This window comes from Reichenbachiella sp. MSK19-1, assembly GCF_003590315.1.
Taxonomy (GTDB): Bacteria; Bacteroidota; Bacteroidia; order Cytophagales; family Cyclobacteriaceae; genus Reichenbachiella; species Reichenbachiella agariperforans.
Genome location: NZ_MIER01000002.1, coordinates 57,672 through 519,044 on the forward strand (window position 1 = coordinate 57,672; position 461,373 = coordinate 519,044).

Here is a 461,373-nt window from a genome sequence, read left to right on the forward strand (position 1 = left end):
TTCTACCTTATTCAGGAATAATCATAAAGATATCCCGAATAGCGGACGTTTGAGCAGAGCGTAAACGCGTGACCGTGGGATATGCATCATCCCTTACCTTAATAAATGAGTAATCATTCTTACCTGTCACCCTAGTTTGCATTTAAGGCTTATAAGGCTCTTCTTCGACGAACTTGATGAATTCTCCTTTGACTCTTTCGTCCTTTGTCGTGCTGTTGATCACTTCTAGCAAGACCAAGTGATCCGTGAGGTCCTTCTGTACTGCATACTCACTTACGGTCATATCAGGCGCTGCCTCGTATCGTAGACGAGTCGTCACGACCTGACCTCTTTCGCTATCTGTGATCGTATTGAAGGAATTGATAGAGGCTAAAACACTGTCCATCTGTGCCTCTTTGCTTGCAGTGCCCATCAGTTGTAGTACGCCTTCCATTTCTCCGAACTTGATCCATGTGATGACGATTTTATCTTTGCCCGACTCGACGAACAGTTCCACTGCTTCAAAACCATTGACATCCTTTTTCTTGTCCACCGTTAGCATCAGTCCTTTCTTGCCTTTCAGCTCCTTGACATAGTCTTTGTAAGCCGCCTTAGGGGTTTCGTGCTTTCCATCAAAACCCAAAACCAAAGCAGCTCCAGTTTTCTGATCCACAGCGGTCAGCGACTCTGGTGTATTTTTAGTTCTCCATTCGGTAGGCAGCTGCATTGCGAAATTCATATCTGGGTGCAAAAAATTATTATCAGACGTGACTACTCCATTTCTTGGGTTTTGCCCCACTACCAGTCCGTCCAAGTCTGGCAGGATGCTTTCATCTGTTCCCTCAAAATCCGGCATTACAGACAACTCTTCACTAAGGCTTTTCAATCGTTTATCTGTCAATGGATGATCATCGAAGAGACTGAAACTGCTCTTTTTACCCGAAAGGGTGGTTACATAAAACTCTAACTTCGTCAAGGCACTAGAAAGTGCCTCAGGATCGAACCCAGCCTTGGCCGCCAAAGCAAGTCCAGCCTTGTCTGCTTGATTTTCCTGTCCTCTGTCAAACGCCGAACCTACGGTGTTAGAGGTCAACTCTATCGGTGCGTTAAGCAAGGCGCCAACTGTCTCACTAAATAATGCTCCGACGATATTGCCAGGCAGTTCTAGTAGGGTAGGGACTATTTTTCTCGCCAGCTTCTTCTCACTATGACTGAGTAGCACATGACTAAACTCGTGCCCTAACACACCCGCCAATTCGTCCTCAGTATCAATGATCGCCAGCAGTCCTCTGGTCACGAATACATATCCACCAGCAGTAGCAAAGGCATTTGGGTCTTCGGTATCCACCAAATAGTATTTGAAATCGTATTTCTTTTTATCTCCCATCTGCGCTTCGAGTTTCTTACCCACGGTCATCACGAAAGACAACAGCTCTTCATCTTCATAGATACCCATGGAACTCTTTACTTGCTCGAGTGTAGCTTTTCCTATCTTCTCACTTAGGGATTTTTCTTGCCCCATCACCTGTAGGGAAAATGCAACTAGAAAGGTTAGTATGGTAATTCTCATTGTCTTGTTATTTTCTATTTAGAAATACACACTAATATACATCGTGTGTGTATTCTTTCTTGATTTGTCTCAAAAAAAGTACTTGACAGGCTACAGTGAATCTAAAAACATGTTCGATTTTAACTTTCATTAAACCCTTGTCGGAAATAGATCAATCATACTTTGTCTTCAAGTCAGACAGGCTCTTCCTTTTTTCATTGCTCAAAAAGGGAGCAGAAAGGCTAGGGAATTATAGACTCGCTATCGCTCAAACAGTATAATTCTCAAAAACATTGAATCAAGCATATAGAAGAGGATTTGTATTCAAGGTTTAATCGAACTCAAGTTAAAAAATATGTTCGTGGTGATTTTTGTGTTTCGAATCCACAGTCACAGTCGCCTCTGTAGCAAATAACCCATAGACTGAACTTCCGCTACCCGACATGGCGGCATAGTGCGCACCTTGGTTATATAAACCTTGTTTGATAGCAGCTAACTCTGGATGTGCTGCAAATACAGGCTGTTCAAAATCATTGATCAACAAATCTCGCCATTCACCTATCGCCAGTTTCAAAACATCTGCTGGCATGTGCGTAGGCTTTTGCGGTCTAATCGCCCGAAAGGCCGATGAGGTATCGACATGTATCTCTGGGTAGATAACTACCATTTTGTATCCCGACAGATCTAGATCGATGGTCTCAAATTCATCACCTATTCCACCTACCATTTGTGTCTGGTTTCGGATAAAAAACGGACAATCAGCACCCAAGCTCGCAGCATACTGTTCTAGTTGCTGATAGTTCTGTTGGAGATCAAAGAGTTCGTTGAGTAGTCGGAGTGCGTAGGCACCATCTGCCGAACCTCCTCCCATACCAGCTCCCATGGGGATCACTTTGTGCAAGTGCATCTGTACAGGCGGGAGATCAAAATCGTGACGGAGCGTTTCATAGGCTTTGACGACCAGATTGCCTGCCGTATTACCTGGGATAGGCAACCCTGACGAAGTAAAAGAAAAAGCATCAGCCTGGACAATCTCTAATGCATCGCACCAGCTGATAGGGACAAAACAAGAAGATATGTTGTGATAGCCATCGGGTCTTTTGGAGAGGATATTGAGACCTAGGTTAATTTTAGCATTAGGGAAAGCTATCATCGGCTATAGAAATGGGTAATTCAAAAAAAGAGTCGAGATGCTCGTCTCGACTCTTTCTAGCTATATTATTTTTTCAATTGCTCCACGAGACGCTCAGTGATCCCTGATGAAGAGAATCCACCATCGTGCATCAAGTTTTGCATCGTCACCATTCTCGTCAGATCAGAGAACATAGACACACAGTAGTCTGCGCATGCATCCGCAGAGGCGTTGCCTAGTGGAGACATCTTGTCTGCATAATCCATGAATACATCAAATCCACCAACACCAGAACCGGCAGTAGTCATCGTCGGAGACTGTGAGATTGTATTGACTCTTACATTCTTCAAACGAGCAAAACGCTCACCATAGCTACGCGCGATAGACTCTAGCATGGCCTTGGCCTGTGCCATATCCGAGTAGTCTGGGAAAGTGCGCTGTGCAGCGATATACGATAGCGCTAGAATAGATCCCCATTCGTTCATTGCATCTTGTTTCTCAGCTACAGCCATCATCTTGTGAAAAGAGATCGCAGAGATGTCCATAGACTTTAGCATCCAATCATAGTTGAGGTTGCCATAGTCTTTGCCTTTTCTCACGTTAGGGCTCATCCCGATAGAGTGCAGTACGAAATCGAGTTTGCCACCAAGTACCTCAGTAGATTTAGAAAACAGGTTCTCAATGTCTTCTACAGATGTCGCATCCGCAGGGATGATTTCAGCGTTGCACTGCTCAGCGAGCTTGTTGATTGCCCCCATTCTCAATGCAATCGGTGCATTGGTCAAGACAAAAGAAGCACCTTGCTCCTTGGCTTTGAGAGCTACTTTCCAAGCGATTGAGTTTTCGTCCAATGCTCCAGAGATGATACCTCTTTTCCCTTCTAAAAGATTGTTAGCCATGTGATTATGTTTTTATTGATTATTCGTTTGTTCCTATTTGGTGGCAAAGATATCAAAGTCTTTGACTTTGCTTTTCTATTTTTCGCCAATGAGTTCTCGTGCACTATTGATCGCCATCTGCGATGGGTTGTCTCCTCCTATCATTTTGGCAATCTCCTCTAGCCGTGATTGATCGTCTAGCTCTCGGATGGCACTCTGTGTTTTGTCTGAATGGTTGTCTTTGTAGACGAAATAATGTTGGTCTCCTTTGGCTGCTACCTGTGGGAGATGACTGATTGCGATCAACTGATGATTGCGAGCCATCTTCTTCATCATCTGTGCCAGCTTGATTGCGATCTCTCCAGATACACCCGTATCGATTTCATCAAAAATCACCGTCGGCATAGCGGTCTTGTTGGCGAGTATATACTTGACACAAAACATCAAGCGTGAAAATTCTCCTCCAGAAGCTACTTTGGCGAGTGGTTCTGGACTAATCCCTTTGTTGGCAGTGAACAGAAACTCTACTTCGTCTATCCCCATCTTCCATGGATCGACACGCTTGTAAGCGACTTCTACAAAACCGTCAGGCATCCCGAGGACTTTGAGCATCGTGGTGATCTGCATACAGAACTCATCGATCTGCCCTCTGCGTTTATCAGAGAGTACCTCGGCTGACTGCATGAGTTGCTTCTTGAGCTGTTCATGCTCTTTCTCCAATGCAGCGATTTCATCGGTCAAGTTGAGCGAATCAGATGCTTCCTCTTCTAGGCTGGCCTGAATGTCCAATAGACCTTGTACGGTATTGACTTGATGTTTTTGTTGGAGTTGGAAAATCAAATTGAGCCGTTCCTGCGCCGCTGACATCCGCTCAGGGTTATGCTCTACCGACTCTTGGACTTGACCCAACTCAGCGATCACATCGATGATCTCTGTCGCTGCTGAGTCCAGCCGTTCACTCAAACTCCCCAGCTGCGTGCTATAGGTAGACAGTTTGCGCAGAACGCTTACGGTTTCTTTGAGTCTGTCGTTGATAGCGATCTCCGACTCGTCATATTGAGTATGGATTTGCACTAGTTGCAGTTTGATCTCCTCTGCATGTTCTAGTACGGAGAGTTCTGATTCTAATTCTTCCTGTTCCTGAGGTTGGAGTTCGGCTTTGACCAGCTCGTCTAATAGATAGGTTTTATAGTCTGCATCTTGTTTGGCTGATTTGGCTTTCTCTTGCAGCCTTTCCAGTTTACTCTTACATTCATTGTAGGCGGTATATACCTTTCGGTAATTTTCCAGCTGAGGTTGACTCTGCGCAAAATCGTCGATCACCTGTAGTTTTACTTCCTTCTTGCCCAACTGTAGACTTTCATTCTGCGAATGAATATCGATTAGTTTGAGCCCCAAAACCTTCAGTACGTCAAGGGTCACAGGCATGTCATTGACAAAAGCACGGGATTTTCCTTTCGGACTAATCTCTCGGCGGATAATCGTGTGATCGTCGTACTCCAGATCCATTTCGTCAAAAAGCGTCTGTAACTTAAGTTTGGTCACATCAAACTCCGCCTCGACGATACACTTCGTCTCCTGATCCAATAGTGCCTTGACATCTGCTCTGTTGCCGAGCAACAAGCCTACTGCGCCCAGCATAATAGACTTACCAGCACCTGTTTCTCCAGTAATCATATTTAGGCCACTATGTGGCGCTATATTTAGCTCACGAATGAGGGCATAATTACTGATGGAAAGATTAGAAATCATGGTGGTATCTTGCTGAAGCGTACGACAATAATGAAAGAGCGAATTTAAAAATAATTGACTCTAGTTGGTCAAAATCTCTTTGAATTCGTCAGTCCGAGCGGGATCAATTGTCTTAAGGATTTCATAGGCCTCTCTGCGGGTATTCATATCGCCCTCCGAAAAGATGCTGATCAATTCGTCCATTTTTGTATCCATGAAGGTGATCATCATGATGGAACGTGGCTTGGATCGATTGACTTCTTGTATTTTCTTGAGCGCTTCGAGTATGTTGGTTCTGGCTTCCTCGGGCTTTTCGCTCATGATATCTAATCCTTCTCTGTGGTACTGGTACATCGCCTCTCTAAAAGGTTTCATCACTTGATCAATGGAGTTCTCCGACCACCAGTATCTGTTTCGAAGATTATCGAACTGATCCCATCCTCCATAGCCACTTTGCTGTGCGGTACTGACCACCTGCCATGACTTCTCAAACAAAGCGTCACCCCCGAGCTTCTGAAAGGAGTCATAGTCATAGGCCAAAATCATATAGGCATAGTAAGCCAGCATAGAAGTGATGTTAGAGGAAAATGAGTTTTCGCTGTAGTTGAGCGGCTGGGACTCGGTGTATTCAAAATCAAAATTGCGATCGGCAAAATTGATCATCGACGTTTCGTAGCTGGTGCCATATACGGGGCGGGCGGAGATGATCTGAACACTGGCTTTGAAGTTCGCTACATCAGGCTGACTCTCCATGTTGATCATGATGGCACATTTGATCTTCTCGTAGGTTTGAAATTCTCCGTCCAACCACTTGCGGTCATTGATAAAACGAGAGAACTCGGTCTCCATCTCCTCAAATACACGACGTTCAGTGGTTTGTAGCTGCTTGGCATTGATCACCACTCTACAGTCTAGTTCCTGAGCGCTACTACTCGAAAGCATAAAGCCCGTTGTGAAGACTACCAAGATTAATCTATACCAAGTCATATATTGCATTTATGATGTCCACAGCCACTTCCTGCTTTGACTTTATGTCATAAGCCATGGACTGTCCTTCTCGGTTGAAGATAGTAATTTTGTTGGTGTTGTGCGAAAAACCAGCTCCTTTGTCATTGAGAGAATTGAGTACGATGAGGTCAAAATTCTTCTTCTCTAGCTTTTGTTTCGCATGCGTTTCTTCATTCTCAGTCTCTAGAGCGAAACCAATATTAAGTTGACCAGCCTTTTTACGCTGTCCCATTTCGGCCGCTATATCTTTGTTCTTGACCAATGTGATGGTCATAGACTCTCCAGTCTTTTTTATTTTTTGATCCGCCACTTCGGCTGGTTTGTAATCTGCCACAGCTGCCGCAAAAACAGCGATATCTGTATCCGTATATTGTCTCTCTACCTCCGCATACATATCATCTGCAGACTGCACTTTGGTCAATTGTACACGATCTGAATGAATAACATAATCGCCTGGTCCTGCGACCAAACGGACAACAGCACCTTCGTCAGCCAACGCATGCGCAATCGCTAACCCCATCTTTCCGGAGGAATGATTCCCAATGAATCTAACTGGGTCTATTGATTCATAAGTTGGTCCTGCTGTGACAATCACCCGTTTGCCTTCAAACCTACTGGACTTAGCAAAAAACTGCTGAATCTCTACCATGATATCTTCTGGCTCTGCCATGCGTCCAGTCCCAACGAGTCTACTGGCCAGTTCGCCATGTGTCGCATCGATGAGTCTCACGCCATGCGCCTGAAGTGTCTTCAGATTAGTCTGAGTGGATGGGTGCTGGTACATGTCTAGATCCATGGCAGGCGCCATCATTACAGGACATCTAGCTGAGAGGTAAGTAGCACAGAGTAGGTTGTCACACAATCCCAGTGCGAATTTGGCCAAACTATGCGCACTAGCGGGTGCAACGATCATGAGATCAGCCCACAGCCCTAGTTCGACATGGTTTTCCCATTCCCCAGCATCATTTTTGACAAACTGGGTAGCAACAGGGTTTTTGGAAAGTGTAGATAGTGAGAGGGGAGTGATAAAAGATCGTGCAGAGTTAGTCATAATGACTTTCACTTCAGCACCTGCTTTGACTAGTAGACGTACCAGTAGTGCAGATTTGTATGCGGCAATACTGCCGCATACACCTAAAAGTATCTTTTTCCCCTCCATGAGGGAGTATTATACGTTGATTCCGCCTTCTTCAACTTCGGCATCTCTAGCCAAAATCTTCTTCTCTATGAATTCTTCGATAGCTACTTTACTTGGCTTTGGCATTCTTTCGTAGAACTTAGAGATTTCTATTTGCTCTCTGTTTTCGAAGATTTCTTCCAAGTTGTCAACAGTCGAAGCGAACTCTGCCAGTTTACCACTCAACTCTTCTTTGACATTCGCAGATATCTGTCTTGCTCTTTTAGAGATAATCGCTATTGACTTGTATACGTTACCTGTATCTTCAGATAATTGAGCGACATTTCTTGTCTCTATTGAAGGATTAATTGCCATAATATTATGATCTATTTGATAATTTATCAATTTGTTCCACAGAATCGATGTAATACTTTTCTGCTTGCTTTATAAACTTACTGTTAGGATACTCATCTACTAACTCTTGATAGAGTTCGATGGTTTTTCCAAATCTTTCTTTCTGCTTTGCGCGGATACTTTGTTTGGCATAGCTATACTCCGAATCTATGGCCAAAAACATCACATCCTCATTGAGTTTTGAGTCTGGAAAATCTTTTTCAAAAGTCTCAAAGGCTACTCGTGCAGCCTCCCAACGCTCCAGTTTGTGGTATTGTTTGGCATTCTCAAACGCCTTTTTTTCCAACTTCTGCTGCATCTCATTGATCATCTCGTTTGCCTTGTCGGTATAGTCCGTGTAAGGATTTCGATTCAAGAAAATCTGAAATGCATCTATGGCTTTGTAGGTGCTCGTCTGATCCAAATTGTAATCTGGAGACTGTAGATACAGCGAGTAAGCTTCCATATAAGCAGACTCTACCGCCCAGTCACTCCTAGAGTAGACTCTAGCAAACTCTCCAAAATAACTAGCACTCAGGATATACTGCTCCTGATGATAATAGGCGTAAGCTCTATAAAAACTTGCCTTCTCTCCATCCACAGTTCCTTTGATGATCGGCAAAACCTGATCTAAAAGGACGCTGGCTTTGTAATACTCGCCTTCTTCATAGTATGCGAGAGCCGCCTGATACTTCCCTTGCCAATCTGTACTTTTTTGAAGCATACGAAATTCGCTACACGAAGTAGCCAAAATCAAGCCTAAAAACACTACAAAAACCCCAAAAACACTTGTTTTTCGCATAAGCCTGCAAATATAGTATGCTTTAAAATAATATCCTCAATTAATTTGTCGGGACGCAAACCCAACTTACTATGAACAATGCGTTTATCTCGGCTTTCGTTGCAAAGCCTTGTCTTGAAATTCCTTCTTTTGTTCTGGGCTCACGCGTTTATTGATTTCGTCATTGATTGCTTTGGCACTATCCTTTAGGCTGGATTTCTCAGGCTCTGGGGTGGAAGCATCCTTAATCGTTCGCGTTAGCACATCGTTTTTCGAAGGCTTTTCGTTGACACGCCAACTGAAACCATCCAAGAAATGCTGGGAAACAACCAATTCCAGTGGAGGTATGAACTGCGCTTCGGGCTGGTTGTAGAAAGTAATATTTCGCATATTATTCTCCTCGAAGTTGATCTTCATCCGGCTGCAGAAGATTTTGTTCATCCCAATAAATAAACTGTCGCCCTCTAGGACAAAGTAGTGGCTCTCCCCGTTACCGTTGACATCCATCGTCGAGATATGCCCTAACGTATCGAAGCGCCCAATCATCTCGCGTCCCTTGATCTGATTGTGCTGTCCCATCGTGTCTAGGGATGATAAAAAAGCTTGACGTCTCAAGTTCATCTGATAGATCAAATCATTCTTGAAAATTAAATCTATCGAGTCAGCTTCCATTTGGCTATTCTCATTCCAGAGAATCGGATCTCTGTACATGTGTATTGTCGAGTCAGATAGAAAATAAGCAATGGAGTCACATTTGCCTTGGAGCGCGTCTTGGTAGATCAGAATGTCATAGTAGCCTAGTACACGCTCCTTGTCTTTATCGACATTTTCTATGGCAACCAAGGTGTCTGCGGACATAAACAAAGTGTCCTGATCCTTCATGATTTTTTTCATCACGGGTTTGCCATACACCTTACTGATGCCCTGCTCCTTGTCATAGAGCGCCTCATCCCCGAAGATCACGATATCGTCCTTCTTAGAGGTCATCACGACGTTCCCTTTAGCGGTATAGAACTTCTTGAACTCATCAATGAATATATCATCCCCCACCAAGATGTAGTTTCGGGTCTCGATGGTTCCCTTGGCAAAGGTAGTCTGTTCTCGTAGTGTACGGTAGGTGCCTCCTTTGGAGTCTACAGTCGTTCCTTCTCGATCGTCTATATAGGTAGGGCCTGTCGATATAGCCACTTTAGTATAGGAAGAGTATTCCAGACTATCTGTTCTGAGATTAAAATCTGGAGACACGAGTAGTACGTCATTGTAGAAGTAGGCTTTCTCGGTTTTGGAGTAGTATATCCCATAGCTACTTGTGAGCGTATTGTGTTCGTCGACTAGTTTTCCATCGTTTTTGAATTCAGCTACCTCGGTTGTCATGTGGTAGTCTAGAAAGTCGGTGTACATCCGTTTCTTCCCTCTACGGTAGACCACATCTTCTCTTAGTAGCGCCATTTCTGTATCTCCCTCGTAGATCAACTTTCGCGCAGTGATCGTCACCGAGTCTCCATCCTTGATGCGTACACGACCATAAGCCTCCATGATGTTTTCATCCTTGAAAAAGTAGGCAGAATCACAATAGACTATCGTTTCGTTCTGAGTAAATACTACTTTGCCAATCAGCTTTTTGTATTTCTCTCCTTCCTCTTGTGCATTGGTTAGTTTTTGCGCCTTGTATCTAATTTTGCTCTTGCGCTGGGCTTGCATTTGATGAGCCCCGATCAGGACACTAAGGACTATCAATAGAAATTTTATTCGACGCATATTTAATGTGTGTAGAGCACAAAGCTAATTCGTATCAATAACGAAAAAAACCTAAGTTTGATCTAAAATAACAACGGTGACAAATCTATCAGAAAAATTCGAGGCATATATTCAGTCCCACGGGCTGTTCGGCAAAGAAAGCCGACTGCTCGTAGCTGTCAGTGGAGGAATAGACTCTGTCGTCCTCTGTCATCTCCTACATCAGCTGGGGTATAAGTTTTCGGTCGCGCACTGTAATTTCGGACTCAGAGGTAAAGATTCAGATCAGGATGAGCAATTCGTTCGAGCACTTAGTGGCTCGATGGATGTGCCTTTTTACACGCAGCATTTCGAAACAGAAGCCTACGCACAAACCAACAAGGTGTCCATCCAGATGGCGGCAAGAGACCTGCGTTATGCTTGGTTCGATACGCTGATGTCGGAGCATCAAATGGACTACCTCCTCACTGCCCATCATGCCAATGACTTGATCGAAACCAGTCTTTTTAATTTCACCAAAGGAACCAGCATCGCTGGGCTGCGGGGAATCCAAAAGAAAAACGGACAAACGGTCCGTCCACTTAGTTTTGCCACTAAGAAGAAAATTCATAAGTACGCTGAAGCACATGCTCTCACCTGGAGAGAGGACTGTTCTAACGCCAGCAATAAATACCATCGAAATAGAATTCGAAATGTGGTCATCCCGGAATTGCGAAAGATTAATCCTTCACTAGAGAAGACTTACATGCAAAACCAAGAGCGCTTCGAGTCATTAGAAGCGCTCCTCAAGTCGAGAACTAAGTCGGTCCTTAAGCAGTTTTCGTCCATGAAAAACGGCGCACAAAAACTTGACATGAGCTGGATGGATGTCAAAAATGGAGGATTGGTCATCCTAGAAGATATCCTACGTCCCTACGGGTTCAACATAGAGCAGTGCAAAGCTATTATCGTCGCGTTGCGTAGTAGCATCCCTGGCAAACGCTTTTCGTCTGACGAATCTGTACTCGTCGTGGACAGAGATCAACTGGTGATCACACCTCTAGATAGTCCCACTGACGAAGCGGCTTTGACTGAAGACATGACTGAAATCTCGGTTCAGGGGCAGTACTTTAGTATCAGTCAGGAATCCATGCCAGTCGAGATTATACGCTCATCTGACTATGCTTTTTTGGATGCAGACTTACTCGCGTTTCCGATTAAAATCAGGAATTGGGAGCAGGGAGACCGTTTTATTCCACTCGGGATGACAGCTCAAAAAAAGGTAAGTGATTTTATGATTGATGAGAAAATTCCAGTAAACTTGAAAAGTAGAATACTGCTATTTGAATCCGATAAAGAGATCATCTGGATCGCTGGCCAACGAATAGATAACCGATACAAAATCACGGACACTACCCAACGTGTACTCATCATAAAACAAGACAGAAATGTTTAATCCCTTCAAGAAAAGGTACAATGCCGAGGAACAAGAATACTTCAATTTTCTTTCCCAAATCAAACAGTTCGAAAAGCTAACCAATGATGAACTCGCCTTATTCATTCCCTATATGTACCTGAGAAAGTACAAACAGAACGAGGTAGTATTCTTTAGTGGAGATCCGAGTCATGCACTCTACATCATCAAAGGCGGCAGAGTCTCTCTCTCCATAGATATCAAAGACAATTTTGAACAATTGTCTAGCATCACGATGGGTAATTCCTTTGGAGACAATACCTTCCTAGAACACACCAAAAGAATCTACAACGCCACAGTCACCTCTGAACAAGCCGAACTCTATGTGATCCCACAAATCAACATCTTTGAAATTCTTGATAATCACCCAGAGATCAAAGGGAAAATCATGGCCTCCATGGCCGAATTGTACAACCAATACACCAGTAATATATTCAAAGAGTACCGCAGCAATTTTGGTTTTTTCCAATTGAGCAGTGTCTATGACAATAATCCCTGATTCTCGTCATAAATGGCTAAATACCCTGTTCTAGCGATGTTTTTTTAACTACTTTCGCCATGAGGGCATCAAAATACATACAGAAATATTTAAATCATATCAAAATGAAAGTAACCGTAGTAGGAGCTGGTAACGTAGGTGCTAGCGTAGCTGAATACTGTGCCATGAAAGAATTGGCTGACGAAGTAGTACTTCTTGACATCAAAGAAGGATTTGCGGAAGGGAAAGCAATGGACTTGAACCAATGCGCAACTTTGAATGGATTTAACACCAAAGTAACGGGTACTACTGGAGACTACAGCAAAACTGCTGGATCTAAAGTAGTCGTGATCACATCTGGTATCCCAAGAAAGCCAGGTATGACTCGTGAAGAATTGATCGGTACCAATGCGGGTATCGTAAAAACGGTAACTGAGAACCTTATCAAGCATTCTCCTGATGCGATCCTCATCGTAATCTCTAATCCTATGGATACTATGACGTATCTATCTGCTAAATCAAGTGGCCTACCGAAAAATAGAGTAATCGGAATGGGTGGTATGCTCGATAGCGCAAGATTCAGATACAGGCTATCTGAAGCACTAGAATGCAACCCTAACGATATTCAAGGTGTAGTGATCGGTGGACATGGTGACACGACTATGATCCCATTGACGAGACTCGCGACATACAACTCTACGCCAGTATCTAACTACCTTTCTGAAGAGAAACTAGAAGAAGTAGCGAAAGCAACTATGGTAGGTGGAGCTACACTAACAGGCCTACTCGGTACATCTGCATGGTATGCGCCAGGTGCTGCGGGTGCTGCGATGGTAGAAGCGATCGTCAGAGACCAAAAGAAACTGATGACTGCCTCTGTATACCTAGAAGGAGAGTATGGACAAAACGATATCTGTGTCGGTGTACCAGTGATCGTAGGCAAAGACGGATGGGAAGAAGTGATCGACTTCAAACTCAACGACGATGAAAAAGCCAAATTCGAAGCTAGCGCTGCAGCTGTTAGAAAAATGAACGACGCATTGGAGCTCTAAGCCTCATCTATCGTCTAACAATATCAAAAGCGTCAAGGGCAACCTTGACGCTTTTTTTGTAAAGTGGTTTTTATAGCCAATCGATACCTTTTTTGAGTAGACTGAGAGTCTCTTCTTCTTTGGAATTGGGTTGTACTTCAAAATTGTATTCCCAGTTGGCTTGAGGAGGGAGGCTCATGAGTATGGATTCGGTACGCCCGTCGGTATCAAGACCAAATTTGGTGCCCTTGTCTAGGACGAGATTGAATTCCACGTATCGGCCTCTGCGGAGATATTGCCATTGCTTCTCGTTTTCGCCGAATGCCATTGCGTGATTCTTCGTCATGAAATGTGTGTATAGCGGAGCAAAGGTGTTTCCCACGGATTGGACAAATGCCCATCTATCCTCCATAGAGATGTCTTCCGTGGTACTGAGTCTATCGAAGAATATACCACCGATCCCACGTGTCTCTTTTCGGTGTTTGATGTAGAAGTAGTCGTCTGCCCACGTCTTGAATTGTGCATGGTAGTCGGGGTGATGCTGGTCACAGATGTCTTTGAGCTGCTGGTGAAAGTGGACAGCATCTGCACGGTCGACGTAGTGTGGAGTAAGGTCTATCCCTCCACCAAACCAGCTGATGCCATTGCTCATCTCGAAGTAGCGGACGTTCATGTGGATGATGGGTACCATGGGGGACTGGGGGTGCATGACGATAGAGACGCCTGTGGCATAGAAGTCTGACGCTTCGATGTTAAGGGCTTTGAGGATTTTGTCTGGTGTGGGGCCACTGACTGCAGAGAAGTTGACGCCACCTTTTTCGATGATGTGTCCATTTCGGATGATGCGGGTACGCCCACCACCACCTTCGGGGCGTGTCCAGATATCCTCTTCGAACTGGGCCTTGCCATCGGTTGTCGATATGGCGGTAGAGATTTGGTCTTGCAGTTCTTTGAACCAGTTTTCTATCGTTTCTTTATTCATGTTTTTAATATTTAAAATGGGTAGCCTATCCCTAGATTCCAGACGAGTCGTTGGTATCCTGGTACGTCTGGTAGATCAAATGTTTGTCCCTCGTAGGAGTCCGTCTGGCTGTATCTGCCTGGTTCTATCAGTTTCCATGCGGCATCTAGTCTGAGAATCAAGAAAGAGAAGTCTACCCTGACCCCATATCCTGCTCCTACGGCGATTTCCTTGATGAAGTCATTTGCTTCGAAATTGGCACCTGGTCTACTAGAGTCTTCTCTAATGGTCCAGATGTTGCCCATGTCTATGAACATTGCGCCATGTATCGGACCGAATAGTTGATGTCTAAACTCGACACTTCCTTCTAGCAATACTTCGCCAGTTTGTTCGATGTTGTTGTTGTAGACGCCTAGGCTGTCTACGGGCAGGTAAGAGCCAGGGCCGAGTCGTCGCGGTTCCCATGCACGTACGCTATTGCTACCTCCAGCGAAGTAGAACTTTTCATAAGGGAGCGTTTGATTATCCCCATAAGGGAGTGCTACGCCAGTATTGATGCGGTAGGCTAGCGTGATTTTTGAATTAAGGGGGTATGTCCGACGAAAATCGACATTGATCTTGGCGAACTTGAAGAATTCTACGTCACTTCTTAGACTTAGTTTGTCAAAGGACTGAATGATATTTCCGCCTGTTTCGACTTTGTACCTGAGATAGGATGAGGTGCTTTTTTTATTGCCGTACTCGTTGATGTTATAGGTAGCGGTAAAGGATGTACTACTGACAAAAGAGGGTTCGAATGATTTAATCAGATTGTTGCCCTGCGCTTCGAGATCTTCTAGGAATTCGCGGTATTCATTGGTTAGGTTTGAATCTATGAAGTTGACCTCAGAGAGGTTGAGTACATAGCTGCGACGCTTCTCATAGTTCTGCCAAGTGTAGGCCCAGGCGGCTGTGATGTTGGTTCGCAGATACTCGATCCTAGAGTTGTAGTTGAGGCCAAAGGCGAGTCTGGTTTTGGGGTTGTATCGCCCGAGCTGGGATTTGATGTTGCCTCCGACTGGGATGATAAACTGTGGAAAGGTCAGTGTCAGGTTCGCGCCATAGTCCAAACTCGAATAAGGCTTGTCTGTTTCTGTCGCACCCGTCAACCCTTCGAAACCTACTCGTCCACTTAGTTCGGTTGTTTCGAGACCCTTGAAAGTATTTCGATTCTTGATGGATGCATTGATGAACGGTCCTGGTAGCCCCTGGCTTACGCTGAGGCCTGTCTCAGTGGAGGTTTGATATTTTTTGAGTGGGCTGGTAAATATGTTGGCGATGAACTGTCCTCCCGTGGTGTCATAGTTGATGTTGATGAATTTGAATATATCTAGGTTGGATAGCTGCTTTTGAGTCTCAATGGTGTTGGCTTTGCTATAGACACTGTCTGGATATAGGAAATGTCTCCAGTCGAGAATTTTTTCGTGATACCGGCGCTTGTAAAACTGGTAGGTTACCCCTTTGTATTCATTGTACTGCCTGGGGGAGGATATGCCAGTGATGTCCGCATCAGTATTGAAGATGATGGAATCTAATCTAAAAACTTTGTGATGTGTTTGATCCGTTGGATTGTCGACGTGTACACCGACGATTACCTTTTTGTCTCCTAGACTAGATGAGTCTACTTTGAAGCGGATGTATTGCCTGCTGAAATCGTAGTATCCATTGTTGAGCATGATTTCATTGATGCGTTCGCGCTCATTGGTGATGTTGTTTTGTTCGTAGTTTTCTCCTTTGACGATGGTAGATTCTGAGATTTGATCCGCCAAAAGCTCGTTGATTAACGAGTCTGCTACTTGGTAGTAGATAGAGTCAATAATGTAGGGGGCTTGGCGTTCGATGATGTAGGTCGCGGTGACGAGCTTAAAAGTTTCTTCTTTCTCGTGTCTGACTTCAGCATTGAAGTAGCCCTTGGAATGCAGGTATTGCCTGATTTTGTACACGGTTTCTTCCTCAAGGGTAGAATCATAAATAGCGAGTGGTTCGCCCAGTCTCATGGCTTGATTTCCTTCTGTGATATTTCGGTTTTGCTTGGCGATCTTCTTGCCTAGTTTCTCGCGCAGTCTTTTTTCTTTCTTCTTTTTCTCCTTGCGAATAGCCTTCTCTATTTTTTGCGGATACTTTTTGTTGAACTTGATTTTTCGTTGTTCATATTTGCTCGAATCGTAGGCTTTTTTTCCGAGCTGGTAGAGATCTACATAGGGTGACCATGGGATGAACAAAATCTTGTCATTGGGCTCGTTGGCATAGAGCGATTGGATTTCTTCAGTATTCAGTTTTTTGACACCTACTAGTTTTTGATCTACGAGTAGTTTTTCTCCATCCTCTAGGTAGCGGCGACCCATACAGGATGACACGACCACAGACAGGGTCAGCAGGATAGCCAAATGAATAAAGCTACGCTGTATGATAGGAGCGGACAATTGTAAAATACTAGTCAGAACAGTAGACCTGTGGTCTTTTTGGAATTAATATCTATTGTATGCTATCAGCAAGATTCTATGTAAGTTTGAATATAAACTATTGTCAGTATTTGGGTACGCTTTGACAGTAGAAATAAACGTGCTTTTAAGACTCTATTTGAATGATCTCAAACAAAGAATCAAAATTCATTAAATCATTACAATTAAAAAAATTTCGAAAACTCGAAAACCGTTTTATTGTCGAAGGGGCAAAAAATGTGCTAGAGTTGATTCGGTCGGAATTGAGGGTCGATCGGTGCTTTGTCACGGAGACCTTTATGGGTAACTATCGAGAGGAGGTCGCTGCGGCAGCTGTCGCCTGCACCGTGGTGTCAGAGAAGGAACTGAGTAAGGTCGGTGTATTCACCAATAATAATGCAGCACTGGCCATCGCCGAAATTCCTCAAGAACACGCTTTGGATTATAGTCGATCTATGTTGGGCTTTGATCGGGTTAAAGATCCTGGTAATCTGGGCACTATCATTAGGATAGCAGATTGGTATGGATTTGATACCATCGTGTGTTCACCTGATTCGGTGGACTGCTACAACCCGAAAGTGGTTTCTGCTACGATGGGATCTTTTGCACGTGTCAGAGTGGTGTATGCTGATTTGTCAGAGGTGGTAGGTCAAATGGAAACATGCTATGGTGCGACGCTGAATGGAGACGATATACATCGTGTGAGTTTCAAAGAACCCGCTTTGATTCTGTTTGGTAATGAGTCGACGGGGATAGCTCCAGCACTGATCGCTCAGTTGGATCAGGAAGTGAAGATACCAGCCTATGGTGGTGCAGAGTCTTTGAATGTGGGTGTGTCTACTGCCGTGTTTTGTGATAACTTTAGACGGGTACTAAATAAGAAATAAGATGAAGGGTAATGTTCTGATCACAGGGGTCTCAACAGGGATAGGTTACTATGCTACCAAGAAATTTATCTCTGAGGGTTATAGAGTTTTTGGTAGTGTGCGCAAAATGGAAGATGCCGATCAACTCGTGGAGCGGTTTGGAGCATTCTTTCGACCTTTACTCATCGACGTGACGGATCAGGAAGCGATAGATCAGGCTGCCAAAATAGTGACGAGCGAGTGTGGAGACCAAGGGCTTCAGTTGCTGGTCAATAACTCGGGGATTGCTGTGACAGGACCTGTTCAGTGTTTGACCGCTGATGATTTTCGCAGACAGTTCGAGGTTAATTTTTTCGGACTGGTAGCGGTGACCAATGCCTTTCTGCCACTTCTGGGTGCGCAGGATGGAGGCGTGATGCATCCTGGAAAGATTATCAATATCAGTTCGGTGGCTAGTCGTAGCGGAATGCCTTTTATGACGCCCTATGGTAGTTCGAAAGCAGCTGTGGATGCCTACTCCGAAGGATTGCGGAGAGAGTTGATGTTGTTTGGGATAGATGTAGTGGTTTTGAATCCAGGGGCGATCAAAACGCCGATTTGGGATAAAGTAGAGGAGCCTAGTGAGAAGCTGCAGCAGTCACCATATGGCAAATCCTTGATGCGGTTTTATCAGCTTACCGAGCGAGAAGCCAGTGGAGCGATCCCGGTGGAGGCTTTAAGCGAATTGCTTTTCAAAACGTTTACACAGCGTAAACCCAAGACTTTTCGATTGGTGGTCAGAAACAAATTTTTGAAATATACTTTGCCTCGTATGTTTATGTCTGACCGGGGTTTTGATAAATTACTGTACAAAGTGTTAAAGATGAAACCATGAGTCATATTGGATTAATAGAGCATTTTTATAAGGCATTCAGTCAAAAGGATGCGCATGCAATGAAGGAATGTTATCACCCTGATCTTAGATTTGAAGACCCTGTTTTTGGTGTGCTGAACTACCAAGAGGCATGTGCCATGTGGGAGATGCTAATCAAGGCGGGATCGGACTTAGAGATATTTTTTGATAACGTGACTGCCGAAGGAGAACACGGGAGTGTTGACTGGGGTGCTAATTATTCTTTCTCCAAAACGGGTCGAAAAGTATCGAATAAAATTCACGCAAGCTTTGTGTTCAAGGATGGATTAATTGTTGCTCACACCGACCGATTTGATCTCTATCGATGGGCACGAATGGCTTTTGGCTCTCTTGGTTATACCATGGGTTGGACACCTTTCTTTCAGAATAAGCTACGAGCAACCGCTCGCAAAAATCTAGATACTTTTATGCGTAAGGAAAAAGCCTAGTTGTTGCCCAGCTCTTGTAGTCGAAACAGGTCATACTCTTGCTGACTATAAGGATAGTCCCAGCAGCCCATTCGATGATGTAGATCTCCGCCAAATCCTTTTTTGTAGATATGCACACCATGTAGTGGGTGGGCATTGTCTATGTTGGGAGCAGAACCGAACATATCGTACTCGGTGCAGCCCATGGATTTCGCGATTTTGATGGATTCCCATTGTAGCACGTAGCTGGCCATTCTGTTGTTGGTGGATGATGCGCCGTATAGATAGTTGCCACGTCTATGGGATGAGACCAAAAACATGGATGCCATATACTTCCCATCTATATCGGCCATGAGCATTTTGACATTGACACCTTTGTGGCTGTTGTCTTGGTTTTTCAAGATGTCTGCAAAATGCTTTTCGTCTTGCAGCGGCATGCCGTGACGAAGTGCTGTCTCGTGATAGAGCTTGTACCATTCACTGATGTGCTCGACTCCATATTCCTTGACCTGAATCCCATGTTTGATGGCTTTTTTGATGCAGTAGCGTGTGTTGTAGCGCATGTTGGACATTAGCTCGTTTTCGCTTTGTGTCAAGTCTAGGAAGAAGGTGTTTTTAGGCAACATGTCACTGGTGCTTTTTCTTAAGTTCCAGTGGTGCGTCTTATAGTTTACTCTCATTTCCTGCACTTGGTCTTGAGGTGGCCCTTGCCAGTGTCCAGATGTGTCAAAGTAGTCGTCTTCTATGGCCCATTGGTTTTGCCACAGAAGATCATAGCGAATAAATACGCAGTTGACAGGTAGATAGGGTTTGATCGTCTCAGATAATTGCTCCAAAAACAAGCCTTGGTTTTCTAGGATAGGCTCGAGTTTAGGGCCGTGAGGGACGTATGCATAGCACAGATCGCTACTAATATATTTGATCAATACGAGCAGGTCGTCCTGAGTGTTTTTTGAATCTGAATTATTGTGTAGGAGGTCTTTTGATACAGTTAGTTGAAAGCCGCTGGGCTGAAACCCTTGCTTGTCTTTAACTCTTGCCCAGTAGGGTGTTTGAGGCAGTATGTTGGATGGATTGATTTCTTCAATTTCTTTTTTCTCCAGTTTGCAAACCATGCAATCATCAATTTTTTCCGCAAAGGTAAAAATTCATTTTGCTCTATGAAATAGAACTCTGATAGGTTTGATACTGAGGATTGAGAAATGGTAAAATGATTATTTCAACATCTCTGTTATAGATTTTCGTCTACCTCTATGTCCTCAACTTCTTTTTTGATTAATCCTATGTCTCCATTTTTGGATAGCAGGATAGCGATGGGCTTGGTGTTCTCGAACTGACTACATACGATGATCATCGTGGCGGTGATGGGGACAGAGAGTAGCATGCCTATCACTCCCCAGATGAACCCCCATAGGCCAAGCCCCAATATAACTACCAGTGGACTGATGTTTAGTTTTTCGCCCATGATGCGGGGTTCTATTAGACTCCCTACGAGGACTTGGATACCGCCCACCAAGATGAGAACTAAGACAAAAATGTTCATAGTACCGTTTTGCATTAAGGCAAACAGTGCAGGGAAAGCGGTTGCAATTACTGATCCTATGGTAGGGATGAAATTGAATAGGAAAATTAGAAAAGCCCATAGTCCCGCTAGTTCTACTCCTAGAATTAGCAGAGCAAAATAACTCAATAACCCTGTCAGGAAACTGGTGAAAATTTTGACAGACAGGTACTGGTCAAAAAGCAGGGTAATGGCACTTCCAATTTTCTGAATGTTGGTTCCTCGTTGTGTTGTTTTTAGGACTTTGTCTATTTTGATACCAAAGAGGCTTTCTTCCAATAGGAGGAAAATAACATAGACGATCACCATTAGGGATTTTCCCACTGCCCCAGCAAAAGATCCTGCGTATCCCAACATCTCGGTTTGGTATTTCTCGATGAATTTTGAGAAATTTTGAGAAAGGTCTTCGATCCCAAACTGAGTCTCGATGTATTGAAGCGCAATGTTGATGTTTTCGCTATGTTGGGGAAGTTCTTGAGTAAGCTTCCGAATATTGGAGCCGATGATTTGAATAATAAGATAAATAATCAAGAACACAATCACACTACTCAAGGTGGTGATGAGCCACTTAGGTAATTTGATTTTTCCAACTTTGATCAGGCCGATCGTGTCTCTGAGTTTTTTGATCAGATACCAGATCAGTACTGCCATAGCAAATGTTTTCAGGAAGTTTCCAAAATAAAGGAGTACTGCCAAAGCTGTGACGGTGATGATGATCCAGTTGGCCGCATTGGCGATGGCATTGTTGCGTTGGTTTTCCATGAGTTATCTCATTTTTGATCTTTTAATCAAATATTGTGATAGTACATTGTCAAAACTCTGATGGATATCACAGTCGATAAAGTCTATTTTGAGTTGTGAGCATTTGAGCTGTAGCTCGGTCATGTATTCTTTCATCTGCTGTTTGTAGCTCGACTTTACTTCAGCGGGACTTAGCTTGACGATCTCTCCACTTTCTAGATCCTGAAACTTGTAAGGTCGGTCTTCAAAATCAAAATCATGCTCAGTTTGACTATCGTTGACATGAAAGACAAGTACTTCATGTTTGTTGTGCTTGAGGTGCTGTAGGGCAGCAAAAGTCTCTTGTTCGTCCTTCTGATTATGTAGCATGTCTGAGAATAAAATCACCAACGATCTACGTGGGATTTTGTCAGCAATTTCATGTAGGGTTTGTGCTACAGCGGTAGCTTGATGTTCTGGTACTTCCTCGAATAAGCGCTGAAAATGTCCGAGTAGATTGTGCAGATGTGCTCCTGTAGATCGTGTTTCGGATTGGAAAGTGATCTGATCCGAAAAGGTAAACAGTCCGACGGCATCACGTTGTTTGTGAAGCAAGTACGCAAGTGCTGCACTTGCCAGTACTGAGAACCGAATTTTACCCAAAGAAGGCTCTGGATAATACATCGATGAAGAGGTGTCGAGGACGATGTGACAGCGGAGATTTGTTTCTTCTTCGAATTTTTTGGTATAGAGTCGGTCGGTCTTGGCGTAGACTTTCCAGTCAATGTTTCTGGTGCTGTCTCCGAAATTGTAGAGGCTGTGCTCTGCGAACTCTACAGAGAAACCATGGTAGGGAGATTTGTGTAGCCCAGTGATGAAACCTTCCACCATTTGTTTGGCTAGCAGCTCTATGTTAGCTGTTTCTTTGATGGCATTAATGTCTATTTCTAGCTTCAAGGTCTCTAGGTTATTCTTTGTTCAAACTTAAAATTACCGACTATAGTCTACATATATCAAGTAATGTAGATAAAATAGGAGGATTTAGTAAGCTGGTTTTCGGGCGTGAATATATCGATTTAGATTATGGGTGTCCTATTGGATTTGTTAATTATTTTAGCTTATATTGGATGTTTTAGAAAAACTAATCAACTAAGTGAACCGACTTGTCGGAAACCAAAACAAACTGAAAAGTGGAAGAGAATAAAGACAACGAAAGAACTGAGATTTTCTCAGAGAGGGTAAGGGCAGGGAAAAGAACCTACTTTTTTGATGTCAAGGCGACCCGATCTAATGACTACTACCTTACGATCACAGAGAGTAAACGTAGGTACAAGGATGATGGGTTCTTCTATGAAAAGCATAAGATTTTCTTGTATAAAGAAGATTTTAACAAATTTATGAAGGCATTCACCGAAACCGTTGATCATGTCAAAGAGGAGCTGATGCCAGAAGTGGATTTTGATGCTTTCGATGAGGATAATGAAGAACAAGACGAAAACCATAAATCAGAAAGGGTAGGTGTTACCAGTGGTAATTCAGACCTGAATTGGGACTAATAATTTCACTTAAAGAAATCATGAAGCTCTTGGATACCACCAAGGGCTTTTTTTATTTTAACGCATGATCAATCGTACACTCCTGTCGCTCATACTCATCACTTCACTGTTCATCTTTAGTGCATGGTTGTTTTCAGATATTTTCATGTATATCTGTATATCCATTGTATTAGCGACCATTCTTCGACCGATGACGAATTTCATCAGTCGAACGTATATTTTTAGAGTGAAAGTGCCTAGGGTACTGGCTATTCTTCTCTCTTTTTGTAGTGTGATTGGTGTCATAGCACTGTTCATCTTGCTTTTCATTCCATTGATTGTAGAGCAAATCAATGTGATATCGAGTATTAGCTTTGATGAAGTGTACAAGCACCTGTCACAGCCGATCGTCGCAACTGAGGAGTTTTTGATAGAGTACAATCTGATCAGTGCAGAAGACCACACTTTCACTTCGACAATCAAGCGGTCTACGGTAGAAGTACTCGGAGATATTAATTTTCAAAGTGTTTTGAACAATGTAGTGACCATGACAGGTGGAGTGTTTGTTTCCTTTATGGCATTGAGTTTTATTACATTTTTTCTCCTTCTAGAAAATGGAATTATTAGCAGATTGCTGATCTCCATAGTGCCCAATCAGTATTTCGAGTTGTTTATATCTGCAATTCATAAAATCGAACATTTATTGTCTAACTATCTCATAGGTTTACTACTACAGATGTTGGCAATATTTTCTATTGCAGGAATAGGCTTGTCTATTTTTGGGGTAAACTATGCTTTGACGATTGCTGTATTTGCTGCCTTGGCCAATTTGATTCCATACTTAGGGCCTTTGCTCGGGTCTGTTTTTGGGATTTTAGTAGGGCTGTCTTCTAGTGGTCATTTCGCGTTAGATGAGGTTACTATGATACTGATTGTAAAGATCGTATCAGTCTTTGCCGTAGTGCAGGTGATGGATAATGTGGTACTGCAGCCTATGATCTTTTCTAAAAGTGTCAAAGCACATCCGTTAGAGATATTTGTTGTTATCTTTGCGGCCGCTAGTTTAGCGGGGATTTCGGGCATGATTGCAGCCATTCCAGTCTACACGATTATTCGGGTATCAGTGATGGAAATCAGAGACGGGTTCAATAGTTATCAAGTTTTTCAAGTATCAAAATAATAAAGTAAATGGGGTTGAAATGTGGAATCGTAGGGTTGCCGAATGTAGGTAAGTCTACTCTTTTCAATGCGCTATCCAATGCCAAAGCAGAGGCAGCTAATTTTCCGTTTTGTACCATCGAACCCAACGTGGGAGTGATCACGGTACCCGACGAACGACTCAGGATTCTAGAAGGGCTGGTTAGTCCTCAGAAGGTTTTGCCAACAGTCATGGAGTTCGTAGATATTGCTGGATTGGTCAAAGGAGCAAGCAAAGGCGAAGGGTTAGGGAATAAATTCCTAGCGAATATCCGTGAGGTGGATGCCATCGTTCATGTGACCCGATGCTTCAATGATGACAATATCGTGCATGTCGATGGTGTGGTTAATCCAGTGTCTGACAAAGAAGTGATTGATACAGAATTGCAGATCAAGGACTTGGAGTCTGTTGATAAGAAAATAGATAAGAATGTCAAACTCGCCAAGTCTGGTGATGCCAAGGTAAAAGCCTTGGTGGCAATACTACAAGAGTACAAGGATTTGCTCGAGTCTGGTAAGAACGCTCGTTCGCTTGAGTTGACTCCTGAGCGAAAGGAAGCGATAGCTGATATGCAGTTGCTGACTGTGAAGCCTGTGATCTATGTAGCCAACGTGGAAGAAAGTTCGATACTAACAGGTAATGCGCACGTAGAAGCACTCAAAGCAGCTGTAGCTGATGAGGATGCTGAAGTCGTGATGGTGAGTGCAGCGATCGAATCACAGATCGCCGAGTTCGACGAACCAGAAGAGAAAGAGATGTTCTTAGGAGAGTATGGATTGAAGGAATCTGGATTGGATAAGCTGATTAGAGCAGCTTATGGTCTATTGGATTTGATCACTTATTTCACAGCTGGGGAGACTGAAGTTCGGGCTTGGACGATCAAGAAAGGGTGGAAGGCACCGCAAGCTGCTGGAGTGATTCATACCGATTTCGAAAAAGGCTTTATCAAAGCAGAAGTGATCAAAATACCAGACTATGTACAGTACAAAACTGAGCATGGATGCAAAGAAGCAGGTAAGTTGGCTATAGAAGGAAAAGAATACGTGGTAGAGGATGGAGATGTCATGCATTTCCGTTTCAATGTGTAACACCATTTCAAGACGAAATAATCAAGAAAATGAAAAAGCGAAGGGATATCCCTTCGCTTTTTCTATGTCTTTACTGTCCTAAAATCTTCGCGTCGACGAAGAAAGTAGAGTTGATCTGGATTTCATGATCAGACTCGATGGTTTCGTCGGTGCTTGATTTCATTCGGAGCTGAAAGGAGTCTTTGAGGAGGTAATCTTTGAGGTTGACCCCTGTGATTTCCAGTGATATTGTATTACTCGCGTCCTCAGGGACCTCTTCCAGATAAGCGATTTCTATTTCGTCTAGTCCATCAGCATTGATGAACAACTGTACTGATTCGAGAAAACCGAAATCTCCAGAGGTAGGAGATTGAATAGTTAAGGTCATTTCGTCCAAACGAATTGTCTCTATTAGATTCTTGTTTGTATTGTTACCCGCAAAGGTTGATTCAGTGTTTGACTCGATCGAAGGAGTGGATAGATTAATGGGAAAGTCAATGACAGTACTGGAAGGTACAGTGATCGATTCGCTGTATTTCATGTTGAACTGTGTTAGCTTGTCAAGCTCATCACAACTAAAGATGGTTAGTAGTAATGCGGAGAGTAGTAGTATTGTGTATTTCATATTAAAGCATTTTTATGGTAAACGATGTGGATCACTCTTTTAGTATCGATGGTCGGTATAGCGGTCTTGCAAATTGCTATTTTGGCCAGCGGAGTTTTTTCCATGTGTCTTGTTGTTCTTTAGATAGAAAAGACCATGCCACGATCCTGCTGGTTTTGTTGCCTTGTCCCATAGGGATGACTTTAATAGCCACTGCACCTGCTTTTTCTAGTGTTTTACGGGTAGGGATGAGGTTGCTTTCTTTGGAGAGTAGTGTGGAGAACCATAGACAAGATGTAGCATGCTGTATACTGTCTTGAATCATGTTGTAGACGAAAACCCTTTCTCCACCATTGCACCATAGCTCATTGCTTTGTCCTCCGAAGTTTAAGACCGTCTTTGTGTTTCTTTTTTGTTTGAGGTTTCGTGTTTTTCGTTTCGATCCTTGGAGCGCTTCTTCTGCTGAGGCGTGAAACGGAGGGTTACATATCGTTAAATCAAACACCTCTCCTTGATTGATAATACCTGTGAAGAGGAATTTTGGATTGGCCTGCAGTCGAAGGGATATAGCGCTTTTAGGTCTTGGGTTTGCATTTAGTATTATCTGAGCGGAATGGATCGATTCAGGGGAAATATCTGACCCCACAAATGACCAACCGTATTCATGGTTTCCAATCAGTGGGTATATGCAGTTTGCTCCCACGCCTATATCTAGACAGTGGATTTTTTGCCCTTTTGGGATCACGCCATTGTTGGATAATAGATCAGCCATGTGGTGAATGTAGTCAGCACGGCCTGGTATGGGCGGGCACAGGTGCCCTTCGGGGATGTCCCATAGATCGATATTGTAATAGTGCTGGAGCAACGATTGATTGAGTGCTTTGACAGCTTTGGGATTAGAAAAATCAATAGAATCAGTGCCATAGTCATTGGGTTTGACATACTCTGCTAGCGTAGGGTTCGACTTGATCAAAAGCGCAAAGTCATACTGGCCTTGATGCTGATTTCTGGGGTGTAGTTTGGCTTTGGGAGGACGTGATTTTTTTGATTCTTTCATTCTAACAGCGCTTAATGACGTTTCAGCCGAGGCTGATGTGTGTTGCAAAGTACGTGACTCTGGATGATAAAACAGCTTTTAAGATCAAATTTGGGTTGATGAGTAGGAGGTCAGAGGAGTGAAGTTTTTTGGGTTAAATGCTACGTTTTGCACTGAGTGAAATCGTGAGTATGAAGGAGTAAGGGTTTTCATATAGGCTTGGCTGGTTTTAACTCCGTGTACGAACACTGTTTGTTTAAAGCTAGTTGTGAAAACAGGTTAGCTTTTGTTATTTAGAATTCATCTAGATTATTAACTGTAAAATGTTCTACGTAGTTATTTGTAGGTAATTCACTCAAAATACCTTGAATGTTTTTTACTTTTGCGACCCAAAACAAGCATTTGTCCCCAAATACAACTATTAATTTTAAAAACAAACTGAGCAATATGGTTTTAGGTTCTGAGATGATAAAATCTAAAAATTGCTTCAATTAATTTACGGAGGAAAGGAATCTGGTTGTACAGGCTGCGACTTTTAGGTGTCCACCTTTAGATATTGAATAGACTTCAAAAATATGAATACTCATTACAACGATTACATCAAGGAGATCGAAGAGCGAAAAGGTGAAGGGCTTCACCCAAAGCCAATTGACGGTGCTGAATTGCTAAGTGAAATCATTTCACAAATTAAAGATTCAGGAAACGCTAGCAGGGAAGACTCTCTTAAATTCTTTATTTACAACGTTTTGCCAGGTACCACAAGTGCTGCTGGTGTGAAGGCGAAATTTTTAAAAGAGATCATTCTTGGTGAATCGGTAGTAGAGGAGATTACACCTACTTTCGCTTTTGAGTTGCTGTCTCACATGAAGGGTGGTCCTTCTATTGAGGTGCTGCTTGACCTAGCGCTTGCTGATGACGCATCTATTGCGCAAGAAGCTGCTAAGGTGCTGAAAACGCAGGTATTCTTGTATGATGCGGATTACGATCGTTTGAAGCAGGCGTATGAAAGCGGTAACGCCATCGCCAAAGAGTTGTTAGAAAGTTATGCAAAAGCGGAATTCTTCACTGAACTACCTGATGTAGAAGAAGAAATCGAAATCGTGACTTTCATCGCAGGTGTAGGAGATATTTCTACAGATTTGTTATCACCAGGAGGTGATGCCCACTCTAGATCAGATCGTGAGTTGCACGGTCAGTGTATCTTCGAGCACAACAAGCAAATGCAAAGCGACCTGACTGCTCTGAAAGAAAAGCATCCTGACAAGCGTGTCATGCTACTCGCTGAGAAAGGCACCATGGGTGTCGGTTCGTCTAGGATGTCAGGAGTCAATAACGTGGCGCTATGGACTGGTATCCAAGCAAGTCCATACGTTCCTTTCGTCAATATCGCTCCGATCATTGCTGGTACTAACGGCATTTCGCCGATCTTCTTGACCACTGTAGGTGTGACAGGAGGTATCGGGATTGACCTCAAAAACTGGGTAAAAAAGACGGATGCTGACGGTAAAGTAATCATGGATGCAGATGGGGAACCGGTATTGGAAGAAGCATATTCTGTAGCTACCGGCACAGTACTTACAATCAATACGAAGAAGAAGAAACTTTACAACGGAGATCAAGAGTTGATGGACATATCTGCTTCGTTGACTCCTCAGAAGGTAGAGTTTATCAAGGCGGGTGGATCATATGCCATCGTATTTGGTAAGAAGATTCAAACATTCGCTGCGAAGACATTAGGTATCGAAGCGCCAGTGGTATTTGCTCCGTCAAAAGAGGTTTCTCACGAGGGACAAGGGCTTACTGCTGTAGAAAAAATATTCAACAAAAACGCTGTGGGAACGACTCCAGGCAAAGTATTGCATGCGGGGTCTGACGTACGTGTAGAAGTAAACATCGTAGGGTCGCAGGACACGACAGGGTTGATGACTTCTCAGGAATTGGAGTCTATGGCTGCTACTACGATTTCTCCAATCGTGGACGGAGCCTATCAGTCGGGTTGTCACACGGCCTCAGTTTGGGATAGCAAAGCGCAAGCGAACATTCCTAAGTTGATGAAATTCATGAACGATTTCGGTTTGATCACAGCACGTGACCCTAAAGGGGAATATCACGCGATGACCGACGTGATTCACAAAGTACTCAACGATATCACGATCGACGATTGGGCGATCATCATCGGTGGTGACTCGCACACGAGAATGTCAAAAGGTGTGGCTTTCGGTGCTGACTCAGGTACTGTTGCACTTGCACTTGCTACGGGAGAGGCTTCTATGCCAATTCCAGAATCAGTGAAGGTGACTTTCAAAGGGGACATGAAGAGCTACATGGACTTTCGCGATGTAGTACATGCCACGCAGCAGCAGATGTTGAAGCAATTCAGCGGAGAGAACGTATTCCAAGGTAGAATCATCGAGGTGCACATCGGGACGTTGACTGCTGATCAAGCTTTTACGTTTACCGACTGGACAGCAGAGATGAAAGCGAAAGCGTCTATCTGTATCTCTGAGGATGAGACTTTGATCGAATCGCTAGAGATCGCAAAAGGTAGAATCCAAATCATGATCGATAAGGGCATGGACAACCAGAAGCAAGTGCTTCAAGGATTGATTAACATTGCCAACAAGAGAATAGCGGAGATCAGATCGGGTGAGAAGCCGGCGTTGACTCCAGATGCAAACGCCAAGTATTACGCGGATGTAGTAGTTGATTTGGATCAAATCGTAGAGCCAATGATCGCCGATCCAGACGTAAACAACGATGACGTATCTAAACGATACACGCATGATGTGATCAGACCATTGTCGTACTATGGTGGAGACAAGAAAGTGGATCTTGGTTTCATTGGTTCGTGTATGGTACACAAAGGCGATATGAAAATTCTTGCGCAAATGTTGAAAAACATCGAATCGCAACAAGGAAAAGTAGAATTCAAAGCGCCACTCGTGGTAGCGCCTCCTACATACAATATCGTAGATGAACTGAAAGCCGAAGGTGACTGGGATGTACTAAAGAAATACTCTGGTTTTGAGTTTGACGATAACGCACCTAAGGGCGCTGCTCGTACCAAATACGAAAACATGCTGTATCTAGAGCGCCCAGGTTGTAACCTGTGTATGGGTAACCAAGAAAAGGCAGAGCCAGGTGATACGGTCATGGCGACTTCTACACGTCTATTCCAAGGGAGAGTCGTGAAGGACTCGACAGAGAAAAAAGGAGAGTCATTGCTTTCGTCTACACCAGTAGTAGTACTTTCTACTGTATTGGGTCGGACGCCTAATTTGGCTGAATACGAAGCAGCAGTGAAAGGCATCAACTTGACGAAGTTCAAGCCTTCGAGTAAGTTGCTGATGAAGTAGTCACGAGATAGAGAATATATTTAAAGCCTGTTTTGTTCCTGATCACTATTAGGAATAGAACAGGCTTTTTTATTACCCTTCTTTTAGGACTAACTAGATACGGACAGAATGTCCGTTTTTTTTTAGCCCCCCCTAATAGATAGGTCAAAGACATTACTTGCTGTGGATTCATACCCAAGAGCTAATAAAAACGCCGTTTAAAAGGCGTGAGGGAGGTTTTTTGTTTCCTTTTTTGAACACGTGTGTTTGATCGATCAAACACACGTGTTCCGAGCTCCAAACACGTGTGTTTCGGCGGTCAAACACACGTGTTTCTTTTGAGAATCACTTGAGGTTCTTTCATCCCCACTTTTGGGAAGGATAAAACGGGACTTTTGCGGGTGTTTTTGCAGTGAAACTGCCATATTGACGGTCACAATAGAGAGGTTCTTTTAGGTCTGTTTATTATGCCTTGCATGGCAAATGCGATAAATAACTGCTACCTCCATTTGCTCAAAAGGTTCTTGGTCTTTTCGCTGATGCTTCTTTCCATTTCAGATCGTTCTGATTTGGCTATAAGTTTAGGGATGTGTGAAATGACAGTTTCAATTGGAATTCCGAATGTTTGTTCATACATATTATGATCAATATCTTGATATGTTATTTTAAAATCTTTATTTCTATCAATCTTTCCTTTTATTTTAAACCTGAACTCAGTTTTGCTATCAACACTAAAAGTTTCATATAATTCAGTCCCCACAGTGTTAATTGGCTTTTCTTCACCAAACAGTACTTCTAAAATCATAGACGTATTTTTCTCTAATTTTAGTGTAAATAAAACTTCTGAGTTATTTACATCATAATTAACGGACCACCTTGGACGGATTCTAAGTAAATCCTGATGTTCTTGCTTTTCTATGTTCAATAAAGACATTAATGCAATGGACTCATTAGCTTCAACTGTCTTTTCTAGTTCCTGTCTTTGAAGTTTAAGCTCGCGCATTTGAAGAGAAATGGTGAGTAATAATCCTAAAAAGGCAAATCCAGAGAAAAGGGTGTTTAAAATACCGTAGTTATCACCCATATTAGTGTTATTATCGAACCCGAATATGGGCATAATATTCGGGAAATATCTCCAGGCCATGAACACAGCAATTGCTAAGAAGCCATAAATGATGAATATTCCATAACTAGATGGCTGGGCATCTTTCTTTTTTAAATTGGATCGAAGTATTACTAATATCTCGGCATTGATTATGAGTAGTGTTATTGTTACTAACAGAAGGCATCCGATGATTGCTAACGACATAGAATAGGTATAATTGATTTCTTTACTTAAAAATGTGTGCTTCTACTTAGCATGAAGATATGGACTTTATCAATAGGTGGCCACACTGATTTGGAATAAAAAGCATTTCCGTTGTTCGACTTTTGTAAAGTCGAACCCAATCGTCCTCGTCTGTGACGAGGATGTCATGGTAGAGCATTTGTAATGCGATAAATAACCACAAGTAAGAATATTCGCATTTTTCATTATCTTCCCTAGATGTCTGGAGATAGATATTTAATAGCAGATCAACAAGCCATTTACTTTCTGACATTAACGGTGGTGGATTGGGTTGATGTTTTTACCAGAAAGGAACATAGGCTGAAAATAGTGGAAAGCCTATCCTACTGCCAATCACATAAGGGGTTAATTTTATATGCTTGGGTGGTCATGAGTAATCATTTGCATTTGATCGCCTCTGCCAAAGAGGGCTATATTTTGTCTGACATCATCAGAGATTTTAAGAAGTTCACAGCCAAAGCTATCATAGCAGGTGTCTCTACTGAGCCAGAAAGTAGGAGAGACTGGATGCTGTATCGATTTGAGTTTGCGGGCAAGTTCTTGAAACGGATCAAGAAGTATAAGTTTTGGCGAGATGGCAATCACGCAATCGTATTGGATACGAATCACCTGATGGAACAGAAGCTGCATTACATTCATCACAATCCAGTTGAGGCATTGATCGTATCAGAGCCAGAGCATTACATCTTTAGTTCGGCTCGACAATATGCGGGTCAAGTTGGGTTGATTTCATGTGTTTTGATAGAATAACTAAGTTACAAACTTAGGACCAGTGCATCCTCGTCACAGACGAGGACGATTGGGTTAGCGCCGTTTAAAAGCACTTTTTGTGATTAGGGGTAGGTGCTGGTATGTATGAAGTGAGGGACAGAAGGTGAAAGCCCACCCTGTTTCCACCATGCAATGGATGGTGGAAAAGCGTTCCGCTAAACCTTGACCAACCCTGACCTTTACTTACAACACATCGCCATTGCCTGATGCAGTGAGAGGCACGAACACGTAGATCAGGCAATCCCTAGTCCTAGCAGAACAGCCTTTCTTTGCGATCAATCCCACAACTCCCTTTATTATATCTCGTTTATTGTTAAATTGGAATACAATTCATAAAGCAAAAAATACTTTCTATGGCATTTGATCTCGATATGATAAAAAAGGTTTATTCTCAAATGGGGGATAGAATCAACAAGGCAAAGGAATTGACAGGTAAGCCGCTGACCCTGTCTGAGAAAATTCTCTACTCGCATCTCTACGATGGTGTGCCAAACGAGGAATACAAACGAGGGGAGTCTTATGTGAATTTTGCGCCAGATAGAATTGCCTGCCAAGATGCAACGGCTCAGATGGCACTCTTGCAGTTTATGCAAGCGGGCAAACCCAAAGTCGCAGTACCTACGACAGTTCACTGTGATCACCTGATTCAGGCGAAAATCGGAGCAGCAGCAGATTTGCAAAATGCGCTCAATACTTCCAATGAAGTATTCAATTTTCTGGATTCTGTCTCTAGCAAGTATGGAATTGGGTTTTGGAAGCCAGGAGCAGGGATCATTCACCAAGTGGTATTAGAAAATTATGCCTTCCCCGGTGGACTGATGATCGGTACGGATTCACACACTGTGAATGCTGGAGGACTAGGAATGGTCGCTGTAGGTGTCGGTGGAGCGGATGCCGTAGATGTAATGGCAGGCATGGCTTGGGAGTTGAAATTCCCAAAACTGATTGGTGTCAAGCTAACGGGTAAAATGAACGGCTGGACTTCAGCGAAAGACGTGATCTTGAAAGTAGCGGGGATACTCACTGTAAAAGGCGGTACTGGAGCGATCGTCGAATACTTTGGCGAAGGAGCTAAAAACCTATCTTGTACAGGGAAAGGAACCATCTGTAACATGGGGGCAGAGATCGGAGCGACGACCTCTACCTTCGGCTATGATGATTCAATGGAGCGATACTTGAGAGCTACCGACCGTGCAGAAGTGGCTGATTTGGCTAACGGCATGAGAGAGCACTTGACGGGGGATGACGAGGTATATGCTAATCCAGAAAAATACTTTGATCAAGTAATAGAAATTGACCTTGACACCCTTTCTCCTCACGTGAATGGCCCATTTACACCGGATTTGGCTACACCTATTGCAGAGATGGCAGAGAAAGCCAAAGCCAACGATTGGCCTACTAAAGTAGAGTGGGGGTTGATTGGGTCGTGTACCAACTCTTCGTACGAGGATATGTCCAGGGCTGCATCAATTGCTGAGCAAGCTGTAGCCAAAGGTCTCAAGCCTAAGGCAGATTTTGGGATTAACCCTGGCTCAGAACAAGTGCGATACACTATTGAAAGAGATGGTATTCTTGATGTTTTCGAAAAGCTAGGAACAAGGATATTTACCAATGCCTGTGGGCCGTGTATTGGGCAGTGGGATCGTGCTGGAGCTGATAAAAAGGAAAAGAACACCATTGTCCATTCGTTCAATAGGAACTTTGCCAAGCGAGCAGATGGTAACCCAAATACGCACGCATTTGTAACCTCTCCCGAAATGGTAGCGGCTATTGCGATATCTGGTGATCTGGGATTTAATCCTATCACGGATACTTTGACCAATGACAAAGGGGAGCAAGTGAAGCTTGACCCTCCAAAAGGAGAAGAGCTGCCATCAAAAGGATTTGATGTAGAGGATGCAGGCTATAAGGAACCAGCGGCTGACGGCTCAGGTGTTGAGATAGCAGTCAGTCCCGACTCCAAGCGCCTACAATTGTTGTCTCCATTTGCCGCATGGGATGGTGAAAATATCACGGGAGCTAAACTGTTAATCAAAGCAAAAGGGAAGTGTACGACGGATCATATCTCTATGGCAGGGCCATGGCTGAGATTCAGAGGTCACTTGGATAATATCTCTAATAACACCCTTACAGGTGCTGTGAATGCGTTTAACGGAGAAACAGACAGTGTAAAGAACCAGTTGGATGGGTCGCATGGTGCTGTGCCAGATGTGCAGAGAGCTTACAAAGCAGCAGGAATCCCGACGATTGTCGTGGGTGATCATAATTATGGAGAGGGTTCGTCTAGAGAGCATGCCGCGATGCAACCAAGACACTTGGGTGTGATCGCAGTATTGGTGAAGTCTTTCGCCAGAATCCACGAAACCAATTTGAAGAAGCAGGGGATGTTAGGGTTGACATTCGCTAGCGAAGCAGATTATGACAAAATTCAGGAGGATGATGTTTTTGACTTTGTGGATTTAAAAGAATTCGCACCAGGCAAGCCATTGACGATTGTAGCGAAGCACGCCGATGGATCGGAGGACAACATCCTTGCAAACCATACGTATAATGCTGGTCAGATTGAATGGTTCAAAGCAGGTTCTGCATTGAACTTGATCAAAAAGCAAAACAACGCGTAAGTCAGTAATCATTGATTATTGTTGGTTTTTGCGTAGTTTTGCATTCAAGCTTGTAGAAAAAATGAAGAAACGGTTTCAGAAATGAGGCCGTTCTTTTTTATATATATCAATAAGAAAAAAAATGGCAGTATCATATTATACCGCAGAAGGATTGAAGAAGCTCAAGGATGAGCTCAACGAATTAAGAACAAAAGGAAGAACAGATATCGCTAAGCAGATCGCTGAAGCTCGTGACAAGGGGGATCTTAGTGAAAACGCAGAGTACGATGCAGCAAAGGATGCTCAAGGTTTGCTAGAACTCAAGATTGCTAAACTCGAGGTAGTTGTAGGAGACGCTAGAGTGATGGATTCGTCACAGATCGACTTGACGAAGGTATCTGTACTGTGTACAGTCAAGATCAAGAATGTGAAGAGTGGCATGGAAATGAAATATACGTTAGTCGCTGAGTCAGAGGCTGATCTCAAATCTGGTAAAATTTCAGTAGAGTCTCCATTAGGTAAAGGACTGTTGGGCAAGAAAATCGGTGAGAAAGCTATCGTCAAGGCACCTGCAGGTGATATTGAATTTGAGATACTCGAAATCGGATTGTAATTATCATGGCGAGCATCTTTACCAGAATAATCAATCGTGAGATTCCTGCACATATAATAGCAGAGACAGATGACTTTATTGCTTTCTTAGATATCAATCCGTTGGTAGAAGGGCACTGCTTGGCAGTGCCTAAAGTGGAGATTGATTATATTTTTGATCTTCCTGATGACACTATGTTGGGACTACATCGTTTTGCTAAAAAAGTAGCGGCAGGGATAGAACAAGTGATCCCATGTCAGCGCATTGGTGTGACCGTGATCGGTCTGGAAGTGCCACATGCACATGTGCATTTGATTCCTATCCAGGTAATGGATGACATGAATTTTGCTCGACCTAAACTATGTCCTGGTTCAGAGGAACTGGCTCAAACTGCGATAAAAATCAAAGAAGCTATTTCGTTGTAAAATTTATGTCTACACTACCCAAAGTAGAAATAACCAAAATTCATACCTATACGGGGCACAAAGATGCTGTATATACCATAGAGCCAGGGGGTGAAGATCATCTGTTTTATTCCTCTGGGGGAGATGGGCATGTGATCGAGTGGGATCTACATAACTACGAGAACGGTAGATTGATTGCAAAAGTGGATTCTTCGGTATATGCGCTTTGCTATGTTCCAGAGCATGATATTCTAATTGTTGGTCAGAACTATGAGGGGATTCATTTGATCAGGTTGTCAGATCGATCAGAAGCAGGGTCGTTGCAGTTAGGTAAATTGGCAATCTATGATATTCAATACACTCAGGGGCTTGTTTTGGTAGCATGTGCAGAAGGAGAGTTCTTCATTATTGACATGAAGTCGCTAAAAGTACTTAAGCGTTCAGTCATGTCTGAAAAGAACCTTCGAGAGATATTAGTTATAGACGATAGATGTTTCGTAGGAGCAAGTGATGGGCAGATTATTCGAGTTGATTTGAAGTCTTTTGAGATCGAAAATCAAACGATGGTACACGAGAAGTCGGTGTTCGGATTGGCTCATCACGTAAAGGATCAAGTGCTATTGACTGCTAGTAGAGATGCACGACTCAAATACTGGGATGTGTCTCAGCAGGAGAACGAACTGGAAAGTATCAATGCGCACATGTATGCGATCAATGATGTGGTGTTTAGGCCTGACTATCAGTATTTTGCTACAGCTAGTATGGACAAGACGATCAAGATATGGGACTATGAACAGCGTCGTCTGATTAAAGTCATAGACAAAGCACGACATGGAGGGCACTTGACCTCTGTTAACAAGCTGATTTGGTCGGGGTTTAAACAATTCTTGATTTCATGTAGTGACGACCGCTCTATATCCGTCTGGGATATTAATATTGCAAAATAATGCGTATTATTGCACAGTAAGCCGCCCTTATAGATAAATAAGCCACCAGTATTTACGTACTAATTATGTAATTTTAATTAGTGGGGACCGAGCTCATATTTTAATGGTTTTCATTAATTAAGCGATTCTACAGGGATTCCTGTGGAAAGGGTTTAAAGTTTAAGTTATGAAAATTACTCCTCTAGAAATTAGACAAAAATCTTTTGAAAAGGCTTTCCGTGGTATCAACAAGGAAGAAGTCACAGCATTTCTGATTTCTTTATCCCATGAGTGGGAGAGAATGTTGGATGAAAACAAAGATCTCAAAGGGGATGTTTCCAAGCTGGAAAAGGAAGTGCAGAAGTTGAGAGAAGTAGAAACTACCCTCTTCAGGACGCTAAAGACAGCAGAAGATACAGGAGCCAATGTAATTGATCAAGCCAATAAGACCGCTGAGCTACACATGAAGGAGACGCAGATCAATGCTGAGGCAATGGTCAGTGAAGCCAAGAATAGAGCGCGTGCACTTATCGATAAGGCAGAAGATCAAGCGAAGGAGATCATCGAAGAGATGAGTCAAGAGGTGAAAGAGATCGAGGAGAACTACCGTGTCATAGAAAATATGCGAGATGGAGCGATCTCCCAACTCAAAATCATGTCTAGTGAACTGATGAGTAAGGTGGAGAAGTCTAAGTATCAGGAGTCTGGTATCGAAGTGCATCTCAAAAAAGTGAAACAGATGCTTCGAGAGACTAGCGAGAGAGTGGAAAGCAAAGCGGAAGAAATTAATTTTGATGCAGAGGAGTATAATAGACCAACTCCTAAAGCCATCCCTAAGGCTAAACTGGATATGGATCAATCTTCGAGCTTTGAATATTCCGAAGATGATGAGCTACAGGTGAAGAAGAATTATATCTCGGATCAAAACCCAATCTCTCGTGATCAAGCGGGGACGCCTGTCAAGCCTGCAGCCAAAGCAGCTGCCAAGGTGGTAGAAAAGAAAGTATCCAATAAGGATTTGTCATTTTTCGATCAATTAGAAGACTAATTACATGCTAGTAAAGCTGGAAGGGCTTGACTTTTTTTCGCATCATGGATTTTATGCGCAAGAAAGAGAAATAGGAAATAAATATACTGTGGATGTAGAAGTTGAGCTTGCCGATCCAAAATCTTTTGAAGATGGGGATTTGGACGCTACAGTCAATTATGAGATCATCTACAGCCTCGTAGAGGGGATTATGAAAGTCCCTACCAAATTATTAGAGACGCTATCCATGTCCATTAATCATCAAATCCTCGAAAAATTCCCTCTAATACTATCAGTGAAGTCTACCGTGAGTAAACACAACCCTCCGATCAAAGGAGTGTGTCACAAAGCTTCTGTCACACTCAGATTAGAGAACCTTTAGTAATTAGTTGTTGCCAGGCTTGTTAAAGCTGAAGCCTCTCGCGTCAGATTCCTCTATGAAGTCTACCTCTAGGCCTATTAAGTACATGACGTGTTTTTTGTCAATGACAATCGGGATGTTTTCCTGCGAATAGCTGATATCAGCATCATTGGCCTTGTCAAAACCTATCACATACCCCATCGCACCACATCCACCTCCCTTGATACCTATGCGCAGTGCATAGTCTTTGGGGATGCCTTTGTTGTCCATGATGTTTTTGACTTCTATGACGGCTTTGGCGGTGATGTTGACGGGTTCTATATCCATGAATTGATTTGTAGCTTTGCTAAGACAAAATTACTTATTTTTGACTTAGACATAAACGAAATTTAATTGGAAGCACTTATAGAATTCGGAAAAATTATCTTGCCAGCAGGCGCAGTACTTTACGCTATGTTTTTGATGACGAGGCTTTTTATCCGAAAGGAGTATGATAGTAAGTTGATCGAGATCAAATTAAAAAATACTGAAGTCGTATTGCCCATCAGACTGGCTGCTTATGAACGGATTTGCCTGTTTTTGGAGCGTATCATGCCCAAGAATTTAATCGTAAGACTAAACGTTGGCGAAATGAGTGCGTTAGAGTTTCATCAAGTGTTGTTGCACGAAGTTCGTGAAGAGTTTTCTCACAATGTTTCTCAGCAGGTGTACATGAGTGTGCAGGCCTGGGAAGTGGTCAGTAGTGCCATGGAAGAAATCGTGATGATAGTCAATGAATGTGCGAGTTCTTTAGGAGAGGATGCCAAGAGCATAGATTTGGCTAGAAAGGTTTTTGAGAGAGTGATGGAGCGAGAGCATCTTCAGGTTGATTATGCACTGGTGTTTATCAAAGAGGAAATACAACAGAATTTTTAAATTCGAATGAGTATGAACAAGGAAAAAGTATTTAAAAAGTATAAGGATAAAGCTGAGGGCTTGTTGAAGGATAATGATAGAATCAATAACCTACTGAGTACCACTACGCATAGACTGACGGATCTAATCGGGAATAGTGACAAGATCGCTAACCTAGTAGATAAGGTGGGTGTCTTTTTGAGAATGATCAAGGCGCAGGTCAGAGGGCACTACAGTGAATTGCCATGGCGTACGATGTTATTGGCAGTTGGTGCATTGCTTTATTTTATCACGCCATTAGATATGATTCCTGATTTTATCCCAGCTTTGGGATTGACGGATGATTTGGCCATTATCTTTTGGGTGTATAATAGCATCAAAGAAGATATTGAACAATTTAGACTTTGGGAAAATACTATAGAACTAGAGAATGAAGCCTAAGACTATGCAGCGCCTAGGAATCCTCGGTGGATTTCTATTGATTTTCTTGGCTACTTCTGAGTTTTTGCGATCCTACAGACTGGGTGATCCGAAGTGGATGTATCTGGTGATGGTGTTCGGAATGGCGATTGTGCTTGCCTCTACACTTATCCGAAAAAGAAGAAGCTAATTCTACCGCTCAGACTCCCTTATTTTCTTAATTTTACGGCTTGTTTTATCCGCAGCTAAAAAGCTTATTTATATAAATGAAGATTTCACTTAATTGGTTAAAGGAATATATTGATCTAGGAGAGGAAATAGGCGTCATTTCAGAGACCTTGACCAATACAGGATTAGAAGTAGAAGGGTTAGAAGAGGTAGAAGAAATCAAAGGCAGTTTGGCTGGGATGGTGATCGGTGAGGTCAAAACGTGCACCAAGCATCCTGATGCGGATAAGCTGAGTCTGACTACTGTAGATATTGGACAAGATGAATTGTCGCCCATAGTTTGCGGCGCACCTAATGTAGCGGCGGGACAGAAAGTAGTAGTAGCGACTGTTGGTGCTATGCTATATCCTAGTGAAGGCGACCCATTCAAAATCAAGAAGGCAAAGATTAGAGGAGAGGTTTCTCTCGGGATGATCTGCGCTGAGGATGAACTAGGTCTAGGGAGTTCTCATGATGGAATTATGGTTTTAGACACTGATTTGCCCAATGGTACTCCTGCAGCCGAACTGTTTAAACCTACCACAGATACGGTCATCGAGATAGGACTAACACCTAATCGTGCAGACGCAGCATCTCACTACGGTGTGGCACGTGATCTCAAAGCTGCTTTTGAGCGTCCCACGAAGTTTCCAGATCTGTCTTCTTTCAAGGTAGATAGTCAAAGCAAACCAATAACAGTCGAAGTAGAAAATGCAGAAGCATGCCCTCGGTATTCGGGACTGACCATCGCTAACGTCACGGTGGCAGATTCTCCTAAGTGGCTCAAGGCTAGATTAAACAGCATAGGCTTGACTCCTGTCAATAACATCGTAGATGTGACCAACTATGTTTTACATTCGTTGGGGCAGCCGCTTCATGCTTTTGATCTCAGTGAAATCAAAGGAAATAAAGTAATCGTCAAGACAGTAAAGGAGGGTACGCCTTTCGTAGCATTGGACGAGAAAGAAAGAAAATTGTCCGCCAAAGATCTTATGATCTGTAATGCCTCCGAAGAGATGTGTATCGCAGGGGTGTTTGGAGGAGTTAAATCTGGGGTCAAGTCAACCACTACAGATATTTTTCTAGAGTCTGCTTATTTCTCTTCTGACTATGTGAGGAATACTGCGACGAGACACAGTTTGAAAACCGATGCGTCATTTAGATATGAGCGAGGTACTGATCCGAGGATTACGGTAGATGCCTTGAAGTGGGCAGCTATTTTGATCAAAGAAGTGGCAGGTGGAGAAGTGAGCTCTGATATCATAGATATATACCCAGAGACGGTTCAAGATTTTACTATCCAAATGTCGTATTGCAATATCAATAGGCTGATAGGTGTCGAGCTACCTAAGGAGAGAATCAAATCCATCTTGGAGCACCTAGATATAAAAGTCAGTCATGAATCCGATACGGGGTTTCAAGTAGATGTGCCGCCATATCGATTCGATGTGACGCGTGAAGCGGATGTGATCGAAGAGATTTTGCGCATCTATGGCTATAACAATATTGAGTTAGGGGATTATTCCACAGCAGGCTACTTGGCCAATTTTCCCACTCCAGATAGAGAGAAAATTCAGGAAAAGACAGGACTGTACCTTTCTGCACTTGGCATGAATGAGATCATGAGCAACTCTCTCACCAATCCTGAGTATCTAGCGAAGGCAGGATACTGGGAAGCTGATGAGAATGTCGAAGTACTCAACAAACTAAGTGAAGAACTCGGAATCATGCGACGCACCCTGATATTCTCAGGTTTGGAAGCGCTCAAGCACAATATCAATCGGAAGCAACCGAATCTGAAATTCTATGAATTTGGTAGAGTGTATCAGAAACAAGCCGATCAGTATAAAGAGGAACAGCAGCTTGGATTGTTTTTGACTGGGGATCAGTCAGAGGAAAGTTGGAATGTGGATAAAAAGACGTCTGATTTTCATGAATTGTCATCGATCGTACATAAATTATTAGATAAATTCAGCGTAGCGGATTTTCAATCAGTACCTACACAGAGTCAAGGGTTTGAGTATGGTTTGGATATCATGCTGAACAATGTGGTTTTGGTGTCTTTTGGGAAGTTAAAAGCGAAATTGACTAAGATTATAGGTGTGAACCAGAGCGTGTTTTATGCTGAGTTTAACTGGTCTAAAATGCTCAAAAAGTACGGGAAGACAACGTTGTATAAAGCGGTGTCAAAATTCCCAGAGGTGAGAAGAGATTTGTCACTCGTGATAGACAAGAAAACCGAGTTTAGTGAGATCATGGAGATCGCGCAGACGATAGGAAGAAAACTGATCAAGAGGATCAATGTGTTTAGTGTCTATGAGGGAGAGAATATCGGAGAGGACAAGAAGTCTTACGCTTTGAGTTTTATCCTTCAGGATGAAAATAAGACCTTGAATGATAAAGTGATCGACAAGACGATGAATGCCTTGATCGATAGTTTTGAAAAGAATTTGAACGCAATAATAAGAAAATAACATGGCTGAAAGTCGTCTCAGATCTGAACTGAATCAACTGGAAAGGAAGTTGGTTTTATTGCTAAGTGACTTCAAAAAGAAGGATGCTGAGATAGAGATGCTCAAGCTTGAAAACCAAAAACTTAAACTACACTTGGAAGAGAAAGACGAGAAAATGGCGAGCTTTCAAAATCAAGATAAAATTAGTAAAATTGTGAATAGCATGGTAGTGGATGAGAATGACACTGAAGCTTTAAGCAACTTGCTGAGTGAATATATAAATGAAGTTGATAAGTGTATTGCTCACTTGAGCGAATAAATAGCCTCAATGACAGAATTATCAATAAAAATAAAGATTGGAAACAGAGAGTACCCGATGAAGGTATCGGCCGAAGAAGAGGCTAGAATACGTGCTGCGGGTAAAAAAATAAATGAAAGGCTGAGATTCTATCAGGATCAGTTTCAGATAGATGACAAGCAGGATTTATTGGCTATGGTAGCGATAGATTGCTATGTGCAGTTGCTACAGACCTCAGAAAACCGACAGGAGACTGACGAAACAGCCATGGAACAAATAAGCAAACTCAACCATTTAATCTCTGAAGCACTCTAAATATATTCACTTTCAAGTCGTGTTGTCGTAAACCTATACCATGATTAATTATATATATACATCATGGAAAGTACAATTTATATTGTTGTAGCGCTGGTAGGAATCATTATTGGTTTCTCTATCAGCAAAATCTTAGCTAAAAGAGCTGAGGGTAAAAAAATAAATGAAGCAAAAAGTAAAGCAGAGATCATCCTGAAGGAAGCGACAATTGATGCGGAGAATATAAAGAAAGAGAAGGAAATAGAAGCAAAGGAGCGTTTTCTCAAACTTAAATCCGAATTCGAAGAGGAGAGTAATCGCAAGAAAAATCAAATCATTGCTAACGAAAACAAGGTCAAGCAGAGAGAGAGTAACCTATCTAAGCAGATCGAGCAGAACAAACGAGCCGAAGCAGAACTAGAAAGCCAAAAGGAAAATCTAGAGGCGCAAATGGAGATCGTCAAACGGCGAAAAGAAGAGATAGACAAACGCAAGGAAGAACAAACACTAGCCTTAGAGAAAATCTCACATCTGTCCGCAAGTGAAGCGATAGATCAACTAAAAGAAACGCTCAAGGATGAAGCACGAACCAAGGCATCATCCCACATCAAGGATATCATAGAAGAGGCGAAACTGACCGCCACGAAGGAAGCGAAGAAAATCGTGATTCAAACGATTCAACGTACCGCTACCGAGCATGCGATAGAAAACTGTGTTTCTATCTTTAATATCGAGAGTGACGACATTAAGGGTAAAATTATCGGTAGAGAGGGACGGAATATTCGTGCGCTAGAAGCCGCTACAGGTGTGGAAATTATCGTAGATGATACACCAGAGGCGATTATTATCTCAGGTTTTGACCCTGTACGCAGAGAGGTAGCGAGACTGTCGCTGCATAGATTGGTGACGGATGGACGTATCCATCCAGCGCGAATCGAAGAGATCGTAGCGAAGACCACTAAAAATATAGAGGAAGAAATTGTAGAGATCGGAGAGCGTACGGTGATTGATCTAGGAATACATGGTCTTCACCCTGAGCTAATCAAGATGGTGGGGCGTATGCGTTTCAGATCATCTTACGGACAGAATTTATTACAGCATTCTAGAGAGGTAGCTAAGCTTTGTGCGACTTTAGCTTCAGAACTAGGACTGAATGCGAAACTGGCGAAGAGAGCAGGTTTGCTACACGATATTGGAAAAGTATGGCCAGAGGAACCAGAGCAGCCACATGCGATCTTAGGGATGGAATTGGCGCAAAAATACAAGGAAAACAAAGAAGTCTGTAATGCTATCGGCGCACACCATGACGAGATAGAAATGACCTCATTGATCTCGCCAATCGTCCAGACCTGTGATGCGATTTCTGGCTCTAGACCTGGCGCTCGCAGAGAAGTCATGGAGTCGTACATCAAACGTCTAAAAGACTTAGAAGCGCTAGCACTAGGGTTTGAAGGGGTGCACAAATGCTATGCGATCCAGGCGGGGCGTGAGTTGCGCGTGTTGGTCGACGCAGAGAATGTATCAGATAAGCAGGCAGGGGATTTGTCTTTTGGTATTTCCTCTAAAATAGAGAACGATATGCAGTATCCAGGACAGATTAAAGTGACTGTGATCCGTGAGATGAGATCAATCAGTTACGCGAAGTAGTTCTGCTTTAAGAAACGAAAAAAAGCCTATTGCAGCAATGCGATAGGCTTTTTTTCGTTTGGGTCTGTCATAGCGTAACATATGTTACAACATGAGATGCTGCGAGGCGCTAGTTTTGTTGTATAGATATTTAAATCAATCAGAATGGGATTATTGGATTTATTAGGATTGGGGAAAAAGAGAAAGAAAGCTATGATAGAAGCATTGAAAAACGGAGCAGTGATCGTCGATGTGCGGTCTCCTGCAGAGTTTCAGGGAGGACATGTCGCTGGAGCGCACAATTATCCTTTGGATAGAATAGGTAGTCAGTTGGAGGGGCTTAAAGCTGCAGGGAAGCCAGTGGTATTCTGCTGTGCGAGTGGTATGCGAAGCGGGAGGGCTACCTCTCAGGCCAAGTCTGCAGGGATCACTGCCTACAATGGGGGCGGATGGATGTCACTCAATGGTATAGTACAAGAATTGAAGGAATCTCACTGATTCGATCTTGGGGAGGAAACTAATTTTAGCCGAAAGGTGTATTCACAGTAAGCAAACGAGAAAAAAATGATAGAATGGATAAGTCAGCCTTGGCCCTGGTATGTGGCTGGGCCTTTGATCGCCGTGGTGTTGGTGGTCTTGATGTATTTTGGGAAGCGATTTGGGATATCGAGCAATCTAGAGACGATGTGTTCCATAGCAGGAGCAGGGAGATTCGTGGATTATTTCAAAGTGGACTGGAAGGATAAAGTTTGGAATTTGGTATTCGTGTTCGGAACGTTGATTGGAGGCTATATCGCACATGAGTATTTGACACCAGATACTGCCGTCGCGATCTCCCAGTCTACGGTCGATAGCTTGAAGCAGTTTCAGATTATCGATGCTGGGGTAGATTATTTGCCCAAGGAACTCTTCTCTTGGGAGTCATTGTTCACGCTCAAGGGTGGTCTGTTGATGGTGTTGGGTGGTGTATTCGTAGGTTTTGGGACGCGCTACGCAGGTGGGTGTACATCAGGGCATGCGATCACGGGGCTCAGTAACCTTGAGTTACCATCACTGGTGGCTGTCATTGGTTTTTTTATAGGTGGATTGATCATGACGCATTTGGTCTTACCTCATTTATTGGCACTCTAAAACACGACACAAGATGAAATTTATCAAATATTTATTGACAGGTATATTTTTTGGAATCGTGCTGAGTAAGTCGGAAGTGATCTCATGGTACCGCATCTATGAGATGTTTCGGTTCGAGTCCTTTCATATGTATGGCGTGATTGGATCGGCAGTAGTCGTGGGGGCTATCTCTATTTTATTGATCAAGAAGCTTCAGCTCAAAGGAAGGGATGGTCAGCTCATGAGTCTTAAACCCAAGGAAAATGGGTTCAAGGCGTTGCTATTTGGAGGGACGATCTTTGGATTAGGTTGGGCGATGACGGGGGCGTGTCCGGGCCCGATGTTTATCATCGTGGGACATGGTGCTCCTGTGTTTTTGGTGGTGATTCTGAGCGCTACGATTGGAGCATTCCTCTATGGAGCAGTGAAGAAGTACTTGCCACATTGATAGTAAACGGTAGTGAATTTAACATATCAAAGTCCACAGGGTATTTGCCTTGTGGACTTTTTTGTGGAAGGATGATGGGTGGGTATATTTAAGTTTTAATCCCAAAAGTGTGAAAATGATATGCAGCCAAGAATAGAACAATTGGAAGAAAAGAAGCTCGTAGGCGTGCGACTCAAGATGAGTATGGCCAACAACCGTACGGGGCAACTTTGGGGTTCATTCATGCCTAGGAGGAGTGAAATCAAAAACAGCTTGACTAAGGACGTGGTGTCCATGCAGATATACGATGCTACCCACTTCTTGAATTTTAATCCCCAGCGTGAGTTTGAGAAGTGGGCAACTACTCAGGTTTCTGATTTTGGGATGATCCCCGAAGGGATGGAGTCTTTCGTTTTGCCAGGAGGAGCGTATGCGGTATTCGACTACAAGGGATCCAGCGCAGATCACAGTGTTTTTGAGTACATCTTCGGCAGATGGCTGCCCAATTCGCGCTACGAATTGGACGATAGGCCGCATTTTGAAGTCTTGGGAGCGAAGTATAAGAACAACGATCCAGACTCGGAAGAAGAGATTTGGATTCCCATCAAGCGTGTCTAAAAAATCTTACCGCTCAACTAATCTTCGATTCTGATCTCGTCAGAGAGTTCGTTGGTGTCGTCTTCTCGTACGATGAACCCATTGGTTAGCAGCAAATCTTTGCACTTGAGCACGGCATTTGCCAACCCTTTGGCTGTTTGGTTGCTTTTGATTCCTTCTACTACAAGTCCGACTACTTCGCTCCAGTCGTTTTCTTGGATTTTGGCGTTGATGCCTTTGTCTCCGAGGACTTGGACTTGATGCTCCAGTTCGCTCACATAGATGAGTATGCCCGTCCTGTCTATGGTCGTGAAGACCTCTTCTTGCAAGAACATGTCACGAGCCTTGGTCAATACACGGTGTGCGATGACGCCATCTGGGATGAAGCCCAGACGTAGTGAAGGCACGAAAGTCAATAGAATAAATCCGAGCGCCATCAAAGCGAATAGATAGATGCTGGTGTAGAGTATAGTGAAGTTTTCGGGCAGGAGCCATAGCCATGACATGGTCCCGAGGATCACTATTCCTGCTACACCGAGGATGGCGGATAGTTTCCAAGCCGCTTCGTTGTACTCGTCGCTGTTTCGTGCAAAATAGATGACGATCTCTCCCGAAGATTCATTTTCGAGACTTTGTATAGCTTCTTTGACGATCTGTTTGTCGTCTTCTGAGAATGTAAATTTCTTTTTCATGATAGGATGTCTATGATTGGGAATAATACTACCAGCCGCCGGATGCGCCACCGCCTCCGAAGCTGCCGCCTCCACCAGAGAAGCCACCGCCCCCTCCGAAACCGCCGCTACTACCGCCGAATCCTCCGCTGCTGCCATAGAATCCGCCACCACCGTAGTAGGTGCCCCCACCACTGCTGCCTCCACCGCCTCTGCTGCCGATTCCGAATATCAAGGAAATCACAAATGCGATCACTGCAAATACGATACTGCTAAAGATATAGCCCACTACGAGGGCAAGTACGATGGAGATGGCTGTCTTGACAAATTTGTTTTTGATCATGCCACTGATCACACTGACGATGAATGCGGCGATCAGTACGCCCCCAAAGGAGTTGGAGTTTCTTTTGCCACTCTGCTGGGCTTGAGTGACGGCTGGGAGGTCTTCGCCTTCGGCGAGCTGGATGATGGCGTCTACCCCTTCGTCTATGCCTGTGGTGAATTTGCCATTGCGAAACTCGGGTACGATGATGTTGTCTACGATGCGTTTGGCATAGATGTCGGGGATGGCTCCTTCGAGCCCATAGCCCACTTCGATACGTACTTTTCTGTCATTTTTTGCGACGAGCAACAATACGCCATCGTCGATCCCTTCTCTACCCAGTGCCCATGCCTCTACGACACGGATGCTATATTGCTCGATGGTCTCGGGACTAGTAGTTGGGACGATGAGTATAGCGATCTCACTGCCTGTGGATGTCCTGAACTGGCCGAGTTTGTCCTCTATGTAACCGATCTCCGCCGGAGTAAGAGTGGCGGTTTGGTCGATGACCTGTCGGGTGAGTTCGGGGATGGCTACATCGTCCTGTGCGAGCACAAAAAAGTGGGTAAAAATGAAACCCGTCAGGACAAAAAGAGTTTTAATATTCTTGATTTTCATTGCAGCTAAATTAGCTAGATTTGTTGCTTAACCAATAAGAACATGAGTAAAAAGTCGTATATCATAATAGGAGTCATTGTTGTAGGCATATTCTTGATTTACAGCAGTATCAAAGGAACGTTCAATAGTATGAACCGTGGCGAGCAGGGGGTCAAAAGCCAGTGGGCCAAGGTAGAATCGCAGTATCAACGACGGTCGGACTTGATCCCCAACTTGGTGAGTGTGGTCAAAGGCTATGCGGATCATGAGAAGAGCACGCTAGAGGCGGTCATCAATGCCAGAGCCAAAGCGACAAGTACGACGATCGACCCATCCAACTTGGATGCTGCTTCGATTCAGAAGTTTCAGGCGGCACAGAGTGAGTTGTCCTCGTCACTGTCGAGACTGCTAGTGTCGGTGGAGCGCTACCCTGATTTGAAGGCCAACAAGAACTTCTCCGAACTACAGGCGCAGCTCGAAGGGACAGAAAATAGAATAGCTGTAGAGCGCAATCGATTCAATGATGCGGTCAATGCCTACAATATATTGGTCACGGACTTTCCGGGTAGAATTTATGCAGGAATCTTTGGCTTCAAAGAGAAGGGCTACTTCCAGTCTGATGCAGGTGCAGAGAAAGCACCCAAAGTGGAGTTTTAAAGAATTGAAATGTACTGGAAAAGCGTCGGTAGGAGAAACTCTTGCTGACGCTTTTTTGTTTGCAGTCTAGTGATGGAGTAGCACGTCGTTGCTTCAATCTGGTAGAACAATAAAATAAAGAAATACATGGCGACATTTTCAGATATGATCAATAGTGACCAACCTGTGTTGGTGGATTTTTATGCAGACTGGTGTGGACCTTGCCAAATGATGGCTCCTGTGTTGGCGGAGTTATCTACAGAGCTCGGCGACAAGGGGAAAGTCATCAAGGTCGATGTGGACAAGAATCAAAAAGCTTCGCAGGTGTACAAGATTCAAAGCATCCCGACGCTGATCTTGTTCAAGAAAGGCAAAATCCTCTGGCGCCACTCCGGTACAGCGGACAAGGGACAGCTCAAGGCACTGATCGAGTCGTACGCTTAGCGGTTCACTAGACCTGCATTGAAAATACGAGGTAAAGTCTGCTTATTTAGAAATGGATTTTTAGATTTGTCCCTCTCTGGCCCTGTAGTTCAACGGATAGAATAGTCGTTTCCTAAACGATTGATCCAGGTTCGATCCCTGGCAGGGCTACTTTTCTGTTCCTTATTGATGATGAATGGGGTGTGAACCCAACTCATCCTCGTTTGTAACGAGGATGGCATGGTTTAGCCTTTGCAATGTGACTAATTAAGCGCACGCTCCCTCTGGTCTTAGCGTCCGCTGCGACCCAAAATGTAGAAGGGCGTCCGCCCAATGTTGATGTTTTACAGGATGTGACTATCTTGTACACATGGGTAGAAAATACCTCGACTGGGCGTAGAATGAAATAGCAAAAAAAGAAAAGATCACTAGGCGTAGAATTTTCTACGCCTTTGTATTTTGTAAGGAGCAGAGTTTAGCATTTTTCAAATGCGGGTTTGTGAAGTGGAATTGGTTGGTGGTGTAGATAATGAAGTGTAGATGAAACCTACACTTAGTGTTAAACTAATCTAGTTGGTGCCAAATCTGCCCCTTCGGGGTTGAAATCATCGAATAAGGAACGCGTTGCAAACGTGCCCCATCGGGGACAGTATTTTCCTTTTGACTTATTAATGAAGCTATACTATCACTTCTAATCTTCGTGCTATGGTCTATAAAGAGTTGTGCACATGTGTGCGCAGCTCTTTAATGTCTTTCTCATTGCCACAGTTAATTGGCTTTACTAATTATGTAGTAGTAGAAATAAAAATGGAGCATGACGAACGAGAGATTTCTGAGAATTGATGGCAGAGACAATGTGCTGGTCGCACTACAGGATTTGAAACCAGGAGTGGTAGAGGTGGATGGTGTGGCTATCGATGTGCCTCAGCCAGTGCCACAGAAGCACAAATTTTTGACCGAGTGCTTGAGCAAGGGCGATAAGATATACATGTATGGGGTGCCTGTAGGTAGCGCGAACGAAGACCTGCCCATCGGTACGATGATTACGATAGAGAATGTGACGCATTTCGCTGATCCCATCTCACTCGACAATAGAAAAAAATACGAATGGCAAGCTCCAGATGTCTCGGCATGGGAGGAAAGGACGTTTCAGGGCTACCATCGACCAGATGGGAAGGTGGGAACGGCCAACTACTGGCTTTTCATTCCTTTGGTCTTCTGCGAAAACCGCAACCTTAAAGTCATTGAGGAGACCTTGAAGTCCTCGTTGGGCTACAAAAAGCCCAACGAGTATTTGCAGTATGCTCATGAATTAATCGGTGGGGTGATGGAACAAGAGATACCGTTGCGAAATCGAGTGTTTGAAAATGTAGACGGCATCAAATTTCTCTACCATGACGGAGGGTGTGGAGGTACACGTGGTGACGCAGAGACGCTCTTGCGTTTGCTGGCAGGTTATCTACAGCACCCGAATGTCGCGGGGGCTACAGTCCTGAGTCTGGGTTGTCAACATGCGCAGGTGCAGTGGTTTCAAGAGATTCAAGAGGAGCTATATCCGCAGGCAAGCAAGCCAGTGATCTATTTGGAGCAGCAGGTCATCCAATCGGAAGAGAAGTTGATCAAAAAGGCCATTGCTGATACGATCGAGCAACTCAAAGAAGCCAATCAGATCGAGCGCAAGCCAGCGCCACTGAGCAAACTGGTCGTAGGGCTGGAATGTGGCGGTTCGGATGGGTTTTCAGGTATTTCTGCCAATCCTGCGGTAGGCTATGCATCAGACTTGTTGGTGGCGCTGGGGGCTTCTACGGTATTGAGTGAATTTCCAGAGTTGAACGGCGTAGAGCAAGACATCATTGATCGATGTACAGAGGATCGTGTGGCAGAGAAGTTCGTGGATATTCAGCGGGCCTACGAAGCACAAGCCAAAGCGGCTGGTTCAGGTTTTGACATGAACCCTTCGCCTGGCAATATCAAAGATGGTTTGATTACTGACGCGATCAAATCTGCCGGTGCGGCGAAAAAAGGAGGACGAGCACCCGTGAGCGATGTGTTGGATTATACAGAGCCAGTCACCCGTCCAGGACTCAATCTACTATGTACACCAGGCAACGATGTGGAATCTACCACAGGACTGGCAGGATCGGGTGCGAGTATTATCCTCTTCACTACTGGTTTGGGTACACCGACAGGCAATCCATTGGCTTCAGTAATCAAGATATCTAGCAATACGAGCCTTCGCGAACGCATGAGTGATATCATAGATTTGGATGCAGGGCCAATTACTCGTGGTGAAAAAAACATAGAACAAGTAGGAGAAGAGATTCTAGAAAAAATAATAGCCGTTGCTAGTGGTGAGAAAACCAAAGCGATGGACTTAGAACAAAACGATTTTATACTTTGGAAAAGAGGAGTGTCACTATGAAAAAATTTGATTTAACAGGAAAACGTGCCATTGTCACGGGTGGTGGTAGCGGTATCGGTAGAGCGATTTCACTATCGTTGGCCGGAAATGGCGCGAAGGTATCCATCCTCGAGCTCAACGAAGAGGGAGGTCAGTTGGTCGTTGATGAGATCAAGGCAGCTGGTGGAGACGCTGAAACCATTGCTTGTGATGTGTCCAAGTTGGAGAGTGTGCAGCAGGCATTTGATCGAGCAGTAGGCGAAGAAAACCTTGATATACTGGTCAACAATGCGGGTATCGCGCATGTAGGCAATGTAGAAAATACAACTGCGGAAGATTTGGATAGGGTCTACTCTGTCAATGTCAAAGGCGTGTACCACTGCTTGCAAACGGGTGTTGCAAAGATGAGAGATGGGGGAGCTATCGTCAACCTGTCTTCGATTGGTGCACATGTAGGCCTCAATGATCGCTTTGCTTATTCGATGAGCAAAGGGGCTGTGCATACCATGACCTTGTCGATTGCCAAAGATTACCTAGGGCAACAGGTTCGATGCAATAGTATATCACCTGCTCGGGTCCATACGCCATTTGTGGATGGGTTTATATCCAAAAATTACCCAGGAAAGGAAGGGGAAATGTTCGAAAAATTATCACAAACACAGCCTATTGGTCGAATGGGTAAACCACAAGAAATCGGTGACTTGGTACTGTATCTATGCTCAGACGAGGCGTCTTTTATTACAGGGTCAGATTTTCCGATAGATGGAGGTTTTGTGACGCTCAATGGCAATTGATCCGAGCGGCCTTTTTAGTTTGACTAGTCACATGCAAAGAGATGTTTTGAGAAACAGCGAGTGACTGTTTATGAGATAAGAGAATTTTTACAATCAAAAAATACGAAGAATCATGAAATTATTTAGATATAGAAAAGATGGGAAAGTATGGCCTGGTGTAAGTACTGGTGATACACACTATAGTTTGGCAGGGCACGTCCAAGATATCGACAGGGATTTTTTCGAGTCACCGGATGCTTTTAGCAAGGTAGAGGAGTTGATCGAAAAAGGTCAGCTGGAAGCGATAGAGACCCCTGAGTTTGATGCACCGATCTATCGCCCAGGCAAGATCATATGCATCGGATTGAACTACAGGAAACATGCAGAAGAAAGTGGTATGGAAGTACCGAAAGAGCCTGTGATTTTTTTCAAGGCAACATCCAGTCTGTGTGGTCCCAATGACAATGTGGTGATCCCAAAAGGAAGCGAAAAGAGCGATTGGGAAGTCGAATTGGCTGTGGTGATCGGCAAGACCGCTAGTTATGTGAGCAAAGAAGAGGCTATGGATTATGTTGGCGGCTATGCCCTACACAATGACGTGAGCGAAAGAGCTTACCAGCTCGAGCGTGGTGGTCAATGGGTGAAAGGCAAGAGTTGCGATACATTCGCGCCACTCGGACCCTATATTGTGAGTACTGATGAGGTGGCTGATCCACACAACCTCAACCTATGGCTCAAGCTCAACGGCGAGAAGATTCAGGATGGATATACGTCAGATTTTGTGTTTGATATCCCGACTGTGATCAGTTACTTGTCAGAGTTTATGACTTTGGAACCAGGGGATGTGATCTCCACGGGTACACCTGCAGGCGTAGGGTTGGGATTTGATCCTCCAGTCTATTTGAAACCAGGAGATGTGATGGAATTGGGTATCGATGGTCTGGGTACATCCAAGCAAACAGCTGTAGCACACCCAGACGCATGAGACTCGATGCACACCAGCACTTTTGGCAGTTTGATCCGCTGAGGGATACCTGGATCACCGAAGAAATGGCTGTGATACAGCGGGATTTTTTGCCCGAGGATTTGCAGCCTCTTCTGGAGGACAAGGGGATAGATGGATGTGTAGCCGTACAAGCAGATCAATCATTGGCGGAGACAGATTTCCTTTTGTCTCTAGCCAATAAGCATGACTTTATTCGAGGTGTAGTGGGTTGGCTTGATTTGAGATCGGATCAATTGTCTGCAGACTTGGAGCGTTATACCGAACAAGTGGTTTTCAAAGGCGTAAGACATATTTTGCAAGCTGAACCGGATGATTTTATGATGGATCCGGCCTTCATGGCGGGAGTGAAGAAGCTGGCGGATTTTGGCTTGACTTACGATGTGTTGGTGCATCAGGGACAGCTGGAAGAGACGCTGCAATTCATCGATCAACTGCCAGAGATGCCGCTGGTGATCGATCATATCGCCAAGCCTCAGATCAAAGAGGCATCTTTCGATCACTGGGCCAAATACATGAAGGCCATAGCTGAAAGAAAGCATGTGACAGTCAAAGTATCAGGTCTGGTGACTGAAGCTGATTGGAAAAATTGGAAAAGGGAGGACTTTACTCCTTACATCGATTTTTGTCTGGAGCATTTTGGGCCAGAGCGCTTGATGTACGGTTCGGATTGGCCTGTATGTCTGCTGGCAGGGAGCTATTCGGGAATATACGACTTACTCCAGTCCCATATCTCCCAACTCTCAGATACAGAACAGGGGCATATTATGGGAGGCACGGCTGCTAAATTCTACAGCCTACCTCAATACTAATTACGCAGTACTCAATACAAGAAAAACATGGATTTAAAACTAAAAAATAAAGTTTTCATCGTAACGGGTGGAGCCAAAGGGATCGGCGAGGCGATTACGCTAGAGCTGGCAGCCGAAGGCGCTATACCTGTGGTAGTCGGGCGATCCGTCGCTGCAGGCGAGGCGATAGAAAAGAAGATAAAAGCAGCGGGAGGTCAATGCCTCAATATCATTGCAGAACTGGGCGAAGCAGAGGTCTGCCAGCGTGTAGTGGAGGAAACCATCGCTACACTCGGTCGCATCGATGGTGTGGTCAACAATGCAGGAGTCAATGATGGTGCTGGCTTAGAAGAGGGTGACCCGGCACGGTTTCGTCAATCGGTCATGACCAATTTGATGCACTATTATGATATGGTGCACTACGCACTGCCACAGCTCAAAGAACACAAAGGGTCGGTAGTGAATGTAAGTTCCAAAACGGCTGTAACAGGTCAAGGAGGTACATCTGGATATGCCGCCAGCAAAGGTGCTCAACTCGCACTGACTAGAGAGTGGGCGGTAGAACTGGCTCCCTACGATGTGAGGGTCAATGCTGTGATCCCTGCAGAGGTAATGACGCCACTCTATGAGACTTGGTTAAACACATTCGAAAACCGAGAGGAGAAATTGAAGAACATTGTAAGCAACATACCATTAGGAAAAAGGATGACCGAAGCAGAAGAAATAGCTGCAATGACGGTATTTTTACTCTCAGAGCGAAGTGCTCATACTACGGGTCAGTGGCTGTTTGTAGATGGTGGTTATGTACATTTTGACCGATCAGTTACCTGAGTCAAAAGATAAAGTTGAAAATGCAGAGATTAGCATTTTTTTATAAAGCAAAAAAGCATGATGAAGACGAATGAAACAGTGGTGTCACGTAAGGTATTGTTACCTTTCGTTTTAATCACCTCACTATTTGCCCTTTGGGGTTTTGCCAATGCGGTGACCGACCCGATGGTGTCGGCTTTCAAGAAGGTATTGGAATTGAACAATTTTCAAGCCTCGCTGGTACAGTTGGCTTTTTACGGTGGTTATTTTACCATGGCTTTGCCTGCATCTATGTTCATCCGCAAGTACTCCTACAAAACAGGCGTATTGATCGGTCTGGGGTTGTATGCGTCGGGAGCCTTGTTGTTTTATCCGGCTGCCGTTACCCAGCAGTTTGGTTTCTTTTTGATGGGACTCTATGTATTGACTTTTGGACTGGCTTTTTTGGAAACCACCGCCAATCCCTACATCCTATCTATGGGAAGCAAGGAGACCGCCACACGTCGGTTGAATCTGGCTCAGGCTTTCAATCCAGTGGGCTTGATTGGTGGATTGTTAGTGGCGCAAAATTTCGTGCTAGCCAAACTTCAGTCCGATGACGTCAACTTTGGTGGGCTGTCAGAGAGTGCCAAAGCGACGATCCGACAGTCTGACTTGATGGTCATACGTGATCCATACGTGGCGCTAGGTTTGGTGGTGATAGCTGTATTTGTACTGATTGTCATTAGCAAAATGCCAGAGAGCAAAGATGAAGAAGATAGCCTGAGTACTTGGCAGATCATCAAGACATTGGTCCAAAGGGCGCACTACGCACAGGGGGTGTTGGCTCAGGCTTTTTATGTAGGTGTACAGATCATGTGTTGGACCTATATCTACCAGTATGCCGAATCGATCGGAGTGGATGGTGTCACGGCAGGCAGTTATCAGTTTGCGGCTTTTGTGCTGTTCTTCTCGGGGCGTTTTATTTGTACCTTTCTGTTGAGGTATATCAATTCGGGCAAATTGCTCACACTGCTTTCGGCTCTTGCTATTGTATTTGTCTTGGGGACCATTTTTATCCAAGGGATGATTGGGCTGTATTGTTTGGTGATGGTTTCGTTTTGTATGTCTCTGATGTTTCCGACGATATACGGTATTGCCTTGGAAGGCTTGAGTGAGGACGAATCCAAGATTGGCGCAGCAGGTTTGGTGATGGCGATAGTGGGAGGGGCCTTGATGCCTACCCTACAAGGGATGATATTGGATTTGGGAGGAGCAGGGTATTCGGATATTGAGATTCTCGGTGTTCCAGAAGTCAATTTTTCTTTCGTACTACCCTTGTTGTGCTTCCTGTTTATCGCCAGCTATGGCATGCGTGTGATGAAAGGGAAAATTTGATTACGTGTTGCAAATAGGTACCTATGAAGTAGCCTGGTTTTCTAAACCGAGCGTTGACCTAAAGACCAATAAGCTTTTATTAAATGAAAAAATATACACTCACTTTAGATGTGAAGGATGATCCTTCATTGATCCAGGCTTACAAAGAGCATCATCAGGCTGTGTGGCCGGAGGTGCAGAAAAGCATCATAGATTCCGGTATCGAGCGGATGGAAATTTATCATGTGGGAGATCGACTGGTGATGACCGTGGAGGCAAGGGATGATTTTTCGTTCGAAAAGAAGAATGCTTTGGATCAGAACAATCCAAAAGTGCAAGAATGGGAAGAACTGATGGATCAATACCAAAAGCGATTGCCCTTTGCCGCTAAGGGAGAAAAATGGGTAGTAATGAACAAAATATTTGAACTATGAGCAAGTGGGCATATAACTCCAGTTACCCGTCGATAGACGATTTGATCAAAAGAGCGAAGAAAAAAGTGCCTCGATTTGCTTTTGAATACCTCGATGGAGGATGCAACGAGGATGTGAATTTGGTGAGGAATACCAAGGAGATTCGAGATGTGGAATTGATCCCTCAGTACTTGACCAAGCACACGCATTCGGATATGTCTACCGAACTATTTGGGCATACCTACGATGCGCCGTTTGGGATCGCTCCAGTGGGCTTGCAGGGCTTGATGTGGCCCAAGGCTCCTGAGATTTTAGCCAAGGCGGCTTTTCGGCACAATGTGCCGTTTATTCTCAGTACTGTCACTACCATGAGTATCGAAAAGGCCAGCGAACTGACCGAGGGGCGGGCGTGGTTTCAGCTCTATCATCCAGCCAAGGATGAGGTGAGAGACGATATTCTCAAACGTGCAGATGCAGCCGGTTGTCCAGTATTAGTATTGCTGTCCGATGTACCTACTTTTGGTTTTCGTCCCAGAGACATTCGCAACGGGCTGGCCATGCCGCCAAGTATGACTGTGAACAACATGCTACAGATCATGGGGAGGCCAGAGTGGGCATTGAGAACTTTGATCAACGGTCAGCCAAATTTCGAGACACTTCGTCCCTATATGCCCAAGAATCTAAACATGAAGCAACTCGGTAAATTCATGGATCAAACGTTTTCGGGTAGGCTAAACGAGGATAAAATAGCAGCCATACGTGACAAGTGGAAAGGAAAGATCGTATTGAAAGGAGTTGCCAGCGAAGAAGATACTGAGAAGGCTATCAAGTTGGGATTGGATGGGATCATCGTCTCCAATCACGGAGGTAGACAGTTGGACGCAGGGCAGTCGAGTATCGTGCCGATGACTCGTATCGCAGAGAAATACAAAGGTCAGATCAAGGTCATGATGGATAGTGGTCTTCGATCAGGTCCAGACGTAGCAAGGACATTGGCCAGTGGAGCGGAGTTTACTTTCATGGGCAGGAGCTTTATGTATAGCGTAGCTGCGCTGGGTAGCCAAGGTGGAGACCATATCATAGGAATGCTCAAAACACAGTTGCTGCAAGTAATGGAGCAAATTTGTTGTGAACGAGTCGAGGATTTTCCTAATTTTAAGGTGAGATGAAGTCATGCTGTGTTTCAGGATGACTTCATCATTAGCAGCAGAGAGATTTATTATTATTGAAAAAAGATTAGATTGGACACAATCGCAATCGGTAAAGGCTACTTTGCTTGCAGCATTGATTTGGAGGGATTATGAAAGCAAATAGAAAGTGTCATTTGGTCGTAGGGTTGCTGTTGAGTTGTAGTTTGGCATGGGCACAACCCCAATTTTCCAATCTCAAATTTGAGAATTACTCTACACCGCAGGGATTGTCGAGTAGTACATGCTTGGAAGTGTTTCAGGATAGCCGTGGTTTTTTGTGGTTTGGGACGATCGACGGGCTCAACCGCTATGACGGGTATGGTTTTGAGGTTTTTCGTCCGATCATTGGCGACTCCACATCCATTAGCAACAACAGAGTTTATGCTCTCGAAGAAGATAAATATGGTAACCTGTGGGTAGGAACCAAGAATGGTTTGAACATATATCGACACGAAAAGGGGGCTTTCCGACGGATACACTTATACGACAAAAATCTTTTTCACATCAATACGCGTGACGTCATCAATGACATTGATTACAACCCGTTAACCAATGAAATTTGGGTGGCTACTAAAAATGGAGTGAGCAAGGCAGAATTGAGTCGCTTTGACTCAGGCGATGAACAAGCACTTCATTTTTCTCACTATGTCAACCATCCTTCGGACAAGACCTCCTTGGATGACAATGATGTCTCTCGTATAGATATTGACGAACAAGGTAATGTTTGGTTGGTGACCGGAGGAAGCCATTTGCATAGATACAGACCTGATCAGGACAATTTTCAACGAATCACCATCCCCAACAATGGAGGAGAATCTTTAGATCACTTGCCTAAGGCGTTGATGGTAGATAAGGGAGGCAAGGTATGGGTAGGCAATAACTTGTCGCAGTTGGCTGTAATGGACCAAAATCAGGTTTTTGAAAACCCTGTCATTGCAGAGGAAAGCATAGCGATATATGACATCTATCAAGGGCAAGATTATAACGTCTGGATTGCTACCTCCGACCATGGAGTCTATGTAGTGGATACTCAAGGGAAACTGTTGCATCATATGCAGCATGATTCTAGTGATCCCTTCTCTATACCCAACAATCAAGCGTCCAAGTTGCTGCAAGATCAGGATGGTATATTCTGGATTGCGACATACAACGAAGGGATGGTTAAGTTGGATTTGTCCAAAGGAGCTTTCGGGCACAACTTCTACAAAAAGAGTAAAGATTCTGATATTAGAATAGCACAGGCAGTCATGCAAGACCTAAAGGGGCGATTGTGGATAGGTACGGATGGTGCAGGTATCAATTATTTTGATGAAATGTCAGGGGAGTTTGAGCAGTTTAGACATGATCCCAAAAATCCCAACTCACTGAGTTCTGATAAGGTCCTGTATTTGGAAAAATGCTATGATGGGGATATTTGGGTATGTACTTTGGATGGGGGGTTAAATAAGTTTGATCCAGAGACCAAGCGCTATGTCCATTACAAACATGACCAATCTGATTCTACTAGCATTGCCCAAAATTCAGTGTGGTGTGCAGTAGAAGATCAAAAGCACCGATTATGGGCAGGGACGCAAGAGGAAGGTCTCAATGTATTGGACCCTCGGACGGGTAGCTTTGTACAATTTGAACACACGCCCTATGACTCGACCAGTATTTTAGGGGATTATGTGTTTTCATTATACATAGACTCACATGAGAGACTTTTGGTAGGCACGTCTAGAGGTATGTGTTGGGCTGATATCTCTGGCGATTTGAGCGAAGGGTTGGTTTTTAATAAAGTCGATGAACCCAATGTCACAGGCATATTGATCAATGATATCGTAGAAGATCATTTGGGGGATATTTGGGTAGGATCTGATTTGGGCCTGCACAGATTGAGTGCTGCTCTCAATTTGAAAAAGACCTACTCTACCGAAGATGGAATCCCCAACAATCTAGTGATAGGAGTGGAGGAGGATGAGCAAAAGCAGCTTTGGCTCATCACCAAAAGTGGAATGAGTTGTTTCGATTTTGAAACAGAAAGTTTCAAAAATTACAACGTCAGTGATGGATTGCAGGGGATGGAATACCAAAGTAAGTCGATTGCCCGACTCAAGGACGGTCGAATATTGGCAGGAGGAATCAACGGATTCAACCTTTTTGATCCTCGCAACATTGCCCAGGATACGCTACAAGTATTGCCCATATTGATAGATTTTAAAATCTTGAATCACTCCATACATGCTGGAGAGGAGTTGAATGGACGGGTCATTTTAGAGCACGCATTGGATCAGTCCAAAGAAATAGTCTTGAAGCACAACGAAGGGTACATCACCCTTTCTTTTGTCGCTTTGCACATGCATAATCCCGACCGTGTCAAATATGCTTACAAATTACATGGAGCAGATCAGAGCTTTGTACAGGCGGGACCGACCCGCATGGCGAATTACTCTGGATTGCAGCCGGGGAGTTATCGTTTTGAGGTGAAGGCCTCTTTGAATGGGGACTGGAGTACCGCGGCTTCTACCGTTCTATGGCTCGAAGTACTTCCACCACCATGGAAAACCTGGTGGGCCTATACGATCTATATTCTTTTGACCTCATTGGCTACATGGATGCTTTTCAAATATTACACCAAGATGGTGAATGAGGAGCGTGAGCGTGAGTTGGATCACATGAAGCTGCAGTTCTTTATGAACGTGTCTCATGAATTTAGAACACCTCTGACGCTTATATTGAACCCAGTAGATAAGATCATTTCTTCATTCAATGATCCTGAGATCGTCAAGAATTCTGCGTTTGTCATCCAAAGAAGTGCACGTAAATTGCTCAACTTGGTCAATCAACTGCTTGATTTTAGGAAAATGGATTTGGGTAAGGCTCCTCTAGACCCTATAAAAGGGGACATTGTGCCTTTCACCAAGGACATCACGAAGTTGTTTGAAGATCTGGCTAGAGAAAAGGAGATTGAAATGATGTTTTCGTCGACTATTGATGGCATGTTTATTTGGTTCGATCCGGACAAGATAGAGAAAGTGCTATCCAACCTGCTGTCGAATGCACTCAAATTCACTCCGAAGGGAGGAAAAGTAGAAGTGATAGTCGATCACAAACAAGATGTTGGGGGGACTTTGTTTGGGACACGCAAATTGGGTGAATCCGTAGAAATAAAAGTAAAGGATACAGGGATAGGCCTGAAGAAAGAGCAACTTAGTGCTGTCTTCGATCGCTTTTTTCACATCGACAATACCAACTCTGGTACTGGGATAGGACTCAATTTTACCAAAAGTCTCGTCGAGCAGCATGATGGTGTGATCACCGTAGAGAGTGATTATGGACAAGGGAGTTGCTTTACAGTGAATCTACCGTTGGAAAGCAAGCAACTTCAAGACGCGCTCAAGGGAAACCAAGAAGTCAGGCGTACGATCAAGGATTTTGACATGAATAGCATCAAGTCCTTGGAATATGAAATTTCGATTTCGGATATGAATGTATTGGATTCGGATGAAACGGCAGATACATCTGGGTATCAAACCATCCTGATTGTAGAGGACAACAAAGAGTTGCGGGTACACCTGAAGAATGAACTGAGGCACCAGTTTAAAATTAAGGAAGCTGCCAATGGTCAGGAAGGCCTTGAAAAGGCCAAGAAATTTTATCCAGATATCGTGATCAGTGACGTGATGATGCCAGAGATGGATGGTTTTGAAATGTGTCGCAATATCAAAACCAACACCGATACCTGTCACATTCCTGTGATACTCCTGACTGCACGTAGTTTGGAAGAGGACAGGATAGAAGGCTATGAAATAGGAGCCGATGCTTACTTGCCCAAACCTTTCAATGTCAACGTACTACGTGCTCGGATCAAAAACCTGTTGGAATCCAAAAAGCGTCTGAGAGAAAAATTTGTGTCCCAGACAGGAATAATGGCGTCAAGCGAATTGACTACCAACTCTTTGGATGAGAAGTTTTTGGATGATGTAACCAAAGTAATTCTAGAGCATGTAAGTGATTCTGACTTTGGTTTAGAAGATGTACTGACCGAAATGGGTGTGAGTCGTTCACATTTCTACCGAAAAGTCAATTCACTAACAGGTCAAAACCCCAGCAACTTTATTCGTACCATTCGATTGAAGCATGCTGCTGAGCTCTTGAAGAAGAGAACGGGCTCTATCAAAGAAATCGCCTTTATGTCAGGCTTCAATTCTACCGCATACTTTTCTAAAACCTTTCGAGAGCTGTTTGGGATGACTCCCAACGAATTTGCAAGCAAGAGTGATGACGCATCAGCGTGATTGTATTGTTGCTGTGGTTTTAACTTAGTGTCCATACTGCTATAAATTTTCGTTCTCTGATTTTTTTTTCATTCACATTTGGAATTATAATGTGCGAAAAAACCACGTATAGCTGCTTTTTTACATGATGGATCATGTTTTATAAGCTATGAATCATGAATTATATAGCGTCATTAGTTAATCAGCTAGAATTGAGTTGTCAATCTGTAGGATTGCGACTTGAAATGAATTGATTACTAAAAAAGCAGAGCGTATGAAGTAAAGAGAAAGTTGAGACTCTTAGAGATAAGGAGTTGTGAGAGAAACCCTTTTCGGGTGGACTAATCAATACAATTAGAATGTCTACATCGTAGATATAATAAGCATATTAAGAAACTAAATTATGAAAAAAACTATTACTAAAAGCATTGGATTGCGCCTAAAAGCGGGTGCAATCATGTTGCTACTGACATGCCTGTCAGTAGCCTCAGTATTCGCACAAGGCGCTCAGATATCTGGGCAAGTACTGGATGAAACGGGTATGGGGTTGCCTGGTGCTACCGTCATGGAAGTAGGTACAAATAATGGTACTACTACTGATTTGGATGGAGAATTCAACATGAACTTAGTTGGAGAAGATTCTCAACTTTCTATTTCTTTTATAGGTTACCGTACGCAGACGATAACTGTGGGTAGTCGTACCCAGTTCAGTGTCAACATGGAGGTAGATGCACAAAGCCTAGAAGAAGTGGTTGTCGTTGGATACGGTGAGAAAACCAAAGCTACCTTGACTGGGGCGGTAGAGCAGGTAACTGCAGCTACCTTTGAGGATCGTGCTGTTACGAACCCAGCTTTGTCTCTACAAGGACAGACTCCAGGTCTAGTGGTGACTCGAGGATCGAGTCGTCCGGGGAATGAAGGCATCACGATGCAGATCAGAGGAGCTACTTCTATCAACGGTGGTGATCCATTATGTATTATTGACGGAGTACCTGTAGTAGGACTACGTGAATTCTACAACATGAACCCTGACGATATCGAGTCTGTGAGTTTGTTGAAAGATGCCTCTGCATCTATCTACGGTTCGCGTGCAGCCAACGGTGTAATCTTGGTGACTACCAAGAAAGGGTCTGGTGGAATGACAGTAGACTATAGCAACAACTTCCGACTCAACACGATAGGTATTCGTCCTCCGACTCCAGGTATGGAGGAGTATGCTTCAATGTTCATCGATGCTGTAGAGCAAGATGGTACGAACGACTACTGGGGATGGTCCACATTGGAAAACATGGAAGGTATGGCCAATGGCGAAGCTAGAATCTACCCAGGGACAGCTTGGGGAGATCTCTATTTGGAAAGTTCAGATAGATTCAATGATTTCTATGGCAATAGCTTTTCGCAGCAGCACAATTTGAGTGTATCTGGTGGAGATGACAAAACAAAGTATAGAATTTCGGGTGGTTTTGCAGACAACAGAGCGCCTCTAAAAATCGCATACGACGGACAAAAGCAATACAATATTCGTTTCAATTTTGAGCATAAGCTTTCTGATCGAATTACTTTTCAGTCAGGGATGACTTATCAGCAGACCAATAGCTCTAGTCCATCTGGAGGTATACAAGGAGGTGTGTACAATGATCCTCCAGTGTTTCCTGCCAAGAACCCTTATGGCCAGTGGTATGCCAACTTTAATGTAGGAGGCAGAAACTCCGTAGGTCAAGTAGTCGACGGTGGTACCAAAGACGTCAAAGAAGATTTGACGAAAGTTAATTTGGGATTGAATGTCAACATCATCGAAGGGTTAGATTTCAAAGTGTTGGGGTCGGTCAACCGACGTATCGGTCGTACAGACGAAGTTTATTTGAGTGTACCTCTCTATACGTGGGCTGGAGATCAGATAGGAATGGTCAATTCGAGTTCTTCAATTAAAAACACTTATAATGACGCTACTTACCAAAACTATGGTGGTTTCTTGAACTATGAGAAGACAATCGCTGAAGATCACTACGTATCGGCTATGATCGGTGTGACTGCTGATCTCAGCGAAAATAGGGACTTGATGGGCAAGCGTACAGGTCTCGAAGATCAAGGAGTGTATGACCTGGATGTGGCAGCTCAAGACCTCATGCAAAATGAAGGGGGAGCTGGACACTGGGGACTCTACTCTTATGTGGGTAGATTCAACTACGAATTCAAAGGTAAGTACTTGGTTGAATTCATCGGCAGAAGAGATGGTTCTTCCAAATTTGCAGAAGGATATAAGTGGGCTAACTATGGAGGAGCATCTGCTGGATGGGTATTGACAGAGGAAGCATTCCTTAGAGATAATCCTGTTTTGAGTTTTTGGAAATTGAAAGCTAGTTATGGTGAAATGGGTAACCAAGTAGGTATTGATAATAATGACTATGTATCTACCATCAGTACAGGTTCGATACCTTTTGGGTCTACTCCTGCTGTACAAAATACTGCTCGTGTGAGCGGGATTACTACCAATGTGAGAACTTGGGAACGTGTAAAAATGACCAACTTTGGTACTGAGTTTACCCTACTCAATCATAAGCTGAACGGTTCATTTGATTACTATATCAAAGAAAACGAAGGGATGCTGTCGACACCAGTTTTGTCAGCAATATTGGGGGGCAATGCACCTAAGACCAATATAGGTACCTTGGAGACCAAAGGTTGGGAAGCAGTATTGGGTTATAAAGACCAAATCGGCGAATTCAGCTATGGCGTGTCTGTTAACATGGGTAATAGTACCAATGAGCTTGTTAAGCTAGAGGGATCAGACTCATACAATGCGGGCAAAGTAGCTCAGCGTGAAGGTTATCCACTCAATTCTTATTTCATGTACCAGACCGATGGACTTTTTGCTGATCAAGCAGCAGTAGACGCATATTATGCGGAGTATACGGCTACTAGTCAGGGAGAGCTGCCAGTACAAGGCAATGCAGCCCAAGCTCTTAGACCAGGAGACATTATCAAAGTAGATGCGGATGGCAATGGTTATATTTCTGCCATTTCGGACGAAGGCGGTGATGTAAGATACATGGGAGATGCAGCACCTCACTACAACTATGGTATCAATGCCAACATGAGATGGAAAGGGTTTGACTTTACAGCTAATTTCCAAGGCGTATTGAACCAAAACATCCAAAGAACAGGTCACATGTCATATCCTTTCAGAGCGATATGGTCTACGAGTACTACCTCGTATCAGGGACTTACTTGGACAGAAACCAATACAGGGGCTGATTATCCACGTTTGACTACTAATGGTACTCGATCAGAGTACAACTGGTTGAACAATGATTTTGCATTGCAAAACAACAGATACATCAGGTTGAAAACCCTGGTAGTGGGATATACTCTCCCATCGTCTGTGTTGGAAAAAATCAGGTTGAGAAAAGCAAGAGTGTACTTCTCTGGTAATGATTTGTGGGAAGCTACTTCTATCAAAGATGGTTATGATCCAGAAATGGGTGAGACAGGTAGCGATATATATCCGTTCACCCGAACCTATTCTTTGGGTCTAGATATCACATTCTAGTTTTGGAACTTTAAAAGCGAAAACAACATGAAGAATTATATAAAAATATCAATGGTGGTGGTTTTGACCATCATATATGGATGTCAGGATAAGTTTTTGGAACTGGATCCTTTGGATAGTGTGACTGAGTCGGTTTATTTCGAGACTCCTGAGCACTTCGATGCAGCGGCAAATAGCCTGTATACACAGTTGATTGGTTTGCAAAAGGTCAAAGGCTCAGGGTTGAGTAATGACTATCAGGTAGGCTATGCAGATTTTATGGATTTTGGTACGGACTTGATCGCCTTTGTTCAAGATGAAGGCAGAGGCAGTTTGATCGTGCCAGAGCAAGATAAATATTGGTCGAATTGGTATTACTGGTTGCGTGATGTCAACATGATCCTGAAAAAAGCAGACGAATATGACGGTAATGTGGAGGATATTGAGCAACCGATAGGTACAGCGTATTTCTTCCGTGCATGGCATCACTTTTTGTTGCTACAGCGATTTGGTGGAGTGCCGATCGTGACCTCTGTATTGGATTTGGATTCTCCAGAGCTTTCTGGTCCTAGAAACAGCCGATACGAAGTAATCGCTCAAGTCTTGTCGGATTTGGATGTGGCTATCGATCTCTTGCCTACAGAACAGCAGTTAGATGCTGGTGATAAGGGTAAAATAAGTAGATGGGGCGCGGAAGCATTCAAAGCAGAAGTGCTTTTATATGAAGCAACTTGGGAAAAGTATGTGGGTACCACCACTGATGGAGATGGTGTAAACACTGGCGCTGGAAGTGCAATGCCTGATAACTACCCTTCTACAGGTGATATGTTGACTGAAGCCATTGCTTTGTCTAAAGATGTGATGGACAATGGTGGTTATGAATTATGGAATCATAATACAGAGCTTGATAGCATGAGTAGCTACTATTTGTTCAACCTAGAAGATGGTGATTCTAATCCTGCTGGACTAGACAAGTCAACCAATAATGAATTTATCATCCAAGGAATCTATGATTTTGTCTTGAGAAGAGGTGGAGTCAATATAAGTCACGTAGTAGACGGTAGAACTGCACCAAGTAGAAAATTCATGGATATGTTCCTATGTGTGGATGGCTTGCCAGTAGATAAGTCAACCGAGTTTCAAGGATATTACACTGTGTCTGATGAGTTCGAAAATAGAGATTTTCGTATGAATGCCTACTACTATGGTGTCCCAGAGGGAGGTTCTCCTGCTCTGTCACCCCCTACTAGTGAGGGTAACCCTACGGGTATATTGGGTCAGAAGTTTAGATCATGGAACTACCCTACGTATAGAAATGTAAATGAGGAATCTTTCAATTTTCCACTTTTGAGATTAGCTGAGGTTTATTTGATCTATGCAGAGTCATTGTTCGAGTTGAACGGTACGATTACCGATGCACAGCTGGATGAGTCGATCAATAAGATTCGTGAAAGAGCAGGAGTAGCGGATTTGACCAATGCTTTGGTTTCTAATTATAACCTCGACATGCTCGAGGAAATAAGAAGAGAGCGTGCAGTAGAACTGTTTTTGGAAAACAGCCGATACAACGACCTGAAAAGATGGGGAATCGCTGAACAGGAGTTGAATGCGCCAATCTTGGGAGCGATAGTTGAAGGGACCTTGTACGAGGCAGATGGTAGTCTTTATGACCCTTCGGTATACATCTATGGAGAGCAGGAAGTAGAAAACGGTACGGGTTCACTACTTAGAGCTACGGTCATTGACCCAGCATCTAACCGTAGCTTCGATAGAAAGGACTATTTGTTCCCATTACCGACTGCACAGTTGAACCTCAACAAGGCGTTGACTCAGAATCCAGAGTGGTAAGGTAGTAGCAGTTTGCTCAACGAAAAAACATGAAAAATGAAGAAGATTATAAAAAATAATATCGCAGTGCTGGCACTGGTATTTGGGATCATGGCGATCTACAGTGCTTGCGAACCAGAAGAGGTTGGATACAAGGAGTATCCAGAACCAACTTTAGGAGATTTTTCTCCTAAAGCTGGAAAGCCCAATGCATTGGTAACTATTACAGGAACAGACTTTGGTGATTATGCAGATGCCGTCACAGTTACTTTTGGTGAATTCGAGGCAGAGGTAATAGAAAGTGTAGCCAATGAAGAAATCAAGGTGAGAGTACCGTCTCAGGTCTTGACAGGAGAGAATGACTTGATGGTTACTGTTTGGACACATGATGTGGCATTTTCAGAGGTATTCAACGTATTGCCTGGAGGAGTGATTGATTCAATAGCACCAGTGTCAGGTGTTGTGGGAGATATTGTGACTATATATGGTAAGAACTTCGGTACTGTAGAATCTGATGTGCAGGTTTTCTTTTCTGGAATAGATGCACCAGCTGAAGCGACCGTACTGTCAGTTGCTGACACAAAGATAGAGGTAGAAGTGCCTTTGGCGATATCAGGACCATTGACTGTGGTAGTGGCTCCTCAGCAGTTTCAAACCGAAGAGTTTACTTTCCCATTTGTAGGTATTGAAACGCAATTTGATACGGACAATGAAGGGTGGATGGCTCAGCAGGGAGCTACTCAATCTGTATCAGGTAGTGAACTGCATGTTGAATTCGCAGGAGGAAGTCAGGCTGACCTCATGTATGATGGCAATACCGTCATTGATGTGGCTACTTTCCCTATTTTGGCTATTAGAATGTCGAGATTAGGAGATGCTGATTTGCAGATCATTAGTGATATTGGAGTATTTGGAACAGAGTACAATACCCATAACTATGTTTCTGGAGCGGGTGACGTCTTGTATTGGGATTTGAGTGCTTTGCCACTTGTAGCTGCCGATGGTAGTGAAGAGACTCTGGATGGATTGACTATATTCAGAGAGTTTGGTTTCCATATAGAAGCACGCTCTTCAGAGTCTGGATACGATGTAGATTGGATTAGATCGTACGAGTCCATTGAATTGATGAAATCGGAGGTAGTTGAAAATTACCCTGCGGGTAAACTTTTCTGGGAATTTGATATGGATACTCGTCCTGCTCCAGATTGGACAGAAGAGGATTATCTCAACCTAGAGTTTATGGATCATAGAAATACACCAGAGTGGCAAGAAGATGGATCTTTCTATACCACCTTGACTGCAGCTCGTGTGGGTATATTCAGATGCTGGGACGGCAATAAGTTTGCACTTACGGGCTACCCTGATGGTGTGACTACTCTTGATTATGTAGGACCAGTTACTTACTCTCCAGAGTACCCGATTATAGCGATGAAGGCCAATCTTTATGGAGAGCTTCCTTATCTCACTGCGTCCAATTCAGATGCAAGTGTTGGCAATGGCAACTATGGAGATGCATCTGTACTTAGCGGATACACTGATGTGTACTACTGGGATGGATCGACAAGTATCGAAGCAGATGCCAACTATGCCACAGCGCAGGATGCTGACGGCAATGTGACCTTTGATCAGTGGGGCTTCCAGAATAGAGGCGGAGTTGGGCTTGTGCCTGGTACCGATATCTCTGTGGACTGGGTGATTACTTTCAAGACGATGGAAGAGCTTGAAGCATACGCTGAAAATCATTAATTGGTTTGTGAAAGTTTAGTCAAATACAAAAGAGCAAAGTGGCTACTTTGCTCTTTTTCTAAACCATCACATTACGATACCCTTTTTGGTTCATATTAGATGAACTTGGGCTTTCTCTAACGAGGAAGCCCTTTTTTTGTAGTCAGTTTAAGTGTAAATTATCCAAGCGGACAAGTGTTTGGAGCTTGGCTTGTCAGTCATACTTCGTATACTAATTCATTTGTCTTGCTCAATCAGAGAAAAGCCTTCATTTTGGAGATTTTGACACATAATTTATCGGTCTCGAACGATGAGTGATAGCCAAAACCTTGCTTTTGACTGAAATTACGGGCTGTAAAGCTGTATTTATTATGAAAGAAAATATGACATGGTCATCATGGTTCAAACCTATGCTTTGGACTTTGGTACTCCTATTTCACCTCCCTATACTGGCACAGACTACCAGTACAAGCCAGCATCCCGCTTTGTACGTCAGTACAGAAGATCGGGGAGTTATTCAACAAAAAATCGAAAGCGAAGATTGGGCCAAAGCCAGCTGGGACAAGCTGCTCCAGGAAGTAGAGCCTTTTGCCAATAGGCACCAGACAGACCCAGACTGGATCGTATCTCGCCTGGCCATGTACTGGCAAGATGGTGAGCGATACACCCAATGCTATATCAAAAATCAAGACTGGGACTATGGTGAAGGCAATGCTCCAGTACCGACTGTACGCCTCCCCGGCATGCGTCGCTGGAATGACTACTACAATGTGCCGCTAGCAGAGCGTACCCCATACAATGCCACGGGTGATATGTGGGGCGTGAGTCGATCCTCGGGAGATACGACCCGTATACTAGTGCCCTACAAGAAGTCAGGACACATGATCCGCCAAAACAATATGGAGATCCTCAAGCTGGCAGAGAAGTCGGCTTTTGCTTATTATCTCACGCAGGACGAAAAATACGCCAAATTTTCATCGGACATTCTGTGGGCCTGGCTGCTGGGTACCTATTACATGGAGCCGCCTTTGGATCCAGAGGAGTCTTCCAATGGCCCAGGGGGATATGCACCGGGTGGTATCTTGGGCTACTACGACTATGAGGTGATCCATGACGATCGTCAGGAACCGGCAGCTTTTACGTATGATTTTGTACATGATTATATGAGTGCACACCCGCACGAGCATCTCCAAACGCTGGATATGACCGTCACGGATTTGGCTAGCGTGGTGTTCAAGCGGTTCATCGAGATCGGACTCGTACGCGGTGGCGACAAGGGCAACTGGAACGTAAACCGCTACCGTCACATCATACCGAGTATGCTGGTGCTGGAGTCTGACGACTACTATGCCGATGGCAAAGGCAAGGAACATTATATCCCCTACTATACGGAGATATCCACTGAGTATCACGCGGCACTACCCAAGATCCTGCAAAACTATGATCCTGACACGGGGCTATGGCCTGAGTCTCCTGGCTATGCCTCAGGCATGATCGGAGCGATACTACAGATGGCCATGCCGCTGTATAAGGCGGGTGTCAATACAGTAGGAGACAATCCGATCATTCAGAAAGCAGCCATGGCTAACATTGGCTGGCTGGATCCGCGAGGCAACCTCGTGGTATTTGGTGATATGCGCGGTGGTCCGCTGGGTTTCGATGTGTTTGAGAGACTGCTGACCTACTACTCTTGGGTAGGGAGCGACGAGTATGTGGCCAACGTAGAGACCGTGATCAACAAAGGCATCGAAATGGGACAGTACGACCGTGCCGATGGCGAATGGCGCAGCATCGTACTCAATCAGCCTATCCAGTCCAACCAGACGACTTTGCCCTATTACGGTGCGGCTTACTCGCGTTTTCATCGTCACATGATCCTACGCAATGGCAATGACGAGGACAATGGCATGATGTTTACCCTCTACGGAGGCAAGAAAGGGGGGCATCTCTCGCCCAATGGTCTGGCTTGGCAGTTTTACCACCAGGGTTGGGCGATGGCGCCTGACGCCTCGGCCTATGAGTCCTACTGGTCGAAGGATGCCGGCTATCATCGCAACATCGTCGGTAGCAATACCATCACCCAAGGTTATCAGAAAGGTGACATCACTGTCAATGCCATGTCTCCGGCGGTACCCGAGGGGCAGTTTTACAACGACGAGGTGATCTCAAAGTACTGCTCGTTTGCCGATGTATCGGCCGATGAAAAGCGACGAGTGATCGCCATGATTCGCACTTCTCCTACGTCAGGATACTATGTAGATATATTTCGTTCGGATTTGGACGACAATGACTACCTGCATCACAACTTGGGCGATGAGCTGACCCTACAAAGCCTGGCAGGAGAGCCACTGGTACTGACCGACGCGGAGATCGCCAATCCACCGCACAAGGCCTATTCGTTTTTTGAACAGACAAAGGCTGTCGCTCATGAGGGAGACTTCAAAGCCACCTGGACGATAGACCGAGTATCGCCATCTATCAGCACCACGATGTGGATGACAGGAGGAGCCGGGCGTACACTGTATCAAATGGATGCGCCACCAACGACTCTTCGCTCTGATGTGACGCCAGGCCAGGTCAACAAGGCACCACAAAATACTCCAACCCTGCTGGTACAGCAGTACGGCAGCAATGGCGCAGCACATCCGTTTGTAGCCGTATTCGACAGCTACGCAGGAGATCAAAGTAGCGTAAAGCGAGTGGAGACGAAAGCGGCTTCAGCGACCTTCGTTCAGCTAGAGGTGACCTCAGCGATGAGTGAGCAAACCATCTATCAGGCTACCGATGACCAGGTGCATGAAGGAGGCAAGAAACAGCAATTTCAAGGTAGATTGGGGGTAGTATCACAGAAGGAGGGAGAGCTGGAGTACTTGTTTCTCGGGCAAGGCAAGCAGTTGCAATTTGGTAAATATCAGCTCGAAGCAGTGGGAGAGTCAGCTACAGCAGAGCTGCGATGGGAGGATGGACATTTGTACTACAGTGCCGATCAGCCGATCCGTATCAAGTTGAAAAAAGGCAAGGCCAAGGAGTATCCGGCAGCTATAGATCAGCAGATAGACTAAAATAGAAATTGGAATGAAAGACATGATCAAAAATATCGGGTACATCGCAGGCTTGCTGCTACTTCTGGTGGCCTGTCAGCCATCGGAGCAAAAGCAAGAGAGCAAGCGTCCCAATTTTCTCTTTGTATTGGTAGACGATCAGTCGCCATTTGACCTCAAGCAGTACGATCCCAATTCGATCCTGGAGACGCCCACGATCGATCGATTGGCCTCTGGGGGCATGGTGATCGAGAGTGCACGCCACATGGGCTCGATGAACGGCGCGGTGTGCACCCCTTCGCGGCACATGATCATGACGGGGCGCACGCTGTGGCATTTGCCACCTAGTGCGGAGTTTCAGAAGCAGACCGATCCGCATCCACTCGATACGATGTCACTGCCGGCGATCTTCAATCGCGCCGGATACAAGACCATGCGTACCTGCAAGAAGGGCAACTCCTACCCAGGGGCCAACCGCCAGTTTGCGGTGGTCAAAGACGCCACCAAGCGCGGCGGTACCGAGGAGTCGGGCAGTGCCTGGCATGCCCAGCAGGTACTCGACTATCTGGGAGAGCGTGAGACGGCCGGAGAGGACGATCCTTTTATGATATACTTTGGCTTTTCGCATCCGCATGATACCCGCAACGGCACCCCTGAGCTGCTGGCCAAATACGGAGCGACTAATCACAAGGACAAAGAACGCATCCCGGCAGCCAACCCCAAACAACCGCCGCTGCAGGACAACTATCTGTCGGCACACCCTTTCTTTCATGGGCACCCTGAGCTACGCGACGAAGAGCGTGTGAGCGGTGTGTGGAAGAGAAGGGACGAAAACACCATCCGCAACGAACTGGGACGCGAGTACGCCTGCTCGGAGAATATCGATAGCCAAATGGCGAAGGTATTGGCCAGGCTGGAGCAGATGGGAGAGCTGGACAATACCTACATCATCTACACCTCCGATCATGGTATGGCTATCGGACGTCATGGTCTGCAGGGCAAGCAAAACCTGTACGAGCATACCTGGCGCGTGCCTTTCATTGTGAGCGGACCAGGTATCCAGGCCGGGCAGCGTGCCGAGGGTAACATCTACTTGCTAGATGTACTGCCTACGCTGTGCGATTTGGCCGGGATTGATATCCCAGAGACCGTGCAGGGTGTGAGCTTCAAGCCTGTGCTGATGGGACAAAAGGAGACCGTGCGAGAGGTACAGTATGGTGTGTACTGCGGAGGCACCAAGCCGGGGATGCGCAGCGTACGCCAGGGCGACTGGAAGCTGATCAAATACGACGTGATGGATGGAGAGGTGAGAGAAACCCAGCTTTTCAATCTGGCCGAGAATCCCAACGAATACCTGCCCGAGCACGGCAAAGAGGCCGAGATGCAGACCAATCTGGCCAACAATCCAAAATATGCCGACAAACGAAAAGAGATGGAGGCACTGCTGCTAGAGCAAATGATAGCGCATGATGACCCCTATAGACTCTGGGATCAAAAGACAACACTATGAAAAGAATACAACTGGCCATTTTATTGACTGTGTCGCTATTCGTTTTTTCATGCGATAAGCAAAAGCAGGTATCTACACTGCAGGAAAAGCCCAACATCGTGGTGCTTCTATGCGATGATTTGGGTTATGGAGACTTGTCATCATATGGCCATCCGATGATCCAGACGCCCAATCTGGACGGGCTGGCGGCCAAAGGCATACGCATGACCAATTTTTACTCAGCGGCACCTGTCTGCTCTCCCTCTCGTGTGGGGTTGATGACCGGACGCAGCCCCAACCGTGCCGGTATATATGACTTCATAGTCGGCGGCCACAACCCTCGCCCCAACAACCGTGACTTGGTGCACATGCAGGCGCATGAGGAGACCATTCCGCAAAAAATGAAGTCAGCGGGCTATGCGACCTGCCTGTCGGGCAAATGGCACTGCAGTTCATTGTTCAACGATCCAGAAAAACAGCCTACGCCGGACAAGTTCGGATTTGATCACTGGTTTGCTACACACAACAATGCCGCGCCAAGCCACGAAAACCCGCGCAACTTCGTGCGCAATGGACAGGAAGTAGGCGAGATCGAAGGCTACAGCTGTCAGATCGTAGTAGATGAGGCGATGGACTGGCTGGGCCAGCAGCAGAAAGATCAACCTTTTTACCTCCAGGTGACTTTTCACGAGCCGCACGTACCGATCGCCTCTCCGCCAGCACTGGTGCAGAAGTATCTGGCGCATGCGCAAAATGAGAACCAGGCACAATATTTCGCTAACGTGGAAAATGTGGATATCGCCGTAGGGCGCCTGGTCCAATACCTCGAAAACAATGGCCATGACAATACCCTGATTGTCTTTACCTCCGACAATGGACCGGAAACACTGCTTAGGTATCCCCAAGCCAAACATTCCTATGGCACTACGGATGGATTGAAAGGTAGAAAACTCTGGACGACCGATGGCGGCTTCAAAGTGCCCGGTATCGTGTATTGGATGGGAGGGGAAACCTACAATGGTGAGTCGGACGCGGTAGTCTCAGCACTGGATCTGATGCCTACCTTCTGCAAACTGGCCGGGGCAGAGCTCCCAGACCGTACGCTCGATGGTCAGTCGCTTACCAATTTCCTGAAGACGGGTAAGATGGAAAGAGAAAAACCCTTGCTATGGGCATTCTACAACGCACTCAACGATCGTGTGGTGGCGATGCGCGATGGCGATTGGAAGCTAATGGCTCGTCTCCAATACGATACGGCCTACTTGCCCAAAATCAAAAATGTCTACCCAGGCAATGTCGATTCGGTCAAAAATGCCGAGCTGGTGGATTTTGAACTCTACAATTTGACAGAAGATGAAAACGAGTGGAAGGACCTCTCTGCTGATCGACCAGAGCAGTTAGATAGCATGAAGGTGATCCTCAACAAGGAGTATCAGGCATTGTTGGAAGGAAGTCATGTTTGGGAACGGTCAGAACATAAAAATTAAAACAAACGAGAGATGAACAGATTGATAAACTATACTATTTTTCTTTTCCTGATTGGAATTGTTTGGTCTTGTCAAACTACTGGTGATTCAGTATTGCAATTAACCGACGACCTGACAGTAAAGGCCGAACTGATACATAGTGATGATTTTACAGATGGGATCGATAACTGGAAAGTGGAGCAAATGCCAGACGGCAGTGTCTATCACAAAGACGGAAAACTAGAAATCAATGACTGGAGAGGCTGCACCGCTTGGTTCAAAGAAAAATTAGAAGGCCCCATCATGATCGAATATGAGGCGGTGGTCTTGCAAGACACCACCAAGAGTCAGGAAGAAGACGGTATTTTCGATAGAGCTTCGGATCTCAACTGTTTCTGGATGGCTACCGATAGCGAAAACCCTGACGACCTATTTGCTAAATCTGATTTTCGTACGGGTCGCTTCCCCAACTACGATTCACTTAGCCTGTATTATGTAGGTATGGGTGGCCATTTCAATACCAAAACCCGGTTTAGAAGATATACCGGGAATGGAGAAAAGCCTTTGCTGCCCGAGCACGACTTGTCAGATTCTGTCTACCTGATCAAGCCCAATACGGTGAAGAAGATCCGTCTCGTTGCATTCGATGATGTGATCCAATACTATCGAAATGATACCTTGATATACGACTATAGAGATCCGAGACCTTATACCGAAGGGCATTTCGGTTTGCGTACCGTGCACAACCACATGACTTTGGACAATTTCAAAGTGTACCGACTGAGCAAAATAGAAGATTGACGATAGCTAGTAAAAAATCACATGAAGACTAAAATTACTCAACTGAACTATCATGGCCAGACGCTTTTGGGCCTGCTATTGATTCTGGCTTTAAATGCTTGTGATTCAAAGTTTATCCATGAAGTAATCAAAGAAGACAAGGGGCTTACCATCAAACATGATAGTCTCGAACTAAAGATCGAAATAGTAGACGAGGCGATTGTCCATGTGACGAAGCAAATGCCTGGAGCAGCTGTTTCTAATGTTCCGGATTATGTGACGGTACTGGAACCTCAGGACATAAAATGGACCATCGAAGAAACCAAAGACCAATTGACGATCACTACCGATCAGATCAAAGTGTTGGTCAACAGTGATGGTACGATCCAGTATGAGGACAAAAACGGCAAGCCATTGCTGTCCGAAACCAATGACAGGACTTATCTCAATCCTACAGCTGAAGGCAATGTCCTTTCGCAGGCTTTTGTAGCAGGAGAGGAAGCTTTGTACGGGTTGGGGCAGTTTCAGAGCGGCATCATGAACTGGAAAAATGTACCGATCCGACTCCAGCAATACAACCAAGAGATTGCGATTCCTTTTTTGGTCTCTACCAAAGGCTATGGCATCTACTGGAACAACTACAGCCTGACGGATTTCAACGAACCACAAAATGAAATTGAGTTTGATGCCGTAGCGAAAGCTCAAATCTCGAAGGAAAACGAAGAAGTACCAACTACAGGAGAAAAGGAAAACGTAGCAGCCTATGCTACAGTGGAAGCTGAAGAAAAAAACATCAGAAGCACCACTTTCACTCCGGATCAAACGGGAGAGTACACCTTTTTAGCACTGAGCGACAACAACGGTCGTATGCGTGGCGAGATCCAAGTGACCATCGATGGCGATGAGGTGATCAACTATTCTACGATTTGGATGCCGAGGAGGTATTCTGGCAAAAAGTACCTCGAAGCAGGCAGGACCTACGAGGTGGTATTCCAAAACACAGGAGCTAAGATGCCCGGACGTCTACTTTACAACAAGCCGGATTTCAACAAAACAGTTTTTAGCAGTCAGACTGGTGATGCCATCGACTACTACTTCGTAGCGGGAGATAATCCGGCGGAGGCCATTGCTCTTAATCATAAACTGACAGGTAGTACACCGATGTTTGCCAAAGGTGCCTATGGCTTTTGGCAGTGCCGAGAGCGCTATCACGATCAGACCGAAATCCTAGAAAACGCCCGAGAGATGCGTGAAAGAAAAATACCGGTAGACTACATCGTGCAGGACTGGTTTTATTGGCCGAAAGGTACGAAAGGACCAGAGTGGGATAGAAACAAATACCCTAACGCCAAGGCCATGGTAGATGAACTCAAGGATTTGAACATGAAACTGATGGTTTCGGTTTGGCCTGAGGTAAAAAATGAGGCTTTGGAAGAAAAGTACGACCTGACGAAAATCCCAAGTAGCAATTATGTAGATATCTATGATCAGGGCGTTGCAGATCGTTTTTATCGGATGCTAAGTGATTCGATGTTTCATTTGGGAGTCAGTTCGATCTGGTTGGATGGCACTGAGCCAGAGGGCGTCAAAGACAGCAAGGCCATGACAGCCGTAGGGCCATTTGAGCAAGTACATAATACGTATTCACTGGAAGTAACCCGAGCCATGTATGAAGGCAGAAGGAAGGAATTTCCCAATGAACGGGTGTTTAACCTGACCCGCTCGGCCTATGCTGGACAGCAGCGCTATGGAGCAACCTCCTGGTCGGGCGATACAGAGGCTTCTTGGGAGCAGTTCGAAGAACAGATTGCTGCTGGACTCAATTTTACGATGGCGGGTGTACCGTACTGGACGCATGACATTGGTGGTTTCTTTCGCGATATTAAATCCATCAATCCGGATTTTGACGATCAATACACCAACCCCGAGTTTATCGAATTGCTGACGCGTTGGTTTCAGTTTGGTGCCTTCAGCCCGATTTTTCGCATCCATGGCTATGTGTCAGAGACGGAGATTTGGCGCTACAACGAAGCTTTCGAAAGTACAGCGCGTAGGTTCATCGATTTGCGCTACCAACTCATGCCCTACATCTATTCGCAGGCATGGCGCGTGACGCGGGAAGGTAGCGAGCTCATGAGTCCATTGGCCTATCACTATCCAGAGGACAAAAAGACTTGGGAGATTAAAGACCAGTTTTTCTTTGGCGAGTCGATCATGGTGGGGCTAGTGACCGAGTACGAGCAGCGTGAAAAAGACATTTATTTACCAGCCGGTGATTGGTACAACTACTGGACAGGAGAGAAACTACCCGGAGGCCAAACCGTGACTGTAGACGCGCCACTGGATCAGACACCGCTTTTCGTGAAAGCTGGATCGATCATACCGTTCGGCCCGAAAATACAATACGCCACGCAAGAGACAGATGAGCCGCTCACGATCAAAATCTATCCAGGCGAGGATGCCGAGTATGTGCTGTACCTAGACGACAATGAAAGCTACGACTATGAGCAGGGAGAGTATTCAGAGCTTGTGTTTGCGTACGACCAGGCCGATCAGAGCCTGACCATCGAAAATGGAAACGGAGACTACATCGATTTTGAACAAAACCCAATGGACATGATGGTAGAAGTGGTCGGAGACGGAGACGGAGACTTGAAAAAAATACAATACAAGGGAAGAAAAGTAGAATTATAAACGATAATCAGCATGAGAAGATTACAACTATTATTACTAGCCGTGTTGCTTTGGAGCAGTACGGGTTTGATGGCTCAAACGACGGTCAATTCATTGACCGAACTGCAACCGTATCTCGAGCAGGACGATGTTCATGTGAAATTGGCACCTGGTGATTATACGGTTACAGGGGCCGATGTAGCCAATGGTGTGATTGGCAAACGCTGGACTAGTAGCCAGTATCTGGGGAGTACTTTCAATGTATTCCTTTTCGAAGGGAACAATAGTACCTATGACTTTACCGGGGTTACGATTTACATCAAGACAGAAACAGCGCAGTCTGTTGGAAGTATTGATTTTTATGAATTTCGTGTCTTAGGAAGCAACAACACGATAAAAAATGTAACCGTGGTGGATGATGGAGAGGTAGATGATAAACCTACTAGCAGAGCTACTAGTGTGGTTTTGGATGGGGCATACAATAAGCTGGTAGGTTGTCACTTTACGGTGAAAGGTTCTTACCCTTATGGTTATGGGGATATTTTTGGGAAGGGCGGAGGTCCTGTCATCTCTCATAACAAACGCAGCGCATGCTTGGTTCGTGGAAAATCTAATCTGGTCAAGGACTGTACCTTCATTTGTCGATCTTATGGTCACGGAATCTTTTTTCAGGGAGCTGTTGATCCTAGGGTAGATGGATGTTATGTAGAAGGTGAGTTGCGCTCTACGGACGAAGTGCTCGCCGAAGAGGGTACAGGCTCACCTGCAGACAATGTTGATTTTGAAACAGTCTGGGGGTTTAATTTAAAAGACATTACGGGCAATTATTATTTCAGTCTACAGGAAGACGGTATACGCTCATACAATGCAGGAGAGACCATCGTAGATGGCATAGAGTACGAAAGAGGAGTAACTGGAGCCACCGTCACCAACAGTACTGTAGTGAAAATGAGGTCTGGTGTTACTATCGGGTGGGCATCAGGATACAAGTATGTTGAAAACTGTACGACCCTGGCTTGTGAGATAGGGTACTGGGTCGGAGCGAATACCGACGTGGTGAATTCTCGTGGAGATGCTTCAATTGGATCTTTACTTTCTGAGGATGTGGGTCGTAGCAATTCCAATATCGAATTGTCACTGATGGATGATTATGTGACTCCCGTGGATGGCGAGGTTACAGCCATATACTACGCGGGTTCGGGACACAATGTGGTGCTATATGACGAGACGACCTATTTGCACGATCATGTAGAAGTTGTAGTTGGAGGTGAAAGATTGGCTCACAGATTCTTGTCTGGTAGTACAGCTCCTCCCATTAATTTCACAGCAACTGATATCGATTTCAATAACCTGACTAATTACCCGATGTATTTGGGACCGAATAGTGCTCGTGTGACAGGTCAGTCTTGTGGTGCCATTACCGATGACGGCACAAACAACGATGTGTCGGATGTCGATTGTGCTACGGCATGTGTGTACGAGGAAGGTGTGGCCTTTCCTACTTATGCCACTTCAGGGATCAATTATGCCATTTATGAGGGAGATTTCGATGCGATACCAGATTTGGAAACGATGACTCCTGCTAAGACAGGTATGATCGCAAATATGGACATCTCCGCTACAGACACCTTGAACCAATTTGTGGTGGCATTTGACGGTACACTCGAAGTATCTGCTGACGGTCGTTACACTTTTTATGTATCATCCGATGATCCAACAAGTCTGATCGTAGATGGCAAAGAAGTAGTGAGCTACGATGGCACTTTAGGTCTAATCGAGTCATCTGGAGAGATCTGTTTGGCTGAGGGCTTTCATTCATTAGAAGTCGTTCGAGTCGAAAAAAATAGTGATCAGAGCTTTTCCGTTTCTTACGAATCAGACGATGTAGCAAAGACCACGGCCTTGGATGTATTCGGTAATGATTTTGCTTCCATCGATAATTTGGCTTATCTGGCCAATGCAACACAACCTTCTACTTCAGATGGAGGGTTGGCTATAAGGGCGGTCGATGGCAATACTGATGGGGCTTTCGCTTCCAATTCGGTGACGCACACATATGAAGAAACGAATGCTTGGTGGCAAGTCGAATTGAGAGATACTTATCCTATCGGAGAAATAAACGTCTACAATCGCACAGATTGCTGTTCGGATCGCTTAGGTGCTTTTACGATCAGCGTGTTGAACGAGCAGGGGCAGACTCTATTTTGTCAGTATATCGAGCCACTCACCGAGCCATCTGTCACAGTAGATGCCGAAGGTGTACTGGGTCAAGTAATCAGGATAGAAAAAACTGAGGTGGGGATCTTAGCGCTAGCCGAAGTGGAAGTGTACGAAGGCACTGAGGTTACACACGGTGGTGAATTTCAATTGCGCAAGAGAGATTCTGACCTATATGCCATTGATGGTGGCGCACAAGAAACCGAAGCGGGACATTCTGTGGCCATGCTTAAGTTCAGCAATCATGAGAATATGACCTGGACAGAGCTAGACCGAGAAGAAGGTTATTATTCCTATCAAAAATACGGAAGCGAATTGTGCTTGGCTGGCAATGATCAGGACGATCTCGTGCTGGCAACATGTGATGAAAGTGCAGAATCCCAACAATGGTTCAAAATCGGAGGAGGAGAGGGACACTATCGTCTACAACTGAAAGGAACAGAACTGGTGATCGATGGAGGGAGTGGCAGATTTGATGGAGCCAATATCTACCTTGAAGCACTGGACTATACTAGCGAAGCGCAGCAATGGAAATTTGAAGCCGCAGACGTGGATAATCTTGAAACAGACGATGAAGTTCTTTCCACTTCTGCATCTCGACAAGTGAGTGTTTATCCCAATCAGGTGGTAGATGTTCTCAATGTTCAGTTTCCTGCTGCTGTCTATTCACAATTTTGGATCCATGATCTGAATGGTCGTGTGGTGCGTCAGGGGCAGATTGCAGATCAAGCACAGCAACTGTCGGTGGATTTTAGAGCGATGGATGAGGGGATGTATATCCTTATGCTGAAAGGACCTAATGCCTCGGATTCTTTCAAGATTATAAGGTGATAGACTGTTGATAAAGCCGGCATACATATTCGCACTTATGGTGTTGCTGCTGGGTGCTTGTACTTCTCCTGCCACTGTGGTAGAGGAGACGAGCACTCAGCCCAATATCATTTTTCTGATGACGGACGATCAGCGCTGGGATAATCTGGGTTGCTACGGCCGTCCAGAGTTCAACACGCCCAATATCGACAAGCTGTCATCCGATGGAGTGACTTTTGACAATGCCTATTATGCCGTGGCAGTATGCATGCCCAGTAGGGTCACGATGCTGACAGGCCGCTACAACTCCAATCACAACGTGGGCTTTGTGGCTCCTAACGATTACACGTTATCACAAGCGGATTTTACCAAAAGCTATCCTGCACTGTTGAAAACAGCAGGCTATCGCACGGGCTTTGTAGGCAAAGTCGGCTTCACTGTAACCAACGAAGCAACCCGCCCGAGTACGCCCAAGGAGCATCACTATCGGGAGCAGATGGGTGGGGTGTTCGATTATTTTGCTGGGAGTGAGACTTACGATCACAAAGGCCTGGTCACCTGGCCGGAAGAAGACTCAGTGCTGTCAGGGATATTTAGTGAAGGGCGCAAAAACTCTGGAAGGACTTTGCGCACGGGTGAAGCCATGCTTCGTTTTTTAGATACCCAGCCCGCTGATCAACCATTTTGTCTGTCGGTAAATTTTTATGCCGTGAAGCACGACAGAGATCGCGATGTGTATTGGCCGCATTTTGAGCCATACAAGGATCATGAGTTTGCCGTGCCTGACAATTGGGTAGAAGGTGACAATGAAGCTTTGCCCGAGGTAGTCAGGGAGAATGCCAGGGGGGTATATCTGCACCGCCAGCGTTCGTCTACGCCCGAAATGTATCAGCGGCTCGTGCGTCGATTTGCCGCCCAAGGCTATTCGGTAGATGAGCAGGTAGGACTTTTGATGCAGAAGCTAGAAGAAATGGGGATCCTGGACAATACGATAATCATTTACACTAGTGACAATGGTCGCTTTCAAGGTTCGCATGGCTTGTTTGATAAGTGCCTCTTGTATGAAGAATCGGTGAAAGCTCCCTTTATAGTGTACGACGGTAGAAAACCAAAAGCGCAACAACAGCGGAGAGAAAATGCACTGATTTCTTCCGTAGATGTAGCACCCACTATTGTGTCACTTGCAGGGCTGGAGCCACCAGCTAGTATGCAAGGCCGAGATATCAGTGGTATTTTGGATCAATCACAAGACATGACACAGTGGCGTGATGCAGTGCTGATGGAGGATCTTTTTTTAGTAGACATGTTCAAAGAACGCTACAAGGAAAATGTAGATGAAATCAACCAAAAGTTGATCGATGAGAACAAATCCTACCGTAGCAGAGGCATCCGAATGGACCGCTGGAAGTATATTGTTTTTTATGAGCACACGCCTCAAATCGAAGAGCTATATGATTTAGCACAAGACCCATCAGAACAAAACAATCTGGCAGATAGCCCAGAGCATCAGGAGATTTTAAAGGAATTAAGAAAACGAACAGAAGAGCTTTATCAGCAAGCCATCTAAGGCATCACAATTATGAAACTAAATCAAACTGCATTACTAATTTTTGTTTTTCTCATCTCTATAGGGGCAAGGGCACAGCCTATCGCGCATATAGGGTCTTCGGATTTTTCGGGTTGGTCTGGCATAGAAAAAGTCAAAGGCAATGAAGCCATGGTAAGTAGCGGAAAACGCATTGATTTTAGCTATCCAGATGGTGAAAACTCAGACAAAGGATTTAGAGATTTTTATAGCGGTGCGGATTGGAGTATCTATCAGGGGCTATCATTCGAAATATATCAGAAGAAAGAATCGAATGCGGAAATAGAGCTGACCTTTGAGGTAGACGAGAAAAATACCAGAAAACTACAAACCAAAAGCAGTGCCGTCATTCAGCTCTATGGCTCGGGTTGGCAAAAAGCCTATGTACCGTGGCAATTGTTCGACTTGGCAGAAGGCCAAAGAGGTACGCTGCAAGGCGTGAAGGATTTTTCCATCAAACTTACTTCTACCGAGAATCAAAGCTTGAAAATCAAGGATATAGTATTGACCAAAGGGGAGCGTATTTATTTGGATGCATCCATTCGAGGTAAATCTGCGAAGGCAGGGGATGCTGTACAGTACGCTGTAGAAATCGGCAACACTACCAGTGAGGTGCAAAAGGTCCAACTGACTTTCCCAAGAGTAGGATGGGAAGCGATGCAGGCTAGTGTGAGCCCATCGGTGGTAAGCCTGAATCCGATGGAGATAAAGACAATCGAAGTATCGGTACAGTTGCCAGCAACTCTCCCTGTGGGCGTGCGAGAGCAGCAACGATTGGAGGCCATCGCCAATGGTGACGGCAGTGCTTTAGCAACAATGGAATTTACCACGGCAGTCACGGTACCGTCGCCTTTCATGGTTCACACCGCAGACAATTGGCAGAAAGTGCGCGATAAAATTGAAAACTATAGCTGGGCCCAGGCTGAGCTTGAGATGTATGAAGAGAAAGCCAGTAAATGGGATGTGCCCGATATCGCTGATAAAATACCTTCAATGAATGCGCAAAAGGGCAAATACCTTTTTCATAGCAATGAAGGAGGAAAATTGATGGATTGTGCGATTGCTTATCAACTGACGGGCAAAGAAGAATATGCCCAAAAATGTGTGGACTTTCTCCGCAAACTGATAGACCCAGAAACGGGATACCCCACTACGTTGCGTGTCAACCAAAACAATTTTGTGAAGGAAGGCGGGATATTTCAAGATATAGCGCGTACCTACGACATGATTAGAACATCAGGTCTATTGACCGAGCAAGATCATAAGCTGATCGAAAACACATTCAGGTTGTACATCGAAACGGCACAGTTGGGTAATGATGATGGAGGAGTCAACAACTGGGACCTGAGTGAGTTGGCAGGGGCTTTTTATTGTGCCTTGGCTATTCAGGATTGGACCTTGGTAGATTGGACACTTCACTCGCCTTCAGGTATCTTGAGACAGTTTTCTCAAGGCATCATGAGCGATGGCTGGTGGTACGAATGCGCGGTGGGTTACAATCTATGGTGCGCCACCATGTTTTCGGAAATAGGTATCGCACTGCGACCTTGGGGCATCAATTTTATAGATGCAGAGGTGCCCATCGGTACCACACCCTATTATTCGCTATTACCAGAAAGAATGCAGCCAGGTTTGTACGGTATGAATTTCGACAAATGGGGGACTATGCACCAAAACAGTGTTTCGATCAAAGATATGTGGGATGCATTGGTGCCTTTCCTTGATTACCGTGGGGTGATGTTTGCCGTGAATGATGCGCAAGAAAGCCGTGTGACGGGAGAGCCTTACGAGTTGGCTTATTATCTGTACAAAGATCCAGAATATGCCGCAGTACTTAATAAAAACGAAAAGAGAAATCTGCTGTACGGTGTGCCTGAATTGCCCCAAGTTACTTCCGTGAAAAATACGCAATCTGCCTATGCCGACAACATGGGAGTGGTTCAATTGCGCTCACAAGCCGATGGACGCGCACAGAGAGATCAGATTCAGGCGGTACTTCATTATGGCACTCATGGCGGGTATCACGGTCATTTTGATAGAACTAGCTTCCTGAGCATGATGCGCTATGGTCGCAGTTTCTTCAATCCCGAAATGATCTGGTACGGGTACGGCAGCTACAACTATAAATTTTTGGTGCAAACCTCAATGACCAAAAACATGGTGGTAGTAGATCAGAAAATGCAGGAACCCAAAGAAAGCTTCAGAACGCTTTTTCACACGGGCGATATGATGCAAGCCACTGCCGTGGAGACCAGAGCCAGATGGAGCAATCCTCCCTACGGCGGTATTGTGTATAGCTACAAAGAGGGGATGACTTTTGCAGAAAAAACATGGGAAGAAGGCCGCTCAATCGATGTGCCAGAAAATGCTCCGGAATACGGCAAGATCAATGATTTTACGGAGCCCGTTACCCAACGTCGTGTGATGGTAATGATGGACGATTATGTGGTTCTAGCGGATTATCTAGCGTCCGATCAAGCGCACACTTTTGATTGGTTGTTTCAGATGAAAGGTTTTCAAGAGATCAGCGCACCAAAAAAAGAATTCCTTCGCCACGACAATCAGTTCAGTACAGACCCATTGGGAGCAGCCCAGTTTTTTACAGACGTCAATTGGTACCAAACTGAAGGAACAGCGCGCAGCAGCTTTGAGATGTGTTTTGGCGATGAGTGTGACAACAAAGGTACTCGAGCACCAAACAGCGAAGATGGCCCATTGAAAATCGATGTGTTCAACGCTTGGCCTTTGGAAAATGAAGTAGCCATAGCCACCGTTCCCGAATCGCATGGCGTCAATAAGCAACTGTGGTACACGGTAGAAGCAGATGGTGAAACCCTGCTAAACGATAGTACAGGAGCGTGGATTTTAGGAGGCAAAGAGATCGACATCCAGCTGCAAGGAAAAAAGGAGTTGGTACTCAGTACCCAATTACAAGGTCGAGTTAAAAACAATACGATCTTTTGGGGAAATGCCCGGTTGGTGAAGGCCGATGGGTCAGAAGTGCTACTATCATCGCTCGATCTAGATTACCAAAACATCCTACAGCCGGATTCTCCTGGTTTAGATTATTACGGCGGTCCTATTAAAATATCGGGGGAATTGATGGAAAGCTCCATACCAGGGATGCCTGAAAATAGCCACGAAAATGCAAGTATAAGTCTCGGTTTATCTGGAATGGACGTAGTGGCTTTCAAAGCCAAAATAGGTGGAGATTTTCCACTCGGAGACGAAACACCAAGAAGAAAAACCTTGGCTGTAAGATCCGAAGGTAAAGAAGCAAGATACCTATCAGTGATTGAGCCTTTCGAAAGTGAGTCTATGATAAAATCTGTACGTGCCAAAAGTGAAAAGGAATTAGAAGTAGTATTAAATGATGGTAGGGTTCAGCGGATCCTTATCGAAAACTTAGAAGGAGAGGGTACGGATATTAAAGTGTCAACTCAGGAATATATTAACGGTGAATTGGTAAGAGAAGAAAGTTCGAAATGATACAAAAATTAAGAGACAAAACACATTTATTGATGAAAACGAGCGTTCTGCTTTTTCTATTACTCTTGTCGGGTATAGCGATACATGCGCAACCAACCGATCCGGTAGGCGCCAGAGATTTTTCGGATTGGACAGGAGTATCGAAGGTTAAAAAAGGGGCAGCGTGGCTCGCTGCTGGAGACACTATCACCTACACTTATTCGGATCAAAACCGGATCTATTTTCCTGGAATCAAAAGACCGTTTCTGGGAGATGCTGCCGATTGGACATCTTATAGTGGGCTAGAATTCGATCTTTATCTCAAGAAGGAAAACAGAGCACAAGTCACAGCTATATTCAAAGTGGATTCGCTCGACTATGGAGACCTCAATCCCGTAAGTACAGCTCAAGTAGAACTGGTAGGTCAAGGCTGGCAGAAAGTGTACATCCCTTGGGATATGTTCGATGTAGATGCTGGTCAAAGATGGGCCACACTTTTTGCGGTCAAGCATGTATTGTTATCGGTAGGTGCAGGGGATAATTCGGAGTATCAGATTAAAAACGTTCAAGTCACTAAGGGCTATGCCACCTACCTCGAGGCAGGTATTCAGGGCAAGTCCGTCGATGCGGGTGCTCAGGTTCAGTACGAATTCGAAGTAGGCAATACTACCGATCGGCCACAGGGTATCCAGATGCGTATAGAGACCATGGGTTGGGAGTCGATGCAGGCGAGTATCGAGCCATCGGAACTACAGCTAGCGCCGGGTGAAGTGAAGAAATGTATCCTTACGGTAGATGTTCCAGATCATTTGCCACAAGGCATCCGCGAAACGCAAGTCATCAAAGCTATTGCCAATGGAGAGGGAGAGGCTACCTTGACATTCAAAACCGCGGTGAGTGTGCCATTCCCAAATGTTGTCTTTACAGCTCAAGGATGGGAAGAGGTTAGGCAAAAAGCGGAAAAATACGATTGGGCCAAAGAAGGTTTAGAAGAGTACATACGTAAAGCCGAAAAATGGGAGGCACCTACTGGAGCTGATTTGTCCGATATAAATGACAGACCGCTTGGGGTTTCCGTTTTTAACACAAGTGCCTATGGTGCGCTCGATTGCGGTATCGCTTATCAGCTGACTGGCAATGAAGCCTACGTGACCAAATGCCTGAAGCTCTTGCGCCGTTTGATCGATCCACAAACTGGATATCCTGCTACTCTAGTGGGCGGAAGCAATTCTTTTGTAGGTGAAGGCAAATTTTGGCAGTCGGTAGCCCGAATGTATGACATGATCAGGACGAGTCCTCAAGTAACAGAGGAAGACAAGCGCCTTACAGCAGAAACTTTCAGACTTTTCGCTACTCAAACCCTGAAAGGCAACACCAAAGGGGCTATTAGCAACTGGAATGTGGCCGAGCTCACGGCAGCTATGTACTGTGCTTTGAATCTACAAGATTGGCATCTGATCGATCAGCTATTGACCAACCCTACAGGGATATACAAGCACTTGGAGCACGGAATCATGAGCGACGGCTGGTGGTACGAATGCGCCGTTGGGTACAATACCTGGGTGGCGACCGAGTTTTCGGAAATAGCATTGGCACTAGAGCCCTGGGGTATCAATTTCAAAGATAGAACCTTCCCGATTGGTACCACCGAACACTTCTCCCTGCTCTCTAGTCGACGCGAAAGCGGCATCATGGGCATGGAGTTCGAAAAGTGGGGGAAGATCGAAAAAAACCATGTTGGGATCAAGGATATGTGGGATGCTGCACTTCCTTTTGCTGATTTTCGCGGGGTGCTACTAGCAGTCAACGATGCGGTAGAGGGCAAGCTCTCTGGTAAGTCTTACGAGTTGGCTTACTACCTCTATGGGGATCCTGAATATGCAGCGGTGATCAACCGAGGGGATAAAAGAGACCTGCTCTATGGCTTGCCCAATTTACCAGATGTGAATTCTGAGAAAATGAGCGTTTCGGCCTATGCGGACAACATGGGGATTGTGCAATTGCGTTCCCAAACCGAAGACCGAGAGCAGTCCGAGCAAATCCAGGCCGCACTGCACTACGGTTCGCATGGGGGCTATCACGGCCACTTCGACAGGACCAATCTGGTGCATATGAGTCGTTACGGTCGCAGTTTTTATGGCACTTTGATGTACTGGTACGGCTATGGTAGCTACCTCTACAAGTTTTGGAAGCAGGTATCACTCAACAAAAACATGGTGGTTGTGGATCAAAAAATGCAACAGCCTGTCAAGAACGCAAGATTGCTCTTTCACTCTGGAGAAATGATGCAGGCGACCGCTTTAGAAACGAATTCTAAATGGAGCTATGCACCCTATGGAGGAATTCATTACAACAGTGATCAGACTTTTGCCGAGAAAGTATGGGAGGAGGGTAGGTCGATCCCCGTGCCAGATGATGCACCAGCTTATTCTGAAGTGACTGGTTTTACTGAGCCAGTTATGCAGCGTAGAGCGATGGTCGTAATGGACGATTATATCCTACTGGCCGATTATCTCAAAGGCGAAGAGGATCACGAGTTTGATTGGATGTTTCAAGCCAAGGGTTTTAGAGCTATCGAGGCAGATCAGGTGGAGCTGGTCAGGCATACCAATCAGATGAATACGGATCCATTAGGTAGTGGACAATTCATCACGGACTGCAATTGGTACGAGGTAGAGGGCGTCTCCCGTACCAAGTTCGAAATGTGCTGGGGCGAAGGTTGTGACAATGAAGGCGTGCGCCTGCCACATAGCCTAGACGGCCCACTCCAAATCGACGTGATCAAGGCCTGGCCTCCCAAAGCAGAAATCATGATCGGTACGTCTACGGAAGGTTTTTATGTGAATAAACAACTGTGGTATACAGTCAGTGCCGATGGTCAGGAGCTACTCAGTGATAGCACGGGAGCATGGATCCTGGGCAGCAAGGACGTATCTCTGGATGTATCTGGAAGGAAACAATTGATCCTGACTACCAAGACACCAGGTCAGATCCGCAACAACACCATATTCTGGGGAGATGCCAAGCTGGTAATGCGAGATGGTACTGAAGTATTCCTTTCATCTCTACCTGCACAATACGAAAATGTACTGCGTCCAGCTAGTGAGGGTAAGGATTACTATGGGGGACCGATCAAAATAGCAGGTGAGCCGATGGATAATTCCATTCCTGCACAGGCTGAAAATAACAAGGAAGCAGCGGTCATCACCTTGGACTTGAGTGGAATGGAAGTTGAACGATTTGAGGCAAAAATTGGAGGAGACTTTCCTCTGGGTGATGAAAGCGCAAGGTTGAAATCCATGGCAGTAAGAACGACGGGCACTCAAACCAGATACCTCACGATCATAGAACCGTACCAAAGCGAATCGATGATCGAATCGGTAGAAGCCAAAAATGAAAACGAACTCACTGTGACGCTGACTGATGGTCGCATGCAGAAATTGCTTATCTCTGATATGGAATCCGAAGAAGGAGAAATAAAAGTAAGCGTCGAAGAATGGAAGGATGGAAAAATGATCAGAGCAGAAAGTACGAATTAGAAAATGACAACTGTGAAGGAATCTTTAATGAAAACAAACATGAAACTATTCGCTGGTAGAAGGAAAAGAACATTGAGCATGATGATGCTAGTCGGGTGGATAGTAGGGGGCACTGCTTGTCAGCAGCAGGAGACTAAAGTTAAGGTCTACGCAGCTCCAGAGGGTATCGAGTTGTCCGCAGCCTATCAGGTGACTGTGGAGGGGCAGGAAGTACCGATTTTCAAAACCAAAGTCGCCACCAAAGACCCGGTTCCACGTCTCAATCATTCAAGGAGCAAGTTTGGGTTTGCCTCCTTTGGTTCTTTCGACATGGGCGCTGAAGCAGTACAGGTGACAGTTACCTATCCCAAACCTGTTGATTCAGTAAAAATATTGCCTAGCTCTTTTGGGATCGAACCGACTATAGCGGGTAATACGGTCAGCTTTGAGGTGGCTCAACCTCAACATTTGACGATCGAGTTCAATGGAGACTGGCATGAGTCTCTGCACATTTTTGCCAACCCTATGGAGCAAAACGTGCCGAGTCCAGACGATCCCAATGTGATCTATTATGGCCCGGGCGTACATGAGGTAACCCACGTCGAGGTAAAGGATGGTCAGACCGTTTATCTGGCTGGAGGGGCATACTTGCGCGCCGTGGTAGATCCTGACGAAGCGAAAATGGAGAAGGTAATCGGTCAGAACCAGACACCGCCTACTTTCTTTTTGGAGGGCACGAATATGACCATTCGTGGACGGGGGATCATCGATCAATCCGCCATCCCTAAAAAGAAACGACGCTATACCATTTTTGCGCAGCACTCCGATCAGGTGAGCATCGAGGGCGTGACCATCGTCGACCCTAGCCACTGGACGATCCCTCTACAGGCATCGGACAATCTGCATGTCGACAATGTCAAGATCATCGGCTGGAGAGGCAACTCCGACGGGGTGGATATCTCCAATAGCCGTACTGTTCTGGTCGAAAATTGCTTCATGCGCACCTTGGATGATGCCGTAGTGGTCAAGTCTTTTCCCGGCAAGGGAGAGGTCAGAGACATACATACCCGAAAGATCGTAGTATGGAACGAGCTGGCGCATGCCCTGAGCATAGGCGCGGAGATTCATGAAAATGTGAGCAATATCCTCTTCGAAGACTGTGACGTGATCCATGACGTAGGGCGCGAGACTGCCTTGCGCATTTACCATTGCGATGATGCATTGATCAGCGATGTTACCTTCCAAAACATAAGAGTAGAAGAAGCCCGCAGGCTGATCTCAGGCTGGATCGGGAAGACGCGCTGGACTGAGAGCGAGGAGCGTGGCAATGTGCGCAATGTGTTGTTCAAAGACATCGTGGCGACTTCCGCACCTATAGACACGACCCTCACGGGATTTCAGGACGGTTCGGATTGGAAGCCCTACATCATCCGTGACCATGCCAGTATGCAGCTCATCGGTTTTGACGAAGAGCATACCATCGAAGGGGTGATTTTCGACAATGTGGTATTGGATGGCAAAAAGGTGACGGCTGATCAGGTCACGATCAATGAGTTTGTGAAAGATGTGTCTTTCGAATAAGGAATAGGTAATAAAGGAAAGAAACCATGCAAAGGAAATTGGGGTTGTACATTTTGAGTCTTCTGGCAGTTGTACAGGTACAGGCACAGGCTGTGAAAGACACCGAAGGGAAGACTCACAAAGTGATCCAAGAAGTGGTGCGAATGCCTGCCGAAGATTGGCCAGTATTGACTAGCTACGATCAAGACCATATCGCCAGAATCGCCATGCCGATCGGTGGTATCGGGACGGGTACGGTATCGCTGGGAGGTCGGGGAGATTTGAGAGATTGGGCGATTATGAACACTGGAGCCAATGGTTATATACCTACCAGTGAGCACCGTGGATACATAGGGCCATTTTTTGCATTATTCACCCAGACAGCCGATGGCCAGCGTGCCACTCGGGCGCTCGAAGGACCCCTGGACGTGTCTTTATACGAAGGCCCTTTTGGGAGCAATACACCCAACCATGGTTTCCCTCGTTTCGATTCGTGCATATTCAAGGCAGCCTATCCCTTTGGACAGGTGTTGCTTTCGGACAGCGATATGCCTCTGGATGTGAGAATAAAAGCATTTAATCCCTACATCCCTGGAGATGCTGATGCCAGCGGAATACCGATAGCAGTGCTCACTTATGAGTTGACTAATCCCACGGATCAAGCCGTGAAGGCTTCTATTTCAGGCAACATGCCCAATTTCATAGGTATGGACGGATCAGATCAAGAAATGAAAGGGAGAGGTTTTTGGACCGCTACTGGCGCAAAAGATAATAAAAACGATTTCCGCAAGGACAACGGGGTACAGGGAATATACATGCGCTCTGAGGGCGTAGACCAAGGCGATGATGCCTGGGGAACGATGGCTTTGACTACCTCAGTAGACGAAAAGATCACCTACCGGACCTCTTGGAGCAAGGACGAGTGGAGCAATGCTCGGCTGGACTACTGGGATGATTTTAGCGCCGATGGGCAGCTCGAAGGCCGCTCTTCCAATGTGGAGGATAGACCCATGGGCTCGCTGGCAGTGGAGGTCACCGTGCCTGCCAATAGCAGTAGAGAGGTTACTTTTTACCTCACCTGGCACTTTCCTAATCGTATGAGTTGGTCTCCACTAGACGATGGTATAGACAATAGGTTGACGAATTACTACGCAACCCAGTATGCTGATGCCTGGGACGTAGCGGAAAAAGTGGTTCCTCAAATCCCCGAACTTGAAGGGAAGTCTTTGCAATTTGTCAATGCCTTTGTGAATAGCGATTTGCCAGATGTAGTCAAAGAATCCGCCCTGTACAACAGCAGTACGCTACGAACCCAAACCTGTTTTAGAACAGCAGACGGTAAATTTTTCGGATGGGAAGGCACGAGTAATGTAGGCGGGATTTGTCATGGATCTTGTACACATGTTTGGAATTACGAGCAGGCCACAGCGTTCTTGTTTAGCGGACTGTCTCGTTCGATGCGAGAAGTCGAGTTTGGACACGCCACCGATGATTTGGGTATGTTGAATTTCCGCGTCGGATTGCCATTGGAGCGAGCCACTTACTTTGATCGCACGGCAGCAGATGGTCAAATGGGAAGCATTATGCGGATGTACCGGGATTGGCAGTTGAGTGGAGACGATGAACTATTGCTCAAACTCTGGCCCAATGTAAAAAAGGCCATGGAATACTGCTGGATAGATGGAGGCTGGGATGCCGACAAAGACGGCGTGATGGACGGATGCCAGCACAATACGATGGATGTGCAGTATTTTGGTCCCAATCCGCAAATGGGCATTTGGTATCTGGGAGCACTGCGGGCATCGGAAGAAATGGCCAGATACACCGGAGATGTGAAATTTGCTAAAACCTGTCGTAAACTATTTGAGAAAGGCAGCAAATGGATTGATGACAACCTGTTCAATGGCGAATATTATATCCATTTGATAGAAGCACCAGAAAGTATAGATGACATCGCACCATCGCTCCTCAAGGGGTTAGAATCCAAGGATCTTGGCAATCCGGATTACCAGCTAGGCGAAGGATGTCTGGTGGATCAACTGGTAGGGCAATATCTCGCACACATATGCGGACTGGGCTACCTTACCGATGAGCAGAATGTAAAAACCACTCTGCAAAGCATCATGAAATACAACTATCGAGACGATAGCAATTCGGATTTCAACAGCATGCGTTCCTTTGTGCTAGGAGATGAAAAATCCCTCGTGATGGCCAGCTATCCGGGCGATCGTCCGAAACACCCCTTCCCCTATTTCACAGAAGCCATGACGGGATTTGAATACACTGCGGCTGTAGGGATGCTATACGAAGAGCAAACCGAAGATGGACTATTGAATATCAAAAATATCAGAGATCGCTATGATGGTCTAAAGCGAAACCCATTCAATGAGGCAGAATGCGGACATAATTATGCCCGCGCCATGGCGAGTTGGGGAGCTGTGTTGGCACTGTCAGGTTTTCAATATTCTGCGGTGGATCAGTCGATGGCTTTTGCCCCTTTCGAAGGTAGTATGTTTTGGTCCAATGGCAGTGCGTGGGGCGTGTGTACACAGTCTGGTTCTCAAGTAGAGCTGTCAGTAGCTCATGGGTCGGTGTTGTTGAGCTCTTTCTCTTTGACCGATGAGACCCAATTGATATTCGAAAAGCCACTAAAAATTGAGGCGGGCGAAAAGGCAGTTTTAGATATCAGATAAACAATACAACGGATTTTAGAAAGCTGATGAATATAGAAAGAAAGAAAATTGGTCTGATGCTGGCCTTGATAATCAGCACCTTTTGTGGATGTCAAAACGATTGGAAATCAGCATTTGATACTCAGTTGGCTGAGTTGGGTCATCGCAATTGGATTGTGGTTGCCGATTCGGCTTATCCTTCACAAAATTCGAAAGGGATTACCACACTGGTAACAGGTGAAAGCCAATCAGAAGTTTTGACCTACGTATTGCAGCAAATTGAATTAAGTCCTCATGTAAGGCCAAAGATTATGTTCGATCAAGAGTTGGCTTTTGTGACCGATCAGGATGCACCCGGAGTAGGGAGCTACAAGGAGGATTTAGATAGGTTATTGGGTAGTAGTGAAGTTGCTGAGATGTCGCACGAACAGATTATTGAACAATTGGATCGTGCCTCGGAGATGTTAAGGTATTGATTCTCAAAACCAATATGACGATCCCCTATACCTCCGTTTTTATCAATCTCGATTGTGACTATTGGAGTGAGGACAAAGAAAAGCGATTGCGAAGTGTCATGGGCAAAGCAGAATAACGAAAGATATGAATAGAAAAATAGGTTACTGGATCATTGGATTACTGTTGAGCCACAGCGCAATACAGGCAGCAGAAATAAAGGTCCATTCCATCACTGAATTAGCCAAATATGCAGCTCAGGATGGAAATATCGTTAGTATGCAACCTGGCGTGTACCAAATGAAGGAATACCTGACCGACAAAGTGGTGAAGAAAACGAAACCGGATGGTGTAGGCAGATATGCCATGATCGATTTTAGTGGTAGTGACAATACTTTTGATTTGACAGGAGTAACTATAGAAGTGGATACCGAACTCTTGAGCATTTTTAAGGCTCGAGTCATCGAATTATATGTGAGAGGAAACAACGTCCACATCAAAGGGCTGACAGTCACAGATATTGGAAATCATCCTACATTCAAAGGAGGTCATTCCATGACTGTAGCAGGAGAGAATGTAAAAATAGAGAAGGTAACACTCAATATCAGTGGTTCGTCACCTTATGGCTATGGCGATTTGTTGGGTAAAGGTGGAGGAGCACTCGTTCGTTTACAAAAGCATAGCGGGATGTGTATCGAAGGACTCAACGACAGCATAGTAGATAGTTCTATTTATTCGAAAGCCTTTGGTCACTGCTTTTTTGTGCAGGGCGGTCGAAATGTCTATTTCGAAAATTGCTACGCTGAAGGTGTGACCCGAACGACCGATGCGATGCTCGCCGAAACTTCTGGATTGGCGTATGACAATAGCTTTGCATCCGTATACACTAATTACAGCGGGGAGAAGTTGATCCCAAGAGGCTACACCAAGTCACTTAACGAATGTGGCTTTCGAATGTACGGAAAAGGTGGAGTAAAAGGGATCAAAACTGGAGCCGTGACAGCAGTCAACTGTAAGGCAAAAAACACACGGATCGGTTTTGCTTTTGGGAAGATCACAGACGATGTATTGATCAAAGATAGTGAAACCATAGGGTGTGAAGTGGGCTACAATGTAGGAGGAGTCACGGTCCAAAATAGCCGTGGTGATGTTGCCCATGGTCCTTTGTTGTACGTGTATGGAGATCAACCATCCCATGTGGAGATGTTTCTTCTGCCCACTGAATCTCAGACTACCGTACATGCGCTAGCACTCATCTCTGGCTATGACCATCAGGTGACCCTAAGCAAATGGAGAAATATGACAAGAGGACAATCGCACCCCATCAGAATCGGCACCACACGACCACCTGCTAACAATGGTTTTAGCCCTTTGGGCTCGACTCCTACCTCTGGTGTAGTGCTACGTAACTCGACTGATATGCCTGTAGAGCTGAATGCAAAAGCGAGTCGCAATAAGATAATAACCAATGGAGCTGTAGAAGATCTTGGAGTTGACAATGAAATAGAATCTTCGAAGTATTCTTATGAGAGGTGAAAAAAATCGTTGCGCGTATGAATAAAACTTCCCAGTGCTAGGTGAGTGAAGCCAAAACCTTTGGGTCTTCTTCTGTGAAACAATTGCTCTCAAAGTAATAAGTGCTATTTTGGATCATATATGTAGCTATTTGAGCCATAAGTTATGCCCTCGTCCATGTGTCGTCACTAGCTTTAAATTTTAAAGGAGGGCGATAATGGACTTTCATCAAGAAACTAACTTGATAAGGACATGTTGCCAAAACTATAGCATCAAACTAGCATGATTCGAAAGCATATTTTTTTCTTCATGGCCATGATTTCAATTGAGATGGCTCATGCACAAAACCCCATATTCACACACTTGTACACCGCCGACCCATCACCACACGTCTGGCCCAATGATGAGCGGCTATGGGTCTATACCACGCGCGACGAGCCCGGATCCAACAACCACTATGGCATGACAGACTACCATGCTTTTTCTACCACAGATATGGTCAACTGGACGGATCATGGTCGTATCCTGCATTTAGACAATGTCGATTGGGCCGAGAGTCACGCCTGGGCAATGGATGCTGCTTATTATAGAGGCCAATACTATATCATCTACTGTATGAAAGAAGCCGGAATTGGGCTGTTTCGTACTGGGGTGGCGCGGAGCGATGTGCCTGAGGGACCATTCACCGATCTGGGCTATATCAAGGGGGTAGAGTTTGGTCAGGATCCGGCCATCTTTATCGACGAAGGGACACCTTACTTGTTTTGGGGGCATGACCGAAAATGTTTCGCCGCAGAGTTGAATGAGGACTTGATGTCTATCAAACCAGAGACTTATGTGGAATTGACTTCACAACTCACGCACGTATTCGAAGGGCCCTGGGTGCACAAGCGTCAAGACAAATACTATCTGACCTATCCAGGCCTGACTCCACGCAGATGGCCTGAGAAGATGTTTTATGCAGTGGCCGATCAGCCGTTGGGTCCTTATGATTATAAGGGAGTATTTATCGACGATTTCGAAGGGCAAAGTGGTACCAATCATGGAGGCACTGTTACCTACAAAGGGAAAGACATCATGTTTTATCACAGCGCCTGGCTGTCTGGTGGCTTGAGCGAAACTCGTTCGGTGATGGCAGACTATCTGGAGTACGACAAGAAAGGAAACATCATCCCGATAGTCCCTTCCAAAGAAGGTTTGGGCAAAGCCAAACGCACCAAAACGACCATACACCTGGAGGCGGAGAATGGTTTTGCTGCTGGCGGAGAACTGTACAATGTCTTTGTAGATACCTGGATCAAAGGCTACAGCGGCAAGGGCTATGTGACCAACTTCGACAACCCCTACGATCACGTGACCATGCTGGCGCAAGTGGCCAAACCGGCCAAGTACCGTTTCAAAGTGAGGTACGCTTCGCCTGATGGTGAATCCAACCACGACATCCTGATCAATAGTCACCAGTACCGGGAGTTTAAGTTTCCCCAATCCACGGTGTTCACCACGATCGATTTTGGTATCGTAGAGCTCAAAGCAGGTGACAATCAGGTGAGAATTTTCAAAAGAAACTGGAAACCCTCCGAAGGGCAGCTGGCCATCGACTACATCGAGTTGGAGCAGGTGTTTGACGATGAAATAAGCAAATAAGAATTTCCTTCTGGGGTTAGGATTCCTGGACGGGTGAATTAGAAAAGACGAATAAAGAAGTAAAGTTGATATGAAAAACATAGTATTACTACTATTGGTGCTGGCACAAGCTGGCATGACCTGGGCACAAAAACCGGTCACTGTAAGTGCAAAGTCCAAAGGAGAAAAGTTCGAACACTTTTGGAGCAAGAGTGTAGGGGCAGGGCGAGCCAACGAAGGCCTGCGTGCCGGATGGCTGGAGCAGCTGGAGATGGTACAGCAGAACTGTGGATTCGAGTATGTGCGATTCCATGGCATCTTCCACGACGATATGTTCCCCGTCTTCGAGAAGGATGGTAAGATCACCTACAACTGGCAGTACATCGACGATCTGTTTGATCGTATGCTGGATCTGAACGTACGACCTTTTGTGGAGTTGGCGTTTTTTCCTACCCCTCTAGCAGCCGAAAACAGCAAGACGCAGTTTTGGTGGAAAGCCAACATCACACCCGATGAGTCTAAGTACGATGAGTGGCACAATCTGGTACAGGCCTTTACGCAGCACTGTGTGGATCGCTATGGTATTGACGAGGTGCTCACGTGGTATTTCGAGGTATGGAATGAACCTAACCTATACTATGGTTTTTTCGACGGGACTAAGTCACAGTACTTTGAGTTGTATAGACAATCTGTACTTGCTGTGCGATCGGTAGACGAGCGTTTGAAAGTAGGAGGGCCATCGAGTAGCAACTTCGTAGCAGATGGCAGGTACGACGGAGAGGTGGAGAGTAGAGATGGTGATTTGATCACCTTTACTGCAGACAATATCAACGACTTAGAGTGGAAAGGCTCTTGGATTGAAGATTTCTTAGCCTTTTGTGAAGAAGAGAAACTCCCGATGGATTTTATATCTACCCACCCTTACCCTACGGATTACCCATTCAACCCCACAACGGGCAAAGGGAAAGATTTTTCACGATATGTAAACTCCACAAAAGACGATATAGAATGGCTCAATGAGGTGATCAAAAAAAGTGCCTATCCTGATGCAGAAATCCACCTCACAGAGTGGAATACCAGCCCCAATAGCCGCGATGCGATGCATGACTTCTTGCCTCCAGCAGCTTATATCACCAAGGTCAACTTGGATTGTATTGGACTGACTAACTCGCTGGCTTTTTGGACATTCACCGATATTTTTGAGGAAAAAGGCGGTGGAGAAAGCATCTTTCATGGCGGATTTGGTATGATCAACTATCAGGGCCTGGTGAAGCCCTCGTATCATGCCTACCGCATGTTGCATCAGTTGGGCGATGAGCAACTTTATAAAAACGATTACCTCTTCGTGAGCCGAGATTCTGGCGATGGAAGGATTGTATCGTTGGCCTACAACTACCCAGAAGATCACTACAAAGCAGTACCTTCAAGTATCCGAAAAATAGACAAATACGAAAATGGTAAAAGTAGACAACTGAAATTTAAACTCACTGATTTGAAACCAGGGGCACAGTTCAAACTAGAAGTGTTGGATTGGGAAAGTGGCAATATCTACAACTACTGGGAATCGATGGGCAAGCCAGAGCCACCGACACGTGAGCAGATCAAGGTGATGAAGCAGTATGCAGAGAACCTAAAGACGGAACTTGTCACGGCGGATAAAAAGGGGAATATAGAGATTGATCGGGAGCTGACTCCATGGAGCTTGGTGCTGATCGAGCAGATTGATTAAGGGATTATGAAAAGAAATATTGAGTACGTATATGGGCTAGTCTTTTTGCTGGTATTGGGGTCTTGTGCTCCATCCAGCATGGAAGTGAAGTCAGATAGAGAGCACTTGAAACTGTGGTACGACGAGCCAGCACCCAACTGGAACGAGGCACTGCCTATCGGCAATGGTCGCTTAGGTGCCATGGTTTTCGGTGTGCCTGAGCAGGAGAATATCCAACTCAACGAAGGTACGCTTTGGTCAGGAGGGCCACATCGAAATGACAACCCCGAAACCAGAGATGTTTTGCCCGAAATGCGCCAACTGCTTTTTGACGGTAAGTACAAGGAAGCCCATAATCTGGCCAACGACAAGTTAATCTCCAAGACTTCTCACGGCATGCCTTTCGAGACCGCTGGCAACCTGTATTTCAAGTTTGACGGTCATGACAATTACAGTGACTATTATCGTGAGCTGGATATCAGTGGGGCCATCCAAAGGACAAGCTATACAGTAGGTGGAGTAGCTTTTCAACGCGAGGTTTTTACATCTTTTGCCGATCAGGTATTGGTCGTGCGACTCACGGCGAGCGAACCAGGGCAGATTAGCTTCACTTCTACCATGGACCGTCCCAAACCGGAGTTGGTGACGATATCCACTGAAGGCAATGATCTGTTGAAAATGGTCGGTCGAAACAACGACCGAAAAAGCAAACGTCTGCCTGAAGATGCAGCAGGTACCGAAGGAAAAATCAAATTCGAAACAAGGGTCAAATTTGTGCCCGAGGGTGGGGAGCTGATAGCATCGGATACCTCGCTGACTGTCCGAGAAGCGAATAGCGTGACGGTCTATGTGTCGATAGCTACCAATTTTGTCAATTATCTCGACGTGTCTGCCGATCAGCATGAGCGTGCAGTAGGCTATCTCAAGGCTGTAGAAGGCAAAACTTATGAAGAACTAAAAACGACACACACACAGTATTATCAGCAGTTTTTCGATCGCGTGGCGCTTGATTTGGGACAGACCGAAGAAGCAAATAAACCCATCGACGAGCGTATCAAAAACTTTAGTACGGTCAACGACCCAGCTCTGGCTGCATTGTACTTTCAATACGGACGTTACCTGCTGATCAGTTCATCACAGCCTAGTGGGCAGCCAGCCAACCTGCAGGGGATCTGGTGCAACGAGCTCAACCCACCGTGGAAGAGTGCCTACACCATCAATATCAATACAGAAATGAACTACTGGCCGGCAGAGGTGACGAACCTGTCGGAGATGCACGAGCCGTTGATCGAGATGGTCAAAGAACTGTCCGTAGCAGGCCAGCAGACCGCTGAGGTCATGTATGGCGCTGACGGGTGGGTCACCCATCACAATACAGATCTGTGGCGTATCTGCGGACCTGTAGATGGTGCTACCTGGGGCGTATGGCCTATGGGCGGGGTGTGGCTGTCGCAGCACCTATGGGACAAGTACCAGTATAGCGGAGACTTGACCTATCTGCGAGAAGTATACCCGGCCATGAAGGGGGCGGCACAGTTTTGTCTGAGTGCCTTGGTGCCTGAGCCGGAGCATGGATGGCTGATTATATCACCCTCCACCTCGCCCGAAAACCGTCCAGCGCATTTTCCCAATATGGTCAATATCCAGTACGGCGCTACTATGGACAATGAGTTGGTCTTCGATATCCTGACCAAAACTGCCGCAGCGGCCAAGTTGCTAGGAGAAGATGCCGAGATGATTGATGAAATAGCGCAGACCTTGCCGCAGCTTGCACCGATCCAAATCGGTCAACATGGGCAAATCCAGGAGTGGATCCAGGACTGGGATGATCCTGAAGACAAGCACAGGCACGTCTCGCATCTCTACGCTCTGCAACCCTCCAATCAGATATCGCCTTACCGCAATCCGGAGCTTTTCGAGGCGGCCAAGAATGTGCTGATCTACAGAGGTGACCCATCTACCGGTTGGTCGATGAACTGGAAAATCAACCTCTGGGCGCGACTACTCGACGGCAACCATGCTTATAAGCTCATGGGCGAACAGATCAAACTTGTAGGCAGACCCGACTCACCAAAGGGGGGAGGTACTTATGCCAACATGCTAGACGCTCACCCACCGTTCCAGATCGATGGCAATTTTGGATTCACCTCCGGACTAGCCGAGATGCTGTTGCAGAGCCATGACGGAGCGATCCATTTGCTGCCAGCGCTTCCCGATGTCTGGCCTGAGGGCAAGGTGACCGGGCTCAGGGCCAGAGGAGGTTTTGTGATTGAGTCTATAGAGTGGCGCGAGGGACAATTGGTGGAGGCTAAAATCCGTGCTACGCTCGATGGCAACCTTAGAGTCAGGTCATACAGTGCATTGTCCTTGGATGGAAAAAAACTAAAGAAAGCGAAAGGAGAAAATCCCAACGCTTTCTACCAGACGCCAGAGATCCAGCAGCCATTGATCTCCGAAAAGGCCAAGCTAGAAGGGTACACACCACCTAAGAGTAATGTCTATGATATCGAGATGCAGGCTGGTGACCAGATTACTTTGATAGGAAAATGAAAAAAAGAAAAAAGAAAAATACAATAGGGCAGTTTCTAGTAGTAGGTTGCTTGATTCTGGCGTTGGTAGGCTGTGAGTCGACATCATTGCCGCAAAAAGATTCCCGGCCCAACGTCATCTTCGTAATGCCGGACGATATCAGTCACAGCGCATTTTCATACTACAAAGAAAATGCACCTCAGACGCCCAATATTGACAATTTCGCAAAGGAGTCGGTTCGACTCACGGATTTTCATGTCTCGCCGAGTTGCTCGCCTACTCGTGCAGCGCTGCTTACGGGTAGACCTGCCGATGTAGTAGGTGTCTGGCACACGATCAATGGCCGCAACATGATGCGAGCCGATGAGATCACCATGGCGGATATCTTCAAAGCGAACGGCTATGCGACAGGCTTGTTTTTCAAGTGGCACTTGGGAGATAATTACCCTTTTCGTCCGAAAGATCGTGGCTTTGAGCATGTAGCTTGGATCAAAGGTGGAGGTACGGGACAGCAGCCTGACTATTGGGGCAATACCAATCAAACCGCCAGCGTGTGGGTCAACGATGAGTTGGTCAAAATGACCGATGAAGACGATGGTATAGAAGGAGCTTTTACGACTAATTTCTTCATGAACCGAGCCATGGATTTTATGGAAGAAAACATCCAAAAGGAGAAGCCTTTCTTTGCCTACATACCGCTAGGTACGGCCCACGCACCACATGTGATGCCACCAGATGCGCGCGAAGGTGTGAGTGCCAAAGTGGGTACCATTGAGAACATTGACAAGAACTACGGGCGCTTGCTGCAATTTTTGGAGGACAAAGGTATTGCGGACAATACCATTTTGGTTTTCACTACTGACAATGGTGCCGGGGGCTATCTGCGTGGAGGCAAAGGCTCCAACTATGATGGCGGGACACGGGTGCCTTGTTTTGTTCGATGGCCCAATGGCAACCTGGGAGGCAAAGGCCAAGGCCGAGAGGTCGACGTACTGACTGCCCATATAGACTGGTTGCCTACTTTTATGGATGTATTGGGATTGAAGGATTTGGGAAACAGACCAGAGAAACTCAAAATCCGAGGGCGCAGTTTTCTGCAATTTTTGGACGAAGATCCGATCAATGATCCTGAAGATTACAAAAACAGAGCGGTCACGATCAACGATATGTGGACGGAATTTCCCCAGAAATACAAAAAGCTATCAGTCAAAAAAGACAACTGGCAGGGAGATCAAATTGTGAATAAATGGCGTTTGATCCGAAACAGTAGCGATACGGATTGGGAACTCTACGACGTGCTGGTAGATCCCAAACAAGAAAACAATATCATTGACAATCCTGATCATGCCGATGTGGTGGCTGAGCTACAGCAGGAGTACGAAGAGTGGTGGCAATTGGTCGATGCGCGATCAGACGAGTACACGCGCATCATAGTAGGCAGCGAAGAAGAGCCCGAGTCTCATCTTTTGGCGCATGATTTTCATGGTACGGTCATCTGGAATCAGGACAATGTGAAAAAAGGATCGACGGGTAGTGGCTTTATTGCGGTCGAATTTGATCAATCTGGGACTTACGATTTCGATCTGCGCCGCTGGCCCAAAGAGATCGAGGAAGAAACAACCCTGAGCGCTGCGGGTCCTGGTCAAGCACTGGATATTGCTACAGCACGGGTCAAAATATGGAATGGTGAAGAGGTCTTTGTAGACCAGACCAAACAAGCAGATTCAGAGGCCGATGGTGTAGAGTTTAGGGTCGAAAATCTGCCCAAAGGGCCGGCTTTCGTTCAGACTTGGTTTTACAATGCCGCTGGCGATATGGAGGGCGCCGTTTATTACAACTATGTACAACTGACCGATGAATAGACTAAAAACACTTCTTGTTATTTTGTCTCTTGTCAGCTACCTGAGGGTAGATGCTCAAGAGGATAGTGGGCTCCATCTAGGCATAGCACCTGTCGAGGGAGGCCTGCAGATGGAGGACTATTGGGTATGGGGCAGCTCGGTGGTCAAGGGGGAAGACGGACAGTATCACATGTACGCTTCACGATGGCCCAAGTTCCTGCCTTTTCACCCGGGGTGGATGATCAGGTCGGAGATCGTACATGCCGTGTCGGATACGCCCGAGGGGCCATACCGCTTCAGCGAAGTAGCACTGGGGTCCCGAGGAGCCCAGTACTGGGATGGTAGATCCTGTCACAATCCCAAAATCGTCAAACACAAGGGCAAGTATCTGCTCTACTACATGGGATCTACACACCCATTCGAGGAGGTGATAGAGGAAAACGTGGCGGCATTCGACCTACGGAGCAAATGGTGTATCGCTGGTCGCTGGCGCAAGCGGGTGGGACTGGCCATAGCCGACAGCCCGTATGGTCCTTGGGAGCGGCTCGACGAACCTATTTTGGATGTAAAGCCGGATAGCTTTTACAGTTTCCTCACGTCCAATCCCTCTCCGCTCTTCAAGGAGGACGGATCCGTCGTCCTGCTGTTCAAAGGGCGCAGCTATCGCGAAGATGAAATCACGCATACCGGACAGTTTATCGGTGTGGCCACCGCGCCTGCCTATGATGGGGCATACACCGTGGTGGGGGATGAGCCTGTTTTCTCTTCCGAGCAATTCGGTGAAGTGGAAGATCCACATCTGTGGAGTGATGAGCAGGGCTTTCACATGATTGCCAAAGACATGACAGGAGACATCATCGGCGATGGCAACCACCATGGAGGCGTGCTCGCGCACTCTGAGGATGGCATCCATTGGGTGCTGGACGAAAACCCGCTGGCCTACACCCGCACAGTAACCTGGGACAATGGCCAGACCATCAAGCAAGGACAGCTCGAAAGACCATTTGTGTTTGTGGAGGATGGCCAGCCGACGCATATCTTTTTTGCCACCATGGACGGCCCAGGTGGTTTTGGCAATGGGACGAAAACATGGAACATGGTGATCCCAGTAGTAAATGACAAGGAGGATTTGAAATCAAAAAAGCAATGATGAAGCAAATATTTGGGGTACTGGCGGTGTGTATAGTATTCGCCGCGTGCCAGACCAAGACAAAGCCAAGTGAAACCGATACGATACTCGTTTACAGCCTTACAGAATGGAAGCAGTATCTCGACAAAAGCCACGTCCGGGTCAAGCTGGAGCCAGGCAACTACCAAATCGACGAGGCGGACAATATACGGTTCATCAGGATCACGGGCGATGATGCCTATTTCGATCTCAGAGGGGTGAGGTTTATGGTCGATACCAAGCTCTTTAGCCGGCCCGACCTGGCCAAAAGCGACGATGGCAATAGTATGTACTGTGCCATAGAGGTGTCGGGCGATCGCGTTACCCTCGAAGGCTTGTATATCGAGACCTATGGCGATACACCGGGCCGACAAAGCAAAAACAAGATGTTTAATATCGTGGGAGAGGGTGATGTGTTGAAAAATGTGGAGGTACGCACGACCGGTTCTAGCCCCTGGGGCTTTGGCTACTTGTATGGCCTAGGAGGTGGTGATGTACGCAAGATGAACGGCATCCGTGTAGGCTATCCCGCCAAGGATGTGAAACTGCTGGGCTGTAAAGTACACATGCGCGCCATGGGGCATGCCATCTTTCTGCAGGGAGCGGAAAACACGCTGATCGAAAACTGTCACGTGGATGGACTGCTCCGCACCACTGATGCCATCTTGGCGGAAACCTCAGGCTATGCTTTTGACCGAGATTTTTATGCCGGCAAAGGCGGCTATGTAGAGGGTACTCTGATTCGCGAAGACGGAAAGATCATGCCAGGAGAGATTATTTCTCTAAGTGAGGATGGCATACGCATGTACCCAGAGTACAACGGCCACAAAACAAAAAATACGACCGTGAAGAACTGTACGGTCACCCAGATGCGTCGCGGGATCTGCACGGGCCTGAGTACGTCAGGCGACAAGGTGATTGATTGTGTGGTGCGCGACTGTGTGGCTACTGGCTACAATGTGGGCAATGCCGACACGCTGATCAACTGCAGCGCGGATGCCAAGTATGCAGAGGCTTTTTGTGTTCCCTATACCAACGCAAAAAATGCCTATGTAGAGATGAACATCCTCGACAGCCGTAACGGGATGGCCAACGATCTACTGGCCAAGATCAATGGAGAAGGCCACCACGTGATCGTGAAAACGGCCAACGAAGACTACATCCCCTCGTCGATGGCCATCAAGCTGGCTTCATGGCAAGGGTATGGCAACTTTAATAAAAAAGCCACGCCCCTCGCCACAGATGTTGTGCTCGATAATCAGACAAACTGCAAAGTCCTTTCTTATCCAGGCGTGAAGGATACCGAGATAAACAGTAAGGGTGAAATAATAAAAGAAGCGAAGCAAGATCAACGACTCATTATCAATTAGTATATCGAGTACTGGTTCGAGGGAGTATGGACGTATCGTATCGAGAAAAATAGATCAATAGGAGATTAGATTTAACAAAGATGAATGATAAAATGAAACTGTCTGTTTTCATGGTCAGCCTAGTGGTGAGCCTAGTGGTGAGCCTGAATGCGTTTGCCCAGACCTCCGTCAATTCCCTTGAGGAGCTGATGCCTTATCTGACTCAGGATAGTGTGGAGGTAGTACTCAAGCCGGGAGTCTACACCATTTCTGCCAAAGAGGTAAAGAAGGGCAAGTACAATGCACAAACGCAAATCAAGAACAACTCCAATGTTTTATTGCTGTTTACTGGCAGCCATAGTGTGTATGATTTTACGGACGTGACCATTCAGGTCGAGACCGAGGTTTTCTCTTCTTTCCCGAATGGGGATGAATTTTACGAGATGCAGATCATCGGTAATCACAATGTACTCAAGAATTTGACCCTGATAGACAAAGGGTCTGTACACGACGCACCTACTCGCCGCGGGACCAATATCGTGATGGATGGGGCGAACAACCGAGTCGAAGGTTTTCATATCACGACCAGGGGTGCTTATCCCTATGGCTATGGCGAGGCTTTTGGCAAAGGAGGAAAGAGCGTGATTCCGCATAGGAAGCATTCTTCTTTTCTCGTAAGAGGCTATAAAAATCATGCGAAAAATTGCACGATCATACACCGGTCTTATGGCCATGCCATTTTCATGCAGGCTGCCGATTGGCCGATTATTGAGGACTGCTATGTAGAAGGTATAATGCGTTCTACAGACGACATGTGGACAGAAAAGGGAAGCGGATCTGATGCAGACAAAGTTGATTTCAAGACTGTGTGGGGTTATGATCTGCCCAAGGGCTATAGGCTGTGTCTGGGCGAAGAGGGGATCCGTGCTTACAACGGAGGCGAGACCATCATCGATGGAAAAGAATACCGCCGGGGTACCTCCAATCCTACCATCATCAACTGCACGGTCAAGAATATGCGCGCAGGGGTCACACTGACCCATGCGACGGGTCAGAAGTATGTATCTGGCACGACTGTGATAGGTTGTGAAAGAGGATTTTGTATAGGGACGGGAGATATTGTGGACTGCTATGCCGATACCCAGCATGGGCCGGCTTTGGGTGTGGATTATGCAAGTGACCAGGGCATGACGGCAGACATCACCCTGCTGCCCTATGAAGGGGCGAGCTACAACGGAAGTGGCCATGCAGCCATCATCATAGGTAGCAACCACAAAGTCACACTACGCAATGCAGTACCCGATCCTGACCAAAATCTCAAAATCAATATCGGAGGGGACAACCGCACCATCGGTATGCTAGGCAAAGATGAAAACTACTCCGCCTCCAATATCGTCCTGCACAATCTCTCTGGCTATCCTGTCGTACTCGACGACAACAGTCGAAACTGTACGGGTGTCTCCGCAGGGGAGGTCATTGACGAAGGAGAGAATAATCATATTTTCAAAGAGAAGATTTTAAAGAAGTGACAATCCAAGCGATGGGAAGTCATAAAATGAATCTGAAATGTCACCATCGCATTAGCGCAGCTATAATTCCATGGCTTTTCATGATACTTTTTTTAGGGGAATTATGTTGCACCGCTCAGCAGATTGGAGATCCAAAACTGATGGTCTCCTATAAGCACCCCGAAAAAATAATTCAACTTGGTCCAGATCATTATTTAATTGATTTCGGCAAGTCTTTTTTTGGAACGGTCTCTCTCAGCCTAAAGAGTAATCATGCAGGAGGTTTAGTGATTCATCTGGGGGAAAAATTATCGGACAATCAAATTGATAGAAACCCTAGAGGAACAATACGTTACCAGAAGATAGTGATGGGAAATCTGTTAGCAGGACAGGGTTACATTGTCAAGCTTCAATCTGATAAACGAAATACAAATGACAGAGCAATTCATCTACCCGATTCACTCGGAGTGGTTATGCCATTTAGGTATTGTGAAATAGAAAATCTGCAGGTTCCGATAGAAGACATGGAGCTATTTCAAAAGGCTATTTATGCGGAATTTGATGACACGGCAGGTTACTTCTCTTCGTCAAATAAAACACTGGATCAGGTATGGAATCTTTGCAAGCACACCATCAAAGCGACTACATTTACTGGATATTATGTGGATGGTGATAGGGAAAGAATTCCATATGAGGCAGATGCTTATATCAACCAGCTCAGTCATTATAGCGTGGATGATAACTATGCCATTGCCAAACGGACCAACGAATATTTTATAGACCATCCCACATGGCCTACGGAGTGGCTGTTACATACGGCAATGCTCTTTTATCAGGATTACATGTACACGGGCGATTTGACCTTGATCAGGAAACATTATCAAGTACTTAAAGTCAGAACACTACATGATTTGGCTAGGGAAGATGGACTGATTTCCAGCAGATCACATCGCTTGGATTCTGCATTCATGTTAAAACTCGGTTTCAAAGACCCCAAAACGAAGGTTCGGGATATTGTGGACTGGCCTCCAGCACAAAAAGACTCCTATTGGAAGCTAGCAACAGAAGAGGGTGAAAGGGACGGCTATGACATGGGGGTAGAGATCAATACCGTGGTGAATGCTTTTTACTACCACAACCTTGTTTTGATGACCGAGATTGCCAGGATGCTTGGTGAAAGTGATGATGCCAAAAGGTTTGCCAAAGAGGCTGAAATGGTTCGTACAATGATCAACGAAAAGCTGTTGGACAAAGCAAAAGGAGTCTATATTGATGGAGAGGGGTCTTCACATTCATCGTTGCATGCCAACATGATGCCACTGGCTTTTGGATTGGTTCCTGATCAATACAAAATGACTGTTGTAGATTTTATCAAAACCCGTGGCATGGCTTGTAGCGTATATGGTGCGCAATACCTGCTTGAAGCTCTATATCAGGCCGGAGAAACCGAATATGCTTTCAAGCTAATGACCGACACGACCACTGATCGGTCTTGGTGGAACATGATCCAACTGGGTGCTACCATGACACTAGAAGCCTGGGATATGAAGTATAAACCCAATCTTGACTGGAACCACGCATGGGGCACAGCACCATTGAACATTGTCGTACGACACCTTTGGGGAATCACTCCTATTCAGCCAGGGTTCAAGCAGGTGGAGGTTCAACCCCAGTTGGGGGAGTTGACTTTTTCTGAGATCAAAACCCCTACCATCATGGGGAATATAATCGCGCGGCATCAGCAGGTTAACGAAAAAGTGAACTACACGATCGAGTTGCCAGAAGGCATGTCAGGGATATTCATAGTTCCAAAAGGATATCAACCAACGAAAAGTAAACAAAGGCAAGAAATAATCAAGTTGTCTTCTGAAGTCAATAAGATTAAGCTTAGAGTGATTTCAAAAGACTCATTGGTGGATACTGAATAATAGAATAATGAAGAAGAAAACGAGCTGGCTGTATGTGATATATTGTTTCGGAGTAATATTGATTCTGGGATGTTCTAGTGAAGGGAAGAAAGAAACAAGAAGCTCATTGATACTGGATATGGTACATCACAATCCAGGTGAACCTCCTTACGAAAGTGCTTATGTAGATCCGTCTGTGATCAAAGAAATGGGGTATAATGGGAAAGTATATTTCCTGTTTGAATCTCCTACTTTGGCAATTAATTGGGAGTCTCTGGATCCAGATATACTACCAAAAGGCACACCAGCTCGAAAGTGGGTGGATGAAAAGGCTGGAATGATACACGCCATGCATGCAAAGTGCGAAGCACAGGGACTGTCGATCTATGCCATGTCTGATCTTATGCTTTTCCCCAAACGGTTAATTGAAAAATATGGGATAGAAGAAGTTTTTGGTGACCCTAAAGACAGTATTACTCAGAAATTGCTTCGCATTCAGATTGATGAGATTTTTTCTCAATTTCCAAAGATGGATGGATTGGTGGTACGGATTGGAGAAACATACCTGCATGATGCACCCTATCATCAAGGGCACATTCAAGACAAGAGCAATGCTCAAAAGACCATTATTCCTTTGATGCAGTTGTTGAGAGAGGAGGTTTGTGTCAAAAGAGATAAACAACTCATTTTTAGGTCATGGAGATCGTTTGACGTAGATGCAGATACCTACATGGCCATAAGTGATGAGGTAACCCCACATCACAATTTGATCATGAGTGTCAAGCATTGTGAAGGGGATTTTCATCGTTCCACACCATTTAGCAAAGTTATAGGTATGGGACGACATCAGCAGATGATAGAGGTGCAGTGCTCAAGAGAGTATGAGGGCAAGGGTGCTTATCCCAACTATATAGCCAATGGTGTTATAGAAGGGTTTGAGGAGCATCGAGGTATGCCAAAGGAACAATTTAATTCCATACGCCAGTTTGCCCAAACTAAGCCAGAGATGTTTGCTGGGGTGTTTACATGGTCGAGAGGTGGGGGCTGGGATGGCCCCTATATCAAAAACGAAATGTGGGCAGATGTGAATGCTTGGGTGATGGCGCAGTGGGCGCAAAAACCCGATCAGAAAGAGGAAGAAGTCTTTAAGCGGTATGCCGTTGATCGTCTAGGATTGGAAGAATCAGAAGTTAAAAAATTTAGAAAAATGTGCCTTTTGTCTGCCGATGCTGTGGTTAGAGGTAGGAATTCGGTAGAGCATGATATGAATGAATGGTGGACAAGAGATCAAGGCATTGGTTTCCCCAAATCCAACCAAAATCCACAAAGACAACAACGAAACCTAAATCAAAAAGATGAATCGTTGGAAATTTGGAGGGAAATTGTGGAACTGGCAAAGTCTATAAATTGGCCCAATGATGATATGCGGGAACATGCCATTGGCTCATCGCTGTATGGACTGCACCTTTATGAAATTTATCGAAGTGTGATTCATATCTCCGATGCTGAAGCAAGACTCGACAGGGGTGCCTTAAAAAAATGGATAAACGAATATGACTTGGCATGGATCAAATATGGCAAGTTGTTGGATCAATATCCTTCGTTGGCCAGCCTGTATTCCAAAGATTATGTTAGGCATATTAAAGATCCAGCAGACAAGAGGATCAATGAATTGAGGGGAGATATGTGATTTTTGGTATAGCATGTCGACATGGTTATTCGTTATTATTTTTATCAAAGCATTTTAACACAACTTTGTCATCCACTCCGCTATGAAATGTGACCAAGGAAGACCAAAATAGTATCGTCTTGACGATGTTCGGCTATGAGTGTGGCAGGTCACCTACTTTTCTGAGTCATGTATTATTGTTTTTGAATCATGAGCGATATGCTCGTTGCTACATCAGTATGTGCGATTGATTTTCCTGTTTTTAGTTATACAATGCTTGTAACACGTTAAAAATGAGCTGTTTTCATGTTTTTTGTGAGTCATGTGTTATCAATATTGACTCATGAGTCATGCATTCTTTCTGTGCTTATCAGAATATTTGAGATAAGCATATTATGAATTTTTAACTAAACAAAAAGAAGCATGAAACGAAAGACTATTACTCATGCTGTGTACGATTGTGTACATAGCAAACTAAAGCGGCTGGTGGCACTGGCCGTGTTATTGCTCACGATGACGACTGTTTACGCGCAGACGACCGTCAGTTCATTGAGTCAATTGATCCCCTATCTGGATGACGACAATGTCAACGTCAAACTCGCCCCTGGCACGTATAGTGTGACAGCCAATGATGTGAGTACTGGGGCTATTGGCAAGTACTGGCAAGGCACGACTCACCTAGGCAATTCTTTCAATGTTTTCCTCTTTGAAGGAGACAACAGCACGTATGATTTTACAGGTGTCACGATCAACATCGAAACCAAAACAGCACAGTCTGTAGGCAATGTGGATTTTCATGAGTTTCGTATCATAGGTAGTGATAACGTAATACTGAACCTGACAGTAGTCGATGATGGTTCGGTGAATGATCAGCCTACCAAAAGAGCGACAAATGTAGTACTCGATGGTGCCAATAACCGATTGGAGGGATGTCATTTTACGGTGAGGGGTTCTTACCCATATGGCTATGGAGATATTTTTGGCAAGGGTGGAAGTAATGTCATTGCCCACAATAAGCGTAGCGCTTGTTTAATTAGAGGAAATTCCAACCATGTGAAGAACTCTACCTTTATCTGTCGCTCGTATGGACACGGTATATTTTTTCAGGGAGCGAATGATCCGATCGTAGAAGGCTGCTATGTAGAAGGAGAATTGCGGTCTACCAATGAAGTATTGGCAGAGGAAGGTTCGGGAAGCCCTGCTGACAATGTCGACTTTCAAACGATATGGGGCTTTAATTTGAATGACATCACTGGCAACTATTATTTCAGTTTGCAAGAAGACGGCATCCGATCTTACAATGCAGGGGAGACTGTCATAGATGGTGTGGAATACGACCGAGGGGTAACTAACGCCACAGTACTGAACAGTACAGTAGTCAAGATGCGCTCAGGCGTGACGATCGGATGGGCATCAGGGACCAAATATGTCGAGAACTGCACGGTACTGGCATGCGAAACAGGCTATTGGGTAGGAGCCAACACCAATGTGGTGAATTGCGATGGTGACGCTTCTATCGGCGCGCTGCTATCAGAAGATGTCGCTAGAAGTAACTCCAACATTGAAATCACACTTTTGGACAATCATGTCACCCCATTGAGCGGTGAAGTAACAGCCATTTATTTTGCAGGTACAGATCATGAGGTCACAATTCACGATGGGACCACTTCTACGATGAGCAATATCGATATTCTCATCGGTGGTCAGCGAAAAGCCCATCGGTTCATGACTGGCAATGGTTCTACCACCGAAGGTTACTATCACAACGCAAACAATATCACCTTTACCAACAATACCAACTATGCCATCGTGGTGGGAGACAAAGCCACGAATACCGATATCACTACTTGTGGCACGGTCACAGACAATGGTACAGGTACTTCGGTAAATTACCAAACTTGCACCAACGACAATATAGCACTTGGTAAAAGCACTTCGCAATCCTCTACCGCGCATGGAGGGCTCTCTTCCCGAGCAGTAGATGGCAATACGAGTGGGGTATGGTCTCATGGCTCAGTCACGCATACCAACGCAGAATCGAACCCATGGTGGGAAGTAGACCTGGGAGGTACCTATGAGGTCGATGAGATTGTTTTGTACAATCGGACCAACTGCTGTATGGATCGGCTGAGCAACTTTACCGTCTCCGTGATGAATGGTAGCACGACTACCTGGAGTCAGACCTACAGTGCCTATCCTAATCCATCGCAGACCATCCAAGTAGGCGGGGCACAGGGCGAAACAGTGCGGGTACAACTCAACGGTTCTAGCAACCCATTGTCTTTGGCTGAGGTGCAGGTATATGGTACAGTCGCCTCTACTGTTGGTGGAGATTTTCAGTTGGTCAAAAGGAACGCAACGGGTTTTGCTATCGATGGCGGTGGCAACAGTGGTGCAGAGGGCCGGAGTGTAGAGTTGTATACTTATGTGCAGCACGATAACATGACCTGGACAGAAATCTCACGAGGAGGTGGGTATTATTCTTACCAAAAGTTGAATAGCACAGTTTGTATCGATGGAGGTAGCGGAGGGGCCAATGGTCAGGATGTAACGCTCGAGACTTGCAACGCCAATGATTACAATCAGCACTGGCTGAAAATAGACGCCGGTAATGGACATTACAGGCTAGAAAAACGCGGTACCAGCTTCTCTCTTGATGGTGGAAATAATGGCGCAATAGATCAGAATGTGTATCTATGGACATCAAGCACAACCAATCAAAATCAGCAGTGGAGGTTTGATGATGTCAGTGCTGGCGCAAGATTACGAGATGAGCCTCTGGATGAGTTGGCGTCTAGCGCATTCAGTTTTTATCCCAATCCAGTAAGTTCCAGACTGACGGTGCAATTGGCAGAAAGTAACTACCAACAATTCGTGATCTACAATGTCAATGGCATGGTGGTGAATCAAGGCAAGGTAGCGGATGATATGAGCAAGCTGACGATAGAAATGGATCATCTTGATGCTGGTCTGTACGTCCTCAAACTCAGCGGAAACAATGCCAGTAGAAGCATGAGAATCATAAAGGAGTAATTAAAAAAATTATTGAATAAATAATCTCTAACTTAAATCTATTCAAAATGAAAGAACTATTTCTTTTGACCGCATTGGCGCTATGCCTAATGTGGTCTCATCAGTCAAATGCCCAAACATATGTAGGGCATGATTTTAATGGAGACTTTGGTCCATTTGAGCGTACATACTCATCAATGTCTAACAGGGTAAACTTTGTAAGCAATCGTATTCAATGTGATTGGTGGGAGGGGTTATATGATGGTGGCAACACTTCCAAAAAATCAGAGTTCAGGATTGATAATAATGATTGGACATATACCCAGGAATTCTGGACAGGGTTTTGGATGAAAATTCACACCAATACATTTGCAAATAGCTCCAATACAGAAATGAGTGTGTTTCAGATTTGGGGTTTTAGACCGGATGGCGCTGCAAACCATTATGTTCATCTTGAATATAATAGTGACGGGCAGTTGATCCTGCAACACCGGTATAATATCACTGCCACCTATGACAAGGTTATCCAAAACAACTTTCCAAAAGGCAAATTTGTCAGAGTTGTGATGCGTATCAAGTTAAGGGAATACAACAAAGGTATTGCTCAGGTGTGGATAGATGATGAACTAAAGTTAGACCGATCTGACCTGATTTTAGGGTTCGGTGATCAGACGGCCGCCAGTGGCCAGGTTAATGGGTCGTATTCTGTGCCTGGTTCATGGGGTATATATGCTTATGATAATGCAAATTATGTGAACAATGAAACTAGAACCGTTACATACGATGAGGTGAGTGTTTACAGAGGTGCCAATGGATATGATATTGTGAATCCGCTCAACTGTTGTGAAGGCGGCAGCAATAGCAGCGGAGGAGATTTCCGTTTTGTTAAACGCAATGCCACAGGCTATGCGATAGATGGTGGAGGTAATAACTCTAACGGTGCTTCTATAGAATTGTATACAAATGTCAATCATAATAACCTTACCTGGACTGAAATTGATAGAGGCAATGGCTACTATTCTTACCAGAAAAAGGGAACCAATTTTTGTATAGATGGTGGAAGCGGAGGTGCCGATAGGCAAAACGTGTATTTATGGAGTTGCTCTGACAATAATCAAAACCAGCATTGGAAGAAAGTAAATGTTGGGGGTGGCCATTACCTTTTACAAAAAAGGAATGCCCCTAATTATGCGATTGATGCAGGAAATGGGGGTGCCAATAATCAAAATGTGTATCTCTATACGATGAACACAAATAATCAGAATCAACACTGGAGATTTGATGCTGTAAGCTCCAGCGCTAGAGAAATCTCAAATCTGGAACCAGAGATTTTAGAATCAGCAGAGCTCAAGCTCTACCCCAATCCTGCAAGTGATCATTTGACTGTTGAGTTATCAGAGCATGCCTATCGATCATTTGTGCTTTACAACATAGATGGTAAAGTATATAAAGACGGGGATATTGATCCCGATTTGCAAACCTTGGATATTGATCTCAATGCACTCCATTCGGGTGTGTATATACTCAAGTTGGAGGGTGATAGCACAGCTAAGACCCTAAAGGTCATGAAACAATAGATAAATGAAAATCATGGTAGGTGTACATGTAGTGTACATCTGCCATGATATTTATTCATTATCAAGCCAAACATACTTTTTGGATGATGATTTATACGTAGTGACCCATGAAGGATACGCTAGTAATCCAGTTTCCCTGATCTTGCTACAATACCAGAGGAATGTTATGATTCATGACTACCCGATAGGACTATAGTATTAGCATGAAATTGATCGTATGATCGGAGTTTGACTATTCTCTAGTAGAGGACAAAAAATGAGTATGATATGAAAGAAAAGTTACAAGTAATGAAAAAATCCGTATGGAGCAGATTGTGTTTGATCCTAGTTATTTTATTGATAGGTAGCCAATCCATGGCGCAGTTGGTACATCCAGGTATTTCTCACAAGAAGTCTGATTTGGATCGGATGAAAGCAATGGTCGAGGCGGGAGAGGAGCCATGGGCGAGCAGTTTCGAAAAGTTCAAAGAGCAAGGTTCGGCCAGCTACAATTACAATGTCAATGGTAATTTGACCATCACCACTTTGGACAATGCGGCTGATAGCAGGTTTTTGAATGATGGCTATGCCGCCTACCACAACGCCTTGATGTGGTACATCACAGGAGACGAAAGACACGCGCAAAAATGCGTTGAAATCTTCAATGCTTGGGTGAATCTGACCAGTACTGGTGGGATAGCCCTTTCTCAGGGACGTGGACCTTGGAAGATGTGTGAAGGTGCGGAAATCATCAAACATACCTATAATGGCTGGTCAGAAGAAGACCAAAAGAAATTTGGCGATATGTTGGTGTACCCAGGATGGTCTGGTACCGAAACCCCGACGGGTTCTACTACCTTCTATTGGGGAGTGTATCAAGGAGACCCTTCGAGACATGGCAACCAAGGACTCTTTGCCTATCGGTCACTCATGGCGATGGGTATTTTTCTAGACAATGAAATAATCTACGAAAGAGCCTTGCGATACCTCAAAGGATTGCCGCATAGAGCGGATGATTTGCCTTATCCATCAGGGCCACCAGTTACAGAGCCATTGACGACAGGCAATGAATACTACGAAGAGTTTCGACAGGTGAGTATAGGTAATGAAATTGAGGATTATGGCTATAATGAAGTAATAGAAAACTACATCTATGAAAATGGCCAATGCCAGGAAAGCTCAAGAGACCAGACACATACGGTAGTGGGAGTTTTGATCATGAATTGTATCTCTGAGATGGCATGGAATCAAGGAGATGATCTCTATGGTCACCTAGACAACCGACAATTGTTGGGCTTGGAGTTTACCATGCGATACAATTTGAGTTGGGAGCATGCTTATCCCGATCAACCAGAGCCCTGGGAGCCTACGGTAGAAAGCGGAGAATACATTCAAAGGACTGACAGATCAGGGAGATGGAGGTCATTGAAAATCAATCCTTATGTAGCGAATAACCTTGAACCAGAAAATTTTGAAAGAGGCACGAATACGCTAATGCCCATCTATGAGATGAACTTGGGGCATTACAAAGACCGAATGATGCTCCCTAGCGAAGATTATAAGTGGATGCAGCGAGGTTTTGAGGTGATGACAGAAGAGATCGGTGTAGAAGATGGAAAAAATGCTGTTGATTACCCAGGTTGGGGTGGGTTGAAGTTTCGTCGTGTCAGCCCTGGAGATCCAGTGAGTGGCTATGATGAGGACGGGTTGCCCATGTATCAGATGAATGTGGTACCGGGAAGTATTGAAGCGGAAAATTTCGATCACTTTGCGCTCAGTGGTGAGGGGAAAGTGTATCATGACGTGGATGACTCCAATACAAGTGGAGAATATCGTACAGACGAAGGAGTGGATATCGCTGTTTGCTCAGAGGGCGGTTACCAAGTGGAAAGTTTAGAAGATGGAGAATGGGTGACTTATACCGTACAGGTACCAGCTACTTCTCTGTACAACATCTCCATTCGCTACGCATCGGCGAGTGCTGGGGGAAAAATTAAATTTTCATTCAGCAATGAGGAGGTGACCGAGGAAATCACGGTCCCCAATGGCGTGGGCTATTCAACTGGCCTGGATGATTGGCAGGATTTGGCGATTGCCAATGATGTGATCTTGAGGCAAGGTGTACAGCCTATGAAAATCAGCATCAGTGGAACCTCAGATTCTTTTGTACTCAATAGTATAAGTATCGAAGATGGCAGTCCACATGAATGTGAAGGAGGGCTAGCAGCTGTGGACGCGTCGGATCGTTTTGTCGATGGCGTCAACTACAGTTATTATGAGGGTACTTGGGACAATCTACCAGATTTTGAGCGGTTGTCACCAGCGGCTACTGATATCGCTGATGAGATAGGGCTGATAGAAGGGGTAGATGGAGAGCAATATGCTTTGGTGTTCGAGGGGCACTTTTCTGTTCCTATCAATGGTACTTATACCTTCTATACTGAATCTGCCGATGGGTCTCGATTGCTTGTCGATGGAGTGGAAGTAGTGAACAATGATGGGGTACATGATGTGGTAGAGGCTTCTGGCGAGGTTTGTCTGGACGAGGGGTATCACCAGATAGTGGTAGAGTACTTTCACAATGCAGGAGACCAGGCGCTAGCTGTCATGTATGCTGGCCCTACTGTGAGCAAACAAGTGCTTAGCGAAACATATGCTACTGGTGCCTGCGGCAATGAACCCGTAGAGACGCCGGATAATCTGGAGGAGGGGATCAGCTATGTGTACTACGAAGGACAATGGAACTCGCTACCGGATTTCTCCACACTGACCCCAGTGGAAGCAGGCAACCTGGACCAGATCAGTCTTAGTCCGAGTAGGGTTGATAATTATTTCGCCATGACCTTTGATGGTTATATCAATATAGAGGAAGAGGCCGATTATACTTTTTATGTCAGTTCGGATGATGGCTCCAAACTGTACATCGACGACATGGAAATAATAGACCATGATGGCTTGCATGGTGCTGAAGACGAACGGTCAGGGACGATATGTCTCAATCCAGGTTATCATCATTTGTACATCGAATATTTTGAGGCGACAGGGGGCAACTCCATCTCGGTGATGTACGAAGGAGGTAGTGTAGTGAAACAGCTCATCTCTGAGGTGTATACAGGGGCCGCACACGAAAAAATAGCGCAGGTGATTGCTTTCCCTGAGTTTCCAAAAGTAGTGGTGGGAGATGATGATTTTGATCCAGGAGCTACGGTGGACTCAGGACGTCCACTGAGTTACACCAGTTCCAATCCTTCGGTAGCTACCATCGTAGCGGAGAAAGTTCATGTTGTCAGCAATGGGATTACGACAATTACTGCTTCGCAAGAGGGGAGTTGGGAATATGCTCCTGTAGAAACGTCTCAGGAACTCAATGTATATAGCGTAGCGGGGTGTGAACTGCCCTGGACGATGCCCACAGTGGTAGTCAAAAATCAAACCTATGAATTCACCTCGGAACCGATCGATATTTCTTGTGTGTCGAGTGTCTCTATTTACCTCAAATTGTTGGCAACTAGTGGTTTGACAGCTGATGATTTTGTCAAGGTCTCTTATCAAGTCGATGGTGGAGAAGTATTGGCTATGCTAGAATCGACAGGAGTGGACTCCAATGGAGAATTTTCATCAGATGAGATCACAGGAAACAACGTACGAGTGATCATCACAGCGTCGAGCAGCACCCCCAATGGGACCTACCAAATGACTGACATATCGGTGAAAGAATATACGATAGAAGAACCGGTTTTGTCATCAGACCCTGAGGCCAGTGGGGTGGGAGTCTATCCTAACCCCGCCAGTGAGACCATGACGATGAATATCAATAAAGGGGTGTACAGTACATACAGAATCTTTACTATCCATGGCCAAGTCATGAAGGAAGGCAAGATTGCTCCGAGTTCATCTCAGGAAATATTGGATGTCAGTACATTTCCTCAAGGGGTTTACATCTTGAAATTGTACGGAGGTCAAGCACCTCTCTCATTGAAGGTACTCAAACAGTAGACAAAGGATATTTATATTCACAACAACAACTGAATACAATATAGAGGCTGTTTCATTTTACTGAAACAGCCTCTTTCGTTTGAAAAGGGATCTAGTGTGTGTAGAATTTAGAAAGAGCGATGGCCGAGTTTGTAGGGATGGTTCCTTTTTTTGATTGTAGACTCATAATTTATCACTTCTGAACCATAGTTAATACCCCAAGCGTACGCAGATTCAGAGATTTGTTTTTAAGCCATTGCCTCTCGGTTTACGTGATATTCAAGACAGGGGTCTTTGCTCGTTTGGAGAGTGGAAGTGATGGAGAGATTAGAAGACAAATTACGAATGATTAGAAGAGTAGCATACCTCGGAGTATTGTGGAGTGCATTGGCTTTGACGTGCCATGCGTCAAATAGCCAATCAAAAGAAAAACCAAATGTCATCCTCATTCTTGTGGATGACCAAGGCTATGGAGATATTGCCGCTTTGGGCAATCCCGTCATCCAAACTCCCAACATAGATCAGCTGCACGCCACTAGTGTACGTTTTACCGATTATCATGTCAATCCGACCTGCGCACCGAGTCGTGCCGCACTCATGACGGGGCACAATGCCAACCGAGCGGGGGTCTGGCACACGGTCAATGGCCGCTCGATGATTTTGGAGAGAGAGACCACAGTTGCACAGATCATGCAGGACAATGGCTATGCTACGGGGCTTTTTGGCAAGTGGCACCTAGGGGACAATTACCCTTTTCGTCCAGAGGACAAAGGTTTTGAAGAAGTGCTCACCCACGGTGGTGGGGGAATGGAGCAGACCATGGACTACTGGGACAATGACTACTTCAATGACACCTACATCCACAACGGAAAATTGGAAAAGTACGAAGGCTATTGTACTGATATTTGGTTTGAGGAGGCTATGAAGTTTATGGCTGACAAGAAAGATGAGCCATTCTTTGTTTACCTACCTACCAATGCTGCACACTCGCCTTATTTCGTCGAGGACAAATACCTAGAGCCTTACAAGCAGTACGAAGAAGACGGTACGATCCCTATGGCGGCTTTTTATGGCATGATTGCCAATGTAGATGAAAATATCGGCAAGCTGGTCGACTTCCTCAAGGCCAACGAGATCATGGACAATACCATTTTGATTTTCATGACTGACAATGGTACGGCTCAGGGAGCGCGGGTAGAGGGACACCGCCTGGATGGCTTTGTCAACAAAGGCTTCAACGACGGTATGCGTGGCATCAAAGCCAGCAAGTACGAGGGCGGACACCGCGTGCCGCTGTTCATCCATTGGGCAGACGGTGGCATCACCACAGGCACAGACATCGATGCCCTCACTGCACACTATGATGTCTTGCCCACGATAGTGGATATGGCCGGACTCAAAGTGGAGAAAGGGCTGAAGTTTGACGGACAGAGCCTGTTGCCATTGATCAAGGGTAACAATAAGAAATTTGAAGACCGCATCGTGATCACCAACTCGCAGCGCATCGAGGTGCCAGAACCATGGCGCAGAACTTCGCTCATGCAAGGCAAATGGCGACTCATCGATGGCGTTGAGCTTTACAACCTAGAGACCGATCCCGAGCAGCGCAAGAACATCGCCGATCAGCATCCTGAGAAAATGGCGGAGTTCAAAGCTTACTATGACAAATGGTGGGCAGAGATATCTCCCAGCTACGAGGATCAGCCCTATATCTACGTAGGACATGAGGCTGAGAATCCGACTAAACTATACTGCCACGACTGGCACACAGAAAAGGTGAGCCCCTGGCACCAGCGCCATATCCGAAGTGGCTATGTAGACAATGGTTATTGGCAAATCAAAGTTGCGGAGGCAGGTACCTACAAAATAAGACTGCGCAGGTGGCCTGTGGAGACCGGTATGATGCTCAATGCACCCTATCCAGTGCGTCCAGCTCTACCAGGTACCAGCGTCGACGAAAGCAAAAAAGGCAAAGCACTTACTATCCAAAAGGCGAGAATATTGGTTCAGGACAAGGACAGGAGTACGGCAGTAGATGGCTGTAGCGAATTCGTGGAGTTTACCGTGGAGCTGGAAGAAGGAGATAGCCAAATCCAAACATGGTTTACACTGGAAGATGGAACCGAACTGGGAGCCTACTTTGTCGATGTGGAAAAGATTTAAGTGAGCGCATCCTCATGAGTAGTGCACGATCTACTACCGTGATGAGGAGAGTATGAAAGACGATTTAATTACTAAATAAAATAAGCTATGAGAATGAAATTTTACCAGAGTATCAATAGAATGAGCAATGGACTGGTGGGTTTGTTTTGCTTGGTTTTGGTACTACTGACCACTACAGTGACACAAGCTCAGGTAGTTGTCGAGTCTCTGGCAGAGTTCATACCATATACCAAAGAGAGCAATGTAGATGTGAAGCTAGCACCGGGTACATACACAATCACCGCTGCGGATGTGGTCAATGATTTGTACGAAGAGCAAACAATCATCGGTGCTACCAATAAGGTGCTGCTGCTTTTCGAAGGCAACAACAGTACCTATGACTTTACAGGTGTGACTATCAAAATCGAGACGGCTGTCCTCAGTGCTTATGGTAGTACTAGTGTCAACGAGCTACAGATTGTTGGCAATCATAATGTGCTCAAAAACCTGACGATGGTAGATGACGGATCTGTACACGACAATCCTGGTAGATCAGCCTGCAACATCGTAATGGACGGATTAGGCAATCTGATCGAGGGGTTTCATATGACCATCAAGGGTTCTTTTCCTTACGGCTATGGTGATGCTTTTGGCAAAGGTGCGGGTCCTGTGATTGGTCACCAAAAGCACAGTGCACTCTTGATCAGAGGCGAATCCAACCGAATCAAAGACTGTACTTTGATCCATCATTCTTACGGCCATGCGATTTTTATGCAAGCCGCCAGCAATCCGATCATCGAGGGCTGCTATGTAGAGGGAGAAGTACGTACCACTGATGATATGCTCCTCGAAGAGGGGACAGGATCCCCAGCCGACAATGTAGACTTCATGACGGTATGGGGCTACCGTTTGCCAGCGGGCTACATGCTCAGTCTGGCAGAAGCAGGTATCAGAGCCTACAATGCAGGTACGACTGTGATAGATGGCGATATTATTGAGAGAGGAACTTCCAATCCTGTCGTGAGAAACTGCACCGTCAAGAATATGAGGACAGGCGTGACCATCGCCCATGCTACAGGTACCAAATTCGTAGAAAATTGTACTGCTATTGGTTGTGAAAATGGCTTTTCACTCGCGTCGGGTGACGTGATCAATTGTAGAGCAGACGCCATCTACGGCCCTGTATATGCTTCTACCTACGAAAATGATAAAAGTTTCAATGCGGATATTACCGTGATGCCTCCTAGCGATGACTATTACAATGGGTCAGGCTCAGTCGCCTATATTGGCGGTAGCGAACATCAACTGATCTTGCGTGGCGATCTGGATGACTACCCTGATGGCATGTCGATCAAAGTCGGTGGAGACAAAAACAATATCCGCTTGCTCTATGGTAACCTGCCTCATCAAAATGATTTTGTAGCTAACAACATTGATATCCAAAACCTCACAGGTTTTCCTATCAATCTATCCGACAAGAGCTCCAATGTCACAGGTCAATCCTGTGGAGTGATCAACGATTTGGGTACAGACAATACCATCGCTCAAGTGCCTTGCGACGAGATTTGCGTCGAATTGGAGAGTTTTGATCTGCCTACTGAGACCAAAGACGGGGTGTGCTACAAGCTCTATTCGGGAGAGCATGACGAGATGCCTGATTTTGCGGCTATCTCAGCGACTCACGTAGGACAGATGGTCGACCTCAGTATCAGTGCCGCGGATAGTTTGAGCCAGTTTGCCTTGGTTTTAGAAGGTTTTTTGGAAGCGCCATCGGATGATAGCTATACTTTTTACATCAAGTCGGACGACCATGCCATTCTCAAGATCGATGGCCAAGTGGTGATCAACCATGAAGGATCGTCGCTTCAGGAGGTAAGTGCCAAAGTTTGTCTGCAAGCGGGTAGTCACCTGATGCAAATCCAATACTTGGAGAAAAACGCAGACAAGACCTTTGAAGTGTACTACGAGAGCAGTACCATCGACAAGACGGATGCATTGGCCCTCAAGGTATTAGACGAAAGTCAAAGCCCCAATTTGGCCTTCAAACGCTCAGCGAGTCAGTCTTCTACCGGCTATCAGGGAATCGCTAGTCGTGCCGTAGATGGTAGCACAGACGGTGTCTTTCTGAACAACTCGGTGACCCATAGCATCGCGAATACCTACTTCCCCTGGTGGCAAGTAGATTTAGGCAGTATCCGAACCGTTGGAGAAATCAAGATATATAACCGAACAGACAGCAACGCCGATAGGCTAGCCAATTTTGTCGTTCAGGTATTGACACGGTCAGGTGAACTGCGTTTTAGCCAGTACATAGAGTCATTGTCTGAGGCCTCATTGATAGTAGATGCTCAGGGGGCTGAGGGAGATATCGTACGTGTCCAAATCCAAGGTGTTGGGACACTGGCTTTGGCAGAAGTGGAAGTTTACGAAGGAGCCGCTTCTTCATTCGGTGCTATTCAGATGATCAAACGAAGCGCGACGCTCTATGCGATCGACGGAGGTGAGGATTCAGAAGAAGACCATGAGATAACCTTGCTGAGACACAGCAATCATATCAACTTGACTTGGAAGGAAATAGACAGAGGCAATGGGTACTACAGCTATCAGCAATATGATACTGATCTCTGCCTCTATGGCGGGGAAGAAAATGTAGTAGATCAGCATGTGACTTTGGTCAAATGCGCGATGGAGGATGTCAATCAGCAATGGATGAAAATAGGAGGGGGCAATGATCATTTTCGATTGCTCAAGCGAGGCAGTGAACTGGTGATCGATGGAGGAATGGGAAGGTTTGATGGAGCCAATGTGTTTCTTGGTGAACTGGACGAGACCAGCGAAGATCAGCAGTGGAAGTTTGAAGCTGCAGATGTGGGAAATTTAGAAACCAACGAAAAGGTGCTTTCTACACAAAATAATGAACTCACTCAGGTCATTGCCTACCCGAACCCTGTATCAGGAGAACTAACTCTAACAGTACCTGAGTCAAAATATAGTCAATTGGTGATTTACAACATGGACGGTCGAGTGATAGAGAAAAAAACAATTGATCAGAACGTGAATAAACTAGGTGTTGATGTTGGCAGCTTCAATCCTGGTTTGTATGTTCTGATTTTGAGTGGTCGCAAGACATTCAAGCAGATAAAGGTTATCAAAGAGTAAGTTTTCTCAAGTGCCGATGACTGCAGCTATTTCTTGCCCGGAAAAAGCTTGCAGTGTCGGCCTTTTTTAGATTAACATGAAGTGAATGAGAAGGGCTGAAAATAGAATTGATTATGAATAAAATTCGAAGCGCAATGATATTTACATTGGTTTTGATTTCTGGAGTACTACAAGCTGCAGAAATCAAGATTAATTCCCTTGCCCAGCTCTCCAATTATGCTGCCAAAAGCGGAAACGTAATCACCATGGAGCCCGGCGTATATCCTTTGACAGACTATCTATCGATGGACTCCATGAGGGTGCGTCACGATCGTCAGCAGTTTCAGTACATCACCTTCACAGGCAGCAACAATGTCTTTGATTTGACGGGTGTAGAGATCGTGGTAGATACGGAGCTACGCACAGCCCTACGACCGCCTATCCATAGCGATGAGTTTTTGGTCACAGGCAGTGACAACACGATCAAAGGCCTGACCATCCGATGCGTGGGAGATGGCACCTCACCCGGCGGCACAGTCTTGCAGGTCGCAGGTACGGGCAACGTACTGGAGGAGATCACGCTTCATGTCAAAGGCTCGTATCCCTACGGCTATGGCGATTTGTTTGGTAAGGGTGGTGACAATGTGATCCGACACAAAAAGCACAGTGGCCTGCTGATCACAGGTAGCGAGACCAAGGTCTATCGTTCCAAAATCTACAACCGCTCTTTTGGTCACTGCTTTTTCGTGCAAAAGAATGCCGAAAACGTCTATTTCGAAGACTGCTATGCCGAGGGCGAGTTGCGCTCTACCGACGACATCCTGGCAGAGACGTCAGGGCCAGCGGTGGAGGTGGACTTCAGAACCTGGACTCAAAATCGGGAAGGAGAGTATGTCGTCACCCCGGGATACATGAAGTCGCTCTGCGAAGATGGCTTTCGCACTTATGGTCAGATCAAAAACATCCATTTCAAAAATTGCACAGCCAAAAATACCCGAGCGGGTTTCGAACTGCGCACCAACGAAGGCATACGTCTGGAAAACTGTACCACCATCGGTACCGAGCGTGCCTACTGGATAGGCGATGGCGCAGTGGTCAAACACTGCCGGGGAGATGCCAACTACGGGCCATTGATGTTTGTCGAAGGCAGCGGAGTAGACGTGGAGTTGATCGTAGACCCTGCCGAGTCGGATCGTATGGTGCATTCGCTGGTCACGATCCAAGGAGACCACAACAAGGTGAGACTTATGGCTGAAAAAGGAAAAGAAAGAAAAAAGCAGCTGCCGATTTTGGTAGGCTATACCCACCCCGAGCATGGCGAATCCATGTCGCCCTATAGCGAGGGAGAGACCTCGGAGCTGACATTGATCAACCAAACGGGCATGCCGATCAAAATAGGCTCGATGGTGAGCAACAGCAAGATCGTGACCAATGGTGAGGTGCTGGAAAACAAAGGACAAAATATCAAAATAGTAAACAAGCGATGAGCTACGATAGCATGAAAAACACAATCCTAGTGGTATGGTTGTCAGTGGTGGCCATCGGAGGCGCCACGTCGCAAGCGCTGGATGTGGAGGCGCTGGCGGGTGATCGTCAGGAGCCGATCCGTCTCACTTACAAAATCATCGATGGCGACACGCTAGATATGATCTTGCGCTATCCTCCCGACTACAAGAAGTCAAAGAAGTACCCGACCTTCGTCTTCTTCTTTGGCGGTGGATGGAATGGCGGCACCATCAAGCAATTTGAACCTCAGGCAGCATATTTTGCGTCGAGAGGTATGGTGACTGTATTGGTGGATTATAGAGTGAAAAACAGACATCAAACCACACCCTACGAGGCGGTGGCAGATGCCAAGTCTTCGATTCGTTTCCTCCGCAGCAATGCCAAACAGCTCAATATCCATCCGAAAAAGATTGTCGCATCGGGGGGCTCAGCGGGAGGACATCTCGCAGCTGCTTGTGGTGTGTGTCCGGGACTGGATGAGGCAGGAGAGGACTTGAGTGTCAGTTCCAAAGCCAATGCCCTCGTCTTGTTCAATCCGGTCTTCGACAATGGGCCGGAAGGCTTCCAGCACGAGCGCATGGGCGAGCGGTGGCAGGAGATTTCGCCCGCACACAACATCACCGCCGACGAACCACCGACCATCGTATTTTTGGGACGTGAGGATCATTTGATCCCCGTCAGTATTGCCGAAAACTACCAAGCCAAAATGGAAGCCGCTGGCGCGCGCTGCGAGCTCTTCCTCTACGAAGGAGCAGGTCACGGTTTCTTCAACAACTACAAATACGACGGCAAGTTCTACACACTCACCGTCCGCGAGACCGACCTGTTTTTGATTTCTCTCAAATACCTGAAAGGTGAACCCACAATATAAATCATGAAAAAGCTCATCCTACTTGGCCTCATGGCTCTGGCACTGTATAGCTGCGCTCCTCAGGAGCAAACACCGCTAGATATAGCAGAATACCTCTCGCTGGCAGACTCAGCGGCCATACATCCCAATGCACAACAGCTCGATAGGCTGAAAGGACTCGTGCCAGAAGAGGCCTTTCAGCCCGCGCCGGACTATACCGATCGAGGATATTGGAAAGATTTTGCCAAGACGGACTTGGGACAATACTACCTCAATCAAGCCGCCGAGCTGATCGACAAGAAGCCAGAAGTGCCGATCTCTGACGAAATCTACCGCCGCGCCAATCGGGAGGGCAACCGTGGCATCTACAAGCCGCGCTACTACCGTACCATGGATCGATTGGAAAAGTACATCCTGGCCGAGTGCATGGAAAACCAAGGACGCTACCTCGACCCCATCGTCGAGCATACCCAGGCCATATTGGCGATGAAGTCTTGGCTACACCCCAACCACGACGACAAGGATAATACCGTACTGGAGGGAAAAAGAGTGTCGATCGACCTGGGAGCGAGAAAATTCGCTTTGGTGCTGACCCTGGCCGATGCGGTACTGACTGACAAGCTGCCCGCCACACTGCGCCAAGAGATAGGGACTCAGCTGCAATGGAGGATTACCGATTCCTACCTGCAGTCTACCAAAGAACTGGAGCCGGAAAGCAACAAATGGATTCGCAGCACCAGCAATTGGAACTCTGTCTGTACCAGCGGCACCCTCTTTAGTATCATGGTGACTTCTGATAGCCAGGAAGAAAGACTTCAGGCCATCGGTAGCGCGATCAACAGCATGCGCTACTATATGTCAGGATTTGGCGATGACGGCTACTGCTCGGAGGGGACCGGCTACTGGAGTTACGGCTTTGGTCATTACCTCTATCTGGCCGAGATACTCTATGACTATACGGATGGAAAGATTGATCTATTCACTTTCGATAATCCGGATAAACTCAATAAGGTGGCCAACTTCCCAGAGACCTATCAAATACATCCCGGTCTGTATGCGCCATTTTCGGATGGGGTGACTCGGGTCAAAAGTGAACATAATTTTGCCTACGTGATGGCGGCTAAGTACTACGGCTCGCAAAAGCCGAGCTACTTCCAGCCCGATGAGGCCGTGCAGTCTATTGTACTCGGTGCAGATTATCAAAACTACATTTCAGATCAAGCAGCGGAGGTTTCACTGCCTGATCATACCTACTTCGACGACTATGGGATCATCATCTCACGAGGACAGCAGGAGCAGCCTTTGTCCATCGCGATCAAGGCGGGACACAATGCCGAAAACCACAATCACAGCGACGTAGGGAGCTATGTGATCGCACTGGGTGATCAGCTACCTGCGGGAGACATAGGAGCACCGTCTTACACTGCGGGGGCTTTTGCACCGACCAATCCGGCTCGCAGCTCTTGGGGGCATCCTGTGCCGAGGATCGACGGGCAGCTACAGTCCAACGGGATCGAATATGCAGGCCAAATCACCATGACTGAGTTTGGAGATCAGGTAGACCGAGCAGAGATGAACTTGCTACCAGCCTACGAGGTGGAGGGGCTGCAGCAGCTCACACGTCGCATGAGCAATGACAAGTCTGGTCAGGGTGAGATTGAGATTGCAGATAGTTTTGTGGCCTCTCGACCACTGACCTTTGGTACGGCCATCATGACGCTGGGCGAGTACCAGATCATTGATGACAGCACCGTGATACTGACCGAAAATGGTGCGAGACTGAAAGCCGTAGTTACTGCAGTTGGGGGTGAGTTTAACCTCAGTGGAGAGCAAGTGCCAGTCGAGCACTTGCGCGAAGGAGCACCAGCCTACCGGATCGGAGTAGATATGGTAGAGCCGCTGACAAGGGGAGAGTTTATAGTGAGATATAGCCCTTTGAGCAACATAGATTAACGAACGAGTCATGAAGATAAGACCACAAATACTACTTGCGCTACTATTGTCTCTATCCTTTTGGGGCAAAGCCCAAATCCCCTTGCCGCAAAACTTGGAGCAAGGCTACCCGCGTATTTACCTCACGCAGGAGGAGAAGAAAGACCTAGAGAAAACGATCCGAAAGGAAGCTTGGGCGCAGGAGGTACTGGCAGGTATTCACGATCGGATAGATGAGCACGTGGAGCGTCATGTCAGCGATCCGGAGTGGATGGTGTCCCGACTGATGATGTACTGGCAGAGCAAGGCGAACAATGTGTATGTAGAGGGGATTTACTATTCTCATGCCGATGGGGAAGCGCCTGTGCCGACCGTACGATATACGGGCTCACGTGACTATACGACCGACTATGCCATGCCAGCCCTTGAGGATATCCTGCCTTATATGGATGATGAGCGGGGGCTTTATTTGGTCAACAAAACCAAAGAAGATCGCCCCATGGAGTGGGTGCATGAGTCTGAGACGGGAGGCATTATTCATCGCCACAATCAGCGCATACTGGGCTATGCACGCGATGCAGCCTTCTTGTATTGGCTGGAGGGAGATGAGCGCTACGCCCGATTTGCGTACGATCTATTCGATACCTATATGATGGGGATGTACTATCGCAGCGAGCCTATCGATCTGCTGCACGGACACATCCAGACACTGGTCGGGCTTACTTGTTTTCAGGTGATCCATGAGAGTACCCTGATCGAGCTGGCAGAGCTATATGATTTTCTGCACACCTATATCGAGCAAAAGCACCAAGGACAAATCGAATACTACGAAGCGACCATCAAGAAATGGAACGACCTGATTATCAAAAACGGCGTGCCGCAAAACAATTGGAATCTGCACCAGGCCAAGATCATCCTCAAAGCAGCCATGGTGCTACAAGGCAATGCCGATTACGCCGATGGCAAAGGACGCGAATACTACATCGACTACATCCTCAACGAGACCTCAGCGCGTCAGTGGTCGCTCACCAAGTTTATGGAGTATGGCTATGATTTTGACAATGGTGTGTGGGCGGAGTGCCCCGGCTACTCGCAGGGGGTGACCAAAGACCTGACCCACTTTATGGTGGATTTTCAAAACACCTTCGATCACAACCTGCTGCCCCACATGCCGGTGATGGATGCCGCAGTGACCATGCTGCCTCAGTATCTCTTCCCCAATGGGCAAACGGTGGCCTTCGGGGATACCTACTACGGGCCGGTCACCACAGCGCCGATGAGCGATATGGTCCGCATCGCCCAGCAGACGGGTGACAAACAGCGCGAAGAAGACTATACAGCCATGTATCGCTTGTTCGCTGAGGAGGGAAAAAGCGAGGACAAGCGCAAAGTTCGCCCTCAGATTTCCTCTTTTTTTGCAGCCAAGCCATTAGCGCTCAATCCCAAGTATGCCGCAGGCGAAAGGGCTGACTACATCACGCAGACTTTCTACGCGCCCAATGTCAGCTGGCACGTGCAGCGCATGGGTGAGGGACGTGACGGCATGATGGTCTCCCTCAACGGTTCGCTGGGCAATCACATGCACGCCAATGGTATCAATATGGAGCTCTACGGCAAGGGTTTTGTACAGGGAGCAGACCCAGGCAAGGGAGCTGGCTATCTACAGCCGATATACTTAGAGTACTATTCGCAGTTTCCCGCGCACAACACGGTGATGGTCGATGGAGCCTCGTCTTATACCGAGATGCTGAGCTACCACGCTTTTGATCTGATGGGGGAGTATCCTAAGTCCGAGCAGCGGTCGGGCTATTACCCGGCTATTACCTATTCGGATGTGTTTTTTCTCGAACCAGAGACACGCAGCGATCAGAGCCGCTTGGTCAGTATCGTCAAGACCGGTGAGGCCACAGGCTATTACATCGACATATTCCGCTCACGCAAGCAGCGCAAGGGCGACAAGTTTCACGACTACTATTACCACAATCTGGGTCAACAAATGGAGCTGACCGATGAGTCAGACCAGTTGCTCGACTTGAGTCCGAGCGACGAGATGGGTTTTGCCGGAGGGCATCTGTATGCGCTCGACTATATGTGGGACAAGCAGTCTGTGGAGACCGACGAAGACTATCAAGTGGAGTGGACGATCCATCAGCCGGAGGGAGAAGACGATGTGAAGATGAAGCTCTGGATGAAGGGAACCGAAGGCCGTGAAGTCTTTGCCATCAAGAGTCCCCCAAACAAGGCCTTCAAGGGGGGCGGAGGCTTGCCTTATGAGGTAGGCAAGCAGCCCTACCTCACCTTTGCGGCGCGCCAGCATGGCGAGGCTTGGGAGCATCCCTTTGTGGCGGTGTATGAGCCTTACACGTCGGGCGAGGGCTCGCAGATCAGGAGCATCGATGGCTTTGAAGACGAGAGCGGAAGTGCCGAGTTTGTAGGGGTGGCGGTGACGCATCAATCGGGCCGTGAGGACTTTGTGTTTTCGTGCCGAGAGGGGCAGGAGGCTACTTATCAGGGCATGGCGACTGATGCTAGCTATGCATTGATCGGAACGGAAGAAAATGGAGATGTGATCTACTTCATGGGCAATGGCACCACGCTCAAAGGAAAGGGTTTTGAAATCAACACAGAGCAAAAGGGGAATGTGGTTTTGACTCAAAAAGGCGGTAAATTGATCCTGCACAACGAAGTACCAGTCAACATAAATCAAGGTCAAGGGGAACAGTACTTTGAGCCCGGAGAGTACCGCGAAATAGCATTAAACTAAAGAGAACAATAGAATATATTCATTTATGAAAAATCAATTGATACTATTATTGGGCGTTTTGGCACTAGGGTCGTGTAGCACGCCCAAGGAAGAAGCGAGTAAACCTAAGCGCCCCAATATCCTTTTTATCATGTCGGATGATCACGCCTATCAGGCCATCAGTGCCTACGGCAGTGAGCTGCTCCAGACCCCCAATATCGATCGATTGGCAGATGAGGGGATGCTTTTTACCAACGCTTGTGTGTCCAACTCGATCTGCGCTCCGTCGAGAGCGACGATCCTCACGGGCAAGCACACGCACATCAATGGCAAGATCGACAACCTGATGCCTTTCGATACCACGCAGGTGACTTTCCCTCAGATATTTCAGGCCAATGGCTACCAGACGGCCATGTTTGGCAAGTTGCACTTCGGCAACAACCCCAAGGGCGTGGATGATTTTATGATCTTGCCGGGCCAGGGCTATTACCTCAATCCCGACTTCAATACGCCCGAGGGAGACACCACCATCATGGGCTATGTGACCGATGTGATCACCGACTTGACCCTCGATTGGCTCAAAGAAGATCGCGACGAAGACAAGCCCTTTATGATGATGTATATGCACAAGGCACCGCACCGTCCCTGGTGGCCGAGAGCTGATAAGTTTGCTGAGTTTACACAAAAGCAATTCCCAGAGCCAGAGACCTTGTTCGACGATTATTCAAATCGTGGCACAGCGGCTAAGACTGCAGAGATGAACTTGCTCACACACATGATGTACAGCCACGATAGCAAGATCCGTCCTGAGCTACTAGAGGAGATGGGCGACAAGGCCTCTCCGAAAGTAGAGGAATTCGAAAACGGTTTTTATGGTCCGTATGGAAGAGCTACAGCCGAACAAAAAGCGCAATACGATCCGATTCTGGATAAGATCAATGCCGACTTTGAGCAAAACTGGCCCAACATGACCGAGGAGGAGAAAATGAGATGGAAGTACCAGCGATACATGCAGGACTACCTGGGCTGCATATCCTCTGTGGACGACAATGTAGGTCGTGTCCTGGACTACCTCGACGAAAGCGGCCTGGCAGAAAACACCATCGTAGTGTACACCTCAGATCAAGGCTTCTATCTCGGAGATCACGGCTGGTTCGACAAGCGTTTCATCTACAACGAATCCTTCAAAACCCCACTGATGGTGAGATGGCCGGAAAAGATAAAAGCCGGTGTAGTAGAAAACGAAATGGTGCAAAACCTGGACTTTGCGCAGACCTTGCTAGAGGCCGCAGGGATCAACTCACCGAGCGATATGCAGGGCGAGAGCCTGATGCCTTTGCTCGCGGGTAACAAGGAGCAGTGGGACAGAGATGCCGTCTACTACCACTACTACGAGTACCCGAGCGTGCACATGGTCAAACGGCACTACGGTATCGTGACCAAGGAGTACAAGCTGGCACACTTCTACTATGATATCGACGAGTGGGAGCTCTACGATCGCCTCAACGATCCCAACGAAATGAACAACGTCTATGACGACCCAGCCTACGCTGAGGTAGTCGCAGAGCTCAAAGACAAACTCACCGAACTGCGTGCGAAGTACAAAGACTCACCAGAGCTGGACAGTATCTTTATCGAAAAGTACAAAAATATGCAGATCGAGAAGGGTAACGATTTTTGGTAGGATAGCATGTACGTATGAAAAAACTAAAGATTGTAGTCCTGTTCTTGCTTGCGCCTGTGCTGGCGCAAGCAGACATCTTGCTCCATTCACTATTTGTAGACGGCATGGTGCTGCAGCGCAACAGCGAAGTACCGATATGGGGTTGGGCTGATCCCGGTGAGGCAGTGGCCATCAGTGCCAGTTGGGGCGCAAATGCTCATGCAGTAGCAAGAGCTGACAGCACTTGGCGCGCTACTTTGCAGACTCCAGACGCAGGAGGGCCTTTTCAACTGACTGTCTCAGGTGAAAATACACTGACCATTAGCGACGTGCTGTCTGGTGAAGTGTGGTTGTGTACGGGCCAATCCAACATGGATTTTGCCATGTCTCAATTCACTAAAGATGCTCGGGAAAGCCAGTACCAACCATTGGTCGAATACATGCGAGAAGAGATCGCTAGGGCTAATGATCCTTGGATCAGGCACATCGAGGTGCCGCGAAACACGGCGCTAGATGGCAAGGCGAAGAATTTTGAAGGAGATTGGGTCAGCGTCAACCCTGAGCAGACCGGGCAGATCACGGCTACAGGTTACTTTTTTGCGAAGAAACTGCGGGAGCATCTAAATGTACCCATCGGTTTGGTAGAATGTTCCTGGGGAGGTACGCGTATCCAGCCTTGGATTCCTGAGTCGGCCTATCAGGCCAATCCAGAGATGAAAGCCTATTTTGAAGAGAGTAGGGGGCATACCAGGCGCATTACGGATAGCGTGAGTGTGGAAGATTTCGAAGATGCGGATTTTGAAGCGCGCTTTGCAGCTTGGGAGGCCAGTGACCGAAAGAAACCGCGTCCATGGCCGAAGGTGCACCCGGCTGAGGACAAGCAACTGCCCGCCACGCTGTACAACGGCATGCTGTCGGCAGTGATACCTTACCACATAGCCGGTGCGATTTGGTATCAGGGCGAGAGCAATTCGCACTTCAAAGAAGACGAGCACGAGCAGTATTTCAAGACATTGATCAATAGCTGGCGATCGGCTTGGGGACAGGGAGATTTTCCATTCTATTACATGCAGTTGGCCAATTATATCACCAAAGACCAGCGATCAGATGTGGGCTGGGCGATGGTCAATGATGCCATGCGAAAGGGGCTTGAGTTGCCCAATACAGGCATGGCCGTGCTCATTGATATAGGAGAGGGCAAAGACATACATCCGCACAACAAAATGGATGCAGGATCGCGTCTCGCACTGTGGGCCTTGGCCAATGACCATCAAGTGAAGGTAGATGCGGTGAATGGGCCGCTATTTGAAAAAGCTAAGTTCAAGAAGGGAAAAGCCATCGTATCCTTCGATCATGTGGGCGCAGGTCTAATGATAGCCAATAAACATCTGATGAATCCCGTGGAGGAGGTGAATGAAGCCCTGAAGCACTTCGAGCTTGCCGGAGCGGACGGACAGTGGCATGAGGCGACCGCCGTGATCAAAGGTAAGGATAAAGTAGAAGTACATAGTCCACAAGTTCCTAAGCCCGTGCAGGTGCGCTATGCCTGGGCTTCCAATCCCGTTGGGGTGAATCTCTATAATAGAGAGGGTTTGCCTGCGGCGGTGTTCTTGTCCAATGGAAAATAAAGAAGGTCGGGACGTATGCCCCGACCTAAACCATCTCCAACCAAATCATTATATTACTGCATCAATTTTGGGTAATGTCAGTTGAATGATGAGTCTTTCGGAGTACTTATCTAGGTCCTCCTCCTCTTTGTGGACGAGGAGCATTTTTGATTTCACTTTCCGAAAGGAAACCATCTTCATTGGTGTCTATCTTTGAAAAATCATTGGCCAAAGGGCCAGAAACTTCATCCTTGGCTAGCATGCCATCTTCATTCGCATCCATTTCGGAGAGTAGTTGATCATAGCTAGGAGGCCCTTGTTGACGACCTCCCTGTTGTCCACCACCACCTTGCTGTGACATTCGGGGTTGTTCGTTGTTGGAGCTTTGATTTTTTTGAGAGGCGCATGAAGTGAAGCTTATGATCAGTGCACCAAGCGCCATTGTTTTGATTGTAATTTTCATGTTATTTTTATTTTTCTTTTAGACGTGAGTCTTTTCTTGATCCCTCGATATTGAATCGAAAAAGTAAGTTTATGAGGTGAGTCACTGTCAATCCCTTCCTTTTGTAGGCCCCTCTCCATAGAAAATACACAGCAAATCCTACCAATAGAGCCAAACTGGGTAGCATTAGCCATGATTGTGTAGCCTTTTGTGTGTTTTCGACTATTGCGTTGTCTTGAAGAGCCAGATCAAGGCGATAGTTATTTTCTTTATGGAGTACAAAAGCTTTCTTTTCCAAACCCTCTTTAGAAATACTAAATAGGCTGCAGCTCTGATGGATGTTTTTGAATGCTTGGTTTTGAATTGAAATTTCTTGTACCGAAACGGGAATGCTATGCAGTTCGAAGGTCACAGAAGTTGCATGAGCGAGTTGTACAAAACCATGACCGACCTCTACTTGCTTGCCATCGACTCGAAGATCTATTGACTTACGTAGATGCTTCACTAGCAACTGATTAAATTCTTCCGCAGTGGTATATGCATTTTCTCCAAATTGCTGCTTTACTACATATTGAAAAGCTGCCGCTGCTGCATTTAGTTGCATTGTCCACTGTTCATTGTGCTGTACTAGTGTGATTGATGAGATATCAGCTTGATGTGCTTTTGCTGAGTTCAGCAAAAGCACTATGCCCAACAAGAACAAAGTTATTTTCTTCATGTCCTTCTTTTAATAGATGTATGCACCATACAGACAGTTGATGAAATTATTGGAACCGGGAGCATCTACATGGTAATGGTAGCCTCTAGTGTCATCATAGTGTCCTCGGCAGGCATCCAGATCATCGGGTTCTGTGTTGTCTTCGTTGAGTTGTGCGAATATGCCGTGACCGTCAATGGCATATCCGATCATAGGAGCATGTCCGTCTTCTTGAGAGATTTGTGCAGATTTACCTGTGGCGGCATGGTAGTGATAGCCTTGGTGTACGTTGATGTGCCCTCCTGCATCATCAAAAGGCGCCAAGGTATAGGCACTCAATATGTTGTCTACTGGGGCGGAAGCGGAAAATTCTACGCCATTGAAAGCGATACCTCTTACCAAGGGGCCAGATGAGTTGGGTCCCATGCCCGCAAAGTATTCGTAGGAAGTAAGTTTGACCGGTGTAGTCGGGATCAACCAAGTGCGGGTCAATTCAGTGATGTAGTCGGGGATACATTCTACGCAATAGTTTTTGTAATCTTCTCCCACATCGGGATTGGCTGCATTGATACAGTCTGTTTCGGTATTGGTCACGTAGATGTCTCCATTTTCGTCATACATCAACCAGGTGTCGTCGCTGTAGAAGTTGGCCATATTGGCAATGAATGCCCCGTCTACGTCGTATACTTCTCCATTTTCTATCCAGATACCTCCAGCCTCCGCATCATCGGATATGTTGTCAGGGCACCAAGGGCCCATTTCATGATCTGTAGGAGTGCTAGCTATGATTTGATAACAAGTAGTAGTGGTACCATCCGAAAGCGTACAGTCTACTACAGTAACTGTCGTGCCTTGGAGGAATAGCTCAGAATCTACATCTACTATAGTGCCTACATCCGTGTCTTGTGTGGGGTTGTTCGTATTAGTTTCATCCTTGCAGCTATTTGACGAAATCAGTACTGTTAGCATCAAGAGAGGTGTTAAAATGAGTCGGTTCTTTTGCATATCTATTATGTTTTAGTCTATTAGACGTACATGTTGTCAATATCCCTCGGTTTTTATCTTTTTGACTTTAAGGTGATAATATCAGCTTTGAGTTGACTGATCGCAGTTTTGTTAAGTCCGTTGTATATACCTCTGATATATCCTCTTTGATCTACTAAAACGAAGTTTTCGGTATGGATAAAGTCTTCTGTACTTTTCTGAAGTCCCATGTCTTCTTCTACGAAATACTGGTTCCTTCCTAGACTATAGATTTGATTTCTATCTCCCGTCAATAGATGCCATTTTCCTGCCACAATACTTTTCAAAGTAGCATACTCCTTTAGGATAGGTATACTGTCGTATCCTGGGGTTACGGAGTGAGAAAGGATCAATACCTCATCATCCTCTAGAAATGCCTCTTGGATCAATTGCATATTGGCGGTCATTTTAGGGCAGATACCTGGGCAAGAACTGAAAAAGAAGTTGACAACATAAATTTTTTCTTCTACTGTTTTTAGAGATATAGTCTCCCCTAGTTGGTTTTGGAGAGAAAAAGGGGCTATTCGGTGGAAGTCGGACGGTATGATATCTGAGTCATCAAACCAATGAGGAGTGAAGGTCGCTTCACTGTAGTAGGGCAGATGATCTACTCGACTTGTTTTTTCTTTGGGAGTGGTACAGCCAATTGCGACTAGCAATATGGGTGTGCAGAGGGTTTTAATCATTGGAAACGATGGTTTCATCATTTAATTCAAAACATAGACTGGCTCTTTTTAAGCCAAAAATGCGACCGTTTTTAGCCTCATAGTTTACATATAGCTTACCGTTCGGACGCCAGGCACGTTGTAGACCTTTTTCCTTCCCATTGACGAGATGGATTTCTTTGAATAACTGCCCAGATGAATACCATTCTTTTTGTGTACCATTGGCTATTCCATTCTTATAATGAGATAATGAACGCAATTTTCCATTGCTCCACCATGACTTGCATTCACCATCGAGTTTGTTGTTCTCATAGGTGGCCATATAACTCAGCACTCCTGAGGAGAACCATTTTGTTCTTACACCATTTCTTTTACCATTTAGATAACTTGTGCTTTCCGCCTTTTCTCCATTTGGGTAATATTTCACTGCCACACCAGAAAACCTTTCTCTAAGATGAAGAACAAGTCCTGTATTTCTGTTGAGCTGGATCGAATCAGTAGATACGATGGTTATTTGATCTTCATTTTGGAGAATATGGGGTGAATCTGATGTCTGTGTCTGGCATCCATTTAAGAGATTGCCTGCCAGTACTAGTAGCAGACCAGTCAAAATATGATTAGCGTATCGCACTAGCATTACCTTGGTAGTCTCCAGGGAACAATATGTAATATTGATTCAAATAGAGCTCATTTTGAATATGATAATGATACTCACCTTCTGCGTTGTATTTTGTAGTACTGGTATGTCCTCCAGATTCATCTAGATTTTCTGGGTATGTGCCTGTAGAGGAGCATTTTCTGCCATAGAGGAAAAAACCGTCTGCAATAATGCCAATCAAATTATCATCATCTTCAGACCAGGATGTTGGTTCTAAATGGTAATGATAGCTTTGTGGGCCTGTGTGGGCTCCATTAAAATCCAGCGAGCCAACAGCACCATCCAAAGGTACATTTGGCCCTTCTTGATCATTGTATATCACCGCTCCACTGACGGATATGCCAATGGCACCTAAGTCAGTAGCAGAACTGCTCGAAGCAAGACTCGGGACAGCGTCTACAGTAAGTGAAAATGATCCATTGAAGTCGTCAATATTGCCAGGTGCCATTTGTTCATAAGAGGTCTCCGTAGGTTCTACAAAGAGTGGGTGGTTGGAGCTGGAAGCAGCTGTGGTGATACCATCCATTTCGCGTGTAGTAGTGTTGGACCAGTAGGGTGATGCATGATTGGGTAGGCCATTGGTTTCAATCGTGATTTCACTACCATCGCTGATGAGCATGACTGTTACATTATCTTGGTCGAAGACTTCAAATGCGGCAGGGAGCTCCGATAGGACTTCACCGCTTATTTCCATGCTCGAAGTGGTGTCGTCACTTTTACAGGCTACCCATATCAGTGCAAGGGTCAGAGGAACGAATAGAGAGATTTTGCTTTTTTTCATGTTTGCTGTTTTGGTGATATAGACGTACACCATGTTTCATTCCCTCGCTATGGTTTAAAAAAAACAAAAAAAATCCCCCAATGCTGGAGGATATGCTGTTGATAATGGTATTTGGAACCTAATGCTTAGGACCAAAGGGTGGCCTTTCTGGTTTTCCCTGCTGTCCAGATGATCGAGTTAGCCTTGGTAAGATGTGCTGTAGTACTTGATCAAATTTTTTTACCTGTTCTTCATTACACAAATCCTTTAGATCTTCAAAATGATGATAGGTAACCATGATTTTGTCTTTTTCTAATTGAAGTATCTGGCTTAGAATCTGATCATGATCTGTTTGATCTGCATCTGGCAAAAGTTGGTCGAAAAATGTGCTTACGAGTTCTTGTTCTTCTTTGTCTATTTTTCGGATAGTTTGTTGGTGTTGCATGGCCATTTTATCAAAAGCCGCCTTTTGATCTGGATTGAAATCTAGCTCCTGGCCGATGTTATCTTTGATATCCGACTGTCTGGCATGTGGTTTTGGACGAAAACTAAAAAGGATCACCCATACTAGATTGACTGCCAATAGGGTGAAAAAACCGATTTGATATGCTTTGTTATTCATCTCCGTATAGATTAAAGTCAGTGATTAATTGTGAGTAACCATCCGTGTTATTTGTACCAGCACTGTAGGAATCGAAGTAATTGGATACCGCCCATATATTCATGCTAATTACCATAGCTACTACTGCAGCCACTTTCATCCAGCCAAAGCCACTTTTAGCTTGGGTGACGTTGGCTTGGTGATCATTGACCAATCTTTGCTGGATCTGAGCGAAACCACCAGCAGGAGCTTTGGCTCTTTGTATCCCTTCCAGGCTGTTCATGATCTCATTTATGCGATTGTCTTTATCCATGTTCATTTCGACGTGTTTTTATTTTTGATCCCTCGGTCTGGGTAGTGTTTTTCTAACGCTTGTTTCAAATTTTGTTTGGCACGTTGTACCAGTGATTCTATGCTCTTTCTGCTTTGATCCATGATCTCTGCTACTTCTTTGTGAGGTAGACCTTCGATTTGAGTCAGGATGAAGGCCGTTTTTTGATTTTCAGAAAGATTGTCGATGGCACGAAAGAGCAATTTAGCATCTTCTTTGTTTTCTAGCTTTACTCCAGGATGTACAAAATCGGGGGATTCATATTTGATCTCCGTACTGTTTTTGAGGTAAATGGAGGTGAAGATGCCTGCTCTTTTTTGGCTTTTTTTCTTTCGTAGAAAATCCAATGATTTGTTTACAGCGATACGGTAAATCCAGGTGCTGATCGATGAGCTGAATTGAAAGCTATGTGCGGTATGATAGATCGTGACAAAAACATCTTGCAATAGCTCCTCGGCATCTTCAGTGTTTTTGGTGTAGCTGATCAATGTGTTGTATACGCGATCACTATAGTGGGTGTATAGTTGCTCTAGTGCCTCTTGGCTGCCATTTGCGATGGCTTCTATACATTTGTTTTCTTCGATCATTCAATGTGCCTGGTCCATACATCATCCCAATTGGCCTACGTTTTGCAAAGTAAATGAAAAAGCAGCTTTCGTAAACCCTAATGATTGCTTTTACCTAGATGCTCCTCCAGTATCTCTACGGTGTTTTTTACTCTTTTTCCAGAAGGTGTTTTTTGGCTAGCAGCCTAGGAGAACTACTCATCACGACCATACATTGTTGGATTTATAACCATGGTTTTTTTAGTTCTTGCTCTAGAGAAAAATGGAGATTATTTTACATTGAACGATAATTGATTGGTTCAGACACAATAGTTATAAGCATCCGCTTTGCTTTTGTTGAACTTGCGAGTAGATATAGTTGACGAAGTAGTGGGTTGGATTTAGGCTTGATCAGAATAGGTCGTACCTTCACTTTTTATACTTAGGAATACAATTATTATAGTAAAAATTAAGATGAAGAAAGCATTGAATTACTTGTGCGCAGCTCTATTGATATTCGGAGCGGCATGTCAGCAAAAAGCGAAAGAAGAAAATAAGGAAGCGACAGAAGAGGAAGTAGTCATCAGCGATGATGAGCGTATGGAGTGGTGGCGAGATGCCGGATTCGGGATGTTTATCCACTGGGGTGCCTATGCAGTGCCAGGAGGTCAGCGTGGCGATACCATTTGTGGTGGTGGTGCCGAGTGGATCATGGACAAGCTGGACTATACCATCGAAGATTATGAAAAAGAAGTGGTCGCTGAGTTCAATCCGACAGATTTTGACGCGAACAAATGGGTAGCCATGGCCAAGGATGCAGGAATGAAGTACATCGTGATTACTTCTAAGCATCACGATGGTTTTTGTCTGTGGGATTCTAAAGTGACGGATTATGACATCATGGATGCCTCTGATTTCAAGAGAGACATCATCAAGGAGTTGGCAGAGGCTTGTGAGAAGGAAGGTATCAAGTTTTGCTTCTACCATTCGATCGTAGACTGGCACCACCCCCAGGCTCAAGCGCCACTGTACCCCAATTACAACGCGGGACAGAAAGACCAGACCGTTTTCAATCCTGAGTTTCCCAAATACTACGAAAACTACCTGAAACCGCAGGTTCAGGAGCTCCTGACCAACTATGGAGACATAGGTGTAGTTTGGTTCGATGGAGATTGGATTCCTGACTATACCACAGAGATGGGCAAGGAGATGTATAACATGATCCTGGATATACAGCCTCGTACGATCGTCAACAATCGTGTGGACAAAGGTCGCAATGGCATGGAAGGTATGGACAAAGAAGGCAACTTTGCGGGAGATTTCGGGACACCAGAGCAGGAAATTCCTGATACAGGTATTGATGCGGATTGGGAAGCTTGTATGACCATGAACGGGTCGTGGGGCTACAAGCCATCCGACACCAACTGGAAGAGCAGTGAAGATCTGATCCAGAAGCTGGTCGATATCGTGTCCAAAGGAGGTAATTTTCTGCTCAATGTAGGGCCTGATCCGAAGGGGAACTTCCCGCCCGAAAGTGTAGAGCGTCTGGCCGACATGGGCAAGTGGACCAAAGTAAATGGCGAAGCGATTTATGGAGCTAAGGCGAGTCCCTACGAAAGACCTGAGTGGGGAAGATATACGGCTAAGGACGGGATAGTCTATGCCCATGTATTTGAGTGGCCAGAAGATGGCCAATTGGTGATCAATACCGAAATCAAGCCGAAGAAAATCACCCTATTGGCTGACTCTGCGACTATCTTGGAGTGGGATGCAGACCAGTCTGTGATCATGCTGCCAGCTGAGGCTGTAGACCCAGTCGCGACTGTGATCAAAATAGAATATTAATTAGTTGTTTGAATGAGTAATAGCTGACTGCTTGCCCTGGCAGTTGGCTGACTCATATTCTCCTTTTTTTCTTATGAAGACTTTTATTTACTATCTACCGCTATGGGCGTTAGTCGCTTTGCTGTGGAGCTGTTCAGAGACGGGCCGAATCATCTATGTCAATCCCGAAGGTCAGGCGATGGGCACAGGATCTGCCACTGATCCCTACAATTCGATCGAAAAAGCCCTGCTGGTGGCCGAACTTTACATGGAGGAGGAAGGAGTTCAGGACATTACCATACATCTACAAGCCGGGATCTACCGATTGACTCAACCTATTGTATTATCTGCCGCCCAGAGCGGACTGAACATCATTGGAGCGGGTAGCGATCAGGTCAGTATCAAGGGTTCTGTACTCTTAGACTTGAAATGGGAAACCTATCAAGGAAAGATACAGGTAGCTCCCATCCCTGAAGGTGTAGATTTCGATCAGTTTTATGCCAATGGCCGAGGACAGATTCTCGCTCGCTATCCCAACTACGACGAGGAGGGTGGCGACTGGCAGGGACATGCCGCTGATGCCATCGCGCCTGAGCGCATCCGTACTTGGTCGCATCCCGAAGGAGCCTACTTTCATGCCATGCACCGTGGTAGATGGGGAGGATTCCACTACCAGATAGCAGGAGTAGACAGTACGGGCCAGGCCATCCTAGAGGGTGGACACCAAAACAACCGACCCTCAGCGCCGCACGACCAGTACCGCATGGTCGAAAATGTATTCGAAGAACTCGACAGCCCGGGCGAATGGTTTCTGGATCGAGAAAGTAAAAAACTGTACTATTGGCCGGAGCAAGGACTGGACATGGCGTCTACCACTTTCGAAGGAGCCGTTTTGGAAAACCTCATTTCCCTACAGGGAAGTGAAGAAAAACCTGTGACAGACATTCGTATCTCAGGGATCAAGTTTGAGCATACCCGTCGTACTTTTATGAACGAGTACGAGCAGTTGCTCCGCAGCGACTGGTCGATCTTTAGAGGAGCGGCATTTTTCATCGAAGGAGCCGAAAACTGTGAGGTACGGGCCTGTGAATTCACCCAGTTGGGTGGCAATGTGATTTTCGTAAGTGGCTACAACCGCCAGATCGACATAGCCGAAAATCACATCCACGAGTGTGGTGCCAGCGCTATATGCTTCGTAGGGCAGGCGTCCGCAGTGCGCTCTCCGGCTTTCCGCTATGGACAGTTTGTGCCCGTGGCAGAGATGGACACTATCAAAGGCCCTCAGAGCAACGAATATCCTAAGAATTGTACAGCCGAAAATAACCTGATCTATCGCATCGGCCGGTTGGAAAAACAAAGTGCCGGTGTGGAGATCGCCATGGCAATGGATATCACTGTCCGCCACAACAGCATATACGACGTGCCCCGTGCAGGCATCAACATCGGTGATGGTACCTGGGGCGGGCATGTATTGGAGTACAACGACGTGTTCAATACCGTGTTGGAAACGGGCGATCATGGCTCGTTCAACTCCTGGGGACGCGACCGCTTTTGGCACCCCAATCGTCGATATATGGACAGCCTGACCATGGCCAATCGCGGCATGACAGGCTGGGATGCGATCCATACCACCATCATTCGCAACAACCGTTTCCGCTGCGACCATGGCTGGGATATCGATCTCGACGATGGCTCGTCCAACTACCACATCTACAACAACCTCTGCCTCAATGGCGGTATCAAACTGCGTGAAGGATTTGATCGGGTGGTAGAAAACAATGTAATGGTCAACAATGGCATGCATCCGCATGTGTGGTTTGCCAACTCCGAAGATGTGATCCGTCAGAATATAGCGATGAAAGCCCATCAGGATGTAAGTCAGAGAGGTTGGGGCAAGGAGATAGACCAAAATTTCTTTACGAATGAGGATGCTTTGCAGCTATCTCTAAGCAAGGGGTTGGATTCTGCGAGTCGATTTGGAGACCCGCTCTTTGTAGATCCAGCCAGTCTGGACTACCGTGTAGAAGAGGGATCTCCTGCACTGGCTGTAGGTTTTGAAAATTTCCCGATGGATCAGTTTGGGGTGCAAGTTCCTGCATTGAAATCCCTGGCCGAAACCCCAGAAGTACCGGATGTAGACATGGCCAGCCAGCAGGCGGTAGTCAACTCGGTGCTATGGCGCGGCATGAAGCTCAAGAGTATCGAAACCATGGCAGAACAGTCTGCTACCGGGCTGCCAGAGATCGCCGGTGTGATGGTACTCAAGATCATGGATCGACAAGCACAGTCCCTAAGACTGAAGTCTGAAGATGTGATCCTGGAAGTGGACGGAGTGAAGATCAAAACCGTCGATGACTTTTTATCCCTCGACTGGGAAAGACTGGACAAAGAGAAAGCAGCGCTCGTAGTGATGCGCAATCAGGCAGAGCGCCGGTACCGCATGAAGTGATGACCTATCTCTTTAGGGAGACAGTTGATAAATAACGATTAAAGAAAGAACAATGAGAAAATATAGTCTAATAGGTCTTTGGGTTGGCGTATGTCTCTCGACAGTGGGCATGGCGCAGCGTGTGGATATGGTCTATACCACCGAAAGCCAACGATGGGTGGAGCCTAAGAAGTTTATGACCAAAACTGAGGCTACTGCCGAAAATACCATATCAGTCTACCCTGAGGAGACTTTGCAGGAGATGGATGGATTTGGTGGGGCATTCAACGAACTAGGTTGGGACGCACTGTCCTATTTGCCACAGTCCGAGTCAAACAAAGTCTTTCAGGAGATGTTTTCGGAGGATGGAGCCAACTTTTCCATGTGCCGCATTCCTATTGGCGCCAGTGACTATGCCCTGAGCTACTATAGTTCCAACGACGTGCCGGAGGACTTTGCGATGCGAGATTTCAATATCGACAGAGATAGATATATACTGATCCCCTTTATCAAAGAGGCCTTGAAGGTCAGACCCGATTTGCAAGTATGGGGGTCGCCGTGGTCTCCGCCAGCTTGGATGAAGGTAAATGAGCACTACGCGATGCGAAACGGTGAATTTGGCAATGCCAAAGATGGAAACAAGATGAACCCAGGAGCGAAGATTTTGAACAACGCGACGGGTTTCAAAATGCAAGAAAGATACCTGGAAGCCTACGCCCTTTATTTCTCTAAGTTCGTATCGGTTTATGCCAATGAAGGGGTGCCATTGTTTGCCATCATGCCGCAAAATGAAATTGCCTTCCAGCCGAACTGGCCGAGCTGTACTTGGAGACCAGAAGACATGGCCTACTTTATTGGTGAGTTTCTTGGACCACAGTTTGAGAAAGACGGGGTGGCATCAAAGATATGGTTGGGCAGCGTCAATGCCTCTGATCCCAATTATGTCAGGACAGTGTTGAACAACGAAAAAGCACAGCAGTATTTGGCAGGTGTAGGATTTCAATGGGGTGGCGCCAAAGCGATAGCCACGATTCATGACGAATACCCTCAGCTCCAATACATGCAGACCGAAAACAAATGCGGCGAGCATGAAAACGATTGGACTTCTGTGGAAAGGTCATGGAAAGACCTGCTGCACTACATCAATAGCGGAGCAGGCTCCTATATGTATTGGAACATGATCCTCGACGAGACAGGCAGCAGTGCTTGGGGCTGGCCGCAAAACTCCATGGTCGTAGTAGATCGCGACAGTAAACAAGTGAAATACACCGACGAGTACTACCTTTTCAAGCATATTTCTCACTTTGTACAGCCGGGAGATCGTTTTTTGAAATCAGAAGGCAAGAACCAATTGGCTTTCAAGAAAGCAGACGGGACGGTGGTCGTCGTACTCTACAACGGCGCGGAGCAAAACAGCCTCCGCACCGTGAAGATTGGAGACCAGAAGGTCAATCTGGATCTGAAGCCTAGATCGATCAGTACCGTGAGCATAAGTAATTATTAGTAATTCGAGTGAAGGCTGAGGGGGTGTCCTTCAGCCTTTTTTAGTCTCTCTTACTTCTCAAAAATGGATAGTTTGACAACATGTAATCTGCCCGTTTGGGTTACGATTACTTACTGCTCAGGCTTTATGTAGACAATAAAATATGAAAACAGTAAAACAAACACTTTTGATAGTATTCGGGCTAGTGATGTTTTTAACTAGTTGTGACGAGGAACAAAAACTACAGTTGGCCTCTCCCAATGGAAATAGTGAGATCGTATTGAGCCCTGCCAGTCAGGAGGAAGGTGGCTTGGTGAATTTTTCGGTGCTTTACAAAGGTCGTCAGGTGATTTTGCCTTCTTCGCTGCAGTTGCTTACAGAGGATTTGGACTTTGGTTCTAAGGTAGAAATTAGTGAATTGGGGCGTGTTTCGGTAGAGGAAGAATGGACCACTCGTTTTGGTGAGTTGAGCCAAGTACCCAACCGATATAGCCAGGCTAGTTTTCGTCTAAAAGGCGAAAGGGCAGAAGTATTGCTGACTTGCCGTGCTTATGACGAAGGTGTCGCTTTTTCTTATCAAATCCCTAAACAAAACGGACTGGAGGATATTGCCATCGACGATGAGCTGATCCACTACCGTTTTGAACAGGATTTTCCTGTATGGACGACCCCCGAGCGTGAGCCGGGCAAACTGACCGCACAGGGGGAGTATAGTCGTGTGCCACTGAGTGAGTTGCCGTATGGGGCCGAACGCCCATTGATCATAGAGCAGGACAGTCAGGTCGTAGCTTTGGCCGAAGCTAGGCTGGTAGATTTTGCTCGGCTCAGTTTTAGCGCAGACCCTGCAGGTGGTTTGAGCATCTTGTCGAACCTGGATGGCAAAATGGTGCAGACGGTGCAGGATACGGTCACTGGTGCACTCAAGAGTCAATGTCAAGGGCATTCGAAGGTGAAAGCCCACCTACCTCTACAGTCATCTTGGCGGGTGGTAATGCTGGCCGATGATCATGGCCAGTTGCTAGAACAAAACTACCTGATCCAAAACCTCAACCCTCCAAGCGCAATAGAGGACGAATCCTGGATAGAACCTGGCAAGGTTTTGAGAGAAACAACCCTGACTACTCAGGGAGCTATGGCTGCTATCGATTTTGTGGCAGATCATCAGATGCAGTATGTGCATTTTGATGCTGGATGGTATGGCAATGAGATGAAGGACAGTTCGGATGCTACGACTGTGACTTTGGATCCTAAGCGATCCAAGGGGCCATTCGATATGAAAGCAGTGACAGCTTATGCCAAGAGCAAAGGAATTAAGGTTATGCTCTATGTCAACCGACGTTCTCTGGAGCGACAGTTAGATGAGCTACTGCCGTTGTTTGCTGAGTGGGGCATAGCAGGGATCAAATTTGGTTTCGTACGAGTGGGGGGTCAGCAAGCCACCGCTTGGTTGCACGAGGCGATAGCCAAAGCCGCAGCGTATCAGATGGTCGTAGATGTGCATGATGAGTATCGGCCGACCGGTTTTTCGCGAACTTATCCAAACCTGCTCACTCAGGAAGGTATAGCAGGTGATGAAACCAGCGTAAGCAATGAACATACACTGATTACCATGTTTACGCGTATGCTGGCAGGAGCTGCGGACAATACCGTGTGCTACTACAACAAGCGCGTGGAGACGATGGGCTCTCATGCTTCTCAACTGGCCAAAACGGTATGCTTGTTTAGCCCGTTGCAATTTCTCTATTGGTACGACAAACCAGCAGCATCTCCAGAAAAGTTGGATGGTCTTTGGGGGGATACCAAGCATATCGGTAACGAGCCAGAGCTGGCGTTTTTTGATCAAGTTCCGACGACCTGGGACGAGACCAAGGTGCTGGAAGCAGAGATTGCCAGACTAGGGGTTGTTGCTAGACGTAAAGGGGGAAGTTGGTACATTGGAGGAATCTCTGGCCCAGAGACAAGAGCGGTGAATTTAGATTTTTCTTTTCTCGATCGAGGACAAAAATATGTTGCTAAACTATATACTGATGATGAGTCGATAGAGACTCGTACCCATGTGAAAATAGAAGAGCTGGAGTTAACTGCTGAAGATCAATTGGTACTACAGCTGGAAGCCAATACAGGATTTGCTATGTCAATCGAGTTGAGATGAGAAGACGGTTTTCAACTTAGAAGTAGGTTACTTAAGGAGAGCTAATAAAGTTTATCAAGCCATACAGACGCTGTTTTTGTATGGCTTTTTGTTTTTCTGATGCAATAGCGCATCCTGTTAGCATGGGGGATGATAGTAGAGTGCTTTTGCTGAAGCAGTCGATGCATCAGACTGCTCATGAAATGGGAAGTCTGCTTTCGAAAGCCAGCCTTTGAAGATTTATATTTCTACTATGCTGACATCTGATCCCAGAGATAAAATGGGTGGGTGTCAAAAATAAAGAGGCTATTTCTCGGATGAGAAATAGCCTCAAATAACCTTAGACCCTCGAACTTTATTTACTATTTACTAAACTTATTACCAATAAATCAACAGTTAAAAACATTACTTACTACAAGGAAGAAACTCAAGGTATAGGTTATTTTATCAGTTCTTTTTCCAATTCTTCTAGTGACTTTCCTTTGGTCTCAGGCATCATCAGATGCACAAAGAACAGTTGGAGTACCATCAAACCACCAAAGAAGGCAAAGACCACAAATGGTTCAAATACATTGATCAATACGGCACCAAATAGGGTGATGAGAGCGGCAAATACCCAGTGTACACCACAGCCCCAAGATTGACCGAAAGCACGTACATTGTTGGGGAATATTTCGGAAATGAATACCCAGATCACGGCACCTTGTCCAATGGCATGTGAGGAAATAAACATCAGAATGAAGGCAAGTTTGAACCCTGCCGACGCATCTGTATAAAAGCCAAAAGCTACCATGAATAGACTGATGATGTAGCCTATCGATCCAATGTACATCAGCTGTTTTCTGCCTGCTCTGTCGATAAGATACATCCCAGCAATGGTGAATACGAGGTTGACTAAGCCAATGGCGATGGAACTAAACAAGGAGTCTGAAGTAGCAAATCCTGCTTTTTCTAAAATCTCTGGTGCATAGTAGAGGATGAAGTTGATACCAGAGAGTTGATTAAAGAACGCAATCAAGAAGGCCAGTAAGAGTGGAACACGGTATTTTTTGGAGAAAACCTGTTCTCTTTTGCTACCTACAGGCTGCTGATCTGCGACGATGTCTTCCAATATGTTTTGTGCTTCTTCAAGGCTAGATGTTTTTTGAAGTACTTCCATCGCTGCTTCTTTGTTGTTTTGGTGCAGGACGAGCCACCTTGGGCTTTTGGGAATCCCAAATACCAAGAGCATATAGATCAAGGCAGGGATACCTTCTACACCGAGCATCCAACGCCAGTCGTTGGCTCCACCGACTCCTTCGAGCAGGTAGTTGGAGATGAAGGCAATCAAAATACCAAAGACGATATTGAATTGGTAGAGAGCACCTAATTTGCCCCGGTTGTTCGCTGAGGCTATTTCAGAAATATACGTAGGAGCGGCGATAGAGGAAACACCAACACCTAATCCACCGACAAATCTAAAAAATGAGAAGAGGTATGGATCCTGTGCGAGTGCTGATCCGATTGCCGAAACAAAATACAAAACACCGATACCGATTAGGGTATTCTTTCGTCCGTATTTGTCCGTAGGAAAACCCGCAAACAAAGCACCTATCACGGTGCCCCAGAGTGCCATGGACATGATGAATGTGCCATGAAACCATTCGGAGGTTTGCCATAGCTCTTTGATGGGGAGATTGGCTCCCGATATCACCACGGTATCAAAACCGAATAGAAATCCGGCCATGGCTACTACGATTGCATAATATATTAGTCTTTTGTTCATCTTGTCTTGTTGTTGTCAGGTTTTCACCCATTCAGAACCAACATTCCATCCCCGGTTCATTGTCCGAATCCCACGTTTGGGTTTTGGACAATTGTCGGTTCTGTATATTGGGCGAAAAAATTGTTGCTGTGATTATGACTTGTTCTGCTCTGGCTCGAAACTGGCCAATACAGAATTGACTACTGGTTCTCCCTGTTGCAATTTTTTTAGCCTCAGCAAGGCTTCTACATAATAGTAGTCTGCATAGATGATAGATGCGTCTATTTCAGAGCCGTTGGGCATATGTCCGGTGGAGTGGAGCAAGAAAGCCGAGTTTTTGTTGCCACTTTGGTAGTTGGTGGACAATTCCTCTAGCATTGCAGTGGCTTTGCTTACATATTCTTGTGCCAGTTCTTCATCGCTGTATTTGGACAGTTCCAATAGGGCAGAGGCGACCAAGGCGGCGGCAGATGCATCTCTTGGCTCGTTGGGGATATTGGGTGCGTCAAAGTCCCAGTAGGGGATCAAATCTTCGGGTAGTCTATCCAAATATACACGGGCTGTTTGGTGTGCTGTTTTCAAGTATTCTGGATTCTTGGTCTCGCGGTACATCATCGTGTACCCGTATACTGCCCAGCCTTGTCCTCTGGCCCACATGGTATGGTCGGCATAGCCTTGGTGTGTGATGCCTTTGATTTTGTTACCGTTGATGGTATCGTAGATTACTACATGATACGCCGAATAGTCATCTCTGAAGTGGTTGTTCATCGTTTTGTCGGCATGTGTCTCAGCGATGTTTTTAAGCGAATCTGTACCACCATTTTTTGCAGCCCATGAAAGCATCTCTAGATTGATCATGTTGTCTATGATCGTATTGTGAGGATACTCAGTTTTGACAGGCCAAGATAGTATGGTGCCTACAACTGGATTGTACAATGTAGCCAGTGTGTCGGAGGCTTTTAGGATCATTTCTTTGTACTCAGGGTTTTGCGTCAGTCTATAGCCGTTGCCTGCACTGTTGTATACTTGAAATCCAAGGTCGTGATCCGTGGCAGATTCTACAGATAGAGGTTCTAGATACATGGTGAATTGATCTGCAGCGTTTTTCAATTCAGTATCTCCTGTGTATTCGTAGAGGTACCAAAGCGTACCAGGCCAAAATCCGCTGGTCCAGTCTCTGTATTTGACCAATGTCCATTCATCACTGTCGTGTGGGATGTTTCTAGGGATAGAAGCCGAGTCGTTGGGCAACTGTTGGAGTGTTTTTTTGGCTTGTGCCACGCAGTAGTCGAGTTGCTGATCGACGTTGAATACTTCTTTTTGCTTTTGTTGGCATCCCAGGCCAAGTAGTCCAGCGAGGACAACGATCAAAATGGAATTTTTCATGATAATTATTTATTTCTTCTTGTGGCCTTTTGCTATCAAGAACCTCTGTGTTGATTTATTCTTCGATTAAAAATGCGGCACCAAATACGCCTGCACTGTCTCCCAGTGCAGGTTTGACTATTGGAGCTTGAAATTCGTGATTGAAAACATACGCAGGGATGCGAGATGCTCCCGTTGTATAGATCTCGTCTATGTTGCCTACACCTCCGCCTATCACGATTACATCAGGATCCACGATGTTGATGACCACACTGATTGCTCGGGCAAATCCATCGGTCAGTCTGTCGAGTGTATCTATAGCGACTGAGTCAGTTTTTGCTCTAGCTCGTTCGATGATTTCTTTGAGAGGCTTTTGCGTTCCTGTTTTTTGGTGATAGTACCATTCGAGCGATGGGCCTGATAGTATGCTTTCGTTGTCTCCTTCTTTGCCACAAAAGCACGGGCGGCCCTCTATGCCAGACAACAAATTGTGCCCCCATTCTCCTCCGATACCATGGTGTCCATTGATGATGTGTCCATTGATGACCAATCCACCGCCTACTCCAGTGCCCAATATGACTCCAAATACTACTTGAGCGTCGGGATAATGATGTTTGACCACTCCCAATTTTGCTTCTGCCAAAGCAAAGCAGTTGGCATCATTGGCCATTTTGACCTCTATTCCCAGTAGATTTGTGAGGTCTTTTTGCATGGGCTGCCCATTGATGGCTGTAGCATTGCAATTTTTCATCAAGCCACTGTGTCGATTCATTGTACCTGGAGTGCCGACACCTAGACGAGTAGGTCTACAGCCATGATGTGCTACCATCGAATCCACCAGTTTTTTGACTTGATTGAGTATATGTGGGTAGCCCTTGGAGGCTTCAGTAGGTACTCGTTCTCGATAGAGTACTTTGTTGTCGTTGTACTGATCGAGTATTACCCCTTCTATTTTGGTGCCACCCAGATCGATTCCCCACAGTATTCCTTCTTCCATGTTTGGGAGCTTAATGATTCTAATCTATTTAATTAGCAAATGTTCATCTGGTTTGTAGTCGGTAATGAACGGCTAGACATGGGTGATGTGAATCTCTAAACGAAAAATTATTTCGATAGAAGTATATTTTAGTCACTCCAAAGTCATCTTTTGCTGCAAGCTAGAGTTGTAGTGAAGTGATGAATTGAAACACTTGAACACAACCTAAGATTGCTTTACAATGATCGAATAAAATGCTTGAGAGGGCTATGACTCATGATTCATAGAGCATAAATCATGAGTCATATTGTGATTTTATATGGATAGAATTGTGTTGTTTGCTTGTATTTTAAACGATTAAGCATATCGTAGTTCAATGGTTTTATTTTTATTGGTCACAGTTGGAGTTAAAACCATGGACTTTAGTACATCTCGCTTTAGCTTCTATCAATTTCAATAGGATACTAGTATCTAGTGCCTATCGATCTAAGGTCTTGATTCGGAATGTAGAGAATTTCATTTTTCCCTAAATCTATGGTGCTTTCATTCCATAGTGGGTTAGTTAATATTAGAAAGCTTATTTTTCCAGTAATTCCTATTTAATCCTATTGGAATAAATGCTCAAAATGTTTTGCCTTATGTTTTACCTCACTAACAAAATACTATTGGTATATTTCCATAATGTTACTATTTTGTTACTACTTGCCTTTTTTGGTCGGTAATTGAATAAAAAGTATAAGTTTTGAGGGGTATTTAATCTTAGATTAATACCAATTAATAGGTATAATAAACATGTCTGTGAATAAAAAAATACTGGTTGTAGATGATGAGATTGATATTTTGGATTTGCTGAAATACAATCTAGAGAAGGAAGGGTATCAAGTAGAAGTGGCTGAGAATGGTATGGAGGCAGTGAGAATTGCTAAGACCTTTGTGCCTGATTTGATTCTGTTGGATATCATGATGCCAGGACAGGATGGAGTAGAGACCTGTCGTCAGCTCCGTGAATTCAAAGAATTAGCGAATAGTTTTATTATTTTCTTGACGGCTCGTGTAGAAGAATATTCTGAGGTAGCTGCTTTTGAAAATGGTGCAGATGATTATTTGACAAAGCCTATTAAGCCACGCGCTTTGATGAGTCGAATCAATGCGATATTTAGGCGATCCAAGAAAGAAGTTGATCAAGAGGAAAAGGTCACTGCTGGAGATTTGCATATCGACAAACAAAGCTATACGGTCAAGCGTAATGATGAGGAGTTCTCATTGCCAAAAAAAGAATTTGAATTACTATATTTTTTAGCTCAGCATCCAGGCAAAGTTTTTAGTAGAGATGAGCTTCTTTATAATATATGGGGTACGGATGTCTATGTTTTGGCACGGACAGTAGATGTTCATGTGCGAAAGGTGAGAGAAAAAATTGGTGATGGCTATATCGCTACTATCAAAGGGGTAGGGTATAAGTTTGATGCTGAGTGATCGTAAACTAATATGTTATTAAACTCTAGGGGATTATCTCTTATTTTGTCAGGGTGTATTGCTGCCATTGTTTTAGGTAGTTTGATGCTGTTGCCTGATATTCCTAACTACGCATACTGGCTCGTATTCTTCATTTCGTTTGGTACAGGATATATCTTGATCAATATTGTTTTGGAATTCTTGTTTTTCAAAGAGCTCCGAAGCATCTACAATATGTTTGAGCAGATCAGAGCCAATGATTTATCCCAATTAGAGCCTAATAAGAAATACGGACATAGCTCTATCATTCAAATCCATGAAGAGATCTATGCTTATGCACACGGTAAGCAGAGCGAGATTGAAGAACTAAAGCAGCTAGCGAAATTTAGACGGCAGTTTTTGGCTGATGTTTCTCATGAATTGAAGACACCCATTTTCGCTGCGCAAGGTTTTGTCCATACGCTACTGGACGGAGCTATCGATGATAAGAAGAATCGGATGAAATTCCTCAAGCGAGCGGCTAAGAACTTAGACGGTTTGGACATGCTCGTGCAAGATTTGCTAACCGTCTCTCACATGGAGGCTGGAGATATTACCATGCATCTGGAGCCAGTGAATCTGTGCGAGATGATTTTTGAGATCTTTGATCAGATGGAAAATAATGCTCAGAAGACAGATATTACACTTAAGATGAATCATGAGCGTGATGAGATCATCAAAGTAAAAGCCGATGAGCAACGTATCTATCAGGTGTTGGTTAACCTTATCACCAATGCCATCAAGTACTCGGATGAAGGAGGGGTAGTAGAAGTGTCTGTGGTAGACTTAGGGAAGCGTCAGCAGGTCATTGTCAAGGATACAGGGATTGGCATTCCTCCCGAACACCTCAATCGAATCTTTGAACGCTTCTATAGAGTAGATAAAAGTCGTGCACGTGCGATTGGAGGAACAGGACTAGGGTTGTCTATTGTGAAGCACATCGTGGAGGCTCATGATAGTGATATTCATGTGAAAAGCACACCTGGAGAAGGATCAGAGTTTAGTTTTGAGCTAGATAAGTATATTGCGCAATAGTCGCCATTTCAATTTCTTTGGTTTTCTTTGCCGAAAAGAAGACTAGTGCTGAAGAAAATTAATATTCCAGATCTGATAGTATATGAAGATGACCATTATTTGGTGATCAATAAACCTGCGTCCATTTCTACCTTGGAGGATCGAAACGATGATTACAATGTCTTGTCTCTATTTCGTGAGCATTATCCTGAGATTACTGTATGTCATCGATTGGATAAAGAAACCAGTGGTGCACTACTCCTAGCCAAGAATGAAGCAGCCTATCGCGCGGCAGCTATGAAGTTCGAGTCTAGAGATGTAGAGAAGGTATACCATGCGCTGGTAGAGGGGCGGTTTATGGATGAGACGATACAGGTCGATATACCACTCAAAATAGCTGGCTCAGGCCGAGTCAAAACAGACCCACGTCAGGGAAAAGAAGCACTGACTCGATTCCGACCCAAGGCATACTTAGGGAATTATACTTTGGTGGAGGCTAAGCCTGTCTCAGGTAGACGTCATCAGATTAGAGTGCATTTGGCTTATCTAGGCTTTCCGATTTGTGGAGACACTTACTATGGTGGCAAACCAGTGTTTTTGTCGGCAATCAAGAAAAAATATAAACTCGCAGAAGGGAAAGAAGAAAGACCTCTGTTTGATCGAGTAGCCTTGCACGCATTTAGTCTTGAAATCAATCCATTTGATGGTCAAGCGATCGAGGTTTCATGCGATTATCCTAAGGATTTGAGCATGATAATCAGCAAGATTGAGAAATTTGGGTGATCCCAGAGAGAAATATGAAGGTACTGCTTTAATTTTTGAACTCTGCTTTGTTTTTTGTCAACAAAATTTCTATTTTTGTGTCCCTTTTTGAGGGCAGTAGGATTTTGACTATAAAATCAATAGAAAAGTGGATTCAATAAGTTATAAGACAGCAATCACCAATAAAGCTACAGCTGACAAGCAATGGGTAGTGGTTGACGCTGAAGGAAAAGTATTGGGAAGGTTAGCAAGTGAGATTGCTAAAATGATCAGAGGAAAGCACAAACCTGGTTTTACACCTAACGTGGACTGTGGAGACAACGTAATCGTTGTGAACTCAGACAAGGTGAAAATGACAGGAAAGAAGTGGACGGATAAAAAATACGTCTCGCATACTGGTTACCCAGGAGGTCAAAGAGTTCAAACCCCTAATCAAGTGAAGGCAAAGTCTTCTACTATCTTGGTAGAAAGAGCCGTAAGAGGCATGCTACCAAAGAACAGACTGGGTAGAGCTTTGTTCAATAATTTATACGTATACGAAGGGGGAGAGCACAAGCACGAAGCACAAACTCCTAAAGAGATAAAACTTTAATCTGAATGGAAGTAACTAACACCATTGGTAGAAGAAAAACATCTGTAGCTAGACTGTATATGTCAGCAGGTAAAGGAGATGTTAAGATCAACAACAGGGACATCAAAGAGTATTTCCCTTTTGAAATTTATCAAACTATCGTTAAGCAACCATTGGTTTTGCTGGAAGAAGACGGTAATTATGATTTGAATATTAATGTTGCTGGAGGAGGAATGAAAGGTCAAGCTGAAGGTATCAGATTGGCGATCTCTAGAGCATTGGTAGAAATCAACCCTGAACACAGACCTCCTTTGAAGAAAGAAGGATTCTTGACAAGAGATCCTAGAATGGTCGAGCGTAAGAAGCCAGGTAGAAGAAAGGCGAGAAGAGCGTTCCAGTTCAGTAAGCGTTAATACAATTTATATTTATATATTATTAAGTAAACTTTAATGGCTAAACTACAGCACAAAGACTTACTTGATGCTGGTGTCCACTTCGGACACTTGACGAGAAAGTGGGATCCTAAAATGGCACCATACATCTTCATGGAGAAGAATGGTATCCATATTATCGATCTACATAAATCGCTTGATTGCCTCGAAGAAGCATCAAATGCACTCAAGCAGATAGTGAAATCAGGACGAAAAGTAATGTTCGTTGCGACTAAAAAGCAAGCGAGAGAAATCGTTTCTGAAGAAGCTAAGAGATTAAGAATGCCTTACGTCACTGATAGATGGTTAGGTGGTATGTTGACTAACTTCGCAACGATTAGAAAATCGTTGAAGAAAATGTCTTCGATGGACAAGATGTTGAAAGATGATGCTTTCAAAAACTTGGCGAAGAGAGAGAAGTTGATGATCAGCAGAGAGAAAGTGAAGCTAGAAAGAATCCTCGGTGGAATCGCTGACTTGACAAGACTACCAGCTGCACTATTCGTAGTAGACATCAAAAGAGAGCATATCGCGATCAAAGAAGCACAGAAGTTGAATATCCCTGTATTTGCTATGGTGGATACTAACTCTGACCCGAATCAGGTTGATTTTCCAATCCCTGCGAATGATGATGCTTTCAAATCTATCCAATTGATCGTAAGTCACATTGGTAAAGAGTTGGAAGAGTCTCTAGCAGAGAGAAAGAAAGACAAGGACGAGGCGAAGCAGAAAGAGGAGGCAGAAGCGAAAGCTCACGCTGACAAAAAAGGAGAGTAATCATACTATTTTGAAATAGTATCAAAAATATAAGAATTGAATCCCAAACTGATGGGATTCAATTTTTGTTTAGACCCGTTTGATTTTTCAGTGGGATTATAGAAATAGAAGTAAAAAAACATAAACGATATTACAAATGGCAATTACTGCACAAGAAGTAAACAAGCTACGTCAGATGACTGGAGCTGGTATGATGGATTGTAAAAAGGCTTTGGTTGAAGCTGAAGGTGATTTTGATACAGCAATCGAATTGCTTAGAAAAAAAGGGCAAAAGGTGTCTGCATCTAGAGCAGACAGAGAGACCAACGAAGGTGTTGTATTCGTGAAAACAAACGCTGACCATACTACTGGAGTAGTGGTAGCATTTTCATGTGAGACCGACTTTGTAGCTAAGAACGAAGAGTTCATGAAGTTAGGGAATGATCTAGCGACTGCAGCTTTCGAAAACAAGCCAGCTGATGCAGCAGGGTTGAAAGCATTGAAGTCTGGTGATGATACTTTTGGTGATAGAATCATCGACATGATCGGTAAAATCGGTGAGAAAATGGATATCATTGCTTATGAAGTGATGGAAGGTGAGGCAATCGTTCCTTACGTTCACGCGGGTAGCAAACTAGGTGTTCTTGTTTCTTTGAAAAACACAGGTGGTAAAGATGTGACTGAGGCAGGTAAAGATGTAGCGATGCAAATTGCTGCTATGAACCCTGTAGCGGTTGATAAAGACGGTGTTGATTCTACTGTAGTAGAGAAGGAAATTGAGATCGGAAAAGATCAGGCAAGACAAGAAGGTAAGCCTGAGGAGATGCTAGAGAAGATTGCTCTAGGTAAATTGAACAAGTTCTACAAAGAGAATACTTTGTTGCCACAAGCATTCGTAAAGGATAACAAGCAGTCTATTGCTCAGTATCTTGATGGTGTGAGCAAAGGGTTGACAGTAGTAGATTTCAAGAGAATCTCTATCGGTTAATTTATAAGATAATTGAAGTTGATTACATGGCCATCTGTATTTATACAGGTGGCTTTTTATGTTTAAAGGAATGAGCTGAATGCGGGATCAGCCTGTGGGATTTGGGAGAGCAACGTGGTATTTATTATTTCAACCGTTATCCCAATGGCTTTTTAGAAGGTTACTTTCGCAAAGGCAACAACAAACATGTCTAGCCGAATCAGGTAGGTTTCGAATATTTGAATCACGAAATAATCTTCGATCTTTCCCAGTAATAAGGATCAGCCTGAAGAGGCTTACAGGTCGAGTTCTGAAAGGGCTTCTTCTACTGCTTCTTGAATTTCTGCGATATCAAATGGTTTGGTGAAGAAGCGGTGGATGAGTTTTTCGTCGAGAGCCTTTTCTATCTCTTCGTTGTAGTCAAATGCTGTTAGGATAAAGTAAGCGATGTTTTTGAATTTTTCTTTGGCCTGTGTGATGAACCGGATACCGTTCATATTGGGCATTCGCATGTCGCTGATCACGACGATAATTTTGTCATGATGCGCTTCTAATTTCTGTAGACCTTCTACTCCAGATAGTGCAGTCACAACGTCATAGATAGACTCAAAGCTTTTTTCAAATAGAAATAAGTTTAGCTCTTCGTCATCTACGTACAATACAGTAATGTCTTTCTTATCAGCCATAGTTAATCTTTACTCGCCACTAGAATATAGGTGTTTAAGGTTTAAAGATATATTTTATTTATCAAATCCTGAGATCGTATAGGAAAGAAGACGATCTCAGGGATTGAGTATTAGTTTTTAGCTTATTTGTGAGCCGTTTTGAACCTTTTCATTGGGCTGGACGAGTCTTAGTTTTCCATCAGCATCTTCTGCCATGAGAATCATTCCTTGTGATTCTACGCCCATGATTTTTCTGGGTGCTAGGTTGGCTAGAATAGTTACCTGCTGACCGATCATTTCTTCTGGAGTAAAGTGCTTAGCGATACCGCTTAGGATCGTTCGCGTATCGATCCCTGTATCTACCTTGAACTGTAATAATTTGCTCGATTTGGGTACTTTCTGCGCTTCTAGGATGGTGCCTACTCTCATGTCCATTTTGAGGAAGTCTTCGAATACTGCTTCTGCTTTTTGTGGCTCTACGTCTTCTACTGTTTGTTGCACGGGTTTTGATTTTTCTAATTTGTCAATTTGAGCTTCTACTGCTTCGTCTTCTATTTTTTCAAATAGCAGACTAGCTGCTTCGATGTTTTGGCCGCTGAATAGCAAATCTGACCTACCGGCATCCGCCCATGTAAAATCTCCCAGATTGATCATCTGAGACAGTTTGTCTGAAGTACGAGGTAAGAATGGGCTTGATAGAATAGAAAGATTTGCTGCGATCTGCAGGGCTATATTCAATATGCTGCCAGTTCTTTTCTCGTTGGTTTTGATGAGTTTCCACGGCTCGGTCTCAGCGAGGTATTTATTCCCTAGGCGGGCCAAGTCCATGAGGTGTGCGAGTGCTTCGCGGAATCTGAACTTGTCGATGCTCTCGGATATTCTCGATGGGAACTCAGCTAGTTCTATCAATACCTCTTTGTCGACAGCTTCTAATGCGCCGAGTTTGGGTAGTTTTCCGTCGAAGTATTTGTGCGTTAGTACTACCGCTCTATTGACGAAATTGCCATAGATAGCGACTAATTCATTGTTGTTTCTGGCCTGGAAGTCTTTCCAAGTAAAGTCATTGTCTTTGGATTCTGGGGCATTAGAACACAATACGTATCTGAGTACATCTTCCTTCTCGGGGAAATCCTCGAGATACTCGTGTAGCCAGACAGCCCAGTTGCGAGACGTAGAGATTTTCTCTCCTTCTAGGTTCAAGAACTCATTGGCAGGTACATTCTGTGGTAAGATGTAGTCACCGTGCGCATGTAGGATCGCAGGAAATATGATACAGTGAAAGACGATGTTGTCCTTGCCGATGAAGTGAATCAAACATGATTCATCTTCTTTTTTCTTCTGTGTCTTCCAGTAGTCTTCCCAGTTTTTTCCTTTTTCTGCGGCCCAAGCTTTGGTCGCAGAGATGTACCCGATAGGCGCATCGAGCCATACGTATAGTTTTTTGCCTTCTGCATCAGGTAGCGGTACATCTACTCCCCAGTCTAGGTCTCTGGTCATGGCACGAGGCTGTAGGCCTGCTTTGAGCCAAGAACTACACTGCCCGTAGACGTTGGGTTTCCATTGTCCTTGTTTGCCTTCTATGAGCCATCTTTCGAGCCATGGCTGATATTTGTCTAGCGGCAGATACCAGTGCTTGGTAGATTTTAAGATAGGTGTTTTGCCACTCAGTGTAGACTTTGGGTTGATAAGGTCGGTGGAGTTGTGAGAGGTGCCACATTTTTCGCACTGGTCTCCGTAGGCGGCATCATAGGCACAGTTAGGACATGTCCCGGTGACGTATCGATCTGCGAGGAATTGGTTGTATTCTTCGTCATAGAATTGCTCTGATTGCTTCTCGACGAACTCTCCTTTGTCATGGAGATTGGTGAAGAATTCCTGTGAGGTCTCATGATGAATCGGTGATGAAGTGCGGTGATAGATGTCAAAGTCAATCCCGAATTTCTCAAAAGTATCTTTATTGATCTGATGATACTTGTCAATGATGGCCTGTGGGGTAGTTCCTTCTTTTTTGGCACGTAGCGTGATCGCAGCACCATGTTCGTCACTGCCACATACGTAGGTCACTTCTTTGCCTCTGGCGCGAAGAAAGCGCACATAGATATCGGCAGGTAAATACGCTCCTGCGATATGACCGATGTGTAGCGGGCCGTTCGCATAGGGTAGGGCTGAAGTAATGGTGTATCTTTTGTAATCTTTTTGCACGTGTCCGTTTTTTCGACAAAGATAGAAAGATTAGAAAGTTATGGAGCTGAAAATACTAGAAGTTCTAAGCTGGCGTGAGACAAGATTTAGTTTTTTATCAATAGGTTCTTCTTGCAGATCGCATCAATCATGTTTTCGGGTTGAGTCCCTTCAAACTTCCAAATGAAAACACTGCCGCCTTGCGGTATAACGAGTATCGCTTTGGTCTCTGAAATAGCCTGATAATTGTTCGAGTTTAGGTATTTGTTACGTGATATATCCAGCTGCCCTGTGTGCTGTAGTAGGTATTGCGCGATCCATTGTTCGGACAGGACTGTAGGCGTGATATAGTTCAGCGTGATATGGTGTGTGTCGTTTTTTAGCTCTAGGAGTAGAGGACTGATTTTGACCGTGGTGTCTTCGGTGAGGGTGTACTTTTTGGGGATGTCAAATGATAGTCCCAGTCCCAGGTTTTCGTAGTGCGTGTCTTTTTGTTTCTCCTCACTTTCGAAGGATGACATAGGGTTTCCATTGCGCAGATAGTTGGTGGTTTGTATTGCAGCGATTTTGGGATGCAGAAATAGTGGGGCAAGCCCATCATGTAGGTCGCTCTTGACCATAGGTAGGTATAGGCTGGGATTGATAGGGCTATGGCTGTTGGGATTGAAGATTTGCCACTCTTCGTCGATCCCGATTTCTGTCCAAAGCGCGCTGACCCAATAGCCGTATTGGTAATAGTAGCCATGTACGATGCGTGCTGGGAGGTCGATGGATCTCGCCAGTCTGATGAGGGCTAGGGCGGGGTACTTTGGGGCTGTTCTACGGCAATAGAGAGTTAGCGCCTGTGCCATTTCTAATGAGGAAGCTAGGTCTCGTGATAGCGAATCGGCGATGTAAAACAAGTCTAAATTGTCCTTGTTGATCCAGGGTGTAGACTCGGTACAGTGGGCTAGTTCTAGGCTGTCTGTAGGGAGTGGGTAGAACTGATTGTCTGCCATGCTGGTCTCTAGGGTATCGCCGGCAGTCGTGGTGATGAGGAGTTGGATGGCATTGATGTTTTTTGGATCGGGTAGCCAGATGTTGGACGAAATGATTTTTTGGTCATCTTGTAGGGATAGAAGGGGAGAAGTATGTACGGTTTTTTTCGTTGGACGTATTTCCATTTTGCCGAATGGCGCAGCCTGTTGAGAGGCGTAGCATTGGAAGTCCAAATCGTAGAGGCTCTCTACAGCTGGCAGTTGGGCGATGGAGTCATGGATGACCCAGTATTTTTGGGCACGAATGACCTTGGTGTCGGTTAGCGTTCTGAATACAGTGACGACCTGATGGAGGTCTGGTGAGTAGGTACGGAACCTAATACTGTCTTGGAGATGATGGAGTGTGCTCTGACTGACTTTTTGTGTCCCGTATGGTCCCAAAACCATCTGAAAGTAACTCGAATCACCGAGTGATGTGATCAATGAGTCGTTCGAGTAGGTGGAGTGAATCGTATCTCCTGGTGATAGGCTGATGTCGTTGGTGGCGGATAGTAGCTGACCTATGGCGTCTTCTTGATAGCGGGTCTGGATGAAGATAGAGGTGCTGTCTTGTAGGGTGACGAAGCTGAGCTGCAGCTGCTGCGTGGTGTGGATGGTGTCAGCGATGTGAACGCTCGTTTGGTAAGAGCCGACAGATGTGTTGTTCAGGTCGACTGTATAGGTGTGGATCTGTGCAGCCAGTGGCTGTATGAGGGCAAGAAAAAATAGACTAAGGAGGCAATATGCTTTCATCAAATACGGGAGGATTGATAAGGCGACAAGATAAGAAAAATGCTAAGCTTAGGCGCTCGGCTTTTTGAAATTTTGTTAGCCAACTGCTTGATGATGCTGATCGAAGATGGTGTTTGGAATGTGACTGAATGAAACCAAAACGTAAGGTCACCACCAGCCAAAGGAATAAAGTGACCATTTGTCTGGTGGTGACCATGTAGAGGCTATAAGACAGCTTTAAGTGAAGGAGAAGGCTACAGTTTGAACTTGTCGACTTCTGAACGTAGGACATAGGTGATGGAGGACACTTCTTTGCTTTTTTGTAGGTGGTTTTCCATACCCGCCGAAAGTTGAGTCGCCGAGCTGGCGGTTTGTTCAGTACCTGCTGCAGTTTCTTCTGCTATCACTACTATTTCGTCCATCATATTTACCACATTGCCTAGGTCATTTGTTTGCTGATTGGTAGCGGTGACGATATTTTCAGATTTTTTTAAGGTGTCTTCATACCCTGTTGAAATGTCTTGGAAAGCAGAAAGTGAGTGTTTGGTGGCCTCACTTCCTTCTGTAATTCTTGAACTCATTTTGGAGACGAGCGAGGCTGTAGAAGAGGTGACCGTTTGTACACCTGAAATAAGTTTTTGGATTTTGGAAGTTGACACTTTCGAATCTTCTGCTAGTTTTCTGATTTCCTCAGCTACGACGGCAAAACCTCTCCCCGCATCACCTGCTTGCGCAGCTTCTATGGCGGCATTGAGCGCTAGAAGGTTGGTTTGTGACGCGACATCTTCTATAATTCTTAGGACGGCATTGATGTCATTTGATCTTTGTGTTAGGATTTTTATAGCTTCTGTTGTTTCTGCGGAGTAAGATAGTATGTCCTTCATTTGGGTGTCCAGTGTGCCCATTTGTTGCATACCTGCCTGACTCTTTTCAACCCCTATTTTCGTAGCTTCATTGATTTCAAAGGCTTGTCTTTTCATGTCACTAGAAAACTTCAATATTCCTTCTATGATGTTTGATGATTGATCCACATTCGCCACTTGCTGCTGTGCTCCACTACTCATTTGAGCAATGGCAGATGCTATTTCGCTGGTGCTATTATTGATTTCTTCGGTGGTATGGGTCATGTCATCTGTCGAGCTCCCTATCGAAGCTATTTGCTCTTTAAGATTAGAAAGCAGATCGGACAGGGAGTCTAAAGCTGAATTCAGATTCGTCGAAAGCAGTGCCACGTCACCTTTTGCCTCATCTGTATACCTTTTGGATAAATCCCCAGAAGCCATGCCGTCAACGATTCGATTGATTTCAGAAAATGGCTTGAGTACTGACTCAAACATTTTGTTGACAGATACTCCGAGATTTTTCCATTCGCCATCCATGCCGTCTAGGTTGATTCTCGCTTTGAAATTGCCAGACTCTACCGCCTCGGATACGACCAAATTGATTTCACTAACCGCTTTTAGTAGACTGTTTTTTTGTGTCTCTAGTTCGGCGTTTTGAGCAATGACTTGCTTGGTGGCATTGTTGATTTGATCATTAAGCTTCTCTTTGTCCTTTTTGTGTTTTTTGGATTTCCATATATTGAAATATATAATGGAGGAGACTATGATCAGGATGACGATGGTTCTAAACCACCACGTGTTGTACCAAGCAGGGAGGATGTTCAGGTATATTGAGGCTCCTTTTTCATTCCATATGTTGTCATTGTTGGAGCCTTTTACTCTAAACGTGTATTGGCCTGAGGGTAGGTTTGTATAATAGGCTTGTCGACGATTGCCTGATTGTTTCCATTCACTATCATACCCCTCCATCATGTAGGCGTATTGGTTTTTTTCTGGAGAGGTGTAGTTCAGTGCTACGAATTCGAATATAATATCCGTTTGTTTATGTGTGAGTGTGATGGAATCTGTTTCGGAAATATGCCGGTCAAGGGGCGAGTTGATATCGTCAATAGAGACCTCCTTGTTGTCGAGTTTAAAGTGTGTCACGATGATGTTTGGGATTTCTTGATTGTCTTTGACTTCAGTAGGAGCGAAATGATTAAAACCGTTGATCCCACCTATGTATATATTGCCCTGATCATCTTTATAGGATGAATTCGTACTGAACTCATAGTCTTGCAACCCATCATAGATATCATAGTTTCGGATGGACATGTTTTCGAAATCGATCGAGAATGATATTTTACTCATGCCTTTGTTAGTCGTCACCCAAAAGACACCTGAGTCATCGATGACTAAATTGCTAATCGAGTTGTCAGGTAGTCCATGCCGTTGATCATACCGTTCAAAGCTTTTTTTATCTTCTTTTAATCTATTGAGGCCACCGAGAGTACCTACCCAGATGTTACCATTCAAGTCTTCGTTGATGGTGGTAATGTTATAATGGCTCAAACTGTTGGGGTTGTTCTTGTCATGAATGTATCGTTCAAACTGATCTAGACTTGGGATGTATTTGTTGAGACCATAGCTGGTACCTATCCAGATGTTGTCTTGCGAGTCCTTGAATATACAATTGATCGCTCCTGATGAAAGGCTCGTAAGGTTATCGGGGTTATGAGGGTACGATTGATACTTTTTGGTGACATTGTCGAGCTTGAGAAGTGTACTGGTTCCTATCCAAATGTCATTATCATTACCCTCCGTGATGCAATTGATCGTAGTGTTATCCAAGATGGTTTCAAACGAACCCTTGTCATCATCAAAGAGCAGGAGGCCCTGGTAGGTTCCTATCCAAAAATTATCCTTTCCATCAATAGTGAGCGCCTTCATATGGTCACTGTTGAGCCCTTTGTGGGCGTAAGAGCTTTGTTGGTAGGAAGAGAAAGTGCCCTTTTGGGGATCGAAAAGATTGAGTCCTCCATAGGCTGTGCCTACCCAGATTCCCTTGTCATTGGCACAGAAACTAGTAACCGAATTGTTACTCAAAGAAGAATCAACATTAAACAAATGCTTGTAGTGATCAAACTTCTGCTTTTCGTTGTGCAAATAATTCAAACCACCACTCCAGGTTCCTATCCAAAAGTTGCCCTTATTGTCCTCATCAAAGCAATAGATGGAATTTTGACTTAAACTTTTGTTATCGGTCTCATTACTTTGGATGTGTATGAATTCGGGTTGGTCATTGGCAGATTCATGATGCTTTAAAAGATTAAGCCCTTGATTAGTACCTATCCAAATGTTGCCATTAGAGTCTTGATCAATAGTTCTGATAAAAGTGCTTGAAATATTGTAGCCTTCTTCTGCGGAATATAATTGCGCTTCATTGTTGTCAAAATCAGTAATCTGGTAGAGTCCATTTCGGTGTGTGCCGTACCAGATGTTGCCCTTGTCATCATAGAGGATGTCCTTGATTCTGTTCGATATGTCATCCGAGCTTTGGTTAAAAATCGTGTGGTCAAATACTTTTTTTGTCAGTCGACTGTTTATATCCACGACGAACAAGCCTTGAGAAGCTCCTACTATAAGTTCGCCTTTTTTTCCAAGGCTAAGGTCAGACACAAAACCATAGTGCGTGGTTTTTAATAGACTATTTGAGACTTCACTAAATGACTCTTCGGATGGATTCAGTGTGAATAGCCCCTCTTCGGTTGCGATCCATATTAACCCATTTTCATCTTCTATCAGATCTTTAATTGACTTCTGATTTAGGGTGTTTGGGGATTGACCTTCGCTGTAAAAGCGCTTGAATTTTTCTGAGGTATAATCAAACGAGTTTAGACCATCACTATTGGTGCCTACCCAGAGATTTCCTTTCGAATCCTCTAATAAGCATATGATTTCATTGCCACTAATACTGGTGCTGTCATCGGGGTTTTTGATGTAATGATCAAATGAATACCCGTCATATTTGTTTAAGCCTCCTGTACGGGTGCCGATCCAAATGAAACCATTCTTGTCCTGTGTCGTGCAGAAAACCGTACTTTGGGATAGGCCTTCATTTAAGGATAGTTTTTGGAAATTGTATCGATTGTTTTGGGATAGGGCGTTAAAATTTAGCCCAATAAAAAGTATCATATAGACCATTCGTCTGATACCAATTGAAAATCTGTAATTCATCTCACTTCGTCATGCTGTCGATGGTAAATGTACCTTTTTTTGCAAATAACAAGTATTACTATTCGTTCTTCAGTATAACTCATCGATCATTTATGAGTTATTGTTGTTTCATTGCTTAATCGAACCAAAGAGAATAGCCGACTGTGACTGGGGATTGTGCTAAAGGGAGCATACCCAAAAAGGTAAGCTTACCTCCTCCTTTTTTTAAAGTAGCAAATAGCCAAAGGTAAGTTAACCTCCAGCTATAGGTTAGCTTACCTTTGGGTCCTGGTAAAGCAACCTTTGGGTGAGGGTAAAGGGAAGTTTTGAAAACCGTAACTGTACCTTGGATTTGGAAGAGAAAAATCGGGTATGGTCTCTGCCAATGGATATTATAAATGCCAAGAAGATGTCGGTTGCATTAGGGAATGCGACCGAGCTGGATCCGGCTTTTTGAAATTTCGTTAGCTAACTGCTTCACGATACTGTCATCGATCAAGGTATTACTATTCAAAATAACTGGGGGAATCCACCCGCCCTCGTTCGGAAACGAGGATGAGTGGGGGCAAAGATGTCTAATCCAATATTTGATAGTATAAATATTCCCAAGCCAACTGAACACTATATAGTGGAGGGTAAGAATAATCTTCCACCTCTGTGACCATATATTTTGGCACGTCAAAATCAGGGTGATGAAATAATTCCATCCAATTAATTTTCCCACTTATGCCCAACTCCTTATAATCCTTGATATGCCAACTTATAAACCGCTTGGGATATTTTTGAAAATAATCAACCGCTTTCACCCCGCCTATATCCATCCAATAAATATCAGCTTGGAAGTGAACATATTCAGGGTCCGTATTCTCCAATAAATAATCATATATTAGGCTCCCATCTATCACCCCAAATTCATCTGCATGGTTGTGAAAAGCAAAGGTGATACCTTTCTCTTTACATAATTTTCCAATCGTATTGTAATAGTCGCAATAGCGTTGCAATTCCGCTTTGGTTTTAACTGATTTGAGTTGGTTATTGGAGGTCGTTAAGTATTCTACGCCTGCTGCCAAATGGTCGTCTATACATTTCGACCACCATTTCATAGAGCTTTCCCAAGAGTCAGAAGTAGGGAGGTCATGAAACGTCATAGAGCCTAAAAATTGCATTTCTTGAGCTTCTACCACTTTTCGAAATTCAGTAGGTGACATGCCGTAAAATGTACCATCATTATAAACAAAAGTTTCTATATAACTATAGCCCATTCGTCCTAACTCCTGCAACGTTCCCACTGGGTCTTTCAGCATATCTTGATGAACAGAAACTAATTGAATGCCGATTTTTTTATCTTTTGGGTTAGACTTAATATATCGGGTTTTCCAAAGACTTTTACCAGACTCATCAAACCCCTCCAATAGTACATTTGAAAAGCTTTGAAAATCAAATTTGACATGCAGGTAAAAATTGCCCAACATATCTACATCCTGCATTTCCCATTCTTTTTCATTAGAAAAACGTCCTGTTCCTTTGAAAACTATAGCGTCTTTATTCTGTCCTAAAGCAATAATCTGATTGCTATTTGAATCATAAGCAATCAATTCTGTGAGTAGGGGATTGTATTCTCCCTTTTGATATTGAAGTACTTCCACCTGCATGGAGAGCTTGTCCATTTTTGAGATGTTATTCATTTTAATGTGAGGAAATGCAGCAACACTATCCGTATTTGAATGGATGCTACTCACCCAATGCCCGACATACTGATGTAAACGGTCAATTTGGGATTCGACGGAATGTTGAGATAAAAGAGGATGGCTGAAAAGACATATTAACACTAACAACTTCGTAACTTTCATATTCTTCTTCTTAATTACTGTTCTTGTCAAAGTACCCCTCTAACACTGAACCTGATATGAAGAATGCCTTGACTGTAATAGAAAGTAAAATAGGGCAATAGACCCAAAGTGGCAAGATGAAAGAGGTGCTGACACCTCTAAAAACTCGACGGAGTACCAATCCAGATTCTATATACTCCCAACCAACCCTTCAAGACTTCTTTCTAAGTGAAGATGAATCTTGAAGGGTTTAAGAGGCTCTAGTGGTATTTTTCACTTTGTTTCAATGCTTGGTTTACTGCCTGTGGGGTAAGGTTTGTTTCTGGCAAAGCGCTCTTCTATTTATTCAACTCACCCCATGTCGTTAAGTTAAAACCTGAGTTCGATTAGTAAAGGATATAAATCATCTTCTTAATTCAAGGTTTTTGAAAATTATACTGTCTGAGCGATAGCGAGTTTATAATTTTCTAGCCTTTTTGCTTCCTTTTTTGGCAATGAAAAAAGGAAGAGTCTGTCTGGCTTGAAGACAAAGAACAATTGATGCATTTCAGAAGCGGTTTTAATGAAAGCTAAAATCGAATTTAGGTTTAAACGCATACGCTCCATTGTATCATCCCGACGGAGGGATCTTAGCCATTCTGAAAGGGTTTGTGTTTAGATTTCTCCTATCGTATCGGATAAAAATCTAAACTTAACGACATAGCGTTCGCATCAGTAGTTACATCGGTTGCACGCCTACCACAGGTTTATTCCCCTCCTACACGTCCGTCAGAGTATTGTACTGAATCAATCTACCTCTACAACGTTAGTTTAGAAGCTATCAGACTTTGTGTGTCTTGCTCGACAGGCGTTCGATAAGCAAATCAAGCCGATCTGCCTGCACAATGGCTGTTAGACAAGTGTTTCTATCGCTACAGGCTCTCCAACGGGCGTTGAGGGGGTGTCTTGATTTCGGATAGTGTCCAAATGTGCGTTGAGGAGGTGTCTTGATTTCGGATAGTGTCCAAACGTGCGTTGAGGAGGTGTCTTGGTCTAGGATAGTATCCAAACGTGCGTTGAGGAGCTATTTAGATGTTAGACAGATTCCCCACGGTTATATTAGATTCTTTCAAGCCTATCTAAACAGCATTGAAGTCAGGCATGTTGAGCCTACATTTCATTAGTCAAAGAGACAGATCACTCCGTTATTCAAGATTTATGGTTCGAAATTCGTTATGGTTTTTCTTTGAAATAACCACCTGTTATGAGTCTGTGAGGCATTATTCCAATGATTGGAATAATGAATATCGAATATTGATTTGTATCTCCAGTCATACCGACTGATCCCAAGACATTACCTTTCTTATTGTCACGAATGAATGTTGCATAAAAAAGCCCCAGACGGTTGGTCTAGGGCTAGGTAAGTGTCATTGTACATGCGCAGTGTCTTTAGAAGATGGCCTTAAATAGATCGTTGAATATCGCAAAAACCATTAGACCTAGGAGTAGTACCATGCCTACTTTCTGCGCTCCTTCGAGGAATTTGTCAGAGGGCTTTTGTCCAGAGACGATTTCGTAAGTCAAGAATACCACGTGTCCTCCATCCAGTGCTGGGATGGGGAGGAAGTTCATGAAGGCAAGCACCATAGATAGGAGCCCAGTCAAGTACCAGAATTTGCTCCAGATCCACTGTCCACCGAACATCTGAGCGATACCGATAGGGCCACTGAGAGATTTGGAGGCAGATACTTCGCCACGGAATATTTTGCCAAAGGCTTTGATGTTGACCCATACCACGTTGAATGCCTGCTGTGATCCTTTGTTGACAGACTCTCCGAAGGTGTACTCCTGATGAGCAAAGTCTAAGAGTATCTCTGGATAGAAACCTAAAGTCCCATCTTCGCCTATCTGTAGTTTGGCCTCTCTGGTCTGACCTGTTTTGCTTTGGATCACTGCTGTGACCTCTTTCTCCTTGTTGGCATCTAGGATGCTTTTGAAGTCTGAGAAATAGTTGGCTGATTTACCTTCGATAGAGATGAATCGATCGCCTTCTTGCAGACCCGCATCCGCGGCGGCACTACCTGCCATCACTTGCTTGATCTCAAAGGGTTTGAGGTAGCTGATGAACTGGCCGTCATATTTTTTCTTGTCAGCATACTTGTTCAAGAATCCATTAGGGAGCGTCAGTGTAAACACAGAGTCGCCTCTCTGTACAGTGTAGCTGGAGTTCTCTTTGAGGATCACATCATTGTTGATCAGCTCTTGGAATCTGCTGTAGTCCTGGCCGTTTACCTTCAGTACTTTGTCACCGTTTTTGAATCCAATTTCTTGTCCTAGTTCATAGGCAGCGATCCCGTTTTGGTTGAGTACATCTTTGGTCAGGTAGGACTCTCCACTGTTGTAGGTGATGACGATGAAAATGAATACGCCTGTGATGACATTGACGATGATACCGCCCATCATGACGATGAGTCTCTGCCAGGCTGGTTTGGCTCTAAACTCCCATGACTCTGGCTCGGCAGACATGGACGCTGTGTCTAGTGACTCGTCGATCATGCCTGATATTTTGACAAATCCACCGAGGGGAATGGCTCCAAACGAGTATTCTGTTTCGCCGTATTGAAAACCCCAGATTTTAGGAGGGAAGCCGATGGAGTATTTTTCTACTCTCATGCCAAATGCCTTGGCGGCCAATAAGTGTCCTAATTCGTGTAATCCAACTAATATTGATAAGCCCAACATGAGTTGGGCTGCCATGATCAATCCTTCCATTAACTAATGATGTCTAGTGCTATTTTTCTTGTTTCTTTATCTGTCTCCACGTAATCCTCCATGTTTGGATGGGCAATGAATGAGACCTTGTCCATGCATTTTTCTACTACATCGGACATCTCCAAAAATCCTATACGGTCATTTAAGAATTCAGATACAGCTATTTCGTTAGCGGCATTGAGTATACATGGGAGGTTCCCCCCTTGTTTCATCGCTGCAAACGAAAGTGCCAGATTTCTAAACGTCTCTACGTCTGGTTTTTCGAACGTCAAAGATGGGTATTCTGTAAAATCGAACCTAGGAAAAGTAGTTTTAATTCGGTCAGGGTAGGTCATGGCATATTGTATTGGGAGTTTCATGTCTGGGAGCCCCATTTGTGCCTTGATAGAGCCATCTTCGAACTGTACCATGGAGTGGATGATGGACTGAGGATGGACGATCACTTCGATCTGATCTGCTGTGAGCCCAAAGAGCCATTTGGCTTCTATGACTTCCAGTCCTTTGTTCATCAGAGAAGCCGAGTCGATGGTGATCTTTGCACCCATTTCCCAGTTGGGATGTTTGAGGGCAGCTTCTTTTTTGACGGATTGTAAAAACGCTTTGTCTTTGCCTCTAAACGGTCCGCCAGAGGCAGTCAAGATGATTTTTTCGATGGGGTTGCCAACCTCTCCCGTCAGACACTGAAAGATCGCAGAGTGCTCCGAGTCCACTGGCAAGATCGTGGCTTTGTACTCCTGAGTCAGCTCGGTGATGAGCTCTCCAGCCACGACGAGTGTCTCCTTGTTGGCCAGGGCGATTACTTTACCTGCCTTGATGGCGTGTACGGTAGGTTTTAGCCCTGCATAGCCGACCAGAGCCGTGAGGACGATATCGACCGCTTCGATCTCTGCGATGTGGCACAGCCCTGATTCGCCAGCAAATACTTTGATGTCGTGCGGATCCAGTGCCTCGAATACTTGCTCGTATTTGTCGTCATTGCCGATTACGACGACATTGGGCTTGAACTGCAAGGCCTGCTGGATCAGTAGATCCGCATTGTTGTATGCCGAGATGGCTTCTAGTACGAATTGCTCCGGGTTCGCTGCGATCACTTCGAGTGCCTGTGTACCGATCGAGCCGGTAGAGCCGAGTATGGATATTGTTTTCTTCAACTATCTATTGGGTTTTGGGATCGGAAATTGTCATTGGGACTGCTATTCCTTATTAATGTCTATTATCTAAAGTCTTGTGTCTAATATCTAAAATTCATCAATTCATCCGCGATTTTTCTATCATTGGAGAGGCGAGGGACTTTGTTTTGTCCGCCTAGCTTTCCTTGCGATTTCATGTAGTTGATAAATGCGTTTTTTTGTAGCGCGACGATTTCTAATTCTTCCAAGATACTGCCGACGATTAGATCTTCATAGTAGGAGTTTAGTTCGGTCAGTTTTTTGTCCAGCGTGGATTTAAAACTGTTGAAGTCAGCAGGTGGTTGATCAAATTCGATAAACCATTGATGGCGGGGTAGGCCAGATTCTGGTGTGACCTGAGGTGCTACGGTGAATTCTACGATTTCCGCCTCTGGATGCTGAGCTAGGGCATGGTTCATGGCTTTTTCCACTTCCTGACCGATGACATGCTCCCCAAAGGCAGAGATAAAGTGCTTGATTCGTCCTGTAACCAGTATCCTGTAGGGGTCTTTGGAGACGAATTCTATGGTGTCGCCTATCGAGTAGCCCCATAGTCCAGCGTTGCTATTGATGATGAGCGCATAGTTGACACCTAGCTCCACTTCTCCGATACTGAGTCGTGGCGGGTTGTCATCAAAGTACTGATCCGCAGGGATGAACTCAAAGAATATCCCAGAGTTGAGTAGGAGCAATAGCCCTTTCTGATCTAGCGTGTCTTGGTAGGCGATAAAGCCCTCCGAGGCAGGGTAAGTTTCTACTGAGTCGATGGTCTTGCCGATGCTTTCGAATAGCTTTCCACGGTACGGCTCGAAGTTAACCCCTCCATATACAAAGAGAGAAAAATCAGGAAATACGTCTTTGATCGCCTTGCCAGTTTTGGCTGTGATCCGGTCGAAGTACATCTGTACCCATGGTGGAATGCCTGAGATCAGGCTCATGTCTTTCGTAAGCGTTTCCTCTACGATGGCGTCTAGTTTCGTCTCCCAGTCTTCGATGCAGTTGGTCTCATAGCTGGGCATCTGGTTGGAGCGAAGATAACCAGGGACGTGGTGATTAACGATCCCTGAGAGGCGTCCAGTATGGATGCCCGCTGTTTTGGTCATGATAGGACTGCCTGATAGGAATATCAAGCTTTTGTCTAAAAACTGGCTTTGTCCTGAGTTGTGCACATAGGTGAGGAGGGCATTTCGTGCGCTGTTGATATGGTTAGGGATGGAGTCTTTGGTAATGGGGATGTATTTGGTGCCCGATGTAGTCCCTGAGGTTTTGGCAAAGTATTCGGGTTTGCCTGGCCATAAGATGTCGCTATCTCCTTGTTTGATTTTCTCAACATAGTTTTTGAGCCCTTCATAGTCTGCCACAGGTACAGCAGACTTGAAATCCTCATAAGTCTCGATATCTGCAAAATGATGATCCTTGCCAAACTGTGTGTGTTTGGCTTTTGAGACAAGGCTCTTTAGGGTTTTGTGTTGCGTATTGATGGCATCTAGTGACCATTTTTTCTGGTCGTTGACGATGTACTTGGCAAAAGGCTTACTGAGTGCAGATCGGAATCCCATAGTTTACTTGAGTTGTCGAAATTTTGATCGAGACCAATGATATCACCCGCAATATAAACCCGAAATGAACAATAGCCATTTCAGAGAGAATGGAAATACGCTAGCATGTGTCACGAGACGAAAAAGGTCGAGCCTGATGTGCTATTCCCAGCTCCAGTCATGACTCGTCAGATTCTCCAACGCTGCTATGAGTAAATCAGTAGATCCTGTGATGTCGTCTTTGTGCGCCATTTCGATCACTTGGTGTAGATGGCGAGTTGGGATAGAGATTGCGCCTGCAATTGATCCGTTTTTGCCACGCTGTTGGATACCAGCAGTGTCTGTGCCACCAGCTACTAGGATTTCATTTTGCCATTTGATTTTTTTCGAATCAGCGGTTTGTCTGAGGAACTTGACCATACGTTGATCACAGATAGTCATAGCGTCTAGGATTTTGATGGCCGTACCTTCACCGAGTTTGGTGACGTACTCGTGGGGTTGCGCACCAGGTAGGTCATAGGCGATCGTCGTATCGAGAGCGATCCCAAAGTCAGGGTTGATGCTGTGTGCTGCTACATTGGCACCACGTAGACCGACCTCTTCTTGTACCGAAAATACCGCGTATAGATCTGCCGATGGTGTCTTGATTTTTTTGAGTGTTTCGATTAGGATGAAAACAGAGACTCTGTTGTCAATGGATTTGCAATTGACACAGTCACCCATTTCGATAAGTTCTCTGTCTCGTGTAATCGAATCGCCAATAGCCACGATTTTTTCCACTTCTTCTTTATTCATGCCGAGATCGATGAAGTAGTCCTCCATTTTGGCGACCTTTTGACGCTCCTCTGGGGTCATGACATGGATGGGTTTGCTACCCATCACACCGATCACATCTTCGCGACCGTGGATGATTACACGCTGGGCTGTCAGGGTTTTGGGATCAAAACCACCCAATGGCTGGAATCTAACGAAACCATTGTCGTCGATATGGCTCACGATGAAGCCAATCTCATCCATGTGAGCGGCTACCATTACTTTTTTATCTGTCGACCCTTTTTTGATCGCGATGATATTGCCCATGTTGTCGATACTGTAGGAGTCGACATGATCTTTGATTTCTTCGATGATCAAGTTTCTAATGCGTGACTCGAACCCCGGAGCACCAGCGATTTCACAGACTTTTTTGAGTAGTGGCGTGTTAAATGACATGTTTTTTGTAGTTTTTGATGGTGTGCAGATCACGAGACTGATTGGGATAGGAGCGAACTCGATATGAGTCGCTGGTCTCTGGTGATTTCAGCTTTAGCACAGTTTTATAAAGTGTGCGCACGAGAAGATTCGAACTTCCACGGACGTAAGTCCACCACCCCCTCAAGATGGCGTGTCTACCAATTTCACCACGTGCGCTTAAAATGGAATGCAAAAATAGGATTTAAGATGAATAATCCATGAAAAAATTCAATTAAACTGCGGACCAAATTGAATCTACAAAGTATCCGTTCTGATCCTCAAGGTTATAGCGTACTTCGAACCCACATTTTTCTGCTAATTCTTGGATTTCATCGAGAGAATATTTCTTTGATATTTCGGTTTGCATCGTTTCCCACTTCTTGAAAGCAATGGTTTCCCCTTCTATATGGACGATTTGATCTTTCATGCTCATGATAGCGCTTTTGCATTCCCCTGTTACGGGATTATAAAATGGGTAGTGCTGGAAATCCTCTAAGTTAAAGTTGCCGCCTAGTTCTTCATTGATCCTGTTGAGCAGGTTCATGTTGAATGCAGCGGTGACGCCTTTCGAATCGTTGTATGCAGCTAGTATTTTGGTAGGGTCTTTTTTTAGATCAACTCCGATCAATAACTGGTCTCCCGTATTGATGTCTTCTCTGATTTTCGAGAGAAAATTCTGCGCTTGATCAAATGAGAAATTACCGATGTTAGAGCCCAAAAATAGAATGACATTGCGACGGGTGCTGGAGTGACTGAGTCTATCCAATACTTGGAAATAGTCTCCCTGCATGGGGGTGATACTTAGTTCGGGGATTGTTTGGGCTAAGGACTGGGCGAGCCCATCGAGTGCATGTTGGGAAATATCTATGGGGATATAGTCAAAGAGCGCTTCTTCTGATACGAAGTGTTGAAGCAGGACTTTGGTTTTGTATCCATCCCCAGCACCGAACTCGACTAGATTAAAGTCTTCTCCATTCGGTGAAAAGGCTTTTAGGATATTGTCTTTTTGGGATTCGAAAATACTGTACTCTGCATCGGTGAGGTAGTATTCGTCCAGTTTCATGATTTGCTGGAAGAGTTCGTCTCCTCGTTTGTTGTAAAAATATTTCGATGATAAAGTCTTTGGTTTACTTTTTAGACCTTTGAGCGTGTCGTTCAGGAAAGTCTTGTTTTGGATGATTTCGATGGTTTCAGGCATGTTGTGCAAGTCGAATACCTGAAAATAACCAATTCAGGTGTGGATGAAAAAAGTTTCTATAAGTCGGTCGGATATGGTCTTTAGGTGTGGCATAGGAGCCCCCACGTAAGACCATTTGACTGATCATGAATTTGCCATTGTATTCTCCTAAAGGCCCTGCTTCAGTTTTGTAGTAGGGGTAGGGTAAGTAGGCGGAGTTAGTCCACTCCCATAGATCGCCGTAGAACTGGTAGTTGCCTTCGGTAGCGGGTAGAGGACGGTGGTTTTCTTGGTTGACGAAGTTGCTATTCTCTGGAATGGTTGGTTGATGCAGGAGGCATGCGACTTCCCACTCGAACTCCGTAGGGAGTCGCATGCCTTTCCAGTTGGCAAAGGCTGCTGCTTCGTACTGGCTGATATGACTAACAGGTTCGTTTAGATTGATAGGTTGTAGTCCTTCCAAGGTGTAGCTATGCCAGCAATCCTCGATGAAGTGCCAGTGAAAGGGAGCTTGTTTATCTTCTCGCTGTACCCAGTCCCATGCCTCGGCGTACCAGTAGGTGAAATTTCGATAGCCTCCGTCTTTGATAAAGTCAAGATACTCACGGTTAGTGATTAGCCGATCACCGATACGGTAGTCATGCAAGTAGACCTGATGACGACCGTGTTCATTGTCAAAGCTGAATCTATCTCCTTCATGTCCTATGGTGTAGTTGCCGGCAGGTACATTTAAGAATCCTAATGGTTTAGGAGCTGTCTCTATCTGTAGTTTGGGACTGGTTTGATAGGCAGGGAATAGCGGGTTAGTGCCGAGTATATATTTGATGTCGTATAGGAGCAATTCTTGGTGCTGTTGCTCATGTTGGAGGCCAATTTCGATGATTGTTTTCTCTTCGGCTGAGAGGGTTTCTCTCGTGTCGAAAAAGTTGAGCATCTGTTGATCTACAAATGCGCGGTATTTATAGACATCTGCTACAGAAGGTCTCGTGAGATTGCCACGGTTGGTACGAAGGACACGTTTGCCGATGGATTCATAGTAGCTATTAAAGACGTAGTTGTATTCTGGATGATAGACGCAGTAGTCTTTGGAGAAAGCCTCTAGGAGCATCTTCTCAAAAAACCATGTCGTATGTCCAAGGTGCCATTTAGGTGGACTTACATCGACAACAGGCTGGACGACATAGTCTTCTACATGTAGTGGTTGACATATCTTTTCGGACTGTGCTCTTATCTGCAAGTATTTCTCTTTGAGATGAGAGAGCAAAGAATCTTTGGCGAATTTGGGATTGGAGGCTTGGATAGTCGGGATTGTTTTGGTTCTATACAATTTACGACTATAACGGTAAAATGAGAAAGGCAGTTCCCTAAAAGTAAGTTCTTCGTCATGGATTTTGACTATCGTTACTCATAATCCATGACGCATGTTTTCGTATAAGAGGCTTTATTTCCTATCGATGGTTTCTGTTATGTCTTGTACATCACTGATGTCAAAGATGGGCATGGTCTTTAGTTTGGCATAGTTGGCATACAGTTCTTTAAAGTAGATATCTGTGAACCGATCTTTGTCTACAAACTGGGGACCAACCTCAGGGAATCGAGTAACGATGCTCTCATTAGAGACTTGTAGTAGCACTCTCAGAATCTTTAGGAAATTAATTTCCTCTTGAGTGATCTTGTCATCTGCTTTTATGGTTTGAATGGCGGACTGTAGGAGATTCAGTTCCTCTTCATCTGTCATCTCTACTCGTTGGACTTTTTTGAAATAATCATCAAAAAAATCTATGCCTCTGCGGTTGACATGGTCGATTAGTTCGGCAAGTTCATCTTCAATTTTCAGATCACCAAACACCTTGTCTTTGGCTTTTTGTCTAATTAGGCTTACTTCGTCTTGTGATATGTGTGTGTCACAAATCATAAAGGCAAATACCGTCTTGAGATGTAATCTTTGATAGTCTGTGGGAATGATGGGCTTTGTCATGCTATAAGGTTTTGATACCTGAATTTAATAAATAATGTAGATTATTGAACCTCTGCAAGAGACAATCTACTGATAGAACTCGGTTTTTGTGTCGTAGGATGCTGTCTTCCTCCAGTGAGTTCTTGTACGCGTTCGGATAGGTAATAGTCTAGTTCTCTCAGATAAATTACGCCATCGGGTTTGACATCTGCCTTTCCCTCGCCTATTCCTTCGAGTATGGATAGCGCAAAAGCACCATGTCCCCAATCTTGATGTTCAAAAGAATACTCAGCACCTGTAGAAGCAGCCATGATGACGACTCCATATTCTTGCCCCGAGAGTTGGCGAACGGCTTCTGTATTGTTGACTTTCTGTTGTCCCATATTGTTGCCCAGTTGGCCACTGTGGCAGGTATCTATGAACAAGACGACTCGCGCTGAAATATTTCCGATCATGTCAGAAAAATCTCGCCAGTCTATGCATGATATTCTAGGGGTCTTGGTACTACCGTCGTAGGGTAGTAAGTAGAAGTTGTCGTTCTCATTGAGTCCATGTGAAGCGATGAATATGATAACGAAATCATCCACAGTGGTGAATTCTTCAAGTCGTTGGAACTTCTGTAAAATATTCGCTCTGGTAGCTTTTTCGTTCGTGAGTTTAATGCTAGTGACATTATTGAACATCTTGCCTTGCTGTCCTTTGAATAGCTCATCTATCGCATCTGCATCTTTGTCAGCATGGTTGAGATTGTTGTGCGACTCGGCAAACTCGGAGATTCCTATGGATACCAAATACAGATTGCTCTTTTTGATTTTGGTAGGCACTGGATCTAAAGTAGTTACGGCATTGCTTGCGGAGGCGTCTTCACCTCTAGGTGTAGCTGCTGCGGGGCTAGAAGTGTCAGGTTCATTTTCTTCTTCTGGTGCGATGTGTTCAAAGGCCACATGGCGCTCTGTAGATAATATTTTAGAGTTTTGATCTGCGACGAATACCGTGAAGGCAAAGCTTTTGTCCGTTTCTTCTGGTAATTCTATTGGGATATCTACACGCTCGGTGCGGTTATCACCAGAAATAGATAATTCAGACTGGTGTATGAGTGGTCGCCCATCTGCTAGTATTTTGATCTGATGTACTGGCGTAGGGGAGGTGATATCGAAGCTGAGTGTGGTCGTATGCCCCTCTACAATAGTGTTAGTCTCTGTAATCCATGTCACAGTTGGGGGAGTGATTTTCTCTTCTGGTTGGTCCGAGAGATTCATCATCTGAGCTACTTTGTCAAAAGATTTAAGCTTCAAAATCTCCTGTATGACATCAGGCCTGTGGTAGAAGGATGCGAAGGCTGATACGTCATGAAAAACAGCTAGATTGTTCTGTCCTTGGTTGATATGCCATCCGATATACTTCTCGCCACCTGCAGATGCTTCATAGAATCCTTGAGGAGTCCATATTACCCACTCATTGTCTGATGCTACGAAGAGAGATGCTAGGTTTTCGCCAGTAATATTATTCCAAATTTTGATGGTCTGATCATTACTTGCTGATAGGAGTAGATCCTCAGATGCAAAATCAGCCAGTGCCCATACCTCTCCTTCGTGTCCTTGAAAACTACCCAACAAGGAGCCTGATACGTTATATTTGTTCAATGAATAGGAAGAGCCAAGAGCCAGTGCATTGCCTTTATTGATGAAAGTGAATGAACGTACGGTACCGTCTTTTCGGTCATCAGTAGTTATCATACGTCCATCTACTTTGATGGAATTAGAGGACTCTTTACTGATGAATTTATTGGATGCAGCTTGGGTTGCGCGATGATATTTGTTCTCAGGGTTTAGCTTTCTGTCTAGCGCCAGTTCCTCTAGGTCGAATGCTTTTTCTAGCACTACATCATCTAGGATGCCCGTTGGATTGCTTTGACTGAAGGCTATTTTGTTGGCTGCTTCATCAATTCCCACGCCGAATACACTTTTGCCTTTCCCGACAAAGTTTCTTTCGAGTTGTCCAGATAGGATGTTCCATAGGAGAATGTTCTTGTCATCACCACCAGCAGATGCGACATAGATGCCTTTCTCTTGGTCGAAAGTAGTGAAAGGAGCGGTGGTGATAGCACTTACTGCATTGGTATGGTAGCTGAACTGGGTAATTAGTGTCCGGTTAGATAAGTCGTAGACGATACCCACTCTTCCCATGGCGGTAAGATATCGGTTGTCTGCTGATACTTCTAGTGCGTTGACGGCTCCTGGGAGTTCTGTGAGTGGTCCCATGAATTTCCCTGACTTTGTCCATTTGATGATCTGTCCATCTTCTCCGGCGGAGTAGAGTTGATTTCCAGCGTATTTTACATCTCGTATCGCATCCGAGTGGACGATGGACCTGCTGGGGTTTCCTCCAGATACAGACCAGGTTCTTAAATTTCCGTCTTGGTCACCAGCGGCGATGGTACTACCGTCTTCGCTAATGTCTATGCTGTTGATGATGCTCTCGATCCCTGTGATAGTGGCCGATCGTACGGGAGCTCTCATGCTGCTAATGTCCCATGCTATGATGGATTGGTCTGCTGAGCTGCTGATTAACTTTTTTCCGTCCTGAGAGATTGCCAAATCAAGTACGACATTTTGATGTCCCTTTAGGCTTGGTAGTAGTTTTTCTTCCTCTAAGTCAAGGATACGAATCTGTCCTATCTCACTTGGATTCCCTTCTTGATGGTCAAAATAACCACCCAAAAACAGGAATCGTTCATCTTTGGAAAGTACCGAAGTGTATATTCTACCATCAACTCCGTCTTCAATTTCGAATCTATAGGTTTTGGTTAATGTACCTGATACTACATCCCAGACTCTTACAGTTTTGTCCTCTGAGACAGAGACTAGTTTTTTCCCTTGTTCAGTAAAAGCCAAGCCATGTACAAGCCCCGAATGTCCTTGGTTATCGATGATTAGTTTTTGGGAGAAGAGCTGCTGAGCGGCTAGAGAGAGGACGAGGACAAATAGTAGTGATCTCATATCTTTTGATTGAAACGGTTAATTAGGGGGTCATGGTAGTGATCGATAGGCGTTTTTCGGCCTTTAGAACTTCGGTATTCGTTGATTTTTTGAAACCACGGGTTTTTTGAATGATGGCCTCACTGTCTTCGATAATAAATTTATAGCCATATTGTTCTTGCGTCTGAAGAGGCTCAAAAGGAGTACTTTGTGCATTGAGCTGTAAGATTTCGAAACCAAAGGGCTCGGCGCAGGTGAAGGTTTCGGGTAGCTGATAGGCCTTGTTGACATACTCACGGCTAATGTAGTAGTCGTCGAGTAGCAGCACTTTACTACCGTCTGCTAGGTGGTAGATGAATCTTAAATAACATTCTCGATTCGCTTTGACGAATAGTTTCATTTCTTCATTTTCTTCAAAGATCAAATTGTCTTTTCCTTTGTTCGTGAAAACGTCAATTTTGAGCCCGCCATCAGTGATTTCGTTTTTTGCAAACTGCTGCATGGACACCATCGCTTCTTGATAGTTTTGCGGTTTGTAGGAGATTTGGTTTTGATCGAGAAAACTCTTGGTGAGGTAGCAGTCTGTACTGGCTATGGCTGTTGAACTGGCGGTTTCTCTTAGTATGGTGGAGACCTTTAGTTTGTCTGCTGCATCCCAGTATATACCATTGAGAACGTAGTAGTCTTGATTGTCGATGTTCTGACTTATTACTTTGAATCCTTGTTGAATGAGTTTTTGTTCAATACTGGCATTTAATCGACGAGAAAATGAGCTAGTCATAGGCGTGTCCTCGTAGGTGAAATTATTGACTCTAATAGGCGTGTCGGTATTGTCTAGCTGTATACTGAGAGAGTAAGCGATAAAGAACGCCGCATCATCGAGTTTAAATTGATCGGTGTTACGGATTGAGATTAAATCATTGTCAATGTTGATTTTGTGTTGATTGAATTCATCCCTTTTGATGGCTGGATGGTTGTACTCTCCAGTCAGTGTGATGAGCATGGTACTTTGCTGCTCGATGTTTCTCAATAAGGTCTGTGTTTCAAATAGCGATTTGAGGGCATTTTCGTTGTTTCCTGCTTGTATTTGATTTTGAATGATCGTGTAGAGCGTATTGATTTGGTTGAGGCTTTTGGCTATTTCATTGCTATAGTGGTTGATGATATCCTTCTTTTTAGCATAGGAGATAGCATAGCCAATATCCTTTCTTTTGTCATAGTAGGTTTCTGTTTTGAGTCCTACGATTGAGGCATTACTTACAGACGTGCTGTTTTTTTTGAATTCTTCGTGGGTATTTGCATTGACGTTGTGGATGTTGAGCGTACTGATACTTTGGATATCGACGAGTATGCTTTCTACCAGTTGCTCGCGGCTATAGCCTTGTAATCTCTCCAGAACTACTTCTTCGGGTTCTCCATTGATGTTGTTTTCGGACATGAAGCCGACCAAATATTCAGATTCAGGAAAATTGGCTTTCCTATGTACGTAGTTGGTCCAGACAGGAGCTTGGGCTAGCGAGTCTACCAAGGGCACAAGAGCGATAAGGAGAAGTAGTGATATAGATTTCATCTGGAAGAAAAAGCATTAATAGCTTAGGGAAGTGAAAAACTCCCCTAAGCGGTTAAATAATTTTATGAATTAGAAGTTCATCAACTTGTCTAACTTTTCTCTGGTTACGTTGGTTTTGTCTTCTAGCTCTTGTGCAATGACATCTTTAGCCGCTTGCTTGGCCATTTCCTGACTATAAGCAATTCTGATTTGGCATTCGAAATTCTTGTCCTGCTTTCTGTAAAGCTCGGTCAATGGGATGACTCTAGCTAGTTTTTGAGAAATCACTTCAGTAGATGCGGAGACCGTTTGCTGGATCGTAGCGGCATCTTCTGCTGATAGTTGCTCTGTAGCGATATTTGTTTCAATAATAGCTGCAATACTAGAACTGATTCTACCTGCTAGGTCTTGTTTTGCTATTGTAGAAGCCTGTAGTTTAGCAGCAGATTGTGTGCCCGCTAGCGCACTACCAGAGCCTACAAAGTAAGCCGGAAAACCATAGTCATCTATTTCAGCTTCTTTCATCCAAGCTTTTTCGATTTGCTTGTCTAGTGGTAAGGTGCCTGGCTGAGTAAACCAATCATCTTTTTCTATCCTTTTAGCTTCTTTTCTAGCGTCTTTGATCGCTTTGTCTTTGAGCTCTTTTTTTAGTGCTTTGACGTCTTTTTTGTCTTGTTGTGCCTGAGCTGAAAAAGCAAATACTAGTGCAAAAAGCACTCCTAAGGCGCAAAGGTTTCTAGTTTTCATGTTACAGTGAGTTTAAATAGAATATTTTGATGAATCCAAGTTATGTGTTGGTACTTGAATTGCAAAACTAATTCGATGAATAATATACCTGATAAGGCGACTGTGATATTTTTTTAGAGGAATAGTGCAAGACATACACTGTCTTTTAAAGATTTGAAATAGTAAATTTGCCGACAATGGAAGAGACATACATAGAGGACGGCGAATTATACGAACATCATCGGATTACAATAGATCCAAAACAGGAGCTGCTGCGGTTGGATAAGTTCCTAATGGATAAGCTGCCCAACGTCACAAGAAATAAAGTGCAGGATGGAATCAAGGAAGGTTTTATCAAGGTGAACAGTGAGATAGTAAAGCCTAACTATAAGGTGCGTCCAGGGGATGAAGTGGTTGTAGAACTACCCGAGCCTCCTAATGTGACAGATATCGAACCAGAAGATATACCGCTCAATATCGTCTTTGAAGATGACCATATTCTAGTCGTCAACAAGGAGCCTGGCATGGTTGTGCATCCCGCTTATCAAAACTGGTCTGGTACTTTGGTGAATGCACTCACCTTCCATTTTCAGAATTTGCCTACTATGCCTAATAATGATGGGAGACCGGGGCTGGTACACCGTATTGATAAAGATACCTCTGGGCTGTTGGTCATCGCTAAGACTGAGCTGGCGATGACGAGTCTGGCGAGGCAGTTTTTTGATCACAGTATAGAGCGAACATACTACGCATTGGTATGGGGAGAGCCTACAGAGGAGAAGGGGACTATTGATGTGAACTTAGGTAGAAGCTTAAAAGATCGTCGTATTACCGCGCCATTTCCTGAGGGAGACTTTGGACGAAATGCGGTGACCCACTATGAAGTGCTAAGAAATATGCGCTATGTCTCGTTGATCAAGTGCAACTTAGAGACAGGGCGAACGCATCAGATTCGTGCTCATCTCAAATACATAGGCCATCCACTATTCAATGATGCGACCTATGGTGGTGATCGAGTATTGAAGGGGACTACCTTTACTAAGTATAAGCAGTTTGTAGACAATTGCTTTAAAATTATACCACGACAGGCTTTGCACGCCAAGTCTCTTGGGTTTGTGCATCCAGCTACTAACGAATTTGTTCAATTTGATTCTGAGCTCCCAGAAGATTTCCGTTCGGTGATCGAAAAATGGGAGAACTATGTTAATACTGTTGACTAATGCAAATCATACGTTTCCTTTGGTACTATTCCTTTTGGTTATATGTTCGTACCTGCCTCCATTTTTATTATAAGAGAATCAAAGTAGTCGGCTATGAGAATGTCCCGAAGGGCGTTCCAGTGATCTTTGGTGCTAATCATCAAAATGCGCTCGTTGATCCGCTACTGATGACCACTCATGTGTATCAGATGACGCATTATCTGGTTCGTGCGGATGTATTCAAAAATCCCTTTGTCAAGCGGTTTCTGAATTCACTTAATCTCATGGCAGTGTACCGTGCCCGAGATGGTGTTAATTCGGTCAAGGCTAATCAAGAAGTATTTAGAGCATGTTTTGATGCATTTAAGGAGAACGAATCCTTGATGCTTTTTCCTGAAGGGAGTCATGATAGTCGCTATGTGGTCAAGCCCATGAAAAAGGGAATTGCTCGGATAGCATTGGGAGGGTTGAACCAACCTGATGCACCTGAGGAGCTTTACATCGTACCGATAGGCCTGACTTATTCGGGGCAGACCAAATTTAGGTCATCGGTGGTGCTACACTATGGTGATGCAATCAAGGTAGAATCGAAAGAAGAGACATCTGCGAATATCGATGCGCTCAAAGATAAGTTTGAACAGGCACTACCAGCGTATCATGCGGCTATGCCAGAGGAAGGTTATGACTATTTAGAGAAAGTGTTTTTTCACAATCAAAATCCTCAGCGACTTATTGAGGATTATGCTCTGATTAATCAGCAGTCTCGTGCATTGGGTGCGAAAGCAAGTGAAGAAGATAAAGAGGCTGTGCTTAGCTTGAGCAAAGAGTTGGAAAAGGGAGGAGTCATTTTCCCATTTGAGTATAAAAAGAACCTGTTTGGAACGGCTTTATTGACTTATGTTGTGAGCCCGTTTGCGATGGTAGGTTTGGTTTTGAACCTTCCTGTTATTTTCATCCCATGGAAAATCATGAAGGGGATCAAAGATGTAGTCTTCACCGATACCATATATTTTGGCGTAGGATTGGTCGCCGCTCCTGCGGTTTGGGGTATATATGCCTCGATAGCTTATAATTTGACAGCTTCGTGGTGGTGGGCTTTGGGCGCAGCATTAGGAGGTGCCATGAGTTTGTTGATCTATGGAAGGTGGCATAAGATACTGACGGTCTATCGCCAAAACCGACGGGTAAGAAAGTCTTCACATTTGTCATCTGTATATGACCAGTTCCTCCAAAAGGTGGCCTCACTGAAGGAGTTGGTCAGCTGAGTTCTCCTGATACGAAGCGGTCTTTGCCATGGATGTCTTGGAAGATACGAGTTTTGGTATATCCTTTTGAGAGGAGCATTTCGGCTGTTTCGATAGCATACCGTTCATTGATCTCGAAGAAGAGAAGACCTCCTTTTTTGAGTGCATGCTGGCCTTGTTTTGCGATCTCGGAATAAAAGAGTAGGGGATTTTCATCTTTGACGAATAGTGCCAAGTGAGGTTCGTGGATTAGTACATTGGCATGCATGGATTTCTTCTCAGACTCTAGTACATAGGGAGGGTTACTGATGATGATGTCAAAGTTGGATTCGGCCAGCGACTCGTTCAAGATGTCTATTTTATGTAGCTGAATTTGACAACCGAGAGATTGGATGTTTTGTTCTGCTACCGCTAGTGCATCTGTGCTGATATCATAAGCGTGTATTTCGCTTGTATCAATTTCGTGATACAAAGTGCATGGAATACAGCCAGATCCAGTACCTATGTCTGCAATTTTGACTTGTGTCCAAGGTTGATATTCTTTGATGAATTGAATCAATGACTCTGTCTCTTGTCTTGGGATGAGTACATGTTCGTTGACATGAAAGCTACGACTATAAAAGTCTGCGATCTCCATGATGTATTGGATAGGTTCGTTGTTTTGGAGACGTGTGATGCTGGTATCTAACAGTTCTTCTTCTTCTGCTGTAGGTGTATGTGCTGAATTGATGATGATAGAAGTTTGTGTCCATCCAAAAACATATTCTAGGAGTAAAAAACTCAAAGAAGAAGCTTCGGGTGTGTCGTAGTTTGGAGACAGGAGTTGGACGATGGATTGTTGTGTTTCTTTGGGAAAGATGACCTTCATGGAGCAAAAATATGGAAAGAAAAGTATCTTTAACCGATGAATAAAACCTCTGATCAATATTTTATGCAGCGGGCTTTTGATCTCGCCGAAAAGGGTAGAGGTAGTGTGAGCCCCAACCCTATGGTAGGTTGTGTGATTGTCCATGAGGGACGAGTTATCGGAGAGGGTTGGCATCAAAAATATGGTGAAGGACACGCAGAAGTCAATGCTGTCCATAGCGTGGAAGATAAGTCGCTTCTATCAGAAGCCACTGTTTACGTAACTCTAGAACCCTGTGCACATCATGGGAAAACGCCACCATGTGCAGATCTTTTGGTTAAGCATAAAGTGCAGCGCGTCGTGATCGCTAATCATGATCCTTTTCCATTAGTCAACGGTGGAGGGATAGGTAAACTGAAAGCTGCAGGGATTGCTGTGGAGGTTGGGGTGCTGGATCACGTCGGACGAGAATTGAATTGTCGGTTCTTTCATGTGGTCGAAAAGCAGAGACCTTACATTGTTTTGAAATGGGCACAGACAGCTGATGGTTTTGTTTCACGAAAAAATTATGATTCCAAATGGATCAGTAACAGCTATTCGCGAAAACTGGTGCACCGATGGCGTGCTGAGGAGGATGCGATCTTAGTAGGTAAGAATACCGTGAAGTATGATGATCCCACACTCAACGTCAGAGATTGGAATGGGACTGACCCACTTCGGATTTTTATAGATAGAAATCTTGAACTGGTGGAGGGATACAAAATCATGGATCGATCCATCCCGACGATCTGTTATAATACAGTTCGTTCGGATGGGTCAGGGAACTTGGTGTATATCAAACTGGATAGTAGGGATTTCCTACATGAAATGCTACAGGACTTGATGAGGCGAAAGGTGCAATCTGTGATCATAGAAGGGGGGAGCGCTGTATTACATACGTTTATTACTGAGAAGCTATGGGATGAAGCGCGTGTGTTTATTTCTCAGAGTGAATTTGGTGAGGGAATATTAGCACCTAGGTTGATTGGGAATCAGATTTCATCTTTAGATATAGAAGGGGATAAGCTAGTTTGTTTTCGTCCGTATTAGAATACTAGGTTGCGCTTGTAATTAAGCCGCTAAAATTCAGGAGTAGCTAGTATTATTCATATCTTACCACAGCTGTAGTGGCAATCCTGCCATTACCTAACCAAAAATATAGATCATGGCTCAACAAGCAGACCTAGACTTTACCTATACCACGATTGACAAAATTTTTCGCCTAAGTATGGGCGAAACTGGGGATTACAGTGGTGCCAAATATGATGGCGATTTTTCAATGACATTGGAAGATGCCCAAAAAGCAAAGCATAAGTTCATAGCGGATAGTCTAAACATCAAAGAGGGTAGCAAGGTGCTAGACATGGCTTGTGGCTGGGCACCTTTCACGCGTTATATTGTTAAAGAACGAGGAGCGACCAGTATGGGGTTGACACTGTCTCAGGGTCAGGCAGATGCCTGTCAGAAAAATGGATTCAATGTGATAGTGAGAGATTGCCGTACGGTAAAGCCGGAGGATTATGGTACGTTTGATGCCATTACATGCATCGGAGGCTTGGAGCATTTTTGTTCAGTGGAGGAGTGGCAGGCTGGCAAACAGGAGCAGGTCTACAAGGATTTTTTCAAGGTGCTTTATGATTTGCTGCCAGTAGGAGGCAGGTACTATATGCAAACGATGACGTTTAGCAAGAATATGCTACCTTTTGAGGAGATCGATATCAATGCAGAGCCAGGTTCTGCTTCGCACGTTCTTGCACTGATGATCAAGGAGTTTCCAGGGTCTTGGTTGCCCTACGGTCCTGAAATGGTGATCGATTGTGCTAAGCCATATTTCAAGCTGATTTCGCAGAGCAGTGGTCGATTGGATTATATCGAGACGATCGGTCAGTGGAGAAAGAAGTTCAGGAAGTTCAATTTGAAGAAGTACGGCTTGTATCTTTCGTTGATCCCGAAGTTCTTGACCAATAAAGAGTTTAGACACCAAGTAGCCGTTTTCAAAGTCAGCCCAAACCGTGTATGCTTTGAGGAGGAGATTATGGATCACTACAGGTTGGTATTTGAGAAGATATGAGGATAGTCAACTAAAAAAAGCCCATCATTCTTTCGAACGATGGGCTTTTTTTTAGTAGCGTAGTATGTCGTCTAGCCCTTGTTTCAGTTGAGCCAATTGGGCTTTGTCTATGTTGCCTATTTTGTGCTGTAATCTGTCTTTGGAGACCGATCGGATATGAAAAATCAATACTTCAGAGGGTTCTATGAGGTTGTTGAAGGTGTCTGGTTTTAAGACAATATTTCCTTTGTAATTTTTTATTTTGGTAGTCAGAGGACAAACTATGACTACCTTCAGGTATTTGTTCATCAAGTCTCCACTGAGAATGACAGCAGGCCTACGCCCTGCTTGTTCACTACCTTTTACAGGGTTCAGATAAAGTTCCCAGATTTCACCTTGTTTCATCTGTATCACTTAGCTGTGTCATGTATTCGATCATGCCTTCTTCTGCGATGAGTATCGTGTCCTGATCCTGCCCTGCCAATTTATAGGAGGAGACATATTCTGCCCTATTGATTTGGTCTAGATAGATATCTAGTGCCTTTTCGATTAATTTGTTTTTAGGCAATTTGAGTTTTTGAGCAGTGTCATTGAGACGTTGCAAAAGCGAATCGGGTAGGGAAGAAGTAAATGTTGTCATATCTTTTATATTTACGATTTGTAAATATAAAAGATATTAATTATTCTGTGAAACAAAAAAAAGAGTCCTAACAATCTGATTGTTAGGACTCTTTTTTTGCTTTTTGTAAGTAAGTGTTTAGCTACCACAGCCTACACATTCGAAATCTGAATTGGCTTGACCAGCTCTATCGGTCAATTCTGCTGCCTCTGATTCTACTTTTTTGTCTTTGGTAACAGTGAACTTGATCGCATCAGCCGCAGCTTTCGTTCTCAAGTAGTACATGCCTGTTTTCAATCCTTTCTCCCATGCGTAGAAGTGCATAGAAGTCATCTTGCCGAAGTTAGGCTCCTGCAAATGGATGTTCAAACTCTGACTTTGGCAAATGAACGCCCCTCTGTCAGCCGACATATCGATGATCGCTTTTTGTGAAATCTCCCAAACCGTCTTGTAGATGTCTTTGATCTCCTGTGGTATCTCAGCGATGTTTTGAATAGAACCGTTTGCGTTCATGATTCTGTTTTTCATGCTGTCGTCCCAGATGCCAAGCTCTATCAAATCACTCATCAAGTGCTTGTTCACAACAGTGAACTCTCCTGATAGTACTCTTCTCAAGTACATGTTGGACGTGTAAGGTTCGAAGCATTCGTTGTTGCCAAGGATTTGAGAAGTCGATGCAGTAGGCATGGGAGCCAACAGTAATGAGTTTCTAACCCCGTGCTTTTTCACTTCTTGTTTCAAGCTAGTCCAGTCCCATCGATCTGTTGGTGTTACATTCCACATGTCGTACTGGAAGATGCCTTTTGATACTGGTGAACCTTTGAATGTTTCGTAAGCACCCTCTACTTTGGCGATGTCCTTAGAAGCTGTCATTGACGCGAAATAGATTGTCTCGAAGATTTCGCTGTTTAGTTTTCTAGATTCAGGAGAGTCGAATGGCATTCTTAATTTCATGAATGTATCCGCCAACCCTTGTACACCGATACCGATAGGTCTGTGTCTCATGTTTGAGTTCTTAGCCTCTGGTACTGGGTAGTAGTTCACATCAATCACTTTGTTCAAGTTCTTGGTGATCACATAAGTGATGTCATATAGCTTCTGATGATCAAACTCGTTGTTCTCGTTGATGTACATCGGCAATGCGATAGACGCTAGGTTACATACAGCTACTTCGTCTGGAGAAGTGTACTCGACGATTTCTGTACACAAGTTACTAGATTTGATCGTACCTAAGTTCTTCTGATTCGACTTCTTGTTGGCAGCGTCTTTGAAGAGCATATATGGTGTACCTGTCTCGATCTGAGATTCGAGGATTTCGAACCATAGGTCTTGTGCCTTGATGGTTTTTCTGCCTCTACCTTCTGATTCGTACTTGGTGTATAGCTTTTCAAACTCCTCACCGTGTACTTCTGCCAATCCTGGGCATTCGTGCGGGCACATTAGTGTCCATTCGCCATTTTCTTTAACTCTCTGCATGAATAAGTCTGGAGTCCAAAGTGCGTAGAACAAATCTCTTGCTCTCAACTCTTCTTTACCGTGGTTCTTTTTCAAGTCCAAGAAATCAAAAATATCCGCATGCCATGGCTCTAGATAGATCGCAAAGCTTCCTTTTCTTTTTCCCCCGCCTTGGTCTACGTATCTAGCTGTCATATCGAAGTTTCTCAACATCGGTACGATACCATTGGATACGCCGTTAGTTCCTTTAATATATGATCCAGTCGCTCTTACGTTGTGAATGCTCAGTCCGATTCCCCCTGCAGATTGAGATATTTTAGCGGTTTGTTTCAGTGTATCGTAGATCCCATCGATACTGTCATCTTTCATTGTTAGTAGAAAACAAGAAGACAACTGTGGCTTAGGTGTACCTGCGTTGAATAGCGTAGGTGTCGCATGTGTAAACCACTTTTCAGAAAGCAAGTTGTAGGTCTCGATAGCCGCTGGGATATCTTCTTTGTGAATGCCTACTGCTACTCTCATGAGCATGTGCTGTGGTCTCTCTACGATCTGGCCGTCTAGCTTCATGAGATATGATCTTTCGAGTGTTTTGAACCCAAAGTAGTCATACCCAAAATCTCTATCGTAGATGATAGAAGAGTCTAGTAGCGCTGCGTTTTCTTTGATGATACCATATACATCCTTTGCGATCAACGAAGCATTCTCGCCAGTTTTAGGATCTATGTAGGTATACATTCTCTTCATTGTGTTAGAGAATGATTTGCTTGTAGTCTTGTGTAGGTTAGATATAGCGATACGAGCAGCAAGTTTGGCAAAATCCGGGTGGACAGTTGTCAAAGCAGCAGCGGTCTCAGCAGCTAAATTGTCTAGTTCTACAGTCGTTACACCGTCGTAGATTCCATTGATCACTTTTTTAGCGATATCAATAGGCTCAATGAAGGAGGTGTTGAGACCGTAGCAGAGTTTTTCGATTCGGGCAGTCACTTTATCGAACTTCACAGATTCGCGGCGACCATCTCTTTTTATTACTAACATAAGGCGATAGGGAATAAGGGGTTATCTAATATTATATTAAAAGTCTTCGTCTAAACTAAATTTTGGAGAGTCATCATTGCCATCGTTCATGACTCCCGCTTTTTGGTATTCTGCCACTCTTTTTTCAAAGAAATTGGTCTTACCCTGTAATGAGATCATTTCCATGAAATCAAATGGGTTGGTAGCGTTGTACACTTTGTCGCAGTTGAGCTCCATGAGTAATCTGTCTGCAACAAACTCAATGTACTGACACATTAACTCAGAGTTCATTCCGATCAATTTGACAGGAATCGCATCAGTGACAAACTCCTTCTCTATGGTTACGGCATCACAGATGATTTCTTTGATGGTTTCCACAGAAAGTTTGTTGACCAAGTGGTCGTTATATAACAAACACGCAAAATCACAGTGTAACCCTTCATCTCTAGAGATCAACTCATTCGAAAAAGTCAATCCTGGCATCAAACCTCGCTTCTTCAACCAGAAGATAGAGCAGAAAGAGCCAGAGAAGAAAATACCTTCTACAGCGGCAAAAGCAATGAGGCGCTCAGCAAAAGATCCATTATCGATCCATCGTAGCGCCCAGTCTGCTTTTTTCTTTACACAAGGGATAGTTTCCACTGCGTGAAACAGCTTGTCTTTTTCTTTATTGTCCTTTACATAAGTATCGATCAGTAGAGAATAAGTTTCCGAGTGAATGTTTTCTATGGCTATCTGAAAACCGTAAAAGAACTTCGCTTCAGTATACTGTACTTCAGAGACAAAGTTCTCCGCGAGGTTCTCATTGACGATTCCATCACTGGCTGCAAAGAACGCTAAAACATGCGTGATAAAATGCCTTTCTCCATCATTTAAATTGTTCCAATCTTTTAGATCTTGACTGAGGTCAATTTCTTCAGCAGTCCAAAAACTAGCTTCTGCTTTTTTGTAGAATTGCCAGATGTCATTCTTCTCGATTGGGAACAAAACGAACCGGTCTTTATTCTCTCTGAGTATAGGTTCATTTTCAATATGTTGATTCGCCATTATAGTTTTATTACACGCTGTTTTTAATCGATATCTTTAAGTCTCTCCCTAGAAACAATAGCAATGAGTCACCGTTCGACATAAAAACCCTGTCGAAATCGATCACTGGCACTTCTTGAATTATTTCTTTGAATTACTTGACCTGTAGGTATGAAGAGTCCTTTGATCAAGCAGTACAAATATGAAAAAAAGACCTCAAAAAATCAATCTCTACACCCGTACCAAAGTGATGTTTTGACCTATGTGGAAAAATAAGTTAAATGTATGATATACAGTGTGATACTACTTATTTGTAAATTACAACTTGATCTAAAACGAGTGTTTTGGAGGGTATGAAAAAAGTGAAAAAAAAATATTTTTTTTTGTCATGATAAAATGCTAGAGAAACTATTGGGAAAGCGGAGGTTTCGTGTTAGTTTTGCAGTCCGAATTTTTATAAGGCATATTTTAATAATATTATGTACGCAATAGTAGATATAGCAGGAAAGCAGTTCAAAGTAACGCAAGACCAATTCATTTATGCTCCAGCATTGGAGGGTGAAGAGGGCGCTTCCGTAGAGTTTGACAATGTATTGTTAGTGGATAACGACGGTGCGGTCAAAGTAGGTACTCCAACAGTAAAGGGTGCTAAAGTTACAGCCAAGATTCTTTCGCATGTGAAGGACGATAAAGTGATCGTCTTCAAGAAGAAAAGAAGAAAAGGTTACAAGAAGAAAAACGGGCACAGACAAGCCTTGACAAAAATATTGATTGAGACCATAAAATAATATAACACCATGGCACATAAGAAAGGAGCGGGTAGTTCTAAAAACGGAAGAGAGTCACATAGTAAACGACTAGGGGTGAAAATCTTTGGCGGTGAGAAAATCATAGCTGGTAACATCATCGTGAGACAAAGAGGTACAAAGCACCACCCAGGCGTTAATGTTGGAATCGGTAAAGATCATACATTGTTCGCATTGACTGACGGTGTAGTAGAGTTTAGAAAAGGAAGACAAAACAGATCATTTGTATCTGTAGTGTCTAAAGAGGTTGCTCAGGCATAATCTGAAAGTATAAACTATCTAGTTCCTTAGCGTTCTAGAGAGGAAGTAAAAAGCACCAAGGAATCCCTTGGTGCTTTTTTGTGTTATACTTTTGTAGTGTTGGGCATAAAAAAGCCTTGCTAGAAATTTTGCATCTAGCAAGGCGAAATGATTATGTGCGAAACTAATTACTTAGCAGCAGCGAATCTTTTGTTTACTTCGTCCCAGTTGATCACGTTGAAAAATGCTGCGATGTAGTCTGGTCTTCTGTTTTGGTAGTTCAAGTAGTAAGCGTGCTCCCATACGTCCAGTCCAAGGATAGGTGTACCTTCGCATCCTGCTACTGGCATCAATGGATTGTCTTGGTTGGCAGTAGAACAAATTTCTAGCTTACCGTCTTTGACACATAGCCAAGCCCATCCAGAGCCAAATCTAGTGGCTGCAGCTTTGGCGAACTCGTCTTTGAAGTTGTCTAACGAACCGAAAGCTGAATCGATAGCTGTTGCTACGTCTCCAGTAGGGGTTCCTCCACCGTCTGGGCTCAATACTGACCAGAATAGAGAGTGGTTGAAGTGTCCACCGCCATTGTTTCTGACAGCAGTATTGTCACTGTGGTTTTTAACCAATTCATCAATAGATTTTCCTTCTAGATCCGTACCAGCGATGGCATCATTCAACTTGCTGATGTATGCAGCGTGGTGTTTGCCGTGGTGGATTTCCATTGTCGCCTTGTCAATGTTAGGCTCCAATGCGTCGTGTGCATATGGTAAAGGTGCTAATTCGAAAGCCATGATTTTGTCGTTTTATGTTCAAAATTTATTTACTCGTAAAAGTAGAATTTCTTTAACAGAATGAAAGAGAAACTTATCATTCTATTCTATTAAAAGATTGTTAACGTCAATCTCTCAGTTTTGAGAAGAAAGATGTAACCAAGTTACCACATTCTTTTTCCATGATGCCGCCTGTTACTTTGGCTTTGGGATGGAGTACTTGTCCTTGCAGTCTGCTGTAGCCTCGTTTGTCGTCGTGTGCACCGAAGATGATTTCATCTACTTGTGACCAAAATGTAGCACCAGCACACATGGTACAAGGTTCTAGTGTGACATAGAGTTTACAATTCGTTAAATATTTTGACCCGAGATAATTGGCTGCAGAGGTGATGGCAAGCATCTCTGCATGTGCCGTGACATCATTGAGTCGCTCGGTCTGGTTGTAGGCGCGTGCAATGATTTTATTGTCGCAGACCACTACTGCACCTACGGGGATTTCTCCTTCTTCGAATGCGTACTGTGCTTGTTTTAGCGCTTCCTTCATGAAGGCCTCATCGCTGTGTAGACCTTGTATCATTTGATTTTTCCTTTGATGCGGACATCGTCCATGATCTGGTGTGCGGCTCCTTGCCATTCCTCCTGTAGCTGAGAAGGGCTAGTGAAGTTAAATACTAGAGCATGCTTGCCGACAATGATGTATTGGATATAGGTGTATTTTTGGATGCTGCCTTCGTTGCGAAACGAGTCTTTGTCTGGATTGACAGTGGAGATGAATTCCATGTAGACGGCTTTTCTTCCGTTGATCTCTTTGGTGCCTTCGGAGATGATTTTGACGTCATCATAGAGGTTGAAAACGTTGGATTTTTGAAAATCTGCCATGATTTCAATGTCTTTTTCTACCCACTGGGTGACGGATTGATTGACACCTAGATCGATGGTGAGGTCTCTGTTGGTATAAAGTACTAAAGGACGTTTGGTGGTAAAGTACTTACTGGCGATTTCGTCATCCGTCATCGGTCTGAAATCCGAGGGGATCAGCATGCTGATGTTGTCGGTGACCTGTACAGGGCTAAGATCCTGCGTGTAGGATTGGATTAAAATAGATAAGCTTATAAAAAATAGTTGCATGTATGTCTTGTTTGTGCCCGCAATATAAGGCTCATTGTGCAGTTTCACTTCGGTCAATGGACTCATTCGCATGGTCTTGATATATGGATATTGCATCTCGGAAAAAATCAAAATTAAAGTAGTTCGCTATGAAGCCCAATACCTTACAATGATTAAATTTGCGCCTCGTTTTTTACAAACAAAAAAAATAAGCATGCTTAGAACTCACACATGTGGAGAATTAAGAGCCGAACAGGCGGGTAGCCAAGCGACCTTGTGCGGCTGGGTACAAAAAGTAAGAGATAAAGGTGGTATGGTCTGGATCGATCTTCGTGATAGATATGGTGTCACCCAATTGATATTCGAAGAAGGCGTAACAGATACTAAGGTGATCGAAATGGCTAAAACCATTGGTCGTGAGTTTGTGCTCAAGGCTTCTGGTGAAGTGGTAGAACGCTTTGCGAAAAATGATAAGATAGAAACGGGTGATATTGAAATCAAAGTCACCGATTTAGAAATATTGAATGCATCGAAAGTACCTCCATTTATCATCGATAATGATACCGATGGTGGAGAGGAACTCCGAATGAAATACCGATATCTAGACCTGAGAAGAGGAGAGGTGAGGGATAAACTGATGCTTCGTCACAAAATGCTACAGGCGACTCGCAAGTATCTTTCTGACTCCAGCTTTATGGAGGTAGAGACGCCTGTACTGATCAAGTCGACTCCCGAGGGAGCTCGTGATTTTGTCGTCCCATCCCGTGTGAATAAGGGTGAGTTTTATGCTTTGCCACAGTCACCGCAGACTTTTAAGCAGCTGCTGATGGTTTCGGGTTTTGATAGATACTTCCAGATCGTGAAGTGTTTTAGAGACGAGGATTTGAGAGCGGATAGACAACCAGAGTTTACACAGATTGATTGTGAAATGTCTTTTGTGTCTCAGCAGGATATTCTGGATACTTTCGAAGGCTTGACGAGATTCTTGTTTAAAGAAGCACTAGACGTAGAGGTCGGTGAATTTGTACACATGCAGTACGATGATGCGATGAGACTCTATGGGTCTGATAAGCCAGATGTGAGATTCGGGATGCAATTCGTGGAGCTGAACGATGTGGCGCAAAATAAAGGTTTCAACGTATTTGATCAAGCGGAACTCGTGTTAGGGATTTGTGCAGAAGGATGTGCAGATTGGACGAGAAAGCAGATTGACGCATTGACGGATTTTGTCAAGAGGCCACAGGTAGGAGCCAAAGGTCTCGTGCATGTCAAATGTAACACAGACGGCACTTTCAAATCCTCGGTAGACAAGTTCTACTCGCAAGAGGATTTGAAAGCATGGGCGGACAAAGCGGGTGCTAAGCCAGGTGATTTGATTCTTGTCCTATCAGGAGGGATCGATGCGACGAGAAAGCAGATGAATGATCTGCGTTTGCATATGGGAGATTTGCTCGAATTGAAAGACCCGATGAATTTTAAGCCACTTTGGGTATTAGATTTCCCACTCCTAGAGTGGGATGAGGAGACGCAGCGTTACCATGCTATGCATCACCCATTTACCTCTCCGAAAGAGGAGCAAATTCCGCTGTTGGATACTGATCCAGGTGCTGTGAAGGCCAATGCGTATGATTTGGTGATCAATGGTGTGGAGATTGGTGGTGGATCGATCAGAATCCATGATCAGAAGACTCAGGCTTTGATGTTCAAGCACCTCGGGTTCAGCGACGAAGAGGCTAAATCACAGTTTGGCTTCTTGATGGAGGCATTCGAATATGGTGCGCCTCCACATGGTGGGATTGCATTTGGGTTCGATAGATTATGCTCGATGTTTGGTGGGTCAGATTCTATCAGAGACTTTATCGCTTTTCCTAAAAATACTTCAGCCAGAGACGTGATGATCGAGTCACCGTCTCCTATTTCGCGTGATCAGTTGGATGATCTCGGGTTAGATTTACTTCCAAGCGAGTAAAACGTGAAAGCCTGGTTGATAGCTATCACCTTCCTGTTGCTAGCCAATGTGGTTAAGGGGCAGGTGGGTGATAGTACTATTGTAAGCTCGGTTAAAGACAAGAAAAAGTATGCTTTCTACCCAGTGGTGGCTTATTCGCCAGAAAGCAAATTGAATTTAGGAGCCATTGCGTTTGTCGTTTTGGATCACGAAAAAAAAGGTGAAACGAGTGAGTTTTACCGTCCTACTTCGATCACACCCTATGTGGTCTTTACTACCAATAAGCAGATATTGGTTAAGTCCGAGTTCGATTTTTTCTTCAAGAGCGGTATCAATCTCAATTTCATCTCACGTATCTACAAGTACCCTGATTCCTATTATGGGGTCGGCAATGATACGGATCCAGAAGCTTACGAACGCTATGGTAACAATTATATCCAGTTGGTAGGTCAGGCGCTAAAGCCGCTCAATAGTAAGGTCTTTTATGGATTGACTTTTGACCTACAGTACAACGATATCCAACCAGATGATGGAGGGATGCTGGAGATGCAAAACCCCACCGGGGTGAGTGGCGGGCGCAATGTTGGTATCGGTCCAGCGGCTAATTATGACTCGCGTAATAGTACGTTATATCCTACGGCAGGTATGCTATTCAAGAGTTCGATCGGGCTATATGGTCGTGCGATAGGAGGGGAGTATAACTATGTGACTTACAACTTTGATTTTAGGCATTATTTCGAGTTGCTCGGACCAAAGAATATACTGGCCTATCAGTTTCGAGCCAATTTCATTACTGGGGATGATGTGCCTTTTTATAAGCTTAATGTGATGGCTGGGGACAATTATCTTCGAGGGTTTGATCACCGCAATGTCTACATGGACAGGCAAAGTATGTATTTTCAAGTAGAGGGGCGTCAGGACTTATTTTGGCGGCTAGGTGGAGTGTTGTTCGCGGGTGCGGGTCAGGTGTTTGACACGTTTTCGGAGCTGAATGCGGAGGATGTGCGTTTTGTCTATGGATTTGGTGGTCGGTTTCAGGCCATGAAAGATCAGAAATTGAACTTGAGAATGGATGTCGGCTTTACGGATAATGGTCAGTACGCATTTTATTTGTCTGTGCGAGAGGCCTTTTGATCCTTGGAATTATTAGTTTTGCAGGTAACCAGCTGAATAAGAAATTTATTTATGGCAGAGAAAAAAAAACTACTTTACGTTGATGACGAGGTGGCCAACCTCAATGTCTTCAGAATAGCATTCAAAAGAAGGTATCAAGTAACTACTGCGGGTAGTGCAGAGGAAGGTATGGAGCTACTGGAGAACGAAAAGTATGACGTCATCGTCTGTGATCATCGTATGCCTGGTATGACTGGGGTAGAGATGCTTCAGATCGTCAGTGATAAGTTTCCAGATATGATCAAGATCATTATCTCTGAATATGTCAACGATGAGATCATTCGCCACGCGATTAAGTCCTATGACTTGGATGGTAGCATGGGCAAACCATGGGATGCAGAGGAGTTGATCGCTATGATTGAGAAGAATAATTAACGATGGAGCTGGATATTTCTACACCGGCTTTATTATTCCCCGCCATTACCTTGTTACTACTGGCCTATACCAATCGCTTTTTAGCATTGGCTACCTTGATTCGAGGATTGCACTCGGAGTATCAAAAAAACAATGATTTGAAGTTGGTAGTCGATCAGATCAACAACCTACGCAAGAGGTTAAATCTTGTGAGGCGAATGCAGGCGATGGGGGTACTCAGTTTCCTTTTGACGGTGGCTTGTATGATTGCACTTTTCCAAAAGAGCCACATTATCGCCAATTATTTGTTTGGAGCCAGTCTAGTGTCTTTACTGATTTCTCTAACATTTTCCCTGATCGAAATTCAGATTTCAACTCGGGCACTCAACATTGAGTTGAGTGATATGGAAGACGCTCGGTGAGTAAAAGCCTGTAAATGGCACAAGCGATTGCTTGCACCTGTGGTTAATAAGTTGATAGTGGTTTACTTTTTCTTTTTCTGAGCAGCTTTGGCCTCTTCGGTTGCTTTTTTTGCCTCCAGTTTAGCTTTTTCTGCTGCTTTTTTTGCTTCCATTTTGGCTTTTTCAGCAGCCTGTTTTGCTTCTAATTTTGCTTTTTTCTCAGCCTCTATTTTAGCTCTTTTTTCAGCTAGAATGGCTTGTTTCTTTTTCTCTTCTTCTACTTTTTTAGCTAGTTCTAGGGTTTTGTATAACCCAGATTGGTTTTCCTTGGAGATCTTAACGATTAGTTCCTTGGGTTCTGACGCAAACAACCCGCTGATGAAAGCACCTAATGATTTAAACATAGTGATATGGTTTATTCTAATTGTTAACCTTTAATAAACAGGCAATGATAAAACCTCTTGCTCAAGAAAAGAAAGCAGGCGGCTAATAATTTAGTTAATGATCTCCTCAGTCTTAACTCTTGCGATTTAAAAATGAACGTATCAATGTGTTGCTTAAGTAAGCGGGAGGAATAATCTGGAGAGAGGCTTCACCCAGACCTATCGGCCTGAGTGAAGCCTTCTATTAAGGCTGGTCGTAGTTTCTGTTTCGTAGTATGTTGCGCAGATATAGTCCTGATTCGGTTAGGCTTCCTGCTGTAGGTGTTTGATTGCTTGTCGTACCAGGTAAGAAGATAGATGCGCCTTCTTCTTTTTCAGAGACGGCCCAGTTACACCACGAAAGCTGGTGCTTGTCCATCCATTGCATCCATTCTTTGGTACTGGCATAGTTGATGTCTCCATCCCCATCGGCATTGATCACACCAAACTCAGATACGAAAATACAGGTGCCTGCAGCAATGGCACGATCTCCGATATCTCTTAAATCTTGTTTATGCGTGCCAGCGTAGAAGTGTAAGACATAGGCCACATTGTTGTCTTCTAGAGGTTTTTGAGCCACTTCGTCTACACGCTGAGACCAAGTGCGTGTACCACAGAGAACGAGATTGTCAGGGTCGTGCTGGCGGATCGCAGCGATTACGGATTGCGCATAGGGCACGAGCACATCCGCCCAAGAATCCTCTAGAGGTTCGTTGTAAATCTCATAGATGACATTCGGTAGGTGTCCATATTTTTTTGCCATCTGGCTAAAGAAATCAACTGCCGACTCGACATCTTCAGATGCTGTATGTGCGTGGTAGTCGATGATCACGTAGAGACCATTGTCTACAGCTGCTTGGATGAGTTGATCTACCTTTTGTAGTTCGACTTCTGGGTTTTCGATATATCCACCGTGGTTTACTCCCATCGCGGCGCGAATGATATCACACTGCCAGTCGTCTGCTAGATAATCGACGATGGTTTTATTGTAGAACTGTCCCTGCCATTGGCTCCAAAAGAAAGACATGCCTCGGAGTTGAGCGACTTCTCCGTGTTCGTTGAGTAGCTGATGTCCTTTGACTTGTAGATTGCCATGTTGCTCTATGGGACTTAGTGTGGGGTGCTCTGTTTCTTCTATTACCGTTTCTGTTTTGGCACCTTCTTCAGAAGTGTCTTCTGTTGTAGAGCAAGCGAAAACTAGCATCATGCATAGGCATAGAATTCCAATGGTTCGAAAGTTCATTTGTAAAGTGTTTATGTCAATAATTATTTCTCAAATGTAAATCGACGACTGTAAGCAAGGGTGCTTGAATATCCCAAATGACGACTGTAAATACTCTGCGTGTTTTTGTAACTGTACTGATTAATAGGTGGTTGGTTAAGGTGGGCATTGTTTAGTGTAATTTTTTTAGAAGGGAAATGAAAGAAGAAAAGTCCATATGTGTTCTAGGTCAGCCTGAAATAGTACGCATGATGCATGAACTGAAACAAATGATGCATAAACCTATAGAGCCTGCTGATTCGCATCAAAATTGATGGTATATGCTTGATTTGTGCTATTTCTAGAAGAGATACTTCTGTTAATTGCTTCTACGATTTTGAAATAATTAGGAATAAAAATGAAGAGTAAGCGAAAATGGCAATGGCTGATGGATGGGTTGTTGGTTTTGGCATTGGTCGCTCTGTTTTTTGTCCTCATTTCATTTTTGTAAAACTAGTAGTGTTAACAGTGAATTTATGAAGAACATGATTAAAGTAGTACGCGCAGTAGCGGCGGTAGTAGTGTTGATGGGGTTGTCCATGTGTAGTCAGGAGAATGCCTACCAGTATGCGTATATGAACCCTGATCTAGCCCCAGAAGAAAGGGCGATCGACCTGGTGAATCAAATGACCTTACAAGAGAAGGTGTCTCAAATGAAGTATGACGCGCCTGCGGTACCTCGTTTGGGTATCCCGAGATACAACTGGTGGAATGAGTGCTTGCATGGAGTAGGTCGAGCAGGTGTGTCAACGGTTTTTCCACAAGGAATAGGAATGGGAGCTACTTGGGATGTGAATCTGATGTCTAATGTCGCTACAGTGATCTCGGACGAAGCACGTGCCAAGCATCATAAGTTTATCAGCGAAAATAAAAGAGGGATATATCAAGGGTTGACGTTCTGGACACCTAATATTAACATCTTTCGTGATCCGAGATGGGGCAGAGGTCAGGAAACTTATGGAGAAGATCCCTATTTGACCAGCCGCATGGGTGTGGAGTTTATCAAAGGACTACAAGGTGATGATCCGAAATATTTGAAAGTAGTCGCCACGGCCAAGCATTTCGCAGTGCACAGTGGTCCTGAAAAATCAAGACACGAAGACAACTATCAAACCTCTGACAAGGACTTAAAAGAAACATACCTTCCAGCTTTTAAATCAGCGATCAAAGAAGCTAATGTGCAGTCTGTCATGTGTGCTTACAATAGATATAGAGACGAGGCGTGTTGCGGTAGCAATCTGCTGCTGACTAATATATTAAGAAATGAATGGGGATTTGACGGCTATGTCGTGTCAGACTGCTGGGCGATCAACGATTTTTATATGCCTAATCGACATGGAGTATCAGACTCGCCAGAGGAGGCGTCTGCTCTCGCGGTAAAAAGCGGAACAGATCTCAACTGTGGAGATACCTATGACCCGAACCTGAGCGAAGCAGTACTCAAAGAACTCATCGATGAATCGGAAGTAGACCAAGCGCTCGTTAGATTGATGGCAGCACGGTTCAAGTTAGGAATGTTCGATGATGAAAGTTTGGTGCCTTATGCTAGCATTCCATATAGTGTGGTAGCGAGTGAAAAGCATCACAAGCTATCCAAGAAAGCAGCTTTAGAGTCTATGGTGTTGCTAAAGAACGAAGGAAACTTATTGCCACTGAGCAAGGAGGTATCGACTGTGGCGGTCATCGGACCCAATGCCAATGACAAGCAATCGCTGTTAGGCAATTACCATGGTACGCCTGTTAGTCAGGTTACTCCTTATCAAGGGATCAAGTCGAAGTTGCCCAATGCCAAAGTGATCTATGCTAAAGGATCTGCAGTAGCCGAAGGCTGGCCACTGTTGACGCCCATCCCTAGTCAGAATTTAAGGTCTGGTGAAAAGAATGGACTGAAAGGCGAATATTTTCCGAACGAAAAATGGGAGGGAGACCCAAGTATCTCACGGACCGACGAGACGGTGGACTTTGTATGGTTAGATAGACCGATCAAAGAATTGGCAACTGATACGTTTACGGTTAGATGGACAGGTCAGCTCGTGGCAGATCAGTCGGGAACCTACCGTATTGGGTTCAGAGCCTGTAATGTAGGCAAAGTGTACATCAACGGTGAATTGAGAATTGACTTCCAAGATGATCACCACCCTACGATGAAATACTATGATATGGAATTGACTGCTGGTCAGTCGTATGATATCAAAATCGATTATTACAACTTCCATGCTGATCCACAGGCACAATTGCTATGGGCAAAATTGAATGAAGACCTGTTGACTCCAGCTATCGCAGCAGCTCAGCAAGCAGATGTAGTGGTGATGTGCCTTGGATTGACGCCAGATATCGAAGGAGAAGAAATGCCTGTAGTGTTAGAAGGGTTTGATTCGGGAGATCGATCAGACATTCAGCTACCAGCTTCACAGCGAAAGCTGCTAAAAGCAATCTATCAATTGAACAAACCGACGGTAGTAGTTTTGATGAACGGGAGCGCCTTGGCAGTGAATTTCGCTGCTGAGAACGTCCCCGCTATTCTAGAGGCCTGGTATCCAGGTGAGTTTGGTGGAGAGGCGATAGCCGATGTGCTATTTGGGGATTACAATCCAGGAGGTAAACTGCCTGTGACTTTCTACAAGTCAACGGAGGATCTACCAGATTTTAAAACGTACGACATGACGAATCGAACTTATAAATACTTCGAAGGAGAGCCTTTGTTTCCTTTTGGTCACGGGTTGAGCTATACCAGTTTCGCTTATGATCAGTTCGATGTAGCGGAGACCAAAGCGGGGGATGTCATGACTGTGTCAGTATCCGTGACCAATACAGGGGACAGAGCAGGAGAGGAAGTGGTACAGTTGTATGTGTCAAATAGAAAGAATAACCCGAATGCAGCGAAGAGATCGCTGGTAGGGTTTGAAAGAATTGCGCTAGAAAAAGGGCAGAGCCAAAACGTGAGTTTTGAAATCTCTGCAGAGCAATATGCACAGATCACACAAGACGGACAGGTGATCGTAGAGCCAGGGGAGTTGGAAGTAATAGTAGGAGGAAAGCAGCCAGGATTTGAAGGCGTGGCTGATGCGAAGAGTTCGCAAGTGTTAACCAAAACAGTGAATATCCTATAACAGATATAGGCTGGGACTATTGGAGTAGTCCCAGCCGCATCGAATTCTGAGAATTCGACTTACTATTTAATTACTAAAAGCAAACTATTATGAAAAAACGATTACTAAAAGTAATTGCTCTCAAAAGAGCAGTGCTATCGATTGTTTTGATACAGTGTCTATTGATGACAGGCGTGATGACGCACGCTTCGTCTCGAACCATGAGTATGGATGACATTACGGTCAAAGGAAAAGTCACAGATGCCGATGATGGATCGGGTCTACCAGGTGTCAACGTCCTCATCAAAGGATCGGCGACTGGTACAGTGACAGATTTGGATGGTAACTATACCATCACGGCAGACGAAGCGGGCACTTTGGTGTTTAGTTTCATAGGATACTTGACACAGGAAGCGCCTATCTCTGGTAGATCTACTGTGGATGTAAGCATGGCACTCGATGTGAAATCACTAGAAGAAGTAGTGGTAGTAGGGTATGGTGAGCAGCGCAGATCAGAAGTGACTGGTGCGATTAGTTCAGTATCCTCCAAAGACGTGGTGTCCGTACCTGTAGCAACAGCCGATCAGGCGCTACAAGGTCGAGCAGCAGGTGTGACTGTGATCAACAATGGATCACCAGGGACATCTCCTACTGTGACCATTAGAGGTCTCAATAGTACCAGTAACAACGGCCCTTTGTATGTGATCGATGGAGTGATATCATCCGGTATGGGCAGTCTTAACCCTAATGATATTGAGTCGATTCAGGTGTTGAAAGATGCGTCGACGACTGCTGTATATGGATCCAAGGGGTCTAATGGTGTGATTATGATCACAACCAAAGGCGGTCAGGCTGGTAAGGTGACTGTAGATATCAACGCATATGCAGGTACACAGTGGACTTCCAACCGATATGACTTGCTGGATACGGATGAGTATATTCAATATGCAACTGATGCATTTGGAGCTCCTACCAGAATGACCGATCCACAGTATTCAGCTATGTTAGAAAATGACACGGACTGGCAAGATGAGATTTTTCAGCAGGGCGCAATGCAAAGTTACAATGTAGGTGTATCTGGTGGAGGTGAAAACAGTGCCTTTAGAATTTCTGGAGGATACCTGTCTCAGGAAGGAATTATCATCAGTACAGGTATGGATAGGTATAACTTCAGAGCCAATAGTAATTTTAACCTAGGCAAATTGAAGATCGGTGAGAACGTATCGATTTCTGTCAGTGAACAAAATCCTGAAACAAGTAATGGTGGACGATCAGTGATAGAACACGCGATCAAATCTGCACCATACTTGCCAGTGTACAACGAGAATAACCTTGGTGGTTACCAAGGGCCTAACAGTTCTATTGATGGTCAAGATGCTGAAAACCCAGTAAGAGTTTTGGAGATGGGGTCTATCTCGGATAAGCGCATGACGGTTATCGGTAATATCTATGCGCAATATGAGATCATTTCGGGATTGAATTTTAAATCGCAGGTTGGTGGTGAATTCCAGAATTTCGATTACAGATTATTCAAACCATCGTACGATGATGATAGTGATGGAGCGACCCATGCACAAAATTTTGCGCTAATAGGTCATAGTCAGGGGTCTTTACAGACAGTTATTTTCACCAACAGTTTGAACTATAAGAAGACTTTTGCAGAAAAGCACAACCTAGAGTTGCTAGCACTAGCAGAGCAGACTTCTACGATCACACAAAACCTGAACGCGAGAAGTAACAATGAGATTTCGGATGATGTGAATCAGGTTTCTACTACGGATGTTAACCTTTCTTCTTATACCAATGAGTATATCAGAGTAGGTTACTTGGGTAGAATCAACTACAACTATGATGGTAAGTATTTGGTAGGGGCGTCCATCCGTACGGATGCTTCTTCGAGATTTGGTGCGAACAACAGATGGGGTACTTTCCCGTCAGTATCAGCAGGTTGGAGAGTGAGCGAAGAACCATTCTTACAGGGAGTTAGTGCCATCAGTAATTTGAAATTAAGAGGTAGCTGGGGTAAAACAGGAAACGATAATATCGGTAACTATCTATACTCTACTAATGTTGTATCCAATTTCCACTATGGAATCAATGGAGGCGATGCGTTAGGAGCCACTGCTTCTGGGTTGGCTAATCCTGATTTGAAGTGGGAGGAAACCGCCATGACGAACATTGGTTTGGATCTAGGTTTGTTGAACAATCAGTTCACTTTAGCAGCCGAATACTATATCAATAAGAGTAGCGACATCTTGATGCCACGTGTACTACCACTTTCTTCTGGGTTCCATAATGGAAGTGTAACAGAGAATATCGGGCAGATGGAGACCAAAGGGGTCGAGTTGAATTTAGGATTCCAAGATTTCGAGGGTGACTTTCAGTGGTCAGCATCACTGCTGTTCGGCACCAGTAAAAATGAAGTGTTGGATCTAGGAGAAAACGATGCGATCACAGGAGCGACATTCGAAGGACAGGATATTTCTAGAACAGAAGTTGGACATCCTGCATTCCAATTCTATGGATGGCAGTTCGACGGGATATTCCAAAATCAAGGAGAAATAGATGCTCATGCGACGCAACCCAATGCTGAACCAGGTGATTTTAGAATAGTAGATGTAGATGGTAACGGAGAAATCACAGATGATGATCGTACCTTCATAGGCAACCCTTTCCCTAAGTTTACATACGGTTTGAACCTCGCTGCATCCTACAAAGGACTTGACTTTAGTCTTTTCTTTAATGGAGTCTCTGGAAACGAAATCTACAATACCAACATCTATGATTTGGAAGGGATGCCGAGATTGTTCAACTCGGGTACAGCAGTACTGGACAGATGGACAGGAGACGGTTCGTCCAATTCCATACCTAGAGCTGGAGGGGCAGGTACTAACCTACAGACATCTAGTCGTTTCGTAGAGGATGGTTCTTTCTCTCGATTAAGAAACGTGACCTTGGGCTATGACTTGACGAGACTAGGAGGGGTAGGTGACATCTTTACCAACTGTAGAGTCTATGTGAGTGCGCAAAACCTATTGACATTTACCAAATACTCAGGACTGGATCCAGAGGTAGGAGCCTATTCCAATAGAGAAGTAAACTCTCCTCCTGGTGCTATTGGTTCTACCCCTACTAATGCCAACGGACAGCCTACGGGCAACTTTGAGTCTGGGGTAGATAGAGGTAATTACCCTATGCCTAAGTCATTCATTGCAGGGATTGAAATCACATTTTAATCGTAAACAGGAATCATTATGAAATTTAACAGATATATAATAGCAGGATTGATGTCTTTATTGGCACTCAATGCCTGTGATCAAGATAAGTTGGAGTTGACCAACCCGAACGATTTGTCTCCTGAGACATTTTTGGTGACTCAGGCGCAAGCACAGTCTGCGGTCAATGCTGTGTATGCCAACCTTCAGACGAGAGGATTGTATTCTAGAGGGATGTTTTTCTCTATGGATAACATGTCTCATGAGAATTCTGGAAACCCACAACTGGAAGCAGATAAGGTGCAGTATTTGAACTTTACTTTCGATCCGAGTCATGGATTGATTAGAGCATACTGGGAGAGTTGCTACCGTGGAATCAACAAGTGTAACTATGTGATCGATAACGAAGAAAAAATCAGAGCTATCGTTTCGGCTGACTTTACTGATGCGATGAAGGATAACTTTATCGGAGAAGCTAAGTTCATGAGAGCTTATTATTACTTCTTGTTGGGTACTCGGTTTGGAGACATCCCGTTGGTCATCACGACACCTACTTCGGGTGAAGGAACACCGAAGAGCCCCGTGAGTGCAGTGTATGACCAGATCATACTGGATTTAACTGATGCTGCTGATAAGTTGTTCGCGGCAGGTGATGCAGAAAACGGTAGAGCTACCAGTGGAGCTGCTTATGCTTTGATGGGTAAAATGGAATTGTATCGCGGCAATTATGGCGCTGCGAAAACGGCTTTTAACAATATCCTCGGAGATTATTCTTTGGTAGCGGATTATACTGACAATTTCTTGGAAGAGACTGAGTTCAATGCAGAGTCAATTTTTGAAGTGTCTTATGATATAGCTGTAGGGAAGTCTGACCAGTGGAATTCTGACGCTTCGGGTAGTGGATTTATCGCCAGTACTTTCCGTGGACAGGAGTATGGATGGAATGACTGGTACAATGCTTATCCATCAGATGCTTTGGTTGCAGAGTTCGAAACAGGGGATCCTAGGTTGAGCGGTAATTTTTATTTCAATGGAGATGCATTTGCTGGAGGGACAGTGAGCCTTCCTGCCTATGGAGACCCAGCGGTACAGCGTACTCAAGCGTGGAGAAAGTATAGCAACTACTATAAGGATGCCAATGAAAATCAAGAATCTGGGATCAACTTCAGGGTCATTCGTTATGCGGATGTACTGTTGATGATGGCAGAGATCGAGAACGAAGTAGGAACAGCAGCAGATGCGGTCGGTTATCTAAATGAGGTCAGAGACCGTGTAGGTATGCCTAATTATGGTACCGCCGTGATGGATGCCGCTGGATATCCAGTAGGTACGAAAGCACAGATTTTTGATGCGATCGTACATGAGCGTATGGTAGAGCTGGCTGGTGAGCAGGTGAGATTTCCGGATTTGGTTCGATGGGGTTTGGCTGAGCAGGAGCTAAGTACTTTCGGGTTCGAAGCAGGAAAGCATGAGGTTTTCCCTATCCCGCAGCAAGAGATTAATTTTAATAGTAGTCTTTCTAATGATGATCAGAATTTTGGTTATTAAATAGATTGAGTAATAATCGTAAAGGAATGGCTGGTATCAGCCATTCCTTTTTTTTACCAAATGAGGTTTATGGCACACAATTACAAACAGTATTTAATTATCCTTTTGGTCTTATCCCTGTTCGCATGTGATGAGTCTAAGCAACCTCTCCCCTCTACTACCTTATTCGAGAAGGTCTCACCCGCTGTGTCATCTGTACGCTTCGAAAACACCCTCACCGAAACAGATACACTCAATTACTTCAATTACCCCTACATCTACATGGGAGGGGGAGTAGCTGTCGCTGATTTCAATCGCGATGGGTTCAACGATATTTTTTTCACTGGCAACATGGTGGATAACAAACTCTACCTAGGGAAAGGTGATTTTACCTTTGAGGACGTTACAGCACTGTCTCAGACCGCTGGTGATACACGCTGGATGCAGGGTGTGACCATATGTGATGTCAATACGGATGGCAAGGTAGATCTTTATATCAGTGTGTCAGGTCAGACCGATTTATGTAAAAACATTCTCTTGATCAATATGGGAAACAATGATGCGGGTGTGCCATTGTTCGAGGATCAAGCCGAGCAGTATGGTATAGCTGATACAGGACACAGTACCCAAGCTGCGTTTTTTGACTATGACAAAGACGGAGATTTGGATCTTTATGTAGCCAACTATCCCATTACACGTTTTGACTCTCCTAATTTTTACTACGCCCAGATGAACCGAAATGCTAAAAGCAAAGATTCAGATCACCTCTACCGAAACAATGGTGACGGTAGCTTTTCGGATGTGACAAAGGAAGCGGGTGTGCTCAATTTTGGGTTGTCACTGAGTGCCTCTGTAGCGGATATAAATAATGATGGCTGGCAGGATATTTACGTATCCAATGACTTTGCAAGTCCTGATTTTATTTACATGAACAATGGAGACGGCACATTTACCGATCAGTCTAAGGTGGTGACTCGACAGACTTCATTCTATGGTATGGGATCAGACATAGCTGATTACAACAATGATGGTCTGATGGATGTGATCCAAGTCGATATGGCGCCTGAGGACAACCGTCGATCCAAAGAAAATATGTCAGGAATGAACCCCGCTAGTTTTTACGAACTGGTAGACTTGGGATTGCATCACCAGTATATGTACAACTCCCTACAGCTCAATCGTGGCTTGGATGCAAATGGCTTACCTCAACTCAGCAATGTGGCTTGGTATGCCAGGATGTCGTCTACAGACTGGAGTTGGGCACCTTTGTTTGTCGACCTCAACAATGACGGCTGGAAAGATGTCTTCATTACCAATGGCACACGTCGAGATATCAATAACAATGACTTTTTTAAGAAACTAGAGAAAGACGAGGTGTACTTTCCTTCCTCATCCGAGCGAGACAAAATACCTGTCGAAAACGTAAAGAAAATGCCATCAGAGGCTATCACGAACTATGTATTTCAAAACAATGGTGATTTGACTTTCTCCAAAAGGATGAAAGAGTGGGGACTGGATGACAAAAGCTTTTCTAATGGTGCTGCCTACGCAGATTTGGACAATGATGGTGATTGGGATTTGATCGTCAATAACATCGATGAGCCAGTAGGTATCTATCAAAATCATGCGAGTGAAAGCAAAAGCTATCTGAAAGTTAAATTCCAAGGGTCTGCGGCTAATCCGCTAGGTGTCGGTGCAAAAGCCTATGTATGGAGTGATGGCATGATGCAAGTAATGGAGATGGTACTGGCTAGGGGATTTCAGTCTTCTGTAGAGCCTCAATTGCTCTTTGGTTTGGGGACTGCTCAGCTCGTAGATTCTTTGTGTGTCGAATGGCCTGATGGGCGAATGCAGACGCTCAATGATATTGAAGTGAATACGTCTATCAAGCTCGTTCAGGACGAAGCGACACAGCCAGCTAAACAGAAGGAAGGGAAAGGCGAAACCATTTTTGAGGACATAACTATGGCTGCTCAGATGGATTTTGTTCATCAGGAAAACGCATTCGATGACTTTATGTTTCAGGTTTTACTTCCTCACAAGATGTCCAATTTTGGTCCAGCGCTAGCAGTGGGTGATATGAATGGTGATGGCTTGGATGATGTGTATGTAGGAGGAGCGGTTGGTTCTTTGGGACAGGTAATGGTGCAGTCAGCTGATGGTACATTTAGTCCAGTCAGTTTTCAAGATGAACGGGACAAAAACTACGAGGATATGGATGCCGCTTGGCTAGATCTAGATGCAGACGGTGACTTGGACTTGTATGTGGTTAGTGGAGGAAATGCCTATGAAAGAGGTAGTCAAAACTATCAAGATAGAATATACCTCAATGAGGCGGGTAGCCTAAAACGGGCGATGGATTCACAGCCAGAGCTGACAGGAAGCGGCTCGTGTGTGAGAGCCTATGACTATGATAGGGATGGAGATTTAGATTTGTTCGTCGGGGGACGACACAGTCCTAGGAGCTACCCAGAGGCGGGGCAGTCCTACGTATTGGAAAACAAACTGGAGTCTGGTAAACTGTTATTCGAAGATGTGACTGAGCGTGTAGCGCCAGGACTATCCGATGTGGGAATGGTCACAGATGCGCTATGGACAGATATCGATCAGGACGGAACTCAGGATTTGATTTTGGTGGGTGAGTGGATGCCTATTACCGTGTTTGCACAGCGTGATGGAGTTTTTGTCAATCAATCTGCGGATTATTTCGAGGGGAACACGACCGGCTGGTGGTTTAGTATAGATCAGGCCGATTTTGATCAAGATGGTGATTTAGACTATGTACTTGGCAACCTAGGCAAGAACTACAAGTACCAGGCGAGTCCCGAGGCGAGTTTCAATATTTACGCCAGTGACTTTGATAGCAACGGCCAAAAGGATATCGTACTGAGCTATCATAATTTTGGAGAAGAATACCCTGTGCGTGGGCGTGGGTGTTCGTCTCAGCAGATTCCTAGTATCAAAAAGAAATTCAAGGACTATCAGTCTTTCTCTCAGGCAAGCGTAGTGGACGTGTATGGTGCGGAGGATTTGGAGACTTCTTTGAATCACAGTGTAGAGCGTTTTGCTAGCGTGTATATAGAAAACCAAGGAAATGGAAAGATGAAGTTGACTGCTTTGCCCAATGAGGCTCAATTGAGTACGGTTAATGATTTAGTCATCCGTGACTTTGATCATGATGACAAACTGGATATCCTCCTAGTAGGAAATCTATATGCGAGCGAAGTGGAGACGCCACGGAATGATGCTGGCTTGGGGTTACTACTCAGAGGAGATGGAAAAGATGGTTTTGAGGTGGTGTCTATGAGCGAGAGTGGTGTTTTTATTCCACATGATAGCAAGAAGGCAGTAGCAATTCAGTTAGGCAGTCAGTCGGGTGTGGTGGTTGCCAACAATGGGGGACGGTTATACTTGTTAGAAGAAAAGGATAAGCAATAAAGAGCTTTTGGTGTGGTGTTTTATTTTGAATCAAAAGAACTCAATCTAAGTTAAATTTTATTCTATGCACGCAGAGACGTGGAGTAGAATAGGGCTATTTTGTTAAAGTGAATAAGAAGAAAAATGAAAGAAGTAATGAGGAATTTTAGAGCATGGAAACAGATCGTAACCCTGTTGTTAGTTTGGGTGGTGCTGTTTATGATGAGTTCGTGTAGCGATGATGGAGGTAAGGAAGAGGAAGCCGTTCAGGTGGTACCTCCAACGCTCAATCCAGCATCTGGTATTACGCAGGAGAGTTTTAGTCTCTCATGGAACAAAGTCTCTGGAGCGGACAACTATCTCGTAGAGGTCGCTACAGATGAAGCGTTTGACAACCTCGTGTCTAGCTATGATCCGTGGACTGCTTATGGCGTGCTGTTGGATGTCGATGGTTTGACTTTGAATACGCCTTATTTTGCACGGATGAGAACCGTTGTTGGAGAGGAGATATCGGCTTATTCTAATGTGGTCATGGCGACTACTTTAGACGAAGAAGGCCCTGAGCCGGAGACGGCGCTCAAGGAGGTCGCTACGACTTTCTCTGTAGGGATGGCGGTGCAGACGAGTCGATTGACGGGGGATTATCTCACGATATTGACGAAAGAGTTTGATCAAATCACTGCCGAGTGGGAGATGAAAATGAGTGTGATGTACCCCTCAAGTGCAGGCTATGACTTCACTCGTGCCGACGAGCTGGTTGAGTTTGCGGAGACCAATGGTTTGGAGATTCATGGGCATTCGCTGATCTGGCATAATTCTACGCCAGCATGGGTAGAAGATTTTGCAGGTACAGATGCTGAGTTTGAGGCGATGGTCAAGGATTATATAATCACGACTGTGACACGTTACAAAGGAAAGATAAAGTCTTGGGATGTAGTCAATGAGGCATTCGAAGATGGATCGGGTAATTTGAGAAACAGTGTCTTCAGACAAAAAATGGGAGATGACTACATCGAAAAGTGCTACAAGTGGACACGCGAAGCTGATCCAGACGTTCTGATCTTCTACAACGATTACAACATGACGACTGATGCGTCGAAGCTAGGATCGACGATAGACATGGCGGAGGATTTTATCGCCAGAGATGTACCGATCGACGGGATAGGTTTTCAGATGCATATCTCTTACAATGGCCCAGACAGAGCTACGATAGAATCAGCTGCCAAAAAGGTGACAGATACAGGACTTATGCTGCATTTTTCGGAGCTAGACATACGAGCGAATCCTAACAACGATATGAGCGAGCTGACTGTGCAAAGAGCGGTGGATTTACAAGAAAAGTACAAGGAAGTAGTAGAAATCTATAATGCCATCCCTGAGGAAAGTAAGTTCGCGCTGACGGTGTGGGGGCTAAGAGATCAGGATACTTGGTTGATTGATTTTTGGGGTCACCAAGATTGGCCATTGATGTACAACAATGACTTCTCGGTCAAGAAGGCACACACTGGATTCTTAGAAGGGTTAGAGTAAACCTCATATATCAGTAACAAAACAAGAGAGGCTCGGAATATTCCGAGCCTCTCTTGTTTTGATTATTCTATGGCGGACAAGCGTATCCAGTCTATGTCTGCATAGCCTGGAAGACCTTTGGGGTTGGATTTGCTTGCATAGAGTGCGATTTTAGCACCGACCCATTTTCCTTCTCGCATGGTTTGTTCTGAACCTATGGGGTCGAATGCTTCCCCATCTATACTGTAAGCGTAGCTGGCCTTCCCATTTTTAACTTGAACGCTGAGCCATAGGGTAGATGCTTTGATGTCTTTTGAATCTTCATAGCTAGGGGTGGTGTTTTTTGGAGCATCGGTACAGATGCTTTGCACTACTTGAAGCCCCCCATTTGTTCTCCTGACGACTATCCCCGAATAGTCCATACCGAAAATCATCAAACCAGTTTCTTCTCCCTCTGCTAGATGTGCTACATCTAGCTTGATGGTAGTGAGAAAATCCATGGCGGGGATTTTCTGGGTTAGTATGTTGGGTGACATCCAGAGGTTCTGAGTGACTGTACTGAGAGGCTGGCTCGTCAACTGGAGGTGACCAGGTCGAGTAGTCAAACTGACGTATTGTGGTCGGGGGTTGGCGTTCCATTGCCATTGTAGCCCTAAGGTTGGTAGGTCAAATTCATCTGAGTCCTGAGGTGTCCATTGATCGTTACCGTAGTTCGTCTTTGGGTTCGAGTAGTTGAGTACAGGCTCGCCGACTCCTTCTTTGTTTGGGTTGATCCCCATCATAGGCCAACCTTTCTTCCATGTGACGGGTTGTAGATGTGGCACTCGTCCGTAGGGGCCTTTGTCTTGAAAGTGGATGAACCAGCTTTCTCCATTGTCGAGTTCTACCCAGCCTCCTTGGTGAGGGCCGTTTATGTTTGTGTTGCCCTGAGCGAGGACTATTTTGTCTTCATAGGGGCCATAGATGTTTTTGGATCGGAGGATGATTTGCCATCCGGTAGGGACGCCACCGCCTGGCGCAAAGATGTAGTAATACCCATTGCGTTTGTAGAATTTAGGCCCTTCTATCGTTGGGTGGTCTTGATGTCCATCAAAAACAACAGTTCCCTTGTCCAAGATTTGTGTACCGTCGGGGGTGAGCTCGACGACCTGTAGTAGACTTTTGACACCCGCTCTACTATGTGCAAATGAATGAATAAGATACATCCTGCCATCATCATCCCATAGGGGGCATGCGTCTATGTTGCCATAGGCTTTTTTGACGAGGACTGGAGCAGACCATTCACTGCGCGGGTCATCGGTCTGTACCATGAATATTCCACGATCAGGATCGCCCCAGTAGATGTAGAATAGTTCCTCGTGATAGCGAATGGAGGGTGCCCATACGCCATTGCCATGCTGTGGTGTGTCAAAATGTGAGTCTTGGTTGGCAGGGAGTGCATGATTGATCAGCGTCCAGTTGACCAGGTCTCGAGAATGAAGTATGGGTAGCCCTGGGACTGCGTTGAACGAGGAGGCTGTCATATAAAAGTCATCGCCGACCCGACATATATCAGGATCTGAGTAGTCAGCATGGATGATGGGGTTGGAGTAGGTGCCATCGTTATTGTCGGGATTCCAAACCTTAGATTGTGCCTGACTCTGGAGCGCAGCTACCCATAACAGCAGTACGAAAATGGATCGAGATGTTTTGTTTGTGAATGTCATCATCTCATAAATATCACCCAATAATCTCACAATTGATAGACGATTAGGAGGCTCGAAGGGTCGTTGTTAATTATTGAATAATAAATTCAGTGTTTGTGTATCAAGCGCCGAGCTGATGGATGTTTTTTTTAATACGAGAGGGGAATATTAAACCGCTTTGAGTTTAATGAGGAGGTTTTCTGGAAACATACTGAAAGCAAATACTTCCTTCACTTCTTCGGGCCGTACGGCTAGTTCCAAATCAAAGTTTTTGCAAATCGTGGAGAGGGTAATCACGAGCTCGCTCATCGCGAGTCCTTTGCCTGGACAGAATCTAGATCCACCTCCAAAGGTTCGGATCATATCAGGACTGTGTGCACCACCATGCATGGGACACCCGCTGCTAATCCACCGCTCAGGCATGAATTCGTCAGGTCGGATAAAGTTGTCTGGATGCGTCTGCGCTACCTTGTTTTGCATCATGATGGTTTCGCCTTTTTGGAATAGATAGCCTTCTATCTCTACGTCCTCTAGGGCGGTCATGTATAGGTTGGGTGTCACAGGTTTGATGCGGAGCGATTCTTGAACGACGGCATCTGTATAGGTCAGTGCACTGGCTTCCTCGTATGTGCTGGGGGTGTGGGAGTTGCTATAGATGTCATTGGCTTCTTGGCGGATTTTGTCCACTATGGCTGGGTTTTGTGCCAAGTAGTAGAGGCTCCAGGAGATACTGTTCGAGGTGGTGTCCTCGCCAGCCAGTAGCATGGTGAATACATTGCCAAACACCTCGTCATCGCTGAACGTGCCTTCGTTGGCTTGCTGTACTAGCAAGGCTTCTAGGAAGTTGTTTGGATGGTCTTTGATCTCTGGATGCTCTACCAAGCGTTTTTTCCCTTCCTCGATCAGCTGGTGTACGGTGCTTTTGATTTCGACCATGGCCGTATCGAAAGCCTTGTCTTTTTTGGATTTGATGAGTCGCCAGAGTGGGAGCGGTGCGGTGATTCGGGCATTGATCATCGGGAATATCTTTTCTAGATGAGTTTGGATCACATCCTCGCCTTTTTCGAGTGTGTTCATGGGATACCCAAATGCAATCTCTGTGGTGATGTCTACCGTGTAGCGCATCATTTCTTTTTGTACATCTATGGTTTCTCCTGCTTGGGCCATAGCGTTCCATTTGGTCCATAGTCGGTCTGCGACTTTAGAGATCGTAGGGAAGAAGCCTTCCACATTTTGCCGGTTGAGAGCCTGCATGGTAATGAGGCGGTGTTTTCGCCATGCCTCACCTTCGGCATTGAAAACACCCAAAATACCCATCTCCTTCAAGATTTCTTCGATCTTATCAAAGCGTCTGAATTTCCCCGGTCTCAACCGCAGAATCTCTTTGTTGATCTCTGGCTTGGCTGAGACAATGAACTTCTTGCCGAGCAAGCTGATGGTAAATAGATCTCCTACTTCCTCGACCCATCGTTCCATGACCTGATGCTTGTTATCCGCCTTGAACTGTGGTAGATGCCCTACGATGAATTTACCTTTAGGGGAAGGGAGTTGGCTGCTGGTGATGGGTGATGTAGTCATAGGTATCGGAGGATTGTCTTTCGTATCGATAAAACTAATATTCATTTGATACAAAGCGGCATGAATCGCAGGGCAATTGCATTTAAACCTGCATTCTGCAATAAGAAACCTATTGCGGACTAGTCAAGTGGCTGAAATACGGATGTTTTGGGGGATTGGGCTTACTACGTCATTGCGACAGGGCGAAGAGACGAGGCTTGTCCGCCGATTAGGAAGGTATCTGTAGGTGGTCTGTCCAACCTAAGCTTAGTTCGGCTCCCATGTTGCCTTACCTCAGGGTCGAGGTAAGCTTAGTTTCACCCTGTAGTAAGCTTAGGTTGGGGCTCTGGTAAGCTTACCTTCAGGCTCAGGTAAGCTAAGCTTTTGTCCAAAGCGCATAAAGCCTGCTCAAAAGCTTGTTTTGAAGGTTTTTGGGTGATGAAATAAATCCCCTGCTGGTTTCTGATTCCCCTCTCCTGATGAACGCATGGTTATGGCTGGGTATTGAGCCAATGAAGATCGCCAATTAGGAGTAAGCAAGTCTGAAGACTTGTCCTGTATAGATGCTTTCAAGTCTCGCTTTGCGCTAAGACTTAAAAGAGCTGGGTGGTGTGAGAGGCACGCTGACGGTCATTTGACCGTCAGCCGTCTACTCGATTATGTACCTTTTACTATTGAAATATCATGCTTGTAAAATTGCCTTATTAGGTTAGTGAAAATATTTTCGTCATTGAAAAATTTACCTAATTTGATCTCTATTAAGCTTCTACTCTTATAATTGAGTAATCCTGATTCATGTTTGAATAATCTTACTTCATTTTCTGGAATAAAATCTTCTCCTTTTGTTAATGAGTATACTTCCATTTGCTTGGCCAAATCGTTATCCATTAAGTCTATTTTGGGTGGGTTCTTTTCGTATTGCACAGTATACAATTCTCTAAAGAAATCTTTATCAAGATCGGTATCAAAACACATGCAAAATCCAGAATGCTTAGCAGCAAATTTCTTCCACATGTACTGGCTGTATCCCGTCGTTGTGAAACATGTGATACCGTGATATGTTTTTTTTAACGCTTGCATCATTTCCTCCGCGCTAAAAGGTTTGTCTGACCTTCTTGGTATTTGACTCTCTTTAAATATTTTTGAATATTTATTGTAGAGTTCAGGGTTTTGGTTGAAAAATTCGATTGAATCATCTAAAGACTCTTGAGGTTTGAATTCTCCTATTGGTAAATTATTGTCTTTTGGATCATCTTCGAATTTACTGTTAAACCACAATCCATATTTTTTTAAGTTGTCAACAGCTTGTTCATTGTAAGGAGAATACTTATAAATCTTCATAACCATGATACATAACAACCAAACACGTGACACCACGTCACATATCCGCATTGTATTTTAATTATTTCTCTTCTCAAAGCATGCTCTATTCAATGAACTTGATATGAAATATGCTTTGAACTGTAATAGAAAGTAAAATAGGGTAATAGATCGAAAGTGACAAGACAAGGGTACGTCCTGAATTCGATTCATAATTGCGTAATCAGAATATCTTTCCAAGGTCTTAAGGTCTATTTTATGCAAGCTTTGGAGAGGGGGCTAAAACAGCCTTGCCCTTTATGGAAACTGCTATTTAAAACCGAACTCAGGTTATTAGTATTTTTTCTTGATTTCGGTCAAGCATCGGAAGCCTACATCCATGCGATAGGCCTGCACGTCATCTGGGTAGAATAGTTCGTCTGCCGAGAAAGCGGTCATGAAACTTCCGCCGATCGCATAGCCTCCCTGCACGAGCTCCTTGACATTGCCATACAGGTTATAGATGCCTGAGGTAGTCGGCGCGAAGCTGTAGGCATAGGCTGGGATCTCAATGCCTAGCGGTTCAGCGGTATCTATTTTGAAATGATGGGTATAGCCAAAGTAGACATCCAGATCCAGCAGCGCAGGGTTAGCGAAGCGGTTGTCTATCCATTCGGTATCGAGGTGTTTTTTTTCATCATTGCCCAATTTGTAGTTTTTGATGTAGATGTTTTTGGATGGGATTCCTGCCATTTTTTTCCATTCTGATTCGGTAGGGAGTCTGCCAGCGTAGAGGTAGTAGTTGCCGTCTTTGATGAGTGCCTCTTTGTAGTTTCGGTTGACTTTTTTGGCGCGCCAGTCGCAGTAGGCGCGTGCGTTTTCGTAGCGGATGCCTACGACGGGATAGTAGTAGAACTCAGGATTCAGAAAGTACTTTGACCGGTACTTGGTTTCGAGCTGGGGTAGGTAGGGTTTGTCCGCATATTTGCCAGAGTCCTTCACTACATAGAACAGAAATTCCTGATAGTCTATGTTCGTCACCTCGGTCTGATCCACATAGGTGCCCTCCGCGATAGGGACCGTACCTGGAGGGGTGATGTAGGTTTGACTGAAAAACGGATTGTTTCGATTTTCCTTCCAAGGATCAAATTTCCCTAAATAAAAGACGCTCTTCTCTGACGCCCTATTGACATCATAGAGTTGGTAGATGACGCGACCTTCTTCGCTGTTGTAGGTGTAGTATGAGTCCGTTTTGGCGCTACAGCACCCAGGGTCTGCTGCCTCGGGGTGGTTTTTTTGCGCGGATGCGCAAAAAAACATACACAGGAAAAGGAGTGTCAGTAAACTGCGGTACATGATGAATGTTTAAGTCGTATAGTTGAGCGTGTCGAGGATTACGAAAATATAAGAAGTACGAGAAGTGCGCAACTTTTGGGACGTCCCAAAGTGCAATATCCCTAGAATTAGGTAATTGGCTTCTCTTACTCAGGGCAGTCGTTTTTAAAACACTGACTCCTCCAAGGGTTAGGTATTTATAATGCACAGTAGGGGTATAAACTAGGGCCTTGACTTTATGGTTAAACCCTTGGAGGGGCTGCATATTGGTTTAAATGCAATTGCTTTGGGCTTGCCAATAGGTTCTTCATCGCAACGAAAACCTCATTATATTCGCAGCTTCATTTTAGAAACCTGTGTTCTATTTTTTAAATGCGCTAATAGGAGAGCAATCAAGATGTTTTTGTCATTGCGATGATTAGGAGAAATCTAAGGCGATATCGTATGGTGACAGCTTAATTATAGAGGTATGGAAAAAGTTTGTAGGAAGCCTTATAGCCAAATTTATTAATCAAACTCAGGTTAGAAGATACTTAGAAGAGTCACCTTATAGCACAGATACAGACGATGACAGCATACGAGCAGATCAAAGAAGCGACCGCATATATCCAGTCCAAGGTGGATTGGACACCCAGTTACGGGATCATCCTAGGGACAGGGCTGGGCGCATTGGTAGACGATATCGAAATCGTCGCGGAGCTCAACTATGAGGATATTCCTCACTTTCCGATCTCTACGGTAGAGTTCCATACGGGCAAACTGATTTTTGGTCGCCTCGGAGGCAAACAGGTGGTGGTGATGAAGGGGCGTTTTCACTACTACGAGGGCTACACGATGCAGCAGGTGAGTTTTCCGGTGCGGGTCATGAAACTGCTCGGGATACAAAAACTGTTCATCTCTAACGCAGCAGGGGCTCTCAATCCAGACTATGGCAAGAGTCACCTGATGATCCTTGAGGACCATATCAACCTCCAGACAGAGAATCCCCTAGTCGGGAAAAATATCGATGCGCTGGGGGATCGTTTTCCGGATATGAGTGAGCCCTATGACCAGTCGTTGATTGGTCGTGCATTGGAGATCGCAGCGCGGCTAGATACCAAGGTGCACCGTGGTGTATATGTAGGAGTCAATGGCCCTAATCTGGAAACGAGAGCTGAGTACAAGTTTCTCCGTATCATAGGCGCGGATGCCGTGGGGATGTCTACTGTACCAGAGACGATCGTAGCACGACAGATGAATATCCCCGTCTTTGCAGTATCCGTGATGACGGATCTCTGCTACCCAGGGCATATCGAGAAGGTCAAAATCCAAGACATTATCGCAGCGGCCATGAAGGCAGAGCCAGCCATGACCCAGTTGATCCGTGAGCTGATCGAATCGGATTGATGTCAGTCATATGTGTGCGAAAACTATTAAATATGGTTAAAAGCGAGGGCTAGATTATTAATTCTCGATTTCAATGATAGTTTTGCATCAGTTTGTCAATCAATAGGAAATTATAAGTACTTCGTCTTGTCAATAGTAGTAGAAAATCTCACCAAGATATACGGTCAGCAGCGTGCCGTCTCGGACATTAGCTTTACGGCCAATAAGGGTGAAATCCTAGGCTTTCTCGGTCCCAATGGTGCTGGTAAATCTACCACGATGAAAATAGCGACCGGCTATCTGATCCCCGATGCGGGACAAGTGATCGTAGCGGGTGAGGATATCGTCCAGCAAACACGCGCCGCACAGCGAAAGATAGGATACCTGCCAGAGCACAATCCGCTTTATTTGGATATGTATGTGCATGAGTTTTTGCAATTCTCGGCAAGGACTTATCAGATGTCTAAACCTACGGCTCGCATCGCAGAGGTGATCGAGCAGTGTGGGTTGACGAGGGAGCAAAACAAAAAACTAGGACAACTGTCCAAAGGCTACCGCCAGCGTGTAGGGCTGGCGCATGCGCTCTTGCATGAGCCAGAGGTACTGATACTCGACGAACCTACGACTGGACTTGATCCTAATCAGATACTAGAAATCCGGAAACTGATTAAAGAAGTGTCTCGTGACAAGACGGTGATTTTTTCGTCACACATCATGCAGGAGGTTCAGGCGTTGTGTGATAGAGTTGTCCTCATCAACAAAGGCGAGATCATAGCGAATCAATCCATCGCGGATTTCTCCAAAGGTCTCCAAACCGAAGCGGTACTGCGTGTAGAGTTCAAACAAGCGATAGATGTATCGGTATTAGAAGGGCTGGATGTACTGACGAAAGTTACGCATCAGCAGGACGGACACTACAAAGTACATGCTGCCAACAGTGAGGAGGCCAGAAGTGCGATCTTCAAACTAGCAGCCGAACAAAACCTGCCACTGGTCGGCTTGCAAGAGGAGGGAGACTCGCTCGAAGATATTTTCCATCAACTAACGCAGGAGAGCTAATGTTCGCAGTATTCATCAAAGAAATCAATAGTTTTCTCAATAGCCTGATTGCCTACATCGTGATCGCGGTGTTTCTCACGACGATTGGGCTGTTGATGTGGGTGTTCCCAGAGAGTAGTATTTTAGAGTATGGCTATGCAGACATGAGCACACTGTTCAACCTCGGGCCGTATGTATTCATGTTTTTGATCCCAGCGATCACTATGCGCTTTTTTGCGGAGGAGAAACGCACAGGTACGAATGAGTTGCTATTTACTCGTCCGATGACGGCTATTGATATCATCATGGGCAAATACCTGGCAGGGTTCGTACTGGTTGTCTTGTCTGTCTTGCCGACGCTATTGTATTTCTACTCCGTGTATCAGCTAGGCAAGCCTGTCGGTAACCTCGATATATCAGGGACTGTTGGTTCATATATTGGGCTACTGTTGCTCGGTGGAGTGTTTGTTAGTATTGGCGTATTTGCGTCAGCGATCACAGACAATCAGGTGGTGGCATTTGTGGTAGCGGTGTTCTTGAGTTTTGTGTTGTATTCGGGGTTGGAGTCTTTGGCGGCTATTGATATCTGGGGTGCTTCTGCGTTGATATTGCAGCAACTTAGCATCGTGTTTCACTATGGCGCATTGAGCCGTGGGTTGATCGATATGAGTGATATAGTGTATTTCTTGAGTGTCATCGGTGTGATGTTGCTGTTGACGAAGTTGGTATTAGATGCGAGGAAGTGGTCATGAATAAACTAGTCAACATACTGCAGTTTTTGATAGGCGTGATGGTCCTTGTGATCATCAACCAGCTGGTGGATCGTTTTCCAATCCGTATCGATCTCACAGAAGAAAAAAGATACTCTATCTCCGATGCGAGCAAAGAAGTTCTGGAGAGTTTGCAAGAGCCTGTTTATGTGGAGGTTTTTCTAGAAGGAGAAATGCCTGCTGGATTTAAACGTCTGCAAAAAGCCATTCGGGAGACGCTCGATCAGTTGGAGTATTACTCCGATGATCAGGTGGTCTATACCTTCAAAGACCCATCTGCTGCCTTGAGTACCAAGGCGCGCAACGAGTATTTTCGTTCGCTGATGAAACGTGGCCTGCAACCTACTAACCTCAACTATACCCGTGATGGCAACAAGACGGAGAAGCTAATATTCCCAGGGGCAATCGTGAGCTACTATGGGAAGGAAATACCAGTCCTGCTGCTCAAAGGAAATCAAGGTGCATCGGCCGAGGAGCAGCTGAACCAGTCTATCGAAGGGATAGAATATGAACTGGTGAGTGCGATTCGCAATCTTTCCACGGATGTGAAAAAGAATGTAGGCTTGATCCTAGGACATCAAGAGCCTGACTCGCTGAATCTGGCTGGTTTGACTGGAGCACTGAGCGAAAAGTACAATGTGTTTAAGGTAGATTTACCTAGCCGTACGGCGGATTTGTCAGTATATGATGCAGTGATATTGCCTAAGCCTACGACGTTATTTAGTGCGCAAGAGAAATACCTGCTTGATCAGTACATCATGCAGGGAGGCAAGGCATTGCTGTTCCTCGATGCGTTGCGTGTGAATATGGATAGTGCCTCTGGAGAGGGGACTTATGCTTTCCCTTATGAACTGGGACTAGACGACATGCTGTTCAAGTATGGTGTGCGCATCAATCGCAATTTTGTGCAGGATATTTTCAGCGGGGAGTTTCCTATCGTAGCGGGAATGACTGGGGATCAGCCACAGATACGCATGCTGCCATGGCCTTTCTTTCCGAATATCAACACTTTTGGGGATCACCCGATCACTAAAAATCTGGATGTGATACAGATGAAATTCGTCTCCACGATCGATACGGTCAAGGCGGATGGGGTGACCAAAACACCGTTGTTGATGACTTCTCAGTACTCAATGGTGTCTTCTACACCCGTCAAAGTGGCGTTTAACGAACTGCAAAAGAATCTCAAACCTGAGCGTTTTACGGCAGGGTCGCAGGTGACTTCTTATTTGCTCAAGGGGAATTTCACCTCGTTGTACAAGAATCGGATTTTGCCGGATGGCGTGGACAAAACGAAGTTCAAAGAGAATGGGGAAGAAGCTGTAATACTCGTGTGTGCGGATGGAGATATGATCCGAAATGAGTTTGACCTACAGTCTGGAGAACCACTGGAACTAGGACTGAGCCCGTACAATCAGCAGAAGTTTGCCAATGCTGATTTCGTGCTCAATACGCTGGATTATATGCTCAACGAGGAGGGAGTGATCACCTCTAAAGCCAAAGAAATATCGATCCGTCCGCTCGACAAGGTGAAGGTGGCGAATGAAAAGCTGTGGTGGCAGCTGTTTAACCTGGTGCTACCTATCGTACTGCTCGTTACGTATGGCGTGGTACGAGTCTATTTGAGAAAAAGAAAATATGCAAAGTTCAAATGAGTAAGGTTCAAAAATTAGGTGGAGTATTATTGGTCTTGGTACTGATATCTTCTGTGCTCTTCTTGTTTGATGGGCGTGGAGGGAGTGATCAGATCGACCGTGATCGTTTTGTGATTGCAGACACGGCGGCTATCGATGCGATTCATATCCAATCGACGGATCAGGACATACATGTCGTTCGTCAGGGGGATACTTGGACGCTCAACGATACCTTGGCGATCGATCCATCACTGATGCAGATCACCAATAGCATCATGAGTCAGGTGACTGTACAGCGTCCCGTCAGTCAGTTGAACAAAGCTGAGGTGAGACAACAGCTCGAAAAGACAGGACAGAAAGTAACGATCTCTTTAGGAGACGAGAGCCGTACGTTCTATACTGGAGGGAACCTGCAGAAGACGCAGTCTTACTTTGCTGATGAAGAATTGGAGGAGGTTTATCTGGTAGGGATACCGGGATATCATCACTATATCCCTGGGATATTCGAGTTGACACTCAACCAGTGGAGAGATCGATTGTTATTTGATTCCAACTACCGGAGCATACAGGAGTGGACGATAGATTATGCAAAGGGAGTTGATCTCAAAATGGAATTTGAGGATAGGTTTTTTAGTATCGCTGGTGTGCAGCAGATAGATACTGCGGCGCTGATGAGCTATCTCAACGGTTTTGAGCAGTTTCAACTCAATGACTACCTGAGTCCAGGGAAGTATCCGCGCTATGATAGCTTGTTGACGACAGCACCTATTGCTCATTTGTCATTGACCGATATTGATCAGCGAAAGAATAGAGTGTTGGATATCTATGCCAAGATTCCAGGAGAGCGATTTTATCTTTATTCGGATGCCAATAAGGAAATGATCGTAGTGGATGAAAAGCGTACCGAGGCACTGTTGAAATCTCCTAGCCAGTTCAAAAGAGAGTAATCTGATATACCCCTTTCATTGCTTTATTTTAGGGGTTTTTTATTTGGATTTTATCATTAACTTTGGCTCAAATTCTGAGGAGTGTCTTTCCTCGTGTTTTCATATAACAAGAACATAACAAATTCCTTTAGCTAATGAAATTTATCGTTTCATCCTCGTACTTATTGAAGCAACTCGCAGCTATCAATGGCGTGATCACTACTAATCCTGTAGTGCCAATCCTTGAAAATTTTCTATTCGAAATAGCTGATGGTAAGTTGACGATTACTGCTTCAGATTTACAAACTTCGATGATTACGGAGTTAGAAGTGGAGGCCAAAGAAAATGGCAGCATCGCAGTTCCTTCTAAAATCTTGTTGGAAACATTGAGAAACCTGCCAGAGCAACCGGTGACTTTCACGATTGACGAAAACTCATACAGCATTGAAATCAACTCTGACAATGGTCGATACAAATTGGCTGGCGAGAATGCTACAGATTTCCCTAAAGTTCCTACTGTGTCAGATGGTAGCTCGGTTAATATCTCATCAGATGTATTAGGCAACGCGATCAATAACACCATCCTAGCGACGAGCAACGATGAGTTGAGACCTGCGATGACGGGGGTGTATCTGAACCTATCAGATACCAATACGACCTTCGTAGCGACTGACGGACACAGACTGATCAGATACAGAAGAGTGGATATCGCTTCTGATGCTGGTGCGAGCATGATTATCCCCCGCAAAGCATTAACACTATTGAAATCTACATTGCCATCTGGCAATACCAATGTCAACGTAGAGTACAACGTAGCGAATGCGTTCTTCAAATTTGACGGGATTCACATGGTGTGCCGTTTGATTGATGAGCGTTTCCCAGATTACGAAAATGTGATCCCGTCGAACAACGATAATGAAATGACCATTGATAGATTAGAGCTTTTGGGATCACTCAAACGTATTGCGATCTATGCAAACAAAACGACTCACCAAGTACGCTTGAAGATAGCGGGCAGCGAGTTGGTGATTTCATCAGAGGATTTAGACTTCTCTAATGAGGCAAATGAGCGTCTATCTTGTGATCATGACGGTAGTGATATCGAGATCGGGTTCAATGGTAAGTTCTTGATCGAAATGCTAGCCAATATTAGCTCTACACAGGTAAGTATGAAGTTCTCAGAGCCTAATAAGGCAGGACTACTCTTTCCAGTAGATGGAGACGAAAACGAAGATTTGTTGATGCTGGTGATGCCAGTGATGTTGAGCAACTATTCTGCATAAGAGAAAAAATAAGCACATTCGAAAGGCGAACCCTCTCAGATGGTTCGCCTTTTTAGTTTAGGACTTGCGTGCCATGAATTTAGGTCTGCTGAAACATAACCATAAGCTAAAAATCATACAGTACATTTCTCTTCACTGACCTGCTCTTTACTGAGTCCAGGCATGACTAGTTCAGCAGATTGGAATTATTTTTTCGCTAAGGACTGGCGTTCTTTTTGACTCAGTGCAATGTAGGTGTGCCCCTCCCAGAAAGTGTCTGAAAATGATGATGCTTCGTGAAAGAAGATCGCTTCTTCCGCGAGAGTGTTTTCTAGTACGGGTGTTTCATAGATAGTTTCGAAATCAGTGACTAGCATCAGCGCTTCCATACTGTAAGTACGACCGTCTACCGTCCATTCTCCTAGGTAGGATACTCTATGGATGTAGCATGTGCCATCGATCTCTTTGTACTCTTCTATCCATTTTACACGAGTCCAAAAGTCTTGATGTGTGATGATAGGATAGTATTCGGCACGGATCACCGCTTTGGTTTCAGAATCTACAAATAATGTACCACTGGCAGTCCCTTTTTTGGTTCTTGGTTCAAAATGAATTTCGAAAACTTCTCGTCCATCGTAGATGGTGAGGTCTTGCTTGGAGAAGTAGTAGTCATCTTTGTTTTCAGAATCTAAAAAGCTTGTTTTTCGTCTAGAAGCAGCCTGAACCATATCATGGACGTGACCACTAAACATAGGCATGTCGACTGTGTCGAGTAAGACAAATTCTTTCTTTCTTGTTTTTTCTGCTCTGACCTGTACTTCGTTATCACTGTAGATAGTCGGGAGGTAGATGTCGAAAATCCCCTCTGCGATGAAGTAGTAGTTGTCGCCGTAGCGAATCGACTCTTTGTAATATGATTCTAGTAGTTGATCCTCATATTCGTAGTTGAGGTGGTGGTGACTATATACATCGGCCATGACATTTTCGGCCGAATAGATTTTGACATCATTCAACATTTGAGTTTGGTTATTCATAGCAATAACTAGATCAGTAGTCCCTGCCGCCAAGGTCAGTTGCTCTGATTTGTATCCCATGTATTTTACCTCTATGTATACACTATCTACTTGTTCGTGTATAGTCAGGACAAACTGCCCATCTAGGTTGCTGGTGGTGCCGGAGTGTCCATGTACGATATTGGCAAAAGGTAGGGAAGCATGTGTCTCTGCATCAATCACTCGGCCAGATATCATCGTGTCTGATTCGGCTAGTCCTGATAGGCTGGTACATAGGAGGAGAGAGGTTAGCGCATATAGGTTAATCCAATTCATGATAAGTGTATCGGTTACAGTAATCTCTCGAATCAAGCTAATATTAGGTAGGAGGCTGCAAAATTCCTACATACAATAATAGCTGTATGTACACATTTGTCTATCCTCTATTGCTCGAAATTGATCGATGAAAAATGGGGTGTTCATCGAAAATGTACGTGTAGATGTAAGTAGATGCTAAGTGTTATTGCTGGGTTTCTTTAGGGATGCTGATGAAGACGGTGGTACCATGATCGAGTTGGCTTTCGAGTGTGATTTTCCCTTTTAGCGCATTGATATGATTGTATGCCATATATAGACCTACTCCGCGCCCCTCGATTTGCGGATGTAATTTTTCGTAGAGCTTAAATAGACGATCCTTATAGGCGGTCATATTGATGCCCATGCCATTGTCTTCTATTGCAAATCGATGTTCTAACTCATCGGACTCATATCGCACATTGATAATAGGAGATCTGTCTTTGTGCTTAAATTTGATAGAGTTATCAATGACCTGCAGGAAGATGTTATTTAGGAAGCCTGGTATAGATAGGATTTCATCCGTCTCTTCGAAATTCGTTTCTATTCGTGCTTGGCTTAGGATGATAACTTCTTCTAGTTCTTGCTCGACTGTCGATAGACATTCTTGGAGATTTACCTGTTGGTAGTGCTTGTGTTTTTTGTCACGAATAGAGACGGTTTTGTTTAGGTCCTTGATGATCATGTCCAGATTGTTTGTTGACTGACGCATCAGGTCTAGAATTTCCTTGTTGTCACTGTTGAGGTTGCTTTCATCTATGATTTGAGTTAACCCCATGAGGTTGACGAGTGGAATTCTTAGGTTGTGGGAGATGATGTGTGCAAAACGTTCTAAATCATCGTTTTGTCTCTGTAACGTTGAAATCAAAATATTTTTTTCTTCTTCGATAGCATTCCTTTCTGTGACATCTTGGATTACACCATGTATTTCATCTCCTTCGATTTGTGAGTTTTCGGTGGCGATGAATTCAGTTCCATCTTTTCTCTTGAACTTAATTTTGTAATCGATCAGCATTCCGTCCGTTTCTAACTGAGCGATGAGGTTGTCTCGGTAGTTTTCGTTGGAGTAGTATGTGCCACATTTGTGGTGCATCATCTCTTCTTCGCTGTTGTAGCCAAACATTTCTACCATGGTTTGGTTGACGAATAGTACGTCACCTTTTTTGTTAGAACGATAGATTCCTACTGGCAGTGTTTGTGTGAGGAGTTTGTAGTTGCTTTTGGTTTTGAATAGGTAGTTGGTGGTTTGTGTTTGTTTCGAGATATCCTGTATGGTGCCAATCACTCGGATGGGTACACCAGCAGCATCTTTGATGACCTCTCTTTTTTCTGAGATATGTTTGATGAAGTGGTTTCGGGTTTTGATACGGTACTGTATGCGTCTGGGATATCCACCTTTGATGGCGTCTTTGATGGCATTGTCATAGTCTTCGAGCTCATCTTCAAAGATGATGGCGCGTATGACTTCTATGCTAGGTGTGATGATCTTGGGTTGGTCAAAAATATTATAGACTTCATCTGACCAAGTCAGTGTGTTGGTGTTCAGATCCCAATCCCAGACACCTAGTTTGGCTTCTTTCTGTGTATGATCAAAAAGGAGTTTCAACTTGTCATAGTCTGAACTGCTAGGATTATTTTCTCCTACGTCTTGGCCATTTTTCTTCAAAAAGTCTTTTGATTTTTTGAAGATTATAGCAGAACCACCGCTTATAAGCCCCACTGTGAGTAGAGACCCAACGATACCATAAAAATCCATAAATGCTACTTAAAATCTGTCTATGCTGTTTGGTGTGGTAGGTTTATAGTACAGTCAGTTTTGTAATTTTTCTCGCTCAAATCTATACTTTTTTATCCTGTCCACCAACTACTCACAATCTGTCTCTTGACAGATTGTTTTAATGGGTAGCACTTCATTTGAAAGGCTAAGGTGAACAGGTACAGTTTTTTAGTAACGGCTTGAGTATGTTTTCGTCACTGAGGTGGCTCATTAATGTATCTGAGGCGATGCAATAGTGCTAGATACATTGTTTATTTGTGGCTTACCGCCATTGTATGAAGCCATTCTCTTCTAAATCTTTTGGGTTTTTAATTGCACTTTTGGGTGTAGTACTCTTTTCTGCTAAAGCCGTCATGGTTAAGCTAGCGTATGTCCATGAGATTGATACGGTGACCTTGCTGCTCTTTCGGATGATGTTTTCTCTTCCTATCTATCTAGCGATTGCTGCATGGAACTTTTCTGTATTGAAAGAAAAATTGACGCCTAGGATATTTGGAGCGGTTATACTGTTTGGGTTTCTTGGTTATTATTTGGCCAGCTATTTTGATTTTCTGGGCTTGCAATACATCAAAGCGAGTTTGGAGCGAATCATTTTGTTTATTTATCCCACGATCGTTTTGTTCCTGTCTTGGTTTTTTTTGAAAAAGCGGATTACTAAAAACCAGATGATCGCAGTGGTGGTAACCTATGCTGGGATCATAGTGATGTACCTCCAAGAGCCTGGATTTTCTGAGCTATCCAATGTCACGGGGGTGCTACTGATTGTCTTGAGTGCTTTGACTTATGCGTCGTATTTGGTGGGGAGCGATTGGTTAATTCCGAAATTGGGACCAGTGGTGTTTACTTCTTTGGCGATGATGATTTCTTGTGCATGTGTGGCTGTTCATTATTGTTTCGTAGGGGACTTTGAGTTGATGAGTTATCCGATGGAGGTGTATGCTTTGAGCTTAGGTATGGCGGTGTTCTCGACGGTTATTCCTTCCTATCTGATCTCTTATGCAATCAAGTTGTTGGGAGCATCGGACTTCTCTATTGTAGCGAGTTTTGGACCTGTCTCTACGATTGTATTGGCTTGGATATTTTTGGGTGAGCGGTTGACGGTTTTTCAGATGATTGGGGCGATAGTGGTGATTATCGGCGTGTATTTCGTGACGAGGAAAAAGTAGAATGATTCTCTATTGAGAAGACAATCGCTAATCTGTTTTTTAACATAAAATAGATTGTATCTTTAGGCTCATATTAAATTAATCTGTCTAATCGAATGAAATATTCCAAGCTTTGGCTCGTAGCGTTGGCCATGTCTTTCAGTTCTTATCTTCAAGCACAATTTATCATAGATGCCCAAGTCAGACCGAGGGCTGAATTTCGAAATGGGTTTAAAGAACTAAATGCCCCTGATGAAGGCCCTGCCTTCTATACAGAACAAAGAACACGACTGTCTGTTGGGTTCACTCAAGAAAAATACAAGGTCAAAGTGACTGCACAGGATGTTCGTATGTGGGGATCCACCAATCAACCCTACAAAACCGACGACAACAATACGTTACATTTTTCAGAGGCTTGGGGACAATATTTCTTCTCAGACAAATTGTCCTTCAAAGCAGGTCGGCAGATTATCCGCTATCACAACGAACGTTTCTTTGGTAGTTCGAACTGGCAGCCACAGGGCAGGAGTCACGATGCGCTGTTGTTGATTTATGAGGATCAGGAATCAGGATGGAAGATTGATATAGGGGGGGCATTCAACCAAAATGCCTATGAACCATCTTTGCTCCAAGGGACTTTTTATGATGGAGTCGTTAATTACAAACACATGGAGTATGTCTGGCTGACCAAAAGGTTGGAAAAGCTAGAAATCAATGCCATGGCTCTGAATAATGGATATCAGAATGTGACTGATTCTAGTGGGATTGCTCAGCAGAGTTTTGCCTTGCTGCTAGATTATAAAGTAAACGATCGTTTGAAAATAGGAGGAGAATCCTATCTGCAAATGGGAAAGAATAGAGCGGGAGTGGATAATTCTGCACACATGCTGGCAGCTTATGCGACCTATAAGACTGACATGACACCCATTAAACTTGCCGTGGATTACATGTCAGGGACTAGCTATGGATCATCGAAGGATCATTCTTTTAATTCTCTATTTGGATCTAATCATAAATTCTATGGCTACATGGACTACTTCTATGTGGGCAATCCACACCGTATGCAGGGAACGGTCTACAACACAGGCTTGTTGGATTTCCGCATCATGACAGAGTGGAAGACTGGAGCAAATTCTTCACTCAAAGCCAATATTCATCAGTTTTTTAGTCCTGTAGATATCGTGGATGTCAATGACGTGTCACAATCCTACTCGAGCAATCTTGGTACAGAGATCGATCTAGTGATGACTTGGAAACTGGATCCTGCAGTCACTATCAACCTAGGCTATTCTCAGATGTTTGCCACTGAGTCGATGGAGCAGATCAAAGGGACAGTGACGGGGTATACAGGTGAAGCCTCAGCACTCAACAACTGGGCTTGGGTCATGGTAGATTTTCGACCACAGCTTTTTAATTCTTCGAAGAAGGATTAACTTAATGGTACCATGAACCTCCTAAATAAGATAGTACCGCCTGACCAGTGGATCGTGCCTGTTACACTCTTGTGTGGGCTGATGGCTGGTTTAGGGTTCTATGTATTGAGAGTGTCCAACGCGGTATCCTACCTCTCTGACGATCCCAAGGCATGCATCAATTGCCACGTGATGACTCCCGAGTACATCACGTGGGATCATAGTTCGCACCAGCGTGTCACCGTCTGCAATGATTGTCATGTACCGCACAACAATGTGGTGAACAAGTACTATTTCAAAGCAATGGATGGATTGTACCATGCCTCGATCTATACGATGCGAATGGAGCCTCAGGCGATCACCATGCGAGAACCCAGTCAGCATGTAGTACAAAACAATTGCATCAGGTGCCATATCGATCAAGTCACCGATGCAAAAATGGCATCTTGGGTGGATAATCATGAAGAAAATAGAACCAGCAGAGCCTGCTGGGAATGTCACAGAGAGACTCCTCATGGCAGAGTGAAAAGCTTGGCGGCCATTGGTCAGTTCATTGAACCGTTGTCCGTCCGTCAGCAGCAGAAGGAGCTTGTCCCTGACTGGATCAAAAAACAATTGAAGTCTTCTAAATAACCAAATGTCCCGACCATGGCCTCTATCAAAAAAAGACATGTATTTTTATTTTTTGCGACTGCAGTAGCAGCCTTTTTACTGAGCCTGTTAGCCAATAGCATCATCAGTAGAAAAACCGAATCCAAGTTCGCCTACCAACCCATGGTAGAGATAGCCGACAATGAACCTCGAAACCAAGTGTGGGGAGAGAACTTTCCGAGACAGTATCAGTCGTTTTTGGAAACCAAAGACACGACCTTTCAGAGCTACCAAGGCGGAAGCAAGCCTGTTGATATGCTGGAGAAAGATCCTAGACTGGTAGTTTTATGGGCTGGATATGGCTTTTCGAAAGAATACAATGCGCCGAAGGGACACTCCTATGCTATAGATGATATTAGAAATATCCTTCGTACAGGAGGGCCTACAGGTCCTGGGACTGGTCCCATGCCGAGTACTTGCTGGACCTGCAAGAGCCCAGACGTCCCTCGTCTGATGAATGAGATCGGAATAGACGAGTTCTATAGTGGCAAGTGGGCAGACAAGGGGTCTGAAGTCGTCAATGCTATAGGGTGTGCCGACTGTCACAACCCTGAGACCATGAGCCTTCGCATCACACGCCCAGCGCTGATCGAGGCGTTCGAGGCGATGGGCAAGGATATCAATGCATCGAGTCATCAAGAGATGCGCTCTCTGGTGTGCGCGCAGTGTCATGTTGAGTACTATTTCAACAAGAACCTTCCGGGCAAAGAAGGCGTGCCTTATTTGGTGTTCCCATGGAGAGACGGTACTTCTGTGGAGGCGATGGAGGCCTACTATGATGAGATCAATTTCAGTGACTGGACGCATGCGGTGAGTAAAGCGCCAATGCTCAAGGCTCAACATCCAGGGTATGAAATATACAGCACGGGCATACATGCCAAGCGCGGGGTGTCCTGTGCGGATTGTCACATGCCATATACCTCAGAAGGTGGACAGAAGTACACAGACCATCATATCCAGTCTCCTCTCAACAACGTGACCAACTCCTGTCAGGTCTGTCATCGTCAAGACAAAGAGGATTTGGTAGCAGATGTCTATACAAGACAGAAAAAGGTTGGTGAAAATATGGAGAAGTTGGAGAAAATTTTAGTTCGTTTGCACCTAGAAGCGGGCAAGGCATGGGAATTGGGCGCGAGCGACGAAGATATGGAAAGTATTCTTCAGGATATTCGACATGCACAGTGGAGATGGGACTATTCGGTAGCGTCTCATGGGGCTTCTTTTCACTCTCCCGTGGAGGTGAGTAGAGTGGTCAGTTCGGCGATGGATGTGGCAGGCCAAGGTCGGATCAAGCTGGCCAGATTGCTGGCGAGTTTGGGGTACAACGAAGAGTTGCCCTATCCAGACATCACCACCAAGGACAAGGCGCAACAATTGATGGGAATCGATCGTGTAGCTTTGGAGAAAGAGAAGGAAGAGTTTAAGAAAAATATCATACCGCAGTGGCTCGAAGAGGCTAAGAAACGTGAAGAAGGCATGGGGGTGAAGAAGGCCGTCTCCATGAAGTAAGGAGATACAAATCATATGAAATCAGGAATTTTTAAAGTATTGTTTTCTAATCAGTTGACAACAGTGCTTCTTTTGCTTTTTGCCATAGCGATGGCTTACGGTACATTTTTGGAAAACGATTTTGGTACGCAAGCCGTCCAAACGATGATCTACAAAGCCTGGTGGTTTGAGGTGATCATGTTTTTGTTGGTGCTCAATTTTGCGGGCAACATCTTTCGTTACAAGCTCCTGCGTAAGGAGAAGTTTCCCATCTTTTTGTTTCATGTCGCATTCATCGTCACGCTCATTGGGGCATTTGTGACACGCTACTATGGTTTCGAGGGGCTCATGAGTATCCGTGAGGGGCAGGCTGCTTCGCAGATCGTTTCGCAGGAGCGCTACCTTCAGATCGAGGTGACCAAGGGAGACTACAAAGAGACCTACGAGCAGCAACTCAATTTATCCTTTTTCAGTCAACCTGACTTTGACTTGTCTTTCGGACAAAATGGAGAGGTGACGGTAGAGGCTGCCGCTTTTGTGCCGCAGGCCGAACAAAAAGTAATTGAATCCAAAACAGGAGGTACCGTACTCACTGTAGTGACTGCCGGCACCACCGGTAGAGAAAATTTGTACTTGCAGTCGGGCGGGTCGATCCTGGTCAATAACTACCCCGTCACATTCAACAATCCCGTACCGGGAGCAGTCAATATCTATGACATGGATGGCGAATTGAAGATTCAGTCTCCCGTAGAGCTATCGTTTATGATCATGGCTACCCAGTCAGGTGGTAGGTTGCCTGCAGATACGCTACAAGACCTGAAATTGCGCGCGCTGTACCAAGGGGAAGGAGTAGCCTTCGTAGTACCAGAGATTTTTGAGCACAGCGCAGTGGTCTATCGTCAGTCCGAGGATCAGCAAAAGGCCAAGACGCTGGATGATCTGCTGTTTGTCAAGCTGTCAGATGGTGAGATACAGCATGAGGTGCTTTTGCCTGCTTTTGACGGCAACTACAGCGACAAACAGCACGTGCAATTGGGGGCGTATCATATCGACATCACCTACGGGCCCAAGCCCATACAGCTGCCCTTTGAGATTGCATTGAATGATTTTGAGTTGATACGCTACCCTGGATCAGTGAGCCCATCGTCCTATTCGAGTCGTGTCACGGTCATAGATGGAGAGGAGCAGTTTCCGTATCACATCTACATGAACAATGTACTGGACTACCGTGGGTATCGATTCTTTCAGGCATCCTACGATACCGACGAACTGGGTACGGTGCTCTCGGTCAACAGCGACTGGTGGGGGACGAACATTACCTATCTCGGCTACACTTTGCTGGGTATCGGGATGTTCTTGACACTGTTTTGGAAGAACTCTAGGTTTCAAACCATCAATAAGAAATTGTCCGCACTCAATGCCAAGAAGGTCGCTTCTACGGTTGCACTGGTGTTAGGACTATGGAGTGGCGTATCTGCTCAGGAGGCGGGTCAACAAGACCAACAAGCCTTTCTCAACAGTATAAAATCCAGTTATATCCCCGCGGACAAAGCCAATGATTTTGGGGAGTTGCTCGTGCAGGATCTGGATGGACGGATCAAACCAGTCAATACCTTGTCATCCGAATTCTTGAGAAAGGTGCATGGACGCTCGTCTTTCGCTTTGACGCCTGATATGAAGCTCAACAGCGATCAGCAGTTTTTGATGATGCAAATCAACCCCATGGTGTGGCAGGCTGTGCCCATCATCAAGATCGATCCGAAGAAAGGAGCGGCCATCCTCGAAACGATAGGCAAAGAGGAAACCAAATATTTGGCTTTCACCGACCTGTTGGACCAACAAGGCAATTACCTGCTATTGGATTTGGTGGAAGAGGCCAACCGCAAGAAACCCGCAGAGCGATCCAACTTGGACAAGGAGCTGATCCATGTAGACGAGCGGTTCAATGTTTTCTTTCAAGGGTTGACCGGGTACTACTTGAAATTGTTTCCGCTAGAAGGCGATCCAGAGAATACTTGGTTTCATGACAAATACGAGGGAGAGGCGTTCAAAGGAGAAGATTCTGTATTTGTAAAGCGCATCATGCCGATGTACTACCAGAGTGTACTCAAGGCCAGTAGAGACAAAGATTGGACGCAAGCCGATGAGACGCTGAGCTACATCCGTACCTTTCAAATTGTAAAAGGTGCAGCCGTGATCCCTAGTAGCAACATCCAGCGGGCAGAATTGCTGTACAACAAACTCAGGTTGTTCAACCACCTGTTCTCTTTCTTCTGGTTGACAGGTGTCGCACTATTGGCCGTTGCGATCTTTTCGGTTTTTTATCCGAACAATTCGTTGGTCGACAAGAGCAAGATCGGTTTGACCGCAGTGGTTTTTGTGGGCTTTTTGGCCTTGACCTTCAACCTGATCTTGCGGTGGTATGCAGCACAGTATCCTCCTTGGAGCAACGGCTATGAGATGATCATATTGGTGTCTTGGGCGCTGATGTTGTTTGGCTTCTCATTTTACCGCAAGTCTGATTTTGTGGTGCCGCTGGCGGCTCTGTTTGCTGGGACGCTGCTGTTTGTGGCCTTCTTGGATTGGCTCAATCCTGAGATCACCAACCTTGTACCTGTACTCAAATCCTACTGGCTCAAAATCCACGTGGCGATCATCGTGAGTAGCTATGCGCCGTTGGCCTTGTCAGCATTGCTGGGAATACTCACCTTGGTGTTTATGATTGTCGAGAAGAAAGGCAATGAGCGCTTGTTCAACAGCATGAAAGAATTAAGCTACATCAGCGAAATGTCCATGACCATCGGACTGTTCATGCTCACCATAGGAACTTTCCTCGGTGGGGTATGGGCCAATGAATCCTGGGGGAGATACTGGGGCTGGGATCCAAAAGAAACCTGGGCACTGATCTCGGTGATCGTGTATGCGACGATACTCCACCTGCGTCTCGTACCGAAGCTCAACGACCTCTATGTCTATAGCTTGGCCAGTGTAGTAGGGTTCTTTAGCATCATCATGACCTCCTTTGGGGTCAACTACTACCTCGCAGGTTTGCATTCTTACGCCAAAGGTGATCCCGTACCGATCCCACAGTTCGTGTACTGGATCGTGGCTGGCGTGGTGATATTGGCGATACTCTCCAAGTGGAACTATAAGAAGCTGCACGGGCAGAAGAGCTAATCGCCGCTGACCGTGCAGGGTTCGCATTGATTGGGGATTTGAAATGCCCATCGTCTCTATAGATGTCTATCCTAGTACACTAGTACAATTGCGATCGAGTAGTAGAAGTACTGGGACAAAAGCCTGCGCAGACTTTGTCCCAAACCTACTGATGCTTTACCAAAAACCTACTGATACTTTGCTTCAGACCAAGGCAGACTTTACACCAAACCCGTACAGGCTTTGTTTGAAACTCGTACGGGTTATATACAAATCCGCGTAGACTTTGCGTGAAACCCGTGCAGACTTTACTCCGAATCTGCACAGACTTGAGATCAAATCCGCGCAGACTTGGAGACAAACCCGCACGGGTTTTTGGAAAGACAAAAACAGACAATATCCTCAATCTCCCTCGTCTGTGACGAGGATGTCATGGTAGAGCATTTGCAATGCGATCAACAGCAGGAGTAAGGGATTCGAATTTTTCTAAATATCTGGAGAAAGATATATTAATAGCAGATCCAGACCACTAGCGAAAATTATTTCTTTTATAAAAACTTTACTAGACGGTTCCGTTTATTAAAGGAATGATCTATTGTTGTATAATTAAACGATATCGTCTAATTATGCCGAAAATAATTGCAAAAAAGGGAGATTGGGTAAATCTGGGATATAAGCTGTTTTCTGAAAACGGAATTAACGGAATAGTTGTTGAAAAGATGGCTCAAAAACTAAACGTTAACAAATCAAGTTTTTATTGGCACTTCAGAACAAAAAAAGAATTTGTTAACGAAATAATTTCTTTTTGGGTTTCTGCAGATACGAATAAGATAATTGCAAGAGTAGAGAGTCAATCATCAGTTAAGGAAAAGTTCACAACTCTAGTAGAATTATCATTTAAGAAAGATCCATATTTAGATTTTGTTTTTTTTCTAAAAAGGTATGCTCTTAAAGACAAAACGATCCAGTCTCTAATAGACCAAACAGATAACCAAAGGATTAATTACACCAAGGGTTTGTTATTTGAAATGGGATTTTCAGAAAATGAAGCTCTTACAAAAGCTACCTTATTCTACAAATACTTAATCGGTTATCACGAAACGATTCGCTATAAGGAACAAGGTAAGGATTATATTGATGAAGTGAAAAAAGAACTAAACCAATTTATAAAGTACTAATTATGAATACGAAAAATAAGTATTGGATAATTGCAGGGGTTTTAAATTTGATAACATTCTTTCTGCATCTAATCGGTGGGCAATTAGACCTTGTGATCCCGATGATTGAAACATCTTTAGTCCTTGAAAAAAGTTCTCAATTAGTTGGTGTTTGGAATATGGTAACTACTATCCTTTTAGCAACTTCATACATTGTATTGTCAGCAGGGTTTGGGAAAAAGTACGCAGCAAATACTGAAATGATTAAATTGATTGGGTATCTAAATTTATCATTCTGTTTGCCATTTATCGTTGCTAGTTTTTATTATGGTTTATTAGTTCCTCAATGGATACTCTTTCTTCCAATTGGAGTGTTTACATTATTTGGATTAAACAAGACAAAAAAGAATGCTTAGAATAGGTGGAGTAATAAATATCATCATTGCCATTGCTCATATTATTGGATTGCTTTGGGCAGAGCAAATGTTTGAAATAACTGGAATCGGAGAGGAAATGGCTGAACTTACTCTAATACATTCATCATGGCCCTATTTACTAACAATTTTTGTTGCGGTTGTATTTCTAATTTTCGGACTTTATGGACTTTCAGCAGACGATGAATTTAGAAAATTACCACTATTGAAATTAGGGATATTTGGAATTGCAGGGGTCTATATTTTTCGTGGAATAGGAGAGTTAGTATTTGGGATTTCACAACAAGAAACACCATCAATGGCTGAAACTATATATTCATTAATTGCACTAGGAATTGGACTATTGTTTCTATTCGGAGGGCTGAAAAAGTGGAAGATAAAAAGCATAACGAAATAAGATACTGAGAAACCTAATCGTCCTCGTCTGTGACGAGGATGTCATGGTAGAGCATTTGCAATGCGATCAACAGCAGGAGTAAGGGATTCGAATTTTTCCTAAATGTCTGGAGATAGATATATTAACAGCATATCAACCAGCCATTTGCTGTGGAGGATTGATTGGGCTTATGCATGAGTTATGCAGGTTTTAGTTAATCCCCTATCGCAAGGCTTATCTTTTGAATCACATTGAAGTCACGGTAGATTTCAATATTAGGATCGAAAAGCTCTTGGGTTTCGTAGATGATGCTGACGTCTTTACCTAAAAGAGAAGGGTAGTTTTGATCAAGGTTGATTGGGGATTCTACAGCGCTTAGCCAGTAGTATTTGACTTCTTTGTCATAGGAGTCCTTTAGAGTGAATACAACGAAAAGCTCACGATCTATATGCGAGACAGTTCCTACAGCTTCGACATTGGTAGTGGTTTCAGTTTCGGGAGCTGTCATTTTGTTGGTGAGCCTCATGAGGGTGTTAGGGCAAGTAGTTGCCATTTTCACGCCTATGGTTCTACCTAGTTTTTCTCCTTGTCCATTCGAATCAATATTCTCTAAGTCGATATCATAGTCCTTCATGAGTTGCTTTTTGTAAGGCTGTGCGGCCTCTATCATGCATAGGCCCAGCTGTAGATTGAACTCCTGCATAGGTAGGTCTGTAGAGACCTTATCTACGCACTCGCATGATTTGGAAAGAATATTATCCATGTATTTCTGTGCGAAGGTGTTGGATAGGACGAAAATCAAGAGGGTGGTCAGAAGGAATTTGTACATAGCTATTTTGTTCATTGTAAGTTTCTTTGTGACGTTCAAATTGTGAAAAATATAGTTTCAAACAAAGTCATAAGACAGGTCTTTGAAAGAAATAGAACGGAGGACGGCCTCTAGATTTCGTATCTCTCTCCAAGAGAGATAATTGGAGTTTCATTGATCCTGTTCGATGAGTGAGTCACACAGGTGAAAATGAGGTCTGCGTATCACAGGATTGAAACAAGATCATGAATGGATTTGAGGGTACAGTACACTTTTTATATAGCGGAACTCTTGAAGCAAAAATATGTTGTCTAGTAGGTTTTTGCAGTATGAGCACTTACTGAGCCTAGTAATATCTATATCAAAGATATCCTGCTTGCAAGGGCAGGAGGCTCTTGTGTTGATTTAAGAGGTGTTAACTTATGTAGGTTGATGGTGATTTTTTTAGAGCTGTTTGTATTGAATATTAAGTTTTATCATGAGTTTCTATTCGTAACATATAAGTGAAACCACCTAATTTTTAGATTAAGCGTTTATTTTTTTGCTACTACCTTCGGATTGTTTCTATTTGTGTTAGGGAATAAATTTTTAGAGAATGAAAAGATTAGCATTGTTAGTTTTGATCATGGTAGCTAGTGTGGCTGTGAAAGCACAAACAGAAACTTTGTGGAAAAGTGAGAATTTGGCCATAGAAGAGACGACTCAAGAAAATGGAGAGCGTGTCTACAACCTTTTTTCTAAAGAGTTAAAATACGATGAGATTTATTACTTATTGACCGTCAGCAGCGGTACAATGCAGGAAGTGTACGACGATGTAGTCTACTATGAAGAACTGTGCAAGAAGGCCAAAGGAGTGAAAGAAACCCACAAAAGTAATGACATAGCTACGAGAAATGAAAACTCGATTTTCGTAGTAGTAGATGGAGATTTAGGTTTTACGATTATGGAGGGGTATGATCTCCATAGAGTGTCAAAAAAAATGAAAAAAAGAGCGGAAGAAATAGGAGAAGGTTTAGCGCTGTAAATCGCGCTTACGATTTCTTTTTTCTTTATAGTAAGATTTAGACGCCACATAAATGGTCTTTTCCACTTCGGAGAAGACCATTTCTTTTTTGTCCGTAATCAAGAGCAGTTTGACGATATCGGTTTCTCCATGATCGAGGACTGCTTGTTTCATAGCTGTGATTTCCTCTGGGCTAAATGAAAACACCGCATAAGCATCTCGGGTGACAGGTCGTTTGAAACGTATAGTTGAGGCTTTGTCCCATACTACATAATTATCGCCTAGTATCTGCATCAGCTGTATCATATAGATAGGGTCTGTAGCTGAGAAGAGACTGCCTCCGAACATCGTCCCTACATAATTCTTGTTTTTGTAGCTCAATGGGATTTTGATATCTACCCGCATCAGATCATCGCTCACGGTAGTAATGCGTCCAGTTGATCTTCTATACATGGGAGATAGGTTGAACATCGCTTTGTACAGCGTCGAAGCTTTGAAAAACCTATTTAGGAATTGGTAAATCTTATCGTACATTTTGAGAGTGGGTTACCTTTTGTCAAAGACATTTGAATGCCTCAATATAGAAAGAAGCTAGTACTCACTTGGTAGATACGACTTATTTTCCGTTGATTTTGATGATGTTGACGGGACAGCTGGCTGCTGCTCGTTTGTTGTCCTCGAGTTCCTCGTCAAAGGCATCCACTTGGTAGATGCCTTTTTTGATTTTAGATCCCACTAGTGTGCATCGCCCATCCTTTTTGGAGATGCGCCAGCGGTCTGGAGCGATCTCCACACAGGCGTAGCATCCGATGCATTTGTCACGGTAGTGGATGATTTTGAACATAGGACTTAGGCAGGAATGATTTTGTACAATTTGTCCGAGGCTCGTATGGTTTCTTCAATTGCAATTGAAAAGTTGTCACCTTTTTTGACCTGACTGACAGGCTGGTTGGCCACTCTCATTTCACCTACCTTGGTGGTGACGATACCTGTAGTAGGGCCTGTGATCATGATGTCATCGCCACTTTCTAGGGTATGTGTTTCCATCTGAAATTCGCCTACACCGAGTTTGCTGAAGTATTTGACACCTTTACCAAGCAATATCTTTTTGGTCGTAGCTTTCGAACCGTGGACTTCACTCCATTCGCCCATTTTTCTACCGAGGTAGTAGCCATCCCAGAACCCGCGATTGTAGACTTTCTCTAGATCTAGTTTCCACTGCGTAAACTTCTCTGGGGTATACGTACCCTCATTGATTGCGTCACCTGCGTCGCGGTAGCATTTGGTGGTGGTGTAGACGTAGTCTGCAGCACGACCTCTACCTTCGATCTTAAAGACGGAGACGCCTGCTTCGACGACTTTGTCCATGAAGTCGATCGTACATAGATCAGCGGCACTCATGATGTACTCATTGTCGATTTTAAGCTCGTTGCCTCTGTCGTCTTTGACGGTGTACTCTCTGCGACAGTTTTGTACGCAGGCTCCTCTGTTGGCCGAGGAGAAGTCTGAGTGTAAGCTGAGGTAGCACTTGCCCGATACGGCCATACATAGTGCGCCATGCGCGAATACTTCGATACGTACGAGCTCGCCTTTGGGGCCACGGATGTCTCTTTTTTTGATCTCACGGGTGATGTCTGCGACCTGCATGAGGCTGAGCTCACGAGCCATGACCATCACATCGGCATAGACGGAGTAAAATTCGACGGTCTCGATGTTGGAGATGTTGGCTTGTGTAGAGATATGTATAGGGAAGCCTATTTTCTTGGCGTAGTTCATGACCGAGTGGTCTGCCGCGATGATGGCTGAGATGCCGCTTTCTTTGGCTGCATCGACGATCGATCGCATGAGGTTCATGTCATGATCGTACATCACCGTATTCATCGTGATGTAGGACTTGAGCCCGTTCTCGTCACAGATGTTGGCGATTTTTTTGAGATCCTCAAGGGTGAAATTGTTGGATGAGCGTGCGCGCATGTTGAGCTGCTCTACGCCAAAGTAGATAGAATTAGCGCCTCCTTTGATGGCTGCCATCAGTGACTCGTAAGAGCCTGCTGGTGCCATGATTTCGATATCGTGCTGCTGTGTACTCATAGTTATTTTCCCTCGTAGACCACTCCACTGGTCGGTGTTTCGTTCAGTTCCAATTTACTCAATAATGGCAAGTGTGGTTTGATTTGATCCCAAATCCATACGGTTATGCGCTCAGCTGTCGGATTTTCCAATCCTGGAATATCGTTGATCATGTTGTGATCCAATTTGTCTATGACAGGCTTGACGACATCTTTGAGGTCTTTGAAGTCCATCACCCACTGAAAATCCTCGTCCAAATCCCCCTCCAGAAATACCGTTAGATGATAGGTATGACCGTGTATGTTCTTGCACTTGTGTCCCTCAGGAACATTGGGCAAGAAATGGGCGGAATCAAATGCGAACTTCTTGAAGATGACCATGTTGCTGTATTGCTATGAATAAATGATTCCGCGAAGGTAGCTTATTTTCAATGCATTGTAAAGCAGCTAAATAGAGAATGCAATAAACAAAAATGTCTAGAGATGCTTTTCGCCTCTAAAAAAAGTAGTTTTAGGGAAGAAATCTTAAATCTGAACTTATGAAAAGGCTATTTTTCTTGCTCTCTTGTCTACTCATGATACAGACTGTGTCTCATGGGCAAGTCTTAATTTCCTTGCTGCTGGGGGATAAACTGAACTCGGATAAGTTGGAGTTTGGGCTGACGACTGGGGTGACTTTGTCCCAGATGGATGGTGTAGCGCATGATGCTAATCTGCCAACATTTAATCTCGGCTTTTATTTTGATATCAAAATGAAGAATGCTTGGTCGTTTGCGCCGTCTTGTCTGATGTTGGCTAAGATGGGAGGGAAGGGACTGGCGTCTTACCCAGTCGGTGATCCTGATATGGACGCGGTGTTATCCAAAGGATCGGTCAATCGTCAGTTGGCTTATATCCAATTGCCATTGATGCTGCGCTATCGCCTAAAGAATCATATCTATTTCAATGCTGGCCCACAGGTAGGGTTATTACGATCGGCGATCGATGAATTCAAAGTTTCGTCTAGTCAGTATGAAGGTACGATCGATTATGACATAGCCTCAGGTTTTAAAAAATTAGATGCAGGTGCTACGGCGGGGATTGGGTTTTCCTTGCGAGAGGAAAAAAGCATGAACTTTGGACTAAACTACTACTATGGTCTCGTAGATGTACGGTCAGGTGGTGACGACTCTGGATATTACAATCGTGCCTGGTACTTTTATTTGACAATTCCTATCGGTGTGAGTAAGGGTAAGAAGTGATTCTCTAGAGATGTTTATGGGCTTATTCATTTTTGAATAAATACTTAAAAGTTGAATTTTGTTGTTCTCTTAGTCTTCGGAGCTTGATTTTTCGGGTCGTACTACTCGATTTCTATCTGATGGTTGCTAATCAGGCTAGCCGTGTCAAACATTATAGTAATGATTTAGAAAAGAAATTCCTTTTTAATTCGATGTGTTTTCACATCCTTTTGTTCGTTCTTTGCGTCTGAAAAAGGAATCTAATTAGAGGTGTGAGGTGGCAAAAGTGAGCTTTAAGGCCAATCATCACATTCTCTAGATTTAATCAAGGAAGTGAAATGAATAACGATCCAGAATTGAATGGTAAGTATCTCGGGACGATTACCGAGGATTTTGTCAAGGTTAGTGAAAATCTAAAGGAGGCTTCTTATCAGATTAGAGATAGAGGCTTTTCTGAATACCCAATATTTCCAATTAGCAAGCAGGAAGTGTCTATTGGTCAAGTATTGATCAAAGCAAAGGAGCTAGAGAATGTATGGAACTACTCTGCGTCTTTCTTGGATGAGTTTGTGCAGCGAGAAGTGGTCGAGGCTGATCGCATAGATGTTTTCAAGGAGGCGTATAAGAATCCAGATGAATTTTGCTGTCTTTTTGTGATCGATCAGGAGTTTACCAATTTCGTTTTTATCCCCTACCCAGAGGATTGAGAATCAGTCGGTATTTCTGGGGATAATATTCGATATTGCGTATTCGGTATTCCATTCACTCAAACGTATAGGATGTATGGAAATGTTTTTGGCCAAGAATAATAGTGAATCTCGAACAATGAATTTTGAATAACGAAGTAATCATAACTTCCTCTTCAGAAATATGGATTGATTGGATAGTTCACGATTGTGAAGTGACTAGTAATGTTGCTGTAATGAAAGAGAGAAAAAGGACCCTACCGTCCGACAATCGGTAGGGCCTATAGACTTGAAAACATCAAATACACAGAAATGCTATTTTGAAAGGCGTTGGTTAAACAGCAACTCGGAAGTTGCGTTTTCAATCGCTATTCAAGCAAATTGTCATTCTGTAAGGCTTCTTTCAAAACCCTACATAACAAAGATAGAAGGACCCATTTCGGATTACTATGGTCAATAACAAGCCAATAGGTTTTTTATCCTATTTGTAAAGCTGTTATTTGACAGTTTTCATGAGAGAGGGTTAGCTTGCTTCTTCTTGGAGTGCTTTGACGTAGGTTTTAAACTCTTTTCGGTAGTTGACAAGGAAGGATTTGACATTGTCGATATTCATCTCCTTCATTTTTTCACTGAGGAGAAAGGGCTCCTTGATTTCACAGGCAAACTTGTTGTTGCGGATGCGTTGGTCAAAGTTGGCCATGACGACTGGCACGATGAGTGGTTCGCGCTCCATTTCTAGAATACGTTCGAATACGTCTGCATTGAATACACCTGGAGACTGGTCGGTCGTGTAGGAGGTGTTTTCAGGTCCGATGATCACATTGTTAAACTCAGTTAAGAATTCTTCGATTTGATCGGAAACCCTTTCGTTTTTCTCAAAACTATCGCTGTTTTCTGATTCTTCGGAGTAGGCATTGATATAGCCAAGTCGCTCGTAGTAGCTCTGGTGACCATGCTCAATTTCGCGTCCGCTTCGGACAATTTTCATGACGACCTCTTCATTGTAGGCGTCCGCTACTATGGTACTCAAAAAGTGACAGTCTAGATTGATCTGAAACTGATTTGGTAGCGCGTAATATGGCGGGTTCAGTAGGTGATTGTACACGAACAGGTTACCTGGCGTCTCTGGAATGTTCTCTTTGCCTTTGACATAGGTAGCGACTTGGTCAAAGGTAGTCTTAGAAAGTTTAATACATTCTTTGTGGACTTTGTCAGCCATCATGATCGCTGGTGCAGAGATTACAGTATTGTAGATGTCTTGTAGGTTTTCATAGAAGTTGACCTCTCGCTGGGTATCATGCAAGTTATCTAGGCACAACGAAGCGATGTTTTTTTCGATTCCACCGCCATTTAGCTCTACATGATGGAGTATACTCAGGCCATCAGGTATGGTGTGTTTGAAGCTGAGTAAGTGGGGTACTTTGTGTAGTGGTGAACTTAGTGCTAGACTGGCTCTGTTGCTTTCGATCAAGTTGGTAGAGACAGTCACCTCTTCGTTGAATTGTGCAGAAATGAGTCTTGCTCTGAGTCCACGCAGTTGATTGTTGAGTAGCCAAGAAACTCGTTTTTGCAGCTTGAGTCCAAATTCAGGTCGTTTTTTGCTTTGGTTTTTGAGTGCGTCGTAAGGCAAGTGAAGGATGACCGAGTCTTTTTTGGCTCTTGTAGTCATGACATTCTCTGCACCTAAGAATCCTGATGGCCCCAATAGGTAGCCAGGAGTTGAGATAGCTCGCAGAGATACTTTGTAGCGTTCGTCCCCTTCGCCGTTGAATCGAGAGAATCGGATGTCTCCGACGCGCAGGATGTTGATCCCCTTGCTGACCTCATCTTGGAGGTCAATAATCTTACCGACTTTGTATTGCTTTCTAGAGATGTGTTTGGACAGTGCCCGCAGGTCCTCTTCTTCGAATACCTCGAAAAATGGAGATTGTAATAAGAATACCACCATCTCATCTTCATCAAAACCCAATGGCGAATCATAGCCTTTAGAGGCTTTTTGTGTCGTATCATTGTTTTTGGTGATCATCGCTGTATTGGCGAACAGATAGCTGGATTCTTTGATTAGGCTCAGGGCATTGGTATTGATGTGCTCATAGAAGAGCATAGCCAGATCGATGTTTTTGTCGAGAAAGGCGTTTAATGTCTTTTGATTCCAACGCAGTACAGTTACCTTGTCAGAAACGGCCTCTATAGAGGAGTCATAGCGGTAGGGTTCGTTGATGACGTCCAGCCCAAGTGGTGAGTTGAGTGCGGAGTAGCGACCTAGTTCTATTCTTTTTTTGTGGTCACCACCCATGGTTGAAAAAACACTTACTTCACCTTCTTGTAGCATGAAGTAGTAGTGTGTCTTTTCGAATTGAACAGCGAGGAGCTCCCCTTTGTTATAGGTGAATTTTTCCGCTTTTGCGAAGACACTCTCTAGATTCTTGGTGGATGATTTTTTATAGAAATTGAACAATTCGAAGGAGATTGATTTAAAGGTGCAATTTTATTGAATAAACTTCAATATTGTGTTTATCTGTCAGAGAATTCATCATTTAATAATGATAAAAGCTCTTTATATCGTACTAATTCAATAACGTCAAAAATATGACTATCGAATCCAGTACCAACGTACAAAATGCACAAAATATTTTGGATATCAACTCTGATATGGGAGAGAGTTTTGGTGATATGATAGTAGGAGACGACCAGCTATTGATGCCACTGGTGAGTTCGGCGAATATAGCCTGTGGTTTTCATGGTGGTGATCCTATGGTTATAGAACGAACAGTGGATATGGCTTTGACTCATCAGGTGCGCATCGGTGCACATCCTTCTTATCCTGATCGAGAAAATTTCGGGAGGGTTTTCATGAATATGGAAACAACAGCATTGAAATCAACAATCAAATATCAGATAGGTGCTATGCAAGGGTTGGTGCATAGCAAAGGGGGGCACCTTGCTTATGTGAAGCCTCATGGCGCACTGTACAATCATGCGGCTAAAGAGGAGTCTGTAGCTCATGCTGTTTTAGAGGCGGTAAGTGAGATGGATGATCAACTATCAGTCATGGGCTTGTCAGGAAGTGTGATCGCCTCACTATCTAAGGAATACAAAATTGGTTTTATTCGGGAGGCTTTTTTGGATAGGAGGTATCAAGATGATGGTAGTTTGGTGAGTAGAGGTGAGTCTGGTGCAGTGATTGAGGATCCGATGCAAGCAGTTGAGCAACTCATGTTGCTCTTGACTCAGAGGCTAGTGAGGACAAAGGAGGGGGGAGTAGTGAAAGTCGAAGCGGATACATATTGTATTCATGGAGACAATCCTAAAGCACATGAAACATTGGTGGCCATTCATAGGTGGATGAGCCTGCATGGGATAGAAATAAAAAAATGGAAGTGATGAAGATCAAACGATATGGAGATCGAGCGATGCTGATTGAGATGAAGCCTCAGATCGATGAGGCTGTCAATCGTCAAGTGCATGTTTTATATCACTATCTGCTAGATCAGAAAATAGTGGGAGTAGAATCTTACACGCTTGCCTACCATTCGCTGACTATCCAATACAATACGAAAGCCATAAGCTTCGAAGAGCTAACACGTATCGTCAGGTCGATGGGGAATCAAGATGAGATGTTTCCTGATCTGGGAAAATTGTTTAGGATTCCAGTATGTTATGAGGCGGGTTTCGCACTGGACGGGGAGGCTGTTGAGGAGATGACAGGCGTATCGATGGTGGATTTGATAACTATTCATACCCAAGCGGTATATCATACATATATGATAGGTTTTTTGCCTGGGTTTCCTTATCTGGGACAGGTGGATGAACGGTTAGCGGTAGGTCGAAAGGCTAAACCTAGTGCTATAGTACCAATGGGGTCGGTTGGTTTGGCAGGTCGTCAGACGGGGATTTATCCTTGTGACTCTCCAGGAGGCTGGCAAGTGATCGGTCGCACACCAATTCGAATGTTCGAATCAGGTGCAGAGATGCAGGGTGCTTTGCTACAGGCGGGGGATAAAGTGCAGTTTTTTCCTGTTTCTAAACAGGATTATTATCGGATCGACAAGGATATTGAATCAGGAAATTTTGACAAACGCTCGCTTCATGTCTGGTAAACTCATCATGCATTTCGAATCTTCTGGACTCCATACGACGATTCAGGATGGGGGACGTAGCGGGTTTCAGGATCAAGCAGTTCCTGTGGGTGGAGTAATGGATAGGGCTGCCTATCAGTTGGCAAATCAGTTGGTAGGAAATCGAGTCGATACGCCCGTGCTAGAGGTTACGCTGTCTGGACCAAAGATACGTTTCGAGGGAGCAGGACAACTGGCACTGACAGGAGGAGATCTGTCTCCAGAGCTTAATGGTGTATCAGTCTCACGATATGAAACGATTGTGGTTGGTGATGGAGATGTCCTTCGTTTTGGCGAAGCGGTAGAGGGATGCCGGACGTACTTGGCTGTTCGTGGTGAGTGGGATGTGCTTCAGTGGATGGGGAGCGTAAGTCCTTTGCCAGCAGTAGGTTTTATGGGGGGAGTGATACGAAAGAGAGATGCCTTGGTAGTGAAGACTACTAATTTACCCTGTGATCAGATGATTGAGCCATTTGTCAGCCGAGAGAATAAAAATGTACTTCGTGTATGGCCAGGTCCAGAGGCGAATTGCCTCGGAGAAGATTGGTCTTGCCTTGTACTGGGAGCACATCGCGTGTCCAACCAGAGCAATCGTATGGGGATTACTTTGACGTCTGCTATTCAAGTCGAACAATCGGTTGATATGATTTCGTCTGGGGTGTTTCCAGGTGTGATTCAGCTCACGAGTGGCGGTCAGTTTATTATATTGGCTGCAGATTCGCAGACGACAGGAGGCTACCCTCGTGTGGCGGTGATTGCAGATGAGGATATGGATAAACTGGCACAGTTTCGACCTGGAGATGAATTGATTTTCGTAGAGGGGTGATTTTGGCAGTTTGCTATTGTCTATTTCTGATCTAATTCTTAATTTCAAATTTTATTTGCAGAGCGGTAGTCTGTTGGTTTAATCTCTCGCCTCTTGAGGTGAATTAATTGACCGATGAGAAAGTTAATAGCTCTTAGGCTTGTTCCGAGGATAATTTATTTTTTTAACTCCAGTATAGATATGAAACAATACTTAGTAATTCTGCTTTTTTTTAGTGCGGTCGCATTTTCTTGTGGTGACGCAGGAACCTCTTCGACAGTGTTGAGCTTGTCTGATTTGCCTGAACACGCCGAAATTACCGATTATGAAGACATCCCTGGATTATCTCGGGTGTCGGTCAATTTTGGTAACAAAATCGACGAACAAGGCGAGTACTATCAGGGTAATCGTAATGGCTCATGGACGGTTTATCATAGCAATGGGATGCCCAAAACGATCACATCTTATGTGAATGGGATCAAGCATGGTGCGCACCTTGAACTTGATAACCGAGGAGAATTGACACTGATGGCCAATTATGTCAATGGGTATCTAGATGGTGAACATACCTCGTACCAGCGTGGTAAAAAAGCAGAGACGCGCTACTACGCCATGGATCAACTAGAGGGACAAAAGATCAAGTATTACACGAATGGTAAGGTTATGGAGCAAAGCACCTATAAAGCGGGTAAAATTCATGGTACTGCCAAGTGGTTTGATCAAGATGGAAACGTAACCATTGAGTATGAATATGAAAACGGGGAGTTGATCAAAAACTAGAGTAGTTACACCAATGATTAGGTTATTGGTTTTATCTATGGGCTCATTCGAAAAAATGATAAATGACGATGAACAATTTGCCTTATATTTGCGTTTCGGAAGGACAGAAAACAAAGAATTTATTTAAATATTTATAATCATGGGTAACAAAGCAATAGAAATTACTGACAGCAACTTCAACGAAGTTTTACAATCGGATCAGCCAGTATTAGTGGACTTTTGGGCAGAGTGGTGTGGACCATGTAAGATGATCGGGCCAGTAGTCGAAGAATTAGCTGGTGATTATGAAGGAAAAGCAGTAGTAGGGAAAGTAGACGTAGATGCTAACCCTGAAGTGTCTGCTAAGTTTGGCGTGAGAAGCATCCCAACGCTGTTGGTGTTCAAAAACGGTGAAGTAGTAGACAAGCAAGTAGGAGCAGTACCAAAGAGCGTATTGTCAGGTAAGCTAGATGCACAGATCGCTTAATTTGATACTAGAAAATAGATGTGAAACCCTGATCATGTAAGTGGTCAGGGTTTTTCTTTATATATACTTTCTGTATCTTTTTGGAAAAATAGCTATATGAAAAACTACATGAAACTCGGTTTGATCTACATTGTGATTGGTGCCTTCTTGGTCTATTGGGCTATGACGCACTCACCAAATGACGGAATGGGTGAAATAATTAAAAGGGGCATAGTAGGAGATTCTTACACGATGAGTTCGAACGCGTATTATATCACGTTGTTTGTAGGAGCTGTGGCAGCTGTCATTGGCGTGTGGAAGATCATAAGTAAAAAATAAGAACCTGTTGGATACAAAAATGGGGATCAGAGCGAAAGTTCTGATCCCCATTTTTGCTATTGGGTAAACTATTTTAAATTCAAATCTTGACTAGATTTGATGGATACCATAGATTCTTGATTATCCATCAAAACATCAAGCTGCTTTGTTTCTACCAATTGATTGGCGATTTCAGCATTAACATATGGCGAGAGGGTATCTACACTTTTGTACTTTTTGCTGGAGCTCTTCGGAACCTTAAAAGCAAATAGCTCTATCGATCCGATCTCTTTGTCATTCTCATCCAGTAAATGAACCAAAAAGTCTACTTTCTGTAAGTCATAGTTGGATTCATTAGTGAGGCGGTACTTTACTTCTAGATTGTCCCACCCGTATTTTTCAACACGTTTGATTTCTAGAATTTCTACTTTTACATTTTGCTTGATTTGATACGCCTTATAAGGGGACAAATCTTGAGCCATGGCAGTCACAGCAGTGACCAGACCTAGGATAATTAACATACATTTTTTCATAACATAACATTTTTATACACACTACAATATAACCATTTGTGAGGGTAGGTATTGTGGGTGGGTTTATGAAATTATTTCTATGACCGATCTACTTTAATGGATTGTCAGCTAGAAGTCAAACACTAGACGCCAATACGCCTATTTGTTCACTTACCTTTTGGATCACCTCAGGATTCCAGAGCATACGGTAGTGTCCCGTTCCTTCTATTTCGATAAGGCGGGATTTTTTCCAATGCTGTTGTACGGTCTGGGCTTTTTCTATGGAGATGACTTTGTCTTTGGTATCGTGTATGATCAGCAGGTTTTGGTAGTTAAGTTTTTTGCCTATTGTTGACACACGGACTTGATCAATAGATTCGTCTAGTAGCTCCTCTGCGATGGCTAGTGTCTTGAGAAATGCTGCCTGACTGAGACGAACGAAATCAGCGAACTCCTGAAATACCTCTCGTATCTGATCAGGAGTGGTCAGGAATATCAGGTGATCAACAGTATAGGTTGTTTTGGAAAGCGCGTAGCTACTTACAGCTGAGCCAAAGGAGTGGGCAACTACCGAAAATGGCTCTTTCGGGTTCATGTAAGCGATCACCGCCAAAAAAGCCTCTGCACAAATTTTGAGGTTGGCACGTTTCAATTTGGAGAATCCATGAGCAGGTAGATTGAATAGAATGACACGATGACCATTGTCTGCTAGTCGATGTGCGATGGCAGAGAAGCATGCAGCGTTGGATTCCCATCCATGTACGCAGAATATCAAGGAGCCGTCTTTTGGGCCGAGCTCATAGCATTGTATCTTCTCTAGATGCCAAGGAACTTTAAAGCCATGAGACGTTTCGAAAAAGGGTAGCTCCTTTTGGCGAATTTTTTTGTTCATCGGAATCTGAAACATACTGAAAGCCTGTCGAGCAGCCCAACTGGGAGAGAGTATGGAAATAAACTGAAAGTAGATTTGTATGATTTTCTTCATGATTAAATACCATTTGGTATATTTTTATTCAAATTTTTTTAAGTTTTTAATTCTTTGTCTATCATATCATCAATGTGATCCATCATCATTTGCATGTTTTGATTGGATTTGGATAGAATGGATAAGAAAATACTGCCTTGGATCTGTGCGTATATCATCTCCGCATAGGCTTGAGGATCTATATTTTGTCGGACTGAACCTTCGTCTTGTGCTTGCTGTATGATTTCGACGATTCCTTGGGTCATTTTCCCAATGACAGATAGTACACGCTGATTCAGTGCACTGTGTTGGTTCATGGAGTCGACTCCTACATTCAGTACAGGACAGCCTCCATAGTCTGATACGTGATCGTAGTAGTGTCGGTAGAAGTTAGTCACTGCTCGGAGCTTGTCAAGACCCGAGGCTGCTTGTTCGATGGCTTCTATGACTGGCCATAGTCTCGTTTTGACTGTGTAATTAAAGGCCTTGATGGCTAGATCTTCTTTGTTTTGGAAGTTGCCGTAGATCGCTCCTTTGGTGAGGCCAGTTGCTTTGGTAATGTCGGATAGGCTAGTTCCTATATACCCGTGTTTGTTGAAATACGGGGCGACAGTTTCTATAATGAACTGAGATGTCTTGGCGGCTTTGGAAGCTATCATTTTACAATAGTAATAAAATTATACCGAACGGTATGGCTTAGTACTTAAAATGAAAATTAGGTGTAAACTCTATTTTTCATTTTTTTTCATTTTTCCACTTTTACAAAGCAAAGTGGAGTGAGTTTACCATTCCTTTCTACAACTCTTTCATTGATTATACTAGATATGAAAAACACTAATAGCAATTCGTTATTGATCAGGCTAATTTTCATAGTACTGATGGTCGTAAGTCCATCTGTTGTTTTTGCCGATTGTCCAGATGTTGTGAACTTTTTTGGACTCCATTTGAATGGCGAAGATGCAGCAGTTGATAATTGCTCCTATACAGATAATCTTACCGTCTCTGGAGATTTGATTGTAAATGGAGACATGGTGATCAATGGGAATCTTTCTGTTGATGGAAGTATTACAGTCAATGGAACGTTAACTGTCAATGGAAATTTTGACGTTGGTTTAGAAGGTGCCGTGATTGTCGCTGAAGATGGAGCACTCCATGTAACAGACGATTTCAATAATGGGGGAGACTTCTTTTTGTGGATCTCACCAGAGGATGATACAAACGCTGGAATGATTACCGTTGGGGGCGATTTTGTCAATGAAGAAAATGGTAACATGACCGTAGAAGGGACGGGGACTTTGGATGTCGAAGGGCAATTTATCTCCGAAACAGGCTCTACGATGGATATAGAAGAAGGGGGAATAGTGGTAGCTGATGGTGGCTATGTAGGTAATGGAGGTTCTGTTACTTATGACGGTGAGGAAATTGACTGGGGAGTAGTAGATACACAAAGCGGTCAGCCTCTGCCAGTAGAATTGACTTATTTTAAGTTCGAAATGAAAGGGAAAGCGTGTCTACTGGTTTGGGAAACTGCATCGGAACTAAATAATTCAGGTTTTGAGATCCAAATGAAAAAGACAGAGGGTGGAGTGTTTGAATCCATGACATTTGTCGATGGTTATGGTACTACCAACGAAGTGCATAGATATGTTTATGAAGTGCCTTTAGGAGCTGGAAAGGTGTATTACAGGCTAAAACAACTAGACTATGATGGGCAGTATGAGTACAGTCCAGTTATTGTAGTGAATGGAGAGGGGGCTGATGATTTTATAATATACCCGAATCCTACTCGTGGGGCTATTCAGTCATCTGGAGGTGATGTGGTAGCGTATCAGCTTTTTGATATGAAGGGGCAGCAAGTGAGCACTGGCAGCTGGGTAGACACGTCGCACTTTGATGCAGAACTATCAGCGTTTTTGACAACAGCTCATTCGGGAAAGTACATCTTGTCTGTACAACTATCACATAGTCATAAGTCTCTCATTCTTATCAAAGAGTAGCCGGGTAACCAATATGTGTTAGACGCGTTTATTGCTGAATAACTCATTGGTTGCCGATTTTCTTAATCTGTTTTTTAAGCAATTCCTTTAGGGTTTTGGATTGGGATTGGCAACAATTTTGTAATTCATTGTGCTTTGATGACCCAAGTATGGGATCGTTAGATCATATGAAAACAACAGCTATGAAGAAGATTTTAATGAGCCTAGCAGTCTATGCGTGTATCATGCATGTTGCTATCCCAGAGATGCATGCCGCTCCTTATGAGGCTGTATACTATACTCCGCCAGGGGTGTCCGATCTCAAAATTGTCAAGAAGCCTGATGGAGACTATCTCAGCTGGCGATCTAGTGGGACTGGGGTCATAACCATCGAGATAGAAATCAAAACCGCAGAAGATGCCCAGTTTCAATTGGTCGAAGTGCTCTATATAGAATCTAACGAGACCCAATATTACAAACTGAAGTATCATCATTTGGACAGTCGATACCGCTTACGCTTCATTGATACAGAGGGCAATGTGGGCTATACACCATCTGTTTTAGCAATTGCACTAGAAGGGGATGAAGTGATGGTCTATCCAAATCCCACCGGTGGTCAAGTGCATATCGGTGGAGCACGAATCCTAAATTATCAGTTTCAGGATGTGAGAGGTGAAGTACTCTTGGCTGGTGTGCCAGGATCTAACCAAGAGGTAGAGATGCTGCTCTCGTCGGAGTTGAGCCGTGTCAATTCTGGTGTTTATTTCCTCAAAGTGAATACCAAGTCGGGGCAAAAGATGATTTCAATACGAAAGAATTAGTACTGAGCTGCTTCTTTCTTTTTCTGCTTTTTGGTGATGTACTCGTCCATGCGTGATAGCAGGCGCCACCACTCAGACCCATCCTCACGGATATCGCGTATAGCTCCTGCTCGTACTAGTATTTTACGAAGCTCATCATCTTCGAACCCACCGAGATGTTTTTGTATCACATCAAATGACCGATCTGTATAGGTTTTGTGACTCAAAAAATGCTTGACCGTTTCCTCTGCCATAAACTCCGTTTTGTTCTCTAGCCGGAGCTTATCCATTTCGTGTTGGAATTGCTTTTTCTGGATCAGGTAGGTCATCAGGCCGCCAGTAGCTGTGCCAATGAGAGCAGTTAGGGCTGGTAGTATCATTTCAATCATGGCACAATATAAATCTACTCATCGAGTCTTGCCAGTCTGAGAGGATTCGATGAGCCATTTTCTGAAATCATCTGTGTCATACTTGGCCATTCCTACCCGCTGGGCTATAACCTGTCCCTCTGGTGATATGACGAAAGTCGTCGGGATGGATTGGCTTTTGAATACTGCAGGACGAGGACTAGCCAGCGAGTACACAGGGAAGTCATACTCTTTTTTGTTTTTGAACTGAATGGCTTTTTCGAAATCCTCGTCAAGACTGATCAAAACAAATGCAATGTTTTCTTCTTTGGTCTTCTTATACAAACTGTTGAGATCTGGCATCTCGGCGATGCAGGGGGGGCACCATGTGGCCCAAAAGTTAAGCACAATGGTTTGTCCTTTGAACTCCGTGAAGGAAATCGTTTGTCCATTTTCGTCCAAGAGTTGGAATTGGTAGTCTGCGACGAACTGGTCTGAGGTGATTCGTTCGGGCTGTAGCAGACGAGTTTCTAGGATGAGGCGTTGCATGAAACCTGCGACTTCTTTGTAATACCCTGTATAATATAGCCCGCCAAAGAGACTCAGGATGATGCCCCATTCGATGATTTGTTTTTTGATTTTCAAAATTTGATTCAGATTTAACTGTGGATAAATATTTCGTAATTAATACAATTTGGAGGCAGAAATAATTCCCCGAACAAATTACTTTTGGCTCCCCCAAAATAAAGAATAGATATAAACATATTAGCTCAATGAGTCAACAACATCTCGCGATAGTCGCATCAGAATTAAACCTGCCTAGTCATAAAGTAGCCGCCGTAGTTTCACTGTTGGATGAGGGTGCTACGATTCCATTTATATCTAGATATCGAAAGGAAGTGACCGGTAGTCTAGACGAGGTGCAGATCGGTGATATCAAAGATCGCATCCAAAAAATTCGTGACTTGGACAAGAGAAGAGATGCTATTCTGAAGTCGATCGATGAACAGGGTAAGTTGACACCAGAACTTAAGAAGAAGGTAGAAGCCGCGCAGACTTTGGCGATCCTAGAGGATATCTACCTGCCATACAAGCCTAAACGTAAGACCAAAGGTTCTATGGCCAAGGAGCGAGGATTGGAGCCATTGGCGCAGTTGATTTTCAAGCAAGGACTAGATGATCCAGAAACAATCGCAGCGCAGTATATCAGCGAAGAAAAGGATGTTAAAGATATAGAAGCGGCACTGCAAGGCGCACGCGACATTATCGCCGAGTGGATCAACGAGAATAGTGAAGTGCGTGCTCCACTTCGTAAATTGTTCATGGAACAAGGGATCGTGAAATCGACCGTGATGAAGGGTAAAGAAGTCGAGGGACAAAAATACAAGGACTATTTTGAGTGGGACGAGCCGCTCAAGAATATACCGTCTCATAGGCTACTAGCCATGAGACGTGGGGAGAAAGAGATGATTCTCGCCATGGATATCTGCCCAGAGGAGGGAGCTGCACTGCATACCATAGAGAAGAAAGTGCTGACGGGTCAAAACGGGTGTGCACAGCAGGTAGAACTGGCGATAAAGGATGCCTACAAGCGACTGCTCAAGCCGTCGATGGAGACTGAGTCGCGGGTAGAGTCTAAGAAAAAGGCTGATGCAGAGGCGATTGCTGTGTTTTCAGATAACCTACGTCAGCTGTTGCTCGCACCTGCTTTGGGACAGAAAAATGTGATGGCACTAGATCCAGGTTTTAGAACAGGTTGTAAGATGGTTTGTTTGGATAGACAAGGTAAACTTCTGGAGTTTGAAGCCATCTATCCGAATGCACCACAAAACCGCACGATGGAGTCTGGTGCGTTGATTAAGCTCATGGTCGAACGCCACAATATAGAAGCTATCGCTATAGGTAACGGTACTGCGAGTCGTGAGACTGAGAGTTTCGTGAGAGGGCTTGGTTTGGATGCTAAGATCATCGTTGCGATGGTCAACGAGAGTGGCGCATCTATCTATTCTGCGTCGGAGGTAGCTAGAGATGAGTTCCCGGATCAGGATGTGACCGTGAGAGGAGCGGTATCGATCGGGCGTAGGATGATGGATCCATTGGCAGAGCTGGTCAAGATTGATGCTAAATCTATAGGTGTAGGTCAGTATCAGCACGATGTAGATCAAAATGCGCTGAAAGGGACACTCGATGATGTAGTAGAAAGCTGTGTGAACGGTGTAGGCGTAGAACTCAATACTGCGAGCAAGCAGTTGCTGACTTACGTGTCAGGCTTAGGGCCGCAGTTGGCCGAAAATATCGTGAAACACAGGGAAGCCAATGGCCCATTCAAGACCAGAAAGGAACTGAAGGACGTGGCTAGGATGGGTGAAAAGGCATTCGAACAAGCAGCTGGTTTTTTGAGAATTCGTGATGGGGAAAACATACTGGATCGTAGCGCAGTACACCCTGAACGCTACAAGTTGGTCAAACAAATGGCTGGTGATCTTAACAGTTCTGTGGAGAGTCTGGTGGCTGATGCTAGTCTACGTGCTAAGATTGATCCCAAAAGCTATGTGTCTGATGAAGTGGGGCTACCTACTCTCGAAGATATCATGAACGAACTCGCTAAGCCAGGTCGTGACCCGAGAGAGGAATATGAAGTGTTTTCCTTCCAAGAGGGGGTCAACGAAATCAGTGACTTGAAAGTAGGGATGAAGCTGCCAGGCATCGTGACCAACATTACGAAGTTTGGTGCATTTGTAGATATCGGAGTGCATCAGGATGGATTGGTACATGTGAGTCACTTATCGGATAGTTTTGTGAGCGACCCGTCCAAAGTCGTGAAACTACAACAGCAACTCCAAGTGACAGTGACAGAGATCAATGCCGCTCAAAAGCGAATATCTCTATCCTTAAAATCTGACCCATTTGGTAAGGCGCCAGCCAAACGCAACGAAAGGAAGCAAGCCAAACAAAATGAGCCTGAAGGAGATCTGCAGTCAAAATTGGCACTGTTGAAAGGGAAATTTAATGGCTAATCCTTCGTTGGTGTAGTATTCTATGGTTTTTCAGACGAAAAGCCATAATTTCATGGTTTTAAGAGCAATAGAAGTTCTAAACCATTGTTATTTGTTGAATAATGAATAAAGGAAAATCACATAATATGCCTAATTTTTTAAAGCCAGCCCTGTTGATAATATGTCTGATTTCTGCTCAGCTGGTACAAGCACAGAAGATCAAGTATAAGGATTTGTTTCCGATGTTGGAGGCCAAAAGCTACGACACGGCCATCCCGATGTTGAAGACCTATCTTTCTGATAGCAAGAATGCTGATGATGCCAATGCCAACTTGCAGATGGCGCTATACTATGAGCAGTTGGTGGGTAACTATCACTTGGTGGAGGACTCTACTGCGATCATGGAATCTGCTGATTCTGCTTTGGTTTACCTGCTGAAGGCTCAGGTGCTAGTAGATGACAAGGAACTCCGAAAGAACGACGACTATTACCAAGCTTATTATCGCAGAGATTTGAGAAGCGGAGAGTTCGGGATTAAACTCTCTGACGTACAGTTGGATATTGAAAATAAGATCAAGGCTATGAAAAGTATAGTGGACCATGCTGGACAGATATATGCCAGCTTGTTTGCCATGAATAGGGACTATACTTTTTGCTACGACGCTTACACCGGTTTTGTAAAGAAGCATGAAACTGAGGCTAAGTTTTATCTCATGTCGCAACAGGAGCAGTTGGAGACGCTACAGAAGATGATGGATTACACCTTGGATATCAGAGAAAAATTCAATGACCTGAGGACTATTGTGAGTTTGACGGGAGTGAAAGGTTACAGCCCTGAGTTAGAATTTAGAAGAATACGTGAGTTTGGGACAGATGGTATGGAAGAGATCGACTTCTTTGCCAATGATGTTAGAGCCTGGGATTATGGTGCATGGGCAGAGTTAGCATATAGCAAAATAGAAAGAGACGTACTGCCGATGAAGGAAGGTTTGGTGGCTTTTGATATGAAACTAAAAGCAGAATACGAGTCTATGGACGGTCTTGCAACAGTTAAATTCGAAGAGCTGACTTTGGAGATCGATCCTAAGTTGCTCAAAGAGATGAAAGAGCTCGAAGACGAGCCACTACCCGAGACGCTGTTTGAGATTCAGATCAAATTGAATACTTATGATTTCATCACTAAGCCTATGCAGAACCCTCGTATCGAAGATATGGAGGATGTAGACTACCAAGTGACAATCACCGATAGCCTGTTGAGTATTATTGACAATATTGAAGCAAACGCCAAGACATTGGTAGAGCCTTTTATTACTGAAGGGACGAACAAGTATCCAGCATTAGTAGAAGGAGAATACGGCGGGGATTTTGGGTTGATTAAGCTTCGTCAGAAGATGGAAGGCTTTGTCGATAAGTCCCGTAGCAAGTGGGAAGAAAAAAATGAAGAGGCTTTGAAGAGAAGTCAATGGGCTGTGAGCACGGATGGTGCTGACTCTATCTACCTCGTGACCAATAGTGACGGAGAGGCACCAAGATACCTCAGTGACTATTACTCTATCGCGACTCATAGGGATGATTCGGCCAATATCTTCGTGATAGGTTTGGAGATGAAGGGTAGCGAATCTAAAGGGTTCTTTGCCAAAGTAAATAAGTCACGCACGATTGAGTGGAAGAATACTTTCAGCCTTAGCAAATTCAAGGTAGACAAAACGAACCTACTGGTTTTTGGAGAGTTTTTTAAATCTCAAGAGGGGTCAGTATCAGCCTATGTCTTTAGCCTAGCAGAGTCAGGTCAGAACAATATGATAGCTGTATCGTATGACATGGCAGGAAAGAACAACTGGATCAACCCGATCAATGCACCTAAGAAACCAGTCTCTATCAAAATGAATGATATCGTGAAAGAGACCATTATTTATTTCGTGACAGAGGAGGAGTTAGAGACCTATGCAGGTAGTGACTCTCCCTATGTCGTCATAGACCGATTGGGCAACGTTAGATAAGAACATGCGTAACATAAAATCAATAGTCAAAGCGCTTCTTTTGGGAAGCGTTTTGTGTTCTTGCGAAAAGGATATAGAGAGCCACTATAGTGCGATACAAGCCAACAGGCTTTTGTCAGCAGATGTGGAAAAAGAATGGTTGCGTACTGCACGAACGGAAGACGGACAGGCTATTGATGTAGAGGAGTGTCAGGATCGAAATACGCTTGTATTCTTGATAGGTAAGAGTAAGACAGTGGATAGCCTGTATGTCCAGCACAGGGCTTCTATATGTTCGGATGGTCAAAAACCTTCTATTGTATACAAGGCTCGCTATTCGCTGGCAGAGGATATCCATGGTCAGTTTGAAGATGAGATAGTCATCGAAAAGGAGGAGTTGCTAGATATCAATAGAATAGCGGTACGTAACCTGACCGCAGACTACATGACACTGGCCTATACAGTAGATGGAGTGGAGATTGTAGAAGAATACAGCTTCGAATAGTTAGTGGGGCTTTTGCCAAAGAAGACCTGTGATTTTCCATCCCCAGTTGTACTGAATTGTCGTCCGAAATGCTCTATTTTTAGGCTTGTATTTATCATCAACGAACCTTGGATACAGCATGAAAACTTCATTCCTATTATTTGCATCGAGTTTACTTTGGATCTCTTGTGGCCCGAACAAAATCCGAAATACCAATATTGATACCGTCAGCAGCTATGTTCAGGCGCTAGAGGATATGGACTATGACGCGATGGACTCGTTACTGCACGCGGATTTTTATATGGTAGGGCCTTCTGTAGGTGATACGGTCTACAAAGATCAACTGCTCGCCAATTGGAAAGCCAATACTGGCAAAACCATCGAAAGTATTCGGTTTAGACATCAGCAGATATCAGGAGTTGCCATCCCGTCTCAGGTCAAATACGGCGATTGGATCAGTGAATGGTCTTTGGCTCAGATCGAATTTAAGAATTTTGACGGACCGCCAGTGACCTTACTGATGAGTGTGTCCTATCTAGTAGTAGGTAATCAGATCGCCAAGGGCATTATGATCTATGACGAAGGAGATATGTACAACCAGCTCGGGTACATATTCGCAGACCCTGTGGATGTAGCTCGTGCCAAAGAGGCACAATTAGAACTGGAAGAAAACACCAAGGGTGTGTTGGAAGAAAAATAGAGACCTATTCGCTGCGATGGTGCATAAATTATACCCTACTAAGGGTATTTCTAGTAAAATCACTTCTAAATTCTTTATATGAAAATCAAAACCTTTACACTAGATGCCTTTACGGATCAGCCTTTTACAGGGAATCCTGCGGCGATCTGTTTGCTCAAGGATGAGTTGTCCGATGCGTTGATGCAGCGTATTGCACAGGAGTTTAATCTGTCAGAGACGGCTTATTTGGTCAAGAACGAAGGGTATTATGCTATCCGGTATTTCTCACCGATCAAAGAGATTCCTCTTTGTGGTCATGCGACTTTGTCGGCTGCCAAGGTGATGTTTAGTACCAAGCAGATGGACGAAGTGACTTTTCGGACCGCATCAGGCTTGGACTTGACCTGTTATAAGGTTGGTCATGAGATCATGATGAAGTTTCCACTGTACGATACAGTGACAGCCGATACACCCGATGAGATGTTAGCGGCCTTAGGTTTAGAGGAGGTAGTAGCAGTCAGGCGATGTGACAATCCCGCTATGCTACTACTAGAGATAGAAGGCGTAGACCGTCTCAAGGGGCTTACGCCTGATTTTGTGGCTTTACTCAAAAGCTACACGGGGATCAATGGGGTGATCGTGACGGCTCAGTCAGAGGATGAGGACTATGATTTTTACTCTCGATTCTTTTGGCCATGGGCTGGAGGTGAGGAGGATCCCGTGACGGGTGCTGCGCATACCATCCTAGCGAAATACTGGAGTGATAAGCTCGGTAAGACAGATATGAGGGCATATCAAGCCTCGGCTCGCGGAGGATATATGCAGCTCAAAGTGACTAGCGATACCACGTTAGAGATCACAAGCAATGCCGTCATCGTACATACAGGGGAGTTATTGCTGTAGCCAGTCTAGCTTAGTGTCACCACCCTGGGTACAATCGAGAATTCTTACCTTAGTCTCTATTCCAAGTTATCTATGAGGTCATTCAGACGTTTGAATTTGTCGAGTGGGAGGTTTTGGATTTTTTCTAGACTTTCTAATAGTCGAGGGTCACGGACGAGTGTGTGCAGCGGGTGATCGGAGCTGACCGATTGGTCAGCGTGCCATTCTAGTAGGTCGTTGGGCGTACACCGTAGATCAAGGCAGATTTTTTCCAGATGACCGAGGTTGATACTTTTGACATTGCCAGTGGACAGTCGCTGGGATATGTTGTAGCTCAGTCCTAGTTTGGTGAGGTAGGTAAAATTTTTACTGATGCCGCGTAGACGTGTGAGATAATCAATGTTCAGTTTTAACATCCTAAGGTTGGTTTGATTCTCACCAAAAGGTATGAAAAACCTGTCAATTTTTTTTAGTGAGGGCCTATTTTTTTTCAATAGTAATAGTAGTGTGTTTAATATTAAACATTCATTTTTTCTATAGAAGCATCTATTTTTCAATATGAAGACTTCATTCTGTAATAGGAAATATCTGTAGTTTGAATGTATCTATTCATATTGGAATAATGTATATCTCTATTTGATATGTATTTATATGTAGTTCAATATAAATACTTCATTTCTCAATAGTTTTTCATTAGTACCATTGCCTGGGGGGGCGAGTGAGGTAGAGAGTGCTTTGTCACTTTTGCTGCTAAGGAGTATTTAGTATATTCGTTCATTACTCATTAATCCTCCTTCGCGTTCGCTACAGCGGACGAGATGTTAATAACACTAAATTTGATAATCACTATGAAAATTCTTCACTCTATTGTACTCCTTGTAGGGCTACCGTTGTTAGTATCTGCTCAGGGTCTAATGACGCCTGAGATGCTGTGGCAGCTTGGGCGGGTCAGTCCAGTAGGAGTCTCCGGGGACAAAACCCAAGTAGTCTATGGCGTGACACAGTATGATGCGCAGGCCAACACCAAAAGCACCCAGTACTTTTCTATCCCGATCCAAGGTGGCACAGCCAGTAAGATAGAGAACCCTAACAACCTAGTCGCTGATAAGAACCTGTCTAGGGATGGAAAATACAAACTGAGTCATAAAGCAGTTCATATTCAGAATGTGACGAGTCAGGATTACTACCCTATGCTAGGGCAGTCTGACGCGTACATTTACGATGATTTGATGTACAGACACTGGGATAGCTGGGGAGATGGTAGTTATAATCACGTGATCATGACCGATCTCGCGACAGGTGAGGAGCTTGATCTCATGAAGAATAAATTGTTTCACAGTCCGACGATGCCTTTCGGCGGAGATGAGGATTATATCTGGAACCCTAGGAGTCATCAGGTACTCTATGTGACGAAAACGAAAGTCGGAACAGCCTATGCCACCAGTACCAATACGGACATATTCGTCTATGACCTGAACTCTCAGACGACCACTAATCTGACCAAAGGAATGATGGGCTATGACAATAGTCCTGCCTTTTCTCCAAAAGGAGTCTTGGCATGGTTGAGCATGAAACGGGATGGCTATGAATCGGACAAAAATGATATCATAGTCGAGTATAGAGGTGCCAAATACAATTTGACAGAACACTGGGATGGTACGGTGAGTAGCTTTCTTTGGGGAGAAAAGGGAAAGAATATATTTTTCGTGGCACCCGTCGATGGGACGAAACAGTTGTTTGTGGTAGATTTTCCGGGATCGGCTCGGAAAATGCCAACCGTCAGACAGCTCACCAAGGGACAGTTTGACGTAGTGAATATCGTCGGGCAGTCAGGCAGTACGTTGATCGTCGGGCGTAGTGATATGAACCATGCTACTGAACTCTATCGTGTCAATCTAAAGAACGCTAAATTCACGCAGCTGACGCACGTCAATGATGAAGTCTATGCCTCGATCCAAATGGGGAAAGTCGAAAAACGTATGGTCACGACTACTGATAATAAACAGATGGTTACTTGGGTGATCTACCCCCCGAACTTTGATCCAACGAAAAAATACCCTACGCTACTTTATTGTCAGGGAGGCCCACAGGGAGCATTGAGTCAATTCTATTCCTACAGATGGAATTTTCAGTTGATGGCCGCTAAGGGCTATATCATCGTAGCACCTAATCGGCGTGGTATGCCAGGGCATGGTGTCGAATGGAACGAGCAGATCAGTACAGATTATGGAGGACAAAATATGCAGGACTATCTCGCCGCGATCGATGATGTAGCGAAGGAATCCTACGTCGATAATAATAGGCTAGGGGCAGTAGGAGCAAGTTATGGTGGATATTCGGTCTTCTATCTGGCGGGGATGCACGAGGGGCGCTTCAAGAGTTTTATCGCCCATGATGGGATATTTAACTGGCGCAGTATGTATGGTACGACGGAGGAGATGTTCTTTGTGAACTGGGATCTAGGTGGGGCGTATTGGGAGCAAGACAATGCTACTGCACAGCGATCATTCAACGAATTTAACCCGATCAACCATGTTGCCAAGTGGGACACGCCGATCATGATCGTACAAGGGGGTAAGGATTACAGAGTACCCATTGGACAGGGCTTAGAGGCGTTTCAAGCGGCACAGCTGCGAGGGATCAAGAGCAGATTGCTCTACCTACCCAACGAGAATCACTGGGTGCTCTCTGCACAGAATGCATTGGTCTGGCAGAAGGAATTTTTTAGGTGGCTATCCGAAACACTGTAGCGCATTCGGTTAGAATTAGACACTAGACCATTCTGTCTGGCAGGCAGGTCTAGTGTCTAATAAGCCAAAATTTTGAATTAGCTCTGAAGTGCAGCTACACCTGGTAGTACTTTGCCTTCCATGTATTCTAGCAATGCACCACCGCCTGTTGATACGTAGGATACTTTGTCTCCATAGCCGAGGTTGTTGATTGCCGAAGCAGAATCACCACCGCCGATCAAGGAGAATCCGTCGTTTTCGGTAGCTTTCACGACCGCCTCTGCGATGGCTTCCGTCCCTACTGCGAACGTTGGGAATTCGAATACGCCCATTGGTCCATTCCATAGTACGGTCTTCGAGCTAGCGACTACCTCTTCGAATAGTTTAGCAGTTTCTGGTCCGATATCGAGACCTTCCCATCCGTCAGGAATCTCACCTCTGCTGACGACTTGTGTATTCGCATCGTTGTTGAAGTCATCTGCGATTTTGTTGTCTACAGGGAGATAAAGCTTCACGCCTTTTGCTTCTGCTTTTTTGACCAACTCTTTGGTCAATTCCATTTTGTCATCTTCACAAAGTGAGTTGCCGATCTTGCCACCGTTTGCTTTAGAGAAAGTGTATGACATACCACCACCGATGATGAGGTTGTCCACTTTGTCGAGCAATTTTTCGATGATCATGATCTTGTCAGATACTTTCGCACCGCCCATGATGGCTGTGAAAGGTCTCACGGGGTTGTTCAATACCTTCTCTGCATTGTCAAGCTCTGATTGCATTACATAGCCACATACTTTGTCAGTGAAGAATTTAGCCACGATAGTTGTCGACGCGTGCGCTCTGTGTGCCGTACCGAATGCATCGTTGACATACACATCGCCGAGTTTAGAAAGCTTTTCTGCGAATGCTTCGTCACCTTTTGTTTCTTCTTTGTAGAATCTGAGGTTGTTGAGCAACAGCACTTCACCAGGTTGTAGACCTGCTGCGAGATCTGTAGCATCCTGACCGATACAGTCTTCAGCGAATTTGACAGTTGTACCGAATCTGCTGCTGAGTTCGCTCACCAAGTGCTTCAATGAAGACTTCTCTTCTGGACCATCTTTTGGTCTGCCGAGGTGACTCATCAAGATCGCCGATCCACCATCTGCTAGGATCTTTTTGATCGTAGGGGTAGCAGCTTTGATTCTAGTCAAATCTGTGATTTCGAATTTATCGTTCAACGGTACGTTGAAGTCTACTCTTACCAAGGCTTTTTTGCCTTTGAAATTGTATTGGTCTAAGGTTATCATCTCCTAATATAGATTTAAATAATACTTTATTGCTTGAATAGTAAGTACCAAATGTGGGTGCATGTTGGATGTAGAACTTTAGGCTTCTAGCACCGCGAAAATATCCTCTGCTGCGATAGCGCCTTGGCGCAAAATAAGTGGTTTTTCCCCGGTAAACCCAACGATCGTGGATTCAAATCCTATATCGCACTTATCTCCATCTAATATGTACTCGATTTGATCCCCGAGCTGTGCGTCGACCTCCTGAGCAGTGACTGGGCTTGGCTGTGAGTGCAGGTTAGCACTGGGTAGTGCGACTGGAAAATCAAGTTTGCCCAATAATGCCAATGTCATGGGGTGATCACAGATTCGCACCCCTACGGTATGTCCGCCGGCGAGCATTTCTACTGGGATTTTTTCGTTTGCTTCCAATACCAAGGTCAGCGCTCCAGGCCAAAATTTGGCTGCTAGTTTTTCTGCTGCTTTGGGGAATTCCTTGACGAAGGTTCTGACCTTTTCTATAGAGTCCGTTTGCGCAATCAGCGCCTTGTCCATGGGACGGCCTTTGACCGCATAGATCGCTTTGATTGATTCGGGATCAAAGGCATTGCCAGCCAGTCCGTACACCGTGTCTGTGGGGATTGCTACGAGTTTGCCAGTGTTCAGTAGACTGGCAGCTACTTTTATATCTTTTCCTATTTGTGCCATGAGGCAATTTTAGTTTACAAAGTATTGAGTACAAAGTATTGAGTACAAAGTATTGAGTACAACAGATATAATCCACAACTTTGGGCAATAGCGAAGAGAATAAGTATGTCATTATTACCCTATTACCAAGAAAACACGATCGAAGCAGGTTGCGATGAGGCAGGGCGAGGCTGTTTGGCTGGACCTGTAGTGGCTGCTGCTGCGATCATGCCTGCTGATTTTAGCCACCCTATATTAAATGACTCGAAACAGCTATCTGCCAAAAAGCGAGAAGCATTGGTAGATGTGATCAAAGATGCAGCTATTGCGTGGGGCATAGGTGTTGTGGACAACTTGGAGATTGATGAGATCAACATTTTGAACGCTTCTTTCTTAGCGATGCATCGTGCCCTTGATCAACTGAAGGTAAGACCAGAGCTGCTCCTGATCGATGGCAATCGTTTCAATCGCTATCAGGATATTCCTCACGAGACGATGATCAAGGGAGATGGTAGGTTCTACTCCATAGCTGCAGCCTCCGTGTTAGCAAAGACATACCGGGATGAACTCATGACTCAGTATGCCACAGAATATCCGCAATATGCATGGGAGAGAAATGCGGGCTACCCTACCAAGGCACACCGAGCTGCAATACATGAATATGGCGCAACACCTCTTCATAGACAGAGCTTTAGGTTGCTTCCCGAGCAGTTGGAAATATTCAATTAATACCTAATAGTAGGTAGTTTGGTCGTTTTTTTTAGCCGTTTAGGCGAATGCTTTGTTAAAGTCCAACGTCTGTCGTTAACTTAGTGAAACCTTAATGAATGTAGAATCCTCATAAAGTGTATGGATAGTTGTTTGATCAACTACTCAAAATTTAACAAAGAGAAGCCTGAAAAGGCTTCTCTTTTGGTTTTTATGAAGTAGCTTTTAGTATTTAGATTCCGGATCACCCTGTATTTCTGAGGGAGAGGTAGTAGATCACTTCGTTATTCAAGATTCATTGTTCGAAATTCGTGATTGTTTTTTTTATAAAACAATCACCCATTATGAGTCTTTGAGGTAATATTTAAAGGATTGGAATAATGAATCTCGAATGCTCATTGTCGAATATTGATTTTTATCCCCAGAAATACCAATTGATCTTAGATTCCTCACTATGTAGATTGTACGCCTCACTTTTTGAGACGGTAATGAGTCAAAAGCATGTCAAATTCGCAATGCATCCTGTTTTAACCTCTTGGCATGAATCTTCCTAAATAGTAATAGAGGACAGTGGTATTTTAAACCTACTGGACTTTTGCTCACTAGACTTATCGTCACATGGAAGAACTCAATCTAGAACAGCCTATAGAAAAAGTACTGAATAAGTTAGAGTCTTGGTATGAAGGAGTCATCGCTATGTTGCCAAATATGGCCGTAGCGATTCTCGTATTTATACTCTTTTTGGTTCTGGCCAAACTCTCCCAAAAGCTCTTTGTTAAACTGTTTAAGAAAGCATCTAAGAACAAGGCACTTGAGAGCCTATTCGGGACGATCACCTATTATACCGTATTGGGAATCGGGCTGTTTATCATCCTCGGCGTATTGCAGTTACAGACTGCGGTGACCTCATTGTTAGCAGGGGTGGGTGTTATTGGTTTGGCGTTAGGTTTTGCCTTTCAGGATATTGCTGCCAATTTCGTGTCAGGTATTATTTTGGCATTTCGTAAACCTTACCACATAGGAGATATCGTGCAGGTCAATGGCATCATGGGGACAGTTGCTCGGACTAACCTGCGGGTGACTGTATTGAAAACATTTCAGGGTCAAGAGAACTATGTGCCCAACAAAGAGGTACTCGCTAACCCAATAGAAAATTTTAGCATACTGGGGGAGAGACGGATAGACTTAGCAGTAGGCGTGTCCTATGGAGATGATTTGGACAAAGTGGAAAAGCTGGTCTCTGACACCATAAGCGAACTAGAGGGAGTGATTCGAAAGGACGATATGATATTCGACTATGAGGAATTTGGCAGTAGCTCTATCAATTTCAATATACGATTTTGGACCAAATTTCCCAATCAACCAGGCTTTCTCGCGATGAGAAATAAAGCCATCAAAGCGATCAAATCAGCCTTTGATGCCAATGATATTACGATCCCATTCCCTATCCGTACGTTGGATTTTGGGATCAAGGGAGGTGAGACACTCTCTCAGATGAGATTGAATATGAAAGAAAACTCTAACGAAACGAACGAATCATGACAGCACAAGAAAATGAACTCTTATTAATCTTTAATTCCAAAAAACAGGAGGACAAAGAACTACGCGGGTATGCCGCTGCACTGAATAACTATAAGCTCAACGAAAAGGATCTGTCAAAGGATAGTATCACTGCGACCCAAATTGCTGAGATCGCACAAGTGATGCGCGTGAAGGTAAGCGAATTGGTAGATACCAGTGCCGAGCAGTACCAGAACAAGATGAAAAATGGTTCTTACTCGGATGATGACCTAGTACATGCGATGGAAAACCATCAGGATTTGATCAAGACACCTATTGCCTTTTTTGGGACTAAGGTGTTTTTCGTGCAATCCAAGTTTAGTTTTCACAATGAAGGTTTAGATGTCAGAGGTATACATCTGAAGGATAAGGCGTAACATATATGTTCTTTGCGGTGAAAGCCCTCGCTCGTTAGCCCAGTGTTAATCGGGCGAGGGCTTTTGTTATCTCACAATTACTAATACCTCATTGCAAGTGTATAAAGCCAGTGTTTTGATGAATCAGGCTTAATCCTGAGGCAATCTGCCACATCTAGTTTTGTTTCTCAATTTTATAACAAAATATAACTGATGAAACAATTATTTACACTTGTAGGCCTGTTGTCAATGGCCATTATTTATTCCGCATGTGATGAGGAAACTGGATTTAAAGCACCCGATGAAAATCCATCGACTTTCTCTGAAGTAGCACATATTACTATCGGTGGTGAGACAGCTGCAGAGATTGCAGACTTTGATCCTAAAACGAAACAATTGTTCGTAGTGAACAATGACGGAGAGAGTAGAATCGACGTGATCGATCTATCCGATCCAGCGACTATGTCCAAAACTGGCTCAATTAGCATTGCTAGCTATGGCGCAGGTGTCAATAGTGTGGCAGTGGGGGGTGATTATCTCGCAGCTGCTATTGAAGCTGAGACCAAAACGGATAATGGTAAAATCGTTGTGTTTAACTTGTCTGATTTGACCGAAGTGGCAGTAATCAATGCAGGAGCATTGCCAGATATGGTAACTTTCTCTCCAGATGCAAAGTACATCCTGTCTGCGAATGAAGGTGAGCCAAGTAATGACTATAAGACTGATCCGATGGGTTCGGTAACTGTTGTGATGGTAGATGGTTTTACATCTACTACTTTAGATTTTACCTCTTTTAATAGCTTCCAAGCCGAAGGTTTTCGTGTGTCAGGCCCTGATGCTGACTTGGCTCATGACATAGAACCAGAGTATATCACAGTATCTCCAGATTCTAAGACTGCTTATGTTGCCTTACAGGAGAATAATGGGATGGCTATCATTGATTTGGAAACGCAAAAGATCACTTCTTTGGTGTCTCTAGGGTTGAAAAATTATGCTGCAAATGGCGATCAAGTAGATCCAAGTGATGAGGATGATAAGATAGAGTTTAGAGATGTGCCTGCCAATATTTTTGGTGTGTACATGCCTGATGGTATAGCTGCATTCGAAGTAGGAGGTGAGACCTATGTCATCTCTGCCAACGAAGGCGATGGTCGTGAGTATCTGTATGATGCAGATGAGGCAACTTGTGATGCTAATGGAGGAGACTATGACGAAGATGACGGATGTTTAGCTTACGGTGACGAAGAGCGTTTGAAGAAATTGGATTTGCTAGAATCGGCATTTGCTGATGCGGATGATATTCAAGAAGATGAAGCTTTCGGTAGATGGAAAGCTATGAAAACAGACGGAGATGCAGATTCAGATGGCCTGTACGAAAAAGTATATACCTATGGCGCACGTTCATTCTCGATCTGGGATGCTGAAGGTAAACTCGTAGCGGATTCTGGTGATGAATTAGAGAAGGCGGTACACGCTGCTGGCTTGTACGATGATGGACGTAGTGACGACAAAGGTGTAGAACCAGAAGGTGTCGCAGTAGGAGAGGTTAATGGCAAGATGATCGCTTTCATTGGTCTAGAAAGAGTAGATGCTATCGCAGTATATGATGTGTCTGTACCGAGCAGTCCAATGTTTTTGTCTATCCTAGAGACTGGTGATGCACCTGAGGGGTTGGTCTTTATCTCTGCTGAAGACAGCCCAGTTGATAAGAGCCTGTTGGTGGTGTCATGTGAGGATGACGGGACGGTTTGGGTGTATAGCCCAGAGGTATTCATGTAATATTGATTTTACTGAAAATCATTTAGAGCCTGTCTCTGTAGAACGAGAGTTCGACGGAGACAGGCTCTTCTATTTTATGGAAGGTATGATTGTTTAGTGTCTAGATTCGGGGATGTTGCGCATGTTTTACACAGTGGTAGATTCTTTAGCAGCCTCTTTGACCAGCAACTCTATGAACTTGTCCAGGCCTTTGTGTTCTATCGAGTGATTGAGACTTTCTAGTGCTGCTTTTTGTAGGTTCATTATGTTGTTAGGGCTAGCGTCTCCCATGTCAGCTGAGTAGCTATCTCTGAGCTCATCGGGGACATCTACACGTAGGTACTGGTGTCGCCCTTTCTTGCCTAATGTATTGAATATGCTTTGAATCTGATAGGCCACTGTATCCGCACTGCCGTCCATCATGATGTCAGGTGTGTGCTGTGCCCATTTGAGTAGGCCCCAGCCTTTACTTTTGTTTACTCCATTGATTTTGAGGTGTCCGCCCCCTGTACCGACGGAGAGGATAATCATGTTCTCGGCAGAGGGAGCTTGTATGGGGCCTTCTTTGGTGTCGCGAACTTCTGCATAGGCACACATCGTCGGGTTATTGGCAAATACACCACCGTCCAAGTTCATCATTTTATGTTTTGGGTCAGCTAAGTTTTGGATTCGAGCAGGAGGGAAGTAGGTGGGGGCAGCAGAGGTCGAACGTGCTACGTCACGGACATAGAATTCCCTGTTTTTGCTTTTTGGCTCCCGAGAGGAAAAAAAGAAGGTACTCCCTGTCTGGAGGTTATAGGTCGTGATGAGTGCTGGTTTGGCAAGTTCACTAATCTTTAAATCACCAAACTTATCATGGGCGACTTTTTCTAAATATCGCGGGCTATATTGGGTAGCATTGAACATCATTTTCAGATCATAAAACCGAATTTTGGATCGATTGAATATATCATATCCATGATCTACATATAGGGATAAGGCTTCTTCTGCCGTATACTTTGACGTTTTAGTAGATCCGTTTTCGCTCTGAGGTGTGAGGTATAGACAGGTTAATATGCCTCCTGTACTCGTGCCGGCTATAAAGTCAAATAAGTCAGCGATACGGAGGTCAGGGTTATTGGAGAGTTGTTGTGCTTTCTCTTCGACATACTTGATTATGGTTGCAGGGATGACTCCTCGGATACCACCACCATCTATGCAGAGCATTTTTACTTTCTTCATGTGGGATTAGTTGGCTATTGATGTTTGCTTGTTTTATCAACTAATCTAAGGCAATTGACATGTTTGTCAAATGATTGTTTCAAATATAGTGTCCGGAGGCTAGCTGTGTGGGTATATAGTGTTGCTTGCTAAATGTGAGCGCTTCGGTTGAGTTTGCTATAATATGAGAGATCGATTAAAAATTAGTCATTTCTATCTCCTTTGATTCATGGTCAGATAGTACGACATGCTGCATGATACCTCCACCGATTTCGTCCCAAAGCATGAAAGCTATGACGTAGTAGTCGCCTGCTGGGAGATTTTCGAACGCAAACGTGCCGTCTTCATTGCACATCGTCTTGATCGTTTCGTGATAGCCTTCTGGGTCTGGTGTGAACTTTGGAATACCATCTTGGACATGTACGAAACCAGCGTTTTTATTACCATAGATGTGATTTAGCCTTTCTTCGGTGTATAGGCAGTTGGGCATTAGTTCTATGCCAAATTCTTCACCGAAGCGTAGCTCTCCACTTTTGGATTTGAATTTTGCGACTCCTTTTATGCTTCCACCGCCTTTGGTCTTGAACCAACTGACTGCCGCTGGATCGAATGGGTTGGTGACTGTGATAGTCGGTGTTTCGCTTGTCTTTTTGGTTTCTGTACAACTCAGTAGAACTATTGCTAGGAGGGGAAGTAGTAATTTGAATTTCATGTGGATTGAGATTTCTGTGTCAGTACGTAATTGATGGAGGCTTATAGCTGCCTGCTTGACTTATCGTAAGTTAAATCACGAGCAACAAAAAAAGGCATATCAATTAAGATATACCTTTTTTTGTTGCTCGTGAAATGCTAGTAATTAAACAACTTTCACATTTACTGCATTTAATCCTTTTCGGCCTTCTTCAACATCAAAGGATACTTTGTCTCCTTCTCTAATTTCATCCGTTAAACCATTTACATGGACAAATACATCCTTGCCACCGTCTTCTGGAGTTATAAATCCGAATCCTTTAGCATCATTGAAAAATTTTACCGTTCCGTTAGTCATAATTATTTTTAATATATACGAAGCAAATATAATAATTAACTGTTACCGTGGGTAACAATTGTTCTCTTCTTATTGCGGGAGTATCATGTAGGGATTTATGAGTTTATGATTTTACTAAGGGGAGAATACGTTGAACTACACTATTTCGGCTTAGTATTCTTTTCGTTCAATGGCTGTCTGTCAGTGATTATGGACGGACGATGATCTGTCAACCTTTAATCATCTAAATCCGTCTATGAGTCCGTGATTCTCCGCAGACAAAAATTTGAATACAAGCAAACGGCTCTAATCGAGAAGATACTGATAGAGGCTCCTTTTCGCTATGAAGCGCTCTTTCAAAACGAAGGGTGCTTCTTGTATGTCAGCGGTCTGTCGTCGAACTTTCATGCAGTAGATCAAAAGGTAGCACTATCATCCAACGAATCGGTTTTACTCAAGTGTGGCACCTATTTCGTGGATTGGCTGAAGACAGCAGAGTCGTCTAGGTGTGAGGTCTTGGCTATTCATTTGCCCGCAGAGCTCTTGCGAGAAATTTATCGGCATGAGGTACCTTCTTTTATGCTGCCAAAGCAGCAGGGGGATTTTATCCAAAAGGTCGTTCCAGAGGTCACTTTATCCAAGTTCATCGATAGCCTAGATTTTTACTTCGAGACACCTAGTCTCGTGACGGACGAATTGTTAGAACTCAAAATCAAGGAACTCATTCTGATCCTCGTCCAGACCAAAAATGCTGCATCAGTCTTAGAATTACTCTCGACCCTTTTTGCGCCGCGAATCGTCACTTTGCAGGAGGTCGTCAGTACGCATCTCTACTCTACGGTTTCGGTTAGTCAACTGGCCAACCTGTGCAACATGAGTTTATCTTCCTTTAAAAGGGAGTTTGAAAAGATATTTGGAGACAGTCCCAAAAACTACATCATCCAAAAGCGACTGGGTCGTGCCAAGGAACTGCTTTTGGTCTCCGATGATAGTATCGCATCGATTGCTTATCAAGTAGGGTTTTCAGATCCAGCTTACTTCTCACGACTTTTCAAAAAGACCTACGCGCAAGCACCCTCTGTCTTACGCCCACGCTGAACCAAATATCCAAGTCTTTGAACCATTACTCCAACTGCTCCTTAGCGTGTCGATATAGCTTTGTGTCTATCAAAACAATAGGTATTAATGATGCAAATGAAATCAAGAAAGTACATGACGGGATTCCTAGGTGTATCCATGTTTATGGTCGGGTTTTTAAAATTTTTCAATCCCTTCAAAGGATGGTATGCTGTACAGATCTCCAGTAGTGGGTTTGGAGATTTGTCCTATGCTATGGGGATTTTTGGGGAGCTAGTCGTAGGAGTGGCTTTGCTCTATGTATTGTTGTTTCCTCACCGTTTCAAGCTCAAATGGTACTATGCAATCAATCTAACTGCGTCTGCTATGGTCGTGGTGATGATGGCTGTCGGCATATTGGTACATCTACACCCAGAGGTGCCTGCCGATGTACTACCGCTCAAAATCAAACCGCCCTTTATCCCAGCGTTCTTCTTGCTACTCGGAGTAGCGCATGGTGTATTGATAGCTAAGGAAGCAATGGTCAACAAAGTATTGGTAGCTAACTGAGTGCTTGTCATGAAGAAGAACTTTCTATGGTTACTACTAAGTGGGCTTCCTTTCGTCTCTTTTGGGCAAGCTTGGATACACGCCAAAACACAGGATGGGATAACTGTGTATACTCGAATATCCGATGACTCACCAGTCAAAGAATTCAAAGCGATCGGGTTATTGCAGGCTTCTCCTGAGGAGATCGTCTCTGTACTGCTAGATTTTGAGGATTACTCAGCATGGTACGACCATTGCAAAAAGGCCCGACTGTTAGCACACCACTCGGATACATCCATGACGTATTATCTGGAACTGGCTATGCCTTTTCCGTTTAGCAATCGAGATGCTGTGCTAGATATGACAATAGATCGCCAGAGAGAGCATACCACCCTTCGCTATGACAGGAATACATACGCTATGGAAGAAGTCGATGGAGTGGTACGGATGCCTGTTTCGCAGGGGCTTTGGATTTTGACTGCTAAAGGGGATGAAACAGAAGTAGTCCATCAGTTCAGGGGTGACCCTGCAGGGCAGGTACCCGCGAGTATAGCGAACTTGTTCGTAGTGGCAGGGCCAATTCAAACACTGACCGCTTTGCAGCAATTTTTGAGCGAGTAGGTGAGACCATTTTTTATATGTGGAGTGTAAAGAGAATGCTTTAACGCAAGTAGAGGTTGGTCTTTGAGAGGTCATGTTCTGTGTTATGCGATTTATTATTTATTATGAGTTGTTTTTATACTAGGGGAGAATAAAGGCGCATAAAAAACGCAATTATCAGCTGTTTTTTGAGCGTATGCTTGTCTTTTTTTGATGGTTTTTAGCGTGTTTTGAATAGATTGTATTGTTGTTAGAGAATGTGCCGTGTGGTTGTCTATATAGTCAATTGTTAGTGTCGTTCTGTTCAGGGGTTAAAAATTCAGTCAGCAGTTAGAAATAAATTCAAGATGAGAAAAGTATCATATGTGAAATGCTCTCTTTTTATTGTTTTGTTAGTGGGAGGTTTTGCTTGTCAGGTCGACCAAAGTGAGAATCCACTTGACGAAGTATTGAGGTCGGATAATCCTAAGATAAAACAAGTCATGGATCAGGTAGAAAATCATGATGTGCAAATATGTTTCACTCGTGTACTGAGAAAAGAAGATAGTATCGTTCTTCGAGATTATGCCTATCATGTAGAGACTGATAAGTACTTCTACCCAGCTAGTACTGTTAAGTTTCCTGTGGCGCTGCTGGCTTTAGAAGAGTTGAATCATTCGGAGGACTATACGATGAATACACCATTTCAGGTAGAGGGGGATTCTTTGGTTTCGACAGTTGCAGATAATTTGTCGTGGATATTTGCTGTGAGTGACAACCAGGCATATAATAGACTGTTTGAATTTTTGGGAGCGGATACAATCAATAATAGATTGAGAAGAAAGGGTGTCGAACCGATACGAATATCTCATAGAGTATCCACTCCAAACTCGGATGCTTTGATGACTAAGCGCATCATGCTTCATGTGGATTCAACTCGAATAGATACTTTGGAATCTGTGGCAAGTCAGCCTCATGAGCCTTTGCTTAAAAAATCGATCAAAAAAGGTGTAGGGTATAACTCTGGTGGAGAGCTGATTAAAGAACCTTTTGGGTTCGAATATAAAAACTACTATCCTGTAGTGTCACAACATGCGGTGATGAAGCGTTTGGTGTTTCCAGAGTTATTTGAACCAAACCAGCGTTTTGACATCACAGAGCAACAGCGTCAATATGTGTTGAAAGCTATGAGTACACTGCCCAAGGATGCGGGGTATGATTCTACGGAGTACTACGATAGTTATGTCAAGTTCCTGTTTTTTGGAGATAGTAGGGCACCCATTCAGGGCGAGATGAAAATATACAATAAGATCGGCCAGGCTTATGGTACTTTGACGGACTGCGCTTATGTGTACGATTCGTCTACAGGTGTGGAGTTTCTAGTGACAGTAACTATGATCGTCAATCAAAATGGAATCTTCAATGACAATCAGTATGAGTATGATCAGATTGGGATGCCATTTTTAGCGACGCTCGGTCAAGCGTTGTACGATTGGGAATTGAAGCACTGAGTTGATCTTTTCAGATGAAAGATGTTAATTCAATATTAAGTGATTGTGTTACTTTATTGATTTTATATCTGTACAAATTATCCTTTGGTTAAACCCTGTTTTCGATAGTAGAATAACTGATAGAGCGAGCTTCATTTGTGGCAATAATATAATCTGCTATGAAAAGAAAATCCATTTTATTTCTCGTATCTGTATTGGCGTCTATTTCGATTAGTGCGCAGGTAGGCACGTCTGATAGTACGGATTTTGTGGTGACCTCAGGGGAGACTATTCGCGGAGTGGTGAAAGTCAACTTGGAGCGAAATGACCTCATGATACGTTCAGGACGACATATCTATAACTGGACGGCTGACAAGGTGGATCAGGTGTCTGTTCTTGATCCGAGTACTGGAGAGCGACATGAGTATCTGACTGGCGGTTTTGGGATGAATGAAGGCTCTTTCTTTTTTGAGGTGCTGTCTGTAGGACAGATCGTGCTACTCTACCGAGAGGGGTTGAAGTTTAGCCAATATGACGAAACGACATATCCACCTTTCTATATTTTGCAAGATGGCGTGCTGCATTCTCTAGCACAAAATAAAAAGGAATTCATGAGTTTGTTTGATGGAGATTATGCATCAGAGATGTCTGATTATTTTAAATCCAATGATGTTGATATTTCGGATCGAATGAAATTAAAGCAGATGTTCACTCATTACAATGCTAAATTTTCAATCCCAGATCACTACTACGTGACTAATCGATAGTCTGTTTTATGGCAGTTGATAGTTTGATTTAACAGTCATTCCCTGCCCTTTATATCCATACCATTTCAGGTACTGAAGTCCTATGTTTGTTAGGCACTCCGACAGGTGTCGGGGACTAATAAGCCCAGTGCCGTATGAATGAAAACATCCTAAGATCGTATGATATAGAGCGTCACCTTCTCGACGAGGTGTTTGAGCATGGAGGGGATATCCGAAAGCCATACCAGCGGCTCTTTGAGTATTTTAACAAGTACAGTGCGGAGGATTTTAAGCGGGTGAACGAGGCTACAAAGCTGTCCTTTCTCATGCAAGGAATTACTTTCGCTACCTACGCTGAGAACCCAAAAGGGACGGAAAGAATCTTTCCGTTTGACCTCATGCCTCGGGTGATCACTGCCAAAGAGTGGGAGAGGTTAGAGGAAGGCTTGATCCAGCGCAATGTAGCTATCAATCTTTTCCTTAAAGATATCTACAATGACAAGAAAATACTGCGAGACAAAGTCGTGCCCGCGGAATTGATATTCTCTTCAGCCAATTATAACAAGTACATGGTGGATTTTGAACCGCCTGGTGGTGTGTACAATCACATCTCAGGGACAGATCTGATTAAACATAGTGATGGTAACTTTTATGTCTTGGAGGACAATGTGAGGTGTCCATCTGGGGTGAGTTATGTGCTGAGTAACAGAGATGCACTGAAGAAGGCACTGTCCGTGCTGTTTAAAGAACTTAAGGTTGGGACGGTTTTCGATTATCCTGCTGCATTGGCCACCTGTATGCACTCCGTAGCACCTGATGGTGTAGATGCCGCGACCTGTGCTGTGCTGACACCAGGGATATATAATTCGGCCTACTACGAGCATAGCTTTTTGGCTCAGAGTATGGGTTTGGAGTTGGTGGAAGGTCGTGATTTGTTCGTAGATAAGGGGTTTCTGTACATGAAAACTATCTATGGGAAGAAGAAACTCGATGTGCTCTATCGCCGAATAGATGATGAGTTTCTTGATCCTATGGTTTTCAATCCGAACTCTATGCTGGGTGTGCCAGGTCTGATGGACGTGTACCGCCAGGGCAATGTTAGTTTGATCAATGCACCAGGGACTGGTGCATCTGATGACAAGGCTGTGTATTCGTACATGCCCGAGATCATCAAATACTACCTCGGAGAAGATGCCATTCTCCAAAATGTCCATACCTATCAGTGTGAGAAACCTGCTGAGATGGATCATGTACTCAATCATATCGAAGAGTTGGTCGTCAAGCCCGTGGATCAAAGTGGTGGCTATGGGATTTTTGTAGGTAACTGCGCTAGCAAAACGGAGTGTGACGAGATGAGGGCCAAAATCAAAAGCGATCCGAGAGAGTATGTGGCACAGCCGATTATGAACCTGTCATCTCACTCGACCTATATCGACGAGACCAGTCAGTTCGAGCCTCGCCATGTAGATCTTAGGACTTTTACTTTGATGGGAAAGGACTATCAGTTTGTGCTCAAAGGAGGACTAACGAGAGTGGCCTTGAAGCGGGGGAGTTTGATTGTGAACTCGTCCCAGGGAGGTGGCGCCAAGGATACTTGGGTAGCCGAAGTTTAAACAAGGGAAAACAAGAAGATATGCTAGCAAGAGTTGCAAATAACCTGTATTGGTTTGGTAGATACATAGAGCGTGCTGAGCACCTGAGTCGCTATTTGAATATTCAATATTTCTCCGCATTGGATACCAGTTCGGATCTACAGAGAGACCTGGCACTCAAGAGTATCATCAATATGGTTGGGCTCGAAGGAGATGTAGCGTCCTATGATTTCGAAGAGGATATCTTGGTGGCTGTGGCAATGGATGAACATAACAATGCATCCATCAAGTCCTGTATGCATTTTGCCAGAGAGAATGCTCGTGGAGCACGGGATTTGATATCTATAGAGGTGTGGAACGCTATCAATAAGTTTTATCGTTTTATTCATGACTATCCAGAGGACTTTTACAAGACTAAGGGACTCTATGATTTTACTAATACCACCATAGAAAACTGCGCGATCATTAAGTATAGGGTAGAGTCTACCATGTTGCATGATGAAATCTGGGCTTTTGTCAAAATGGGGTTTCATATAGAACGAGCCATACAGATCAATCGAATTTTGATTAGCAAGTTTACCGATATAGATCGGATTGATGACATGAAGGTGAGTCAGTCGGTAGCCAGTTTTCAACTAGGAACATTGCTCAAGTCTGCCGAAGGATTGGATATGTATCATAGAGAGTATTCTATCATGCCTAAACGCAAGGAGGCATTAGAGTTTATGGTGTTGAACGCTAGATTTCCGCGATCGATATCTTATAATGTAACCGCTCTACAGCAGTACTTGCTGTTGGTGGGACTGAGCAAAGAGACTAAAAAGAACTCGATAGAGTGGAGTATTGGTCGAATGAGTGAGCGCTTGAAATATCAGACGGTAGAAGAATTCGAGAAAGAACCGTTGGTTTTTTTGAATGAAACTTTGGCCTATTTGAATGATCTCAATGATTTACTGAACAAGGAATATCTGAATTACTAAATATATGTCCATCTATCAGGTTAGTTACCAAACGACCAATTCCTATGAGCACTTGGTCAAAGAAGCACTGTTTTCTTTATTGGTTTTGCCAGTAGCAGATGATTGTCAATCATTCGTATCTTATAGTGTTGATTGCAATCTGCAGAGACAACATTACCTACAGCCTAACTTGTATGGCTTTGATCAGTTGATGTTTCGTGTCGATCATAGTTTTGATCAGTTGAGTATCATAGTCAATAGTACGGTAGAGGTAGCAGAGATCAATCCTTTTGATTTTGAAAAACAAAGTCTGACCGATGAAAATGCCATGATGGAATCGTTGGATTTCAAGGTAACTTATCAGCCTTTCCTTTTTCAGTCTCAGTCTACTCGTATCAATTTGTCGAGACTTAGTCCTGAGATGACTAAGTCTGTATCTGTGAAGTGTGTGGATTTTCTTCAGTTTCTAAATGCCTATATCTATAAGAATTTCAAATTCGATGATGACGTGAATAGTTTGCTCAATACCCCCACGTCTACTTGGGAGAAAAAGCAAGGGGTTTGTCAGGATTTTGCACAGTTTTTTATTGCGGTCTGTCGAGCCAATAATATTCCAGCACGCTATGTGTCTGGCTATTTAAATCAGGGTGAAGGGCACATCGGTAGTGCGATGCTGCATGCTTGGGTGGAGGTTTTTATACCAGGACTAGGGTGGCAGGGGTATGATCCGACTAATAACCTCTTGCGAGACAGTCATTATATCAAAGTTTGCCACGGAGTAGACTATGAAGATTGTTCGCCGATCAAGGGGATTCTTAATACGCAAGGTGATAATTTTACGGAATACAAAGTAGAAGTAACCCAACAATAATATCCATGACCTACTGCCTAGGAATCAAAGTAAAGCAAGGGCTTTTGGCACTTGCCGATACACGAATGACTTCAGGATCCGAAACCACTACGGGCAAGAAGTATTATCTTTATACTAAGGACAAACAAGCCTTATTTCTGATGACATCTGGTTTGAGGTCGGTACGGGACAAGGCTCTAGTGTATTTTAGAGAGGTGGTCGAAGGAGACAAAAATGACTTCACCAAGATATATCAAGTCGCCAATGCATTCGGTGAGCAAATCAAAAAGGTCGCCAAGGAAGATAAAAAGTCTCTTGCAGAGTCGGGGTTACAATTCAATCTACACGCCATCGTAGGTGGGCAGTTGTCAGGAGATACCGAGCATCGGTTGTTTTTGATCTACCCTGAGGGCAACTGGATCGAAGTAGGTGAGGGATCCCCATTCATTATTATAGGGAACTCTGGATATGGTAAGCCTATTTTGCGTCGGACATTGACCAAAGACGCTACACTGCAGTTTGCACTCAAAACGGGCTTTTTGTCGTTTGATTCTACCCGTGTCAGTGCTAATGATGTCGATTTTCCGATCGATGTACTCAAGTATGAGCACAACAGTTTTGAGATCAAGCACCATCGCTACGAATTGACGGATATGCATGCAGTCTCTGAGTTTTGGGGAGAGCAACTGACTAACGCGATCAAGCAGGTACCAGAGGATTGGATCAAAGAATCTTTATAGGGTCATGGACAAGGTGATTTCTTATCAATATTATAAATGCCCTGTGGGCGAGCTGATTATTGGAGCCTATGATGGACAATTGTGTATTTGCGATTGGCGCTATAGGAAGATGCGGAGTACTGTTGACAAGCGAATTATGACGCTACTGAAAGCAGAGATGGTAGAAGAAGACTCACCAGTGATAGCCAAATGTATCACGCAGTTGGAAGGGTACTTCGCTAGAAGCCTCAAAGAGTTTGATTTGCCTTTGCTGATGGTAGGTTCAGCGTTTCAGCAGTCCGTATGGGAGGCTTTGGTGGCTGTGCCTTATGGCCGGACAGTCAGCTATCTAGAACTGGCTCGCCAACTAGAAAATGAAGGTGCTATTCGTGCAGTGGCGTCCGCTAATGGCGCCAATGCGTTAGCCATCATCGTACCCTGTCACCGGATTATCGGTAGTGATGGGGATTTGACGGGCTATGCGGGAGGTTTGCCCGCCAAAAAGAAGCTTCTGGAGCTAGAAGGAATGAGTCGTCAGACGCAGCTATTTTAAGTATGTGCCAGTCATATATTATGTTCACAGTATCTTAACAGTGTTTTTTCTGCTAATCTTCAGCTTTGTCGTAATCTTGTCTTAAGCATTAAAAATGAAGAGTTTGCAGCTATGGAGTTATTCAAAGGACTATCGGGGAAGTTCATTATATCCTATGTTTTGACGGTTGTATTTGGGGTCTGGACTTATTTTGCATTTCAGAATATCAATCGCTACGAAAGTCTCAAAGACAGTCTTCAGGCCATTCATCTTGGGCTACTTCAGGCACGTCAGTTTGAGCATGAGTTTTTAACCAAAGATTTTCGAGATGTCGGTTTTTTAGAGACGGGAAAGAGTGATAATCTGATCGAGAATAAAAAATTAATCGATAGTGTATTGTCTATTGGACAGGAAATGAAGGTTCGGCAGATGTTTCCTATGGAGAAGATGGATACCATATCTATGTTGCTTCGAGAATACTCTAAGACACTATCAAGGCTGGCTGGACAAATGCAGCACCGAGGTTTTAAAGATCATGGGATCGAAGGTCGATTGAGGGCCGCGATTCATGATGTGGAAGATGCTGACTATGATTATGATAAATCGTTGATGTTGATGCTGAGACGTCACGAGAAAGATTTTTTTCTCAGACATGATCTGAAATACCTTCAAAAGTTTAATGATGGAATAGTTGATTTGAGAGAGGAAATAAGCCGATCCGAAGGTCAAAACTCCGAAAAACAAGTAGCGATTCTCAAAAACATTACGACCTACCAGAAGCTCTTCAACGAGATTGTCGGGATCTATGAAGTGATCGGTCTCGATGAGGGGGATGGTTTGCAGGGAGAGTTAAATGCTATAGCCTCTTCGTTAGCAGTGTCGGTGAATGAACTCATCATCAGTGTAGGAGAGAAGGCTGACCGAAAAGTCCAGCACAACATCATAGCTGTGGTTGCACTCATGATTGTGATCATAGGGATTGGTGTAGTGATTCTTTATGTTCATATTTTCAAAATCACTAGAAACATCAATATAATTAACGATAGTGCGCGAAAGTTGGCCAATGGCCGTTTTCCAGAATTGGCGCATGTCAATTCTCGTGACGAACTAGGCAAGGCGCATACCTCATTTAATGAGTTGATTGATGGATTGAAGAGTAAAACGCAGTTTGCACTAGAGGTGGGGCAAGGACATCTCAATTCTGAACTGGAACTGTTGGGCAAGAAGGATCAGTTGGGTAAATCGCTTATCGAACTAAAAGATAACCTGAAGCGGGCCATTATTGAGATACATCAGGTCGTACGCCAGGCAGGCAAGAACGGAGCGCTGGATACTAGGGTGTCTCTAGATGATAAATTAGGTGTGTGGGAAGACTTTAGTAAAGCGATTAATAAGCTTTTAGAGTCTTTGACGATACCATTCGAAACAGTGAACCACATTGTTAGTGATATGGCAGAGGGGGATTTTACAACGAGATTCGAGGGAGAGCCTAAAGGAGAAGTGAAAAAGCTCGCTGATAATCTCAATGCATCTCTGGATAAACTGAATGAAATGTTGCGGGTGATTACTGATCGAGCAGAGCAAATTGACGACTCGTCCTCAGCGATGCTCGTTTCTAATCGAGAGATGACTAGTAGTACAGCGGAGATCGCTACTGCGACTTCTCAGATGAGTGCAGGAGCACAAAATCAAGTATTAAAGGTAGACGAGTCCTCTAGCTTAGTTGAAGCAGTATTGCGTTCGTCAGATGATATGAGAGAACGATCAGAGACGATCAACCGTGCGGCAAAGGCAGGTTTCGAGAATAGCGAGAAAGGAGCAGAGATGGCACGCGAAATGGTTCGAAGCGTTGCGCAAATTTCTTCCTACACCAGTGAGGCCAATAAGTCCATGGACGTATTGATCGATCGCTCCAAGGAGATCAATCGAGTACTGAAGGTGATGAACGGAATTTCTTCACAAACCAATCTATTGGCACTGAATGCAGCCATAGAGGCAGCTCAGGCGGGCGAAAGTGGACGAGGGTTCGCTGTAGTGGCGGAGGAGATCCGAAAGCTTGCGGAGGATTCTAAGAATGCAGCGAAGGAAATAGAGGTCTTGGTCTCAGGAGTCGAGAATGACACCCTGTCTGCCTCATCTGTTATCGCTAAGATGGATCAGTCGGTACAGTCTGGAGAGACGATCTCTCGAGAGGCTGAGGATGTGTTTGTGCAAATTTCAAAAGCCTCTGCCAATACGCTTTCTTTATCTCAAGGAATACTAGAGTCATCAGCGCTACAAAAGCAGGACATCAGTAAGATAGTAGAGATTACAGAGACCATCGTCGTGATCGCAGAAGAAACGGCGGCAGGCACAGAGCAGGTAGCCTCTTCAGCAGAGGAGTTATCTCTGGGCATGCATGACTATAATGCACGCTCACAGCAGTTGTCTGATATAGCGAATGAACTGAGGGAGATGCTTAGCCAGTTCAGAATTCATGCACAGTCAGCTCCAGTAGAGTTAAGTAGCGGTGATCGTAAGAGTGAAGCGATGAGCAAATACGAGGAGCCGGAGTTGGTATGAGTCGATAGCGTATGAAAAAAGCCCAGATCAAATCTGGGCTCCGCAATGCTATTAAAAGTTAAATATCTTAATTAAACTGCCTTTACACTGACAGCATTTAATCCTTTTTTACCTTCTTTTAATTCGAATTCTACTTGGTCGCCTTCTTTTACATCGTCAACCAAACCTGAGACATGTACGAAGTATTCTTTCTTAGTCTCGTCATCAATAACAAATCCATATCCTTTGGATTCATTAAAGAACTTTATTGTACCGTTATTCATTGTATTAATTGTTATTACTTTACCAAGGTAAGGTTTTTTGTTTATTTACAAGAACAATAATAATTTTTTTCAAACTCAAATTTTAATAAGCACCAAGGCTTTGAATATGGTGAAACCATCATAATAGTGTCGGTGATGTTTACAGAATGTTGAAACAGTAGTGTTGTTTAATGCGATTGGATTAGCGTAGTTTTAGTTGGCTATGTTAGGTTGCTAACTGAGGTGTTAGAATTTTTAATCATAGATATATGACAATGAAAAATGGACTATTCATGTGGGTCGTTTGGTTTGGATTGATAGGTTTGGCTGGTGGATGTGCTATGTCTCAGGATACTTGTCGTCAGCTATTGGTAGCGGCAGAGTCGGAGGTGTATGATGTGATCGTCGTGCCTGGGATTCCCTATGAGGATGGTGAATGGGATATGCTGATGCGAGGGCGGGTGTTTTGGGGTAAGTATCTCTATGATCGTGGGATTGCCAAAAATATTATGTTTTCGGGATCGTCGGTCTATTCTCCTCATTATGAGTCGAAGATCATGGCTTTGTATGCGCAGGCACTGGGTGTGCCAGATAGTGTGATATATACGGAGATTAGAGCGGAACATAGTACTGAAAACATCTATTATTCGCATAAAAAGGCGAATAATCTCGGATTTAAAAAAATAGCTTTGGTGACTGATCCCTTCCAGTCCAAAATGCTCAAGAGCTTTATTAAAAAACAGGTAGATCCTGAAATCGGCATCATTCCTTTCGTCTATGATACATTGAGTATGCTGAATGTTGATTCGATACAGGTGACTATTGTGGATTCTACGGCGTATAACCCTGATTTTGTATCTATAAAAGAAAGAGAGTCCTTCTGGAAAAGGTTTAGAGGGACTAGAGGAAAAAACTTGAATGAGTCTTATTATAAAGACGGGGATTTAGAAAATGATGCGAAATAAAAGAGGACATCTTAGCTAAGATGTCCTCTTTTTAGTGATTGGTCTGGGGCTCGAACCCAGGACCCACGCCTTAAAAGGGCGTTGCTCTACCAACTGAGCTAACCAATCGTATCTCTACGAATGAGAATAAAAAAACTTGGCACGTTAACCAAGTCTAGTGATTGGTCTGGGGCTCGAACCCAGGACCCACGCCTTAAAAGGGCGTTGCTCTACCAACTGAGCTAACCAATCGACTTTTTGCAAAAGAATTTCGTATTTTGTACTCCATTCCCTTATTTTGCGGTTGCAAATGTAGGTAGCTGATGACAAAAAAACAAAACATATTATCCAATTTTATAATAATCGTTTTTGCGATTTTCATAACTCATTCATTAACAGCACAAGAGTCCCAATTAAGAGTGCAATTGAGTCATGCTGATTCGCTCTTTAAGGAAGGGAAGTACACTGAGTCCTTCGAGGTATATAACCAGTTGTTGCAGAAAGAAGGGCATGCTACCCCTCAAATGTTGATGAAAATGGCTTACATCAAAGAAGGTTTGGGGAATCACAGCGAAGCACTTTTGTATCTCAATAAATATTATCTCATGACCTCTAACAAGAATGCCCGTAACAAAATGGCGGAACTGGCAGAGGAAGAAAATCTAGAGGGGTACAAAGTGACAGATTACGATTTTTTCAAAGGGCTACTCAATAGTCACTTCCTGTGGGTTAATGTCGTTGTGATTTCTATTGCATTTCTGTTGTTTGCGATCGTCGTGTATCGTCGGTTTTGGACGAAGATCAATGCGCTACCTTATGCGATCAGTATGTGTGTGGTGCTATTGCTATTGTTTTTTGTGTCCAACTATGAGTTGGATATTCGTCAAGTGATCATTGCAGATGACTATGTGTACCTGATGGATGGGCCATCGGCAGGTTCAGACTTAGTAGAGGTGATTCAGAAGGGGCATAGACTTACGATCCTTGATGAAGATGAGGTATGGGTCAAAGTAGCGTGGAAAGATCAGGAGGCGTACGTAAAGCAGTCCAAAGTACTGAAAGTTATTTGATCAGGCTGGGGTCTTCCTTGGTCATGACGCGGTAGACAGTGTTGTCCATCCATGTAGGGAATCGCTTGTTGAGAAAAATGAGCGCTTTGCCGAGTAGTGTCAGTGTGACATTGCGTTTTCTTTTGTGCTGCGCCTTGTAGATGTGCGCTGCTACAGTTGCTGCATCCATCAGGGTATTCTCTTTTTTGTGCGATTCGTTGCGGATGTTGCCATCTGGACCTAGGGCATTGGTGCGAATGTTCGATTCGGTATAACCTGGACTAATCGTCAGGATGTGCACCCCTCGTTTCATGACTTCTACCCGAAGTGATTCGAAAAAGCCTTCCATGGCGAATTTGGAGGCGGAATATGCACTACGGCCTGGAGTGCCACGTTGACCGTTGATGGAGGAGATGCCGACGATGGAACCCTGAGTGGCTATGATGTGGGGAAGCGCATATTTGACATAGTTGATTGTACCCATGAAATTGACGCGCATGACACGCTCAAAAACCTTTAAATCGACATCTTCAAAAAGTGCCTTCATCGATATCCCAGCGTTACAGATGAGTACGTCGATTTTGCCAAATCTATCGATAGCCTGCTCGATGACTTGTTTTGCAGCAGCCTCTTCTTCGACAGGTGCTACTAGACCTAGACAGTCTATTCCGTCTGACTGCCACTGGGCTGTCAGCTCACTAACCTTAGCTGCATCGCGACCTGTAAAAATGACTTGATAGCCTTTGCTACCGTAGTATTCTACGCAAGCTTTGCCTATGCCCGATGTGCCGCCAGTTATAATTAAAGTTTTCTGCATTTTTAGTTGTCTGAAGAAGTCTGCTCTAAAATCTATGAGTGCAAAAGTAGCGCATGTATTTGAGATCAGATAAGAAACCTATCGAAGGTCGAATTTAGCAAGACTTCTGTTGAAACTAATCTTTTAAACCGCGGTAATTTCATCTAATTTTGCGGCTCATGGCAAGAAGAAAAAAGCAAATCAGGCTGGACAATTTAAAGGTTGAGGCCGTAGTAGCAGAAGGGAAAAGTCTCGCACGACACGACGGACAGGTGGTGTTTGTCAAAGGAGCAGTACCTGGCGATGTGGTGGATGTAAATATTACCAAAAAGCGAAAGGCGTTCATGGAGGGGACTCCCATTCAGTTTCATCAGTACTCTGACCTCAGAGTGGATGCTGTATGCGACTACTTCGGTACCTGTGGAGGGTGTAAATGGCAGCATATGGGTTATCACTCTCAGTTGGAGTTCAAGCAGCAGCAGGTACAGGACAGTTTGGAAAGAATCGCTAAGGTGGAGTTGCCAGCTGTTGCACAGATCGTGGGATCGGAGAAGACGCTGCGATATAGAAATAAGCTAGAGTTCACTTTCTCGAATAGGAAATGGCTCACCAAGGAGCAGATCGAAACCGAGGCAGATATCAATCGAAATGGTTTGGGTTTTCATATCCCTGGTTTGTTTGACAAGGTAGTGGATGTAGACACCTGTCACTTGATGGAGGAGCCTACGAATGCTGTGAAGAATGCAGTGAGAGCCTATGCGTTGGATTATGGGTTGACTTTTTTTGATATCAGAGAGCAACATGGGCTGTTACGCAACTTGATGATTCGGATGACCGATCACGGCGATGTGATGGTGTTGTTGCAGTTTTTTGAGCCAGATATGGAGGCGATAGAAGGGTTGATGTCACATCTACAGGAGAAGTTTCCAGAGATCACTTCGCTGCTCTATGTAATTAACCAAAAGAAGAATGATACCATCTTTGATCAAGAGATCGTGGTGTTCGCGGGCAAGGATCATATCATCGAAACGATGGGAGATCTGCAGTTTAAAATCGGAGCTAAGTCGTTTTATCAAACCAACTCTGCCCAGGCCAAAGTTTTGTATGATCATACACTAGACTTTGCAGATTTGTCTCAGGATGACCTAGTATATGACCTTTACACAGGGACGGGTACGATAGCGAACTACTGTGCGAACCAGGCCAAAAAAGTGATAGGGATAGAGTATGTAGAGGATGCCATCAAGGATGCTTTTGTCAACTCGGAGGTCAATGGGATTACAAATACGGACTTTTTCGCAGGAGATATGAAGGATGTGCTCAACGATGCGTTTGTTGCGAAGCATGGTGCACCTGATGTGATTATTACTGATCCACCTAGAGCAGGGATGCACGAAAATGTCGTAGATATGATCTTGCGTTTGTCTCCTAAGAAAGTGGTGTATGTGAGCTGTAACCCTGCTACACAGGCCAGGGATATTGCACTGATGGATGGTCAATATCAAGTGACTAAGGTTCAGCCAGTCGACATGTTTCCGCATACGCATCATGTGGAGAATATTGTATTATTAGAATTGAGAGGATAAAAAAAACAGCGTTGGTTTAGTGTCTATGACATGGATACGCTGATTCTCCTAAGTAATTCAAATGTTGGAAGAGAGCGCCCGCCTAAAATACTTTTTTACCAACATTGAGATCGTGACAGGAGAGTTGTAATTGTCAGTTTCTATGCCTCTTTCGTTTTTAAGTCCGGACTTAAAAACGAAAGAGGCATTTTTATGATACATGAATGATGCTAGGCTCTATCTGGTGTTATGCCTGATAAAGTATAGTCGTGTCTACAGTGTAATGCTTTATCGTCCTATGTGTAAGGCATCTTCGTCTTTTAAGGTGGAGAATTTACGCATTGCTGTAGAGGGGCTATTGCGTTTTTTTGGGTGTGTCACACTTACTTCTAATGAAAACCTATATCTACATTCGAGAGATGTTTTCTATTCTCCCACTTCTCACCATTTCCTTTATAGTCTACATGTTTTTTGATGCTTTTTCACGAATCCCGATCTAGGAGTAAGGGGATAATTGTGTCGTTTTTGTGTCAAAAATTCTCATTTATGGGAGCTTTTTGTAGTGTTGTGGTAAAAAGTGTAGAGAAGTGGTGAATTATGGAGAAAATGTTTTAGGTTTGTAGTGGTGGTTTATATTTTTCTATAACTCTATGGCTTTTTTTACAAGCGAATATGAGTGTAAGTTAGATGCTAAGGGTAGGTTGGCTTTACCTGCGAAGATTAAAGCAAACCTGCCCGAAGTATCTGGCAATGAACTCGTTGTGATGAAGGGCTTTGACCCGAACTTGGTGGTTTACACTATGCTTGAGTTTAAAAAAATTCAGAGCAAGTTCGCGTCATTGAGTGATTTTGATACAGACCAGCGAAGATTGAAAAGAAACTTTTTCCGCAGTGTTGCTCCCGTAGAACTAGACAGTGCAGGACGTTTTTTGATTCCAAAAGCATGGATTGATCATGCCAAGTTAGAGAAGAACGTGACTGTGATAGGTACAGGCAGTACAGTGGAAATCTGGAATCCTGACCTGTACGATGATTATTTGATTGCCGACAGTGAGGAATATTCGGATTTGGCCAAAAAATTCCTAGATGAATGAGTGAGTATCATAACCCTGTAATGCTGAGAGAATGTGTCGAGGGGTTGGATATCAAATCAGATGGGATCTATATAGACGTCACCTTTGGGGGCGGAGGACACAGCCAGGAGATTCTAAAACACATAGGTACAGACGGTAGGTTATTTGGTTTTGATCAAGATGATGATGCCAGAGCCAATGCCGATCAAATAGAGCATCGTTCTTTCACTTTCGTACAGTCCAATTTCAGATACCTTAAAAAATATCTCCGACTACATGGGGTCACCCAAGTAGATGGGATATTGGCTGATTTGGGCGTTTCGTCTCATCAGTTCAATACCCCAGGTCGCGGTTTTTCGACGCGATTCGATGGGCCACTCGATATGAGAATGGATACCTCTCAGGCTATATCGGCCAAAGAAGTTATTAATGAATATGATGAAAAGGCACTCCACAAAATCCTCGGCCAATACGGGGAAGTGAAGAATGCCAAAACACTCGCAGCAGCGATCGTGACGGCTAGAGGTCAGCGACCTATGGAGACGATAGGGGAGTTTTTGGATGCGATTAGAAAGTTCGCCCCGCGAGGGAGGGAGAATAAATATTTCGCTCAGGTTTTTCAGGCGATCCGAATAGAGGTCAACGAAGAACTGAAAGCACTGGAGGAGTTCTTGGTACAAAGTGCCGAGGTGCTCAAAGAAAATGGGAAACTGGTCATCATGTCCTACCACTCGCTGGAGGATAGAATGGTCAAGAATTATATTAACAAAGGGAAGTTTTATGGTGAGGTGGAAAAGGACTTGTATGGCAATCAGATCAAGCCACTCCAAGCACTCACTAGAAAACCTATCGTAGCAAGTGATAATGAAATAAATGAAAACAACAGGGCACGCAGTGCCAAATTGAGAATAGCAGAAAAAATCTAAAAATGGCATCCAACACCTACAAAAACCCCGATCCTACCAAAACTGGTAAGAGAAGTTTTTTTTCGCTGCTGGAGAGTTTCATCAACGTGGAGAAACTCTTTGAGAATGGTCTGCCTATACAGTTCTTGATGCCTATTCTCTATACGACTGTCCTGTGTATCTTTTATATCGGTAACCTGCACTTTGCTGAAAAAAACATCCGAAAAATATCCAAACTACGTGTAGAAGTAGAAGACCTCAGAGCGGATTTTACCACGCTAAAGGCTGACTACATGTTCACGAGTAAACAATCCGAAGTGGCTAAAAAAGCCAACAAGCACGGATTGAAGGAAAGTATTGATCCTCCATACAAAATCGTATTGCACGCCAATGACTAATCGCCTGACCATATTGCTCAGAGTGCGAATAGCCTATGTATTCGTCTTGCTGTTTTCGTTTGGCATCCTGTACAAGATCGTCAGGATACAAACTGTGGATGGGGGTAAGTGGAAGAAAAAGGCGGAGGCGATCGGACTACAGTACCGAAATGTCAAAGCTACTCGTGGCAATATCTATTCTGACAATGAGAGCTTGCTTGCTACCTCGTTACCGTTCTACAAACTAGCGATAGACCCTTCTATCGCTTCGGACAAGGTGTTTAAGTCAGGGATTGATAGTCTGTCACGTCTGTTGTCGCGACATTTCAAAGACCTATCCGCACAAGATTACAAACGGCGAATCAATGACGCAAGAATAGAAGGTAGGCGTTACCTGCGGCTCAATCGCCAGAAGATAAATTATCTGGCAAAAAAGGAAATGAACGATTGGCCCATCTTTCGAGAAGGGCGAATGAAAGGCGGGGTATTGTATGAAAAGGTGGATGAAAGATTTCACCCTTTTTCGTATTTAGGGTATAGAACCATAGGGACGACAGATGAAGAGAACAGAGGAGTAGTAGGGTTGGAGTATAGCTTTAATCAGTACCTCATGGGCAAGAGTGGAAAGGCTCTTTATCAGAAGTTTTCTGGAGGGAGTTGGAAACCTGTATTTGATGGTACAGAGGTCAAACCTCAAAATGGACTGGATATCGTATCGACGATCAATGTGGATCTACAGGACGTGGCTGAGTCAGCACTCGTCAAGGCACTCTATGCCAATGATGCGGACTATGGCTGTGTCGTGGTGATGGAAGTTGCCACAGGGGAGATCAAAGCGATATCTAACCTAAGCAAGAACAGTCGCGGAGAATACTGGGAGAATTACAACTATGCAGTAGGTAGTCAGGGGTCACGTGAGCCTGGGTCTACCTTCAAACTAGCGAGTATGATCGCACTCTTCGAGGAGTCGCGCATCAGCCTGTTGGATACAGTGGATACTGGTGATGGCGAAATGGCATTTTATGATCAGGTGATGAAGGATCACAAGCCAGGAGGTTATGGAAAACTTTCAGTGCAAGAGGTGTTCGAAAAATCATCTAACATCGGTACCGCTAAGTTGATAGTCGATGAGTTCGGAGACAATCCTAAACGATATACTGATCTGCTGGAGAAAATGGGATTGACGAAACCACTGGGTTTCCAGATGGTAGGAGAGGGTAAACCGTACATCAAGACACCAGAAGATTCTACTTGGTCGGGGGTGTCACTGCCTTGGATTTCTCATGGCTATGAGTTGACCATGACACCTCTGCATACGCTGACACTATACAATGCGGTCGCAAACAATGGTAAAATGATACAGCCGCTGATCGTCAAGCAAGTGAAGACTGCGGACCGCGTAGTAGAGGAGTTTAAATCCAAAGTCATCAATCCTAAAATCTGCTCAGACATCACGTTGGTCAAGGTCAAAGAAATGCTCGAAGGAGTGGTGACACGAGGTACAGCGAGCAATATCAGTGATTCATATTATCAGATAGCGGGTAAGACCGGAACAGCAAAGCATGTAGTTAATGGTCGTTACACGAGCAAATATTATACTTCATTTGCGGGCTATTTTCCAGCAGAGAAGCCGAAATACAGTGCAATAGTTGTGATTGACAACCCGAAGAGCTACCGCATTTACGGTAGTGATGTAGCGGCTCCCGTTTTCAAGGACATAGCGGACAAAATCTATGCGATCGATATGGAGCTAAACAATCCTTTTGAAGGGAAGGAAGTGATGGCTGGGATATTCCCTGTGATCAGAGCTGGTCATCAGGAAGAGCTGAAAGAAATCTGTAATGAGTTTGGGATATCAAATCACATCAAGGGTGAGGCAACATGGACTAAGGCGAGTATTTCTAACAATGCCATTGCATGGAAGCCGCTCAAATATCAAGACACAGTCGTGCCAGATGTACGTGGGATGACGCTGCGGGATGCACTTTTCATCTTAGAAAATAAACACATCAAAGTGAAGTATTCGGGACTGGGTCGTGTGACTGATCAGTCCGTTTTGCCTGGGGTACGAATCAATGATGATTTGAGTATAGAATTAAAATTAGGATAGTTGAAGTTACTAAAGGACATATTGTACAACGTCAATCTAACATCGGTTTCAGGTAATATGAATCTCGATATCACTGACGTGTGTTTTGACTCTAGAGCGGTCAAAGAGGGTAGTCTTTTCGTAGCAGTCAAAGGGACGCAGGTCGATGGGCATGACTATATTGATAAGGCTATAAAGAGCGGAGCAGTCGCTATTGTATGCGAAGAGATGCCACTTTTGCCAGACATGAGTGTGACTTTCGTCGCGACGGCCAATACGCATACCGCACTCGGCGTGATAGCTGCCAACTTCTACGACAACCCTTCTAGGAAACTTAAGCTAGTGGGTGTGACAGGGACCAACGGTAAGACTACAACGGTGACACTCCTGTACAGTTTGTTTAGATCCTTGGGCTACAGTGTCGGGTTGCTGTCTACAGTGGAAAACAAGATCAATGATCGTGTGATTAAAGCGAGTCATACCACGCCTGACCAGGTGTCGCTCAACAGGCTCCTCAGTGAGATGGTCGAGGAGAAATGCCAAGTGGCTTTTATGGAAGTGAGCTCGCATGCCATAGATCAGGGCCGAATAGCTGGACTGGAGTTTACTGGCGCAGTATTCATGAATATCAGTCACGATCATCTGGACTATCACAAAACCTTTGACAATTATATCCAGACCAAAAAGAAATTGTTTGACAACCTGCCATCTTCGGCATTTGCTCTGGTGAACCTAGATGACAAGCGTGGGCAGGTCATGCTCCAAAATACCAAAGCGACTCAGTACGCTTTTGGATTGAAATTCATGACCGATTATAAGGCCAAGGTGATCACCAATAGCTACCAAGGCTTGGAGTTGGATATCAATGGCCAGAGTGTGTGGTTTAGGCTGATTGGCAAATTCAATGCATACAATCTACTCGCGGCTTTTGCTGTAGCAGATATACTGCAGGAGGAGCCAAGCGAAGTGCTAATGATGCTCTCCGGAATAGAAACAGCACCAGGACGCTTTGAGGCAGTCAATGCCAATTCGGAGGTCATGGCGATCGTGGACTATGCACATACGCCAGATGCCTTGGAAAATGTGCTACAGACCATAGATAGTTTTCGATCAGGAAACGAAAAGGTCATTACAGTAGTAGGCTGTGGAGGAGACCGTGATAAGGACAAAAGACCCGTCATGGCGTCTATAGCAGCTAAGTGGAGTGACAAAGTCATTTTTACTGATGATAATCCTCGCACCGAAAACCCAGACAAAATCATCAAGGATATGATGGGAGGCGTAGGGCCGAGCATGGTGCGAAAGGCGCTTGTCATCAGAGACCGAAAAGAAGCGATTAAGACGGCCTGCTCTATGGCAGACAGTCAAGATATAATCCTCGTAGCAGGAAAAGGACACGAAACCTATCAGGAAATCAATGGAGTCAGACATGATTTTGATGATAGAGCGGTATTGAAAGAAATGTTAGAATTATTCAAGGATTAGCGGATGTTATACTACCTATTTGATTATCTCGAAAGTGAATTTCACCTGACAGGCGCAGGGGTATTTCAGTACATCTCGTTCAGAGCTGGACTTGCTACCGTGCTGTCCTTATTGATCACGATATTCTTAGGGAAGTGGGTCATTAGACTCCTCCAAAAACAGCAGATGGGTGAATCCATTCGAGATTTAGGACTGCAAGGTCAGCTGGAGAAAAAAGGTACTCCTACCATGGGAGGTATCTTGATTATTGCTGCGATTGTTATTCCTACATTGCTTGTCGCGCGATTGGACAATATCTATGTGATCTTATTGATCGTGACGGCACTGTGCATGGGATTGATTGGGTTTTTGGATGATTATCTCAAGATCAAAAAGAAGAATAAAGAAGGTCTGTCGGGCAAGTTCAAGATTATTGGTCAGGTGGCGATAGGTCTTTTCGTAGGGATCACGATGGTCACACATGATGACATAGAGGTTCGGGATTTTCCCAATGCTACCGATACGACATTAGAGTTCAATGAACGCTTTTCCGAATACACTGACGTGGCGAGTACCACTACTACGATTCCTTTTGTGAAGAACAATGAGTTTGATTACGAATGGTTGTTACCTGATTTTTTGGATGGGTACACGGATGTACTCTATGTGATCATGGTGATTTTTATCGTAACAGCGGTATCTAATGGTGCCAATATCACGGACGGTTTGGATGGACTAGCCGCTGGTACTTCAGCGATCATAGGCGTGGCACTTGCGATACTTGCTTATGTGTCAGGTAACGTGATTTTTGCGGACTACCTAAATATCATGTACATCCCTGGATCAGGGGAGTCTGTAGTATTCGCTACTGCTTTTGTTGGGGCTTGTATCGGGTTCTTATGGTACAACTCTTATCCAGCACAGGTTTTTATGGGAGATACAGGGAGTTTGGCCCTTGGTGGTGTTATTGCTGTGATGGCTTTTATCATCCGAAAAGAACTTTTGATCCCTGTACTGTGTGGCATCTTCGTGATCGAAAACTTATCTGTGATTATACAGGTGAGTTATTTCAGATATACAAAAAAGAAATATGGTGAAGGTAGAAGAGTGTTTTTGATGGCACCACTACATCACCACTATCAGAAAAAAGGAATACATGAGACCAAGATCGTGACACGGTTTTGGACGACAGGTATTCTATTGGCGATTTTGACTTTGGTCACTTTGAAACTGAGATAAATTGACAGCAGACTGGCAACATAGCGTAGCAATATTGGGCAGCGGCGAGAGCGGCATGGGCGCAGCGCGTCTGGCGGTGAGTCACGGGCTATCGGTGTTTTTGTCTGATGGAGGATCGATTGCGCCAGAGAAGACCATTGCGCTCAAGAGCCTGGGTGTAGACTTGGAAGAAAATGGCCATACGGTTGCTGATTTAATAAAATGTAAAGAAGTGGTCAAGAGTCCTGGGATTCCAGATACCGCACCCGTGGTACAAGCGATCAAAGCGGCTGGTATACCAGTGATCTCTGAGATTGAATTTGCGAGCCGCTATACGGATGCCAAAATCATAGGTATTACCGGGTCCAATGGAAAAACGACGACAACACTCCTCACGACACACTTGCTCAAAGGTGCTGGTGTAGACGCTAAATCTGCAGGTAATGTGGGTAACAGCTTTTCAGAGCTATTGCTCGACGGAGATCCAGATGTGGTTGTACTCGAACTGAGCAGTTTTCAATTGGATGATATTGCGAATTTCAAACCTGATGTCGCGGTGCTGCTCAATATTACACCAGATCACCTCAACAGGTACGACTATGATATGTCCAAGTATGCTGCTGCGAAGTGGCGTCTGTTCGAGAATATGACCGAAGATGGGTTGGTGATCTATAATCAAGATGATGAATGGTCTTCAAAGGGTGTTGCAGAGGTTACCGCTAGAAAGCAGGCGATCTCGGTGATGCAGGCAGTGACTTCTGGCGCTTATTTCAGTCAGGGGCAATTGAACTTTACTGAAGAGGAGGAGGTGATTCTTACTGATGAGCTAGCCTTGATCGGTCAGCACAATTATTACAATCAAATGGCTGCAATATTGGCTGCAATGGAACTCGGTGTTTCGTTTCAGTACATCCTCAGTGGACTACAGTCATTTGTCAATGCACCACACAGGTTGGAAAAAGTAGGAGTCGTCAATGATGTAACCTACATCAATGACTCCAAAGCTACCAATGTAGATGCGGTCTACTATGCCTTGGACGCTGTAGATACACCTATCGTCTGGATAGCTGGTGGGGTCAACAAAGGAAATGACTATGCGCAAATCAAGTCTTTGGTTCAAGAAAGAGTAACCACGCTGATTTGCTTAGGAAAAGATAATGCACATCTGATCGATGAATTTTCGGGAGATGTGGAGCAAATTATAGAAGTGTCTTCTGCGGCAGAAGCAGTGACCATAGCCTATCAAAACGCCAAGCCACAAGAGTCAGTGTTGTTATCGCCTGCTTGTGCCAGCTTTGATTTGTTTTCGAACTATGAAGATCGTGGAGATCAGTTCAAACGTGAGGTTTTTGAGTTAAAGACTAGTCAATCTAAAGTGCTAAGAGGATGATAAAGGAGTGGGTAGATAGACATATAAAAGGAGATCCAGTGATTTGGTTCATTGTGATTACACTTTCTGTACTTAGTATACTGGTGGTATATAGTGCCACAGGTACGCTGGCCTATACTCGTATGGAAGGGGATACGGAGCACTATTTGATCAAACATTCGCTACTGGTATTGTTGAGTTGGGGAGCAATGTGGTTGGCACATAAGATCGATTATCGATACTATTCTAAGTTGTCGAGATTGGCACTTTGGCTGTCGGTTCCTTTGCTATTCATCACCTGGAAATTTGGGATGAACATCAATGAAGCATCCCGTTGGATCACGGTTCCATTTATCAATCAAGCCTTTCAGCCGTCAGATTTGGCCAAATTTGCTCTCATCGTAACGTTGGCATCTATGCTGGCCAAGCGTCAAGAAAATATTGAGGATATCAAGGAGTCTTTGATTCCTATGTTGCTATGGATTGGTTTGATCTGTGGCCTGATTGCGATGACGAACTTGTCTAGTGCGGCACTGATTTTTGTGACTTGTATGGTGATCATGTTCATAGGTCGAGTTCCTGTGAAATACCTTGCATTGCTTGTACTGATTGGTGTGTTGGCGGGTGCTACTGCTTTGGCAATTGGTCAACGTGGAGGTACAGCAGTCAGTCGTATTGAGTCTTTCTTGTCGGCTGATGATATACCATTTCAGGCAGAGCAGTCTTACATCGCGATAGCCAATGGTGGTTTGGTGCGGTTCGCTCCAGGAAAGAGCCAGCAGAAGAACTTTTTACCTCACCCTTATTCAGATTTCATCTTTGCGATCATCGTGGAAGAATACGGAATGTTGGGAGGTGCTTTGGTCTTGTTTTTATATCTCGCCTTGCTTTATCGTGGGATGAAAATCGTGTCTACGAGTGAAAAGACCTATGGTGGATTGCTTGCAGCAGGACTCAGTTTCGCGCTGGTGATGCAGGCTTTGGTCAACATGGCTGTGGCAGTAGGTTTGGTGCCGATTACTGGTTTGACCTTACCACTAGTAAGTATGGGGGGGACATCTCAGTTGTTTGTAGGTGTAGCGATTGGGATTATTTTGAGTGTGAGCAGAGGGGAGTTAGAAGAGACAGGCACGACTCAGTCGGGGAATCAAGTCAGAAATGAAAAAATGGAATTAGCATAATGTCAGTAGAAAGAAAATATCGCATCATGATCAGCGGAGGAGGTACCGGAGGGCACATCTATCCCGCGATTTCTATTGCCAATGCCTTGAAAGAAATGCATCCAGATACCGAATTTCTGTTCGTAGGAGCGAAGGGGAAGATGGAGATGGAGAAAGTACCTGAAGCTGGTTATAAAATTGTCGGACTGTGGATCAGTGGACTGCAGCGTAGCTTGAAGTTGTCGAATTTGATGTTCCCGTTCAAAGTAGCGAGTAGCGTACTGAAGTCTTACGTGCTGCTCAAGAAATTTAAGCCAGATGTAGTGGTTGGTGTAGGAGGCTATGCCAGTGGTGCATTGCTCTATGCAGCCAGCAAAAAGGGCATACCGACTTTGATCCAAGAGCAAAATGGACTAGCAGGACTGACCAATAAGCTACTGGCCAAACGTGTCGATAAAATCTGTGTGGCCTATGAGGGAATGGAACGTTTCTTCCCGAAAGAAAATATAGTATTCACTGGTAACCCAGTGCGCAACGATATCCTCAATGTCTATGAGAAGAAAGCACAAGGGTTAGCACATTTTGGACTGAGCAGTGAGAAGAAAACTTTACTCATCATCGGAGGTAGTCTTGGCGCACGGACCATCAACAATGCTATGGCAGAAGGAGTGGAGCGTCTACTACAGGAGGGCTTTCAAGTGCTGTGGCAGACGGGAAAACTCTACTACGAAGAGATGATGGAGCGGACAGCAGCCTTGGCATCTGACGAATTGAAAGTTATGCCATTCATCAAGGAGATGGATATGGCTTATGGCGCAGCAGATGTGATTATCTCACGTGCAGGTGCCTCGTCGATTTCGGAGTTGTGCTTAGTCGCTAAGCCAGTGATTTTTGTCCCATCTCCGAATGTGGCAGAAGATCACCAAACTAAAAATGCCATGGCTATGGTGTCTAAGGAGGCTGCTGAGCATGTTGCTGATGACGAAGCACCAGAGCATTTGGTGAGTGAAGCGATTATGTTGTTGACAGATGTTAATAGACAGGATCTTTTGAAAGAAAACTTAAGGCTATTGGCTAAGCCACATGCCGCTCAGAATATAGCGAACGAAGTAATTGGTTTGATCAAATAATGAAGTTAGAAAGCGTACATAGCGTATATTTTTTAGGGATCGGAGGGATCGGTATGAGTGCCATTGCGAGATGGTTTCATGCGAATGGTTACGCCGTGTCGGGCTATGATAAGACCGCTACTGTATTGACCAAACGATTAGAGGCTGAGGGCATAGCGATTCATTATTCTGATGATGTGGAGCAGATACCTGCTGCTATCAAAGCAAACAAGTCGACTAGCTTGATCATCTATACGCCAGCTGTCCCACAGGATCTGAAAGAACTTATTTTCTTCCAAAACGAAGGCTATGTATTGCACAAGCGTTCTCAGGTGTTGGGGATGCTGACCGAATCCAAGTTTACCATCGCAGTAGCAGGGACGCATGGCAAGACGACTACTTCGTCCATGGTGGCGCACTTGCTCAAGTCTGTTGGGGTGGATTGCTCGGCATTCGTGGGAGGTATCATGACCAACTATGATTCTAACCTGCTCATCGGGACGAATAACGATGTGATGGTCGTAGAAGCGGATGAGTTTGACCGTTCATTTTTGACTTTACATCCCGATATCGCCATCATCACAGCGACAGATGCCGATCATTTGGATATCTATGGAGATAGAGATGCACTCAAGGATTCGTTCAAGGCTTTCATCCAAAACATGAAAAAGAACGGTACGCTGTTCTTAGAAGAAAAGGTAGCACAGGATCTGGATGCCCAGCATTTGGACAATGTCTCAGTATTTACTTATGGGCTGGAAGGAGGAGATATTCAGTCCAAAAACTTGACTATCGATCAGGGAGATTTTTGTTTTGACTTTCAATCCAAAGATCGTCAGATCAAAGACCTGAGATTGTCTATGTCAGGTTTTCACAATGTGTCCAATGCCATCGCTGCATTGGCTGCTACGGTACATTTCGAAGCGAATAATGCACCAGTTCAGAAGGGGTTGGAAAGCTATCGAGGAGTGAAGAGAAGATTCGAATACATCCTCAAAACGGACGACTGTGTGTTTATCGATGATTATGCACATCACCCAGAGGAGATCAAAGCACTGTTGCATTCGGTCAGAGCGATCTTTCCGACTAAGAAAATGACAGTGGTTTTTCAGCCGCATTTGTACAGCCGTACACGTGATTTTATGGATGGTTTTGCGGAGAGCTTGTCACTGGCAGATCAGGTGTTGTTGTTGGATATCTATCCAGCGCGAGAACTGCCGATCGCTGGGGTGACTTCCGAGGTGATCAAGGAGAAAATGACGACTAACTCTGTTTTGTCTTTTCATAAGGATGACGTGCTTGGATTTTTTGATGCAAACAGACCAGAATTGGTTTTGACCGTCGGGGCTGGAGATATAGATACATTGGTACAACCGATTAAAGAAAAGCTAGAGAAATGAATTGGTTGATTAAAATATGGAAATCGTTTCAGTTTGGACTGATAGCATTTGGACTCATCGTCATCATTGGATTTACGAATACCAGACATCAGGACAGACGAATCAACGATGTGATGATCAGTGTGGATAATCAGTTTCACAACTATTTCATCGACCAGCAGGATGTGTTGGATTTGATCAATGCAGAGGGGAAAGATTATTTGCTGAGCAGTGATATAGGAGCTTTGGATTTGAAAGAATTAGAGCAACGAATAGAGAGTCACCAGTTTGTAGAGGATGCACAGGCGTATTTGGACCTGAGTGGCAACTTGTCCATCGATGTGAAACAAAACCGTCCTATTGCTAGAATCATCAATGGCAATGGAAAGGATTTTTACATTGGCACGAAAGGAGATGTTCTACCTGAGTCGTCACATTATACAGCGAGAGTGATCCTGATAGAACTAGAGAATCAGTATTGGTTGTCAGAGTTTAATATCAAGGATTCTAAAGGAGGAGAGGAAGTTTTTGAACTACTAAACTACCTGGTGAAAAACGAATTTTGGCGTACTCAGATTGCTGGAATGAAGATAGAAAAAGATATGGATATCGTGCTTTATCCGCAAGTCACGAAACAAGAGATAGAATTTGGAAAGGCTGAAGAATTAGACAGCAAGTTCAGGAGACTGGAGACTTTCTACAAAAAAATACTGCCTTACAAAGGCTGGAATACATATAACACCGTGAATTTGAAATTCAAGGATCAAATAGTCTGTAAATAATAAATGGTATGGAAAACAACGACATTATCGTAGGTCTCGACATAGGTACAACGAAGATTTGTGCCATAGTCGGTAGAAAAAATGAGTTTGGCAAACTTGAGGTTTTGGGCATGGGAAAAGCGGTTTCTGATGGTGTCATCAGAGGAATCGTAACGAACATCGACAAAACCATCAATGCCATCAAAAAGGCGGTAGCTGAGGCTGAAGAGCAATCAGGTATCGATATCAGAGTGGTCAACGTGGGTATCGCTGGGCAGCATATCCGTAGTTCTGTACATCACGGGTCTATCATCAGACACACGTCGGATGATGAGATCACAATAGAGGATGTCAATAGACTGAGCAACGATATGTACAAGATCGTGATTCCTCCAGGGAGTGAGATCATTCATGTCATGCCACAGGATTATATCGTGGACTATGAAGAAGGAATTAAAGACCCAGTAGGGATGTCTGGGGTTAGGCTAGAGGCAGATTTTCATATCATTACTGCTCAGACTAACGCCATACAGAATATCAACAAATGTGTGAGACGCGCAGGTTTAGAGATTGAAAACCTTGTATTAGAGCCATTGGCATCTAGCCTTTCTGTACTCAGTGATGAGGAGAAGGAAGCGGGTGTATGTTTGGTGGATATTGGAGGCGGTACTACAGACATCGCGATTTTCCATGAGAGTATCATTCGTCATACCTCTGTGATACCATTCGGAGGCAATATCATCACATCTGATATCAAAGACGGGTGCAACGTACTCAACCATCAGGCAGAAATTTTGAAGACCAAATTTGGTCAGGCACTCTCTGAGATGGCCAATGACAATGAAGTTGTTTCCATTCCAGGGTTGAAAAACCGTGATCCAAAGGAAATCTCAGTGAAGAACCTCGCACGCATCATCGAGGCGCGTATGGAGGAAATCATCGAGATGGTGCATACCAAAATTATTACCAGCGGATTTGAAAACAAATTGGCAGGTGGAATAGTGATCACAGGTGGTGGTTCGCAATTGATCTCTAGCAAGCAGCTATTCGAGTACATGACTGGGTTGGATGCGCGTATAGGTTTTCCTAACGAGCACTTGGGCAAGAGCAAGATCGAGAGTATCAAATCTCCGATGTATGCTACATCAGTAGGACTGGTACTATGCGGATACAAAGCACTAGACGATCGTGACCATAGATTCTATACAGAAGACCTAGCGGTCAAAAGCTATGACAAGCGCAAGCAAGTCGATGCAGGATCGGACAGCATCTTCAAAAAAATATTAGAGAAAACGAAGGGCATCTTGATTGATGATTTCGAAGAAAGAAAATAATAGCCTATTCGCCGAGAGGTGAGGGTGGTTCTATGAGGCTCAACAGATTAGAGCCGCTCAAAACAGCTATTGAATTAATAATTAGTAAGACAGAATTAAACTAAAACAGACATGACAGAAGGTAGTTTTAAATTTGATTTGCCTATGCACCACAAATCGATCATCAAGGTGATCGGCGTAGGCGGTGGCGGTAGCAATGCCGTCAATCACATGCACAACCAAGGTATCACCGGTGTAGAATTCATCGTGTGTAACACCGATTCACAAGCGCTCAACGTAAGTGCTATCCCGAACAAATTGCAGATAGGTGTCAACCTAACAGAAGGTCTAGGCGCAGGTGCTAATCCCGAAAAAGGAAAAAATGCTGCCCTAGAGAACAAAGAAGAAATTAGAAACATGCTCAACGAGGACACGCGCATGGTGTTCATCACGGCAGGTATGGGTGGAGGTACTGGTACAGGTGCTGCACCAGTAATCGCTCAGGTAGCAAAGGAGCTCGGTATCCTCACGGTAGGGATCGTGACCGTTCCTTTCAAGTTTGAAGGAAAGAAAAAAATGCGCCAAGCGATGGCGGGCGTGGAATCACTCAAAAACAACTGTGATACCGTCCTAGTCATTCTCAATGATAAGCTGTTGGAAACTTTCGGAAACCTGTCGCTCAATCAGGCTTTTGCACAGGCAGACAACGTACTAACCACAGCGGCCAAAGGTATCGCTGAGATCATCACCGTCCCAGGCTATGTCAACGTCGATTTTGAGGATGTGAAAACGGTCATGAAAGACAGCGGTGGAGCGGTCATGGGGTCCTCTGAGACCTCTGGAGAAAATAGAGCCATCAGAGCGATCGAGGAAGCGATCAACTCGCCACTACTCAACAACCAAAATATCAAAGGAGCAGACAAGATATTGCTATCTATCATCTCTGGTGATCAGGCAGAGTTGAAAATGGATGAGTTGACAGAAATCACCGATTTCATGCAGGATATCGCTGGAGACGAAGCAGAAGTGATCTTCGGTCACGGTGTGGATTCGTCCCTGGGTGATGGCATCAGAGTAACGATTATTGCGACTGGTTTTGATCAGTCTACAGCGCAGGAGCCTGAGATCGCGGAGATACCTGTGCAAAACACAGTGGCTCCACAGCCTACGCCTACACCAGATCCAGTACCTACACCTAGAGAAGAGCCATCAGCAGATAGCGACATTGATAAGAAAATCTATGAATTGGACAGAGATACTCAACCACAGATCGAGTTGTTCTCCAATGAATTCAATACAAAAACACGCGAGGAAAAGTTCGAAGAGGAATTCAAGCTGAAAATGAAATCATTTCAGTTCGAGAAGCCAGAGCAACGTGAAGAACCAGAGGTGTTTCATAGATCATTCACACCTTCGTCTGAGGAGAAAGATGAGCAATTCGAACTAGAGATGAGAAGTCTCTTTATGGAATCTCAAAAGAAGAGAAACTATGAAATAGAGGACGAACCCCTAGAGGAACTAGATGGTATGGCACACCCTCCATCACGAAAAATTCAACTCATGGAGCAGTCCGAGCAGAGAAGACAAAAGCTCAATGGCCTGCATGATAGTACGGAGCAAGTAGATACATCCTCTTTCAAAGAGAAGTTCGATGTGCCTGCCTATCAGCGAAAAAAGATAGACCTCAAGAATGTACCTATGTCCTCTGAGAGCTTCGTCTCTAAGTACAACCTGAATGAAGATCAGCAGTTAGGGGGTAACAAATTTTTACATGACAATGTGGACTAATCTGTCAAGATAATCCACCGTCAAAATACAAAGTGACAAGTCAAGCCAAGGGGATTTCTCCCTAAGGCATCGGACAGATGGCTTGAAGCTTTTAAACGCAAAACTTCGGAAGTTTATCCACTGGCCCATGGGCGAGCTGGGTATAGGTCTGAACGTTTATTTTCTGTCAAGTTTTCTTCTATGCGGGATGGTTTGGGCTTTTGAGCGAGCACATACCTCCCGTCATAGTTGAGAATGCTACTCCAAACCTTTTGCCCGATCGGGTATATCTCATCTCCATGGTTTTAAGATTACTCACGCACAGTGTATTGATTCTTCTCTCGTATCTTATCTAGACTTCATTCGTAGATTATAGGAGTATATTTTTTGAAACAAAAACAACCCGTTATGAAATCCACCAAGAATCTAATAACAGTAGTCGTTATAGCCACAGCTTTGATATCCTGTGAGACGAGCAAAAAAGAAGCTACTACTGCCAAGGTAGAGCAGAGCTCAGAGAAGTCGTCGAGTGAAACCAAGATAACACTGACTCAAGCTCCTCCATCTACTCAATTTCCTGATGCCAGGTTGACTAAGAAAGATGTCAAGATGAGTAATCAGGACACGAGTTATCAAGTAGACTATAGTTTTGATGTTGAGAATTTTGAGGTAGGAGCACAGACGACTGGAGCAGCTAATCGAGGGATTGCGAACTCTAGTAAGGGACAGCATATTCACTTTATAGTCAATGATGGTCCCTATTCGGCGCATTATATGCCTGGAGCGTCAGACCACTTAAAGGCAGGTAATTATGCCGTATTGGCGTTTCTCTCTAGGTCCTATCACGAAAGTGTGAAGAACAAAGATGCATTTCACCTCGAAAATCTAAAGGTCGGAGATGTCGAAGAGAAAACAATAGACCTCAGTGCTCAGCATATGTTTTATAGTAGACCGAAGGGAACGTACTCAGGTGCAGATACTAAGAAAGTGATGCTTGATTTCTACTTGGTCAATACCACACTATCTCCTACAGGCAATAAAGTTCGAGCGACTATTAATGGCGAAGAATTTATGATCGACAAGTGGGCACCTTATTATATAGAAGGATTGCAAAAAGGTGAAACAACGGTCGAATTAGAACTCGTAGATGCGAAAGGAGAATTTATCGAAGGGCCATACAACAAGGTCAAACGAACAATCACGCTGAAGTAGTCATGTACGATGTGATTGTATAACAATCTCCTCCCTAGCCACAGGGGCAACCCGTGGCTGGTTTGGGTGAGGCATCGGTCGATGCGTTCGCCGTTTGCTCATGACAGAAACCTGCATGGGTTTGGCAAGCTGTCCGAAGCATAAGTAAACCATAAGTCCCAAAACAGAGAGGCACATGCCTTCGTTTGCCTCGCTCTCAATTTAGAAATCAGAATCATTGATAGTGAGCTGATAGTTTGTCAACCCATACTCACCTGCTTCAAAATCTCTACTCGTTATCTCCCAAGAATCATCATCAATACGAGGGATTTGATAACCCAATCCGTTATCAGTTCGCACGATTGACAATGATTTCAACGAATTAGAGGGCTGGGGATTAACTCCAATTATTCCATCTTCCAATATCTTCACAGATATGCGGGAAGCTATGGAAGGAAGTGAGTCAATCAATTGACTGCCTAATTCTTCGGAGGTTACGAAAGAAAAGGTTATTTCCGATGATGTTTGATTATTGATATAATAGTGGGCAGTACCTGCTGGTTCAAAACAACAGATTGTTGTTGCTTCTTCTTCATGGCAAGCTGATAGCAGAGCTCCCATCAGTGTGATTATAACTACGTATCTCATGGATTGAATTTATTTTAGAGTTTTCATCCACAGAGACACACCAACCCTCTATTCGGTTGTAACCTTTGTACATATCCATGATATAGGGGAATGTATAAGGGAAAGTCCCGTTGCCCCAAAGATAAGTGGTCGAGTCATGCTTTTTCAATGCTTCCTACATTATTGCGAAGAATAGACCAACTCATCGTTGACTCAATTTACTGCACAAATAATTTCTAGCGCTACTTCTTCCCCTACTACAATGCTGCCATCATCCCCTACCTTATAGTCTGTTCTATCCAATGTCAAAGCCCCTTTAAAAACACCATCTGTGAAACCAAAAGGTATTTCAACTTCGTGGGATATCCCCCGCATAGTCAAAGTCCCAGATACTAGATAGCCTTCAGGTTTCTTCGCTATCTTCTTTGATCTGAAACAAATTACAGGAAACTTTTCTACATAAAAGAAATCTTCACTCCTAAGGTGTTCATCTCTTTTTTGATTATCGGTATTCACGGTATTGGCCTCAATACATACATCAAATGATCCATTTGATGGTGCTTTAGAATCAAACGAAATAGATCCTTTCATACCAGTAAAAGTCCCTTCTACTGTATTGAACCCAAAATTTGAAATCTCAAACTTTACACTCGACTTGATTCCATTGATGGTATGTTGACTCGATATTGTTTGTATGCCTAAAAAGAGGCCCAAAATACTTAGAATTAGTTTGCTCATATTTTCCTATTTGTTGTGTTAAGTATACAAACATCCTGAGAAAATATTCTCTAAACATTCACCTAGGTTAATAAATGAAATTTGATTCAAGATCTTGCCCATTCACCCCTTATTCTGCTCAATGCTTGCGGTGTGATGCCCAAATAAGAAGCAATCATTTTTTGAGGAACTCTCGATAGTAGGTCTGGATATACATCTATGAAGTATTGGTATCTTTCCCAAGCAGAAGAACTCATTTGCATAATCACACGGTTTTGCAAAACACCGACTCGCTTAAGTGCTTTTACCAACCCGTATTTTAGATCTTCAAGTGACAACTCATCTATAGACCGTCGAATGGGCACTATTTCTGAATCTTCCAACACATCTATAAACAACCTCGTACTGGTTTGGCTTGATGCAGCATGTATATCACCAATAATCCAACCTTCGGGTGCAAACATAAAAATATGTTCCTTGCCCTTTTGGTCGATCATATAACTTCTCAGCAACCCTTTGACAACAGCATAAGATTGAGCTTGGCTTTTTCCCGCCATCTGCAAAATCTCTCCTTTTTTAACACGTATCGGAGTTTCATTGAATGGGTATGAATTCATTTCGATTTACACATTGTGGTCAACCCACAAGAAAAGTAGTAGATCTTGTGCGTTGACACTTGGTTTAGCAAAAAAGCTAAATATACAAAAAACCATAGGCCCAGTACGAACCAGGCTATGAATGATACATGTTGTCATCGACAATAGTTGCGTCGCCTGCCCTTTTTTAAGTCGTACCTACATGAAGAGCTCTCAAAAATTTGAGTTGAGCGCACTCCCTGTGACAAGTCACTAGGTGTCGGACTTGTCGCTTCTCGGTGGTTAGGTGCAGGGCCGAATCGAAACAATTGATCCCCACCTGCGGGAGGGTCAAGCCACATCGTCAAGTCGGGGTTCGACCCCTTCAAACGGGCCTCAGTCATACATGGCCATTTGACGAAAAATTTTGAGTGCCCCATTGTTCTGTCTACGCCATATTTTAAGTGTCTTGCCTGTGTTCACCCCCGAATACTCATTCATTCGCCAAACGGCAATGTGGCTTCCATACTCAAGGACATACCCATTTAGTTCGATGATTTTGTCCGTTCTATTTTGGAGCTTTTCAAAAACGGGCAGTTCATTGACGTGTTGGTCGAGATAAGTATCCAGCTCTTCTTTCCCTTCATAAATCGGATTGTTGCTATAAATGAACATCCCATCCTCGGTAAAAAACTGAGCCCACAGCTTGGCATCTTTTTGTGGGATTGTCTCCACCATCAGCAAATTGAGTGCCGCCAACTCCAGTGTGATGTCACTGTTGACAGGAAGGTGTGGTTGATAGGCCATGATTACAGCCGGCACATCCTCAAAACGCAACTGATCTGCAAAATCCACAGCATGATTGTAGTTCCACGCTTGCGAGATTAGTTTCATCTCCCCATTGCTTGCCCTCTGCCAGACATCCTGGTATTTGCCTGCCAACTCGAATTGGCGTAGCTGCGGATCTGTCATTTTCAGGTTGAAATACCCCAATTCAATGAGTACATTGTCAATACTTAGAATCTCAATTGCCTCTCTTTGGTAGGACTGAATGTCAAACTTGTCAAAAAAAGCTTGGTAGTAGTCGGAGCTATTCTTCTTGCCCAAAACAGTCCGTTGAAACTCAGGCATTAGCCTTACCTCTTCCGAAGAAGCTTTGAGAAGTGCATCAATGTCTTCGTTTCGAAATGCCTGTGAGAAACCAGCTCGAAACCCCTCTAGGAAAGAAGCCGTCTGCGCATCCACCACTTGAGCCACAGAAGAAAAGAAAAAAGCATTGAAACAGATCAATAAAAGAAAAGCTTTGGAGAGAGAAGGGACAGGCATTTTGATTGGTTTTTGGAATGGTTTCTATTCGTAGTACATATGTATCTAAAGGTAGTACCAGAATCACAAAAAGTTAAAGTGTCGCTAGAATTAATTTACAGGCCGAGGCTAGAAAACTAAATGGATGAGCCAATTCGACATAGACAAAACCTAAAGGCGCCATACGAGTAGCGGATTATCAAGGACTTATTTACCGAGGGGAGATAGACCTTTTAAAAAAATATAGCGGTTTAAGATAGTCCTCAAACCGCTATTGCATTTATACATTGTTGGCAGTTGTTTTTTGTCGGCTAGTTTTCCTGCTCAAAAAATCGTTTGTTCATTGTGGTAATTACCGTTTCAATTCCATCTTTTTACAACCACTCATATGCTGTTGTAGCTAGATTGCCAGCGACTCTTGGTATCCGCTAAGACCTAAAATGAAGAAGGGCGTTCGCCCGTTGTTGGTATTGTTCCCATGGCAGCTGGTCTACCCGAAAATTACAAAAGGCAGCGCACATTTCAGTTTACCCGAGACGTACCGACCAACTAGGAGAATCCCAAAGTACTCAACACCAAGATAGGAGACTACCTGACTGTGGCGAGAAAGTATCGTGAAAGTGTGACTGGTACCTCGGGAGTATCACAAACGAGGAATCCCGTGATTTTACCGTTTCGCTGGATTTTCTAATGCTAGGAAAGCAATACAAAGCCTACGTCTATGTAGGGGGCAAAGACACAGATGTTGATTTAGCTGGATCATTGAGCCTCAGCAACTATAGCTACCAGATATTAAAGAAGCGTTAATTAGGTTTTTCAGTAACGCGTACTGTTCAAAACCCGACCTTAGTCACGTCGGGTTTTTTTGTTGTGTATGACAATTATGTCAGCGACGCAGAGCGGTTTGATAGGTTAGGAATTGTTTGTCAGTTGTTTATGTTTTGTTTTAGATAAAGAGAGAATAGACTTCTATTTGACATTTGGGAAATGGTCTTGATTTTAATTCATTGCTTCATTTTGAGTCCCCCCGATAGCCTATATCTTTAGGCTGCTAAAACTAAAATTATGAAACTAAAAACACTATTTGCCATCGTCGTACTGATGATGGCCGGCCTCAGTACGTGGGCCACTACTCAAAACCCATTTGCTCGACAAAGCATTAGTCTCAATGGCCAATGGAGCTACATCATCGATCCCTACGAAAACGGCTTTTACAACTATAGACGACAGGCTTTCGACCAAAGTGATTCGGGTGCTGGCGGATACTATGACAACAAGGTGCCTGCACACCCCAATGAACTGATCGAGTATGATTTCGAACATGCAGCAGTGATGGATGTCCCTGGGGATTGGAATTCGCAAGTACCAGAACTGGAGTTTTACGAGGGTAGCGTATGGCTGTTTAAATCTTTCGAGGCAAGCCCTCAGACGGACAAAGTATACAAACTCTACTTCGGTGCGGTCAACTACGAGGCGCATGTCTATTGCAACGGCAAGAAAGTAGGAATGCACAAAGGCGGATTCACGCCTTTTGAGTTTGATGTGACGGACCTGTTGGTAGACGGGGACAATTTCGTCGTACTCAAAGTAGACAATACCCGTCATCAGGACGAAGTGCCTACGGTCAACACGGACTGGTGGAACTATGGTGGGATCACCCGCGATGTATTGCTTTTGGACCTCCCAAAACAACACGTAGCTGACTATGTCCTACAACTCAACCCACAAAACAACCGCGAGATCCAAGGCTCTGTGACGGTAGCAGGGGGGCAAGCAGGAGACAAAGCGCAAGTAGCCATCCCAGAACTTCGCATCAACAAGGAGGTGACGCTAGACAAGGACGGGAAAGGTAGCTATGCTGTCGCTGCTAAGAAGGTGAAGTATTGGAGCCCAGAGAGTCCAAAACTGTATGAGGTACAAGTGTCCTACGGACAGGATGTAGTCCAGGATCAGATCGGTTTTCGTAGCATAGTGACAGCGGGCAAGGATATCCTGCTCAATGGCAAATCGATATTTCTCAAAGGAATTTCTATCCATGATGAAAATCCGCTGATAGAGGGTAGGTTGAGATCCGAAGGAGACATCCGCATGATGCTCCAGTGGGCGAAGGAACTAGGTTGCAATTTTGTCCGTCTGGCACACTACCCGCACAACGAAAAAATGGTGAGAATGGCAGAGCAAATGGGACTCATGGTATGGGCAGAGGTGCCAGTGTACTGGACGATCTCTTGGGAGAACAAAGAGACTTTTGCCAATGCCAAAAAGCAGTTGACAGACTTGATCGAGCGTGATATCAACCGAGCTGCTGTGATGATCTGGTCAGTGGGCAATGAGACGCCGGTCAATGCGCCGCGTCTGCAGTTCATGGGCGGACTAGTCGATCACGTGAGAGGCCTAGACGATACACGATTGGTCGCGGCAGCTCTGGAGCTAGAGACCGTAGACGGTGTGATGAGCTGTCACGATCCACTGGCGGAGAAGATTGATTTGATCAGTTTCAACGAGTATGCGGGCTGGTACAGCAGCCATGACTTGGATAAGCTGACGGATATCAAGTTCTCGTTTGATCAAGACAAACCGGTGTTTATCTCAGAGTTCGGCGCAGGGGCACAGCCAGGCTACTACAGTGCGGATCGTGTGCGCTGGTCGGAGGAGTATCAGGAGGATCTCTATATCAACCAACTCAAAATGCTGGAGCAGATCGATGGACTCAGAGGGATGACGCCTTGGATTCTAGTGGATTTCAAATCACCACGCAGACCACATGCCGTCTATCAGAACTTTTGGAATCGCAAAGGCCTCATCAGCGATACTGGCAAAAAGAAAAAGGCATTCGCTGTACTACAGCAATACTATGAAGGTAAGTAACCGCAGTAAATACTGAATCCTAGCGGCTGTTTCATTTCGGGTGAGGCAGCCGCTTTTTTGTGATAGGGTAGGGAGGTGCTGGACACTTGATGCCCCTCCTAACTTACCAACATGGAAGGGTCAGTTTACCTTTTTCTTTTTTGAACTAGCAAACACCCCATAGGTTACTTTGCTTCATCCCAATGGATCACTTCGTTATTCAGGATTCATTGTTTGGAATTCGTGATTGTTTTTTCATAAAACAACCACCTAGTTATAAATCATTGGAAGAAGAAAGGACCTGGTGGTGTGAGAGGCGCACTGGCGGTCATTTGACCGTCAGCCGTCTACTCAATTGTAGCCAGTTTTAATTCCACATCCCATTTGATTCAGTCAAAACAATAGGGTTTTTATCCGTAACCAGTATCGTCTGTTCGTGTTGAGTTACATATCCACCTTTATTTCCAATTAAAGTCCAACCGTCATTTAATTCTACAGCAATAGTTGATTTTGTAGAGATAAAAGTCTCAATAGCTACTGTTGTATTTTTTTTAAATCTTTCTCGGTTTGTTCTAACTCTATAATTTAAAATATTTTCAGGTGCTTCGTGTAAACTTCTTCCAACTCCGTGACCCGCTAAATTTTTAATCACTTTGAATCCAGATTTTTTTGCTTCAGTTTCTATTAAATAACCAATTTCAGAAATTTTTACTCCACCTTTGATATTGCTTATTGCTTTGTGTAAGATGTTTTTAGAGGCATTTACGAGGGGTTGGTGATTATGAATGTCTTTTCCAAGGACAAAAGAACCTCCATTGTCAGACCAAAAACCATTCAATTCAGCTGAAACATCAATATTTATTAAATCACCTTCTTTTAATATTTTATTCTTAGATGGAATTCCATGAGCGGCTTCTTCATTTACACTAATGCAAGTGAATCCAGGGAAATCATAAGTTTCATAAGGTGCTGATTTTGCTCCGTAGCTTTTTAAAATTTCACCACCATATTCGTCCAATTCTTTAGTAGACATCCCGACTTTAACATATTCTCGCATCAATTTTAGTGTAGTTCCAACAACTTCACTAACTTTTTTCATTCCTATTAATTCAGACTCTTTTGTTATTGACATCTTATGTTTGTTTTAATTGGCTACAACAACCGGATAGGTGACATGGTGTTACATATCCGCAATGTATCTTTAACTAAAATAGTAGATTTTTTATGGTTGCCAAACCTTTGACTGCTGCATGGGGGTAAATTTCTGTGGTTCGTAACGAATTATGCCCCAGCAAGGTCTGAATGTAGCGCAAGCCTGTGCTAGACTCTAGCAAATGCCCGAAAAAGTAAAGGGGAAAGGAAACTATGAGGCTTGCAAATTTTAGCTATTGAAGCTGCTTTTGCAAACGATTCCCCCTGCAGCCTACGAGAAGGTTTCTGGGCACTCGGATTTGTCCCTGACGCGGGAAGGAAACTGTGACGCTAAATACTGCCCTGTAGGCTGCAGAAAGGGGCTGTTTTTGTCTTTTCAAAAACCCGTGCAGGTTCGTCTCAAAGTCTGCACGGGTTTGACCTAAAGTCTGCGCAGATTCGGAGCAAAGTCTGCGCAGGTTTGGCCTAAAGTCTGCGCGGGTTCGGAGCAAAATCTGCGCAGGTTCAGAGCAAAGTCTGCGCGGGTTTTCTAGCAAACCTGTACAGGTTTAGCATAAAGTCACAGCAGGTTTGTGGCAAAGTATCAGTAGGCTTGGGACAAAGTCTGCGCAGACAGATCAAAAGAGGTGTCTATAAAAATCTGAAATCCATATTATACGTAGATGCTCCTCTTGAGCTCAACGAGTATGCCGCCCCTCTGACTCCTCTGGTCGTAGCGGACGCTACGACCAGAGGATATTCGCTATATGCATTGTTAGCAAATTTTTACTCCAATCTTGAAAAGTTAAGCTCTATGCGTTGTCCTGGACTTTTTGAAGTTAATGTCATTTTATTAGACCCAAAGTCAGAAATCTTATATTTGATTTGTCCAAGTTTTGGATCAGATATTCCGACAGTTATTGTAGTAAGCACGTCATTCTTAGAATCAAGTTTCCATTTAAGATCTCCTTGAGGACCATTACCAAAATCTATTTTAAAGGTTTTGTCAGGGTAAATATGGTAGGTTTGTGTTTTAGCATCTTCAACTGCTTCTCTAATAACATTTGGTGAAGCTCCCTTCCATACGAATTTTGCGTCAACAACTTTCCATGTTCCAATAAGTTTATCGTTTGAAACAGACTCACTACATGAGGAAAGTATTGTTATCGTTATAATGAAAAGTATGTATAATTTCGTCTTCATTCTATTTTATGTTTGCTAACGACTCTGTATGAATCGTGGCTCTTGGTGAAGATAGTACTTCGAGTTCAAAATAGCCAAATCTCTGATTTGGTCTATTCCTTTTTTGATTCCATAGTGCTAATCTGAGATATGGCGGGGCTTCCAGAATGCAGTGAACTTTCTTTTACTACTGAACCGCCATGATTTGATTACAGAATGTTAGCATCTTTTCATTCCAGATTGACTGTGATTTCAGTGTTTAGTTCGTTCGCTCCATAAAATTTACCTTTGACAATTGGGATGTCAAACTCAACTTTTTTTCCAGTTCCCTCGCTCCAGAATTCGATAAAAATTGAGAAGCCACTTATATCGCTTAAGGTCTTGGCAAAATTACTGCTCCATAAATTGATTTCTTTTCCATCTTGAATAACTCTGTTCTTATCATTTGTTGCTCGGAGTTCAATTGTTGGTGTCCAATACCAAGGAAGGTCTTCTTTACTTTGTTGGTTAGTCGCAACGAAAGTAATTGAGCTAACAACTCCTTCAAGTGTCGATAGATAAAGAGTTGAAATAGTCAACCCATTACGCCCAGAATGTTCGTGGCAATATGCCGCAAACATGTGAATTTTGCTGTTCGGAATGTCAACTGTGTAATAGGTTTCATTGAATTTCAAGAAAGGTTCATCAGAATCGTAGCTAAAAAGCTCTCCGTAGTTTTCTGCACCGCAACACCCATATTCCACTGCATGATAGTAATTGGTAGCGAATCTTAAGTCGTCATAATATTTCGTTGCTTCCCAAAAGGGTTTTGTTGGATCGGTAGTTTCTGCATATATGACCGTGGGAATTTTTTCTGCACCAGTAAAAGTTCGCTCGACAATTTTTCTGATCGTACCATATTTGAAATGACGATGGAAGGTTACATTTCTTGATAGTTCAACTTTGTCGCCAGTTATTGGATCGTTGAAGACTCTGAAATACGCCTCAGTTTCATTAGAAATTGATGGATTAAATGATTCTTGTTTCGCAAGATTTTCAAATTTCAAAATACCTTCGATATTAGCTTTATCAATACTCGTTAGTTTGTCATCAACATTTGAATTAGTTGGTTGATACCAGAATTTTGTGTTAAAGTATTCAGTTAGGTCTTGAGAGTTAAATATGTAGCCATACCTTGCGAAAATTTCATTTCTCATTATCCTGAGTTCGTTCGCGGACTTACCCTTCAGAACAAATTCAGGAATTGGCTGTTGGTCTGGTGTTTGTCCAAACGACACTAATTGAATTGTTAAAATGAGCAGTAAGAGAGTTATTTTCTTCATGCAGTAAAATTGACGCTATCGTCTGCGTATGGCGATGTGCCCACACAATTTGATTAAGGCAGAAAGATAGCCGATCCGCGCACAACCACAAAAGCCTGTTTGACCATTAGCCTAGGTTTGGACTGCTGCGGAAACCACGAATGCCAGCCTGTCGGCTGACAGGCGTTATCGGTATTCTAGAGATTCCGCAAGGAGCGGCGGTGCTGATTCTGGCATTGATTCGAGAAGCTCGCAAGGGCATTCGTACCTACACCATGTTAGTCGTATTTATTTTCCACGTATTCCAGCAATGAGGCATGCAATTCCTATGATCAAAAATAGATATGAGATTGTGTTATCAGTTTCTCTTGCATCATTTATCTGCCGTAAAGTGATGTAATCTCGTTGTTTAGTTGATAGCGTTACGACTTCCCACTTATCATTCTGGTGTTCTTTAAAGACCTGAAGCGTCAGTTTAGAAGCGATTGATTCATTTTCTTTAAATGATTCGAAGTTGAATATTGAATAGGGGTTGGACTTTATCGCGAATGTTGTTGGCTGACCTATCAGGTTAAACTCAAAAGAGTAACTCTTTTTAGACCCACCGTGAGATTTTTTTACTAATTCAGCGGCTAGTTGGCCTTCGATTGTACGAAGTTCACTTAGGGTTATATCTTCATTGGATGTGTACCAAAACCAAACAAAGAATAGCAGGGATAAGAATCCACATCCGTAGTAAATAAAGTCTCTGGATTTCTTTGTTTTAGGTTTCCGCTGTTTCATTTTGGCATGAGTTACGACTAACGCCCGCATATAGCGATGTGCCCATGCGGATTCTAAAAGCACTAAAGTAGCCGAATCACTCCAAACCGCCAAAGCCAGTCTGGTCGCTCAGTCTCACAGGCGCCTATCGGCATACGAATGACCATTCCTCGGCATTCTACCGCTTCCCGAGTGAATCGGCGGAGCATGTTATGGCATTGATTCGGTCACACAGCTATGGGCATGCGCTATATGCATTGTTAGGTATTTTTTTCTTCCATTCGGTTCAGAAAATGATTGTTGATTCGTTTTGCTGCAAATTGAACTCCCAGTGTCATAAATAGAGCATCTATAGCCACTGTAAATGCAATTACTCCATAGATTGCTTCGTCAAATCCCGAAGTTGATTCGAAACTGACGTAGTACCATAATGCCCAGAGTTCACAGATAACTGCCCAAAGAGTTAAGAAGATAATTAGTTTGATTTTTTCGGCTTTGTTGAAATGTCGACCAAAGTTTTTAGTGAAGTTCCAGCATATTGGAGTTAGGGTAGCATAAACGATTAGAAATAGCCCGAACATTCCTAGTCGTTTTCCTGGTGCAATTGCGTCCAACACGAAACCAAATGTTAGCCAAAATACTGGTAGTACTAAAGAATATAGAAATAGGTTTGGTGTTTTAGATGATTCGTTCATGTTCAAGTTTAATAATGCCTAACGTCCGCGTATGGCGATGTGCCCACACGGTCTGATAAAGTACTAAAGTAGCCGAATCGCGACAAACTACAAAAGTCCGTTTCGCCATTCCTGTTGATTGAGGCTGCTTGACCCACGAATGACCATTCCTCGGTATTCTATTGATTCTGAGCGAAGCGGCGGTGCTGATTCCCGCACACCATTGGTCACGCAGCATGGGCATTCGCTATCACGCTATGTTAGAGCCCGTTTATTTTCGTCTTGCTTATTCGTTCGTTGGAGTTTAACCGTGCCAGATTCTGTAGTTGACCACCTTGCCTTCTTCAAGTTCCAATACTAATGATCCAGTGTCTATCCAATGTCTTGACATTCCCAGATAGTATCTTAGTTCAGAATTGCTCCTACCCGAGGGTTGACCAAGAAGTTCAATTACCTGTTCGCTTGACATTCCAATGAGTTCGAAGTTCGTGGTTAGGCTATGAGTCATGTCCCATCTTAAAGAGGCGCTTGCTTCCGTATCTTCCCAGTTCTTCCAAAGTTCGGAGTTGAATTCGGTTCTGTTCTTGAAGTTCTCAATTTCAGGACTAAATACGAAGTATGCAACATATCCAAGGTAACCGATGATACCAATAGAAAATAAAACGGCTAAAAGTTTGATTATCCTCATGACCTTACGAGTTGCTCTGATGGGCTCTAACAACCGGATATGTGACACCATGTCACATATCCGCATTATATTTTTTTAATTCTTTTTCTTATCAAAGCCTGCTCTATTCAATGAATCTGATGTGAAGCATGCTTTGAACTGTAATGGAAAGTAAAATAGGGTAATAGATCGAAAGTGGCAAGACGAACGAGGTGCTGATACCTCCAAAAACCTGACGGAGCACCAATTCAGATCCGATATAGCCCTAAAAACCTGACGGGAGACCAATCCAGATCTGATATCGCCCCAAAAACCTGACTGAGCACCAATCCAGATCTGATATTGCTCCAAAAACCTGACTGAGCACCAATTCAGATCCGATATAGCCCCAAAAACCTGACAGAGCACCAGTTCATATTCCATATCGCTTCAAAAATCTGACGGAACAGCGATCTGGATAGTGAAGCGCGTCTAAAATACATTTTTAGGACTAGGAGGGGGTTCGCCACAGAAAACGGCGGGTTCACCACAAAAAGTTGCTGTTTTTTTTCGCAATGAGATTATTTGTGAAAAAAAGGAAATGAAACAGCACACTATTTATCTCATCTTTTTACTCACCACCCCTTTGCTGTCCTGGGCTCAGAGTATTTCACCACATACGCTCTCTAGCGCTAATGCGTCTACTGTTGGATCTTCGGCTATGCTGAGCTGGACAGTAGGGCAAACTGTCTCCTACAGCGCTGGTGATGATAATGTACTGATATCGGGTATTCACCAGCCAATACCGAGTCTAGTCATGGAGGTGTTAGAAGTTATCAATAGCGCTCACACGACGATAGAAGTCTACCCTAACCCTACAGTGGATTTTGTCCAGATAAAAGAAGGGAACAATGAAGTGACAAGCGTGAGTATATACAGCCTTGATGGCAGAGAACGCTATGAGTTTGACGACTGGAAGTCGAACCTAGAGGGTAGGATAGATTTTACCGAAATGGCAGTGGGGGTCTATGTCCTCATAGTCAGAACTGACCAACATATATACGAACACAAAATCATTAAGAAATAGAATTTTCATAAATCATAATCACATAATCATGAATAGATTATTTACACTAATAACAATCTTCCTATTGGCGCTGGGATCTGTAGCTGTCGCCCAGACTTCTCAGAGTCTGGATTATCAAGGGATCTTAAGAAATGCTGAGGGGGAGTCTATAGCCAATAAGTCTGTCGAGGTTAGGTTCACTCTTTTGTCAGGTGGTGAAACTGGCAGTACAGTGTACGCGGAGGAGCATACCATTAGCACGAATGCCCATGGTCTGATTCAGGCCAAAGTCGGGAAAGGTGCTGCTCTTTCTGGTGTGTTTTCAGCCATAGATTGGAGTTTAGCCAATTACTTTTTGAAGGTAGAGGTTGATCTCGGTAGTGGATACGAAGATTTTGGCACAGCCGAACTATCAGCTGTGCCCTATGCGCTGTATGGTGAGGATGCTGATGCTGATGTGACCAACGAACTTCAAAGTCTTTCACTCACTGGATCAGTATTAGAAATAAGTGATGGAAACGCTGTTGATTTGGGTTCTTTAGGTGCAAACACCGATGATCAAACGCTTGCCTTAGATGGGACGGAACTATCTATTTCTGATGGGAATACCATCGATCTAAGTAGCCTTCAGGATGGTACAGGGACAGACAGCCAAACGATGAGTCTTTCAGATCATACGCTCACACTTGAAAATGGAGGTGAGGTTGATCTTTCTGGGTATTTGGATAACAAAGATGAGCAAAACTTGAGTTTGGAGGGTGGTAGCTTATCCATATCAGGAGGAAATTCTGTCGATTTGGGAGTCCTTGGTGCAAATACAGACGATCAAGCCATTCGACTTGATGGAACCACACTTACATTAGAAGATGGCGGTACGGTCGATCTTTCGGCCTTCATGGATGATACAGATACCAATACGCAGCTTTCCGAAACAGAGGTGGACGCTTTTGTAGCCAACAATGGATACCTCACATCAGCGTCAGACGATCAAGCGATAAGTCTGGAGGGAAATATTCTTACCCTTGAGGATGGCGGTACGGTGGATCTTTCGGCCTTCATGGATGATACAGATACCAATACGCAGCTTTCCGAAACAGAGGTGGACGCTTTTGTAGCCAACAATGGATACCTGACATCAGCGTCAGACGATCAAGCAATAAGTCTGGAGGGAAATATTCTTACCCTTGAGGATGGCGGTACGGTTGATCTTTCGGCCTTCATGGATGACACAGATGCTCAGGACTTGGCCGACGTGCTTGGAAATGGAGCTGATGCCAATGAAACTACCATCACCAACTTAGCTGATCCGCTAAGTGCCCAAGATGCGGCTACTAAAAACTATGTAGACAGCCATGACCTAGGCGCTTTCTCAGAAACAGCCGATGTGATCTCCGCTGGAGATACAAATGATAATTTTGTGTTCGGCTCTAGCCAACTCGCAGATGACAATACTACGAGTGACGACAATAGCCGCATGTTTTTTGACAAAGGCAAAGCAGCCTTTAGGGCAGGATCAGCGAGTGCAGATCAATGGGATGATGCCCATGTAGGCAATCACTCGGTCGCACTAGGTGCCGACAATACCGCTAGTCAATATGCTACTGCAGCGATAGGAAATAACAATGAAGCCACTGCCAGTGGAGCCATCGCTATCGGTACTGATGCGAGGGCGACGGAAGAATACGCCATCGCAATAGGTCAATACAATAATGCGAGTGGATTAAATTCAATCGCAATGGGGTATACGACTACCGCATCTGGATCAAACGCTACTTCTATTGGGTACCATACCACTGCTCGATCTGAAAGTGAGCTTGCGGTAGGTGCCTACAATACCGACTACATACCTGCAGGAGATGATACCGATAGAGCATTCGTCATTGGAAATGGGGAATCTGGAGCAAAATCTGATGCATTTACAGTGTATAAAAGTGGAGATGCTTTATTAGATGGTAATTTGTCTCTCGATGATCCGACGGAGGATGCACATGCTGTAACCAAAAGTTATGTAGATACGCAGGTCGCTGGTGCCAATACCAATGCAGAGGGTGATTTTGAAATTGCCAAAGCAGCTACAGAAGTAGTTGATGTAGATCAGCCGACATCTATCGGTAATAGCGTTTCTACAGATTTTGGGCAATCATTCATCGTTAATAATTTAGGTGAATTAACACGAATTGAATTTCAGCTGACTCAAATGGACCCTAATTCAGATTTTACCATTTCGGTTTATAAAGGTGAAGGATATGGAGGATCTCAGCTTATTTCAGAAGCCGTTACATTGGCTTACAATCCTGAAGTATCATCGCATCAATTTTCTACTCCTATCTCGGTAGAACCTGGCAGTACTTTTACATTTAGAGTAGTGGCTGGTGAAGATGCCATTATAAGGGCTGGAAGTGCAGCCGCTAATGTATATGATGATGGCGCCATGTACCATAACGGTACTATACAGCCAGCAAATGACATTAAGTTTAAAACATACGTGAAGACGCCTGCAATAGCCGGATTACTGGTCGATGATAATTTCAATGTGGGAATTGGCACAAAATCACCTCACGCAAGTGCAGCATTGGATATATCATCTACAGAAAAGGGTCTCCTCATTCCTAGAATGACCGCTGCAGAACGAGATGCGATATCCTCACCAGCCACAGGGTTATTGGTTTACAATACAGAGGATAATGAAATCAATAAGTACAATGGATCAGCTTGGGTAGGCGAAACGGTAGATACGGATACGGATGAGCAAAACTTGAGCAATGTACTTAGTCAAGGTGCCAATGCCGGGGGTGTTGCCATCACGAATCTGGCTGATCCAAGCAATGCGCAAGATGCAGCGACTAAAGCGTACGTGGATCAAAATTTACAGTCATACGATTCCCAAGGCAATATCAACTTCGAAGTGTTGGATTACGCAGGGTCATCATCATTAAGCGCGCACTTCAATCCTTCTAATTATAATGCTCAGCTACCAGTAGAAACGAAAATAGGCCAGTCGTTTACGGCCGAAAGCTCAGGTGTGTTAACCAGAGTAAGAATGAAGTATGCCGTTCAAAACAATTCGCAGGGTACCTATACTTTAACGATCAGAAGCGGACAGTCATTATCAGGTACTGTTCTTTATACCGCCACGATCAACCCCTCAACCTCCAATCAATTGGTGACAGCCGATGTGACATTGTCGGAGGAGGTGAACATAGTGGCCGGTCAAAAATATACAATCAGTATCGCCATCTCGGATACATCCTATAAAATATACATGATAGCAAATTCTGGAGATGAATATTCAGGTGGTATAGCTATGGGCAACGTTACGGGTAATTTTACATATGGTGACAATTACTTTCAAACCTATGTGATAGGGAAGGATGAACCCAAAACCGCTATTCACGCCAATAATGAAAACGTAGGGATATTTACAGACACGCCAGATGCGAGTGCTGTGCTCGAAGTTAGCTCTACCACAGGGGGATTCTTGCTACCTAGAATGACGACAACAGAGCGTGATGAGATAGCATCTCCTGCTGATGGTCTGATGATATACAACACAACAACAAGCAAGTTTCAGGGAAGAGCAGGTGGTGCTTGGGTAGACTTAAATTAAATAAAAGTACATATTCTACTCACTGATTAAAGAAACCAGTCGTTTATGACTGGTTTTTATTTATTTTGGAATCCATGAAAAATAGTTTGATTTTATTCGCTCTTTCTTTTTTGAGTTCACTTGCGTCACCTGCACAGTATTTGGGTGTTTCTAACCTCCAGGGACTACCCCCTATGGTCCGTTATTCGTCCAAAGATTTCAATAAGGCTAGTTCTTCTATTTGGGCTGCTATGCAGTCGGACAATGGAATGATCTATGCGGCATCCAATACAGGTTTAATAGAATTTGACGGGGAGCAATGGCGCTTTGTGGTGTCAATAGTTTTTCAGGATTTCAGGAAAAACGCAGAGGGGAGAATTTATACTGGTGGATACAATGAAATTGGCTATTTGAATAGAAATGAAAAAGGTAATACGGAGTTTGTATCCCTAACTGACCAAATACCAGATAGTACTTTTGTTACGCTCATTCGCGATGTGCAGATCATTGATCATTTGGTTTACTTCATTAGCCATGAGTACGTTTTTGAATACAACGAGAAAACCGAAGAGATTAGGGCATTTGGGATGGAGGCAAGGCTTTATCCTTCATTTGTTTATCAAGATGAGTTAATAATAAATGTGTCGGGTGTAGGATTGCATGTTTATCAAGATGATTCATTGATACTCATGCAACATGGGGCGTATTGGGCAGATAAACATATTGCTGATTTTGTAGTCGGAGATACAGGTGAACTTATTACTCTTTCTTCAAAAACAGGAGCGCACGCATATACCCCAACTGGAGGGTCTCAAATCGAACTTTTCGACCACTCCTACCTTAGAGACAATGTCTTGTTCGATGCAGAACGCTTAACTAATGGCAACTATGCACTTAGCTTTTTGACGGGAGGGTTTGTGATTGCGGATTCAGACATGCAGCCGCTCATTATCCTAGATCAAAAAGCAGGAAGTAATAATCAGGTGCACGATGTATTCGAGGACAATCAAGGAGACTTATGGATATCGACCAATAATGGCTTGGTTTACCTGAATCTTTCATCTCCCATCTCTCATATAGGCAAAGGCCAGGGTTTGGATGGAGTGGTGGTGTATGATACGAAAAAGCACAAAGATGAATGGTACGTAACTGGGTACTCTGGGACTTTCTATAGAAAGGACCAGGGAAAGGGAGACCTGTTCAATGCAGAGGATAGATTCTTTACTAAAATCGACAATTCTGAAATCGGAGGGACGAGACTATTGGAGACTGGGGGCGCTTTGTTTTCACTTCACACCAGAAAGAAGGGGGAAATAGTTGATCATAAGTTTATCCCATTATTAGAAAATCCCAACACTTATCACGCCATGGGAACAGTGGATGAGAAAAATCAAGTCATACTCACCTCTAGAGTTACCGGGAATGAACTGGAAGTTTTTAGCGTTAAGGCTGGAAGATGGAAACATCAAAGTTCTATAGTAAATGAATTACTTCCTCGGGTACTTAGTGGTGCCATGGTGTTTGAGGATAAACTTAGGTTTTACTATGACTTGAGTGCAGATTTTAAACTTGCTCGATTTAGGCTTGCCGAAAGCCTTCAGGAGGTAGTGGAGGTGGAAATTCTCAATGGTGAACTAGGCTTGCCAGATGTGATCTGGCAGGTGTTTGAGATGGAGGGTAGTCTGTTTATTGGCGGATCGGATGGTTTGTATCGATATGATTCAGATCAAGATTTGTTTAGTAAAGATTCCCGTTTTGGAGAGTTTTTCGATGATAAGGGCTTGTTTTTCTTAACGAAGGAGGATGACACTAGCTATTGGTACCAGACCGCTAGTTTGGATTTGGGGCACTTGACTATTTTGCCTGACGGTACGATAATAAATGATCAGGAGATTTTTGCAGCCCTCAGCCCAGGGAGTATCACAGATAATCTAGAAATGCTGGCGCCAAATAAGCTTGGAATCGGTAGTCTGGATGGGTTGTATGTTGTAGATGGGACGAAAAAAGAAGATCATACTTTTCATTATCAGCCAATCATCAGAGAGGTGAACATTGCGCTACAGGATTCTATAATTGCTTCTAATATAGAGCATCAAATCGGGAGAGAGGAAATACTTGAGATTCCCTATGAGTTCAATTCTTTAAATTTTAAGTATGCAGTGCCGTATTTCAAAGGCGTATCAGAACTGCTGTACATGACCAAGCTGGAGGGCTTTGATGATGATTGGTCTCAGTGGGAAGAATCTGATGCAAGGAGGTATACTAATATACCTGAAGGTACGTATGAGTTTTCGGTCCGAGCAAAGAATGTCTTTGGTCATGAGAGTGGTGTTACTTCTTATAGATTCAAGATAGGCCCTCCTTGGTATTTGACCGCTGGAGCATTTGTGCTTTATGTGTTACTGCTAATTTTGGTGATTTATCTTATTGTCTATTGGAATTCTCGCAGGCTGAGAAAGGAAAACCTTAAGTTGGAAGGAATCATTGACGAAAGAACTTCAGAAATTCGTGATCAAAAAGAGACGATCGAAAAGGCTTTGGTAGAGCGAGAGTCGCTACTCAAAGAAATCCACCATCGTGTCAAAAACAATCTCCAGATCATTGCTTCTCTGCTCTACCTACAGTCTGGAAAATTCGAAGATGAGGATTTCAAAAAAGTGCTGGAAGAGGGACAGGGCAGAGTTCGTTCGATGGCTTTGATTCATCAAAAACTATACGAAAATGACGATTTGAAGAGCATTCCTTTTGGGGAGTACCTGCAAGAGTTGGTGGGAGAAATCAGGGCTTCATTTGGTATGAAAAACGTGCAGCTAAATATAAAAGCTGATAATGTGTTTTTTGATGTGGATACGGCAGTTCCTCTTGGTCTGATAGTTAATGAAATTGCGACTAATGCATTTAAATATGCTTTTGATGAAAAAGGAACTGGATCGTTCAGCATTTTTCTGTCTAAGGAAAATGGAACCTATATTCTCAATATCAAAGATGATGGGAAAGGGCTTCCTAGCGAGATTGATATTCGGAAGACCAAGTCTCTGGGGTTACGGTTGGTTCGAATGCTCAGCCAGCAATTGGAAGGGGAGTTTAACTTTGAGACCCATAATGGAACGAGCTTTAAACTAGAATTTGCGGCCTGATGAGTAAAATCAAAATACTGATAGTAGAAGATGAGATGATCATCGCAGAATCCATTTCCGATATGCTAGAAGAGCTGGGGTACGAAGTGACGGAGATCTGTATCAGAGCAACAGAAGCTTTGAAAGCAATAGAAAGGGAGATGCCAGATTTGGCACTTTTTGATATTCAACTCAAAGGTGAGGAAACGGGGCTGTGGTTGGCCGAACAAATCAGGGAGAGAAGGGATTTTCCGTTTGTTTTTCTAACCTCCTATGGAGATAAAAAAACCATCGATCAGGCAGTCAACCTTTCCCCTTATGGCTACTTACTCAAACCCGTAGAAAAAGGGCATTTGTATAGTGCTGTGGAGGTCGCTATCAAAATATTCACAGAACAAGCAGGGGACGAGGAGAGTGAAATGGTGGTGGTTCGTGATAGTTTTTTTGTCAAGGAAGACTATCAATATGTCAAAATCAGCCTAGATGACATCTGCTACCTCAAATCGGACAATAATTATTTGGAGATATATACCCCTACAAAACGGCATATTATACGCTCTACTTTAAAAGATTTTTTGTCTCAAATAGGGGATAAAAAATTTATCCAGGTACATCGATCCTATGTAGTGAATGCTCTTAAAATAGATTCATTCAATAGCTCCACGGTGCAGGTAGGGGCTTATGAGGTGCCGATGGTCAAAAAATATAAAGATGTACTTGTCAAAGTGTTTAATACAATTGCTTGATGTAGTATCAATTTTGATTGTTATTAGTACTTCTATCATGTAGATCACGGTTGCTACCCACTTCCCAAACTCAGCAGGAAACATCCTAGGTCAACTCCCCAAATACAAAAAGACGTGCTTGTCACTAAAAGCAACTAGAGATCCCAGTAACAATGTTTCCGTTTGTCTTATTCTTCCTTTTATCAATCATCTGCTGGTCACTCGCTTAAGAGTCGTCTTCAATTGTTCTCACACTTGAGTTCATTAGACAAGCTATTATGATTTTATAAAATTTTCTAAATCAGTGATTGTGATGTGGTCACGAATGTGGGTACCATAGTGAGCGGTATGTATCTTTTGATCGGTATCAATCAAAAAATCTGCGGGTATCAGTGTCATTGTTGATTTGTCCTTGGTTTTGGGTACCTCGATGGTAGCGCCTTCTTTCATTGCACTGACCGCCCCACTCTGAAAGAAAGTTTTCATCATTTTGAGGGCTGATGCTTCGATACCATATTGACCATATACTTGTTTTTTGGGGTCGCCAATGAGCGGTATCGGCGAAGCTTTCTTGTGCAAGAGGCTACTATTCAGCACCTCGGCAGAACTCTCAAAAAATAAAATCATGTGAAGTCCCATTTTTTCTAGCTCCTCACGGCGTTTGGATAGATCTCTGACGCGTAGATTACAAAACGGACAACTCACATCCCTAAAAAAGCTAAGCAAGACGCGTTTGCCTCTGTAGTCTGCCAGCGAAACGGGATTACCATAAATATCTTGAACTTTAAAATCAGGTGCGATTTGTCCTTGGTGTAATTTCATATTTGCCTTATAAGATTGAAAAATAGTGTCGCTCCACAGAATAATATGGAGTTATGCTGATTCAACCCTATCTTTCGGCGAATAGTTCCAATACTGGATTAATTACTCAAGCCTGTAACAGGAGCAATGTGATGGTGAGGTATTATTGATCGTTCTCATAGATCAGCTTGCCATGCTCGTCCCATTCACGGATAATGTAGGGGACGAAATCCTCATCGAAAGGGTCTTTAGAATAGATAATTTCACGTTTTCGACGATTGCGCTGATCATAGTATTCACGCCAGATGCCGACACGATGATCAAACTGATATTCGCCATAAGCAGCCAAGTTGCCACTCTCATGAAAGGCGTAGTAGTTGCCTTCCTTCTCGCCGTAGTGCACAGGGATGATCTCTTCGATCTGGCGCTCTTCGCGGTTATGATAAGATACAAGGGACTCTTTGGGCCATCCCTTGTAGTATTTTTCTTTGTTTTGAAGGATGTTGTGTTTGTTCCATTCGGACCATCGACCATGCTTGACCCCCATGTAAAACACCCCTTCTTCTAGGATTTGATCTCCTAGCATTTTCTTATAAGGGCCATGTAGTATGCCTGCATTTCCTTCATCTATCTTTCTGGAATTAACGATTTTCCTTCGCCTAAAGTCATACCAATATACATCTCGTACATAAGGTACTGGTTCTTCATACACTTTGAGATAGAAGAACAATTCCAACACTACATTATCTCCGAATCCAGTACGTGTATACCCTTTTCTAGTCTTCTTTCCATAGAAGACTTTACGCTTCGGTTTTTTCTTTTTGAGCTCGATTTCTCGATCTTCTTCCTCAGCGTCTAGATCTACCGTCAGTGGTACTTCGTACTCATTTTCGGTTTGGAGCAGTTCGTCATCACTACCGTACTCCTGAGATAGGGCGGGTAGCGACAGCCCAGTCACGCACAGTGCTGTGGCTAGTAATTTCGTATGTAGCGCATTCCATCTCATATATGCGATATTAATCAAAAAGAGGCTATTACAAAAGCCTATCCCGCAGATCACCTGATTTGGCGAAACTACGACATGTGTTTTGCAACAGCCTCTTCTCTTTATTTCAATTTGCCTAGAAGCGCCTGCTTAGTTGGCGCTCAGCTCTACAGATCTGTTAATGAACTGTGTAAGGGCTTCCCCCTCTAATAATCCCTGTGACAACAAGGCCAAATCATAAGCCTGACGCGCTAGTTTCTCCTTAGCGTCCTCTTGGTCGCTACCGAGTACTTTGGCTACCAGTGGGTGGTTGGCATTGATCGCTACGTTGTACTGATCAGGCATATCTCCCATCATCATCATGCCACCACCACCTTGGCGCTGCATATCCTTCATGCGTCGCATGAACTCTGGCATGGTCACGATGACTGGCATTTCATCAGAAGCCAACGACTCCACCGCTACCGTAGAGTTCTTGTCATTGATCGCTTTCTCAAAGATCGTTTTCGCCTTCTCTTTGTCGTCATCTGACAATACAGATTCGATTTTCTCGTCTTTGTTGATCAGCTTGTCTACTGTCTCAGCGTCTACACGCTTGAGCTGAGTCTTCTCTAGCTTGTGTTCTAATGTACCAATGAAGTGCGAATCTAACTGGCCATCCATCTTCAGTACATCATAAGACTTCTTCTTGATAGACTGGATGAAAGTGTGCTGCTTCGCTGGATCAGTCGAGTAGAGGTAGACGAGGTTGTCATCTTTGTCTTTCTGTAGTGCTTCGGTTTTGGTTTTGTACTCATCGAAGTTGAAGAATTCACCATCTACGTTTTCTAGCAATGCAAAGTCTTTCGCTTTGTCGTAAAACTTCTCATCACTCAGCATTCCGTACTTTACGAATAATCCGATATCAGACCATTTTTTCTCGTACTCTGCTCTATCTTTTTTGTAAAGCTCACCCAGTTTATCGGCTACTTTCTTCGTGATGTATGAATTGATTTTCTTCACGTTACCATCTGCTTGCAAGAAGCTTCTCGATACGTTGAGTGGAATATCTGGTGAATCAATCACCCCATGCAGCAACATCAAAAACTCAGGCACAACATCTTTTACTTCGTCCGTGATGAATACCTGACGAGAGTACAGCTGAATTTTGTTCTTTTGCATCTCGAAATCATTCTTCACCTTAGGGAAGTAAAGAATCCCCGTCAGGTTGAACGGGTAGTCCACATTCAGATGGATCCAAAACAAAGGCTCCTCAGAGAAAGGATATAGTTCTCTATAAAAAGCCAAGTAATCCTCATCGGTCAGATCCGATGGAGATTTGGTCCATAGTGGCGCAGGATTGTTGACGATATTGTCTTCTTTGACCGTCTTGTATTTAGGCTTGTCCTCATCGTCCTTGCCATCTTCTACTTGCTTGTCTTTCTCGCCGAATTTCACTTCGATAGGCAAGAATTTACAATATTTGTCTAAGATTCCCTGTAGTCTCGCTTCGTTCAAGAACTCTGCTGAGTCCTCCATATTGACATGCAAGATGATGTCCGTACCACGCTCAGTTCTGTCTCCTTCACTGATTTCGAACTCTGTAGAGCCATCACATATCCATCGAGCAGGCTCAGAACCTTCTACGTGAGATAGTGAATTGATCTCGACTTTTTCTGCCACCATAAAGGCCGAGTAAAACCCTAGCCCAAAGTGACCGATGATTTGCTGCTCATCGCCTTTGTCCTTGTATTTCTCTACGAACTCAGTGGCTCCAGAAAATGCGATCTGGTTGATGTACTTCTTGATATCCTCAGCAGTCATACCGATACCACGGTCGCTGATAGTAATGGTCTTGGCTGCTTCGTCAAAGCTAACCTCCACTCTCAAATCTCCCAGCTCACCTTTGAACTCGCCGATTCCAGAAAGTTGCTTCAACTTCTGCGATGCATCGACAGCATTTGAAACCAACTCTCTCAAAAAGATCTCGTGATCCGAGTATAGGAACTTCTTGATGATTGGAAAAATATTCTCGGTGTGAATCGAAATATTACCTTTCTCTTGCATGATGTATTTATGTTTTACTATTTGATTAAAACTAAAAATTATAATCCCCCTGTGGCAAAACTCATTCCAAAGCGCAAAGCCCGACGATCTGTGACAGGATGACAGAAAACAAAAGCAAGAGTGTCAGTGATCTGTCAAATTCAACATCTACTGAGGGTGGATTTGGTCTAGTTTTTTGGAAATAAAAAATCCCTACCAGTACATCGTACCGAAAGGGATTTTGTAAATCTGTCTATGTTTTCTAGAATCAGTCCAAGTATTTTGTTATGTCCTCGCTGAGTGGCTTCACGTTAGAAGAAAAATACTCGATCAATTGGCCATTTTCATCAACCAAAAACTTATTGAAGTTCCAAGATACTTTATAGTCTCCTTTGCCATTTTCGGATTTACTTGTGAGCCAAGTATAAACAGGGTGCTGTTCATCACCTTTTACATTGATCACTGTCGTCATGGGAAAAGTGACACTGAATTCTTCGGTACAAAACTGCTTGATCGAAGACTCTAAATCTAGCTCCTGACCAGCAAACTGATCACATGGCATGCCCAGTACGACCAAAGACTCTTTGTACTTTTCGGATAGAGCTTGTAGATCTTTGTACTGTGGCGTGTACCCGCATTTAGATGCGACATTGACGACTAGGACTTTCTTGCCTTTGAACTGGCTGAAATCGATAACCTGATCACTGTCCAGTGCATTGACTTTGAAATTGTAAAAAGAAGACTCCATGCCCGTAGTGGCAAAAAGTATAGATAGAGTTATGATAAGTGTTTTCATAGTAATTCGATTTTAGGGTTGTTCATTTTTTTATACTCCGAAACCGCCGCAATGGTTATTTAATTCAGCTCTCTCGTGACAGGGTAGACTTTCCATTGCTTGTCATAATAAGGCGATTGCTGGTAGAACCATTCGTAGATCGCACGAGGAGACTGAGCAAAAACACTATCAGTAGCCTTCTTCGATTCAAAACGCTCCTTCAGTTTAGCATCCTTAGCCAACATCTGCTCTGCCAGTGGCTCGATCACATACTCCTCGATGTATTCGGTACGAGAGAAGATACTGTGAAAATACCCCCACTGTAGAAAACTATCCGGTGAATCAGGCTCTAGTAGCAATGCCACCAATCTGCCCAAGGGTTGATCTGTCGAAATGCGCGCAGAACCAGGTGCATAAGTAACGAGTCGAGTCGTCTTGCCCAGTTCAAAATCACCACAACGGACATGCCCCTCAAAGGGCATGGCATTCATCGAAAATTCTTCTATCGTATATTGTTGAACTTGCTGCACTTCTGGTTTGGTGATGATGTCCATCTTTACACCATGGGCTTTGAGTTTATCGATGATCACAGCCCACTCAGCAGGTATCCAATATGCCTTGGGCATGGACACCACTTTGTTAGGCTCATTCATTCGGCGTACAACTATTTCTTCTTCATAGGATGTTCCTGTCCATGCGATGTATTCACCATCCGTGATAGACGAAGGTTTCATCTCGGATTTTATCCCTTTTAGTGACATAGAGTCCGCCAATGATTCGCTGAGACGATAGGACAACACCACTGAGTCTGGTCTACTCGCTTGGTCCATTTCCTTGGCTTTTCTTAGTTGTTTTCCTTCCTTGGCTAGGATCTTCATCGTCTGCTCTAACAGTACATAAGTGCCCAATACCCTCTGCTTATAAGGTTTTAGTGAGTGATTTTCCACCAAAATACTCGGTACGTGCCGCAAGTCTCCATAAGCATCCGAAAACCTCGGACTAAATTCATATTCGGCATTGCCTTCACTAAAATCCCGATCATTGAACGCAAACATCAATGGGCCTGGCACGTGTCCGTTAGCGGTGAGTGCTTTGTCTACTGCAGGCTTGAACACACGGCCCAGCCAGAGCGAGCTGTACTGCGAGTGCCCCGCATCCCCAGGCCACCCATAGGTGATATCAAACTGGTAATCTGCGCCATCCGTTACATGCAGATCTAGATAGAGATCAGGCTCATATTCATTGATCACCTGGACGATGGCTTGTACACCAGCAGTTTCTAATTTAGAATAATCTCTATTGAGGTTGAGGTTTTGCGCGTTGGTACGCCAGCCCATATTTTTAGGACCTCTTTGATTGACTCGGTTATAAGGAGATATCCGTTCGTGTCCATCGGTATTCAAGATCGGAACGAAAAGTAGATTGACTTTGTCTAGTAGTTTTTCCTTGCCACCAACGGCAATATCTCGGAGTAGCATCAGCCCTGCATCTTTGCCATCTATCTCGCCGGCATGTATTCCCGCTTGGACAAGTAGTAGGGGTTTATTACTGTTTTTCAATCCCTGAACTGTGAAGTTCTCCTCGGAGGACGCAATCACCATCACAATATCACGCTGCTGCTCACTCTCACCTATGGTCGTAAGATGGAGCAATGATCCAGTATCCACTAACTTGGACAGCCATGCGACCGTCTCTTGGTAGCTAGGTGTCTCGGTCATGCCAGATTGTTCGCAGTAGGTGATCCAAGGATCTTCTTCGTCCACGATGAGTAGTTCGCTCATGCCCGTCCATGGCATGACGGGTGGTAGTATTCCCTGTCCCATGACTGGAGAGAGTGTGACTACACAAAGTAATAGAAGCCCACTTCTGAGCAGGCGGCTTATTAGCTTGGGGTTTTGCATGCCCAAACATACAAAGGAAATAAATGGCTAGGGAATGAAAGTACCACAGGTTTGCGTGTAGAGATTAGATTTTTGCATCAGTGTTGAGACAAATATCTAGTGTCTAAATACCCATATATGACATTTACCGAATACGATCAGCAGACTTGACCAATTGTTCGTCTCTACGGATAAATCTGTTGGAGAGAACATTGAAGAGCATCGCGGACATGAACATGTAGAAGCCAAATAGGTAATTGCCCTGTACCTGTGGTAGCAGTATTTTATTTGCTTCGAGAATCCAATAGACGGATAGTCCTAAGGCTACTGCCATCACGAGCGAATTCAGTGCACCGAGTTTGATCTGCAAAAGTCGGTTGTTGAACTTGAAAATAGAGTATAGTGCTATCCCTGCTGCGAGCAGTGCGATGCCTGCGATGTAGTATAAAGGAGTCTCTGTGATGACTTGCTGTTCACCTGTGTCGATATCCATTTTGGTATGCTGTAGTGTGAGTGCTGTCACGGTGACGGTTTCACTCTTTTCAACATCGACTTTATTCCATAGAGGTAAGAAAACCAAGGTCACTAGGCTGGCTGCTACAAAAAACAGAAAGATGGATTGTACTCTTTGTATCATGATAAGGGGTATTCAAATTTTCGGCAAAGCTATAGAAAAAGGCTGTGAATTATGCATCTGCCTTTGTGCTAAGCTTACTGATTGTGTCTGATTCTTTAATTGGCTTTTTGAGTGTATCGCTACCTTCTTTATTTTTATTCTTTTTCTCTGACATCAGGTAGTCGTAGATTCTACTGCGGACTTCTTTGGTGGACAGGTTGTGCTCGTACTCCCCATTGCGAGCAGTCGTCAGCTGACCAGTCTCTTCGGAGACGATCACGACTAGCGAATCCGTGCTTTCGGACATCCCGATAGCCGCACGGTGTCTTAGCCCGAAATTAGCAGGAATGTCATCGCGTTCTGAGACAGGTAGGATGCATCTCGCTGCTACGAGCTTGTTGTTGTTGATAATGGCTGCACCATCGTGTAGCGGTGAGTGTTTGTTGAATACGGCCAACAAGAGACGTTTGGAAACGATTGCGTCCATTCTATCTCCAGAGTCGGCAAAGAATTTCAATTCCGAACTCTTCGAAAATACAATCAACGCTCCGGTATTCGTACCACTCATGGTCTTGATAGCGTCTATCAGTGGGGTCAGGAATGTGATATGACTTTCGTCAAACTTGTGTCTCCAAAACTGCTTGACATTCTTAAATAGGTTTCCTTCTTCGAATATCGTCGTACGACCGATCAGCAAGAGGAACTTTCGAATCTCCTGTTGGAATAGGATAATCACAGCAATCACCCCTACACCCATAAATTGTCCTAATATCAGACTCACGAGCTCCATATTGGCAGCTTGTACGACGAGGTAGATCAAATAGAGGAACAAGAAACCCAAGAAAATCTTGATGGCAACTGAACCGCGCATCAATTTGTACACTTGATACAGCAGTATAGTCACAAAGAATATATCAATGATATCTACCCACTCTACTTCTAAAAATCCTATATGAAATCCTAAAATCACTTGTTTCTATTGCTTTAATTGTTCGTATAGCGTCACTGCCTCTTTGGCTTCTTTCACATCATGCACTCGTAGGATTGATGCTCCTTTGATCAGACTGGTCATATTCAGTGCTGTAGTCCCATTGAGTGCATCATCAGGCCCGCCACCGAGTGTCTTAAATATCATCGATTTGCGCGAGACACCACATAGTATCGGTGCATCGAGCATCCAAAGCAGTTCTAGCTTGCTGAGCAACGCAAAATTCTGCTCCCTGGTCTTTGCAAAGCCAAAGCCAGGGTCGATGACTATGTCTTTTACGCCCTGTTTTTTCAAAAGATTGAGCTTCACGTTAAAATAATCAATAATATCCGAAACTAGGTCTCCATAGTCTGTCATTTGCGACATGGTCTGTGGATTGCCACGCATGTGCATCATGATATAGGGTGCTTGGAGTGCTGCGACCAACTCAAACATACGATCATCCAGCTCCCCCGCCGAGATGTCATTGATGATGGCAGCGCCTGATTGGATACTTGCCTCCGCTACGTCTGCTCTGAAAGTATCTACAGATACCACCGCTTCTGGAAAGGCCCGTATAATATGTGCTATCGCCTCAGTAGCCCGCAAGCGCTCATCCTCCACCGTCACCTCTGCTGCGCCTGGACGACTGGAGTAGGCGCCTACATCTAGAATGTCTACTCCCTCAGCGAGCATGTTTTCTGCTTTTTGGAGAAGGTCTCGGTTGGATTTGATTTTGCCTCCGTCATAGAAAGAGTCAGCAGTTACATTGACGATCCCCATGATTTTAGGGATGGACAAATCCATGAGTTGACCTTTTACATTTATAAAATAAGGCGTAGGTGTTGCGATCAAATTGATTAATTTTAGCCGCTCAAAACGGTTGAAAACAGCAAATCATTGGAAGAAAAAACAGTAAGCGAATATAGAGAAGTTATCAGGGGTTGTAAAGATATTTTCGAAAAGAAAACCAAGGACTATGGGACGGCTTGGCGGATTTTGAGAACATCCTCTCTCACCGATCAGATATTCATCAAAGCCAAAAGGATACGGTCTATTCAGGAAAAGGGCGAGCAAAAAGTGCAGGAGGATATACAAGGTGAGTTCATCGCCATCATCAACTATTGTATCATGGCGATCATACAGCTCAGGTGGGAGGATGATAACAAAATGGAAATCCCCTATGCTGAACTCGAGCCACTCTACGATCAAATCGCTGACGACACCATGCATCTACTGATCAACAAAAACCATGACTATGGCGAAGCGTGGAGAGACATGAGAGTCAGTTCGATGACGGATATCATCCTTATGAAAATCCTACGTACCAAACAGATCGAGGACAACCATGGTAAAACACTCATCTCGGAAGGGGTAGATGCCAACTATCAGGACATGATCAACTATGCGGTTTTTTGCCTGATCAAACTGAGATAGCGAACAACCACAGCAAACAATGACATGGGCAAGAAAGAGAAACCTACTTGCTCACTAAGCGTAACAGCAAACTAAAAAACAACAAACTATGCTCAAACACTTCAATACAGTCTTAAGATTATTGGTCGGAGGATTGTTCATCTTCTCAGGACTCATCAAAGTCAACGACCCAGTGGGTACCTCTATCAAACTAGAAGAGTACTTCGAAGTATTCTCGGTGGAGTTTGCCAGTTTCTTTCATGTATTTGTACCTGTAGCACTCCCATTGGCGGTAATCTTGGTGGTACTAGAGGTCGTGTTGGGCATTGCCATCATCATCAACTACAAGCCTAAGTTGACGCAGTACACGATCCTTGCTTTGATTATCTTCTTTACCTTTTTGACAGGCTACTCAGCGATCACCAATACGGTGACAGACTGTGGGTGCTTTGGCGATGCGATCAAGCTGACACCTTGGGAGTCCTTTACCAAAGACATTATCCTACTGGTCATGATAGCGGTCATTATTTTCGTCGATAGACAAAGGGGATCCCAAGATCAATCTGCTACGATGGTGGGACACGGGATCATCGTTGCTACGACCATTGTGAGTTTGGCACTCTCTATCACTGCGATCAATCATCTTCCCTTCATAGACTTTAGAGCGTACAAGATAGGGGACAGCATCCCCGCCAACATGAAACCCTCTGAGCCTTTCATCTACGAATACCTCGTGGAGAAAGATGGTGAAGAATATACCTTCAACGAATACCCTAACGACAAGTCGTATAACTTCATCTCCATGACCCATGTCAATCCAGAGGCTGCTCCGACTATCACTGATTTTGCGGTATGGAACGACGAGGGGGACTTTACCGAAGAGGTGTTTCAGGGCAATAAACTCTTTGTTATTCTCTATGATGTGAACAAAAGCGACCTAGAGGGACTCGCCGAGATCAATACGCTCACGCAGAGCCTCGCCGGAAAAGTAGAAATATTTGCCCTCACCGCTTCTGCTGCGAACACCTACGAAGCGTTTGCTCAAAAAAATCAAATAAACGTACCCTACTACTACACAGATGCTACAGTACTGAAGACCATCACCCGGTCCAATCCAGGGCTATGGCTCTTGCAGGACGGGACGGTTAAAGGAAAATGGCACTACAATGATGTTCCGAATTACAGCGAAGTGTTAGATTTGCTAAATTTGTAAGTATAAAACACTGAAGATATGAAACATACTACTACTCGTCTCCTTCTCACTGCCCTCGTATTCGTCGGGACACTATCTAGTTGTGACAAGAACAACAACCTCTCACTCTTCTCTGTCAGCAATGACCTAGAACTAGGCCAACAAGTCGCTGCTCAGATCGCAGCAGACCCTACGACCTATCCCATCCTGCCCGAATCAGGTAATGAGGAAGCCTATGCTTACCTCGAAGCGATGACTGACGAAATCCTCAACTCGGGTGAAGTTCAGTACAAAGACGAGTTTGCATGGGAAGTGCACATCATCGACCAAGACGTGCTCAATGCCTTTTGCACACCCGGAGGATACATCTACGTCTACACTGGGCTGATCAACTATCTAGACAATATCGACGATCTGGCAGGCGTGATGGGACATGAAATCGCCCATGCAGATCTCAGACATTCGAGTCGATCGCTCCAAAAGCAATATGGCATCAGCACACTGCTCAGTATCCTATTGGGAGATGGCGGCAATGAAATCGCTGAAATCGCCGCGGGGTATGCCAACGGTCTCGTCTCTCTGAAATTTTCTCGGGATCATGAGGAAGAGTCTGATGCACGGTCAGTAGAGTATCTTGCCAGTACAGACTACGCCTGCAACGGTGCAGCGACTTTCTTCCAAAAGTTATTGGCTGATGGACAAGGGTCGTCTGGTGGATTGGAAACCTTCCTGAGTACACACCCATCCTCAGATAGCCGAGTAGAAGATATCAACGCCAAAGCAGATGAAGTCGGCTGTGACACTTCTCTTAGTGATGACAATACGAACGGGATGACTTACGCTGAATTCCAAGCCTTGTTCGTAGCAGAAGCAAAATAGGAGTTTAGACTGTTAGAGTTAAGAACCTACCGAAGATTAAAAATAGTCTTCGGTAGGTTTTTTTATGAGCGACACCCTATCCTCTAAAAAGTAGGGGCGTTGAATTTTAGTTTGGTGTAGCTGTTGGATTTCAGTCAGATCAAAACCACACAGACCTTGGCGTAGAGAAAATATTCTTTCTAGCAAAGTCATATGACAGGTCTTTGGTGCGTGAGAATAAATAGACCGAGACACACTGTTGTCTACGAGCGAAAAATCCAGTAAACTTAGGGGAACAACATTAGATGAAAGACCATGAGTGAGCACCCATACCCACACTTGTTTGCGCCATTGGATTTAGGTTTTACGACACTGAAAAACCGATCTTTGATGGGATCCATGCATACAGGATTAGAAGAGACCAAAAACGGATTTGAGAGAATGGCCGCATTCTATGCGGAGCGCGCCAGAGGAGGCGTAGGCCTCATCGTGACGGGGGGAGTAGCACCGAGTCGACAGGGCTGGGTAGGGCCGTTTTCTGCTAGGATGACCAAGCGAAAACATGCCAAGCAGCACCGAGTCATCACGGATGCTGTGCATGCGGAGGGAGGTAAGATCGCCATGCAGATCCTGCATTCGGGACGCTATGGCTACCACCCGTTAAATGTCGCTCCCTCGGCTATCAAGTCACCGATCTCGCCTTTCAAGCCTTTTGCACTCAGCAACCGAGGGGTGAAAAGTACCATCAAAGATTTTGCGAATAGCGCCTACTGGGCCAAAGAAGCCGGCTATGATGGTGTGGAGGTCATGGGGTCTGAGGGCTATCTGATCAATCAATTCATCGCCGCTAAAACCAATCGTAGAACAGACCAATGGGGTGGTGCGTATGAAAATCGCATCAAGTTCCCCATAGAGATCGTCAAGGCTGTGCGAGCAGCAGTAGGTCCTGAGTTTATCATCATATATAGGCTGTCCATGTTAGACCTAGTGCCAGGAGGTAGTTCGTGGGAAGAGGTCGTGCAGCTAGCCAAAGAAATAGAAAAAGCCGGTGCGACGATCATCAATACAGGGATCGGCTGGCACGAGTCGCGTATCCCGACGATCGCTACGATGGTGCCACGAGGGGCTTTCAGCTGGGTGACGCGAAAACTTAAAGAGGAAGTGAGCATCCCACTGATCACGACCAATCGAATCAATATGCCGCAGGTGGCAGAACGGATTTTGTCGGATGGAGATGCGGACATGGTGTCTATGGCGAGACCTTTTTTGGCTGATCCCGAACTGATGCGCAAAAGCGAGACCTCTCGTGAAGATGAGATTAATACCTGTATAGCCTGCAACCAGGCCTGTCTGGATCATGTGTTCAAACGAAAAATCGCCAGTTGTTTGGTCAATCCCAGAGCCTGTCATGAGACCGAGATCGTAGCGTCTCCTGTCACGACTGCCAAACGCATCGCAGTAGTGGGGGCAGGGCCAGCGGGTATGGCATTTGCCAGTACGGCGGCCGAACGTGGACACATGGTGACGCTCTACGATGCTGCGAATCAGATCGGGGGACAGTTCAATATCGCCAAGAAGATACCAGGCAAGGAGGAGTTCTATGAGACACTGCGCTACTTTGGCAAAAGGCTAGAGCTGACAGGTGTCACGGTCAAACTGAACACTAGGGTAGATGCAGATCAGCTGATTGCAGAGGCGTACGACGAGGTGATTGTCGCGACAGGGATCTCGCCACGTAGGCCTGGGATTACGGGCGTGGATCATGCCAAGGTGATGTCCTACCTCGATGTGCTGCGAGACGAAAAACCAGTAGGCGAACGTGTAGCGATCATCGGAGCAGGTGGGATAGGTTTTGATGTAGCGGAGTATCTGACAGCAGGGGACGAAAGTGCTAGTTTGAGCACCGCGGAGTTCCTGAAAGAGTGGGGGGTAGACCCTCTCAACGAAGTGCGTGGAGGCGTAGAGGGAGTCAAAGCACAGCCGCATGTTGCTGCGCGTCAGGTGACGATGTTTCAGCGGAGCAAAGGCAAGATGGGCGCCAATCTGGGCAAGACGACGGGATGGATTCATCGTCTGGCGCTCAAAGGCAAGAAGGTCAAGATGATCACGGCTGTCGCTTATGATCGGATCGATGACGAGGGACTGCACTATACCCGAGATGGCAAGCAGCACGTGCTGGCCGTAGATCATGTGATTCTCTGTGCTGGGCAGTTGTCGGAGGATCGTTTGGCAGTGGAGCTAGAAGAGAAGGGCGTCAAAGTCAGTAAGATCGGCGGAGCTGATGTAGCTGCCGAACTAGATGCCAAACGTGCCATAGATCAGGCGGTTCGGTTGGCTGTGAGCGTGTAATCGCGAGAGTGAAAAAATAAAGATGAATCTGTGTTTCTGACTAGTGAGCGAAGATTATTTCGGTATCCACCTGTCGGTAGACGGGTCAAGATTCATTGTTCGAAACCTGTTTGCTAAAAACTAAATCTGTGGATGTTTTGGATGCTTTGTCCTCAAGCCGGACTGGCCATGCCTATGGCAGATAAACCATGCCTCCGGCAGGTAAACTCTCTTTTTTCATTGCCAAAAAAGGAAGCAAAATGACTTTGCTATCACTAAACGTTAATCCCTTCTTCAAATATGGATTACCCTAATCGGTATACACCCCATTAGATTTTAGATACAGAAACGAGTTCAATTTTTATCTAGATACTAAAATCTAAATACTAGTACCTGTGTTGGAGGTAAAGGCACTAGTCACGCATGCCGAATGATTATTTAGTGGTCTTCACATACTTTGACTTGATCACTTGCTTGGTGAGTTTTTTGGAGAATTTTCCGATCGCTTTTTCTACTTCACCGACTCTCATTTTGGTATCGCTAGAGAAAAGCGGATCAGTACTGGTTGCCAAGAACAAATCCGACTGAACCTCCATGATGTTGGAACTGACCGTATCGAAGTAGTTGCCATAGGCATAGTCTCCCCAGGCATAGACTCCTGTATTGTTGATGACGACTCCAGAGCTGTTATAGCTCGGGGTACCCGCTCCCGTATATTGTGATTGTTGGTTGTAGGAGTAGGCATTTTGTTTCTCGATATCTACCAGTTTGACGAGTAGTACGCCATCAGCTCCGTTGCGTTTGCTGACTGCTGCGACTTCTTTGGCAGTGAGGTGTTCTGATCCACCCAGTCGTGTATTGTGACTTAAAACCGTACTGACACCATAGTCAGAGAATTCAAATGCAAGTTCTTCTTCGAGTACTCTACGGTTTTCGATTGTTTGCACCAGTACGATGACGAGTAGTTTTTCGATTTTCGGTTTATCATCCCCGTTTTGGTTTTTTTGTCCTGTAGTTGCGAATAAAGAGCCAGTACCCAATGTAGTGATGACTGTAGCCAGTAGAAGTCTGCGAAGCATATTCAATGTTTTTTTAGAATTAAACCCAAAAATAGACATATCCAGTCAGTCAGGATAGGGTGAAAGTCATATTTAACATAAATCCGCGTGAATTACTCTTTGACGACTTTCAAAGAAGGCTCGTTGATTTCGTTGAAGATTCCTTTTTTGTGATTAGGCTCCATCAAAAAAGACATGGACTGGTTGTCCGACAGATAGAGGTAGTTGCCCAGGCTATCCACCTCGTCAAAGTAAAACATAACCGGCTCTGCAAAGATTTGCATTTCGACTTCAAACGTCCGGTGCATCGTATAGACAATGGCATGGTAGTCATCGCCGACCAAGTAGCTGCCCTCGAACAGCTCTTCGCTCAGATCTTCGGGTGTTTTTTCTCCGTTTTTTTTGGAAGGGGAGCAGGCCAAAACGAATCCTAGGGCCAACATGAGATAAATAGATTTCATACGCGTAATTCTAGTAGTCGTGAGCGAAACAAATCATTGCTTCTCTCGGGTCTACAAGGTACAAATCGTCACAAGAATATAAAAATGAGAGCACGTATTATTATTAGAGTGAGGAGTAGCTGTGTTTTTTATGGTTTATAGCCTGCATTCCTGGGTATATTGTAGGTAGGAAATCTATAGATTAAATAAAAATATAGTAGATATAAAGTGCAGGGTGAACTATATTCGGTTGTTAGCCACAATGAAAATTAATAATGAAGGAACACTCCATTGACTATTTAATTGACAGTATATATAACTCAAAAACGAAAGAGTATTTTCATGAAGTGATTCAGTCATATTATGCTAATAGCTATCGGTCTTCCATAGTCATGCTATACTCAGTTGTAATTTGTGATTTGATATACAAATTGGAAGAACTACGAGATGTTTATAATGATGAATCGGCCAAGAAAATACTAATTGAGATAGAGAAGCTACAAAAGGCTAACCCAAAATCTTCTGAGTGGGAAAACAAAATTGTTGAGTTAATTTCTGAAAGGACCAAGTTATTGGAAGTGTCTGATGTTGAAAACATTAACCAAGTACAAAAGCATCGACATTTGTCAGCACACCCTGTACTGAATCAAACTTCATTATTATACAAACCCAACAAAGAGACTGTTAAAGCTCACATCAAGAATATGCTTGAAGGCATTTTAACTAAACCTTCAATTATGTCAACTAAAATATTCAATGAGTTGACTATTGATCTCGCAACTAATAAAAATCGATTTTTAAATGATACAGAACTAGCTCGTTTTTTAAATGCTAAGTATCTCAAAAACCTTCGTCAAGAAACAATTAGTGACATATTTAAAAAAATGTGGAAGCTTGTTTTTAAACTAGATAACGAAGAATGTAATGAAAACAGAGCTGTTAATTACAAATGTTTAAATATCCTTTTCGAAATCAACGAAACCGAAATAATTAAACTTTTAAAAGATGAAGAAACATATTTCAACGGAATTATTGATGGTGAATGTTTAAAATTAGCCATTCGGTTTTGTTTCTACCATCCTTCTATTTACAAAGCCCTCAGCGTTATTAATCAGGATCAAATCAACTATGAAATAAAAAGTTCTATAAACCTGCTTTTCATAAGCTGGTTTGCATATGATTCTTTTCAGAATTTTATTGATCATTTAATACCTTCAATCGAAAAAGGAGAGCGCTTTTACGTTGAACAAGAATACTTTGAATTGTTGAAATCACTCTTAAATGATTACGACATGAGAAACGAACTTCTTGACATCTGCATTATTACATTTATTAAAAGTGGATCTTTTGATAGTGCCGATAGAAATTATTACAACAGAATTGATCCTTACTTAAAGGAGTTCTCTTCAGATCAATTGATTAAACTAATTGAGGGAATAAACGGTAACTCACAAATTAATAGTAGAAACCAAGTGAAGTACACGAACAAAAAAATCAAAGAAGTCTGTGATAAGATGTTACCGAAAGACTTCAATTTTTCGGAATATTATCACTTTTAAAAAAATGTTGCTAACAAGCTGTGATAAAATCATGCTTGGACAATGCTAGAGGGAAGTTTTCTGCATTATGGCAGCCCCGCCAATTCGCAGAATTGGCCTAATTGAGAAATAAAAAAGGTAATAGCCCATTTCGCAGAGTTGGCTATTTAATAGACGAAACATTATACTTCATCAAAATGTAAGCTTCATACAAAAATGGGAAGGTTACAACTGAAGCGACGTAGGCGCTATCAGGCCCCCTGTGGAAAGCGGATAATTTTACCTGTCTGCCAGACGCGAGTCATACCCCGATCTTACGTCGGGGTATGACGGAGAGTGGTCAGTCTAACTTTCCAAAGCTGTATTTCCAGTCACTGCCAGAGCCTCGGACTACTGAGGAGACAAAAGGCCGAACTTGGGAAAAGATGCTTTCCAGTTTATTGGTATTATTTTCCAACCTATTTTTGTTGCTCGGGTATAAGCATGAGGGACGAATAAAATTTGTACCTCTAACTAGGATTTAGGAATGAGAGAAATTTATGCAGAGATTATTACCATCGGGGATGAGATCCTGTATGGTCAGATATTGGATACCAATTCGCAGTGGATCAGTCAGCAGTTGGACGACATAGGCGTCAAAGTCAGACGAAAATACTCGATCTCTGACCAGTCGGAGGTGATCAAAACAGCAGTGAATGAGTCGCTCGCGCAATCCGATTTGGTGTTTGTCACTGGGGGGTTGGGGCCGACCAAGGATGATTTGACCAAGCACAGCCTAGCAGCTATGTTTGAGATGCCGCTGGAGCTGAATCAAAGTGCATTGGAGGACGTGGAGGATATTTTCAAGCGATTTGGAAAAGAACTCACCGAGATCAATCGCCAACAGGCCTTTTTGCCCAAAGGCTCGACGAAGATCACCAATGAGCGGGGGACAGCTCCTGGGATGTGGTTTGATAGGGACAAGAAAGTGGTGGTGTCTATGCCTGGTGTACCCTTTGAGATGAAGGCGATGATGACCAAGACCATCTTGCCTAAGATCAAAAAGCGTTTTCAGCTTCCTGTCATTATTCACAAAGTGATTCGTACCATAGGGATCGGAGAGTCGTGGCTCTCTGAGGAGATTGCCCGTTGGGAAAATGCATTGCCTACACACTTGGCCTTGGCTTATTTGCCCGGCAAGGCGCAGGTGCGGTTGCGACTCACAGGTGTAGGAGAGGAGCGCGAGGTGCTAGAGGCTGAGATGGAGGAGCAAGTCGCAGCGCTATTGCCCACGATACAATCCTACGTGTATGGTTTTGGAGACTTGGAAATCGAAGAGGCAGTTGGTGAACTGCTCAGAGCGAAAAGCCTGACTATCGCCACCGCAGAGAGTTGCACCGGCGGGTATTTGGCGCACAAGATCACCTCTGTGTCAGGGAGTTCGGATTACTACACGGGCTCTGTGATAGCTTATCAAAATGAAGTGAAGATTCAAGAGCTCAACGTCTCTCCCAAAACCATAGAAAAGCACGGTGCAGTGAGTGAAGAAACTGCCAAAGAAATGGCGGAAGGAATACGGAAAAAACTAAATGTAGACCTAGGAATATCTTTGACAGGGATCGCAGGTCCGGATGGAGGTACGGAAGAAAAACCTGTAGGTATGGTATGGATGGCAATATCCTTTGGTGGGATAGTCAAAACGCGAAAAATTCAATCACCCGGTACGCGCATTCTCAATATAGAATACAGTGGTGTCAAAGCCCTAGACTTCATCCGTCAAACGTTAATCGAAGCGTGATTTTTAGGCTGATATAGCCTATATTGCGGCATATTCCCAAAAAATGAAATTGACACGGTTATGGCTCATGTAGAAATGGTAATGCCCAAAATGGGTGAAAGTATCATGGAAGGAACGATCCTTTCGTGGTTGAAGAAAGTAGGAGAAAATATAGAACAGGATGAGTCTGTTTTGGAGGTAGCTACTGACAAGGTAGACACAGAAGTGCCTTCTACTTACTCGGGTGTATTGCTCGAGATTTTGGCCAACGAAGGAGATGTCGTGGAAGTAGGGAAAGCCATTGCTGTCATCGAAGTGGATGATAGTCAAGTAGCTGCCAAAGAAGACGCTTTGGAGGAGGAAATCGCTGCTGCAGCGGCTGCCGAAACCTTACTCGTCGATGCAGTAGAAAAACATTCTGCTGCTGCAGTCAAACCAGCAGCACCTAAGACCCAAACACAAAAATCTGAGGTAGGTAAGTTTTATTCACCACTCGTGATGACTATTGCACGCGAAGAGGGGATCAGTATCCAAGAACTGGACAACCTACAAGGGACAGGCAAGGAAGGTCGTGTCACCAAGCGGGATGTCATGGCGCTACTGAGAGACAAGAATCCGAAGACTTTTGGCTCTGAGCCAGGGATCAAATCCAAGTCAAGTAGTAAGCCGAAACCGAAATTTGGAAATCAACCTACTCCAGCCATATTTACAGGAGAGGATGAGATCATTCAGATGGACAGAATGAGGAAAATGATCGCTGATCGTATGCTCTCATCGGTTCAGACTGCGCCGCATGTCACGTCATTTGTAGAGGCAGATTTGACGTCAGTGGTCAACTGGAGAAATCAGCACAAGAAGGCTTTTATGAATGAGTATGGTCAGGCGTTGACCTTTACACCGATCTTTATAGAAGCCATCGCCAGTGCGATCAGGGACTACCCTATGATCAATGTACAGGTCGAAGGAGATACCATCGTCAAGAAAGGGAATATCAACATTGGTATGGCAGTGGCACTACCATCGGGCAATCTCATCGTCCCAGTTATCAAAAATGCAGACCGAAAATCTATCAAGGAGCTGTCCTTTGCTGTGAATGATCTGGCGAGACGGGGTAGAGACAACAAGCTTACCGCTGATGATCTCAGTGACGGCACCTATACTATGTCTAACGTCGGGTCTTTTGGCAATGTGATGGGAACACCTATACTCGTACAGCCACAGGTTGGGATATTGGCTTTGGGCACGATCGTGAAGAAAGCTAGTGTGATAGAAACAGCTGAGGGAGACTTCATCGGCATTCGTCACAAGATGTTCTTGTCACACTCCTATGACCACCGAGTGGTAGACGGGGCACTAGGAGGGATGTTCGTTCGTCGAGTAGCAGACTATCTAGAGCAGTTCGATACGACTCGATCAATATAAATTCACTTTAGTTAGACTTAGCTAAGCCTAACTAAAGTTCTATTTCTATATAGTTGAATGTAGCTCCGAGTAGGTCAGCATAATCTTCTCCCGCCTCTTGCATGTCTTCATCGTAGGTTTCGTAGTACCAGTTGATAGATACTTTGTTTCCGTTTTGCTCTACCAGAAGAATTTTTTTCAAGATGTCAAAGATGCATTTCGAGGAGCTGGTGTTGAAGTACTCCAACTTGAAGTTGGCGACTAGATTTTTGGTTCCTCCATCAGCAAATTCCATGATACCGTTGATGAGTTCGGTGTAAAAACCGATGGCATTTTCGGGGCTAGATTTTCCTCTGAGTTCGAGCAGTCCTCTAGCTGGGTCAAAAAATATGAGTGGGGTTGTTCGTGTAGGTCTATAGATGATCTTGTTCATGGGAGACGATTTCTCTCTATCCGTATTAGAGGTGCTAGTCCTACTGTTTGATTGAGTAATTGGTTGCATTCTAGGTAGGTATGTTACAGATTTCTTATTGTCGGCTATAGACAACCTATCAATTCGAAAAATAGACGGGAAGCCCAAGTGCTGCTTTGCTAATATATCTTTTTTGTTTTGAATAACTAAATTTATTTGAGATTATACATAGGTAGCTACCTATCTTTGAAGGATGAAAAAACCTCTACTAGTGGTGGTCGCTGGACCTACAGCTGTAGGCAAAACGGCCACTTCTATTGATCTAGCATTGCATTATCATACGGAGATTATTTCGGCAGATTCGAGGCAGTTTTATAAAGAGATGGAGATCGGTACTGCTAAGCCTGACGCAATGGAGCTAGCTGCCGTGCCGCATCACTTCGTGGATTCACATAGTATTACGGAGGATTATGATGCGGGACATTTTGCTGAAGAAGCAAACGCCCTATTGCTAGAGCTCTTCCAAAAGCATGAGGTTGTGTTTGTCGTCGGGGGATCAGGACTGTACATCAAAGCCTTGTGTGAAGGGCTCGATGATATGCCGACTATCCCAGAGGATGTTAGGGTACAGCTGAGACGAGAGTTTGAGCAAAACGGTTTGGTGCCTTTGCTCGAAGAGCTTCAAAGTTCCGATCGCGTCTACTACGATCAGGTAGATCGAAAAAACCATCAACGTGTCATTAGGGCATTGGAGGTTACGCGTCATACTGGGATGCCATTCACGCACTACCGAAGTGCCCAGACGCAGACCAGTCGCCCTTATGAGGTGATTAAAATAGGTATTGAGGAGGACAGAACTGTACTATACGAACGGATAGACCAACGGATGGATCAAATGATTGCTGCGGGTCTTTTTGATGAAGCTAAAGCATTGTATCCTCAGAAGGGATTAAATGCACTGCAGACAGTAGGGTACAGGGAGATTTTTGGCTATTTGGGTGGAGACTATGATTATGAGGAGGCTGTTCGACTCCTTAAGCGAAACTCTCGACGCTATGCAAAACGACAGATGACGTGGTTCAAAAGGGACGAGTCTTTTGTGTGGTTTCAGCGGACTCAGCTGGAAGAAATGATCAGGATGATAGATGAAAAAATGCGAGCAGGTTGATATTCACTCGCTATGTTGTGATTGCTGTACTCTTTGTTATTTATTTTCCTCTCTTGCCTGTTTTTCTAGTGCCTTTTGTTTTGTAGCGTACAAGTCGAACTGGTCAGGAGATAAGAGTTTCTTCATTTTACTATCTCGGGTCTTTTTATGTGCTTTGTAGCCTTTGTACATTTTGACTTTAGAGGTTTCGTTGGTTTGCACCTCTTGTAGACCACTGTAGTATTCGGCGGTGATTTCGTCGAAGGTGGTTTTTTGATCGGTGGTTAAATTGAGTTCTGAAAAATACTCATCCATATCTATCTCTGAAGTATCCTGTGCCCAAGAGAAATGACAGAGAGATAGTAACAAAACAGTAGCAATACAGGTAGGTAGTGGTTTCATGTTAATGACAGGTTTTGTTTCTACATAAACTTACAACTGAAGGAAAATTTAACCTCAAACAAATCGAATAAAGTTGAAACTATTTGATGACGCGTCTAAACGTTTTGACATTAGACTTGTAGTAGTTGCTCGTGAGGTCGGACTGAATCACTCCTCGTGAACTAGAGGCGTGGATGAAGTAGATGTGATCCTGGTCTACCGAGGTAATGAGTCCACTATGATACCATTTGTTTCTTTTTTCTTTGAACTTAAAGAAGACAACATCTCCTGGTTTGAGTCTGTTCCAATTTACTTTTTTTCCATATTTGGATTGATCCTTGGAAGTTCTAGGTATTGTGTATCCTGCTTGTGAGAAGGAGTTTTGAATCAAACTACTACAGTCTATGCCGCTTTGAGAGGTGCCGCCATATCGGTAAGGGGTGCCTGTATAACTTTCTGCTGTAGAGATGACGAGGTTGATTTCACGTAGTTTCTTTTTCTTTTTTTTACTCTGCCCATGTGCTGTCTGATAGAACCCCATCACGGTGATACTTAAGAAGAGTATTAAAATTTTTTGCATACGAGCACTTTCTTTATCAGGTATCCAAGTATTATGCCATTGTCAATTGCCTTACTTTGCAGCTAATACTCGCGAATAAATTTAGAGTTTATTGTCTTTATTCTAATTTTGTGATCGTAAAAATTAATCAAAAAGTTATGTCTTGGCAGTTTGAAGAAGAAGAGATCGTATTAATCGAAGAAAAAGAAGACGAAGCAAAGGGCTTAGTTGTGTTCAATGATGACGTCAATTCTTTTGATCACGTGATTGATATTCTGATCAAAGTCTGTAAGCATGAAAGAATACAAGCCGAACAGTGTACCTATATTATTCATTTTAACGGGAAGTGTGAAGTGAAAAAAGGGACCTACAAAGCGCTGAAACCAATGAAGGAAGCTATTCTAGATGAAGGCATCAATGCGTCGATTGTATAACTTGCGGAGATGGAATTTCCGAGCGAACTTATAGAGGAGGCGGTTAGAGAGATCTCTAAGCTCCCAGGTATTGGTAAGAAGACCGCACTGCGTCTAGCATTGCATTTGCTCAAGGAGAAGGAATCTGCCACCGAGAATTTATCAGAGTCTCTGCTGAGACTACGCAAAGAGACCCAATACTGTGGCACTTGCCATGTGATCTCCCATACGACTGACTGCACCTGCCGCACGATCAACACCGATCCCTCTGTGATCTGTGTTGTCGTAGATACGCCTGATATGCTAGCGATACGTAGCACAGGGCAGTACAAAGGGACTTTTCATGTATTGGGGGGAGTGATATCACCCATCGAAGGGATAGGACCAGAGGATTTGCATATTGATTCGTTAACCACCCGTATCCAAGCTTCTGAAGGAGAGGTAAAGGAGGTTATATTGGCACTCAGTGCTACGATGGAGGGTGATACTACTTCTTTTTACATTTCCAGAAAATTAGAAAACCTTGGTGTGACTATCTCTACAATTGCCAGAGGAATCCCAATAGGTGGAGAGTTAGAGTATGCCGATGAGGTGACACTGGGACGAAGTATCGTGACACGGACGGCTTATTCGAACGGTGGTTTTTGATCTGAGAACTACTCCAGTCTACTAATTGATTTCTTGTTAAGTGTATTTGAACAAACTTTAACCAGACTGTTAAAATTTTAAAACTCAATCACTTCTACCTTGTGCAAAGCTTGTCTAGTTTTGCACACCAAATTATAGATCGAAGACAAGACATGGAACAAGTTTCAAACAGAATTAAGAATATGGCAGAGTCTGCCACTTTAGCGATGGCAGCCAAAGCTAGAGAATTCAAAGCCAAAGGTATCGATGTGATTAGCCTGAGTCTGGGTGAGCCAGATTTCAAAACACCTAAACATATCCAAGAAGGTGCTAAAGAAGCGATCGATTCAGAAAAATACTTTGCCTACCCACCCGTCAATGGTTATGCTGACCTGAGAGAGGCCATCTCTGACAAATTCAAGAAAGAAAATGGATTGACTTATTCTCCAGACCAAATCGTCGTGTCTAACGGAGCGAAGCAGTCTATCGCCAATGTATTTTTGTCTATACTGAATCCAGGTGATGAAGTGATCGTATTGTCTCCGTTTTGGGTGAGTTATACGGCGCTTATCGAATTAGCAGAAGGTACGCCAGTGCTGGTCAAAGGGGGTATTGAAAACGATTTTAAAGCTACTGCTGAGCAAGTCAAAGCAGCGATTACAGACAAAACCAAAGCAATGATTTTCTCCTCTCCTTGTAACCCGACAGGTTCGGTGTTTACCAAAGAAGAATTGGAAGCGATCGCTGAGGTATTGAAACCTCATGATATCATCGTGATTTCAGATGAGATCTACGAGCACATCAACTTCTCTGGAGGACATGCGAGTATCGGAGCGATCGACGGGATGCAAGACAAAACGGTAACTGTCAATGGTGTCGCAAAGGGCTTTGCGATGACTGGATGGAGAGTAGGATATATCGGAGCGCCGACTTGGTTGGCCAAGGCATGTAACAAGATTCAAGGACAATTGACATCAGCCAATAGTTCTATTGCACAGCGCGCTACCTATACTGCACTGACGACTGATCTCGCGCCTACCAAGGCGATGACAGAGGAGTATGGTAGACGTAGAGAGTTGGTTCATGGTCTATTGAGTGATATCCCAGGGTTCAAGGTCAATATGCCACAAGGAGCATTTTACTTCTTTCCAGATGTGAGTGATTACTTTGGTAAGTCTGATGGTAATGTGACGATCAACAATGCGTCTGATTTCTGTCTATATATGCTGGAAGTAGCACATGTGTCGCTCGTAACTGGAGAGGCTTTTGGTGATCCAGACTGTTTGAGACTGTCTTATGCTGCGTCAGAAGAGGATTTAAGAACTGCGATTAGCCGTGTCAAAGAAGCTGCTGCTAAGTTGAAATAATCATTTTGATAGAGGAGTGGAGTTCTTTCACTCCTCTATTTATTTTATTATCGCCTGATTTCATTAGTTTTATCCCATAACACTAACGTTAGAAGTCAGATTGAGAGTTAACCACCTAATTTTTACCCTCTTTATTTTTTGCCTCTGTACGGCATCTCTTGCTGTCGCAAAAGATCAGCCAGAAGTAAAGCAAGGCATACTTGATCTCCGTGATTGGGAATTCCAAAACAATGCGCCCTTGAAGCTGAAAGGTGAGTGGGAGTTTTATTGGAATAAACTGATCTTCCCGAGTGCTTTTGATTCATCTCAGATAGATCCTGTTTATCGACTTTTTCCGAAGCTATGGAAAAGAGATACCGTCGCAGGACGAATCATCGAGCCATCAGGATTTGCTACCCAAAGAGTTCGTGTGATTCTTAATTCAGTCACACCAGAGTTAGCCATATCGATTCCTCACTTTTACAGTGCATATATTTTATTTATCAACGGCGAATTCATCGCAGCGAATGGTCAGGTAGGTAAGAGTGAGACGACATCTAATCCGCACTGGGAGTTAATCACCAGAGATTTAAAAATCACCAATGATACGCTGGACATAGTCCTGCAGATTTCGAATTTCGATCACTCACGGGGAGGAGCTTTTGAACCCATAGAGTTGGGAGAGAAAGTCATCATGCAGACCCAAAACAGAAGAGAGGAGGCGAATGATTTGATCATGGCGGCTAGTTTGTTTTTTGTAGGGTTATTCTTCATGGTGTTGTTTTCATTCGGTAGACACGAGAAACCCATTTTTTTCTACTCGCTGTTTTGTTTGTTTTATAGTTATCAAACGATAGGGACGGGTAATTATACTTTTCATTCTCTGATGCCAACTGTGCCTTGGTTGGTGACACTAAAACTGGAATATATAACCATGTTTTTGTCTGCTTGGTCTTTTTCTTTCTATTCTTATCATCTTTATCAGAAAGAAACCTCACGGATATTTATGTTTTTCACCTCCGTGTTTTGTGGTGCGAGTGTGTTAGTGGCCTTGTTTTTTCCCGTTAGGATATTTAGTGAATTGGCTACACCGTTTTTTGTGTTTGTCTTGTTCTGCTTTGCCTATATGTTTGGGACCTATGTCTTGGCAGTATTCAGGCAGAGGGAAGGGGCTAAACTGTCTTTGATCTCTTCTTCTATCCTGTTTTTTGTGATAGGGACGCGTATATTGGAGTATTTTGGGTATTTGGAAATGTCGCTGATGTTTTACTTTTTAGGGTTTCAGCAATTCTTTTTTATCCAATCTATCATCCTGTTTTATAAGTATAACCGCAAGATCGAGTTGGCCAAAGAAAAGGCTGAATCAGCAGCTAAATCTCAATCCGACTTTTTGTCCATGATTTCTCATGAGATACGTACGCCACTCAATGCTGTCATCGGGTTGACCAATTATCTGATCGGGGACGATCCAAAGGAGGAACACGTAGATGATCTAAAGACTTTGAAATTTTCGGCAGAGCACCTACATATATTGATCAATGATGTGTTAGACTATAGTAAGTTGGATGCTGGGAAGATTGAGTTCGAATACATAGATACTAATATTGTCGAGGTGTGCAAAAATATCGTCAAGGCGCAAGAACCTAAGGCACGTGAGAAGAATATCTACCTGAACATGATTCAAGATGATGAGATACCTAAGTACATTCTCTGTGATGGATTGAGAATGAGCCAGATTCTGACCAACCTCATCGGAAATGCCATCAAGTTCACGAACGAAGGAGGAGTAACCCTTAGTTTAACCAAAATCATGTTGACAAAGAAACGGGTGTCTATCAAATTTACCGTAGAAGATTCGGGGATAGGAATTCCAAAAGATAAGCAGGTAGAGATATTTGATAGTTTTTCTCAGGCATCTACCTCTACGACGAGACAGTACGGCGGGACGGGACTAGGATTGTCTATAACCAAGCGTATTTTGGATCTGCAAAATATCAAAATCAATGTGTTTAGTACTGAAGGGCAGGGGTCGAGATTTTATTTTACCCAGACATTTCAAATCAGTGAAATTCAAGAGAAAGTGACCGAGAAGATTAGTGAAGAGAAGAATCAACTCAAGGGTAAGAAAATTCTCTTGGTGGAGGATAATCCAGTGAATGTGATGGTGGCGAAGAAGTTTCTGTCGAGATGGGATATCGATGTAGATGTTGCAGAGAATGGTCGTGAGTCATTAGAAAAGACTGCGACGGTCAAATATGATTTGATACTGATGGATCTCCAGATGCCAGTAATGGATGGATATACTGCGTCTAGAGAGCTGCGAAAGGGTGGTCTCGAAACGCCTATCTTAGCACTGACTGCATCGGTGATGCTCGACGTGGGAGATAAAGTCTACGAATGCGGGATGAATGATTTCATTACGAAACCATTCGAACCCGAGGATCTTTACAATAAAATAGTAGGACACATAGAGAGAAGTAGAGTCAAGCGACTCTAACCGCACTTAACTAGCTCTCCAGTTTTTTACGGTCTCGATGAAGACCTTTACTTTCTCTGGAGAGATATCTGGATATACGCCATGGCCTAAATTAGCGATGTGCCTGTGTCCTCCAAAGTCTTCAAGCATTTGGATCGTGTGTTTTTCAATCTCCTGATCAGAGCTGTATAGCACGCATGGATCAAGGTTTCCCTGCAATGTCTTGTTGTCTCCAATCAATCTTCTAGAGGCTGAGATGCTCATGTTCCAATCCAGTCCGATAGTTTCACATTTGAGCTCATTCATGCGTTTTCGTGCGAAAAATGCTCCTTTTGCAAAGACTGTGATGGGCACTTCGTCTATGGCATCACAGATTTTGCTGATGTACTTCAGTCCAAATGTATCATACTGATCTGGAGATAATATACCTGCCCATGAGTCAAAGATTTGAATTAGGTCTGCTCCTGCCTTGATCTGTGCTTTGAGGTATAGTATCGTGCTGTTAGTGATCATGTCTAGGAGTTGGTGGGATAGCTCTGGTTCTGCGTAGAGCATCTTTTTTGCTTTGGAGAAGGTCTTGCTGCCTGCTCCCTCTACCATGTAGGAGAAGATAGTCCATGGAGCTCCTGCAAATCCGATTAAAGGCACACGGCCGTTGAGTTCTTTTTTTGCAATTTTGATCGCATCTAGTACATAGGACAGGTCTTCCTCTGGGCTGGCAATGCGGACTTTAGAGAGATCTTTGGCCGATTGAATGGTATTTTCGAACCAAGGGCCTTGTTTTTCTATCATCTGATAGGGTAGTCCCATGGCTTCTGGGATAACTAGAATGTCCGAGAAGATAATGGCGGCATCTACCCCTAATAGATCGACAGGTTGTATCGTGACCTCTGCGGCTAGCTCAGGTGTCTTGGCTAGTTCGATAAAACCACTGACGCTATTTCGGACTTTTCGATATTCGGGAAGTATACGGCCGGCTTGCCTCATCAGCCATACGGGTACACGTTCTACTTTTTCACCTTTGGCGGCACGAATCAATAAGTCATTGTGAAGCGTCATATGCTATGCTGTTTTTGCTGCAAATATACATTGCAAAGTAGACTAGCGGTAGTCTGAGTGCAGACTAATGTTAGGGAATTTATAGTTCGCCTTCTTTCAGTTGGATGTTGACGTCTTGGATGATTTGATCCATCTCCGAGGCAGTTTGGTTGGCTAGGAAAACGAGCTCTTTGATTTTTTCGGGATCGTTTTCGTCTTCCAGAAGGGCGAGTAGACCTAGGACGTTGGATAGAGGCCTGCGTATGTTGTGAGAGTTCATAAATGCGAACTCTCTGAGTTGATTGTTTTGTTCTTGGATCTGCTTGGTTCGTTTGTTTATGGTTTGTTCTAGATTATGGTTGATGGATTGTATTTTTTCGTTCTGAGCATCGATCTCTTTGTTGAGCAAAATGAGTTTTCTTTCGTTTCGTTTTTTTGTACTATATATCCATATCAATACTCCTATCAGTAGTAACGCGAATATTAGCGCAGATAAAAACATCGTATTGAGATAGCGCTGCCTTAGCAATTGGTTATTTGACTCTTGGATGACTCGTTCCTTTTGTGCCACTTTGTATTTGGCCTCTAGTTCTATGAGATCGGTATATTGTCCATGTTTATAGAGGCTGTCCTCTAGTGCATGATATTGAGTGTAGTAAGTGAGGGCTTCTTTGTAGTCTTTTTGTTCTCGTTTGACCTGGTAGAGGTAGTCCAGTGCTTCGTGTTTTTGGTCTGTAGATCGGTTTACTTCGGATAGTTTTAGGGCGTGTTTTAGGGTGTCTTCGGCTTCTTTGTATCTTCCTTGTAGATAGTAGGACTGGCCTAAATTTGTCATATTATGGGTTGCTTCGTAGTGATCATTCCGTTCCATATTGCTTCTTAGGGCTTCAAGGAAGTACTGGTCGGCTTCTTTGTAATTTCCTAGTTCCAAATAGATGACACCAATGTTGTTGATGTTGAATAGCTCTTTTTTGATGTCTTCATTCTGGCGATTGATTTCTAAGGATTGTTGGAGAAGGGAAAGAGCTTTGTCATATTGTTTTAGATCTTTGTAGACGACTCCTTTGTTGTTGAGTATGTGTGCTACATAGGCGGATTGACTAGAACGCCGACAATACTCTTCGCTCATATTGTAGTAGTCTAGTGCTCTGATAAAGTCCTTTTGCTTCTGAAAGTTCCAAGCAATGTTGTTGTAGATTTTGCAGAACTGACTATAGTTACTTTCGATATCTTTTAACCCATCGAGCGCCATAAAGTAGTACTTCATAGAGTTTTGCAAATCACCATCAAAATACCATGCTGCACCTATCTCATTGTAAGTTGACACGATGAGGTTGTTGTCCCCCATTTCTTGGGCCAGTAGCAGAACTTCTTCGTAGTGTTGAATGGCCAGTTGAGGGTTGCTTTCTTGTTGAGTCCGCGCTAAAGTTAATAAGACGCTTGCTTTTTGCTGAGGGATGGTGGTTGTATCTAATTGGATTTGCAAGCTGTCACTTTGTGATACTGGGGCATGAAGGTCTATGAAACCGCTGATCAACAAGAACAGGCACGCAATTAGAGAAGACATATTGGGTATGATGAATTTATCTCAAATTAGGAGATAAATTCGTCTTACAAAAGCTTTGTGACTCAAAATGAAGTGCATCATATCGAAAAATCTTCTGGTTTTATTCAGACGATTTTTCGCGGTCTCTTGCTATTTTCTTAGATGACTGTCCTAGTGGGCCTAAGAAGTGTTTTGGGTTGTCATCGAAATGTATGAGTAACTCATCTAGGTCGAGTATCGCCTGATTCAAATTGGTGTATAGGGAGTCTTCGTTGAGTAGTTTCCCTAAAGAGCCTTTGCCATTGTTTAGGTCTGTGACGGTCGTTTCGAGTTGTGATAGTGTCATGTTGAGACTGTTGACAGCTTTTTCTAATTCCAATTTGTTGATCTTGTTTAGTGTGCTATCTGCAGAACTCATCAAAGGTCCAAGTTGAGAAATTTTCGTGTCTACATTTTTGAGTAGCCCGTTGAGGTTATCAAAGGTTCTTCTTAGATGATTGTTGTTTTCGACAACCAGTGTATTGACATTAGACACGGTGACATCTAGGTTTCTTAGGGTGCTTTTGATTTGTTCTCCTGTTCCTTTCATTCCAGCCATTACCTCACTGAGGTTACTGATCATGACTCCAATGTCTTCGGTGATAGGTTCGGCACTGTTGAGGATAGCTGCCAGTCCTAAGTCGACTTCTCCTTGTATGGTATCGCCACTTTCTAGTGGTTGGGCGATGTTTTTGATGTCCAAAAGAATCGATTTGCTACCTAGAAAATCGCTATTCATCAGCACTGCAGAGGAACCTTTGCCCACGGTCAAATTGCCTTTGATGTCAATTTCGACTATGATTTTGTTGTTTTGGTTTTGGAGAATTTCTATCCCACTGACTCGTCCGACAGCAAAGCCGTTGACAATGACAGGATTGGACACGTTGAGCCCATCGATGTTTTCATAGATGGCATAGAATTGTTGCGTGTTGCTAAAGAAGTTGACGCCCTTTAGAAAGTTGAAACCGAAATACAATATTGCTCCTGAAATAGCGGTGAATAGACCGACTTTTAGCTCTTTGGTCACAGTTGGGATTAATTTTTTGATTCTAGTTCGTTTTTGTAATCTCTAAATGCTCTAAAGATTCCTGATGCAATATACGTTTGTTGAAGTTTATCGTTGAGGTCTTTTTCTTCTTTTGCATTACTGAGAAAACCTGTTTCTATCAATATGCTCGGCATACTGGTTTTCCAAAGTACTAAAAATCCAGCAGATTTCACACCACGACTCCTACGACCTACTCGGTTTTTGAATTGGTCTTCCACATTTTGAGCTAATTCGAGGCTGTTGGATTGGTAGGCACTCTGATATAGAGAGAATAGGATGTAGGACTCTGGAGAGTTGGGATCGAAACCTTCGTAGTGCGCTTCGGCATTATCTTCCATGGTAATTACGGAGTTCTCCCGCATCGCTACTTCGAAGTTTTCATCCGATTTGTGTAACCCCATGATATAGGTTTCAGTACCATGGACGGTTTCGCTGTAGGGGGCAGAATTACAATGAATAGAGATAAAGAGATCTGCGTGGTTGTTATTAGCTAAGTCTGCTCGTTCGTAAAGTGTCGGGAAACTGTCGTCTGCACGAGTATATATAACTTCTACATCTGGTAAGTATTCGTTGATTATCTTGCCCGTCTCTAGCGCGATGCTCAGTGCGATATCTTTTTCTAGAGAAAAGTCACCAGAGGTGCCTTGATCTTTTCCACCGTGGCCTGCGTCTATGACGATTTTTTTGACCTTATAATCCTTAACCCCTGTATTGTTAAAAGAGGCGAATAATATGCCAAGCGCAAAGAAGACAATAACTAAAATATTTTTCATCAAGAGTTGTTTAGAACTTTATTGGCGATATTTTTGTACAAAAATGTATATTTTTAATTGAAACTGAAAATCCTAGTGCCCAATATAAAACGCCTGTTTTTATGCTTTTTATTCATCGTAGCAGGGGCAAAAGGGTTCTCTCAAAATGTTGAAATCGATACAGCAGAAGTCCTTGATAAAGTGACTTTTCTGATCCAAAACGGGTATCTCGATTCTCTAAATTCCTATCCGGAATATCGCTCTTTTTTACCAGATTCTATCATATCGCTTTTGAGCCCTGATTCTCCTATCCTCCAAGGAGACTCTACACTAGTGCCCAAGAAGAAAACTAAGAATGCCGTCGAGACTACTGTGGACTACAAAGCCAAGGATTCGATCTATTTTGATCTGACCAATCAAAAAATGTACCTATATGGAGAGGGAAGCATCGAGTATGGAAATATAGGCTTGACTGGTGAGCGGGTAGAGATGGACTGGGTGGGCAATACGATACAGGCCAATTATGTATTGGACTCAGCAGGTAAGAAAGTAGGGAAACCAGTTTTTACTGAAGGGAGCGATAGCTATGTCACAGATGACATGATCTATAACTTCAAGACCAAAAAGGCTTTGATCAACGGGATCATCACAGAGCAAGATGGCGCCTTTATGCACGGAGAACGAGTCAAGAAGAACGAGCGTGATGAGATGTTTATCCGTGATGCCAAATATACCACCTGTAATCTGGAGCACCCTCACTACTATATCAAGGCAAAAAAACTGAAAGTGATACCTAATGACAGGGTACTGTCGGGTCCTTTCAATATCTATTTTGGGGAGATACCCACGCCTATTGGATTTCCGTTTGGGATGTTCCCATCTCCTAGGGAGAAGGCTTCTGGGATTATATTTCCTAGTTATGGGGAGGATAACAACCGGGGCTTCTTTGTGAGAGGCGGTGGATATTATTTTGATATCAGTGAGTATGTTGATCTCAAATTGACTGGTGATATCTACACGAATGGTAGCTATGGACTGAACGGCGCTTCTACCTATAAGAAACGCTACCGCTACTCGGGTAATCTAGGAGTGCGGTACAATAAGACAGTGAGTCCTACTTTCGAAGATGATTCTTTTTCGAAGGATGTATGGGTCAATTGGAGTCATTCTCCACAGTCTTATGGTACTTCTCGGTTTTCGGCTTCTGTGTCTGGAGGTACGACTACCTATAGTGCCAATGCCAACAATGTGGGCTATGACTATACCAATAGTATCAATGCTCAATTCAACTCTAATATTTCTTACTCTAAGACCTTTCAAGGAACGCCTTTTAACCTGACTGTAAACGCACGACAAAGTCAAAATATAAGTACAGGAGTTGCCAGTGTTACTTTGCCAGAAATTAGTTTCAATGCCTCTAGAATTCAACCATTTAAGAATGTAGGGAATTGGAAAAACAATGCACTCGGAAAACTCGGATTTACCTATAGGCTATCTGCTAAAAATGAGATGAGCAATTCCCCAGTATCTATTCCGAGTTATGTGGTGAATTCTAACGTCGCCTCTGATGAAATTTTAAGTTTTAACAGTGATAATTTACCATTGCTATTTAGTCGAGCAAAAATGGGGGCTAGGCATCAAATCCCTGTCTCTACTTCTTTTAACATGCTGAAGTATTTTACGGTCAGTCCGAGTTTTAACTATACTGAGGTGTGGTACCCTAATGAACTCAAGTACGAGTATGACCCTGTTTTGGAGGGGGTACAAGTTGATACATTGAGTCAGTTTTCTAGGGCGGGATGGTGGAGTTCTGGAGCATCCATGTCGACGCGTTTGTATGGTATGTACAATTTTAGGAGTGATAAAATCAAGGCGATACGTCATGTGATGACACCAAATGTAGGCTTTAGCTATAGTCCTGATTTTGGGGATCCCTCTAAAGGGACTTATCGAGATGTGCAAATTGATGAAGAGGGAAACACACGTAGACTATCTAAATATGAAGGTTTTGCCTATGGAGGTCCTGCTAGTGGAGAGAGTGCCAGTGTCTCTTTCTCTCTCAATAACAACCTAGAGATGAAAGTGAAATCCAAGGTCGATTCGGTCGAGGAGTATAGAAAAATCAAAATATTCGACAATCTGTCTTTGTCGTCTGCTTACAATTTTCTAGCTGATTCGTTTAATCTAAGTGATATCAACTGGAATGCGAGGACTTCTTTTTTTAAGGGAGCCATGTATGTGAGTCTTAGTGGGACGATCGACCCTTATGTGTATGTCTTAGATAGTGTGCAAGAGACTACTAGTGGTGAGACATATCATCAGAGACAGATCGATAAGTTCGCCTGGAACAACGGGCAGGGTCTAGGGCAGATGACGCGAACGAGTATGTCGGTGGGTTTGAAACTACAACCTAAGAGCGCTAAATCTAATGGTAAAGATCCCGCTCAAGACCCGAATGCAAATGATCCATTTGGGAATAATAGTGGGATGTTCAATGAGGATGAGAATTTCGAAGCGGGCAATGTGGATGATTTTATCTCTTATGATCCAAATATGTATGTGCCATTTGATGTGCCATGGAGCTTGAATGTGAATTATTCGCTCAATTACCGAAAAACAGGTTTTGAAGATTTTATCATTACTCAGACGTTGAATTTCAATGGATCACTGAGTATCACAGACAAGACTCGGATCAATTTTAACTCTGGTTATGATCTGGAGGAAAAGGAATTTACAGTGACAAGGATTAACGTCAGTAGAGATCTACACTGCTGGAATCTTAGCTTCAACTGGGTGCCATTCGGTCCACGTCAGTCCTACTACGTCAGGATAGCAGTCAATTCTCAGCTCCTCAAAGATCTGAAACTAGATCGTAGAAGCCAGTCTGCTTATACGAGCTTCTAGCAGAGTTGATACAGTTATAGTGGTTTAGAATAATGTCGCCCAAATTACAGTTATTTCAAATCTCTATCCTGAAGACATAGTCTATCTAGGTGTAGTTTTGCGACGATGAACAACAACTCAATCTATTCCTTTCAATTTGGTCTGCTCTGCCTGAGTGGTCTGCTTTTTTTCGGTAGTTTCAACATGATTATTCCTGAGTTGCCATCGCACCTATCGAGTATGGGCGGAGGGGCGTACAAAGGATTAATCATAGCACTGTTTACCGTGACGGCTGGGCTCTCTAGACCTTTTAGTGGAAAACTCGCCGATAGAGTAGGGCGTGTCCCTGTGATGATTGTAGGTGCTTTGGTCTGTGGAGTAGCGGGTCTGATGTATCCGCTGGCAGGTAGTGTTTGGGCATTTTTATTGTTGCGATTGTTTCACGGTTTTTCGACGGGATTTAAACCTACCGGTACTTCGGCTTATGTGGCGGATATTATTCCTGGGAATAAGCGAGGAGAAGCGATGGGTGTTTTGGGTTTCTTTGGTACGGTCGGGATGGCGATGGGGCCAGCGATAGGCCCTGTGATCGCACAGCAGTTTTCGTTGGACGTGATGTTCTATGCATCCTCTTTTGCTGCGGTATTATCAGTGTTGATTTTGGTGGGGATGAAAGAGACACTAAAGGAAAAGGAGAAGTTGTCGTGGGATCATTTTGTGATCCAAAAGAATGAGATATACGAGCCTAAGGTTTTTGCACCTGCCTTTATGATGATGGTGTCTGTATTTGCTTTTGGAGCGATCTTGACGGTGATGCCTGACATCAGTGATCAACTGGCGCTTTCTAACCGTGGACTGTTCTTTACCTACTATACGGTAGCATCATTGATGGTGAGGATAGTGGCAGGTAAAGCTTCTGATAAGTTTGGGCGAGTACCGGTTCTCAAATTGGGTTGTTCGATCATTTTCATCTCTTTATTGCTTTTGGCGAATGCCGATACCTCCGTGTTGCTTTTAGCGACAGGTGTATTGTACGGTGTGGGAGCAGGGCTTTGTTCTCCGACGATATTTGCATGGACGATAGACCTGAGCGATGTAGATCATAGAGGGAGAGGGATGGCGACCATGTATATATTCCTAGAGATCGGAATAGGTAGTGGAGCGTTGCTCGGTGGCTGGATCTATGGCAATGAGTTTTCGAATATTCCTATGATTTTTTATAGCTGTGCGGCGGTCGTGTCTGTCGGTTTTGTTTATTTATTCTCAAGAACAGTGCGTAATTTACCTGTTATTAATGAAGCATAAGGATGAAAAATAAGGGACAAAAAATTGCTAAGTATGTTTTTGTGGGCGTGTGTATCGCGGAGTTATTGACACGCATATTTGATGTGCCGCAATTACAGCACTTTACCAAACCACTACTGATGCCCGTACTGTTGGTGTATTTTCGTCAGGGAACGACAGGCCGTTTGACGCCTTCGTTTTTGTGGGCAGCTGCGGCATTGGTTTTTTCTTTTGTTGGGGATTCTGTGTTGATGTATGATCAGCCTATTTACTTCATGATAGGTTTAGGTGCTTTTGCAGTGGCTCATGTGTTTTACATGGTTTCGTTTAGCGGAGCGGTAGCGTCAGGCGTAGCAGGTCCGAGTTTGCTGTCCAAAGGCCTGTATGCGATTCCGTTTTTGACGGTGTACGGCATACTCATGTCAGCACTATGGCCAACGCTCGGGGCATTCAAAATCCCTGTAGCGGTGTATGCCTTGATTTTGATAGGTATGGCACTAAGTGCTGTCTATCGCAATGGTCGGTCGGGTCAACAGGGGGTGAGCCAAGTGATCTTTGGTGCTATATTGTTTTTGCTATCTGATTCCTTTCTAGCACTTAATAAATTTTACATGCCGATGGCTAACGCAGGAATCTGGGTCATGTCGACCTACCTACTGGCTCAGTGGAATATCATCAATGGCCTGCAGAAGCATTACAATGCTTAGTGTTGAAAATCGTAGCGAATAGTGTTTGTAAGCTTGTCGGTATTGACCAGTTTGTAGTCCGTTTCCTCATCAGTGAAAATGGGGGTTGGAATGCCTAACGCTTGACATGCTTTGGTATAGAACTGTTCTTTGGTCGGATGACTGGGAGAGCAGACACTGAATCGTTCTCCCCAGATGTTTTGTTCCATGATTGAATTAATGACCCCAATACAATCGTCGAGATGAATCATATTTATAGGATTGGTTTTTCCGCCTAGGGTCTTGCTTGATAAAAATCTACCAGGGTGTCGATCTGGCCCATATAGTCCTCCAAATCGTAGTATGGTCGTAGCAGGATTCGCTATCAAATCTTCTATTTCTAGTAGTGCTACACCGCCTCGGCTGGTGGTGTTATGGCTGGCGTCTGACTCTGTAACTTCACCAGAGAGGTTAGGATAGACGGCTGTCGAACTGATGAAGATGATTTTGGTCTTTGTAAAGTCAATCTGCGAAACAATGGACTGTATCATCTTGTGATGAAACTGAGGGTCGTCAGGAGTATTGCGTGGCGGTATGTTGATGATGATCAAATCAGTATCGAAAAGGTCACCAATCTTTACTTCTGCTTTGTAGCGGTCAATCAAATAAGGTTGTATGCCGAGATTTTTTAGTTTGTCTAGCTTTTCGGGGGTCGTGGTGGAGCCTTTGATTAAATAACCCTTGGACGAGAGGTGCTCGGCCAAGGGTGTTCCTAACCAACCGCATCCTAGTATGCTGATACTTTTCATATTGCAAGGATAACATAGGATGAATTATATGAAGCACTAAAATATTCTTTATAACCAGTCGGGCATGGTGGCATTGTCTAGGAGTAAAACTCGGTCTTGCCCAGTCGCTACGTCAAGGGTGTATATTTTGCTAGTACCCGAGCCATCATTTTTTTGGTTCACGAAAATGAACAAAGATCCATCGGAGGAATACCTCGGGTATAGATCGTTGGTGCCATTGGGCTTGAGTACGGCGTGGTAGGTCCATTCTGTAGGGTCACTGAGTGCTACGGTGACGATCTGTGCATTGAGCTTTCGTCCGCTCAGTGTTTCGTGCCCCGCTACATCTAGAGTGAATACAATCTGAAGGCCGTCGATGGAAAAACTAGGGTTTTCTAGAACACCAGGTTGGTCGGCGATAAGTTCGGTCATGGATGATCCGTTGGTATTCATAAGGTAGATTTCTCCATCGTTGATGTTCACCCCGACGGTTTCCACAACTATTTTGTTGGCACTTTCGCTCCAGTCTACACTTCGAAAATGTCTATCGGCAGGAGCTGTGGCCAGAGTCGTGAGATTGCTACCATCCGCATTGATTTGGTAAAGCTTGTTGTAGTGGCAGTAGACGAATTTGGAGTTGTCAGGAGACCATGCATAGCCTCGACCATTCTGATGGTAGGATGCTACTGGAACGGAGGTGACCTTGGTGAGTTTGTCCCCTTCGTTGTTGATGGTGTAGATGTGGTTTTCTAACCCATCATTGCCAATGTAGGCGATTTTGGTTCGGTTGCTATTGTACTGTGGGTTGTACTTGTTTTGACTACTGTAGGTGAGTCGGGTAGGGCTGTCGCCATTGATGTCGGAGGAGAATACTTCTTGATTGCCAGCACTACTGATAGAGGTGTATAGGATTTGATTGATAGGGAAGGGGATAGTTTTGAACTTCCATACTTCGCTATATTGAATTTCTCCTTCTTTGTTTTTGGTACTGACTTGCCAAAAGTATTGGGTGCTGAATTTTAGATTTTCTAGCACCAAAAGGGTGTCTGTGAGCCCACTGATTTGCAGGAAGGGTGTACTGGAATTGGACTCTAGGACTTCTACATCGTAGGATACCACAAAGGTGGAGTCGTTCATGTTTTGCCAATTGAGTTGGACTTCTACGTTGACTTTGTCTTGATTGTCTGCTGGGGTAGGGTTAGCAGAGCTGACGAGTAGACCTGCTACTGGACTCATGGTGAGCGTGGTAGAGCTTTCCGAGTCGGAAAAAACAGATATGCTAGATATCTCTGTATTGTAGTTGTTTAGGTTAGCTCTGACGCTATAGTTACCTGTTTCGACCTCTGGGAAAATAAAGAATCCCAAAGAATCGGTAAATAGTACACTGGACGAAGGAACGGTGGTGATTTCTACTCCTTCTAGTGGGTTGCCTGTGCCAGCTTGGAGGACTGTGCCAGATATGCTGCCTTTTTCTTTAAAGTCTATGGTATCTTCTTTACATGAAGAGAAGAGATACATAGGGATGATTAAAAATAAGAAGAAGTGTGTTTTCAGGGTAATCTTCATTGGGGTAAGTGTGGAGTATAGGGGTTAATAAATGTGCCTCGGCTACCCGAGGCACATTGAAAATTATCTACTGATTACGGAGACGTTCAGTTCGTTTCCTTTCTGCTGGATACCAATGTTATGATTACTAGCACCGAAGTTCATATAGAGCGCATTGTTGTTGTCACCATTCTGAATATACTCAGTAGAGTTGTCCGTCCCGTAATAACTGTAATGCGATATATTGTTGTCTTTGCCATTTTGTAATATTTGTAATTCGGTATTGGCACCAACTGTGTTGATATAAATTTGGTTGTCTTTTCCCCTCTGCGTCATTTGCGTATTGCCATTTCCCTGTTGGGAGGCTTGCATTGAGTTGGAGAGGCCAGCTTGATTGATTTGATAATCAAAGCTGCCAAACTGGTTTAGATATACTGAATTGTTTCCTCCATACTGATTGATTTCATTGAGAAGCAGACTTTCTGCATTTAGCTCTTGTACAGTCAGGTTTTGAGGGTTTTCTTGGGCATAGCTATGCCCAAGAAAAAACAATAAAATAAAGGATAACCAAACTAGTCTTAAGATTTGCATGGATTAGTTCCCTTGTGTTACAAATGCTGAGTTTGCTACACCTGCTTGTGTAATGATGCTCACGTTACCCATACCAGACTGGTAGCTAGTCGCCATGTTACCCGTTCCAGATTGTGTAGTGTATGCTTCGTTCTCCGAGCCAACTTGAACTTGCATCGCCATGTTACCCATACCAGACTGATTTACTTTTGCTACGTTGTAGTCACCTGCTTGTCCCTGTATCGAGCTGTTCAGTGTGCCGTTAATGTTAGCTATACTCGTGTTGCCATTGCCTAATTGACCTTGTACGGATAGGTTAAGATTGCCGTCTTGGTTGATGACGGCAGAGTTGTCATCACCTAGTACCTCTAGTTGCAGCGCTTTGTTTCCATTTCCTACTTGATCGATAGATGCAGCGTTGTTTGACCCTAGGATTTGGGCTTGCAGTGCATAGTTAGACTGTCCTTCTTGGCTAATTAGCGCAGTGTTGTAGTTGCCAGCTTGCCCTTGTGCAGCCCAGTTAGAAGATCCATCTTGCGAGATTCTAGCAGTATTTTCTAGTCCTGCTTGTACTTGCCATGCGTCGTTGCCTGTTCCTATTTGCGCAATTTTAGCGGTAGAGCTAGCTCCGTATTGTTCCTGAGAAGCCATGTTGAATGATCCTTCTTGCGTCGCTACAGCAGTGTTTGCGCTACCCTCTTGGTATTGAGTGGCGTCATTGCCTTCGCCTGATTGAGTGATTTTCAACGAGCCATCTTGACCACTTTGTTCTTGGTCAGCGATGTTGCTGTCTCCAGTTTGCTTGATGCTAGCTAGGTTATCATTAGCCGTTTCGCCAGTATACTGAGTTGCTTCATTGCTCACACCCTCTTGGTTGATAGAGACTGTGTTGTATCCATTGTAGTAATCGCCTTTTTGTGTTTGCGTCGCTACGTTAGATTCGCCTGCTTGCTTTACAGATGCACTGTTGTGCGTTCCTCTTTGATCTTGCGTAGAAGTATTGCTTTCACCTTCTTGCTTAGCCGTTGCACTTAGCTCATTACCAGCTTGAGACTGAGTCGCGAGGTTCAGGTCACCACTTTGTGTGATTTTAGCATCACCACCTCTTGTCCATTGGTTTTGTCTTGCTTCGTTTTCAGATCCAGACTGAGAGATTACAGCAGTGTGATCGTTGGCATGACCGCCTTGTCTCTGTACCGCTAGGTTTTCTGATCCAGATTGTGAGATGATCGCACTGTTGCCAGAGATGTCTCCAGATGTACCAGGATCCATTTGATCTTGGCTAGCTACATTCATATCACCAGACTGTTTGATTTTCAAACTGTTGTCTTCTCCATACTGAGACTGCGTTGCACTGTTGCTCACACCACTTTGTGAAGCAGATGCACTGTTGCTTGCACCGTATTGTACTTGCGTAGCGGTGTTCGAGACTCCGTTTTGGTTGATGCTCAGGCTACCTAGATCACCTTCTTGTGTTTGAGAAGCGATGTTAGCCTCGCCCATTTGCGAAGTAGTGGCTGTATTGTCATCACCATCTTGAGCTACCAAAGCACTGTTGTCATCTCCACTTTGCGTGATCGTAGCGGCATTGTCATCACCAGTTTGCTGTACACCTACTGGATCACCGTACCATTTAGTACCTACGGTATTTCCTGTGCCAGACTGTGTGATTTTTGTAGTGTTTCCGTCTCCGCGTACTTCAGCAGATGCCACGTTATCAACACCAGACTGAGATACTTTGACACTGTTATCATCACCGAATACTTGTGATGCTGTCCAGTTTTCTTCTCCCGCTTGTGTAGCATTCGTGGTGTTGTTGTCACCACCAACGTAGAATCTAGCATGTTGATCATCTCCCGACTGCTTGATCGTAGCGTCGTTATCATCACCGTTTTGAGAAGTAAGCGCTTTGTTGCTCACACCTGATTGCTTTGCCAGTGACTTGTTGTCATCGCCGTTTTGAGTAGTTTCAGCTTCATTCCACTCTCCACTTTGATCGATTTTAGCTGAACTTCCAGCTCCTTCGATTCTGATGGTACCATCATTGTCTGATCCAGATTGAGTGATTTCACCTTCACTACCGATACTTCCCGATCGGAAAATACCCACAGTAGCAGTGTTTCGATCACCTTCTTGGTAGGTCTTTCCCTTGTTGGGGCCATTGGCAGAAGTGACAGTCGAAACGTTTTCAGTTCCTTTTTGCACTTGATTGGTCTTGGCACCAGCGTTGAAAGAGGTAGAAGTAGCGGTGTTGTCATCACCATACTGTTTTTGAACTGCTTCTCCACCTGTAGCCCATGTACCGCTTCTCATTTTGATAGTCGCTACATTGTCAGATCCTTCTTGCAGCTGAATTGCTTTGCCTCCATTTTGAACGTCCATGTTGCTCGGTGCATCACCTTTGAAGTCACCTTGATGGATAGAAGCAGCGTTATCACTACCTTTCTGGGTTTGTTTAGCTACGTTATCGGAGCTAGTTGACCCATTTGTACCGATTCCGTCTTGCGTAATCGTAGACTCGTTAGAGTTGCCCGCCTGTAATACAGACGCATCATTCGAATTGCCTAATTGTGTCACTGTCGTAGCATTGAAATTGCCGGACTGAGAGACATTAGAATTGTTGTTCTGCGCATAGGCAGAGATTGTGAGCATACCTAATAGGCACGCTGCAACACTTTTCATTGTGTTCATAGAAATATAGTTTAGTTAAGAAATTCAAGTTGGAAGTGACCGTCTGTCACTGGGTTGCTGGTCGAAAATCTACTTTTACTATTTTCTGAATAATTGCTGCTTACTATACTCTCTCAAAACCAGATCTACCTTTTGTAAGATTCACTCTTGCTAGATCGATTTCTTCGATTGATTTTTTCTCTTCTTTGTGTCAAATAAAAGTTAAGTCCAATATGACCGCCCATGATGTAGTCGTTGTACTTTCCTTGTTCTATGTTGTCAAAACTGTCTCCAAATAGATTGATATAGCTATACTGACCAAATAAACCTATGTGGTCAGATAGCATGTATTCGATCCCAAAATTCCCTGTGACTTGAAACTGCATGCTGTAGTCATCTGTCATGTTAGTAGTAGCGCCTATGCCGACTTTGAGGTATGGCGTAGCGCGATAGCCGTTTAGCATCCTATAGGTGATAGAAGCGCTATTGGTGAGGGCGTAGAACTCGTAAGCTTCGGAGATGCCGAGCTGTCCGTAGTAGCTGTCTATACCTATACTGACTGGGTTGGTGCTAAAGAACTGGAGTCCAAAGTAGGCGTTGGGTTTCACTTCTCTTTTGTAGTAGTCTCCATACATTTGGTTGCCCCCAGCACCGATACTCATGCCGAAGTTGCTTCTGCGTTCTTTGGTGATGCTACCAAACTGGTCTCTGCGTTGTACGCTCCATTTGGACTGATTGTATTCTGATATGGTAGTGTTGTCTACGAATTCGGTGGATTCTGCTTCCCAAATTCCTTCTTCTATTCCTTCGACGATGAGGCCAATGACGGATTGCTCGATGGCTTCTCGCACAGCCATTTCAGCGGGTTCGTTGTAGGTGAATCCCGTTTCTGCTTCTAGTAATTTTTGTGGAGCGACGAACTTGAATACGCCTATGTCTACTTTTTGGGAGAGAATGGTTTTGGAGGTGTAGATAGTCTTTAGGATTTTTCCATTGATGGTAGAAACAGCTCTTAAGTAGACTGTGACGCGATCTTCTCGGTATTGTCCAGACGAACTCATACCCAAGTATCTAGCACCTATGCCCCCGGTGAGGACATTGCTGTCAAAGGAAATGATACCACCCTCTAACAGAACACCGGCGTACAATAATGGTGGAAGAAGATCTCCTTGTGTGTCTTGGTTGCCATAGGTGGCTCTGCTAGAGCGGATGATTTTTCGCTCGTTTAGCAGGTTAGGTAGTCCCTCTCTCTCTATCGGTACGAACCAGCCTGACTCTTCCATGGTTCGGATCAAAATGGAAGTAGCACCTTGGGTGACAGCCGTAGACCAGTTGGAGCCTACTTCTGACATTTTGTACTGCCCCGTTTGGTCTCTGAATTTATAGACGGCCGCTACGATTTTTTCTTTGGGTACTGGCAGGCTAGTTAGATGTTGGTAGCGTGCGCTTTCTTCTCCCTGCTCCGCCTGAGTTACTTTGACAGGCTGATGTACCAGTGGGGCACAACTAGCCATAGTCGCAACAATTCCATATATAATGAGGCGATTGATCATGTGTTTAGTGTAGAGTGAATTTCTTAGGTTTTTGGCTTTGAGGAATATTGATTAGTAATAGGGGACTGTTACTAGGGTTTCGCTACCATCACTGGTGTTGACTACATATACATTGATTCCATCGGTGTTGGATGATACTTCTATTTCGAAGGAGCCTATACTGTAAAGGCCATTTTCTAATCCGTTTTCACCGAATAAGTCACCTGTTAGTTCACGGGAGAGTAAATTGAGGACTTGTCTGTTTAGGTTTTCTTCGAAATTATCAAGGTCTGTATCACTCAAGGAACTTTGGTTTTGATGCTGATTTTGTTCTTGAGCTGAGCTCAGTAGCCAGTTGTAGTTGAAAGTATCTCCTCCGAATGCTGGGTTGATAGGCTTGTAGACAAAGTCTTGCGCCTGTAGTCCGGACATAGTCATCCAGAGTATGCCGATCAGCATAGTGAATTTGGTGTTTAGGTGGTTCATTTTATAATCTTTCTATTTTCAGAATAAGCCTGTTCCAGTCATGTCATCTCCTTCGAGTTGCTCCAGTACCTCTCGATACTGTATTACATAATTGTATGCGTTATAGCTGGCCTGGTCTGAAAGCTCAACCAAAAAATCATGCCTTGGTTGTAAAAAACTTTCGAATACAAGTAGTTCGTTTACATAAACTTGTACTTGTGTACTATTACTTCTTGCTGGTCGCTCTTTAATATGGATGATAAAGGAATCTTCTACGTCTGGCCAGTTCCAATTGGTATAGAACATGTCGTAAAAATCTCTACCGCTTTTTGATAGGGTTTCATCAACGATCAACTGATCAATCTCTATCAAAACACTTTCTGAAAATACATCTTGAGCTTGGCCCTGAGCATTGAAAAAGAACCCAATCAAAAACACACTTACGTGTATTTTTATAATGTTTTTCATATAGTGAAAGTAGAAAGTTAAATTGTATTAATCAAGCTTAGAGTAGGCGGCTAGGTGATAAGGGGTGTGGCTTGAAACGTCGAGAGTGGTTAAGTCAAATATAATCTTAGAATAGTAATAGTATAAATATCCTAGTGAGCCTGTAGTGTGTTTGTTTCGAAACTGTTAATTGTTAGTTAAAATATTGTTTTACAGTGTTTTATGGTTGAATTGGTTGCGTGATTTTTCGAGCTTCTTAATCAGTTTGATAGACACCCATCCCTGAAAACAGGTATTTTTGTGTTTCGGGGTAAGAAAAAGTAGTGGTTCTTTTTGGAGTGAGGCGGAAGCGGTAGGTGTGATTTATGGTAATTGTACTATTTTTATAAATAGTATGACTGGGAGTCAATAGGGAAATGCGTAATCGTTAATAGGAGTTGGGTTTTCTTTGGAGCTTAATGTCAGTTATAGCTTAACCCAATGGGTTAAAATCTTACATCTAGTAAAATGCTGTTTAGTACATTGATCATCTATCTTTTTTAACTTTTAAACCTGAATTGAAACATTTCATTCAGGTTTAAAAGCATCATAATAGAATCAATTTTATTGGATCAAATCACTCATTTCTTTTTCAGATATTTTTTTTAAAAACACTCTAGGGAAACGACCTGACACCAATGTTGTACCTAGCACGAGTAGATTATTGTCCTCATCTACCTTGATGGAGGAGAGGGTGTATGGATTGATATTTCCTATTTTTAATACGCCAACTGATTCTGAAGTGGCTATGTCAAATACATTGAGCGCAATTTGACGAGATTGCGTTTCGGCTGCTATCACAGAATACATGGTACCATTGCGCTCATAACTCACGATGTTTGCAGGCGTTCTAGATTTGTATTCCGAGAAGGGGACATTCATAAAGTTGATACTAGATGTCACCACATCATTTGCGATAGCCTGGTTGGGCTGTATGAAGTTGTCATTGAACTGATAACCAAACAATGAATAGCTGCCAGACGGCAAGGGGAGTAGTGCAGTGAGTCCACCATCGGTTCCTTGTCCTTGACAGACGCCTGTAGGGTTTTGCCCTAGGTTAGTAAATACGAGAGACAGCGTGTGGTCATAGATGCCATTGAAGTAGTAGGTCGTCTCGCTGAGTTGCCCACAAAAGAATGGTAATCCATACCGCTCTGGATCAGTAAAATGATCAAATATCACGGCTGCTATGTCATTGTTGGTTCCTATAGAGTAGGCAGCGTTAGTCGTAGCAGTACCGTCGAGGTTGACCAAACTAATGATGGTTTGATCCGTCCCATCAAAACTCAGTAGGATGATGTTGTCATTGGTGCTGAGGCTTGCGGCGAGAGGCCAAGTAAGTCCATTGCTCAGTGGGGTGATGACGAGACTTTCGATGCTGCTACCAACACTGGCAAGCTGTGCTCGTTTGTTGTTGTCCATCATCACGAAGTAATACATGTCATCTATGGTCATGAAGTCACCGATTGGTGAGTCATATTGTTCTGCATTAAGAGTGGTTTCTGCTACGTAGTTTCCTTCTTCGTCCAGTTCTATGAGTTGTACACCTGAGTAATTGCGGTCATCATCTGTGTTTTTTAGTGATTGACTGGTGAGAACCAAAAAACCCGTTTCGGTAGCGACTATATCTATCGGGTAGTAACTCTGGTCGCTTCTGAAGCTGTCGTATATTTTGGTGAAGGATGTTTTAGGATCGATTTCATCGTCTTTACATGCAGCAAGGATGATTAGCAAGAAGAGGGCGTATACTAGGTTTTTCATTGTTATCGAGAGGAGAAGGTGTTGTCAATGTATCGTAGTGGGAATATGACACTAAGAGATGCATTGATACCATTGATATTCGTTTCGTCATTAGACTCGCCGAGTGATACGAGATCGTTTTCGCTGTAGCGTTTGTCGGTATCGGTGATGGAACTCAGGCCATAGGCATAAGAGACCTCTAATACCGTTCGGATATTGCCTACATCCCACCCAAAGCCGAGTCCGGCGAGCGCACCATAATAGTTCTGGAATTCTTCTTTGACATCTACCGTGACAGACCCACCATCATAGGTTTGTGGAGTACCGGTGATATAGTCTGTGTGTTTGATGTCCGTTTTTTTGTTCGCATAGAGTGCGAAAGAATATTGAAACCCGGCCATGATGTAGGGGCGTAGCTTGCCTTGTTTGATTATCTCATAGCGGAGAGAAATAGGTAGCTCGATGAAACTTGCTGTTTGCTTTATGCTGTATTCAGTCTCGAAAGTTTCTGTATCCAGATCTCCAGTCCACTCTAAGTTACTTTTGTAGTGATACCCTATTTGCTTGAATACAGGTGTAATGGCAACAGATACCCCCTTGTGGTAGAAGGATAAATCCAAGCCTATTAACACTCCTGGTTGGCTGAAATTCTCGTAGGTTTTTTCTAAAAGCTCCGTATCGTAGTTGATCGGTGTTACCGATGAGTATCTGTCTTTAGGGTTGGGTTGGGTGAAATTGGCACCAAACTTCAACCCTAGCCACCATTGTGTCTTGAGGAAGTTTTGGTATTCAGAGCCAGGCAATCTTGGCTTCATATTGCGCTGCGCTAGCACGGACTGGCTAGACAGGAGTAGAACAGCGATTAGTGCTGCTTTACTTGCGAACAAAAAGGCGTTTCGTATCATTGAGTTTAGGTGATTTAGCTTTGATAAAGTAAAATCCAGGCATCATATTCGTGAGCTGAAAAGTGATCGTATGCTTGCCTGGCGTGATGAGACGTCTCGTAGAGCGTACTACTCTGCCTGACGAATCGATCATTTCAAAATTAACATTTTGTGTATCATTGACCATCACTATGGCTTGGACATAATTCGTTGCAGGGTTAGGGTAGATGGACTCTATCTGGAACATGCTCTTTACGTAGCTGTCCGTTCCTGTGATTACTTCTTTGATTAGATCAAGTGGCTCGTAGGTGCCACCGTCATGGCTTGGCCCTGAGATGAAGTCTCCGAACAAGATGTCATTTTGGATTACAGATTGATCCACACCCATCCACTCATGTAGGAGGTTAGCGTAGAGCTGTCGGTAATCGAACTGCATGTTGACATTGTGATTATCTAAGTCTGGGTTAGTACCATAGATACCAGCATTGACACCTGCGCCGAACATCATGACTGGCCCGCCAGTTCCGTGATCTGTACCGTATGATCCGTTAGATCCGATTCGGCGGCCAAATTCGGACATGGTTACTGACATGACGCGTTCTGACAATCCTCTGCTTCTGAGGTCTGCGTCAAAGGCATTCATAGCCGAGCTGATGTGATAGAGCAGTGCAGCATGCGACCCCAAAGTAGGATCGTAAGAGGTTGTTTGATCTGCATGGGTATCGAACCCACCGATTTTGACCAAGAATACTTTGGTTTTGAGTCCCCCACTTAATAATCGAGCAATTAGCTTTAGTTGAGAACTTAGGTGGTTTTTAGAATCTCCGTAAGGGTATTTTTCTGGATAGTCTACTTCACTTTCCTTAGTCGGTTCATATACTTTAGCAAGTCGCTTGATGTAGGTTTCTGACTTGTCCTCCAAACTCAGTAGCCAGTCCATTTCTTTACCATAAGGGCTAGAATTCAAAAAATCAGGAGGTGTACCTCTAGGATCTAATCCTTCGTCAGTAAACCCGTCCAGCCCTTCTATCAAATTGGCAAATCCTTCTGGGTTGCCTGGTAGAGAGATTGATGTTGGGATGTTTCCTTCCTGATGGAAAAGAAGAGATACGTCATTACCCATTTCCAGTGCTAATGGATCAGGCATGGTGTCGTTAGGGAATTCTTCAGGGTATTTGAGAGGGGTATATTCGTGATTAAGATAGCGGCCGATCCATCCAGATGAAAAATAGTCGTCAGACCCTCCACCCATCAATTGTATATCTCTACCTCTAAAGTGAGATCCATTGTTGTTTTCGTATGACACACCTTGAAAAATAGCCGCCTTTCCTTTGTCGTAGAGGTCTTTGAAGCCATTCATGTCAGGGTGAAGACCGACCTGATCTGCAGATGCTACCGTGCTGTCTAATGGGATGAGTGTACGACTACCAGATTTATATGGGATGGCGATGTTAGCTCTTCTGCTATAATACTGGTCGTATTTTTCTATAGGGATGACGGTATTCAGACCGTCATTACCTCCATGCATCTGTAGTATGATGAGTACATTGTCGTTGGTGCTTTGTGCAGCTAGGTTTTGGAACTCTTGCTGCGCAGCGAGGATTTGAAGCGGCACCCCTTGAAATGCGATAGGGGCGCCAGCTGCAAAACCAAGTTTCTTGATAAAGTTTCTTCTTTTCATACTCAGAGAGATTACATCAATTGATATTCTGGAGACTGTAGCATGGCGTTGAATAAGTTAGCTAGCTGATTGTCCGCTTTGTCTATGTCTGTTTGGCTGTCCCAGTTGCTCGTCCAAGCAGCTTCGGGATCAGCATCCATTGTGCCTAAGAACACCGATAGAAAATAGGTCATACGCTCTTGTGTCATCTCGCTCGTTGATGCACCATCAAAGGACGCATCGGTACTCATCGGTAGGAAATATTCGATCAAGGAAATGACTAATGTTTTGGCATCTCGTGCATCTGCTGCGGGGATATTGTTTTGCACGAATTGAATTGGACTAATGTCTCCTAAGTCTTGTAGGTCCCCAGGGGTGATGCGGTTGCGTACGAAATTGTACCGGTTGGTGAGGTAGTTTGGACTAATCCATGAGCGATTGTACAGCGGGAACTGATGGTATGCGGAGTATCCTGCCACTTCAAATGGCTCATAAAAGTCCATGCCTTGCCCTCCCATTTCTCCTAATAGCGCGCGCGTCAATTCGTAAAAACGAGCTGTATCAGTTTGTGAATTAGGCACAGCGATGTTGAAATTTTTGGTGAATCCCAGCGTGACATCCAGTGGAGATTTGATGATACTACCAAACACATCGTCGGTTACGCCACCTATGCCACCATAGAACTCTTCGGAGGTAAATAACGCTTCGAGTACAGGAGCTAATTTGAAATCATTGGCCTTGAAAATATCAGCCATATCTTGAATAACACCTGCTTGGATCGTGGGAGTTACCTCGTGGTATACATAAAAGCGATACAGTCTTCTGCAGATATGAAGTGCTGTTTCATCTTGGTCATAGATCAGGTCAATGAGTTGACTGATTTCATCAAGGACACTTTCCTCCGTAGGACTACTGCCTTGTAGGAGCTCTGGGTCTGCTTGTATGGTGGCATTTCCCATCCGAGCACTAAAGGTCTTGACAGTGTTATCATGCTGTGTCGCGATGTTACTACCTCGGATGACTCCTCGTGGGAGTTCGGTTTCGATATCTAAATTATTGAATGCGCCATTTTCTACATTGGTATCTGTGTCAAAACCAGAGAGTACTTTAGCGGCAGCTTGTACATCCTCTTCTGTATAATAGATGTAATCTCCTGGTGTGTTTGTTTCTGGGATATCCCCTTCTAGACCTCTTCCTATGGTGTAGAGTTCCAGTAGTTCTCTTGCATAGTTTTCATTGGGGCTTCCTTTTACGTTTTGACTTCCATCAAGGAATTTTAGCATGGCATTGTCTACACATACTTTCTTGGTCAAATGCTTAAAATTGACGGGGTATATGGTGTTAGGTAATATCTCTGTAGAATCGGGATCAGGATTAGGTGTAGGGACCTCTCTGTCATTAGTGTCAAATGCATAATGTCTAAATAGTGCATTTTGGTAGTAAATAGACCTTGTGTTGTTGACCTTCTCTTGCTTTGTCGTGAAGAGTGTATGCATAAAAAAGACAATGCGTTCTCGAAAGGAGTAAGAGAGTTTCTGAGTTTCGTCGACATCACTGGCGAGCATCTGTCCGATCATCCATGCATTGAGTAGCGTAGATAGATTGTCTCCATTCGCATCTGTGGGGCCATTAGTGATCCACTCCGAGCCTGTTTCTGTATCAATAGGAGGGAGAGGGTTTGGGAGATCGGTAGCAGTTAGTCTTTGGTAGGCTTCTGACGCGGTGAGGCTTGCAAACTCATCAATCTGAGTAATAGATGCGCCTGTACAAGCTCTCCTTAATAAGTGTGCGGCTCTTTTCTTTCCTAATGTCCCCGACAAGGCAGTAAACGGCATAGTGCTTTGTTTGTAGTGATTCTGATTACAAGTATAACAATATCGGGCGTTCATTGTTATATTTTATCTTGCAATAATTACATCTATGTGTTAACACATAAAAAAACCTCAGCACATGCTGAGGTTTTTTTTAATTGATGTTTTTTTAGTGACCTAAATCAGGTAGCACAGAACTCTTTCAATCTTTGGTTTTTGTTAGGTTCTCTTAGTTTTTGGAGCGCCTTTTCTCTGATTTGTCTTACTCGTTCACGGGTTAGTCCCATGATGTCCCCGATTTCTTCTAGGGTGAAAGGGTTATCAGACCCGATACCAAAGCTCATTTTAACTACTTCTCTTTCTCTAGCTGTCAGGGTAGATAGCGCTCTAATGGTTTCTACTTTCAACGAATCGTTGAATACCATCTGCCCATCAGTAGGGCCAGTAGTTTTGTTTTCTAGTACATCAAGCAATGAACCTGATTCGTCTTCCCCAAAAGGAGCGTCCATAGACATTTGCTTTACCTCAGCACCGAGTGTATTTCGAACCTCACTTGGTTTCATTTCCAGGATTTCTGCCAATTCTTCTTCGGTAGGCTCTCTTTCGTATTTCTGCTCTAACTCTGCATATGCTCTTCTGATCTGGTTGATCGCACCAGATTTGTTCATCGGTAGTCTGACGATTCTAGATTGCTCAGCGAGTGCCTGCATAATAGATTGACGAATCCACCATACGGCGTATGAGATAAATTTAAAACCTTTGGTTTCGTCAAATTTCTTCGCTGCTTTGATAAGGCCTAAGTTACCTTCATTGATCAAGTCATTGAGTGGTAAACTTCTGTTTTGGTACTGTTTCGCTACAGAAACCACAAACCTCAAGTTTGCTTTTACCAATTTTTCTAAAGCTAGATCATCTCCTTGTTTGATACGTTGTGCGAGTTCTACCTCTTCGTCTGGGGTAATCATCGGCACACTACTAACTTCCGTAAAGTACTTCTCAAGTGTGTGACTCTCACGTCTGTTAGTTATGGATTGTGTGATCTTAAGCTGTCTCATATGATATATTTTTCCTTAATTATTAGGACTTTTTGGTCGTCCCTGATGTGGGGGATGAGCTTTAAAGCCCGCAAATTTAACCTTTTATACGATTTCAATCAAATTGGTGGTCGGAATTATCTAAATTTTTATTAAATCTCTTGCCTAGATTGTAGTTGGTAAGACATTCTTTCGAAAAGAGGCTTCCTATCCCATCTTAACAAAGTACAAAATGTAGATGTTAAATCCTATTAAAATGAAGCTTTTAATGTAAAGTCTTGATTTTGAGATCAAAATACCGTAAACTCATAGGTACTATTAACATCATCATCCACTTAAACCTACAATTATGGTAATGAATTTTAAAGGCGTACAAATAGAGCAAGAAAGAGATGTCAAGTATGAAAAGATATCAGATTATATGGCGCGTGATCTCGTGACTTTTACACCTGATATGGAGATTGCAGAGGCTATTGATATTATGCTCAAAAAACGTATTTCTGGCGGGCCTGTCCTGAATGAAAAAAGGGAACTTGTAGGGATGTTGTCAGAAAAAGATTGCTTGAAAGTACTGGTGCAATCGTCCTATCATAACATACCTAGTGGTAAAGGCAAGGTGAAAGATTTCATGTCTGAAAATGTCAAAACCCTAGAGATGGATACTGATGTTGTGTCGTGTGCGAATGAATTTCTGACGACTTATTTTAGGAGATTTCCTGTGACGGAAAATGGTGTTCTAAAGGGGCAAATATCTCGCAGAGACATTATGCGAGCTGCTCAAAAAATCAAATCTACGACTTGGTAGTTACTTTATACGATTAGGGTTGTCTGCCAAGAATGCATTCCAGCTTTTGCTACTGGACTGCATTCGACCGCCCTGATAATGGTGAGTAAGTGCGACTGCTAGGGCATCGGTTGCGTCTAGAAGTTTGGGCGCATCTTGGAATTTTAATATTGATTTGAGCATGGCTGCTACTTGTTCTTTGGAGGCATTTCCATTTCCTGTTACGGATTGCTTCACTTTTTTAGGTGCATATTCTGTGATTGGGATTTCTCGGTTGAGTGCAGCTGCCATTGCTACCCCTTGCGCTCTTCCTAGCTTGAGCATTGATTGTACATTTTTGCCGTAGAAGGGAGCTTCTAATGCGACATGATCAGGATGAAACTCCTCGATGATAGAAGATACGCGTTCGTATATTTTCTTGAGTTTTATTTCGTGAGCAGTATATTTGGTTAAATGGATGACGCCAAATTGCAATATTTTGACTTTCTGCCCTGTGACCAATATGACACCATATCCCATCACGGTAGTACCAGGGTCTATGCCTAATATGATTTTTTCTTTAGTTTTTTCCATTGATCTGAATAGCATTGCAAGATAGAAAATGATCCCTCTTTTTTATAAATCAAGGCTCAATTAATGGAAACTCTGAAATCAACTAGTACAGGTGCTCGTCAGTCCTGGGTGAATATAGCCAAGCTACTGTGGGGGTGGGGGCTGCCTGTTACTGTGTTGGTGATTTTAGCGTTGCGTTTGGAGAATGGGGTGTGGAGAACTTATTCGTGGGAGTATTTAGAGATTTCTTATTTGGCGGTCGCACTGGTTCTACTGCCTTTGAATCTAGGATTGGAAGCATATAAATGGAGATACATGACTCAGTTTTCGGTAAAGCGAAAATTTGTTGATGTTTTAAAATTGGTGCTTGCAGGTCGAGCAGTGAATATGATCACACCTCTAGGTTTGGGAGATGCAGTTGTCCGTGTGGGTGATGTTGAGTCCGAACAAAGAATGAAGGCCATTGCTGTATTAGCAATGGCAAGAGTGAGTCAGATGGTCCCCACACTAGTACTGGGAGGGATGGCTACTGTGTTTTTATTGAGGCAGGGTGTAGAAGTGTTTGATTCAGGAAGGCTTCAATGGGTTTTAGTAGGGTTGGTGTCATTGGTACTGCTTGGTTTTTTGACTAGGAAGCGTGTTAGCGATTGGTTAGGGGAGTATTATCAGTATTTTATTTGTTTTGATATTTGGCAGTGGGTTACGATCCTGTTGTTGTCTTTTTTAAGATATGCGGTTTTTAGTGTGCAGTTCTGTTTGGTGTTTTATGGACTGGAAATAGGTTTGGATTTTCAGGTTGTTTTGCTAGGCGTTTTTTGGGTTTTCTTGGTCAAAACTGTCATTCCGAATATGACGATTTTGGGAGACTTGATGAAGCGGGAGATTTCTGCAGTTCTGTTTTTCTCTCTTTTTACTTCTGATTTAATGCTAATATCCGTCGGTAGTGCTGTGGTGTGGTTGATTAATATAGTGATCCCATCTGTGCTAGGTTTAGCATATGTCTCAAGATTTAGACCTAGATTGTCATGATGCTGGGGCTTATAATCGTGGTTTTGTTATATGTCACAGCATTGTTGGTGCTGATGAATGCACTACGCAGGGTCAAAAGTACTAAGACTCAGCCTTCAGAGGAGTGGGTTACAGTATTGATTCCTGTCCGAAATGAAGAGTTTTGCATCCAGAGGACGGTTCAATCAATATTGACTAATAAATATCACAACATAGAAGTACTGGTCATAGATGATCACTCTACAGACAGGACAGCGGAGATCGTTTCATCGATAGATGACGATCGGGTGTGTTTGTTGAAGCTAGAAGGATCTAAAACGGGTAAAAAGGCAGCGATAACTATGGGGGTGGATGCTGCTGCGCGAGGTGATATTGTTATTTGTACAGATGGTGATACAGTTGTAGGGGAACGATGGGTTGAAAACCATGTTACTAATCTGTTAGAGGAAAAAGTGCTGGTGTTTGGGCCTGTCAAATATTTTGACCGAGGTGGGTTTTGGACAAATTTGCTCAATACAGAATTAACAGCTTTAGTCGGGGTAGGAGCGGCTACTTCGGTATTAGGGAAAGCGAGTATGATTAATGGCTGCAACTACTCATTTAGAAAGAAGGCTTTCAAGAAGGTGGCTGGGTTTGAAGGGAATGAACATGTCGCGAGTGGTGATGATGAGTTTCTGCTCCGGAAGATTACGAAATTCTACCCAGATGGAGTTGCTTTTCTTGGAGAGGAGGGTGGTAGAGTGGAAACAGAGCCTCCAGCGAGTGTTAGACAGTTCTACTACCAGCGTAAACGCTGGGCATCTAAGTGGAAGCACCATAGGGATTTGCTATCTTGGGTCATGCCTTTGTTTGTGTTTGCCATTTATGCATTGTTTGTAGGATTGGCTTTCTACCTCTTTTTCGATCACAAGACGGAGGTCATAGGCTGTATAGCAGTTAAGCTCTTGGCTGACTGGATGTTTTTGAAGAAGTCCAGCACATTGACAGGCGTGAGATTATCTGTTTTTACTGTCTTTTGTCTCCAAATTATTTATCCCTTTTATGTGGTATTCTTTGGCATAGCTTCTAATTTTGGGAAGTTTCGGTGGAGAAGTCGAAGCTATCCTATTTGACCTTTGACTGAGATATTATGAGTGACCATGAATATGACGTTTTGGATGAATTGTATTTTTTGGTTTCATTCCAAGAACTCAAAACCAGTGTAGGGATGGAAGAGGATGAACTATTGTCCGTACTTACCAAATTACAAAAGAAGGATTGGATCAAGTGTTTTGAAGAACCAGACGTGGAGTTGGAAAGCAAGGATGTGGATTTGGAAATTAACTTTCGAAAGTATCACTACTTGGCTACTAAAACGGGGTTGAAAGCACATACGAGCACTACATGAGTTCTGAAAAGGAAATAGCATCAAACTTACGGGAATTGGAATTGAACTCGCTGTTAGAAGTGACAGAGGCGATCAATAATAACCTGCCCGAAGACTCTCTCTATAAAATCTACCACTTTACGCTACTTGCTAACCTAAAGGTTAAGAAGTTGGCGTTGTTTGTCCTAGAGGAAAAATGGGAAAATAAGGTTGTTTTTGGGGTACAGAAGAGCATCTGTGATCAGATATCTTTCACCTCATTTGAAAACCTAGACCGTACTTCTGCAATCGACCGGAACTTCAAAGAAAGCGAACATTTTGAGTATGTGATTCCGGTTTTACACAAGAAAAAACTATTAGCACTGGTATTCATAGCGGATGTGGCTCAATCTAAGGTGGGCATATCCTCTAAGTCTCCGACGACCTTTTTGGAAGCGATTACCAATATTCTGATCGTTGCGATTGAAAACAAGAAATTGGCTCGAAAACAACTCGAACAAGAGGCTTTGACGAGAGAGTTGGAGATTGCACAACAGGTACAACAAAATTTGTTTCCTAAGTCACTGCCCCAATCAGACCTATTAGAGATAGATGCTGTATATCGACCACATCACAATGTAGGCGGAGACTACTATGATTATGTATTGATAGATCCAGATCAATACATGGTATGCATCGCCGATGTATCTGGCAAAGGTGTGCCAGCGGCACTGATGATGTCTAATTTTCAGGCATCTCTGAGGACATTGGTGCGACAGACGGATGATTTGGAGACGATTGTCACGGAGCTGAATTATCAACTCAATGGAACTGGTAATGCAGATATATTTATCACGTTTTTTGTAGCATTATACAATAGAGAAACACACGAACTGCGGTATGCCAACTGTGGACATAATCCACCGTTGCTTGTTTCGTCTGCAGGTAAGTTGCGTATGCTCACCAAAGGAACGACTGTTCTAGGGATGTTCAACCCTTTGCCATTCATCGCGACGGAGGTGATTTGTGACGTGGATAGCTTTGATCTGTTCTGTTTTACGGATGGGTTGACGGAGGCCGAAAATCTGGACGGAAGTGAGTTTGGCGAAGAGAAAGTAGAGGCAATCGTAGCGGAATATCACGATCAATCTGCCTCAGACCTGAATCAAAAGATGCTTTTAGCGGTAGAAGAATTTCGAGAAGGTAAAGCATACAGAGATGATATCACGCTACTAGCAGTGAAGCAAAAGCCAATTCATTGATTCCTTTTTATTTTCAACGGATACCTCGGTTTATTCAATGGCTATGGCCTTCGATATTGTGGCGAGGAAAGGGGGCGAGTGATGAACTATACTTGACTTTTGATGATGGACCAAACCCCAAAACTACACCAGTTATCCTGTCTATATTAGCGGATTTTGAGGTTAAGGCTACCTTTTTCTTGTCAGGGAGTGAAACCGAAAAATATCCTGAATTGGTGAAGGAGGTGGTTGCAAGGGGGCATGTTATTGCGAATCATGGTTATAAGCACGTCAGTGCACGAACTCAAAACACGGAAGAATGGTGGGACGAAATTCAGCAGACTGAAAAGCTGTTGTCGACTTATGATTCTCATTTGGCGTGTCAGTATCGGCCACCCTATGGTTTGTTGACATGGCGACAGTGGCGTTTTGCGCAAAAGAGCGGGTATACTTTATCTCTGTGGACAATGATGCCTGGAGACTTTGATAGTAAAAAATCTAATCAAGACTGTTTAGATACTTTGGTTAGAAAGACCCAAGCGGGTGACATTATCGTGCTACATGATAATGAAAAAGCTGTCAGTCGGTTAAGTGAAATTTTACCGAAGTATCTTCAATATGCCAAGTCCGAAGGTTTTCAGTTTAAATTGCTGGAATGAGTCTTTTAGAAGTCACAAGCTTAGTTGTCGCGTGTATACCCATATTGATCTATCTTATTGTATTGAGTTCAGAAAGGGGCATGAAAGAGAGGTCTGGAGTAGAAGAAGAGATGCTCCCGATGGTCTCTATATTGATTTCTGTTCGAAATGAATCCACGAATTTGAGACGCTTATGTGTGTCATTGCAAGAGTTGAATTACCCTACAGATAAGTTTGAAATACTTATCGGAGATGATGGGTCGGATGATGATTCTTTGGCTATCCTTAGTGAATATGCACAGTCTCATTGGCGGATATTCTCTTATCATCATGATGTCTATGGGAAGCAACAGACCTTAAAAAAATTGTACCAAGAAGCTAAAGGGGATGTGTTTTTGTTTACAGATGCTGATATGTCTATTCCGTCAGGATGGGTCAGTACAATGCTGAGAGGTGTGGATGAAGGTAAAGTGCTGCAATTGGGGCTGACGAAAGTCCGAGAAACTGGATGGTTCAGTGTGTTTCAGTCCATAGATTGGGTTTCAAATCAACTCTTGATCAAATGGCTATCCGATAGAGGGATGTTCCTTACTGCTTGGGGCAATAATATGTGTTTGAGCAAGTCAACGCTAGAGGCTGTGAGGTTCGAGTCATTGCCCGATTCGGTGGTAGAGGACGTGTCATTGATGAGAACGATGATTCGGTTAGGAGGTGAGGTGCGTGTAAATGATGATGTGGAAGCTATAGCTATCACTCAAGCCGAGATCAGTTTCAAAAGTGTGATTCAACAACGTATGCGTTGGTTGCAAGGAGTCGCAGAGTTGCCAATTCGATACAGTCTATTGGCTTTTGTGAAGATTTTGTTTTTGCCATTGGTGCTTTTTTTGAGTTTTTATCAGCCGGTATGGCTACTCTTGATACTGGCCAAAGCACTCGTCTTAACGTTACTGTTGTATAAAAATCAATTATTGAATTTGTCATTCAATAGGTTTGTTTCTATATGTTTCATTGATTTATATGAAGTAGCGATATATTTTTCTTCTTTTGCACTGCATGTCTTACCAGTAAAATTTGAGTGGAAAGGGAGAAAATACAGATGATAGAAACACACGCACATATTTATTCAGATCAGTTCAAAGAAGATATAGATGAGGTGATCGATAAGGCTAAGGAGTCAGGTGTTGATCGCATATATATGCCCAATATAGATAGTGGATCGATAGATGCCATGTTAGAGATGGAGCACCTGTATCCAGGGTATTGTATCCCGATGATAGGCTTGCATCCATGTTCGGTCAAAGCTGATTTTGAGAAAGAACTTTATATCGTAGAGGATTGGTTGTCTAAGCGAGATTTTGTTGCTATCGGCGAGATGGGGACAGATTTATATTGGGATAAAACGTTGTTTGAGCAGCAGAAGGAAGCTTTTAAAATACAGTCCGACTTAGCCGTTAGGTATGAGAAACCAATTGTTATTCATTGTAGGGAATCGATGGAGGAGACGATAACGCTACTCGAATCATATCGAAATACAAGTTTATTCGGAATCGTTCATTGTTTTTCGGGATCCGAAGAACAGGCTAGGCGCATTATTGATCTAGGGTTCAAACTCGGGATTGGGGGAGTAGCGACTTTCAAAAATGGAGGGTTAGAGCCTGTGATGCAGAATATTTCGTTGCATGAGATGGTTTTGGAGACTGATAGTCCCTACTTGGCACCTGTGCCGTATCGAGGCAAACGGAATGAGCCAGCTTACATTCGTCAGGTAGCTCAGAAGATTGCCGACGAAAGAAATATAGATATAAGTGAGGTGATAGAGGCGACTACTGATACGGCTATGTGTATATTTGAGAACAACAAATAATCCAAATTGAGTAAGAATTATAAAGTAATAAATATTGCGACTTCATCAGAAGCGCCCAAGTCTTCAATACTGTTGATTTATACAGGAGGGACATTTGGGATGGTGTATGACGAAGATGGTTCATTGGCCCCATTTAACTTTTCACTAGTTATTGAAAAAATCCCTGAACTACAGAGCTTGGACTTGAAATTGACAGTGATATCGTTTCCAGAGCCTGTGGATTCTTCTAATGTGAATACAGAGCATTGGCACGCAATGGCCGAAATAATCAAGAGTTACTATAACCAATTTGATGGTTTTGTGATTCTCCATGGTACCGACACGATGGCGTATACGGCTTCAGCGCTTAGCTTTATGTTTCGGGGGCTAAACAAACCTGTGATACTAACTGGCGCACAGATACCTATAGGAGCAACACGGTCTGATGCACGTGAAAACTTGATTACCGCATTAGAGATTGCTTCTAAGAAGAATGAAGGGCGACCGATGGTCAATGAAGTAGCGCTTTACTTTAACTATTATCTGCTAAAAGGCAATCGTTCCCAGAAAATAAGGAGTAGCAATTTTGCAGCTTTTGAATCTGAGAATTATCCATATTTGGCTGAATCGGGAGTGGAGATTGTTTTCAATGAATCTTTCTTGAAACCACATGAAACTCAGCAGCGCCTAGAGTACTACCCTAAGTTAGATCCTAATGTAGTGGTATTGAAGATTTTTCCAGGGATTACGCAGGAAGTAGTGAAGAGTATATTGAATATCAAAGGACTAAGAGGAGTAGTCATAGAGTCCTATGGATCAGGTAATATGATGACATGGGAATGGATGAGCAACCTGCTTCGTGATGCAGTTGCTCGTGGAATATTTCTCTACAATGTATCCCAGTGTATGGGGGGTAGTGTGGTACAGGGACGTTATGAGACCAGCAAGATGCTGGACGATATAGGGGTCATCAGTGGACATGATATTACGACCGAAGCAGCCTTGGCCAAGCTAATGCATTTGTTAGGCACAGAGCAGAACGTAGATATAATAAAACAGAAGCTAAATATCGCAATACGAGGAGAATTGACCGTATTAGAGTAGCTTGCCAAAATTGTAAGGACTTCCTTGCATATAGCAATAATTTGTAATTTATTTGTCGCTTTGAGAAAACTAAAAGTTAGAGGAGAGGTGGCCGAGTGGCTTAAGGTGCTCGCTTGGAAAGCGAGTGTACCCCACAAGGGTACCGGGGGTTCGAATCCCTTCCTCTCCGCGCTATTTAGTGATTTGGAAAAGCATATTTAGATAACTTTTAAAACCTTTATTTGAAGATTTATTAAAAATTGGACTATGAAAAGAGTAGTAATTTTATTGATGATGACGGGTGTGTTTACTTTGGGACACCTTCAGTCAATGGCACAAACAGAAGAAGACTCGATGATCGAGTCACAGGGAGATTCTACAGAACTAGTAGATGGTGATAGTAGTACAGTCGAAGAAGCTCCGATTCAAGAGGAAGTTGTCGAAGAGGTAGCTGTCGTTGAAGAAGATTATGTTGAAGAAAAACCTGGGTTTCACCAAATTGTAAAAGAACAGTTCATCGCAGGTGGATGGGAGTTCATGGGTATTGTATTGTTATGTTTGATCCTCGGATTGGCTGTAGCTATCGAAAGAATTATTACACTAAACCTTGCAACTACTAACACGAAGAAGCTTTTGTCTCAAGTAGAAGACGCATTGGCTGCTGGTGGAGTAGAAGCTGCTAAGGATGTATGTAGAAATACACAAGGTCCTGTTGCTTCAATCTTTGTACAAGGTTTGATGAGAATGTCAGAAGGTATCGAAATGGTAGAGAAATCAATCATTGCCTATGGTTCTGTTGAAATGGGTAAATTGGAAAAAGGAATGACTTGGATATCTCTATTCATCTCATTGGCTCCTATGCTTGGTTTCATGGGTACTGTAATCGGTATGATTGGTGCATTTGATGCTATCGCTGAGGCGGGTGACGTATCTCCTGCATTGGTTGCTGGTGGTATTAAAGTTGCACTTTTGACTACAGTTGGTGGTTTGATCGTTGCGGTTATTCTACAGTTGTTTTACAACTACCTTGTATCTAAAATTGATTCTCTCGTCAACTCTATGGAGGACGCTTCTATTTCTTTAATAGATATCTTGGTTAAGCATTCTGCTTCTAAATAAGATTTTCACATTAAAAGAATAAGAAGATGGATTCAATAGATGTTGCATTATATATATCGTATACGTTGACAATATTGGCAGGCTTAGCAGCCATTGTCTTCCCAATTATTAATTCAGTAAGTGACCCTAAATCTTTGGTGAAAGCTGGAGCTGGATTGGGAGCATTGCTAGTGATATTCTTGATTTCTTGGGCGATTTCTGGTTCAGACGTTACTGCTGCTTATGCAGATTTAAGCCCAAGTCTCTCTAAGTTTATTGGAGGATTGTTGACTATGATGTACGTTTTGACTGGTTTAGCACTGGTTGGGATTGTATACACAGAAGTTTCAAAAGCAATAAAATAATATTATGGCGAAAGGCAAAAATAGACCGGCCGCTGAGGTGAACTCGGGTTCTATGGCAGACATTGCCTTCCTTTTGTTGATTTTCTTCTTGGTAACTACCACGATAGCGAACGACAAAGGAATAGCGATGCTTTTGCCTCCTAAACCGGACCCAAATGAGCCACCTCCGGAGGTGACGAAAAACGATAGAAATATCTTTAAGATTCAGGCAAATTCCATGGACAAACTTCTAGTAGAAGATGAGCCTATGAGAGACGTAACTGAGTTGAGAGGTATGATTAAGGATTTTATTCTGAATTTCAGAAAGCCTTCTATAGAGGGAAAAGAACTCTATAACTCTTTGCCAGCTTCACTGAGAAGTCATGTGAATAGTAAAGGAAAGAAGGATAATTCTTCGGACGAACCTGGTGAAGCTGTTGTTTCATTCAAGGCGGATAGAGGGACGAGTTACGAACTCTATATCCAAGTACTGGATGAGATTAACGCAGCATACAATGAAATTTATGGTCAGAGAATTGGATTGACTGCTGAAGAGTTTCTTCAGTTGGACAAGAAAGATCCTGAACAAAAGGAATTGTATCAGCAGGCAAGACAGGGTATTCCAAGAGCGATTTCGATCGCGGAACCAAATAAAATAGGAGGGTGATATGGCAAAGTTTAAGAAGAATTCTAACACGACGCAGGAAATCCCTACCGCTGCACTACCAGATATTATCTTCATGTTGTTGTTTTTCTTTATGGTAACGACCGTACTTAGAGAAACTTCAATCATGGTAGAGCAAACTTTACCTAAGTCTACTCAGTTGAGTAAACTAGAAAGAAAGTCTCTAGTGAGTTATATCTATATCGGTAAGCCAACAAAAGTGGATTTATATGGTGAACAACCAAAGATTCAGGTTAACGATGTATTTATCGAGGCTACAGACGTGGTTAGGTTTGTGAACCAAGAAAAGGATAAATTGTCTGAGGTAGAAAGAGATCAGATTACTATTTCGATGAAGGTGGATGTGGAAGCCAAAATGGGAATTGTGACTGATGTACAACAAGAGTTAAGAGAAGCGAATGCGAGAAAAGTACTTTATAGTTCTTTGAAGCGTTTGGATTGATATTAAATCTCATATAAAGTTAAAAGCCTCCTCTTTTTGAGGAGGCTTTTTTGTGTTATGACAGAATTGAAAAAATTAACGCATGCTTGGTGCATGTACGACTGGGCTAATTCATCGTATCTGCTCGTCATTACTTCTACTATTTTCCCCATCTATTTTAATAGTATCACGCGAAGTGTGTTTGGAGGAGAGCAGGTAATGTTTTTCGGACATCAGATGACGAATACGGTTCTGTATTCTTATTCGGTATCAGCAGCTTTTTTGATAGTCGCCATTATTTCACCGTTGCTGTCTGGTATAGCGGATTCAGGAGGGCGTAGACTGATGTTTCTTAAGATATTTACTGCGATAGGTTCTATAGCTACTTTTTCACTCTATTGGTTTCGAGGTTATAACGTAGAGTACGGTATTATTATGTCTGTTTTGGCAGGAGTAGGCTATTCTGGGAGCTTAGTTTTTTATAATGCTTTTTTGCCAGAGATTACGACTAAGGATAAGTATGATAAGCTAAGTGCTCGGGGGTATGCTTATGGCTACATCGGTAGTGTGATCTTGTTGGTTATTAGTTTTGGTATCATTATGTCGTATGAGTCATTTGGTTTTGTAGAGAAGTCATCGGCTGTGCGTGTTTCTTTTTTGATGGTGGGTGTGTGGTGGATGGTATTTGCTCAGTACAGTTTTTATCACTTGCCGTCTGATGACAAATCTGCCAAGAACGAGCAAAGTTGGTTCAAAAGGGGTAACCAGGAGATTATGAAAGTGTATCGATGGGTAAAAGACATGCCGTCGATTAAAATGTACCTCATTGCTTTCTTTTTCTATAGCACAGGGGTGCAAGCGGTCATGCATTTGGCGGCATCTTTTGGAGAGAAGGAATTGAGGTTAGAGGCGAATAAGTTGATCATTACGATCGTCATCATTCAAATTGTAGCGATACTCGGGGCTTATGTTTTTGCAGCTGTTTCGAAGCGATTTAATAATGGGATTTCAATACTGATTATGCTAGTGATATGGGTAGGTGTTTGTCTTTTTGCTTATCAGACGCAGACCGCTTTGGAGTTTTATGGGCTGGCATTCGTCGTGGGGTTAGTGATGGGAGGTATTCAATCTATATCTCGTTCTACTTTCTCAAAACTGATTCCTGAAAATTCGATTGATAACACATCTTTCTTTAGTTTCTATGATGTGGTGGAAAAACTGTCAATTGTTTTTGGGACATTTTCATTTGGGTTTGTAGAATATCTCACAGGCTCTATGCGGAATAGTACATTGGTTTTGGTTTTTTATTTTTTGATTGGAATCGCTCTGCTTTCTTTTTCAGGTTTTCTTAAGAAGAAAATATATACCGGAACTGTTTAAATCCAAGACTATATAGTTTGGTTGAATTACAGTTCCAATATGTTAGTAAAAAGGGGGAGATCCTAGTTAATCAAAGCGCATGTGCTTAACTGAATCACCTGAATTGGCTAGTTCCATCAACGAGTCTATCCCAATCTGAAGATGCTTTTGCACGAAATTACTGGTGACTTGCTTGTCAGAGGACTCTGTTTTGACGCCCTGAGGAGTCATGGGGTTATCCGAAACGAGTAGTAGTGCCCCTCTTGGAATTTCGTTGATGAAGCCTACAGTGAATAAAGTGGCAGTTTCCATATCTATGCCCATGGCTCTGATTTTTCTCAAGTATTTTTTGAATTTCCTATCATGTTCCCATACTCTGCGGTTCGTGGTGTAGACAGTTCCCGTCCAGTAGTCTAACTCATGTTTCTTGATCATAGATGAGACGGCTCGTTGCAGCCTAAATGAAGGGAGTGCGGGAATCTCTATGGGCATATAATCATTGGATGTCCCTTCTCCTCTAATCGCCGCTATGGGCAGGATAAGGTCGCCTAGTTGTGTTTTTTTCTTCAACCCACCGCACTTGCCTAAGAACAAAACAGCTTTTGGGGAGACTGCTGATAGTAGATCCATAATGGTAGCAGCAACTGCACTGCCCATACCGAAGTTGATGATGGTGATGTTGTTGGCCGTTGAGGTTTGCATCGCGCGACCTTCTCCAGTTATAGGAGCATTGAATTTCTCTGCAAACAAGTCTATGTAGTTGGAGAAGTTAGTTAGGAGGATGTATTCTGCAAATTCGTCTAGTTCTAGACCTGTATATCTGGGGAGCCAGTTTTCTGTTATTTCTTGTTTTGTTTTCATTGATTCAGGGTTATTAATTGTTGATGTTTGTGTGTAAATGAGCAAAGAAACTATGGAGCGACTCAACTTACCTCCTTTTAATTTTAATATACGAGAATCTACTGAGGGGAATGAAATTTGGGACGAATTTCGTAAGAAATATATTGTGTTAACCCCTGAGGAGTGGGTGCGTCAAAATTTTTTGAGATTCCTTAATCAGTACTTGTCCTATCCTAGAACACTGCTCAAAGTGGAGGGGAGTATGAAATATAATAAGCTCAGTAAACGTCCAGATATTGTAGCCTATAGTTCATCAGGTGCTCCGATAATGTTGGTAGAGTGTAAAGCGAGTTATGTGAAGATAACTGAAGAGACGTTTAAGCAAGCGTCAGTGTATAACAAGGTTGTGAGGGCTCGTTACTTGGTCGTAACCAATGGTTTACAACATTTTATTTGTGAGCAGAACTTTGAAACGGGAACCTCTTTGTTTCTTAAAGAAATTCCCGTTTATCAAGTCTAAAGATAACTTTCTACACTCGCGTAAGGTAAATCAAATGCTTCTGCAACAGCCTTGTAGACTACTTCTCCTCTGATGATGTTGAGGCCTGGCTTTAATTCCGAATTCTCTTTGCAGGCATTTTGCCAGCCTTTGTTAGCCAATTGTATTGCATAGGGCAGTGTCGCATTGGTCAGAGCCAAAGTGGAGGTATATGGCACAGCACCTGGCATGTTGGCAACACTGTAGTGCACCACATCGTCGATGATGAAAATCGGGTCTTGATGTGTCGTAGGTTTAGTGGTTTCCATGCATCCACCTTGATCAATTGCTACGTCTACTAGTACTGTACCAGGGCGCATATCTTTCAACATATCTTTGGTGATCAGTTTCGGTGCTTTTGCTCCAGGGACTAATACAGCACCAATAATAAGGTCGTGATCTTTGATCAATTCTCGAATGTTGTATTCGCTAGACATAAGTGTCTTGACATTGGCAGGCATCACATCGTCTAGGTACCTGAGCCTTTCTAGACTGAGGTCTAATATAGTGACATCTGCACCTAGACCAGCGGCCATTTTAGCGGCTTCAGTACCTACCACTCCTCCACCAAGAATCATGACTTTAGCGGGGCGTACACCTGGAACTCCTCCGAGGAGTATACCTCTGCCTTTTAGTGGTTTTTCGAGGAATTTGGCTCCCTGCTGTATGGACATACGTCCTGCTACTTCCGACATTGGGACGAGTAGCGGAAGTGTCCTATTCTTTTCCACAGTTTCGTAGGCTAGACATACAGACTTGCTCTTGATCATGGCTTTGGTCAAGGGCTCATGAGAGGCAAAGTGGAAGTAAGTGAAGAGTAGTTGATTCTCTTTGATCAAATCGTACTCGGGCTCGATAGGTTCTTTGACTTTGATGATCATTTCAGCGATCTCATACACTGACTCGATCGTAGGTAGAATTTTAGCACCTACACTGAGGTACTCCTCATCTGGGAATCCACTGCCTTCACCAGCCGTATGCTGAATATAGACGTGATGACCATGTTTTAGGAGTTCTTTGGCTCCAGCAGGAGTCAGTGCAATGCGATTTTCGTTGTTCTTAATCTCTTTGGGTACTCCGATTATCATTTTCGTATTTTTATGAGTTGTTGCTTAATTTTTGGTCTTTTTATTGCTTCAGTTAATCAGAATTTTATTCTAGAATTATTTTTTTTAACCAGTATTATTTGATCTAATCTTTTAATAAGGTAAAATATTATTAATAAATAATTTATAAAGCGAAATAATATTCTGTTATGTTGATTTTGTTGTTGATAAATATAATATTATTTTGTTTCAAAGTAAAAGGAATTTGAAAGCTGACCCTGTTTATTTATTTTTGCCAGTTCCAGTGCTAAACGAATATTTGGATCAAAAGTGTTAAAGTGAAAGTAGCCGTCAAAACATCATACCGAATGCCCACTAAAAAAGAGATATTAGAAGATTATCGCCTAGCGATGGAGAGTAGGGAGATAAGTTATATCGGACGAAAGGAAGTTTTCATGGGTAAGGCGAAATTTGGGATTTTCGGTGATGGTAAAGAACTAGCACAGATCGCATTGGCCAAGGTGTTTAGAAATGGAGATTTTAGATCTGGCTATTACAGAGATCAGACTTTCATGATGGCGATAGGCCAACTGACCTCTCAGCAATTCTTTGCTCAGCTATACGCCCATACTGATGTAGATGCAGAGCCTGCTTCGGCAGGACGTATGATGAATGGCCATTTTGGAACACGAACTATTCGCGAAGACGGGGAGTGGAACGACTTGACGAAGATGAAGAATTCTGCGTCGGATGTTTCTTGTACTGCTGCTCAAGTACCTCGACTGCTAGGTTTTGCTTATGCTTCTAAGTTGTATAGAGAAAACCCTGCTTTGCATACTGCGACCAAATTTTCTGTGAAGGGTAATGAAGTGGCTTATGGTACCATAGGTAATGCTTCTACTGCAGAGGGGCATTTTTTTGAAACTATGAATGCGGCGGGAGTACTTCAGGTGCCGTTAGTCATGGCTGTATGGGATGATGAATATGGTATCTCAGTACCTAATAAATATCAAACGACTAAAAGCAGTATTTCTAAAGCCATGGCAGGCTTTCAACGTGATGCTGAAAACAAGGGGATAGAAATACTAACTGTTAACGGGTGGGATTATGTGTCACTGGTAGAAACTTTTGAGAAGGCTGAAAAAATAGCAAGAGAGGATCATGTGCCAGTATTGGTGCATGTGTTGGAGATGACCCAGCCACAAGGGCATTCGACATCAGGATCACACGAAAGATACAAATCTAAAGAAAGGCTGGACTGGGAAAACCAATATGACTGTAACAAGCAGTTTCGTCAGTGGATATTAGATCAAAATATAGCAACGGATCAAGAGTTAGATGTTATAGAGGATGAGTGTCGTGAATTAGCTAAGAATGCTAGAAACGCGGCATGGAACGAATACAGAGATTCTTTGCAAAAGGATATTGATACGGCAGTGAGTGTGATAGATTCGATGGCTGACCGTAGTAGATCAAGAAACAAACTACTCTCCATAGCCAAAAGCCTCAGAGAGGGACTCAATATCAATAAACTCGACGTTACACGTGCTAGCAAAAAAGCACTGAGACTAGTGCGTGAAGAGCCCTCAAAAAGTCGTGACATGTTGATTTTTTGGCTCAAAGAATTAGAGCAAAAAAGACACGACGAGTATAGTTCAGTACTTTATAGTGAAACCAAATACTCAGCGCTCAAAGTGCCAACGGTAGCCCCAGAATATAGCGAGCAATCCAAAATGGTAGACGGTCGTGAGGTGATGCAAGCATGTTTTGATGCAGCATTAGAGAATGATCCTCGTGTGTTTGCTATCGGTGAAGATGTAGGAAAGATAGGGGATGTCAACCAAGGTTTTGCAGGGTTGCAGGAGAAGCATGGTGAAATCCGTGTAACGGATACTGGTATTCGAGAAACGTCTATTATTGGGCAAGGAATCGGTGCAGCACTAAGAGGTTTGCGCCCTATTGTCGAGATACAATACCTTGATTATTTGTTGTACACGATACAGACACTTTCTGATGATTTAGCGTCACTGAGCTACCGAACTAAAGGCGGACAGCGTGCACCATTGATTATTAGAACTCGTGGGCATAGACTAGAGGGTATTTGGCACTCTGGTTCTCCGATGGGGATGATTATCAATGCTATTCGTGGGGTCTATGTATTGGTGCCGCGTAATATGACGCAGGCTGCGGGTATGTATAACACGATGTTGAAATCAGACGATGCGGCGTTAATTGTCGAGAGCCTCAATGGTTACCGTTTGAAGGAGCGACTTCCTGATAATGTCGGTGAATACTGTGTGTCAATCGGACAGCCTGACGTGCTACGAGAAGGTAGAGATATCACCGTGGTGACCTATGGATCGATGTGTCGAATCGTAATGGAGGCCGCCAGTCAGCTTGCAGAGTATGGTGTGGAGTTAGAGGTAATAGATGCACAGACGCTTTTGCCTTTTGATGTTAATCACTCGATAGTAGAGTCAGTCAAGAAAACCAATCGTCTCATAGTGGCAGATGAAGATGTGCCAGGTGGAGCTTCTGCGTATATTTTGCAACAAGTACTTGAAGAGCAAAAGGCATACCAGTATATCGATAATCTTCCGCTTACCATCACGGCTAAAGACCATAGACCAGCCTATGGTTCAGACGGAGATTATTTCTCTAAACCCAATGCAGAGGCAATCTTTGATAAGGCGTATTCAGTGATGAATGAGTTTGATCCAGTTAACTATCCTTCGATATATTAATCTGAAGATCTGGAAATTAGTTCAGGAATCGTAAAAACGGGAGATTCTACCACATTGCTTTTGTTTAGCTTTCTGTCTAGTACGTAAAATTTCAATTTGAAAGGATAGTTTCTTAAAGATATAATGAAGCCATTTGATATCATGGCGTATTTGATTGTACCCTGTAGGGATGTGCCAATGTTGTCTTCGTCTAAGACAGGAAACCTACCATTGAAACTTTCTCCACAGCCAAATTCGTTAACAATATAAGCCCAGTCCAGCAGTTCGAAACCATTGCCACGATCCCAGTAGTAGCTGACATGCATGTTGTATCGATTTTCGTTCTTGACTATAAAAAGTGTATCCAAGTGGTAATCATCACTACCTGGAAAATTAGCGGGAGCTCCTTGTTCTATATAGGTATCTCGATCCATGTTGATCCTGAGTGTATCGTAATCATCACAGCTATAGCTAGGCCTGCTGTCATCTTCACTGTAGAGAGTGGTATTGGATGAACCAGGGACTTGCTGGTAGAATGGGGGGGTGACATCTGTTGCATTCAGTGTAACAGCTCTACCACTGTCATCTACAATAAAATCGAAATCATGAAAAGGGGCATTGGTCTCAAAATCTCTGATACCTAAATCACCATCACCATCTTCAAAATTGAATGAAAGAATAAGAGAATCTGGAAACCCTTCACGTTCTACCTCGACAAATTGAAGCCCCTCGAACGAAATATGAGGTGTGGTTGGGAAAGGATCGGGTTCTTCACAGGCTACCATCAGCCCTATAATGATGACTATTATTAGACCAAAAGTCCCTTTTATCTTCCCTATAACTTCCACTCTGATCATTTAATCTTTTACTTTGGATAAAAATAGCAATGCATCACTAATTCTAGCTGCATAATCCATACTTTTTTAAACCTATGAGACTGATAAATAGTTTCAAACAAGAATTTTTAAAACGAATAGCAGGTGATTTCGAAGAGTTTTCTTTGGCATTGTTTCGTGCACAAGGCGCAGAGAACGCTGTGTATGCTCAGTATCTAAAAGGTATTGGTCGAACAGTTGATTCTGTAAAGAAAGTTGAAGAAATACCCTTTATGCCCATAGAGTTTTTTAAGTACCATGAAGTGAAAATGGGGCAGTGGAATGCCGAAAAGTACTTTCATAGTAGTGGCACTACTGGAATGAGAAAAAGTAGGCATTTGATTGAAAACCTATCGTTTTATGAGCAGAATGCACGGCGCATATTTACAGCCTTTTATGGTGATCCTAGTGAGTACACAGTATTTGCACTACTGCCTTCGTATCAAGAGCAGGGGCATTCTTCGTTGATTGCTATGGTGGATTATTTGATGAAGGAGTCTGGGTCTTCTGCTGGAGGGTATTATTTGAATAACTATGATCAGTTAGTTCAAGATATAGTTAACGCCATGAATTCTTCACGTAAAGTGATTTTGTTTGGGGTTGGATATGCCTTGTTGGATTTGTGCGAGGCGTGTAAAGAGCCTTTAGATGGACTAACGATCATAGAGACAGGTGGTATGAAAGGACGGAGAGAAGAATTGACTAAGGAGGAGTTTTATAATATCATGAAAGATCAGCTGGGTGAAATTTGTATCGATTCTGAATATGGAATGACAGAGTTGTTATCACAAGCTTATTCCAGAGGAGGGAGTCGGTATTATCCAGCGGATAGTATGCGCGTCATGGTGAGAGATATCAATGACCCATTTTCAATTGTTAGAACTGGTGGTACAGGAGGGTTGAATATTATAGATTTAGCCAATATTCATAGTTGTGCATTCATAGAGACGAAGGATTTAGGTAGATGTTATGCCGATGGTAGTTTTGAAGTTTTGGGGCGTATTGACAATTCAGAAATACGTGGGTGCAATTTGCTAGTGGTCTAGCCGTTTATTATCAAAAGAAGTGTCGAATAGCAATTTGGCTTTTGACTAAAATGTATTTTTTTATATATATTTAAGCTTTAAAATGTCGCAGGTAATTGATAAAGAATAAAATATGAAAATCAAAGCACTAATACTGGCCTTAGCAATTTTTGCAATGAGTGCATGCACGCAAAGAACATGTCCTACATATGCAAAAGTAGATACGGAAAATTCGGAATTGTCTAAATAATATTATCAGACCTTGAAGATATATATGCGGATATACTTATTGTATATCCGCATATTTTTTTACGTGCATTGCTGTGATTTCTTGATCACTCATAATGACTAGGCGCTCTACTACATTTCTTAATTCTCTAATATTGCCTGTCCATTCTCCTTTTTGAAGCAATACTATAGCTTCATCAGTCATGCTTTTGGGGCTAGTACCGTGGCTATCGGCGATATCTACTAAGAATTTGTCCACCAATAACGGGATATCATCTGTGCGGTCTTTTAGTGCTGGTACTTTTATAACTATAACACTTAGGCGATGATATAGGTCTTCTCTAAACCTGTTTTCGGCTATTTCTTTTTTGAGGTCTTTGTTGGTAGCTGCAAGAATTCTTACGTTGACCTTAATCTCTTTTTCTCCCCCTACACGTGTGATTTTATTCTCTTGTAAGGCGCGAAGTACTTTTGCCTGAGCAGATAGACTCATGTCCCCAATTTCATCGAGAAATAAAGTGCCCTTGTCTGCTTGCTCGAACTTGCCAATGCGTTGTTTCACAGCAGAGGTAAACGATCCCTTTTCATGTCCGAATAATTCACTCTCAATTAGTTCTGATGGAATAGCGGCACAGTTGACTTCTATGAGAGGATTTTTAGATCTTCCACTTAACTTGTGCAGTGCATTGGCTACTAGTTCTTTACCTGTCCCGTTTGCTCCGGTAATAAGCACGCGAGCCTCGGTTGGAGCTACTTTTTGGATTGTCTCTTTGATCTCATCTAGAGCGGTAGACTGTCCTACAATCTGCATGGAGCTGGAGACTTTTTTGCGCAGGGTTTTGGTTTCTTGTATTAGATTAGATTTATCTAGGGCGTTTTTGATGGTCACCAAAAGACGGTTGAGATCTGGTGGTTTTTGGATGAAATCGTAGGCTCCTTTTTTGGTCGCTTCGACGGCTGTCTCTATAGTGCCGTGCGCGGATATCATGATGAACTGAGGGGAATGATCAAGTTCTTTGGCTTTTTCAAGGAGTTCTAGACCGTCCATTTCTGGCATTTTGATGTCGCATAGTGCTGCATCATATTCGGCACTTTCCAGCATCTTGAGAGCTTCTAGACCATTTTCAGCTTCATCGATTTCATAGTTTTCGTATTCTAAGATTTCTTTGAGCGTGTGACGGATGCTTTTTTCATCGTCAATAATCAAAATTCTTTTTGCCATAAGTGTTTAAGTTAATAATAGGTCTATAAGCCGGGTTCTGTATCTCGACGAATCGAGACCCTTATCATTTATCTAGCCTTGACATTACTGCCAAAATCTATCAATCTACCCATCCTGTTTTCTCCGAAGAGAGTGGAGCGAGCAGCTCCTGACAGGACCTATTTGATCTTTCAACTCGTAAGGTTTACCATGCGATCTGCATCACTGCAGAACCGGTGAGCTCTTACCTCACCCTTTCACCCTTACCCTTCGACTAGTCTGTCTGACGACAGCTTAGCTCAAGGCGGTATACTCTCTGTTGCACTTTCTTCCCAGATTTTCATCTAAGACTTCCCGTTAGGAAGTACGATGCTCTACGTTGCCCGGACTTTCCTCTCCTGCCATACGGCAGCAGCGATAAGGCGACCTATGGAAACAAAAATAGTCATAACCATAGATTATGTGTCATTTTATCAACGAGAAAAGTATGTAGGGGTGGATTATTTAAAGCAAGCTAAGACTATGCTGGATCAAAGGATGATTTCATCTTCCTTAGTTCCTTCAGACTTAGGTTTTACTTTGGGAGCAGGCTCTGGCTTTTTGTTTTTGTCCCGACTATCTCTGAGTATTTGACTTAACTCGTCAAAGCTTCTTACATACTGTAGACTAAACCCTGTTTCGATACCATTTTGACCTGTTTGTTGGTTGATGTCATTGAGGTCTGATCGACTGTACATTTTGACTCTAAGTCTACCATCGTCAGTGAGTAGGTATTCTACCGTCCAGTCTCCAATGATCGTAGACATGTCATTTTTGGTCTGTTCATTAGGTAGGCTACCACCTCTGGTCACGCGTAATCGTCCGTCCAAAAATGTATAGGATAGCCGTAGTTGGAATGTGTTGAATGCGTCATCACCTAGACCTGCTAAGTCTACATCGATCTCTAGATTTTCATCTACCTGTGTAGCCCAGTAGCTAAGCTGGTTTGAGACGAACTCACTTAAACTACTACCGATGGTTGCTGAATTAACCTCAAAACTGTTTTCTGGAGAGAATTTTCGAAGGATTAGTAGACTAAAAACCTGACGGTTCATTTCTTGTTCGTTACTAGCTATTTTGGTTTTAAAGGCACTGATGATACTTTCTAGATTATACCGAGTCGTGATACCTTCACTGACTACTGCAATATGTTCTGGGTAGTCTTCTATGTCGATTCCGAATTTGATTTGAGGAGACATGAGATCACCTTTGAGATTTAGCTTTACTATCGAGGGGTACTTGCGTCGTGCTTCGGGTGAGTTAATCTGTTCATCGTCTAGGAAGGGCTGTAGAAGCGGTGTGATCGAGGTGATTTGTCGATACCTGGCTCGTATGCCTAGTTGTGCCTCGTAGGGGTTGCCATACCAAGATATGGTACTTCCTTTTTGGATGTTAAACTCTTTGTTGATGATGTTGTAGAGCGTAAAATTGTAGCCCCCTTCTTCAATTTCGTAATCCCCAAACATATTGAAATCTCCGTCCGAATTGATTTGCAGTTTGATGTTTCCATTGCCACGTCCTCTGATAATGTCCCCTGATTTGACATCAAAGATGAGTTCTATGTAGGCGTCTGGTGTCATCTCTATGTCAAACTGCAGTTGTATCCCTTTGATCTTGTTGATCGTCTCAGTGATTGCTTTTTCGACAACCTCTTGGGTGTCTTCTTGGGATAAATCCACAAACTCGATGTATTCCTGTTGTTCGATATCGTATTGGCCGAGACTACCTATTGGAATGGCTATTTTGGTCCCGTGTTCGGATTTAGCCTGAGCGACAATGACGATATTGTCAGGCGTACCGCTAAAATTGATTTGTCCCGTCGCGTATGCTGTTCCATAGTAGGCATCGTTATCCAAGATGCTAGTATTGAGTAGTTTGAATCGTTTGAAGTTTGCGGAAATATTCATACGAATATCTCTGAGTCCGGTATGGAGGAGGTAGCCTGAGAGTTGAGCTGTATTTCTCTCACTGTCTTTGAGCTCAAAGTTGCGTGGTACAATCTGATTGTTGTCAAAGACAATTTCACCATTGAACCCGTATCGGGTTTGCAGATAGTCAATAGTTGTTTCTCCGTCATTAATCTTAGCGATACCATTGATGTCGGGTTTGTTGAGGAGACCTTTTAGGGTGAGTTTTGCATCAGCATATCCAGTCAGGTCGCTGATGTTATTCTTGAAGAATGTTTCGAATATTTTCAATTCAGTGTTTCTGAATTGTGCGATTAGATCGAGTTGTTCTGTTTTGCTATAGGGATAGATGTGTCCACCAATCTCTATCTTTTTTTGTTCCTCACGAATAAGGTCTAAGCTAACCGATAATCGGTTTTCTGCATTTTCCCAGTGAGAGAGTGCATAGATATCTCCGATGAGAAAATCTTCTACAGCCACTGATTGGGCTAATAGATCGCTCTCTATGAGGTCTTCTTCTATCCCTTTTTGGATTTGAATAGAGCCGTCCAGCGTGCCAGTGATTTGTGTATCGAATAGCGATTGTATGTTTTCGAAACTGAACTCATGAATATTGATATCGAGTTGATTGCCTGGTAAGGTGGAGTAGTTACCATTGATACTAATGTATTCTTCATCACTATATAGTTTGAGGTTCGAGAATTGCCACGTATCGTCTTTGTAGATCACATAATTGTCGTCATCCCATTTCCATTTTTCATTTAAGATTTTGATACTCGAGGGGGCTAATTCAAATTTTACTTCATCAGATTCGAAACTGACCAAGGAGTTAATGCCGAGGTAGTTTGCATATTTTTCTTGTTCTAAATTCATGAACAACTCCATTTGGTCTTGAAACCAAACTGCGTCTACTGTGAGGTTTTCTGAACTGTAGTCACTGGGCCAGAGTTGGTTGTCGCTGTGTATATACATTGACGCCAAAACTTCACGGTTATGCGTTTCTTTAGAAATATTGAAGTCCAATTCATTATCGGTAAATGTTGATTTGCCAAAGGCCAATGTGTCGAATGTAGTGTATAGGCTCAGCTGTGTCGTAGCGTTCTGTTGGTAACGTCCTTCGATTTTGACGTTAGGGGATAAGTTGAAACTAGGATAAAATGGGGTGATGAATTTGTTCAAATCCCAAAGATTGAGCGTGATCTCCGCTTCGAAAGGATCGAGTGGAACTTCGAGTAGTTTATGTCTATAATAATTGTTCATCTCGACGCTGTCAGGATTCAGATACATCATGAGTTCTTGGGCGAAGTTGGACAGGCTTGAAAATAGCTTGCTGTTCTTATACTCTCCCTTGATCTCTCCGGTGAGACCTTCCGTCTCGATATGCATGAGTCTCTGGGAGCCGATGGTAGTCGAGAGGAACTTGATGGAGTCGATTTCAAGTGGTTTGTTCTCGAAGGTGATTTGGTTGTCATAGAGGTTAATATATCCTTTGAGTTCGTCGGTTTTTAGCCCCTTCATGTTGATGTCAATTTTGGAAGAGAGTGATAGAGGCTTTTCAATGAACCCCAGCTTGTGTACATGAACAGAATCAAGTTGCGCAGTGATGTCTATTTTGTTGACATTGTCATGGAGGTCTATATCCAGATGCCCTGAAAAGGCTAAATTAGGATCAGCGATCGTGAGATCTCCGTCGAACATTTCTTTTGCAAAATGACCTTGAGTTGTGATGTTTTTGTAGTTGTAGTTGTACACAGCAATAGAGTCCATAAAGGCATTCAGCGTAAATTTTGCATTCTTTTTATCAAGTCCAGAGCCAGTTATGCTGCCGTGCATGGTGATGTCGCCGAGGTAGTTGCTTTCTGGATCCAGTGTTTTGAGATCAAACTGAGTGAAAGCCAGCTGACCTGTGTAGGCCGGGATGTCTTGGTCATTGGTTTTGAAATTGAGATCAGTGGTGATATTGCCTGCATCTGTGTAGAACTCACCGTCAGCCACAAAATCAGATAAAAACCCCAAAAAACTCGCATCGAATTGGGTAGTGCCTAGGTTGTGAATTTGATTTCGGTAAGTTTCTTTGACGAAGGGAGAAATGTCATCTGGTAAGACGACAGAGTGTTTCATCTTGAGATCGATAAAGGTCTCTTTGATATTCGGTAGACCATAGAAGCTGGCCGACCCTCTTAGTTGGGATTTGGTGCCAAAGCGGACGTTTAGGTCTTGGCCTTTGAGGCGCTTGACTTTACCTGATATTTCACCAGACAGACTGATGGTTTTGTGGATAGGGCTGATGTTTGGATTGAAAAGAGCTAACTCATGTAATGAAATGATGCTGCGTTTTAAATGGCTATGGAATTTGATTTTGTCGACAAACTGGGAGAAATCAGAAGGGTGGCTGTAGTTAAATACTATTGAATCACCTATCTGACTGTCCTTCGTATTCAGTAGGAAGTTGTAGATCGAGAGGCTATTTGGGGTATAGGCTATTTTGCCAAAGAACGACTGCACGGAAAGTTGACCAGTAGGATCATTCGTTTTCATGCGGTCTACCTCCATGGCTATACTATCACTCGACAAGGTGAAATTACTGATGGTTGAGAGTAGTTGTTTATACTGAAAGTGATAGTAGTCTTTGCCAGTTTGGATGCTGTCTCTGCGCTGGTCATTGAAAGAGAAGGTCCCATTACTTATCTCGACACGTTCTATAGATGCAGATAGCTTTTTTTGTTGGGGGTAGTCTTTCTTTAGGAGCGTCTTGAGCTGGTTGATGAAAACGTTAATATTGACATCTGTAGAGTCATTTTTTTTGATCAAATGAACAAATGGAGATTCTAATTCTAGAATATCAGCATTGAGCTGCTTTCTGAACAGGAGATCGAATATTTTAAGATCGATTTGGGCAGATTTTGCACTGATCAACGTGCTGTCAGTAGCTTTTTCGAAGATTCGGATGTCTTCCAAATGCATCTTGTCAAAAGAGGTTAGGTTAGTGTGTCCCACAGTGATTTTATAGTCTGTACGGAGGGACACTTGGTCGAACAGTGAGTTGATGAATTTGGTCTGTACTGTAGGGACTTGGAAAAAAGCAAATGACACCAAAAGTACTGAGAGGATTACAATGGGAATCCACAGCAACACATTCGTGATTCTGTGGAATATAACCCCGCGTTGTACATTGTGTTTTTTTGCCATTTCGAATCTGCTGCAAATGTACTTTGATTTAGCAAAACAATAACAGTACCTATTTTAAAGTCTAGTCCTTGATTAGATAGATTTTATGGACAACTTTGCTTCTTAGTTTTTCTGTCTTGCCTAGTAGGGTTTGATAAATCGAATTTTGAATAAATATGAGTGAAGTTATATTGGCGATAGAGTCGTCTTGTGATGAGACTTCTGCCGCAGTTTGTATAGGTGGCGTGATCAAGAGCAATGTGATCGCTACGCAGCAGATCCATAGCAAATATGGCGGAGTGGTGCCGGAATTGGCCTCACGTGCGCATCAGCAGGCGATAGCGCCTGTTGTGATGGAAGCTCTGGAGAGAGCAGGAGTGACTAAGGCAGATCTAACAGCAGTTGCGTTCACTCAGGGGCCTGGTCTGCTCGGTGCATTGTTGGTAGGGGCTTCTTTTGCTAAATCGCTGGCGTTAGGGTTGAAAGTGCCATTGATAGCGGTTAATCACATGAAGGCACATATTTTGGCTCATTTTATCGAAAATCCAAAACCTGCCTTTCCGTTTTTGTGTCTCACAGTCAGTGGTGGGCATACGCAGATTGTAAGAGTGGACGACTATCTCGATATGACTGTACTGGGACAGACCAAAGATGATGCGGTAGGTGAGGCATTTGACAAATGCGCTAAAATCATGGGGATACCGTACCCAGGAGGGCCTATTATTGATAAGTTAGCGAAGGAGGGGGATGCGGATCGGTTTGAGTTTTCGAAGACTGATATGCCTGATCTGGATTATTCATTTAGCGGGATCAAAACCTCCTTTCTATATTTTACCCAAAATCAGTCACAGAAGAATACTGGTTTCGTAGAAGAAAATAAGCATGATCTGGCGGCTAGTATTCAGAAACATCTCATCGGGATGCTGACCGATAAGTTGGTGTTAGCAGCACAGCGGGAAGGGATTAGTAATATCGCGATAGCTGGGGGAGTGTCTGCCAACAGTGAACTGAGACAGACCTTGATAGCGATGGGCGAACAGAACGGGTGGCAGGTCTTCATCCCTAAGTTCGAGTATTGTACAGACAATGCTGCGATGATAGCCATGACGGCTTACTATCAGAGTCAGCAAAATGACACGGCAACTATGAATGTGTCACCGATGCCTAGACTAAAATTTTAGTCTACTTATTAATAGGTATTTATTCTGCATTTGATTGCATAAGATTTCAAATCTCATAACTTTAATATCACAAGATGAGCAAAAAAAGATTTTCCAATGATGTCAATATTCGAAACAAGAAAGCGCGATACGAATATGAATTTATAGACACCTATGTGGCGGGTCTGGTGCTCAAGGGGACTGAAATCAAGTCCATCAAAGAGGGGAAGGCTAGTTTGCAAGAGGCTTATTGTTATGTGGGGAAGGGAGAGATGTTCATCAAAGGGATGCATGTCTCGGTGTATGAGCAGGGGACGGTTTATAATCATGATCCCCTCAGAGAAAAGAAACTGTTGCTCAATAAAAGTGAAATAGAGAAAATAGAAACAAAGTCCCAAGAAAAGGGATTGACGTTGATCCCATTGCGGCTGTTCGTCAATGCCAGAGGCTATGCTAAAATCGAGATAGCATTGGCAAAGGGTAAAAAAATACATGATAAGCGAGGCAGCATTAAGGAGAAGGATGTTAAAAGAGAGCTGGAACGTAACAATTATTAACAATGGATCAATATCCGAAAGGCATTTGTCGATTGGCAGTGGTGCCTATGAGAGCCAATGCTTCGCATGAAGCCATCATGCTGTCCCAACTCCTCTTTGGTGAGCACTATCAGGTACTCAGACAAGAAGGGGAGTGGTTAGAAATAGAGGTGCATTTTGATCATTCCAAAGGCTGGATTCATCAGGATCAACATTCGGCTATTAGTCAAGAGTATTTTAAGCAAATCAATCTATCAGACTACAAAGTATGTACTGATCTGAGTGCGACGATTTTTTTTCAGAAGAAAAAAGTTCATATCGTTCTGGGTAGTATACTGCCCATTTCCACCAACGAGCTATTCAAACTCGAAGAGCAAATCGCCTATAATGGTTCATCAAAAAGCCTGTCTCAGCGTCGTGATTTTGATTTTCTTAAAGAAGAGATCAAGAAGTACGATAACGCACCTTATTTGCCAGGAGGCAAAACTCCATTTGGTATCGACTCAGCTGGATTTGTACAGCAGGTATTCAAGCTGTGTGGATTTAAACTCCCTCGTAAGGCTGTAGAACAAAAGAGTGTAGGAAAGAAGGTGGATGGTATTGATTCCTTGTTGCCAGGAGATATAGCAGTGGATGAGCTACAAGATCGAGTATATATCCTACTGGAGAAGAACGTTTGGATGGGGATCAATGAAGGAGCCGTGAGACGTTTGTCAAATCATGAAAATATTGACGCTTCTGCTGTATTTAGAAGAATCCTAAGAGAAGCATAGAAGCCTTGAGCTTTGAACTGATCTATTGGTATTAGAGGAGAAAGCTCTTTATATTACAATTAATATATTGCAAATCAATTAATTGTAAATGATTCTGATATGAATGGTAAGGTTCTTATACTCAATCAAGATTATACTCCGATGGCTATCTGCTCAGTCCATCGTGCTTTTCTATTGGTGTTCTTAGACAAGGCTGAGTTGGTAGAGTCGGATCAGGAGTTTAAACTGAGAACGGTGAATCAATCATTTGAGCGACCTACTGTCATCAAGATCAACCGCTATATCAACGTGCCATTTAGAGGCGTGGTGCTTAGTAGACAGAATCTGTTTAGAAGAGATAACAACCAGTGCCAATATTGTGGATCGGAACAGGATCTTACTTTAGACCATCTGATACCTCGCTCTAAGGGTGGGAGATCGATGTGGAACAATCTCGTGACAGCCTGCAAAAAATGTAATGCTAAGAAAGGAGACAAGAGTTTGGATCAGGTAGGGATGTCTCTGAAAAAAGCTCCCTATAGGCCTACTTATGTTATGTTTCTCAGAAATTCTATGGGAGAGATGCGCAAAGAGTGGCAAGCCTACTTGAAGACCAATAAAGTTGCCTAGTAGGGTTTTTCTCCTACGAAATTCCCAGGAGGGTTGTAATTACATACCCATGTGACATTGCCATTGCAGATTACTTTAGCACATCCGACTTCAGTGGTGTTCTTCCAGACTATCTGTGTATAGTGGCCACAGACTTTGTTCGCATCGCAGGTGTTTTTGCTATAGTTGTAGTTTGCTTTTTCGTTTCCCCATGCGTCTATGGCATCTCCTGCAGTATAGTAGCCTACAGTCCCTTTGAAGAGGTTTTCTCCAAATGAATTTCTGCTGTGTTTGAAAGCACAATCTTGCTTTTTGAGTTCTATAGCCCACTTATTGGCGACTTCTGCTAGTTCTTCTGAATATTTGATCTCACCAACACCTACATCAGCTCGCCAAAAATTATGTCTTTCCAATATCAGTTCGATTTCATCAGCTGTCGCTTTTTGACCTACAGATTGAAAAGAATAGGTATAGATTATTATAAGAAGAATGATGGGGAGACGTGACATGATAGGTTGTTTAAGGAATCAAAAATGATTCATCTAATATCGGCAAAAAATAGAGGAATGAGATTTATGTGGATTTAAATTTTTTGAGTGCACGTTGTGTTTGTGGGGATAGTGCTAAACGCCCACTAATTTCAGCTCTGGATGACAGTAACTCATCCCAGTTTTCGGTGTTTTTCCAGAGCGTTTGTTTAATTGCAAGGAGAGCTTCTGGGTTGTAGTTGGATAGGTTAGTAGCGAATGCATCTATTTTTTGATCCATCTCGTCTATACTGGTGGATAGGTCGTGGTATAACCCTGCATTCATCGCCCATTGGGCGTCTTTCCAGATCGTTGGGTTTAGGGCAAGAGCAGAAAAAGATGAAATTCCGATTTTTCGAGTTACCGCAGGCTCAATGACAAACGGACCAATACCTATAGCGAGCTCGCTTAACTTGATGGCTGCTGCTTCTGTAGCAAAGGCGTAGTCTGCTGAACTCACGAGTCCAACACCACCCCCGATGGTTTTTCCTTGTATGCGAGCAAGGATAATTTTGGGACTCTTTCGCATGGCATTGATCACTTGCGCAAATCCTTGGAAGAATACTTTTCCTTCCGTTTCATTGGTAAGTGACAAAAGCTCGTCAAAACTGGCGCCAGCGCAGAAAGTGCCGCCTCCTTCACTACGGATCACAATGACGGATACATCCTTATTGTCATCGACGGCTTGGATTGCTATAGCCAGTTTTGCTAATAGTGTGCCAGGGAGAGCATTTGCTTTAGGATGATGAAAAGTAATGGTGGCTACTTTGTCGTTGATGGTATGTTTAAGGCTTCCATTCATATTGATCTGCAACTAGTCCAGTCAAAAACATTTCCATAATGTTTTCTTTGATGTCGTTTACGTCTAGGTCTCGGTTGGCATGATACCAGTGTTGAAGCCATCGAACGGATGATAGTAGTGTGTAGAGAGCAATTCTAGGGTCTACTGCCTTGATTTCACCTCGTTTTACTCCTTGTTGGATGATTTCTGTAAATAGGTATTCGTACCTTTTTCTCATATCTAAGAATTGCGATTTGCAGGGTTCTGTTAGGTGACGCCATTCATCATTCATTACAGTTGCTAGAGGAGAACTCATGGAGTTGATTTGGATATGGAGAGCGATGAGTTTCTTGACTTTTTCTATGGGAGTGTTGTCCGAAGGATACACTTCATCCATTTTGTCACTATAAGTATTCGCTAGCGAAAAGCATATTTCGTTGAGAATTTCTTCTTTTGATTTGATATGATTGTATAGGCTAGCTGCCTCCATGCCGACTTCTGATGCTAGGTCTCGCATGGTGGTCGCCACGTATCCTTTCTCTCGAAATAGGCGTGCGGCCTCTTCAATGATGATCTGTTTTTTTGACTTCTTGATAATCTCTAAGCTTTAGATAATACAGAATTCATTTAAAACTAACAAATGTTAGTTTTAAATGAAACACTAATTTCATCAAACGTTTTAATGTTGCTTAATTAGTCAATGAGCGTCAGAGATAGTTAAAGAGAGAGAGCTTGTTTAAAACAAGTTAGATAGCTTAGTGGCTATACTAATGTCTCCTTCTACTTTAATCTTCCCCATCATAAATGCCCCCATGGCATTCATTTCTCCATTCATTAACTTATTGAAGTTTTCAAGAGTTAATTTGACTGTGCAGTCAGCATAGTCATCATTGTTGGTAACCTGTGTCGGATTGGAACTATCATCAAGAAAAATCACCCCCTCATCAAACCTAAATTTGATTTTTTTACCAATACTCCCACTTTTTTTATCTGCTAAAGAAGCTACTTTTTGGGTTGTCTCTTCTAAGTTCATATGGGTTCTTGCTGTTGATTAATGATTTTAATTTCAAATAGTTTTGGCCACCATTTGCCAGTAATATAATACGTTTTGTTTAAAGGATTGAAAGCAATTCCGTTTAATACATCAATCTCTTGATTAATGTCTTGGTTCTGTAATATGCCAGATAGGTTAAGTACAGCTTCTGCTTTTCCAGAATGAGGATCAATGATGTAGATATTGTCAGTTTGGTATCTATTGGCATAGATTTTTCCATTGATATATTCTAATTCATTTAAGTAATCGATTTTACCTTTATGATCATATACTTCCAGTATTTTGAGATCTGAAAACCCATTGGGGTCTTTGAAGTATATCCGGTGCGAGCCATCGCTCATCAGTAAAGTATCGGAGTTCAGCGTAGCAAGACCCCAACCTTCAGTATTGTAATGGAATGTGCCGAGCATTTCGAAATCCTTTTTGTTAAAGATGAATCCTTGTTTAGCTTGCCAGGTTAGCATGTACATGCTGTCTCCTTTTATAGTAATCCCCTCTCCAAAATACTGGTATTCCAGTTCTTTGTTTTGAAGTGTCTTTCCTGTTTTTAAATCAACCTTTCGGAGGCTAGAGGCTCCTTTTTGTCCTGTACTTTCATAAAGTGCGCCTTCTTCCTGTGTTAGTCCCTGAGTGTATGCTTTCGGGTCATGTGGGTAGCTATTGATTACGTGGTATGAGAGTTGTTCTGGTGCGGAATCTGCTAAGAATGTCAGGTTGACAATTTGACGTTCAATAGTTTGGTTACTTAGGTGTAGCGTAAGTATGATGGAGTGTGTTCCAGTCTTGAAGTTGTCTGATCCCCATGTCGCTCTACTTTTGTTTTTGGATGTAAACAAGGTTTTTCGATCCGAGGTGGCTATAATAGAGTCAATCGAAATACTCGTATCCTCCATCGAAAAATCAAAAGTAACAGTGTCTTTTAGATGAAAACGGCTGTTGTTTTTGGGGGAGGTTATTTTGCTGATTTGCTTTTTGCGCGGAGAGGTAGCTGTTTGTTTCTTCTCTGGTGATTCGCATGAGAAGATCACTACTAGGAATGCAATAAGGGTAAGAGACTGATGAATTTTCATTTCTACTGTTTGTGCAATGATAGTAGCTAATGGATATATTTAGAACTTATGTTTATTCAGATTTTTATTAAAACAAAAAAAAATCTCACCAGCGACAGTTGGTGAGATTGTATATTTCGTGTGAAAACGCTTAACCTTCCTTTTTGTTGAATGTTAGTCTCATCAAATAAGGTACAGTCAATCCTTGATAAAGCACAGAACAGACCACTACGGTATAGGTCATGGTAATCAGCACTTCTTTTCCTTCGAATTCTGGTAGCGACAGTGATAGAGCGATGGGGATCCCGCCTCGCAATCCGCCCCACGCCAGTACATTGATAGAATTGCCTTCCATCTTTCTAAAAGTACTCATAGCAGAGATAGGAATACCGACGCTAACATACCTAGCAAATAGAACGATGATGAAAGCAAATAGCCCCGCAGCGAAGTAGTCAAATCTTAGAGGTATGATCAACATCTCCAAACCAATAAGTACAAAGAGCATAGCATTGAGTGTCTCCTCTATTAGATACCAAAATTTGAATACGTAATCGCCTGCAGCACTCGTGACATGACCACTTTTTCCTTCATTTCCAATCACTAAACCCATGATTACGACCGCTTGCTTAGCCGATACATGCGTGAATTCGGCGAGTTGAGTTCCTGCCATGACCAAGGCAAGCGTCATCAATACCTCTACTTCTACTTCGTCATTGTCGATGTATTTGAGTAATCGGTAACCTAAGTAGCCTAAGAACAAACCAATCACGATTCCTCCAACGATATCAGTACCAAATACCCATAGTATGTCAACGATTCCAATATAGTGATCCTCTGTAGAGTGTGCTAAATCTAACAGGGTCAAAGCGACAACTACCGCAATACCGTCATTGAATAAGGATTCGCCTGCGATACGGGTTTCTAGATTTTTGGATAAGTTATATTTTCTGATCGTAGATGTAACGGCGATTGGATCGGTAGGAGAGATAAGTGCCCCAAATACCAAGCAGTACATGATGTCTAGGTCAAGACCTATCCATTGTAGTAAATAAAATACACCTATACCAACGACTGTAGTGGAAATAATGACACCAACTAGTGCCAGAATGAGTACTGGGGTGCGTTCTTCGGCAAGTTTTTTGAAATCAATCTGTAGTGCTCCAGCGAAAAGCATAAAGCTAAGAACCAGTTGATAGAGGACTTCATGATAGTCATAGTCCTTCAGAATTCGCTCCGTTCCTAATTTGAATTCAGGGATTAATTCGTTGAGTACCAACATTGCAAGCGACAACCCCAAAGCCAAAATCATTAGCCCAACAGAAGATGGGAGCTTTAGGTAGTAGGTGTTGATGTAGATAAAAACCCCTGCGAGGAATATGAACAGGGCAAGAATATCTAATATTTGCATAATGTTGTTTTAAGAATTTTCGTAATAGTGGTGGTCAAAATTCTTCTGCTACAATATTAATACAATTCAACTATAAAATTACGTACGGTGTGGAGTAAAAAACTGTAAATATATCAATGCGATCTTGAATCAGTATCATTTGATAAGAGGTACGTATACTACCATTAAAAGTAGATTTTATTCTGTGCTATGATGCTTAGTTAAGATGGCTTTATACCTGAGGTATGAAATAGTAACAATGGTAAGAGAAAAAATCAGGAATACAGTTAACATGGTTTTTGGTTTTAGGTGAATATAGATCAGGAGTTGCTTCCTTTTCTTGGGTTAAAACTAAACCGAGAGCCATTCAATGGTAAATTAATTCGATCAAGGGAGAGTCCAAATAGATGAATCGATCGATGAAGGATTACAAAAGATCAATGATAGATTTTCAGAGATGAAACGACTATTGACAGTCTCTTAAGGCTTTCGAAACTACTTTAGGCCTGATTATGCCTCTTCTTTTTCCCCATTTTTGATCGATATAAGTGACAATCTCTGCAATTTCTAGTGCGGTTAGTCTGGTATTACCAGGCATGTCCTTATCGAAATGGATGTTTTGTATAGTCATTGCACCCGTCAATCCATATTTGATCCCACAGATTACCTGCGTTAGATTTGTACTTAGGTAGGTAGAGTCAATAGGAGGGATAAGTTTCCCTAGACCACTGCCGTCGGCCTGATGGCAGTTGGTGCAGTGGGCCTTGTATAGTTCACTTCCCTGATAGGTGTACTGCTGCAGCTTGATTTCTTCTTTTCTGTTTTCACTGCAGGATAGTATGAATAGGCCAAGGCAGATGATAAATGAGCTATTTTTTACCAAATTCTTCATCTAATAGTATATCAATATCAATAATCAGTTGGTCTACCTGTTCTTTCATGGTTCCATCATATACTCCTCTGATTTGACGATTGGTATCGACGAGTAAGAATGCACCGCTATGAATATAGCCACCAGGAGCATCTTCGTCTGCACCTGCAGTGACCATATAGCTTTTTTCACCTAGTTGATAGATTTCGTCTTGATCACCTGTTAGAAAATGCCACTTGTCACTGATCACGCCTAGCGCATCGCTGTAGTCAGACAAGACGTTTACATTGTCATAAGTAGGGTCAATGCTATGTGATACGATCATAATTCTATCATCCTCTAGATACCTCTCATACACACGCAATAGTTGTTTCTTCATTACAGGGCATATTGTCGGGCAGGATGTGAAGAAAAAGTCCGCGACATAAATTTTACCAGCGAGGGATGAATTGGTAATCTGTAGACTGTCTTGATTGAGTAGTGAAAAGTCTGCGATTTTGTGTGAAATGGTATCTATTACGGTTTGGTTCTCTATTACTTGGGTAGTGATTGTAGGTCTACCTAGGATAGGCAGTTCTTTTTTTTTGGTCTCACATGAGAAAAACAAAAGCCAAGCAGCCAAAAAGCTGTATCGAGAGAAGGACAACAGGTTAATCATCTTTTTTTACGGTTTTATATAATTTGATTCCGAGCATTAGTATTACACTAAGACCGATTAGCCCAACTACGCCCCAGATCCAGTTCAATGAGTTTTTTAAGATTACCACGTACACGATCGAGAATAAAAATAAAGTGGCTATTTCATTCCATATTCGGTATTGTTTAGAGCTGTATTTAAAGACGCCCTTGGTCATTTGGTTATGTAATCGCCCACAAATGATGTGATATGTATAGAGACCGACTAGTAGCGTGAGCTTAACATGAAACCAAGGTTGTTGCCAGTAATTCATTAAATAAGCCAACCATCCACCCAGAAAAAGCGTTATGACAGCAGATGGCATAGTGATGATATACCATAGCCGTGACTGCATAAGTAGTAGTTGTTTGGTAAGGATAGATTTTTCTGGCTCAGCTTTTGCATTCGCTTCTGTCGAATAGATGAAGAGTCTGACCATATAAAATAGTCCAGCAAACCATGTAACTACAAAAATAATGTGTGTGGCTTTGAGATATAGGTATATCATGGCGAAGTAATCTTTGGCAAATATAGAGTTCAAAGGAAGTTTTACTTGCTAGTAAGGATGGCAAATGTAGGACAAAAGGGGGATTCGACTAGAAGAAATTTTGTTAAGGACATTTAACCGAAAAAAATATGATTATCGAGAAAAACATAGGAAACAGCAATGATTTGCTTACAGGATTTAGAAACACAGCAGAAATGGTAACGGAAGACGCTTTGTCAAATGTAGCATCCATCACAAAGGAGTTTTCAAAGGATGAGCTGGTTTATGAGAACGGTCATGTATCTGATAAGATATACTTGATCGAGGAGGGAAGTGTGAAGATCGCAAAGACGGATTCTTCTGGTAAGGAAGTAGTCAAGGCGATATTAAATACTGGAAATGTATTTGGAGAAAAGGCATTGTCAGGCGATCGTGTCAGAGCAGAGTATGCTCAAGTAGTCACCGCAGACACCCGTGTGAAAGTATTTATGGTCGAGGATGTACTTCAAGCTTCTCGTCAAAATGCTCAACTCAACCAAAAGGTGATTGATATCTTGGCGAAGAAATTAGAGGGGTTAGAAAAACGTTTGGAATCCATCACCTCTAAAGATTCAAGAACCAGAGTGGTGGATTTCTTAAGAGACTTGGCACTGGAGAATGGTCAGAAAGTAGGTTTTGAAACCTTGATCAAAAATAATTTTACTCACAAAGATATCGCTAGCCTGACGGGTACTTCTCGCCAGACGGTAACGACTACTTTGAATCATCTCAAAGAGAAAAATATCATCAACTTCGATAGAAGAAGGATATTGATTAGAGATATGGATTTATTGGTGTAAAGAAGAAGTTATTTCTTCTTCTTTACTGTTCCACGTTTCTTTTCAGGAGCTTTTTTCTCGAGTTCTACACAGTCTTCATAAGTCAAAGCCTGAGGATCGGTATCCTTAGGTATTTTGACGTTTTTCTTACCAAACTTGATGTAGGGACCCCATCGTCCATTTAGTACTTGTACATCAGGGTTTTCATCAAATGACTTAATGTGCTTTTCTGCGTCTGCCTTTCTTTTGGCCAAGATGAGTTCTATAGACTCGTCAGCAGTGATTTGCAAGGGGTCTACTTCTTTAGGAATAGAAACGAACTTGCCATCATGCCTGATGTATGGTCCAAACCGACCAATTGCAGCAGTCATCACTTTATCTTCAAACTCACCGACTTGTCTAGGGAGTTTAAATAGTTCAAGCGCATCTTCTAACGTCAAACTTTCCAAGAATTGACCTTTTCGTAGACTGGCATATTTTGGTTTTTCTGCATCCTCGTCATCGCTCATGTCGCCGAGCTGAACCATAGCGCCAAACCGACCCAATCTAGCATAGATAGGTAGTCCAGTTTTAGGGTCATTTCCTAGCTCTCTGGTAGTGCCAATTTCCGAACGTTCTATTTTTTCGGTTGTTTCTACTTTGCTATGGAAGTCACCATAGAATGCAGCGATCATACTGTTCCATGTCTTGGTTCCGTTCGAGATCTCATCAAATTCCTTTTCTACATTGGCAGTAAAAGAGAAGTCGATGACGTTTGGAAAATGTTCTACTAGGAAGTCATTGACCACCATGGCAGTGTTGGTAGGGAAAAGTTTGTTTTTCTCTGCACCAGTGATTTCCGTGTTTTCTGTGGTTTTGACTTTGTTACTCTTTAGGATGATTTCCTTGTATTTTCTTTCATGTCCATCACGAGCTTCTTTGATGACATAGTTTCTTTTTTGAACAGTAGAGATCGTCGGCGCATAAGTAGACGGTCTACCAATGCCCATTTCTTCTAGTTTTTTCACCAAACTAGCCTCTGTATATCTAGCGGGGTGACGTGTAAAGCCTTCTTTGGCGATGAGTTGCTGTAGTGCTAAGTCTTGACCAACGGTCAGTGGAGGTAGCATTCCTTTTTGTTCAGTCTCGGTAGTTTCGTCATCATCGTCTGACTCGACGTAGACTTTTAGGAAACCTTCGAATTTAATCACTTCTCCAGAGGCTTTTAATAACTCTGGTCTAGATGAAACCGTGATGCTAGCGACGGTTTTTTCTATCTGAGCATCTGACATTTGGGAAGCGATTGCGCGCTTCCAAATCAGATCGTACAGTCTCTTTTCGCTATCATCAGCCCCTGCACTATGAAGTGCGAAGCTAGTAGGACGGATAGCTTCGTGAGCTTCCTGTGCGGAAGAGTTTTTGGTTTTGTATTTTCTAGGATTGGAAAAGCTATCGCCATAACTCGATTTGATCTCCTCTTTGGCGGCTGTCATCGCCTCATCTGATAGGTTTAGGGAGTCTGTTCTCATGTAGGAGATTTTACCTCCTTCGTATAGTTTTTGTGCTACACTCATGGTTCTAGAGACCGAAAAACCTAGTTTTCTACTTGCTTCTTGCTGTAGTGTAGAAGTCGTAAAGGGAGGAGCAGGTGATTTCTTTCCTGGTTTTTTTTCTAGGTTTTCGATTTTGAAATCTGCTCCGACACAGTCGTCTACAAATTGTTTGGCTTCTGCTTCGGTTTTGAACTTGCTAGGCAGCTCTGCTACTAATGTTTTGCCTTGGTCTAGGTCGAAGAATGCACTGATTTTATAGGACGAAACGGCGGTGAATTTATCGATTTCACGTTCTCTGTCGACAACTAACCTAACAGCGACTGACTGCACGCGACCTGCCGATAGACCTGTTTTGATTTTCTTCCAAAGGATAGGGGATAGCTCGAAACCTACCAGCCTGTCCAGCACTCTACGTGCTTGCTGTGCGTGTACGAGATCGATATCTATACCGCGAGGATGATTTATCGCTTGTGTAATCGCATTCTTGGTGATCTCTCGGAATACAATTCGTTTGGTGTTGTCGTCCTTGAGCTTCAGAGCCTCTTTCAAGTGCCATGATATTGCTTCTCCCTCACGGTCATCATCACTCGCTAGGTAGACTATGTCAGCCTCCTTACTCAGCTTCTTTAAATCCCGAATGACGTCTTTTTTGTCTTTGGATACTTCATAGGTGGGCGCAAAACCGTTTTCTACATCTATGGCATTGTTGCCTTTTTGTAAATCTCGAACATGACCATAGCTAGAAGTTACTTTGTAATCCTTACCCAAATATCCTTCGATTGTTTTTGCCTTTGCAGGTGACTCTACTATTACTAGGTTCATTCGAAATGAAAGGTTTAAATGTGAAAGCGTCAAAGTTCAATAAAAAAAATTGATTTAAGCAAATACAAAAAATAGATTTCTGAATAAATTACCCCCCACCTAAAAATCGATGATTCACATGAGTAAGGAACTATTTTTGATTAGACATGCAGAGGCTGATGCCAACAATTTTGACATAAAGGATATCGATCGACCGCTTACGGCTGATGGAGAAATCGTTGCATCCAAAGTGGGAAGGTTCCTGAAAGGACAGGCAAAATCGCCAGATGCTATTTTAGCGAGTAGCGCATTGAGAACACGGCAGACAAGTGGCTTTTTGGTGGAGCAAATAGATTTTGACCCTAGTAAAATTCAGGTATTAGATGATCTATACGAAGCGTCTACGCGGATCTTGCTCAAGGCAATCAATGAACTAGGTAATCACCTCAATACCGTAGTGATGGTTGCGCACAATCCTGCCATCAGTTTTTTGGCAGAATATCTCACGGGTGATATCATTGGTAATGTCTCACCAGCTGGAATCGTACATTTAAAGTATGACGGGGGATGGGATGAATTCTCGAAAGGCAATGTTGAGCTGATCGAATACACAAGTGCAAAGGAATTAGAATAAATGTCAGAAAAGTTAGGGAGTTACGACCCAAGTGCCCCGGGTAAACAGGGCACTTTGTTTGGGTTGCCATTTGATCAATCGTCAGCAGAAGTAGTAGTCTATCCTGTGCCTTGGGAAGTCACAGTATCATACAATCGTGGGACAGCATATGGCCCATTGTCTATTCTCGAAGCATCAGCTCAGCTAGATCTCGAAGTGCCCAACCAAGAAGCGCCTTGGAAGCGTGGCATATGGATGCGTCCGATCGAAGGAAAAGTCAAAGCAAAGAGCGATATGTTGCGGTCGAAAATCGAACCTTACATTGCTTTTCTCGAAGGGGAAGCGGAGTCTTTCGATGGTGAAGAATTGTTAGCAAAGGTCAATAAGGCGACAGAGTCACTTCGCCTAAAGATAAAATCAGAGACTCTAGAACTACTGTCTGAGGGGAAATCCATAGGTTTATTGGGGGGGGATCATAGTTGCCCTTTAGGATACATGGATGCGTTAGCAGAGCGGTACGATGAATTTGGGATACTGCAGGTCGATGCACACATGGATTTGCGGGATGCTTATGAAGGGTTTATCCACTCTCATGCTTCGATCATGTACAATGCACTGAAAAATCCCCAAATATCCAAATTGGTGCAGGTAGGGATTCGGGACTACTGTGAAGAGGAATATGAACTAGTGCAGGAGAGTTCTGATCGGATAGTTGTTTTCTTTGATCAGGATATAAAAAATAAACTTTATGAAGGGGAAAGCTGGAAGACGCTCTGTGAGGCTATGATAGCACAACTGCCTGATCATGTCTATGTCAGCTTTGATATAGATGGACTGAGACCTGAGCTATGTCCAGGAACAGGGACGCCAGTACCAGGCGGAATAGCTTATGAACAAGCCATTTATTTGCTCCAGTCATTGAAGAATAGTGGACGGAAGATAATAGGATTTGATCTATGTGAAGTAGCTCCTCAAAAATTCGATCAACAGTGGAATGCCAATGTAGGAGCTCGATTGCTGTATCAACTCTGTGGTCTGATCGATTGATCTTATGAAATCAAGAATACTCGTCTTATTATTTATACTCGTGTCAATTGTATGCAGTCTAAGAGCACAAGACTTAGCACTTCGTACTGTGGTTCAGCGAGGACATGAAGGAACCATACTTTGTGCGGCATTCAGTCCAGATGACCAGTGGGTGGTGACAGGCAGTGCTGACCAAACAGCCATTATCTGGGATAGTCAAACAGGGCGTCAGTTGCGTACGTTATCGGGGCATACGAAAGGAGTCACCGCTGTATCATTTCATCCGACAGATCAAGTCGTCGCAACAGCTGGCAATGATGGTCGAGTCATACTCTGGGATATGATCACTGGAGAAAATATACAGGAGATTGATTGGCAGAAGTGGATTAGCTCTATTGCTTTCTCGCCAGATGGGAAATCTATCCTCATTGGAGGGGGACAGTATGTAGTGCAGTTGATCCAGCTAGACGATCCGAAGCAAATCACACCTTATAAAGTAGACAAGACACAGTATGGAGTGCAGGTCGCTTTTGACCCGCTGTCTGGTCACGTACTGACGGGCAATGATGACGGAAAACTAATCAAGTATGAGCTAGAGACAGGAGCACCGCTGGATACGCTGCGCAATATTACTGCAAGTAGCTGTGGAGGTTGTTTGACCTATTTTGATCAGAATGAACAGAATCAGGAGCTCGTCTCAGTTGCTCGGTCTGGGGCCTTGTCGCTGTGGGATATGAAAGGAATGCGACTCATCAAAACCTATGGGGAGTCTGACAATGATTATCTGTCTGTTGCTTTGAGCTCTAACAGCGTGTATGCATGTGACGAACACCAAATTGAGGCTTGGGACAAGGAGAAGGGAACGAAAAAGGTACTGGGTGAGAGTGGTGAAAAATTAGTAGGGATTGTATTGAGTAGTGATGATACTAGGCTCATGTCCTTTGGAGAGGACCGTGTAGCACGAATATGGGAGGCGACTTCTGGTCGTCAGATCGCTACGCTGAGCGGTTATCTCAATGCCGAGAATGATCGTGGTTTGGCTTTCAGCCGAAACTCCTACTGGCACTCAAATGTTAATAAATTTATTTCCATCCAGAATCGTGTAAAAATTAGTCCTGATGGGAAAACCATGATCAAGGGACATAATAACCATGAAGCATATCTTTGGGATACCGAAGGCGGTCGTGTCAAGTTGGAACTCAAAGGGCATGATAAAGTGGTCGTTGACTATGCTTTCACTCCCGATAGCAAGTATGTCTATACAGCAGGTGGAGACCGAGTGATTCGACTGTGGGATGTTACGACTGGCAAGGAGTTGCGGAGTTTTGAGGGGCATATAGATCTCATTTTTACGCTGGTACTGAGTGACGATGGTAGATACCTGGTATCGGGGAGCTGGGATGGGTCAGCGATCTTATGGGACACGGCTACTGGCGAGCGCATCAACCAATATCGTTTTTCGAATAGTTCACCATTCTCTTTGGCATTTGCGTATCGTGACCAGTACCTGTTGGTAGGAGGGCTTGGTCAGCAGCTTCAACTCATAGAGATAGATACAGGTACGCCCGTGATGGACTACATAGGACATCAGGATGTAGTGACTGATATAGAGGTCAAAGGGGAAGAGTTTTTGACGGCCAGTTTAGATGGTCGGATCAAAAGATGGGAGCTCAAGACAGGTTTTCAGTCCCAAAAGTACATCGGTCATGAGGGAGCAGTATATGATGTGTGCTATGATAGTCATGGTCAGTACTTGTTGTCGGGAGGTACAGATCGCATAGTTAGGCTGTGGGATTTGAAATCTGGAAAGGAGTTGAAGCAATTGATCGGCCACAAGGGAGCGATTACTGGTGTGGCATTTATTCATGATGATCGTGTGATTGTCAGTAGTAGTTTGGATGGCACGACACGATATTGGGATGTGGAAAGTGGGAACGAAATTGCTTCACACGTGTTTTTGGGACCAAACGACTGGTTGACGAAATCGGTAAACGGCTATTTTGATGCGACTGAGGGGGCAAAGCAAAACATCTTTTTTGTCAGAGGATTGGAGAGTTTTACTTTGGATCAGTTCTTCGAAGATTTTTATCGTCCAGATATTCTAGGAGAGTCCTTAAGGCTGGGTGCTTCATTTCATTATGATTCGGATCTAAAAAAGAAATTACAAGACTCGCCGCCTCCCAAAGTGGAGCTGGTGTCTCCCAAAGCAGGTGAGAAGATGACTGATCGAGATATCGATGTAGTCGTGAAGGTAACGAATGGAGGTGGAGGAATGGACGAAATTCGAGTGCTACACAATGGCAAGCGCATCATGGGCAAGGAGCGTGGGTTGAGTATGGAAGAAAAGTCTAAAAAGACGATTTACAAGCATGTTCCTGTTCGCTTGGTCTCCGGTAAGAACGTTCTGTCTGTCTCTGCATTTAGTGAGGAGAGGATAGAGTCGAGTGTGGTAGAGCAAGAGGTTTACTATGAAGGAGAGACGGAGAAGATTACGTGTCATGTGGTGACGATTGGCATCAATACCTACAAAAACCCGATTCTAAACCTCAACTATGCCAAGGAGGATGCAGAAGGTTTTCAAGATTTGATCAAGAAAAAGGGAAAAGAGCTGTATGATGAGCTCGTATATTATCCACTCTATGATGAGGAGGCTTCCAAAGAGAATATTCTCAGTCTACTGGATCAAGTGGCTGACCGTGCCAAACCAGAAGATGTTCTGTTATTTTATTATGCAGGGCATGGGAGTACGGTAGAGGGTGATTTCTATTTTATTCCTACAGAAAATGTTCGTCTGTATGATCAGAAAAAGCTGAAGTCCCACGCCATTTATGCTGGAGAAATCCAACAGAAACTGGCCAATATCGCAGCACTAAAGCAGATGGTAGTATTGGATGCCTGTCAGTCGGGGAGTTCTACACAGCTGCTGGCGTCTCGTGGAGCGGAGGAGGAAAAAGCACTCGCCCAGCTGTCTAGGAGTACCGGAGTGCATATACTCGCAGCATCTGGGAGCGAGCAATATGCGACTGAGTTTGCCGAGCTAGGTCACGGACTGTTTACCTATGTGTTGCTGGAGGCATTGCAGGGCAAGGCTGATGGTGCACCACATGACGGTAAGGTTACCATCTATGAGCTCAAATCCTACCTAGATGATCAGGTGCCAGAGTATTCCATACAGTTCAAGGGAAAACCACAGTTTCCGGTGACTTACTCCAGAGGACAGGATTTCCCTATTGTAGTAGACTAATCATAGTATGATAGCCAACCATTAAGTTAGAATGTAATTTCTTGTCCAGGATCGGTGAACAGGATCGCAGAAGGAAAGGCCTCATGCACTTTGTCCTCTGTTTTTTCGTCGTGTCCCATGGGGAGGTGCATACCGACTACTTTTTTAGCACCGATGTGTTTTTCTACAATCTCGGTACCAAATAGGTTTGTCAAAAACCAGAAGGGGACAATGGCCAAGTCTACCTCTTCATACACGAGACGAAGGTCATCAAAGTAGCGGACATCCATCTGAGTATCGGCAACATGGAGGACTTTTTTATTCCCGATTGTGATTAGAAATATTTGATTTTGGACTTTCCCGTATGCTCTGCCTGCGTGACGCGTATAGGCACTAGCGATCGTTATGTCGTCAATCATAGTTGTTTTCCAGCCCTTGGTCCATGGATAGGTAGCGATACGATCTGATACTTCGTCGTAAAACTGCGATTTGAGTTTCATACTGTCCACGGCTTGTGGGGTGGCGATCATTTTTGCGGACTTGTTTTCTCTCAAAAATGAGACATTGTTGACCGCATCAAAATGATCTCCGTGTGCATGGGTAATCAAATTTGCATTGATTTTGTCATACGGAGCTTTTCCCATGACGATCTTTTCCATGAGGTCATAATCAGGCGTATGGAACTTGCCCGTAGGGTCGTCAAACAATGCGTCTACGATAACTTTTTTGCCTTGATACTCGACGAGGATACCTTCGTTACCGAGGTAAGTGACTTTTTGTGCATGGGCATACCCAATGGTAACCGTCAGCAATACAATAAACAGGGAGGATTTAATTGATAACATGCGGCTAATTTATTGGAGTTTGGTGATAGATGTAATACAACAAATCGTATTTTTTTATTTGTAATAGGTCTAAATAAAGACTACTTTTGCTGAACCATGCATTTGATACATCAGACAGAGAACGGACAGATCGTACAGGCAGACAAAGAAAACTGCTTCTACATGACCTATAAAGGTATGGAATACAAGATGAATGTCTGTTCTTTTATCGCTTTCAAGAGTAAAATAGATACCTATAATCTTGAGCTGATGCTAATGTCTGATGTCACTAAGAATGATTTAGAAATCATCCCACTATGCAACAAAGACCGCTTCTTGGTCTTGACACTCGAAGAAATGATCGAAGTGAAACATCTCGTACAGGGTGCTCTCGTCATGCTAGAGCTCAATAGCATCGTCCACCAGCGAATCAATAGAGCTAACCTAGTTTAAGCACTGCTATTCTTTGTCATTTCGATCTTATTTATAAAATAAGTCATATTTTATCTACTAATATTATTATCCTCATCGTTTAGTATTTTTCTTTGCATCATGAAATCCAACAGGCAATTCAATGTCGTATGTGCATGGTAGATATTTGATATTTGATGAAAAAAGGTATTGTACTAGTAATCATGGTTGGTGTATTGTCATTGATCATCTATTTATTCTGGATAGAAGAATACCGTCATTTAATTCAAAATAAAAATAGTATGCCTGCATACTATTTGGAAAAATCCCCAGTTATTAGGGAGTATGGCATATCTATTAATGATAGACCCATATTCATTCATTTTTACAATCCCTCCTGTAAGTATTCTAAAGTTAATATTGAGCATTTGAAAGGCGTATTTCAATCATACACTGAGCAGATAGATTTCTACTTGGTGGTGACTGGCCAACAGGTGACTAACGGTAATTATTTGAAAGAAAAGTATCAATTACCATCGTCCATGAAAGTAATCATGGATCCTGATGGACAGTTGTCAAGGCTTTGTGGAGTGAACTCGACACCTCGTGCCGTGTTATTCGATACAGACTCGACACGCTACTTTGATGGTAATTACACCAGTGGGTTTACTTTTTGTGGTCCCGCTAATATTAAAAATTCAGCTCCAGCTGTGGCACTAGAATTTAAGTCAAAGGGTTATCAAGCCCCTCTTGTTCCAGTTGTTTCGGGTTTCGGGTGTGAGTTATGATCTGATGATAGTTGACAGTATTTAAATAAAGAAAGTATGAATTCTGAAATGTCTGTAGCTTTTGAAAAAGTAATTCAAAAGTCTGAAAACACGGTTTTATACCTTGTGTTTGGTTTGTTTTTGTTTGGTGTAGGGATCGCCTTTCAGTATGATACCTGGTTGTTTGGGTTAGGTGTTGGTGGTTTGAACCTTCTGTTATGCTTGATGGTTCGGTTCTTTTTTTCTGGGACCTTTTTATTTAGAGCTACCACTGCTTCTGTGATGGCTATTTTTATGCTTCAATTCGTGGCACAGCTACACGGGCTGTTTGAGATGCACTTTTGGTTTTTTATTTTCCCAATCATATTGATTCACTTTAGAGATTGGCGAATTTATATTCCATTTGGACTGATCGTAACGGTACATCATGTGTTAATCTTTGGGTTGTATCTCGATGGGCAGCCTGAGTACATGAACTATCTATATGAGAGCTCAGATGTTGCAGTTTCTACTTTTTTGTACCACATGGGCTTGGCGGTATTGGGGTTGGTAGCGAGTGCTATATCTTCCTATAGATTGAAAATAGAGACAGTCAATAATATACAATCCAATATGGAGTTGAGTGCTCGCTTGGAAGAGATGGATAGAATGACACTGGATGTAAAGAAAATTGCGGCAGATATCACTACAAAACAGAACGATAGAGAGGAAAACCAGTCAACCAGCCAAATGTTGGCCTCATTGGGAGATGATTTTTCGAATGCTATTCATGGGCTTATTGATGAAACCAATTCAGTGGTTAATACGGTTGGCGTCAATGGAGATTTGAAATCACGAATGGGCATAGAAGGCAAAGCAGGTAACTGGAAGAAAATGGCGGAATCTATCAATCAGATGTTGGTATCTATCTCTGTCCCAGTCCTGAAGGTAACTGACATAGCTCAGTCTATGGCAAGTGGTGACTTGACGCAGCGCTACGATGTGGCATCACAGGGAGATGTGAAAATGCTTGCGGATCACTTGAATCAAGCCTTGGATAACTTGTCTGATCTATTGGTGCAGATCTCCAAGGATATCGCTTCTTTGGAGCAGAGATCAGAGATGATGCTACTTTCTGGTCAGGAAATGGAAGGCTCTACACACGAAATCGTAGGGGCAATAACACAAATGAGTAGTGGAGCGCAGCGCCAGTTGTCGAGTATAGAGAATATTTCTCAGGTATTGGAGCACACGCTGGATACCGCACGTGGCTTGGAAGGAAGGACCATGGAGGTGATGGAGTCTGCTAAACAGGGAACAGAAAATAGTGAACGAGGAAAAGAGATCGTACAGGCGGTTGTATCGGATATGGAAAAGATATCAGGCTACTCCCAAAACACCAAGGAGTCTATCGCGGTTCTCAATGACAGATCTACCGAAATATCCAGAGTACTAGGAGTCATCACAGATATATCCTCTCAGACGAACTTGCTCGCACTGAATGCTGCGATAGAGGCGGCTCAGGCTGGAGAGTCGGGTAGAGGGTTTGCGGTGGTAGCAGAGGAGATTAGAAAACTCGCTGAAGGATCGAGAAAGTCCGCTCAGGAGATCGAAAAGCTAGTCAGTGATGTGAAGCGAGATACTGAGAACGCGACCAAGGTGATCGACGAGATGAATATCAGCGTGACGAGTGGCGTGAGTTCATCACAGAAGACGGCAGAGGTATTTAATGTCATCACGGAGAGTTATCAGGCCTCATACAACTTATCTAAGCAGATCTTGGATGATTCGAAACTACAAGTCCAGAGTATGTCAGGAGCCGTCACTGATGTGGAGTCGGTGGTCGTGGTGGCTGAGCAAACTGCAGCGGGTACCGAGGAGGTGAATAGCTCTGCCACAGAACTATCGAACGGGATGGCTAATTACATGAACATTTCGAGACAGCTCAACAATATGGCGACAGAGTTGAAGAGGGGAATTGGTCGTTTCAAACTGAACTAGTCGGGGCATAAACCCCTCTCTAACGTAGCTTTAATGAAACTTAGACTAGTTCTAAATATGTTTTGAATGAAACTATTACGGATTTATTTAGTTTCATTTGTTAAAGAAGTCGCACTAAAACGATAGAACGATGAAAGATTTATTAAGACAAAGAGTAGCCGTACAGGATAGCATCATAAAAAAACTAAACAATCAAGTAAAACTAGAAGCGCAGGCATCTGCCGCGTATCTAGCGATGGCGGCTTGGTGTGATCAGAATGCGTATGATCACAGTGCTAAGTTCTTCTATGAGCAAAGCAGCGAAGAGAGAGAGCACATGATGAAACTGTTTCACTATATCAGTGATATGGGAGGAATCGCAGTGTCTCCTGCAGTAGCGGGTTCGCAGAGCGAATTTTCTTCTTTGAAGGAAGTATTCGAAACTGCACTAGAGAATGAGATCAACGTGACTGAGTCTATCAACCAGATCGTCTCAGACTGTCGCAAGAACAATGACTTTGCTACGGAGAATTTCATGCAGTGGTTCGTCAAAGAACAGGTAGAGGAAGAGTTCGTAATCAGACGAATCTTGGATTACTTCGAGATGTTAGGCGAAGACCCTAAATCTCTACTCATGATCGACGAGCGTGTCGGTGGTGTGAGCTACGGCGAGTAACCAATTGCAAAATCAAGGAATAAAAAAAGGGACTCATTTGAGTCCCTTTTTTTATTCCTTGATGTACGCTCATGCAACCCGTAGGCATGAGAATCGCACTGTCCAGTCTTAATTTTTCAACCCAACTATGAAGCATCAAAAAGCACTAAATTAGGACATCTGTGTTTGACATGTCAAACACAGATGTCCTGAAAGCCCACTCAGTTGCTGTTTAATGCATATTATTAGATAATAAATGATGCTAAAGAAGAGTGCAGAGACAAGGGCTTATGAAGGGTGGTTTTCATGTTTGATAAGAAGGAGAATCTTTTCAAAGTGCTATCTTTTATGTCTTGAAAAGTCCAATTCGTTTGAGGTAGCTATTCGATTGTTTCATCGTCAGGCAACCAGATTACTTGGTTTTTCGACTCGCTGATTTCTGGTTTTATACCCTGATGGCCGCTTGGTTTGGGGTGTATATTGTAGTGATGGGAGCATACCCAAAAAGGTAAGCTTACTAGGAGCATAAGGTAAGGCAACACACACCTCAACTAAAGCTTACTAGGAGCCCATGGTAAGGCAACATAGACCTCAACTAAAGCTTACTTGGAACCAATGGTAAGGCAAGCTTTGGGTTGTGTCAGTAGCCCATCGAGAAGAATTACATTATTAGCGTATTAATAAAACGGATACAGCCCGGGTAACAATTGTGTAAAGACCACTAGGGAAGTGGGATTTGGGTGGTTGTTATCATCAATTTTGTGTCAAATATTTCATTTATCTTTGAATATGGCAACAGTAGGAGCCAAATACAAAACAAGATTAATTGATCGAATCAAATCTATTAATGATCGGGACATACTAGACGAGGTAAACAGGCTACTCGAAGTAGATATTGAAGAAACTGTCTACCAGACTACAACCGAACAAAAAAATGAGCGCGAGACGGCAAGAACCCAAATGTCTTCAGGTCAAGGGGTTTCTTCAGAGATTGCAGACAGAGAAATTGATGAATGGCTCTCAAAGTAAACTGGTCTCCTCTGGCTCAAGGAAGCTACAAAGCAACTTGCCAAATTCCCTTACATTGGACGAACTACTGATATTGAAGGGGTTCGAATCAAAATCATAAGAGATTATCTTCTATTCTACGAGGTTACAGAATTCTCTATCGAAATACTTACCGTTTGGGACAGTGGACAAACCCCTACTGAACTAAAAATAAAATGATAACATAGCGTATAGATGCATGTGCGAACTGAGCATTTAGCCCGCTTCGGTGGAACGAACACCTGCATCTGCCGCGGACATGACCGCTCTACTCATAGCAAGATCAATTTGCCACATCGGAAGATCGGCGGAATGCAGCTCTCACCCTGGAAGGACGAAAAAGAATATGACTCTGCCAAATGGATGCTGACTCCAAACCCGAGGGGGCTTAGTGTTTGCGCAGACTTTGAGTAGGATGTGTTTTCCCTCTTTTGAGCTTTCGTCACCGGTGCTTCGAAAGCCCCTGTACTGGACGGCTACTCAGCGGGTTGTTTTTCTGAAGTATAGGATACCAGTAAGTAAGTCTCCCTAAGCTGGGAGGAGTTACATTTCGTTATATTTTGTAACTTGCACAATAAAAAAGAAGCTAGATTAAAACATGCAGCTTAAAGAAAAAATATCTCTCGAAGAGGTCGATGGACAAACTTATAAAATCAGAACAGTCGAACCTTCTGAACATAGTCTTGCTGCGTTTACTCATTATCTTCACAACAATCGAAACGGAGTTTCTCAATTCTATAAAAATGATGCAATAGAGCATGTGAAGAGTGCTTTGAAATATAAATTTCCACAAGAAGATATTACCAGTCAAGTCGCAGAAGAAGCATTACAGTATATGCTTTTTGACTTCAAAAATAATGTTCCATTTCCTGAGCCAGAACAACCTAGGTTTAAATTCATTGATTTATTTGCAGGAATTGGAGGTTTTAGAATCGCAATGCAAAGTATTGGTGGAAAATGTGTTTTTACAAGCGAATGGGATGAACAGGCGAAGAGAACCTATAAGACTAATTTTGGAGAAGTCCCTTTTGGCGATATTACACAAGAAGAAACTAAAAAATTCATCCCTGACGACTTTGATGTCCTTTGTGCTGGTTTTCCATGCCAAGCATTCTCAATAGCTGGAAAAAGAGGTGGTTTCGAAGATACTAGAGGCACTCTGTTTTTTGATGTTGCTGAGATCATCAGAAGAAAACAGCCACGAGCAATTTTTCTTGAAAACGTAAAAGGGCTATTTAATCACGATAAAGGAAAAACACTCACAACAATTCTTAACGTCTTACGCAATGATCTTGGATATTTCGTGCCAGAGCCTCAAGTTGTTAATGCTAAGAATTTTGGTGTTGCTCAGAACAGAGAAAGAGTCTATATTGTTGGTTTTAGACATGATCAAAACGTAGATGAGTTTCAATACCCAGAAATTACAGATACAGAAAAGCGCTTTAGCGATATTAAGGAAGAAGAAGTAGTATCTGTGAAATACTATTTGTCGGACACTTATTTGAACACCTTAATCAAACATAAAGAGAGGCATGCAGCTAAAGGTAATGGGTTTGGGTATGAAATAATTCCAGATGATGGTATAGCCAACGCAGTTGTTTGTGGAGGTATGGGACGAGAGCGAAACTTAGTTTATGATGATAGACTAAAAGATTTTACGCCAGTTACACACATTAAGGGTCCTGTAAATAGAAAGGGTATCAGAAAAATGACACCAAGAGAATGGGCTCGCCTTCAAGGGTTTCCAGATAATTTTATCATTCCAGTTGCTGATGCATCGGCTTATAAACAATTTGGAAACTCAGTTGCTGTTCCCGCTATCAAAGCAACAGCGGAAAAGTTAATCGAAACATTAGCATTACATGTTAACGGGTAATAAAGGAGAATGGAGTGAAATTTACACGCTTCTAAAGATCATTTCTGACAAACAACTTTATGCAGGAGACAGCGATCTTAAAAAGATTGAGAGTCTTATCTTTCCAATTATAAAAGTTCTCAGAGATGAATCAAATGGTACTTATTGTTTTGGAATTGAGGATGATCTTGTGGTTGTTACTGGTGATACTAAGGAGTTTAGAATTCCCTTACAGTTATTTCAAGAAAAAGCTTCAACTCTTCTTAAGGAGATTCAAAATAGTAAATCCTCTACGTTCGCGATTCCTGAAATTGAAGAATTTATCAATACCTTTGATTGCAAATCACTGAAGGCTAGATCATCGGTTAAAAGTGATATTAGAATAGTAATTCATGACCAGAGAACTGGCACGACTCCTGAACTAGGTTTTAGCATCAAATCACAACTTGGAGGTGCGTCCACCTTACTAAATGCAGGAAAGACCACCAATTTCAACTATCAAATCGTTGGTGCTAGTATTGATACAAAATCAATTAATGAAATCAATTCGATCGATAGTCGAAGTAAAATCAAAGATCGTATAGAAAGAATTCAAAAGTTGAGCGGACAGTTCAAATTTACAAGCACTGAAAACTCTACGTTTAGTAACAATCTAACACTCATTGATAGTGCACTACCTCAAATAATATCTGAATTATTATTTCATTTTTTTACTTCTACAACTTCAAAGTTGTCAGACTTAACTGACGAATTGAGTTCTAGAAACCCATTGAAATTTAATCTCGAAAATAAACATCCATTTTATCATTATAAGATCAAACGTTTTTTAACAGACATTGCTCTCGGAATGATGCCGTCAAAGGTTTGGACTGGTAAACTTGATGCTACAGGTGGATATTTAGTTGTAAAAGATGACGGTGAAGTCCTTTGTTATCATATTTATAATCGTAACGAATTTGAAGATTACTTACTAAATAATACTAAGCTTGAAACGGCAAGTAGTTCACGGCATGGATTTGGAATAATTACTAAAGAAGGAGATGCTTTGGTGTTTAAATTAAACCTACAGATTAGGTTTTTGAAGTAATCCCAATCTCTTGTTTTAGATTAATCTGACCCTAGTTCCCTGTTCCTGCCATGCTTTGCACATCCGCCCGTTGTTGGTATTAATGTGCTATTTGATATGTCATTGCAGAAAAGATACTTCGGTGCTTCTAGCAACTGGGGCGCATATTTATTTTAGTTGGACGTATCGCCCCATACTTTTTACCATATGTTAAATCATTAAAATTCAAGTTTTATCAACTTGCTATTATGGAAGAACTGATAAAATACATCTTGCAAATTGGCAACCTCAATCAACAACAATTAAACCTTGTAACCCAAAGTGCAATTGAAATTGATCTTCAAAAAGACAAGTATTTCTCAGAGGCAGGTAAGATCCCAAGGCAAGTTGGTTTTGTAGTAGAGGGTGTAATAAGAGGTTGTTATTACAACAAAGAAGGAGAGGAAATCACGCGATGTTTTATTAGCGAGAATAGCCTGGTAGTAGATTATGTCAATTTTGAAGCAAACACTATCTCCGCTGAATATTTGCAAGCATGTACCGACTGTAAGCTCATTGTTTTTTCTAAGCAACACTGGGAAGATCTGTCACAGATTATTGTAGGGTGGGACAACATTAAAAACAAAATGGTACAATTGTGTATGTACCAAAAATCCAGAAAAGGTCCAGTTGTGTCACAAGATGCTACTACTCGCTATTTAGAATTTATGGAAAACTACCCTTCCCTTATTAATCGTATTCCATTGACTTACATTGCTTCTTACTTAGGCGTTACACAACAGTCCTTAAGTAGAATAAGAAAAAACATCCGCTGATTGCTTTTTACCATATGGTAAAACAGTTTGTTTTTCATCCAGCGAATTTTGTTTCAGAAATTTAAAATGGAAACAAAATGAAAAAAGCACTTATTACAGGAGCGAACAAGGGAATAGGTTTTGGAACAGCAAGACTACTATTACAAAACGGGTTTTACGTCTACATGGGCAGCCGAAATCTACAAAATGGAGTAAATGCTATTGAAGAGTTAAAAGCTGAAGGGTTGAGCAACGTCGAAGTGATCCAGATGGATATAACGGATGAATCTTCAGTGCAAAAAGGCCGTGAAGCTATCGGGAAAAGGACGGATGTTTTGGATGTCTTAATAAACAATGCGGGCATCAACGGAGGAAACAGTCCCTATACGGCTCTTGAAGCCAAACCTGATGAGTATCGATCGGCATTTGATACCAATGTGATCGGGACAGCAAGAGTGACAAATGCATTTGTTGATTTACTAAGAAAGTCGGACGAACCAAGGATTGTAAACTTGAGTACGAGTGTAGGCTCTCTTACCTTGCAAAGTGATCCCAACTGGCCAGCTTACGATTATGCCAAATATGCAGTCTATGCTGCCTCAAAAGCAGCACTGAATATGTATACCATTCATTTAGCGTATGAACTTCGTGATACCAATTTCAAAGTTAATGCTGTTTGTCCTGGGTTAACTGCAACTGATTTTACTTTTGGCAATGGTGGTGATGTAGAAACTGCTGCCAAAAGAATCGTTAAGTATGCAATCATAGGTGAAGACGGTCCAACGGGTAAATTCTTTAGTGAAGAAACCAATCCTGAAACAGGGGAAGTTGCTTGGTAAAAGAAATAACAAACCGCTAATCGAGTAGACGTCCGTGAGCGATAAGCTCACGGCGTGCTTCTCACACCACCGCTCCCGCCATATTCTCTTTCTCAATCACCAAATAACCAACCGAATATTAGCCTGTTGCCTTGTCCAAATTCTTGGATTTTCAGCTCAAATATGACCTGCTAAAAAGAGCTCGTTTTAGACCACCTGTGTTTGCGGTTTGAACCACGTGTGTTTGACGCGCCAACCACACGTGGTTGAGCCTCCAAAGACGTGTGTTTGAAGCTCCGATCACACGTGGTTGAGCTTTCAAAGACGTGTGTTTGAAGCTCCGATCACACGTGGTCTGAAAAATCGCCCTCAGATCCGTCTAAACGTGCATTTTTGAGATTGAAAAAGATGCTAAAGCCGCGGCGCATCGCATCAGTTTTACTTTTGGGAATCCCTCTGCTCTTGATCTCCGCTAAGACCTACAATAGAGGAGGGTGTCCGCTCGTTTTTGGTATTCTCTCTCTGTCGTACGTGCAGTCTTTTTGGGTGCACTGCGAGACTTGACTCGAGCCTGCCATTGCCAAAATACCCACCGACCGAACTGCGGGGCAGGTCGGTCGGTGGGGGCGTTATTTCCCGAAAGGGTCGTATAGGAAGTACCTAAACCCTACATGGAGTTGGTTGATGACTAGGCCGTTGGCGAAGTAGTTGTCGGGGTTGCTGACCGAGCGGAGGCCGTACTCGACGTGTTTCATGGGGATGTATTCGACATTGACTGTCCACTTGGGGTGTACGGGTACTTCGATCCCGAATCCACCGATGAAGCTGAACACCTCGGTGCTAAAACTGTCTCCTTTGGTTTTGAGGGTGGTGTCGAGGATGGTGCCATCGTCATCCACGTCGTAGATGATGCCGTCATTGTCGATGCTGCTGTTGTAGGGGGAGATGTTTTGGTAGATGCCCTGGATGATGAGGTAGGGGTGGATCATCCCAAAGTGGTGTCCCAGAGCGAGGCGATAGCCGTGGTTGTAGTGGGCTGTGGTCTTGATGCGGAAGGCATCAAAATCATTGTCTAGGGTGACGTTTTGGTAGTTGTAGTAGTATTGGGCATCCAGTGTGAGGATGTTTTTTCCACTGGGAGCGTTGATGTTTTTTCGAAAGCCCAAGGAGAGGCCGACTCCATAGTCTCCGAGGGATTGTGAGAGGAAACCGTCGTTTTTGGATTGGGTGCTGTGCGAAAAGTCATACTGCCCATCACTGCTTCGGACTTCTTCGTGGGTCATGTAGGTGTTGAAGCCCGTCCCGAAATAAAAGCCTTGTTGTGCTACGCTCACCAGCGGTATGGCCAGTGTGAATACAAAAGTGAGGAACAATGACGTAGGTGTCAGGAGGTTTTTGATTGTTGCTTGCATGTTTTGGTTTTTGATTGTGTACACAAATAAACCACCCTCCGTCGCATCATACTATCCCCAAAAGCCAGAGCCCTGCCCCAATCGGTCAATCATGCGATGACCGCAGCGATGGGGTGGGTTTAGGCACCGAGGATTTCCCGTGGCAACTGGCCGTGGTATTTTTTGAAGGCCTTCGAAAACTGGCTCAGGTTGCTGTAGCCGATGAGGTACCCCACTTCGGAGATGCTGTGTTGTTGTTGGAGGAGCATTTCTTTGGCTTTGTCGAGTTTGTACTGGAGGTGGTATTGGTAGGGTGTGATGCCAAAGACTTGTTTGAATAGCCCTTTGAATTTGGAGAGACTCATTCCTGCCGAGGAGGCCAGGGTCTCGTTGGACTGTGGGGTGTCCCAGTTTTGTTCTAGCGCGTGTCGTACGGCCATCAGTGCTTTGAGGTCTGTGGGGGCTATGGATTTGGACTGTGTATGGGCTCGGTTTTCGACTTTGTCAAAGAAGTGAGAGAGGATCTGTAGTACGCGGGCAAACAAATTGATCTTGCTGAATTGCTCCGGCTGGGCGCGGAAGCCTGCGATGGTCTGACTCAGGGTATAGTCGAGGTTTTCGAAGAGGTAGATCCCGACCTCTTGGGAGAGCAGGTGGCTCAGCGTACTGTTGTTTTCTTGGAGGTTGGTCTCAAACCACGCTTTCGAAAACGTAATGTTGAATACATGGATGGGCTGGTGCGTAGGGAGGCTCAGTTTGGCCTGTGTCATGGCGGAAGAGAGCAAAACACTCTGGTTGCTCAGTCCGAGTTGGTAGGAGTTGTGTTCGGTTTCTTTGAGGATGGTGGTTTGTGAGATATGAAAATTGACGATGAAGTGATCGTTGGATGAGGCAGGGATGCGATGGAGCTGGACGGGTTGGTTGAGCTGCACATCGATGTAGGTGACATAGAGGCCTGGCTGGATCTCAAATACCCTGATCGTACCACTGCCTACCTCAGGGAGCAGCGTGAGGGTATTGTCGGCCAAGGTAGAGGGCAACTGGCGATGGAGTGTTTCGATCCATTGTGTCGATTGGGTGAGTGTGTAGGTGATTGGGAGCACGAGTTAGGGGGTTGATGGTATGATTCTGTTGTCGTATTGGTTTGGTTTTTCTTTGGGTGTATGTGTCTTGGTTTTGGAGCGATACGCTTTTCTGTACGGGTTTCTTTACCAAGAGGTCGGTTTGTAGTCCTTGAGGAACTTGCCGCACCAGTGTTTGCCGGTGTTGATCCCATCGAATAGTGGATCGAGTACCCGCGCAGCACCGTCCACGATATCGAGTGGCGGCTGGAAGTCGTGCTCCTCTTCTTTCTTGCGTGCCAGTTCGGCCGGGTCCTCGTCGGTCACCCAGCCTGTATCCACGGCGTTGGTATAGATGCCGTACTTGGCAAAGTCCGAGGCGCAAGTCAGCGTCATCATGTTGAGGGCAGCCTTGGCCATGTTGGTATGGGGGTGACGGTCCTCTTTGTGAAACTGGTGAAACTTGCCCTCCATCGCCGAGACGTTGATGATGTGCTTCATGCCTGTGTCGTCTTTTTTCATCAGGTTGACAAGGCGGTTGCAGAGCACGAAAGGCGCGACGGAGTTGACCAGCTGCACTTCTAGCATTTCGTTGGTGTGGATTTCGCCGAGTTTGAGTCGCCAGCTGTTGGTTTTGCGCAGATCGACTTGCTGGAGGTCTGCGTCCAGTTTCCCGTCAGGGAATACCTCTTCGGCAGTCAGTGAATTGTCGATGCTGTAGGGGATCTGTGACAGTTGTGCCGAGGCACTGAGTCCGATCCCGAGTTGTTTGCCGTGCCAGGTGACAGGTAGGTTTTTGCCTTGCCCTTCGGCAAAGCCTGCACTCAGCTGCCGCAGTTCGTCAAGGCACGCATCGTGATCATGCAGCAGCTCCTGAGCAAATGGAGGGAGCTCAGTGGTGCTGCGGCCTTCGTTGGGCATGAGGTGTTTGTAGAAGCCCGAGGGACGTCTCACCGTCTGAGCGGCATTGTTGATGAGGACATCCAGGCGGTCGTACTGTTGCTCGATGAAGTTGCAGAAGATCTCGACACTAGGGATGTGGCGCAGGTCTAGGCCGTGTATTTTGAGGCGGTGCCCCCATTGCTCAAAGTCGGGTTCTTTGGCATAGCGGAGTGCCGAGTCGACGGGAAATCTCGTCGTGGCGATCACCGTAGCACCTGCTCTGAGCATGAGCAGCGTGATGTGGTAGCCGATTTTGAGGCGTGAACCAGTCACGAGTGCGACCTGCCCAGTCATGTCCGCCGTCTGAAAACGCTTGGCATAGTTGAAATCTCCGCAGTTCTTGCACATTGTGTCGTAGAAGTGGTGCAGTCGGTGGTACTCTTCCTTGCAGACGTAGCACTGGCGAGGAGAAGCGAGGAGGACTTCTTTTTCTGCTTCGGCCCCTGTGAGTGCGATCATGGTCGGTGCGACGAAGACGGATGCTTCACGTGCCGAGCGTATGCCTGTGGCATTGCGAGACAGTTTGTCCTGCGCAGCGGTTTTCTTTTTGATGCGTTTCCTCGCATCCTTCTTGCGTTGGGCGAGTTCTTCTTTGCTGGGGCGGGAGAGTAGGCCAGCGGCTTTGAGCAGAGAGAGGCGTTTGTCTTTGGGGATGTCAAAGATCTGGCTGGTGTCGCTGTTGAGTGATTCCAAAGCAGCGATGCACTGATCGATCTGTTCAGGACTTAATTTAGGAGTAGCTCCGTCTTCATTGGGAGGTGTGTTCCCCGTCTCACTTTGCGCTTTGGCCATGGTATGTTTCTTTAGCCCGCAAAACTAGTGATTTGGCAATCAAGATGCGCTACGCCCTTTCTTGAAATCAATGCGAGCGTCCGAATGAGGCAGTAGCGTCTGGGCTTTACGGTTTCTTGCATTAGGTCTTTGTTGCTCATCCCTCTTGCTCATTGTTAACATCGAATGCAGGCTTTTTATGATTCATATTTTAACGTTTGACTCCTATACCAACATAGGCTTCATGGTTTCTTCACATATACTTTTTATTCGAATGGTATCATTGTGGGATACAAAACGCAACACATGAAAAAGTACCTATCGATGATTCTCTTGGGAATCATGGCGGCCTGTACGGCACCTACGTCTCACGAGTCTCAGGAGGTTTCGACGGAAGAAGCCACTCCTAAAACAAGCATAAAAATCGCGTTTGGCTCGTGCAGCAACCAAAACAAACCTCAGCCTTTATGGGATGATATCCTAGCAGAGTCTCCCGATGTCTGGATATGGCTCGGTGACAATATCTATGGCGATACCGACAACATGGACACCATGCGCGCCAAGTACCAAAAACAAAAGATGCACCCTGGCTATCAGGCGCTGAGGGCTGCCACGACCGTGATCGGGACGTGGGACGACCATGATTTTGGCAAAAACAATGCAGGCAAGGAGTATGAAGCCAAAGCAGGGAGTCAGCAGGAATTGCTCGACTTTTTGGATGTGCCGGTCGATGACGTACGCAGAACCCGTGAAGGCGTCTATGGGACGTATACGCTAGGGGATTCGGCTATGCAGGTAAAAGTGCTGCTGTTGGATACGCGCTACTTCAGAGACGAGATGCCCTTGGTCAACGACACCATCGTGCCCAACCCCGAAGGAACTATCCTCGGTGAGGCACAGTGGGCGTGGCTCGAAAACGAACTGGCTCAGTCCACTGCAGATGTGCATTTGTTTGCCTCGGGGATACAGTTCTTGCCCGAGGAGCACATCTTCGAGAAGTGGGCCAATTTTCCTCAGGACAGAACCAAGATGCTCGAAATGCTCGTGAAGTATGAGGTGAAGAAGCCGATATTCCTCACCGGTGACCGACACATCGGGGAGATGTCCAAACTGGACTACAACGGACGCAAGGTCTACGACATCACCTCTAGCTCGCTGACGCATGGCTGGAGTGACGAGCGTCAGGAACCCAACCGGCACAGACAGGGGGATATCGTCTATGCACTCAACTACGGACTGATCGAAATCAATGGAGATGGCTCTGTCATGGGCTACTTGAAATCCGACTCGTCAGCCGTGATGGAAAAGCTAGACATTGTCTTCGAATAGGAGGGCAAAAGTTCATCTTCCCTTGCTTTTGATTCGTAAGGAAATGTAGCGTCCGTTCTCTCTATCAAGGGTCGACGGGTGCACAAATATTTATTCACTAAAAAACCAATGACATGAAGAAGTTACTATTCCTAACAGGAGATTTTACAGAGGATTATGAAACGATGGTGCCCTTTCAAATGCTCGAAATGGTCGGGTACGAGGTGCACACCGTGTGTCCAGACAAGAAGAAAGGCGATATCGTCAAGACGGCCATCCATGATTTCGAAGGAGATCAGACCTATACTGAGAAGCCTGGACACAACTTCGCGCTGAACTATGATTTTGATGCAGTCAGTACGTCGGACTATGAGGGACTGGTGATAGCGGGAGGCAGAGCACCAGAGTACCTCCGACTCAACGACCGTGTGATCGAGATCGTCCAAGAGTTTTTCGAAGCGGACAAGCCCGTGGCGGCCATCTGTCACGGGATACAAATACTCACTGCCGCAGGAGTGGTCTCGGGACGCAAGCTGACTGCCTATCCAGCAGTAGGGCCAGAGGTGACATTAGCAGGAGGGGAGTTTCAGGACATCCCTGTCGATGGAGCCTATGTCGATGGCAACCTCGTGACCTCACCTGCATGGCCCGCGCACCCTGCTTTCATCCGAGAGTTTCTGAAAGTGCTCGGTGCGAAGATCGAGATTTAACTAAAAGGTGTTAAATCTCGTTTAAAAATACGGTCTCAATAATTGTCATAGCGAGATGCATCTGCCTAATGGCAGGAATCCCCTTTGGGCTATTGGTCTGAGGGGGATTTTTTATGTAGTAGTTTTTGCTCTATCCTTAGGGAGCATATGAGGAGGCTGCTAGAGCAGTACTCGGAGGAGCGTTTTCTTATCCTGAGATGGGGATAGCAATATTGAGGATGGTTCCCCGTCCGAGATAGGAGTCAATATCAATCTCACCATGGAGTAATTCTACTCTGGATACAATGTTTCTCAGTCCTATTCCAGTGGTAGTGGTCTGGGTGTTGAACCCAACGCCGTTGTCCTCGACTAACAAGCTGAGTCGTCCATCTGTAATGGTGAAGTTGATCTCAATGTGTTTGGCTTGGGAGTGCTTGATTATATTGGTGATGAGCTCTTGGAGGATTCGGTAGATCTCTGATTTAATATGCTCTGGTAGCTGGTCTATTTTGTCTTTTGGATAGTAGTGTGTCCCTATGTGTATCTTGCACAAAGCAGATAGTTCTTTGAGATAGTTGTCTATCAGTTCAATGAACGACGTATTGGTAATACGAGGGGGTGTTAGATGGTGCGAGATCGTACGTACTTCTTCATAGGTGTCGTTTAGGTTTGTGATGATTTTCTTCAATGGTTCACTCGCACCGTATTTGTCTGTCAGTTGTGAAAGGCTCAGCTTAATGCTAGCTAATGAGCCAGCGATCCCATCATGGAGTTCTTTTGCGATTCTTTGCCGTTCGTGTTCTTGACCCTCTATGCTCGCTTGGATAGTTTTGATCTCGTGTGTACGAATCAGCTCTAGCTTTTTTTGTTTTGCGACTTCTTTTGCTTGTAGAGCGAGTAGTTCTTTGTCCTTTGTTTTCTGTCTGTAGAATACGAACATCACGAACATCACCGTAATGATGAGGATGGAGCTCGCTATGGAGGTGTTTCTGATCAATGCCTGTTTGTGTAGTTCTGCTTTGTTGTTGGCGAGTTTAGCCTCTTGCAACTCTTTGTCTTTTTTGAGAAGCATGATTTCTTTTTCTTTTTTTTCGACTTGAAATTTAGTGAGATACTCTTCCACTAGTTTACTTTTTTCCACTGATAGCAAGCTGTCTTTAAATTGCCAGTAGGTGGTGATGTGCTCCAGTGCGAGTTTGTACTGCTTGGTGTCTTCGTAGGCAAAGGAGAGGTTGGCATGTATGATATATCTGTTTCCTTGGTGGGTTTCTTTGGACAGGGCTAGCGCTTTCTTTAAATAGAAGATGGTTTGATCATACTTGAGTTGATCCATATATATGGCTCCTAGGTTATTGTATACTGATACGAGTATTTCTTTATTTCTTTTTACGTTTTCTAATTGGTCTATGATCTTGTGTGCATACTGAATTGCTTTGGGTTGATCGATTTCTCTGTATAGAGATACTAGGCTATTGTATGCATATACTTCGCACATATCAGTTTGTGTTTCGATACATATTCGCGCACTTTCTAGATAGTACTCTTCAGCTTTTTTGAAATCTCCAGTGTGTTTTATGGAGATGCCGAGGCTGTTGAGAATCTTATGTTTTATGGACAAAGGAGGGTTTTTTGATAGAGCTGTTTCTAAGTAGGAGATGGCTTGATCATACTTTCTTTGGTAGTTTAGTGCAGTGCCTATGTGCCCGTATATTTCAGCTGTAGTATCCTTGCCTAATAGTTGCTCTGCTATTTTCATAGCGATCAGATATCGCTTTATTGCTTCGTCATAGTTGCCCATTTTCATGTAGACGGAGCCCATTGATTTTTGACAATTCATGACTCCTTTGGTATCTTTTAGCGAATCATAGATTTTTATACCTGCTTCGAGATTGATTAGAGCACGATCAAATTGATCTTCTAAAAACTGAGCATTGCCTAGATATTGATAGCTAATAGCTGATCCAATTATATAATGATTTTTCAAACTGATTTCAAGTGCTCTCTTTGCTAAAACAATGGCTCCTGGCAAAGAATCGGATACTGGTAGAAGACTTGTGCTAAGAAGGGTATCAATTTGAATTTGATAGGGGAGACTTTCGATTCTTTCTTCGAAAGCCTTCATTAATACGGACTGTTGCGAGTAGCTACTTTGCAATCCGGTTACGATGAATAGTATGAATATGGGTAGAAGGCGTTGTAATCTCATAGACATATGAAAGCCAAGGTAACAAAACTAGAGTTAAGAAATTATATAGGACATGAAATGAAGGTTGAGTCTTAAAGTTATAGCCACTTTATGTCATATCATTAGATAATCAAAAAAGGTCTGGTAATAATTTTTACCTTTGCGAGCTAAATAATTATGACAATGGTAGAATTAAATAGCGAAGACCAAAAGTTTAGTTACGGACTGGGTCAGAGTGTAGGACAAAACTTTGCGAGTGAAGGTTTTGATAAGGCATTTGATATAGATGCGTTCATGAGTGGACTGTCGGATTCTTTCGCGGGACAGAGTGCCATCTCTCCAGAAGAGATCAACGAAGTACTCCAGAAGAAAATCGGCGAACTCAAGGCAAATGCACACGCTGGTGTGAAAGATGAAGGAGAGGCGTTTCTCAAAGAAAATAGTGCAAAAGAGGGTGTAGTGACTTTAGCGAGTGGTCTACAGTACGAGATCATCGAGTCTGGAGACGCAGCGGGTACTAAGCCTACGGCGGCTAGCCAAGTGACGACACATTATACAGGTCAGTTGATCAACGGACAAGTATTCGATAGTTCGGTGCAGCGTGGACAGCCTGCAACTTTCCCAGTAGGGGGAGTGATTGCAGGGTGGACCGAAGCGCTACAGCTAATGGTGCCAGGGGACAAGTGGAAACTTTACATCCCGTATGATCTCGCTTATGGAGACAGAGGTGCTGGACAGGATATTCCTCCTTTCGCGGCGTTGATATTCGATATTGAGTTGATCTCGGTGAGTTAATTATCGCTAAGCGATCAAGATACAAAAGCTGACTTTCGGGTCGGCTTTTTTTGTTTGTGGGTGTGCATTTAGATGATGTAAATCATGATTTGATGGGGATAGCGTCATTCTTTTTGGAAGAGATAATGGCCAATTTAGGTGTCTAAAAGAAAAACAGAACGCAACCCACAAAGTCATGAAAACCATAGAAAATAATGCGACAGTCACTCAGCTCTGGAAAGCTGAATTGATGGCTGTTAATACGAATAGACCTAAAGAAAACAATGCGAAACCAATAGCAGCACAGCCTTTGGTGCTTAAGCAGCAAGATTATGATGAACTCATCCAATGGAAGCAAGAACGGGCCGATAAGCTAAGAGGGCAGCGTCGCATGTTCTTTTTTATCGGGTTGGCTGTGGCGCTGTTTGCTGTGAACTTGGCCTTTCAGTGGAAGTTTGAAGACACAGCTATTGTTGATGAGTTGGTGATGGAAAAGGCGGATTTTGAAGAGGTGTTAGAAATACCACAGACGCAGCAAGCCCCACCTCCACCTCCAGAGCAAGTGGTACAACAACCAGTCATAGTGGAGGTGCCAGATGAAGTCATACTAGAAGAGATCAAGGTCAACATGGACGTGGAAACGACAGAAGATATGGTAGTTGAGGAGATAGAGTTCGTTGAAGAAGAGCCAGAGGAAGAGGTCGCGGAGGAGATATTTTTGATCGTAGAGGACAAGCCCGAGCCCGTAGGCGGTATGGCAGCATTTTATCAATATGTAGGAGAAAATGTCAAGTACCCTAGAACTGCCAGTCTAAACAATGTACAGGGTAGAGTCTTTGTGCAGTTTGTCGTCAATAGCACGGGGCAGATCAGTGACGTCAAAGTAGTTAAAGGCATAGGCGGAGGATGTGATGAAGAAGCGGCTAGAATAGTCCAAGAGGCACCCGACTGGAACCCTGGCAAGCAACGTGGGAAAGCAGTAAGTGTCAGAATGGTACTACCGATCACATTTAAACTAGCCAATAGATAATGGAGGTTAGGCCTTGATGACCACCTCTGGTTTTAAGAACTTTCTGAGCAGGATGCGTTCTGCCTGATCAGGGAGTTCTATCCAGTTGACATGCATGTCTTTCATGTATTCCTGTCCAGCCAGTAGGGTGCTGTAGCCATACTTTTGCGATAGTTTTTTGAGATATTTTCTGTCTTTGACTCTACGTCCGCGGACGAGATTTTGAATATCCTGAATTACATGTTTGGATTCGCTAGCCAGTATGGGCGTGTTTCTATAATCTACGATGAAGAATACGCCTTTGAAATCTGTAAACCGACCCGTGTGGTTCAATATGGTTTTGATGCCATTCCCTTTTTTATAAAACGCTGTGAGTGGAAACCCCTTATCCAGTTTCGCACGAAACAGTCTTAGGTTTGCTTCTACAAATGATCTGTTAAAGTATTTTTTCGTTGCTCTCATGGTGTATGGGTTTCGTGGAGGTGTTGATTTTGATGTATATCATGAAAAAACCGTACCTATTCTTAACAATAGATCAGAAGTGAGTTGTAGACTACATATTGTAGAGATGAGTCTACAGTATGTAGCTCGGTAGCCTCAGCAGCTGGTATGAAAAGCCGTTTGAATGACGTTTGGGATGGTTGGCACGTTTTTTCGAACTACAGTAGACAAATCAAAAAATAACAAACATGAAAACTTTAAAAATCAATCATACCCCAGTATCACTTTTGTCACTTGTATTAGTTGCTATGCTCGCTCTTGCTTCATGTACAGGCAAGACGCAGAAAGAGAGTAGCAACGACATGACAGAAAATGACCTGTCAGATGACTTTGAACAACAGAGAGAGGAACTAGTCGAAAAGTTAGAGTCTATGGAGGAAGATATCGACGACTCAATAGATGATCTAAAAGATAAAATGAATATCGATGAAGGTCCTGTAGAACGAAACTTCGAAGAAGCGGTTGACAACTTAGAAGCCAAGAAAAAGGATGTGTCTGATGCTTTGGCTGAAGTTAAAAGTTCTTCAAAGGACAACTGGAATGAAGTCAAATCTGATGTCAATAGAGCCTATGATAATATGGCCAGTGAACTGAAAGAAACTAAAGAAGATATCAAGCAAAAGTTTGATGAAATGAGTAACTCATAAGTTAGGTTAGCAGTAAGTTTAGAAGGGTTCGGTACTACCGAACCCTTTTTTTTTGTGCAGGGGTTTCTCTCCTTTATGCTTCTCGGTTATGTTTACAGGAACAGAAAACGCAAGACCATGAACCGAGTACTCTTTTTGAACACTTCATTTAAAATATCATGTTTGATCATAGCATGTTTGACCTTATCATGCCAAGAACCAAAATGGGAGTCTCTCCTGGATACAGAGATGAGCCAGTGGGACACCTATCTTAGCTACAAGCACCAGTATGGCTATAACGGTTCGATACCGCTAGATGCAGATAGTGTAGAGGTAGCACCCGTGGGATTGAATCCCGAAGGTTATGATGTGTTTCGGGTGATAGAAGAAGAGGGTGAGCCTGTGCTACATGTGAGTGGTGAGTACTATGGCTGTGTGATCACAAAGAATAGCTATGACAACTACCATCTGAAGGTGGAGTTTAGATGGGGCGAGCAAGTCTGGCCTCCGAGAGAACATCTACTGAAGGATGCGGGCATTCTGTATCATTCGGTGGGGCCTATGGGTGCGGAATATTGGCGGTCATGGATGCTGTCTCAGGAGTTTCAAATTATGGAAGGACATATGGGAGACTATTGGAGCCAAGCCAATTCGGCTATAGATATCCGTGCCTATTTGCCCGAGGGAATCATGAGTCCAGTGGCTGACGATAGTCAGCCTTTTTTATCTTTTGGTCAAGATCAATCGATCAAAGGCTATTGTATGCGCAGTGCTAATTTTGAGCGACCGACAGGAGAGTGGAATACATTGGATCTCATTTGCTATGAGGGGAAGAGTCTACACATAGTCAATGGTGAAGTGGTGATGATACTAGATCACTCACGCCAAATGGTGGACGGAAAACCAATCCCTCTTGTCAAAGGAAGAATCCAATTGCAAAGTGAAGCTGCAGAGGTCTTTTACAAAGGAATACAAATCCGATCTCTAGATGCTATGCCGACGGAGTATCAGCATTACTACGAATAGGTGGTTAGACTAAGATGTAGAAAAAGCCCTCTGTAATAATAGAGGGCTTTTGGTTATAGCGAACGGGACTATTTTGTGTTGGCCAATGGTGCATGGGCGATTAAGTCTAGCGGTAGAGTAGCTTTCTTTTTTCGGGGAAGCTTTTTTGTTTTTTGTTTTGCTCCATTTGTTCCGTGGTATTTTAGTGAGTACACCGATTTGTATTGCTGGGGATCGGCAAAGTAGGCATCTAGCTGCGTGCGGGTCTGTGGTGTAACGAACCCCATGAGTGGCTGGTAGACTTCTAACAATTGGGTTAGTGATTTTTGGATTTTGATGTCCCATTGCTGGTAGTAGTTGTCAAAGTCATCCAAGGTGATTTTGCGCCGGCAGGAGTGTTCGTGACAGACCAAATCCATTTCCTCATCGATGTTGAATATCCCGTATTCGTCGGTGATTTGTTCTCCTTTTTTGATATCTCGGATGGCTATCTCAAATCCGTACCCTGTACTCATGGTGTTACAGTTGCAGCAGTGGTTGACATACTTGGCAAAGTCCCAGCTGACGATTCTGTTGCCAGACTCGTCGATGTAGGAGTACTTGTCTATCACTGTTTTCATTTCGGGTGTATGAGTCAGGTAGTCCATAGGCGTGATTTCTAGCTCTAGGCTGTCCTTGACATATACGATCGTCCCTTCTGGGATGAATTGTGTAGCGAATACCCCGTATCCGACTACATCATTGATGTGTTTTAGCTCTGTTTTTGGATGAATCATCGTTCCATCATTCAAAATAAATTGGATGAATTTATCGAAAAGAAAAGAGGATAGTTGTGTTTTGAACTGAAAATATTTTCAGCGCTTTTTTAGCTTGAGAATTACAGAGGGAAATAGTAAATATTGTGGAGATACGTAGTTTGGTTAAGAAAGAAAAACAGTGTGCTATTTTCCTTGTTGACTCTAGGTTGTACTAGTTTTAGGTTTATGAAATCGATACATCACATTGCCATTATCTGCTCTGATTATGAAATCTCTAAGGATTTTTATGTTCGTGTACTCGGACTAGAGATCATCCAAGAAGTCTACCGGGAGGTACGTAATTCTTATAAGCTGGATTTGGCGTTGAACGGGCAGTACATCATCGAATTATTTTCCTTCCCTAATCCACCGGCTCGTCCTTCACGTCCTGAAGCAGCTGGTTTGAGACATTTGGCATTTGTGGTGGAGGATATTGAAGCAGAAGTGCAGCGCTTGGTGAATTATGGCTTGATTGTTGAAACTATCCGTGTGGACGAATACACCGGCAAGCGTTTTACTTTCACGAGTGACCCTGACGGCTTGCCTATCGAACTGTATGAGTCCTAAATTTATGTATCATCAAAAGAGGAATAGTTATGAAGAAGTTAGCGTATTTGATGTGGCTCATGGGTGGGTTAGTGTTTTTCAACCCCATTATGGCTGCCGAGTCTAAACAAGAACACAGTCGTGTGGATTTGGATAGGATGAAAAAGGATCTTCGAAAGACAGGAAAGAAGATCGGTGACGAAACCAAAAAGGGCTACAAGAAAGTCGAGAAGGAAGTGAAACCTGTGATGAAAAAGACTGGAAAAGCTGTTAAGAAAGGTGCAAAGAAAGTAGACAAGCAAGCCAAGAAGTTTAGCAAGGCAGCCCACCGAGAGTTTAAAATCTGGGTAACCTCAATTCAAGAAAAGAGAAATAAGGATACTGCGCTTCAACATCAGGAGTCCAAGGAGATTAGTATTTAGATCAAGTTGCTATGTTAAAGCAAAAGCGCCCAATACCGTCATCGGTATTGGGCGCTTTTGTTATCTATAAATTATTTCTGTGCGGCACTGCTATTGTTTTGCTTGCTTGGCTAGCTCACGTGCTTCTTCCTTGTTTTTGGAGTATTTGATGTGATCAGGAACCCCTCTCAGATCCCATACAATACCAAAGAATGCTAACGCTCTGAGGATATAGTAGGTAATGTCGATTTCCCACCAGAAGAATCCCTGACGTGCAGCTACTTCGTAGTAGTGGTGGTTGTTGTGCCAGCCCTCACCCAGAGTGACCAAGGCTAAAATCAAATTGTTCTTAGATTCGTCATTGGATTCATAGCGCTGCTTTCCGAATTTGTGCATGATAGAGTTGATGCTAAACGTGCCATGATACAGCAGTACAGTACTTAAGAAAAATCCAACGAACAGACTAGAAAACCCTGCGGTGGTAAACATTGTCATGATGCTACCACCATTGACGATTCCACCCAGCATCATGACGATCACCGCCAGTACAAAAGGAGGTACGAGATAGTACTTGTTGAGCCAGAAGAGCTCAGGGTATTTGGAGTAGTCAGCGATGATTTTGTAATCTGTCTCTTTGTAATCCGGCCCTACGATCCAACCCACGTGCGAATACCAAAATCCATAATGTTTCATTGAATGTGGATCATCATAAGTGTCACTGGTTCTGTGGTGTACTCGGTGATGTCCAGCCCACCAGAGGGCGCCTTTTTGGGCAGAAGTCTGGGCCATGAATGCAATGATGAATTGGAAAAAACGTGAGGTTTTGTATGATCGGTGGGCAAAATACCGGTGATACCCTCCCGTGACCCAAAACATCCGAAAGAAGTATAGGAAAGCGCAAACGATCCAGTCAAAGGTAGTAGCGCCAGTATATAGCGCACCTAATGGTAGGAGATGCACGATGGCAAAACTGATCTCAGTCTTGAGTTTCGCCTTATTTAAGACACGTGGTGATGTAGAAGCTGCGGCCATAATATCAATTTAATATGCTTGTTCTATAAATGGAATCTTACGACAAAGATAACCATCATTGACTAAGAGAGATCGTAATTTTTAGATACTATCTTTGATCTGATATGAATCATCTTATTAAGATCAAGTCGGACAATTTATTCCCTGCTCATTTTCAAATACTGGGAGGGCTATTGCTTTTTATGGCTGTTTTATCACTCTTCGGTGCTGTGTATTGGTCGCCGATACTATTGCTAATCGGTGGAGTAATTCTGACGACACATAGTGGTGTGGAGTTCGATACAGCATCTCGTCGTTATAGAAATTTTCATTCAGTATTTTATATCAAGTTCGGCGAATGGATAAAATATGATCGCGCAGTGAAAATCTATATCAATAGACTCCAGACTAGCCAGTATATCTATACTCGAGTGAATGTTGGCTCTACAATCAGAAAGGAAAGCTATGCCGCCTACCTGAAGCTATCAGACGATACGAAATTATATCTTTCCTCTAATGAGGATAAGGATAATCTCAAAATAAAAATAGTTCCAGTTGCTGAGATTTTTGGGTTGGATGTTATAGATAATGGCTAAAGTTTGTTTTTGGTCAGTGTATATTCTTTCATGAATTTTTGGAGAGTGGTCTCTGAACCTAGGACGATAAGGTGATCATCGTGACCGATGAATGTATCCGCAGAAGGTCCTGGGATCAGTCCTTTGATGTTGTCTTTGACGCCTAAGACAATAGCTCCAGTTATAGCTGGGATGTTTAGTTCTCGGAGTGTTTTGTCTTGATACTGGGATTTGAGTTGGTCATAGCCTACTTCTTCTAGATGGTAGCTGGTACCTGAGACACCGTTGAGTAGGTCTAGAAACTCGATGACGATAGGTTTGGTCACGAGTTGCGCCATGAACATGCCACCTAGCATGTCGGGCATGACGACTTTGTCAGCTCCCGCTCGGTAGAGTTTTTGTTCGGTTTCCACGTTGGTCGAACGGACAATAATTTTGATTTTTTCGTTGAGGTGACGAGCTGTTAGTGTGATGAAGACGTTGGAAGCATCGTCGGGGGTAGTGATGATGATCGTGGAGGCCTTTTCTATCCCGATATCTTTCAGGTTGTCATCTTGAGTCGCATCACCGATGTACCATTTCATATTCTCGGGGATGATGTCTTTCATCTCAGGATCTTTTTCGATGATCACGAATTCTCTACCACTTTTTTGAAGCTCTTCACAGGCACGGCCACCATTTCGGCCAAAACCACACACGATCACATGCCCACTTAGTTTGCTGATTTCCATACTTGATTTATAGCTTTTAAAAATTGTTTTGAGCTTTCCTTCGAAAAAATAACTAGACAAAACGGATACTACATAGGCGAATAGCCCCAGATTTAATAGAATGTAGATAGAAGTAAAGATTCGCCCCTCCTGGCTGAGTTCTTTTACCTCTGTGAAGCCAACAGTCCCCACAGTGATGATGGTCATGTAGAGGGCATTGACAAAGTTGAGGTCTTCGATCCACGAAAACCCCAAAAGGCCAATACCGAGACTGGTTAAAAACAACAGGAATGCGCTGATCAGGTTTTCCAGTTGCTTGTTCATGAGGGGAGGTTTCAATCGATCTATATTTTTAATTAGATTTTGACGAAAAATCAAATCTAATTAAAAAGGGTGGAGGAATGAATGTCTAGAACTGTGATTTGTTTGGTTAGTACAGGTTACTATCCTACCTATACAAGGTATCTAGTGACGGTGATCCCGTCTGATTTACGTTATTTTATGGTGTATTGTTTAATTTGCAAGATGTATAAACTAGTTGGTATGAAATATAGTGTTTGTTTTGGTCTGATTCTACTGTTGGTGGTTCTAGGAGGGGAAATAGAAGCGCAAGAAGTAATTAATGCTTACGCTCGTGTCACTGACGTCTCGGGTACGACACTTACTATTTCTGATGCAGACGTGACTAATGATGATTTTGCGGTAGGAGAACAGTTGATCATTATGCAAATGCAGGATGACGTAATCGGGGGTAATACGGGGAATAATCCTTCTTTTGGAGATATAAGCACCATAGCTAGTGCAGGGCTCTATGAAAAAGCGACTATCGCATCTGTAGATATGGGGACGAATGAAATAGTATTGACTAGTACACTGTCCAATACCTATAATACTGGTGCTAACTCATTGGTACAGGTTATTTCTTTCCCCTCATTCGAAAATTTTTCTACTACAGATGATCTGACAGCTCTGGAATGGAATGGAATTATCGGGGGAGTTTTTGCAATAAAAGTCACAGGTACATTCACACTAAACCATAATATAAATCTTGATGGAGCAGGTTTTAGAGGAGGTGATTTGAATCCGAGCAATGAATCTAATGGGAATTGTGAGGCCTCTGTATATCGTACGAATGACGGTCAATATGGTCGAAAAGGGGAGGGGGTCTATTTAAATAGCAATACAGCCTATGAAGGGGCGCGAGCTAAAATGGCCAACGGTGGAGGTGGTGGTAATAAGCACAACTCTGGTGGTGGTGGTGGTGGTAATTTTACCGCTGGTGGGGCGGGTGGCCCAGGTTATAACGAAAGTGACAATGCAGCCGGGTGCTACGATGATCCCGCTGGAGACGCAGGTACCGGTGCAGGAGGATATGGTGGAGTTGATTTGAGCGACTATGTTACCGCCAGTCGTATATTTATGGGAGGAGGCGGAGGTGGTGGCCAACAAGACAACTCAGCTGGTGGGGATTCTGAAGAAGGTGGAGATGGTGGTGGGATCATAATGATTCAGGCCAATACAGTTTCTGTTCCTTGTGGTTCAGGAGTGTCTATTACAGCAAATGGAGAAGGATTCCCATATCCAAGCGTAGACGCAGGTTGGGAAGGTGCTCCTGGTGCAGGTGCAGGTGGTACATTGCTATTTCAAGTTAATACATGGGCACTTTCTTGTTCTTTGGTCACAGAAGCCAAAGGGGGCGAGGGACAGTCATCTACTTATACGCTTCCGCACGGTGGAGGAGGTGGTGGTGGAAAAGGGGTGTCTATTTTTTCTGGATCTGTGCCTGCTTCTAATTTTAGCTCAGACAATAGTCAAGGGGCAGGAGGGATTAATGGGACAGAGCCTGCTTCGGGATCAGCGGAGCAAGGGAATGATACCCCCGAAAACCCTGCCTATCAAGGAGGAGCATCCAATGGTGTAATTGAATCAGAAGAAGGTCCATTGCCAGTGGTTTTACGTAGTTGGGAGGGTACTTATGAGAATGGGTACAACTTATTGAAATGGGTTACGGTAAGTGAAATTGAAAATGACTATTTCACAATAGAAAAATTAAAGAATGAAACCGTCTGGATGCGAATAGCTACTGTAAGTGGAAACGGTACCACTAATCAACCAAATGAGTATCTCTATAGAGATCTAAGCAGAGGAGAAGAGACGGCTTATTATCGACTGTCTCAGACAGATTTTGATGGAACAACAGAGCGTTTTGATGTGATCACTGTGTTGCCAAATGTCGAAGTAGGCAATGTATTGGTTTATCCCAACCCGAATAGTGGGCTCTTTACAGTCCAGTTGCCTTTGGACGGTAACTTTGTGAATTTTGAAGTATTAGATATTATGGGTAAAACTATTGAGGTAGTTTATCGAAGAGTAGGAGATAAAGTCGAGTTTGATATGGGGCAGCAGGCCAAAGGAACTTATTTGCTTAAGCTCAGTACAGAAACTGTTGTGCAAATACAACGTGTTCAGTTGAGATAATCAAAAGGCTTCAACTAGAAAGTTGGAGCCTTTTGATTTACTTGATTGCTTTATTTTAATTCTCTAAACACAGCGATCCCGTTGTGTCCTCCGAAACCAAAAGTGTTACTCATGGCTATTTTTACTTCTTTTTCGCGGGCTTCTTTGATGACGATATCTAAATCATCGCCTATGACTGGGTCTATGGATTCGGTATTGATAGTAGGAGGAATGATGTTGTGAATGATACTGTTGATCGATAGAATCGCTTCTACTACGCCTGCTGCGCCGAGCAGGTGGCCTGTCATCGATTTGGTACCGCTGATGGATGCGTTGTTGGTTTGACCTTCCATTAACCTGCGAATTGCCTGAGGCTCACTGATATCACCGACGGGCGTGGAGGTCGAGTGGGTATTGATATAGTCTACTTCGGACGGATTGATATGGCCTTCGTTTAGGGCAAGTTTCATCGCTTGATAGGCACCTAATCCTTCTGGGTGTGTGGCTGTCATGTGGTAGGCATCATTAGTCATAGATGAACCAACTAGTTCGGCATAGATATGCGCTCCACGTGCTTTGGCATGTTCATAGTCTTCGAGTACGAGTGCGCCACCTCCTTCGCCCATGACAAAACCATCACGATCTGGATCATAGGGTCTAGAAGCGGATTCTGGGTTGTCATTTCTGGTGGATAGTGCTTTCATCGCACTGAACCCGCCAATGGATGCTTCAGTCACGGGTGCTTCCGAACCACCTGTGACGATGATTTTGGCTTTGCCGAGCTTGATATAGTTCATGGCATCCATGATTGACGTGTTGGATGTAGCACATGCCGACACGGTAGAGAAGTTGATGCCCATGTATCCGTATTTGAGTGCGATCATGCCTCCTGCCATATTCCCGAGCATTTTAGGGATGAGGAAGGGGTTGAACCTTGGTTCGAACCCGTTGGTAGTATAGTTTTGAACCTCTTTTTCGAGGGTTTCGAGACCACCCTGTCCTGTACCCCAGATGACGCCCACATCAAACGGATCCATTTTATCAAATTCAAAACCTGCGTCATCGATAGCTTGTGCCGCAGCGTCTATCCCGAATTGGGTATATAGATCGGTTCGTTTGATTTCGTTGCGTTCGAGCCGTAGTTTGGGATCAAAATCTTTGACCTCACAAGCGAACTGTGTTTTGAATTTTTCGGGATTGAAACGGGTGATACGGGCTGCACCACTGACACCATTTACGGCATTCTCCCAAAAGGTTTTAACATCATTACCTAGGGGCGTGACAGCTCCCATTCCTGTGACTACTACTCTTTTATCTGACATAACTATGCTATTGACTCAATTGTGCTGATGATTAATCGGGCGCAAACATAGCCACACTTTCAAAAAGTTCCAGAATAGAGATTTGAAATCTACAATGGTGGTCGATTTTGAAATTTATTACTGCCTGTTAAGAGGCGCAGTTTGGCCTTGGCTTGTTGTGTGATATTATCGGTAAAATTCCTAATTATTTGAGATTTCATAATAATATCTGTGTTTGATGGGTATGCTGACTAAGTTTGCGCTCCATTTTAGAAATACACGATTGTTATGATTGAATTGATCAAGAAGAAATCTAAAAACGCTAAGAATGATGTTTTATCTGGGATCACTGTGGCTTTGGCTTTGGTGCCAGAGGCAGTAGCCTTTGCCTTTGTGGCAGGGATTGATCCATTGATAGGTCTTTATGGTGCCTTTATGATGGGGTTAGTGACTGCTATATTTGGTGGTAGACCAGGGATGATTTCGGGAGCCACAGGAGCTTTGGCAGTCGTGATGGTGGCGTTGGTCGCTGAGGGTAATGAGCTGATGCCTGGCGTGGAGAATGGTGGAGTGCAGTATTTGTTTGCGACGCTGATTTTGATGGGACTCATGCAGGTGGCTGCTGGTGTATTCAAACTCGGTAAGTTTGTTCGTTTGATTCCACATCCTGTGATGCTTGGTTTTGTCAATGGTTTGGCAATCGTGATCTTCTTATCTCAGCTTGGGATGTTCAAATCTGGTGGCGAATGGCTGGCAGGGTCAGACTTATTGGTTATGCTAGGCCTAGTCGCTTTGACCATGGGGATCATGTTTGGGCTTCCCAAACTGACCTCTAAGGTGCCCGCAGGATTGGTAGCGATCGTAGTAGTCACACTCATTGCGGTATTCGGTGGAGTAGATACCGCGACGGTAAAGTCTTTTGTCGTAGCGAATGGAGGTGAAGGAATAGAAGGTGGTTTGCCATCCTTTTTGATTCCACAGGTACCGTTGACTTGGGATACTTTGGTGTTTATATTTCCTTATGCATTGATTTTGGCGGCTATTGGCTTGATAGAGTCTCTGATGACCCTGACCCTGATCGATGAAATCACAGAGACGAGAGGGAGTAGCAATAGAGAATGTATCGCACAAGGAGGAGCTAACCTGCTGAACGGTTTCTTCGGAGGAATGGGTGGATGTGCCATGATCGGTCAGTCCATGATCAATGTGAACTCAGGGGGTAGAGGGCGACTATCAGGTGTAGTTGCAGCGCTGATGTTGTTATCGTTCATTTTGTTTTTCTCTCCTTATATAGAGCAGATTCCTATTGCGGCGTTGGTCGGAGTGATGTTTATGGTAGTGATTGGGACTTTTGCTTGGTCTAGTTTCAGAATCCTGCACAAGATTCCATTGGCGGATGCTTTTGTACTAATACTGGTGTCAGGTGTGACCGTAGTGTTTGACTTAGCGATCGCAGTAGTATGTGGAGTGATTGTATCGGCACTGGTGTTTGCATGGCAAAATGCGACGAAAATTCGTGCGCGCAAGACCATGAAAGAAGACGGCACCAAAGTGTATGAGATATGGGGACCATTGTTTTTCGGATCTGTAACGGCATTCAATGCGAAGTTTACAGTCAAGGAAGATCCAGACCATGTAGAAATTGACTTTATCGACTCTAAAGTATCGGATCATTCGGGGGTAGAAGCGATCCAGACGATTGTTAATAAATATGAGGAAGCGGGTAAGTCGCTGAAATTGAAACACCTTAGTGCAGATTGTAAGAATATTCTGACGAAGGCCAATCCAAAACTAGAGGAGATTATCATCTCTGATGTAGACGATCCGAGGTACTACGTGATGGCTAATGTTGCTATGGATGCCTAATAGGTTTTAGAGAATGCCTGTGATAGTTGTCGACTGTCGGGTATCAAAAAAGCGCTGAACCGGAAAGTGAATCTTCCAGTTCAGCGCTTTTTTTATCGTAGAATAGCCTGTAGGGTTTAGCTCGCAGAAGAGTTCCCCGACCCCTTGAGTTGAGGTGATTGATTGCCTTATTAGAAAGTTAATGTCTCGTGGATTTGCTCAGAGGATGATTTAGTTCTCCAAGATAGAAAATTCGACCCGGCGATTGAGTGCACGGTTTTGTGGTGTGTCGTTGGGGACGATGGGGTAGGAGCTACCATGTCCGATGTACTCTAGGCGAAAATCACTGATGCCATTGGCAATCAGGAATTCTACTACGGATTTGGCTCTTTCGGTCGATAGTTTTTGATTGATCTCACGAGACCCCACATTGTCCGTATGTCCTTCGATTTGGATTTTGATATGGGGGTGTTTTACCAGATAGTCTTTTAGCTTGTTTAGTTCTAGGAGTGAACTACGCAGTAGTGTGGCTTTCTCAAATTCGAAGTAGATATTCTGTAAAGTAAATTTCATACCAACTTCAGCGGGTCCATAATATTCGATATCAATAGGCTGCATAGCTACAGTTTCAGGGAATATCGGCTCGGTAGGATCTACTGGTCTGACGATGATGTCATCGATGAGATAGTAAGCGATCATGGGTTGGAGATGTTTGGGTAGATTCTTGTCGCGACCTGTGATGAATTTTCGTTTGGTACGCTTGGTCTCTAGGGAAGAGTCGGGTAGGAAGGTGCCTAGTGTCAGTGCCAGTTCGCCTCCCTTGGCAGTGAAGGTGCCAGAGACCTTCGTCCACTCCTCGTTATCATCTAGTTGTTGGTCTGGGTCACTGTTTATTTGAGCTTTGTAGTGGTGGAAGTTCATGGTCTGCCAGTCAAAGTTAGGCATGTCTTTGGTGAAGTACATGCCGATGTTGTTGATAGAGAATTCGCAGGCGTCTACTAGATTGACCCAGAATTCACCGTAGTATTCGTTGCCCGCGACGAGGGGCTTGGTTAGCTGCACCATGACATATTCTCTATGGTTGGCAGGGACTTTCCAGCCACGACCACTACGAGAGGTGAGGTAGCAGATCATCCCGACGTAGGACTCGCCAGAGTGTGCTGTTTGCTCTCCGAACATGTTGTTTGGGACTCCCATGAAACCATCACTGGCACATCCGTGGAAAAAATCTGGAGAGGGGTCTGCCGTCCCGAAAGGAAACCAAGACTTGACATACTTCAGTTGATCCATGGTATATGGGCAGTCCCATATCTCCTCAAAACTAGGGTTGATGACCATATTTTGAGAATGGAGTTGACCGACATAGAAGCAACAAAAGAATACTAATACGAATACTTTGACCATCGCCGCAAGATAAGTGGAAATATGAATTAGTCCGCTGTTATCTTTTGACCATATATTTAAAGAGATAATTTTTCTCGTCAACTAAAGAAGTCTAAGTCTAAAGTGATTTAATATGGCTAATGGATTAAGTTTGCGAAGAATGGAAATGAGTCGATTTTTTGTAAAACATGTCGGGCTGGTACTAGGTCTTAGTCTAGGATTTTTGGCGATAGTATCCTGCGAAAAGGAAAGTGATTTAGTGGAAAGAGATCCTACTATTGATCTAGTCTTTTACAACATCGATAGTTTAGTGCAGGTGGAGGATACGCTGGAAATAGTGGCTGATTCTATAGAAGTATTGACAGATACTTTGACTCACTTTGCAGATAGTGCAAGTGTCTTGACAGATAGTATTGCTGTGTTGAATCAGTTGATCAGTCAGGGGGATGATTCATTGATAGCTACTCGTGATGAATTGTTAGAGGAACGTCGTCTTGTTAATTTGGATTATGCCTATTTTGATCAACAAGATTCGATCATGAATGTTTCCAAAAAGAAATGGACATCAGTCCAAACGACTATAAATAGCGGTGACTTGCTGGTCTCATCTATTACCAATAAAGCCAATAATCGAACTTTATATTATACGGATAGTGCTATTTTTTGGTCTGTCCCCTTAGATATGAATAGTGATTTTTCTTTGCTATCAGTAGAGATTGATGGGGAGTTCTATGATTTGGATATTTATAGGTATTCTAAGAATATCGTAACAGACGAGTACAGCAATGTATTGATCGAAACCTATGGTTTTGATGAGAGGAATATGACACATACGTTTGATAGTCTACAGTTAAATTGTAAAACATCTGATTGTTTTGATTTTGAATCATCGATATACATATATTTTTAGTCTGATTCTGTTTTTGGGCGCGGTGACTCATCGAGGGGCAGCGCAATCAACGGGTGCATCTGATAGTACGCGTATGCCTGTTCTGTCTTCTGCTTCTATATTGGTGGATTATGGTAAGTTAGCGACTGGCTTGTTCATGGAGAGTGAGACGAAATATGAAGGAGGAGTACAGCTAGAATTTTGGAACAAGCTGGTGCTCATAGGCGAGTATGGTATGGCACGTTTAGAGCCAAGAGGAGCCTATGTCAATGCTAACTATGTGTCAGAAGGGAGCTATTACCGAGTAGGGTTGGGATACAAAATCGATATGAACCCTAAGAACAACTTCGTCTTCAGTGTTCGCTATGGGAACTCAACTTATTCGGATAGTGGAGAAGCAGTGATAGAGAGTGCGTCAGGGCTTTATGATCCGTTTGTACTGCCGTTCGAACGACAGGAGGTTTCGGCTTTTTGGACAGAAATTGTGATGAGTTCTGAACGACGAATATGGAAAGGTCTGTACACAGGTTTTCATGTCAGGTTGCGTGTGATGGTAGATTATGATGATCAAGCACCATTGGATGTGTTTTCTATCCCAGGCTATGGTCGTACTTTTGACAAGAGCGTCCCTGCATTCAACCTATATATCAAGTATTCTTTAGAGCGCTTCTGATTTTTCTACCCATAGAATAAGTCTGTTCAATTCACGTTTTGTTGAAATCTATTTTAGAAAAAGGTTGTGCGAATGCTATGTGGTGTTAATTTTGCGCATGGCAGAAAAGATCATCATTCTCGACTTTGGTTCTCAGTACACACAATTGATCGCTAGACGCGTGAGAGAGCTAAATGTATATTGCGAAATCCACCCTTTTAGCAAAATACCAGCTTTTGACGACAATGTCAAAGGGCTTATTTTGTCTGGTAGTCCTTGCTCGGTAAGGCAAGAAGAAAATCCAGATATTGATCTAGATGCCTTGGTAGGAAAAGTACCGATC

General features: G+C 43.9%; 381 protein-coding genes, 5 tRNA genes, 1 other RNA gene and 2 pseudogenes (1 of these 389 cut by a window edge). 237 read left to right on the forward strand and 152 right to left on the reverse strand.

The features are described from left to right. Positions 1-142: 142 nt before the first annotated feature. The 9 genes from BGP76_RS00405 to BGP76_RS00445 form a co-directional block, all read right to left on the reverse strand. Entirely contained in the window at positions 143-1,549 is a 1,407-nt protein-coding gene (locus BGP76_RS00405) for a M48 family metalloprotease (RefSeq protein ID WP_119843208.1), read from the reverse strand. Between the two features lie 325 nt (positions 1,550-1,874). Continuing rightward, positions 1,875-2,681, reverse strand: coding sequence for a 4-(cytidine 5'-diphospho)-2-C-methyl-D-erythritol kinase (gene ispE, locus BGP76_RS00410; protein ID WP_119843209.1), 807 nt, complete (start codon positions 2,679-2,681; stop codon positions 1,875-1,877). A gap of 65 nt (positions 2,682-2,746) precedes the next feature. Next, the gene (locus tag BGP76_RS00415) at positions 2,747-3,559 is read right to left on the reverse strand and encodes an enoyl-ACP reductase (protein WP_119843210.1); all 813 of its coding nucleotides are present in this window, start codon (positions 3,557-3,559) and stop codon (positions 2,747-2,749) included. 75 nt (positions 3,560-3,634) lie between these two features. Continuing rightward, entirely contained in the window at positions 3,635-5,290 is a 1,656-nt protein-coding gene (recN, locus tag BGP76_RS00420; RefSeq protein WP_119843211.1) for a DNA repair protein RecN, read from the reverse strand. Between the two features lie 60 nt (positions 5,291-5,350). After that, a complete protein-coding gene (locus BGP76_RS00425) occupies positions 5,351-6,256 on the reverse strand; it encodes a DUF4835 family protein (RefSeq protein ID WP_158583968.1) in 906 nt (301 codons plus the stop codon). Continuing rightward, the gene (coaBC, locus tag BGP76_RS00430) at positions 6,243-7,436 is read right to left on the reverse strand and encodes a bifunctional phosphopantothenoylcysteine decarboxylase/phosphopantothenate--cysteine ligase CoaBC (RefSeq protein ID WP_119843213.1); all 1,194 of its coding nucleotides are present in this window, start codon (positions 7,434-7,436) and stop codon (positions 6,243-6,245) included. The genes BGP76_RS00425 and coaBC overlap by 14 nt, the downstream gene beginning before the upstream one ends. A 9-nt stretch (positions 7,437-7,445) precedes the next feature. Further along, the gene (locus BGP76_RS00435) at positions 7,446-7,769 is read right to left on the reverse strand and encodes a DNA-directed RNA polymerase subunit omega (protein WP_073120379.1); all 324 of its coding nucleotides are present in this window, start codon (positions 7,767-7,769) and stop codon (positions 7,446-7,448) included. 4 nt (positions 7,770-7,773) lie between these two features. Continuing rightward, entirely contained in the window at positions 7,774-8,589 is an 816-nt protein-coding gene (locus BGP76_RS00440) for an outer membrane protein assembly factor BamD (RefSeq protein WP_119843214.1), read from the reverse strand. 84 nt (positions 8,590-8,673) lie between these two features. Further along, positions 8,674-10,326 carry an OstA-like protein gene (locus BGP76_RS00445; protein WP_119843215.1) on the reverse strand — a complete coding sequence of 551 codons (1,653 nt, stop codon included), beginning with the start codon at positions 10,324-10,326 and terminating at the stop codon, positions 8,674-8,676. A gap of 76 nt (positions 10,327-10,402) precedes the next feature. Here BGP76_RS00445 and tilS point away from each other — a divergent pair, with 76 nt between their 5' ends. The 3 genes from tilS to mdh all read left to right on the forward strand — a co-directional run bounded on the left by tilS (position 10,403) and on the right by mdh (position 13,288). Then, positions 10,403-11,740 (forward strand): tRNA lysidine(34) synthetase TilS, encoded by a 1,338-nt coding sequence (gene tilS / locus BGP76_RS00450; RefSeq protein WP_119843216.1) that lies wholly within the window; start codon positions 10,403-10,405, stop codon positions 11,738-11,740. Then, the gene (locus BGP76_RS00455; protein ID WP_119843217.1) at positions 11,733-12,257 is read left to right on the forward strand and encodes a Crp/Fnr family transcriptional regulator; all 525 of its coding nucleotides are present in this window, start codon (positions 11,733-11,735) and stop codon (positions 12,255-12,257) included. Before tilS ends, BGP76_RS00455 begins: the two co-directional genes overlap by 8 nt. 104 nt (positions 12,258-12,361) lie before the next feature. Beyond that, a complete protein-coding gene (gene mdh, locus BGP76_RS00460) occupies positions 12,362-13,288 on the forward strand; it encodes a malate dehydrogenase (RefSeq protein WP_073120358.1) in 927 nt (308 codons plus the stop codon). A gap of 70 nt (positions 13,289-13,358) precedes the next feature. Here the strand turns inward: mdh and hemF are convergent, their stop codons facing one another. Both hemF and BGP76_RS00470 read right to left on the reverse strand, forming a co-directional pair. After that, positions 13,359-14,249, reverse strand: a complete 891-nt coding sequence (hemF, locus tag BGP76_RS00465; RefSeq protein ID WP_119843218.1) for an oxygen-dependent coproporphyrinogen oxidase — start codon at positions 14,247-14,249, stop codon at positions 13,359-13,361. Positions 14,250-14,260: 11 nt separating this feature from the next. After that, entirely contained in the window at positions 14,261-16,690 is a 2,430-nt protein-coding gene (locus BGP76_RS00470; RefSeq protein ID WP_147407336.1) for a BamA/TamA family outer membrane protein, read from the reverse strand. A gap of 161 nt (positions 16,691-16,851) precedes the next feature. On the opposite strand from BGP76_RS00470, the gene BGP76_RS00475 reads away from it, so the two are divergent. From BGP76_RS00475 to BGP76_RS00485, 3 genes are read left to right on the forward strand one after another with little or no spacing between them, the layout of a single operon-like run. Then, the gene (locus BGP76_RS00475; RefSeq protein WP_119843220.1) at positions 16,852-17,595 is read left to right on the forward strand and encodes an RNA methyltransferase; all 744 of its coding nucleotides are present in this window, start codon (positions 16,852-16,854) and stop codon (positions 17,593-17,595) included. A gap of 1 nt (position 17,596) precedes the next feature. Further along, entirely contained in the window at positions 17,597-18,448 is an 852-nt protein-coding gene (locus tag BGP76_RS00480; RefSeq protein ID WP_119843221.1) for an SDR family NAD(P)-dependent oxidoreductase, read from the forward strand. Then, positions 18,445-18,915 (forward strand): nuclear transport factor 2 family protein, encoded by a 471-nt coding sequence (locus BGP76_RS00485; RefSeq protein ID WP_119843222.1) that lies wholly within the window; start codon positions 18,445-18,447, stop codon positions 18,913-18,915. Before BGP76_RS00480 ends, BGP76_RS00485 begins: the two co-directional genes overlap by 4 nt. On the opposite strand, the gene BGP76_RS00490 is transcribed toward BGP76_RS00485, so the two are convergent. From BGP76_RS00490 to BGP76_RS00500, 3 genes are all read right to left on the reverse strand, one after another. After that, entirely contained in the window at positions 18,912-20,009 is a 1,098-nt protein-coding gene (locus BGP76_RS00490; protein ID WP_119843223.1) for a peptidoglycan bridge formation glycyltransferase FemA/FemB family protein, read from the reverse strand. The two genes, BGP76_RS00485 and BGP76_RS00490, sit on opposite strands and share 4 nt — an antisense overlap. 116 nt (positions 20,010-20,125) lie before the next feature. After that, positions 20,126-21,217, reverse strand: a complete 1,092-nt coding sequence (locus BGP76_RS00495) for an AI-2E family transporter (protein ID WP_073120347.1) — start codon at positions 21,215-21,217, stop codon at positions 20,126-20,128. 3 nt (positions 21,218-21,220) lie between these two features. Then, complete coding sequence (locus tag BGP76_RS00500; protein ID WP_119843224.1) at positions 21,221-22,132, reverse strand: DUF58 domain-containing protein; 912 nt, start codon at positions 22,130-22,132, stop codon at positions 21,221-21,223. A 233-nt stretch (positions 22,133-22,365) separates the two neighbouring features. On the opposite strand from BGP76_RS00500, the gene BGP76_RS00505 reads away from it, so the two are divergent. The 3 genes from BGP76_RS00505 to ychF all read left to right on the forward strand — a co-directional run bounded on the left by BGP76_RS00505 (position 22,366) and on the right by ychF (position 24,996). Beyond that, on the forward strand, positions 22,366-22,731 hold the full coding sequence (locus tag BGP76_RS00505) for a DUF3276 family protein (protein WP_073120343.1): 366 nt from the start codon (positions 22,366-22,368) through the stop codon (positions 22,729-22,731). A 64-nt stretch (positions 22,732-22,795) separates the two neighbouring features. Next, entirely contained in the window at positions 22,796-23,890 is a 1,095-nt protein-coding gene (locus tag BGP76_RS00510; RefSeq protein WP_119843225.1) for an AI-2E family transporter, read from the forward strand. Between the two features lie 8 nt (positions 23,891-23,898). Further along, positions 23,899-24,996 carry a redox-regulated ATPase YchF gene (gene ychF / locus BGP76_RS00515; protein ID WP_073120342.1) on the forward strand — a complete coding sequence of 366 codons (1,098 nt, stop codon included), beginning with the start codon at positions 23,899-23,901 and terminating at the stop codon, positions 24,994-24,996. 70 nt (positions 24,997-25,066) lie between these two features. Here ychF and BGP76_RS00520 read toward each other — a convergent pair whose 3' ends face one another. Next, entirely contained in the window at positions 25,067-25,600 is a 534-nt protein-coding gene (locus tag BGP76_RS00520) for a hypothetical protein (RefSeq protein WP_119843226.1), read from the reverse strand. A 76-nt stretch (positions 25,601-25,676) separates the two neighbouring features. Continuing rightward, positions 25,677-26,636 (reverse strand): 23S rRNA (adenine(1618)-N(6))-methyltransferase RlmF, encoded by a 960-nt coding sequence (gene rlmF / locus BGP76_RS00525; RefSeq protein WP_073120338.1) that lies wholly within the window; start codon positions 26,634-26,636, stop codon positions 25,677-25,679. 554 nt (positions 26,637-27,190) lie between these two features. On the opposite strand from rlmF, the gene BGP76_RS00530 reads away from it, so the two are divergent. Further along, complete coding sequence (locus tag BGP76_RS00530) at positions 27,191-29,971, forward strand: bifunctional aconitate hydratase 2/2-methylisocitrate dehydratase (protein ID WP_119843227.1); 2,781 nt, start codon at positions 27,191-27,193, stop codon at positions 29,969-29,971. 478 nt (positions 29,972-30,449) lie between these two features. On the opposite strand, the gene BGP76_RS00535 is transcribed toward BGP76_RS00530, so the two are convergent. Continuing rightward, the gene (locus tag BGP76_RS00535) at positions 30,450-31,034 is read right to left on the reverse strand and encodes a hypothetical protein (protein WP_147407337.1); all 585 of its coding nucleotides are present in this window, start codon (positions 31,032-31,034) and stop codon (positions 30,450-30,452) included. Between the two features lie 462 nt (positions 31,035-31,496). Here BGP76_RS00535 and BGP76_RS00540 point away from each other — a divergent pair, with 462 nt between their 5' ends. The 7 genes from BGP76_RS00540 to folB all read left to right on the forward strand — a co-directional run bounded on the left by BGP76_RS00540 (position 31,497) and on the right by folB (position 38,000). Next, the gene (locus BGP76_RS00540; protein ID WP_119843229.1) at positions 31,497-32,048 is read left to right on the forward strand and encodes a transposase; all 552 of its coding nucleotides are present in this window, start codon (positions 31,497-31,499) and stop codon (positions 32,046-32,048) included. A 374-nt stretch (positions 32,049-32,422) separates the two neighbouring features. Beyond that, positions 32,423-34,690: an aconitate hydratase gene (locus BGP76_RS00545; protein WP_119843230.1), complete on the forward strand. Its 2,268-nt coding sequence runs from the start codon at positions 32,423-32,425 to the stop codon at positions 34,688-34,690. Between the two features lie 121 nt (positions 34,691-34,811). Next, positions 34,812-35,282, forward strand: a complete 471-nt coding sequence (gene greA, locus BGP76_RS00550; RefSeq protein ID WP_073120331.1) for a transcription elongation factor GreA — start codon at positions 34,812-34,814, stop codon at positions 35,280-35,282. A 5-nt stretch (positions 35,283-35,287) separates the two neighbouring features. Beyond that, positions 35,288-35,686 carry an HIT family protein gene (locus BGP76_RS00555; protein ID WP_073120330.1) on the forward strand — a complete coding sequence of 133 codons (399 nt, stop codon included), beginning with the start codon at positions 35,288-35,290 and terminating at the stop codon, positions 35,684-35,686. A 5-nt stretch (positions 35,687-35,691) separates the two neighbouring features. Then, positions 35,692-36,612, forward strand: coding sequence for a WD40 repeat domain-containing protein (locus tag BGP76_RS00560; RefSeq protein WP_158583970.1), 921 nt, complete (start codon positions 35,692-35,694; stop codon positions 36,610-36,612). Between the two features lie 166 nt (positions 36,613-36,778). Beyond that, complete coding sequence (locus BGP76_RS00565) at positions 36,779-37,639, forward strand: DivIVA domain-containing protein (protein ID WP_073120326.1); 861 nt, start codon at positions 36,779-36,781, stop codon at positions 37,637-37,639. A gap of 4 nt (positions 37,640-37,643) precedes the next feature. Further along, positions 37,644-38,000 (forward strand): dihydroneopterin aldolase, encoded by a 357-nt coding sequence (folB, locus tag BGP76_RS00570; protein WP_073120324.1) that lies wholly within the window; start codon positions 37,644-37,646, stop codon positions 37,998-38,000. A 3-nt stretch (positions 38,001-38,003) separates the two neighbouring features. On the opposite strand, the gene BGP76_RS00575 is transcribed toward folB, so the two are convergent. Further along, positions 38,004-38,306: an iron-sulfur cluster assembly accessory protein gene (locus BGP76_RS00575; RefSeq protein ID WP_073120323.1), complete on the reverse strand. Its 303-nt coding sequence runs from the start codon at positions 38,304-38,306 to the stop codon at positions 38,004-38,006. Between the two features lie 66 nt (positions 38,307-38,372). Here BGP76_RS00575 and BGP76_RS00580 point away from each other — a divergent pair, with 66 nt between their 5' ends. The 11 genes from BGP76_RS00580 (at position 38,373) to BGP76_RS00630 (ending at position 46,326) form a co-directional block, all read left to right on the forward strand. Beyond that, the gene (locus BGP76_RS00580) at positions 38,373-38,894 is read left to right on the forward strand and encodes a hypothetical protein (protein ID WP_073120321.1); all 522 of its coding nucleotides are present in this window, start codon (positions 38,373-38,375) and stop codon (positions 38,892-38,894) included. 12 nt (positions 38,895-38,906) lie between these two features. Next, positions 38,907-39,314 (forward strand): YkvA family protein, encoded by a 408-nt coding sequence (locus tag BGP76_RS00585; protein WP_073120319.1) that lies wholly within the window; start codon positions 38,907-38,909, stop codon positions 39,312-39,314. Further along, positions 39,304-39,483 (forward strand): hypothetical protein, encoded by a 180-nt coding sequence (locus BGP76_RS00590; protein ID WP_073120317.1) that lies wholly within the window; start codon positions 39,304-39,306, stop codon positions 39,481-39,483. The genes BGP76_RS00585 and BGP76_RS00590 overlap by 11 nt, the downstream gene beginning before the upstream one ends. A gap of 76 nt (positions 39,484-39,559) precedes the next feature. Continuing rightward, a complete protein-coding gene (gene pheT / locus BGP76_RS00595) occupies positions 39,560-41,974 on the forward strand; it encodes a phenylalanine--tRNA ligase subunit beta (RefSeq protein ID WP_119843232.1) in 2,415 nt (804 codons plus the stop codon). A 1-nt stretch (position 41,975) separates the two neighbouring features. Further along, the gene (locus tag BGP76_RS00600) at positions 41,976-42,272 is read left to right on the forward strand and encodes a hypothetical protein (RefSeq protein WP_073120314.1); all 297 of its coding nucleotides are present in this window, start codon (positions 41,976-41,978) and stop codon (positions 42,270-42,272) included. Between the two features lie 9 nt (positions 42,273-42,281). After that, a complete protein-coding gene (locus BGP76_RS00605; protein WP_073120312.1) occupies positions 42,282-42,566 on the forward strand; it encodes a cell division protein ZapA in 285 nt (94 codons plus the stop codon). Positions 42,567-42,629: 63 nt separating this feature from the next. Then, on the forward strand, positions 42,630-44,192 hold the full coding sequence (gene rny / locus BGP76_RS00610; RefSeq protein ID WP_119843233.1) for a ribonuclease Y: 1,563 nt from the start codon (positions 42,630-42,632) through the stop codon (positions 44,190-44,192). A 144-nt stretch (positions 44,193-44,336) separates the two neighbouring features. Then, positions 44,337-44,669: a rhodanese-like domain-containing protein gene (locus tag BGP76_RS00615; RefSeq protein ID WP_119843234.1), complete on the forward strand. Its 333-nt coding sequence runs from the start codon at positions 44,337-44,339 to the stop codon at positions 44,667-44,669. 66 nt (positions 44,670-44,735) lie between these two features. After that, positions 44,736-45,302, forward strand: coding sequence for a YeeE/YedE family protein (locus tag BGP76_RS00620; protein WP_119843235.1), 567 nt, complete (start codon positions 44,736-44,738; stop codon positions 45,300-45,302). A 13-nt stretch (positions 45,303-45,315) separates the two neighbouring features. After that, positions 45,316-45,729 carry a DUF6691 family protein gene (locus BGP76_RS00625; RefSeq protein WP_119843236.1) on the forward strand — a complete coding sequence of 138 codons (414 nt, stop codon included), beginning with the start codon at positions 45,316-45,318 and terminating at the stop codon, positions 45,727-45,729. A gap of 120 nt (positions 45,730-45,849) precedes the next feature. After that, positions 45,850-46,326 (forward strand): GyrI-like domain-containing protein, encoded by a 477-nt coding sequence (locus tag BGP76_RS00630; protein ID WP_119843237.1) that lies wholly within the window; start codon positions 45,850-45,852, stop codon positions 46,324-46,326. 699 nt (positions 46,327-47,025) lie between these two features. On the opposite strand, the gene BGP76_RS00640 is transcribed toward BGP76_RS00630, so the two are convergent. Then, positions 47,026-47,853, reverse strand: coding sequence for a YgcG family protein (locus tag BGP76_RS00640; RefSeq protein WP_221409826.1), 828 nt, complete (start codon positions 47,851-47,853; stop codon positions 47,026-47,028). 105 nt (positions 47,854-47,958) lie between these two features. On the opposite strand from BGP76_RS00640, the gene BGP76_RS00645 reads away from it, so the two are divergent. The 49 genes from BGP76_RS00645 to BGP76_RS00880 all read left to right on the forward strand — a co-directional run bounded on the left by BGP76_RS00645 (position 47,959) and on the right by BGP76_RS00880 (position 135,722). After that, complete coding sequence (locus tag BGP76_RS00645; RefSeq protein WP_099597441.1) at positions 47,959-48,552, forward strand: LemA family protein; 594 nt, start codon at positions 47,959-47,961, stop codon at positions 48,550-48,552. A 126-nt stretch (positions 48,553-48,678) separates the two neighbouring features. Continuing rightward, positions 48,679-48,975: a thioredoxin gene (gene trxA / locus BGP76_RS00650; RefSeq protein WP_119843240.1), complete on the forward strand. Its 297-nt coding sequence runs from the start codon at positions 48,679-48,681 to the stop codon at positions 48,973-48,975. Between the two features lie 78 nt (positions 48,976-49,053). Continuing rightward, positions 49,054-49,125: transfer RNA gene (locus BGP76_RS00655), tRNA-Arg, on the forward strand. A gap of 643 nt (positions 49,126-49,768) precedes the next feature. Continuing rightward, the gene (locus tag BGP76_RS00660) at positions 49,769-51,376 is read left to right on the forward strand and encodes a UxaA family hydrolase (RefSeq protein ID WP_119843241.1); all 1,608 of its coding nucleotides are present in this window, start codon (positions 49,769-49,771) and stop codon (positions 51,374-51,376) included. Further along, positions 51,373-52,149: an SDR family NAD(P)-dependent oxidoreductase gene (locus BGP76_RS00665; protein WP_119843242.1), complete on the forward strand. Its 777-nt coding sequence runs from the start codon at positions 51,373-51,375 to the stop codon at positions 52,147-52,149. Before BGP76_RS00660 ends, BGP76_RS00665 begins: the two co-directional genes overlap by 4 nt. A 112-nt stretch (positions 52,150-52,261) precedes the next feature. Further along, entirely contained in the window at positions 52,262-53,113 is an 852-nt protein-coding gene (locus BGP76_RS00670) for a fumarylacetoacetate hydrolase family protein (RefSeq protein ID WP_119843243.1), read from the forward strand. Further along, complete coding sequence (locus BGP76_RS00675) at positions 53,110-53,943, forward strand: amidohydrolase (protein ID WP_119843244.1); 834 nt, start codon at positions 53,110-53,112, stop codon at positions 53,941-53,943. Before BGP76_RS00670 ends, BGP76_RS00675 begins: the two co-directional genes overlap by 4 nt. A gap of 27 nt (positions 53,944-53,970) precedes the next feature. Then, the gene (locus BGP76_RS00680) at positions 53,971-54,753 is read left to right on the forward strand and encodes an SDR family oxidoreductase (RefSeq protein WP_119843245.1); all 783 of its coding nucleotides are present in this window, start codon (positions 53,971-53,973) and stop codon (positions 54,751-54,753) included. A gap of 57 nt (positions 54,754-54,810) precedes the next feature. Next, entirely contained in the window at positions 54,811-56,109 is a 1,299-nt protein-coding gene (fucP, locus tag BGP76_RS00685) for an L-fucose:H+ symporter permease (RefSeq protein ID WP_255416018.1), read from the forward strand. A gap of 83 nt (positions 56,110-56,192) precedes the next feature. Further along, complete coding sequence (locus tag BGP76_RS00690; protein WP_099598181.1) at positions 56,193-56,522, forward strand: L-rhamnose mutarotase; 330 nt, start codon at positions 56,193-56,195, stop codon at positions 56,520-56,522. Further along, positions 56,519-57,670, forward strand: coding sequence for an alpha-hydroxy acid oxidase (locus BGP76_RS00695; protein ID WP_073120271.1), 1,152 nt, complete (start codon positions 56,519-56,521; stop codon positions 57,668-57,670). Before BGP76_RS00690 ends, BGP76_RS00695 begins: the two co-directional genes overlap by 4 nt. A gap of 131 nt (positions 57,671-57,801) precedes the next feature. After that, positions 57,802-61,968, forward strand: a complete 4,167-nt coding sequence (locus BGP76_RS00700; protein WP_119843247.1) for a two-component regulator propeller domain-containing protein — start codon at positions 57,802-57,804, stop codon at positions 61,966-61,968. 382 nt (positions 61,969-62,350) lie between these two features. Further along, positions 62,351-65,497 (forward strand): TonB-dependent receptor, encoded by a 3,147-nt coding sequence (locus BGP76_RS00705; RefSeq protein ID WP_119843248.1) that lies wholly within the window; start codon positions 62,351-62,353, stop codon positions 65,495-65,497. Positions 65,498-65,524: 27 nt separating this feature from the next. Further along, a complete protein-coding gene (locus tag BGP76_RS00710) occupies positions 65,525-67,324 on the forward strand; it encodes a RagB/SusD family nutrient uptake outer membrane protein (RefSeq protein WP_119843249.1) in 1,800 nt (599 codons plus the stop codon). A 36-nt stretch (positions 67,325-67,360) separates the two neighbouring features. Beyond that, on the forward strand, positions 67,361-69,049 hold the full coding sequence (locus BGP76_RS00715; RefSeq protein ID WP_119843250.1) for an IPT/TIG domain-containing protein: 1,689 nt from the start codon (positions 67,361-67,363) through the stop codon (positions 69,047-69,049). A gap of 350 nt (positions 69,050-69,399) precedes the next feature. Further along, complete coding sequence (locus BGP76_RS00720; protein WP_119843251.1) at positions 69,400-72,090, forward strand: hypothetical protein; 2,691 nt, start codon at positions 69,400-69,402, stop codon at positions 72,088-72,090. A 13-nt stretch (positions 72,091-72,103) separates the two neighbouring features. After that, positions 72,104-73,579 carry a sulfatase-like hydrolase/transferase gene (locus BGP76_RS00725; RefSeq protein ID WP_119843252.1) on the forward strand — a complete coding sequence of 492 codons (1,476 nt, stop codon included), beginning with the start codon at positions 72,104-72,106 and terminating at the stop codon, positions 73,577-73,579. Continuing rightward, positions 73,576-75,045, forward strand: coding sequence for a sulfatase-like hydrolase/transferase (locus BGP76_RS00730; RefSeq protein WP_119843253.1), 1,470 nt, complete (start codon positions 73,576-73,578; stop codon positions 75,043-75,045). Before BGP76_RS00725 ends, BGP76_RS00730 begins: the two co-directional genes overlap by 4 nt. Before the next feature lie 12 nt (positions 75,046-75,057). Further along, positions 75,058-75,825, forward strand: a complete 768-nt coding sequence (locus BGP76_RS00735; RefSeq protein WP_119843254.1) for a DUF6250 domain-containing protein — start codon at positions 75,058-75,060, stop codon at positions 75,823-75,825. A 21-nt stretch (positions 75,826-75,846) separates the two neighbouring features. After that, positions 75,847-78,498 carry a TIM-barrel domain-containing protein gene (locus BGP76_RS00740; protein WP_119843255.1) on the forward strand — a complete coding sequence of 884 codons (2,652 nt, stop codon included), beginning with the start codon at positions 75,847-75,849 and terminating at the stop codon, positions 78,496-78,498. Positions 78,499-78,510: 12 nt separating this feature from the next. Further along, on the forward strand, positions 78,511-81,525 hold the full coding sequence (locus BGP76_RS00745; protein WP_119843256.1) for a PA14 domain-containing protein: 3,015 nt from the start codon (positions 78,511-78,513) through the stop codon (positions 81,523-81,525). Positions 81,526-81,532: 7 nt separating this feature from the next. Continuing rightward, entirely contained in the window at positions 81,533-83,071 is a 1,539-nt protein-coding gene (locus tag BGP76_RS00750; RefSeq protein ID WP_221409827.1) for a sulfatase-like hydrolase/transferase, read from the forward strand. A 12-nt stretch (positions 83,072-83,083) separates the two neighbouring features. Beyond that, on the forward strand, positions 83,084-86,578 hold the full coding sequence (locus BGP76_RS00755; protein ID WP_119843258.1) for an alginate lyase family protein: 3,495 nt from the start codon (positions 83,084-83,086) through the stop codon (positions 86,576-86,578). A 32-nt stretch (positions 86,579-86,610) separates the two neighbouring features. After that, positions 86,611-90,096: a hypothetical protein gene (locus BGP76_RS00760; RefSeq protein ID WP_147407338.1), complete on the forward strand. Its 3,486-nt coding sequence runs from the start codon at positions 86,611-86,613 to the stop codon at positions 90,094-90,096. A 39-nt stretch (positions 90,097-90,135) separates the two neighbouring features. Next, entirely contained in the window at positions 90,136-91,656 is a 1,521-nt protein-coding gene (locus tag BGP76_RS00765; protein WP_158583972.1) for a glycosyl hydrolase family 28 protein, read from the forward strand. Positions 91,657-91,682: 26 nt separating this feature from the next. Then, a complete protein-coding gene (locus BGP76_RS00770) occupies positions 91,683-94,328 on the forward strand; it encodes a GH116 family glycosyl-hydrolase (RefSeq protein ID WP_119843261.1) in 2,646 nt (881 codons plus the stop codon). Between the two features lie 26 nt (positions 94,329-94,354). Beyond that, the gene (locus tag BGP76_RS00775; protein WP_119843262.1) at positions 94,355-94,783 is read left to right on the forward strand and encodes an RbsD/FucU domain-containing protein; all 429 of its coding nucleotides are present in this window, start codon (positions 94,355-94,357) and stop codon (positions 94,781-94,783) included. A 124-nt stretch (positions 94,784-94,907) separates the two neighbouring features. Continuing rightward, positions 94,908-96,296 (forward strand): hypothetical protein, encoded by a 1,389-nt coding sequence (locus tag BGP76_RS00780; protein WP_119843263.1) that lies wholly within the window; start codon positions 94,908-94,910, stop codon positions 96,294-96,296. A gap of 261 nt (positions 96,297-96,557) precedes the next feature. Then, positions 96,558-97,919, forward strand: a complete 1,362-nt coding sequence (locus tag BGP76_RS00785) for a family 43 glycosylhydrolase (protein WP_119843264.1) — start codon at positions 96,558-96,560, stop codon at positions 97,917-97,919. A 70-nt stretch (positions 97,920-97,989) separates the two neighbouring features. Then, entirely contained in the window at positions 97,990-99,627 is a 1,638-nt protein-coding gene (locus BGP76_RS00790; protein ID WP_119843265.1) for a glycoside hydrolase, read from the forward strand. Positions 99,628-99,633: 6 nt separating this feature from the next. After that, a complete protein-coding gene (locus BGP76_RS00795) occupies positions 99,634-102,156 on the forward strand; it encodes a glycoside hydrolase N-terminal domain-containing protein (RefSeq protein ID WP_119843266.1) in 2,523 nt (840 codons plus the stop codon). Next, positions 102,153-103,997: a sulfatase-like hydrolase/transferase gene (locus tag BGP76_RS00800; RefSeq protein ID WP_119843267.1), complete on the forward strand. Its 1,845-nt coding sequence runs from the start codon at positions 102,153-102,155 to the stop codon at positions 103,995-103,997. Before BGP76_RS00795 ends, BGP76_RS00800 begins: the two co-directional genes overlap by 4 nt. Then, a complete protein-coding gene (locus tag BGP76_RS00805) occupies positions 103,990-105,126 on the forward strand; it encodes a glycoside hydrolase family protein (protein WP_119843268.1) in 1,137 nt (378 codons plus the stop codon). Before BGP76_RS00800 ends, BGP76_RS00805 begins: the two co-directional genes overlap by 8 nt. A 305-nt stretch (positions 105,127-105,431) precedes the next feature. Then, positions 105,432-106,514, forward strand: coding sequence for a right-handed parallel beta-helix repeat-containing protein (locus BGP76_RS00810; protein ID WP_147407339.1), 1,083 nt, complete (start codon positions 105,432-105,434; stop codon positions 106,512-106,514). 80 nt (positions 106,515-106,594) lie between these two features. After that, a complete protein-coding gene (locus BGP76_RS00815) occupies positions 106,595-108,022 on the forward strand; it encodes a hypothetical protein (RefSeq protein ID WP_119843270.1) in 1,428 nt (475 codons plus the stop codon). A gap of 80 nt (positions 108,023-108,102) precedes the next feature. Further along, the gene (locus BGP76_RS00820) at positions 108,103-109,929 is read left to right on the forward strand and encodes an alpha-L-rhamnosidase C-terminal domain-containing protein (protein WP_158583974.1); all 1,827 of its coding nucleotides are present in this window, start codon (positions 108,103-108,105) and stop codon (positions 109,927-109,929) included. Between the two features lie 7 nt (positions 109,930-109,936). After that, on the forward strand, positions 109,937-111,598 hold the full coding sequence (locus BGP76_RS00825; protein WP_221409828.1) for a hypothetical protein: 1,662 nt from the start codon (positions 109,937-109,939) through the stop codon (positions 111,596-111,598). A 402-nt stretch (positions 111,599-112,000) separates the two neighbouring features. Next, positions 112,001-114,610, forward strand: coding sequence for a discoidin domain-containing protein (locus BGP76_RS00830; RefSeq protein ID WP_119843272.1), 2,610 nt, complete (start codon positions 112,001-112,003; stop codon positions 114,608-114,610). Positions 114,611-114,657: 47 nt separating this feature from the next. After that, complete coding sequence (locus tag BGP76_RS00835) at positions 114,658-116,166, forward strand: RICIN domain-containing protein (protein ID WP_119843273.1); 1,509 nt, start codon at positions 114,658-114,660, stop codon at positions 116,164-116,166. A gap of 4 nt (positions 116,167-116,170) precedes the next feature. Beyond that, positions 116,171-116,362 (forward strand): hypothetical protein, encoded by a 192-nt coding sequence (locus BGP76_RS20115; protein ID WP_147407340.1) that lies wholly within the window; start codon positions 116,171-116,173, stop codon positions 116,360-116,362. A gap of 71 nt (positions 116,363-116,433) precedes the next feature. Beyond that, positions 116,434-120,141, forward strand: coding sequence for a PA14 domain-containing protein (locus BGP76_RS00840; RefSeq protein WP_119843274.1), 3,708 nt, complete (start codon positions 116,434-116,436; stop codon positions 120,139-120,141). 324 nt (positions 120,142-120,465) lie between these two features. After that, positions 120,466-122,283: an arylsulfatase gene (locus tag BGP76_RS00845; RefSeq protein WP_119844293.1), complete on the forward strand. Its 1,818-nt coding sequence runs from the start codon at positions 120,466-120,468 to the stop codon at positions 122,281-122,283. A 93-nt stretch (positions 122,284-122,376) separates the two neighbouring features. Then, entirely contained in the window at positions 122,377-125,421 is a 3,045-nt protein-coding gene (locus tag BGP76_RS00850; protein WP_221409829.1) for a PA14 domain-containing protein, read from the forward strand. 113 nt (positions 125,422-125,534) lie between these two features. After that, the gene (locus BGP76_RS00855) at positions 125,535-126,887 is read left to right on the forward strand and encodes a hypothetical protein (RefSeq protein ID WP_221409830.1); all 1,353 of its coding nucleotides are present in this window, start codon (positions 125,535-125,537) and stop codon (positions 126,885-126,887) included. A 158-nt stretch (positions 126,888-127,045) separates the two neighbouring features. Beyond that, a complete protein-coding gene (locus tag BGP76_RS00860; RefSeq protein WP_255416020.1) occupies positions 127,046-127,777 on the forward strand; it encodes an alpha/beta hydrolase in 732 nt (243 codons plus the stop codon). A gap of 3 nt (positions 127,778-127,780) precedes the next feature. Beyond that, complete coding sequence (locus tag BGP76_RS00865; protein WP_119843277.1) at positions 127,781-129,709, forward strand: hypothetical protein; 1,929 nt, start codon at positions 127,781-127,783, stop codon at positions 129,707-129,709. A gap of 10 nt (positions 129,710-129,719) precedes the next feature. Continuing rightward, positions 129,720-132,452: a hypothetical protein gene (locus BGP76_RS00870; protein WP_185146832.1), complete on the forward strand. Its 2,733-nt coding sequence runs from the start codon at positions 129,720-129,722 to the stop codon at positions 132,450-132,452. 25 nt (positions 132,453-132,477) lie between these two features. Beyond that, positions 132,478-134,115 (forward strand): sulfatase, encoded by a 1,638-nt coding sequence (locus BGP76_RS00875; RefSeq protein WP_073120225.1) that lies wholly within the window; start codon positions 132,478-132,480, stop codon positions 134,113-134,115. Between the two features lie 14 nt (positions 134,116-134,129). After that, positions 134,130-135,722, forward strand: coding sequence for a sialate O-acetylesterase (locus tag BGP76_RS00880; protein ID WP_119843278.1), 1,593 nt, complete (start codon positions 134,130-134,132; stop codon positions 135,720-135,722). 106 nt (positions 135,723-135,828) lie between these two features. On the opposite strand, the gene BGP76_RS00885 is transcribed toward BGP76_RS00880, so the two are convergent. The 9 genes from BGP76_RS00885 to BGP76_RS00925 all read right to left on the reverse strand — a co-directional run bounded on the left by BGP76_RS00885 (position 135,829) and on the right by BGP76_RS00925 (position 141,465). Next, positions 135,829-136,164, reverse strand: a complete 336-nt coding sequence (locus BGP76_RS00885; protein WP_084190362.1) for a hypothetical protein — start codon at positions 136,162-136,164, stop codon at positions 135,829-135,831. A gap of 7 nt (positions 136,165-136,171) precedes the next feature. Then, positions 136,172-136,861, reverse strand: a complete 690-nt coding sequence (locus BGP76_RS00890) for a DUF6702 family protein (RefSeq protein ID WP_119843279.1) — start codon at positions 136,859-136,861, stop codon at positions 136,172-136,174. A gap of 9 nt (positions 136,862-136,870) precedes the next feature. After that, the gene (locus BGP76_RS00895) at positions 136,871-137,845 is read right to left on the reverse strand and encodes a YHYH protein (protein WP_119843280.1); all 975 of its coding nucleotides are present in this window, start codon (positions 137,843-137,845) and stop codon (positions 136,871-136,873) included. Between the two features lie 53 nt (positions 137,846-137,898). After that, on the reverse strand, positions 137,899-138,549 hold the full coding sequence (locus BGP76_RS00900) for an SCO family protein (RefSeq protein WP_255416021.1): 651 nt from the start codon (positions 138,547-138,549) through the stop codon (positions 137,899-137,901). After that, positions 138,542-139,165 carry a toxin-antitoxin system YwqK family antitoxin gene (locus BGP76_RS00905; RefSeq protein WP_119843281.1) on the reverse strand — a complete coding sequence of 208 codons (624 nt, stop codon included), beginning with the start codon at positions 139,163-139,165 and terminating at the stop codon, positions 138,542-138,544. Before BGP76_RS00905 ends, BGP76_RS00900 begins: the two co-directional genes overlap by 8 nt. Then, entirely contained in the window at positions 139,146-139,967 is an 822-nt protein-coding gene (locus tag BGP76_RS00910; protein ID WP_119844296.1) for a YHYH protein, read from the reverse strand. Before BGP76_RS00910 ends, BGP76_RS00905 begins: the two co-directional genes overlap by 20 nt. Before the next feature lie 118 nt (positions 139,968-140,085). Further along, a complete protein-coding gene (locus tag BGP76_RS00915; RefSeq protein WP_119843282.1) occupies positions 140,086-140,568 on the reverse strand; it encodes a hypothetical protein in 483 nt (160 codons plus the stop codon). Beyond that, the gene (locus BGP76_RS00920; protein WP_119843283.1) at positions 140,561-140,866 is read right to left on the reverse strand and encodes a hypothetical protein; all 306 of its coding nucleotides are present in this window, start codon (positions 140,864-140,866) and stop codon (positions 140,561-140,563) included. Before BGP76_RS00920 ends, BGP76_RS00915 begins: the two co-directional genes overlap by 8 nt. Further along, positions 140,863-141,465 carry an RNA polymerase sigma factor gene (locus BGP76_RS00925; protein ID WP_119843284.1) on the reverse strand — a complete coding sequence of 201 codons (603 nt, stop codon included), beginning with the start codon at positions 141,463-141,465 and terminating at the stop codon, positions 140,863-140,865. The genes BGP76_RS00920 and BGP76_RS00925 overlap by 4 nt, the downstream gene beginning before the upstream one ends. Positions 141,466-141,897: 432 nt before the next feature. Here BGP76_RS00925 and BGP76_RS00930 point away from each other — a divergent pair, with 432 nt between their 5' ends. The 4 genes from BGP76_RS00930 (at position 141,898) to BGP76_RS00945 (ending at position 149,310) form a co-directional block, all read left to right on the forward strand. Next, positions 141,898-143,268, forward strand: a complete 1,371-nt coding sequence (locus BGP76_RS00930) for an alpha-L-fucosidase (protein WP_119843285.1) — start codon at positions 141,898-141,900, stop codon at positions 143,266-143,268. A 73-nt stretch (positions 143,269-143,341) separates the two neighbouring features. Beyond that, entirely contained in the window at positions 143,342-145,696 is a 2,355-nt protein-coding gene (locus BGP76_RS00935; RefSeq protein ID WP_119843286.1) for a peptide-binding protein, read from the forward strand. A gap of 52 nt (positions 145,697-145,748) precedes the next feature. Continuing rightward, the gene (locus tag BGP76_RS00940; RefSeq protein ID WP_119843287.1) at positions 145,749-147,179 is read left to right on the forward strand and encodes a glycoside hydrolase family 30 beta sandwich domain-containing protein; all 1,431 of its coding nucleotides are present in this window, start codon (positions 145,749-145,751) and stop codon (positions 147,177-147,179) included. A 142-nt stretch (positions 147,180-147,321) separates the two neighbouring features. After that, on the forward strand, positions 147,322-149,310 hold the full coding sequence (locus BGP76_RS00945) for a glycoside hydrolase family 97 protein (protein ID WP_119843288.1): 1,989 nt from the start codon (positions 147,322-147,324) through the stop codon (positions 149,308-149,310). Between the two features lie 418 nt (positions 149,311-149,728). Here BGP76_RS00945 and BGP76_RS00950 read toward each other — a convergent pair whose 3' ends face one another. The 3 genes from BGP76_RS00950 to BGP76_RS00960 form a co-directional block, all read right to left on the reverse strand. Beyond that, a complete protein-coding gene (locus tag BGP76_RS00950; RefSeq protein ID WP_073120194.1) occupies positions 149,729-151,054 on the reverse strand; it encodes a sugar porter family MFS transporter in 1,326 nt (441 codons plus the stop codon). A gap of 132 nt (positions 151,055-151,186) precedes the next feature. Then, positions 151,187-152,419: a glycoside hydrolase family 88 protein gene (locus BGP76_RS00955; RefSeq protein ID WP_119843289.1), complete on the reverse strand. Its 1,233-nt coding sequence runs from the start codon at positions 152,417-152,419 to the stop codon at positions 151,187-151,189. Positions 152,420-152,474: 55 nt separating this feature from the next. Further along, a complete protein-coding gene (locus tag BGP76_RS00960; protein WP_119843290.1) occupies positions 152,475-153,395 on the reverse strand; it encodes an ROK family protein in 921 nt (306 codons plus the stop codon). Between the two features lie 777 nt (positions 153,396-154,172). Between BGP76_RS00960 and BGP76_RS00965 the strand changes: the two genes are divergently transcribed. The 7 genes from BGP76_RS00965 to tsf all read left to right on the forward strand — a co-directional run bounded on the left by BGP76_RS00965 (position 154,173) and on the right by tsf (position 159,390). Continuing rightward, entirely contained in the window at positions 154,173-154,850 is a 678-nt protein-coding gene (locus BGP76_RS00965) for a response regulator (protein WP_370453770.1), read from the forward strand. 12 nt (positions 154,851-154,862) lie between these two features. Continuing rightward, positions 154,863-155,903, forward strand: a complete 1,041-nt coding sequence (locus tag BGP76_RS00970; RefSeq protein ID WP_119843291.1) for a cell wall metabolism sensor histidine kinase WalK — start codon at positions 154,863-154,865, stop codon at positions 155,901-155,903. Positions 155,904-155,948: 45 nt separating this feature from the next. Next, positions 155,949-156,665 (forward strand): RluA family pseudouridine synthase, encoded by a 717-nt coding sequence (locus BGP76_RS00975; protein WP_215975956.1) that lies wholly within the window; start codon positions 155,949-155,951, stop codon positions 156,663-156,665. A gap of 127 nt (positions 156,666-156,792) precedes the next feature. Continuing rightward, positions 156,793-157,236: a 50S ribosomal protein L13 gene (rplM, locus tag BGP76_RS00980; protein ID WP_073120180.1), complete on the forward strand. Its 444-nt coding sequence runs from the start codon at positions 156,793-156,795 to the stop codon at positions 157,234-157,236. Between the two features lie 5 nt (positions 157,237-157,241). Next, positions 157,242-157,628, forward strand: coding sequence for a 30S ribosomal protein S9 (gene rpsI / locus BGP76_RS00985; protein ID WP_073120178.1), 387 nt, complete (start codon positions 157,242-157,244; stop codon positions 157,626-157,628). 36 nt (positions 157,629-157,664) lie between these two features. Next, positions 157,665-158,423 carry a 30S ribosomal protein S2 gene (gene rpsB, locus BGP76_RS00990; RefSeq protein WP_073120174.1) on the forward strand — a complete coding sequence of 253 codons (759 nt, stop codon included), beginning with the start codon at positions 157,665-157,667 and terminating at the stop codon, positions 158,421-158,423. Between the two features lie 136 nt (positions 158,424-158,559). Further along, a complete protein-coding gene (gene tsf, locus BGP76_RS00995; protein WP_073120172.1) occupies positions 158,560-159,390 on the forward strand; it encodes a translation elongation factor Ts in 831 nt (276 codons plus the stop codon). A 275-nt stretch (positions 159,391-159,665) separates the two neighbouring features. Here tsf and BGP76_RS01000 read toward each other — a convergent pair whose 3' ends face one another. The 16 genes from BGP76_RS01000 to BGP76_RS01075 form a co-directional block, all read right to left on the reverse strand. Further along, the gene (locus BGP76_RS01000) at positions 159,666-160,055 is read right to left on the reverse strand and encodes a response regulator (RefSeq protein WP_119843292.1); all 390 of its coding nucleotides are present in this window, start codon (positions 160,053-160,055) and stop codon (positions 159,666-159,668) included. A 117-nt stretch (positions 160,056-160,172) separates the two neighbouring features. Next, positions 160,173-162,236, reverse strand: coding sequence for a methionine--tRNA ligase (metG, locus tag BGP76_RS01005; protein WP_119843293.1), 2,064 nt, complete (start codon positions 162,234-162,236; stop codon positions 160,173-160,175). A gap of 86 nt (positions 162,237-162,322) precedes the next feature. Further along, positions 162,323-163,984: a transglutaminase domain-containing protein gene (locus BGP76_RS01010; protein WP_119843294.1), complete on the reverse strand. Its 1,662-nt coding sequence runs from the start codon at positions 163,982-163,984 to the stop codon at positions 162,323-162,325. Positions 163,985-164,217: 233 nt separating this feature from the next. Continuing rightward, positions 164,218-167,979 carry a two-component regulator propeller domain-containing protein gene (locus tag BGP76_RS01015; protein ID WP_158583976.1) on the reverse strand — a complete coding sequence of 1,254 codons (3,762 nt, stop codon included), beginning with the start codon at positions 167,977-167,979 and terminating at the stop codon, positions 164,218-164,220. Positions 167,980-168,575: 596 nt separating this feature from the next. Further along, entirely contained in the window at positions 168,576-169,850 is a 1,275-nt protein-coding gene (locus BGP76_RS01020) for a sugar phosphate isomerase/epimerase (RefSeq protein WP_119843296.1), read from the reverse strand. A 1,407-nt stretch (positions 169,851-171,257) separates the two neighbouring features. Beyond that, the gene (gene rseP / locus BGP76_RS01025) at positions 171,258-172,580 is read right to left on the reverse strand and encodes an RIP metalloprotease RseP (protein ID WP_119843297.1); all 1,323 of its coding nucleotides are present in this window, start codon (positions 172,578-172,580) and stop codon (positions 171,258-171,260) included. After that, positions 172,580-173,731 carry a 1-deoxy-D-xylulose-5-phosphate reductoisomerase gene (locus BGP76_RS01030; protein ID WP_073120162.1) on the reverse strand — a complete coding sequence of 384 codons (1,152 nt, stop codon included), beginning with the start codon at positions 173,729-173,731 and terminating at the stop codon, positions 172,580-172,582. Before BGP76_RS01030 ends, rseP begins: the two co-directional genes overlap by 1 nt. Positions 173,732-173,811: 80 nt before the next feature. Further along, positions 173,812-175,308, reverse strand: coding sequence for a GH3 auxin-responsive promoter family protein (locus tag BGP76_RS01035; RefSeq protein ID WP_119843298.1), 1,497 nt, complete (start codon positions 175,306-175,308; stop codon positions 173,812-173,814). A gap of 141 nt (positions 175,309-175,449) precedes the next feature. Continuing rightward, positions 175,450-176,496 carry a M42 family metallopeptidase gene (locus tag BGP76_RS01040; RefSeq protein WP_073120158.1) on the reverse strand — a complete coding sequence of 349 codons (1,047 nt, stop codon included), beginning with the start codon at positions 176,494-176,496 and terminating at the stop codon, positions 175,450-175,452. Positions 176,497-176,610: 114 nt separating this feature from the next. Further along, positions 176,611-176,694, reverse strand: a tRNA-Leu gene (locus tag BGP76_RS01045). 55 nt (positions 176,695-176,749) lie between these two features. Further along, the gene (egtD, locus tag BGP76_RS01050) at positions 176,750-177,715 is read right to left on the reverse strand and encodes an L-histidine N(alpha)-methyltransferase (protein ID WP_119843299.1); all 966 of its coding nucleotides are present in this window, start codon (positions 177,713-177,715) and stop codon (positions 176,750-176,752) included. Further along, positions 177,708-179,021, reverse strand: a complete 1,314-nt coding sequence (gene egtB, locus BGP76_RS01055) for an ergothioneine biosynthesis protein EgtB (protein ID WP_255416022.1) — start codon at positions 179,019-179,021, stop codon at positions 177,708-177,710. Before egtB ends, egtD begins: the two co-directional genes overlap by 8 nt. A gap of 114 nt (positions 179,022-179,135) precedes the next feature. Continuing rightward, entirely contained in the window at positions 179,136-179,672 is a 537-nt protein-coding gene (locus tag BGP76_RS01060; protein WP_073120154.1) for a TerB family tellurite resistance protein, read from the reverse strand. Between the two features lie 41 nt (positions 179,673-179,713). Further along, positions 179,714-182,650, reverse strand: coding sequence for a caspase family protein (locus tag BGP76_RS01065; protein WP_119843300.1), 2,937 nt, complete (start codon positions 182,648-182,650; stop codon positions 179,714-179,716). Positions 182,651-182,672: 22 nt separating this feature from the next. Continuing rightward, positions 182,673-184,199, reverse strand: coding sequence for a hypothetical protein (locus tag BGP76_RS01070; protein WP_119843301.1), 1,527 nt, complete (start codon positions 184,197-184,199; stop codon positions 182,673-182,675). Positions 184,200-184,268: 69 nt separating this feature from the next. Continuing rightward, positions 184,269-184,925, reverse strand: a complete 657-nt coding sequence (locus BGP76_RS01075) for a hypothetical protein (RefSeq protein WP_073120149.1) — start codon at positions 184,923-184,925, stop codon at positions 184,269-184,271. Between the two features lie 176 nt (positions 184,926-185,101). Between BGP76_RS01075 and BGP76_RS01080 the strand changes: the two genes are divergently transcribed. Together BGP76_RS01080 and BGP76_RS01085 are read left to right on the forward strand one after the other, a co-directional pair. Then, positions 185,102-186,124, forward strand: a complete 1,023-nt coding sequence (locus BGP76_RS01080) for an RluA family pseudouridine synthase (protein WP_073120147.1) — start codon at positions 185,102-185,104, stop codon at positions 186,122-186,124. Continuing rightward, positions 186,124-187,368, forward strand: a complete 1,245-nt coding sequence (locus BGP76_RS01085; RefSeq protein WP_119843302.1) for a lysophospholipid acyltransferase family protein — start codon at positions 186,124-186,126, stop codon at positions 187,366-187,368. The genes BGP76_RS01080 and BGP76_RS01085 overlap by 1 nt, the downstream gene beginning before the upstream one ends. On the opposite strand, the gene prmC is transcribed toward BGP76_RS01085, so the two are convergent. Continuing rightward, the gene (gene prmC, locus BGP76_RS01090) at positions 187,361-188,215 is read right to left on the reverse strand and encodes a peptide chain release factor N(5)-glutamine methyltransferase (protein WP_158583978.1); all 855 of its coding nucleotides are present in this window, start codon (positions 188,213-188,215) and stop codon (positions 187,361-187,363) included. The genes BGP76_RS01085 and prmC overlap by 8 nt on opposite strands. 36 nt (positions 188,216-188,251) lie before the next feature. On the opposite strand from prmC, the gene ribD reads away from it, so the two are divergent. Both ribD and BGP76_RS01100 read left to right on the forward strand, forming a co-directional pair. Next, complete coding sequence (ribD, locus tag BGP76_RS01095) at positions 188,252-189,283, forward strand: bifunctional diaminohydroxyphosphoribosylaminopyrimidine deaminase/5-amino-6-(5-phosphoribosylamino)uracil reductase RibD (RefSeq protein ID WP_119843304.1); 1,032 nt, start codon at positions 188,252-188,254, stop codon at positions 189,281-189,283. 115 nt (positions 189,284-189,398) lie between these two features. After that, positions 189,399-190,304: a class I SAM-dependent methyltransferase gene (locus BGP76_RS01100; RefSeq protein WP_073120136.1), complete on the forward strand. Its 906-nt coding sequence runs from the start codon at positions 189,399-189,401 to the stop codon at positions 190,302-190,304. A gap of 51 nt (positions 190,305-190,355) precedes the next feature. Here the strand turns inward: BGP76_RS01100 and BGP76_RS01105 are convergent, their stop codons facing one another. From BGP76_RS01105 to BGP76_RS01120, 4 genes are all read right to left on the reverse strand, one after another. Then, positions 190,356-190,688: a type II toxin-antitoxin system PemK/MazF family toxin gene (locus BGP76_RS01105; RefSeq protein ID WP_073120133.1), complete on the reverse strand. Its 333-nt coding sequence runs from the start codon at positions 190,686-190,688 to the stop codon at positions 190,356-190,358. Next, the gene (locus BGP76_RS01110) at positions 190,675-190,923 is read right to left on the reverse strand and encodes a ribbon-helix-helix domain-containing protein (RefSeq protein WP_119843305.1); all 249 of its coding nucleotides are present in this window, start codon (positions 190,921-190,923) and stop codon (positions 190,675-190,677) included. Before BGP76_RS01110 ends, BGP76_RS01105 begins: the two co-directional genes overlap by 14 nt. Before the next feature lie 117 nt (positions 190,924-191,040). After that, positions 191,041-193,392, reverse strand: a complete 2,352-nt coding sequence (locus tag BGP76_RS01115; protein WP_119843306.1) for a ribonucleoside-diphosphate reductase subunit alpha — start codon at positions 193,390-193,392, stop codon at positions 191,041-191,043. A 36-nt stretch (positions 193,393-193,428) separates the two neighbouring features. Further along, positions 193,429-194,418, reverse strand: coding sequence for a ribonucleoside-diphosphate reductase small subunit (locus tag BGP76_RS01120; RefSeq protein WP_073120125.1), 990 nt, complete (start codon positions 194,416-194,418; stop codon positions 193,429-193,431). A gap of 458 nt (positions 194,419-194,876) precedes the next feature. Between BGP76_RS01120 and rplU the strand changes: the two genes are divergently transcribed. Next, positions 194,877-195,185, forward strand: coding sequence for a 50S ribosomal protein L21 (gene rplU / locus BGP76_RS01125; RefSeq protein ID WP_073120122.1), 309 nt, complete (start codon positions 194,877-194,879; stop codon positions 195,183-195,185). Positions 195,186-195,194: 9 nt separating this feature from the next. Continuing rightward, positions 195,195-195,464: a 50S ribosomal protein L27 gene (rpmA, locus tag BGP76_RS01130; RefSeq protein WP_073120119.1), complete on the forward strand. Its 270-nt coding sequence runs from the start codon at positions 195,195-195,197 to the stop codon at positions 195,462-195,464. A 167-nt stretch (positions 195,465-195,631) separates the two neighbouring features. On the opposite strand, the gene BGP76_RS01135 is transcribed toward rpmA, so the two are convergent. The 3 genes from BGP76_RS01135 to BGP76_RS01145 all read right to left on the reverse strand — a co-directional run bounded on the left by BGP76_RS01135 (position 195,632) and on the right by BGP76_RS01145 (position 197,437). Next, positions 195,632-196,234 (reverse strand): superoxide dismutase, encoded by a 603-nt coding sequence (locus tag BGP76_RS01135; protein ID WP_073120116.1) that lies wholly within the window; start codon positions 196,232-196,234, stop codon positions 195,632-195,634. A 106-nt stretch (positions 196,235-196,340) separates the two neighbouring features. Beyond that, complete coding sequence (locus BGP76_RS01140) at positions 196,341-196,790, reverse strand: nucleoside deaminase (protein ID WP_073120113.1); 450 nt, start codon at positions 196,788-196,790, stop codon at positions 196,341-196,343. Continuing rightward, on the reverse strand, positions 196,787-197,437 hold the full coding sequence (locus BGP76_RS01145) for a hypothetical protein (protein ID WP_119843307.1): 651 nt from the start codon (positions 197,435-197,437) through the stop codon (positions 196,787-196,789). Before BGP76_RS01145 ends, BGP76_RS01140 begins: the two co-directional genes overlap by 4 nt. 97 nt (positions 197,438-197,534) lie before the next feature. On the opposite strand from BGP76_RS01145, the gene aspS reads away from it, so the two are divergent. From aspS to BGP76_RS01165, 4 genes are read left to right on the forward strand one after another with little or no spacing between them, the layout of a single operon-like run. Next, positions 197,535-199,289: an aspartate--tRNA ligase gene (gene aspS, locus BGP76_RS01150; RefSeq protein WP_119843308.1), complete on the forward strand. Its 1,755-nt coding sequence runs from the start codon at positions 197,535-197,537 to the stop codon at positions 199,287-199,289. 3 nt (positions 199,290-199,292) lie between these two features. Next, positions 199,293-200,402 carry a BamA/TamA family outer membrane protein gene (locus BGP76_RS01155; protein WP_119843309.1) on the forward strand — a complete coding sequence of 370 codons (1,110 nt, stop codon included), beginning with the start codon at positions 199,293-199,295 and terminating at the stop codon, positions 200,400-200,402. A 51-nt stretch (positions 200,403-200,453) separates the two neighbouring features. Further along, on the forward strand, positions 200,454-200,816 hold the full coding sequence (locus BGP76_RS01160) for a response regulator (RefSeq protein WP_073120101.1): 363 nt from the start codon (positions 200,454-200,456) through the stop codon (positions 200,814-200,816). 2 nt (positions 200,817-200,818) lie between these two features. Then, on the forward strand, positions 200,819-201,217 hold the full coding sequence (locus BGP76_RS01165; RefSeq protein WP_073120098.1) for a DUF2721 domain-containing protein: 399 nt from the start codon (positions 200,819-200,821) through the stop codon (positions 201,215-201,217). A gap of 62 nt (positions 201,218-201,279) precedes the next feature. On the opposite strand, the gene BGP76_RS01170 is transcribed toward BGP76_RS01165, so the two are convergent. The 3 genes from BGP76_RS01170 to BGP76_RS20405 all read right to left on the reverse strand — a co-directional run bounded on the left by BGP76_RS01170 (position 201,280) and on the right by BGP76_RS20405 (position 203,317). Further along, complete coding sequence (locus BGP76_RS01170; protein WP_119843310.1) at positions 201,280-201,600, reverse strand: hypothetical protein; 321 nt, start codon at positions 201,598-201,600, stop codon at positions 201,280-201,282. A gap of 223 nt (positions 201,601-201,823) precedes the next feature. Next, a complete protein-coding gene (locus tag BGP76_RS01175; protein WP_221409831.1) occupies positions 201,824-202,861 on the reverse strand; it encodes a glycoside hydrolase family 5 protein in 1,038 nt (345 codons plus the stop codon). A 261-nt stretch (positions 202,862-203,122) separates the two neighbouring features. Further along, on the reverse strand, positions 203,123-203,317 hold the full coding sequence (locus BGP76_RS20405; RefSeq protein ID WP_119843311.1) for a hypothetical protein: 195 nt from the start codon (positions 203,315-203,317) through the stop codon (positions 203,123-203,125). A 38-nt stretch (positions 203,318-203,355) separates the two neighbouring features. Here BGP76_RS20405 and BGP76_RS01185 point away from each other — a divergent pair, with 38 nt between their 5' ends. The 5 genes from BGP76_RS01185 to BGP76_RS01205 all read left to right on the forward strand — a co-directional run bounded on the left by BGP76_RS01185 (position 203,356) and on the right by BGP76_RS01205 (position 215,657). After that, entirely contained in the window at positions 203,356-205,989 is a 2,634-nt protein-coding gene (locus tag BGP76_RS01185) for a glycoside hydrolase family 3 C-terminal domain-containing protein (protein ID WP_119843312.1), read from the forward strand. Between the two features lie 89 nt (positions 205,990-206,078). Beyond that, positions 206,079-209,204 carry a TonB-dependent receptor gene (locus BGP76_RS01190; RefSeq protein ID WP_221409832.1) on the forward strand — a complete coding sequence of 1,042 codons (3,126 nt, stop codon included), beginning with the start codon at positions 206,079-206,081 and terminating at the stop codon, positions 209,202-209,204. An 18-nt stretch (positions 209,205-209,222) separates the two neighbouring features. Beyond that, a complete protein-coding gene (locus BGP76_RS01195) occupies positions 209,223-210,731 on the forward strand; it encodes a RagB/SusD family nutrient uptake outer membrane protein (RefSeq protein ID WP_119843314.1) in 1,509 nt (502 codons plus the stop codon). A 69-nt stretch (positions 210,732-210,800) separates the two neighbouring features. Beyond that, on the forward strand, positions 210,801-214,148 hold the full coding sequence (locus BGP76_RS01200; RefSeq protein WP_119843315.1) for an FG-GAP-like repeat-containing protein: 3,348 nt from the start codon (positions 210,801-210,803) through the stop codon (positions 214,146-214,148). A 123-nt stretch (positions 214,149-214,271) separates the two neighbouring features. Beyond that, entirely contained in the window at positions 214,272-215,657 is a 1,386-nt protein-coding gene (locus BGP76_RS01205) for an endo-1,4-beta-xylanase (protein ID WP_119843316.1), read from the forward strand. A gap of 62 nt (positions 215,658-215,719) precedes the next feature. Here BGP76_RS01205 and BGP76_RS01210 read toward each other — a convergent pair whose 3' ends face one another. From BGP76_RS01210 to BGP76_RS01225, 4 genes are all read right to left on the reverse strand, one after another. Continuing rightward, a complete protein-coding gene (locus BGP76_RS01210; protein WP_255416023.1) occupies positions 215,720-217,345 on the reverse strand; it encodes a glycoside hydrolase 43 family protein in 1,626 nt (541 codons plus the stop codon). A 144-nt stretch (positions 217,346-217,489) separates the two neighbouring features. Further along, positions 217,490-218,899, reverse strand: coding sequence for a cytochrome P450 (locus BGP76_RS01215; RefSeq protein ID WP_158583981.1), 1,410 nt, complete (start codon positions 218,897-218,899; stop codon positions 217,490-217,492). A gap of 636 nt (positions 218,900-219,535) precedes the next feature. Then, positions 219,536-220,219 carry a DUF2971 domain-containing protein gene (locus BGP76_RS01220; RefSeq protein ID WP_158583983.1) on the reverse strand — a complete coding sequence of 228 codons (684 nt, stop codon included), beginning with the start codon at positions 220,217-220,219 and terminating at the stop codon, positions 219,536-219,538. A gap of 312 nt (positions 220,220-220,531) precedes the next feature. Then, positions 220,532-221,533, reverse strand: coding sequence for an SUMF1/EgtB/PvdO family nonheme iron enzyme (locus tag BGP76_RS01225; RefSeq protein WP_119843319.1), 1,002 nt, complete (start codon positions 221,531-221,533; stop codon positions 220,532-220,534). Between the two features lie 546 nt (positions 221,534-222,079). Between BGP76_RS01225 and BGP76_RS01230 the strand changes: the two genes are divergently transcribed. The 6 genes from BGP76_RS01230 to dnaN all read left to right on the forward strand — a co-directional run bounded on the left by BGP76_RS01230 (position 222,080) and on the right by dnaN (position 228,528). Continuing rightward, a complete protein-coding gene (locus tag BGP76_RS01230; protein ID WP_119843320.1) occupies positions 222,080-222,898 on the forward strand; it encodes a purine-nucleoside phosphorylase in 819 nt (272 codons plus the stop codon). Positions 222,899-223,024: 126 nt separating this feature from the next. Then, positions 223,025-223,936, forward strand: coding sequence for a gliding motility-associated ABC transporter ATP-binding subunit GldA (gldA, locus tag BGP76_RS01235; protein WP_119843321.1), 912 nt, complete (start codon positions 223,025-223,027; stop codon positions 223,934-223,936). Continuing rightward, positions 223,936-224,667, forward strand: a complete 732-nt coding sequence (gldF, locus tag BGP76_RS01240; RefSeq protein WP_073120050.1) for a gliding motility-associated ABC transporter permease subunit GldF — start codon at positions 223,936-223,938, stop codon at positions 224,665-224,667. The genes gldA and gldF overlap by 1 nt, the downstream gene beginning before the upstream one ends. Continuing rightward, positions 224,664-226,340, forward strand: a complete 1,677-nt coding sequence (gene gldG, locus BGP76_RS01245; RefSeq protein ID WP_119843322.1) for a gliding motility-associated ABC transporter substrate-binding protein GldG — start codon at positions 224,664-224,666, stop codon at positions 226,338-226,340. The genes gldF and gldG overlap by 4 nt, the downstream gene beginning before the upstream one ends. Further along, positions 226,337-227,266, forward strand: coding sequence for a DUF4340 domain-containing protein (locus tag BGP76_RS01250; RefSeq protein WP_119843323.1), 930 nt, complete (start codon positions 226,337-226,339; stop codon positions 227,264-227,266). The genes gldG and BGP76_RS01250 overlap by 4 nt, the downstream gene beginning before the upstream one ends. A gap of 134 nt (positions 227,267-227,400) precedes the next feature. Beyond that, a complete protein-coding gene (gene dnaN / locus BGP76_RS01255; RefSeq protein ID WP_073120042.1) occupies positions 227,401-228,528 on the forward strand; it encodes a DNA polymerase III subunit beta in 1,128 nt (375 codons plus the stop codon). A gap of 185 nt (positions 228,529-228,713) precedes the next feature. Here dnaN and BGP76_RS01260 read toward each other — a convergent pair whose 3' ends face one another. Then, positions 228,714-229,835, reverse strand: a complete 1,122-nt coding sequence (locus tag BGP76_RS01260) for a carboxypeptidase-like regulatory domain-containing protein (RefSeq protein ID WP_147407342.1) — start codon at positions 229,833-229,835, stop codon at positions 228,714-228,716. 184 nt (positions 229,836-230,019) lie between these two features. Continuing rightward, positions 230,020-231,609, reverse strand: a complete 1,590-nt coding sequence (locus BGP76_RS01265) for a PAS domain-containing sensor histidine kinase (protein ID WP_119843325.1) — start codon at positions 231,607-231,609, stop codon at positions 230,020-230,022. A 296-nt stretch (positions 231,610-231,905) separates the two neighbouring features. Between BGP76_RS01265 and BGP76_RS01270 the strand changes: the two genes are divergently transcribed. The 8 genes from BGP76_RS01270 to BGP76_RS01305 all read left to right on the forward strand — a co-directional run bounded on the left by BGP76_RS01270 (position 231,906) and on the right by BGP76_RS01305 (position 241,470). Beyond that, positions 231,906-232,796 carry a DMT family transporter gene (locus BGP76_RS01270; RefSeq protein ID WP_119843326.1) on the forward strand — a complete coding sequence of 297 codons (891 nt, stop codon included), beginning with the start codon at positions 231,906-231,908 and terminating at the stop codon, positions 232,794-232,796. A 95-nt stretch (positions 232,797-232,891) separates the two neighbouring features. Continuing rightward, positions 232,892-234,208, forward strand: coding sequence for an alginate export family protein (locus BGP76_RS01275; RefSeq protein ID WP_119843327.1), 1,317 nt, complete (start codon positions 232,892-232,894; stop codon positions 234,206-234,208). A gap of 12 nt (positions 234,209-234,220) precedes the next feature. Further along, complete coding sequence (gene nrfH / locus BGP76_RS01280) at positions 234,221-234,820, forward strand: cytochrome c nitrite reductase small subunit (protein WP_119843328.1); 600 nt, start codon at positions 234,221-234,223, stop codon at positions 234,818-234,820. Between the two features lie 15 nt (positions 234,821-234,835). After that, a complete protein-coding gene (gene nrfA / locus BGP76_RS01285) occupies positions 234,836-236,347 on the forward strand; it encodes an ammonia-forming cytochrome c nitrite reductase (RefSeq protein ID WP_119843329.1) in 1,512 nt (503 codons plus the stop codon). A 15-nt stretch (positions 236,348-236,362) separates the two neighbouring features. After that, positions 236,363-239,503: a cytochrome c biogenesis protein CcsA gene (ccsA, locus tag BGP76_RS01290; RefSeq protein ID WP_119843330.1), complete on the forward strand. Its 3,141-nt coding sequence runs from the start codon at positions 236,363-236,365 to the stop codon at positions 239,501-239,503. A 605-nt stretch (positions 239,504-240,108) separates the two neighbouring features. Further along, positions 240,109-240,660 carry a TetR/AcrR family transcriptional regulator gene (locus BGP76_RS01295; RefSeq protein WP_158583985.1) on the forward strand — a complete coding sequence of 184 codons (552 nt, stop codon included), beginning with the start codon at positions 240,109-240,111 and terminating at the stop codon, positions 240,658-240,660. A gap of 2 nt (positions 240,661-240,662) precedes the next feature. Beyond that, positions 240,663-241,055 carry a hypothetical protein gene (locus tag BGP76_RS01300; protein WP_119843332.1) on the forward strand — a complete coding sequence of 131 codons (393 nt, stop codon included), beginning with the start codon at positions 240,663-240,665 and terminating at the stop codon, positions 241,053-241,055. Beyond that, entirely contained in the window at positions 241,048-241,470 is a 423-nt protein-coding gene (locus BGP76_RS01305; protein ID WP_119843333.1) for a hypothetical protein, read from the forward strand. The genes BGP76_RS01300 and BGP76_RS01305 overlap by 8 nt, the downstream gene beginning before the upstream one ends. Positions 241,471-241,663: 193 nt before the next feature. On the opposite strand, the gene BGP76_RS01310 is transcribed toward BGP76_RS01305, so the two are convergent. Further along, positions 241,664-242,293: a hypothetical protein gene (locus BGP76_RS01310; RefSeq protein ID WP_119843334.1), complete on the reverse strand. Its 630-nt coding sequence runs from the start codon at positions 242,291-242,293 to the stop codon at positions 241,664-241,666. Between the two features lie 559 nt (positions 242,294-242,852). On the opposite strand from BGP76_RS01310, the gene BGP76_RS01315 reads away from it, so the two are divergent. Then, on the forward strand, positions 242,853-243,281 hold the full coding sequence (locus BGP76_RS01315; protein WP_119843335.1) for a hypothetical protein: 429 nt from the start codon (positions 242,853-242,855) through the stop codon (positions 243,279-243,281). On the opposite strand, the gene BGP76_RS01320 is transcribed toward BGP76_RS01315, so the two are convergent. The 4 genes from BGP76_RS01320 to queD form a co-directional block, all read right to left on the reverse strand. Further along, positions 243,270-243,794 (reverse strand): DUF4442 domain-containing protein, encoded by a 525-nt coding sequence (locus BGP76_RS01320; protein WP_119843336.1) that lies wholly within the window; start codon positions 243,792-243,794, stop codon positions 243,270-243,272. The two genes, BGP76_RS01315 and BGP76_RS01320, sit on opposite strands and share 12 nt — an antisense overlap. A gap of 82 nt (positions 243,795-243,876) precedes the next feature. Then, positions 243,877-244,104 carry a ferredoxin gene (locus BGP76_RS01325; RefSeq protein WP_073120010.1) on the reverse strand — a complete coding sequence of 76 codons (228 nt, stop codon included), beginning with the start codon at positions 244,102-244,104 and terminating at the stop codon, positions 243,877-243,879. 5 nt (positions 244,105-244,109) lie between these two features. After that, the gene (locus BGP76_RS01330; protein ID WP_073120006.1) at positions 244,110-245,351 is read right to left on the reverse strand and encodes a peptidase U32 family protein; all 1,242 of its coding nucleotides are present in this window, start codon (positions 245,349-245,351) and stop codon (positions 244,110-244,112) included. A gap of 2 nt (positions 245,352-245,353) precedes the next feature. After that, positions 245,354-245,710, reverse strand: coding sequence for a 6-carboxytetrahydropterin synthase QueD (gene queD, locus BGP76_RS01335; protein ID WP_119843337.1), 357 nt, complete (start codon positions 245,708-245,710; stop codon positions 245,354-245,356). A gap of 158 nt (positions 245,711-245,868) precedes the next feature. On the opposite strand from queD, the gene BGP76_RS01340 reads away from it, so the two are divergent. Together BGP76_RS01340 and BGP76_RS01345 are read left to right on the forward strand one after the other, a co-directional pair. Then, positions 245,869-246,570, forward strand: coding sequence for a porin family protein (locus BGP76_RS01340; RefSeq protein ID WP_119843338.1), 702 nt, complete (start codon positions 245,869-245,871; stop codon positions 246,568-246,570). 317 nt (positions 246,571-246,887) lie between these two features. After that, a complete protein-coding gene (locus BGP76_RS01345) occupies positions 246,888-247,256 on the forward strand; it encodes a hypothetical protein (protein WP_073119994.1) in 369 nt (122 codons plus the stop codon). Between the two features lie 502 nt (positions 247,257-247,758). Here BGP76_RS01345 and BGP76_RS01350 read toward each other — a convergent pair. Beyond that, complete coding sequence (locus BGP76_RS01350; protein WP_119843339.1) at positions 247,759-249,693, reverse strand: cyclic nucleotide-binding domain-containing protein; 1,935 nt, start codon at positions 249,691-249,693, stop codon at positions 247,759-247,761. 131 nt (positions 249,694-249,824) lie between these two features. On the opposite strand from BGP76_RS01350, the gene BGP76_RS01355 reads away from it, so the two are divergent. From BGP76_RS01355 to BGP76_RS01380, 6 genes are all read left to right on the forward strand, one after another. Next, entirely contained in the window at positions 249,825-250,619 is a 795-nt protein-coding gene (locus BGP76_RS01355; protein ID WP_119843340.1) for a 5-oxoprolinase subunit PxpA, read from the forward strand. Then, positions 250,619-251,335: a 5-oxoprolinase subunit PxpB gene (pxpB, locus tag BGP76_RS01360; protein ID WP_158583989.1), complete on the forward strand. Its 717-nt coding sequence runs from the start codon at positions 250,619-250,621 to the stop codon at positions 251,333-251,335. Before BGP76_RS01355 ends, pxpB begins: the two co-directional genes overlap by 1 nt. Beyond that, positions 251,325-252,179: a biotin-dependent carboxyltransferase family protein gene (locus BGP76_RS01365; RefSeq protein ID WP_073119977.1), complete on the forward strand. Its 855-nt coding sequence runs from the start codon at positions 251,325-251,327 to the stop codon at positions 252,177-252,179. Before pxpB ends, BGP76_RS01365 begins: the two co-directional genes overlap by 11 nt. Before the next feature lie 180 nt (positions 252,180-252,359). Beyond that, complete coding sequence (locus BGP76_RS01370) at positions 252,360-252,938, forward strand: toxin-antitoxin system YwqK family antitoxin (RefSeq protein WP_158583991.1); 579 nt, start codon at positions 252,360-252,362, stop codon at positions 252,936-252,938. Positions 252,939-253,077: 139 nt separating this feature from the next. Next, a complete protein-coding gene (gene trxA, locus BGP76_RS01375; protein WP_073119969.1) occupies positions 253,078-253,404 on the forward strand; it encodes a thioredoxin in 327 nt (108 codons plus the stop codon). Positions 253,405-253,500: 96 nt separating this feature from the next. Beyond that, on the forward strand, positions 253,501-253,722 hold the full coding sequence (locus tag BGP76_RS01380; protein WP_073119963.1) for a hypothetical protein: 222 nt from the start codon (positions 253,501-253,503) through the stop codon (positions 253,720-253,722). Between the two features lie 68 nt (positions 253,723-253,790). Here BGP76_RS01380 and BGP76_RS01385 read toward each other — a convergent pair whose 3' ends face one another. The 3 genes from BGP76_RS01385 to BGP76_RS01395 form a co-directional block, all read right to left on the reverse strand. After that, entirely contained in the window at positions 253,791-254,234 is a 444-nt protein-coding gene (locus tag BGP76_RS01385; protein ID WP_119843343.1) for a hypothetical protein, read from the reverse strand. A 115-nt stretch (positions 254,235-254,349) separates the two neighbouring features. After that, positions 254,350-255,198: an alpha/beta fold hydrolase gene (locus BGP76_RS01390; RefSeq protein WP_119843344.1), complete on the reverse strand. Its 849-nt coding sequence runs from the start codon at positions 255,196-255,198 to the stop codon at positions 254,350-254,352. A gap of 38 nt (positions 255,199-255,236) precedes the next feature. Further along, positions 255,237-255,836: a TetR/AcrR family transcriptional regulator gene (locus BGP76_RS01395; protein ID WP_119843345.1), complete on the reverse strand. Its 600-nt coding sequence runs from the start codon at positions 255,834-255,836 to the stop codon at positions 255,237-255,239. A gap of 165 nt (positions 255,837-256,001) precedes the next feature. Here BGP76_RS01395 and BGP76_RS01400 point away from each other — a divergent pair, with 165 nt between their 5' ends. Both BGP76_RS01400 and BGP76_RS01405 read left to right on the forward strand, forming a co-directional pair. Continuing rightward, the gene (locus tag BGP76_RS01400) at positions 256,002-257,174 is read left to right on the forward strand and encodes a T9SS type A sorting domain-containing protein (protein WP_119843346.1); all 1,173 of its coding nucleotides are present in this window, start codon (positions 256,002-256,004) and stop codon (positions 257,172-257,174) included. A gap of 182 nt (positions 257,175-257,356) precedes the next feature. Beyond that, complete coding sequence (locus tag BGP76_RS01405) at positions 257,357-257,974, forward strand: T9SS type A sorting domain-containing protein (RefSeq protein WP_158583993.1); 618 nt, start codon at positions 257,357-257,359, stop codon at positions 257,972-257,974. Here the strand turns inward: BGP76_RS01405 and BGP76_RS01410 are convergent. Next, positions 257,971-258,342: a hypothetical protein gene (locus BGP76_RS01410; RefSeq protein WP_073119945.1), complete on the reverse strand. Its 372-nt coding sequence runs from the start codon at positions 258,340-258,342 to the stop codon at positions 257,971-257,973. The genes BGP76_RS01405 and BGP76_RS01410 overlap by 4 nt on opposite strands. Before the next feature lie 18 nt (positions 258,343-258,360). Beyond that, positions 258,361-258,945, reverse strand: a complete 585-nt coding sequence (locus BGP76_RS01415) for a TlpA disulfide reductase family protein (RefSeq protein WP_221409834.1) — start codon at positions 258,943-258,945, stop codon at positions 258,361-258,363. Between the two features lie 128 nt (positions 258,946-259,073). Here BGP76_RS01415 and BGP76_RS01420 point away from each other — a divergent pair, with 128 nt between their 5' ends. The 5 genes from BGP76_RS01420 (at position 259,074) to BGP76_RS01440 (ending at position 265,341) form a co-directional block, all read left to right on the forward strand. Continuing rightward, complete coding sequence (locus BGP76_RS01420; protein ID WP_119843348.1) at positions 259,074-261,317, forward strand: Tex family protein; 2,244 nt, start codon at positions 259,074-259,076, stop codon at positions 261,315-261,317. 125 nt (positions 261,318-261,442) lie between these two features. Further along, positions 261,443-263,296, forward strand: coding sequence for a hypothetical protein (locus tag BGP76_RS01425; RefSeq protein WP_119843349.1), 1,854 nt, complete (start codon positions 261,443-261,445; stop codon positions 263,294-263,296). 4 nt (positions 263,297-263,300) lie between these two features. Further along, positions 263,301-263,780: a hypothetical protein gene (locus BGP76_RS01430; protein ID WP_147407343.1), complete on the forward strand. Its 480-nt coding sequence runs from the start codon at positions 263,301-263,303 to the stop codon at positions 263,778-263,780. 118 nt (positions 263,781-263,898) lie between these two features. Further along, positions 263,899-264,459, forward strand: coding sequence for a nuclear transport factor 2 family protein (locus BGP76_RS01435; protein ID WP_073119931.1), 561 nt, complete (start codon positions 263,899-263,901; stop codon positions 264,457-264,459). A 78-nt stretch (positions 264,460-264,537) separates the two neighbouring features. Further along, complete coding sequence (locus BGP76_RS01440) at positions 264,538-265,341, forward strand: PhzF family phenazine biosynthesis protein (protein ID WP_119843351.1); 804 nt, start codon at positions 264,538-264,540, stop codon at positions 265,339-265,341. Between the two features lie 56 nt (positions 265,342-265,397). Here the strand turns inward: BGP76_RS01440 and BGP76_RS01445 are convergent, their stop codons facing one another. Then, positions 265,398-265,736 (reverse strand): helix-turn-helix transcriptional regulator, encoded by a 339-nt coding sequence (locus BGP76_RS01445; RefSeq protein ID WP_073119925.1) that lies wholly within the window; start codon positions 265,734-265,736, stop codon positions 265,398-265,400. A gap of 432 nt (positions 265,737-266,168) precedes the next feature. On the opposite strand from BGP76_RS01445, the gene BGP76_RS01450 reads away from it, so the two are divergent. Continuing rightward, the gene (locus BGP76_RS01450) at positions 266,169-268,070 is read left to right on the forward strand and encodes an alpha/beta fold hydrolase (protein ID WP_119843352.1); all 1,902 of its coding nucleotides are present in this window, start codon (positions 266,169-266,171) and stop codon (positions 268,068-268,070) included. Positions 268,071-268,147: 77 nt separating this feature from the next. Here the strand turns inward: BGP76_RS01450 and pgk are convergent, their stop codons facing one another. Continuing rightward, positions 268,148-269,335, reverse strand: coding sequence for a phosphoglycerate kinase (gene pgk, locus BGP76_RS01455; RefSeq protein WP_119843353.1), 1,188 nt, complete (start codon positions 269,333-269,335; stop codon positions 268,148-268,150). Positions 269,336-269,413: 78 nt separating this feature from the next. Then, complete coding sequence (locus BGP76_RS01460) at positions 269,414-270,022, reverse strand: L-threonylcarbamoyladenylate synthase (RefSeq protein WP_119843354.1); 609 nt, start codon at positions 270,020-270,022, stop codon at positions 269,414-269,416. A gap of 105 nt (positions 270,023-270,127) precedes the next feature. Here BGP76_RS01460 and BGP76_RS01465 point away from each other — a divergent pair, with 105 nt between their 5' ends. The 4 genes from BGP76_RS01465 to BGP76_RS01480 all read left to right on the forward strand — a co-directional run bounded on the left by BGP76_RS01465 (position 270,128) and on the right by BGP76_RS01480 (position 274,404). Then, positions 270,128-270,730: a ribonuclease HII gene (locus BGP76_RS01465; protein WP_119843355.1), complete on the forward strand. Its 603-nt coding sequence runs from the start codon at positions 270,128-270,130 to the stop codon at positions 270,728-270,730. A gap of 597 nt (positions 270,731-271,327) precedes the next feature. Next, a complete protein-coding gene (locus tag BGP76_RS01470; protein ID WP_119843356.1) occupies positions 271,328-272,251 on the forward strand; it encodes a mechanosensitive ion channel family protein in 924 nt (307 codons plus the stop codon). Beyond that, the gene (locus BGP76_RS01475) at positions 272,248-272,646 is read left to right on the forward strand and encodes an arsenate reductase family protein (RefSeq protein ID WP_073119908.1); all 399 of its coding nucleotides are present in this window, start codon (positions 272,248-272,250) and stop codon (positions 272,644-272,646) included. The genes BGP76_RS01470 and BGP76_RS01475 overlap by 4 nt, the downstream gene beginning before the upstream one ends. 192 nt (positions 272,647-272,838) lie before the next feature. Further along, positions 272,839-274,404: a choice-of-anchor I family protein gene (locus BGP76_RS01480; RefSeq protein ID WP_119843357.1), complete on the forward strand. Its 1,566-nt coding sequence runs from the start codon at positions 272,839-272,841 to the stop codon at positions 274,402-274,404. A 126-nt stretch (positions 274,405-274,530) separates the two neighbouring features. On the opposite strand, the gene BGP76_RS01485 is transcribed toward BGP76_RS01480, so the two are convergent. The 3 genes from BGP76_RS01485 to BGP76_RS01495 form a co-directional block, all read right to left on the reverse strand. Then, on the reverse strand, positions 274,531-275,604 hold the full coding sequence (locus BGP76_RS01485; protein WP_119843358.1) for a patatin-like phospholipase family protein: 1,074 nt from the start codon (positions 275,602-275,604) through the stop codon (positions 274,531-274,533). 175 nt (positions 275,605-275,779) lie between these two features. Beyond that, a complete protein-coding gene (locus BGP76_RS01490) occupies positions 275,780-276,295 on the reverse strand; it encodes a carboxypeptidase regulatory-like domain-containing protein (RefSeq protein WP_073119902.1) in 516 nt (171 codons plus the stop codon). A gap of 144 nt (positions 276,296-276,439) precedes the next feature. After that, the gene (locus tag BGP76_RS01495; protein ID WP_073119901.1) at positions 276,440-276,631 is read right to left on the reverse strand and encodes a cold-shock protein; all 192 of its coding nucleotides are present in this window, start codon (positions 276,629-276,631) and stop codon (positions 276,440-276,442) included. Between the two features lie 243 nt (positions 276,632-276,874). On the opposite strand from BGP76_RS01495, the gene BGP76_RS01500 reads away from it, so the two are divergent. From BGP76_RS01500 to BGP76_RS01550, 11 genes are all read left to right on the forward strand, one after another. Further along, complete coding sequence (locus tag BGP76_RS01500; protein ID WP_119843359.1) at positions 276,875-277,708, forward strand: helix-turn-helix transcriptional regulator; 834 nt, start codon at positions 276,875-276,877, stop codon at positions 277,706-277,708. Positions 277,709-277,804: 96 nt separating this feature from the next. Then, a complete protein-coding gene (locus BGP76_RS01505) occupies positions 277,805-278,236 on the forward strand; it encodes a hypothetical protein (protein WP_139280895.1) in 432 nt (143 codons plus the stop codon). 9 nt (positions 278,237-278,245) lie between these two features. After that, a complete protein-coding gene (locus BGP76_RS01510; RefSeq protein WP_119843360.1) occupies positions 278,246-278,836 on the forward strand; it encodes an START domain-containing protein in 591 nt (196 codons plus the stop codon). Positions 278,837-279,162: 326 nt separating this feature from the next. Further along, positions 279,163-280,305, forward strand: coding sequence for a serine hydrolase (locus BGP76_RS01515; protein ID WP_221409835.1), 1,143 nt, complete (start codon positions 279,163-279,165; stop codon positions 280,303-280,305). Positions 280,306-280,463: 158 nt separating this feature from the next. Next, positions 280,464-281,051, forward strand: a complete 588-nt coding sequence (locus tag BGP76_RS01520) for a hypothetical protein (protein ID WP_119843361.1) — start codon at positions 280,464-280,466, stop codon at positions 281,049-281,051. Between the two features lie 134 nt (positions 281,052-281,185). After that, positions 281,186-282,643 carry a circularly permuted type 2 ATP-grasp protein gene (locus tag BGP76_RS01525; protein ID WP_073119890.1) on the forward strand — a complete coding sequence of 486 codons (1,458 nt, stop codon included), beginning with the start codon at positions 281,186-281,188 and terminating at the stop codon, positions 282,641-282,643. A gap of 20 nt (positions 282,644-282,663) precedes the next feature. After that, on the forward strand, positions 282,664-283,602 hold the full coding sequence (locus BGP76_RS01530) for an alpha-E domain-containing protein (RefSeq protein WP_073119889.1): 939 nt from the start codon (positions 282,664-282,666) through the stop codon (positions 283,600-283,602). 4 nt (positions 283,603-283,606) lie between these two features. After that, the gene (locus tag BGP76_RS01535) at positions 283,607-284,452 is read left to right on the forward strand and encodes a transglutaminase family protein (protein WP_119843363.1); all 846 of its coding nucleotides are present in this window, start codon (positions 283,607-283,609) and stop codon (positions 284,450-284,452) included. Positions 284,453-284,457: 5 nt separating this feature from the next. Next, positions 284,458-285,171: a peptidase gene (locus BGP76_RS01540; protein WP_073119886.1), complete on the forward strand. Its 714-nt coding sequence runs from the start codon at positions 284,458-284,460 to the stop codon at positions 285,169-285,171. Between the two features lie 136 nt (positions 285,172-285,307). Then, positions 285,308-285,703, forward strand: coding sequence for a methylated-DNA--[protein]-cysteine S-methyltransferase (locus BGP76_RS01545; RefSeq protein ID WP_252737130.1), 396 nt, complete (start codon positions 285,308-285,310; stop codon positions 285,701-285,703). A gap of 111 nt (positions 285,704-285,814) precedes the next feature. Beyond that, entirely contained in the window at positions 285,815-288,244 is a 2,430-nt protein-coding gene (locus tag BGP76_RS01550; protein ID WP_119843364.1) for a methyl-accepting chemotaxis protein, read from the forward strand. Positions 288,245-288,315: 71 nt separating this feature from the next. On the opposite strand, the gene BGP76_RS01555 is transcribed toward BGP76_RS01550, so the two are convergent. Further along, complete coding sequence (locus BGP76_RS01555; protein ID WP_073119881.1) at positions 288,316-288,507, reverse strand: cold-shock protein; 192 nt, start codon at positions 288,505-288,507, stop codon at positions 288,316-288,318. Between the two features lie 254 nt (positions 288,508-288,761). Here BGP76_RS01555 and BGP76_RS01560 point away from each other — a divergent pair, with 254 nt between their 5' ends. Then, positions 288,762-289,451: a YdcF family protein gene (locus BGP76_RS01560; RefSeq protein ID WP_158583995.1), complete on the forward strand. Its 690-nt coding sequence runs from the start codon at positions 288,762-288,764 to the stop codon at positions 289,449-289,451. Positions 289,452-289,486: 35 nt separating this feature from the next. On the opposite strand, the gene BGP76_RS01565 is transcribed toward BGP76_RS01560, so the two are convergent. Together BGP76_RS01565 and BGP76_RS01570 are read right to left on the reverse strand one after the other, a co-directional pair. After that, positions 289,487-289,559 (reverse strand) — tRNA-Lys (locus tag BGP76_RS01565). A 50-nt stretch (positions 289,560-289,609) separates the two neighbouring features. Further along, positions 289,610-289,682, reverse strand: a tRNA-Lys gene (locus BGP76_RS01570). A 167-nt stretch (positions 289,683-289,849) separates the two neighbouring features. Here BGP76_RS01570 and BGP76_RS01575 point away from each other — a divergent pair. Then, complete coding sequence (locus BGP76_RS01575) at positions 289,850-290,500, forward strand: SH3 domain-containing protein (protein WP_221409836.1); 651 nt, start codon at positions 289,850-289,852, stop codon at positions 290,498-290,500. Here the strand turns inward: BGP76_RS01575 and BGP76_RS01580 are convergent. After that, the gene (locus BGP76_RS01580) at positions 290,493-291,296 is read right to left on the reverse strand and encodes an SDR family oxidoreductase (protein WP_073119875.1); all 804 of its coding nucleotides are present in this window, start codon (positions 291,294-291,296) and stop codon (positions 290,493-290,495) included. The genes BGP76_RS01575 and BGP76_RS01580 overlap by 8 nt on opposite strands. Before the next feature lie 158 nt (positions 291,297-291,454). On the opposite strand from BGP76_RS01580, the gene rlmD reads away from it, so the two are divergent. From rlmD to BGP76_RS01655, 15 genes are all read left to right on the forward strand, one after another. Further along, positions 291,455-292,861, forward strand: coding sequence for a 23S rRNA (uracil(1939)-C(5))-methyltransferase RlmD (rlmD, locus tag BGP76_RS01585; protein ID WP_119843367.1), 1,407 nt, complete (start codon positions 291,455-291,457; stop codon positions 292,859-292,861). Between the two features lie 629 nt (positions 292,862-293,490). Beyond that, positions 293,491-293,934, forward strand: coding sequence for a division/cell wall cluster transcriptional repressor MraZ (mraZ, locus tag BGP76_RS01590; protein WP_073119871.1), 444 nt, complete (start codon positions 293,491-293,493; stop codon positions 293,932-293,934). Beyond that, positions 293,931-294,839, forward strand: a complete 909-nt coding sequence (rsmH, locus tag BGP76_RS01595; protein WP_073119870.1) for a 16S rRNA (cytosine(1402)-N(4))-methyltransferase RsmH — start codon at positions 293,931-293,933, stop codon at positions 294,837-294,839. The genes mraZ and rsmH overlap by 4 nt, the downstream gene beginning before the upstream one ends. 2 nt (positions 294,840-294,841) lie before the next feature. Further along, positions 294,842-295,216 (forward strand): FtsL-like putative cell division protein, encoded by a 375-nt coding sequence (locus BGP76_RS01600; RefSeq protein ID WP_073119868.1) that lies wholly within the window; start codon positions 294,842-294,844, stop codon positions 295,214-295,216. Beyond that, entirely contained in the window at positions 295,209-297,305 is a 2,097-nt protein-coding gene (locus BGP76_RS01605; protein WP_073119867.1) for a penicillin-binding protein, read from the forward strand. The genes BGP76_RS01600 and BGP76_RS01605 overlap by 8 nt, the downstream gene beginning before the upstream one ends. Then, complete coding sequence (locus BGP76_RS01610; RefSeq protein WP_073119866.1) at positions 297,306-298,769, forward strand: UDP-N-acetylmuramoyl-L-alanyl-D-glutamate--2,6-diaminopimelate ligase; 1,464 nt, start codon at positions 297,306-297,308, stop codon at positions 298,767-298,769. A gap of 3 nt (positions 298,770-298,772) precedes the next feature. Further along, positions 298,773-299,987 carry a phospho-N-acetylmuramoyl-pentapeptide-transferase gene (mraY, locus tag BGP76_RS01615; RefSeq protein WP_119843368.1) on the forward strand — a complete coding sequence of 405 codons (1,215 nt, stop codon included), beginning with the start codon at positions 298,773-298,775 and terminating at the stop codon, positions 299,985-299,987. 1 nt (position 299,988) lies between these two features. Then, positions 299,989-301,356, forward strand: a complete 1,368-nt coding sequence (gene murD, locus BGP76_RS01620) for a UDP-N-acetylmuramoyl-L-alanine--D-glutamate ligase (RefSeq protein ID WP_255416026.1) — start codon at positions 299,989-299,991, stop codon at positions 301,354-301,356. Further along, the gene (locus BGP76_RS01625) at positions 301,353-302,516 is read left to right on the forward strand and encodes an FtsW/RodA/SpoVE family cell cycle protein (RefSeq protein WP_073119864.1); all 1,164 of its coding nucleotides are present in this window, start codon (positions 301,353-301,355) and stop codon (positions 302,514-302,516) included. The genes murD and BGP76_RS01625 overlap by 4 nt, the downstream gene beginning before the upstream one ends. Beyond that, positions 302,516-303,625, forward strand: a complete 1,110-nt coding sequence (gene murG / locus BGP76_RS01630; RefSeq protein ID WP_245816797.1) for an undecaprenyldiphospho-muramoylpentapeptide beta-N-acetylglucosaminyltransferase — start codon at positions 302,516-302,518, stop codon at positions 303,623-303,625. The genes BGP76_RS01625 and murG overlap by 1 nt, the downstream gene beginning before the upstream one ends. Then, positions 303,625-305,004: a UDP-N-acetylmuramate--L-alanine ligase gene (gene murC, locus BGP76_RS01635; RefSeq protein ID WP_119843369.1), complete on the forward strand. Its 1,380-nt coding sequence runs from the start codon at positions 303,625-303,627 to the stop codon at positions 305,002-305,004. Before murG ends, murC begins: the two co-directional genes overlap by 1 nt. Further along, complete coding sequence (locus tag BGP76_RS01640) at positions 305,001-305,765, forward strand: cell division protein FtsQ/DivIB (RefSeq protein ID WP_073119862.1); 765 nt, start codon at positions 305,001-305,003, stop codon at positions 305,763-305,765. The genes murC and BGP76_RS01640 overlap by 4 nt, the downstream gene beginning before the upstream one ends. An 8-nt stretch (positions 305,766-305,773) precedes the next feature. Beyond that, the gene (gene ftsA, locus BGP76_RS01645; protein WP_073119860.1) at positions 305,774-307,078 is read left to right on the forward strand and encodes a cell division protein FtsA; all 1,305 of its coding nucleotides are present in this window, start codon (positions 305,774-305,776) and stop codon (positions 307,076-307,078) included. A 111-nt stretch (positions 307,079-307,189) separates the two neighbouring features. Continuing rightward, positions 307,190-308,845 (forward strand): cell division protein FtsZ, encoded by a 1,656-nt coding sequence (gene ftsZ, locus BGP76_RS01650; protein WP_073119859.1) that lies wholly within the window; start codon positions 307,190-307,192, stop codon positions 308,843-308,845. 387 nt (positions 308,846-309,232) lie between these two features. Then, positions 309,233-310,036 (forward strand): phosphopeptide-binding protein, encoded by an 804-nt coding sequence (locus BGP76_RS01655; protein ID WP_119843370.1) that lies wholly within the window; start codon positions 309,233-309,235, stop codon positions 310,034-310,036. A 201-nt stretch (positions 310,037-310,237) separates the two neighbouring features. Here the strand turns inward: BGP76_RS01655 and BGP76_RS01660 are convergent, their stop codons facing one another. The 4 genes from BGP76_RS01660 to BGP76_RS01675 form a co-directional block, all read right to left on the reverse strand. Then, positions 310,238-310,663 carry a hypothetical protein gene (locus BGP76_RS01660; RefSeq protein WP_147407344.1) on the reverse strand — a complete coding sequence of 142 codons (426 nt, stop codon included), beginning with the start codon at positions 310,661-310,663 and terminating at the stop codon, positions 310,238-310,240. A 192-nt stretch (positions 310,664-310,855) separates the two neighbouring features. Next, the gene (locus tag BGP76_RS01665; protein WP_119843372.1) at positions 310,856-311,380 is read right to left on the reverse strand and encodes a YceI family protein; all 525 of its coding nucleotides are present in this window, start codon (positions 311,378-311,380) and stop codon (positions 310,856-310,858) included. Between the two features lie 86 nt (positions 311,381-311,466). Then, positions 311,467-311,976: a Crp/Fnr family transcriptional regulator gene (locus BGP76_RS01670; protein WP_119843373.1), complete on the reverse strand. Its 510-nt coding sequence runs from the start codon at positions 311,974-311,976 to the stop codon at positions 311,467-311,469. Positions 311,977-312,330: 354 nt separating this feature from the next. Further along, positions 312,331-313,260 (reverse strand): DUF4440 domain-containing protein, encoded by a 930-nt coding sequence (locus tag BGP76_RS01675; RefSeq protein ID WP_119843374.1) that lies wholly within the window; start codon positions 313,258-313,260, stop codon positions 312,331-312,333. 615 nt (positions 313,261-313,875) lie between these two features. Between BGP76_RS01675 and BGP76_RS01680 the strand changes: the two are divergent. Both BGP76_RS01680 and BGP76_RS01685 read left to right on the forward strand, forming a co-directional pair. Continuing rightward, positions 313,876-314,046: pseudogene (locus BGP76_RS01680) on the forward strand (glycoside hydrolase family 97 C-terminal domain-containing protein); the annotation flags it as partial. 258 nt (positions 314,047-314,304) lie between these two features. Further along, positions 314,305-316,107: a glycoside hydrolase family 2 protein gene (locus BGP76_RS01685; protein WP_119843376.1), complete on the forward strand. Its 1,803-nt coding sequence runs from the start codon at positions 314,305-314,307 to the stop codon at positions 316,105-316,107. A gap of 346 nt (positions 316,108-316,453) precedes the next feature. Here BGP76_RS01685 and map read toward each other — a convergent pair whose 3' ends face one another. From map to BGP76_RS01720, 6 genes are all read right to left on the reverse strand, one after another. Continuing rightward, positions 316,454-317,218, reverse strand: coding sequence for a type I methionyl aminopeptidase (map, locus tag BGP76_RS01690; protein WP_073119849.1), 765 nt, complete (start codon positions 317,216-317,218; stop codon positions 316,454-316,456). 785 nt (positions 317,219-318,003) lie between these two features. Then, the gene (locus BGP76_RS01700) at positions 318,004-318,420 is read right to left on the reverse strand and encodes a hypothetical protein (protein ID WP_119843378.1); all 417 of its coding nucleotides are present in this window, start codon (positions 318,418-318,420) and stop codon (positions 318,004-318,006) included. Between the two features lie 209 nt (positions 318,421-318,629). Beyond that, positions 318,630-319,721 (reverse strand): YARHG domain-containing protein, encoded by a 1,092-nt coding sequence (locus BGP76_RS01705; protein WP_119843379.1) that lies wholly within the window; start codon positions 319,719-319,721, stop codon positions 318,630-318,632. 267 nt (positions 319,722-319,988) lie between these two features. Beyond that, positions 319,989-320,483 (reverse strand): hypothetical protein, encoded by a 495-nt coding sequence (locus BGP76_RS01710; protein ID WP_147407345.1) that lies wholly within the window; start codon positions 320,481-320,483, stop codon positions 319,989-319,991. A gap of 239 nt (positions 320,484-320,722) precedes the next feature. Further along, positions 320,723-321,157: a hypothetical protein gene (locus BGP76_RS01715; protein ID WP_119843381.1), complete on the reverse strand. Its 435-nt coding sequence runs from the start codon at positions 321,155-321,157 to the stop codon at positions 320,723-320,725. 283 nt (positions 321,158-321,440) lie between these two features. Beyond that, positions 321,441-321,824, reverse strand: coding sequence for a hypothetical protein (locus tag BGP76_RS01720; protein ID WP_143520027.1), 384 nt, complete (start codon positions 321,822-321,824; stop codon positions 321,441-321,443). 559 nt (positions 321,825-322,383) lie between these two features. Here BGP76_RS01720 and BGP76_RS01725 point away from each other — a divergent pair. From BGP76_RS01725 to BGP76_RS01740, 4 genes are all read left to right on the forward strand, one after another. Beyond that, positions 322,384-322,869, forward strand: a complete 486-nt coding sequence (locus tag BGP76_RS01725) for a T9SS type A sorting domain-containing protein (protein ID WP_119843383.1) — start codon at positions 322,384-322,386, stop codon at positions 322,867-322,869. A 28-nt stretch (positions 322,870-322,897) separates the two neighbouring features. Further along, positions 322,898-326,455: a DUF4082 domain-containing protein gene (locus BGP76_RS01730; protein ID WP_119843384.1), complete on the forward strand. Its 3,558-nt coding sequence runs from the start codon at positions 322,898-322,900 to the stop codon at positions 326,453-326,455. Between the two features lie 74 nt (positions 326,456-326,529). Then, on the forward strand, positions 326,530-329,571 hold the full coding sequence (locus BGP76_RS01735) for a histidine kinase dimerization/phosphoacceptor domain -containing protein (protein WP_119843385.1): 3,042 nt from the start codon (positions 326,530-326,532) through the stop codon (positions 329,569-329,571). Beyond that, positions 329,571-330,296: a LytTR family DNA-binding domain-containing protein gene (locus BGP76_RS01740; RefSeq protein WP_119843386.1), complete on the forward strand. Its 726-nt coding sequence runs from the start codon at positions 329,571-329,573 to the stop codon at positions 330,294-330,296. The genes BGP76_RS01735 and BGP76_RS01740 overlap by 1 nt, the downstream gene beginning before the upstream one ends. 255 nt (positions 330,297-330,551) lie before the next feature. On the opposite strand, the gene BGP76_RS01745 is transcribed toward BGP76_RS01740, so the two are convergent. The 8 genes from BGP76_RS01745 to folP form a co-directional block, all read right to left on the reverse strand. Further along, the gene (locus BGP76_RS01745; RefSeq protein ID WP_119843387.1) at positions 330,552-331,097 is read right to left on the reverse strand and encodes a peroxiredoxin-like family protein; all 546 of its coding nucleotides are present in this window, start codon (positions 331,095-331,097) and stop codon (positions 330,552-330,554) included. Positions 331,098-331,239: 142 nt separating this feature from the next. Continuing rightward, complete coding sequence (locus BGP76_RS01750) at positions 331,240-332,100, reverse strand: toxin-antitoxin system YwqK family antitoxin (RefSeq protein ID WP_255416028.1); 861 nt, start codon at positions 332,098-332,100, stop codon at positions 331,240-331,242. Between the two features lie 111 nt (positions 332,101-332,211). Then, on the reverse strand, positions 332,212-334,107 hold the full coding sequence (gene htpG, locus BGP76_RS01755) for a molecular chaperone HtpG (protein WP_119843388.1): 1,896 nt from the start codon (positions 334,105-334,107) through the stop codon (positions 332,212-332,214). A 247-nt stretch (positions 334,108-334,354) separates the two neighbouring features. Continuing rightward, positions 334,355-334,882, reverse strand: coding sequence for a glutathione peroxidase (locus tag BGP76_RS01760; protein WP_119843389.1), 528 nt, complete (start codon positions 334,880-334,882; stop codon positions 334,355-334,357). 59 nt (positions 334,883-334,941) lie between these two features. Next, a complete protein-coding gene (locus BGP76_RS01765; protein WP_119843390.1) occupies positions 334,942-336,762 on the reverse strand; it encodes a M14 family metallopeptidase in 1,821 nt (606 codons plus the stop codon). Positions 336,763-336,886: 124 nt separating this feature from the next. Further along, entirely contained in the window at positions 336,887-337,378 is a 492-nt protein-coding gene (locus BGP76_RS01770; RefSeq protein WP_119843391.1) for a DUF4293 domain-containing protein, read from the reverse strand. 49 nt (positions 337,379-337,427) lie between these two features. Beyond that, the gene (cdaA, locus tag BGP76_RS01775; protein ID WP_073119827.1) at positions 337,428-338,327 is read right to left on the reverse strand and encodes a diadenylate cyclase CdaA; all 900 of its coding nucleotides are present in this window, start codon (positions 338,325-338,327) and stop codon (positions 337,428-337,430) included. Between the two features lie 6 nt (positions 338,328-338,333). After that, a complete protein-coding gene (gene folP / locus BGP76_RS01780; protein WP_255416029.1) occupies positions 338,334-339,179 on the reverse strand; it encodes a dihydropteroate synthase in 846 nt (281 codons plus the stop codon). A 45-nt stretch (positions 339,180-339,224) separates the two neighbouring features. Between folP and BGP76_RS01785 the strand changes: the two genes are divergently transcribed. The 4 genes from BGP76_RS01785 (at position 339,225) to BGP76_RS01800 (ending at position 344,139) form a co-directional block, all read left to right on the forward strand. Beyond that, positions 339,225-339,761, forward strand: coding sequence for a DUF1599 domain-containing protein (locus BGP76_RS01785; protein WP_119843392.1), 537 nt, complete (start codon positions 339,225-339,227; stop codon positions 339,759-339,761). A gap of 88 nt (positions 339,762-339,849) precedes the next feature. Beyond that, positions 339,850-340,953, forward strand: a complete 1,104-nt coding sequence (locus BGP76_RS01790) for a BT_3928 family protein (RefSeq protein ID WP_119843393.1) — start codon at positions 339,850-339,852, stop codon at positions 340,951-340,953. 18 nt (positions 340,954-340,971) lie between these two features. Continuing rightward, complete coding sequence (locus BGP76_RS01795) at positions 340,972-341,811, forward strand: M48 family metalloprotease (protein WP_119843394.1); 840 nt, start codon at positions 340,972-340,974, stop codon at positions 341,809-341,811. Between the two features lie 294 nt (positions 341,812-342,105). Then, positions 342,106-344,139 (forward strand): NADPH-dependent 2,4-dienoyl-CoA reductase, encoded by a 2,034-nt coding sequence (locus BGP76_RS01800; protein ID WP_119843395.1) that lies wholly within the window; start codon positions 342,106-342,108, stop codon positions 344,137-344,139. Between the two features lie 413 nt (positions 344,140-344,552). Here BGP76_RS01800 and BGP76_RS01805 read toward each other — a convergent pair whose 3' ends face one another. Both BGP76_RS01805 and BGP76_RS01810 read right to left on the reverse strand, forming a co-directional pair. After that, the gene (locus BGP76_RS01805; RefSeq protein ID WP_119843396.1) at positions 344,553-345,197 is read right to left on the reverse strand and encodes a hypothetical protein; all 645 of its coding nucleotides are present in this window, start codon (positions 345,195-345,197) and stop codon (positions 344,553-344,555) included. Positions 345,198-345,289: 92 nt separating this feature from the next. After that, positions 345,290-345,637, reverse strand: coding sequence for a hypothetical protein (locus BGP76_RS01810; RefSeq protein WP_119843397.1), 348 nt, complete (start codon positions 345,635-345,637; stop codon positions 345,290-345,292). A 254-nt stretch (positions 345,638-345,891) separates the two neighbouring features. Here BGP76_RS01810 and BGP76_RS01815 point away from each other — a divergent pair, with 254 nt between their 5' ends. The 3 genes from BGP76_RS01815 (at position 345,892) to BGP76_RS01825 (ending at position 350,332) form a co-directional block, all read left to right on the forward strand. Further along, positions 345,892-347,175, forward strand: coding sequence for a hypothetical protein (locus BGP76_RS01815; RefSeq protein WP_119843398.1), 1,284 nt, complete (start codon positions 345,892-345,894; stop codon positions 347,173-347,175). Positions 347,176-347,680: 505 nt separating this feature from the next. Further along, entirely contained in the window at positions 347,681-348,931 is a 1,251-nt protein-coding gene (locus tag BGP76_RS01820; RefSeq protein ID WP_119843399.1) for a competence/damage-inducible protein A, read from the forward strand. A gap of 60 nt (positions 348,932-348,991) precedes the next feature. Beyond that, complete coding sequence (locus BGP76_RS01825; RefSeq protein ID WP_073119811.1) at positions 348,992-350,332, forward strand: dihydrolipoamide acetyltransferase family protein; 1,341 nt, start codon at positions 348,992-348,994, stop codon at positions 350,330-350,332. A gap of 31 nt (positions 350,333-350,363) precedes the next feature. On the opposite strand, the gene BGP76_RS01830 is transcribed toward BGP76_RS01825, so the two are convergent. After that, complete coding sequence (locus BGP76_RS01830; RefSeq protein WP_119843400.1) at positions 350,364-350,744, reverse strand: DUF1987 domain-containing protein; 381 nt, start codon at positions 350,742-350,744, stop codon at positions 350,364-350,366. Between the two features lie 232 nt (positions 350,745-350,976). Between BGP76_RS01830 and miaA the strand changes: the two genes are divergently transcribed. After that, a complete protein-coding gene (gene miaA / locus BGP76_RS01835; protein WP_119843401.1) occupies positions 350,977-351,891 on the forward strand; it encodes a tRNA (adenosine(37)-N6)-dimethylallyltransferase MiaA in 915 nt (304 codons plus the stop codon). 36 nt (positions 351,892-351,927) lie between these two features. On the opposite strand, the gene BGP76_RS01840 is transcribed toward miaA, so the two are convergent. Both BGP76_RS01840 and BGP76_RS01845 read right to left on the reverse strand, forming a co-directional pair. Beyond that, positions 351,928-352,272, reverse strand: coding sequence for a hypothetical protein (locus tag BGP76_RS01840; protein WP_073119807.1), 345 nt, complete (start codon positions 352,270-352,272; stop codon positions 351,928-351,930). Positions 352,273-352,351: 79 nt separating this feature from the next. Next, positions 352,352-352,831 carry a C40 family peptidase gene (locus tag BGP76_RS01845; RefSeq protein ID WP_119843402.1) on the reverse strand — a complete coding sequence of 160 codons (480 nt, stop codon included), beginning with the start codon at positions 352,829-352,831 and terminating at the stop codon, positions 352,352-352,354. Between the two features lie 137 nt (positions 352,832-352,968). On the opposite strand from BGP76_RS01845, the gene BGP76_RS01850 reads away from it, so the two are divergent. The 4 genes from BGP76_RS01850 (at position 352,969) to BGP76_RS01865 (ending at position 357,693) form a co-directional block, all read left to right on the forward strand. Beyond that, positions 352,969-353,244: an ATP-dependent Clp protease adaptor ClpS gene (locus BGP76_RS01850; RefSeq protein WP_084190347.1), complete on the forward strand. Its 276-nt coding sequence runs from the start codon at positions 352,969-352,971 to the stop codon at positions 353,242-353,244. Positions 353,245-353,253: 9 nt separating this feature from the next. Beyond that, positions 353,254-353,871 carry a recombination mediator RecR gene (gene recR / locus BGP76_RS01855; protein ID WP_073119803.1) on the forward strand — a complete coding sequence of 206 codons (618 nt, stop codon included), beginning with the start codon at positions 353,254-353,256 and terminating at the stop codon, positions 353,869-353,871. 152 nt (positions 353,872-354,023) lie between these two features. Beyond that, complete coding sequence (locus BGP76_RS01860; protein WP_073119802.1) at positions 354,024-355,217, forward strand: pyridoxal phosphate-dependent aminotransferase; 1,194 nt, start codon at positions 354,024-354,026, stop codon at positions 355,215-355,217. Positions 355,218-355,455: 238 nt separating this feature from the next. Next, positions 355,456-357,693 (forward strand): response regulator, encoded by a 2,238-nt coding sequence (locus tag BGP76_RS01865; protein WP_139280894.1) that lies wholly within the window; start codon positions 355,456-355,458, stop codon positions 357,691-357,693. 6 nt (positions 357,694-357,699) lie between these two features. Here BGP76_RS01865 and hemE read toward each other — a convergent pair whose 3' ends face one another. The 4 genes from hemE to BGP76_RS01885 form a co-directional block, all read right to left on the reverse strand. Continuing rightward, the gene (gene hemE / locus BGP76_RS01870; protein ID WP_119843403.1) at positions 357,700-358,731 is read right to left on the reverse strand and encodes a uroporphyrinogen decarboxylase; all 1,032 of its coding nucleotides are present in this window, start codon (positions 358,729-358,731) and stop codon (positions 357,700-357,702) included. Positions 358,732-358,810: 79 nt separating this feature from the next. After that, positions 358,811-360,277 carry a tetratricopeptide repeat protein gene (locus BGP76_RS01875; RefSeq protein WP_119843404.1) on the reverse strand — a complete coding sequence of 489 codons (1,467 nt, stop codon included), beginning with the start codon at positions 360,275-360,277 and terminating at the stop codon, positions 358,811-358,813. A gap of 100 nt (positions 360,278-360,377) precedes the next feature. Beyond that, positions 360,378-361,322 carry an MlaD family protein gene (locus tag BGP76_RS01880; protein ID WP_158583999.1) on the reverse strand — a complete coding sequence of 315 codons (945 nt, stop codon included), beginning with the start codon at positions 361,320-361,322 and terminating at the stop codon, positions 360,378-360,380. Positions 361,323-361,330: 8 nt separating this feature from the next. Continuing rightward, entirely contained in the window at positions 361,331-362,116 is a 786-nt protein-coding gene (locus BGP76_RS01885; RefSeq protein ID WP_073119793.1) for an N-acetylmuramoyl-L-alanine amidase, read from the reverse strand. Positions 362,117-362,173: 57 nt separating this feature from the next. Between BGP76_RS01885 and BGP76_RS01890 the strand changes: the two genes are divergently transcribed. The 3 genes from BGP76_RS01890 (at position 362,174) to BGP76_RS01900 (ending at position 366,969) form a co-directional block, all read left to right on the forward strand. After that, complete coding sequence (locus BGP76_RS01890; protein ID WP_119843406.1) at positions 362,174-364,999, forward strand: putative LPS assembly protein LptD; 2,826 nt, start codon at positions 362,174-362,176, stop codon at positions 364,997-364,999. A 105-nt stretch (positions 365,000-365,104) separates the two neighbouring features. After that, a complete protein-coding gene (locus tag BGP76_RS01895) occupies positions 365,105-366,283 on the forward strand; it encodes an MFS transporter (protein ID WP_119843407.1) in 1,179 nt (392 codons plus the stop codon). A 2-nt stretch (positions 366,284-366,285) separates the two neighbouring features. Then, a complete protein-coding gene (locus BGP76_RS01900) occupies positions 366,286-366,969 on the forward strand; it encodes a lysoplasmalogenase (RefSeq protein WP_119843408.1) in 684 nt (227 codons plus the stop codon). On the opposite strand, the gene BGP76_RS01905 is transcribed toward BGP76_RS01900, so the two are convergent. The 12 genes from BGP76_RS01905 to BGP76_RS01960 form a co-directional block, all read right to left on the reverse strand. After that, positions 366,966-367,736 carry an SDR family oxidoreductase gene (locus BGP76_RS01905; protein ID WP_119843409.1) on the reverse strand — a complete coding sequence of 257 codons (771 nt, stop codon included), beginning with the start codon at positions 367,734-367,736 and terminating at the stop codon, positions 366,966-366,968. The two genes, BGP76_RS01900 and BGP76_RS01905, sit on opposite strands and share 4 nt — an antisense overlap. Positions 367,737-367,784: 48 nt before the next feature. Continuing rightward, positions 367,785-369,281 carry a carboxypeptidase regulatory-like domain-containing protein gene (locus tag BGP76_RS01910; RefSeq protein WP_119843410.1) on the reverse strand — a complete coding sequence of 499 codons (1,497 nt, stop codon included), beginning with the start codon at positions 369,279-369,281 and terminating at the stop codon, positions 367,785-367,787. A 63-nt stretch (positions 369,282-369,344) separates the two neighbouring features. Then, complete coding sequence (locus BGP76_RS01915) at positions 369,345-369,851, reverse strand: hypothetical protein (RefSeq protein ID WP_119843411.1); 507 nt, start codon at positions 369,849-369,851, stop codon at positions 369,345-369,347. Between the two features lie 3 nt (positions 369,852-369,854). Further along, positions 369,855-372,521, reverse strand: coding sequence for a hypothetical protein (locus BGP76_RS01920; RefSeq protein WP_119843412.1), 2,667 nt, complete (start codon positions 372,519-372,521; stop codon positions 369,855-369,857). 125 nt (positions 372,522-372,646) lie between these two features. Beyond that, positions 372,647-374,053 carry a CsgG/HfaB family protein gene (locus BGP76_RS01925; RefSeq protein ID WP_119843413.1) on the reverse strand — a complete coding sequence of 469 codons (1,407 nt, stop codon included), beginning with the start codon at positions 374,051-374,053 and terminating at the stop codon, positions 372,647-372,649. Positions 374,054-374,104: 51 nt separating this feature from the next. Beyond that, positions 374,105-374,518: a curli production assembly/transport component CsgF gene (locus BGP76_RS01930; protein WP_119843414.1), complete on the reverse strand. Its 414-nt coding sequence runs from the start codon at positions 374,516-374,518 to the stop codon at positions 374,105-374,107. Between the two features lie 18 nt (positions 374,519-374,536). Continuing rightward, a complete protein-coding gene (locus BGP76_RS01935) occupies positions 374,537-374,965 on the reverse strand; it encodes a CsgE family curli-type amyloid fiber assembly protein (protein WP_073119775.1) in 429 nt (142 codons plus the stop codon). 582 nt (positions 374,966-375,547) lie between these two features. Next, the gene (locus tag BGP76_RS01940) at positions 375,548-376,744 is read right to left on the reverse strand and encodes a hypothetical protein (RefSeq protein WP_119843415.1); all 1,197 of its coding nucleotides are present in this window, start codon (positions 376,742-376,744) and stop codon (positions 375,548-375,550) included. A gap of 2 nt (positions 376,745-376,746) precedes the next feature. Beyond that, entirely contained in the window at positions 376,747-377,628 is an 882-nt protein-coding gene (locus BGP76_RS01945) for an outer membrane beta-barrel protein (RefSeq protein WP_073119772.1), read from the reverse strand. Continuing rightward, the gene (locus tag BGP76_RS01950; RefSeq protein ID WP_073119770.1) at positions 377,597-379,288 is read right to left on the reverse strand and encodes a DUF1501 domain-containing protein; all 1,692 of its coding nucleotides are present in this window, start codon (positions 379,286-379,288) and stop codon (positions 377,597-377,599) included. Before BGP76_RS01950 ends, BGP76_RS01945 begins: the two co-directional genes overlap by 32 nt. 11 nt (positions 379,289-379,299) lie before the next feature. Next, entirely contained in the window at positions 379,300-381,102 is a 1,803-nt protein-coding gene (locus BGP76_RS01955; protein ID WP_158584001.1) for a DUF1800 family protein, read from the reverse strand. A gap of 158 nt (positions 381,103-381,260) precedes the next feature. Next, on the reverse strand, positions 381,261-382,133 hold the full coding sequence (locus BGP76_RS01960; RefSeq protein WP_073119767.1) for an RNA polymerase sigma factor RpoD/SigA: 873 nt from the start codon (positions 382,131-382,133) through the stop codon (positions 381,261-381,263). Positions 382,134-382,461: 328 nt separating this feature from the next. Between BGP76_RS01960 and BGP76_RS01965 the strand changes: the two genes are divergently transcribed. Beyond that, on the forward strand, positions 382,462-382,917 hold the full coding sequence (locus BGP76_RS01965; protein ID WP_245816794.1) for a CBS domain-containing protein: 456 nt from the start codon (positions 382,462-382,464) through the stop codon (positions 382,915-382,917). Here the strand turns inward: BGP76_RS01965 and ruvC are convergent, their stop codons facing one another. Further along, a complete protein-coding gene (gene ruvC / locus BGP76_RS01970; protein ID WP_119843417.1) occupies positions 382,918-383,469 on the reverse strand; it encodes a crossover junction endodeoxyribonuclease RuvC in 552 nt (183 codons plus the stop codon). 63 nt (positions 383,470-383,532) lie between these two features. On the opposite strand from ruvC, the gene BGP76_RS01975 reads away from it, so the two are divergent. From BGP76_RS01975 to BGP76_RS02040, 14 genes are all read left to right on the forward strand, one after another. Further along, positions 383,533-384,477, forward strand: coding sequence for a lysylphosphatidylglycerol synthase domain-containing protein (locus BGP76_RS01975; RefSeq protein ID WP_119843418.1), 945 nt, complete (start codon positions 383,533-383,535; stop codon positions 384,475-384,477). Next, positions 384,474-385,568, forward strand: coding sequence for a glycosyltransferase (locus tag BGP76_RS01980; RefSeq protein ID WP_119843419.1), 1,095 nt, complete (start codon positions 384,474-384,476; stop codon positions 385,566-385,568). Before BGP76_RS01975 ends, BGP76_RS01980 begins: the two co-directional genes overlap by 4 nt. Before the next feature lie 17 nt (positions 385,569-385,585). Next, positions 385,586-385,843 carry a hypothetical protein gene (locus tag BGP76_RS01985; protein ID WP_073119758.1) on the forward strand — a complete coding sequence of 86 codons (258 nt, stop codon included), beginning with the start codon at positions 385,586-385,588 and terminating at the stop codon, positions 385,841-385,843. A gap of 35 nt (positions 385,844-385,878) precedes the next feature. After that, positions 385,879-387,063: a PP2C family protein-serine/threonine phosphatase gene (locus BGP76_RS01990; protein ID WP_255416031.1), complete on the forward strand. Its 1,185-nt coding sequence runs from the start codon at positions 385,879-385,881 to the stop codon at positions 387,061-387,063. Then, positions 387,060-387,701: a polysaccharide deacetylase family protein gene (locus tag BGP76_RS01995; protein ID WP_119843421.1), complete on the forward strand. Its 642-nt coding sequence runs from the start codon at positions 387,060-387,062 to the stop codon at positions 387,699-387,701. Before BGP76_RS01990 ends, BGP76_RS01995 begins: the two co-directional genes overlap by 4 nt. Positions 387,702-387,781: 80 nt before the next feature. Then, on the forward strand, positions 387,782-388,780 hold the full coding sequence (locus BGP76_RS02000) for a glycosyltransferase (RefSeq protein ID WP_158584003.1): 999 nt from the start codon (positions 387,782-387,784) through the stop codon (positions 388,778-388,780). After that, positions 388,777-389,544, forward strand: a complete 768-nt coding sequence (locus BGP76_RS02005; RefSeq protein WP_119843423.1) for a TatD family hydrolase — start codon at positions 388,777-388,779, stop codon at positions 389,542-389,544. Before BGP76_RS02000 ends, BGP76_RS02005 begins: the two co-directional genes overlap by 4 nt. Positions 389,545-389,550: 6 nt before the next feature. Beyond that, positions 389,551-390,627 carry an asparaginase gene (locus BGP76_RS02010; RefSeq protein ID WP_073119749.1) on the forward strand — a complete coding sequence of 359 codons (1,077 nt, stop codon included), beginning with the start codon at positions 389,551-389,553 and terminating at the stop codon, positions 390,625-390,627. Between the two features lie 81 nt (positions 390,628-390,708). Beyond that, positions 390,709-390,796 (forward strand) — tRNA-Ser (locus BGP76_RS02015). A 77-nt stretch (positions 390,797-390,873) separates the two neighbouring features. Beyond that, positions 390,874-391,725: a MotA/TolQ/ExbB proton channel family protein gene (locus BGP76_RS02020; protein WP_073119747.1), complete on the forward strand. Its 852-nt coding sequence runs from the start codon at positions 390,874-390,876 to the stop codon at positions 391,723-391,725. Between the two features lie 26 nt (positions 391,726-391,751). Further along, positions 391,752-392,069, forward strand: a complete 318-nt coding sequence (locus BGP76_RS02025) for a hypothetical protein (protein ID WP_073119746.1) — start codon at positions 391,752-391,754, stop codon at positions 392,067-392,069. 4 nt (positions 392,070-392,073) lie between these two features. Continuing rightward, positions 392,074-392,715: a biopolymer transporter ExbD gene (locus BGP76_RS02030; protein ID WP_073119744.1), complete on the forward strand. Its 642-nt coding sequence runs from the start codon at positions 392,074-392,076 to the stop codon at positions 392,713-392,715. Position 392,716: 1 nt separating this feature from the next. Beyond that, positions 392,717-393,175 carry a biopolymer transporter ExbD gene (locus BGP76_RS02035; RefSeq protein ID WP_073119742.1) on the forward strand — a complete coding sequence of 153 codons (459 nt, stop codon included), beginning with the start codon at positions 392,717-392,719 and terminating at the stop codon, positions 393,173-393,175. 57 nt (positions 393,176-393,232) lie between these two features. Next, positions 393,233-394,534 (forward strand): MFS transporter, encoded by a 1,302-nt coding sequence (locus BGP76_RS02040; protein WP_119843424.1) that lies wholly within the window; start codon positions 393,233-393,235, stop codon positions 394,532-394,534. Positions 394,535-394,600: 66 nt separating this feature from the next. Here the strand turns inward: BGP76_RS02040 and BGP76_RS02045 are convergent, their stop codons facing one another. Further along, positions 394,601-395,374: an AMP nucleosidase gene (locus BGP76_RS02045; RefSeq protein WP_073119738.1), complete on the reverse strand. Its 774-nt coding sequence runs from the start codon at positions 395,372-395,374 to the stop codon at positions 394,601-394,603. Positions 395,375-395,411: 37 nt separating this feature from the next. On the opposite strand from BGP76_RS02045, the gene BGP76_RS02050 reads away from it, so the two are divergent. Beyond that, a complete protein-coding gene (locus BGP76_RS02050) occupies positions 395,412-395,873 on the forward strand; it encodes a type I restriction enzyme HsdR N-terminal domain-containing protein (RefSeq protein ID WP_245816792.1) in 462 nt (153 codons plus the stop codon). Here BGP76_RS02050 and ald read toward each other — a convergent pair. Continuing rightward, complete coding sequence (ald, locus tag BGP76_RS02055; protein WP_119843425.1) at positions 395,870-396,979, reverse strand: alanine dehydrogenase; 1,110 nt, start codon at positions 396,977-396,979, stop codon at positions 395,870-395,872. The two genes, BGP76_RS02050 and ald, sit on opposite strands and share 4 nt — an antisense overlap. 326 nt (positions 396,980-397,305) lie before the next feature. Between ald and BGP76_RS02060 the strand changes: the two genes are divergently transcribed. Further along, positions 397,306-399,681, forward strand: coding sequence for a thiamine pyrophosphate-dependent enzyme (locus tag BGP76_RS02060; RefSeq protein WP_119844304.1), 2,376 nt, complete (start codon positions 397,306-397,308; stop codon positions 399,679-399,681). On the opposite strand, the gene BGP76_RS02065 is transcribed toward BGP76_RS02060, so the two are convergent. Continuing rightward, a complete protein-coding gene (locus tag BGP76_RS02065) occupies positions 399,678-400,517 on the reverse strand; it encodes a hypothetical protein (RefSeq protein ID WP_119843426.1) in 840 nt (279 codons plus the stop codon). The two genes, BGP76_RS02060 and BGP76_RS02065, sit on opposite strands and share 4 nt — an antisense overlap. Positions 400,518-400,591: 74 nt before the next feature. On the opposite strand from BGP76_RS02065, the gene BGP76_RS02070 reads away from it, so the two are divergent. Next, positions 400,592-401,581, forward strand: a complete 990-nt coding sequence (locus tag BGP76_RS02070; protein ID WP_119843427.1) for an acyl transferase — start codon at positions 400,592-400,594, stop codon at positions 401,579-401,581. A gap of 265 nt (positions 401,582-401,846) precedes the next feature. Here the strand turns inward: BGP76_RS02070 and BGP76_RS02075 are convergent, their stop codons facing one another. The 3 genes from BGP76_RS02075 to BGP76_RS02085 form a co-directional block, all read right to left on the reverse strand. Next, positions 401,847-403,010, reverse strand: a complete 1,164-nt coding sequence (locus tag BGP76_RS02075) for a sigma-54 dependent transcriptional regulator (protein WP_073119732.1) — start codon at positions 403,008-403,010, stop codon at positions 401,847-401,849. A gap of 10 nt (positions 403,011-403,020) precedes the next feature. Next, an RNA gene (rnpB, locus tag BGP76_RS02080) (RNase P RNA component class A) lies at positions 403,021-403,423 on the reverse strand. Positions 403,424-403,519: 96 nt separating this feature from the next. After that, positions 403,520-408,124 (reverse strand): translocation/assembly module TamB domain-containing protein, encoded by a 4,605-nt coding sequence (locus BGP76_RS02085; RefSeq protein WP_119843428.1) that lies wholly within the window; start codon positions 408,122-408,124, stop codon positions 403,520-403,522. Positions 408,125-408,279: 155 nt separating this feature from the next. On the opposite strand from BGP76_RS02085, the gene tsaD reads away from it, so the two are divergent. The 4 genes from tsaD (at position 408,280) to BGP76_RS02105 (ending at position 411,181) form a co-directional block, all read left to right on the forward strand. After that, on the forward strand, positions 408,280-409,284 hold the full coding sequence (gene tsaD / locus BGP76_RS02090) for a tRNA (adenosine(37)-N6)-threonylcarbamoyltransferase complex transferase subunit TsaD (protein ID WP_119843429.1): 1,005 nt from the start codon (positions 408,280-408,282) through the stop codon (positions 409,282-409,284). Positions 409,285-409,358: 74 nt separating this feature from the next. Next, entirely contained in the window at positions 409,359-409,820 is a 462-nt protein-coding gene (smpB, locus tag BGP76_RS02095) for an SsrA-binding protein SmpB (RefSeq protein WP_073119726.1), read from the forward strand. 2 nt (positions 409,821-409,822) lie between these two features. Continuing rightward, a complete protein-coding gene (locus tag BGP76_RS02100; RefSeq protein WP_119843430.1) occupies positions 409,823-410,572 on the forward strand; it encodes an NlpC/P60 family protein in 750 nt (249 codons plus the stop codon). A gap of 99 nt (positions 410,573-410,671) precedes the next feature. Continuing rightward, on the forward strand, positions 410,672-411,181 hold the full coding sequence (locus BGP76_RS02105) for an HNH endonuclease (protein WP_073119719.1): 510 nt from the start codon (positions 410,672-410,674) through the stop codon (positions 411,179-411,181). Here the strand turns inward: BGP76_RS02105 and BGP76_RS02110 are convergent. From BGP76_RS02110 to BGP76_RS02150, 9 genes are all read right to left on the reverse strand, one after another. Next, complete coding sequence (locus BGP76_RS02110; RefSeq protein ID WP_119843431.1) at positions 411,178-411,669, reverse strand: pathogenesis-related family 1 protein; 492 nt, start codon at positions 411,667-411,669, stop codon at positions 411,178-411,180. The genes BGP76_RS02105 and BGP76_RS02110 overlap by 4 nt on opposite strands. 64 nt (positions 411,670-411,733) lie before the next feature. Continuing rightward, entirely contained in the window at positions 411,734-412,489 is a 756-nt protein-coding gene (locus BGP76_RS02115) for an enoyl-CoA hydratase/isomerase family protein (protein WP_119843432.1), read from the reverse strand. Beyond that, a complete protein-coding gene (locus tag BGP76_RS02120; protein WP_073120596.1) occupies positions 412,473-413,066 on the reverse strand; it encodes a TetR/AcrR family transcriptional regulator in 594 nt (197 codons plus the stop codon). Before BGP76_RS02120 ends, BGP76_RS02115 begins: the two co-directional genes overlap by 17 nt. 138 nt (positions 413,067-413,204) lie before the next feature. Next, positions 413,205-413,501 carry an SCP2 sterol-binding domain-containing protein gene (locus BGP76_RS02125; protein ID WP_073119715.1) on the reverse strand — a complete coding sequence of 99 codons (297 nt, stop codon included), beginning with the start codon at positions 413,499-413,501 and terminating at the stop codon, positions 413,205-413,207. After that, complete coding sequence (locus BGP76_RS02130) at positions 413,498-414,592, reverse strand: glutaminyl-peptide cyclotransferase (protein WP_073119713.1); 1,095 nt, start codon at positions 414,590-414,592, stop codon at positions 413,498-413,500. The genes BGP76_RS02125 and BGP76_RS02130 overlap by 4 nt, the downstream gene beginning before the upstream one ends. Positions 414,593-414,722: 130 nt before the next feature. After that, positions 414,723-415,979 carry a sodium:proton antiporter gene (locus BGP76_RS02135; RefSeq protein WP_073119712.1) on the reverse strand — a complete coding sequence of 419 codons (1,257 nt, stop codon included), beginning with the start codon at positions 415,977-415,979 and terminating at the stop codon, positions 414,723-414,725. Positions 415,980-416,424: 445 nt separating this feature from the next. Next, the gene (locus BGP76_RS02140) at positions 416,425-416,850 is read right to left on the reverse strand and encodes a cytochrome c (RefSeq protein WP_073119709.1); all 426 of its coding nucleotides are present in this window, start codon (positions 416,848-416,850) and stop codon (positions 416,425-416,427) included. After that, the gene (locus BGP76_RS02145; RefSeq protein WP_119843433.1) at positions 416,828-417,487 is read right to left on the reverse strand and encodes an SCO family protein; all 660 of its coding nucleotides are present in this window, start codon (positions 417,485-417,487) and stop codon (positions 416,828-416,830) included. Before BGP76_RS02145 ends, BGP76_RS02140 begins: the two co-directional genes overlap by 23 nt. Next, positions 417,480-418,013 carry a CopD family protein gene (locus BGP76_RS02150; protein WP_073119706.1) on the reverse strand — a complete coding sequence of 178 codons (534 nt, stop codon included), beginning with the start codon at positions 418,011-418,013 and terminating at the stop codon, positions 417,480-417,482. The genes BGP76_RS02145 and BGP76_RS02150 overlap by 8 nt, the downstream gene beginning before the upstream one ends. 128 nt (positions 418,014-418,141) lie before the next feature. On the opposite strand from BGP76_RS02150, the gene BGP76_RS02155 reads away from it, so the two are divergent. Beyond that, the gene (locus BGP76_RS02155; protein WP_084190338.1) at positions 418,142-418,831 is read left to right on the forward strand and encodes a Crp/Fnr family transcriptional regulator; all 690 of its coding nucleotides are present in this window, start codon (positions 418,142-418,144) and stop codon (positions 418,829-418,831) included. Positions 418,832-418,839: 8 nt separating this feature from the next. On the opposite strand, the gene topA is transcribed toward BGP76_RS02155, so the two are convergent. Next, on the reverse strand, positions 418,840-421,164 hold the full coding sequence (gene topA, locus BGP76_RS02160; protein ID WP_119843434.1) for a type I DNA topoisomerase: 2,325 nt from the start codon (positions 421,162-421,164) through the stop codon (positions 418,840-418,842). A gap of 118 nt (positions 421,165-421,282) precedes the next feature. Here topA and BGP76_RS02165 point away from each other — a divergent pair, with 118 nt between their 5' ends. Genes BGP76_RS02165 through BGP76_RS02175 form a run of 3 tightly spaced genes read left to right on the forward strand, consistent with a single transcriptional unit; the run spans position 421,283 to position 426,026 of the window. Continuing rightward, positions 421,283-421,777, forward strand: coding sequence for a histidine phosphatase family protein (locus tag BGP76_RS02165; protein ID WP_158584005.1), 495 nt, complete (start codon positions 421,283-421,285; stop codon positions 421,775-421,777). Next, complete coding sequence (locus BGP76_RS02170; RefSeq protein WP_119843436.1) at positions 421,778-422,803, forward strand: agmatinase family protein; 1,026 nt, start codon at positions 421,778-421,780, stop codon at positions 422,801-422,803. 4 nt (positions 422,804-422,807) lie between these two features. Beyond that, positions 422,808-426,026: a caspase family protein gene (locus tag BGP76_RS02175; protein ID WP_119843437.1), complete on the forward strand. Its 3,219-nt coding sequence runs from the start codon at positions 422,808-422,810 to the stop codon at positions 426,024-426,026. 26 nt (positions 426,027-426,052) lie between these two features. Here BGP76_RS02175 and BGP76_RS02180 read toward each other — a convergent pair whose 3' ends face one another. Continuing rightward, positions 426,053-426,850 carry an MBL fold metallo-hydrolase gene (locus BGP76_RS02180; RefSeq protein ID WP_084190336.1) on the reverse strand — a complete coding sequence of 266 codons (798 nt, stop codon included), beginning with the start codon at positions 426,848-426,850 and terminating at the stop codon, positions 426,053-426,055. Between the two features lie 96 nt (positions 426,851-426,946). On the opposite strand from BGP76_RS02180, the gene BGP76_RS02185 reads away from it, so the two are divergent. The 10 genes and pseudogenes from BGP76_RS02185 to BGP76_RS02230 all read left to right on the forward strand — a co-directional run bounded on the left by BGP76_RS02185 (position 426,947) and on the right by BGP76_RS02230 (position 436,222). Next, positions 426,947-427,282 carry a hypothetical protein gene (locus BGP76_RS02185; RefSeq protein WP_073119695.1) on the forward strand — a complete coding sequence of 112 codons (336 nt, stop codon included), beginning with the start codon at positions 426,947-426,949 and terminating at the stop codon, positions 427,280-427,282. Positions 427,283-427,437: 155 nt separating this feature from the next. Beyond that, entirely contained in the window at positions 427,438-428,028 is a 591-nt protein-coding gene (locus tag BGP76_RS02190; protein ID WP_119843438.1) for a hypothetical protein, read from the forward strand. Between the two features lie 36 nt (positions 428,029-428,064). After that, the gene (locus BGP76_RS02195; RefSeq protein ID WP_119843439.1) at positions 428,065-429,987 is read left to right on the forward strand and encodes a methyl-accepting chemotaxis protein; all 1,923 of its coding nucleotides are present in this window, start codon (positions 428,065-428,067) and stop codon (positions 429,985-429,987) included. 130 nt (positions 429,988-430,117) lie between these two features. Further along, complete coding sequence (locus BGP76_RS02200) at positions 430,118-430,642, forward strand: ferritin (RefSeq protein ID WP_073119689.1); 525 nt, start codon at positions 430,118-430,120, stop codon at positions 430,640-430,642. Positions 430,643-431,410: 768 nt separating this feature from the next. Next, positions 431,411-431,650: a hypothetical protein gene (locus BGP76_RS02205; RefSeq protein ID WP_119843440.1), complete on the forward strand. Its 240-nt coding sequence runs from the start codon at positions 431,411-431,413 to the stop codon at positions 431,648-431,650. Positions 431,651-431,674: 24 nt separating this feature from the next. Next, positions 431,675-431,848 (forward strand): annotated as a pseudogene (locus BGP76_RS20590) (type II toxin-antitoxin system RelE/ParE family toxin); the annotation flags it as partial. Between the two features lie 418 nt (positions 431,849-432,266). Next, on the forward strand, positions 432,267-433,544 hold the full coding sequence (locus tag BGP76_RS02215) for a DNA cytosine methyltransferase (protein ID WP_119843441.1): 1,278 nt from the start codon (positions 432,267-432,269) through the stop codon (positions 433,542-433,544). Next, a complete protein-coding gene (locus tag BGP76_RS02220) occupies positions 433,531-434,610 on the forward strand; it encodes an HpaII family restriction endonuclease (RefSeq protein WP_119843442.1) in 1,080 nt (359 codons plus the stop codon). The genes BGP76_RS02215 and BGP76_RS02220 overlap by 14 nt, the downstream gene beginning before the upstream one ends. Positions 434,611-434,837: 227 nt before the next feature. Continuing rightward, entirely contained in the window at positions 434,838-435,404 is a 567-nt protein-coding gene (locus BGP76_RS02225; protein WP_119843443.1) for a Crp/Fnr family transcriptional regulator, read from the forward strand. A 77-nt stretch (positions 435,405-435,481) separates the two neighbouring features. Further along, positions 435,482-436,222 carry an SDR family NAD(P)-dependent oxidoreductase gene (locus BGP76_RS02230; protein ID WP_119843444.1) on the forward strand — a complete coding sequence of 247 codons (741 nt, stop codon included), beginning with the start codon at positions 435,482-435,484 and terminating at the stop codon, positions 436,220-436,222. Between the two features lie 608 nt (positions 436,223-436,830). Here BGP76_RS02230 and BGP76_RS02235 read toward each other — a convergent pair. From BGP76_RS02235 to BGP76_RS02245, 3 genes are all read right to left on the reverse strand, one after another. Continuing rightward, complete coding sequence (locus BGP76_RS02235; protein WP_119843445.1) at positions 436,831-437,613, reverse strand: hypothetical protein; 783 nt, start codon at positions 437,611-437,613, stop codon at positions 436,831-436,833. Positions 437,614-437,732: 119 nt separating this feature from the next. Then, the gene (locus BGP76_RS02240; protein WP_119843446.1) at positions 437,733-438,695 is read right to left on the reverse strand and encodes a helix-turn-helix transcriptional regulator; all 963 of its coding nucleotides are present in this window, start codon (positions 438,693-438,695) and stop codon (positions 437,733-437,735) included. A gap of 105 nt (positions 438,696-438,800) precedes the next feature. Continuing rightward, entirely contained in the window at positions 438,801-440,387 is a 1,587-nt protein-coding gene (locus tag BGP76_RS02245) for an SDR family NAD(P)-dependent oxidoreductase (protein WP_119843447.1), read from the reverse strand. A gap of 285 nt (positions 440,388-440,672) precedes the next feature. Between BGP76_RS02245 and BGP76_RS02250 the strand changes: the two genes are divergently transcribed. Together BGP76_RS02250 and BGP76_RS02255 are read left to right on the forward strand one after the other, a co-directional pair. After that, positions 440,673-441,695, forward strand: coding sequence for an alkaline phosphatase D family protein (locus tag BGP76_RS02250; protein WP_119843448.1), 1,023 nt, complete (start codon positions 440,673-440,675; stop codon positions 441,693-441,695). A 113-nt stretch (positions 441,696-441,808) separates the two neighbouring features. Beyond that, positions 441,809-442,384: a DJ-1/PfpI family protein gene (locus tag BGP76_RS02255; protein ID WP_073119673.1), complete on the forward strand. Its 576-nt coding sequence runs from the start codon at positions 441,809-441,811 to the stop codon at positions 442,382-442,384. 187 nt (positions 442,385-442,571) lie between these two features. Here the strand turns inward: BGP76_RS02255 and BGP76_RS02260 are convergent, their stop codons facing one another. Next, a complete protein-coding gene (locus BGP76_RS02260) occupies positions 442,572-444,485 on the reverse strand; it encodes a tetratricopeptide repeat protein (protein WP_158584007.1) in 1,914 nt (637 codons plus the stop codon). Positions 444,486-444,725: 240 nt separating this feature from the next. On the opposite strand from BGP76_RS02260, the gene BGP76_RS02265 reads away from it, so the two are divergent. Both BGP76_RS02265 and BGP76_RS02270 read left to right on the forward strand, forming a co-directional pair. Then, complete coding sequence (locus tag BGP76_RS02265; protein WP_119843450.1) at positions 444,726-445,343, forward strand: FKBP-type peptidyl-prolyl cis-trans isomerase; 618 nt, start codon at positions 444,726-444,728, stop codon at positions 445,341-445,343. 175 nt (positions 445,344-445,518) lie between these two features. After that, entirely contained in the window at positions 445,519-446,352 is an 834-nt protein-coding gene (locus BGP76_RS02270) for an energy transducer TonB (RefSeq protein ID WP_255416035.1), read from the forward strand. Positions 446,353-446,358: 6 nt separating this feature from the next. On the opposite strand, the gene BGP76_RS02275 is transcribed toward BGP76_RS02270, so the two are convergent. Further along, positions 446,359-446,793, reverse strand: coding sequence for a hypothetical protein (locus BGP76_RS02275; protein ID WP_073119667.1), 435 nt, complete (start codon positions 446,791-446,793; stop codon positions 446,359-446,361). A gap of 227 nt (positions 446,794-447,020) precedes the next feature. Here BGP76_RS02275 and BGP76_RS02280 point away from each other — a divergent pair, with 227 nt between their 5' ends. Together BGP76_RS02280 and BGP76_RS02285 are read left to right on the forward strand one after the other, a co-directional pair. Then, entirely contained in the window at positions 447,021-447,479 is a 459-nt protein-coding gene (locus BGP76_RS02280) for a hypothetical protein (RefSeq protein ID WP_147407347.1), read from the forward strand. 117 nt (positions 447,480-447,596) lie between these two features. Further along, positions 447,597-448,484, forward strand: coding sequence for a DUF1080 domain-containing protein (locus BGP76_RS02285; RefSeq protein ID WP_119844307.1), 888 nt, complete (start codon positions 447,597-447,599; stop codon positions 448,482-448,484). A gap of 68 nt (positions 448,485-448,552) precedes the next feature. Here BGP76_RS02285 and BGP76_RS02290 read toward each other — a convergent pair whose 3' ends face one another. Next, positions 448,553-449,239 carry an SET domain-containing protein gene (locus BGP76_RS02290; protein ID WP_119843452.1) on the reverse strand — a complete coding sequence of 229 codons (687 nt, stop codon included), beginning with the start codon at positions 449,237-449,239 and terminating at the stop codon, positions 448,553-448,555. A gap of 207 nt (positions 449,240-449,446) precedes the next feature. Here BGP76_RS02290 and BGP76_RS02295 point away from each other — a divergent pair, with 207 nt between their 5' ends. Both BGP76_RS02295 and BGP76_RS02300 read left to right on the forward strand, forming a co-directional pair. Further along, entirely contained in the window at positions 449,447-449,827 is a 381-nt protein-coding gene (locus BGP76_RS02295) for a VOC family protein (protein ID WP_119843453.1), read from the forward strand. A 29-nt stretch (positions 449,828-449,856) separates the two neighbouring features. Further along, positions 449,857-450,228 carry a hypothetical protein gene (locus tag BGP76_RS02300; protein ID WP_073119659.1) on the forward strand — a complete coding sequence of 124 codons (372 nt, stop codon included), beginning with the start codon at positions 449,857-449,859 and terminating at the stop codon, positions 450,226-450,228. A 90-nt stretch (positions 450,229-450,318) separates the two neighbouring features. Here BGP76_RS02300 and BGP76_RS02305 read toward each other — a convergent pair whose 3' ends face one another. Further along, positions 450,319-451,239, reverse strand: coding sequence for an acyl-CoA desaturase (locus tag BGP76_RS02305; RefSeq protein WP_119843454.1), 921 nt, complete (start codon positions 451,237-451,239; stop codon positions 450,319-450,321). Positions 451,240-451,343: 104 nt separating this feature from the next. Here BGP76_RS02305 and BGP76_RS02310 point away from each other — a divergent pair, with 104 nt between their 5' ends. Further along, on the forward strand, positions 451,344-451,814 hold the full coding sequence (locus tag BGP76_RS02310; protein WP_119843455.1) for a hypothetical protein: 471 nt from the start codon (positions 451,344-451,346) through the stop codon (positions 451,812-451,814). Here BGP76_RS02310 and BGP76_RS02315 read toward each other — a convergent pair. Then, on the reverse strand, positions 451,811-452,827 hold the full coding sequence (locus BGP76_RS02315; RefSeq protein WP_073119655.1) for a TrkA family potassium uptake protein: 1,017 nt from the start codon (positions 452,825-452,827) through the stop codon (positions 451,811-451,813). The two genes, BGP76_RS02310 and BGP76_RS02315, sit on opposite strands and share 4 nt — an antisense overlap. A gap of 219 nt (positions 452,828-453,046) precedes the next feature. On the opposite strand from BGP76_RS02315, the gene BGP76_RS20580 reads away from it, so the two are divergent. Further along, on the forward strand, positions 453,047-454,981 hold the full coding sequence (locus BGP76_RS20580; protein ID WP_158584009.1) for a T9SS type A sorting domain-containing protein: 1,935 nt from the start codon (positions 453,047-453,049) through the stop codon (positions 454,979-454,981). A 50-nt stretch (positions 454,982-455,031) separates the two neighbouring features. Here the strand turns inward: BGP76_RS20580 and fabF are convergent, their stop codons facing one another. Further along, on the reverse strand, positions 455,032-456,282 hold the full coding sequence (fabF, locus tag BGP76_RS02325; RefSeq protein WP_119843457.1) for a beta-ketoacyl-ACP synthase II: 1,251 nt from the start codon (positions 456,280-456,282) through the stop codon (positions 455,032-455,034). Positions 456,283-456,549: 267 nt separating this feature from the next. Between fabF and BGP76_RS02330 the strand changes: the two genes are divergently transcribed. Next, on the forward strand, positions 456,550-458,127 hold the full coding sequence (locus BGP76_RS02330) for a SulP family inorganic anion transporter (protein ID WP_119843458.1): 1,578 nt from the start codon (positions 456,550-456,552) through the stop codon (positions 458,125-458,127). 210 nt (positions 458,128-458,337) lie between these two features. Here the strand turns inward: BGP76_RS02330 and BGP76_RS02335 are convergent, their stop codons facing one another. Beyond that, complete coding sequence (locus BGP76_RS02335) at positions 458,338-459,510, reverse strand: OmpA family protein (protein ID WP_084190333.1); 1,173 nt, start codon at positions 459,508-459,510, stop codon at positions 458,338-458,340. 112 nt (positions 459,511-459,622) lie between these two features. Between BGP76_RS02335 and BGP76_RS02340 the strand changes: the two genes are divergently transcribed. The 3 genes from BGP76_RS02340 to guaA form a co-directional block, all read left to right on the forward strand. After that, positions 459,623-460,399, forward strand: a complete 777-nt coding sequence (locus tag BGP76_RS02340; protein ID WP_147407348.1) for a hypothetical protein — start codon at positions 459,623-459,625, stop codon at positions 460,397-460,399. After that, entirely contained in the window at positions 460,371-461,051 is a 681-nt protein-coding gene (locus BGP76_RS02345) for a DUF6048 family protein (RefSeq protein ID WP_119843460.1), read from the forward strand. Before BGP76_RS02340 ends, BGP76_RS02345 begins: the two co-directional genes overlap by 29 nt. 97 nt (positions 461,052-461,148) lie before the next feature. Beyond that, positions 461,149-461,373, forward strand: the 5' end (the start) of a protein-coding gene (gene guaA / locus BGP76_RS02350) for a glutamine-hydrolyzing GMP synthase (protein WP_119843461.1). Its footprint extends 1,305 nt past the window's final position; only the first 225 of its 1,530 coding nucleotides appear in the window; the start codon lies at positions 461,149-461,151; its stop codon lies beyond the right edge, outside the window.

Bases quoted from the DNA above. Each gene is read 5' to 3' on its own strand.
- BGP76_RS00680 (WP_119843245.1), top strand. From the start codon at position 53,971: ATGGATTTAAAACTAAAAAATAAAGTTTTCATCGTAACGGGTGGAGCC.
- BGP76_RS00615 (WP_119843234.1), top strand. From the start codon at position 44,337: ATGGGATTATTGGATTTATTAGGATTGGGGAAAAAGAGAAAGAAAGCT.
- BGP76_RS00670 (WP_119843243.1), top strand. From the start codon at position 52,262: ATGAAATTATTTAGATATAGAAAAGATGGGAAAGTATGGCCTGGTGTA.
- BGP76_RS00850 (WP_221409829.1), top strand. From the start codon at position 122,377: ATGAAATTTTACCAGAGTATCAATAGAATGAGCAATGGACTGGTGGGT.
- BGP76_RS01765 (WP_119843390.1), bottom strand. From the start codon at position 336,762: ATGCAAAACCCCAAGCTAATAAGCCGCCTGCTCAGAAGTGGGCTTCTA.
- BGP76_RS01485 (WP_119843358.1), bottom strand. From the start codon at position 275,604: ATGAAGAAAGTAAAAATGCTCTGCATAGATGGTGGTGGTATCCGAGGA.
- BGP76_RS00885 (WP_084190362.1), bottom strand. From the start codon at position 136,164: ATGAAAATTACAATCAAAACAATGGCGCTTGGTGCACTGATCATAAGC.
- BGP76_RS01370 (WP_158583991.1), top strand. From the start codon at position 252,360: ATGAAACAATACTTAGTAATTCTGCTTTTTTTTAGTGCGGTCGCATTT.
- BGP76_RS00435 (WP_073120379.1), bottom strand. From the start codon at position 7,769: ATGGCAATTAATCCTTCAATAGAGACAAGAAATGTCGCTCAATTATCT.
- BGP76_RS02205 (WP_119843440.1), top strand. From the start codon at position 431,411: ATGGCAACAGTAGGAGCCAAATACAAAACAAGATTAATTGATCGAATC.
- BGP76_RS00860 (WP_255416020.1), top strand. From the start codon at position 127,046: ATGATCTTGCGCTATCCTCCCGACTACAAGAAGTCAAAGAAGTACCCG.
- BGP76_RS00415 (WP_119843210.1), bottom strand. From the start codon at position 3,559: ATGGCTAACAATCTTTTAGAAGGGAAAAGAGGTATCATCTCTGGAGCA.
- BGP76_RS02150 (WP_073119706.1), bottom strand. From the start codon at position 418,013: ATGATATACCTATATCTCAAAGCCACACACATTATTTTTGTAGTTACA.
- BGP76_RS02275 (WP_073119667.1), bottom strand. From the start codon at position 446,793: ATGAGAGCAACGAAAAAATACTTTAACAGATCATTTGTAGAAGCAAAC.
- rseP (WP_119843297.1), bottom strand. From the start codon at position 172,580: ATGGAAGGATTGATCATGGCAGCCCAACTCATGTTGGGCTTATCAATA.
- BGP76_RS00700 (WP_119843247.1), top strand. From the start codon at position 57,802: ATGAAAGCAAATAGAAAGTGTCATTTGGTCGTAGGGTTGCTGTTGAGT.
- BGP76_RS01825 (WP_073119811.1), top strand. From the start codon at position 348,992: ATGGCTCATGTAGAAATGGTAATGCCCAAAATGGGTGAAAGTATCATG.
- murG (WP_245816797.1), top strand. From the start codon at position 302,516: ATGTCAGTAGAAAGAAAATATCGCATCATGATCAGCGGAGGAGGTACC.
- BGP76_RS00760 (WP_147407338.1), top strand. From the start codon at position 86,611: ATGAAAACGAGCGTTCTGCTTTTTCTATTACTCTTGTCGGGTATAGCG.
- BGP76_RS01515 (WP_221409835.1), top strand. From the start codon at position 279,163: ATGAGAAAAGTATCATATGTGAAATGCTCTCTTTTTATTGTTTTGTTA.
- BGP76_RS01540 (WP_073119886.1), top strand. From the start codon at position 284,458: ATGACCTACTGCCTAGGAATCAAAGTAAAGCAAGGGCTTTTGGCACTT.
- BGP76_RS01265 (WP_119843325.1), bottom strand. From the start codon at position 231,609: ATGGATTTTTATGGTATCGTTGGGTCTCTACTCACAGTGGGGCTTATA.
- ruvC (WP_119843417.1), bottom strand. From the start codon at position 383,469: ATGGAAAAAACTAAAGAAAAAATCATATTAGGCATAGACCCTGGTACT.
- trxA (WP_119843240.1), top strand. From the start codon at position 48,679: ATGGCGACATTTTCAGATATGATCAATAGTGACCAACCTGTGTTGGTG.
- BGP76_RS01965 (WP_245816794.1), top strand. From the start codon at position 382,462: ATGGTAATGAATTTTAAAGGCGTACAAATAGAGCAAGAAAGAGATGTC.
- BGP76_RS02065 (WP_119843426.1), bottom strand. From the start codon at position 400,517: ATGATCAGAGTGGAAGTTATAGGGAAGATAAAAGGGACTTTTGGTCTA.
- BGP76_RS01435 (WP_073119931.1), top strand. From the start codon at position 263,899: ATGAAAACTTCATTCCTATTATTTGCATCGAGTTTACTTTGGATCTCT.
- rlmD (WP_119843367.1), top strand. From the start codon at position 291,455: ATGGCAAGAAGAAAAAAGCAAATCAGGCTGGACAATTTAAAGGTTGAG.
- BGP76_RS01320 (WP_119843336.1), bottom strand. From the start codon at position 243,794: ATGTACGATAAGATTTACCAATTCCTAAATAGGTTTTTCAAAGCTTCG.
- BGP76_RS01670 (WP_119843373.1), bottom strand. From the start codon at position 311,976: ATGAATTCATACCCATTCAATGAAACTCCGATACGTGTTAAAAAAGGA.
- BGP76_RS00845 (WP_119844293.1), top strand. From the start codon at position 120,466: ATGATTAGAAGAGTAGCATACCTCGGAGTATTGTGGAGTGCATTGGCT.
- BGP76_RS02070 (WP_119843427.1), top strand. From the start codon at position 400,592: ATGAGACTGATAAATAGTTTCAAACAAGAATTTTTAAAACGAATAGCA.
- BGP76_RS01675 (WP_119843374.1), bottom strand. From the start codon at position 313,260: ATGCCTGTCCCTTCTCTCTCCAAAGCTTTTCTTTTATTGATCTGTTTC.
- BGP76_RS01470 (WP_119843356.1), top strand. From the start codon at position 271,328: ATGGAAGAACTCAATCTAGAACAGCCTATAGAAAAAGTACTGAATAAG.
- BGP76_RS01250 (WP_119843323.1), top strand. From the start codon at position 226,337: ATGAGTAAGGTTCAAAAATTAGGTGGAGTATTATTGGTCTTGGTACTG.
- dnaN (WP_073120042.1), top strand. From the start codon at position 227,401: ATGAAATTTATCGTTTCATCCTCGTACTTATTGAAGCAACTCGCAGCT.
- BGP76_RS01580 (WP_073119875.1), bottom strand. From the start codon at position 291,296: ATGCAGAAAACTTTAATTATAACTGGCGGCACATCGGGCATAGGCAAA.
- BGP76_RS00485 (WP_119843222.1), top strand. From the start codon at position 18,445: ATGAGTCATATTGGATTAATAGAGCATTTTTATAAGGCATTCAGTCAA.
- BGP76_RS00740 (WP_119843255.1), top strand. From the start codon at position 75,847: ATGAAGACTAAAATTACTCAACTGAACTATCATGGCCAGACGCTTTTG.
- BGP76_RS00620 (WP_119843235.1), top strand. From the start codon at position 44,736: ATGATAGAATGGATAAGTCAGCCTTGGCCCTGGTATGTGGCTGGGCCT.
- BGP76_RS00900 (WP_255416021.1), bottom strand. From the start codon at position 138,549: ATGATTAAAACCCTCTGCACACCCATATTGCTAGTCGCAATTGGCTGT.
- BGP76_RS00530 (WP_119843227.1), top strand. From the start codon at position 27,191: ATGAATACTCATTACAACGATTACATCAAGGAGATCGAAGAGCGAAAA.
- pgk (WP_119843353.1), bottom strand. From the start codon at position 269,335: ATGATAACCTTAGACCAATACAATTTCAAAGGCAAAAAAGCCTTGGTA.
- BGP76_RS01405 (WP_158583993.1), top strand. From the start codon at position 257,357: ATGAAGAAGATTTTAATGAGCCTAGCAGTCTATGCGTGTATCATGCAT.
- BGP76_RS00545 (WP_119843230.1), top strand. From the start codon at position 32,423: ATGGCATTTGATCTCGATATGATAAAAAAGGTTTATTCTCAAATGGGG.
- map (WP_073119849.1), bottom strand. From the start codon at position 317,218: ATGTCAATAACAAAAGAGTCTGAATTAATAGGAATGAAAAAAGTTAGT.
- BGP76_RS01190 (WP_221409832.1), top strand. From the start codon at position 206,079: ATGAAAAAACGATTACTAAAAGTAATTGCTCTCAAAAGAGCAGTGCTA.
- BGP76_RS01725 (WP_119843383.1), top strand. From the start codon at position 322,384: ATGAAACAGCACACTATTTATCTCATCTTTTTACTCACCACCCCTTTG.
- BGP76_RS01065 (WP_119843300.1), bottom strand. From the start codon at position 182,650: ATGAGATCACTACTATTTGTCCTCGTCCTCTCTCTAGCCGCTCAGCAG.
- BGP76_RS02145 (WP_119843433.1), bottom strand. From the start codon at position 417,487: ATGATTAACCTGTTGTCCTTCTCTCGATACAGCTTTTTGGCTGCTTGG.
- ccsA (WP_119843330.1), top strand. From the start codon at position 236,363: ATGAAATCAGGAATTTTTAAAGTATTGTTTTCTAATCAGTTGACAACA.
- BGP76_RS01730 (WP_119843384.1), top strand. From the start codon at position 322,898: ATGAATAGATTATTTACACTAATAACAATCTTCCTATTGGCGCTGGGA.
- BGP76_RS02195 (WP_119843439.1), top strand. From the start codon at position 428,065: ATGAATTCTGAAATGTCTGTAGCTTTTGAAAAAGTAATTCAAAAGTCT.
- BGP76_RS01905 (WP_119843409.1), bottom strand. From the start codon at position 367,736: ATGAAAAGTATCAGCATACTAGGATGCGGTTGGTTAGGAACACCCTTG.
- BGP76_RS02060 (WP_119844304.1), top strand. From the start codon at position 397,306: ATGCCCACTAAAAAAGAGATATTAGAAGATTATCGCCTAGCGATGGAG.
- hemE (WP_119843403.1), bottom strand. From the start codon at position 358,731: ATGACGCTTCACAATGACTTATTGATTCGTGCCGCCAAAGGTGAAAAA.
- BGP76_RS00870 (WP_185146832.1), top strand. From the start codon at position 129,720: ATGAAGATAAGACCACAAATACTACTTGCGCTACTATTGTCTCTATCC.
- BGP76_RS01985 (WP_073119758.1), top strand. From the start codon at position 385,586: ATGAGTGACCATGAATATGACGTTTTGGATGAATTGTATTTTTTGGTT.
- BGP76_RS01935 (WP_073119775.1), bottom strand. From the start codon at position 374,965: ATGAAAAACATTATAAAAATACACGTAAGTGTGTTTTTGATTGGGTTC.
- BGP76_RS00875 (WP_073120225.1), top strand. From the start codon at position 132,478: ATGAAAAATCAATTGATACTATTATTGGGCGTTTTGGCACTAGGGTCG.
- BGP76_RS01655 (WP_119843370.1), top strand. From the start codon at position 309,233: ATGAAATCCACCAAGAATCTAATAACAGTAGTCGTTATAGCCACAGCT.
- BGP76_RS00480 (WP_119843221.1), top strand. From the start codon at position 17,597: ATGAAGGGTAATGTTCTGATCACAGGGGTCTCAACAGGGATAGGTTAC.
- BGP76_RS01170 (WP_119843310.1), bottom strand. From the start codon at position 201,600: ATGTTTAAATCATTAGGTGCTTTCATCAGCGGGTTGTTTGCGTCAGAA.
- BGP76_RS01275 (WP_119843327.1), top strand. From the start codon at position 232,892: ATGAAATATTCCAAGCTTTGGCTCGTAGCGTTGGCCATGTCTTTCAGT.
- BGP76_RS01015 (WP_158583976.1), bottom strand. From the start codon at position 167,979: ATGATACTTTTTATTGGGCTAAATTTTAACGCCCTATCCCAAAACAAT.
- gldF (WP_073120050.1), top strand. From the start codon at position 223,936: ATGTTCGCAGTATTCATCAAAGAAATCAATAGTTTTCTCAATAGCCTG.
- BGP76_RS00575 (WP_073120323.1), bottom strand. From the start codon at position 38,306: ATGGATATAGAACCCGTCAACATCACCGCCAAAGCCGTCATAGAAGTC.
- BGP76_RS01850 (WP_084190347.1), top strand. From the start codon at position 352,969: ATGTCTTGGCAGTTTGAAGAAGAAGAGATCGTATTAATCGAAGAAAAA.
- BGP76_RS00535 (WP_147407337.1), bottom strand. From the start codon at position 31,034: ATGGGTGATAACTACGGTATTTTAAACACCCTTTTCTCTGGATTTGCC.
- coaBC (WP_119843213.1), bottom strand. From the start codon at position 7,436: ATGGAGGGGAAAAAGATACTTTTAGGTGTATGCGGCAGTATTGCCGCA.
- BGP76_RS01400 (WP_119843346.1), top strand. From the start codon at position 256,002: ATGAAAAACACTAATAGCAATTCGTTATTGATCAGGCTAATTTTCATA.
- BGP76_RS01115 (WP_119843306.1), bottom strand. From the start codon at position 193,392: ATGTTAGTAATAAAAAGAGATGGTCGCCGCGAATCTGTGAAGTTCGAT.
- BGP76_RS01145 (WP_119843307.1), bottom strand. From the start codon at position 197,437: ATGCAATATCCATATATCAAGACCATGCGAATGAGTCCATTGACCGAA.
- BGP76_RS00905 (WP_119843281.1), bottom strand. From the start codon at position 139,165: ATGCTAGTGCGATACGCTAATCATATTTTGACTGGTCTGCTACTAGTA.
- BGP76_RS00730 (WP_119843253.1), top strand. From the start codon at position 73,576: ATGAAAAGAATACAACTGGCCATTTTATTGACTGTGTCGCTATTCGTT.
- BGP76_RS00795 (WP_119843266.1), top strand. From the start codon at position 99,634: ATGAAAAGAAATATTGAGTACGTATATGGGCTAGTCTTTTTGCTGGTA.
- BGP76_RS01720 (WP_143520027.1), bottom strand. From the start codon at position 321,824: ATGAGGATAATCAAACTTTTAGCCGTTTTATTTTCTATTGGTATCATC.
- BGP76_RS00495 (WP_073120347.1), bottom strand. From the start codon at position 21,217: ATGGAAAACCAACGCAACAATGCCATCGCCAATGCGGCCAACTGGATC.
- BGP76_RS01960 (WP_073119767.1), bottom strand. From the start codon at position 382,133: ATGAGACAGCTTAAGATCACACAATCCATAACTAACAGACGTGAGAGT.
- rsmH (WP_073119870.1), top strand. From the start codon at position 293,931: ATGAGTGAGTATCATAACCCTGTAATGCTGAGAGAATGTGTCGAGGGG.
- BGP76_RS00925 (WP_119843284.1), bottom strand. From the start codon at position 141,465: ATGATCGAAGAAAACAAATGTATAGAAGCCATCGCAAATGGCAGCCAA.
- rplU (WP_073120122.1), top strand. From the start codon at position 194,877: ATGTACGCAATAGTAGATATAGCAGGAAAGCAGTTCAAAGTAACGCAA.
- BGP76_RS02260 (WP_158584007.1), bottom strand. From the start codon at position 444,485: ATGAAGGCTTTCGAAGAAAGAATCGAAAGTCTCCCCTATCAAATTCAA.
- BGP76_RS00790 (WP_119843265.1), top strand. From the start codon at position 97,990: ATGAAAAACATAGTATTACTACTATTGGTGCTGGCACAAGCTGGCATG.
- BGP76_RS02135 (WP_073119712.1), bottom strand. From the start codon at position 415,979: ATGCAAATATTAGATATTCTTGCCCTGTTCATATTCCTCGCAGGGGTT.
- BGP76_RS01355 (WP_119843340.1), top strand. From the start codon at position 249,825: ATGACTATCGAATCCAGTACCAACGTACAAAATGCACAAAATATTTTG.
- BGP76_RS00880 (WP_119843278.1), top strand. From the start codon at position 134,130: ATGAAAAAACTAAAGATTGTAGTCCTGTTCTTGCTTGCGCCTGTGCTG.
- BGP76_RS01410 (WP_073119945.1), bottom strand. From the start codon at position 258,342: ATGATTGAAATGATACTACCAGCCCTAACTGCTCTCATTGGCACAGCT.
- tsaD (WP_119843429.1), top strand. From the start codon at position 408,280: ATGAGTGAAGTTATATTGGCGATAGAGTCGTCTTGTGATGAGACTTCT.
- BGP76_RS01430 (WP_147407343.1), top strand. From the start codon at position 263,301: ATGCGTAACATAAAATCAATAGTCAAAGCGCTTCTTTTGGGAAGCGTT.
- BGP76_RS01110 (WP_119843305.1), bottom strand. From the start codon at position 190,923: ATGACAACATTTACTTCTTCCCTACCCGATTCGCTTTTGCAACGTCTC.
- ychF (WP_073120342.1), top strand. From the start codon at position 23,899: ATGGGGTTGAAATGTGGAATCGTAGGGTTGCCGAATGTAGGTAAGTCT.
- BGP76_RS01295 (WP_158583985.1), top strand. From the start codon at position 240,109: ATGCCGAAAATAATTGCAAAAAAGGGAGATTGGGTAAATCTGGGATAT.
- BGP76_RS00690 (WP_099598181.1), top strand. From the start codon at position 56,193: ATGAAAAAATATACACTCACTTTAGATGTGAAGGATGATCCTTCATTG.
- BGP76_RS01830 (WP_119843400.1), bottom strand. From the start codon at position 350,744: ATGAACAAGATCATCTATAGACCTACACGAACAACCCCACTCATATTT.
- BGP76_RS01490 (WP_073119902.1), bottom strand. From the start codon at position 276,295: ATGAAATTCAAATTACTACTTCCCCTCCTAGCAATAGTTCTACTGAGT.
- BGP76_RS02185 (WP_073119695.1), top strand. From the start codon at position 426,947: ATGCATTTGATACATCAGACAGAGAACGGACAGATCGTACAGGCAGAC.
- BGP76_RS01710 (WP_147407345.1), bottom strand. From the start codon at position 320,483: ATGAAACAGCGGAAACCTAAAACAAAGAAATCCAGAGACTTTATTTAC.
- BGP76_RS00820 (WP_158583974.1), top strand. From the start codon at position 108,103: ATGATACTTTTTTTAGGGGAATTATGTTGCACCGCTCAGCAGATTGGA.
- BGP76_RS01950 (WP_073119770.1), bottom strand. From the start codon at position 379,288: ATGAAAAGAAGAAACTTTATCAAGAAACTTGGTTTTGCAGCTGGCGCC.
- BGP76_RS02170 (WP_119843436.1), top strand. From the start codon at position 421,778: ATGTCAGAAAAGTTAGGGAGTTACGACCCAAGTGCCCCGGGTAAACAG.
- BGP76_RS01560 (WP_158583995.1), top strand. From the start codon at position 288,762: ATGAAAAATGGACTATTCATGTGGGTCGTTTGGTTTGGATTGATAGGT.
- BGP76_RS02025 (WP_073119746.1), top strand. From the start codon at position 391,752: ATGGATTCAATAGATGTTGCATTATATATATCGTATACGTTGACAATA.
- BGP76_RS00590 (WP_073120317.1), top strand. From the start codon at position 39,304: ATGAAGCCTAAGACTATGCAGCGCCTAGGAATCCTCGGTGGATTTCTA.
- BGP76_RS01390 (WP_119843344.1), bottom strand. From the start codon at position 255,198: ATGAAGAAAATCATACAAATCTACTTTCAGTTTATTTCCATACTCTCT.
- BGP76_RS02030 (WP_073119744.1), top strand. From the start codon at position 392,074: ATGGCGAAAGGCAAAAATAGACCGGCCGCTGAGGTGAACTCGGGTTCT.
- prmC (WP_158583978.1), bottom strand. From the start codon at position 188,215: ATGAAGGTCATCTTTCCCAAAGAAACACAACAATCCATCGTCCAACTC.
- BGP76_RS01895 (WP_119843407.1), top strand. From the start codon at position 365,105: ATGAACAACAACTCAATCTATTCCTTTCAATTTGGTCTGCTCTGCCTG.
- BGP76_RS20115 (WP_147407340.1), top strand. From the start codon at position 116,171: ATGAAAATCATGGTAGGTGTACATGTAGTGTACATCTGCCATGATATT.
- BGP76_RS01440 (WP_119843351.1), top strand. From the start codon at position 264,538: ATGAAAATCAAAACCTTTACACTAGATGCCTTTACGGATCAGCCTTTT.
- BGP76_RS01820 (WP_119843399.1), top strand. From the start codon at position 347,681: ATGAGAGAAATTTATGCAGAGATTATTACCATCGGGGATGAGATCCTG.
- murC (WP_119843369.1), top strand. From the start codon at position 303,625: ATGAAGTTAGAAAGCGTACATAGCGTATATTTTTTAGGGATCGGAGGG.
- BGP76_RS00890 (WP_119843279.1), bottom strand. From the start codon at position 136,861: ATGAAGAAAATAACTTTGTTCTTGTTGGGCATAGTGCTTTTGCTGAAC.
- BGP76_RS00695 (WP_073120271.1), top strand. From the start codon at position 56,519: ATGAGCAAGTGGGCATATAACTCCAGTTACCCGTCGATAGACGATTTG.
- egtD (WP_119843299.1), bottom strand. From the start codon at position 177,715: ATGCCTGAAACCATCGAAATCATCCAAAACAAGACTTTCCTGAACGAC.
- fucP (WP_255416018.1), top strand. From the start codon at position 54,811: ATGATGAAGACGAATGAAACAGTGGTGTCACGTAAGGTATTGTTACCT.
- BGP76_RS02035 (WP_073119742.1), top strand. From the start codon at position 392,717: ATGGCAAAGTTTAAGAAGAATTCTAACACGACGCAGGAAATCCCTACC.
- BGP76_RS02295 (WP_119843453.1), top strand. From the start codon at position 449,447: ATGAAATCGATACATCACATTGCCATTATCTGCTCTGATTATGAAATC.
- BGP76_RS00645 (WP_099597441.1), top strand. From the start codon at position 47,959: ATGAGTAAAAAGTCGTATATCATAATAGGAGTCATTGTTGTAGGCATA.
- BGP76_RS00960 (WP_119843290.1), bottom strand. From the start codon at position 153,395: ATGGAAGAAGGAATACTGTGGGGAATCGATCTGGGTGGCACCAAAATA.
- BGP76_RS01220 (WP_158583983.1), bottom strand. From the start codon at position 220,219: ATGAAGATTTATAAGTATTCTCCTTACAATGAACAAGCTGTTGACAAC.
- BGP76_RS02115 (WP_119843432.1), bottom strand. From the start codon at position 412,489: ATGAATGGAAGCCTTAAACATACCATCAACGACAAAGTAGCCACCATT.
- BGP76_RS02235 (WP_119843445.1), bottom strand. From the start codon at position 437,613: ATGCAAGCAACAATCAAAAACCTCCTGACACCTACGTCATTGTTCCTC.
- queD (WP_119843337.1), bottom strand. From the start codon at position 245,710: ATGGTCATCTTCAAGAAGTTCGCATTTGATTCCGCCCATTTCTTGCCC.
- BGP76_RS01705 (WP_119843379.1), bottom strand. From the start codon at position 319,721: ATGAAGAAAATAACTCTCTTACTGCTCATTTTAACAATTCAATTAGTG.
- BGP76_RS02105 (WP_073119719.1), top strand. From the start codon at position 410,672: ATGAATGGTAAGGTTCTTATACTCAATCAAGATTATACTCCGATGGCT.
- ftsA (WP_073119860.1), top strand. From the start codon at position 305,774: ATGGAAAACAACGACATTATCGTAGGTCTCGACATAGGTACAACGAAG.
- mraZ (WP_073119871.1), top strand. From the start codon at position 293,491: ATGGCTTTTTTTACAAGCGAATATGAGTGTAAGTTAGATGCTAAGGGT.
- BGP76_RS01380 (WP_073119963.1), top strand. From the start codon at position 253,501: ATGAAAAACTACATGAAACTCGGTTTGATCTACATTGTGATTGGTGCC.
- BGP76_RS01230 (WP_119843320.1), top strand. From the start codon at position 222,080: ATGACAGCATACGAGCAGATCAAAGAAGCGACCGCATATATCCAGTCC.
- BGP76_RS02050 (WP_245816792.1), top strand. From the start codon at position 395,412: ATGAGCAAAGAAACTATGGAGCGACTCAACTTACCTCCTTTTAATTTT.
- BGP76_RS00755 (WP_119843258.1), top strand. From the start codon at position 83,084: ATGAAACTAAATCAAACTGCATTACTAATTTTTGTTTTTCTCATCTCT.
- BGP76_RS02265 (WP_119843450.1), top strand. From the start codon at position 444,726: ATGACAATGGTAGAATTAAATAGCGAAGACCAAAAGTTTAGTTACGGA.
- BGP76_RS01530 (WP_073119889.1), top strand. From the start codon at position 282,664: ATGCTAGCAAGAGTTGCAAATAACCTGTATTGGTTTGGTAGATACATA.
- mraY (WP_119843368.1), top strand. From the start codon at position 298,773: ATGTTATACTACCTATTTGATTATCTCGAAAGTGAATTTCACCTGACA.
- BGP76_RS20580 (WP_158584009.1), top strand. From the start codon at position 453,047: ATGAAATATAGTGTTTGTTTTGGTCTGATTCTACTGTTGGTGGTTCTA.
- BGP76_RS01305 (WP_119843333.1), top strand. From the start codon at position 241,048: ATGCTTAGAATAGGTGGAGTAATAAATATCATCATTGCCATTGCTCAT.
- BGP76_RS01420 (WP_119843348.1), top strand. From the start codon at position 259,074: ATGAGTCAACAACATCTCGCGATAGTCGCATCAGAATTAAACCTGCCT.
- BGP76_RS00555 (WP_073120330.1), top strand. From the start codon at position 35,288: ATGGCGAGCATCTTTACCAGAATAATCAATCGTGAGATTCCTGCACAT.
- htpG (WP_119843388.1), bottom strand. From the start codon at position 334,107: ATGCAAGAGAAAGGTAATATTTCGATTCACACCGAGAATATTTTTCCA.
- BGP76_RS01975 (WP_119843418.1), top strand. From the start codon at position 383,533: ATGGAAACTCTGAAATCAACTAGTACAGGTGCTCGTCAGTCCTGGGTG.
- BGP76_RS01310 (WP_119843334.1), bottom strand. From the start codon at position 242,293: ATGAACAAAATAGCTATGTACAAATTCCTTCTGACCACCCTCTTGATT.
- BGP76_RS02200 (WP_073119689.1), top strand. From the start codon at position 430,118: ATGAAAGATTTATTAAGACAAAGAGTAGCCGTACAGGATAGCATCATA.
- BGP76_RS00815 (WP_119843270.1), top strand. From the start codon at position 106,595: ATGAATGATAAAATGAAACTGTCTGTTTTCATGGTCAGCCTAGTGGTG.
- BGP76_RS00715 (WP_119843250.1), top strand. From the start codon at position 67,361: ATGAAGAAGATTATAAAAAATAATATCGCAGTGCTGGCACTGGTATTT.
- BGP76_RS00765 (WP_158583972.1), top strand. From the start codon at position 90,136: ATGAAACTATTCGCTGGTAGAAGGAAAAGAACATTGAGCATGATGATG.
- BGP76_RS02250 (WP_119843448.1), top strand. From the start codon at position 440,673: ATGAAAAAGTACCTATCGATGATTCTCTTGGGAATCATGGCGGCCTGT.
- BGP76_RS01425 (WP_119843349.1), top strand. From the start codon at position 261,443: ATGCCTAATTTTTTAAAGCCAGCCCTGTTGATAATATGTCTGATTTCT.
- BGP76_RS01100 (WP_073120136.1), top strand. From the start codon at position 189,399: ATGGCTCAACAAGCAGACCTAGACTTTACCTATACCACGATTGACAAA.
- BGP76_RS01885 (WP_073119793.1), bottom strand. From the start codon at position 362,116: ATGAAAAATATTTTAGTTATTGTCTTCTTTGCGCTTGGCATATTATTC.
- smpB (WP_073119726.1), top strand. From the start codon at position 409,359: ATGAGCAAAAAAAGATTTTCCAATGATGTCAATATTCGAAACAAGAAA.
- BGP76_RS00425 (WP_158583968.1), bottom strand. From the start codon at position 6,256: ATGACTTGGTATAGATTAATCTTGGTAGTCTTCACAACGGGCTTTATG.
- BGP76_RS00770 (WP_119843261.1), top strand. From the start codon at position 91,683: ATGCAAAGGAAATTGGGGTTGTACATTTTGAGTCTTCTGGCAGTTGTA.
- BGP76_RS01930 (WP_119843414.1), bottom strand. From the start codon at position 374,518: ATGAACCACCTAAACACCAAATTCACTATGCTGATCGGCATACTCTGG.
- BGP76_RS01460 (WP_119843354.1), bottom strand. From the start codon at position 270,022: ATGGCACAAATAGGAAAAGATATAAAAGTAGCTGCCAGTCTACTGAAC.
- BGP76_RS01210 (WP_255416023.1), bottom strand. From the start codon at position 217,345: ATGATGACATTCACAAACAAAACATCTCGATCCATTTTCGTACTGCTG.
- BGP76_RS00945 (WP_119843288.1), top strand. From the start codon at position 147,322: ATGAAAACAGTAAAACAAACACTTTTGATAGTATTCGGGCTAGTGATG.
- BGP76_RS01325 (WP_073120010.1), bottom strand. From the start codon at position 244,104: ATGTTCAAAATCATCCACTACCGTGACAAATGCATCGGATGCTACGCC.
- BGP76_RS00675 (WP_119843244.1), top strand. From the start codon at position 53,110: ATGAGACTCGATGCACACCAGCACTTTTGGCAGTTTGATCCGCTGAGG.
- BGP76_RS02215 (WP_119843441.1), top strand. From the start codon at position 432,267: ATGCAGCTTAAAGAAAAAATATCTCTCGAAGAGGTCGATGGACAAACT.
- BGP76_RS01805 (WP_119843396.1), bottom strand. From the start codon at position 345,197: ATGCTTCGCAGACTTCTACTGGCTACAGTCATCACTACATTGGGTACT.
- BGP76_RS01800 (WP_119843395.1), top strand. From the start codon at position 342,106: ATGAGTGAGCACCCATACCCACACTTGTTTGCGCCATTGGATTTAGGT.
- BGP76_RS01040 (WP_073120158.1), bottom strand. From the start codon at position 176,496: ATGTCATTTAACACGCCACTACTCAAAAAAGTCTGTGAAATCGCTGGT.
- BGP76_RS01075 (WP_073120149.1), bottom strand. From the start codon at position 184,925: ATGAAAACTAGAAACCTTTGCGCCTTAGGAGTGCTTTTTGCACTAGTA.
- BGP76_RS02285 (WP_119844307.1), top strand. From the start codon at position 447,597: ATGAACCGAGTACTCTTTTTGAACACTTCATTTAAAATATCATGTTTG.
- greA (WP_073120331.1), top strand. From the start codon at position 34,812: ATGGCAGTATCATATTATACCGCAGAAGGATTGAAGAAGCTCAAGGAT.
- BGP76_RS02300 (WP_073119659.1), top strand. From the start codon at position 449,857: ATGAAGAAGTTAGCGTATTTGATGTGGCTCATGGGTGGGTTAGTGTTT.
- BGP76_RS00855 (WP_221409830.1), top strand. From the start codon at position 125,535: ATGAATAAAATTCGAAGCGCAATGATATTTACATTGGTTTTGATTTCT.
- BGP76_RS00560 (WP_158583970.1), top strand. From the start codon at position 35,692: ATGTCTACACTACCCAAAGTAGAAATAACCAAAATTCATACCTATACG.
- BGP76_RS01940 (WP_119843415.1), bottom strand. From the start codon at position 376,744: ATGAAAAACCTAGTATACGCCCTCTTCTTGCTAATCATCCTTGCTGCA.
- BGP76_RS00930 (WP_119843285.1), top strand. From the start codon at position 141,898: ATGAAGAAAGCATTGAATTACTTGTGCGCAGCTCTATTGATATTCGGA.
- ispE (WP_119843209.1), bottom strand. From the start codon at position 2,681: ATGATAGCTTTCCCTAATGCTAAAATTAACCTAGGTCTCAATATCCTC.
- BGP76_RS01445 (WP_073119925.1), bottom strand. From the start codon at position 265,736: ATGTTAAAACTGAACATTGATTATCTCACACGTCTACGCGGCATCAGT.
- BGP76_RS00605 (WP_073120312.1), top strand. From the start codon at position 42,282: ATGACAGAATTATCAATAAAAATAAAGATTGGAAACAGAGAGTACCCG.
- BGP76_RS00780 (WP_119843263.1), top strand. From the start codon at position 94,908: ATGAATAGAAAAATAGGTTACTGGATCATTGGATTACTGTTGAGCCAC.
- BGP76_RS02100 (WP_119843430.1), top strand. From the start codon at position 409,823: ATGGATCAATATCCGAAAGGCATTTGTCGATTGGCAGTGGTGCCTATG.
- BGP76_RS01840 (WP_073119807.1), bottom strand. From the start codon at position 352,272: ATGAAACCACTACCTACCTGTATTGCTACTGTTTTGTTACTATCTCTC.
- BGP76_RS02155 (WP_084190338.1), top strand. From the start codon at position 418,142: ATGATTATCGAGAAAAACATAGGAAACAGCAATGATTTGCTTACAGGA.
- ftsZ (WP_073119859.1), top strand. From the start codon at position 307,190: ATGACAGAAGGTAGTTTTAAATTTGATTTGCCTATGCACCACAAATCG.
- BGP76_RS00970 (WP_119843291.1), top strand. From the start codon at position 154,863: ATGTTATTAAACTCTAGGGGATTATCTCTTATTTTGTCAGGGTGTATT.
- BGP76_RS01465 (WP_119843355.1), top strand. From the start codon at position 270,128: ATGTCATTATTACCCTATTACCAAGAAAACACGATCGAAGCAGGTTGC.
- BGP76_RS01665 (WP_119843372.1), bottom strand. From the start codon at position 311,380: ATGAGCAAACTAATTCTAAGTATTTTGGGCCTCTTTTTAGGCATACAA.
- BGP76_RS01555 (WP_073119881.1), bottom strand. From the start codon at position 288,507: ATGAATAACGGTACAATAAAGTTCTTTAATGAATCCAAAGGATATGGA.
- topA (WP_119843434.1), bottom strand. From the start codon at position 421,164: ATGAACCTAGTAATAGTAGAGTCACCTGCAAAGGCAAAAACAATCGAA.
- BGP76_RS01790 (WP_119843393.1), top strand. From the start codon at position 339,850: ATGCTCAAACACTTCAATACAGTCTTAAGATTATTGGTCGGAGGATTG.
- BGP76_RS01715 (WP_119843381.1), bottom strand. From the start codon at position 321,157: ATGAACGAATCATCTAAAACACCAAACCTATTTCTATATTCTTTAGTA.
- BGP76_RS02220 (WP_119843442.1), top strand. From the start codon at position 433,531: ATGTTAACGGGTAATAAAGGAGAATGGAGTGAAATTTACACGCTTCTA.
- BGP76_RS02110 (WP_119843431.1), bottom strand. From the start codon at position 411,669: ATGTCACGTCTCCCCATCATTCTTCTTATAATAATCTATACCTATTCT.
- BGP76_RS01535 (WP_119843363.1), top strand. From the start codon at position 283,607: ATGTCCATCTATCAGGTTAGTTACCAAACGACCAATTCCTATGAGCAC.
- BGP76_RS00810 (WP_147407339.1), top strand. From the start codon at position 105,432: ATGTACTGTGCCATAGAGGTGTCGGGCGATCGCGTTACCCTCGAAGGC.
- BGP76_RS00625 (WP_119843236.1), top strand. From the start codon at position 45,316: ATGAAATTTATCAAATATTTATTGACAGGTATATTTTTTGGAATCGTG.
- BGP76_RS02280 (WP_147407347.1), top strand. From the start codon at position 447,021: ATGAAAACTTTAAAAATCAATCATACCCCAGTATCACTTTTGTCACTT.
- BGP76_RS01450 (WP_119843352.1), top strand. From the start codon at position 266,169: ATGAAAATTCTTCACTCTATTGTACTCCTTGTAGGGCTACCGTTGTTA.
- BGP76_RS01770 (WP_119843391.1), bottom strand. From the start codon at position 337,378: ATGATACAAAGAGTACAATCCATCTTTCTGTTTTTTGTAGCAGCCAGC.
- BGP76_RS00935 (WP_119843286.1), top strand. From the start codon at position 143,342: ATGAAGACTTTTATTTACTATCTACCGCTATGGGCGTTAGTCGCTTTG.
- BGP76_RS01085 (WP_119843302.1), top strand. From the start codon at position 186,124: ATGCAAATCATACGTTTCCTTTGGTACTATTCCTTTTGGTTATATGTT.
- mdh (WP_073120358.1), top strand. From the start codon at position 12,362: ATGAAAGTAACCGTAGTAGGAGCTGGTAACGTAGGTGCTAGCGTAGCT.
- BGP76_RS02290 (WP_119843452.1), bottom strand. From the start codon at position 449,239: ATGATTCATCCAAAAACAGAGCTAAAACACATCAATGATGTAGTCGGA.
- rpsI (WP_073120178.1), top strand. From the start codon at position 157,242: ATGGAAGTAACTAACACCATTGGTAGAAGAAAAACATCTGTAGCTAGA.
- BGP76_RS02245 (WP_119843447.1), bottom strand. From the start codon at position 440,387: ATGGCCAAAGCGCAAAGTGAGACGGGGAACACACCTCCCAATGAAGAC.
- BGP76_RS02270 (WP_255416035.1), top strand. From the start codon at position 445,519: ATGAAAACCATAGAAAATAATGCGACAGTCACTCAGCTCTGGAAAGCT.
- BGP76_RS01910 (WP_119843410.1), bottom strand. From the start codon at position 369,281: ATGAAGATTACCCTGAAAACACACTTCTTCTTATTTTTAATCATCCCT.
- BGP76_RS01520 (WP_119843361.1), top strand. From the start codon at position 280,464: ATGAAAAGAAAATCCATTTTATTTCTCGTATCTGTATTGGCGTCTATT.
- BGP76_RS00520 (WP_119843226.1), bottom strand. From the start codon at position 25,600: ATGAAATACACAATACTACTACTCTCCGCATTACTACTAACCATCTTT.
- BGP76_RS02140 (WP_073119709.1), bottom strand. From the start codon at position 416,850: ATGAAGAATTTGGTAAAAAATAGCTCATTTATCATCTGCCTTGGCCTA.
- ald (WP_119843425.1), bottom strand. From the start codon at position 396,979: ATGATAATCGGAGTACCCAAAGAGATTAAGAACAACGAAAATCGCATT.
- BGP76_RS00475 (WP_119843220.1), top strand. From the start codon at position 16,852: ATGATCTCAAACAAAGAATCAAAATTCATTAAATCATTACAATTAAAA.
- BGP76_RS00455 (WP_119843217.1), top strand. From the start codon at position 11,733: ATGTTTAATCCCTTCAAGAAAAGGTACAATGCCGAGGAACAAGAATAC.
- BGP76_RS01955 (WP_158584001.1), bottom strand. From the start codon at position 381,102: ATGCCGTTTACTGCCTTGTCGGGGACATTAGGAAAGAAAAGAGCCGCA.
- BGP76_RS01120 (WP_073120125.1), bottom strand. From the start codon at position 194,418: ATGGCGAATCAACATATTGAAAATGAACCTATACTCAGAGAGAATAAA.
- BGP76_RS01925 (WP_119843413.1), bottom strand. From the start codon at position 374,053: ATGATCAATCGCCTCATTATATATGGAATTGTTGCGACTATGGCTAGT.
- pxpB (WP_158583989.1), top strand. From the start codon at position 250,619: ATGAAGATCAAACGATATGGAGATCGAGCGATGCTGATTGAGATGAAG.
- BGP76_RS00405 (WP_119843208.1), bottom strand. From the start codon at position 1,549: ATGAGAATTACCATACTAACCTTTCTAGTTGCATTTTCCCTACAGGTG.
- BGP76_RS01815 (WP_119843398.1), top strand. From the start codon at position 345,892: ATGAAGGAACACTCCATTGACTATTTAATTGACAGTATATATAACTCA.
- BGP76_RS02020 (WP_073119747.1), top strand. From the start codon at position 390,874: ATGAAAAGAGTAGTAATTTTATTGATGATGACGGGTGTGTTTACTTTG.
- BGP76_RS00490 (WP_119843223.1), bottom strand. From the start codon at position 20,009: ATGGTTTGCAAACTGGAGAAAAAAGAAATTGAAGAAATCAATCCATCC.
- BGP76_RS02005 (WP_119843423.1), top strand. From the start codon at position 388,777: ATGATAGAAACACACGCACATATTTATTCAGATCAGTTCAAAGAAGAT.
- BGP76_RS02340 (WP_147407348.1), top strand. From the start codon at position 459,623: ATGGCTAATGGATTAAGTTTGCGAAGAATGGAAATGAGTCGATTTTTT.
- BGP76_RS01260 (WP_147407342.1), bottom strand. From the start codon at position 229,835: ATGAATTGGATTAACCTATATGCGCTAACCTCTCTCCTCCTATGTACC.
- BGP76_RS00445 (WP_119843215.1), bottom strand. From the start codon at position 10,326: ATGCGTCGAATAAAATTTCTATTGATAGTCCTTAGTGTCCTGATCGGG.
- BGP76_RS01060 (WP_073120154.1), bottom strand. From the start codon at position 179,672: ATGACAAAGCCCATCATTCCCACAGACTATCAAAGATTACATCTCAAG.
- BGP76_RS01685 (WP_119843376.1), top strand. From the start codon at position 314,305: ATGAAACTAAAAACACTATTTGCCATCGTCGTACTGATGATGGCCGGC.
- gldG (WP_119843322.1), top strand. From the start codon at position 224,664: ATGAATAAACTAGTCAACATACTGCAGTTTTTGATAGGCGTGATGGTC.
- BGP76_RS01550 (WP_119843364.1), top strand. From the start codon at position 285,815: ATGGAGTTATTCAAAGGACTATCGGGGAAGTTCATTATATCCTATGTT.
- pheT (WP_119843232.1), top strand. From the start codon at position 39,560: ATGAAGATTTCACTTAATTGGTTAAAGGAATATATTGATCTAGGAGAG.
- BGP76_RS01795 (WP_119843394.1), top strand. From the start codon at position 340,972: ATGAAACATACTACTACTCGTCTCCTTCTCACTGCCCTCGTATTCGTC.
- BGP76_RS01810 (WP_119843397.1), bottom strand. From the start codon at position 345,637: ATGAAATCTATTTATCTCATGTTGGCCCTAGGATTCGTTTTGGCCTGC.
- BGP76_RS00785 (WP_119843264.1), top strand. From the start codon at position 96,558: ATGATTCGAAAGCATATTTTTTTCTTCATGGCCATGATTTCAATTGAG.
- fabF (WP_119843457.1), bottom strand. From the start codon at position 456,282: ATGTCAGATAAAAGAGTAGTAGTCACAGGAATGGGAGCTGTCACGCCC.
- nrfA (WP_119843329.1), top strand. From the start codon at position 234,836: ATGGCCTCTATCAAAAAAAGACATGTATTTTTATTTTTTGCGACTGCA.
- BGP76_RS01195 (WP_119843314.1), top strand. From the start codon at position 209,223: ATGAAATTTAACAGATATATAATAGCAGGATTGATGTCTTTATTGGCA.
- BGP76_RS00600 (WP_073120314.1), top strand. From the start codon at position 41,976: ATGGCTGAAAGTCGTCTCAGATCTGAACTGAATCAACTGGAAAGGAAG.
- BGP76_RS01625 (WP_073119864.1), top strand. From the start codon at position 301,353: ATGATAAAGGAGTGGGTAGATAGACATATAAAAGGAGATCCAGTGATT.
- nrfH (WP_119843328.1), top strand. From the start codon at position 234,221: ATGAACCTCCTAAATAAGATAGTACCGCCTGACCAGTGGATCGTGCCT.
- BGP76_RS01105 (WP_073120133.1), bottom strand. From the start codon at position 190,688: ATGAAACAAGGTGAAATCTGGGAACTTTATCTGAACCCTGTAAAAGGT.
- BGP76_RS01915 (WP_119843411.1), bottom strand. From the start codon at position 369,851: ATGCAAATCTTAAGACTAGTTTGGTTATCCTTTATTTTATTGTTTTTT.
- BGP76_RS01900 (WP_119843408.1), top strand. From the start codon at position 366,286: ATGAAAAATAAGGGACAAAAAATTGCTAAGTATGTTTTTGTGGGCGTG.
- BGP76_RS00710 (WP_119843249.1), top strand. From the start codon at position 65,525: ATGAAGAATTATATAAAAATATCAATGGTGGTGGTTTTGACCATCATA.
- BGP76_RS02315 (WP_073119655.1), bottom strand. From the start codon at position 452,827: ATGAACAAGCAACTGGAAAACCTGATCAGCGCATTCCTGTTGTTTTTA.
- BGP76_RS02255 (WP_073119673.1), top strand. From the start codon at position 441,809: ATGAAGAAGTTACTATTCCTAACAGGAGATTTTACAGAGGATTATGAA.
- BGP76_RS02230 (WP_119843444.1), top strand. From the start codon at position 435,482: ATGAAAAAAGCACTTATTACAGGAGCGAACAAGGGAATAGGTTTTGGA.
- BGP76_RS01735 (WP_119843385.1), top strand. From the start codon at position 326,530: ATGAAAAATAGTTTGATTTTATTCGCTCTTTCTTTTTTGAGTTCACTT.
- BGP76_RS00910 (WP_119844296.1), bottom strand. From the start codon at position 139,967: ATGAAAAAAAGCAAAATCTCTCTATTCGTTCCTCTGACCCTTGCACTG.
- BGP76_RS01385 (WP_119843343.1), bottom strand. From the start codon at position 254,234: ATGAAAAAATGTATGTTAATTATCCTAGGTCTGGTCACTGCTGTGACT.
- BGP76_RS00705 (WP_119843248.1), top strand. From the start codon at position 62,351: ATGAAAAAAACTATTACTAAAAGCATTGGATTGCGCCTAAAAGCGGGT.
- BGP76_RS01945 (WP_073119772.1), bottom strand. From the start codon at position 377,628: ATGATACGAAACGCCTTTTTGTTCGCAAGTAAAGCAGCACTAATCGCT.
- BGP76_RS01160 (WP_073120101.1), top strand. From the start codon at position 200,454: ATGGCAGAGAAAAAAAAACTACTTTACGTTGATGACGAGGTGGCCAAC.
- BGP76_RS00895 (WP_119843280.1), bottom strand. From the start codon at position 137,845: ATGCAAAAGAACCGACTCATTTTAACACCTCTCTTGATGCTAACAGTA.
- BGP76_RS01000 (WP_119843292.1), bottom strand. From the start codon at position 160,055: ATGGCTGATAAGAAAGACATTACTGTATTGTACGTAGATGACGAAGAG.
- BGP76_RS00825 (WP_221409828.1), top strand. From the start codon at position 109,937: ATGAAGAAGAAAACGAGCTGGCTGTATGTGATATATTGTTTCGGAGTA.
- recN (WP_119843211.1), bottom strand. From the start codon at position 5,290: ATGATTTCTAATCTTTCCATCAGTAATTATGCCCTCATTCGTGAGCTA.
- ribD (WP_119843304.1), top strand. From the start codon at position 188,252: ATGAATAAAACCTCTGATCAATATTTTATGCAGCGGGCTTTTGATCTC.
- BGP76_RS01200 (WP_119843315.1), top strand. From the start codon at position 210,801: ATGGCACACAATTACAAACAGTATTTAATTATCCTTTTGGTCTTATCC.
- BGP76_RS01300 (WP_119843332.1), top strand. From the start codon at position 240,663: ATGAATACGAAAAATAAGTATTGGATAATTGCAGGGGTTTTAAATTTG.
- BGP76_RS00745 (WP_119843256.1), top strand. From the start codon at position 78,511: ATGAGAAGATTACAACTATTATTACTAGCCGTGTTGCTTTGGAGCAGT.
- BGP76_RS02310 (WP_119843455.1), top strand. From the start codon at position 451,344: ATGAATCATCTTATTAAGATCAAGTCGGACAATTTATTCCCTGCTCAT.
- BGP76_RS00585 (WP_073120319.1), top strand. From the start codon at position 38,907: ATGAACAAGGAAAAAGTATTTAAAAAGTATAAGGATAAAGCTGAGGGC.
- BGP76_RS00940 (WP_119843287.1), top strand. From the start codon at position 145,749: ATGAGAAAATATAGTCTAATAGGTCTTTGGGTTGGCGTATGTCTCTCG.
- BGP76_RS02190 (WP_119843438.1), top strand. From the start codon at position 427,438: ATGAAAAAAGGTATTGTACTAGTAATCATGGTTGGTGTATTGTCATTG.
- BGP76_RS01225 (WP_119843319.1), bottom strand. From the start codon at position 221,533: ATGTACCGCAGTTTACTGACACTCCTTTTCCTGTGTATGTTTTTTTGC.
- aspS (WP_119843308.1), top strand. From the start codon at position 197,535: ATGCTTAGAACTCACACATGTGGAGAATTAAGAGCCGAACAGGCGGGT.
- BGP76_RS01605 (WP_073119867.1), top strand. From the start codon at position 295,209: ATGACTAATCGCCTGACCATATTGCTCAGAGTGCGAATAGCCTATGTA.
- BGP76_RS01640 (WP_073119862.1), top strand. From the start codon at position 305,001: ATGAATTGGTTGATTAAAATATGGAAATCGTTTCAGTTTGGACTGATA.
- BGP76_RS00440 (WP_119843214.1), bottom strand. From the start codon at position 8,589: ATGCGAAAAACAAGTGTTTTTGGGGTTTTTGTAGTGTTTTTAGGCTTG.
- BGP76_RS02040 (WP_119843424.1), top strand. From the start codon at position 393,233: ATGACAGAATTGAAAAAATTAACGCATGCTTGGTGCATGTACGACTGG.
- BGP76_RS02175 (WP_119843437.1), top strand. From the start codon at position 422,808: ATGAAATCAAGAATACTCGTCTTATTATTTATACTCGTGTCAATTGTA.
- BGP76_RS01495 (WP_073119901.1), bottom strand. From the start codon at position 276,631: ATGACTAACGGAACGGTAAAATTTTTCAATGATGCTAAAGGATTCGGA.
- BGP76_RS01760 (WP_119843389.1), bottom strand. From the start codon at position 334,882: ATGAAAACACTTATCATAACTCTATCTATACTTTTTGCCACTACGGGC.
- BGP76_RS01505 (WP_139280895.1), top strand. From the start codon at position 277,805: ATGAAATCAAGAAAGTACATGACGGGATTCCTAGGTGTATCCATGTTT.
- BGP76_RS00510 (WP_119843225.1), top strand. From the start codon at position 22,796: ATGATCAATCGTACACTCCTGTCGCTCATACTCATCACTTCACTGTTC.
- BGP76_RS00775 (WP_119843262.1), top strand. From the start codon at position 94,355: ATGAATATAGAAAGAAAGAAAATTGGTCTGATGCTGGCCTTGATAATC.
- BGP76_RS00955 (WP_119843289.1), bottom strand. From the start codon at position 152,419: ATGAAAAATTCCATTTTGATCGTTGTCCTCGCTGGACTACTTGGCCTG.
- BGP76_RS01545 (WP_252737130.1), top strand. From the start codon at position 285,308: ATGACGCTACTGAAAGCAGAGATGGTAGAAGAAGACTCACCAGTGATA.
- BGP76_RS00830 (WP_119843272.1), top strand. From the start codon at position 112,001: ATGAAACGAAAGACTATTACTCATGCTGTGTACGATTGTGTACATAGC.
- BGP76_RS01480 (WP_119843357.1), top strand. From the start codon at position 272,839: ATGAAACAATTATTTACACTTGTAGGCCTGTTGTCAATGGCCATTATT.
- BGP76_RS02330 (WP_119843458.1), top strand. From the start codon at position 456,550: ATGATTGAATTGATCAAGAAGAAATCTAAAAACGCTAAGAATGATGTT.
- rny (WP_119843233.1), top strand. From the start codon at position 42,630: ATGGAAAGTACAATTTATATTGTTGTAGCGCTGGTAGGAATCATTATT.
- BGP76_RS01980 (WP_119843419.1), top strand. From the start codon at position 384,474: ATGATGCTGGGGCTTATAATCGTGGTTTTGTTATATGTCACAGCATTG.
- BGP76_RS02000 (WP_158584003.1), top strand. From the start codon at position 387,782: ATGAAAGAGAGGTCTGGAGTAGAAGAAGAGATGCTCCCGATGGTCTCT.
- rpmA (WP_073120119.1), top strand. From the start codon at position 195,195: ATGGCACATAAGAAAGGAGCGGGTAGTTCTAAAAACGGAAGAGAGTCA.
- BGP76_RS01315 (WP_119843335.1), top strand. From the start codon at position 242,853: ATGAAAAGATTAGCATTGTTAGTTTTGATCATGGTAGCTAGTGTGGCT.
- BGP76_RS00630 (WP_119843237.1), top strand. From the start codon at position 45,850: ATGCAGCCAAGAATAGAACAATTGGAAGAAAAGAAGCTCGTAGGCGTG.
- BGP76_RS00805 (WP_119843268.1), top strand. From the start codon at position 103,990: ATGAATAGACTAAAAACACTTCTTGTTATTTTGTCTCTTGTCAGCTAC.
- BGP76_RS00660 (WP_119843241.1), top strand. From the start codon at position 49,769: ATGACGAACGAGAGATTTCTGAGAATTGATGGCAGAGACAATGTGCTG.
- BGP76_RS01205 (WP_119843316.1), top strand. From the start codon at position 214,272: ATGAAAGAAGTAATGAGGAATTTTAGAGCATGGAAACAGATCGTAACC.
- BGP76_RS01600 (WP_073119868.1), top strand. From the start codon at position 294,842: ATGGCATCCAACACCTACAAAAACCCCGATCCTACCAAAACTGGTAAG.
- BGP76_RS01070 (WP_119843301.1), bottom strand. From the start codon at position 184,199: ATGAAATCTATATCACTACTTCTCCTTATCGCTCTTGTGCCCTTGGTA.
- BGP76_RS01340 (WP_119843338.1), top strand. From the start codon at position 245,869: ATGAAAAGGCTATTTTTCTTGCTCTCTTGTCTACTCATGATACAGACT.
- BGP76_RS02180 (WP_084190336.1), bottom strand. From the start codon at position 426,850: ATGTTATCAATTAAATCCTCCCTGTTTATTGTATTGCTGACGGTTACC.
- BGP76_RS01175 (WP_221409831.1), bottom strand. From the start codon at position 202,861: ATGAACTTTCGAACCATTGGAATTCTATGCCTATGCATGATGCTAGTT.
- BGP76_RS01875 (WP_119843404.1), bottom strand. From the start codon at position 360,277: ATGTCTTCTCTAATTGCGTGCCTGTTCTTGTTGATCAGCGGTTTCATA.
- BGP76_RS01660 (WP_147407344.1), bottom strand. From the start codon at position 310,663: ATGAGATACGTAGTTATAATCACACTGATGGGAGCTCTGCTATCAGCT.
- BGP76_RS01920 (WP_119843412.1), bottom strand. From the start codon at position 372,521: ATGAACACAATGAAAAGTGTTGCAGCGTGCCTATTAGGTATGCTCACA.
- BGP76_RS00540 (WP_119843229.1), top strand. From the start codon at position 31,497: ATGTCTGGAGATAGATATTTAATAGCAGATCAACAAGCCATTTACTTT.
- BGP76_RS01525 (WP_073119890.1), top strand. From the start codon at position 281,186: ATGAATGAAAACATCCTAAGATCGTATGATATAGAGCGTCACCTTCTC.
- BGP76_RS01510 (WP_119843360.1), top strand. From the start codon at position 278,246: ATGAAGAAGAACTTTCTATGGTTACTACTAAGTGGGCTTCCTTTCGTC.
- BGP76_RS02305 (WP_119843454.1), bottom strand. From the start codon at position 451,239: ATGGCCGCAGCTTCTACATCACCACGTGTCTTAAATAAGGCGAAACTC.
- BGP76_RS01215 (WP_158583981.1), bottom strand. From the start codon at position 218,899: ATGACTACATCACCCATCACCAGCAGCCAACTCCCTTCCCCTAAAGGT.
- BGP76_RS01330 (WP_073120006.1), bottom strand. From the start codon at position 245,351: ATGAGTACACAGCAGCACGATATCGAAATCATGGCACCAGCAGGCTCT.
- BGP76_RS00565 (WP_073120326.1), top strand. From the start codon at position 36,779: ATGAAAATTACTCCTCTAGAAATTAGACAAAAATCTTTTGAAAAGGCT.
- tsf (WP_073120172.1), top strand. From the start codon at position 158,560: ATGGCAATTACTGCACAAGAAGTAAACAAGCTACGTCAGATGACTGGA.
- BGP76_RS00950 (WP_073120194.1), bottom strand. From the start codon at position 151,054: ATGAACAAAAGACTAATATATTATGCAATCGTAGTAGCCATGGCCGGA.
- hemF (WP_119843218.1), bottom strand. From the start codon at position 14,249: ATGAATAAAGAAACGATAGAAAACTGGTTCAAAGAACTGCAAGACCAA.
- BGP76_RS01080 (WP_073120147.1), top strand. From the start codon at position 185,102: ATGGAAGAGACATACATAGAGGACGGCGAATTATACGAACATCATCGG.
- BGP76_RS00665 (WP_119843242.1), top strand. From the start codon at position 51,373: ATGAAAAAATTTGATTTAACAGGAAAACGTGCCATTGTCACGGGTGGT.
- BGP76_RS02335 (WP_084190333.1), bottom strand. From the start codon at position 459,510: ATGGTCAAAGTATTCGTATTAGTATTCTTTTGTTGCTTCTATGTCGGT.
- BGP76_RS00720 (WP_119843251.1), top strand. From the start codon at position 69,400: ATGAAAGAAAATATGACATGGTCATCATGGTTCAAACCTATGCTTTGG.
- BGP76_RS01165 (WP_073120098.1), top strand. From the start codon at position 200,819: ATGGAGCTGGATATTTCTACACCGGCTTTATTATTCCCCGCCATTACC.
- BGP76_RS00915 (WP_119843282.1), bottom strand. From the start codon at position 140,568: ATGAATAACAAAGCATATCAAATCGGTTTTTTCACCCTATTGGCAGTC.
- BGP76_RS02075 (WP_073119732.1), bottom strand. From the start codon at position 403,010: ATGGCAAAAAGAATTTTGATTATTGACGATGAAAAAAGCATCCGTCAC.
- BGP76_RS02085 (WP_119843428.1), bottom strand. From the start codon at position 408,124: ATGGCAAAAAAACACAATGTACAACGCGGGGTTATATTCCACAGAATC.
- BGP76_RS00840 (WP_119843274.1), top strand. From the start codon at position 116,434: ATGAAAGAAAAGTTACAAGTAATGAAAAAATCCGTATGGAGCAGATTG.
- BGP76_RS00725 (WP_119843252.1), top strand. From the start codon at position 72,104: ATGAAAGACATGATCAAAAATATCGGGTACATCGCAGGCTTGCTGCTA.
- BGP76_RS02130 (WP_073119713.1), bottom strand. From the start codon at position 414,592: ATGAAAATTCATCAGTCTCTTACCCTTATTGCATTCCTAGTAGTGATC.
- recR (WP_073119803.1), top strand. From the start codon at position 353,254: ATGGAATTTCCGAGCGAACTTATAGAGGAGGCGGTTAGAGAGATCTCT.
- BGP76_RS02045 (WP_073119738.1), bottom strand. From the start codon at position 395,374: ATGAAAACAAAACAAGAAATAACAGAAAACTGGCTCCCCAGATATACA.
- BGP76_RS01010 (WP_119843294.1), bottom strand. From the start codon at position 163,984: ATGAAAGCATATTGCCTCCTTAGTCTATTTTTTCTTGCCCTCATACAG.
- BGP76_RS01395 (WP_119843345.1), bottom strand. From the start codon at position 255,836: ATGATAGCTTCCAAAGCCGCCAAGACATCTCAGTTCATTATAGAAACT.
- BGP76_RS01365 (WP_073119977.1), top strand. From the start codon at position 251,325: ATGTCTGGTAAACTCATCATGCATTTCGAATCTTCTGGACTCCATACG.
- BGP76_RS01475 (WP_073119908.1), top strand. From the start codon at position 272,248: ATGACAGCACAAGAAAATGAACTCTTATTAATCTTTAATTCCAAAAAA.
- trxA (WP_073119969.1), top strand. From the start codon at position 253,078: ATGGGTAACAAAGCAATAGAAATTACTGACAGCAACTTCAACGAAGTT.
- folB (WP_073120324.1), top strand. From the start codon at position 37,644: ATGCTAGTAAAGCTGGAAGGGCTTGACTTTTTTTCGCATCATGGATTT.
- BGP76_RS00835 (WP_119843273.1), top strand. From the start codon at position 114,658: ATGAAAGAACTATTTCTTTTGACCGCATTGGCGCTATGCCTAATGTGG.
- BGP76_RS01860 (WP_073119802.1), top strand. From the start codon at position 354,024: ATGGAACAAGTTTCAAACAGAATTAAGAATATGGCAGAGTCTGCCACT.
- BGP76_RS00920 (WP_119843283.1), bottom strand. From the start codon at position 140,866: ATGAACATGGATAAAGACAATCGCATAAATGAGATCATGAACAGCCTG.
- BGP76_RS01135 (WP_073120116.1), bottom strand. From the start codon at position 196,234: ATGGCTTTCGAATTAGCACCTTTACCATATGCACACGACGCATTGGAG.
- BGP76_RS01745 (WP_119843387.1), bottom strand. From the start codon at position 331,097: ATGAAATTACACCAAGGACAAATCGCACCTGATTTTAAAGTTCAAGAT.
- BGP76_RS01845 (WP_119843402.1), bottom strand. From the start codon at position 352,831: ATGCAAAAAATTTTAATACTCTTCTTAAGTATCACCGTGATGGGGTTC.
- BGP76_RS00735 (WP_119843254.1), top strand. From the start codon at position 75,058: ATGAACAGATTGATAAACTATACTATTTTTCTTTTCCTGATTGGAATT.
- BGP76_RS02225 (WP_119843443.1), top strand. From the start codon at position 434,838: ATGGAAGAACTGATAAAATACATCTTGCAAATTGGCAACCTCAATCAA.
- BGP76_RS01270 (WP_119843326.1), top strand. From the start codon at position 231,906: ATGAAGCCATTCTCTTCTAAATCTTTTGGGTTTTTAATTGCACTTTTG.
- BGP76_RS00865 (WP_119843277.1), top strand. From the start codon at position 127,781: ATGAAAAAGCTCATCCTACTTGGCCTCATGGCTCTGGCACTGTATAGC.
- BGP76_RS00800 (WP_119843267.1), top strand. From the start codon at position 102,153: ATGAAAAAAAGAAAAAAGAAAAATACAATAGGGCAGTTTCTAGTAGTA.
- miaA (WP_119843401.1), top strand. From the start codon at position 350,977: ATGAAAAAACCTCTACTAGTGGTGGTCGCTGGACCTACAGCTGTAGGC.
- BGP76_RS01740 (WP_119843386.1), top strand. From the start codon at position 329,571: ATGAGTAAAATCAAAATACTGATAGTAGAAGATGAGATGATCATCGCA.
- BGP76_RS02165 (WP_158584005.1), top strand. From the start codon at position 421,283: ATGAGTAAGGAACTATTTTTGATTAGACATGCAGAGGCTGATGCCAAC.
- BGP76_RS01140 (WP_073120113.1), bottom strand. From the start codon at position 196,790: ATGATACAAGGTCTACACAGCGATGAGGCCTTCATGAAGGAAGCGCTA.
- rpsB (WP_073120174.1), top strand. From the start codon at position 157,665: ATGGCTAAACTACAGCACAAAGACTTACTTGATGCTGGTGTCCACTTC.
- BGP76_RS01345 (WP_073119994.1), top strand. From the start codon at position 246,888: ATGAATAACGATCCAGAATTGAATGGTAAGTATCTCGGGACGATTACC.
- BGP76_RS01035 (WP_119843298.1), bottom strand. From the start codon at position 175,308: ATGGGATTCCGATCTGCACTCAGTAAGCCTTTTGCCAAGTACATCGTC.
- BGP76_RS01185 (WP_119843312.1), top strand. From the start codon at position 203,356: ATGAAGAACATGATTAAAGTAGTACGCGCAGTAGCGGCGGTAGTAGTG.
- BGP76_RS20405 (WP_119843311.1), bottom strand. From the start codon at position 203,317: ATGAGGACAAAAAACAGAGCGACCAATGCCAAAACCAACAACCCATCC.
- rlmF (WP_073120338.1), bottom strand. From the start codon at position 26,636: ATGAAAGAATCAAAAAAATCACGTCCTCCCAAAGCCAAACTACACCCC.
- BGP76_RS01020 (WP_119843296.1), bottom strand. From the start codon at position 169,850: ATGAAAGTTACGAAGTTGTTAGTGTTAATATGTCTTTTCAGCCATCCT.
- BGP76_RS01700 (WP_119843378.1), bottom strand. From the start codon at position 318,420: ATGAAGACGAAATTATACATACTTTTCATTATAACGATAACAATACTT.
- BGP76_RS02125 (WP_073119715.1), bottom strand. From the start codon at position 413,501: ATGAACTTAGAAGAGACAACCCAAAAAGTAGCTTCTTTAGCAGATAAA.